This is a genomic window from Halomonas sp. ABH4_019, assembly GCF_056159885.1.
This window is the reverse complement of sequence record NZ_JBSWWC010000001.1, coordinates 505,621-959,452: the sequence shown is the minus strand read 5'-3', so window position 1 is coordinate 959,452 and position 453,832 is coordinate 505,621. Positions and strand designations below refer to the sequence as shown.

The following is a 453,832-nucleotide window of genomic DNA, read 5'->3' as shown; positions in this document are numbered from 1 at the left end:
CTCGCCTCCGCCATGCCCCAGGTCGGCGGCGAGCACGTCTACAGCTATCGCGCCATGGGGCACTTCGCCTCCTTCCTCTGTACCTGGGCCATTACCCTGGGCTACGTCAGCGTGGTGGCCTTCGAGGCCGTGGCGCTGCCCACGGTGGTCGAGCACCTGTTCCCCGACTACGCGGTGGGGCAGCTGTGGACCATCGCCGGCTGGGACGTGAAGGCGACCTGGGTGGCGGTCGGCGTGGCCGGCTCGCTGGCGATGACCTGGATCAACTACCTCGGGGTGCGCACCGCCGCCCTGGTGCAGAAGGTGGTGACCCTGCTGATCCTGGCGGTGGGGGTGATGTTCATCACCGGCGCGTTGTTCGAGGGCAGTGCCACCACCCTCGAGCCGCTGTTCAACGTCGAGCAGGGCGTGGTCGGCGGCATCATGACGGTGATCATCATGGTGCCCTTCATGTTCGTCGGCTTCGACGTGATTCCCCAGGCCGCCGAGGAGATCGACCTGCCGTTCAGGGAGATCGGCCGTGTGCTGATGATCTCGGTGATCCTGGCGGTGTTCTGGTACGCCTTCATCATCCTCGGCACCGCCCTGATGCTGGACCCGGCGGCCCTGGCCGAGAGCTCGCTGGCGGTGCCCGACGCCATGCAGGCGGTCTTCCGGGCGCCCTGGGCGGGCAACCTGATGATCCTGGCCGGTATCGCCGGCATCATCACCAGCTGGAACGCCTTCTACATCGGTGGCTCCCGGGCCATCTACGCCCTGGCGCATGCCGGCATGCTGCCGGCCTTCCTGGCCCGGCTGCACCCCAGGCACCGCACGCCCACCAACGCCATCCTGGTGATGGGGCTGCTGTCCGCCGCCGCGCCCTTGCTGGGCCGGCCGGCGCTGGTCTGGCTGGTGGTCGCCGGGGGCCTGGGCATCGTCGTCGCCTACCTGTTCGTGGCGCTGTCCTTCGTGCTGTTGCGCCGCCGCGAGCCCGATCTGCCGCGCCCCTTCCGCGTGCGCCGCGGCAAGACGGTGGGGGCGCTGTCGGTGATCCTGTCGCTGGCGCTGATCGGCCTCTACCTGCCCGGCAGCCCCTCGGCGCTGTCGCCCCTCGAATGGGCGCTGTTCGGCGGCTGGATGCTGCTGGGCCTGGCGCTCTATGCCTGGTCCCGGGCCCGCTACGGCGTGGCCTACAGCGATGCCATGATGCAGCGCGAGCTGCGGGGCGCCGACCCTTCCTCGAAGCCCTGAGCGTGGGCGTCCGCGTCGCCTGACCCGAACCCCGGCCCGAGGCCGGGGTTCTTGCGTTGGGCTCTCGCCGGGAGGTCACGAGGACAAAGGGTGTTTATGTTGACGTTTTTTAAAAATGTAGATATTTTTGAGTCATCGACGCTCGAGACCATGGAGACCCCCGATGACCGCGCTGACCCGGATTCCCGAACTCGCCATGCCGCTGCCCGCCGACCTCCAGGGCTTCACCCTGGCACCGTCGGTGCAGTCGCCGCGCCTGCTGCAGGTGACCTTCTCCCGCGAGCTGGTCGCGGCCTTCCTCGAGGCCGTGGCCGACTGGCCGGTGCAGGCACTGGAGTACAAGTCGATGCTGCGCTTCCGGGTGGCGAAGATCCTCGACGACCTGTGCGGCAACACTTTGCAGCCGGTGCTGATCAACACCCTGGTGGATCGCGCTACCGGCGGGCTGCAGGTGGTGCCCGAGGGGCTCGACGACGTGGCCCAGGCCGACGACATGGTCAAGTTCGCCACCGCCGTGGCGCACCTGATGGGACGTTCCAACTTCGATGCCATGAGCGGCCAGTACTACGCGCGCTTCGTGGTGAAGAACGTCGACGAGTCCGACAGCTACCTGCGCCAGCCGCATCGGGTGATGGAGCTGCACAACGACGGCACCTTCGTCGAGCAGGACACCGACTACGTGCTGATGATGAAGATCGACGAGCGGCACATGCAGGGCGGCGACTCGCTGCTGCTGCACCTGGACGACTGGGAGGACCTGGAACGTTTCACCCGCCATCCGCTGGCCCAGCGCGAGATGCGCTGGGCGGCGCCGCCCAGCAAGAATGTCGGCAAGGACGTCTTCCATGCGGTGTTCGACCTGGACCGCGAGGGGCGGCCGATCATGTCCTATATCGACCAGTTCGTGCAGCCCAGGGACTTCGAGGAGGGCAACTGGCTGACGGATCTTTCCGAGTCTCTGGAAGGCAGCGCGGGGATCCTCTCGGTGCCCAATCCGGTGGGCAGCTTCCTGCTGATCAACAACCACTTCTGGCTGCACGGCCGGGACCGTTTCACGCCGCACCCGGAGCTGCGTCGCGAGCTGATGCGCCAGCGGGGCTACTTCACCCACGCCAGTACCCTGCGACGGTCGCGCCAGCGTTGAGCTAGGCCTTGCGGGGCGCGACGCCCCGACAATGGGGTACCCTGACTCGGCCACGCCGCCATCGCGGCGTGGCCGGCGCATTGGCACAAGAGGACGGCATGTACGATTTCATCATCATCGGCGGCGGCATCCTGGGCATGTCCACCGCCATGCAGCTCAAGCAGGCCTATCCGGATCGCCGGATGCTGGTGGTGGAGAAGGAGCGCGAGGCGGCGCGCCACCAGACCGGCCACAACAGCGGGGTGATCCACGCCGGGGTCTATTACACCCCCGGCAGTCTCAAGGCGCGCTTCTGCCTGGAGGGCAACCGGGCCACCAAGGCCTTCTGCGAGACCCATGACATTCCCTTCGAGACCTGCGGCAAGCTGCTGGTGGCCACCAACGACCTGGAGATGCAGCGCATGCAGGCGCTGTGGGAGCGCACCGAGGCCAACGGCCTCACGCGCGAGTGGCTGGGGGCCGAGGCGCTCGCCGAGCGGGAGCCCAACATCACCGGCGTCGGCGGCATCTTCGTGCCGTCCAGCGGCATCGTCGACTATGCCGCCGTGGCCCGGGCCATGGCCGCCGAGTTCGAGCGCCTGGGCGGCGAGGTCCGCTTCGGGGCCGAGGTCACCGGGCTTGCCGAGCGCCGCCAGGAGGTCGTGGTCTCGACCACCGCGGGCGAGTTCAACGGCCGCTACCTGGTGAGCTGCTCGGGGCTGATGGCCGACCGGGTGATTCGCATGCTGGGCCAGGAGCCGGGGTTCACCATCTGCCCCTTCCGCGGCGAGTACTATCGCCTGCCCGCGCGCCACAACGACATCGTCAATCATCTGATCTATCCGATTCCGGATCCGTCGATGCCGTTTCTCGGCGTGCACCTGACGCGCATGATCGATGGCTCGGTCACCGTGGGCCCCAACGCCGTGCTGGCCTTCAAGCGCGAGGGCTATCGGCGTCGCGACGTCTCGCCCCGGGACCTGGCGCAGATGTTCACCAACCCGGGCATCCTCAAGGTGCTGGGCAGGAACCTGCGCCCGGGGTTGGTCGAGATGAAGAACTCCCTGCACAGGCGCGGCTACCTGGAGCTGGTGCGCAAGTATTGCCCGAGCCTCGCCCTCGACGACCTGGAGCCCTATCCGGCCGGGGTGCGCGCCCAGGCGGTGTCCCGGGACGGCAAGCTGGTCGACGACTTCCTGTTCGTCAACACGCCGCGCACCGTCAACGTCGGCAATGCGCCGTCGCCGGCCGCCACCTCGGCGTTGCCCATCGGCGCGCACATCGTCTCCAAGGTCAAGGAGCTGGTCGAGGGCTGAGCGTCGTTCGAGGGTTGCCGAAAGTATTAGGGAATATCGACATTTCTCCCTGGCCCCCGGGGCGAGGGGCTGCTAGCGTTTTTGCAGGCGGGCTGGTCAGTTAGGGAAGCGCTGAACAAATCGGCGAGCGGCGTAAAGTGCAAGGCGCCCGGAGCGCAAGAACCGGAGCCTATGCGGTATAGGTGAGGAGCCTGACCGGGCTGGCGCACCAGCACCGCGTAACGTAGCAATTTGCCCGCATAGACATTTGTGCGGCGTTTCCTTAGCGCGGCATCGGCCCCGCCGGCACAACGACAACATTCCCATCGAATCGCCTGGAGGATCCTTCATGCGCGCACTCAAGACGGCCCTGGCGGCCACCCTGCTGGTGGCGGCACCCGCCGCCCTGGCCCAGCAGCAGCTGTCCATCGCCACGGGCGGCACCGGCGGCACCTACTATCCCTACGGCGGCGGCCTGGCCGAACTGATCAACGAGCATGTCGAGGGCTATGACGCCGTGGCCGAGGTCACCGGGGCCTCGGTGGAGAACATGGGGCTGGTCTGGCGCGGCGATTCCGACCTGGCGCTGGCCCTGGCCGATACCGTCTACCAGGCCTATAACGGCACCGGCGATTTCGAGGGCCGCCAGCTCGAGAACATCCGCGCCCTGGCCTCGATCTATCCCAACGCCGTGCAGATCGTCACCATGGCGGATTCCGGCATCGAGTCGCTGGCGGACCTCGAGGGCAAGACCGTCTCGGTGGGCGCGCCGGGCAGCGGCACCGAGCTCAACGCCCGGGCGGTGCTGGAGTCCAACGGCATCACCTATGACGACATCGATGCCCGCCGCCTCAACTTCAACGAGACCGCCGACGCCATCCGCGACGGCGACATCGACGCCGGCTTCTGGAGCGTGGGGCCGCCCACCAGCTCGATCATGAACCTCGCCACCACCCGCGACATTCGCCTCATCGGGCTCTCCGACGAGGAGGTCGCCAACGCCCAGGGCGAGGAGCCGGTGTTCGCCGCCTACCAGCTCAAGGCCGGGCTCTACGAGGGCATGGAGGAAGCGGTGCAGACCATCGGCATCCCCAACGTGCTGGCGGTGAGCAGCGAGATGGACGAGGAACTGGCCTACCAGATCACCAAGACGCTGTTCGAGCAGACCGACCAGCTGATCGCCATCCACCCGGCGGCCAACGACACCACCGTCGACTTCAGCGTCGAGTCCACGCCGATCGCCTTCCACCCCGGCGCGCTGCGCTACTACGAGGAAGTGGGCGCCGAGATCGCCGACCGCCAGCGTCCCTGAGCGGCGGCGCCATGCCATCACCGATGAGCGAGGGGCGAGCCGCCGGGCTCGCCCCCGCGCCGTGTCGGGCCCTGGCGAAGCGCCTGCTGCCGGTGCTGTTCGCGGTGGCGCTGCCGATCCCGGCGCTGGCCGACTGCCCTAGCCATGAGCTGCGGGTGCTGGGCGCCGACGGGCAGCGGCTCGTGCGCCTGCCGATGCCGGAGGGTGCCGGCTGGTGCCTGGCCTGGAACCACTCGGTGGAAGGCTTTCCCGTCCACGACTGCTATCACAACGTCGCGGGCCGCATGGTGCTGGCGCGCAGCCACCTGCCGGACTTCGCCGCCGGCCTCGACCATATCCCCGGCCGCGGGCGCCAGGTCTCCGATGGCCACGGCGGCTACTGGATCGAGGACATCGACGAGCCGGTGCCCGGCGACCGCTATCGCCTGCGGGTCGGAGCGCCGGCGGTCGATCACCGCCTGGTGCGCCACGGCGAGCCGGGCCTGGCGACCCTGTTGTCGGACGCGCAGGACTGCGGTGCAGGCGATCGCTATCCGCTGGCCGACGCGCCGCCGGTGGTGGTCAGCCTCAGCGAGCGGGCCGCCAACGAGCGCGTGACCCTGGCGCTGGTGCCCCTGGCGGCCGCGACGCCCTGACGCGATGTCCCATTTTCGAGCGAGACTTCGAGAGAGACGCCCATGAGCGAAGCGGGTTCTTCCCCCATCGTCCCCGGCAGCCAGGCGCCGCACTCGCGCCCGGTACTGTGGCTGATCAGCCTGGTGGCCGTGGTGCTGTCGCTGTTCCAGCTGTATTCCGCCGGCATCGAGCCGCTGGGGCTCTTCTACCAGCGCAGCATCCACCTGGCGCTGATCATGATGCTGGCCTTTTTGATGTTTCCGGTGTTCGGGCCCCGTCGCCGGCGGGGCGCGGTCGGCGGGCTGATCGACCTGGCGTTCTTCGCCGGGGCGGTGATCACCGGCGGCTACATGGCGCTGTACCTCGACGAGATCATCAACCGCGCCGGCTTCTGGAGCCAGACGGATATCGTGGTCGGCTGCATCGCCACCGTCACCGTGCTCGAGGCCAGCCGTCGCGCGGTGGGGCTCGGCATGACGGTGATCGGCGTGCTGGCGATCCTCTATGCCTTCGCCGGGTCGCGGGGCGAGCTGCCCTGGCTCGGCGAGTGGCTGCCGGGCATCCTCGAGCACCGCGGCTACAGCCTGGATCGCCTGGTCGGCCAGCTCTATCTCGGCCAGGAGGGCATCTTCGGGCTGCCGATGGGCGTGGCGGCCACCTATATCTTCATCTTCGTGCTGTTCGGCGCCTTCCTGGAGATCACCGGCGCGGGCAAGTTCTTCATCGACCTGGCCTACGCCGCCACCGGCCGCCAGCGCGGCGGGCCGGCCAAGGCGGCGGTGATCGCCTCGGCCGGCATGGGCTCGATCTCCGGCAGCGCCATCGCCAACGTGGTGACCACCGGCGCCTTCACCATCCCGCTGATGAAGCGCCTCGGCTACCGGCCCCACCAGGCCGGCGGCATCGAGGCGGCGGCCTCCACCGGCGGCCAGATCATGCCGCCGCTGATGGGCGCCGGCGCCTTCCTGATCGCCGAGTACACGCGGATGCCCTACCTGGACGTGGTCAAGGTCAGCATCCTGCCGGCGATCATGTACTTCGCCACCGTCTACCTGTTCGTGCACATCATCGCCCTCAAGCAGGGCATGCAGGGCATGGCCCGCAGCGAGCTTCCCCAGATACGCGACGTCATGGGCGCCGGCTGGCACTTCCTGCTGCCGCTGGCGGTGCTGGTGTGGCTGCTGGTGATGAACATGTCGCCGATGCGGGTCGGCTACTACGCCATCCTGACGATGCTGGCGGTGGCGGCGTTGCGCTTCGCGGTGCTGTTCTTGTTCGTCGCGCCCAAGCGTGGCGAGCCGGTGACCGGGGCGGCGCTGGGCCGGGTGCTGAAGCACGGCGCGCTGAAGGTGGTCGAGGGTCTGGAACTCGGCGCGCGCAACGCCGTGGCGGTGTCCATGGCCTGTGCCGTGGCGGGGATCATCGTCGGGGTGGTGGGCCTGACCGGGCTCGGCCTCAAGTTCTCGGCGATGATGATGGCGTTTTCCGGCGGCAACCTGCTGCTGGCGCTGGTGATGGTGCTGCTGGCCAGCCTGGTGCTGGGCATGGGCCTGCCGGTGACCGCCAGCTATATCGTGCTGATCGTGCTGGTGGGGCCGGCGCTGACCGCGGAGTTCGGCGTGCCGCTGCTGATCGCCCACCTGGTGGTGTTCTGGTACTCCCAGGATTCCAACGTCACCCCGCCCATCGCGCTGGCCGGCTTCGCCGGGGCGGCGATCGCCGGGGCCAAGCCGATGGATACCGGCTTCCAGGCCTGGAAGTTCGCCAAGGGGCTCTACCTGATCCCGCTGTTCATGGTCTTCAATCCGGAGATCATCATGGGCGGCCCGCTGCCGCTGCTGGCCTGGACGGCGCTGACCGCCTTCCTGGCCCTGGGCGCCTTCGCGGCGGCACTGGAGGGCTACCTGTTCACGCGGATGTCGGCCCCGGTGCGGCTGGTGCTGCTGCCGGCCATCGTCGCGGTGTTCTACCCGAGCCTGGTCGCGGAGGTCGTCGGCGCCGTGGTGATGGTACTGGCCATCGCCGGCAATTGGCTGGCCAGCCGTCGCCAGGCCGAAGGCTAGTGGACGGCTGAGGCGGCGCTCTCCGAGCGGCCGGAACGACACGAGGCCCCGCCCGGAACACCGGGCGGGGCCTCGTCGTGTCGCTCGTCGGTATTACTGGGTGGACTGGCCGTCGTCCTCGGCCATCTCCTCCAGCTCCTCCGCGGTCTCCTCGGCGGCTTGCTGGGTGGCCTCGGCGGCGTCCTCGGCGGTTTCCTGGGTCGCCTCGGCGGCATCACCGGCGGCCTGCTCGGTGGCCTCCACGGCATCTCCGGTGGTATCGGCGACGGCGTCGCCCGCTTCATCCAGTGCCTCGCCGGTCTCTGCCATCGCCTCGCCGGCCATGGCGTCGGTGGCCACCGGCTCCAGGGTCAGGGTGATCGGCCCTTGCTCGGCTTCCGGACCGACCTCGACCGCATGGCGCTCGGGGCTGTTCCACAGCAGGTTGCCTTCGCCGTCGAAGACCTCGGCATGCAGGGCGTGGGCGTGGCCGGGGTCGACCTGGTCGATCGGGTAGTCGAGGCTGAACTCGACGGGCTCGTTGTTCGTCACCTCCACGTTGGTCTCGGTGATGACGGTCGCCGCGGCATCGGCCAGGGCCACGTCACGCAGGCTGACCACGACCCGGGCGTCGTCCGGCAGCGGGGTGTCGGTGGCGGCGAACTCGAGCACCCCGTCGAGCGTCTTGCTGGCCTGCTGCTCGGAGTCCTGAGCGGTCTGCTCGTCCTGGGCCTGCTCGGTCTGGGTGGTGCCGGCCTGGGCATCCTGTTCGGTGTCGTCGGCCTGGTCGCAGCCGGCCAGCGCCAGGGTGCCGGTCAGGGCTGCCACAATGAAAAGATGACGCTTCATGGTCGGTCTCCTTCAGCACGTTGTCCGTGTGGGGCTGTGCGGTCGCGTCCCTATCGACCGCTTCGATACCAGCCTATCAAGGCAATCTGCAGGAAGGTTGAAACCCGGTGTCGCCCGGCGGCGACGCCCGCGGTCCCGCTGACGAGACGCGATGGCCCACGGGCCCGACGTCGCGGGAGAGGTAGGCGCGGCGCGGCTCTGCTAGAATAGCGGGCTTCCACTTTCCGCAGCTACCCGCGGCCATCGCCGCGAGGTGACGTCATTCCCTTTTCCAGGAGCCCAGGATGACAGCATCGAAGGAGGCGCCGCGGGTCGGCGTGATCATGGGGTCGAAGTCCGACTGGCCGGTCATGGAGCATGCCGTGACCATGCTCGAGCGCCTCGGCGTGCCCTACGAGACCCGGGTCGTCTCGGCCCACCGTACCCCGGACCTGCTGTTCGACTACGCCAAGAGCGCCGCCGAGCGCGGCCTCTCGGTGATCATCGCCGGCGCCGGCGGGGCGGCCCATCTGCCCGGCATGGTGGCCTCCCAGACGGCGCTGCCGGTGCTCGGCGTGCCGGTGGAATCCAAGGCCCTCAAGGGCCTGGATTCGTTGCTGTCGATCGTGCAGATGCCGGGCGGCATCGCCGTGGGCACCCTGGCCATCGGCAAGGCCGGCGCCACCAATGCCGGGCTGATGGCGTCCCAGATCGTCGGGCTGCAGGATGCGACGGTGCGCGAGGCCGTGGAGGCCTTCCGCGCCGAGCAGACCCAGACGGTGCTGGACAACCCCGATCCGCGGCCCACCCCCTGACCGACAGCGACGAGCGAGGCAATCACGATGAACATCGGCGTACTGGGCGCCGGCCAGCTGGGCCGGATGCTGGCCCTGGCGGGCTATCCGCTGGCCAACCGTTTCACCTTCCTCGACACCACCGGCCACCCCAGCGCGGGGATCGGTGATGTCATGGTGGATACCGATCAGAAGCACCTCGAGCGTTTCCTCGACAAGGTCGACCTGGTCACCTACGAGTTCGAGCACCTGCCGGTCTCGCTGGTGCGGGCGATCGAGGAGCGCAAGCCGGTCTACCCCGGTAGCGAGGCGATCCGGGTCTGCCAGCACCGCGCCGAGGAGAAGGCACTGTTCGATCGCCTGGGCATTCCCACCCCGGCCTATCGCCTGGTGGACAGCGCCGAGTCGCTGGAGGCCGCGGTGCGCGAGCTGGGCGCACCGGTGGTGGCCAAGTCGGTCACCGAGGGCTATGACGGCAAGGGCCAGGCGGTGATCAAGGACCCGGCCGAGGCGGCCCAGGCGTGGCGCTCGATCAACCACCCGCAACTGATCGTCGAGGCCTTCGTCGACTTCGTGCGCGAGGTGTCGATCATCGCCGTGCGCGGCCGCGACGGCGAGGTGGTCTTCTACCCGATGGCCGAGAACCTCCACGTCGACGGCATCCTGCGCTACTCGGTGGCGCCCATGCCGGACCTGGACGCCGCCGTTCAGCAGACCGCCGACGGCTATATCCGCGCGCTGCTCGACGAGCTCGACTACGTCGGCGTGCTGACCCTGGAGCTGTTCCAGACCCGCGACGGCGAGTTGCTGGCCAACGAGATGGCGCCCCGGGTGCACAACTCCGGGCACTGGACCCAGGACGGTGCGGTGACCAGCCAGTTCGAGAATCACATGCGCGCCATCCAGGGCCTGCCGCTTGGCAGCACCGCGGCTCGTGCGCCGACCTGCATGGTCAACGTCATCGGCCGCGAGGGCGAGGCGGCGAAGCTGCTGGCGATCGAGGACGCCCACCTGCACCGCTACGACAAGGGCGAGCGCCCGGGCCGCAAGCTGGCCCACGTCAACCTGGTGGCACCGACCCACGAGGCGCTGCTGGAGAAGGTCCGCGCCTGCGCGGCCCTGTTGCCCGACGCCCCGGCGCCGCGCTTCAGCTTCGAGGGCTGATCCGCACTCCTTTCCCGCCTCGCGCAATACCGCGGCCGCGCGCCGGCCGCGGTATGCTCAGGGTCTGCTGCCCTTCATCGTGTCGCCGCTCATGCCATGGCGTGTGGATGATGATCCGCATGGGCAAGAGAAACTCTGTTTTTTTATGATTGCGTAGTCATAAAAGTGCTTGTTACCCCTTGGTGCAGCGCTCGATCTAGCACTTAATTGCCTCAAATCCTTATTTGATGCGGGATTCCGCGTGTGATAGAAAGAATACGTATTCAAAAATAAGAGAGCTCACGATGATGTCACGTTCCCTGCTGACCGCCGGCGCCATCGCCGTCATGACCGCCGCCCTCGCCAGTGGTGCCCAGGCCCAGACGCGCCTGGCCTTCGGGGCCACCAATTCCCAGTCGGCTCACTATGCCTATTTCGCCTCCCTGACCAAGGTGGTCAACGAGGCCTACGACGACGTGGACGCGACCGTCGTCGAGACCGGCGCCACGGTCGATAACCTGCGTCGCATGGCCCGCAACCAGCTCGACCTGGGGCTGGTGACCACCAGTACGCTCTACCATGCCTATACCGGCCAGGGGGACTTCGAGGGGCGGCCCATCGACTCCAAGCTGCTGTGGGCCTACAACCTGGCGCCCCAGAACGTGATCGTGCGCCGCGACAGCGGGATCGAGAGCATCGAGGAGCTCGAGGGCAAGCGTTTCGGACCGGGCCAGCGTGGCTCTTCCACCGAGGCGACCTCGCTGGCGGTTCTCGAGGCCCTGGGCATTGCTCCCGACTGGGTGCGGGGCAGCAATGGCGAGCTTGCCGCCGCGATCAAGGACGATCGCGCCAATGGCTTCATCAAGTCCTCGGTGGGCGAGCGCTTCGACGCCCTGACCACCGATATCGCCACCTTCACCCCGGTGCAGGTGCTCGGCATCGACGAGGAGCAGCGCGCGGTGATCGAGGAGCAGCTGCCCGAGCTGTCCATCGTCGAGATGCCCGGCGGCGACCTGGAGAACTCCGGTCCCTATACGACCTGGGGCTTCATGATCGGAGTATCCGCCTCGCCGGAGCTGAGCGAGGAGACCGCCTACCGGGTCGTCAAGGCGGTGATGGAGGACGACGTCGAGCAGGCCTCGGCCTTCCCGCCGGTCGAGGGCGCCGATCTCGCCGAGCTGACCCTGGAATACGCCACCACGCCGCTGCATCCCGGGGCCATCCGCTACTTCGAAGAAGCCGGATACGACGTCCCCGAACGCCTCAAGTAAGCCTGCCGGCGGCCCGCCTCGGGCCGCCATCGTCCGACCCGCATATGCGCCGTAATTCCACCCTCCGGAGGGTGTCATGACCGAATCCCGAGACGACTCCCCGCAGCAGGGCGAGTCTACTGCGTTGCCGCGCCACCTCAAGGTGGCGGCGGCGGTGGTCTCCATCGCCCTCGGCCTGTTCATCTTCTACACGTCCTTCTTCGGCGCCTTCGAGACCCTGATCCAGCGTGCCATCTTCGTCGCCCTGGTCACCGTCCTCGGCCTGCTGATGTTCCCGCTGGGCCTCGGCCGGCCCTGGCGCCCCCTGGGGGCGCTCATCGATACGGCCATCGGGGGGCTGGTGGTCGCCGCCGCCGTCTATGTGATCTACCACTTCGAAACGATCATGACGGAGCTGCCCTTCGCCACGTCACTGGACCTGTTCCTGGGTTACGGCACCCTGCTGGTGATCCTCGAACTGGCGCGGCGCTCGGCGAGCCTGGTGTTCCCGGTGCTGGTGGGCCTGATGGTCGCCTACGCCTTCTTCGGCCACCTGATCCCCGGCTCCCTGGGGCACCGTGAGCTCGACAGCTTCTATATCGCCGAGGTCATCTTCCTCTCCGACCGCGGCCTGTGGGGCATGCTGGTGGGGATCGCCTCGACGACGCTGGCGGCCTTCGTGCTGTTCGGCAGCCTGCTGCTGCACAGCGGCGTCGGCCAGACCTTCTTCGACCTCTCGGCCCGGGCCGGTGGCTCGAGCCCCGGCGGCGCGGCCAAGATCGCCACCGTGGCCTCCGGCCTGTTCGGTGCCATCAGCGGCAGCTCGGTGGCCAACATCGCCACCACCGGCAACTTCACCATTCCGCTGATGAAGCGACTGCGCTATCCCTCGGCGCTGGCCGGCGGGGTGGAGGCGATCGCTTCCACCGGTGGTCAGCTCGCCCCGCCTATCATGGGCACGGCGGCCTTCGTCATGGCCGAGCTGGTGGGCATGAACTACTGGAAGATCGCCCTCGCGGCCTTGTTGCCGGCGGTATTGCTCTACGTGGGCGTCTTCATGACCGTCCACTTCATCGCCCGGCGCGGCAACTATGGGCGGATGTCCGCCGACGAGTTGCCGGACTGGCGCTCGGCCCTCAACTGGCGTCGCCTGGCGCCCCTGGTGGCGGCGATCGTCGGGCTGGGGTTTGGCATCGTCCGTGGCAACTCCATCGAGCTGACCGCCTGCTTCGGCATGATCGGCATCATCGGCGCCTATGCGGTCGCCTCGCTGACCGAGGGCGTGCCGCTGCGCAAGATCCTGACCAGCCTCAGCCACGCCCTGCAGACCGGCGGCCGGGGCATCGTGATCGTCGGCATCCTGCTGATCGCCGCCCAGGTGTTCGTGGCGATGATCAACCTCACCGGGGTCGGGGTGACCATCACCAATGCGATCCTCAGCGTGGGCGGCGACAACATCTGGCTCATCGCCATCATCATGGCGTTCGTCTGCCTGATCGCCGGCATGGGGCTGCCGACCTCGGCGGCCTATGTGCTGGTCGCCGCGGTCTTCGCCCCGGCCCTGATCCAGCAGGGGCTGGATGCCCTGACCGTGCACCTCTTCGTGCTCTACTACGCGGCCTTGTCGGTGGTGACGCCGCCGGTCTGCGTCGGCGTCTTCGTCGCCGCGATGATCGCCGACTGCCCCTGGATCCAGGTCGCCAAGTATGCCCTGCGCCTGGGGGCCACCGCCTACGTGATGCCCTTCCTGTTCCTGATCTATCCCGGACTGATCGGCCAGGGCGGCATTGATGCCGTGCTGCTGGCGCTGATGTCGGGCCTCGGCTTCATTCTCGCGGCAGCCTCGTTCTTCGCCGCCTCGCCGGTGGTCGGGCGTGACAACCCGTCCTGGGCGTTGTGGCTGCTGCCCATGGGCCTCGCGCTCTATCCCGAGTGGTGGTCCTCGCTGGCCGGCGCGGCCCTGACCCTGGCCATGCTCGCCAGCGCTCGCCGCGCGGCGGCCCCTGCCATGCCACCAAGCGGAGCCGCGACCGGGAGCTGATCCCGGTCATGGCATCCGGCCCGTCAACATCATCGTTCGAGGTTGCCCATGACACGCACCATCAAGCCCGATGCCTTCCGCGAGGCCCTGACGTCTCGCCGGCGGCTGGTCGCCACCTTCGTCAAGACCCCAAGCCACACCCAGGCCGAGGTGTTCGGCCTCTCGGGGCTCGACTTCGTCTGTTTCGACGCCGAGCATGCGCCCTGGAACCGGGAGTCCCTGGACGCCTGCCTGCTCGCCTCGCGAGCCATGCAGTTGCCGGCCCTGGTGCGCATCCCCGAGCTCAGCGAGTCCGCGATCCTGCAGGCACTGGACTCGGGCGCCACCGGTCTCGTGGTGCCTCATGTGTGCACCGGCGACCAGGCGCAGCGGCTCGCCATGGCCGCCCACTATGGCCCCGGCGGCCGCGGCTACGCGGGGTCGACGCGTGCCGCGGATTACACCTGCAAGCCGATGCGCGACCACCTGCGCGAGCAGCGCGCCCAGACGACCCTCGTCGCCCAGATCGAGGATGCCGAGGCCCTCGAGCATCTGGACGAGATCATGGCCGTGGAGGACATCGATGCCTTCCTGATCGGGCGCGTCGACCTCACCGTGGCCCTGGGCGCGGATTCCCCCGCCGATCCACGGGTCGAGGAGGCCGTCGAGCGCATCTGCGCCGCGGCGAAGCGCCATGGCCGCGCCCTGGGCATGTTCCTGCCCGATCTCGAGGAGGCGCCTCGCTGGCTCGAGGCCGGCATGAGTTTCTTCCTGGTCGGCTCCGATCAGAGCTTCGTGTTCAATGCGGCGCGAGCATTGCAGCAGGACTTCGAGCGACTTTGAGGCAGGCTGGCCGCGGCGTCTTCGTCCCGGCACCCTCGATCGACATGACAAGGCCGCGCCCTCGGGCGCGGCCTTGTCGATTCCCTTCTCACCCATATCCTATTGCCTCACGCCTCACGCCTCACGCCTCACGCCTCACGCCTCACGCTTTAGCCCATCAGCAGCCAGCTGGCCAGCCCACCGCCGCCAAGCAGCAGCGCGAACAGCATCAGCGCCAGGATGAAGGGCTTGATGCCCAGCGCCTTGAGCTTCTCCAGGCGGGTCTCGTAGCCCAGGGCGGCCATGGCCATGGTCAGGGCCAGCTGGCCGAGCTGGACCAGGGCCCCATGGAGCGCGGCGGGCAGGGTCACGACGCTGTTGAAGACCACCATCGCCATGAAGCCGAAGGCGAACCAGGGGATCACCAGCGTGGCCTTTCCCTCGCCGCCTGAGGCCGCGTGGCGGCGCAGCCACCATTGGCCGACGATCAGCAGGAAGGGCACCAGCAGCATCACCCGCACCAGCTTGACGATCACCGCATTGGCCAGGGCGTCGGGGCCCACCGCCTCGCCGGCGGCCACCACCTGGGCGACCTCGTGGACGGTCGCGCCGATATAGATGCCGAACAGCTGTTCATCCATGCCCAGCAGGGGGTAGAGCAGGGGGTAGACCAGCATCGCCAGCGAGCCGAACAGCACCACCGTGGCCACCGCCATGGAGGTCGCGGCGGGACGCGAGCGGATGGTCGACTCGGTGGCCAGCACCGCGGCGGCGCCGCAGATCGCGCTGCCGGCGCTGGTCAGCAGGGTGGTCTCGCGGTCGAGCCCCAGCAGCCGGGTGCCGATCAGGTAGCCGGTCACCAGCACGGCGGTGATCACCAGCGCGTCCAGCAGCAGCACCCTGGGGCCCAGGCCGATCACCTGTTGCAGGGTCAGTGACAGGCCGAACAGCACGATGCCGCCGCGCAGCAGCCGGCGAGTGGCGAAGGCGAGCCCCGGGCCGGCCTGTGTCAGGTGCCTGGCCAGCGGGGAGTTGCCGGCCAGGATGCCCAGCAGCAGGGCCATCACCAACGGGCTAACCCCGCTCTCGGCGAGCATCGGCAGCCGGGAAAGGGCGGTACCGCCGGCGGTCAGCAGGGTGCAGAGGACGAGGCCTTGCCACATGGGTCACGCTCCGGGATGTTGTGGGTGACGATCATGCTATGCCCTAATAGTGCTTTTGGTTATCAGCTAATAACGAACCTGCTTTTCGGAAAAACCGATATGACGCCACAGGTCAGCTTTCGCCAGCTCCAGGTCTTCGCCGCCGTGGCCCGGCGCGGCACGGTGAGCGGTGCCGCCGCCGAACTGGCGCTGTCCCAGTCGGCCACCAGCCAGGCGCTCTCCGACCTGGAACGCCAGCTCGGCGTGGCGCTGTTCGAGCGCCCCGGCCGTCGGCTGGTACTCAACGACCTGGGGCGCAGCCTGCTGCCGCGGGCCGAGGAGTTGCTCGACGGCCTGGCCGGCTTCGTCGCCGCGGCCCGGGAACCGGAAGGCGAACTGCGCGGCACGCTCGGCATCTCGGCCAGCGCCACCGTGGGCACCTACCTGTTGCCCGGCCTGGTGGGACGCTTCAGCGAGGCGCATCCGCGGGCGGACCTGCGCCTGCGGCTGCGCAACACCCATGAGGTGATCGGCGACGTGCTGCGCCTGGAGGCAGATCTGGGCCTGATCGAGGGCGAATGCCGGGAGCCGGCGCTGGTCAGCGAGCCCTGGTGCGAGGATCGCCTGGTGGTGGTGGCGGCGCCCGGCCATCCGCTGGCGCGCCGCGAGCGGCTCGGCGATCGGGACCTGGCCGAGGCCGCCTGGATCCTGCGCGAGCCCGGTTCCGGCACCCGCGAGGTCTTCGAGCAGGCCCTGCGCCGCCGCGGCGTCTCGCCCCGGGTGCGCATGGCGCTCGGCCAGCACGAGGCGATCAAGCAGGCGGTGCTGGCGGGCCTGGGGCTCGGCTGCCTGTCGGCGCTGGGCGTGGCCGGCGAGCTGGCGCGCGGCGAGCTGGTGGCGCTCGACGGCGATCTGGTCCTGCGCCGGACCTTTTCCCTGGTGTGGCACACCGAGCGCTATCGAAGCCCCTTGTGGCAGGCCTTCAAGGTGTTCCTGGTCGAGGCACGCGGGGCGTCAGGTCAGCCCCAACCATAGCGCGATGGCGGCGAAGTGGGCGGGATACCAGGCCAGCCACAGCCGGCGCGGCATGGGGAGCGGCACCGTGGGGGACAAGCGATGCGCGCCGGCGGCCAACAGCAGGACCACCAGGCAGGTGGCGACGGTGAAGGCCTTGGCCATCATGGAGCTGTTCATCAGCCCGGCGGCGAGCAGCACCGGCAGCGCGGCGGTGGCGCCGGCGAGGCGCTCGGCCGGATCAACGGCGCCCGTGTGCAGGCGCCGCATGGCCACCATGTAGAGCGGGATCATCAGCAGGCCCAGGTGACCGTATTCGACGACCCGGCCCGCCAGCGCCCAGACCGCCAGGGCGGCGAGGCCCTCGGCGGCCCCTCGCAAGGCGCCGCCATTGGCCATGCGCCCCGGCAGGCCCAGCAGCCAGGCGCCACCGGTCAGGCCCAGCGACAGCGTGAAGCAGATGTTGAGGAGCAGGCCGTCGACGTCCCGGGGCATCATCGCATAGGGCAGCTGGGCGACCAGGCCGATCACCAGCACGCGTCGGGCGTAGCGCAGCGGGTCGCGGGTGTTGAAGAGCCCGTGCCAGGCGACCATGGCGGCGAACAGCGGGAAGGCGATGCGGCCCAGCGAGGAGTCGATCCAGCCCAGACCCCAGGCCTCGGGCACGGCGTAACGGGCCAGGTGGTCGAGGGTCATGGTGATCAGCGCCAGCCACTGGCCCCAGCCGGTCCAGGCCGAGGAGGGGCGGTCGAGGGTGGCGGTGGTGGCATGGGGCATCGCGATCTCCCGCTGTGAGTGACCGTTCTGCTGACCGGTGCAAGGCGGCAGGGTTCGCGTGGAGGGCAATGTTTGTCGATTGGCTGCACCGGGTGTCGCCGTCCGGGGACGGGCGGGGGCCGCCAACGGCTTGCTCGATGCCTGGCCTATAGTCACTATAGGGGAAAGTCTGCCCGGGAGCCTGTCTTGAAGATCGGCGAACTGGCGCGCCGCACCGACTGCCGCGTCGTCACCATCCGCTACTACGAACGCGAGGGGCTGCTGTCCGCGCCGGCGCGCAGCGAGGCCAACTATCGGCTGTATGGCGAGGCCCATGCCGAACGGCTGGCCTTCATTCGCCACTGCCGGGCGCTGGACATGACGCTGGAAGAGATCCGCGCCCTGCTCGATTGCCACGATCACCCCGACCGGCCCTGCCACGAGGCCGATGCCCTGATCGATGCCCACCTCGATCACGTGGCGGCCCGCATCGCCCAGCTTCAGGCCCTGGAAGGCGCCCTGCAGGCCCTGCGTGCCCGCTGCCAGGGGCAACATTCCACCGCCGAGTGCGGCATCCTCGAGGCCCTGGCGCATCCGCCGGAGGACGCGGGGGCCCTGGCGTCGGCGGATGACGACCATGTGCCGGGCACCCATTCCCTGCGCTGAGTTCGAGCTCGGTACATGCTAGCGATCCGGCAGCGGCCGGCCGCCTCCGGATCGCACGGGGAGAGACAAGGAGGGGCGCGCCGGCTTCGACGACGCGCTTTGGGTCAAGGGTCAGGCGTCGGATGAGCGCGACGGCAACACCCAGTCCGGCCGGGGAAAGTGGCAGGTGTAGCCCCGGGGGTAGTGTTGCAGGTAGTCCTGATGCTCCGGCTCGGCCTCCCAGAAGTCGCCTACGGGGGCGACTTCGGTGACGACCTCGCCGGGCCACAGGCCCGAGGCGTTGACGTCCTCGATGGTGTTCAGGGCTTCCCGTCTCTGGGCCTCGTCCACGTAGTAGATCGCCGAGCGATAGGACATGCCGCGATCATTGCCCTGGCGGTTCAGGGTGGTGGGGTCGTGGATCTGGAAGAAGTACTCCAGTATGCGCCGATAACCGATCACCTCGGGGTCGAACAGGATCTCGATGCCCTCGGCGTGGGTACCGTGATGACGGTAGGTGGCATGGGGCACGTCGCCGCCGGTGTAGCCGACGCGAGTGCCTTCTACCCCCGGGAGCTGGCGGATCAGCTCCTGCATGCCCCAGAAGCAGCCGCCTGCCAGTACGGCGCGTTGCAGTGCCATGTCACACCTCCTCGACGTGATGCAGATAGTCGCCATAGCCCTCGGCCTCCATGTCATCGCGATGAATGAAACGCAACGACGCCGAGTTGATGCAGTAGCGCAGGCCGCCATCCTCCCGCGGGCCATCGGGGAAGACGTGGCCCAGGTGGCTGTCGGCATGGGTCGAACGCACCTCGGTGCGCACCATGCCGTGGGAAGCGTCTACCCTCTCGTTCACGTGGGCCGGTTCGATGGGACGGGTGAAGCTCGGCCAGCCGCAGCCCGACTCGTACTTGGCCGAGGAGGCGAACAGCGGTTCGCCGGACACGATGTCCACGTAGATGCCGGGCTCTTGGTGGTGCAGGTACTCGCCGGTACCGGGGCGCTCCGTGCCGTTCTCCTGGGTGACCCGGTACTGCTCGTCGGTCAGCCGGGCGATGGCATCGGGCGACTTGGCGTAATCCTTCATGGACTCTCCTCTCGATGGCAGCTGAGACTCGCGCCTGGCACGGTGCCTGCTTTCGGCACCCGAGCAGATGTTCACAGGGCTTGAGTCGCTTGCGGGACGCCAGCCTTACATGTCCGGCGAACGTTGTCGCGGGGGCTCGCCGTTCAGGCGCGATGCACCCGCCGGCCCATCGCCCAGATCTCGTCGAGGGCCCAGGCGTCGTCGGCGAGCACCAGCAGGTCGGCATCGGCGCCGACACGCAGCCGGCCCTTGCGGGGCAGGCCCAGGGCATCGGCGGCATGGGTGCTGGCCACCCCGATGGCCTGGTCGAGCGGCACGCCGTATGCCGCGACGCATTCCCCCAGGGTCTCGAACAGGCTGGCCAGGCGGCCCGGCTGGAGGCCGATGAACTGGCCATCGGCATCGAAGCGGGGCAGGGAGGCGTTGGCGTCCGACGATAGGGTGATCCGCGAGGGCTCGAGGCGGGCCTCCAGGGCCCGGGCCACGGCGCGGGCGGCGGGGACCTCGCCGTCGGCCAGCAGCTCCGGGGTGGTGCTGGTGGTGAAGTCGATGCGACCGCCCTCGCGGGCGAAGCGCAGGCCGTCCTCGAACAGCTCGGCGGTACGATTGACATGGGTGGGCAGGAACTGGGACAGCGGCAGGGCGCTGTGCCGCGCGACCTCGCGCAGCGGCTCGAGGCCGCCTGCGGCATCGCCGGTGTGGATGAAGACGATCCCGCTCTTGCCGGCCAGCATGCCGGCGGTCCGGGTCTCGGCGGCGAGCCGGGTGAGTTCCTCGCGGCTCGGCTGGGAGCCGCGGTGATCGCTGATGGCCACCTCGCCCAGGCCGATGAATTCGGGAATGAAGGTGATATCGCCGGCCACCGAACCGGTCAGGGTCACCGGCGGCAACTGGTAGGAGCCCGTATAGCAGTAGGTGGTCAGGCCGCCGGCGGCCAGCTCGCGCGCCTTGCCCAGCAGGTTGGCGGGGGTGCGGGTCAGGGCATCGGTGCCCAGGGCGCCGACCAGGGTGGTGACGCCGGAAGCCAGGGCCTCTTCCAGGCCGAGCTCGGGGGTACGAGTGCCGAAGCCTCCCTCGCCGCCGCCGCCGATGAAGTGCACCAGGGGGTCGACCAGCCCGGGGATGATCCGGCGCCCCTCCAGGTCCCGGACCGTCACCGCCGGCCCTTGGGCGGGCAGGTCGCCGTCGTCGCTCGCCGGGACGATGGCGGCGATGCGGCCGTCGGCGACCAGCAGGTGGCACAGGCCCAGCGGCTCGGGGGCATGCACGCGGGCGTTCTTGAGCAGGGTCAGCATCCTCTCTCCTCTCTCGACGAGGACGCCGGCTTGCGCCGGCGTCCAGGGAAGTCCGGGGCGGCGCTTACAGCTTGACGTCGTAGCTGAAGTACTCGGCCATGATCTCGTCGTAGGTGCCGTTGGTCTTCAACGCCTGGAGGGCCTCGTTGAAGCGCTCGGCGAGCTCGCGATCGCGCTGGCGGAAGGCGACCCCCACGCCCTGGCCGAAGTACTTTTCCGGCTCCTTGATGAAGTCGCTGATGCGCTGGAAGTCGCTCTCCGGGGTGTCGATATCGATCATCGCCTCGGCGATCGGGTAGTCCATGAACGTCAGGTCCAGGCGGCCGGTGCGCATGTCGGCGATGACGTCGTCGGCACTGCCGTAGCGGCGGACATCGAGCACGTCGCCGTAGAGATCGGTGACGTAGCGATCCTGCAGGGTGGCGCGCTGCACGCCCACGGTCAGGCCCTCGAGGCTTGTCCGGTCCGAGATGTCGATGTCGTTGCCCTTGGCGGCGATCCAGGCACTCGGGGTCGTGTAGTAAGGCTCGGAGAACAGCACCTGACGGGCACGCTCCTCGGTGATGGCCATCGAGGACATGATGGCATCGAACTTGCGGGCCATCAGCGCCGGAATCATGCCGTCCCAGGGCTGCTCGACCCAGGTGCATGTCTCGTCGAGGTATTCGCAGACGGCGTTGCCGAGCTCGACCTCGAAGCCGGTCAGGGTGCCGTCGGGCAGCTTGTACTCGAAGGGCTCGTAGGGCACGTCCACGGCCAGGCGAATGGGCTTGTCGGCCTGGACGGCGGTGGCGAACAGGCTGGCACCGAGGGTGGCGGCCAGCAGCAGCTTGGCGTTACGCATGGGGAGTTCCTCCCGTTAGGGCGTGGATTGTCGTGGTTGTTGCGGTCAGGGAGTCACCGCTGGGACAAGGGCGAAAAGGGCGAAAAGGGCGACAGGGGGCGCCAGGGTCGGCGCAGGACGCCGTCAGGAATGAGGCACGGAGGTGCCGAGACGGCCGGGGCGGCCATCGGGAAGGCTTATTCGTCGAACCACTCGCTGAGGTAGAAGCGCGGGGCGGCGCTTCGGCGAGGGGTGGGCGTGCGCATGAGGTCGGTGGGCGGCAGGCGCATGGCTGGGTCTCTTGAGGACGAACCGCCCCGGGCGCTCCGGGGCGGCCGATTACTCGCCAATGGGCTTACTCGCCGAAGTACTCGGCGTAGATCTCGTCGTAGGTGCCGTCGTCCTTGAGGGTCGCCAGGGCCTCGTTGAAGGCCGCGGCCAGTTCCTCGTCGCGCTGGCGGAAGGCGATGCCGAAGCCTTCGCCGAAGTATTCCTTCGGCTCGCTGATGCGCTCGCCGACGGTCTTGTAGTCGCCGGCCTCGCTGTCGAGCAGGGTGGACTTGCCGATCGGGAAGTCGAGGAAGACGATGTCCAGGCGCCCGGCGTCCATGTCCAGCACCATGTCGTCGGCGGTGGCGTAGCGGTTCACGTCGGCCACGTCGCCGTAGTTGTCGGTGACGTAGTTGTCCTGCAGGGTGCCGCGCTGCACGCCGATGGACATGCCGTCCAGGGACTCGGCGTCCGGGGTGGCGATCTCGCTGTCCGCGGGGGCGAACCAGGCGGAGGGCGGCGTGATGTAGGGGTCGGAGAACAGCACCTGCTCGCGACGCTGCTCGTTGATGGTCATCGAGGACATGATGGCGTCGTACTTGCGTGCCTGCAGCCCCGGAATGATGCCGTCCCAACCCTGCACGACCCACTCGCACTGGATGCCGATCTCGGCGCACAGGGCGTTGCCCAGGTCGATGTCGAAGCCGGTCAGCTCGCCGTCCGGGGTGCGGTATTCCATCGGCTCGTAGGGCACGTCGACGCCGATGCGGATATCGCGGACCTCGGCATTGGCGACGCCGGCGAACATGGCGGCGCTCAGCACGCCGAGGCTCAGGATCTTCTGAATCTTCATGAGGGCTTCCCCTTGTTGTTGATGGTCCACCTTGTGGGCGGCGAATCCGGGATATGACCCGCCCACCTTAGCGGAAGGCCGGACGGGCCGAAAGATCGGGAACGAACGTCGGTTCCCAACGCTTGTTTGACGCTCGCCTCAGCCGCTGGCCGGCTTGAGGTGGGCGAGCAGTCGCTTCTCCAGGTGGCGGAAGAAGTAGATGATCGAGAAGGTCAGGCACAGGTAGATCGCCGCCACGAACAGGAAGGCGTCGAAGGGCGCATAGAAGCGGGCGTAGACGAAGCGCGCCGCGCCGGTCAGGTCCATGATGGTCACCACGCTGGCGATGGCGCTGGCGTGGAGCATGAAGATCACCTCGTTGCCGTAGGCCGGCAGGGCGCGGCGAAAGGCGCTGGGCAGCACGATGCGGCGCAGCATGAGGCCCCGGGACATGCCGTAGGCCCGGGCCGCCTCGATCTCGCCCTTCGGCGTGGCCTTGATGGCGCCGCGGAAGATCTCGGTGGTATAGGCCCCGGTGTTGAGGGTGAAGGCGATCAGCGCCGGCACGAACGGCTTCTCGAGGATCACCCACAGCCAGGTGTCCTGGATGCCCTCGACGAACACCACGCCGTAGTAGATCAGGTAGAGCTGCACCAGCAGCGGGGTGCCGCGGAACACGTAGCAGTAGAAGAAGATCGGCAGCCGGATCCAGGCCCGCTTCGCGCCGCGGCCGATGGCCAGCGGCACCGCCATCACCAGGCCGATGATCAGCGACAGGAACACCAGCTGGACGGTGGTGGCCAGGCCATCGCCGTAGTAGGAGAGGGTCTGCAGGGTGAAGATGCTGTTGTCGGCCAGGGCGGCCTCGAGCCAGTTCATCAGGGCGTCCATCAGTCTGCCTCCCCGTAGCCGATGTCGTAGCGCTTCTGCAGCCGCGCGAAGCCCCACTCGGAGACGCTGGCGATCAGCAGGTAGATGGCCGCGACGATGATCATGAAGGTGAAGGGCTCGCGGGTCGCCTTGGAGGCCTCGGCGGCCACCCGGACCATGTCGGACAGCCCGATCACCGACACCAGGGCGGTGGTCTTGAGCAGCACCATCCAGTTGTTGGACAGCCCCGGCAGGGCGTGGCGCATCATCTGCGGGAAGCGGATGCGCCGGAACACCAGCCAGTGGTTCATGCCGTAGGCGCGGCCGGCCTCGATCTGGCCGCTGTCCACCGCCATGAAGGCGCCGCGGAAGGTCTCGCCCATGTAGGCGCCGAAGATCAGGCCGATGGTGCCGACCCCGGCGACGAACTCGTTGACGTTGATGAAGATGTCGACGTCGAAGCGGTCATAGAGCATGTCGGTGAACATGTTGATGCCGATCTGGCCGCCGAAGAACAGCAGCATCATCAGCACCAGGTCCGGCACGCCGCGGATGACGGTGGTGTAGAGGGTGCCCAGCCGGTGCAGCCACCAGTGGCGGGACATCTTGGCGGTGGCGGTCGCGAGCCCCAGCGCGATGGCCAGGAGCAGCGACAGCACCGCCAGCTCGACGGTGATCAGGGCGCCTTCGAACAGGCGCGGGCCGTAGCCGTGCAGATCGATCATGGGAGATCTCCTCGTGCGGGCGCCTCAGTGCTTGGGGGCCAGGAACTGCTTGAGTCGCTCGGAGCGCGGATTGCCCAGCACCTGGTCGGGCGGCCCGGCCTCCTCGACCTGGCCCTGGTGCAGGTAGACGACCTGGGACGAGACGTCCCGGGCGAAGGCCATCTCGTGGGTGACCACGATCATGGTGCGGCCCTCGTCGGCCAGGTCGCGCATCACCTTGAGCACGTCGCCGACCAGTTCCGGGTCCAGCGCCGAGGTGGGCTCGTCGAACAGCATCACCTCCGGGTCCATGGCCAGGGCCCGGGCGATGGCGCCGCGCTGCTGCTGGCCGCCGGAGAGCTGGGCGGGATAGTAGTCGGCGCGCTCGGCCAGGCCGACCCGCTCGAGCAGCTCGCGGGCGTGGGCGATGGCCTCCTGCTTGGACTTGCCCAGCACGTGCACCGGGGCCTCGATGACGTTCTCGAGCAGGGTCATGTGGGCCCACAGGTTGAAGCTCTGGAAGACCATGGACAGCTTGGCGCGCATGGCGACGACCTGTTTCCAGTCCGCCGGCTCACGGCCGTGCTTGGTCTCCTTGAAGCGGATCTTCTCGCCGTGGACGATCAGCTCGCCGGCGTTGGGCATCTCCAGCAGGTTCATGCAGCGCAGGAAGGTACTCTTCCCGGAGCCCGAGGCGCCGATCAGGGTGATGACGTCACCCTTGTGGGCCTGCAGGGAGAGTCCCTTGAGGACTTCGGTGTCGCCGAAGCGTTTCTTGATGTTCTGCACTTCCAGCGGGATCGGAGTGTCGGCCATGGAATAGGCTCCAGTTCGCAGGGTTCACCCGGGCTGCGTCCGACACGGCGCGCCGCCGGCGCGGCGTGTCGGGCGAAGCCCCGAAGACCGGTGGCGGTCCGGCGTGAAAAAGGGGGCGATTCTACCAGCCTCGGCGGGCGTCGGCAGGTCGCCCTGTGCGGATGGTCGTTCGACCTTGGTCTAAGAGATGCGCAGTGGTTGTCATGAATGCTTTCCGGTTTGTTGTTGTTGTGGCGTTCGGTCGGGCGGTGCCGCCTTCAGGTGCCGGCGTCCGGCGGCGTCGCGGCGCTGACCAGCAGGACGGCGCGGGCGCCGATCTCGACCCGCGCATTGGGAAAGACCACCCGCAGCGCTCGCTCGCCCACCGTGAAGGGACCGGCGACGGCGTCCTCGGCCAGGCGGGTGCCGGGGGCGAACTCGGTGAAGTTGGGCGTCTCGTCGGCGAAGCACAGCCGGAAGTCCTCGGCGTGGCGCTTGAGCTCGTGCTCGACGCGGAAGAAGGCCATGTCGTGCGCCGGGCGCTCGAGCGGTGGGCGGTCCTCGAGTAGTGCCGCGAGCAGCGCCGCCATGGGCGCCAGGGGCGCCAGGTCGTTGTCGCCGAAGGGCAGGGCGCGGCCCAGCTCCAGGGTGAAGGCGGCCGCGCCGTGGTAGTGCTTCGAATAGTGGGAAAAGGTCCAGCTGTGGGCGTGCTGGTGCAGCACCGCCTGGATGTCGGCCCCGGCCAGCCAGCGCCATTGCGCGGCCGGGGTGGCCGATTCGGCGTAGGGCTCGACGGCGAAGCGCGGGTACTGGCTGTCGCGGATCGCCGTGTGCAGGTCGTAGTGCCACCGCGGGCGTTCCGCGTGGCGCGCGAAGAAGGCGTCCACTACGGCCATCAGCGTCCGGGCCCGGTCGGGTTCCGGCCCCTGAGTATCGAGGCCGCGACGAAACAGCCGGTTGAGGTTGGTGTCGACGAAGCGCGTGCCGGCGCGGATCGCCTCGAGGTTGCCGAGGATCACCAGCGTCGGGGTGGCCAGCCGCAGCAGGCCGGCCTCCAGGCGGGCCAGCAGCTCGCCGAGCAGTTCGATGGGCGCGGTCTCGTTGCCGTGAATGCCCACCGAGAGGACCAGCGCCGGGGCGGTAGCCGAGGGGGCCTCGGGCATCAGCTCCAGCAGCCCGGCGCCGTCGATCCGGTAGCGTCCCCCGGGCAGGGTGCCTTCGCTGGCGGCGGGGGCCCGGTCGGCGAGGCTGGCCTCCAGCCATTCACTGAGCATGGCGAGCACCTGGGCGGCGGCGATGGCGGGTCGGGCGAGACATGGGGATCCTCGTGTTGTCGCTTTTTTCGGGATGCGGTCTACCTTCGGCCCTGCCCGGTACCGGCTCAAGGGGCCCTGTCGGCAGAATGAAAGAGCGGGGTGCGAAGCTGTAAGCACCAGGCCTCGTCCGCAGGATCGACGGGCGTCGGCGCTAGTCGGGGCCGGCCCGGCGCCAGGGCATGCAGGCCTCGCCCTGTTCCACCTCGATCAGTTCGTCCACCGGGAAGTCCAGCGACGCGGCGCGCTCGACCAGCGCGCGATAGGTGGCCGGGGGCAGTTCGGGGGTGCGCGCGAGGATCCATAGATAGTCGCGGTCCGGTCCCGATACCAGCGCCCACGCATAGTCGTCGGCCAGGGCCAGCACGTTGTAGCCGGCATAGAAGGGGCCGAAGAAGCTGACCTTGAGCCGGCCCTGCCCGGGCTCGCCGATCGGATAGGCCCGGCCCTCGGCGACATCGACCTCGCCGGCGCCCAGGTCGACGCCGCGATTGATCACCCGGATGCCGCCGTCGTCGCGGCGAGTGTAGTCGGCGGTGACGCAGTCCAGGCCTTCCTCGAAGCCGTGGTCGAAGCGGGCGATTTCGTACCAGCGGCCCAGGTAGCGCTCGGCGTCGAAGCCGTCGACGGCGCGGGTGCCCTCGGGAATGCCGGTGCAGGCGGACAGGCCCAGGGCGAGCAGGGCCAGGGAAAGCAGGGGGCGTGGCATCGTGACCTCCATGTCGGGACGACCATGGCAGGATAGGGGGGCGGTCGAAAAGTCGCTAGGCTGGAAGGCTTCGATACTGAGGAGAGCACCGCGATGGAGACCGTGCCGCGTCTCGATGCCCACTACGATGCCCTCGCCCGGCGGGACGGCGAGCCGCTGACGGACCGCCTGCGGGCGGCGTTCCGGGCCACCGGCCGGGACCCCGAGCGGCTTTCCCTGGATGACGTCGCCGGCATCGACCAGCTGCACCTGGGCGGGCGCCGGGCCAGTCGCGACCTGGCCCGGCGCGGGGGGCTCGCGGCCGGGCAGCGGGTGCTGGACGTGGGCTGCGGCACCGGCGGCGCCAGTCGATTGCTGGCCGACGAGCAGGGCGTCGAGGTCGTCGGCGTGGACATCACCGCGGCCTTCGTCGCGGTGGCCGAGTGGCTGAGCCGGGCCACTGGGCTGGCGGATCGGACCCGCTTCCTGTGCGCCGATGCCGCTCGGCTGCCGCTGCCGGCGGCGAGCGTGGAGGCGGTCTGGTGTCAGCATGCGCTGATGAACATGCCCGCCCCGGCGGCGGCGCTGGCCGAGTGGCACCGCCTGCTGGTCCCCGGGGGGCGGGTGCTGCTCCACGAGGTGGTGGCCGGGGACAACCCGGCGCCGCTCTCGCTGCCGGTGCCCTGGGCACGGGACGTCGCGCACAGCCACCTGATCCGCCGGGAGGCCCTGGAGGCCGCGCTTGCCGAGGCGGGGTTCGTCGCCCGGAAGGTGGACGACGTCAGCGCCGCGGCGCTGGCCTGGCGGCGCCGCCAGGGGGCGGGCCGGCGCGAGCCGGGGGCGACGCCCCTGCCGGGCCCCGCGCTGATCTTCGGCGACGACTTCGCGGCCATGGGTCGCCAGCTGCTCGCCAACCTGGCGGACGACCGGGTGCGCATCCTCGCCGGCGTCTGGACGCGGGGCTGAGCGCCCGCTGCCCGCTGTCCTTCAGGCGTCGTCGGCGATGCGCTCGGCGATGGCGCGGCCCAGCCGTTCGGTGGTACCGCGGCCCTTGAGGTCGGGGGTCAGCGTCTCGGCGTCGCCCTCGGCGAGCACCGCCTCGATGGCGGCGAGGATGGCCGCGCCCGCCTGCGGATGGCCCAGGTGCTCGAGCATCATGGCGCCGGACCAGATCTGGCCGATGGGGTTGGCGATGCCGCGGCCGGCGATGTCCGGGGCGCTGCCGTGGACCGGCTCGAACAGGCTCGGGAAGGTGCCCTCGGGGTTGATGTTGGCCGAGGGGGCCACGCCGATGGTGCCGGTGCAGGCCGGGCCCAGGTCGGAGAGGATGTCGCCGAACAGGTTGCTTGCCACCACCACGTCGAACCAGTCCGGGTGCAGCACGAAGTTGGCGGTGAGGATGTCGATGTGGAACTGGTCGACCTCGACCTCCGGGTAGCGCTCGCCCATGGCGGCCACGCGCTTGTCCCACCAGGGCATGGTGATGGCGATGCCGTTGGACTTGGTGGCCGAGGTCAGCTTCTTCCGCGGGCGGCTCTGGGCCAGCTCGAAGGCGTACTTCAGCACCCGGTCGACCCCGGTGCGGGTCATCACCGTCTCCTGGATCACCACCTCGCGTTCGGTGCCCTCGAACATGGTGCCGCCAACGCTGGAGTACTCGCCCTCGGTGTTCTCGCGTACCACGTAGAAGTCGATGTCGCCCGGCGTTCGCCCGGCCAGCGGGCTCTCGATGCCCGGCAGCAGGCGGCACGGCCGCAGGTTGACGTACTGGTCGAACTCGCGGCGGAACTTGAGCAGCGAGCCCCACAGCGAGACGTGGTCCGGCACCGTCTCCGGCCAGCCGATGGCGCCGTAGTAGAGGGCGTCGAAGGTGACCAGCGTCTGCTTCCAGTCGTCGGGCAGCATCCGGCCGTGCTCGAGGTAGTAGTCGCAGCTGGCGAAGTCGAAGGCCTCGAAGGCCAGGTCCAGGTCGAAGCGGCGGGCGGCGGCCTCGAGGGTACGCAGGCCCTCGGGCATGACTTCCTTGCCGATGCCGTCTCCGGCGAGCACGGCGATGCGCTGGGTCATGGTGGCTCCTGTCGATACGTGAACGAAGCGCCAGTCTACCCCTGCACGCCAGCGAGATAATCGGGGTAACATTCAATCCATTGTTGAGCTCAAGTGGAGAATGCGGTGACGCCCCTCGACGACCTGGCCTTCTTCCAGCGCCTGGCCCGGGCCGGCAGCCTGACCGCTACCGCCCGGGAGCTCGGGCTGTCGCTGTCGGCGGTGAGCAAGCGCCTGCAGCGGCTCGAGGCGCGCCTCGGCGTCTCGCTGGCGGCGCGCACCACCCGGCGCCTGACCCTGACCGCCGAGGGCGAGCGCTACCTGGCCCGCGGCGTGGCGATCCTCGACGACTTGACGGAGCTGGAGGAGAGCCTGGGCGATCGCCGCGCCGAGCTCTCCGGGCCGCTGCGCGTCAACGCTACCTTCGGCTTCGGGCGCCGGCACGTGGCGCCGCTGCTGTCGGCCTTTCTCGCCCGCCACCCGCGCCTCGAGGCGAGCCTCGAGCTGACCAACTTCCCGCTCGGCCTGGCCGACCAGGGCATCGATATCGGCATCCGGGTCGGCGAGCCGCCGGACTCGCGGCTGGTGGCCCGGCGGATCCTGGCCAACCGCCGCGTGCTGTGCGCGGCGCCGCGCTACGTGGCCCAGATGCCCCCGCTGCAGGCACCGGCCGACCTGGCCGCCCATCCCTGCCTGGTGCTGCGCGAGATCGAGAGCGACTACGCGGTGTGGCGCTTCGTGCGCCGTCACGGCCCGGCAGAGGAACGCGCGGTGAAGGTCGCCGGTCCCATGGCCAGCAACGACGGCGAGGTGATCCGTGGCCTGGCCCGGGACGGCCACGGCATCGCCCTGCGTTCCTGGTGGGACGTTCACGAGGACCTGGCGGCGGGGCGCCTGGTCGAACTGCTGCCCGAGTGGCGGGGCGTGCGTGCGGACTTCCATGCCGTGTATGATCGGCGCCGCCACGTTCCGCTGCGGATCCGTGCCTTCATCGCCTATCTTGAGCAGGAGATGGCCGGGCGCGTGCCGCCGCTGGAGGTGCCCCCGCAAGCCCGGCAAGGAGAGTCGCGACCGTGAATGTGCTGATGTTCACCAACACCTATCTGCCCATCGTCGGCGGCGTCAGCGAGTCGGTGCAGCGGCTCAAGCGACAGCTCCAGGCCGCGGGGCACAACGTGCTGGTGGTGGCGCCGCGCCTCGAGGGCCAGCCGGACTTCGAGGCCGACGTGGTGCGGGTGGCGGCGGTGCAGCACTTCAACGGCAGCGACTTCTCGCTGCCGGTGCCGATTCCCGGCCAGCTGTATGACGCCATCGAGGCCTTCGAGCCGGACCTGGTGCATGCCCACCATCCCTTCCTGCTCGGCGACACCGCGGCCCGGGCCGCCGAGACCTACGGCCTGCCGCTGGTGTTCACCCATCACACCCTCTACGAGCACTACACCCACTACGTGCCCGGCGACTCGCCGCGCATGCAGCGCTTCGCCGTGGCCCTGGCCACCCAGTACACCTGGCTGTGTGATGCCGTCATCGCGCCCAGCGAGAGCATCCGCGACCTGCTGTTCGCCCGGGCTGCCAACCCCGAGATCCGCGTGGTGCCGAGCGGCGTGGACACGGCGCGCTTCGCCGAGGGCGACGGCGCGGCCTGCCGGTCCGCCCGGGGCATTCCCGACGACGCCTACGTGATCGGCCACCTGGGCCGGCTGGCGCGGGAAAAGAACCTGGTGTTCCTGGCCGAGGGCGTGTGCCGGGCGCTTGCCGAGCGGCCTGAAGCGCATTTCCTGGTGGTCGGCGACGGCGAGGCCGCCGAGGCCATGGCGGCGGTCGCCGCGGAGCAGGGCGTGGCCGACCGGGTTCATTTCACCGGCCGCCTGCAGGGCCAGGCGCTGATCGACGCCTACCACGCCATGGACGTCTTCGCCTTCGCCTCCCACAGCGAGACCCAGGGCATGGTGGTGGCCGAGGCCATGGCCGCCGGCCTGCCCGTGGTGGCGGTGCGCGCCCCCGGGGTCGTGGAGGTGGTGGCGCAGGGCGAGAACGGTCGGCTGCTGGCCGAGGACGATGCCGAGGCCATGGCCGTGGCGTTGGTCGAGCTCGGCGACCCGGGCGCCCGCAAGCCGCTGCACCACGGCGCCCTGGCCACCGCCGCGGACTACGACGAGCGGCTCTGCGCCGAGCGTTGCCTGGCCGTCTACCGGCGGGTGATCGCCCGGGGCGGGCCCTTCACCCACGCCGACGACGGCGGCTGGGACCGGGTGCGCGGACGGCTGGGGGCGGAGTGGCAGATGCTGCGCTACCGGGGGCGCATCCTGCGCCATCTGGTGCAGGAAGAGTGGGAGCAGGAACGGCCCTCCTGGTGGCCCGGCGGGCGCTCGGACGAGCCTTCCGACGAGTCCGAGCTGTCCTCGAAGTGAGCTCGCCGGTGTGCCGGCGAGCCCTCAGCGCCGCCGGCGGCGTTCGGCCCAGCGCTTGAGCCCGTAGAGCAGCCCCAGCCCCAGCACCAGGCCCCCGAGGGCCAGGATCACCTCCTGGCGGCTCTCGGCGGTGGCCAGTTCGCCGAGCTGGCTGCCGAGCAGGGTCACCCCGGCCAGCCCCGGGACGATGCCCAGGGTCGAGCCGATCATGTAGTCGCGAAAGCGCAGGTGGAAGGCCCCGGCCATCATGTTGGTCAGGGTGAAGGGCGCCAGGGGCAGCAGGTTGACCAGGGTCATGGTGCGGATGCCGCGCCCGGAGAGGTAGCGCGACAGGCCCTTGAGGTGCTTGCCGCCATAGCGCAGCAGGGCGTCGCGGCCCAGCCTGCGGCCGACCCACCAGGTCAGCACCGAGGCGGCCAGGGTGCCGGCCAGGGCATAGCCGAAGCCCCACCAGGGGCCGAACAGCAGGCCGGTCAGCGCCACCAGCAGGCTCAACGGGAACATCACCAGCGAGGCGCCGGCGTAGACCGCCATCACCACCAGCACCGCCCAGGAGGCGTCGCGCCAGGCCACGCTGCCCTTGGCCAGGGCCAGCAGGGTGTCGACGGTGAGCAGGTCCTGCATGGCCAGCCATTGCCACAGCAGGCCGAGGGCGACGAGCAGGGTCAGGGCGGCGGCGAGGAGGCCGAGGGAGCGAGACATGGGGCGCGAGGGTTCCTGATGGATATCGCGCCTTAGCATACGGCAGAGGCGGCGCTGGCCAAAGGGCCAGGCCGCCGGTCCCTACGGGGGAATCAGAGGCTGGCCTGCACCGTCGGCCAGGCCGGATCGCCGTCGCGGGTGGTGACGCCCTCGAGCATGGCTTCGACGCGTTCGGGGTGGTCGTGGATCCACTGGGCAGCGACCTCGTCGGCGTCGCGTTCCTGCTGGCCGAATGCCTGGATCATCCAGCTCTGTTCCTCGGCCGCGAAGGTGAACTGGTCGAAGAAGGTCGCGAGGTTGGGTTGTGCCTCGGCGTAGTCGCTGCGCAGCACCGTCAGCACGTCGGTCTCGCCGTTGTTGTCGCCGAACAGGTCCTGGGGGTCGTCGAGGTAGCGCATCGGCAGTTCCAGGTTCATCCAGTGCGGCGTCCAGCCGACCCACACGATGGGCTCCTCGCGAGAGATGGCGGCGCGGGCGGCGCCGAGCATACCGACCACGCTGGTGTCCACCAGCTGCCAGTCGCCCAGGCCCCAGGTGTCGTTGTCGATGGCGGTGTTGAGGATCTCGCTGGCCGCCGAGCCGGCCCCGAAGCCATGGATCTCACCGTCGAAGCGCTCGCGATGGGCGTCCAGGTCGGCGAAGCTCCGGATGCCCTGATCAAAGAGGTAGTCGGGCACCGCCAGGGTCATCTGGGCGCCCTCGACGTTGTTGCCCAGGCTCGTGATGGTCCCGCCTTCCTGGCGCGGCGCGAACATCTCCCGCTGGGCCGGCATCCAACCGCCGAGGAAGGCATCGAGGTCGCCGGTCTCCAGCCCCTGGTAGATCACCTGGAGGCCGATTTCATGGGTACGGGTCTCGTAGCCCAGCGGGGCGAGGAGCTGGGAGGCGATTTCGCTCTTGACGGTGACACCGGGCCAGGCCGGCACTCCCAGGTCGAGGGTGGCGTCATCGCCCAGGGCCGGGAGCGGCAGTGCCAACGGCAGGGTGATGGCAGCGAGCTTCTTGAACGAGGTCATGGAGACTCCTTGTCGAGGGAAGGGGGCCGTGACGCCTCAAGCTGTGGCATCACGGCTCGCCGTGGGTGGGCCGCTTCAGTCCTGACGGGCCAGCACCCGCAGGCGGGACTCGAGCATGTCGAGGTCGAGGTAGGTGCCTTGCAGGTGGCGCTTGCCGGTATTGGGGTCGAAGGCGCGGCGGCCGTGCAGCACGCGGCGGTTGTCGAAGGCGATCATCTGACCGGGCTTCAATGCGAACTCGAGCTGGTGGAGCGGGTCGTGCAGCAGTCGCCAGAAGTGCCGGTACGCCGCGTACCAGGCGTCGATCTCCTGGTCGGGCAGCCGCAGGGTGTCGCGGATCCAGTTGTTGAAGCGGACCTCCACCAGTTGGCCATCGCCATCGAGCTGGAGGATGGGCGCGCGCCAGGCGATGTCCTGGGTCTCGTCCTGGAAGCGGAAGTCGATGGGGGTCTCGCTGAGCAGACGGAAGTCCTCCGGCGAGGCCTCGCGCAGCGCCTCGGCGACGGCGAAGCCATCGGCGAAGATCGACTCGCCGCCCTCGGCATCGTTCTCCAGGCAGTACAGCAGCTGGATGTCCGGCGGCTGGCGCCAGTTGGGCAGGTCGCTGTGCAGCGCCAGGCCGATGGCGGTATAGGCGGCGTTGTTGGGGTTGGGCTTGGAGCGCACGTCGAAGCGGGCGCCGAAGTTGGTCGGACGCAGCGGGCCGATGCGTTCGGCCAGGCGGCTGACTTCCTCGTCGGCCAGGGGGCCGTCTTCGAGCAGCACCAGGCCGTCGCGCAGCAGGGCGGTGAGCCAGGCCCGTTCGCCGGCGGCACCGGCGACGAAGTCGCCATGGGCGACGCGCTCGGGGCGGAAATTCGGTGACCAGGGGCGGCGTTCGGGCACGATCGGTGCGGGATCGCTTCCGGGGCGGCGCTGGTGGAGCCAGCCCGCATCGAAGCGGCTCACGTGGCCGTCGGTCCATCGGATCACCAGGTTGCCCCGCTCGAGGGCGACCTCGGCGGCATCGACACGGGCCTCCAGGGGCACGTGGAGCCGCTCGTGGGTCTGGGGGTGGCGACAGGCGTCACAGGCGCAGTGGTCGCGCAACCAGAGCAGCGGGAAGTGAGCCCGCTGACCGTCCTCCCAGCCGAGCGTTACTCGGACGCCATTCGCCATGGCATCGTCGAGTGCGGGCCCACGATGGTCCGCGAGTTCGCCCATGTCGAGCGCAGGGCGGGGAGTGGCATGGGCTTGGGGCGACGTGGCGGTATGCATCGGGACCTCCTGGGAATCGAATGAGGTCTAGGGTGGCGATTGCCCGAGGGGCTGACAAACGATTAATCTGGTGGCTATGACCCTATAAAATTTATGACAGGCTTTTTCATGAGCGCCCTGCCGCCGCTGCTATGGGTGCAGGCCTTCGAGGCCGCCGCCCGCACCTTGAGTTTCACCGCCGCCGGCCACGAGCTCGGCGTGACCCAGGCCGCGATCAGCCAGCGGGTCCGTTTGCTGGAGGATCGCCTGGGCCAACGGCTGTTCGTGCGACATCCGCGCAGCCTGAGCCTGACGCCGGCGGGCCAGGCCTGGCTGCCGAGCCTGCAGGACGCCTTCACGCGGCTGGCCGAGGGCGCCCAGGAGGTGTTCGGCGAAGCCGGCGAGGCCCCGGTGACGCTGCGCACCACCCCGGTGGTGCAGCAGAACTGGCTGGCGCCGCGCCTGGGGGCGTTCCGCGCCGCGCATCCCGAGGTGCCGCTGCGCCTGGTCAGCGCCATCTGGCCGGCCGACTTCGGCCCCGAGGGCGCCGACCTGGAGATTCGCTACGGCCACGGCGACTGGCCGGGGGTCGAGGCGCGGTCGCTGGGCGACGAAGAGATGCTGCCGGTGTGCGCCCCGGCGCTGGCCGAGCGCCTGGCGACCCCGGCGGACCTGGCCGGCCAGACCCTGCTGCATGCGGTGGGGTTCGCGGTGGGCTGGCCGACCTGGCTGGAGGCCGTGGGGGCCACGGGGCTGGAATCGCGCTGCGCGGCGCTGTCCTGCGACAACCAGGTGATGACCCTGGCGCTGGCCGCCCAGGGGGTGGGAATCGCCCTGACCCATCGGCGGTTGGTGGAGGGGCGCAACGATCTGGCGGTGGCCTTCGAGTGGCCGGTACCCAGTGCGGAACGCTTCTGGCTGGTGCGACCGGTGCGTCGCCGGCCGCGCCCGGAGGCGGCGCGGCTGTGGGCCTGGCTGGTGGCCCGGCTCGATGCCACCCCAGGGGCAGCGTCAGGCGAGGGCGGCTAGCCAGGCCCGCGGGTCCTGGCGGAAGTAGCGGGCCAGCAGGGCGTAGAGCTCGGGGTAGGCGCCGTGCAGCGCTTCGGGCGCGGCGAAGAAATACTCGCAGCTCACCGCGAAGCACTCGCCGGGCTGGCTTCCGGCATAGTCGTCGATGGGCGTGGCCTCGCCGCGGGCGAGGTGCGCCTGGAGGTCGTCCCACACGGCGGTGAATACCCGGTGCCAGTCCCGCGGGTCGATGTCGCCGGGCAGCGGCGGGAAGCCGTCGGCGTCCAGGGAGTTGGCCATGTCGAGCTTGTGGGCCAGCTCGTGGATCACCACGTTGAAGCCGTCCAGGCGGCCGCTGTCCATGAGGTCCGGATAGGCCACCACCACCGGGCCCTGGTGGGAGGTCTCGCCGGCGCGCTCGTCGTCGTACTCGTGCATCACGCCGAACTCGTCGAGTTCCTCGACCCGGCGATGGAAGGCATCGGGCACGATCAGGATCTCGTGGACGCCGGCGAAGGCCTGGCGATGGGTGCGCTCGGCCCAGCCCAGGGTCAGCAGGCAGGCCTGGGCGGCGATGGCCAGCCGCGCCGCCGGGTCGAAGTCGATCGCCTCGTCCAGCTCGGGGTGGCGGCTCAGCCGCTTGGCGTGGGCAAACCACCAGGCCCGGTGGCCGAGGCGCTCGGCGGCGTCGTCGGGCAACGCGGCGAGCAGCGGCAACCGCGCCCGGGCCTCGGCCCAGTCCGCCGCGGGGAAGGGATGGCGGGCCTCGAAGCGGGCCGCCCGCCAGCGCTTCAGCCGTTCCAGCATGGCTTCAGGCCTCCTCCACGTCGCGGCCCCCGGATGGCCGGCCCCCGGACTTCCAGGACCAGTCGCGCAGGCGCAGGTCGAAGAGATCCTGGCGGCGGTCCTTGAGGTTGGTCACCGAGCCCTCGTTGCGCACCACCTTGAGACGGTTCAGGTCCAGGTCCGAGAACATGATCATCTCGGTGTTGGGAGTGGTCTCGGCGAGCACGGCGTCGTGGGGGAAGGAGAAGTCCGAGGGCGAGAACACCGACGACTGGGCGTACTGGATGTCGAGGTTCTCGATCGAGGGCACGTTGCCGACGCTGCCGCACAGCACCACGTAGCACTCGTTCTCGATGGCCCGCGCCTGGGCGCAGTGGCGCACCCGCAGGTAGCCGTTCTTGGTGTCGGTCCAGAACGGCACGAACAGGATGTCCATGTCCTGCTCGGCGAGCAGCCGCGAGAGCTCGGGGAACTCCACGTCATAGCAGATCTGGATGCCGATGCGACCGGCGTCGGTCTCGAAGACCTGCAGCTCGTCGCCGCCCTCGATCACCCAGTCGCGGCGCTCCTGGGGGGTGATGTGCAGCTTGGCCTGGCGCTCCACGGAGCCGTCCCGGTGGCACAGGTAGGCGACGTTGTAGAGCCGGTCCTCCTCGCCCACCTCGATCATCGAGCCGGCCACGATGTTGATGTTGTAGGCCACCGCCATGCGCGACAGCTCGGTCTTGAAGCGTTCGGTGAAGCCGGCCAGGAAGCGGATGGCGGCCAGCTGGTCCTGCTGGGCGGCGCGATCCTGCAGGCCCATCAGCGGGGCGTTGAACAGCTCCGGGAAGACCGCGAAGTCGCTCTGGTAGTCGGCCAGGGCATCGACGAAATACTCGACCTGTTGGAGCACCGCCTCCACCGAATCGAACTCGCGCATCTGCCACTGCACGGCGCCGACCCGCACCTGGGTGCGGCGGCTCTCGAGCACCCGCTCGGCGGGCTCGAAGAGGATGTTGTTCCACTCCAGCAGGGTCGCGTAGCCCTGGGACTTCTCGTCCTCGGGCAGGTACTTGCGCAGCAGCCGCTTGACCTGGAAGTCGTTGGCCAGCTGGAACGACAGGATGGGGTCGTGGATCTCCTTGCGCGCCACCTTGTCGATGTACTCCGTGGGCGACAGCTCGTCGGCATGGTGGTGGTACTGGGGAATGCGCCCGCCGGCCAGGATGGCGCGCATGTTCAGCGAGCGGCACAGCTCCTTGCGGGCCTCGTAGAGCCGCCGTCCCAGGCGATAGCCCCGGTAGTCCGGATGGATCAGCACGTCGAGGCCGTACATGGCGTCGCCCTCGGCGTCGTTGAGGATGATCTCGCGGCTGCCGATCAGGTCGTCGTACTGGTGGGGGTTGGAGAACTCGTCGTAGTCGACCTGCACGGTCAGCGCCACGCCGACCAGGCGGCCGTCGTCCTCGATGACCAGCTGGCCGTCGGGAAATTCCTCGATCAGCTTGTCGATGGTGTGCTCCGGCCAGGCGCCGCCGATGTCGTGGTAGACGGCGTCCATCAGCGTCTTGAGCTGCGGGTAGTCGTCCTGCGTCAGGTTGCGCAGGTTGAGGTGCAGGTCATCGAGGGACATGGCCGCGGGCTCTCCGGTTGAGTAACGAAAATCGCAGTCTATCAGGGCGGCGGCCGCCACGGGGAAGCCCCGCGACGGGACGCGTCAGCGCCGACGCTCGGTGGCCGCCCGGCGCGGGGCGCGCGCGAGCGGCCGGGTCAGCGTCTGGGCCATGATCACCCCCGCCAGCACCAGGGCGCCGCCGAGCACATGGTAGGCGGCGAGGCGCTCGCCGAGTGCGACCATCGCGATCACGGCGCTGAACAGCGGCATCAGGTTGATGAAGATGCTCGCCTGGCTGGCGCCGATGCGGCGGATGGCGAGCATCCACAGGAAGGTGGTGACGATGGACGCGGGGATGCCGGCATACAGGATCAGGCCCAGGTTGCCGGCGTTCACCGGGGTCATCGGCCCCAGCAGGTAGGGCGGCAGCAGGATCAGCACGGCGCAGATCACCTGGCCGTAGAGCAAGACCCAGGGCGGCAGCGCCAGGGGCCAGCGCTTGAGCATCACGCCGTAGATGGCATAGCAGGTGGCGGCGACCACCATCAGGGCGTCGCCCACCGCCACGTCCAGGTCGAGCAGCGACAGCGGGTTGCCGTGGCCCAGCAGGATCGTCACGCCGGTCAGCGCCAGCAGGCCACCGGCCACCCCGCCGAGGCTGGGCGGCTCGCGCAGGATCAGCGCGCTGAGCAGCACGGTGAGCAGCGGCACCATGGCCGCCAGGATGCCCATGTTGGTGGCCGAGGTGGTCTCGGCGGCCATGTAGGCGAGCCCCTGCCAGAGCCCCATGCCCAGCAGGCCGAGCACCGCCAGCTTCGGCCAGTGGCGGCGCAGCTCGGCGCGATGCCGCCAGGCGGCGGGGGCCACGAAGGGGGTGAGCACGATCAGCGCCAGCAGCCAGCGCAGGAAGGCGATGCTGCTCGGGGCGATGGCGCCCACGGTGAGCTGGTTGATGGTCATGTTGCCCGACCAGATCAGCACGGCGCCGAGCGGCGGCAGGAAGTGGAGTAGCGGCATGACGTCCCTGGCATGACGACGCGGGCCTTGGGAGGGCCCGCGCATGAATGGTGGGTCGATGATACGGCGGACGCGATAAGAGCGCTAATGGTGTCGCCCGGCATGCCAAGGGGCTGCGGTCAGCGCGATCGCCCGGGGGCGATCCGACGATGGAGCCCGGAGGCTCGGGGTGCCCGGCCTCAGCGCAGCTGGCTGTCCTTGCTGCCGCGCCGGTTGAACCCGCCAGCCGGGCCCTGGCGGCGGTCGCGCTCGGCCTGGCAGGCCAGGCACAGCCGGACCCCAGGCACCGCGCGGCATCGCGCCTCGGGGATCGGCTCGTCGCATTCGTGGCAATGGTGGGCGCTCTCGCCATGAGGCAAGGCGCGTCGGGCGCGCTCGAGCTCGTCGCGCACGCTGTCGTCGATCTGTTGCTGGACGTCGCCGTCCTTCGACCAGCCGCCGGCCATGCTGTGGTCTCCCTCGGCTCGCGACGAGCCGTCCGCCTGGCTGTGAGAAGCCGGAGCCTCCGCCTTCCTGGCCCAGACTAGCGCGCCCCGCGGGGCGGCGCGATGCCCGGGGCGACATCCCCGCGCCTGCCCCGGACATCGCCGCCTGCCGGCGGTGTCCGGGGAGCCATCGACGGCGCAGGGAGTCAGGCGGGCTTGCGGCGCATCAGGCGCAGCTCGCCGTTGAGCGCCCGGATGATGGTGTAGCACATCAGCAGCATGACGATGGAGAACGGGATCGCCGTCGCCGTCACCCCGGCCTGCAGCGCCGAGAGGCCGCCGCCGAGCAGCAGCACGATGGCGATCAGGCCCTCCACCGCGGCCCAGAACATCCGCTGGGGCCGAGGGGCATCGATCTTGCCGCCGGCGGTGATGGTGTCGATCACCAGCGAACCGGAGTCCGAGGAGGTGACGAAGAAGATCAGCGCCAGGACGATGCCGAGGGTCGACATCAGCCCCGACAGGGGCAGCTCGTTGAGCATGCCGAACAGCGACAGCTCGGGGCTGTAGTCGTCGATCACGTAGTCCTTGACCAGGCTGCCGGCCGGATCGGCGTACAGCTGGTCCAGGGCGGTGCCGCCGAATACGCCCATCCAGACGAAGATGAACAGGCTGGGAATCAACAGCACGCAGATCACGAACTCCCGCACCGTGCGGCCCCGCGAGACGCGCGCGATGAACATGCCGACGAACGGCGCCCAGCTGACCCACCAGGCCCAGTAGAAGATGGTCCAGGCCTGGCGGTAGGCGTCATCGTCGCGACCGAAGGGCGCCGACAGCGCAACGAAGTCCGTGACGTAGGTCACCAGGCCGGTCCAGAAGCCGCTCAGGGCCACCAGGGTCGGGCCGGCGAACAGCACGAAGAAGAAGAACAGCACGGCCATGACCATGTTGATCTCGGAGAGCTTCTTCACGCCGCCCTCCAGGCCGCGCCACACCGACACCAGGGCCACCGCCGTGACCAGTACGATGACGACGACCTGGGTGGTGGCATTGACGTCCAGCCCGAAGACGAAGTTCATCCCCGCGTTGGCCTGCTGCGCCCCGAGGCCGAGCGACGTGGCCAGCCCGAACAGGGTGGAGAACACCGCCAGGATATCGATCACGTGTCCCGGCCAGCCCCAGACGCGGTCGCCGAGGATCGGGAAGAACGCCGAGCGGATGGAGAAGGGTAGGCCCTTGTTGTAGGTGAAGAGGCTCAGCGCCAGGGCCATCACCACATAGACGGCCCAGCCGTGGATGCCCCAGTGCAGATAGGTGCCGGCGATGCCCATGGCGCTGGCCTCGGCCACGGCCTCCGGGTTGAGCTCGCCGTCGGCGCCGAACGGCGAGGCGACGCCCAGGGGCAGCGAGACGTTGGCATGGTAGACCGGCTCCAGCACGCCGAAGAACAGCAGGCCGATGCCGATGCCGGCGGCGAACAGCATCGCGAACCAGGACAGGTAACCGTGATCCGGCCGGGCGTCGGGCCCGCCAAGCCGGACCTTGCCGTAGGGCAGGAAGATCAGTGCCACGCAGAACAGGATGAAGAAGTCCACCACCATCATGAAGTACCAGTCCAGGGTGCCGGTGGAGAAGGCGACGATGGACTGGAAGATGCTGCCCGCCCGATCCGGAAACAGCAGGGTGAGTAGGATGAAGAGGATCGAGGCGAGAGCCGAGACGAGAAAGACCCGGTTGTGGATATCGAAGCCGATGGGTCCCAGGCGGCCCTCGATATTGTCCTGGCCGACGGTGTAGTCGGTCTGCATGTCGCTCGCCATGGGGGAAGGTGCCGGATCGCCGGGAAGGCTCATGAGAAGCGTCTCCTGATTGTTGTGGTCTCGAACGCTGGGGTCTCGCTCCTGTGGCCTCGCATGGATGCCATGTGGACAGTCTAGTCCGGTATCGGAAAAGGCCGGGAGGGCCGTGCGACCACTCGATGCCCACCCAGCGTGTCACCGTATCGCCTTTGCCGACGGCGGGTGGATCGAGCATGCCCCCTTGCGAAAACACCCCGGCCATGGCCGGGGTGAAGGAAGGAGATGAAGCCTTGTCGGTGTGCGAGACCCTTAGCCGTCTTCGGGGTCGTTGGCGGAATCCACACCATCCTTGGGCGTCATGTCATCGTCGAGGCTGCCCTCGCCGTGGCCGCCGTCTTCCTCGGACGGGCTGTTGGCGGTGTCCGTGCCGCCTTCTTCGACGATGGGTTCCTCGCTCATGGCGCCCTCGTCGTGATCCATGCTGGATTCCTCGACCACGTTGGCACTATCGGTGCCGCTCTCCGGGGCCATGTCGTCCTCTTCATGGTGGGCGGCCAGGGCTGCGCCGGACAACATCATCAGGGCGCTCAGGGTAATGGCGGCAGTCGCGATACGTTTCATGGTGTTCCTCCCGTCCGGTGATGGGCGTGTCGGGCATCCGTGCATCGCGTCGAATGCTATACACAACCTATGCAAGATTTTTGGTTAATGCAAGTCTTGGCCCGGAAACGACGGGCCCCCGGCGAGCCGGGGGCCTGGGTTCGTGCCGGTGTCGGCGTCACAGCACGGCGGCGATGCTGGCACGGGCCACCTGGGCATCCTGATCGGCCTTGACGCCCGAGACGCCCACCGCGCCGACTACCTGGCCGTCGACCACCACCGGCACGCCACCCTCCATCAGGCCCTGCAGGGGCGCGGAAAGGAAGGCATTGCGGCCCTCGTTGATCATGCGTTCGAAGACCTGGGTCTCCTTGTGGCTCAGCGCCGCGGTGCGGGCCTTCTGGGCGCTGATCATGGCGGTCATCGGCGAGGCGCCGTCCAGGCGCCGCAGGCCCAGCAGTTCACCGCTGTCGTCGGTGACGGAGATGGTCACCGTCCACTGGTTGGCTTCGGCCTCGCGCTGGGCGGCGTCGAGGATGGCGTTGACCTCTGCGAGGCCGAGAATGGCTTTGGTCTGCATGGCATGCTCCTTGGGTTGGATTTGGGGTAGAGCAGGGAATCCCCGGGCCGCTGGTCCGGGGGGAGAAACGGTTCCTCGTCGACGAGGGCGATCCCGTGGCGCACCGGCGTGCGGCCGGCGCCGTTCGGGTGGGTCTGGCAGCTGAATGACCTGGCGCGTGGCGATCTTCTCGCTCGGGTCATGACAAGGCCTCGTCGACCAGTTCGATCCAGTGGCGCACCGGCGTGCGGCCGGCGCCGTTCAGGTGGGTCTGGCAGCTGAATGACCTGGCGCGTGGCGATCTTCTCGCTCGAGTCATGACAAGGCCTCGTCGACCAGTTCGATCCAGTGGTGCACCGGCGTGCGGCCGGCGCCGTTCAGGTGGGTCTGGCAGCCGATGTTCGCGGTCGCAATCACCTCCGGTGCGCCGGCCTCGAGGGCGTCTAGCCGGTCGTCGCGCAGCCGCCCGGCGAGCTCGGGCTGGGTGATGGAGTAGGTGCCTGCCGAGCCGCAGCACAGGTGGCCGTCGCGCACCGGGGTCAGGGCGAAGCCGAGCCTCTTCAGCACGCCTTCCACGGCACCGGCGAGGCCCTGGGCGTGCTGCAGGGTGCAAGGGCAGTGGAAGGCCAGGCGCCGGTGTTCCTGGACGGCCAGGGCGTCGAGGTCCTCGTCGGCGAGGATCTCGGAAAGGTCCTTGGCCAGGGCGCTGATTCGGGCGGCCTTGTCGGCGTAGGCCGGGTCGTCGGCGAGCACTTCGCCGTACTCCTTGACCATGGCTCCGCAGCCGCTGGCGGTCTGGACGATGGCCTCGATCGGCGCTTCAGTACCGGCCTCGCTCGCTGCTTCGAGATGTGGCCACCAGGCGTCGATATTGGCCTTCATGCGCTCGCGGCCGTCCCGGTGGGCGCCCAGGTGGTAGTCGATGGCGCCGCAGCAGCCGGCCTCGGGCGCCGGCGTCAGGCCGATGCCCAGGCGATCCAGCACCCTGGCGGTGGCGGCATTGGTGTTGGGCGAGAGGCCCGGCTGCACGCAGCCCTCGAGGATCAGCATGCGCCTCCCATGGCGTCGGCCCTCGGGGCGTTCGCCGGCGTCTACCGGGGCCGGCGGGAGCTTGGCCCTGAGGGCGCCGGGGAGCAGCGGCCGGAAGGTCAGGCCGACCTTGAGCAGGGCCTTGAAGCGAGCGGGCTCCACCAGGGCCTTGCGCAGGCCGAGGCGCAAGGCTCGCTCGGGGGGCGAGCGCGGCACGCGGCGCTCGATCTCGGCGCGGCCGATGTCGAGCAGCTTGTGGTATTCCACGCCGGAGGGGCAGGTGGTTTCGCAGTTGCGGCAGCTCAGGCAGCGGTCCAGGTGCAGCCGGGTCTCGCTGGTGATGTCGGAGCGCTCCTCGCGGTCCTCGAGCAGCGACTTCATCAGGTAGATGCGCCCGCGAGGGCCATCGCGCTCGTCGCCCAGCAGCTGGTAGGTGGGGCAGGTGGCATTGCAGAAGCCACAGTGCACGCAGCTGCGCAGCACTCGGTCGGCCTCGCGGATATGCGGCTGCTGAAGGTCTTCGGCGGTGAAGTGCGTCTGCATGTCATAGCTCCCCGTAAAGGCGGCCGGGATTGAAGATCCCGTGGGGATCCAGCTCGGCCTTGAGGCGCCGGTGAATCTCGGCCAGCGGCGGCGCCAGTGGCGTGAAGGGCTCGATGGCCTCGCCACCCGGTCGCGATCGATAGCAGCTGGCGTGGCCGCCGGCGCGTTCCGCCGCCTCGCGGATGGTCGCGGCGGAGTCGTCGCTTCTGAGCCAGCGCTGGGCGCCCGCCCAGTCGTAGAGAGAGTCGCCGCCGAGGGCGAGCTCGGGAGTGTGGTTGGGTAGCGAGAGCCGCCACAGCGGGCGCGGGTCGTCGCCGGCGAAGAACCCCAGGCGGTGCTCGCGGAGCTGCGTCCAGAAGCCGTCGTCCAGGGGCTCGCCGCCGAGCTCGCGCCGGGTCGCGGCCACCGAGCCGGCGCCGCCCTCCAGGCGCAGGTGCAGGGCGCCGCCTTGCCAGGCGGCGGCGCTGATCGGCAGCGGCCGGCGCCCCCAGGCGGCCAGCCGTTCCAGGGCCTCGGCGAGGGGCAGTTCGAGGCGCAGGCTTTCCCGCGCCGCGGGCCGGGGCAGCACCTTCAGCGATACCTCGCTGACCAGCCCCAGGGTGCCCAGGGCGCCGACCATCAGCCGCGACAGGTCGTAGCCGGCGACGTTCTTCATCACCTCGCCACCGAAGCGCAGCGAGTTGCCATGGCGGTCGATCAGTCGGGTGCCGAGCACGAAGTCGCGCACCGCGCCGGCCCATGGGCGACGGGGCCCGGATAGCCCGGCGGCGACCATGCCGCCCACGGTGGCGCTCGGGCCGAAGTGGGGCGGCTCGAAGGGCAGCATCTGGTCCCGTTCGGCGAGCGTCGCCTCCAGCTCGGCCAGCGGTGTGCCGGCGCGGGCCGAGACGATCAGCTCCACCGGGTCGTAGGCGGTAATGCCGCGATGCTCGCGGGTCGAGAGCACCTCGCCTGCCACCGGGCGACCATAGAAGGCCTTGGTGTCGCAGCCGACCAGGCGCAGCGGCGTGCCCTCGGCATCGGCCTGGCGAAGACGCTCGCCGAGCTCGAGGGTGGCGTCCCGGTCCGGGAGCGTCGGGATGGACGTGGGCATGATCGCTCCTCAGAAACGTGGCAGGTCGGGATGCGGCAGCTCGCCGCGGTGGACATGTAGGGCGCCGAACTCGGCGCAGCGGGCCAGCGTGGGGATGTTCTTGCCCGGGTTGAGCAGGCCCTTGGGATCGAAGGCGGCCTTGACCGCGTGGAAGGTCGTCAGCTCGTCGGGCCGGAACTGCACGCACATCTGGTCGATCTTCTCGCGGCCGACCCCGTGCTCGCCGGTGATCGAGCCGCCGGCCGCCACGCAGGCCTCGAGGATTCGTCCGCCGAGGGCCTCGGCCCTCTCCAGTTCGCCCTCGCGATTGGCGTCGAAGAGGATCAGCGGGTGCATGTTGCCGTCCCCGGCATGGAAGACGTTGGCCACCCGCAGGCCGTATTCCTCGGAGAGCGCGGCGATGGTGGCCAGCACCTCGGGCAAGGCGCGGCGCGGTATGGTGCCGTCCATGCAGTAGTAGTCCGGCGACATTCGGCCCACCGCCGGGAAGGCGTTCTTGCGTCCGGCCCAGAACAGCGCGCGCTCGGCCTCGTCGCGGGCCTGGCGGACCTCGCTGGCACCGGCGGCCTTCATCACCTGGCGGGCGGTCGCGCAGTCGGCGTCCACGTCGGCCTCCACGCCGTCGAGCTCGCAGAGCAGGATGGCGGCGGCCTCCACCGGGTAGCCGGCGTGAATGAAGTCCTCGGCGGCGCGGATCGCCAGGTTGTCCATCATCTCGAGGCCCCCGGGCACGATGCCGGCGGCGATGATGTCGCCCACCGCCCGGCCGGCCTGGCCCACGTCGTCGAAGGTCGCCATCAATACCTTGGCGGTCTCGGGCTTGGGCAGCAGCTTGACGGTGATCTCGGTGGCCACGCCGAGCATGCCCTCGGAGCCGTTGATCAGCGCCAGCAGGTCGAAGCCGGGAGCGTCCAGGGCCTCGCTGCCCAGCACCAGGCGCTCGCCCGCCAGGGTCAGCATCTCGACGCGCATCACGTTGTGCACGGTCAGGCCGTACTTGAGGCAGTGCACGCCGCCGGCGTTCTCGGCGACGTTGCCGCCGATCGAGCAGGCGATCTGGGAGGATGGGTCCGGGGCATAGTAGAGGCCGTGGGGAGCGGCGGCCTCGGAGATGGCCAGGTTGCGCACCCCGGGCTGGACCCGGGCGATGCGGGCCTCGGGATCGACCTCGAGAATCCGGTCGAAGCGCGACATCACCAGCAGCACGCCCTGTTCCAGGGGCAGGGCGCCGCCGGACAGCCCGGTGCCGGCGCCGCGGGTGACCACCGGCACGCCGAGGTCGCGGCAGCGGGCCAGCAGGCCGGCGACCTGGTCGAGGGCGTCGGGCAGGGCGACCAGCATCGGCAGGATGCGGTAGGCCGACAGGCCATCGCACTCGAAGGGCCTCAGGTCTTCCTCGCGGTGCAGCAGGGTCATGCCGGGCACGGACCGCTGCAGGTCGGCGAGTACCTCGGCCTTGTCGTGGTCGGGCAGCTCGCCGTCGAGTCGAGCGTCGTGATGTATGTTCATGGGACGGTCTCGTGTTGGTGTTCCCGCCGAGCGTGCCGGCGGTGGGGCGGCGAGTCCGGCGTCGGACTCGACCGGCGAGCTGTAGTGACGGCCTGGCCGTCGAAAGTACGTGGAAAGCATTTCCAATCTACAGCTTTGTCGGTCAAATGAAAGAGGGCAAGTCGCCCCTGCGACAATCGGTACCGATACGCCGGCGTGGCGGCCTGGCGATGAGACCTCACGCCGGCGACGCCTCAGCCGAGCTCGAGCAGCGGGTCGATCACATCCAGGCCATGGAAGGCCACGAGTCCGATCAGACCGGCAAATAGCACGTAGTACAGCGTCGGCAGGGCGGTCTTGCGCAGGGTGATGCCCTCGCGACCCAGCAGGCCTACGGTGGCCGAGGCCGCCACCACGTTGTGGATGGCGATCATGTTGCCCGCCGCGGCGCCCACCGCCTGCAGCGCCACCATCATCGCCGTGGACAGCCCCAACTGCTGGGCGACGTTGAACTGGAAGTCGGCCAGCATCAGGTTGGAGACGGTGTTGGAGCCGGCGATGAAGGCCCCCAGCCCGCCCACGGTGGGGGCGAACAGCGGATAGACGCCGCCCACGCTATCGGCGACGAAGCGCGCCATGGCCACCGGCATGGAGGCCAGGTCGGCGGCGTTGACCCCGGAGTTGATCAGGATGCGCACCATGGGGATGGTGAACACCAGCACGAAGCCGGCGCCCACCAGGGTGCGGGTCGACTCGGAGAAGGCGGCCTTGACCTGGGTGGCGCCCATGCGGTGCAGGGCGATGGTCACCAGCACCACCATCAGCAGGATGCCGCCGGGCAGATAGAGCGGTTGAATGCTGCCGGAGACCCCGGCCTCGCCGAGAATGTCGCTCCAGCCCAGGCTCACCGAGGTCAGCGCCGACTTGACCGGCTCGACGGTGCGCGAGATCACCAGGAAGATCGCCAGCAGCACATAGGGCACCCAGCCCATCAGGGTCGACAGCGGTGCCTGGCCGGCCACGTCATCGAGCTTGATCTCGAGCCGCCCGATCCATTCGGCCGGCCAGGACCGGGCCTCGGGGAAGTCCCAGGTCTCCTCGGGCAGCAGAAAACCGCGGCGGGCGGCGGGCACCACGACGGCCAGGCCCACCATGGCGCCGATCATCGACGGGAACTCCGGCCCCAGCAGTACCCCGGCCAGGGCATAGGGCACCACGAAGCAGGCGCCGGCGAACAGCGCGAAGGGAGTGATGGAAAGCCCTTCCTTCCAGGAGCGGTTGGCGCCGAAGAAGCGCACCATGATCAGCACCAGCAGCAGCGGCATCAGCAGGCCGACCGTGGCGTGGATGATGGCCACCTCGGCGCTGATCAGCCGGAAGTACTCCAGCCAGCCGCCGCCGCTGGCCGCGAGTTGCTCGGTGATGCCGGCGCGGTCCAGGCCGCCGCCGACCCCCACCACGATGGGGGTGCCCACGGCACCGAAGGACACCGGGGTGGACTGGATCATCATGCCCACCACCACGGCGGCCAGCGCCGGGAAGCCCAGCGCCACCATCAGCGGAGCGGCCACCGCCGCCGGGGTGCCGAAGCCGGAGGCGCCCTCGATGAAGCAGCCGAACAGCCAGGCGACGATGATCGCCTGGACCCGGCGGTCGGGGCTGATACCGGAGAAGCCGTTGCGAATCGCGGCGATGCCGCCGGAGTGCTTCAGGGTATTGAGCAGCAGGATGGCGCCGAAGATGATCCACAGGATGGCGACGGTCAGCATCAGGCCCTGGAGGGTCGAGGCCAGCACGCGGGTGGCGCTCATCTCCCAGGCGAACAGGGCGATCAGCGCGGTGACCAGGAAGACCATGGGCATCGCCATCTTGGCCGGCAGGCGCAGGCCGATCAGCAGCACCCCGGCCAGTAGCAGCGGCAGGAAGGCCAGGAATGCCAGAAAAGGCTCGGACATGGGGGCTCCTCTTGTTGTTGTCGAGCGTGTGGCGGTGAACGGCCCGTTGCGCGACACCGCACTCTCGTTCGCCGACACGAGGATTCCCGCACCGGCAAACCACGCCGACGATAAGCGGCGGCCCGTCGGCTGGCCAGTCGTGGTGAATTGGTCAAACCAATCATGGCGTTTTCTTCCGCAGCCTCTTACCGCCTTGTATTCAAGGGAGTTCGTGGCGCAGGATCGCTCAGGATGGGGGCCTTCAGAGGGGCCGTCGGCCCTCAAAAATGCGACTAATGGACAGCTCGACCGCCCGGGGAGAGCTGTCATGCTGCGGCGGTGCATCGGCGGCCGAGCCCGCCACCCTCAGCCCAATCTTCAGGAGACAACATGAGCCGAGTCCTCTACGAACTGCGCGGCATCGACGAGGAGCTGCGCTTTTCCCCCTACTGCTGGCGCGTCCGCTATGCGCTGGCCCACAAGGGCCTCGACGTCGAGACGCGGCCCTGGCGTTTCACCGAGAAGGAGGGCCTGGCGTTCTCCGGCCAGGGGCAGGTACCGGTGCTGGTGGACGGCGAGGAAGTGGTCTGCGACAGCTACGAGATCATGCGCTATCTGGATCGTGCCTATGCCGAGGCGCCGCTGCTGGGAGACGGCCAGGCCGAGGCCCGGGGGCGCTTCTTCAAGCACTATGCCGAGCGCGCCCTGGCGCCGGCCATGATGCGCACCATCATCATGGACCTGTTCAACGCCATCCATCCCGATGACCGCGCCTACTTCCGCGAGACCCGCGAGCAGCGTTTCGGGCGTGCCCTGGAGGAGTTCCATTCCCCGGCCAAGGGCCTCGCCCAGCTCGATGCGGCCCTGGCGCCGCTGCGTGGCCAGCTGGAGGACGCCGACTTCCTGGATGGCGAGACGCCGGCCGGGGCGGATTACCTGGTGTTCGGCTTCTTCATGTGGGCCCGCTGCGTGTCCAGCGCCGACCTGGTGTCCAACGCCGACCCGGTCCATGCCTGGCGCGAGCGCATGCTCGATCGCCACGGCGGCCTGGGGCGCGAGGCGCTGCGCGTGACCGATATCGAGGGCGCCTATCGCTGACGCAGTGCCCGGAGGTTGCCCAGGCTCCCGGAGTGGTGAGGCCGCGCCGGGTGGGGAACGAAGCATGTTGCGGCGCACAAAAGCGCCTGCTATGTTGCAATGCAACACGGGCGCGTCGCCCGCTGTGCGCTCTCATCGGAGGTGTGCCATGACCCAGGCCGCGACCGCCAAGACCGGCGAGCCGTTCGAGTCCCTCTTCGTTACCCCGTTCCGGGCCTACGGCGCCCTCCAGCTGGAGACCGCCGAGAAGCTGATGGTCACCCAGTTCGGCATCGCCGAGTCGCTGTCCGAGGCGACCCTGGCCCAGGCGCGCCGCTGGCTGTCGGTCAAGGGCGTCGAGGATGTCCAGAAGGCCGTGTCGGAACAGCAGCAAACGATGACGTCGCTCGGCGATCGCCTGAAATCGGATGCCGAGACCTTGATGAGCCTGGGACAGGATTACGTGCAGAAGGGACAGAAGCTGGTCGAAAGTCAGATGAAGGCGACCGGCACTTCCTGAGACACGTCAGGCAAGGGGGCCCTTTGCCGGGCCTTTGGGGCCATCGCCGTCGGGCGTTGGCCCTTTTTTGTGCGCGAGCGCTCGCCGGCTTAGCCGTGCTCGGTGCCGAGCAGGCGGATGACGTCGTCGTCGTCGACCTGGCCGAAGTCAGCATAGAACTGGCCGACGGCGCTGAAGTTTGCCGGCGTCAGCAGACAGACCACCTCGTCGGCGAGTGGCTTCAGGCGCGTTATCGTCTCCGGAGGGGCGGCGCCGAGCGCGGCGATCAGCAGCGCCGGCCGGCGTGGTCGCAGGCTGGCCAGGGCCATGGCCATGGTGGCCCCGGTGGCGCTGCCGTCGTCCACCACCACCACGATGCGGCCTGCCGGGTCGATCGGCGCGCGCACCGGCGTATAGCGTCGGCGGCGCTCGGCGAGCAGGGCCTGCTGGTTCTCGATCTCGCGGGCGATGTCGTCCTCGTCGTAGTGCCGTGCCGCCGGTTCCAGCGCCACCCGGCCTTCCTCGCCCACCGCGCCGATGGCGTACTCGGGATTGCCCGGGGCGCCCAGCTTGCGTACCAGCGCCACGTCCAGCTCGCCCTCGAGCGCGTCGGCGATCAGCCGCCCCATGGGTACCCCGCCGCGGGGGATGGCGAGGATCAACGGCTGGGTCTGTCCCAGGTGCTCGAGCCGTCGCGCCAGCTGCGCGGCGGCGTCCTGCCGGTCGCGAAACATCGTGGCCTCCGCCTCCCTTCATTGCCTTGAGTCTAGTTCAGATCCGATGGCAGGGATGCCGTGCGCGGCTTGATTGTATACATGATGCTCCATTATTGTGCGACAAGGATCTCGGTCTCCTTGTATCCAATAGGGTGGCAATCGAACCACAACCATGACCGCGGCCGTTCACGAGACGGCCCGCGCCCACCCGACGAGGCCGGCTGTCCGCGACGGACACCCATGGGATCCCCGCTCTCCGGTGCGTGCATGCCGAGGGAGCAGGACGCCACAACAACACCACACCCAATGGCCGATATCATGCAGACCAACGTCAACAACACCTCGATATTCGATTTCCACGGCAAGCCCCCCTTGCTCAAGGCCTTGCCGATCTCTCTCCAACACGTGCTGGCGATGATCGCCGGCGTGATCACCCCGCCCATCATCATCGCCGGCGTGGTGGGCTCGACCCCGCAGGAAAAACTGCTGCTGATCCAGATCGCCGTGCTGGCCTCGGGGGTCTGCACGCTGTTCCACCTCTACGGGGTCTGGAAGTTCGGCGCCCGGCTGCCGGCGATCTTCGGCGTGGGCTTCGCCTACGTGCCGACGCTGATCGCCGTGGGTGGCCAGTTCGGCATCGAGGGCATCCTTGGCGCCCAGCTGATCGGCGGCATCACCATGATGGTGGTGGGCTACTTCATCCAGTACATCCGGCATCTCTTTCCGCCGGTGGTGGCGGGCACGGTGGTGCTGGTCATCGGCCTGTCGCTGTACGACATCGCCATCCGCTACATCGCTGGCAGCGGCAACGTGAACGCCCCGGGCTTCGGCGAGCTGCAGAACTGGGGCGTGGGCCTGGTGACCCTGGTCACCGTGCTGCTGGCTTCCCAGTTCGGCAAGGGCGTGGTCAAGCTCTCGGCGATCATCGTCGGCATCCTGGTCGGCTACCTGATCGCGCTGCCGCTGGGCATGGTCGACTTCAGCTCCGTGGCCAGCGCCAAGTGGATCGCCGTGCCCCAAGTGATGCCCTTCGAGATGGAGTTCCACTCGGCGGCCATCGTCTCGCTGGTGGTGATCTGCGTGATCAACTCCGTGCAGACCATCGGCGACCTCTCGGCGACCAGCGTGGCCGGCATGAACCGCGAGTTGAAGACCCGGGAGCTGACCGGGGGGCTGCTCGGTAACGGCCTGACTACGGCGGTGAGTGCCTTCTTCGGCGCCCTGCCGACGTCCACCTTCAGCCAGAACGTGGGCATCGTGGCCATGACCAAGGTGATCAGCCGCTACGTGCTGGCCATCGCCGGGGTGTTCATGCTGGTGGCCGGCTTCAGCCCCAAGTTCGGCGCCATCATGACCACCATTCCCTATCCGGTGCTGGGCGGCGCCACCATCACGGTGTTCGGGATGATCACCATGACCGGCATCCAGCTGCTGACCAAGGACGAGATGTCAGCCCGCAACATGACCATCGTCGGTCTGGCGCTGGCGCTGAGCCTGGGCATCGCCGCGGTGCCCTCGGCCATCGCCCAGTTCCCGGAGGCCGTGCAGAACGTGATCGGCGGGGCGCCCATCGTGGTCGCCGCCATCACTGCCTTCGTGCTCAACCTGGTGCTGCCGCGCAGGACGCTGGCGGACGAGGCCCGCGAACGCGAGGCGATCGCCGAGGCGGACGCCGACCAGGCCTCCGCCGAGGCCAGCCTGCAGTCCGATAAGTGAGGGCCGGGGCGGGCACTTGCCCGCCCCGCGGCATTCCAGCCGTCACGCGAATCACCCAAGCCGCGAGGCATGAAAAAAGCGCTGCCGGGAGAGCCCGGCAGCGCTTTGGCGTTATCCGCGTCGAGGCGCGATCAGGCGGCGCGCTCTGCCAGGCGGAAGGCGGCGATGCGGTTGATCTGCTCGATGGCGGTGCGGCGTTCCTCGGCTGGTTCGTTGCTCAGCCGGGTCTCGAAGGCGGCGAGGATGTCGTGGCGGTCGCTGCCCTTGACCGCCATCACGAAGGGAAAGCCGAAGCGCTCCTTGTAGGCGGCATTGAGGCGCTCGAAGCGGGCCATCTCCTCGGGGGTGCACTGGTCGAGCCCGGCGCCGGCCTGCTCCTTGGTGGAGTCGTCGGTGAGCTCGCCGGCGATGGCCGCCTTGCCGGCCAGGTCCGGGTGGGCGCGGATCACCTCGAGCTGGCGCTCGGGGTCGGCCTCGCGCAGCTCGCGGCCCATGGCCTCGGCCAGGCCTTCGGGGCTGTCCTGCTCGGCGGACAGCCCGCGCTGCCAGGCCAGCTCGGCCACCCAGGGCGAGTGTTCATAGATGTCGCCGAAGCGCTCGACGAAGGCGGCCTGGTCCAGCTGGCTGGGCCGCGGTGAAAGCGTCTTGGTGCTCATGGTAGGGCTCCTATGGTGCGTGTCTGCCTCGATACCGTCAGGATAGCGATAAAACTGTATACAATAAAGTCTTTGAAATGTACTCTATCACCAGCTAAAACTGTTCCTAAAGGGCGGCGCTCCGAGGCGCGCCGACCGTGATGACACTCCCGCCGGCGTCTCGCCCGGCACCGATGACAAAGAGGAGAAGAAGATGGGCTACCTCACCACTCACGTGCTGGATACCGCCCTCGGCCTGCCGGGCGAGGGCATTCGCATCGAGGTCTACCGCCTGAAAGGGGGCGAGCGCCAGCGGCTGACCGAGGTCGTGACCAACGACGACGGCCGCTGCGACGCGCCGATCCTGGAAGGCGAGGCCTTCACCCCCGGCGAGTACGAGCTGGTCTTCCATGCCGGCGAGTACCTGGATCGCCGCGGGGTGGCCGCGGACAAGCCGCGCTTCCTCGACGTGATCCCGCTGCGCTTCGGCGTGGCCGATGCCGGCCAGCACTATCACGTGCCGCTGCTGCTGTCGCCTTACAGCTACTCCACCTACCGCGGAAGCTGAAGCGTCCGGCACGTGGCCGTGCCTGCCGACGGTTCGGCCACTGCCCCCTGGCTGTTAGTGCCAGCATCGACACAACAATCGCATAATTCCAACGAGGCCTGACCGATGGAAGCCTACTTTCTCGACTTCGCCAACCTCCTGCTGAGGTGGCTGCATGTGATCGCCGCCGTGGCCTGGATCGGCGAGTCGATCTACTTCGTGATGCTCGACAACGGCCTGCGTCCGCCCAAGGCGGCCGAGGACAAGAACAAGGGCGTGTTCGGCGAGATGTGGGCCGTGCACGGCGGCGGCTTCTACCACAACCAGAAGTACGCCAGTGCCCCCGAGAAGCTGCCCGAGGACCTGCACTGGTCGTTCTGGAAGGCCTATACCACCTGGCTGTCCGGTTTCGGCCTGTTCGTGCTGCTGTACATGGCCAATCCCAGCTTCTACCTGGTCAACCCGAACAGCTCCTGGGAGTGGGCCGCCAACCTGACCGGCTGGCAGGCCAACGTGGTGGCCCTGCTGTTCCTGCTCGGCGGCTGGGTCGTCTACAACGAGATGTGCAAGCGCATCAGCCCCAACATGGAGCGCGACGGCATCCTCAGCCTCGGCGTGGCCGTGCTGATGGTGGTGGTCGCCTACCTGAGCACCCACATCTTCGCCGGCCGGGCGGCCTTCCTGCTGACCGGCGCGGTGATGGCCACCGCCATGTCGGCCAACGTGTTCTTCTGGATCATCCCCGGCCAGCGGCGCATGGTGAAGGCGATGAAGGCCGGCGAGACGCCCAACCCCATCGACGGCAAGCGCGGCAAGCAGCGCTCGGTGCACAACACCTACTTCACGCTGCCGGTGGTGCTGCTGATGCTCAGCAACCACTACTCCTTCACCTACACCCATGAGCTGTCCTGGCTGATCATGGTGCTGTTCATCTTCGCCGGGGCGCTGATTCGCCAGTTCTTCGTGCTGATGCATGCCGGCCACACCAAGCCGGCCTATCCGGCCGCCGGCGTGGCGCTGATCCTGGTGGCGGTGTGGATCGGTGCACCGTCGAGCAACAACGGCGTGGCCACCGCCAGCACCGAGTCGCCCTCGGTCAGCGAAGAGGCGGCCGCCACCGGTGACGCCGCCGCCACCGGCAGCGACGAGGCCGCCTCGGGTGGCGAGACCGTCGCCGCCGCCGGCGATGCGCTGGGCGAGATCCACGCGATCATGGAGAAGCGCTGCGTGTCCTGCCATGCCCAGAACCCGGAGCACGAAGGCTTCGCGGCGGCGCCGGCCGGGGTGAGCCTCGAGACCGAGGACCAGCTGCTGCGCCAGGCCACCCAGGTCAAGCAGGTGATCGCGAGTGGCTACATGCCGCTGGGCAACCTCACCCAGATGACCGACGAGGAGCGCCAGCGGGTCGCCGGCTGGTCCCCCTGAGCCCTGCCGCGCCCCCGTGCATGCCGCCGCCCGCCGTCCCCGGTGGGCGGCGGTCGTGTTGGCGGTGGTAAAGCGTATACAATGCGGCCTGGTAAGGGTCTTCAGGAGGTGTGCAGCCCATGAACCAGCGCCAGGTCGATACCGAGCGCAAGTCCGCCGCGGGCGGCGGCCGTCCCGGCAAGAACGGCGACGGTGCCGAGCGCCACGAGGCGATTCATCGCTCGATCAGCGATGCCATCATCGAGCATCGGCTCAAGCCCGGCGCCCGGCTGCGCGAGGATGCCCTCTCGGAGGTCTTCGGCATCAGCCGCACCGGCATCCGCAAGATCCTCCAGCGCCTGGCGCTCGAGCAGCTGGTCACCCTGACCCCGCGGCGCGGCGCCAGCGTGACGCGCCCCACCGCCGACGAGGCCAAGGACGTCTTCGATGCGCGCCAGATGGTCGAGTGCGGCCTGATGCCCGAGGTGGCACGGCGTATCACCGCCGACGACCTCGAGGCCCTGCGCGACATGGCGCGCCGCGAGCGCCGGGCCCTCAAGGCCGGCGAGCAGAGCACCGCCATCAAGCTGTCCGCCGCCTTCCACGGGCGGCTGGCGCACATCTCGGGCAATGCCACCCTGGCCGCCTTCGTCGAGCAGCTGTGCTCGCGTTCCTCGCTGATCCTCGCCGTCTACGGCAATGCCGGCCACCTGGGCTGCGAATCCCATGACCACGACGACCTGCTCGGCTACCTGGAGGGCGGCGACGGCGAGCGGGCCCGGGCCTTCATGAGCCGCCACCTCAAGGCCATCGAGGCCTCGCTCTCCATCCACGAGGAGGAAGACGAGGCCCCTGACCTCTACGAGATCTTCTCGGGCTGAGCGCCCCTGGCCTCAGTGCAGGCGGCGCAGCCTGCCGGGCGACACGCCGAAGCGCCGCTGGAAGGCATGGGTGAAGGCGCTCTGGCTGGCGAAGCCCACGCTGCAGGCGATGTCCGCCAGGGGCGTGGTGGTTTCCAGCAGCAATTGGCGGGCGCGGCCCAGGCGAGTTTCCTGCAGGTAGCGAAAGGGCGTCATGCCGGTTTCCTCGCGGAACAGCAGGTGGAAGTGTCCGATGCTGACGTGAGCGAAGTCCGCCAGCCGCGAGATGGGTAGCGTCTCGTGCAGATGGCGCAGGATATAGGCCTCGAGCCCCGCCAGGTCGAGCCGGCACGGCGCCCGGCCATGGGGATGATGGCCGAAGGTGCGTGCATGCAACGCCGCCAGCACGCCCTGTGCCAGGCCCATGACGGCCTCAGGATAGTCGCCCCAGGCGATGTGCTCGCGCTGAATGTAGGTCAACAGCAGCCTCAGGCTGGCATCGGCCTCGAAATAGCGGGGACGCGCGAACAGTTCCGACAGCGAGGGCGCGATGTCTTCGCCGGGCAGGTCGATGATGATGTGTTGGTTCTCGCCGATGCCCTCGTAGAAATGCACGTCGCCCCCCGGCACCAGGCAACCGTGCAGGACATCCACCCTGCCTCCTCGCCCCGCAATCTCGAATTCGGCTCTGCCGCTCATCGCGATCACGAGTTGGTGGTGGTCGTGCTTGTGATGCAGGCAACTGTTGGGCAGTGGCTGTGTCCGGATCTGCGTTGTCATGATTTTTTATCGCTATTAGGAATATGAACAATAGCAATTTCTGATAGTTGTTTCCTATATAAAACCATCAGTCACCAATATCGTATCTATCACTTTTTATCCCGATCCTGCCCCCCGTACAACCCTTTGGCGAGCCTTGCGCAAAAAGGCATGACGTTCGCGAAAGACCGTGGCGCGGCCGACTGACCACAATGCATGACACCCTCGGCCCTTTCCCGTTGCTCTGGCGGGGCCGGACGGCAGCGCGACACGGCGGAGTGTCACGGCATTCACCGGCGGCCGCCCGCTCGACCTCGCTCACGTGGCAGCGTCCGCGTGGGATGACCGCCGGATGGGACACTCCCGCCAACCGCGTCTCGAGTCCTCATCCTGAGCGAGCGTGTTGCCCACGGGATGATTCGCAAGCCACCAATAACAAAGGTGCCCATATGAAACCGATGAACAAGATCGCCACCTCGGCATTGCTCGTCGCCGGCGTGGCCGCCGCGACCCTGCCCGCCCAGGCCCAGGAACACAGCTGGCGCATGGCCACGCCCTGGAGCGGCGGCCCTTGGCTCGAGCGGGATGCCCAGAGCTTCGTCGACCACGTGCGCGAGCTCAGCGACGGCGACATCGAGATCGAGGTCTTCCCCGGTGGAACCCTGGGCAGCGCCCTGAAGGTCACCGAGTCGGTCAAGAACGGGGTGGCCGAGGTCAGCCACAACTACATCAACTACGACTACGGCAAGGACCCCACCGCGGCGCTGCTGGCCGGCCACTCCAGCGGCCTGACCCCGGAAGAGTTCATGATGTGGATGTACCAGGGCGGCGGGGTCGAGCTCTACGAGGAGTTCCGCCGCGAGCAGTCGGACGTGGTGGCCTTCCCTTGCTCCATCCTGGGCACCGAGATCTTCCTGCACTCCAACAAGAAGGTGCAGACCCTCGAGGATTTCCAGGGCCTGCGCCTGCGCACCTCCGGGGCCTGGGCGGAGATCGCCTCGCGTCTCGGGGCCTCCACCGTGGTCATGGCCGGCAGCGATATCTACACCGCCCTGGAGCGTGGCGTGATCGATGCCGCCGAGTGGGGCAGCCCGGAGATGAACCGGCCCACCGGCTTCCAGGACGTCGCCCAGTACGTGATCCTGCCCGGTATCCACCAGTCCGGCGGGGTGCTGGAGTGCCAGATCAACGCCGACACCTGGGAACAGCTGAACGAGCACGAGCAGCAGCTGCTGCGCGACGCCGCCAAGCTGTCGGTGTTCGATTCCTGGCTGGCCGCCTCCTACGCCGACCTGCAGGCCTACCAGGAACTGGTGGAAGGCCCCAACGAGATCGTCCGCCTGGAGCCGTCCTTCATGGACGCCATCCTGGAGGAGACCGAGGCCTGGGAGAACGAGTACGCCGAGAGCAACGAGTGGTTTGCCCGTGTGCTCGAGTCCCAGCGCCAGTTCAAGCAGGGCATGCAGAACTGGCCCGAGTACCGCCTGACCATCGGCGCCAGCGAGCGCTGATCCGGGAGGCCGGGCCCCGTGGGGGCCCGGCCTCGTGCCGTTACCACGCGAGACATCCCCCCGAAGGGGGCGCAAGCCCCGAGACTATCCATGAAACCAATCGCGTATATCGAAGCCGCCACCCGCTTCGCCGGCCGGCTGGGAGCGCTGCTGATCCTGCCCCTGGTCGCGGCACTGGTCTACGAGGTGTTCAGCCGCTACGTGCTGGGCCGCCCCACGCTCTGGGCCTTCGAGACCAGCTACATGGTGATGGGGGCCATCTTCATGCTGGGCATGGCCGATGCCCTGCGCCAGGGCCAGCACGTGAGGGTCGACATCGTGACCCTGAAGCTCTCTCCACGGACCAACGCCGCGCTGCGTGCCGTGGCCTATGTCCTGTTCCTGCCGCTGATCGCCTGGCTGACCTGGGAGGTCGCGCTGTACTTTCTGGAGGCCCTGGAGAGCGGCGAACGCTCCGGGCGCTCCGCCTGGAACCCGGTGGTGTGGCCGGTCTACCTGGTGTGGGTCGTCGGCTTCGTGCTGCTGACCCTGCAGGTGCTGGCCGAACTGCTCAAGTCGCTGTATCTGCTGAGCGGGCGGCGCGAGCACGATGACCAGGGAGGCTCGCCGGCATGAGTGATTTTCTCTCCCTGCTGATGTTCCCGCTGTTGATGCTGCTGATCTTCGCCGGCGTGCAGATCGCCTTCGCGATGATCCTGGTGGCCGGCGTCTTCGGCCTGATGCTGTTCGGCGATACCGCGGCCTATCAGCTGCTGACCAAGATCGAGGACACGGCCTCCAACGCCATCCTGGCGGCGGTGCCGCTGTTCATCTTCATGGGCGCGATGCTGGAGAAGTCGGGCATCGCCGAGCGGCTGTTCCAGGCCGTGCACATGTGGACCGTGCGGCTGCCCGGCGGGGTAGGCGTGGGGGCCATCGTGCTGGGCACCATCTTCGCCGCCTCCAGCGGCGTGGTGGGGGCCACCGAGGCGGTGATCGGCATGCTGGCGATCCCGGTGATGCTCAAGCACGCCTACGACAAGCGCCTGATGTCCGGGGTGATCTGTTCCAGCGGCTCGCTGGGCACGGCGATTCCGCCGTCGATCACCGTGGTAGTGCTGGGCCCGGTGGCCAGCGTCTCGGTGGGCGAGCTGTTCAGTGGCCTGCTGCTGCCGGGCCTGCTGATGGCGGTGCTGTTCATGCTCTACGTGATCGGCCTGGCCTACTTCAAGCCGGCGGTGGCGCCCCGTGTCGAGGACGAGGCGGTGCACTACTCCCTGGGCCGCAAGCTCAAGGTGTCGCTGTATGCCCTGCTGCCCACCGCGGCGCTGATCTTCACCGTGCTGGGCACCATCCTGATGGGCCTGGCCACGCCCACCGAGGCGGCGGCCTGCGGCGCCCTGGGCGCCCTGGTGCTGGCGGCGCTCTACCGCAACCTGAACCTGGCGGTGTTCTGGGAGGCCTGCTCGCGCACGGTCGCCATCACCGCGATGATCCTGCTGATCCTGTTGGGCGGCCACATGTTCGCCGGGGTCTTCTTCGCCGCCGGGGGCATGGCGACGGTGCAGTCGCTGCTGATGGCCTCCGGCCTCGAGCCCTGGGCGATCCTCGCCCTGATCCTGCTGATCGCCTTCATCGCCGGCTTCGTGCTGGACATGATGTCGGTGGTGCTGATCATCATTCCGGTGGCCATGCCGGTGGTGCGCGCCCTGGGCTTCGAGGAGGTGTGGTTCTGCGTGGCCTTCCTGGTGGTGCTGCAGACCAGCTACCTGACGCCGCCGTTGGCGCCCTCGATCTTCTACCTGCGGGCGATCGCACCGCCGGAGATCACCCTCAAGCACATGTACGCCGGGGTGGTGCCCTTCATCCTGATCCAGGTGCTGGTGCTGGTCGCCGTGCTGGCCTTCGAGCCGTTGGTGATGTGGCTGCCCGGCCTGACCAGCGGGCCATCCTGGTAGCCGCCCCCCTGACGCGACCCGGGAGGCCATCCCGGGTCGTTCAGTCGTCGAAGTCGCGCAGCTTCTCGTGGGCGATCTCGATGTCCTCGAGGCGCAGGCGTCCCGCCTTGCCGGCCAGTCGCACGGCCTGCACGCTGAGGTAGTGGATCAGCCCCATGGGGCCCACGTAACTGTGGAAGAGGAAACTGCTGGAGATGTCGCAGCGCAGGGTCCAGGTGGCGAAGGGCTTGTCCCCGGCCAGCGAGTCGGTGATGTAGAGCACCGGCATGTCGCGCTCCTGGGCGGCCTGCATCACCCGGTCGAGCTCCGGCACGCGCCGGCGCATGCCCACCGCGATCAGCAGGTCGTCGGCCTCGAACTCGGTGACGTGCTCGCCGAGGGTCTCGCCCGGATGGGGCAGCAGGTCGACCCTGGCCCGGAACTGGATGAACTGCCAGCGGGCGTAGGCGGCCATGAAATAGCTGTTGCGATAGCCGACCAGCCAGATGCGCCGGGCGCCGACGATGCGCTGCAGGGCGGCCTCGATGTCATCGGCGGGCAGCTGGTCGAAGGTGCGCGTCAGGGCGGTGACATGGTCATCCAGAAAGGCCTGCTTCTCGGAGGGCAGGGGAGAGGAATCCTGCTGGCGCTCGTGCAGGTAGATGGGCGAGCCCCACTGCTTGATGTCGCGGACCAGGCGTCGGGCCTGCTCGAAGTTGCGAAAGCCCAGGCGCTTGAACAGCCTAGAGGCGGCCGCCTTGGAGACGCCGGCCAGCTTGGCCAGCTCCGTGGCGTTGTAGGCGGACAGCTCGCCGGGAAAGTCGAGGATCAGCTCGGCGAGCTTGCGCTCGCTGGCGGGCAGATCCGGCAGGTGTTCCTGAATCCGGGCCTCGAGGGAACGGGGTCTTTCCTGGGGCTGTGAGTGAGAGCCGGACATCACCGGGTCCTCTGGCTGGCCGTGAAGGGGGAGGGCGTCCCGGGAGTCGGGGCGATCGTTTTCGAGACGCTACCATAGATGCACGGCCGCTGAAATTCCGATTTCAGCGGCCGCGCGGTGGCGTCGGGGCGTCGCCGCCCGGCGGAGGAGGGCTCAGCCCTGTTGGGGAATCGCCCGGGGTTGGCCGCGCATCAGCAGGTAGTAGAAGAGCCCGCCGAGGGCGGCGCCGATCAGCCAGGCGTAGCCGCCGAGGGCCTCCAGGGCCGGTACCCACACCGAGGAGATCGAGAACAGCGCGGCCAGGGCGAAGGCGCCGATGGCACGCTTGTTCCAGCCCTTGACGTAGTGGTAGGCCCCCCGGGGATCGGTGGAGAACATGTCCTGGAGGTTCAGGCGCTGGCGCTTCACCAGGTAGTAGTCCACCACGATGATGCCGTAGAAGGGCGCCACGATGGCCCCCAGGGCGTTGACGAAGCCGGCGATGCCGATCCGGCTGATCAGCGCCACCCACAGCGCGCCGACGAAGAAGGCCACCACCGCGGTGATCAACCCGCCGATGCGGAAGCTGATGCGGCGCGGGAAGAGGTTGGCCAGGTCGTAGGCCGGGGGAATGAAGTTGGCCACCAGGTTGATGCCGACCGTGGCGGCGAAGAAGGTGATGGCGGCGATGATGGTCAGCGGCAGGGAATCGACCCGCTCGATGATGTCGGAGGGGTTGGTCAGGGTCTCGCCGAACAGCGCCAGGGTACCGGCGGTGATGATCAGCGCGATGAACGAGAAGAACGCCACGTTGAGCGGCAGCCCCAGCAGGTTGCCGAGCTTCATCTCGCGCTCGCTCCTGACGAAACGGGTGAAGTCGCCGAAGTTGATCACCACCGCGGCGAAGTAGGCGATCATGGTGCCGGTGATCGCCAGGAAGGCGCCGATCGCGCTGCCCTGGTAGTCGCTCTCGCCGCCGAAGATGGTGCTCACCGCGGGCAGCAGGTCGCTGCCGGCCTGGAACCAGACGATCAGCATCAGCGCCACCATCACCACGTAGACCAGCGGTCCCGCCCAGTTGAGGAAGTGCTTGATCCTGTCGATGCCCTGCCAGAACAGCGCGATCTGGAACACCCACACGATCACGAACGACAGCCAGCCGATGGCCGACATGCCCAGCCACTGGCCGCCGGGATCGCCGAACAGCGCGGTGATCAGCAGCGCCACCGCGGTGGAGGCGAAGTAGGTCTGCACCCCGTACCAGAAGATGCCGATGATGGCGCGCAGCATGGCCGGGAAGTTGGCCCCGTGGACACCCATGCTGGCGCGGATCATCACCGGGAAGGGAATGCCGTACTTGACGCTGGGCTTGCCGGTCAGGTTGACCAGCGCCATCACCACGAAGCCGGCGAGGATGATCGCCGCCATCACCGCCCAGCCGTTCAGGCCGTAGGAGATGAACAGCGAGGCGGCCAGGGTGTAGCCGAACAGGCTCTGGATGTCGTTCGACCACACGTTGAAGATCTCGAAGGCGCCCCAGTTGCGATCGCCCTTCTTGATCGGCGCCAGGTCGTCGTTGTAGAGCCGTGGATCGCGGTGGCGGATGTCCAGCTCGCGGTCGGTCATGTCCGTCATGGCGGCGTCCTTGATGTTTGTTGTGATGATAGACGGCCCTCCCCGCCGGGGGAGGGCCGTATGGCTTGCGGGCGGGCCGTCAGTCGCGGAAGCGCTGGCAGGGACCCCAGGTCTTCATCAGCAGCAGGTAGGTCAGGCCGGCCGGCAGCAGGCTGGCGTACCAGGAGACCGATGCGAAGCTCAGGGCGACCACGGCCCCCGCGGCGGTGGCGATCAGTGCCGCCGGATTGACGCCGCGATAGGGGCCCTCGGCGTCATACAGCTTGCCGAGGTCCAGGGTGCGGCGGCGGATCAGGTAGTAGTCGACCACCAGGATGGCGAAGATCGGGCCGAGGAAGGCGGAGTAGGTCTGCACGAACAGCTGCAGGCCGGCGGCGGACTCGTCCTTGACCAGCTCCCAGGGGAAGGTGGCGAAGGCCAGCAGGCCGACGATCACCGTGGCGGTGCGGAACTTCAGCTTGAAGGCGTCCATCAGCACGTAGGTCGGCGGCACCACGTTGTTGAGCACGTTGGTGGTGACCTGGGCGAAGGCGATGAACAGCAGGGTGGTCATCAGCAGCGGCGTGTTGTCGACCGCATTGGAGAACACCTTGATCGGGTCGGCGACGCCGGTGGCCTCGGACACCATGTAGCCGATCAGGCCCATGAACAGGGTGCAGGGCAGGATCGACATGGCGTAGAGGGTGGTCAGCAGCCCCGGGCCGCTGCCCTCCTTGTGCTCGCGGGAATAGTCGCTGACGTTGAGCATCATGGTGCTGTAGATGCCCAGGAACAGCATGGTGGCGCCCCAGAAGGGCAGGCCCCAGGAGCCGTCCATGGTCAGCATGCTGGCCGAGAGCTCGTCGCCGTAGCGCTGCACCGTGCTGTAGAACATGTACACCAGCGAACACAGGATGAAGGCGCTGCCGATGTTCTCCAGCCACTTGATGCCCTGGAAGCCCAGCACCGACAGGGCGATCTGCAGCAGCTGGAAGGCGATGAAGAAGAAGATCAGGTTGTCGAAGCCGAACAGCGTCGACGAGACCATGTTCAGGGCGCCGGCGCCGATCCAGCTCTGGAAGCCGTACCAGACGATCGCCGGCACGGCGCGCACCAGCCCCGGCAGGCGGGTGCCGGAGAAGCCGAAGGCGCTGCGCGCCTGGACCATGAAGGGAATGCCGTACTTGTAGCCGGCGGCTCCGTTCAGCGCCAGGGCGATGCCGATCACGAAGCAGCCGATGGCGATCGCCAAGGTGGCCTGCAGCAGGTTCAGGGTGCCGACCACGCTGGAGCCCATGGTGAAGGTGCCGATCGACACGCAGCCGCCGAACCAGGCCAGCAGGTAGGAGGTGCGGCCCATGATGCGGGTCTTCTGAGGCGCCAGCGATTCGCTGCCGGCGGCCTTGGTGTCGTGGGGAGCGGCCGGGGTCACGTGGCTATCGTCGCCCGCGGCGGGGCGGGAAGTCGAGAGGGTCATGGTGGGGTCCTCGCAAACGGGTGCAGTGATTGTGGTTGTCGTTGTCCCGCGGACGCGCGGGGTGCGGGGTTCGAGGAGCGAGCGTCCGTCAGCTCGGGTCGACGCCCTCCGAGAAGTGCGCGTAGCGGCCGATGAAGGGCTTGGGGCGGGGGAAGGCCAGGTCGCCGTGCTTGCTGGTGCCCAGCCCCAGGCCGACCAGCGCCTCGGCGAGCTTGACCGCGGCGGTCACGCCTTCGACCACCGGCAGGCCTACCGCCGTGGCGATCTCGTCGGTGAGATCGGCCATGCCGCCGCAGCCCAGCACGATGGCGCCGATGCCGTCCTCGTCCCGGGCCCGGCGGCCCTCTTCGATGATGCGCGCGAGGGCGGCGTCGCCGTCGTCTTCCAGGTCGAGTACCGGAATTTCCGCGGCGCGGACTCGGCGGCAGTGGTGATGGAAGCCGTACTGGTCCAGCAGGTGCTCGGCGATGATGCCGGTGCGGCCCAGGGTGGTGACCACCGAGAAGCGGGTGCTGATCAGCGTCGCCATGTGGAAGGCGGCCTCGGCGATGCCGATCACCGGGGCCCGGGTCAGCTCCCGGGCGGCCAGCAGGCCGGGGTCGCCGAAGCAGGCGATGATGTAGGCATCCACCCCCTCTTGCTCGCCGGCCCGCACCTCTTCGAGCACGCCCACGGCGCTGATCGCCTCGTCGAAGTGGCTCTCGATGGAGACCGGGCCATGGGCCGGCTGGGTGGCGCTGATCCGGGTGCCGGGCGCGGCGATCCCCTGGGCGGCGGTGGCGATGGTGTCGGTCATGCCGCGGGTGGTGTTGGGGTTGATGACGCGAATCTGCATGGCGGCTCCTGAGTTATTTTTGTGAACAAAGAAAGTTGTCTTTGTACACAAAGTAGTCGCGGTGAGGGGCATAAATCAAGCGATTCCCCATCCTGTGCCTTCCTGGTTTTCTTCTTATATAACAGAGACTTGCTTAATATCTAAGGATAATTAACTGGTGGTTTTTATTGTATACATCAATTTTCGCATCCTGGCTCGCCCTAACTGGGAACAAAAAATTCCTTAGAATGTATACAGTTCGAGTCCCTCGGGCCTTTACTGCCCACCCCATGGTGGGGCGGCCGACGATTCGAGTGAGGTCAGAGTATCGAGTGTCGTGGCGTGACGAGGGGATTGATTTTTTGTATACAAAGAGAGAGGCTGAATGCCGTATCCCAGTGAAGGAGCCGCCATGCGCCTGTTGATGCTCAACGGCAACACCAACATCGCCATGACCGACTGGATGGCACGGCGCGCCGCAGCCTTCTACGGCGAGCAGGTGGAAGTGCGGGCCGAGACCGCCGCCCGGGGCGTGCCCTATATCGCCTCGCGACGGGACTGTGCCCTGGCCGCGGGTGCGCTGGTGGCGAGCCTCGAAGCGCATGATCTCGCGGCACAGCAGGCCGTGCTGCTGGCCTGTTTCGGCGAGCCCGGCCTGGCGGCCGCCCGGGAGCTCAGTCCGGTGCCGGTGGTCGGCATGCTCGAGGCCTCGGTGCTGAGTGCCCTGCAGCTTGGGGCGCGCTTCTCGATCATCACCCCGGGGCAGCGCTGGCCACGAATGATCGAGGATGTGCTCCACGACCTGGGCGTCGGCCGCCAATGCCTGGGGATCACGCCGGTGACGATCGACGATCTCGCACTGCCCGCGCAGCGTGACGAGGCCCGAGAGCGCACCGCGGCGGCGGTCCGGGAGCAGGCGACGACGCTGGCACCGGACGTCATCATCGTCGGCGGTGCCGCTTTGGCCGGGCTGGCCGCGGAGCTCGAGGCGCCGCCGGGCTGCCGGCTGGTGGACTCGCTGGATGCGGCCCTGGCCCAGGCTCGGGCGCTGATGTCGCTGACGGCCTGAACGCGGCCGGCGATCGAGCTACTGGGGGCCGTCGAGGGCGCCACATCGCGACCGGAGAGCCGCTTGCAAGATAAGTGGGTACATTCTAGAATTTTATTGTATACAGTAAGTGTCGCTCAGGATCGCGAGCCCTCGCCCCGAGCCGACCCAGAACAACGGATCATCACAAGACCGGGAGGCTTCGCCATGACCTCAACGACACGACGCGACTATCCGCGCGACCTGATCGGCTACGGCCGCACCCCCCCCGAGGCCAAGTGGCCCGGCAAGGCGCGCATCGCCGTGCAGTTCGTGCTCAACTACGAGGAAGGCGGCGAGAACTGCGTGCTGCACGGGGACGACGGCTCCGAGCAGTTCCTGTCCGAGATCATCGGCGCCGACGCTTACCCCGACCGCCACCTGAGCATGGAGTCGATCTACGAGTACGGCTCCCGGGCCGGCGTGTGGCGCATCCTGCGCGAGTTCGAGCGCCGCGGCCTGCCGCTGACCGTGTTCGGCGTGGCCATGGCACTGGAGCGCAACCCCGAGGTGGCTCAGGCCTTCAAGGAGCTGGGCCACGAGATCGCCTGCCACGGCTATCGCTGGATCCACTACCAGAACGTGCCCGAGAGCGTCGAGCGCGAGCACATGCGCCGCGCGATCGAGATCTTCCAGTCGCTCTACGGCGAGAAGCCGCTGGGCTGGTACACCGGCCGCGACAGCCCCAACACCCGGCGCCTGGTGCTCGACGAGGGCAATTTCCTCTATGACAGCGACTACTACGGCGACGACCTGCCGTTCTGGACCCGCGAGGCGGACAGCCAGGGTCGCGAGCACAGCCACCTGGTGGTGCCCTACACCCTGGACAGCAACGACATGCGCTTCGCCGCGCCTCAGGGCTTCAACACCGCGGACCACTTCTTCACCTACCTGCGCGACGCCTTCGACGTGCTGTACGCGGAAGGCGAGGACACCCCGAAGATGCTCTCGGTGGGCATGCACTGTCGCCTGCTGGGGCGCCCGGGCCGCTTCCGCGCCCTGCAGCGCTTCCTCGACCATATCGAGGCCCACGATCGCGTATGGGTCACGCGCCGCGTGGATATCGCCCGCCACTGGGCCGAGCACCACCCGGCGCCCCGGGGCTGAGGCCGGCCCCATGGCGTTGCCGACGGCCCACGCGAAGCCGGGCGCCGCACCCGCCGTCCGAGGGCATCTCGGACAGCGGGCACGGCGCCCGGCTTGGGACGTCAGTCGTGGAGGGAGAGGCTCAGCCGACCCATTGGGTGGCCTGGGCGAACGCCAGGAAGCCCAGCGAGATCAGCACCCAGACGCAGAACAGCGGGAAGAAGAACTTGACCCACTTCTGCCAGGGCACGCCGGCGATGGCCAGGGTGGCCATGAAGTAGCCGGAGGTCGGGTAGAGGATATTGCCGATGCCGTCGCCGAGCTGGTAGGCCAGCACCGCGGTCTGGCGAGTGACGCCGATCAGGTCGGCCAGTGGGCTCATGATCGGCATGGTGACCAGGGCCTGGCCGCTGCCGGACGGCACCACGAAGTTGAAGCCGAGCTGGGCGAAGTACATGCCGATGGCCGACAGCAGGGTGGGCAGTTCGCCGACCAGGTTGCCCAGGCCGTAGACCAGGGTATCCATGATCTGGCCGTCCTCGAGGACGACGGCGACGCCGCGGGCCACGCCGGCGATCATGGCGCCGACCAGCACGTCGCGGAAACCCTTGTTGAAGCCCTCGCAGATGTCTTCGGTGGAGAGCCCTGCGATCAAGCCGACGACGATGCCCATGACGATGAACAGGCCGGCCATCTCCATCATGAACCAGCCCTGGGCCAGCACGCCGTAGACCAGCAGGGCGAGGAAGCCGAAGGTGGCGAGTGCCGCCCACTTCTGTCGGGTGTCGGCGACCAGCGCGCCCTCGTCGGTGGCATGCTGGAAGTGAACGCGCTTTTCGGCCTCGGCGGCATCATCGGCCATCAGGCTGAGCTCGGGTTGGCGGCGAATCTTCCGCGCATAGCGCATCACGAAGAAGATCCCGGCGCCCAGTACCGCGGTGAACGCCAGCGCCCGCAGGCCGAAGCCGGAATACAGCGGCAGGTTGGACAGCTGCTGACCGAGCCCGGTGTTGATGGGATTGAGGATGCCGGTGGTGAAGCCGGCGGTGGTCGCGCACAGCGCCACGGCGGCGGCGGTCACCGAATCGAAGCGCAGCGCGATCATCAGCGGCAGGATCACCGGCACGTAGACCAGCGCCAGCTCCTGGGTGCCGATGATGGTGGCGATGACGGCGAACACGCTCATCAGCACCGGAATCAGCAGCAGGCTGCGGTTGGCGAAGCGGCGGCTGAGCTTGTCGACGCCGATCTCGATGATGCCCGTGCGATGCAGCACCATGAACATGCCGCCGATCATGAAGGTGAAGAACACCACCTGGCCGGCGCTCATCAGGCCGTTGGGAATCGCCAGCATGAAGTCGACCAGGCCCACCGGGGTCGATTCGACGAACTGGAAGGACTCGGGGTCGATGGTGATGCGCCCGTTGGGGCCCGGTATGCGCTCGTACACGCCGGCCGGCACGAAGTAGGTCGCGATCGACGCCAGTGCGATGAACACGAACAGGATCACGTAGATGTGCGGGATCCGAAACGTGCCCTGGTGCTTCTTGGCCTGGGACGTCGCTTCGCCGCTGTGAGGTTGTTGGGACATGCGGTACCTCGGATTGTTGTTGGTCTGCGTCGAACCGCCTCGACGTAACGGTCGTCGAACCTGATACGTCGAGAGAGTATCGAGTGATATCACGAAATTCGCGTTTCACTCATCAAGCCTTTCTCGATTCGCCGCGTCCTCTCAGGATATGTCGTGGATGTGGTAGTAGCGGCCACGCCGCGGGTCTGCTGCGTGGTCCACCCGTTGAGTGAAGCTGAAGTTGGAAAAGATTTCCACAATATCTTTTTCACCTGCCGGTGTTTGTTGAAATTCTAGTTTCGGCGGTTAAGATGATGGTATCGGATCGCCGGAAGGTCAATGCCCGGCCGTCGGAGCGCGCCGTCACGCCACGAGCCCTCGGCATCGCGGATCGGCCGCCTTGACCGTCTCACCATTCCCGGGAGGACCAACCCTCCCCGACAGGAGGTTGCATGCTCGAACTCGAGGCCCGTCCCCTGACGCCGGACGCCTTCGCGCCCTTCGGCGACGTGATCGATACCCGCACGTCCGACTACTTCCATATCAACGCCGGTCGCACCCGCCGCTACCACGACCTGGCCAGGGTCGAGACCCTCGGCGACCAGGCCCGGGCGCTGATCAGCATCTTCGTCAGCCAGCCCGTCACGGTGCCGCTGGACCTGGCGTTCCTGGAGCGCCATCCCCAGGGCAGCCAGGCCTTCGTGCCGATGCACGAAGAGCGCTTCATCGTCGTGGTGGCGCCGCCGGGCGAGGCCATCGATCCCGCCGAGGTGCGGGCCTTCGTCACCGACGGCCGCCAGGGCGTCAACTACCGCGCCGGCACCTGGCACGCCATCCAGTCGGTGCTGGAGCGCGAGGGCGAGTTCCTGGTGGTCGACCGGGGTGGCGAGGGCAACAACTGCGACGAGCACCCGATCGAACTCCGCGTGACCCTGCCCGAGGGCGAGGCCGTCGCGCCGACCAGCCGTGAACGAGAGGAAACCTCATGAGTCAGCGTCAGTACTACGCTCCCCAGGGCGGTCATCCGAGCCAGAAAGTGATGACCACCGACCGCGCCATGTTCACCGAGGCCTTCGCGGTCATCCCCAAGGGCGTGTATCGCGACATCGTCACCAGCAAGCTGCCCCACTGGGACAACACCCGGCTGTGGGTGCTGTCGCGTCCGCTGTCCGGCTTCGCCGAGACCTTCTCCCAGTACATCATGGAGGTCTCTCCCGGCGGCGGCAGCGAACGCCCCGAGAGCGACCCGGGCGCCGAGGGCGTGCTGTTCGTGGTGGAAGGCGAGATGACGCTGACCATCGCCGGCGAGAAGCATCGCATGGTGCCCGGCGGCTACGCCTTCCTGCCGCCGGAATGCGACTGGCAGCTGCGCAACGAGGCCGACGCCCCGGTGCGCTTCCACTGGATTCGCAAGGCCTACGAGTACGTCGACGGCATCGAGGTGCCCGAGCCCTTCGTGGTCAACGAGAACGACATCGAGCCGTCGGTGATGCCGGACTGCAACGAGGTGTGGGCCACCACCCGCTTCGTCGACCAGGACGACCTGCGCCACGACATGCACGTGACCATCGTCACCTTCCAGCCCGGCGGGGTGATCCCCTTCGACGAGACCCACGTCATGGAGCACGGCCTCTATGTGCTCGAGGGCAAGGCGGTCTACCACCTCAACCAGCAGTGGGTGGAAGTCGAGGCCGGCGACTACATGTGGCTGCGCGCCTTCTGCCCCCAGGCCTGCTACGCGGGCGGCCCCGGCCCGTTCCGCTACCTGCTGTACAAGGACGTCAACCGGCACATGGCGCTGCCCTACAGCAAGCGTCGCTGATCGCCGTGATCGGCCCTGGCACGCAACGGTATGACGACACCCGCCCCTCGGCGGGTGTCGTCGTTTCGGGGGAGGGCTCGCCCTCGACGGCGGAGCGAGAGCGGGTCCGGCGAAGCGAGCCTGCGCCTCATCCCCTGAGGTATACGAGCGTGGCGCGTCAGGCCCGGAGTCTACCCCTTCCGGGGTATGGCGCCCGGCATCGTGATAATTGAATTTATGGATAGATTTTCCAATATCCCAAGTCTCTGATGTGGCTTGGGATTTTTTTTGGCCGCTACTCGTTGGAAATGTTTTCCAAAAGATGTTGACGACCCTCCCGGCACGGGTCTAGTCTCTGTATACAGAAATATTTTCCAAAAACAGAACTCGTCACTGGAGGAATCGTCATGGCTCGCATGACTGCCGCGGAAGCTGCCGTTCACGTGCTCCGGAAGGAAGGCATCGATGTCGCCTTCGGCCTGCCCGGCGCCGCCATCAACCCCTTCTATGCCGCCATGCGCAAGGTCGGCGGCGTGGATCACGTCCTGGCGCGCCACGTCGAAGGCGCCTCGCACATGGCCGAGGGCTACACCCGCACCCAGCCGGGTAACGTCGGCGTGTGCATCGGCACCTCCGGTCCGGCCGGCACCGACATGATCACCGGCCTGTACTCGGCTTCCGCCGATTCCATCCCGATCCTGTGCATCACCGGCCAGGCGCCGGCCAACAAGCTGCACAAGGAGGACTTCCAGGCGGTCGACATCCAGGCCATCGCCGGCCCGGTCACCAAGTGGGCGATCACCGTGCTGGAGCCAGCCCAGGTGCCGCGTGCCTTCCAGCAGGCCTTCCAGATCATGCGCAGCTCGCGCCCGGGGCCGGTGCTGATCGACCTGCCGATCGACGTGCAGATGACCGAGATCGAGTTCGATCCGGACACCTACGAGCCGCTGCCGGCCTACAAGCCGACCGCCAGCCGCGCCCAGATCGAGAAGGCGCTGGGCATGCTCAACGAGGCCGACAAGCCGCTGCTGGTGGCCGGGGGCGGCATCATCAACGCCGACGCCAGCGACCTGCTCACCGAGTTCGCCGAGCTCACCGGCGTGCCGGTCATCCCGACCCTGATGGGCTGGGGCACCATCCCCGACGACCACGAGCTGATGGCGGGCATGGTCGGCCTGCAGACCTCGCACCGCTACGGCAACGCGACCATGCTCGAGTCCGACTTCGTGATGGGCATCGGCAACCGCTGGGCCAACCGTCACACCGGGACGCTGGATACCTACACCGAGGGTCGCAAGTTCGTCCACGTGGACATCGAGCCGACCCAGATCGGGCGCATCTTCGGGCCGGACTATGGCATCGTCTCCGATGCCAAGGCGGCGCTGGAGCTGTTCATCGAGGTGGCCAAGGAGTGGAAGGCCGAGGGCAAGCTGAAGGATCGCCGCCAGTGGGCCGAGGAGTGCCAGGAGCGCAAGCGCACCCTGCTGCGCAAGACTCACTTCGACAACGTGCCGGTCAAGCCGCAGCGCGTCTACGAGGAGATGAACAAGGCGTTCGGCAAGAACACCCGCTACGTCAGCACCATCGGCCTGTCGCAGATCGCCGGCGCCCAGTTCCTGCACGTCTACAAGCCGCGCCACTGGATCAACTGTGGCCAGGCGGGCCCGCTGGGCTGGACCATCCCGGCCGCGCTGGGCGTGCGTCGTGCCGATCCGGACACCGACATCGTCGCGCTGTCGGGCGACTATGATTTCCAGTTCATGGTCGAGGAGCTGGCCGTGGGCGCGCAGTTCAACCTGCCCTACATCCACGTGCTGGTGAACAACTCCTACCTGGGGCTGATCCGCCAGGCCCAGCGCGGCTTCGACATGGACTACCAGGTGCAGCTGTCGTTCGAGAACATCAACTGCCCCGAGATCAATGGCTACGGCGTGGACCACGTGTCCGTGGTCGAGGGCCTGGGCTGCAAGGCGATCCGCGTCACCGAGCCCGACCAGATCGGCGCGGCCTTCGCCGAGGCTCGCGACCTGATGAAGCAGTACCGTGTGCCGGTGGTGGTCGAGGTGATCCTCGAGCGGGTGACCAATATCTCCATGGGCACCGACCTGGCCGGCATCAACGAGTTCGAGGACCTGGCCGAGAACGTCGCCGACGCCCCGAGCTCCATCGCCGCCCTGCGCTGAGGACGGCTGTCGCCCGGCCAGCGGTGGGGACCGGTGGTCGGGCGACTCGAGAAGTACGCTGACATACACGAGAAGAGACAGGGAGATTCACATGGCCAAGTTTGCCGCCAATCTCAGCATGCTGTTCACCGAGGTCGACTTCCTCGACCGCTTCGAGGCCGCCGCCAAGGCCGGCTTCAAGGGCGTGGAGTACCTCTTTCCCTACGATTTCGAGGCCGCCGAGATCCGTCAGCGCCTCGACGACAACGGCCTGGCCCAGGTGCTGTTCAACCTGCCGGCCGGCGACTGGGGCGCCGGCGAGCGGGGCATCGCCTGCCACCCCGACCGCGTCGAGGAGTTCCGCGCCGGGGTCGACCGCGCCATCGAGTACGCCAAGGTGCTCGGCAACACCCAGGTCAACTGCCTGGCCGGCATCCAGCCGCAGGGCGTGAGCGACGACCAGGCCCGCCAGACGCTGGTCGACAACCTGCGCTTCGCCGCCGAGAAGCTCGAGGCCGCCGGCATCCTGCTGATCGCCGAGCCGATCAACACCCGCGATATCCCGGGCTTCTTCCTCAATCGAACCGAGCAGGCGCTGACGTTGTTCGACGAGGTGGGATCGAGCAACCTGAAGCTGCAGTACGACATCTATCACATGCAGATCATGGAAGGGGACCTGGCGCCGACCATCGAGAAGCACCTCGATCGCATCGCCCATGTCCAGCTGGCCGACAACCCGGGCCGCCACGAGCCGGGCAGCGGCGAGATCAACTACCCCTTCCTGTTCGGCCACCTCGATCGCCTGGGCTACCAGGGCTGGATCGGCTGCGAGTACAAGCCGGCCGGGTCGACCCAGGAAGGGCTTGGCTGGCTGGATAGCGTTCGCTGAAACGCGACTGCGCTCGACATCTCGGGTTCGTAACGCGTTTCGCACCAGGAAAGATCAAGCGACGATGCGACGCATCACGCAAGTGACAGGAGAATCATCATGAGCAAGATCGGTTTTATCGGCCTCGGCATCATGGGCCGTCCCATGGCGGGCCACCTGCTGGACGCCGGCCACGAACTGACCACCGTCAAGCGCGGCACCCTGGACGAGACCCTGGCCTCCAAGGGCATGCAGGCTCTCGATGATCCCAAGGCGGTCGCCGAGGCCTCCGAGATCGTCATCACCATGGTGCCGGACACCCCCGACGTCGAAGAGGTGCTGTTCGGCGAGGGCGGCGTCATCGAAGGCCTCAAGCCCGGCACCCTGGTGATCGACATGAGCTCGATCGCCCCGCTGGCCACCCAGGACTTCGCCAAGCGCATCCAGGCCGCCGGCGGCGAGTACGTCGACGCCCCGGTCTCCGGCGGCGAGGGCGGTGCCATCAACGCCGCCCTGACCATCATGGTCGGCGCCACCCCGGAAGGCTTCGAGCGCGCCAAGCCGCTGCTCGAGATCATGGGCAAGACCATCACCCACATCGGTGAGCAGGGCGCCGGCCAGACCTGCAAGGTGGCCAACCAGATCGTCGTTGCCCTGACCATCGAGGCGGTCTCCGAGGGCCTGCTGTTCGCCTCCAAGGCCGGCGCCGATGTGGCCAAGGTCCGCGAGTCGCTGCTCGGCGGCCTGGCCCAGTCGAAGATCCTCGACGTCCACGGCGAGCGCATGATCAACCGCACCTTCGATCCCGGCTTCAAGATCAAGCTGCACCAGAAGGACCTCAACCTGGCATTGGAAGGCGCGCGTAGCCTCAATCTCGCGCTGCCCGGTACCGCCAATGCCCAGCAGCTGTTCCAGGCCTGTGCCGCCAACGGTGGTGCCGATTGGGACCACGCCGGCATCGCCCGGGCCCTGGAACGGCTCGCCGACCACGAGATCGGCAGCCGCTGAGTCCGTCCCGCCGGTCGTCGGGCGACGGCCGGCGGGGGACAGGGGAGGTGACTGCTCCCTGATGGTAGGCGTCGGGTCGTCGTCTACCTGGACCGTCGCTTGACGGTCCTTTGCCCGGTGTCGAGTCTTCCCCCTTAGACCCAGGCTCGTCACCGGGCCCTTTTGTTAAGGAGACCCCCGAATGAATGCCCTTTCCCCCCTGCTTTCCCGTGAGCGGCCCGAGGCGGCGCGCGCCTGGCTGAGGCGGCTCGGCGAGACCGCCGTCGCGGCCGTGCATCCCGATACGCTGCTGCCCGACCGGCTGCCCGATCCCCCGGCCGGCCGCACCCTGGTGGTAGGGGCCGGGAAGGCGGCGGCCGCCATGGCGGCCGCCCTGGAGCGCGCCTGGCAGGCGCGCCATCCCGAGGCGCCGCTGTCCGGCCTGGTGGTGACCCGCTATGGCCATGGCCCGCAAGAGCCAGATCCTCAACAGCAGGGCCCTCGAGGTCAGGGCGCCGAGGGCCGTCATATCGAGGTCCTCGAGGCCTCGCACCCGATGCCCGACGACCTGAGCGAGAAGGCCGCCCGCCGCATGCTCGAGGCCGTCGAAGGCCTCGGCGAGGACGACCTGGTCATCGCCCTGGTCTCCGGCGGCGGCTCGGCCTTGATGACCCTGCCGGCTCCCGGCGTGCGCCTCGACGAGAAGCAGGCCATCAACAAGGCGCTGCTGAGAAGCGGCGCGCCGATTCGCGAGATCAACACCGTGCGCCGCCACCTGTCGGCGATCAAGGGCGGGCGCCTGGCCGCCGCCGCCCACCCGGCCCGGGTGCTGACCTGGCTGATCTCCGACGTGCCCGGCGACGAGGCCTCGCTGATCGCCTCCGGGCCGACACTGCCCGATGCCACCACTCCGGCCGAGGCGCTGGCGATCCTCGAGCGCTACGGCATCGAGATCTCCGACGCCGTGCGTCATCAGCTCGAGGCCAACACCGAGGCGCCGCGCCCCGGGGATCCGGGCTTCGCCCGGGACGAGAGCGAGATCCTGGCCCGCGCCCGCGATGCCCTGGCCGCCGCCCGCGCGTCCGCCGAAAACGACGGCATCGAGGTGCGCCTGCTGGGCGACGATCTGGAAGGCGAGGCCCGCGAGCTGGGCCGCGCCCAGGGCCGGATGGCGCTCGCCGCCCAGGACGGCCTGACGCGACCGCTGGTGATCCTGTCCGGCGGCGAGACCAGCGTGACGGTCAAGGGCGACGGCCGCGGCGGGCGCAACGTCGAATACCTGCTGGGACTGTTCTCGACCCTCAAGGGCGCCGAGGGCATCCACGCCCTGGCCATCGACACCGATGGCATCGACGGCTCCGAGGACAACGCCGGCGCGATCTTCGATCCGGCCTGCTGGGCGCGCATGGAGGCGTTGGGCCTGGATCCCGACGCCCATCTGTCACGCAATGACGCTTATACTTTCTTCGAGGCGCTCGACGACCTGATCGTGACCGGGCCGACGCGCACCAACGTCAACGACTTTCGTGCCATCCTGGTACTGCCGAGGAGCTCATGACACTGCCGCCCCATGCCCCGATCCACGAGCCGATCCGTCGCACCAAGATCGTCGCCACCCTGGGCCCCGCCAGCGACCGCGACGGCGTGCTGGAGGCGATGATCGCCGCCGGCGTCGACGTGGTGCGCCTCAACTTCTCCCACGGCGCCCCGGACGACCACCGCCGCCGCCTGGCCGCGGTGCGCGAGATCGCCGCCCGCCAGGGCCGAAGCGTCGCCGCCCTGGGCGACCTCCAGGGCCCCAAGATCCGCATCGCCCGCTTCCGTGACGGCAAGGTCACCCTGGCCGAGGGCGCGCCCTTCGTCATCGACGTGGCCCTCGACCGCGAGGCCGGCGACGCCGAGCGGGTCGGCTGCGATTACCAGGCCCTGGCCGCCGACGTGGCCGCCGGCGACCGCCTGCTGCTCGACGACGGCCGGCTGGTGCTCGACGTGGCGAAGGTCGACGGCAGCGCCATCCACACCCGCGTGGTGGTGGGCGGCGAGCTGTCCAACAACAAGGGCATCAACAAGCAGGGCGGCGGGCTGTCCGCCCCGGCGCTGACCGACAAGGACAAGGCCGACCTGGAGACCGCGGTGGCCATCGGCGTCGACTACCTGGCGGTGTCCTTCCCGCGCAGCGCCGCCGACATGGTCGAGGCCCGCGAGCTGCTCGGCGAGGCCGGGGCCGACATCGGCCTGGTGGCCAAGCTCGAGCGCGCCGAGGCGGTGGCCGACGACGCCACCCTGGACGGCATCATCGAGGCCAGCCAGGCGGTGATGGTGGCCCGCGGCGATCTCGGCGTGGAGATCGGCGACGAGGCGCTGATCGGCACCCAGAAGCGCATCATCAAGCACGCCCGCAGCCTCAACCGCGCGGTGATCACCGCCACCCAGATGATGGAGTCGATGATCGAGGCGCCGCTGCCGACCCGCGCCGAGGTGTTCGACGTGGCCAACGCGGTGCTCGACGCCACCGACGCGGTGATGCTGTCCGCCGAGACCGCCGCCGGCGACTTCCCGGTGGAGACCGTGGAGGCCATGGCGCGGGTGTGCCTGGGCGCCGAGCGCGAGCGCATCGCCCAGTCCTCCGGGCACCGCATCCACGAGGGCTTTTCCAGGATCGACGAGACCATCGCGCTCTCGGCCATGTATGCCGCCAACCACCTGACCGGGGTGGCCGCCATCGCCTGCATGACCGCCACCGGCTACACGCCGCTGATCGCCTCCCGGATCCGCTCGGGGCTGCCGATCGTCGGGCTGGCCCACAACCCTGTCGCCCAGCGGCGCATGGCGCTGTATCGTGGGGTGATCTCGCTGCCCTTCGACACCAGCGAGATGGACGCTACCGAGCTCAACGATCGGGCCATGGCGCTGCTGGTGGAGCGGGCCATCGCCGAGCCGGGCGATCACGTCATCCTCACCCGCGGCGATCACATGAACGCTCACGGCGGCACCAATACCCTGAAGATCCTCGACGTGAACGAGAGTCATCGCCCCGGCGAATCACGTTCCGGCTGACGCTGTTGTCGGCACCCATGCTCGCTGGCCCCGATCGTCGCTGACGGTCGGGGCCATTTTTGTATACAATAATGAGATGGCGCTGTAGCCAGCCATCCCGAAACATGCGACAGTTCGGCGAGATCATCAGGGAGATCCATGTCATGAGCCATGCCTGGCACGAGGAGATGCAGGCCGAAGTCAAGGCCGGTGGCCGCGTCAGCGACCGCGACATCGCCGACAAGGTGCGCCACGCGGTGCTGATGCAGCGGCTGCCGCCGGGCACCAAGCTGCCCGAGGTGACGCTGGGCGAGGTGTTCGGCGTCAGCCGGTCGGTGGTGCGCAAGGCCTTGACCCGGCTGGCCTCCGAGCATGTCGTCGACCAGCGGCCCAACCAGGTGGCCCGGGTGCGGGCGCCGAGCATCGAGGAGACCCGCGAGACCTTCGAGGCCCGTCGCCTGGTGGAGGGCGAGGTGGTCGCCCTGCTGGCCGGCCGGCTGTCCGCGGAGACCCTGGAGGCGCTCGAGGTACAGGCGCGGGAGGAGAGCGAGGCCTATCGCCGCGGCGACGAGCCGGCGCGCATCGAGCACTCGCTGCACCTGCATCACCTGCTGGCCGAGCAGTCGCCCAACCGGGTGCTCGGCGGCATGCTCACCGATCTGGTGCTGCGCACGTCCATCGTGGTCGCCCTCTACAAGCGTACGGGGCTGGCGTCCTGCTACCAGGACGGCCAGCACGACCGGCTGCTCGAGCACCTGGCGGGCGGCGAGGCCGAGGCTTCCCGCCGCGCCATCCACGACCACCTTCACGGCCTGGAAGCGCTGCTCGACCTGAGCCCCCGCGAGGCGCGCATCGACCTGAAGTCGATCCTCGGCCGCACCCCCGAGCAGGCCTGAGCGCCGGCAGGTTGGACGAAGGAAGTAGAGGAGGCATCACTAGCCACCGCCCCCCCGGGCCTGACGAAGGCGCCCTATCCCCATGGACGCGGGGCGTCGACTATCCTGCCGACACGTCTCGCCGCTGAACAGAGGATGATCATGAACCAGACCCGTCGTCGACTGCTCCAGGCCCTGGCGCTGGCGCCCCTTGCCGCCCTGTGGTCGGGTGGGCTCCAGGCCCAGGAGCCGCGCCTGCCGCGAGTGCCCCTGACCCTGCACGGCGAGGCGGGGCCGCAGCGGCTGACCGTGGAGGTGGCTCGCAGCATGGCCGAGCGCGGCCGTGGGCTGATGGAGCGGGAGCACCTGGCGGAAGACGCCGGCATGCTGTTCCTCTACGACCGCACCCAGCCGTCACGCAACGGCTTCTGGATGTATCGCACCCGGATTCCGCTGGACATCGCCTTCATCGACGAGGCCGGGCGCATCGTCGATATCCATCGCATGGCGCCCTGCACCTCGGAGGCGGCCGGCAACTGTCCGGTGACGCGTCCGTCGGCGCCCTACCGGGCGGCGCTGGAGGTCAACGCCGGCTACTTCGAGGCGCATGGCATCGTGCCCGGCGACTGCGTCAGCTGGCCCGGCGACGGCGGCGAGTGCCGTGTCGTCGAAACGCCGTCTCGCGCCCGTCCTCGGGTCGACCCCGAGGCGAAGGCCGACACCGGCGCCGAGCCGCGCGGCTGAAGCCTCGGCTTCAGCCCGAGGCCCGACGCGGGGTGCGGCCGCCGAGGCGCACCACGATCAGCGCGAGGCCGGCCACCACCAGGCCGCCGCCGATCAGCTTGTGGGGCCCCAGGGGGTCGCCCAGCAGCAGCATGCCGAGCACCACCGCCAGCACCGGCATCAGCAGCATCAGCGGTGCCACCCGGTTGATCGGGTGACGACGCAACAGTCCGTACCAGGTCCCGTAGGCGACGATCGACGACATCACCGCCGTATACAGCACCGCTCCCCAGCCGCGCCAGCTTGCCTCGGCCAGGGCGGCCCAGTGGTCATGCTCGAACCACCAGGAGCCCACTGCCACCTGGGGGGTGGCGAAGAGCGCTATCCACCCGGCCAGTGCCATGGGGGGCACCGTCGGGCCCCGCTTGATCAGCAGTTGGGAAACCGCCCAGGCCAGGGCGCTGGCGAGCAGCAGGGCGGTGGGCAGCGGGGCGGGCAGCGTCGGGCCGCCGGCCAGCACCACGACGCCGGTGAACGACAGCAGCAGTCCCGCCAGGCGCCGCGGGCCCAGCTTCTCCTTGAGGAAGATCACCGCCAGCAGGGTCGCGAAGGGGGTGCCCATCTGCACCAGGATCGCCCCGGTGCCGGCCTCGGCCTGGCCCAGGCCGATGAACAGCAGGGCGAAGTGCAGGGTCCCGAAGGTCACCGCCAGCAGCGCCAGGAAGGGCAGCTGGTGGCGGGCGACCGGATGGAAGGGCACCAGCAGCGCCGCGACCAGGGCGAAGCGCACGGTGGTCAGCAACAGGGGTGGCAGTTCCGTCACCCCGACTTTGATGACGATGATGTTGAGCGCCCAGATGACGATGACGCCCAGTCCCAGGGCCAGGTCCTTGAGTGGCACGGCTCATCCTTGATCGGTCGTGGCATGAAGCCGCAGCTTAGCAAGCGGGTCGGTGGATGTCGTCTGCGGGGCGAGGCGATGTCGGGGGTGCGAGGGGGCGGCACTCGGGCGCCGATAGGGTATCCTGAGGGCCGATACATCGAGCTGGAGGGAACCGGCGTGCAAAGCGTGCTGTTCGTGATCGATCAGTTGGCCAGCGGGGGAGCGCCTCGCTCCGTGCTCAAGCTGGCGCGGGCCATGCGTGACGAGGGCGTGTCGGTGACCCTGATGTCGCTGTCCGATCGCCTGGGGCTGACGGTGCCCGAGGGCGTCGAGGTCTGCGTGGTGCCCTTCACGCCGCGGAATCGCGGCGAGAAACTCCACCGCTACCAGCTGCATGCGCGCCGCCTGGACGCCTATCTCGCCGACCATCCGGCGTCCTTCGACCTGGTGGTGGCCAATCTTCATCAGGCGCACCAGGTGGTCAGCCGGTCATGCCTGGCGGACCGGGCCTGGCTGTGCATCCGCTCCGATCCCCGCCAGGAACTGATTGCCTCCCAGCGCGGCTGGCGGCGCTGGGTCAAGCGTCTCAAGGTGCGTCGGCTGTATTCGCGCAAGCGTCTGATCGTGCTGTCGGAGACCAACCGGCAGTCGCTGGCGGCGATCGGCTGTCGTCCCCGGGACGTTCGGGTGATTCCCAACATCGTGGACCTGTCGCGACTGCAGGCGCTCATGGAGGCGCCCGTCGCCGAGCGGGCATGGGCCGAACAGGATTTCTGCCTCTACGTGGGGCGGCTGGCGATGGCGCAGAAGCGTCTCGATCGGCTGCTGCGCGGCTATCTGGCCAGCGGGACTCGCCTGCCGCTGGTGCTGATCGGCGATGGCGACAGGGCCGGCGTCGAGCGCGAGGTGCACCGGCTGGGGCTGGAAGAACGGGTCACGCTGCTGGGTGCCCGGGATAATCCCTACCCCTACATGCGTCGGGCGAGGTTGCTGCTGCTGTCGTCCGACTACGAGGGCCTGCCCAACGTGCTGCTGGAGGCCCTGGCCTGCGGCACCCCGGTAGTCAGCACCGACTGCCTGTCGGGGCCGTCCGATATCCTGCAGGGCGAGCTCGCTCGCGGGTTGGTGCCCCTCGGCGACGACGAGGCCTTCGGTGCCGCCGTGAGCGATCTGCTGTCGAATCCGCCGGCCATTCCGCCGATGCTGCTCCACGCCTATGCGCCCGAGAGCATCCTGTCGCGCTATCGCGCCCTGGTCGATAACTGACGCGACGGCCGAGCAGCGGCGCGATCAAGACGACGGCCGGGCGGCCCGGGCCACCCGGCCGTCGTCGTTCCCACGCAAGATCAGAAGGTCCAGCGCACCATGGCCTGGGGCAGCGATTCGTCGGTGTCCTCGAGGCCGAACTTGTTTTCCCAGTACTGGTACTCCAGGCCGATGCCCAGGTTGTCGGTGGCATGCCAGACCAGTTGCGGCTGGGTCAGCAGCTGGGCCTCCAGGTCGCCTTCCTCGGTGATGACGTCGACGAAACCCTCGAAGGTGAAGTCGGCGCCGCCCAGGCTGAAGGGGGCGTTCCAGGCCGCGGTGTACTGCATCGCACTCCCCTCGGCGGCGGCGCTCTCGTCGTTGCGATAGAAGGCGTAGACCTTGAAGAAGCTGAAGCCGGGCATGGCCAGATCGGCGGAGAGCCCCGCCAGGTGGGTGGTCTTGCGGGTGGAGGAATTGCGGTCGATATCCAGCTGGCCGGTCACGTAGAGCCCGGTCACCGGGCCGAAGGAGAGATCGAGGCCGGTGGCCTTGCCGATGTTGCCGCGCAGGTTCCACTCGGCGTGGACGCTGCCATGATCCTGCTCGTCCTCGCGGCCCTGGTCGAGGTTGGTGATATCCGCGAAGAAGAAGCTGTCGCCATAGGCCCAGCCGGTGGCATTGGCGAGGGTGAGGATGGCGTGCTTTTCGTTGTCGATGGTGAAGCCGGCACCGGCGGTGTCCTCGTAGTCCCAGCCGTAGAGGGCCTCGACCTTGGTGGTGCTGTACAGCGCGGCGCTGGCGCCCTGGGCGGCGAGCAGCGAGGCGGCAGCGGTGGCGATGGCGAGTTTGGTCCTGAGGTGCATCCGAAGTCTCCGTTGTTGGATGTTGTCGTGGAGCGGGTCGATGCGTCGAGCGTCCAGCCGCGTGACTGGCCCAGGCACTGTCGAGGCGGGGGCGGGGCCCGCGAGGGGCGGGTGGACGTCACCGAAGCTTGTTATTGTATCCAGTAATAATGGTTTATGGATGTCTTTATTGGGGACAATGCTTGGATACAGTTATAAACATCTATGTGAACTTCATCAACATTGTTTGTATACATTTTGTGGGGCGTTGACTCGGAACCGGGGTGGCGAGACTTGTGGGGGCGGGCGACTTGCAGGCATATTTAAAGGTTGCGAATAACCGATAACGCCAACCGTCGCTCGAGCGGCGGAACACAAGGACACGCCATGCCCACGACCCGCCCCCTCGCCCGCTTCGCCGCCTGCCTGGCCGGCGCCGCCCTGCTGACTTCGACGCTCTCCGCCCAGGCGCGGGAACTGTCCGTCTCCACCGTGCTTTCCGATGCCTTCCCCTGGGGCCAGGCCGCCCAGAAGTGGGCGGATCTGGTGGAGGAGCGCTCCGACGGCGAGCTGACCCTGCGCGTCTATCCCAACGCCCAGCTGGTCAGCGGCGACCAGACCCGCGAGTTCTCCGCCATGCGTTCAGGACTGATCGACCTGGCGGTGGGCTCGACCATCAACTGGTCGCCCCAGGTGCCGGCGCTCAATCTCTTCTCGTTGCCGTTCTTCCTGGCCGACGAGGCCGCCGTCGACGCGGTGACCGGTGGCGAGGCCGGCGAGATGATCTTCTCCGCCATCGAGGACAAGGGCGTGGTGCCTCTGGGCTGGGGCGAGAACGGCTTTCGCCAGTTGTCCAATTCCAGTGGCGATATCGACGCGCCGGCCGACCTGGAAGGGCTCAAGATCCGCGTCGTGGGCTCGCCGCTGTTCCAGGACACCTTCACCGCGCTCGGCGCCAACCCCACCCAGATGAGCTGGGCCGACGCCAAGCCGGCGCTGACCACCGGCGCCGTGGATGGCCAGGAGAACCCGCTGTCGGTGTTCGACGTGGCGCGCATCGACCAGGTCGGCCAGGCCCACCTGACGCTGTGGAACTACATGAACGACCCGCTGGTATTCGCCGCCAACCGCCAGGTGTGGGGCTCGCTCTCCGAGGACCAGCGCGAGATGCTGCGCGAGACGGCCGTCGAGGCCGGCGCCTGGGAGATCGCCAAGACCCGCGAGGAGCAGGTCGACCGCCTGGCGGCGATCCGCGAGCGCGGCGTGACCGTCACCGAGCTATCCGAGGCCCAGCACCAGGCCTTCGTCGAGGCGACTGAGAGCGTTCACCAGGACTGGGTGCCGCGGATCGGCGAGGAAATCGTCGAGGCGGCCCGCCGCGACATCGCCTCGCCCTGAGGCGCCGAGCCGTGAGACGGCGCCCGGCCACCGCCGGGCGCCGTCGTCGTTCCCTCTCCCTTCAAGATCCCCGTCATGAAACGTCCCGATGCAAGACTCGAGCGCGTGCTCGCGACCCTGGCCATCCTGGTCATCGGCCTGATCAGCCTGGCCAACGTGGTGGTGCGCTACATCACCGACGCCTCCTTCGCCTTCACCGAGGAATTCTCGGTGTTCCTGCTGGTGCTGTTGACCTTCGCCGGCGCCTCGGTGGCGCTGCGCCGCCATCGCCATATTCGCATCGCCCTGCTGGAGCGGGCCTTGCCGCCGGGGCCGCGGCGCGTACTGATCCTCTTCCAGGGGCTGTGCGGCCTGGTCGTGCTGGTGCTGATCGCCTGGTTCGGCGCCCGGCTGACCTGGCAGGAATACCAGTGGCAGACGCTGTCGCCGGGCCTGGGATTGCCCCAGTGGTGGTACCTGGCATGGCTGCCGTTGCTGGCCGGGCTGATGCTGTGGCGCCAGTGCCAGCAGACCCTCGACCGGCTGCGTGGGGGCCTCGACGATGAGTCCTGACCTGTGGATGCTGCTGGCCTTCGCCGGCCTGCTGATCGCCGGGGTGCCGGTGGCCTTCTCGCTGGGGCTGTCCGGGGCGGTGGGCATCGTCGCCGGGCTGTCGCCGGCGATGCTGGCCACGCTCGGCACCAACACCTACAACAGCGTCGCCAAGTATCCGCTGATCGCCATACCGCTGTTCATCCTCACCGGGCTGATCTTCGAGCGCGCCGGCGTGGCGGGGCGCCTGGTGCGCTTCGCCCAGGCACTGATCGGCCCGCGCCACGGCGGCCTGGCGCTGGTGGCGGTGCTGGTGTGCATGATCATGGGCGGCATGAGCGGCTCCGGTCCCGCCGACGCCGCCGCCGTGGCCATGGTGATGCTGCCGAGCATGACCCGGGCCGGCTATCCGAAGCCCTTCTCGGCGACGCTGATCGCGGCCTCGGCCTCCACGGCGATCCTGATTCCGCCCTCGGTGGCGCTGATCCTGTATTCCATCGTGGTGCCGGGGGTGGATCTGCGGGCGCTGTTCGCCGCCGGGCTGTTCCCGGGCATGCTGGCCGGGGCGGCGCTGCTGGTGCCGGCCTGGTGGCTGTCCAGGCGCAACGGCTGGGAGGCCCCCGGCGAGGTGGAGCGCCCGCCGCTCGGCGAGAGCTTCCGCCAGGCGATCCCGGCGCTGTTCGCTCCGGTGCTGATCCTCGGCGGGCTGCGCTCGGGGCTGTTCACGCCCACCGAGGCGGCGGTGGTGGCGGTGGCCTATGGCGTGGTGGTGGGCCTGTGGTTGACCCGCGAGCTCGGCTGGCGCGATCTCTGGGAGCTGCTCGGCGAGGCCGCGGTGATCTCCGGGGTGGTGATGCTGATCATCGCCCTGGCCGGCATCTTCGCCTGGGCCGGTACCATGCTGGGCACCTTCCGCCACCTGGCGGAGTGGGTGATCGGCCTCACCGACAACGGCCTGCTGCTGCTGGTGCTGATCATGCTGGCGGTGCTGGTGGCCGGCATGCTGCTCGATGCGATCTCGATCTACCTGATCATGATGCCGATCCTGATACCGGTGATGCAGCATTTCGACTGGAACCCGGTGTGGTTCGGCATCCTGCTGGCGATGAACATCGCCATCGGCCAGTTCACGCCGCCGGTGGCGGTCAACCTGATGGTCACCACCGAGGTGGCGAGGATACGCCTCGAGCAGACCGTGGGCTGGGCGCTGGTGTTCGTGGTGGCCATGGCCTGCGCCCTGGGCCTGGTGGTGGCCTTGCCGGGCATCGCCCTGTGGTTGCCCGGCGTGCTGGGCTACAACGTCTAGGCTTTCTGCGGGCTGCGGGCTGCGGGCTGCGGGCTGCGGGCTGCGGGCCGAGAGAACGCGGCCCCCTACGGGGTCACTCGCCTCGCCCCAGGGCGGCCAGGGTGCGTTGGTGCAGCTCGGCGCTGGCGGCGTCGAACAGCACGAAGCGCACCCGCTGCACGGCCGGGCAGCCCGGCAGGGTGGCCAGCGTCGTGGACAGGGCGATGCGCGCCGCCTCGGTGGGCGGATAGCCGAAGGCGCCGGTGGACAGCGCCGGGAAGGCGACGCTCGCGACGGCGTGCCGCTGGGCCAGTTCCAGGGCGTGGCGGTAGCAGTCGGCGAGCAGTTCATCGGAAGGCTCGTCGACCCCGTAGACCGGCCCCAGGCAGTGGATGACGTGCCGGTTGGGCAGGCCGAAGGCGTCGGTGATCACCGCCTGGCCGGGCCGGATGGGCGCCAGGGGGCGGCAGGCCCGGGCGAGCTCGGGCCCGGCGGCGCGATGCAGGGCACCGGCGACGCCGCCGCCGGTGCGCAGCGCCGCATTGGCGGCGTTGACCACGGCCTCGATATCGTCCTGGCGGGCGATGTCGCCCTGTCGGCACTCGATGCGGGACGCGGCGGGGTGCATGTCGGCTTCCTCGGAGGTGGCGTCGGGGTTCCCCATCAGTCTGGCGTCGTCAGTGGCCGGCTGGCAAGGAGGGTACGGAGGCGAGCCGCGGAAGGAAGCGATCTTGCACTATCGCATCGCGTCTGCGAGATGATGCGTGTTGCAGTCTTTTTTGTAGGTGAGCCAAAGGGAAAGTTCGTCATGCGTTACGCACTCCAGGTGATGCCCGACAGTGTTGGGTACATGGCAACCTGTCGCGATATTCCCGAGTTCATCGCGGCCGGGGAAACGATCGGATCGACCCTCGATGGCGCCGTAGACATGCTGGAAACCACTTTTGGCATCTATATCGATGCGAGGCGATGGATCCCAGCGCCTAGCTGTCCTCGAGAAGGAGAGCATCTGGTAGCCGTGCCCTTGAGCACGGTGCTCAAGGTGCTGCTGTCTAATCAATTGATGGAACGGAACTGGCGAAAAGCCGATCTGGCGAGAGCGATGAAAGTGCATGGCCCACAGGTCGATCGTCTGCTGGATGTGGGGCACAAGTCGAAGCTTGCGGCAATTGAGCGAGCCTTTGGTGCCATGGACTGCCGCCTGGAAGTCGCGGTCGTCTGACGACGGTGCTGTTCATATCACCCCCGCTGTGACGGATAAGGGGCGACGTGACCTTGATCTCTCACCCACTGGGAGGTGGAACCAGTAATGCATTGCCTGTCTGGTGCGGTGGGCTGGCGCGGGGCGAGGGCCTGGAACTCGGAGTTCCGCCGCGCCTCGCCCCGAAAGCGTAGACTGGCGGCCTTCTTCCATCGTGATCCAGGAGTCCTGCATGTTCGTGCCTTCCCGCTACCGTCCGCTGGTCTTCGCGGTGCTGATGTCGCTGTACATGGGGTGCCTGATGACGCTGGCCATCACGGCGGTCAATACCGGTCTGGGCGAGGGCTTTCTCGGGCGCTGGGGCCGGGCCTTCGTCATCGCCTGGCCGATCGCCTTGTTGTTGACCCTGATCGGTGCCGCTCCGCTGCAGCGGCTGACCGCCTGGATGACCCGCCCTCGCTGAGGGGCGCCGCCGGGTCCCGGATGACGCCAGGGCTTGCCATTCCCGTGGCCCTGGACCCGGGGATGGCGCATTCGCAGAGTAAAATAAACGAGCCCCTAACGTTGACGACAACTACACTGACAGGGAAGGAAAAATCCTCATCGGACAGACGTTTTTTCGCTAAAGTAGTAAGCAGCGGTCAAGCCGCCGTCGGTCCCCTCGCGGGCGACCGTCGATACCCGCTTCGCCCACAACGTCAAAGAGGTGCGTCAATGAAACGCCAAGCTTTCTCTACCACCGCCGCCGTCTCCGGCGCGCTGCTGGGAGCCGCCATGTTCGCCTCGCCGGTCATGGCCCAGGAAGAGGAACAGTTCATCACCATCGGTACCGGTGGTCAGACCGGGGTGTACTACGTGGTCGGGCAGTCGGTGTGTCGCCTGGTCAATCGCCTCGAAGACGTCAACATCAAGTGCAACGCCCCGTCCACCGGCGGCTCGGTGGCCAACGTCAATGGCATCAAGTCCGGCGAGCTGGACATGGGCGTGGTGCAGTCCGACGTCCAGTACCAGGCCTACAACGGTACCGGCAACTTCGAAGACGAGGCCTACGACAAGCTGCGTGCCGTCTTCCGCGTGCATGGCGAGCCGCTGACCATCCTGGCCCGCGCCGATGCCGGCATCGAGTCCCTCGATGACCTGGAAGGCAAGCGCGTCAATATCGGCAACCCGGGCTCCGGCCAGCGTAACACCATGGAAGTGGTGATGGATGCCAAGGGCTGGACCGAGGACTCCTTCGCACTGGCCTCCCAGCTGGATGCCGCCGAGATGGCCTCCGCCCTGGCCGACAACAACATCGACGCCATGGCCTATGTGGTCGGCCACCCGAACGGCGCGATCCAGGAAGCCACCACCACCGTGGAGTCGCGCCTGGTGCCGCTCAACGACGAGGACATCCAGGGCATCGTCGAGGAGTATCCCTACTACTCCATGTCGGTGATTCCCGGCGGCCTCTACAAGGGCAACCCGGACGACGTCGAGACCTTCGGCGTGGCGGCCACCTTCGTGACCGACAGCGATACCAGCGAAGAAGTGGTCTACCAGACCGTCAAGGCGATCTTCGACAACTTCGACCGCTTCAAGCAGCTGCACCCGGCCTTCGCCAACCTGGATCCGCAGGAAATGGTCAGCCAGGGTCTCTCGGCGCCGCTGCACGAAGGGGCCGCGCGCTACTATCGCGAACAGGGCTGGATCGAGTGATCGCTAGCCGTTGAGATCACCGCATTTCGCTGAATGATGCGCGGCCCTCGCCGAGGGCCGCGCATTGCGTTTGCGATGCCGCATAGCCGCCGGTATCGTGCGCTCCCGATGAGAGTTCGACGACAAGCAGGGCACGCTTATGACGGAAGACAACAAGAGGGCACCGGGTGCCGGGGCCGACCTGGAGGACATGGTCGCCTCGAGCGATACCGGCGCACGCAAACCGGCCGGAACGCCGGGCAAGCTGCTGGTCGGCATCGCCGCGGTCTGGTCGCTCTTCCAGCTGTGGATCGCCTCGCCGATCCCTTTCATGCTGGGCTTCGGGGTCTTCAACGCCACCGAGGCGCGCTCCATTCATCTGGCCTTCGCGCTGTTCCTGGCCTACATGGCCTATCCGGCGCTCAAGCGCTCCCCGCGTGACCGTATTCCGCTGACGGACTGGGTGCTGGCCGCCGCCGCGGCGTTCTGCGGGGCCTACATGTTCATGTTCTACGAACAGCTGGCGCAGCGCCCCGGCGCACCGATCACCCAGGACGTGATCGTCGGCGTGATCGGCATCGTGCTGCTGCTCGAGGCCACGCGCCGCGCCCTGGGCCCGCCGCTGATGATCGTGGCCCTGGTGTTCCTCGTCTATAGCCTGGCCGGGCCCTGGATGCCGGGCATCCTGGCCCACGGTGGCGTCAGCCTCAATGGCCTGGTCAACCACCAGTGGCTGACCACCCAAGGGGTGTTCGGCATCGCCCTGGGCGTGTCGACGAGTTTCGTGTTCCTGTTCGTGCTGTTCGGCGCCCTGCTCGACAAGGCCGGGGCCGGCAACTACTTCATCAAGGTGGCCTTCTCGCTGCTCGGCCACTATCGCGGCGGGCCGGCCAAGGCCGCCGTGGTGGCCTCCGGCATGACCGGGCTGATCTCCGGCTCCTCGATCGCCAACGTGGTGACCACCGGCACCTTCACCGTGCCGATGATGAAGCGCGTCGGCTTTCCCGCCGAGAAGGCCGGGGCGGTGGAGGTGGCCTCCTCGGTCAACGGTCAGATCATGCCCCCGGTGATGGGGGCCGCGGCCTTCCTGATGGTCGAGTACGTGGGCATCTCCTACGTGGAGGTGATCAAGCATGCCTTCCTGCCGGCGCTGATCTCCTATATCGCGCTGGTCTACATCGTTCACCTCGAGGCGCTCAAGGCCAACATGCAGGGCCTTCAGAGCAGCAACCCGGCCAAGCCGTTGCTGCGCAAGGTGGTGGGCTTCCTGGCCGGTCTGTTGCTGATGATGATCACGGCGCTGGTGGTCTACTACGGCCTGGGTTGGCTCAAGCCGGTGCTCGGCGGCGCCACGCCCTGGGTGGTGGCCGTGGTGCTGGCGGCGGTCTATGTGGGGCTGCTCAAGGTGGCCGCGAGCTATCCCGAGCTGGAACTTGACGACCCTAACGAGCCGGTCTACACGCTGCCGCAGACTCGCCCCACGGTGATGGTCGGGCTGCAGTATCTGCTGCCGGTCATCGTGCTGATCTGGTGCCTGATGGTGGAACGCCTGTCGCCGGGGCTGTCGGCCTTCTGGGCCACCGTGTTCATGATCTTCATCATGGTCACCCAGCGGCCGATCACCGCGCTGTTCCGTCATCGCAGCAACTTGGCGGAGGACTTCCGCGAGGGCCTGGTCGACCTGTGGGAAGGCCTGGTGGGCGGCGCTCGCAACATGATCGGCATCGGCATCGCCACGGCCACCGCCGGCATCATCGTCGGTGCCGTTTCCCAGACCGGCGTGGGCCTGGTGCTGGCCGACGTGGTGGAGATCCTCTCCATGGGCAACCTGCTGCTGATCCTGCTGTTCACCGCGGTGCTCAGCCTGATCCTCGGCATGGGGCTGCCCACCACCGCCAACTACATCGTGGTATCGGCCCTGCTGGCGCCGGTGATCGTCCAGCTGGGCGAGCAGAACGGCCTGCTGGTGCCGCTGATCGCGGTGCACCTGTTCGTGTTCTACTTCGGCATCATGGCCGACGTGACACCGCCGGTGGGGCTGGCCTCGTTCGCCGCGGCGGCGGTGTCCGGAGGCGACCCGATCCGCACCGGCTTCCAGGCCTTCTACTACAGCCTGCGCACGGCGGCCCTGCCGTTCCTGTTCATCTTCAACACCGACCTGCTGCTGATCGACGTCTCGCCGTTGCAGGGCGTGCTGGTGTTCGTGGTGGCCACGGTGGCGATGTTGATCTTCGCCGCCGCGACCCAGGGCTTCATGGTGACCCGCAACCGCTGGTACGAATCCCTGCTGCTGCTGCTGGTGGCCTTCACGCTGTTCCGCCCGGGGTTCTGGATGGACATGATCCATGACCCCTACCGGGACGTGCCGCCGGCCCAGTTCGTCGAGGCGCTGGGCAGCGCGGATGCGGACTCCACGCTGCGGATCCAGATCAGCGGCCTGGACGCCTACGGCGATCCGATGACCACCTACATGACCCTGCCGGTGCCGGAAGGCGAGACCGGCGAGGACCGCCTGTCGAACCTGGGGCTGATGCTGCGGGTAGAGGACGACCAGGCGATCGTCGACATGGTGACCTTCGGCAGCGAGGCGGCCAAGCTCGGCTTCGACTTCGACCAGGAGATCATCCAGGTGCAGGCGCCGGTGGATCGCTGGACCAAGGAATGGATGTGGATTCCCGCCTTCCTGGTGCTCGGCCTGGTGGTGATGCTGCAGCGACGGCGCCGCCAGCGCGGCGGCGATCCGGTCTCGGCCTGATGGAGGTGACCCATGTATAGCAAGATCCTGTTGCCGGTGGACCTCAACGAGGAAGCCTCCTGGGCCAAGGCGCTGCCCACGGCGCTGGCGCTGTGCAAGAGCTTCGGCGCCTCGCTGCACGTGGTGACGGTGTTGCCCGACTACCGCATGCCGCTGGTGGGGGCCTACTTCCCCGAGGACTTCGCCAGCAAGGCCCACGAGGCGGTGACCCAGGCGCAGCACGAATTCATCCAGCAGCACGTGCCCGAGGATGTCCAGGTGCAGAGCGTGATCGTCGACGGCTCGCCCTGGGAGGCGATCATCAAGGCGGCCGGCAAGCTCGGCGCCGACCTGATCGTCATGGCCTCCCACAACAAGCGCAAGTTCGCTGATTACGTGCTCGGGCCCAACGCCGAGCATGTGGTGCATCACAGCAAGGTCTCGGTGATGATCGTGCGCTGACGGCCGTTGCCGTCGTCTCCCGACGCCCACGCCCCCTCTCGCCGGGGGCGTGGGCGTCTGCGTTGGGAGCGTGTCGGCAGCGTGGAGAGGACGTGATGCCCGTCACGGCGGGATGGCCCCGGAGCGACTAGAGTAACCAGGTGTCAGGGCGGGCCCTCGCGGCTCGCGGCCCGAGACCCGGAACGGGGCCGATCCGGCCCGTCCGGGACGGCCCGCCCGGGATTCCATCGTCGGCAACGGGGGTGTCACCATGAACGCAGCAGCCACCAAGAGCGGCGGTCAGCCGGATTCCCGGGTGCGTATCCACATTCGTCCGGTCGGCATGGACAGGCCTCGTGCCTGGCTGGCGGCCGGTATCGAGGACTTTCGCCGTGCCACGGCGGTGAGCCTGGCCTATGGCCTGTTCTGGGTCGGCCTGAGCATCGCCATCACCGTCGGCGCCTTGACCCTGGGACTCTGGCACTGGCTGTTGCCGCTGATCGCCGGCTTCATGTTCGTCGGTCCGCTGGTGGCGGTGGGCTCCTACGGCATCAGCCGCGCCCTGGAGGCCGGTCGCGAGCCGACCCTGGGCGATGCCTTCGGGGCCTGGCGGGACCACGTCGGCCAGCTGGCGATGATCGGCGTGATGCTGACGTTGATCCTGATGGCCTGGTTCAACATCGCGATGCTGCTGTTCGCCCTGTTCTTCGGGCTCGGCGCGCCCGACCCGGCCACCCTCTACCTGGCCCTTGTGACCACCCCCGAGGGGCTCGCCATGCTGGCGGTGGGGACGGCGGTCGGGGCGGTGCTGGCCTTCGGGGCCTTCACCGTCAGCGTGGTGGCCATTCCCACCCTGATGGACCAGGACCTGACCTTCATGGAGGGCATAGAGGCCAGCGTGCGCTCGGTGGCCCGCAATGTCCGCCCGATGCTGCTGTGGGCCGCCATCATCACCGGCTGCGTGATCGTCGGGGTGGCTACCTTCTATATCGGCCTGGCCCTGATCCTGCCGGTGCTCGGCCATGCCAGCTGGCATGCCTATGAGGACCTGGTGCGCATCGACGATGGAGCGGCGGAGGCGGCCTGAGCCGGCCCGGCGCCGGGGAGGCGGGTCCGTTGGCCGCGGTGCCTGACCGTGACCGGGGTTTCGAGTACCCTTGGCGACGAGACTGCCAAAGCGGAGCCCAAGCATGCGCGTCCGACGCCTCCCGATCCTGTTCCTCGGCCTGCTGACCTGCCTGGTCGCGGCGGGCGTGGCGCATTCGGCGCCACTCGCCGACCCCCAAGGCCCCATCCTGTTGACCGTCAGCGGTGATATCACGCGCACCAACGGCGATGGCGTGGCGCGCTTCGATCGCGCCATGCTCGAGGCCCTGCCGTCGCGGACCATCGAGACCCGCACGCCCTGGCACGAGCGGAGGGGCCGCTTCGAGGGGCCGCTGGCCCAGGCGCTGCTCGAGGCGGTGGGAGCCCGGGGCGACTGGGTCCGGGTGGTGGCCCTCAACGGCTTCGAGGCCGAGGTGCCGGTCAGCGACTTTTCCCGCTATGGCGTCATCCTGGCGATGAAGCGCAACGGCGAGATCATGCCGATACGCCGCTTCGGTCCCCTGTTCGTGCTCTATCCCTTCGATGCCCGCCCCGAGCTGCTCACCGAGGCGATACGCTTCCGCTCGGTGTGGCAGGTGAGCCGCATCCAGGTCCACTGATCGCCGAGGAGAGGCCTGGTGCGCCACTATCCGCTGCGTCTCAAGTTCGGCGTCATCGCGACCCTGCTGCTGTTCGTCGCCGCCATCCTGGTGGTCGGGCTGGTCGCCTGGCGGCAGGACAGCCTGGTCTGGCGGGTCGGCGAGGACACCGTCTGGCATGCCTACAAGCTCGACCGCGACGCCGTCGAGCTGCGCAGCTACCTGGCCCTCAGCGAGCCGGGCCCCGAGGTGCTCGACCAGGTGCGGCTGCGCTTCGAGCTGCTCTACAGCCGCTTGACGCTGATGCGCGGCGGCGAGGTCACCGAGCTCATTCGCGGCATTCCCGGCACCGACCGCCTGGTCGACGAGATCGAGGCGCACCTGGAGGCACTGGATGCGCACCTGCGCCACCTGGACACCTTGGACGATGCCTCCCGCAAGGCGCTGATCCAGCGCCTGGGGGAGCTCGATGGGCCGGCGGAACGCCTGATCATCACCATCAACGGCCATCTGGCCCAGGCCGAGACCCAGGAGCGGGAGCGCCTGCAATGGCTCTACGGCCTGTTGCTGGCGCTGATCATGGGCATGAGCGTGGCGGCCATGCTGGTGGTGGCCTTCCTGGTGCGGGAGGCGCGCGACAACGCCGCCGCTCGTCGCGCCCTGGAGGGGCTCAGCGTCGAGCTGGAGACCACCGCACGCCGCGCCGAGTCGGCGAGCCAGGCCAAGTCGGAGTTCCTGGCCACGGTCAGTCACGAGATTCGCACCCCCCTCAACGGGGTGATCGGCATGAGCGACCTGCTGGTGGAGCAGCCGCTGCCCGACCAGGCCCGCCACTATGCCGATACCATCCACGAGAGTGCTCGCCGCCTGATGGAGCTGATCAATGACATCCTGGATTTCTCCAAGATCGAGGCCGGTCGCCTGGAGCTGGAGGCCCGGGCGCTGTCATTGAGCGACCTGGTGAACGGCGCGGTATCGTTGTTTCGCCCCCAGGCCGGGGCGCGCGGGCTGTGGCTCGAGATCGACCTGGACCCGTCGCTGCCGCCGCGCATCGTCAGCGATCCCGGGCGGCTGCGCCAGGTGCTGCTGAACCTGCTGTCCAATGCCGTCAAGTTTACCGAGGAGGGCGGCGTGCGCATCGAGGTCGCCCGAGACGGCGAACAGACGCTGCGCATGGCGGTGGTCGATACCGGCTGCGGCATCTCGCTCGACAAGCAGCCGCGGCTGTTCGAGCCCTTCCATCAGGGCGATCCCGGCACGGCGCGCCGCTTCGGCGGCAGCGGCCTGGGGCTGGCGATCAGCAAGCGGCTGGTGGAGGCACTGGGCGGCGAGATCGGCGTCGACAGCCGGCCCGGGGAAGGCTGCCGAAGCTGGTTTCGCCTGCCGCTCGTCGAGGCCACGACGGCCATCGACGACGACGAGGAAGACCCCGTCCACCGCGCCGCGCCGTCTCTGGGCGAGGCCCGCCTGCTGGTGGTCGAGGACAATCCGGTCAACCAGCAGGTGGCCCTGGCGATGCTGACCAAGCTGGGGTGTCGTCCCAGCCTGGCGAGCTCCGGCGCCGAGGCCCTGGAGAGCGTCGCGGAGGAGCGCTTCGACCTGATCTTCATGGACGTGCAGATGCCGGACCTGGACGGGCTGGAGGTCACCCGACGGATTCGCGCCGGCGGCGGCTGGCTTTCGGAGGTGCCGATCGTGGCGATGACCGCGGGGGGACCGATGGGGGATCAGGCCCGCTGTCTGGCCGCCGGAATGACCGGCTACCTGGCCAAGCCGCTGCTGCAGGCGTCGCTGCTCAAGGTGCTGCATCGTCATCTGTCGGCGCCCCCCGGCGTCGCGGCGGCCTCGACGGGGCGTTCCGCCCGGGCGATCGGGGAGACGCAACTGGTGGACGCCGAGATCCTGCGTGACCTGCAGGACAGCCTGGGCGGCCCAGGGCTGGTGGCGCTGGTGGCGAGGTATCGCCACGACGCCCGAGCGTGCCTCGAGGCCCTGGCGGAGGCGCTGGCGAGCGGCGAGGCGTCCTCGGCCCAGCGCCTGGCCCACCAGCTCAAGGGCGAGTCGGCCACCCTCGGCGCGGTCAAGGTCGCCGGCCTGGCGACCCGCCTCGAGCGCGCCGCCCGGGACGATCGACTGGCGGGCGGCGAGGAGACGCTGGCGCGGTTGCACGAGCGGCTGGCCGAGACCCTCGAGCTCCTGGAGCGCGAGGCCGAGAGATCCTGAGGCGGGCCCACCGGTCGTCGGCCCCTGGACTTGGGGCGTGGCCGGTCGGCGCCTACACTGCGAGCAACGTCGCCGGAGACCGTCATGTCCGATGCCCATGCGCCGCCGCCTGTCCTTGCCTCACCGCGGACGGCCGCCAGTGACAGCGCCGACCCCGAGTGCGCCGCCGCCGAGCTGGCCGCGGCGCTGGCCGGACCGGAGCTCGGCTTCGTGCTGTTCTTCTGCAGCGCCGATTACCCGCTGGCGGCCCTTGGTGAGGCCCTGGAGCGCGCCTTCGCGAAGGTCCCGCTGGCCGGCTGCACCACCGCCGGGGAGATCACCCCGGCGGGCTACGGTCGCGGCTGCATCGTGGCCATCGGCTTCGATCACGGCGATTTCGCCATCGCCTGCGCGCGGATCGACGACCTCGAGGCCTTCGCGCTGCCCCAGGCACAGCGGCTGGTCGATGGCCTGCTCGCCGACTGCCGCCGCCAGGCGCCCCCCGAGGACGCCCGGCCCTTCGTGCTCACGCTGCTGGATGGCCTGTCCAGCAGCGAGGAGCAAGTGCTGGCGACCCTCGAGGCGGCACTCGGGGGAATTCCCAGCTTCGGCGGCTCCGCCGGCGACGACAATCGGCTGAGCCACACCCATGTCTATGCCGATGGCGCCTTTCATAGTGCCTCGGCGGTGGTGGTGATGGTCGCCAGTCGTCGGCCCTTCGAGGTCTTCACCACCCACCACCTGCGCCCGCGGCGCGAGAAGCTGGTGGTCACCGCGGTGGACCGCGAGCGGCGGCGGGTCCTGGAACTCAATGCCGCGCCCGCCGCCGAGGAGTACGCGCGCCTGGTGGGACGGCCGGTGGAGGCGCTGGATGCCGAGGTCTTCGCCCGCCATCCGCTGGCGGTGCGCATCGGCGAGGCCCACTATGTGCGCTCGATCCAGCGGGTCGATGACGACGGCGGCCTGCGTTTCTACTGCGCGGTGGAGAACGGCATCGTGCTGACCGCCATGCGGCCGGCCCCGATGCTCGAGGAGCTGGCCGGGGTGCTGGAGGGCCTGGAACGGCGCCTCGGCCCGCCGGCGCTGATCCTCGGCTGCGACTGCTTCCTGCGGCGTCTGGAGCTGGAGGCGCGCGGCCGGGTGGACGCCGCCTCGCGGCTACTGGCCGAGGCCCGGGTGGTGGGCTTCAACACCTACGGCGAGCAGCACCAGGGGATGCACATCAACCAGACCTTCACCGGAGTGGCGATTGGATCTCGGGGCTGAGCCGCCGGCCTTCGAGCCCGCCAACGAGCGCGAACGGGCGCTGGCGGAGGAGAATGCCCGTCTGCGGCGCATCTGCGGCGCGCTGATCGAGCGGGTGGAGTCCGCCGGCATGGCCGGCGGCGCCCCCTATGGTGCCTTCGAGCACGCGGTGCTGCTGGCCGAGCAGGTCCGCGAGCGCACCGACAGCCTGCATCGCACTCTCGACGCCCTGGGCGAGGCCAACGCTCGCCTGGAGGAGGCCAGGGCCGAGGCGGAGGCGGCCAACCGCTCCAAGACCCGCTTCCTGGCGGCGGTGAGCCACGACCTGCTGCAGCCCCTCAATGCCGCCCGACTGTTCGCCAGCGCCCTGGCCGACCAGCCGCTGCCCGAGGAGGGCGCTCGGCTGGTCGGCCACATCGGCCGCTCGCTCAAGGACGTCGAGGCCCTGCTGGGGACCCTGGTGGACATCTCGCGCTTGGATGCCGGGGTGCTCACCCCGGACGTGGTCGCCTTTCCGGTCGCCGAGCTGCTCGACGTGCTCGCCGAGGAATATCGCCAGCTGGCCGGTGCCCGGGGGCTGTCGCTGTGCTACGTGCCGAGCTCGGCGGTGGTTCGCTCCGACCTGTCGCTGCTCGCCCGGGTGGTGCGCAACTTCCTCACCAACGCGGTGCGCTACACCGAGCGGGGCCGCCTGCTGCTGGGCTGCCGGCGCCGCCCCGATGGCCTCGAGATTCTGGTCGGCGACACCGGGCCGGGCATCGACGCGGACCAGCAGGCGGCGATCTTCCTCGAGTTCCGCCGCGCCGTGGCACGCCCCGAGGGCGCGGATCGTGGCCTCGGGCTGGGCCTGGCGATCGTCGATCGCATCGCCACCATGCTCGACCATCCGCTGGGCCTCGTCTCGCACCCGGGGCGGGGAGCGCTGTTCTCGATCCGGGTGCCCTACGGGCGGCAACGGGAGGCGCCGGCCCAGCCCGACCCACCACCCGGCGCGGAGGGCCTGGCCGGGATGCGCCTCTGGGTGCTCGACGACGATCCGGCGATCCTCGACGGCATGGCGGCGCTGCTGGAAGGCTGGGGCTGTCGAGTGCGTTGCGCGTCGACGCCGGCCGTACTGGAGGCGCTGAGCCGCCGGGAAGGCGCCGACATGCTGCTGGTGGACTATCACCTGGCCCCGGGGGATCCCGATGGGCTCGCCGTGGCGGACCGGCTATGCGCGGGCCAGCCGGGTCTTGGCGTGGTGCTGATCACCGCCAACCACGACGGCGAGCTCAAGCAGCGGGCGCGTGAGCGTGGCTATGATTGCCTGCTCAAGCCGGTCAAGCCGCTGCGTCTGCGGGTACTCCTGGCCCACCGGCGCGAGCGTCACGCCCGGCGCTGACGGAGGGCCAGCTGGGCGGCGAGCTCGTCGCGGTCGGCGGCGAGGACGGCCTGGATCCGGGTGTCGACGTCGAGCTTGCGCAGGATGGCCGAGACGTGGGTCTTGACGGTGGTCTCGGCGATCTCGAGGTCGCGGGCGATCACCTTGTTGGCGTCGCCGCGCACCAGGCGGTCGAGCACCTCGAGCTGCTTGTCGGTGAGGGCGTCGAGCGGGGAAGTGGCCCCCGGCGTCGTGGGCGGCGACGAGGGCATGGCGGGCTCGGTGCGTGGCGAGGGCGGCCGGCGCATGACGTCCGGCGGCAGGTAGACCTGGCCCGCCAGCACCCGCTCCAGGGCCGCGACCAGGGCCTCGCGGGGCGTGGACTTGGGAATGTAGCCCACCGCGCCCAGGCCGATGGCCTCGAGGACGGTGGCGCGTCCGCTCTCGGCGGAGACCACCACCACCGGCAGGGTGGGATGCGCCTCGCGCAGCCGTTCGAGTCCGGCCATGCCCTCGGCATCGGGGAGCCCCAGGTCGAGCAGCAGCAGGTCGAGCTCCTCCTCGTCCGCGGCCAGCGCCAGGGCGGTGCCCAGGCTGTCGGCCTCCAGCAGTCGGCAATCGGGCAAGCCGGCGCGTATCGCGCCGCCGATGGCCTCGCGAAACAGCGGATGGTCGTCGGCCACCATCAGGGTGTACATGCATGGCTCCTTGGATCGCGACGCCCTCTCTCCTACCGAAGGAGGAGGCATTCTCCTGCCTCCGCAGTATGTCCCACGCGCCGGCGCTGGCCAAGACTGGGTGGGTACTCACATAACCACAACAGCAGGAGGCACGCCATGATCTACGCCAATCCCGGAAGCCCCGATGCCGTCGCCAGCTTCGAGCCGCGCTACGGCAACTACATCGGCGGCGAGTTCGTCGCCCCGGTGAAGGGCCGGTACTTCGACAACGTCAGCCCGGTCAACGGCGAGGCGTTCTGCGAGATCCCCCGCTCCACCGCCGAGGACATCGACAAGGCCCTGGACGCCGCCCATGCCGCGGCGCCGGCCTGGGGCAAGACCTCGGCCACAGAGCGCAGCAACCTTTTGCTCAAGATCGCCCAGCGCATCGAGGACAACATCGAGATGCTGGCCGTCGCCGAGACCTGGGACAACGGCAAGGCGGTGCGCGAGACCCTCAACGCCGACCTGCCGCTGGCGGTGGACCACTTCCGCTACTTCGCCGGCTGCATTCGCGCCCAGGAGGGCACGGCCGCGGACATCGACGCCAACACCGTGGCCTACCACTTCCACGAGCCGCTCGGCGTGGTGGGGCAGATCATCCCCTGGAACTTCCCGATCCTGATGGCCACCTGGAAGCTGGCCCCGGCGCTGGCCGCCGGCAACTGCGTGGTGCTCAAGCCCGCCGAGCAGACCCCGGCCTCGATCCTCAAGGTGATGGAGCTGATCGGCGACCTGCTGCCGCCCGGGGTGGTCAACGTCGTCAACGGCTACGGCGAGGAGGTCGGCCAGGCGCTGGCGACCAGCAAGCGCATCGCCAAGATCGCCTTCACCGGCTCCACGCCGGTGGGCTCGCACATCCTCAAGTGCGCCGCGGAGAACATCATTCCCTCCACCGTGGAGCTCGGCGGCAAGTCGCCGAACATCTACTTCGCCGACATCATGAACGCCGAGCCCGAGTTCATCGACAAGGCCGTCGAAGGGCTGGTGCTGGCCTTCCTCAACCAGGGCGAGGTCTGCACCTGCCCGTCGCGGGCGCTGATCCAGGAGTCGATGTACGACGATTTCATGGCCAGGGTGATCGAGCGCACCCGGGCGATCAAGCGCGGCAACCCCCTGGACACCGAGGTCCAGGTCGGCGCCCAGGCCAGCCAGGAGCAGTTCGACAAGATCATGTCCTACATGGACGTGGCCCGGGAGGAGGGCGCCGAGTTCCTGACCGGCGGCGGCAAGGAGAGCTTCGACCCGGCCTACGACAACGGCTATTACATCCAGCCGACCCTGCTCAAGGGGCACAACAAGATGCGCGTCTTCCAGGAAGAGATCTTCGGTCCGGTGGTGGGCGTGACCACCTTCCGGGACGAGGAAGAGGCGCTGGCGATCGCCAACGACACCGAGTTCGGCCTCGGCGCCGGGGTGTGGAGCCGCGACATGAACGTGGCCTTCCGCATGGGGCGCGGCATCCAGGCCGGCCGGGTGTGGACCAACTGCTACCACCAGTACCCGGCCCACGCCGCCTTCGGCGGCTACAAGAAGTCCGGGGTCGGCCGCGAGACCCACAAGCTGGCCCTCGAGCACTACCAGCAGACCAAGAACCTGCTGGTCAGCTACGACAGCAACCCGCTCGGTTTCTTCTGACCGCCCGCCATCCCGACGCACCAGGGGGCGCGACCTGAGTCGCGCCCCCTCGCGCTTACGCGTTCGCTCAGGCGCCGAAGGCGCTCAGGTCCAGGGGGTGGCTGTGGCCCAGCCACATCGCGCCCTGGGTATGGTCGAACAGGTCGTCGTCGGTGCCCAGGTGCACGAAGACGTCCAGCTCGCCGCGATTCAGCGCCAGCCAGGGCACCAGCTCGGCGAAGACCGCCGGGGCGAAGGACAGCTGGCAGCTCCACAGCGGATGGGGCCCCACCGGACGCTCGTGGAAGCGCCCCACCCGGATGTCGAAGCGCGCGGCGGCCGCCTCGGCGACCCGCCGCGCCTCGGCCAGGCCGGCGGCGTCGCGGTAGTAGAGATGGGCGTGGTAGTAGCGGATGGTCGATGGGGGGTGAGGCTCGGGGGGCGTGGTCGTGGGCATCAGGCTCTCCGGGAGGATGGATGGGAGGCGCTATCGTCCGGCGCTGTCGGCCGCGAGCTCCGTCTCGCGGAGCAGGGCACCCAGCTCCGCGCCGAGCAGCAGGTCATCCTCGATGCCGAAGATCCGGCGCCTCAATCGTCCATGCCCATCATACAGCAGCGTGCTGGGCGTGCCCTCGAGGGCATAGGCGCGCATGGTGAGGGGGCGTGGGTCGCCGTCCCGGCCGGGGGCATCGATGGCCACCGGGAAGTCGATCCGGAACTCCTCGAGGAAGACGGCCAGCGCCTCCGGGCGCATCGCCGCATGGTGCTCGAAGACGCAGTGCAGGCCGAGCACGCTCAGCGGGGCATCCGCGAAGGCCCGGGCGACGCGCTGGACCTGGGGCAGGCCATGCAGCACGCAGCCCGGGCACAGCATCTGGAAGGCATGCAGCAGCACCACCCGGCCGTGCAGGTCCGACAGGAACAGCTGCCCCGGGCCGTTCAGCCATCGCTCTACCCGCCAGTCGGGCGCCGTGTCGCGGGTCATGGTCCGGTCATCCTCCGGGCAGCGGCAGGTCCTCCAGCTCGACCCCGTAGGCGCCCGGCGGCAGTGCCTGCTCCACCGAGAGCGGGAAGCCGCCCGGGGGCGTCCCGGCGAGGTCGACCAGGGTCGTGGGCATCGCGGCCTTGCGTTCGTCCAGCCGCACCAGTACCTGCGGCCGGAGCGGCTGATCGGGGGCCTGCGCGACCACGATGCCGACCATGCCGTTGTTGAGCTCGACCAGGGTGCCGAGCGGGTAGGGGCCGGTCCAGTCGATGAAGCGGTCGACCAGCCGCCCATCGAAGAGGCGATGCCGGCCCTGGTGGAGGATCCACAGGGCCTCGGTCGCCGGTCGCGCCGGGCTGTAGACGCGGTCGCTGCCGATGGCGTCGTAGGTGTCGACGATGGCCAGTATCCGGGCGGCCTCGCCGATGTCCCTGGCCGGCTTGCCCCGGGGGTAACCGCTGCCGTCGAGGCGCTCGTGGTAGTCCCGGCAGGCGAGCTTGACCGCGGTGGGCAGGTGCGGGTCGTGCTCGAGCATGGCGTAGCCATGCCGCACATGGCCCTGGACGTGGGCGAATTCCTCCTCGGTGAGCGGGCCGGGCTTGTCGAGTATCGCCTGGTCGAGGCGCATCTTGCCCACGTCGTGCAGCAGCCCGGCGAGCCCCAGCTCCTCGAGCCGTGGACGCGTGTGGCCCAGATGCCGGCCGAAGGCCATGGCGAGAATGGCGACGTTGAGGCCGTGCTCCAGCCGATAGGCGACCCGGTGCTTGAGGCGCGTCAGCCAGACCAGGGTGTCGGGGACCGTCTCCAGGGAGGCGATGAGCCGGCCGATCTCCCGCTGCAGGGTCGGCAGGCGCCGATACCAGTCATGCTCGTCGCGCATCAGGCGCTGCAGGGTGCGCTGGGTCTTGCGGTACAGCTGCGCGGCGTGGCGCACCTCGCGGGAGTCGTGGGGCGCGGCGATCGGGGGCTGTCGTCGCGCATCGCGCATGGGCACGAGCTCGGCGAGGTCCGGCGGGCTCTGCAGGGCGGACAGGATCGTCTGTACCTGCGGCCGGGAGCGCTGGGGGTCGACATAGACCGAACGGCAGTAGCTGCGCAGCCGGCGCAGGTCGGATCGGCCCCGCGTCAACAGGTGCGGCGGCACCATCCAGGGGCGATCGAGGGCGGCGATGTACATGCCGTTCTCGAGCAGGCTGACGGGCACCTCGACCAGGCGCCCGTCGCTCGGCGGTTCGGTGGGGCGTTGCATGACGCTGTCTCCGGCAGTCATGGCCTGGAATCAGGTATAGACCATCTGCCGGGTGGCGACATGGGCGATATGCCCGGGACGTGTCGCTACCCACGACAGCGGCGACCCGTCGGGTCGCCGCTGTCATTCAGGGCTTGGCGTGCCTCAGGCCGGGTTGAGGTCCTGGGGCGGTTCGCCCACCGAGCCCGGCATCGCCTGGACGTGGCCGACGTCCTGGTCGGCCAGCACCAGGAAGTGCAGGTGACGCTCGTATTCGGAGAGCACGTCGCCGATCACCTGGCCGCGGGTATAGCCGTTGAGGTCCTTGTCCAGCCCGCCCTCGTTGAGATAGACGTCGAGGCGCACGTAGTAGTCGTCGTCCACCGGCAGGAAGCTCGGGGTGCGCAGGCGATGCGCCCGCACCTGGTAGACGAAGCTGGCGGCATCGTCGAAGTCCACCTGCAGGGTCAGCTGGCGCAGCGGCTCGCCCTCGACCTCCTCCTCGGTCACCGAGGCCTGCTGGCCGCGCTGCTCGAGCTCCTCGGCGAACTGGCGCAGGGCCGGGCGAATGGCGTGTTCCACGGTGGCGGCGGCGCCGGCGCGGTTGGAGGTGTCCAGGGCGCGGTCGAGGCGCTCCCGCCAGTCGCCGCCGGGGGCGGTGCCGCTGACCTGGCGGCGGGCGTCGGCCTTGGTGCTTTCGAGCTTCAGGGCGCGGCTCATGCCGGCCATGATGGCGAAGATCACCAGCGAGAAGGGCAGGGCGGTGATCACCACCGCACTCTGCAGCGCCGACAGGCCGCCGGCCATCAGCAGCGCCACGGTCACCAGGCCGATGGCCGCTGACCAGAAGATGCGCAGGCGGATCGGGGCGTCGTGGTTCACGTCCGAGAGGATGGAGGTGAAGTTGGCTAGCACCAGGGCGCCGGAGTCGGCGGAGGTGATGAAGAACACGATGCCCAGGAGGGTCACCACCGAGGCGGTGATGCCGATGTAGGGATACTGCTCGAGGAAGGTGTAGATGGTGGTCTGCGGCGAGTTGAGTGCCTGCTCGCCCAGCGCGGCGACCCCCTGGTTGGCGACCATCTCGATGCCGCTGTTACCGAAGATCGACATCCAGGCCATCATGAAGCCGAGCGGCAGCAGCAGGGCGCCGAGCACGAACTCGCGGATGGTGCGCCCGCGCGAGATGCGCGCCAGGAACAGGCCGACGAAGGGCGTCCAGGCGATCCACCAGCCCCAGAAGAAGATGGTCCACCAGCCCTTCCACTGCTGGGCGTCGGCGCCTTCGAAGGCGTAGGTGTCGAAGCTGTTGCCGACGAAGCCGCTGAGATAGTCACCGGCGTTGAGCACCAGGGCGTCGAGCAGGTGCAGGGTGTCGCCCTGGAAGAGCACGAACACCAGCAGGGCGGCGGCCAGCGCCATGTTGAACTCGGACAGCCGGCGGATGCCCTTCTCGACCCCGGTCACCACCGAGATGGTGGCCAGTATCACCACCAGCACGATCAGCACCACCTGGGTCGCCAGGCTCTCGGGCACGCCGAACATGAAGGTCAGGCCGTAGTTCAGCTGCATCACGCCGATGCCGAGGCTGGTGGCGATGCCGAACACGGTGGAGATCACCGCGGTGATGTCCACGGCATTGCCGATCGGACCGTTGATGCGCGAGCCGAGCAGCGGGTAGAGGGCGCTGCGGATGGCCAGCGGCAGGCGGTGGCGGTAGCTGAAGTAGGCCAGCGCCATGCCCATCAGCACGTACATGCCCCAGCCGGAGAGCCCCCAGTGGAGGAAGGTCTGGGGCACGGCGGCACGCATCGCCGCCGCACTCTCCGGCGCCATGTCCGGCGGTGCCAGGTAGTGGGACAGCGGCTCGGCCACGCAGAAGAACAGCAGGTCGATGCCGATGCCGGCGGCGAACAGCATCGAGGCCCAGGACACCAGCGAGAACTCGGGACGCGCGTGGTCCGGGCCCAGGCGGATGTTGCCGACCCGCGAGCAGCCGATGGCGACGACGAAGACCAGGTAGGCCACGGCGGCCAGCATGTAGTACCAGCCGAAGGTGTCATTCACCCAGGCCAGGCCGGCGTCGAAAAAGGCGCCGGCCTCCTCGGTGAACGTCATGGTCAGCACCAGGAACACCAGGATGCCTGCCACGCTGCCGTGGAAGACCGTGCGGTTGATCCTGTCCCGTCGTGCGGGGAGGGCGGTGTTATCCGACATTCGCAAGACTCCATGCCGCCGGAGGCGACTCTTTTTTTAAATGAACGTTCAAATAAAATACGCACCTCCTCGTAAGGCTGCAACCCGGAGGCCCGCCTGTGGCGTGTATCACGAAGTAAACTGAGGATTCGGACGCGACGACGCCCGGCCGGGGCCGGGCGTCGAGGGCGAGGGAGGGTGTCGGGTCATTCCGCGGCGGGGGGCGCCTGATCGGGGCCACCGTGCGGCTTGGCGCCGTGATGGTGGCCGGGGCCCCCAGGGTGTCCGCGACCGTCATGGGGCGGGCGCATCGCCTGGCCCAGCTCGGCGAGCTGCTCGTCGGTGAGCAGCTCGGCCAGTCCCGCCCGATGCTCCTCGCGCAGGTCCTGCCAGGCCTGGCGGCGAGCGTCGCGGGAGTCGAAGGACTGCGCCTTCAGCGCCTGGGCCTCCTGCATGAAGGACTGGCGCAATTCGTCGAGGGACTGGCGGGTATCGGCCTCGAGGTCCCAGCCGTCGATCAGCGTATCGACGCGCGCCTCGATGGCCTCTCGGCGCTCGGCGCGATGCTCCTCGCGCAGTTCCCGGCGGGCCTCGTCCAGGGCCGCGCGTTGCTCGTCGCCGAGGATGTCGTCGATCTGCTCGCGGTAGTCCTCGCGCAGTTCGCGCATGGCCTCACGATGCTCCTGCTCGGCCGCCGCGAGGGCCTCGCGGGTCTCGGCGTCGATGCCGGCACGCTCGAAGACGGCCGCGCGCCGCTCGGCATGATGGGTCGGGGAGGCATGGGGCTCGCCCTGGCCGGGGGCGGCAGCGGCCGAGAGCGCCACGGGCGCGATGGCGGCGGCGAGCAGGGCGGGGGCGAACAGCTGGCGGGTCAGGCGTGTCGTCTTCATCTCGGGCAGTCCTTGTGGCCTTGGGTTGACGCTTGCAGTGTCGCCCGGCGTCGTGCAAGGGCCGTGGACCCAGGGTGCAAAGCCGGTGCAAGACGCAAGGTCGCTCGAGGCGAGCGTGGCGAGGGGCCGGCCGGGAGCAATCTCGTTCAATACCCCGCTGCCGTGGCCCACTAGCCTGGCCGGTATCGAAACGAGAGACCGAGGAGACACTCCCCCATGACCCTGACGCTGTCGCTTTCCATGGCCGCCTTCGCCCTGGCGGCTTCCCTGTCCCCCGGCCCGGTGAACCTGGTGGCGCTGAGCGCCGGCACCCGGCATGGCTTTCGGGCCAGCCTGCGCCATGTCACCGGTGCGACGGTCGGCTTCACCCTGCTGCTGTTGCTGGTCGGCCTGGGCCTGCATGAGCTGCTGGTCCGCTGGCCGGGCGTGCTCGATGGGGTGCGCTGGGCCGGCGTGGCCTTCCTGCTCTACATGGCCTGGCGTCTCGCCACGGATGACGGCCGCCTGTCGGGAGAGGTGCCTGGTGCGACACCGTCGTGGTGGGTGGGGGCGACCATGCAGTGGCTCAATCCCAAGGCCTGGATGGCCTCGATGGCGGGCATGGGCGCCTACGCCGCCGGGGGCGAGCCGCGCCTGGTGGCCTGGTTCGCGATCCTGTACTTCGTGATCTGCTATCTGTCGATCGGCTGCTGGGCCTATGCCGGCGCTTACCTGGGACGCTTCCTGGATCGCCCGGCCCGGGTGCGCCGCTTCAATCGCGGTATGGCCATCCTGCTGGCGGCGAGTGCCTGCTACCTGCTGCGATGACCCGCGGCGTATTGCCCCGGCGTGGCGGCCTGAAGGCGCTTGAAGGTGCGCTGGAAGTGCGCCTGGTCGGCGAAACCACAGTCCACCGCGACCTCGGCGATGGGGTGCCCGTCCCGTAGCCGGTGGCGGCCGAGGCGGATGCGCCGGTCGGTGAGGAAGGCATGGGGCGTCAGGCCGAAATGGGCCTTGAAGCGCCGGACCAGGTAGGAGCGGGACAGCCCGGCGGCGCGACAGATGTCATCCAGGCCGATGGCCTCGGTGCAGTGGGCCGCGATGTAGTCCGCCGCACGGCGCAGGGCATGAGGATCGTCGTCCGCCGCCGGTAGCCGCGGGGCGAGCCGACGCTGCATCTCGACCACCAGCGCGGTGGCCTCGGTCTCCCTGGCCAGGCGGCTGGCCGCGGGATCGAAGAGGGTGTCGCAGAGGGCCACCAGGCGCCGATACAGCGCCGGGTGGCGGCTGGAGCGGGCGGTGAAGAGCTGGAGGTCGAGGTGTCCGGGGGCATCGAGCTCGTGCTGCAGGTCGCCTAGCCAGCGGTTGTCCAGGTAGAGCATGTCGTAGGACCAGGGGCGGTCGTCGATGGGGTTGCAGGCATGGACCTCCTCGGGGTTCATGACCACCACGGTGCCCGGCGCGACCGTTTCGGCATGGCCCTGGTTCCAGTAGGTGCTGCAGCCGCCGGTGATGGCGCCGATGGAGAAGGTCTCGTGGCTGTGCCTGTCGTAGCAGACCCGACGGCCGTCCGTGACCCGGCGGGCCTCGAGGAACGGCAGCGCCGGATCGTGCCAGAAGCGCGGGGGATCGTGACGACGGCCCATCTCGGTTCTCCCTGATCGATGAGCGACAGCCTAGGCTTTGTCTGAAAAGTCGGCGAGCGAAGGCTAGACAAGGCAAAAAAGCAGCGAGAAGCCGGAGTTTACGGGGTGTAAATGAGGACTTCGAGCTGATTTTTAACGCGGTATAGCCGAGCGCAGACAGTTTTCAGACTTTGCCTAGGCGATCTCGCCGGCGGCGGCGAGCCCGGGGCGCGATCGCCTCACTCCTCCGGCTGGTACTTGTAGCCGACGCCGTAGACCGAGCGGATGATCTCGCGCTCGGGCCACACCTCGGCGATCTTCTTGCGCAGCTTCTTGATGTGGCTGTCCACGGTGCGCTCGGAAACGATGCGGTGGTCGCGGTACATGTGGTCCATCAGCTGTTCCCGGGAGAAGATCCGGCCGGGCGACTGCATCATCACCCGCAGCAGCTGGAACTCGACGGCCGTCAGCCCCAGGTCCTGGCCCCCCGCCAGCGCCCGCCAGCCCTCCTCGTCGAGGTTCAGGGACTGCTCGTCGGCGACCTCGCCGAGGCCCTCGGCGGCGCGGCTGCGGCGTAGCACGGCCCGCGCCCGCGCCACCACCTCGCGGGGGCTGAACGGCTTGCAGATGTAGTCGTCGGCGCCGAGCTCCAGGCCCAGCAGGCGATCGACCTCCTCGACCCGGGCGGTGAGCATGATGATCGCCACCCGGGGCCAGCGCTGGCGGATCTCCCGGCACAGGGTCAGGCCGTCGGTGCCGGGCAGCATCAGGTCCAGCAGCACCAGTTCGGGGCGCGCCTCGCGGTCTTCGAGCCAGGGCAGCACGGCGTCGCCGTGATCCAGGTGATGGGGCGAGAAGCCGCTGCCCGACAAGTAGTCGGCCACCAGGCGGGCGATCTTGGGTTCGTCCTCGACGATCAGGACGGTATCGGTGTCGATTGCCTGTGGGCTCATGCGTCTTCCTCCCTGAGTTGATGGTCGGCGATGGCGGGAAACGTCAGGCTCCAGCATAGCCCGCCGAGCGCCGAGGCACTGGCGCTCATCTCGGCGCCGTGGGCGCGGGCCAGGGCCATGGCGATCGACAGCCCCAGGCCGCTGCCGCCGCTGGCCCGGTTGCGCGAGCCCTCGACCCGGTAGAGGCGCTCGGTGAGCCGCGGCAGCTCCGCCTGCGGTACCCCGGGGGCGCTGTCTTCCCAGCGCAGCCGGTAGCGATCGCCCTCGGCGCTGAGGCTGACCCGCAACCGCCCCGGGGTCTGGGTGTAGGCGCAGGTGTTGTCGAGCAGGTTGGTCCACAGCTGGCGCAGGCGCTGGGTGTCGCCGCGGATCCAGGCCGGGCCGGGGATATCGGTGTCCAGCGTCAGCTCGGCGTCGGCGAGCCAGCTGCCGGCCTCGTCGAGGCGCGCCTGCAGGCTCGCGGCCAGGTCCAGCGGCGCCAGTTGCACCTCGAGGGCGCCGGCGTCGCTCTGCGACAGCAGCCGCAGGTCGGCCACCAGGCGTTCCAGCTGGCCGACCTCCTGGGCCAGCGAGCCGAGGCTGTCGAGGTCCAGGGCGCGGATGCCGTCCTGCATGGCCTCGATCTCGCCGCGCAGTACGGCGAGCGGGGTGCGCAGTTCGTGGGCGATGTCCGAGACCCAGCGGCTGCGCGCCTCGCGGCTGGCCTCCAGGGTGGCGGCCAGGACGTTGAAGTCCCGCGACAGGCTCGACAGCTCGTCGCGGCCGCGCTCGGGCAGGCGGATGCTGTAGTCGCCCTCGGTGAGCCGGCGGGTGGCCAGCGTCATGCCGCGGGCCCGGCGCCCCAGCCACCAGGACAGCCCCCCGGCGAGCAGCAGCGAGGCCAGCCCCAAAGCGGCGACGATGATCGCCAGGTTGCGGCGCTGCTGGCTCAGGAAGATGCGATCCATGCGCGCCATCAGCTGCTGCGGCGGGCGATAGCCCAGGGTGCCGACCTGTTCGCCATCGCTGAGGATGGGCAGCCAGCGCAGCTCGGCGGCCTCCAGGTCGTTGTCCGGCGGCAGGCCGATCACCGGCAGGCCCTCGGCATCGTGGAGCACGAAGTCCTTGGGGTCGCCCAGGCGGCGCTCGATGCCGTCCGGCGGCGGGGCGTCGCCGGGCCACAGCTGGCGGCGCACCACGTGGTGCCAGGCCCGCGGCGACTGGCGCAGCCACTGCCAGTCGCCGCGCCACGCCCACTCCTCGGCGAGCCCGTTGGCCAGGGTCTCGGCACGGCGGGTCTGGGTGCGATCCAGGTACTCGATGAAGCCCTGGTCCAGGCTGCGCGAGATGGCGATGAACACCAGGCCCGAGATGGCCACGTTGACCACCAGGATGATCACGAACAGCTTGATGCCGAGGCGGGACACGGCCGAAGGCAGGGCGTCTCGGAGGGACATGGCAGGGCTCTCGTCGGGGCAGGCAAAGGGCTCCAGCCTAGCGCAAGCGGCCGCCGGGAGGATGCAATTCCGGTGCAAGTCGGTCAGGGACAGGTCTCGCCGACCAGCAGCTCGGTGGCCAGCCGCCGGGAGGCCATCGGCTCCAGGCCGAGGATCATGCGGGCCGCGACGCGGCCCTTCTCGACGCTGTCCTGGCGTACCGTGGTCAGCCGCGGCGAGCGGTACTGGCCCTCGGCGATGCCGTCGAAGCCGGTGATGCGCAGGTCCTCCGGGATGCGCAGGCCGCGCTGCTCGGCCAGGGTCACCACGGTCAGGGCGATGCGGTCGGACATGCACAGCAGCAGGTCGGGGCGCTGTTCGGCGGGCAGGTCGAGGATCTCGGCGACCACCGGCGCGCAGACATCGAAGGTGTTCTCCTCGATGTTCCACATCGGCACCCCGGCCGGGTCGATGCCGTGCTCGGCGAAGGCGCGGTGGAAGCCGGCCAGGCGCGAGCGGGTGATGGTGCGATCGGCGGGCAGCAGCTCCTGGTCGGGGGCGATGCGGGCGTTGCAGGGGTGCCGGGTGAGCCGCAGGTTGATGACCGCGGGGCGCCGGGGAGGCGTGGCCAGGGCGTGATCGGCGATGGCATGGCAGGCCGGCTCGTCGTCGACGTGCACCGTGGGCTGGCCCTCGAGGTCGAAGTCCACCGCCACCAGGGGGCGCTGGCCGGGCAGCGGCAGCTCGTCGAGCAGCAGCAGGCTCGGCATCAGCCCGTAGATGATGAAACCGTCGGCGATGCTCGACGAGCCGGGCATCTGCGACACGTCCTGGCGGCCGGACAGCAGCAGCAGGGTGTGGCCATGGGCGTCCAGCACCTCGGCGATGCCCGACAGCAGCTCGCTGGCCACGGCGTCGTTGAGACTGTAGGTCAGGCTCTCGGCCAGCACCACGGCGACGATCTGCGAGCGCCCGGTGCGCAGGCTGCGGGCCTTGGCGTCCGGGCCGCGATAGCCGAGCTGCCGGGCCTCGGCGAGGATGTGCTCGCGCAGCTTGGGCGACAGCTGATCGGGACGGTTGAAGGCGTTGGAGACGCTGGCCGTGGAGACGCCGAGGTGCTGGGCCAGGTCCTTCAGGGTGATGCGGCGAGGCGAAGACACGGGCGGCTCGATTCCTGAACGGGAGAGTGGGAGTATCTGTATCGATTTAGTTAGGAGTCTATCATAGCCGCCGGCCCCGAAAAGGCCCAGCCCCGCCGCCGGGGCGACGCGCTGGCCCCGGGCAGGGGCGGCACCGCATCGGGCCCGGAGGGGAGGGCCACCCTCCGGGAATGGACCGGGGAAACTTACCAGCCGCGCCGGCCGATCCGCTCGAGCTCGTCGGACAGTTGTGCCACGCCCGCCTCGGCCTCGAGGTGCCCCGCCAGCACCAGGTGGGCGATGTTGAAGAAGGCATTGGAGACCCGCGCATAGGCCTCGCCGGTCACCGCGGCCGGACGCGCCACGCCGTGGCGCAGCGTCTCGTAGAGCTCGCCCATGGCCGGGTTGCTGGCCAGCACCGCCTCGTCCCGGTAGAGCGACTCGATGGTCGGGTTGCGTCCCATCTTGACCGCATGGGCCTTCTGCTGAGGCGCCGCGGTGAGGTAGGCCACCAGGTCGGCGGCCAGCTCCGGGTGCTCGGAGTAGCGTGACGCGGCGAAGTTCCAGCCGCCCAGGGTGGCCTTCGACTCGCCCTCCGGGCCGTGGGGCAGCGGCGCCATGCCAACCTTGCCGGCCACCGCGCTGCCGTCCTCCTGGGACAGCGACCAGACATAGGGCCAGTTGCGCAGGAACAGCGCGTTACCGGACTGGAAGATGCCGCGCGTCTCCTCCTCGGTATGGTTCAGCGCGCCCTGCGGCGAGATGGTGCCGACCCAGGAGGCGGCCAGGTCCAGGGCCGCGGCGGCGCGGGGGTTGTCGATGGTCACCTCGCCGGTCTCGTCGACCAGGGTGCCGCCGCCGTGGCTGGCGACCCACTCCAGGGCGTTGCAGGTCAGGCCCTCGTAGGCGCGCCCCTGGAAGCTGTAGCCCCAGAAGTCGTCGTTGCCGGCCTCGCGCTCGGCGGCCTGCACCGCCGCGGCGGTCTCGGTGAGCGCCTGCCAGGTCTCGGGCACCGGGTAGCCGTGTTTCTCCAGCAGGTCCTTGCGGTAGTAGAGCAGGCCGGCATCGGTGTACCAGGGCATGGCCACCAGCCGGTCGTCGATGGTGTTGTTGGCGATCAGGGCCGGGAAGTGGCCGTCGGTGACGGTCTTCGGCAGGTACTCGTAGAGGTCCAGCAGGTGATCGTCGAGCAGGCCCGGCCAGACGATGTCGACCATCATCACGTCGATATCGCTGGAGCGGCTGCTCAGCAGCTGCTGAAACAGCGTGAGTTTCTCGGTGGTGTCGTTGGGCGTGGAAATGACCTCGACGCTGTGGCCGGTCTGTTCGGCCCACTGGCGGGCGAGCTCGGGGCAGTAGTCGGAGGCGTCGCCGGCGCCACAGGCGATCGAGAGCTCGGTGGCCAGGGCCTGGGGGGCGGCCAGGACGGCGCCGCCGAGCAGCAGGGTGCCGATGCCGCCCTTGAGCAGCGGCGGCAAGGGGCGTGAGGGGGGCGTCGGTAAGTGAGGCATGCATGTTCTCCGGCGTTGTGATTGTCATGGGGAGAGGAAAGCGGTGGGGCGACACCGGACGCGCGGCGTCCGGCGCCTCTTGGACGGGGGGATCAGGCCGCCTGGCGCCGCCCGGCGAGGCCCAGCGCCCGGTCGTCGGCGTCGAACAGGTGGACGTGCTCGAGCTCCGGCACCAGCGCCACCCGCTGGCCGATCTCCCAGCGGCTGGGCGCCTCGCTGCGGTGGATCAGCAGGGTGTCGCCGGCCTTGGGCTCCAGGTAGACGTAGACCTCGTTGCCCAGATACTCGACGTTGACGATCTCGAAGGCGTTGTCGCCCCGGGCCTCGGCCAGGCACAGGTGTTCGGGGCGCACGCCGAGGGTCAGCTCGGCGCCGCGGGCTTCGCCCCCGGCGTCCTGGGGCAGGGTCAGCTCGCCGAGGCCCGGGGCCTTGACCTTGCAGCCTTCACTGTCGCTGTTCACCAGCTCGGCCGGCATGAAGTTCATGGTCGGCGAGCCGATGAAGCCGGCCACGAAGCGGGTCGCCGGTTGCTGATAGAGGGTCTGGGGGCTGCCGACCTGCTCGACGCGGCCGTCGCGCAGCACCACGATCTTGTCGGCCAGCGTCATCGCCTCGACCTGGTCGTGAGTGACGTAGACCATGGTGGAGCCCAGGCGGTGGTGCAGGCGGGCGATCTCGTTGCGCATCTGCACCCGCAGCGAGGCGTCCAGGTTGGAGAGCGGCTCGTCGAACAGCAGGATGCGCGGCTCGCGAGCCATGGCACGGCCCATGGCCACGCGCTGGCGCTGGCCGCCGGAGAGTTCCTTGGGCTTGCGGTGCAGCAGTTCCTCGAGCTGCAGGATGCGCGCCGTGGCCATCACCCGCTGCTCGACGGTTTCCTTGGCGGTCTTGGCCAGCTTGAGGCCGAAGGCCATGTTGTCAAAGACCGTCATGTGTGGATAGAGGGCATAGGACTGGAACACCATGCCCACGCCGCGCTCGCGGGGCGGCAGGTCGTTGACCACGCCGTCGGCGATCCTCAGTTCGCCGTCGGTGATCGATTCGAGCCCGGCGATCAGCCGCAGCAGGGTGGACTTGCCGCAGCCGGAGGGGCCGACGAAGACCACGAACTCGCCGTCGCCGATCTCGAGGTCGACGTCCTTGATGATATGGGTATGGCCGAAGACCTTGTTGAGCTTGTCGAGCGTCACGCTTGCCATCTGGCGACTCCTTGCCGACCTCGCAGACCGGCATTCTTGTAGGGGTTAACTGTCGAGCTGGATGAAGGCGGCCTGGTAGGGGGGCAGCGTCAGGCTGTGCCCGTCGAGAGCGGCATCGAAGCCGTGGCCGTCGAGCGGGGTGCCGGACCGCGGCAGCGTCGTGCTCAGGGGCTCGCCGCCGAGATTGAAGACACAGAGAAGCTTCTCCTCGCCCTTCTCGCGGATGAAGCCGAGCAGGTCCTCGCCGACGTCGACCAGTTCGAGATCGCCGTCGATCAGCGCCGGGTGATCCCGGCGGAAGGTCAGCAGGCGGCGGGTGGCGCCCAGCACCGAGTCGGCCTGGTTCTGCTGGCGCGCCACGGCCAGCGGCAGGTGGCGACTTTCCATTGGCAGCCAGGGCTCGACGGTAGAGAAGCCACCCTGGTCGCCCGCGGTCCAGGGCATCGGCGTGCGGCAGCCGTCGCGGCCCTTGAACTCCGGCCACAGCACCTTGCCGTAGGGGTCCTGGAGGCGCTCGAAGGGCACCTCGGCCTCGGGCAGGCCCAGTTCCTCGCCCTGGTAGAGGCAGACGCTGCCGCGCAGCGACAGCACCATCGCCAGCGTCACCTTGGGGTAGGCCACGGGGTCTTCGTCCGCGCCCCAGCGGGTGGCGCTGCGCACCACGTCGTGGTTGGACAGCGCCCAGCACGGCCAGGCATCGCCGGCCAGGCGCTGGAAGCGCTCGATCACCTCGCGGATATAGGCCGGCGAGTGCGGCTCGTTGAGCAGATCGAAGGTGTAGGCCATGTGCAGCTTGTCGTGGCCCTCGGTGTACTCGGCCATGCGTTCCAGCGGGTTGTCGTCACCGATCTCGCCCACCGTGGTGGTGCCGGGGAACTCGTCCATCAGCGCGCGCAGGTCGCGCAGGAAGTCGAGGTTCTCCGGGCGGCTCAGGTCGTGGACGTGGCGCTGCCAGGTATAGGGGTTGGCGTCCGGGGCGCCGAGCGTCTTGGCCTCGCCGGCGGGCACCGGCGGGTTGTCGCGCAGTTCGGCGTCGTGGAAGTAGAAGTTGACGGTGTCCAGGCGGAAGCCGTCGACGCCGAGCTCGAGCCAGAAGCGCATGTTGTCGAGCTGGGCCTGGCGAACCTCCGGGTGGTGGAAGTTGAGGTCCGGCTGGCTGGCCAGGAAGTTGTGCAGGTAGTACTGGCGACGACGGGAGTCGAAGGTCCAGGCCGAGCCGCCGAAGATCGACAGCCAGTTGTTGGGCGGCGTGCCGTCGGGCTTGGGATCGGCCCACACGTACCAGTCGGCGCGGTCGTTGCTGCGGTCCATGCGGCTCTCGGCGAACCAGGGGTGCGCCTCCGAGGTATGGCTGATCACCTGGTCGATCATCACCTTCAGGCCCAGCGCATGGGCGCGGGCCAGCAGCGCCTTGAAGTCGTCCAGGGTGCCGAACATGGGATCGACGTCGCGGTAGTCGCTGACGTCGTAGCCGAAGTCGGCCATCGGCGAGGTGAAGAAGGGCGACAGCCAGATGCCGTCGACGCCCAGGCTCGCCACATAGTCGAGCTTCTCGGTGACCCCGGCCAGGTCGCCGATGCCATCATGATTCGCGTCCATGAAGCTGCGCGGGTAGATCTGGTAGATGACGCCGCCGCGCCACCAGAAGGTCGTGTCTTGCATTGGATTTCCTTGAAGCATGGTGCCACAGAGCTAGCCGTGTCGAAGCCCGGGACGGCTCTGCGGCCAGGCGCTTTGCGAAGACGCGATAACCCCTTCCCTGGGCGCTCCATTCTTCATCCATGAAGAATGAGCTTCGCGTCGGCCTGTCCCCAGCGTCCCCCGGCGACTCAACGATGATGGTGCTGCACAGCAGGCGTTATCCCTTGACGGCACCGGCGGTCAGCCCGGAGACGATGCGGCGCTGGAAGATCATCACCAGGATGACCAGCGGCACGGTGACGGTGACCGAGGCGGCCATGATCGGGCCCCAGGGCAGTTCGTGCTGGCTGCCGCCGGAGATCAGGGCGATGGCCACCGGGACCGTGCGCTGGTCGTCGGTGAGGGTGAAGGTCAGGGCGAACAGAAACTCGTTCCAGGCGGCGATGAAGGCCAGCAGGCCGGTGGTCGCCATGGCCGGCCACATCAGCGGCAGGAATACCTTGGTGATGGTCACCCAGGGGGTGGCGCCGTCCATGATCGCCGCCTCCTCCAGTTCCATGGGCAGCTGGCGCATGAAGGTGGTCAGTACCCAGACGGTGAAGGGCAGGGTGAAGATGGTGTAGCTCAGTATCAGCCCGCCCGGGTTGTTGTAGAGGTTCAGCGTGCGGATCACCTCGAACAGTCCGGACAGCACCGCCACCTGGGGGAACATCGACACGCCGAGGATCGTCAGCATCACCGTGGCGCGGCCGCGAAAGCGCACCCGGCCCAGGGCGTAGGAGGCGGTGATGCCGAGCAACAGGGCGATGAATACCACCGAGAGCGAGATGACGATGGAGTTGAAGATGGCACGCACGAAGCTCTTCTGGGTGAAGATCTGTGCGTAGTTGCCGAAGTCCAGGGACGACAGCCAGAAATCGACGCGAAACAGCTCGCTGGAGGGCTTCAGCGAGGTGATCACCGCGTAGTAGAAGGGGAAGACGGCGTAGACCAGCACCACGGCGATCAGGGCGTAGAGGCCGACGCGCTTGGCGAGCTTGATGAGCTGATACGAGTTCATTGATCGACTCCCAGTTGACGGCGGCCCAGGTAGAGGTAGATGACCACGGCCAGGGCGATGATCAGGAACAGCAGGGTGGAAGCGGCGCTGCCATAGCCCACGTCCTGGAACTCCACCAGCTGCTGGCGGGCGTAGATCGACATGGTCATGGTGCTGGTGGAGTTGGAGGTCAGCACGTAGATGACGTCGAATACCCGCAGGGCGTCGAGCAGGCGGAAGATCACCGCCACCAGCAGCGCCGGGGTGATCAGCGGCAGGGTCACGCGGAAGAACACCTTGACCGGATGGATGCCGTCGACCTCGGCGGCCTCGAAGCAGTCCCTGGGCAGCATCTGCAGGGCGGCCAGCACCAGCAGGGCGACGAAGGGAATGGTCTTCCAGACATCGACCATGATCACCGCCCACATCGACAGGCTGGCGTCGGCGGTCCAGGCCAGGGGCGCGTCGATCAGCCCCAGGCCCATCAGCAGGTGGTTGATGATCCCGAACTGGTCGTTGAGCATCCAGGCCCACATCTTGGCCGAGACGATGGTGGGAATGGCCCAGGGGATCAGCACCGCGGCGCGCACCAGCATGCGGCCCTTGAATTCGGCGTTGAGCAGCAGCGCGACGATGATGCCGAACACCACCTCCAGCGACACCGACACCACGCTGAAGTAGACGGTGTTCCACACCGAGGTCCACCACACCGGGTCGGTGAGCAGGCCGTACCAGGCGCCGTCGTCGTAGACCAGGTAGTTCTCGAAGCCGATCAGCGCCGCGCCGGCGGTGTCCGACAGCGAGGCATCGGTGAGGCTCAGGTAGAAGGTGCGCGCCAGCGGCCAGCCGGCCACCAGGGCCAGCGCGACCAGCATCGGGGCGAGGAAGGTCCAGGCGGCGCGGACCCGCTGACGGCGCACCTTGGTGCCGCGATAGCCCGTGGGCTGGCGGCGGGCCGAGTCGGGCGCCTGTTGGGTGATGGGTGTCGACATGGCAGGCCTCCCGGGTTACCAGCGGCGACGCTTGATGCGGGACAGCTCGCTATCCAGCTCGGCGACGGCGTCGGCACCGCCCTGCTCGCCGGACAGCACCCCGTGCGCGGCGTTGAAGAAGGCGTTGCTGACCCGGCCGTAGTGGTCGCCGGTGACGGCGGAGGGGCGGGCCACGGCATTGGTGAAGGTGTCGTAGAGGGTGCCGAAGAAGGGCACCGCCTCGAGCACCTGCTCGTCCGCATAGAGCGCGGTGAGGGTGGGGTTGTAGGCTGCCTCGATGGCGCGGCGCTTCTGCTCGGCCTCGCCGGTCAGGAAGGCCACCAGGTCGGCGGCGAGCTCGGGGGCTTCGCTGTACTTCGAGACCGCCAGGTTCCAGCCGCCCAGCGCAGCAGAACTGTTCCCTCCGGGGCCGTTGGGCAGCTTGACCACGCCGACCTTGCCGGCCACCTCGCTGTCCTCGCTCTGGGCCAGCGACCAGGCATAGGGCCAGTTGCGCATGAACACGGCATTGCCGGACTGGAAGATGCCGCGGGCCTCTTCCTCGGTGTAGTTGAGCGCGCCCTGCGGGGCGATCTCGCCGATCCAGCTCGCGGCCAGGTCCAGCGCCGCGGCGGCGTTGGCGTTGTCGATGGTGATCTCGCCTTCGGCGTCGACGAGGGTGCCGCCGCCCTGGCTGGCCACCCACTCGAGCGCGTTGCAGGTCAGTCCCTCGTAGGCGCGGCCCTGGAAGACGTAGCCCCACATCTTGTCGTTGCCGGCCTCGCGCTCGGCGGCCTGGATCTCGGTGGCGATGTCGGTCAACTGCTGCCAGGTCTCGGGCGGCGCGACGCCATGCTGTTCGAGCAGGTCCTTGCGGTAGTAGAGCACCCCGGCGTCGGTGAACCAGGGCATGGCCACCAGCCGGTCGTCGACGGTGTTGTTGGCGACGATGGCCTCGAAGTGGCCGGCGGCGGCGTCTTCACCGAGGGGCTCGCGAAGATCGACGAGGTGGTTGGCCAGCAGGCCCGGCCAGACCACGTCGATCTGCAGCACGTCGATGTCGCCGGAGCGGGCCGACAGGATCTGCTGATAGAGCGACAGCCGCTCGGTGGAGGAGTTGGGCGTGGAGACGATCTCCACGTCATGGCCGGTCTCGGCCTCCCAGGCCTCGACGCCCTGCTCGCAGAGCTCGAGTTCGGCGCCCACCGCGCCGCAGGAGATGGTCAGGTCGGCGGCGAGTGCCGGGGTGGCACCGGCGGCGCCCAGCAGGGCAAGGCCGGAGGCGATCAGGGACTGGCGTTGCATGGCTTACCTCAGTCGCTTGTTGTTGTCGAGCGTCGGCCTCGCGGTCAGGGAGGAAGCGACCGCACTGCCGAGGATGTCTTAAACGATTAAGTCGTGTCGCTCAGTTAAGCGATGGCGAGACGGCTTCGCAACCTAGACTTTCGTCGTGATATCGCGGTCGGAAGCGGCAGAATCTTGTTTATTTACTATTTTTTTCGGCCTTGCGCCGTTGTTTAGACGTAAGTCTTGTTTTTCTTACGTCACTTAGTAGCTATCGTCTGAAACGATTAAGTTCCAAGGCGTGCCATGTCGGTCGTTTCCAGGCTGGCAAGCTCGACAGGCATCGCCGGACGAGATCCCATGCGACAACAACAAAGGCATTATCACGATGACATTTCCGACCCAACGCCCCCGCAAGTCACCGCTCGTCATGGCCGTGGCCGCCGCCGCTCTGAGTGCCAGCGGCCTGGCCGCCGCCCAGACGACCAGCGACCTCGAGGCCCGGCTGGCCGAGCTGGAACAGCGCATCGTCGCCGCCGAGCAGCGCGCCGCGGCCGCCGAACGGCGCGCCGATGAGGCCGAGCAGGAGGTGGCCGCGCGGCCGTCCGACGAGGAGCTGGAGACCCGGCTGGCGGCCGTGGAACGTCACGCCAACGGCGAGGAGGGCTTCTCCTTCAACGCCTATGCCCGCTCGGGGCTGCTGATCGGCGACGATGGCAAGAGCACCGAGGGCGGCCCCTATCTGACGCCGGCGGGCGCGCAAGGGGGCGCCGTGGGGCGGCTGGGCAACGAGCCGGACACCTACGCCGAGGCGATCCTCAACTACAAGATGCGCTTCGACAACGGCGCCAAGGCCCACTATCGGACCATGATCGCCGACGGGGTCGAGACCAGTAACGACTGGACCGCCGACGAATCGAGCCTCAACGTGCGCCAGGTCTACGTCGAGTTCAGCGACCTGCCGAGCTTCACCGGCGCCTTCGAGAACGCATCCATCTGGGCCGGCAAGCGCTTCGATCGCGACAACTTCGATATTCACTGGCTGGACAGCGACTTCATCTTCCTGGCCGGTACCGGCGGCGGCATCTACGACATGCAGCTGGCCGACAACTGGACCTCCAACCTGTCCATCTACGGCCGCAGCTTCACCGACTTTCCGGTCGACAGCATGAACCCCGCCGCCGACACCGGCAGCACCGACAATCTCATCCTCACGTCCAACAACTACTTCGGAAACTGGCAGTGGATGGTCAGCGGCCTGAATGCCACCGACAACGACGAGCGCCTGACCGAAGGCAATATCAACGCTGCGGATAGCGGCCTACACACCATGGTGGCCTACCACGGCGATGACTTCTTCGGCCTGAGTGACGGCAACTTCAAGGCCGCGGTCATGCATGGTCAGGGGCTTGGGGCCGAGACCAAGAGCATCGGTTCCAACGGCAACCTGAGCGATGACGCCACCGCCACGCGCCTGGGCCTGTATGGCACCACCTACCTGGCGCCCAGGTGGCGCGTGGCGCCGGCGATTCTGGCTGAGACCAGCGAAGACCGCTATGTCGACGGTGACCAGTACGACTGGGCGACCTTCAACGTGCGCCTGGCCAACGAGCTGACCGAGAACTTCGAGATGCAGTACGAAGGCAGCTACCAGTGGATGGACATCTCGCCGGAAGGCTACGGTGGCAACAATGCCGTCGAGGGCGATTACACCAAGTTGACCATCGCCCCGACCTTCAAGCCCGAGGTGGGCGGGTTCTGGAAGCGCCCGGAGATTCGCCTGTTCGCGTCGTGGAGCGACTGGGACGAGGAACTCAACGACTACTCGGCGGATGACGCCTTCGGCAGCTCTGGCTTCACCGGTGACGAGTGGGCCTTCGGGGTGCAGAGCGAGATCTGGTTCTGACCAAGATCCACCTGGCCGAGCGCTGTTCGATGCTTGCCCGCGGCAATGGTGCCGCGGGCCTTTTGTATGGGGCCGATGCCTCGTTCCCCCCGCCTGTTCATCGGGAGCTAGATACATGCCGTTGCTCCAGGAAAAGCTCGTTCCCCCTGTGTTCCCGGCCACCCTGGTGGCGCGGCCGCGTCTCAATGATCGCTTCGCCCTCGACGAGCGCATCCGCCTGCTGGTGGTGCAGGCATCTCCCGGCTATGGCAAGAGCACTCTGGTGGCCGAACGGCTGGCGGCATTGGAACAGCCCGCCGCCTGGCTGCGTCTCGACCCCCGCGATGACGATGCCCGACGCTTCGCCGATTACTTCGGTGCGACGCTGGATCGCCTGTGCCGCGAGCGGCTGGGTTTCTCGTTGCTTCCCTCCGGGGGTGCGACTCTCGATGAGTGCATCGATGCCTGGCTGGCCAGCCTGCCGACCGAGGCCCCGCCCTGCCGTCTGGTGATTGACGAGTTCGAGCATATCCATCACCCCGACATCCTCGATGGCCTCGTCCACTGGCTGCGCCACCAGCCGCGCTGGCTGACCCTGACCCTGGTATCGCGCACCCGGCCGGCGCTCGGCCTGCCGGGCCTGCGGCTGCGCGGCGAACTGGAGGAGGTCGGGCCGGCGGAGCTGGCCTTCGACGCCGAGGAGGCCCAGACGCTGTGCGCCGAACAGCTCAGCTTCCCGCCCACCCGGGTCAGCCTGGAGCGCGCCCTGCGCCTGACGGGGGGCTGGGTGATGGCCCTGGACTGGCTGATCCAGCGCACCACCACCCGGGCCGGTTTCGACAGCCTGCTGGAGCGCCTGGGTGGCAGTCACCCGGACTTCGTCGCCTGGTTCGATGACTTGCTCGAGGCCTGTCTCGACGAACCCGACCGCCGGCTGCTGTTGCAGCTCGGGGTCCTGGAGCGCTTCTCCCCGACGCTGGTGGCGCGTCTGCTCGAAGGGGAGCAGGTCACTCAGCGTCTCGAGGCCCTGGAAGGGGCCGGCCTGTTCCTGGAGCGCCCTGATCCTCATGACCAGTGGCTTCGCTTCCAGCCCCTGTTCGCCGGTTACCTGCGCCATCGCCGCCATGCGCTGAGCCTCGTGTCCCAGCGCCAGCTGCATCGCCGTGCCAGCCAGGCCTGGCTGGCGCTGGGCGATCCCACGCTGGCCCTGGCCCAGGCCATCGAGGCCGATGATCCCGAGGCGCTCACGGCGCTGGTGGAGGCCCAAGGCCCCCAGCTGCTGGCCCATGGCCACTTCGCGCTGCTGGCACGGGCCCTGGCGACGCTCGGGGAGACACGCCTGTGTGCCTCGCCCCGGCTGACGCTGCTGCATGGCTGGGTGTCCCACGCCCAGTACCAGTTCGGCCGCACCGCCCAGGCCATCGGCTGGATCGAGGCCCAACTCGAGGAACCCGCCTGGCAGGAGCTCGCCGCCGAGTTCGCCACCCTGCGCGCCCAGCTGGCGATCAACCAGGGCGATGCGGAGCGTGCCGCGCCGCTGGCCGAGCAGGCGCTGACCCGACCGGCCCGCTACCTGGCCGCCACGCCGGTATCGGCCGGCGCCATCCTCTGCGAGGCGCGCTTCGTGCAGGGCCGGCTCGAGGAATCGCTGGCGCGGATCCACGAGGTGGAGCGTGAGGCGAAGCGCATCGGCGACGACCAGCTGATGCTGTGGGCGCTGTGCCACCATTCGGAGACCCTGGTCGCCCAGGGCCGGCTGCAGGCCGCCTACGACATCCAGGAACGCGCCTTCGCGCATATCGAACACAGCGGGCTGGATCGGCTGCCGGTCGCCGAGTTCCTGTATCGCATCCGTAGCCAGCTGCTGTGGGAGTGGCACCGCCTGGACGAGGCCGAGCAGGCGGCGCTGGCGGGCATCGCCCTGCTCGACCGCCAGGGCGAGCGCTGGACCCTGCAGTGCCATGTGAGCCTGGCCAAGGTCGCCCAGGCCCGCGGCGACCAGGCGCAGTGTGCCGATCACATCCGCCGCCTTCGCAAGATACTCGCCGATGGCTACTATCACATCGACTGGCGGGCCAACGCCCATGCCACCCTGCTGGCCTGGTGGCAGGCCAGCGACGACCATGATGCCGTGGCCCGCTGGCTGCAGGAGGCGCCGCCCGCCGAGCCCGACACCGCCAGCAATCACTTCGCCCAGGCCAACGTGCGCAACCACGCCCGGGCCATGATGCTGCTCGGCCGGCCCGACGAGGCCCGCCCACTGCTGGAATCCCTGGAGACCCAGGCCGCGCGTTTCGGCCTGGTCACCGATGCCAACCGCAACCGGCTATGCCTGGCGCTCCTGGAGTGGCAGTGCGGCCATGAGACGGCGGCCCTGGATCACCTGGCCGGGGCGCTGGAGCTGGCCTCGCGCACGGCCCTCACCGGCAGCTTCCTGCGCCTGGGGCGAGCGCTTGCCGACATGCTCACCCGGCTGCTCGAGACCCGGGAACTGGACGAGCTGGCTCGTCGCCGCGCCGAGCGGCTGCTCACCCTGGCCGGCCGTCAGCGCGACTTCGGCCGCGCCGTGCGCCTGATGCTCGACGAGGCGGTGATCGCCGACATCGTCGCCCGCCCCGATGTCCCCGAGCTGATCCGCACCTCACCCCTGACCCGCCGCGAGTGGCAGATCCTGGGGCTGATCCATGCCGGACTCTCCAACGAGCAGATCGCCGAGCAGCTGTCGGTGGCGCCCACCACCATCAAGACGCATATCCGTAGCCTCTACCAGAAGCAGGGCATCCGCCGCCGGGAGGAGGCCATCGCCCTGGCCGGCGATCTCCTCGCCCGTATCCAGGGGGAGTAGGAGGCGCCTCCTCCCCCCGCCTACGCCCGTCGCCCACCCTGCGGGAGGATTTCTCCCGACGGCCCTGCCGCCACCATGAGCGTGACGTTTTGCACCTCGGTATCGGCCCGCCGACACCGGCGATTCACCATAAGGACCCGGCACATGACCACAGACACTTCCCAGTACCTCGGCCGACAGGGCGCCGACTGGTGGCGCGGCGCGGTGATCTACCAGATCTATCCGCGCAGCTTCATGGACGCTGGCGGCGACGGCATCGGCGACCTGCAGGGCGTGATCGACAAACTCGACTACATCGCCTCGCTGAACGTCGATGCCATCTGGCTGTCGCCGTTCTTCACCTCGCCGATGCTCGACTTCGGCTACGACGTCAGCGACTACCGCGACGTCGATCCCATGTTCGGCACCCTCGAGGACTTCGACCGCCTGGTGGAGGCCGCCCACGCCCGCGGCCTCAAGGTCACCATCGACCAGGTGCTGTCCCATACCTCCGACCAGCATGCCTGGTTCCAGGAAAGCCGACAGAACCGCGACAACCCCAAGGCCGACTGGTACGTATGGGCCGACCCCCGGCCCGATGGCGCCCCGCCCACCAACTGGCAGGCGATCTTCGGCGGCTCCGCCTGGCAGTGGGACACCCGGCGCTGCCAGTACTACCTGCACAACTTCCTGGTCGAGCAGCCGGACCTCAACTTCCGCAACCCGGAAGTGGTCGAGGCCATCCTCGGCGAGGTGCGCTTCTGGCTCGAGCGCGGCGTCGACGGCTTTCGCCTGGACGCGGTGAACTTCTGCACCCATGGCGAACTCAGGGACAACCCGCCGCGGGAAGATATCGCCGAAGGCTTTATCGGCGTGCGCCCCGATAACCCCTACGGCTACCAGCAACATATCCACGACAAGACCCAGCCGGAGAACCTGGCCTTCCTGGAGCGGCTGCGGGCCCTGCTCGACGAATACCCCGGTACCACCAGCGTCGGCGAGGTCGGCGACGACGACTCGCTGGGCGTGATGGCCGAATATTCCCAGGGGGGCAAGCGTCTGCACATGGCGTACTCCTTCGATCTGCTCGTCGAGCGCCACGACCCCGAGTATCTGCGCGGGACCCTCACCGAGATGGAGGCGCGCATCGGCGATGGCTGGCCCTGCTGGGCGCTGGGCAACCACGACGTCACCCGCCTGGCCACCCGCTGGGGCGCCGAGGGCAATGACGCTGCGCTGCGCCTCTATCTGGCCTTCCTGCTCACCCAGCGCGGCAGCGTCTGCCTCTACCAGGGCGAGGAACTGGGCCTGAGCGAGGCCGAACTGACCTTCGAGCAGCTGGTCGATCCCGCCGGCATCACCTTCTGGCCGGCCTACAAGGGTCGCGACGGCTGCCGCACCCCCATGCCGTGGCAGGCCGACGCCCCCCACGGTGGCTTCTCCGGGGCCGCGCCCTGGCTGCCGGTGCCCGACGCGCACCTGGGGCTGGCCGTGGACCAGCAGGAGCGGAAGCCGGACTCGCTGCTCAACGCCACTCGCGCCTTCCTGGCCTTTCGCCGTCGGCATCCGGCGCTGGTCCGGGGCGACGTCGCCTACCATCCGGTGCGCGACGAGGTGCTGTGCCTCGAGCGACGCCATCCGGCGAGCGCTCCCGGCCAGCGCCTGCTGGTGGCGCTGAACTTTTCCAGTGAGCCTCGCGAGCTGCCGGCGCCGCGCGCCGCGCGCGCCCTCGATGACGCCCCGGCGATGGTCAACGGCCAGTGGCAGGAAGGCACTCTGCGACTTCCGGCCTATGGCATCGCCATCGCCCACTGCCCGCCATCCGACCAGGAGGATTCGTCATGGGACATCTGACACTGAGCGGCATCGGCAAGGACTATGACGGCGTCGAGATCTCCCGCGACATCGACCTGACCATCGAGGACGGCGAGTTCGTGGTGTTCGTCGGCCCCTCGGGCTGCGGCAAGTCGACCCTGCTGCGCATGGTCGCCGGGCTTGAGGACATCACCCGCGGCGAGATGTGCCTGGACGGCGAGCGGATCAACGAGCCCCCCCCCCAGGAGCGCGACATCGGCATGGTGTTCCAGTCCTACGCGCTCTATCCGCACATGACGGTGGCCGAGAACATGGCCTTCGGCCTCAAGCTGGCGCGCACCGACAAGGCCGAGATCCGCCGCCGCGTCGAGCACGCCGCCGACATCCTGCAGCTCTCCAAGCTGCTCGAGCGCAAGCCCAAGGACCTCTCCGGCGGCCAGCGCCAGCGGGTGGCGATCGGCCGTACCCTGGTCAAGGAGCCGGCGGTGTTCCTGTTCGACGAACCGCTGTCCAACCTGGATGCCTCGCTGCGCGTCGAGATGCGGGTGCAGATCGCCGAGCTGCACAAGCGCCTCGGCGCCACCATGATCTACGTGACCCATGACCAGGTCGAGGCGATGACGCTGGCCGACCGCATCGTGCTGCTGTCGAGCGGCAGCATCGCCCAGGTGGGCGCACCGCTGTCGCTCTACCACTTCCCGAAATCCCTCGAGGTGGCCGAGTTCATCGGCTCACCGCGCATCAATACCCTGCCGGTGACGGTGGTCGACCCGGGCCCGCGGCGCACCGGGGTGCGCCTGCCCTCCGGCGAGACGCTAGCCGTGGCGGTAGACGGGGGTGGCCTGGCGGCCGGCGATACCGCCACTTTGGGAATTCGCGCCGAGGACTTCGTCGCCCCCGAGCAGGGCGAGGCGATCCTCGAAGCCAGGCTGATGGTGGCCGAGAAGCTCGGCTACGAGACGCTCGCCCACCTGCAGGTCGAGGGCGCCGAGGGCACCGTGACGCAGCGCCTCGACGGCCTGGCCCATCTCGAGGAGCACCAGGTCGTCGACCTGGGCCTGGCCGGCGACCACTGCCACCTGTTCGGCCCCGATGGCCAGGCCTGCCCGCGTCGGGTGGAGATTCCCGGCATCGCCCACTGAGGTATCTGCTCACGCCGCCCCGGGGCTTGGCCCCGGTCAGCCCGGGACGACAGCAAGGATCACCCGATTGGCCCTGGGATGTGGGGCCTGGATACGCGACAGGGGACGACACGAATGACCGAACGCGAGAAAATGCTGGCGAGCGAGCTCTATGACCCCCGCGATGCCGAATTGCAGGCGCTGCGCCGCCGGGCACGCCTGTTGACGCGGGCCCTTAACGACATCCCTGATGATGAAGAGGACGAGCGCGCCCGCTTGCTGTCAGAACTCATCCCCCATGCCGAGCCAGACCTCTGGATAGAACCGCCTTTCTACTGCGACTATGGCTGCCATATCTGGTTGGGCGAGAAGGTCTTCTTCAACTTCAACTGCGTCGTGCTGGATGTCGCACCGGTAACGATCGGCGATAACGTGCTGTTGGGCCCCGGCGTACAGCTCTATACGGCCACCCACCCGCTGGATGCGGAGACCCGTCGCTGCGGGCGGGAGGCAGGACGCCCCATCACCATCGGCGACGACTGCTGGATCGGGGGCGGCGCCATCGTCAACCCGGGCGTGTCGGTCGGCCCTCGCAGCGTCATCGGTGCGGGCAGTGTCGTGACGCGCGACATCCCGGCCGATGTGTTTGCCGCGGGCAATCCCTGTCGCGTCATTCGCATGATCGAGAACCGAGCCATGGAGGAATGACCCCGCGACGGGGCTGCTTCATCATCGAAGCGGGCTCGCTCAGATGCCCTCACCGTTCACGCCCCGGCGCTTGCGCCCGGGGCGTTTTCGTTGCCGTGCTTCATGCCGTCTGGATGGGGAACCTTCTCTCCTTCGTCGGGAAAGCGCGATGAATCCCGATGTCCAGGGTTCCTGTCGGAGTTCGCCAGCGGCTCGGCGGGACGACTTCCATGCCGACTGCCCGGCGTAGCGTCTCCCCTCTTGATTCGCCGGATCCCGCATGAAAAACCCGGCCGACTGGCCGGGAAGCAAGCATCCTGTCAGGGCGAGGAAAGCCGTGTGGGGTGAGGGGTCAGCCCTTCACGCCGCCGGCGGTGAGCCCGCCGGCGATCCAGCGCTGGCACAGCAGGAAGGCCAGGGTGATGGGGAGCCCTGAGAGCACCGCCGCGGCGGCGAAGTCGCCCCAGCGCTGGTTGTGCTCGGCGAGGTACTGCTGGGCGCCCACGGCCAGGGTCAGCTTGTCCTCGTCGAGCAGCAGCACCGAGGCCATGGGGTATTCCATGATCGACATGATGAAGGCGAGGATGAACACCACCATCAGGATCGGCACCGAGAGCGGCAGCAGGATGTGCCGGAAGGCCTGCCAGGTGCTGGCGCCGTCGACCATCGCCGCCTCTTCCAGGGAGCCGTCGATGGACTCGAAGTAGCCCTTGATGGTCCAGATATGCAGCGCCACCGCGCCCAGCGAGGCGAGGATCAGCGCGCCGTGGGTGTTGAGGCCCAGCCAGGGCACCAGCTGGCCGAGGCGATCGAACAGCGCGTAGAGCGCCACCAGCGAGAGCACCGCGGGGAACATCTGGAAGATCAGCATGCCCTTGAGGATCGGTGCCTTGCCCTTGAAGCGCATGCGCGCGAAGGCGTAGGCGCAGGTGGTGGAAAGCGCGAGGATCATCAGCGACGAGGCCACCGCCACCTTGATCGAATTCCACAGCCACAGCATGACCGGGAACGGCGGCTGGACGAGGGTGCCGTCGGGGCGTTCCCAGGGGATGCCGAAGGCCAGCGCCCAGTGCTCCAGCGAGAAGCGCTCGGGGATCAGGCTGCCGGTGGCGAAGTTGCCCTCGCGGAAGGAGATCGAGATCACCAGCAGCAGCGGGAATACCACCAGGCTGACGAAGCCCAGCAGGGCGAGGTGGGCGCCCAGCTTGCGGGTGCGGATCGAACGGGGTTGAACCATGGCCATGGGATGACTCCTCCTTAGACCTTGACCTTGGACAGGCGCATGTTGAGCCACGACAGCCCCACCACCAGCAGGAAGATCAGGGTGGCGATGGCGGCCGCCAGGCCGAATTGCTGGCCGGCATCCTGGAAGGCGATGCGGTAGGTGTAGCTGACCAGCAGGTCGGTGGTGCCCGCCGGGGTGCTGGCGCCGAGGATGTCCGGCTTGCCGCCGGTGAGCAGGGCGATCAACACGAAGTTGTTGAAATTGAAGGCGAAGGCGGCGATGAGCAGCGGCGTCAGAGGCTTGAGAATCAGCGGCAGGGTGATGCGCAGCATGTTGGTCAGCGGCCCGCCCCCGTCCACCGCCGAGGCTTCAAAGAGATCGCGGGGAATCGACTGGATCAGCCCCATGCACAGCAACAGCATGTAGGGGTAGCCGAGCCAGGTGTTGACGATCAGCAGCATGGTGCGCGCCATTGCCGGGTCGGTGAACCAGTCGGGGCTGATGCCGAAGAGGTTCTCGAGGATCAGGTTTATCTCGCCGTGGTTCTGGTTGAACATGCCCTTGAAGATCAGGATCGAGATGAAGGCCGGCACCGCGTAGGGCAGGATCAGCAGGGTGCGATAGACGGCCTTGCCCTTGAGCTGGTCCCATTGCAGCAGCGTGGCCAGCACGAAGCCCACCGCCAGGGTGAACACCACCGTCAGCCCGGCGAAGACGAAGGTCCAGACGAAGATCTGCAGGAAGGGCCCGCGGATGTCCGGATCGGTGAAGATCCGGGTGTAGTGGTCCAGCCCCACCGCGACCGGCCAGCCCGGGGTAAGCCGCTCACCGTCCTCGGTGACGAAGAAGCCGGTCTCCTGATCGGGCGTCAGGACGGTGCCGTCGCGCAGGTCGGTCAGGCTGCCGTCGGGGTTCGCCTCATAGCGCGGCAGCATCGGCGCGAAGCTGCGCAGGCCCGCCATCTGGAGCTCGATGCCGTCGAGTGTCACCAGGGTCAGGGCCTCGAGGGTGTCGCGCAGGGCGATCACCTCGCGAATGCCCAGCACCTCCCCCAAGGGGGCCGCCTGGGCCGGCTCGACCGCCAGGGGTTGCCCCGCCACGGCCTGTGCCAGCGGCTGGGACACCAGTTGCGTTGCCCCCTCCGGGTCGACGGCCCCCTTGGCCTCCAGATACAGGCGCGTGCGGTTGCCGTCACGAACCAGCTGGAAGTCGAAGGCCTGGCCTTCGGCCTGATAGGTCTGGTCGAGGAACTGGGCACGCACCCGCTCTTCGCTGAGCAGGTTGCTCGAGCTGTAGTTGCTGAAGCTGATGCCGATGGTATAGACCAGCGGGAAGATCACGAACACGCCCATCCCGGCCAGTGCCGGAAAGATGTAGCGGTGGCTCATCAGTTCACGCCTGCCGAAGACGATCGCCAGGGAAGCGCCCAGCACCAGGAACAGCAGCGAGAACATCCACTGGCCGCGCAGGTGGAAGGCGACCACCAGCCACAGGGTGGCGAGCACCAGCAGGGCCGTCAGGGCGCGCAGCGCCCAACGGGTATAGCGCTCGGCGGGGTAGCGGGATCGATGGCGCGGCAAGCCGCGCGAGGCATTGGTCACGAACATGGGGTCACCTGCGGTCAGCCCCGGCCGGGCCGTGGTTCACGGCCCGGCCGGGGCATGGACACTGGAAGGAACACGGTTACTCGATGGCGGTGCGGATGCGCTGGGCGGCGGCGTCGAGGGCCGCCTGCGGCGACTGGCGGCCGCTGCCGATGTTCTGCAGCGCCGGTTCCATGGCCGACCAGAAGGCGCCCATCTCGGGGATGTTGGGCATCGGCTCGCCGAGCTCGGCGTTCTCCAGGGTGGCGGCGATGCGCGGGTCGGACTCAAGCTCCTGCTGATAGGCCTTGTGGGCCACGGCGCCCAGCGAGCCGTCGCCGTTGAAGGTGCGCAGGCCTGCCTCCTCGAGCAGGTAGCTCTCGAGGAACTCGGTGGCCAGGAAATCGTGGGGGGAGGCCGAGTTGATCATCGCCGCCATCACCCCGAACATCGGCTTGGCCCGCTCGTCGCCGACCCTGGGCAACGGCGCCACGCCGAAGTCGATGCCGCTCTTCTCCAGGTTGCTCCAGGCCCAGGGGCCGCTGATCATGGCCGCCACCTCGCCCTGGTTGAAGCGGGTATCGGTGACGCTGTAGTCGGTGCCTTCGGGCAGCACGCCGCTGTCGATCAGTTCGCGCAGGCGCTCGGCACCCGCCACCGCGCCGGCGTTGTTGACGCCGATATCGCTGACGTCATAGCCGTTATCGTGGTGCTTGAAGGGATAACCGCCGTTGGCGGCCAGCAATGGCCAGCTGAAGTAGGGCTCGCCGTAGTTGAACAGGATCGCCTTCTTGCCCTCCTTGGCCAGCTCGGCATCGAGCCTGGCGAGTTCATCGAAGCTCTCGGGGGGTGTCTCCACCAGGGCCTTGTTGTAGATCAGGCCCAGCGACTCCACCGAGATGGGGTAGCCGTAGGTGTCGCCGTTCCATTCGACGGCGTCCCAGGTGAAGTCGAAGTAGCGCCCTTGGTAGTCATCGGAGGGGGCGACGGCCTTGAGCAGTCCGCTCTGGGCCCACTCGCCCAGGCGATCGTGGGCGAAGATGACGATGTCCGGCCCCTGACCACTGCCCGCCGCCTGCTGGAAGCGGTTGGTCATGTCGTCGGGGTGAACGATGTCGATGGCGATGCCGGTGTCGGCGGTGAACCGTTCGGCCACCTCGCGGATGCCCTGCGGGCCCTTATTGTCGCCGATCCAGACGGTCAGGCTGTCGTCCTCGAAGGCCAGGGCCGGCAGGGCGGCCCCGGCGCTCAGGGTGGCGGCCAGCAGGTAGGTGGTGGGGTGCGTGCGTGGGGTCATGATGACGACTCCCTTCTTGTTGTGGTGGCGTTGTCCTGGAGACGCGTGAGTGGGTACTCGGCAAGGCTCGCCGATCCATGGGATGGGTGCCTCCTCCCCCGGGGGGGAGGAGGGCGGCGTATGCACGGGGCGTAGGTCGTTGTCCCGCCACGCAGTCGGGCGCGTGGTGGAGGAAGCGCCGGGGAGGAAGACCTTACAGCGACAGCAGGAACAGGATCAGCGGGGGAGAGAGCAGCGACAGGATGAAGCCGCTGACCACCGCCACCGGGACGCAGCTCACCCCGCCGTGCTGCTGAATCACCGGCAGGGTGAAGTCCATGGAGGTAGCGCCGCCGTAGCCGATCGCCAGCGCCGCATGGCGGCGAATCACCAGCGGAATCAGCACGAAGGCCAGCAGCTCGCGGCCCAGGTCGTTGAAGAAGGCCACGCCGCCGAGCAGCGGCCCGAGTTCGTCGCCGATCAGGATGCCGGACAGCGAGTACCAGCCGAAGCCGGCGGCCATCGCCAGGCCCTCGTTCCAGCGCAGCTCGAGCAGCGGGGCGGCGGCGAGGCCACCGATCAATGAGCTCGCCGCCAGGGCAGTGGCGATGGCCAGGCCGAAGCGGTTGAGCAGGATCTGCTTGAGCGGCATGCCCGAGTTCCTGAGCTGGCAGCCGATCAGTGCCAGCAGGGCGTAGAGCACCCACTCCGAGAGACGCTCGGCCCAGGCGAACAGCGGCTCGCCGACGGTCCCGCCCGCCGCCAGGCCGAGCCCCACGCCGCCCATCACGACGCCGACCAGAGACAGCGAGCCGGCCATGGCCGCGAGCTTGCTGGTCGGCGCGCCGGCCACCGCGCGGGCGGGGTCCACCGGCAGGCGCAGGCGGCGCGACAGCCAGCCCAGGGCGGCGAGGTTGCAGGCCGAGGTCACGGCCAGCAGCACCAGCGCCTGGCCGCCCAGGCGGGCGAACTGGCCGCCGAGGTCGTCGAGCCCGGCCAGGCTCATGCCCATCAGCAGCAGGATGGCGTAGATCGAGGCGTTCACGCCGCGGTTGATCCACGCCATGAGGCCGTCATCGCGGATCCGGACCAGATAGCCCAGGATCAGCGGCAGCAGAACGATCAGTAGTCCGGTCAACATGCGAGAGTCCCTTCTCTTGGCGGCCGCCGGGGCGGCCGAAAAACCGGCTACTCTAGCATGGCCGAAGGCGCCGGGGAGGCGGCGTGTCTCAGGGGGCGGACAGCTCGGTGAGGGTCAGGCGGCTGCGCCGGCGGCCGTCGCGAAAGTATTCCATCCCCAGCAGCAGCCCGGGGCGTCGGGTATCGAACTCGAACACCAGGCGGCGATCGTCCTCGTCGGGCTCGGCCAGGGACACGCGTACCGCCTCGAAGCGCCCGGCCGGCAGGGTGACGTCCTCGCGGGCCAGCACCCGGTAGTCGATCGTCTCCTCGCGGCCGCGATGGTCGCGATAGCGCAGCCGCCCGCCGGCGCCCGGGTCGCCGATGGCGCGTCGTGCCAGGGCCACCAGGGCGCTCTGGCGATCCGGCAGCGGGGCGAGCTCGTCGCGGTTCAGCGAGTAGGCGCGGCGTATCCCCAGCAGCGAGTAGCCGGCGGCGTAGTGCAGCGAACGGATCCGCTCGTCGTCGAGCCGGAAGCGTCCCCACTCGTGGCCGCTGGCGCCGGGCAGGCGGGCGCGCATCTCGCTCTGCCAGTGGCCGGCCTCGTGGCTGAGGCGGTGGCGGATCTCGGCGTCCGGCCAGCCCGCGACCTCGAGGCGGTAGCGGGCGTCGAAGGGTTGCGGGTCGGTGGCGGCCAGGCTCGGCAGGGCCGGGATGGACAAGAGCAGGCCCAGCAGGACCCGCAGTCCGGCGCCGCGCAGCGGGCGAGACGACATCGATGGCTTCCTCGCGGGGGAGAGGGTGACCCGGTTGAGATGTCGGTGACGGCCAGGGGTTCCCTGACATGGCCGAGTCATCACCGGGGGGCTAGGCTGGCGGGACACAACCCGATCGCATCTTTCACAGGAGGTGTCGTCATGGCCAGCCTATTGCTCATCGCCGGCGACTTCGTCGAGGACTACGAGATCATGGTGCCCTTCCAGGCGCTCCAGGCCATGTGCCACCGGGTGGATGCGGTGTGCCCCGACAAGCGTGAGGGCGACCGGATCCGCACCGCCATCCACGACTTCGAGGGCGACCAGACCTACACCGAGAAGCCGGGGCACGACTTCACCCTCAACGCCACCTTCGCCGAGGTCGCCCCCGACGACTACGACGGCCTGGTGATTCCCGGCGGCAGGGCACCGGAGTACCTGCGTCTCGACGAGCGGGTGCTGGAACTGGTGCGTCACTTCTTCGACCATGACAAGCCGGTGGCCGCCATCTGCCACGGCGCCCAGCTGCTGGCCGCCGCGGTCTCACTCGCCGGCTGGCGGGTCTCGGCCTATCCCGCCTGCGCGCCGGAGGTCCACCTGGCCGGGGGCGACTATGCCGAGATCGACGTCGACCAGGCGATCGTCAGCGGCAAGCTGGTCACCGCGCCAGCCTGGCCGGCGCATCCGGCCTGGCTGGCGCGCTTCCACGAGCTGCTGTAACGCGATCAGCCGCTCTCGGCGAGTCGCTCGAGGGCCGGCGACAGGGTCACCGGGTAGTCGCCGTCGCCGGGGGCGAGCCCATGCAGCGACGTCGGCAGCCGCGCCAGGGCCTCGGTGACCCTTTCCCGGGAGGCCCGGGTGGCGGCCATCATCTCCGCTACCGTGTCGCCCCTCACCACGCAGGGGTGCAGCAGCGGGGTCGCGGCGTCGACGCGCTCGTCGCGGCCGGCGATGACGTCGCCGGCATAGTGGCCATGGGCGTCGTGGCGACGGAACACCTGCTTGCGGCCCGGCAGGTCGACCTTGCCGGTGGAGTGCTTGGTCCGCGGTGTCCCGGCGTACTCCACCAGCTTGTAGGAGAGGTCGATGACCGGGGCGTCGGCGGCCGCCCCGAGCCGGGTGCCGACGCCGAAGGCATCGATCGGCGCGCCCTCCGCCACCAGCCTGGCGATGGCGTGCTCGTCCAGGCCGCTGCTGGCGACGATCTTCACCGTGCCGTGGCCGGCCGCGTCGAGCAGCGCCCGAGCGCCGCGGGCCAGTTCGCCCAGCTCGCCGGAGTCCAGGCGAATGGCGCCCACCGTGAGGCCGGGCTCGTCGTGCAGCAGCTCGATCACCGTCTTCACGCCCGCCAGGGTGTCGTGGGTATCCACCAGCAGGGTGGTGCCGGGATAGTGACGGGCGAAGGCGCGGAGGGCCTCGCGCTCGCTGTCGTGGGCCAGCACGTAGCTGTGGGCCATGGTGCCGTTCAGCGCCAGGCCGTGGCGCAGCCCGCCCAGCACGTTGCTGGTGCCGGCGAGCCCCGCCGCGCGATAGGCGCGTACCCCGCGCACCGCCGCGTCCACGCCGTGCATGCGGCGCATGCCGAAGTCCACCACCGGCCGGCCCCGGGCCGCCATGACGATGCGCACCGCCTTGGAGGCCAGCACCGTCTCGAGCTGCACCAGGTTCATGATCAGGCTCTCGAGCAGCTGGGCCTGGGCGATGGGCGCGTCGACCTCCAGCAGCGGCTCGTCGGCGAACACCGGCGTGCCCTCGGGCAGCGTCCAGATGTCGCCCTCGAAGCGCCAGTCGGCCAGCCAGTCGAGGAAGGCGGTCTCGAGGTGATCGACCTCGGCGAGCCGGGCCAGGGCGCGGTCGGTGAAGCGCAGCCGGCTGACCCGTTCGGCGGCGTACTGCTGGCCGCAGGCCAGCATGAAGCGGCGCTCGGGCGGCAGCCGGCGGAAGAACAGGCTGAAGGTGGCCGGCGCCGTCATGCCCTCCTTCCAGTAGGCCTGGGTCATGGTCAGTTGGTAGAGATCGGTGAGCAGCGCCAGCTCGTCGTCGTCGACGCTCAGGGGGGCGACGGTCGGCAGGGTGGCGCTCTGCGCGGCGGTACTCATGGCCGCACCTCGGCGCCGGCCTCCTGAAGGGCCGATCGACAGTCGTCCGCCGCCGCGGCGTCCACCGCCGCGCTCAGCGAGGCGAGCAGCAGGGTCGTGAAGCCTTCCCGGCGGGCATCGAGCACCGTGGCCCGCACGCAGACGTCCAGCGCCAGGCCGCAGACGATCACTCGCTCGATGCCGCGTTCGCGCAGGTAGCCGGCCAGGCCGGTGCCGTCGAAGGCGGAGTAGGCGTCGGCGTCGAAGGCGCAGGCCTTGCTGACCCGCAGGGTCGCGTCGTCGAGGTCGAGGTCGGGATGGAAGGCCGCCCCGGGGGTGTCCTGGACGCAGTGCACCGGCCAGGGCCCGCCGCGGTGGGCGAAGCTGACGTGGTCGAGCGGATGCCAGTCCCGGGAGGCGACCACCGGGGCGCCGCCGGAGCGGGCCGCGGCGATCTCGGCGTTGATCCCCGGCACCAGGGCGTGGCCGCCGGCGACGGCCAGGGCGCCGTCCTCGCAGAAGTCGTTCTGCATGTCCACCACCAGCAGCGCGTCCCCGGGGCCGTAGTCCACTTGAGCGTGACGCATCGAGCACCTCCTCGGAGGTCGGCGGGTGTTCCCTCTCAGCGTACGCCCCGGGCCCGCCGGAATGCCACAGCCAACTCCTGATACGGGACGCTAGTGTCCTGTTTCAAGGGTGGGTTGAAGAGATGGCGAGCGCATCGGGTCGCCAGACAAGGCGCCGCGACGAGGCATGGCAGCGCTATGGCGAGGAAAGGCAAGGCGGCCCAGGGAGCCGCCGGAATTCTTCGGTCGACCTGACACTAGTAGCCGGCCTCGGGATCGATGGTCTCGACCTCTTCCCCGGCCGCCATGGCCCGCAGCGCCTCGGCTACCTGGTCCAGCGCCTCGCCGAGCGGCGTGGGGCCGGCCATGTGCGGGGTGACCAGCACCCGCGGGTGCGACCACAGCGGGCTGTCGCCGGGCAGCGGCTCCTCGGGGAAGGCGTCGAGCAGGGCGCCACGCAGTCGGCCTTCGGCCTCGCCTTCGCCGAGCGCTTCGAGCAGCGCGGCCTCGTCGATCAGGCTGCCGCGCCCCGGGTTGATCAGGGTCGCGCCCTCGGGCAGGGCGGCCAGGGCGTCGGCATCGATGAGATGGCGGGTGGCCGGGGTGTCGGGCAGCAGCAGCACCAGGCTCTGCACTCGAGGCAGCAGCGTCGCCAGGCCGTCGTCGCCGTGGTGGCAGGTCACGCCGGACAGCGACTTGGGCGAGCGGCTCCAGCCGTGCACCGGGAAGCCGTCATCGGCGAGCGCCCGAGCCACGCGGGCGCCGATGGCGCCGAGCCCCAGTACGCCCACCGCCCAGTCGGCCTTGTCGGTCGCCGGCAGTTCGTGCCATTCGGTGCGTGCCTGCTGGCGGCGATAGCGGTCGAAGTCGCGCTGGAAGTGCAGCACGCCGTAGCGCACATAGTCGGCGATGGGACCGGCCATGCCGGCGTCGCGCAGCTTGACGATGGGCACGCCGCGGGGCAGGGCGGGGTTGCTCAGCAGGGCGTCGACCCCGGCCCCCAGGTTGACGATGCCCTTGAGGCCGTCGAGCTCGCCGAGCAGCTCGGCGGAGGGCTTCCAGGCCGCCAGGTAGTCGGCGCGGCGGCGCTCGGCGGCCGGGGCCGCGCTGGTGATGACCTCGGCGTCGGGCAGTCGCTCGGCGAGGGCCTCGCGCCAGGCCTCGGCGGCATCGATATGGATCAGGACTCGCATCGGGCCTCCGGGAAGATGGACGTTGGCGACCATCTTCCCGGTTTCGCCGCGCCGGGGAAAGCCTCGATCAGGCCGGTTCGGGGGTGCGCTCGACAGGCGCGGCGAGGGAGGGCGCCGGCGCCATGGGTGCCTCCGGGAGGCGGTCGGCGATTCGGAAGCGGGCGACTCGCTCGCTCAACTCACCGGCCTGGGCCTCGAGGGTCGCCGCCGAGGCGCTGGTGGCCTGGACCAGGCCGGCATTCTGCTGGGTCGCCGAGTCGAGCTCGGTGACGGCCGTACCGATCTGTTCCAGGCCGTCGGACTGCTCGCGGGTGGCGGCGCCGATGCGGATCACCTCCTCGCCGAGGCGCTCGATACCGCGGGTGGTCTCGGTCATGCTGGTACCGCTCTGTTCCACCTGGCGGGCGCACTCGTCGAGCTGCTGGCGCGTGGCGCCGAGCAGCTGACGGATCTCGCCGGAGGCATCGGCGCTGCGGCTGGCCAGGGCGCGGACCTCGGTGGCCACCACGGCGAAGCCGCGCCCGCGCTCGCCGGCCCGGGCGGCCTCCACGGAGGCGTTGAGGGCGAGGATATTGGTCTGAAAGGCGATGGTGTCGATGGTCTCGATGATGCCGTCCATGCGCGTCGCGTCGGCGACCACGGCCTGGATCAGCGAGACGCTGCGGGTCACGCTGTCGTGGCTGACCCGGGCCTGGACGGTCGCCTCTTCCGCCAGGCGATCGGCCTCGCGGCTGCTCTGGGCGTTCTGCGCCACCGAACTGGTGATCTCCTCGAGGCTGGCGGCGCTCTGCTGCAGGGCGCTGGCCTGCTGCTCGGTGCGCGAGGCCAGGTCGTGCCCCCCCTGGGCGATCGACTCGGCGCCGCGGTGGACGGCGACGCCGGTATGGCGGATCGAGGCGACCAGGCCCGAGAGCGATTCGGTCATGCGGCGCAGGGCGCCCAGCAGGCGGGCGGTCTCGTCCTTGCCCTGCACCGAGATGTGCTGTTGCAGGTCGCCCTCGGCGACCCGCTCGGTGATCGCCAGCGCCTGGTTCAGCGGGCGCACGATGCTGCGGGTGATCAGCAGTGACAGGGCCACGGCCATCGCCAGGGCCAGGCCGGCGAAGCCCAGCAGGCCGACGAGGGCGCCGTGATGCCGCGACAGGATGCCGGCCTCGGCCGCGCCCATGCGTGTCGCGGCGCGTTCGCCGATGGCATCGGCGGCGTCCTGGAGGCGGTAGACCGCCGCCTTGTGGGCCGAGAAGGCCCGGTTGGCCTCGGCGGTGGTGGCGAATTCACCCTCCCGCAGCCGGCGGTAGGTGGCCTCGAAACCGCCGGCATACTCGCCCAGGGCGTCGCCGGCCTCGCGGTAGAGGCCGCCGAGTGCCGGGGCGGGCGCCAGGCCGAGGCCGGCGTCCAGGGCCTGGTCCAGCCGTTCGCGCGCGTCGCCCCAGTCGTCGCGATAGCCGGCGACTCGGTCGGCATCGTGCAGGTTGATGAAGGTGTCCTTCTCGTAGCGTCGCAGCTGCAGGGACAGTTGCTGGACGCGGGCAGCATTGAGGGCGAGGGCGGCATCGACCTCCAGGGTATCGACGGCGGTGTCCTTGACCTGCGACAAACCTCGGATACCCACGCCGCTGGCGGCCAGCAGCAACAGGACGATCAGGGTGAAGGCCATGGCGAGGCGAGCGCCGATGGAGAAGCGTTGGAGCATGAGGCAACGGTCTCGAAGGGAAGTTGGTTATCCCCTATCGGCATGATCAGCGGTCTACTTAAGTCTTATAGTGCTAATAAACCAGCTGCATCATCGGCGGCGGCGCTTCGTCGAGCAGGCCGGCCAGCCGCGCCAGACCGCTCTTCAGCCGGCCGAGGTCGGGCTCGGCGCCCAGGCTCAGGCGAATGCGCCGCGGGGCCGGGGTCTGTTCCACCATGAAGGGGATGGCGGTGGTGATGGCCACGCCCTCCTGCTCGGCCTGCTGCTGGAGCTCCTCGGCCCGCCAGGCGGCGGGCAGCGACAGCCACAGGTGGAGGCTGGAGGCCCGGGAGGCGACGGCGTGGCCGTCGAACAGCCGGGCGGCCAGGCGCTGGCGTTCGGCCAGCAGCTCGCGCTGCTCCCGGGCCAGGCTCTCCAGGGTGCCGTCGGCGATCCAGGCATCGGCCAGCTCGAAGACCAGCGGGGTGGCCATCCAGCTGGTGGCCCGCATGCGCGGCAGGGTGTGGTGGAGCTGGCCCCGCGGCACGCTGAGATAGCCGGCGCGCAGCCCCGGGAGGACCACCTTGGTGAGGCTGGTGACATGGAAGCACAGCTGCGGCAGGCGGGCGGCCAGCGGCGTCAGCCCGGGGGGCTCGAGCAGCGCATGGACGTCGTCCTCGATCAGCCATACCCCGTGATGGTCGAGCACCCGGGCCACGGCATCGCGTCGCGCCTCGTCCATGGTGGCCCCGGTGGGGTTGAGCTGGGTGGGGGTCAGGCACACCGCCCGCGGGCGCAGGCGCCGGCAGGCCAGGTCGAGGGCCTCGGGGATCACCCCGCGCTCGTCGATGGCCACGCCGCGCAGCTGGAAGCCCAGGGTCCGCGACAGGGCGATCAGGCCGTGGTCGGTGAGCGCCTCGGTGAGCACCAGGTCGCCGTGCTGGACCACGGTGGAAATGGCCAGCATCAGGCCGTGGGCGGCGCCGTTGCACAGAACCCGGTCGTCCGGGGCGCCGGGCACGCCGAGCCGCTCGTCGAGCCAATGGCTGGCGCGCTCGCGCTGGTGGGCCAGGCCGGCGATGGGGCGATTGGCGGACACCACCTCGGGTCGGGCCCGCTCGGCCAGTGCCGCCAGCGTCTCGCGAAAGCGCAGGTGGTGGCTCGGCGGACATACCGGGTGGGCGATCGACAGGTCGATCAGCGGGCTCTCCTGGCGGGGCTCCTGGCCGCGCAGGTAGGCCGATTCCCGGGCGTCGTCCAGGGCGTTGATCCAGGTGCCGCTGCCGACCCGCGACTGCACCAGGCCCATCTTCTCGGCCTGGGCATAGGCCCGCGAGACGGTCTGCACGCTCACCCCCAGGGTCTCGGCCAGGCGCCGATGGGGCGGCAGCCGGGTGCCCGGGACGAGCTCGCCCTGGCGGATGGCCCGGGACAGGGCACGGGCGATGGCCAGGTACTTGGGACCGGTGTCCGTCAGGTAGGGCGTCAGATCGATTGTCATGATGCAATAAAGCCTTTGACCGTCGGCCGAGCGGGGGTGCTAGTATCGGCATGGAGACATTGACTGAAATTGTCATGAATTATGCTAGCAGTTGTCATGACAATTCAAACGGCCCAGGAGTGGCCGGCAAGTCTGCCTTGGCGCCCCGGCCACCTTCCAGGAGGAAAAGGCCGGGATCGGTGATGTGATCGTTGGACGAGCGATTTCATGATTCAGGTATCCCTGCCTTTCACTCGCGAAGAATACGCCGCCCGGCTCTGGAAGGTCCGGGCCGAGATGGCGAGCCGGGGCATCGACGTGCTGATCATCAGCGACCCCTCGAACATGGCCTGGCTGACCGGCTATGACGGCTGGTCCTTCTACGTGCACCAGTGCGTGCTGCTGGGCCTCGAGGGCGAGCCGGTGTGGTACGGTCGGCGCATGGACGCCAACGGGGCGCTGCGCACCTGCTGGATGGACCCGGAGAACATCACCTACTACCCGGATTACTACGTGCAGAATCCGGACATGCACCCCATGGAGTACCTGGCCCAGTCGATCATGCCCGATCGCGGCTGGCACCTTGGCGTGGTGGGCATGGAGATGGACAACTACTACTTCTCGGCCAAGGCCTACCAGTCGCTGCTGCGCGAGCTGCCTCACGCCCGCTTCATGGACGCCAACGCCCTGGTCAACTGGTGCCGGGCGATCAAGTCGGCCCAGGAAGTCGAGTACATGCGCATCGCGGCGAAGATCGTCGAGGGCATGCATTCGCGCATCCTCGAGGTGATCGAGCCGGGGCTGCCCAAGAGCAAGCTGGTGTCGGAGATCTACCGGGTCGGCATCGAGGGCTGGAAGGACGAGCACGGCAAGGTCTATGGCGGCGACTACCCGGCCATCGTGCCGATGCTGCCCACCGGCAAGGACGCCGCCGCGCCCCATTTGACCTGGGACGACAGCCCCTTCCGCGAGGGCGAGGGCACCTTCTTCGAGATCGCCGGGGTGTTCAAGCGCTATCACGCGCCGATGTCGCGTACCGTCTACCTGGGCCGGCCGCCGGCAGAGTTCGTGCGCGCCGAGTCGGCGCTGCTTGAGGGCATCGAGAACGGCCTCGCGGTGGCCAGGCCGGGCAATCGCACCGCGGACATCGCCATGGCGCTGGGCGCGGCCATGGACAAGTACGGGTTCGACCGCGGCGGGGCGCGCTGCGGTTATCCCATCGGCATCAGCTATCCCCCGGACTGGGGCGAGCGCACCATGAGCCTGCGCCCCTCGGACGAGACGATCCTCGAGCCGGGCATGACCTTCCATTTCATGCCGGGGCTGTGGGTCGAGGACTGGGGCCTGGAAATCACCGAGAGCATCCTGATCACCGAGACCGGCTGCGAGACGCTGGCCGACTTCCCCCGCCAGCTGTTCGTCAAGTAAGGAGCACTTATGAGCAAGCGACCGAGCCCCATCTCCGCCACCGTCGATTTCGAGGCCGAGGGCGTCCAGCACGGTTTCCTCAAGCTGCCGATCTCCAACGACGAGTCGGCCTGGGGGGCGGTGATGATCCCGATCACCGTGGTCGCCAACGGCGAGGGGCCGACGGCGTTGCTGACCGGCGGTAACCATGGCGACGAGTACGAGGGCATCACCGCCCTGCAGAAGCTGTCGAGCACGCTTCGTGCCGAGGACGTCCGCGGGCGGGTGATCATCGTGCCGATGATGAACACCCCGGCGGTCCAGGCCGGCAAGCGCACCTCGCCCATGGACGGCGGCAACCTCAACCGCAGCTTCCCCGGCGACCCGGACGGCAGCGTCACCGAGAAGATCGCCGACTACTTCACCCGGGGGCTGGTGCCGATGGTCGACGTGGTGCTCGACCTGCACTCCGGCGGCCGCACCCTGGATATCGTGCCCTTCGCCGCCTCCCACGTGCTCGACGACGCCGACCAGCAGCGCCGCGCCCTGGAGGGCGCCAAGGCCTTCGGCGCGCCCTATGCGATGATGATGTTCGAGCTCGACGCCGAGGCGCTGTTCGACACCGCGGTGGAGCGCCAGGGCAAGGTGTTCGTGGCCACCGAGCTGGGCGGCGGCGGCACCTCCACGCCCCAGAGCCTGGCCATCACCGAGCGCGGTATCCGCAACTTCCTGATCCACTACGGGCTGGTCGAGGGCGAGCTCGAGGTCCCCGAGGCGCCCCAGGTCTATCTCGACATGCCGGATGCCAGCTGCTATGTGCAGAGCGAGCACTCGGGGCTGCTCGAGCTGACGCTGGCGCTGGGCGACCGGGTAGAGCCGGGGCAGGTGATCGCCCGGGTCTATGACCCGACCCGCAGCGGGGCCGCGCCGATCGAATACCGGGCCGGTCGCGGCGGGGTGCTGGCGGCGCGTCGCTTCCCGGCCAATGTCAACATGGGTGATACCATCGCGGTGATCGCCGAGGTCGTCGAGTCGCTCGGCTGAACACGCACGGATGGAAAGGTCCATGAAGCTCGATCGCTATGATCTGAAGATCCTCGAGATCCTGTCCAGGGATGGACGCATCACCAAGTCGCGGCTGGCCGAGGCCATCAACCTGTCGATCAGCCCCTGCTGGGAGCGGGTAAGGCGCCTGGAGAAGGCCGGCATCATCGAGGGCTACGGGGCGCGGCTCAACCCGGCGGTGCTCAGGCCTCGCACGCCGGTCTGGGTGCAGATCGAGCTCAAGACCCACAACGCCGAGAGCTTCGCCCGCTTCGAGGCCCTGGTGCGCGACACCCCGCAGGCGGTCGAGTGCGTGGCGGTGGGTGGGGGTGTGGACTACCTGGTCAAGTTCGAGGCCGACTCGATCGATGCCTACCAGCGCCTCATCGATGCCTGGCTGATGTCCGACGCCGGCATCGAGCGCTATTTCACCTACATCGTCACCAAGAGCGTCAAGCGGCCCGCCACAGGCTTCGCCGCGACCGACTTCGCCTCGTCCTGATCGCCCCTATCGCGACGTGTCATCTGCGTTGATTCGCCCCGCCGGCCATGGCATAAGCTAGAAGGGCGGTGGGGCGAGCCCTACCCGTGCCGGGCGATCCCTCCGGCGTTGCATGACGCGAGGCGCCGGACCATGGACCGAACCCGCAGTGATTCGAGATCGCCTGACGCAGAGGGAATGACATGTCCTACTTCACGATTGCCGGTGTTCAGATGCATGCCCTGCATCATGGCGACAACACCGAGGCCATGCGCCATCGCATCGACGTGCTGATGAGCCGCTTCCCCCAGGTGCAGATGGTGCTGTTCAGCGAACTGATGCCCATGGGGGCCTCCCCGCATCATGCCCAGCCGTTGCCCAGCCATGCCGAGAGCATGTTCTGCCAGCTGGCCGAACGGCATCGCATCTGGCTGATCCCCGGCTCGATGTTCGAGCAGGGTGAGGACGGCACCTACAATACCCTGTCGGTGATCAATCCCCACGGCGAGGTGGTGACCCGCTATCGCAAGATGTTCCCCTTCCGGCCCTACGAGGCCGGTGTGGAGAGCGGCAGCGAGTTCGTCGTCTTCGACGTGCCGCGGGTCGGACGCTTCGGCGTCTCGATCTGCTACGACATGTGGTTTCCCGAGACCACCCGTACCCTGGCGGCGATGGGCGCCGAGGTGATCCTGCACCCGACCATGACCGACACCATCGACCGCGACATCGAGCTGGCGATCGCGCGGACCAATGCCGCGGTCAACCAGTGCTACTTCTTCGACATCAATGGCGCCGGGGCCATCGGCAACGGGCGCTCCATCGTGGTCGGGCCCTCCGGCGACGTCATCCACCAGGCCGGCACCGGCGAGGAGATCATGCCCGTCGAGGTCGACATGAGCCGCGTGCGCCGCGAGCGCGAGACCGGCCTGCGCGGCCTCGGCCAGCCCCTCAAGAGCTTCCGCGACCGGCGGGTCGATTTCACGCTGTATCGCCACGAGAACGGCGCATCGCCTTTTCTCGAGACCCTGGGGCCGCTGGAAAAGCCGCAACGTACTAATATTGAGGAGTACTGACCGCCTCGACACAGGTCGCCACGGAGAGAGGACCCTTGCATGCTTGCCCGATTTCTTGACGCCCTGCGTCGCCTGTTCCATTCGTCCGCGTCCGCCGGTTCCGACGCCGCCCGGCCCGCTCCCGCCGAGGCGGGAGGCGCGGCCTCCGATGATGCCCAGGGAGCGACCACGATGAGCAAGATCACCAGCATTGCCGATGTCCGTCGTCATTTCCTCAACAACAAGCGGCCGATCTATTTCATCTCGGCCACCAACTTCAACCTGCTGGGGATCGGCGACTGGGTCGGCAACTTTCGCCACATCAACTACATCGACTGCTTCGATCGGCGCCAGCGCAATGTCTTCGTGCCGCGGGAGAAGTTTCCCCGCGACTTCGAGGGCATCGAGGACATCAACAACTACCTCCTCGAGCACAAGGAGGTGATCGACTACATTCAATCCCGGGCCCAGGGCGAGGACGCCGGCGTCGCCGCCTTCCTGATGTTCGACGAACACACCGAGGAGATCTGTGAGCAGCTCGGACTCAAGGTCGCCTTCCCCCCGGCGGCGTTGCGCTCGCGAATGGACAACAAGATCGAGACGGTGCGCATCGGCAACAAGGTCGGCGTGCCCAGCGTGCCCAACGTGCTGGCCAAGGTGGGCAGCTACCAGGAGCTCTGCGACGTCAGCCGCGAGCTGGGCGACGACCTGGTGGTGCAGACCGCCTTCGGCGACTCCGGGCATACCACCTTCTTCATCGCCAGCGAGGACGACTACTACAAGCATGCCGAGGAGATCGAGGCCGAGCCCGAGGTCAAGATCATGAAGCGGATCAACTGCCGCGGTTCGGCGATCGAGGCCTGCACCACCCGCAGCGGCACCGTGGTCGGCCCTTTGATGACCGAGCTGGTCGGCTTCAAGTCGCTGACTCCCTACAAGGGCGGCTGGTGCGGCAACGAGATGTTCGCCGGGGCCTTCAGCCAGGCGGTGCGCGACAAGGCCAAGGAGTACACCTTCAAGTTCGGCGAGGCGTTGCGCGAGGAGGGGTATCACGGCTACTTCGAGCTCGACTTCCTGATCGACATGGATACCCAGGACGTCTATCTCGGCGAGCTCAACCCGCGGGTCACCGGGGCCAGCTCGTTGACCAACGTGGCGGCCTTCGCGCATTCCGACATCCCGCTGTTCCTGTTCCACCTGCTCGAATTCTCGGGGCTGGATTTCGACCTCGACATCGACGAGATCAACGAGCGCTGGGCCCATCCGGACAGCGTCGACAGCTGGAGCCAGCTGGTCATCAAGCACACCGAGGAGAGCGTCGACCTGCTCACCGCGGCGCCGGCCTCCGGCGTCTGGCGGATGGAGGAGGACGGCAGCATCGCCTACGACCACTACGACTCCCATCCCCACGCCGCCGAGAACGAGCGCGAGGCCTTCTTCCTGCGCATCAGCGGGGAGGGCGACTTCCGCTACGAGGGCGCCGACCTGGGGATCCTGATCACCCGCGGGCGGCTGATGGACGACGACTTCCAGCTCACCGAGCGGGCCCGCGCATGGATCGAGGGCATTCGCGGCCAGTTCTCCGGTCAGCCCCTCCAGGACCCGGTGGTGGAGGAGGTCGCCGTCAGCCATGCCATCGGCGGCGGCAACTTCAAGATCCTATGAGCGGAAGACACCCCCCCGGCCCGCCGCCGGGCAGGATGCCGAGTGGCGGGGCGGACAAGACGCTGGACTTTCGCACCGTGCGGGAGGAGGTGCCGGGGCCCAAGTGGCGCTCGCTGTTCGACTACCACTGGCCGGCCTACGAACAGTGGTACCTGAGCGAGGGCGAGCGCGAGCGCCCCGGCTATCTCGCTTGCTTCAACGCCCTGCGTCGCCATATGCCGGAGCTGCTGGACACCTACCGGACGCTGTGCGAGCTGGCCGGGGGCGGCGATCTCAGCGCCCGCCTGCTGAGCCTGTATCGTCCACCGGCCTATATCACCGGCTGCTCCCAGGCGGTGCTGGCCCGGCCGGCCGGGCCGGTGCTGGCGCGCAACTACGATTATCCGCCGGAGCTGTGCGAGGGCACTATCCTCTACAGCCGCTGGAACGGGCGACGGGTGATCGCCATGTCCGACTGCCTGTGGGGCGTGCTCGACGGCATGAACGAGGCCGGCCTGGCGGTATCGCTGGCCTTCGGCGGACGCAAGGCGGTGGGCGACGGCTTCGGCGCGCCGATCATCCTGCGCTATGTGCTGGAGACCTGCGACGACGTGCATCAGGCCGCCGAGGTGCTGGCCCGGGTGCCGACCCACATGGCCTACAACATCACCGTCGCCGACCGGGCCGGTCATTACGTGACGGCGATGATCGCCCCCGATCGGCGCGCCAGCATCCGTCGCGTGCCGGTGGCCACCAATCACCAGAAGAAGATCGAGTGGTATGCCCATGCCCTGGCGTCGGAGACGCTGATCCGCGAGCGTCAGCTGTCGATCCTGGTCGACGACGAGGGCACCAGCGAGGCGCGCTTCGTGTCCGCCTTCGGTGCGCCGCCGCTGTTTCGCCACGACTACGGCCGCGGCCTGGGGACCATCTACACCTCTGTCTATCGTCCCGCCGAGGGGCGGGCCGGCTTCCACTGGCCGGGCCTCGCCCTGGGGCTCGGCTTCGACGACTTTCCCGAAGAGCGCATCACCGTGCGCTATGGCGTACGGGGGCTCTATACGGGCTGAGCGGATGCAGAACAAGATCAAGAAGGGGATCGCCATGCACGAGAGCAGCCAGACCGAAACGCCCTACACCGCGCTGGGCTTCTACCACAAGATCTCTCAGCTGCGCGCCGATACCTGGAACGCGCTCAAGCGCGATCTCGGCCAGCTGGTGCGGCTCAAGGACGAGGGCGGCGAGCGCCAGTTGATCAAGGCGATCGACGTCAAGCTCACCCGCCTGGAGATCATCGAGGACTACCACGCCTTCCCCTCCAAGGAGGACTTCCGGCACATCTGGGCGCTGTTCGACCGCGAGGAGTACGTGCTGCTCGAGAAGGTGGTCAAGCGCCTGGTGCGCGCGCTGATCAGCGAGTCCTATCGGCGTCGCCACGTCGACCTCTCCGAGACCGACGCCGACGCCGAGGACCTGGAGACCCTGGACGCCCTCAACCAGCTGCGACGCGGCCACCCGGCCTCCAACAGCTCGGCCCAGCCCTATTTCGAGCTGCTGATCGTCGACAACTGCTCGCCCCAGGAAGAGGAGGTGGTCCGCGAGGCCTTCCACAACCTGCGTCGCCCCGAGGATCGCTTCGTCTACGACGTGGTCACCGCGCGCAGCTTCGAGGATGCCCTGATCGCGGTGCTGGTCAATCCCAACATCCAGGCCTGCCTGATCCGCTTCGATTTCCCCTTCAAGTCGAAGTACAACCTCAGCGCCCTGCGCGGCTACCTCGAGGGGCTGTCCGAGCAGGCGCTGGAGACCCATACCGAGGCGGAGCGCAGCATCCTGCTCAGCTCGATGATCAACGAACTGCGCCCCGAGGTGGACCAGTTCCTGGTCACCAGCGGCGACGTGGAGGCCACGGCCAGCCGCGACCTGCGCTTCTTCAAGCGGATCTTCTACCGCGAGACCGACTACATCGAGCAGCACCACACCATCCTGCGCGCCATCGACGACCGCTATCGCACGCCCTTCTTCGACGCCCTGCGCGAGTACAGCAAGAAGCCCACCGGGGTCTTCCACGCCATGCCCATCTCGCGGGGCAAGTCGGTGACCCGCTCGCACTGGGCGGGGCACATGATCGACTTCTACGGCATCAACATCTTCCTCGCCGAGACCTCGGCGACCTCGGGCGGGCTGGACTCGCTGCTGCAGCCCTACGGGCCGATCAAGAAGGCCCAGGAGTACGCCGCCCGGGCCTTCGGCGCGCGGCAGAGCTTCTTCGTCACCAACGGCACCTCCACCGCCAACAAGATCGTCGTCCAGGCGCTGGTCAAGCCCCGCGACATCGTGCTGGTCGACCGCGACTGCCACAAGTCGCACCACTATGGCATGGTGCTGGCCGGGGCCCACGTCAGCTACCTGGACTCCTACCCGCTCAACGACTACTCGATGTACGGCGCGGTGCCGTTGCGCGAGATCAAGAAGACCCTGCTCGCCTACCAGCGCGCCGGCGAGCTCGACCGGGTGAAGATGCTGCTGCTGACCAATTGCACCTTCGACGGGGTGGTCTACAACGTGCGGCGGGTGATGGAGGAGTGCCTGGCGATCAAGCCCGACCTGGTGTTCCTGTGGGACGAGGCCTGGTTCGCCTTCGCCTCCTTCAACCCCACCTACCGGCCGCGCACCGCCATGCATTCGGCCCGCACCCTGCGCGATCGCTACCGCAGCGAGGCCTATCGTGAGGAGTACGCGGCCTGGAAGGCCGAGTTCGATGCCCTCGACCCCGACGACGACGCCACCTGGCTGGATCGTCCGCTGATGCCCGACCCGGACCGGGTGCGCATCCGCGCCTACGCCACCCACTCCACGCACAAGACCCTGACCTCGCTGCGCCAGGGCTCGATGATCCACGTCTACGACCAGGAGTATCGCCAGCGGGTCGAGGCGCCGTTTCACGAGGCCTACATGACCCACACCTCCACCTCGCCCAACTACCAGATCCTGGCGTCCCTTGACGTGGGTCGCATGCAGGCGGAGATGGAGGGCTTCGAGCTGGTCCACGCCCAGGTCGAGGCGGCGCTGTCGCTGCGCGAGCAGCTGTATACCCATCCGCTGCTGCAGAAGTATTTCCGGGTGCTCAAGAACAGCGACATGGTGCCCGGCGAGTACCGCGAGTCGGGGGTGGAGTCCTTCTATGACCCGGTGACCGGCTGGAACCAGATGGAGGAGGCCTGGGCCCGGGACGAGTTCGTGGTCGATCCCACCCGGGTGACCATCGCCATCGGCAACACAGGGGTCGACGGCGACGCCTTCAAGAACGAATACCTGATGAACAAGTACGGCATCCAGATCAACAAGACCTCGCGCAACACCGTGCTGTTCATGACCAACATCGGCACCACCCGCGGCTCCATCGCCTACCTGCTCGACGTGCTGATCAAGCTGGCCAGGGAGTTCGAGTACCGCTGGGAGGAGAGCAGTCGCCCCGAGCGCAAGATCATCGAGCGCCGGGTCCACTCGTTGACCGAGGAACTGCCCCCGCTACCCGATTTCAGCCGCTTCCACGATGCCTTCCGGCGCGGCAGCGAGACGCCCGAGGGCGATATCCGCAGCGCCTACTTCCTGAGCTACGACGAGGAGAACACCGAGTACCTGCGCTTCGACAGCGGTGAGCTGCAGGCCGAGATGCGCAAGGGGCGGGACGTGGTCTCGGCGAGCTTCGTGATCCCCTATCCGCCGGGCTTCCCGGTACTGGTGCCGGGCCAGGTGGTCAGCGAGGAGATCCTGCACTTCCTGCAGGCCCTGGACGTCAAGGAGATCCACGGCTATCGGCCGGAGCTGGGCCTGCTGGTGTTCACCGAGGCCGCCCTCGACGATCCCGCGAGCTACTGAGGGCCGCGACAAAAAAAACCGCAACCCCTCGGCGCCGGAACGAAAAACCCGCCCGCTTCCGGCGCCCGACTTCAAAAACTCCCGCCCGCCGATCTGCCTTACCCTGACACCATCGCGCGGCACCCGCCGCGACTGCCATGTCTTCGCCGGTGCCCGCGCCGGCGTCCCAGGGGAGGTGCTTATGACGCTGTCCAACATGCTTTCCGATCCGCGTCTGTTCCGTCAGTACGCCTATGTCGACGGCAAGTGGACCCACGGCGACGAGGGCCGCGAGGAGGCCGTCGTCGACCCCGCCACCGGCGAGGTGCTGGGCCATATCCCGCTGCTCGAGCCGGCCCAGATCACCGCCGCCGTGGACGCCGCCGAGGCGGCCTTCGTGCACTGGCGGGCGCTGCGCGCCGACGAGCGCTGCGAGCGCCTGCTGGCCTGGTACGACCTGCTGCAGGCCCATCGCGAGGACCTGGCGACCCTCATGACCCTGGAGCAGGGCAAGCCGCTGCCGGACGCCCGCGGCGAGGTGGAATACGGCGCCAGCTTCGTGCGCTGGTTCGCCGAGGAGGGCAAGCGCACCTACGGCGACACCATTCCCAGTCACATCCCCAACGCCTCGCTCGGTACGATCAAGGAGCCGGTGGGCATCGCCGCGCTGATCACGCCTTGGAACTTCCCGCTGGCGATGATCACCCGCAAGGCCGCCGCCGCCATGGCCGCCGGCTGCCCGGTGATCGTCAAGCCGGCCCACGAGACGCCGTTCTCGGCGCTGGCGCTGGCCGAACTGGCCGAGCGCGCCGGCATCCCGGCCGGCATCTTCAACGTGGTGCTCGGCGACGCCGCCCAGGTCTCCAAGCTGCTGTGCGACGAGGAACGCATCAAGGCGCTGTCGTTCACCGGCTCCACCCGGGTCGGCCGGCTGCTGATCGAGCAGTGCGCCCACACCGTCAAGCGCGTCTCGCTCGAGCTCGGCGGCAACGCGCCCTTCATCGTCGGTCCGGACATGGACCCCAGGGAGGCGGCCTTCGCCGCCGTGGCGGCCAAGTTCCAGACCGCCGGTCAGGATTGCCTGGCGGCCAACCGCATCCTGGTCCACGAGTCCATCCACGACGAGTTCGTCGCCCAGTTCGCCGAGCGCATGGCGGCGCTGACCGTGGGCAACGGCCTGGAGAGCGAGGTCGATCTCGGCCCGCTGATCCATCGCCAGGCGGTGGAGAAGGCCTCGTCCATCGTCGACGACGCCGTCTCCCGCGGCGCCACCCTGGTGGCCGGCGACCAGGGCCTGGCACCGGGCGAGAACTTCTTCATGCCCACCCTGCTGACCGGCGTCACGCCGGCCATGAAGGTGTGGCGCGAGGAGAACTTCGCCCCGGTGGCCGGCATCACCGCCTACCGCGACGACGACGAGGTCATCGAGATGGCCAACGACACCGAGTACGGCCTGGCGGCCTACGTCTACACCCACGACATCCGTCGCATCTGGAAGCTGCTGCGGGCGCTGGAGTACGGCATGGTCTCGGTGAACTCGGTGAAGATGACCGGCCCCCCGGTGCCCTTCGGCGGCGTCAAGCAGTCGGGCCTGGGCCGCGAGGGCGGCGTGACCGGCATCGATGAGTATCTCGAAACGAAATACTACTGCCTGGGGGCGCTGGGCTCCGTATCCGGGAGCTAGGATCCGGGCTACGGGCTACGGGCTACGGGCTGCGGGCTGCGGGCTGTGCTCCCAGCCGCTCGTTGCCCGAGGCTCGTCGCTCGCGAGCGAAGTCGGCAGTCAGGCCGATGATCGGCCACCGCGTCGTTTCAAAAATACATGAAGAACCTTCTCCCCGGCGGAGCCGGGGAGTCTTACTGGAGAAGCGCATGACCACTCACAAGGATCTGATCGACCGCGACCGCAAGGTGACCTTCCACGCCTCCACCCACCTACGCGACTTCGCCCAGGGCGACGCACCGGGGCGCGTGATCACCGGCGGCAAGGGCATCCACATCGTCGACAAGGACGGCCGCGAGTTCATCGACGGCTTCGCCGGCCTGTACTGCGTCAACATCGGCTATGGCCGCACCGAGGTGGCCGAGGCCATCTACCAGCAGGCCCTCGAGATGGCCTACTACCACACCTACGTGGGCCACTCCAACGAGCCGCAGATCGCCCTGTCCGAGAAGATCCTCGAGCTTGCCGGCCCCGGCATGTCCAAGATCTATTACGGCCTCGGTGGCAGCGACGCCAACGAGACCCAGCTCAAGATCGTGCGCTACTACAACAACGTGCTGGGTCGGCCGCAGAAGAAGAAGGTCATCTCCCGCCAGCGCGGCTACCACGGCTCCGGTCTGGCCACCGGCTCGCTGACCGGGCTCAAGGCCTTCCACGACCAGTTCGACCTGCCGATGGCCGGCATCCTGCACACCGAGGCGCCTTACTATTACCATCGTGCCGCCGAGCAGGAGGGCATGACCGAGCGCGAGTTCTCCAAGCACTGCGCGCAGAAGCTCGAGGAGATGATCCTGGCCGAGGGCCCGGACACCGTGGCCGCCTTCATCGGCGAGCCGGTGCTCGGCACCGGCGGCATCGTGCCGCCGCCCGAGGGCTACTGGGACGAGATCCAGGCGGTGCTGGCCAGATACGACGCGCTGCTGATCGCCGACGAGGTGGTGTGCGGCTTCGGGCGCATCGGTGCCGACTTCGGCAGTCACCTCTATGGCATCGAGCCTGACCTGATCACCGTGGCCAAGGGCCTGACCAGCGCCTATCAGCCGCTGTCCGGCGTCATCGTCGGCGACCGGGTCTGGAGCGTGCTGGAGCAGGGCACCGGCGAATACGGCCCGATCGGCCACGGCTGGACCTACTCCGGCCATGCCCTGGGCTGTGCCGCCGGCCTGGCCAACCTGGCGATCATCGAGCGCGAGGGCCTGACCGAGAACGCCGCGGAGACCGGCGCCTACCTGCAGAATCGCCTGCAGGCCGCCTTCGGCGATCATCCCATCGTCGGCAACGTGCGTGGCGTGGGCATGCTGGCGGCGCTGGAGTTCTCCGCTGATCCGGCACTGCGCCGCCACTTCGATCCGAGCCTCAAGGTCGGTCCGCGTGTCGCCGCCGCCGCCCTCGAGGAGAACCTGATCGCCCGGGCCATGCCCCAGGGCGACATCCTCGGCTTCGCGCCGCCGCTGACCACCACGCGTGACGAGGTCGACGAGATCGTCGCTCGCGCCGAGCGTGCGGTAGGCAAGGTCACCGATGCGCTGGTGCGGGAAGGCGTGCTGCAGACCGCCTGAGGTCACCCTGTGTCACGCGCCATCGCCGCGGGTCCTGCCCGCGGCGATCTTGTCTGTGGCGGTCGGGTGTCGTCATCATGTCGAACAAGGGGAGGTGCCACATGAACGCGAGCGTTTGCGAGGTCGACCTGGCCGACTGCTATGCGGCGCGGCGGCGGATCGCCGACCGCGCGGTGCGCACGCCGCTGACGCGTTCGGCGGCGCTGTCGTCGCGCTTCGACGCCGAGATCCTGCTCAAGTGGGAGACCGCCCAGCCCACCGGTGCCTTCAAGCTGCGCGGTGCCATCAACATGATCTCGGCGTTGATCGAGCGCCACGGGCGTGAGGCACTCGCCGCCGGAGTGGTCACCGCCTCCACCGGCAATCACGGCCGGGCCGTGGCCCATGCCGCCGCCGCCCTGGGGGTTCCCGCGGTGGTCTGCCTGTCGCGGCTGGTGCCCGAGCACAAGGCGGCGGCCATCGCCGCGCTGGGCGCCGAGGTGGTGCGCGTCGGCGAGAGCCAGGACGCGGCCTTCGAGGAGGTGGCCCGGCGGGTCGAAGAGGGTGGCATGACGCCGATCCCGCCCTTCGACGACCCGTTGATCGTGGCCGGACAGGGCACCATCGGCCTGGAGCTGATGGAGGATGCCCCGGACCTGGACCGGGTGATCGTCGGCCTCTCCGGCGGCGGCCTGCTGGGCGGGATCGGCGCCGCGGTCAAGGCGATCCGGCCGGCGACCCGGGTCACCGGCGTCAGCCTGACGCGTGGCGCTGCCATGGCCGAGAGCCTGGCCGCGGGGCATCCGGTGACCGTGGAGGAGGCGGAGAGTCTGGGCGACTCCCTGGGCGGCGGCATCGGCCTCGACAACCGTTGTACCTTCGCCCTGGTGCGTCGGGTAATGGACGACCACTACGCCGTCTCGGAGGCCGCCATCGCCGCGGCCATGGTCGACCTCCTCGAGCACGAGAAATGCCTGGTGGAAGGGGCCGCCGCGGTGGGCCTGTCGGCCCTGGCCGAGCATGGCCTCCCGGTGCGCGGCCAGAGGGTCGCGCTGATCCTCTCCGGCAATGCCGTGTCCCTCGAGACGTTCGACCGGGCCAGGGCGATGGCGGGACGCTGAAGTGCGAGGTTCGAGGTTCGAGGTTCGAGGTTCGAGGTTCGAGGTTCGAGGTGTGAGGTGCGAGGTGGGAGGCGTGAGGCGTGAGGCGTGAGGCGTGAGGTTCGAGAGACTGCTTACCCCTTACCCCTTACCCCTTACCCCACTGGTACGGAGATTTCCCATGCAGCTCTACGATCGCGATGCCATCGAGCGCGTCGTCGGCATCGACCGCGAGGCCCTGGCGGCGGTGGAGGCCGGTTTCGCCGCCCTGGGGCGCGGCGAGGTGGTGCAGCCGCCGATCCTGTCGATGGCCATCGAGGAGGCCAACGGCGAGGTGGACGTCAAGACCGCGCATATCCTTGGTGCCGAGCGCTTCGCCATCAAGGTCAGCCCCGGCTTCTTCGACAATCCTGCCCTCGGCCTGCCGAGTCTCAGCGGTCTGATGATGGTGTTCTCGGCGAAGACCGGGCGGGTCGAGGCGGTGCTCTTCGACGAGGGGTATCTGACCATGGTACGCACCGCGCTGGCCGGGGCCATCGCCGCCAAGGCGTTGTCCCGGGAGGACAGCCGTCGGGTCGCGGTGCTGGGCGCCGGCGAACAGGCCGAGCGCCAGGTGGAGGCGCTGCGGCTGGTGCGCGACATTCGGTCGGTCGACCTCTGGGCGCGGCGTCGCGAGGGCGCCGAGGCCTGCGCCGAGCGGCTGCGTGCCCGGGGGCTCTCGGTCGAGGTCCACGAAACCGTCGCCGCCGCCTGCGCGCGGGCGGATATCATCGTCACCACCACCCCGTCCCGCTCGCCGCTGCTGCACGCCCGGGATCTTCCGGAGGGCGTCCACGTCACCGCCATGGGCTCGGACAGCCCGGACAAGCGCGAACTCGACGCCTCGGTGCTGACCCGCGCCGACGCCTTCGTCGCCGACACCCGGGCGCAGAGCGAGGCCAACGGTGAGCTCAAGGCCTTCGCCGGCGGCGAGGCGCCGTTCAAGGTCCACGAGCTGGGACGCGTGATCGCCGAGGGCGCCAGCCTGCGCCTGTCGGCGTCCACCATCACCGTCTGCGATCTCACCGGCACCGGCGTCCAGGACACCGCCATCGCCGGCTTCGCGCTGTCGCGGCTCGCCGTCGAATGAGCCGACTTGTGCCGCGTCCCGCCTTGGCTCAGGCTGTGGAAGTTCATCGGCTCGAGGAGGGAGATTCATGGCGACACTACTGGCCTTCGACGTCTACGGCACGCTGATCGATACCCACGGCGTGGTGGCCGAGCTGGAGGAGCGCCTCGCGGCACCGGCGCAGGCGGCGGAGTTCTCGCGGCGCTGGCGCGACAAGCAGCTCGAGTACAGCTTTCGTCGTGGGCTGATGGGCGATTACGTGGACTTCGCGCGCTGCACCCGGGAGGCCCTGGAGTTCACCGATCGCGCCCTGCAGGCGCGGCTGTCCGAAGCCGACAAGGATCATCTCATGGGGCGCTACGGCAGCCTGCCGGCCTTTCCGGACGCCCAGGCGGCGCTGGGACGGCTGGCCGAGGCCGGGATCAGCTGCGTGGCGTTCTCCAACGGCAGCCAGGAGGCGGTGACCCGGCTGCTCGCCGGGGCCTCCCTGCGTGACCGCTTCGAGGACATCGTCAGCGTCGACGAGGTCAAGCGCTTCAAGCCCGATCCGGCGGTCTATTTCCACCTGCGCCAGCGCCTCGAGGCCGATCCGGCCGATACCTGGCTGGTCTCCAGCAATCCCTTCGACGTGATCGGCGCCCGTCATGCCGGCCTGCACGCGGCCTGGGTGCGGCGCAGTCCCGAGGCTCCCTTCGATCCCTGGGGCATCGAGCCGGACCTCACCGTGGCCGACCTCGAGGCCCTGGCCGACCGGCTGATCTGAGCCGCCCTCAGCCCGGGCAGTCGGGCGGCGCGGGGCTCGCCGAGAGCGTCAGCCGGCTGAACCAGGCGGTGGCGTCGCCGCCGGCGTTGTCGCCGTCGCTCATCAGCGCCAGGCCGGCGAGCCGCTCGGCCCGCTCGCCGAACAGCCGCCGGAAGTCGGCGCGCACGTCGCGCACTTCGGCCACCCATTCGCCGACCCGCGCGGGCCCGCCTCGCAGGGCCAGCAGCCTGGCCCGGTCGGTGAAGGCATTGGGCCAGGCGGTGCCGGCGGCCTCGGTCGAGGACCACACATAGTTCACCGACTGCACCTGCCAGGGCAGCAGGCCGGTGCGACGCACCACGTAGACCCTGGCCGGATAGTCGTCGCCGGCCTTGGTGCGCTCGTCGAGGCCGGCATAGAGGCCCGAGACCCGCCAGCACCACTTGAGGTAGGGCGTGGCGGCCAGCTCGGTGTCGCGCTCCAGGTACTTGGCCGAGGCCTGGCCCCGGGCGCGGGCCTCCAGCACCGTCTCGCCGTCGAGGGTCGCCAGCCGATACTCGGTTTCGCCTGCGAAGGCGCGCATCGGCCAGCCCAGGATCTCGTCCGGGGCGAAGCGAATGTCCTGGGCCTGGGCCGGCGCGCCGAGCGCCAGCAGGGTCATGAACAGGCCGTGTCGCAGTGCACGGCTCAACGGGATCGCCATGATGATGCCTCCATGTCGCGCACGAATCGTGCCCGGCGGTGACAACCCGGCCAGGCTCGACACGGTGCCGGTCTGCTGGCGTCTCTCGATGCTTGCCAGGCGGGGCCCGACCCGGGCTGCCGGGTTGTCAGGCCGGGCGGGGTCGACCATGCTGAATGCCCCATGACAAGCGAGGAGCCGCCATGTCGATCGCGAAGACCATCACCGTACTGTCGCTGTTGCTCGTGTTTCCCCTGGCCGGCCTGGCCGCGGAGAACGGGATTCGCCACCTCGACTCCGAGGATGGCATCGAGCGGGTCGACGAGCGCCTGCGAGCGGCGCTGGCGTCCCGTGATCTCACCCTGATGCAGGTGGTCGACCACGCCGCCAATGCCGAGCGGGCGGGGCTGTCCCTGCCGGCGACCCGTACCTTCATCTTCGGCAACCCGGCGGTCGGCACGCCGCTGATGCAGTGCCGGGGCAGCGCGGCGCTCGACCTTCCGCAGAAGCTGGTGATCCGCGAAGTCGAGACGGGGGTGCGGCTGGAATGGAACTCCCCCCACTACCTCGCCGAGCGTCACGGGCTCGGGGAATGCGACCTGCCGCTGGACAAGGTGGCCGAGGCCCTCGAGGGCCTGGCGGCGAGCGCGGCCGCCGACTGACGCGAGCCCACCGGGGCAGCCTTCACTCCGCCTCTTCACTACCCCGGTGGCGCTCCGGCTCGAAGTGAGGGCCGACGCCGTGCAGCAGCGTGAACTGGCGATCGCACTCCCGGCAGGCACCGCACATGGTCAGGTGCAGGCGCAGCGACAGGCGTTCGCCCAGGCGCAGCGGTCGGTCCTGCTTGAGCGACATCAGGCGCGTGGCCTGCTTGCACATCAGCATGTCGTTTCCTCCGTCAGCCAGCCGCGTTCGATGCAGGCTCGCAGGCGCAGCCGCGCCCGGTGCAGCATCACCCAGCAGTTGTTCTCGCGGATGCCCACCTCCTGGCAGATATCGCCGGTGGACAGGCCCATCAGCTCGCGCAGCGAGAACACCCGGGCCAGGTTGTCCGGCAGCCCGATCATGCAGGCGTCGAAGACCCGCCAGAAGTGCTCGTTCTCGAAGGCCGCCTCCGGTTCGCCCCAGGCGGCCGGGCGTGCCTGGGGCTGCCAGCGTCCGTTGCGCTGGAACTGGCGATCGATGGCCTCGTCGTCGTTTTCCTCGTCCAGCGGCTGCCACTTGCCCTGGCGCTGCTGGGCGCGCAGGGCGTCGAGGATCTTGTGCTTGAGGATCCCGAATACCCAGGTCTCGTAGCCGGAGCGGCCGCCGAAGCTGGCGTCCTTTTCCAGCGCCGCGGCCAGGGCCTCCTGAACGGCATCCTCGGCCTGAGTGCGATCGCGCAGGTGCAGCAGCGCGAAGGAGACCAGTCGTGGACGCACGGCGGCCAGGCGCTGGCGGCGGTCCTCATCATGGTGGTCGGCGCTCGACATCGGTGTCCTCCCTGTCACGAGCCGTCGGTATCCCGGGCGATGAAACGTATGAGATCGCTTGGACGATCAAGGTCCCACACTCGGGCGGGACAGGCCAGTCGCCAGTTCAACGTCGCCGCCCGGGCCCGGGTCTGGGCCATGACCCGCTCGCTGCCCCAGTCGATGTCCGCGAACAGTGCCGGCGTGCTGTCGCGAGTGCCGATCAGCCCATAGCCGCCGTCCTCCGCCGGCAGGCACACCGCCTCGGCCGTGGCCAGGGCCGCCCAGCAGTCATGCAGCAGGGCCGGGGTGAGCGCCGGGCAGTCGCTGCCCACCACCAGGCCGGGGCCGGCCTCGGCCGCCAGGGCATGATGCATGCGCCGGCCCAGGTCGCCCGCCGGCTGGGGCGCCAGGGCGATGCCGTGGGTCGCGGCCAGCTCGACGAACAGCGGATGGTCGTGGCGAAGGGCCGTCCACAGGGTCAGGCGATCGGCACCGCTGGCCGCCAGCGCCACGGCCAGGGTGCGGCGCAGCAGGCGCTCGTGCAGGGCGGCCGCCCCGACGTCGCCCAGCGCCGGGATCAGGCGCGTCTTGACCCGGCCCGGCAGCGGCGCCTTGGCGAGCAGCGCGATTCGCGGGCGCTCAGCGCACATCGCGATAGGCCTCCGCCAGTCGCGACGCCGGGGTGCCGCGCCAGTACCTCCAGCGTAGCCGCCACATCAGCCAGAGGGTGCGCCACACGCCCTGGGCCTCCCAGCGTCGCCCGGAACTCACCACCCGGGCGCCCAGGCAGGCCGGCGGCGACAGCCGCTTGAGGCGCCGCGATATCTCGATGTCCTCCATCAGCGGTTGATCCGGGAAGCCGCCTACGGCCTCGAAGGCCGCGCGGGTCATGAACAGCGCCTGGTCGCCGGTGGCGATGCCGGTCAGCCGCGAGCGCAGGGTCATGGCGAGGGCAATCACCGCCAGCATGGGGTGGCGGCCGGTGAGGCGGATGGCGAAGCGGCCCCAGCGGTGGCGACCCGCGAGCGCCTCGTCGACCAGCCGGTCGGCGCCCTCCGGCAGTCGGGTATCGGCGTGCAGGAACAGCAGGGTCGGTGCCCGGGCGAGTCGAGCCCCGACGTTCATCTGCCGGGCCCGGCCGGAGGCGGAGACGACCGCCCGGCTGGCCAGGGGGGCGGCCCGGGCCAGGGTCTCGTCGCGACTGCCGCCGTCTACCACGATGACCTCGGCGCCGTGCTCGACGAGTGGCGCGAGCGCCCGCAGGGTGGCCTCGATGGCGCGGGCCTCGTCGCGGGTCGGCACGATGATCGAAAGCGCCGGTGGCGTCGCGGTGTCGGGGACGGTGGGGTCTGGGACAGTGGCGTCGCCCGGGAATGGGGTCATGGGAGCGCTCCGGGGGGCGCCTCGGGCCGTGTTCCTGATGGCACGGTGGCGGAGGGCGTCAACTCGATCACCGGCCCGCCGGCCGCCTCGGCGTCCTCCCGGTCGTGGGTCACCATCAGCGTCGGCAGGCCGCGCTCGCGGATGCGCGCGAACACCAGCCGGCGCATCTCGTCGCGCAGCGCCGCGTCGAGCTTGGAGAAGGGCTCGTCGAGCAGCATCGCCCGGGGCTCGGCCAGCAGCACCCGCATCAGCGCCACCCGGGCGCGCTGGCCCCCGGACAGGGTGGTCGGGTCGCGATCGGCGAAGCCGGCCAGGCCGATGTCGTCCAGGGCGTCCTCCACGAGGCGCCGTCGCTTCTGGTGCCGCGTGCGGCGCCGCCCGCCGGTGGCGGGCAGGCCGAAGGCCAGATTGCCGCCCACGCTGAGGTGCGGAAACAGCAGCGGGTCCTGGAACAGCAGGCCCAGCCGACGCCGCTCCGGCGGGAGGCGGGTCAGGTCGTCCTCGCCCAGGCGCACGCGCCCGCGGGCGGTGAAGGCCGGGGCCAGGAAGCCGGCGACCTGAGCCAGCAGGGTCGACTTGCCGACCCCCGAGGGCCCCATCACGGTCAGTACCTCGCCCGCGGCGATGCGCGCATCCACCGCCACCAGCCGCCGTTGGCCCTGATGGATGACGATGTCGTCGAGGATCAGTGTGGGGGCGGGCATGGGAGACTCCGAAACGTGATGAGGACGGCGCGGATCATGTTGCCGCCCGTCGATGGCGAACCAGCAGGCGCGGCAGGCCGCCGGCCAGGGCGAAGCCCAGCGCCGGCAGGGCCAGCTGGCCCAGGGCATAGACGGCGGTCAGGCGACGGTCGCCGCCGCTGGCCAGGCTCACCGCCTCGGTGGTCAGGGTGGCCAGCCGGCCCCCGCCGAGCAGCAGGGTAGGCAGGTACTGGCCGACGCTGACCGCGAAGCCCACCGCGGCGGCCACGGCGATCGGCGAGGCCAGCATGGGCAGGCGCACCCGCCAGAAGGTCCGCGCCGGGGAGGCGCCCAGGGCGGCGGCGACCTGTCCCCAGCGCGGATCCAGGCGACGATAGCTCTCGGCCAGCGACAGGAAGACGTAGGGCAGCACGAACAGGCTATGGCCCAGGGCCGCCGCCGCCCAGCCGGCGGCCAGGCCCAGTTGGGCCTGCAGCTGCACCAGGCCGTAGAGGAAGGCCACCGGCGGCACCAGCAGCGGCAGGTAGAGGATCAGCTGTGACCCAGGGCGCAGCGTGCGGCGGCGCAGGGTCTCGGCCTCCAGGCAGCCGACCGTCAGTATCACCGCCAGCAGGGTGGCGGACAGCCCCAGGCTGGCGGTATGGGCGAGCGGGGTGGGCGCCGTGTCGGCGGCCGTGCGCCAGGTAGTCAGCGTCATCGGCGAGGGCCAGGCCTCGGGGAAGGGCCACCAGGCGGCCAGCGACCACAGCGCCAGGCCGGCCAGGCTGGCGCCCAGCAGCAGGATCGACAGCCCGGTGAGGCCGGCGCCGAGCCCGTGGCCGAGGCGTTCGCCGGGGCGTCGCTCGCCGTTGACCAGCCAGCCCGCGGCCAGCCGCGCCACCAGGCGTTCGGCCAGCCACCACAGCAGCAGCGCCAGGGCGGTGAGGCCCAGCTGCAGCAGGGCGGCGGCCGAGGCCTGGAAGCGCATCGCCAGGTCGGGATCGCCCAGCCAGCGGACCACCGCCACCGCCAGGGTCGGGGGCGTCGAGGGGCCCAGGATCATGGCTACCTCCACCGTCGAGGTGGCGAAGGCGATGACCGCATAGACCGGCAGGCGGATCAGCGGGTAGAGGCCCGGCAGCACGGCCCTGGCGAAGGCATTGAGCCGGCCGTAGCCCAGCGCCCGGGCCACCCGCAGGCGTTCGTCGGCGCGGCACTGGGGCAAGGCGGCCAGGCTCATCAGCAGCAGGAAGGGCACCTCCTTGAGCACCAGGCCGGCGATCAGCGCCAGGCCCGCCGGGTCGCCGGGAAACAGGTAGTCCGGCGGCTGGGTCCAGCCGCTCGCCCAGGGCGAGGCCAGTCGGGCGGCCAGCCCCGAGGGCGCCAGCAGGAAGGCCAGGCCGATGGCGGCGGCGGCATGGGGCACCGCCAGCAGCGGCGAGAGCAGCCGCCGCACCAGCTGGAAGGGCCGGGTGTCGAGGAAGGCGCCGAGGAACAGCACCACGATGACCAGCGCCGCCAGGCTGCTGGCGAGCCCGGTGACCAGGCTCAGGCGCAGCATGCCGGCCAGGCCGGGGGCCTGGAAGAGAGCCTGCCAGGGAGCCAGCGACAGGTGCTCGCCGCCCAGCGCCGGCAACCAGCCGAAAGCGGGCGCCACCACGCCGGCCAGGCCCGCCGCGACCGGCAGGACCAGCAGCAGCAGGGTGAGACGCGGGATCGTCCTGATGGTGGTTTCGAACATGGCCCGCGGCCTGATGGTGCCGCGCTCCTCCGGGGTGTGAGACGCGCCCCGGGCCCGAGCCTCAGCCCTCGACATAGCGCTCGTGCCAGGCGGCCTCCAGGGCCTCCGTCCAGCTGGGGTGCGGCTCGGGCAGCAGCTCGCCGAGCGCCTGGGGAGGCAGCCGGGCGGGATGGGCATCGTCAAGCTCGAAGAGCGCCCGCTGCTCGGGCGACAGCCTCGCCATGTCGAGCACCGTGGGGTCGCCCCAGTGGGCGATGTCCTGCTTGCGGGCCTGGGCCTCAGGGGAAAGCAGGAAGTTGGCCAGCACCATGGCGCCGGCCCTGTGGGCGGCGTTGAAGGGGATCGCCACGAAGTGCACGTTGCCCAGGGTGCCGCCGTCGAGCACGTAGCTGCGGGTGCTGGGCGGTAGCTGGTGGGCGGCCACCGCGGCGGCGGGCTCCGAGGGATTGAAGGTGAAGGCCAGCGACAGCTCGCCGTCGCCCATCAACTGCTTGAGCTCGGGGCCGCTGGCGGGGAAGTCACGCCCGCGGCGCCACAGGTGGGGGTGCAGGGCGTCCAGGAACTCCCACAGCGGGGCGGTCACCGCCGCCACGTCGTGCTGGTCCGCCGGCTCGGCGAGCACGCTCGGGTCCTCGACCAGCGCGATCAGCGCCTGCTTGAGGAAGGTGCTGCCCAGGAAGTCGGGCACCAGCGGATAGGTGAAGCGCCCGGGATGGGCGCGGGCCCAGGCGAGCAGGTCGACCATGCTGCGGGGCGGGGCCTCGAGCCGTTCGGCGTCATAGTAGAAGGTCAACTGGGCCTTGCCCCAGGGCGCCTCAAAGCCCTCGGTGGGCAGGGTAAAGTCGGTGGTGACCTCGGGGTTGTCGTCCGGGGCCGTCAGCGCGAAGTGGGGCAGGCGTTCGGCGAAGGGGCCGTACAGCAGCGCGTGGCGCTTCATGGCGGCGAAGTTCTCGCCGTTGATCCACACCAGGTCCACGGCGCCGTCGTCGAGGTTGCCGGCGGACTTCTCGGCGATCACCCGCGATACCGCGGCCGCGGTGTCGTCGAGCTTGACGTGCACCACCTCGATCTCGAAGCGTTCGGCCATGCGCCCGGCGACCCAGTCGATATAGCGATTGGTCGCGGCATCGCCGCCCCAGGCGTTCCAGTAGACGGTCTGGCCTCGGGCCTGGTCCTCCAGGGCATCCCAGGCCTCCGGCAGCGGCGCCTGCTCGGCCGCGGCCGGAGAGGCCATCAGCAGGGACAGCAGCGGGGCGAGCAGGGCGCGGGCCGCGCGCCGCAACGGAGAAGGAGAGGGCATCACGGTCGTCCTGTGCAGTGAGTGTCGGAAGAAAGGGCGTCGAACTCCTCGAGGACCCGGCGCAGGGTCGCGGGGGCCAGGTAGTGGTCGACGCGCTCGCGGACGTGATCGACCAGGGTGTCCTCGCTGAGCGTGGCGGACCAGTCCTCGCCCGTGCGGGCGGCATCCGGGGCGTGGCGATGGGCGCTTCGCCACTTGGCGCACCAGGTCAGCGACCATAGCCACATGGCGCGCCGGCAGGCCAGCAGCGCCGCCTCGGGATGGGCCCGGCCGGCCGTTCCCATGGCGCGGCGCCAGTCGGCATGGAAGGCGGCCACCCGGTCGACGTCCAGCACCGCCCGGGAGGCGAGGTCCCAGGTGGTGGAGGTATAGAGGCTAGCATGGGCCAGGTCGAAGCCCGGCAGGCCATAGCGGCACTTTTCCAGGTCGACCAGCACGGCGCGCCCGGTGGCGTCGATCAGGAAGTTGCCGGGGTGGGCATCGAAGCTGATCAGGCGGGCCATCTCGCCGGCCCCCGGCAGTCGCGACGGCAGCGCTTGCAGCTGGGCCTCGATCAGGCGGCGGGCCTCGGCATCGATCCCGGCCTCCGGCAGGGCTTGTGCCTGGCCGAGCACCTCGTCGCGCATGGCCCGCCAGGGGTCGGCGGGCGCCTGCAGCGGGGCGCGGTCGGCCGCCGCCGGCGGCGGCAGGCGATGCAGGCTGGCCAGGGTGTGAGCGATCGCCGGCAGGTCGTCCGGCAGGCGGGCCGGGCGGCCCTCGATGGCCTCGACCAGCAGGGCGCCCCGCGGCAGGTCATCGTCCGGGGGCAGCACGCCATGGAGGGCCGGCGTATGCCCGCCGGCGCCGGCTCGTGAGAAGCAGGCCGCCTGGTAGGCGAGGTTGTCCTCGACCGCCATGCCCATCTGGCTCTGCTTGGGAATGCGCGCCACCCGGTCGCCGTCCGGGTGAGAAAGCCAGACGTGACGGTGGGCCAGGCCGGTATCGGCCATCGGCGCGAGATCGCGGAGGCCCACGGGCTCGCCGGCGCGCGTCAGGGCGCGGGCCAGGCGAGCCAGCAGCGGGGGACGGTCGTGGCGGTCCGTGTCGGCCGTGGTCTCGGGCATCGGCAGTCCTTGTGATGGTAGATCTCGGCAATGAGTCGCCGCCGCGCCGCCTTCCTTACAGCCGAATGCCGCGCGGTCGTACCGAGCCCTCGGCGGGTCGCCCGACGGGCGCCGTCCTCAGGGGGATGATAACCGCCTGGCGGAAAAGAAAAAGGGCGCCACCGGATCGGTGGCGCCTAACGAGTCAGCATGACGGGCATGCCGTGGGGGTGGGCGGCCGAGGCCGCCACGAGAGAGAAACGGGGCTCAGCCCAGCCGCTGGCCGGACACGCTGGGGTGGTAGAGCGGCTGGACGGTGTTGCCGTCGGGGTCCTTGCAGTAGAGGCTGCGCCCGCCGTCGGCGTGGTCGTGGGGGCCTCGCACCACCTCGACCCCCTGGGCCAGCAGGTAGTCGTGCCAGGCGTCCACGTCGTCGCGCTCGTCGACCACGAAGCCGAAGTGGTCCAGGCGCTGGGGATCGCCGCCGGTGTCGGCCTTGGCCCGGGCCAGCGAGAAATTGTCGTTGCCCAGCGTCAGGTAGACCAGGTCCGCATGGGCCCGGCGCAGCACCGCCATGCCCAGGACATCGACGTAGAAGCGTTCGCAGGCCTCCAGGTCCTGGACCTGCAGGGCGATGTGGCGCATGCCGTTGAATGGCGCGGGACGTTGCATGGGGCCTCCTTCGCGCAAGGGGTTCAGTAATCAATTGGAAAATGTTTCCATAAAATGACCTTTTTCACAACCATGCAGGCCGCATTCGAGGAGAGCCCCATGTATTGCATCATCGTCCAGACCCGCCTGAAGCCCGGCACCCGCGACCGCTTCCTGGAAGCCATGCTGCCCAACGCCGAGGCCTCGGTGCGCGACGAGCCGGGCTGCCATGCCTTCGACGTGATCGAGGATCGCGACACGCCGGACCTCTTTCATCTCTACGAGATCTACACTGATCAGCAGGCCCTGGCCGCCCATAAGGAAACGCCGCACTACCGGGCCAGCCGGGCCGTGGTCAACGAACTGATCGCCGAGCAGCAGGTGATTCGCGCCGATGTCCTGGCGACGAACCCGGGGGTTCGCCCCGGCGCCTGAGCGCGACGCCGCGCCCGGCACGTGCAATCGGCCCCGCGCAGGGCCGAAGGGAGGCGCCATGAGAGTTCCCCGACCGCGTATCCGACGCCGCCTCCTGTTCGGGCTGAGCCTGACCTGCCTGCTGCTGGGCGCCTTCGCCGCCTGGCAGGCGGCGGCCCAGCAGGAGCGGGGCACGGCCCTGGTGATGACCCTGGACGGCGCCATCGGGCCGGCGACCAGCGACTACTTCCAGCGTGGCCTCGAGATCGCCGCCGAGCGCCAGGCCCGGCTGGCGGTGGTGCAGATGGATACCCCCGGGGGCCTCGACGCCGCCATGCGCGACATGATCTCGGCGATGCTGGCCTCCGAGGTGCCGGTGGCCTTCTATGTCTCCCCGGGCGGTGCCCGGGCGGCCAGCGCCGGCACTTACCTGCTGTATGGCAGCCATGTGGCGGCCATGGCGCCGGCCACGCACCTGGGGTCGGCCACGCCGGTGCAGATCGGCGGCGGGGGCGGCTTCCCCGGCATCGGCGAGCCGGAGTCGCCGGACGACCAGGAGGGGGCGCAAGACGACGCGGGGGCCGCCGGCGCCGGCAAGAACAAGTCGGCCGGCGGCGACGCGTCTGCCGCGGATGAGGCCACCGAGGACGATGCCGAGACGGATCAGGCCGAGGCGTCGTCGTCCGAGGCGAGCGGCGAGGAGGCGGACAAGCGGCGCGGCGAAACCGCCATGGAGCGCAAGGTGCTGGAAGACGCCGTGGCCTATATCCGCTCGCTGGCCGAGCGCCACGGCCGCAACGCCGACTGGGCCGAGGCGGCGGTGCGCGAGGCGGTCAACCTCACCGCTCGCGAGGCGCTGGAGCGCAGCGTCATCGACGTGCTGGCCACCGATCTCGACGACCTGCTGGCCCAGATCGATGGCCGCGAGGTGGTGATGGCGGACGGTCCCCTCACGCTGCAGACCGCGGAGCTTGCCATCGAGCGCTTCGATCCCGACTGGCGTACCCGGCTGCTGGAGGTGATCACCGATCCCAACGTGGCCTATTTCCTGATGATCATCGGCTTCTACGGGCTGATCTTCGAACTCTCCAATCCCGGCAGCCTGGTGCCCGGCACCATCGGCATCATCTGCCTGTTGCTGGCGTTGTTCGCCTTCCAGGTGCTACCCGTTAACTATGCCGGCCTGGCGTTGATCCTGGTCGGGCTGGCGCTGATCGTCGGCGAGGCCCTGATGCCCAGCTTCGGCATCCTGGGCATCGGTGGCATCGTGGCCTTCGTGATCGGATCGGTGATGCTGATGGATGCGGATACCCTGAACATCTCGCTGCCCCTGATCGGCGGCATCGCGCTGGTGGCGGCGGGCCTGATGCTGTGGGTGATGACGCGCTTCGTGGGGTTGCGCCGGCGGCCGGTGCGTACCGGTCAGGAGGAGCTGCTGGGCGATGAGGCCGTGGCGCTGGAGGACTTCCAGGGCGAGGGCCACGTGCGTCTCCACGGCGAACGCTGGAATGCCCGCTGCCCACAGGCGCTGCAGCGCGGTCAGGCGGTTCGGGTGGTCGGCCTCGACGGACTCACCGTCGAGGTCGAACCGCTGGACGCCGCGTCCTGAGGCCGGCGACGCCGGCCGCACTCTCGAGGAGAAAACGCCATGATGATTTCCTATCTCGTGCCGCTGGTCCTGGTGCTGCTGCTGATCGCGGCCTCGATTCGCATCCTCCCGGAATACAAGCGCGGCGTGGTGTTCTTCCTGGGCCGCTACCAGGCGGTGAAGGGACCGGGGCTGTTCATCGTGATCCCGGGCATCCAGAAGATGGAGGTGGTCGACCTGAGGGTGATCACCATGGACGTGCCCGAGCAGGACGTGATCTCCCAGGACAACGTCACCGTCAAGGTCAATGCGGTGCTCTACTTCCGGGTGGTGGACCCGGAGAAGGCGATCATCCAGGTCGAACACTTCGTCAACGCCACCAGCCAGCTGGCCCAGACCACCCTGCGCTCGGTGCTCGGCAAGCACGACCTGGACGAGATGCTCTCCGAGCGCGACAAGCTCAACGACGATATCCAGGAAATCATCGACGCCTCGGCGGAGGGCTGGGGCATCAAGGTGGCCAACGTGGAGATCAAGCATGTCGACCTGGACGAGAGCATGATCCGGGCCATCGCCCGCCAGGCCGAGGCCGAACGCGAGCGGCGCGCCAAGGTGATCCACGCCGAGGGCGAACTGCAGGCCTCGCAGAAGCTCGTCGAGGCCGCCAACATCATGTCGGAGAACCCCGCCGCCCTGCAGCTGCGCTATCTGCAGACCATGAACGACATGAGCAACAAGAACGCCTCCACCATCGTGGTGCCGTTGCCCATCGACCTGATGGAGGCGTTCAAGTCGCTGGGCAAGGCGGGGGGCGACTCGGGGGATCGGTAACGTCCGGCGCCGTGGCGGCCGACGTGTCCCCGGGGCTTCTCCGTCGCCGGGTCGGCGGGGTGCCATCGACCTCATTCTCCTGCGGTCTGTCCCCGCAAGCCCCGGTCCTCGTCGGGGTTCGCCGGATGCAGCGGTCCGGCGCGTCTGGTAGACTCTCGCGCTCCTGGCGGGGCCGTGACCGTGGCCCCGTCGATGCAGCGCAAGGGAACCGACAGACCGTGATGACCCTCCGTTCCGGGCTGGCCACGCCGCCCTAGCCCCTCCCTCCCGACTTCGGGCCGCGATGATACCGAGACGTTGTCATCGCGGCCGGGCATCGTCTCGATGTCCCGGGCGCCCCGCGCCCCCCTTGCTCCGCCAGCCTCTTGCCAGCCGTGCCACGGCGCCTTCCAGGCGTTCGATGGGCCGCGGCGTTGGTATCCCCGCGATGCCCAAGGGGCGGCGCACGACACGACCCGGACGCCTCAACGGCCTCACTCACCATTCTCGACTGGACCGCAGCATGACTCGATCCCTCAAGCAAGACTGGTTCTCCAACATCAAGGGCGACCTCCTGTCGGGCATCGTCGTCGCCCTGGCGCTGATTCCCGAGGCCATCGCCTTCTCGATCATCGCCGGCGTCGATCCCAAGATCGGCCTCTACGCCTCGTTTTCCATGGCCGTGATCATCGCCTTCGCCGGCGGCCGGCCGGGGATGATCTCGGCGGCCACCGGCGCCATGGCGCTGCTGATGGTGACCCTGGTCAAGGAACACGGCCTGGAATACCTGCTGGCCGCGACCCTGCTCACCGGGGCGCTGCAGATCGTCGCCGGCTACCTGCGCCTGGCCGACCTGATGCGCTTCGTCTCGCGCTCGGTGGTGACGGGCTTCGTCAATGCCCTGGCGATCCTGATCTTCATGGCGCAGCTGCCGGAGCTGACCAACGTGACCTGGCATGTGTATGCCATGACCGCGGCGGGGCTCGGCATCATCTACCTGTTCCCCTACCTGCCGGTGATCGGCAAGACGCTGCCGTCGCCGCTGGTGTGCATCCTGGTGCTGACCGCCGTGGCCATGGCCACCGGCCTGGACATCCGCACCGTGGGTGACATGGGCGAGCTGCCGGACACCCTGCCGGTGTTCCTGTGGCCGGATGTGCCGCTCAACCTCGAGACCCTGGCGATCATCTTCCCCTATGCCATCATGCTCACCGTGGTGGGCCTGCTGGAGTCGATGATGACCGCCACCATCGTCGACGACCTGACCGACACCGAGAGCGACAAGAACCGCGAGTGCAAGGGCCAGGGCATCGCCAACCTCGGCACCGGCCTGCTGGGCGGCATGGCGGGCTGCGCGATGATTGGCCAGTCGGTGATCAACATCAAGTCCGGCGGTCGCGGGCGCCTCTCGACGCTGTTCGCCGGCGTGATGCTGCTGGTCATGGTGGTGTTCCTCGCCGACTGGGTGTCGCGGATTCCCATGGCGGCGCTGGTGGCGGTGATGATCATGGTCTCCATCGGTACCTTCAGCTGGACCTCGATCCGCGATCTCAAGAAGCATCCGCTGTCCACCAACCTGGTGATGCTGGCCACCGTGGCGGTCACCGTGGGCACCCATAACCTGGCCATCGGCGTGTTCGTCGGCGTGCTGCTGGCGGCGCTGTTCTTCGCCAACAAGGTCGGCAACATCCTCTATATCGGCGTCGAGGAGGCCGACGAGGGCAGCCGCCGCGTCTACAAGGTGGTGGGCCAGGTGTTCTTCGCCTCCTCCGAGCGCTTCGGTCGCGCCTTCGACTTCAAGGAGAGCGTGCAGAGGGTCACCATCGACCTGTCCCGGGCGCATTTCTGGGACATCACCGCCGTCCAGGCCCTGGACCGGGTGGTGATCAAGTTCCGCCGCGAGGGCACCGAGGTGGAGCTGATCGGCCTCAACGAGGCCAGCGCCACCATCGTCGACCGCTACGCCATCCACGACGACCCGGAAGCCGTCGAGAAGCTGATGGGCGGCCACTGACGCCGGCCAACGGCCGCCCCTGTGACGGGGCGGCCATGATGGTGTAGAACGAGAGCGAGACAACCCACGCCAGCTTCAGGACACACAGATGACAGAACAGGTGATGGCCGCCATCGACGGCTCGCAGTTTTCCGAAGGCGTCTGCGACTACGCGGCCTGGGCCAGCCTGGCGCTGGACGCGCCGCTGACCTTCCTGCACGTGGTCGACAACCATCCCCAGACCGCCGAGACGGACCTCTCCGGCAACATCGGGCTGGGCTCCCGGGAGCACCTGCTCGAGGAGCTCTCGCAGCTCGACGAGCAGCGCGCCAAGGTCGCCCAGGAGCAGGGCCGGCTGATGCTCCAGGCGGCCAAGGAGCGCGCCGTCGAGGACGGCGTCGCGGCGCCCGCCGGCCGCCAGCGCAACGGCACCCTGGTCGAGACCCTGGCCGAGCTGGAGAACGAGATCCGCCTGCTGGTGGTGGGCAAGCGCGGCAGCAGCGCTCACCAGGACAGCGAGCACCTGGGCTCCAATCTCGAGCGGGTGGTGCGTGGTCAGCACCGCCCGATCCTGGTGGTGCCCCAGGCCTTCCAGCGCCCGCAGAGGGCGATGATCGCCTTCGACGGCGGCAACACCACCCGCAAGGGGGTCGAGCTGCTGGCCAGGAGCCCGCTGTTCGCCGGCATCGCCTGCCACGTGGTGATCGTCGGCGCCGAGACCGGCGACAACCGCTCCCAGCTCGACTGGGCGCTCGCCACCCTGCGCGAGGCCGGCCATGAGGCCGAAGGGGCCATTCGCGCCGGGGAGGTGGAAGAGACCCTGCGGGCCTACCAGCAGGAGCATGACATCGACCTGGTGGTGATGGGCGCCTACGGCCACTCGCGGATCCGCCACCTGCTGGTGGGCAGCACCACCACCGCGATGCTGCGCCACGCCAGCGTGCCGGTGCTGCTGCTGCGCTGAACCTCGGCCGGCGGGCCGTGGACGGTCGAGGCCCCGCCATCGGCGGGGCCTCTTGCGTTCCATCATCCGGAGAGCGTCATGAGTTATCGCACCCTGCTGAGGGACCATCGGGGGCTGATCGGCATCGCCTTCCTGGCGATGTTCTCGTCGAGCCTGGGCCAGAGCTTCTTCGTGGGCCTCTTTCAGGCGCCCATCGCCGCACGGCTCGGCTTCACCGCCGGCGAGTTCGGCACCGCCTATTCGCTGGTCACCCTGGCCGCCGGCTTCGCCGTGCTGCGCCTGGGGCCCAGCATCGACTGGCTGGCGCCGCGGCGCTTCGCCCTGGCCATCCTGGTGGCGCTGGGCGCTGGCATCCTGTTGCTGACCGCCTCGCCCTGGTGGCCGCTCGGGGTGCTGGGCCTGGGGCTGGTGCGGCTGTGCGGCCAGGGCATGATGAGCCATCTCGGCAATACCCTGGCGGGGCGCGAGTTCGAGGCCCTGCGCGGTCGTGCCCTGGGGCTCGCCGGCATGGGGCTGATGCTCGGCGAGACCCTGTTGCCGCCGCTGGTGGCCGGATTGCTGGTCTGGTTCGGCTGGCGCGAGCTGTGGTGGGCGCTGGGCACGGCGCTGGGGGTGCTGTGGGGCCTGTCGCTGTGGACGGCGCCCTGGCCGTCCGCACCGCGGACTCGACGCGCGCAGGGTGGCCAGGCGTCGGGGCCTCGACCGTTTCGCGACGCGCGCTTCTGGCGGCTGCTGCCGCTGCTGATGACGCTGCCGGTCGCCATGACCGGGCTGTTCATCTACCAGGCAACACTGACCTCGGCCATGGGCAGCTCGCTGGCGGTCTATTCGCTGGCGCTGACCGGCATGGGGCTGGGCAAGCTGCCCGGGGCCCTGCTCGGCGGTCACTGGGTCGACCGCCTCGGCCCGGTGCGCCTGGCGCGGCTGTACCTGCTGCCCTTCGCCCTGGGGCTGGTGCTGGCCCTGACCCTGGGCGGGCACCTGGCGGTCTGGGCGCTGATGGTCGGTGGGGGACTCGCGATGGGTGCCCAGGAGTCCATCGCCACCAGCCTGCTGGTGCGCCTCTGGGGTGCCGAGCACCTGGGGCGGGTGCGGTCCACGTTGAGCGCGGCCATGGTCTTCTCCACGGGCATCGCGCCGGGCGTCCTGGGCGTGGCCCTGGACCTGGGGGCTTCCTTCTCGCTGGTGCTGGGCGGCATGTTGGCGCTGCTGGTGGCCGGCTGGTGGCTCGCCCAGGGCGTGCTGCGTCAGGCCGACGGCACCTGACGGCCCAGCAGGCGATCCAGCGACAGCCGTCCGGGGCCGCGCAGCAGCAGGGTCAGCAGCCCGATGGCCCAGAGGCCGTGGGTGACCCAGGCCTCGGGATAGACGAAGGTCTGTATGACCAGCGTCATGACCAGCAGGCCCAGGGCGGCCAGGCGTGTGGCCAGGCCCGCCCACAGCAGCAGCGACAGCCCGAACTCGGCGCTGGTCGCCAGATAGGCGGCCAGCACCGGCGGCAGCAGCGGCAGGGCGTACTCGTGCTCGAACAGGAAGAAGGTGCTCTGGCTGATCGCCAGGCCGTCGACCTTGGTCAGCGCCGAGCGAAAGAAGACGCTACCTAGCACGACCCGTGCCAGCAGGGCCACGAGATCGAAGGGCATACGCTCGAGGGCCGGTTCGAGGCGGTGATAGTAGAGCCGCAGGGGCATCAGCAGGGCCTTCATGGGATGTCCTCCTCGTCGCGCCCGTCTCCGTCGTCGACCAGGGCCAGGGCGCCGGCCCCGAGCAGGGTGCCCAGCGCCTCGCCGGCGGCCGCCTCGCCGTGGGCGTCGGCGCTGGCCGCCAGGGCCGTTTCCAGCCGCCGGCCACCCGGCCCGGCCGTCTCGAGCGTCCGGTAGAGCTCGGCGGTGGCAGGGGAGACCGGCATCGGCTCGACCCTTTCCCCGCGGCGCACCATCAGCCAGGCCATGCCGCCTTGCTCGCCCAGGGGCGCGGTGCCGCCGTCACGCTCGAGGCATTGCCACAGGGCCCGTACGTCGTGGCGGCAGACCACCAGCGCCGCCGACGGCCGAATCGCCACGCGCAGGCTCTCGGGGTCGGGGTGGCTGGCCAGGAGCCCGGCCTCCAGAACCGGCGCCTCGGCGGCGTGACTGACCTCCAGGCGCGCCCGCTCGAGCCGGCAGATATCGCTCACGTAGCGGTGGTCGACCAGCGGCGGCAGGTCGTCCAGGAAATCGGCGAAGCCCGTGCCGTAACAGGCCAGGCGCGGGTCGCCGGGCGGGTGGTCGCGGGCGAAGTCCCCGGCCGCGGCGGCGAAGTAGCGCTCGCCGAGCAAGGCGCGGGTATGCGGGAAGGCGGTGGCCAGTGCCTCGATCAGGCTCTGGCGGACGTTGTTGCGATAGACGTCGAGCCCCGCGGCCTGGCCGAGATCGGCGTCGGTGTCGCGGTGCGGATCGCGCAGGGCGTCGGCGAAGCGCCGCTGCCAGTCGGCGAGCGCACTCATGCCGGTGCCCTCATCGGCTCCCGACGGACGCCGACGCGGTGGGCGCGGGCCCGGTCGACTTCCTCGAGCCAGCGTTCGAGGGTCGGCACCCGGGTGTCCCACTCGATCAGCGTGGGGGCGTCGGGGGCGGCGGACACCAGCCGGCGATACAGCGACCAGACCGCGGCGTCGACCGGGCTGCCGTGGTCGTCGATGCGCAGCGGCGGGTCGGTCGCCTCGTCGAGGCTGTGGCCGGCCAGGTGGAACTCGCCCACGGCTTCCCAGGGCAAGGCGGCCAGGTAGGCGTCGAGGTCGCGGCCCAGGTTGTGGGCGCTGATGTAGGCGTTGTTGACGTCCATCAGCAGCCCGCAGCCGGTGCGGGCCACCAGCTCATTGATGAACTCGGCCTCGTCGAGGGTGTTCATGGCGAGCCTCACGTAGAGGCTGGGGTTCTCGATCAGCAGCCGGCGGCCCAGGGCCTGCTGGACGATATCGACGTTGCGGGCGACCAGTGCCAGGCTCTCCTCGGTGAGCGGTACCGGCAGCAGGTCGTTGTAGCAGTTGCCATCGAGCCGGCTCCAGGCCAGGTGCTCCGAGACCAGCGCCGGGGCCGTCGCCTCCACCAGATCGACGAGCCTCGCCAGGTGGGCCGTGTCGGGACGCTCGGCGCCGCCCAGCGACAGCCCCACGCCGTGCACCGAGAGCGGATAGCGCCCGGCCAGCGACTGCAGCCGCTCCCGACCGGGGCCGCCGTCGCTCATGTAATTCTCGGCATGCAGTTCCAGGAAGTCGGTGGCCCGGGGCGTGGCGAGCAGCGCCTCGATGTGCCGGGTCTTGAGGCCGATGCCCACGGCGTCCGGGGCGAGAGGCAATGACATGGCGATCTCCTCGTGGTGCCCGGCCCGCCGAGCGGCGGGCCGGGAGGGGCGTCGGGGCGCCGCCTCAGGGACGCTCGACCTCGCTCAGGCTGCCCATGCCATGGGGCGTCTCGATGCTGGTGCAGGTGCCCTCCGGCACCAGCGTCCAGGCGTTGCCCTGGTAGTCCACGGTGGAGGTGCCGGCGCAGGTGGTACCCGGCCCCGCCTTGCAGTCGTTCTGGCCGGCCAGCGCCACGCCGTAGCACTTCTCCATGGCCTCGTCTTCCTGGGCCTGGACGGCGCTCATGGCACCGGCCTGGGCCAGGGCGGTGGTGAACACGGCGGCCATCATGGTGGAACGGTTCATGGTGTCTCTCCTCTGTGAGTGGGCGCATCGCATCGCGGCATCGATACGCATCGTTGTGTCGCCGGGTGCCACCCAGGCTTACAGCGGCGGCGAGGCCGGGCGAGGAGAATGGATGGATATCGGTCGGAATGTCTGTGGCGATGGCGTAGTCGCGGGAATATCGACCATGACTTCGTCATTTATTGTTGTTTCATCATGTTGTTTGGCTGAAATTTGGCGCTTGTGACGGTGGCTTGCATGGCCTGTTGAGGTAATATCGAGTCCCCGTTTTCCCGATCCCCGAGGAGCGCTCCCATGAGCATCCAGCGACATGATACCAAGGCCCGCATGAGCCGCGCCGTGATCCACAACGGCGTGGCCTACCTGTGCGGCCAGGTGGCCGGCCCCGAGGCCCGCCAGGGCGATATCACCGAGCAGACCGAGAGCATGCTGGCGCGCGTCGACGCGCTGCTCGCCGAGATCGGCTCCGACCGCGAGCACCTGCTCACCGCCACCGTCTACCTCAAGGACGGCGGCGACGTGGCGGCCATGAACGCCGTCTGGGACGCCTGGGTGCCCGAGGGCCATGCGCCGGCGCGGACCTGCGTCTGCGCGCCGCTGCCCGCCGACGAGCTCAAGGTGGAGGTCACCGTCACCGCCCTGGTGAAGGGCGCCTGAGCCGCGGCGAGCGACCGTCGTCATGCAAGAGGCCGACGCATCATGCGTCGGCCTCTTGCGTTGGGGGGCCACGTCTGCGGCTTAGCCCAGGCAGGGGTCTTCCAGCGGCGCTTCCCGAGGCCTGAGGCGTCGGGACAGCGCGTCCACGGCGATATTGAGCCCGGCGGTCACCAGCAGCAGGAAGGCGGCCACGTCGAACATCAGGTACTGGAAGTTCTCGTCGATGTAGTAGCCGAGCGTCGCCACGCCCAGCATGCCGAGGATCGCCGTCTCGCGCAGGATCACCTCGGCGCGGTAGTAGAGCAGTGCCAGCAGGCCGGGGTAGATCCGCGGCAGCAGCTCGTAGGCCAGCCGCCCCGAGGCCGGCAGCCCCGGCATGCCGGGCTCCAGGGTGTCGGCATGGCGGGCGGCGAGGAAGGCGATCAGCGCGCCGTTGTGCAGCGCCAGCGCCAGCCAGGCGGGCAGCAGCGAGGGGCCGAGCACCAGCAGGAAGACGAAGGCCAGCATCAGCTCCGGCGTCGAACGCAGGAAGACCAGCAGTCCGCGGCCGGCCAGTCGGCTCGCCGGGTTGCCGAAGTGCCGGCTGGCCAGCGGCCACAACATCAACGCCACCAGCAGGGCGCCGACGGTGCCGAGCAGCCCCAGCAGCAGGGTGTGGCCGATGGCCGGGGCCAGCTCGGGGATGGCCGTGAACCAGCCGGCCAGCCCCGCCCAGTCCCCCGCGAGCAGCGGCGCCGGCCACAGGTCCTGGCTGACGAAGCGCCACAGCAGCCCGCCGTCCACCGAGGGCCAGGGGCCGAGCAGAAAGGCCCCGCCGACCAGCAGCAGGGGTACCAGTCGCTTGTGGCTCCACCAGGGCAGGCTGGCGATCAGCAGGTAGAAGCACCACAGCAGGGCGCCGGCCTCGGGGTAGCGGCCCTCGCGAAAGGCGGTCTCGAGCTGGAAGCCGAGCGTGGGCAGGCCGACGAAGCCCAATAGCACGCTGGCGCGCAGGCCGCATTCGAAGCGGTAACGGGTGTAGGCGGCGAGCCGGGTCCAGGCCAGCGGCAACTCGGCGTAGAGGAAGCGCGACAGCCGGCCGACGCCGGGCGGCAGGGCATCGGCCGGCGCGCGCGGGGTCTGCTCGAGGATCTCGGCGAACACCTTGGCGAAGATGCCGGCGTAGGGAATCGCCAGCGCCGCCAGGGCGGTGAGCGCCGAGAGGCCGAACACCTGCAGGAACAGCAGCGCCCAGAACAGCTCGTGGATGGCGCGCACGAAGGCGCAGCCGGCCCGCACCAGCCTCGAGCGGGCAAACAGCAGCGCCAGGGGAAAGCCCAGCACTACCCCGGCCAGGGTGCCCCACAGCGCCACCGCCACGGTCAGCCCCAAGGCGTGAAAGGGCGACTCCACGCCGGCGAAGTTCGGCCAGGCCAGGCCCTGGAGCATGCGGCCGAGTTCCGTCCACGGGTCACGGGTGACGATCGAGAGGTCGGCCAGCGGCAGCAGCAGCACGGCCAGTGCCACCAGCGTCAGGGTGTGGCGGGCCAGGCGTGGCCCCGTGGCGCGGCCGGAAAGCCAGGCTGGTCGGCGGGGCAGGGCGGCCTCGCTCATGCGCGCCCCCGGGAGCAGGGCAGGGCCTCCGGGGAGGGAGCGGCCGGCTCGGCCTCGCGGGAAGTGCCGTCGGGCGAGGCCGAGTCGGCATCGGGATAGAGGGCGTCGAGGTCGGCCAGGCTCAGCGCAGCGGCCGGGGCGTCGATCACCAGGCGGCCGTCGCGCAGTCCCCAGACGCGATCGAAGTGGGAAAGCGCCAGCTCGCGCTGGTGCAGGGCGACCACGCTGGTGGCATGACGGGCCTCGATCAGCCCCAGCAGGCGCAGGGCCTGGTGCGGGTCGACGCTGGCCACCGGCTCGTCGCCGAGGAATATCTCACGGCGCTGATAGAGTGCCCGGGCGATGGCGGTACGCTGGCGCTGGCCGCCGGACAGCTGCCCCACGGGGCGACGCATCAGGCCCGCAAGGCCGAGCAGTTCGCACAGCGCGGCGACCTCGCCCCAGGGGCCGTGCAGCGGGCGCACCAGGTTCCACAGGTTGGCCAGCGCCGAACGCTCGGCGAGTCGTCCCATGTAGACGTTGTGATAGACCGCCAGCCCCGGCACCAGGCCGTGATGCTGGGGGCACCAGGCCACCGAGGCGCCAAGCCGCGCGCGCAGGGCCGACAGCAGCGTCGACTTGCCGGCGCCGCTGGGGCCGAGCAGGGCAATACGCTCGCCGCGCGCCAGGCTTAGGCTCAGGCCCGGCAGCACCACCTGCGACCCGTGGCCGAGGTCGATGTCGTCCAGGGTCAGCAGGGTCTCGCGCGGCTCTTCCATCAGCGCAGCAGGCCGAGCGCTTCCGCCACGTCCTCGATGGGGGCGTACATGGCGTTGTCGGCAGGAATGAAGGCCGAGCGCGGGAAACTGTCCAGCAGCGCCGGGTCATCCATCCCCAGCAGCGCCTCGCGGACCCGGTCGGTGAAGCCTTCGCCGAAGCGCTCGTCGGCATCGCCGCGCAGGGTCCACTGGTAGTCCGGGTAGGTCGGGGTGGTCCAGATCACCTCGACCTGGTCGGTGTCGACCCGGCCGTCCTCCACCGCGGCCTCCCATACCGCGTAGTTGACCGCGCCCAGCTGGTAGGTGCCGGCCTCGACCAGGGCGATGGTGCGGGAGTGGTCGCCGGAGAAGCCGACCCGCGAGAACACTTCCTCGGGGGCGGCGTCGAAGCGCTGGCGCAGGTAGTGCTCGGGCATCAGGCGTCCGGAGGTGGAGGTCTTGGAGCCGAAGGTGAAGCTCATGTCCTCGACGCCCTCGGGCAGTGTCCCGGCGGGTTCCAGCTCGGTGGACTCGTGGGCGATGAAGTAGGTCTTGAACTCGGCGTCCTCGGCGCCCTGGGCGAGGGCCTGGGAGCCCGGCACCAGGCGGCGGGCCTGCACGCCGGAGAGGCCGCCGAACCAGGCCAGCTGGACCTGGTCGTTGCGAAAGGCGGTGACCGCGGCGCCGTAGGACTTCACCGGCACATACTCCACCTCGACGTCCAGCCGCTCCTCGAGGTAGTCCGCCACCTGGGAGAAACGCTCGACCAGGCGCGACTGGTCCTCATCGGGAATGGCGGTGAAGCGGAAGGTGTCGGCCGCAGCGCCCTGGGCGAACAGGGCGAGGGCGGCGGCGGAAGCGGCGATCCAGCGCATGGGCGGGCTCCTGATGAAGGGGAAGGGGGGTATTGTTGTGGCTGGTCGTGGCTTTGGCAAGCCGAGGCATCAGGCCAGAATGTCGCTCGTGAGCGGCAGCGGCGTCAGCGATGCCGGCGCGATGATTCGTAGGGTCGGGGTCTCGGCGCAGAGGCTCAGCGTCCAGTCGCCCTGCTGCCAGCGCCAGGCAGCGGGGCCGACTGGCTGGCGGAGCGTGCCGAGACGAGTGGCCAGCAGCGTGGCCGGCGGCCGACCGCAGAGGCATTCGAACTTGAAGAGGGACTCGTGGAGCGTCCAGGCCCGATAGAAGGCTGCCAGCGGGGCCTCGGCATCGAGGATGTGCCGGCGTACCCAGGGCTCGGGCAGCAGGGCGACCCGTTCCGCAAGGTGCCGACGGTGACGAGGAAGGGCATGCTCCAGGTCGAGGCCAAACGGGCAGTCGGCCAGGGCGGCGACCACGCGCCCATGGCGGTGGCTCAGCCCGGCATTCAGACCATTTGGCAGGCCCGGATGGCGAGGCGGGCCGGCCCCTCTCGGGGACCAGCCCTCCACCGGACAGTCCAGCCCTTGCGCGGCGGCCAGTTCGCTCAGCAGCTCCCGACCGAGGCGAGACTGGCTGGTGCCATCGCGTTCCGTCCACCCTGCGTGCAGCGTCAGCAAGGGGGACACTTCATCAGCGCAGGGTGACGACATCGCCTCGCAGTGCGACACCGGCCATCAGCATACCGGCATGACACTCGTACTCGTCGCGAGACACCATCGGCTCGCGCTTGTAGAAGCTCTCGATGTTGATCACCGCGTTGCCACCTTCGGTGCGTACGCGATCCTGCAGGCTGAGAAGGGCGGACAGCATCACCCAGCGACAGGCTTCCTCGTCGCTCTTGTTGAAGGCGTTGGTCTTCTTGTTGGTGACGAAGTTGCCGTGCTGTTCCACTACGCTGTCGTGAGGCGCGTCGGCGAACACGAAGCGGATGTTGGGATCCAGTTTCTCCTGAGCCGCCGGGGTGTTCATGGCGTCCTCGATGGACAGTAGGTGGCGGGTGTCGCGGGCCTGGACCGAGGTGGCCATGGCCAGGCCGGCCACCAGAGCCGTGAGGGTGATCAGTCCTTTCTTCATGATGCATTCCTTTTGGGTTGGGATGAGATAGCCGGCCGCTCCTCGGCCGGGTCGAACGAGGCCCGGGCCTCAGGGCCAACGACGGAAGATCAACGAGGTGTTGATGCCGCCGAAGGCAAAGTTGTTGCTCATCACGTAGTCGCAGTCGAAGCGTCGCCCCGCGCCGCTGAGGTAATCCAGCTCGGCGCACTTGGGGTCGAGGCGGTCGAGATTGGCAGTACCGTGGAACCAGCCTTCGCGCATCATCTCGATGGCCGTCCAGGCTTCCAGGGCGCCGCAGGCACCGAGGGTGTGGCCGGTGAAACTCTTGAAGGCGCTGATGGGCTGTCGGCCGCCGAATACCGCGTGGGTGGCCTGGCTCTCGGCGAGGTCGCCGCGATCCGTGGCGGTGCCGTGGGCGCTGACGTAGCCGATCTGTTCCGGTGATAGGCCGGCGTCGTCCAGGGCCTGACGCATCGCCGCTTCCATCATGATGGCGTCCGGCTGGGTGACGTGACGGCCGTCGCTGTTGGTGCCGAAACCGACCAGCTCGGCGTGGATGGCGGCTCCGCGCGTCCGGGCATGCTCGAGATCCTCCAGGATCAGCGTGCCTGCGCCTTCGCCGATCACCAGGCCGTCGCGTTCGGCGTCGAAGGGCCGTGGCGAGGTATCCGGCGCCTCATTGCGGGTGCTGGTCGCGAACAGGGTGTCGAACACCGCCGCTTCGGAGGCCGACAGTTCCTCGCAGCCGCCGGCGATCATGGCCGTCTGCCGCGCGAAGCGGATCGCCTCATAGGCATAACCGATGCCCTGGCTGCCCGAGGTACAGGCGCTTGAGGTGGTGTGGATACGTCCCTTCACGCCGAGGAAGACGCCGATATTGACCGGTGCGGTATGCGCCATCATGCGGATATAGGAGTTGGCGTTCAGGCCGTCGGTGGACTTGTTGATCAGCATGTTGCCGAAGTCGGCCACCGCGTCGGGCTCCCCGGCGGAGGCGCCGTAGGCGATACCCATGCGACCGCTGCCGAGCAGCGCATCGCCCAGCAGTCCGGCGTCTTCCAGCGCCAGCTCGCTGGCGCGGGTGGCCATGCGTGCACCTCGACCCATGCTGCGCAGCGCCCGGCGGTGATAGTGGGCGGGCAGCGCGAAGTCCTCGACGGGAGCACCGAGGCGGGTGTGGAGTCCCTCGTATTCATCCCAGTCACCGATGTGGCGAATACCGGTGTCCAGACGGGCCAGTCGCTCGCGGATGCTTGCCCAGTCGTTGCCGATCGGCGAGAAACCGGCCATGCCGGTCACCACCACGCGTCGTCCCAGGCCATCGGCCCTCAGAGTGTCGGTGGTCATCAGCACATGCCTCCGTTGACGGCCAGCACCTGTCGAGTGACGTAGGCCCCGTCCGTGGAACACAGGAAACTCACGGCGCCCGCGACCTCCTCGCCGGTGCCGGTGCGCTGCATGGGGATCAGCTTGAGGGCTTCCTCGCCGGCGATATCTTCGGTCATGTCGGTATCGATCAGCCCGGGGGCGACGCAGTTGACGGTGATGCGGCGCTTGGCGAGTTCCACCGCCAGAGCCTTCATCGCACCGATCAGGCCGGCCTTGGCGGCGCTGTAGTTGACCTGACCGCGATTGCCCATCAGTCCGGATACCGACGACATGACCACGATGCGTCCCGGCGCGCGCCGTCTGACCATCGGCATGGTCAGCGGTTTCACCACGTTGTAGAAGCCGTCGAGGTTGGTGTGGATGACGCTGTCCCAGTCCTCGTCGGAGAGGGCCGGGAAGGCCCCATCAGCGGTGATGCCGGCATTGCAGACCACGCCGTAGTAGGCGCCGTGGGCTTCGATATCGGCCTCCAGGGCCTGACGAGTGGCCTCGCGGTCGGCCACATCGAAGCTCAGGATGCGGGCCTGGCGGCCGAGGCCTCGGATGTCCTCGGCGACCGCCTCGGCGGCGTCCCGGCGCTGGCGGCAGTGCAGCACGATGTCGAAGCCGTCGCGAGCCAGGCGCAGGGCGATGGCGCGTCCGATGCCACGGCTGGAACCGGTGACGAGAATGGTATCGGTCATGAACGTGAATCCTCTTGCATGGCGTTCAGGGCCTCCGGAGAGTCCGGTTCGAAGACGTTGAGAGTGGCCTCGGCCAGCGCTTGTCCCTCAGCATCACGCACACAGCCGCGGAAGGCGGCGAGTCCGTTGTCGGCGAGATAATCGAGCGTCACTTCCACGCGAATCCGCTGGTCGAAGGCGAAATGCTCGACCTGGCAGTGATAGCGCCGGCTGCCGAGCAGAAAGCCGATCCGCGGGGTGCCGCCCGCGGCCTTGGCGCGGCCGCCGGACCAGGCGGCGACGGCCTGGGCGAGCCACTCGATGCCTACCCAGCCGGGAATGCCGTCGGCGGTGGCGAAGAGGTCGTCATGGCGCGGCGTCACCGCGGCGATCAGGTGCTCTTCGCCGCACTCGACGAGGGTGTCCAGTAGACACATGGGGCCCTGATGGGGCACCAGATCGGCGATGGGCGTCATGAGGTCTTCTCCAGAAGCAGGGCGATGTTGTTGCCGCCGAAGGCGAAGGCGTTGGTGAGCGCGCAGCGCAGTCGGGCCGTCCCGCCGCTGTTCAGCGGCAGCGGCGCCAGCGACGGGTCCGGCTCGCCGTCGCTCACCGCCGGCGGCAGTCGTCCGGCATCGAGGGCCATCCAGCAGAAGGCGGCTTCCAGTGCGCCGCAGGCGCCAAGGGTGTGGCCGGTCAGGCTCTTGGTCGAGCTGCACGGTGGCGGCTCCTCGAACAGGCTCGTGACGGCTTTGGCCTCCATGAGATCGTTCTGGATCGTCGCCGTGCCATGCAGGTTGAGATAGTCAACATCTCCCGGCTTCATGCTTGCCATGCCGAGCGCGGCCTGCATCGCAGCCTTCGCGCCCATCCCATCGGGGTGAGGCGCGGAAATATGATAGGCATCGCTGGTTTCGCCGTAGCCGGCCAGTTGGATGCCGCCTGGTTCACCGGTCATCAGGAACAGGGCGGCGCCCTCGCCGAGGTTGATGCCGTTGCGGCTTCCCGAGAAGGGCTGGCAGGGCGCGTCGCTGACGGCCTCGAGGGCCGAGAAACCGTTGACCGTGAGTCGGCAGAGACTGTCAGCGCCTCCGGCGATCACGGCGTCACAGGCGCCCGATGCGAGCAGCCGCCGCGCGCTGGCCAGGGCCTTGGCGCTGGAAGAGCAGGCGGTGGACAGCGTATAGGCGGGACCGCACAGCCCCAGGTAGTGGGCGACAAAGGCGGCGGGGGCGCCGATCTCCTGGCGCTGATAGTGGAAATCGGCCGGCCAGTCGCCGTTGTCATTCCGCTCGCCCAGAGCGTCCTCGGTTTCGCCGATGCCGGAAGTGCTGGTGCCGAGCACCACGCCGATAGTGGCTTGCGGGTGGCGTGTTCGAAAGGCATCCAGGGTCGGCGCCAGACGCTCCAGCGCCGCGGCCAGCAGGCGATTGTTGCGCGAGTGGTGCGCCGCCGGCCAGTCCGATGCATCCGGCAGCAGCGTGGTGACGCGACCCAGCGGCAGTGGCCGCCCGGGCGTGAAGGCGTCGCTGATCGTCAGGCCTCGCTGGCCGGCGAACAGGCGCTCGGCGATCGTCTCGGTATCGTCTCCCAGAGGGCAGACGATCGCGGGCGGATGCAGTCGGAAGCCGGAGGCAGGCCGGGAAGTCATGGAGCTCGGCATGGGGCGGTCGTCCGGGTCCGTGTGTCGAGTGGAGAGATGGTCAGTCGATAGTCGCCTTCCATGTCCTGCAGGACACGGCAGTGGGCATCGCCCTCCAGGCGAGCGACCCGATGATCTTCCTTGAAGATGAGACGTTCCTGGCCGCGGGTCTCGAGGCGCCAGTCGCTGTCATTGAAGGCATCTTCCAGTCGGTCGGCGGGCCACAGCCCCCAGCTCAGGCGGCTGGCGAGCCAGTCGGCGCTGAAGGGGGGCTCGAAAGCGGCATCCGGCAGGAAGCGGGCCCCGTCGGCGTCCTGCACCAGGGTCAGCAAGCGCTGCCCCTGGGGGCTGAGCAGTGCCAGCCGCAGCGAATGGCGATCGTGGCGCAGGGCGGCAATGAGGTCGTGGCGTTCGTCATCGTGCTCGAAGGTCAGCCGATAGGTCTCTGGCACCGCTGCCGGCAGTGTCGCGACCGGCGGCAATGGGGACGATGGTGGCGCCAGGACACAGGACGACAGGGCGATCGACAGCAGGCTCGGCAGGAGTCGGTACCAGCCGAGACGTCGGATCGGGCGTGAGGGCATCAGGTCGCGGATCATGGGATGTCGGTCATGGCCTCGTTGGCGCAGGTCTCGGCCAGTCGGTCGAGTCGGCGCCGGCTGGCGGCGACGAAAGGGTTGGATTCGTCCCAGGCATAGCCGGCGAGCACCGAGCTGATCATGCCGCGAAGCCGCTCGGGCTGACGGTCGTGGAAGATGATGCGCGGCAGTCGGCCATCGTACCAGGCGTCGACGAATGCCCGGAAGGTCGCCACGCCCCGGCGTAGTGGCGTCTCGAAGTCGGCCTCCCAGTCCATCGCCTGGCCCGCCAGCTGGCGCTCGACCAGAGGCGCGGCCCGCAGCGCCGAGTCCAGGGCGACGGTCACGCCCGAGGAGAAGACCGGATCCAGAAACTCGCCGGCGTTGCCGAGGATGGCGAAGCCGGGGCCGTGGAGCCGCTCGACGTCGGCGGAATAACCCGTCAGCCGGGTCACGTCGCGGATCGCGCTGGCTCGGTCGAGCAGTTCGGCAAAGCGAGGCTCCTGGCCCAGAAGGGCCCAGAAACGTGCGTCGTCGTTGCCGCCGGCGGCTGTCAGGGTCGCCGAATCGGCGACCACGCCCACCGAAGCGCGTCCGTCGCGGAAGGGAATCAGCCAGTACCAGACCTGAGGATGCGCGGGGTGTATGCCGATCAGAATCTTCTCGCGATCGTGATCGGGGCAGCGGATGCCGTCCTCGACGTGTGTGAAGAGCACGCTGCGTTCGGCCAGCGACGAGGGGCGGTCGAGGCCGGTGAGGCGTGCCAGCACACGCCCGTAGCCGCTGGCATCGAGCACGAAGCGCGCCTGGAGGTCGCGTCGTGTGCCGTCTTCATCGCGCAGCGTCAGCCTTGGCGCGAGCGCGTCGGGGGCGAAGTTCTCCACCGTTACGCCATGCTCGATCCTGGCGCCTGCCTGACGCGCGCCTCCGATCAGCCGCTGATCGAAGTCGGCGCGCTCGACCTGCCAGGTGGTGCCCGGGCCGGCACTGAACTTGTCACGGAAGTCGATGGCGGCCTCGGCGCCCTTCCAGCAGAAGGCGGCGCCGTTCTTGGGCTGGAAATCGCCGGCACGAGCCGCCTCGAGCAGCCCGCAGGCCTCGAGGTGGGTCATGCATTGCGGCAGCAGGCTCTCGCCGATAGAGAAGCGCGGGAAGTGCTGGCGCTCCAGCACGCGCACGTCGTGGCCGCGTCTCGACAGCCAGGCGGCCGCTGCGGCACCTGCCGGGCCGGCGCCGATGATGGCGATATCGGTGGTCTCACTCCGTTCCATGTGTGACGAACTCCCTGTCATGTCGGTCGGATCGCGTCGCTCCCCGGGAGAAGGGCACCAGCGCCCAGGTGGCGACCAGGCCGACCAGACAGGTCAGCCCGAGGTAGTGCAGCGCGGGGGTGGCGCTGAAGGCCAACAGCCCGAAGGCCAGCAGGCTCGAGGCGCAGGACAGGCTGATGGCCAGCCAGGCGGCAGCGTCTCGGGGATGCTCGGTGCTGAAGATGCCGGCATCCAGGCCGATCCCCAGCACCAGCAGCATGCCCAGCAGGTGAAACAGGGTCACGCCCATGCCGAGAACGACGAACAGCCCGAACGTCAGCGCCACGGCGCCCACCGGTGGCAGCAGTACGCGCCAGGCGCGCCGTCGGTAGCGCCAGCCGAAGAGCAGCACCAGCCCCAGCATGGCGAGCGCCAGCCATAGCCCGATCTGCTGACGCAGCAGGCCGAGCTGATCGGAGAGGCTCGCAACCCGGTCGCGATAGTCGAGCCAGGAGGTACCGTCGGCCAGTGTCCCAAGGGCCTGGGCGGCTTGCGGGGTGACGCCATCGAGCAGTACCAGGGCCGTGGGGCGACCCTCGGCGGTCGTGAACCATAGCGAGCGGTCGGCCTCGCCCGCCGTGGAGCTCAGCCAGGCGTCCGGTGTCAGCTCGGGGACCTCGGCCAGGGAGGCGTCGAGGGTCTCTGCCAGGGAGAGCGGAAGACCGGCGGTGTCCAGCACGCCGGGCAGTGCCTGGTCATAGCGTTGCCTTACCCGTTGCAGGCTGTCGGCCTGGCGCTGTGGCGACGGCACAGATTGAGCCAGGTGGCGGTAGTGACGCAGCCGATCCCGTGAGACGAGACGGGACAGGGGGTCGTCCAGCGACTCGAGGCGAGCCAGCAACCGGGATTCGCTGTCGGCGGTGGCCAGCAGATAGCGCTGCCCGCCGCCACGTTCGAGCAGCGTCTGGACCTGCCGCTGCTGGTCGACCAGCAGCGGTGGCGAGGGGTTGAGATGGCGCAGGTCGTCACCGGCGCGTAGCCCACCAAGCGCCGTTGCCAGCGCTGCCAGCAGCAGCACGGCGAGGCCCGCCTGCCAGCGTCCCGTTTTAGCGGGCAGCCGGCAGCGCTCGAGGCGCGCGGCGATGGCCGCGGTCGCGGGATGATGGGGGGAGTCCAGGTACGGCAGCCAGAGGCGAACGGTCAGCCAGGCACCGATCAATCCCAGGGCGGCGAAGGTGGCCATCTGGCGCAGTCCCGGCAGCGGCGTGGCCAGTTGCACCAGGTAGGCGCTCAGGCTCGAGACCAGTCCCAGTGCCAGACCGGGCCACAGTCGAGTCAGCGTACGCCCGGGATGCAGGGCGCGGGCGCACTGCAGGTGCAGGGCATAGTCGACGGCGACGCCGATCAGACTGGCACCGAAGGCCAGGGTCAGCAGGTTCAGGGCACCAAATATCGCCCAGGTCAGCGGCAGGGCGAACAGGATGCCGGCGGCCACCGGCAGCAGCAGGCTGGCCAGGATACCGGGGCGGCGAAAGACCCAGCCCAGCAGTAGCAGAATGCCCAGCAGCGACCCCAGACCAATGGTGGTGATCTCTTGCTTGGCCAGTCGGGTGCCGGCCGCGGCGTGGAAGACCAGTCCGGCACGCAGTACTGTCAGTTCGGGGTGAGCCTGTGCGAAGGCGTCGACGGCATCGACCAGCGGTGCCTGGCGGGAAGGGGCGTAAGGGCTGCCGATCAGGCGGGCGCTTAGCAGCTGCCAGCGTTGTCCCTCGGCGGTCACGCCTGGCATGCCGTCCTGCCAGGTCACTGGGCCAGTCAGCCGATCATTCAGCCAGGCGTCGAGCAGGCCGAAGGGATCGCGGCGCGGATCGGCGCCGAGTCCTGGCGTGAAGAGTCGCGACAGGGCGCGCTCCTGCCATTCGCTGGCGGAGGCATGGGCCAGCGTCGAGGTCAGCAGCCGGTAGCGATAGGGAGCGAGCAGCCGATCGGGACGCGGTGGTGTCTCGTCATCGATACGCTCGATGCTGCCCGAGTCATGCAGGCGCCGCTTCAGGTCGGGCATGGCCGAGGCGGCGTCGGGCCCTGTCACCAGTATCAGCAGTCGGGAAGCGAAGGCTCGATCGAGATGGGCCTCGGCGGCGGTGAAGCGTTCTGCCTGGGCTGACGCCGGTAGCATCGCGGTCACGCGGCTTTCCAGCGGCGCCCCGCGCCACAGCTGGATACCCAGCAGTAGCGCACAGGCCAGCAGCGCCAGCGCCCACAGGCCGGCGGCACGTCGTTCCCAGGCCGGATGGGCCGCCGTCCGGTCTTTCACGACGCCGAGGCCTCGATGTCCAGCGTGTCACAGTCCGCCGGCTCCAGTGCCAGCTCGAGTCGGTCTCCGTTGCGGAACTCGAGCCGCACGCGCTCGACCCGCTGGCCGCCCGTGACGCGCAGGCCCGTTAGCCGTTCGGCCACGGCGGCATCGCGTGGCGTCAGCCGGGCCTGCCAGGCGTCTTGCTGTCCCTCGAGGCGCAGCCGAAAGTGCTGCTCGACGGCCTGCCAGTCACCGGCCAGTAGACCGGTGAGCACCGGCAACATCGCCTTGAGCCCCAGAGGCAGGTTCGGGTTGTCCGGCGCGAGCCGCACCCGATCGCTCACCGGGGTAAGGGTCTGCCAGATCAGCGCCTCGCCCTGGCGGCGGAAGACGCCGGTGCTGTCGAGCCCGGTGTCGAGGTCCGCCATCCAGCGATGCTGGGAGAAGTGCCCGCAGGTGGGTGCATGTGCGCGAAGCTGCTCGGCGAGCCGGTCGGCGTCGGGCGTTGCCTCGGCGACACCGGTGGCGGGGAGGCTCAGCAGTGCCAGCAGCAGGATGAAGGCGATGCGGCGGCGGCTCATCGCTGCTGCTCCTGCCAGGCCAGCAACCGATCGACCAGCGCCGGTGGCGAGGCCAGGCGCATTTCCCGGTCGTCCAGACCGACGGCGACCTGCACGGTCCAGGCACGGGTCAGCCGCCGGCGCGTCTCGGCATCGCGCAGGGTGTAGTCGACCTTGAGGCGGTGTTCCCACTCGCTCAGGCGTGCCTCGATGGCGATGCGCTGGGAGAAGGTCGCCGGCGCCGCGTAGCGCACGCGCAGGTCGATCACCGGCCAGGCGAAGCCGGAGTCGCGCATCTGCGGATAGTTGTAGTCGATGGCATCGAGCAGTCGGCAGCGAGCGATTTCCAGATAGCGGACATAGTGGCCGTGCCAGGCGACTTCCATCATGTCCACATCGTGGAAGGGAATCTCGAGCTCGACTTCGGCCCTGGGCAGAGGGCGATCATCCGGCGTCATACAGGCTCCAGTGGCGGTGGCGAATCCGCTCGCAGAGGCGCTTGAGCTCCGCGTCCAGGGCGCGATCCTCGCCCAGCGGCGGGATATCGCGTCGGCATTCGTCGAGGAAGGCGGCCAGACGCTCCGGCAGCGGATCGGCGTCGTCCCGCCGGCTGCGAAGTTCAGCGCCCTGGCAGGCGGCATGCAGGGCGGCGGCGGTGACCTGCTCGACCAGCGTCAGCACGCGCAGGGCGTCGCGGGCGGCGATGGTGCCCATGCTGACCTTGTCCTGATTGTGGCACTCGGTCGAACGCGAGAAGACGCTGGCCGGCATGGTCAGCTTGAGCGCTTCGGCGCTCCAGGCCGAGGCGGCGATCTGCACCGCCTTGTAGCCATGGTTGAGCGGCAGGCGTTCCAGCGACGCACCGCTCAGATTGCTCGGCAGGCCGTGGTTGTAGCGGGTATCGACCAGCAGGGCCAGCTGGCGATCGAGCAGGTCGGCGAGATTGGCGGCGGCCTGCTTGAGGCCGTCCATGACGAAGGCCACGTGGCCGCCATAGAAGTGACCGCCGTGCATGACCTTGCCGATGTCGGCGTCGATCAGCGGGTTGTCGTTGGCGCTGTTGAGCTCGTTTTCCAGAAACTGACGCCACCAGGGCAGGCTATCCTCGACCACGCCGATCACGTGAGGCGCACAGCGGGTCGAGTAGCGGTCCTGCAGCCGCGGCGAGTTGCGCGGTGTGTCGGGGGTGTGCAGGTCCTCACGCAGCCATGCGGCGACCCGCCCCTGTCCGGGATGCGGCTTGGCGGCGAACAGCTCGGCATCGAAGTGATAGGGGTTGCCGGCCAGAGCGTGCACCGACAGCGCCGTGATGCGGGTGGCCAGCCGGGACAGGTAGGCGCAACGGACGAAGGCGAAGCAGCCCAGGGCGGTCATCACCGCGGTGCCGTTCATCAGCGCCAGGCCTTCCTTGGGCTTGAGGCGATAGGGCGTGAGCCCCCGTTCGTCCAGGGCCTCGGCGGCGGGGCGGCGCCGGCCGTTGTCGATCACCTCGCGCTCGCCGCACAGCACCGCGGCGAGGTAGGAAAGTGGCGTCAGATCGCCGCTGGCGCCCACCGACCCTTCCTCGGGAATGACCGGCACCACGTCGTGTTCGAGCAGCCAGGCCAGACGCTCGAGCAGTTCGAGGCTGACGCCCGAGACGCCGCGACACAGCGAGATCAGCCGAACCAGTACCACGGCGCGGGCGGCTTCGACCGACAGGGTCTCGCCGAGGCCGCAGCCGTGGAAGGTGTAGAGACGATGGGGCAGCTGGGCCACGTCCTCCGCCGGCACGGCGCGAGTGCAGGCATCGCCGTAGCCGGTGGTCACGCCGTAGACCACGCCGTCCTCTTCGAGCAGCGTTTCCAGGAAGGCGCTGCCTCGTGCGATGCGCTTGCGGAAGGCGGCATCCTCGGAGAGACGCGCGGGGCGGCGGCCCTCGGCGACTTCCAGGATCGTCTCGAGGGCGACGTGGGTGCCATCGAGGTAAAGCGGCGCCTGGGTGTCATTGGCATTGTTCATGGCGGGCCTCCGTGTCGTCGGGCCAGAACGGATAGAAGTTGAACCACTGCAGGGGATGGCGGCGAACCCGCTCGGCCAGCCGGTCGGCATGGCGTTGCATGGCGTCCTCGAGCCAGGCCTCGCGCTGGCGACGTGGTAGATCGCGAGTATCGTCGAAGGTGGCGAAATCGACGTGGAAGCCGTTGTCCTCGCGCACGCACGACAGGGTGTACAGCGGGCAGCGCAGCAGCGTTGCCAGGCGGAAGGGCCCCTCGGGAAAGTCGGCCGGCGCGCCGAGGAAATCGACGCGGCGTCGCCGACCGGCGCCGACCGGCACTCGGTCGGCGGCGATCACCACGAAGCCGCCGCGCCGGATACGCTCGTCGAGGTGCTGCGCGGTGGCCGGGGAGATCTCGGTGACTTCCAGCAGATCGGGCTGGCGGCGCCCGGTGGCGCGTTCGAGCAGGTCGTGGAACTTGCGGGCGTTGCGAGTGTGCACCATCACCGTCAGGTCCAGGTCCGGATGACGATCGCTCAGCGCATTGACCACCTCGAGGTTGCCGTGATGGGCGACCAGCACCAGTCCGCCGCGCCCCGAGGCGATCGCCGACGTGAAGCGATCGACGCCGTCGCCGTGAAGGCGAGAAGGCGGATACTCGCCGCTCCAGGCGGCGACCTTGTCCATCAGCGAGCGGCCGAAGGCCAGGAAATGGCGGTAGCTGCGCCACCGGCGCGCCAGGGGCCGCCTGGCCAGGTTCGGATCCAGGCGCGTGAGGTAGTCGCTGGAGGCGCGGCGGGCCAGGCCATGGGTCAGGAAGTACCACAGGATGACCGGGCCCAGTGCCACCCGGAAGGGCCAGTTTCCCAGGCGGCGGCGAATGCCCACCATGACGAGCATCCCGGTCAGGGTGCCGCGCTCGCCGATCCTCGCCCAGTGCCGCCGTGTCATGTTCGCCACCTCCTCCTGGTCAGCAGCCGAGGCAGGCGCAGCAGCATGCCGAAGAACAGCCGGGTGTGCATGGCGCTGATCTGGAGGTTGTCGCGCCAGGGCGCGAAGTGGCTGACGCCATCGGCCGGGTAATGGACGTGCACCGGCTGGTTGCGCAGCGCGCCGCCGGCCCAGAACCAGCGCACCAGTACTTCGGTGTCGAAGGTCATGCGATCCCCGCAGGCGTGACGGGCCAGCAGTCGGTTGAGCGGTGCCACCGGGTACAGACGGACGCCGCACATGGTGTCGCGGATCTGCAGTGACAGGGTGTTGATCCAGACCCAGACGTGAGTGGCGTAGCGGCCATAGAAACGCGCCCTCGGCACGCTGGCGTCATAGCGGGGGTGGCCAACGACCAAGGTCTGCGGGGCTTCGCGCATGGCGTTCAGAAAGGCGGGCAGATCCTCGCCGCGGTGCTGGCCGTCGGCGTCCACCTGCAGCGCATGGCTGTAGCCCAGACGCTCGGCCTCGTGCAGGCCGGCTCGGACTGCCGAGCCCTTGCCGCGGTTCTTGGCCAGGCGCACCAGGTGGTGGCCACGTGCCGCCAGGCGATCGAGTTCACGCCGGCAGGCTTCGTCGCTGCCGTCGTCGACCAGCACTATGGGCAGGTTCAACGCCTCGAGCGTCATGCAGACGCCGGCAATGGTGCCCGGGTGGTTGTAGACCGGTACCAGGGCGCAGGGGAGCGGATCAGCCATCGTCGTCCCCCGCCAGGCGTATCCGGCCGCTGGCATGGCGGCCGTCCCGGGAGTCCAGGGTGAAGGTCAGGCTGCCCGGCCGTTTCTCCAGCCGGAGCATGAAACGCGCTCCCGGGCGCAGAATGCGCTGAAATTTCAGGCGCTCCACGCCCCGGAAGCCTCCGAGCGCGCCGAAGGCCTCGCCGGCCAGTTCGATGGCCCACTGGATCATGACCACGCCGGGGACCAGCGGGAAACCGTCGAAGTGTCCTTCCAGATAGGACAGGCGCTCCGGGACTTCCAGCGTCACGCGGCAGGTCTCGGGATTCTCCCGATGCTCGCCCAGCCAGCGCGGTCGCCGGGTATCTTCAAGATCGGCGAACAGCCGAGTCACGGCGGCGCCGTCGAGCTTGCCCTGTGCATTGGTGGGAAGCGACGAGACGAAGCGCCAGTAGCGCGGTATCGCCACCGACGGTTGGGACGCGGCCAGATGGCCGCGCAGCCGGGCGATCAGCTGCCGCCGGCTGTCGTGGTCGTGAGGCAGGGCATCGTCGGCCATGACCAAGACAGCGCCGAGGCGTTCGTCGGCGCGTCCGAGGTTGATGCCGCGAGCCTGCATGACGCCGGGCAACGCCATCAGATCGCGCTCGACGGCGGTCAGCGAGACGCGCTTGCCGGCGAGCTTGATCAGCCGGTCCGCGCGTCCCAGCAGGCGGAAGCCGCGGTCCGTGACGGCGACACGATCCGCCTGGTGCCACCACCGGTCAGGATGCTCAAGGTAGGGGGAACGCAGCGCCAGATTCTCCTCTTCCAGGGCGATCTCGACGCCTGGCAGCGGTTGCCAGTCGTCGTGAAGCGATTGCCGCCGAAAGGCGATGCCGCCGGTTTCCGTGCTGCCGTAGAGTTCGATGACGGGGGCGTCGAGCAGGGATTCGGTCCGCTTGGCATCCGCCGCCGCCAGCGGGGCGCCGGACGACATCACGCGGCGAGGCGAGCGCCAGGTCAGATGATCCGGCAGGCGCGACAGCTGGGCAGGAGAGCTGATCACGGTGGGGCGACGCCCGACCTGTTCTGCCTCGGCGAGGCGGGCGGCCATGACCTCGGGATAGCGGCTGTCGTCGCCGCAGAACGGCACGCCCTGGCACAGCGGATGCAGTACGCCGGTCAGCAGGCCGTAGATATGCTGGTGGCTGACCTGGGAGATGACGGCCTCGCCGTCCAGCGGCCAAAGACCGGCATGGGCGTCCAGCTCCGTTTCCAGCTGGTCGAGCCGCTTGGCCTGCATGACGGGCTCGCCCGTGGATCCCGAGGTATACAGCACCAGGGCCTCGCGTGTCGGGGCCAGCCGTTCGGGGGCGGCGACGGGCTGGTCGGAGGCAGCAGGCGGCGCCTCGGGCAGGATGCCATCGACCTGCTCGGCGAGCCTCTGGAGCGTCGCCGGGCGATCGTCGCCGGGCAATACGGCGCTGCGACCGCTCTCCCACAGCGCCAGCAGGGCGGCGCAGAAGGCGGCCGGATCGCTGTCGTGGAGCAGCCAACGTCCTTCGGGGCGTCCATCGAGCCACTGCCGCCAGGCATCGATGCGGGCAGCGAGATCGCCAGGGCGGCACCAGGGGGCGGCAGACAGGTCGGGGGAAGCCTCGGTGTTGCGGCGCCAGGGCAGCCGGGTCAGGGGGAGGTACATGAAGCGGACTCTCTGCGCAGGCGGCGACGGCACAGCCATTCACCGATAAACATCAGGGCGATCAGCCCGTAGCTGATGACGCCGTTGTACAGGGACCACACGGCCAGATCGGCGTACAGGGCCGTCCAGGCGGCGATACCGCCGTTGACGAGAAAGAAGCCACACCAGGCTCGGGTCACGCGCCGGGTATAGCGCACGCCGGCCGGAGGCAGCTCGGGCTCGCGCAGTCTCGCCAGGCGCTCGATGACCGGCCGGCCGCGCCACAGGCTGGCGGCGAAGACGCCGAGCATCACGGCATTGACGGCCACCGGATAGGCGCGCATGCCCAGCTCCGGGTCGATCAGCAGCCCGATCAGTCCCAGACAGGCGGCGGCGAGAATCGCCAGCCGGCGGGCCTCGGGCATTCTCCAGGCCAGCAGCAGCACGCCGCCCACCAGCAGCGGCCAGCTGCCGACATCGTCATGCAGCCACCAGACGAGCAGGGGCCAGCCAAGTCCTGCCAGCAGGAGCAGAGGCTTGAGCGTTCCCATGGTGAGTCTCAGTCGTTCAGCAGGCGTTCGACGGCGTCGACCACATCACCGACGCTGCGCACCGACTTGAAGTCCTCGGGATTGATGCGCCGCCCGGTGAATTGCTTGAGTTCGACGACCAGATCCACGGCATCGATGCTGTCGATGTCCAGGTCCTCGTACAGTCGCGCCTCGGGCTGGACCTCGGCGGCGTCCAGCTCGAACAGCTCCACCAGGGTCTTCTGGATATGGGCGAGGATATCCGCCCGGGTCACGGCGGTGGGATTATCCATCGGCACGGCGAGCCTCCACGAGCGACTGCAGGGCGGCCAGGCTGGCAAAGTGCTGACGGGTATCCTCTGCTTCGGCGTCGAGTTTGATACCGTAGCGCTTCTGGAGCGCCAGTCCCAGTTCGAGCGCATCGATGGAGTCCAGCCCCAGGCCATCGCCGAACAGCGGCGCCTGGTCCTCGATGTCGTCCGGGGTGATGTCCTCGAGCTCGAGGGTCTCGATGATCATGCGCTTGAGATCAAGCGACAGTTGTTGTGTGTCGTGCATGGTGCAAGCACTCCAGTTCCCTATTGAAATGGCGGCTCAGCGTACGGGTCAGGGCGCGGGCCTGCTGACTCGTTGGCAGCGCATCATCCCGCTCTAGTGGCAGGTCGTCGAGTACGCGAAGGTCGATCCGTACCTTGCGTGATGGAATGTGATACCAGGGGTCACCCTTGGTCAGGGTGGTCGGCTCGCAGCGGATCACTACCGGTGTGATGGGCGTGTCCGTACGCAGTGCGATATTGGCGCCTCCGCGTCGGAACTTGATCGGTCGTCCGGGTTCGGTGCGGGTGCCCTCGGGAAACAGAATCAGCGAATGGCCTGCGGCCAGGCTGGCACGAGCGGCCTCCAGGACGGCTTCCGGATCGCGATTGGTGATATAGCCCGCAGCGCGGATCGGCCCTCGGGTGAAGGGATTGGTGGCCAGGCGTCCCTTGACGATGCAGTCGGCATCCGGAACCTGGGCGAGCAGGAAGATCACGTCGATCAGCGACGGATGGTTGGCCAGGATCAGCTGCCCGGGTGTGGCCAGGCGCTCAATACCCTCGAGCCGATAGTCGAGCACGCCCAGGCCGCGCATCAGACCGATGAAGGCGCGGAAGGTCTGGCGGATGAGCCGCCGGGCCAGTCGGCGTCGCCGGTAAGGATCTCGCACGGCGAGGCGCAGCAGCGGAGCGATCACCATGCCGATGATCAGGCCTCCGAGGCCGAAGGCCGAGAAGGAGAGGGCGGTGCCAAGGCCGCGTTTCCACTGATCCAGGCTCACTGCGCCTCCCGCCGCCAGCGTTGGGCGAGCGAGGAGCGGCGACCGGCTAGCCAGTCAATGACGTCTTCGGGCGTCGGGGCATCGAGAGCGCCGTTCGCCTCGGCGATCAGCCGCTCCCCCCCCGAGCGAGACAAGCGCAGCACCACGGCGCAGGGATGCCCCGGATGCGTCGTGTGGCCCGCGTAGGCCTCGGGCAGCGGCCCCTCGGCGAACACGGCGACCACGTCGTCATGGCCTTCGGCCAGATAGCCGGCGGCTTCGGTCATCAGGGCGTCGAATTCCTGGCCACAGGCCCCCAGGGCCTGGAGCGGACGGTGATGCTGCCGGGCAATGGAATGCACGCCGATCACGGCGTTGTGGACCGACATGGAGAAGCGGGCCGGCGAAAGGGAATTGCCTGCTATCAGTTCCTCGAGCATGGACAGCGTGTAGCGAGTATCGCCGTGCCGGGAGGCATGGATAAGAGGGCATCGCGCCTCGGGGTCCAGGGCCGCCAGGAGATCGCAGACGGCACGCCCGGTCTCATCCAGACGACGACGCAGCATCGCCGGCAGCGACGCACCGGGGCGCGCGTCGATCTGGCGTTCAGCGGGTACGGCTGAGCCGAGATCCCCGTGAAGCCAGCCTCTCCAATCCTTGAGATACAGTGGCTGCATGACGTTCGAGAGCTGTCGAGATGCGTGAGGGGCGCTAACAATACCGAATTTACTCAAACCCCGCTATATCTGCACTGTGTGGAGGTTGTATTCAAAATTTCTCATGATTCTGAGGCTCTGACATGGCGCCCGTGATGGGAGGCTGGGTATCGCATCGCGCACGTCTGACTCGAACAATGGCATGAGAAGCCCATGCTCACCTGGATGTAACGGTGTCGCGGGCCGAATGGGCGGGCTCTCTACCACCGTCACATTCGCGAGGATCGTGAGTGGCCGGGTGTCGGTGCGGGTGTTTTCGGCAACGCCGAGGCGTTGGGGGGCGTCAACGAGACGCTCAACATCGCCATCGATGAAGTGCTGAACCTCCTTCGCCTGCTGGCTTCGCTCGAGTAGAGTCCAACTCCCTTCCTCGGGCCGCTATCCGGGGTGCCGAATACTTCGTCTCCCTTTAAGGCCTCGGCGCGATAGCGTCGGGGCCTTGCTGTGTGCGTCCCCGTCAGGGATGTTCTCGTCCCTTCGACCAAAGATGCATGACGCGATGTCGGTGAAGCGCTAGACTCTTGCGACAAATGTCAGACATTTATTCGCGCCGCGGCGGCGCTTCCTCCATCCCAGGCCAGGAGCCATGACATGCATGCCCTCACCCTCGCCTCCTTCCTGTTCTTCACGGGGCTGGTGGCCTTCATCACCTGGCGGATCACCCGCCGCGACGACCACGCCAGCACCAACGGCCTGTTCCTGGCCGGGCGCAGCCTGACCTTCCCGCTGATCGCCGGCTCGCTGCTGATGACCAACCTCTCCACCGAGCAGATGGTCGGCCTCAACGGCGCCGCCTTCGCCGACGGCCTGAGCGTCATGGCCTGGGAGGTGGTCGCGGTCATCGCCCTGGTGCTGCTGGCGCTGTTCTTCCTGCCGCGCTTCTTGAGAAGCGGCATCGCCACCGTGCCCCAGCTGCTGGAGCTGCGCTTCGACACCGCCACCCAGCGCATCGCCAACCTGATCTTCCTGCTCGCCTATGCGGTGATCCTGCTGCCGATCATCCTCTACTCCGGCGCCATGGGCCTGCAGGGCATGCTCGACCTGCACGGCCTGACCGGCATCCAGTCCGACACCGTCCTGCTGTGGCTGACCGTGTGGCTGGTCGGCCTGATCGGCGCCGTCTACGCGCTGTTCGGCGGCCTGCGCACCGTGGCGGTGTCCGACACCCTGAACGGCATCGGCCTGCTGGTCGGCGGCTTCGTGATCGTCTACTTCGGCCTGCAGGCCGTCAGCGACGGCAACGGCGTGCTGGCCGGCTGGGAGATCCTCAAGGACAGCCAGCCCGAGCGGCTCAACTCCATGGGCCGCGAGGACCAGCAGGTGCCCTTCGCCACCCTGTTCACCGGGGTGCTGCTGATCAACGTCTTCTACTGGACCACCAACCAGCAGATCATCCAGCGCACCTTCGCCGCCAAGAACCTCGCCGAGGGCCAGAAGGGCGTGCTGCTGACCGGTCTGTTCAAGCTGCTCGGGCCGCTGTACCTGGTGCTGCCCGGCATCATCGCCTACCAGCTCTACGCCGATCAGGGCATCCAGGCCGACGAGGCCTACGGCCACCTGGTGTTCAACGTGCTGCCGCCCTACCTCACCGGCTTCTTCGCCGCGGTGATGGTCGGCGCCATCCTGTCGTCGTTCAACTCGGCGCTGAACTCCACCACCACCCTGTTCAGCCTGGGCTTCTACCAGGGCGTGCTCAACAAGGACGCCAGCGAGGCCCAGGTGGTGCGCGCCAGCAAGATCTTCGGCTGGCTGATGGCGCTGACCGCCATGATCATCGCCCCGCTGCTGGCCGGCCAGGACAGCCTGTTCGGCTACCTGCAGAAGATGAACGCCATCTACTTCATCCCGCTGCTGGCGGTGGTGCTGGTCGGCCTGCTGACCAAGCGGGTGCCGGCGATGGCCGCCAAGGTCGGCCTGGTGGGCGGCTGTTTGCTGATCTTCGCCGGCTACTTCATTCCGCCCTTCGACCGGCTGCCGCAGGTGATGCACGAGTTCCACTTCGTGGCCTCGGTGTTCGTGCTGCTGGTGGTGGCGATGCTGGTGATCGGCAAGCTGCGCCCGCGGGCCGAGGCCTGGGTCCACGAGGACAGCGGCGCCGTCGACCTGACGCCGTGGAAGGGCGCGGTGCCGGCCGGCATCGTGCTGGTGGCGCTGGTGATCGCCATCTACGCGGCCTTCGCCGGCTGAGCGGGGCGACGATGAGCCTCGACGATCTCTCTCCCCACCGGGGCGGTGCCGAGGACCTGGCCCGGCTGCTGGCCCGGGCGCTGCTCGGGGGCCGCTGGCGGCCCGGGGAGACCTTCCCCAAGGAACTGGATCTCGCCGCCCACTTCGGGGTCAGCCGCAACCAGGTGCGCAACGCCCTGACCAGCCTGACCGCCGCCGGCCTGCTCGAGCGCACCGCCGGCCGCGGCACCCGGGTGCGCGAAGTCGGCGAGTGGCACCTGCTCGACCCGCAGATGAGCGACTGGCTGGTCGGGCTGGAGCGCCCCCAGCCGCAGCTGGTGCGTGAGCTGCTGGCCTTTCGCTACTCCGCGGAGCCGGTGGTGGCCGAGCTGGCCGCCCGGGCCGCCGACGCCGACGACCTGGGGCGCCTCGAGGCGGCCCTGCAAGGCATGGCCGAGACCGCCGAGGCGCCGGGCCAGGCCGCTCGTCATGCGGAGCATGACGTGGCCTTCCACGAGGCCATCTACGATGCCAGTCACAACCTGGTCTGGCGCCAGATGGGCCACCTGTTGCGGCCTTCCATCATCGCCCTGGTCCAGCATTCGCAGCGCCCCGCGCGGGGCGACGACGGCCTCTCCGACAGCCTGGCGCGCCACCGGGCCGTGCTCGCGGCGATCCAGGCGCGCGACGGCCAGGGCGCGGCCCGGGCCGCCCGCGAGGTGCTGCGCCGCACCGCCCGGGATCTGGGCATCGATACCGGCGACGCGCCCGAATAGACATCCATCGGCCGCCATCCGGGCGGCCGTTCACGACCGATCATTGACGCGTTCAGCAAGGAGTTTTCCATGAAGATAACCCGACTCAAGACCTGGCAGGTGCCGCCGCGCTGGCTGTTTCTCAAGATCGAGACCGACGAGGGCGCCTATGGCTGGGGCGAGCCGGTCATCGAAGGACGCGCCGCCACCGTCGAGGCCGCGGTCCATGAGCTGTCCGACTACCTGATCGGTCAGGACCCGCACCGCATCGAGCACCTGTGGAACACCCTGTACCGCGCCGGCTTCTACCGCGGCGGGCCCATCCTGATGAGCGCCATCGCCGGCATCGACCAGGCGCTGTGGGACCTCAAGGGCCGCGACCTGGGCGTGCCCGTTCACCAGCTGCTGGGCGGCGCGGTGCGCGACAGGATGCGCATGTACGCCTGGACCGGCGGCGACCGGCCGAGCGACGTGGGCGAGGGTGCCAAGGCGCTGGTCGACCAGGGCTTCACCGCCTTCAAGATGAACGGCACCCCGGAGCTGCAGATCGTCGACAGCCATCGCAAGGTCGACGAGGCCGTGGCGCGGGTCGCCGAGGCCCGCGAGGCGGTGGGGCCGGACGTCGGCATCGGCATCGACTTCCACGGCCGCGTGCACCGGCCCATGGCCAAGGCGCTGCTGCGCGAGCTGGAGCCCTTCCATCCGATGTTCGTCGAGGAGCCGGTGGCCCCCGAGCACCTGCCGTGCCTCAAGCACATCGCCGGCGGGCTCGGCTATCCGCTGGCCACCGGCGAGCGGCTGCACACCCGCTTCGAGTTCCGCGACCTGCTGGCCGACGGCATGGTCGACATCGTTCAGCCCGATCTATCCCACTGTGGCGGCATCAGCGAGGGCCTGAAGATCGCCGCCCTGGCCTCCGCCCATGACGTGGCACTGGCGCCGCACTGCCCGCTGGGGCCGCTGACGCTGGCCACCTCGCTGCACGTGGATGCGGTCAGCCACAATGCCTTCATCCAGGAACAGAGCATGGGCATCCACTACAACGAGGACAACGACGTGCTCGACTACCTGGTCGACAAGTCGGCGCTCAGCATCGAGGACGGCTTCTGCGCCATTCCCCAGGGCCCGGGGCTGGGGGTGGAGATCGACGAGGCCTTCGTCGAGGAGCGCGCCAAGGTGGGCCACCGCTGGCGCAACCCGGTGTGGACCCATGAAGACGGCTCGATCGCCGAATGGTAGGAGAGGCCGAAATGACCGACTCGATTTCCGCACGGCTGGCCTGGGTCGCCGTCGACTGGGGCTCCAGCAACCTGCGTGCCTGGGCCATGGACGCGGGCGGCGAAGTGCTGGCCGAAGCCGAGGCCGCGCGCGGCATGCTGGGCCTGGCCCCGGCCGACTACGAGCCGGCGCTGCTGGCCGTCATCGGCGACTGGTTGCCCGCCGAGGGGCGCATCACGGTGCTGGTGTGCGGCATGGCCGGTGCCCGCCAGGGCTGGCGCGAGGCCCCGTATCGCCCGGTGCCCACCGCGCTCGATGCCCTGGCCGAGGGCGCGGTGCGCCCGGCCACCGAGGATCCGCGCCTCGACGTGCGCCTGCTGCCCGGCCTGTGCCAGGGCACGGACGCCGGCGGCTTCGACGTGATGCGCGGCGAGGAGACCCAGCTCGCCGGGCTGGCGGCCCTCGCGCCCGGCGTGTCCGGCCTCGTCTGCCTGCCCGGCACCCATGCCAAGTGGGCGACGCTCGAGGACGGCCGCGTGCAGGGCTTCCATACCTACCTGACCGGCGAGCTCTATCGCCTGCTGGCCGAGCGGTCGGTGCTGGCCCACTCGCTCTCCGAGGACGACCTCGAGGACCCGGCCTGCCGCGAGGCCTTCACCGCCGCGGTGGCCGAGGCCGCCGCCGCACCGGAGGCCTTCACCCGGACGCTGTTCGGGCTGCGCGCCATGGACCTGCTCGACGACACCCTGCCGGCCGGCGAGGCCCGCGGCGCGGTGCTGGCGGCCAGGCTCTCAGGGCTCGCCATCGGCCTGGAGCTGGCCGGCGCCTGTGGCGAGCTGGCCGCGGGCCAGAGCGTGCGGCTGATAGGTGGCGAGGCGCTGTGCCGCCGCTACGCCCTGGCGCTCTCGGCGCTGGGCCACGACAGCGAGATCATCGCCAACCAGCGCGCGGTGCTGGCCGGCCTCGGCCTGGCCCACGCCGCTCTCGAACACGCTTCCCCTGACCAAGACTGAAAGGAGTCCTGCCCCATGTCCCTTCCGCTGATCGGTATCCTGCGCGGCATCACCCCCGACGAGGTCGTCGAGGTCGGCGAGGCGCTGCTCGCCGCCGGCCTCGACCGCCTCGAGGTGCCGCTGAACTCCCCCGAGCCGCTGGAGAGCATCCGTCGCCTGGCCGAGGCGCTGGGCGATCGCGCCGCGGTGGGTGCCGGCACCGTGCTGACCGTCGAGCAGGTGCGCGACGTGCACGCGGCCGGCGGCCGGCTGATCGTGTCGCCCAACTGCCGCCCGGCGGTGATCGAGGAGACCCGTCGGCTGGGCATGGCGTCCTATCCCGGCATCGTCACGCCCTCCGAGGCCTTCGACGCCCTGGACGCCGGCGCCACGGCGCTGAAGCTGTTCCCGGCGGTGCAGGTCGGTATCGAGGGCATGAAGGCGGTGTGCGCGGTGTTGCCGGCGGGCACCGAGCTCTATGCCGTGGGTGGGATCGGCGCCGACAACTTCGCCCAGTGGCGGGCCGCCGGCGTCAACGGCGCCGGGCTCGGCAGCGCCCTCTACAAGCCGGGCCTCAGCGCCGACGAGGTCGGCGAGCGGGCACGCAAGCTGGTCGAGGCCTGGCAGGCCGCGGAGCCAACGGCATGAGCGATGCGGCGCGTGTGGCGGTGGCCAGCGGCTGTGAGCTGGGCGAGGGCCCCCAGTGGCATGCCGCCTCCGGCCGCCTGGTGTGGTGCGACATCCTCGGTAAGCGGCTGCACTGGCTCGAGGCGGATAGCGGCGAGACCGGCGTGATCGAACTCGATCACCTGGCCTCGCTGGCCGCGCCGCTGGACGACGGCGGGATGCTGGTGGTGGGCGAGGATCGTCTGAGCCGGCTGGACCCCGCCACCGGCGCGATCGAGCGACTGATGGGCTTCGAGGCCGACGACCCCGTCACCCGCAGCAACGATGCCCGGGTCGACCGCCACGGCAGCCTGTGGCTGTCGAGCATGGGCAAGGCTGCCGAGCCCGACGCCGGCAGCCTCTACCGACTGCATCGCGGCGAACTTTCGCGCCTCAGGACCGGGCTGACGATTCCCAACGCAATCTGCTTCTCGCCCCAGGGCGAGCATGCCCACTTCGCCGACACGGCGCGCGGCATCGTCTATCGCTGGGCGCTGGACGCCGAGGGCTGGCCGGTCGGCGAGCCCGAGCCCTGGGTGGACTTCGCCGGGAGCGAGGGCAATCCCGACGGCGCGGTGATCGACGCCGAGGGCGCCATGTGGCTGGCGCTGTGGGGCGCCGGCAAGGTGGTGCGCCTGGACCGCGAGGGCCGCGAGATCGACGCCGTGACGCTGCCTGCCTCTCAGCCTTCCTGCCCGGCCTTCGGCGGCGAGGGGCTGGCCGCGCTCTACATCACCACGGCCCGCGAGGGCATGAGCGCCGAGCAGCGGGCCCGCGAGCCCGGGGCCGGCGATCTATTCGTCGCCGATCTTTCAGTGCCAGGGCTCGCCGAGCCAACGCTGCGGCTCGGCTGAGGCCTCTCAGCCTGCGTCGCCCATCGGATAGCGGGTATCGCGCAGGCTGTCCTTGATCTTCTTGAGGTGGGGCAGGAAGTCCTCGCCGCGCCGCAGGGTCACGCCGGTGGCCAGCACGTCGATCAGCGCCAGTTGAATCATCCGCGAGGTCATCGGCATATAGTGGTCGGTGTCCTCCGGCGCCGAGACCTCGAGCGTCTCGGTGCACTCGGCGGACAGCGGCGAGTCCGGTGCGGTGATGCCCAGCACCACGGCGCCGTTGTCGCGTGCCAGGCGGGCGATGTCGACCAGCTCGCGGGTGCGGCCGGTGTAGGAGAGAATCACCACCACGTCGCCGGTGTGGCAGGCGGCGGCCACCATGCGCTGCATCAGCACGTCGATGTAGGCCGACACCGGGATGTTGAAGCGGAAGAACTTGTGCAGGGCATCCTGGGCCACGGCCCCGGAGGCGCCCAGGCCGAAGAAGTGCAGTTGCTTGGCCTGGGTCAGGTAGTCGACCACCCGCTCCACCCGGGTGGCATCCACCTCGCGCCGGGCGACATCCAGGGCGGCAATGGTGGCGCCGAAGATCTTGCCGGTGTAGTCGTCGGCGGCGTCGCCGGGCTCCACCGCCTGGCTGACGTAGGGCGTGCCCCCGGCCAGGCTCTGGGCCAGCTTGATCTTGAAGTCCGGATAGCCCTTGGCATCGAAGCTGCGGCAGAAGCGGTTGACCGTGGGCTCGCTGACCGAGGCCGAATGGGCCAGGCTGGCGATGCTCATGCTGGTGGCGGCGGCCGGGTCGGCGAGGATGACGTCGGCGACCTTGCGTTCGGATCGATTGAGCTCATCGAGGCGACGGCGGATGCGGTCCAGCAGATCGTGACTGACCATGCGCGAGGGGGTCTCCGTGGTGCGGGGCGGCGTGGTCGCCCCCGGTGTGTCGAAATGATGTGGTGATTTAACTACATTATGCTCACTATCCTAGCGCGCGCGCAGGGGGCTCGGCCACCGGGTCCGCCGAGAGTGAGCTTGTCTCCGCTTTTAGTAGTAATCTTACAAAAGTTTTTTGGAGGTATCGGGCGCGTTAGGCTATTATTTTGTTAAGTTAACCAGATGGGGGCGGACATGAGTCAACACAAGCGGCCCGAGGCGGCGCTTTCCTCCGGGGACTCCGGCACGGCAATCGACCTGGCCCTGTTCGGGGCGCTCGGCGACCTGGCCCAGCGCAAGCTGTTCCCCGCGCTCTTCCACCTGGAGCGCGAGGGGCTGCTGGCTCCCGCCACGCGGCTGCTGGGGCTGGCGCGCCAGGAACTGGATGTCGATGCCTTCAAGGCACGGGTCGAGAAGTCGCTCAAGATCCATGTCAAGGCCGAGGAGATCGATCGCGAGTCGCTGACCCGCTTCCTGGCCCGCCTCGACTTCCTGCAGCTCGACTTCACCCGGCCCGAGGGCTACGGCGCCATCCGCGAGTGGCGCCAGGGTGCCGCGCATCCCATGGTGGTCTACCTGTCGGTGGGTGCGAAGATCTACGGCGACATCTGTCGTCACCTGGAGGGCAGCGGCAGCCTCGACGACTCGAGCCGCGTGGTGGTGGAGAAGCCGATTGGCTACGACCTGGCCTCCTCGGCCGAGATCAACGACGCCATCGGCGCTGTCTTCCCCGAGTCACGCGTCTACCGCATCGATCACTACCTGGGCAAGGAAACGGTCCAGAACCTGATCGCGCTGCGCTTCGCCAACCCGCTGTTCGGCACCCAGTGGAACCAGAACCACATCTCCCACGTCGAGATCACCGTGGCCGAGAAGGTCGGCATCGAGGGCCGCTGGGGCTACTTCGACGAGGCCGGCCAGCTGCGCGACATGGTCCAGAACCACCTGCTGCAGCTGGTCTGCCTGATCGCCATGGACCCGCCCGCCAACCTCGATGCCGACGCCATCCGCGACGAGAAGGTCAAGGTTCTCAAGGCGCTCAAGCCGTTCACCGACGACATGCTGGGTCGCGACGTGGTGCGCGGCCAGTACATCGCCGGCACCATCGACGGCCAGGCCGTGCCCGGCTACCTGGACGAGGAGGGCGCCAACCGGGCCAGCCACACCGAGAGCTTCGTGGCGATGAAGACCGAGGTGGCCAACTGGCGCTGGGCCGGGGTGCCGTTCTACCTGCGCACCGGCAAGCGCATGCCGGAGAAGCTGTCGCAGATCGTCATCCACTTCCGACAGCAGCCCCACTACATCTTCGACCCGGATCAGCGCGCCCTGGCCGCCAACAAGCTGGTGATTCGCCTGCAGCCGGAGGAGGGCATCGCGCTGGAGGTGCTGACCAAGGACAGCGGCCTGGACAAGGGCATGCGCCTGCGGCGCGGGCCGCTGCACTTGGACTTCAACAGCGCCTTCCCCAAGACGCGGATCCCGGACGCCTACGAGCGGCTGCTGCTCGAGGTCATGAAGGGGCAGCAGTACCTGTTCGTGCGTCGCGACGAGGTCGAGCACGCCTGGCACTGGTGCGATAGCCTGATCGCCGCCTGGCACAACCGCGACGAGCCGCCGCGCCGCTATCCCGCCGGCTCCTGGGGCCCCGTCGCCTCGATCGCCATGATCACTCAGGATGGCCGCAGCTGGTATGAAGACTACTAAGGCATATCCGCCGGCTCCTGGGGCGACCCGTCGCGGCTTTCTCAAGACCGCCATGATCACCCAGGATGGCCGCAGCTGGTATGAAGACTATTGAGCCCCGTCGGTACAAGGACCATTGAGATGAGCGATTCCACCCCGACGCCTCGCGAATGCCTGGCCCACCAGCTGGCCGAGGCGGTGGCCGAGGCCCTGAGGGCCGACCTGGCCGAACGCGAACGCGCCCTGCTGGTGCTGTCCGGCGGCTCGACCCCGGTACCCTTCTTCGCGGCCCTGGCGGCCACGGAGCTGCCCTGGTCGCGCGTCGACGTGACCCTGGCCGACGAGCGCTGGGTGGCCGAGTCGGCCGACGACAGCAATGCCCGCCTGGTGCGCGAGCACCTGCTCCGTGGGCCGGCCGCTGCGGCGACCTTCGTGCCGCTGACCACCGAGGATGCGACCCCCGAGCAGGGCGTCGCGGCGGTGGCCGAGCGGATCGAGGGTCTTGCCTGGCCGGCCAGCGTGGTGATCCTGGGCATGGGCGGCGACGGCCACACCGCCTCGCTGTTTCCCGACAGCCGGGAACTGGAACTGGCGCTGTCCACCGCCGAGTCGGTGGTGGCCGTGCGCACCCCCAGCCAGCCCCAGCCACGCATCACCCTGAGTGCCGATCGCCTGCACCAGGCCCGCCGCCATGTCCTGCACATCACCGGTGGCGACAAGCGTAGCGTGCTGGCGCGTGCCCTGGCCGGCGACGACGTGCGCGAACTGCCGATCCGCGCCTTCCTGGCCTGTCCGCTGGCCACCTACTGGGCCCCTTGAGATTTCCGGAGTGACAACGATGACCATCGACAAACAGCTGCCGTCCACCCGCACCACCGAGATCGACAGCATCTGCCTCAAGGCCGAGGTGATTCCGGTGCTGGCCATCCAGCGCGTGGAGGATGCCGTGCCCCTGGCCACCGCCCTGGTGGAGGGCGGCCTCAGCGTCCTGGAAGTCACCCTGCGCACCGATTGCGCCCTGGAGGCCACCCGGCGCATCAAGGAGGCGCTGCCCCAGGCCAGCGTCGGCGTCGGCACCGTGCTGACCCCGGCCCAGTATCGCCAGGCCGAACAGGTCGGCGCCGACTTCGTGGTGACCCCGGGCACCACCGAGGCGCTGTATCGCTACGGTGTATCCAGTCCGGTGCCGATGCTGCCCGGCGTGGCCACCGTCTCCGAGCTGATGATCGGCTGGCAGTTCGGCTATCGTCGCTTCAAGTTCTTCCCCGCCGAGGCCAGCGGCGGCGTCAAGGCCCTCAAGGCCTTCGCCGGTCCGATCCCCGAGGCGCGTTTCTGCCCCACCGGCGGCATCCACCTGGACAACGCCGACGACTATCTGGCCCTGCCCAGCGTGATGTGCGTGGGCGGCTCCTGGCTGACCCCCAAGTCGCTGGTCGAAGCCGAGGACTGGGAGGCCATCCGGCGCCTGGCCCGCGAGGCCGCGGACCGCTTCCACCACTGAGTTTCCACGACCCCATCGGGTTCTCTCTCGACAGCCAGTCGCTGTCCTTGCGCCCCGGCCATTCGGCCGGGGCTTTTTTTGCATTGCATCTTGGCGTGAATGTCATTGTGGGAGCGCACTTCAGTGCGCGATGGCGCGGACAGGCGCCTAATGTACGCTGCGGGCCTCCGAGCTATCACGCAGCAAGTGGCTCCCGCGAGGAGCAACGGTACTCATGCCCATGAAGGCCTGGAAGGCAACATGGAATCCTCCATGACCTCACCGCTTTCACGCCAAGGTGGCGAAGAACTTTTTTGTGCCGGTCTCGTGCCGGGATGCGCGGCGGGGCGAGCAGTCCGATCGGCGATCCCCGGAGGTGGTTCGTCCGGACGATTGTCCTCTCGCTTGCCCTTCGGGCAGCAACGCCGGAAGCGATCATCCTGCGAGGCCGCCTGGTGTTTTGCGTCCCAGGGGCACATGAGCCGCTCCCTCAAGCACTAGACGATGGTCTATTTCACCACTGGCCGAGCCTGAACCTGACTGGCGCCAATAACGAGGATGCGAGGCGCCAGGGTATGCTTTCTATCTACCTGAAATCAGGGGCTAGTCGCCATGTCCTGGCTGGCCATCAGGCGGAGTCGCCGCGCCTTCGGAGACCGCATGGGAGGTCGCTTCTACGACTTTGGTGGGTTTGACTCCCCTATTGGCGACGCTATCTTAGAGGTGTAAGTTAGATATCTAAGCAAATGAGCGGCCCCGAGCTGGATTCCTGGCCGCCCCGTGAGTAGGAGACCGTGCGAAATGCTGACCCAGGACGAGAATGACCTGCTGTGTCGTGTCGAAGGCGAGGCCCCCATGGGGCAGATCATGCGCCGTCACTGGATTCCCGCCTGCTTGTCGGAAGAGGTCGATGAGCCGGATGGTGACCCGGTGCGGGTGAGGCTGCTGGGCGAGGACCTGGTGGCTTTCCGCGATACCGACGGCCGAGTGGGCGTGTTGGACGAGATGTGCCCCCACCGCCGGGCATCACTGGTGTTGGGCCGTAACGAGGAGTGCGGGCTGCGCTGCCTCTATCACGGCTGGAAGATGGACGTCGATGGCAATGTGCTCGAGATGTCATCCGAGCCGCCGGAGTCGAAGATGACCGAGAAGGTCAAGCACAAGGCTTATCCGACTCATGAGGAGGCGGGGTTCGTCTGGGTCTACATGGGTCCTCCCGAGGAGCAGCCTGAGTTCACTGCCCCGGTGTTTCAGCCGACGCCTGATACCAAGGTGTCCATCTCCAAGGTCATCATCGACTGTAACTGGGCCCAGATCCTCGAGGGAGCCATCGACTCGGCGCATTCGTCTAGCCTGCACTCCACCGACATGGTGCCCGCGCGGACCACCGGCGCCGAAGCCACGGATACGCTGTGGCTGCGTCCCTCCACGGACAAGGCGCCACGCCTGCAGGTCCAGAAGACGCGCTTCGGCTTCCGTTACGCGGCGATTCGCCGGCCCATCAAGGATGCTAAGACGCACGACTATGTGCGTACCACGTTGTTTATTGCTCCCTATACCGTGCAGATTCCCCCGAACAACCAATACGATATCGCCATCCTGCACGTGCCGATCGACGACACCCACACGGCTTTTCATTTCATCGCCTGGGGACATGCCGCCACCACGCCGGATACGGAGTCCTGGCGGAAGTTCCTGGGTACGCAGATCGGCCTCGATGTCGATAAGAGCTTCCGTAAGTTCCGCACCCGCGAGAATAATTACTGGCAGGATCGTCGGATCATGCAGCTGGGCACCAGCTTTACCGGCATCAAGGGCATTCCCAATCAGGACATCGCCATGTGGGAGACCATGGGGCCGATCGCTGACCGTACCCATGACCGGTTAGGCGCCAGCGACCTGGCGATTGTCGAGTTCCGTCGCCAGATGCTCCAGGCGGCCAAGACCATGCAGGATGGTGGGCCGGCCATCGGCGCCGAGGAGCCTCGCATCCCGCACCACAAGCTCAAATCTTTCCAAGGCGTGGTGACCAAGGAAACCGACTGGCGCGAACTGGGCACGGCCCCGGAAGAGGCGGAGTATTACGCGGAACAGTGAGGCTCTGAAACCGCTTTTAGTAACTACTGATTAGACCAAGCGGTGTCGTGTTCACGAGCGCCGACGATAAGATCACAAGACGGGAGTACTGATGAACAAGCTGGAACTTTCGGTGGCGGTGGGAAACTACGATCGCATGCGCCCCCTGATAGACGGTGAGGTGCAGATCGATGGTGTGGATCCCGTGTTCATGCTGCATGATCCGGAGGAGATCTTTTTTCGCGCCTTCCGGCATGCCGACTTCGATATCACCGAGCTGTCGCTCAGCAGTTATACGGTCAAGACGGCGGCGGGGAATTGTCCCTATATCGGCGTCCCGGTTTTCCCCTCGCGCGCTTTTCGACACACCTCAATCTACATTCGTACCGATCGCGGCATCGAGGCCCCGGCCGACCTGCGCGGCAAGCGCATCGGCGTGCCGGAGTACCAACTGACGGCTAATGTCTGGGCGCGGCTGTTCCTCGAGGAGGATCACGGCCTCGCCCCCCGGGACGTTACCTGGATGCGTGGCGGCTACGAGGAGCCCGGTCGCGTCGAGAAGGTCAATCTCGACCTGCCCGATGGGGTGCGCGTGGAGAACATACCCGAAGGGGAAACCCTGTCCGGCATGCTGGCCTCCGGCGAACTGGACGCGGTGATGGGGCCGCGAGCGCCCTCCTGCTTCGAGCGTGGACATCCCCACGTGGGCTATCTCTATGCCGACCCGCAGCGAGCCGCCTCGGATTGGTACCGCCGAACAGGCATCTTCCCCATCATGCATCTGTTGGGAATCCGCAAGACGCTCGTCGAGCGTCACCCCTGGTTGCCGTTCTCCGTCTACAAGGCCTTCGAACAGTCCAAGGCTCGAGCCTTGGACAAGCTCAGCGATACCTCGGCGACCAAGGTGACCCTGCCATTCGTCGAGGATCAGTTGCGGGCCGCCCGGCAGCTCATGGGCGACGACTTCTGGTCCTATGGATTCGCACCCAACCGGCATGCCCTCGCGCGATTCCTTCAGCAGCATCATGACGAAGGGTTGTCTGGTAGGCGGCTGGAGCCCGAGGAGCTCTTTCATCCCGCCACCCTGGAGAGCTTCAAGATCTGATCACCCTGACACAGCCAGCGCGATGCCTACCCATGACACCGGCAAGATCAATAACAACGAACGATGACTCAAGACGACAAGGTGAAAAAATGACAATGTCAATCAAGAAGACCCTGATGGCCGCCGTTCTCGTTGTCCCCGCCATGGCGGCGAATGTCGCCTCTGCCCAGAGCTACAACATGACCGTCGCCGGCGCTTCCCCCGGGGGACTGTGGTCATTGCTTGGGGCGGGCCTGGATAGCGCCATGAAAGCCGAATTTCCAGGCTCCACCGTCACCTACCAAACCTCCGGTGGCGGCCTCGCAAACGTGGCCGTACTCCAGCGCGATGATGCCAGCCTGGCGATCATCGAGGATGCTGTGCTTCAGCGGGCACGCGATGGCGAGCCGCCATTCCGTGAACCGAGCGACGATCTTCGCGTGATCGCCAACCTCTATACCTGGGCACCTATGCAGCCCGTCATGCGAGAGGCGTTTGCCGAGGAGTACGATATCGACAGCTTCGCGGACATTGGCGAGGTGAAACCTCCGATCACCATTGCCATCAATAAGCGGGGCAACATCGCCTCGAGTGTCGCGGAAACCATGCTCGAGACGATCGGTGCGAGCCCAGAGGAACTGAAGAGCTGGGGGGGCGACCTGATCTATGCGGCCTCCAGTGAGCAGTCGGGCCTAATCCAGGATCGACGCGCCGACATGATCCTCAACAGCCTCTTCGTCGGTCATAGTTCGCTCATGCAGGCCGGGACCAGCGTCGACCTGACCCTGTTGCCGTTGTCCGATGATATCGTGCAGGAGATCACCCAAAAGACGGGTACCACGCCCTTCGTGATCCCCGGCGGTTCCTATGATTGGGCGCCCAATGACATTCCCACTGTCTCGATCAGTGCCACCCTCGCAGTACGCAGCGATATGGATGAGCAGCAGGCCTATGACCTGACCAAGGCCGTCTACGAGAACTACGAGAAGATCGCCAACGTGCATCCGGCGATGCGGAGCCTGACGCCCGAGATCATGGCATCCGTGGACGTCATTCCCTATCACGATGGGGCCATGCGCTACCTGAAAGAAGCCGGCCTTCGTTAATCGAGTGAGTCGGCATCAATGCCGAGGAGGTATCGATGAATCAGATCCTTTCGATCCTTACCGGGGGCGGCTCCAAGCGTCACCTGACGGGTAGCCTGGGCATGGCAGTGCATGGATGCGCTGCCATGGTGGCACTGGCGGTCATATATACCACGACAGTTGTATACGTCGATCTCTATGTGATGATGGTGGTGTTCCTGTCGGCCATGCTGGCCCTGCTGTTCATCAATATCGGTCCAGGCCCCCTGGGACGCGAGGATCGTCCCGGCCTGATCGACTGGTGCCTGGTACTGGCCAGTATTGCCGTGGGTGTGTATTTCCTGGTGGAGAATCAGCGGATCGCTGAACGCATCACGCTGCTGTTCCCGCTGGGAACGCCGGACCTGATCGCGGCCAGCGTGCTGCTCGCGTTGACCATAGAGGCGACCCGGCGGACGGTAGGCTTTGGCCTGACCAGCGTGGTCCTGGTGTTCGTGATCTATAACCTGTGGGGACATGGCCTGCCGGGGGCGCTCGGATTTCGTGAGGTCAGCTACAACCACTTCCTGGATATCATGATGTTCACCTCGGATGGCTTGTTCGGCGTGCCGCTGCGCGTCGCGGCGACATATGCCTTCCTATTCGTGATGTTCGGAACTTTCCTGTCCAAGGCTGGCGGTGCCGAGTTCTTCTACAACCTGTCATCGTCGCTTGCGGGACATCGCACCGGTGGCCCGGCGAAGATCGCCATCATCTCCTCCGGCCTCTACGGTACCATGTCGGGCAGTCCGACCTCCGACGTGGTCACCACGGGGTCGGTCACCATCCCCATCATGCAGCGCCTGGGCTACAGCAGACCCCTGTCCGGGAGCGTCGAGGTGGCGGCGTCCACTGGCGGGAGTCTCCTGCCGCCGGTGATGGGGTCCGCAGCCTTTATCATGGCGGAATACACCGGTATCGAGTATCGCGATATCGCCATCGCCGGCATCGTCCCCGCCCTGCTGTACTACCTGTGTGTCTATGCCCAAGTACACCTGCGCTCCCAGAAGCTGGGTCTGCGCGGGCTATCCAAAGGGGAGACGCCGCCGCTGAAGGACACCCTCAAGACGGGGGGGCTGTTCATCGTGCCGCTGGTGGCCCTCTCGGGGGCGCTGCTGATGGGCTATTCGCCGACCTTCGTGGCGGCCATCGCCACCGCGGTGGTGCTGGTGGTCGCGACGGTGCAGCCGTCGACCCGCATGGGCCCCCGGGCCATCTGGAATGCTCTAGCCATCACCACGCTACGCATGGTGTCGGTGGTAGCCGCGTGCGCGGCTGCAGGGCTGGTGATCGGAGGTATCTCGATGACCGGCCTCGGCGGCAAGTTTGCCGACCTGGTCTACCTGATGGCTGGCAACAGCGCCTTCCTGGCGCTGGTCATCTCTGCCGTGCTGGCGATCATCCTGGGCATGGGCATGCCCACGCCGTCGGCCTTTATCCTGGCCGCCGTACTCGTGGGTCCCACGCTGCTGTCGATGGACTTCAGCGTGCTGCAGACTAACATGTTCATCCTCTATTTCGCCGTGCTCTCAGCGATGACCCCGCCGGTCGCCGTGGCGGCCTTCGCGGCCTCGGCCATCGCCGATGCTAGCCCCCTGAAGATCGCCCTTGGTGCCGTCAAGCTGGCCATCACGGCCTTCATCGTACCGTTCGCGTTCGTCTACGGCGAAGGTCTGCTGATGGTTGGCACATGGCAGGCGATCATCGTCTCCTGCGTGACGGCGGTTCTGGGGGTGCTGTTGCTGAGCATTGCGGTCGAGGGCTTCTGGCGCCAGCCGTTGTCACGGCTTCCACGTCTGGGTTTCGGCCTGGCGGGGCTGCTCTTCATCACCCCGAGCTGGTGGGCCGTGGTGGTGGCCATGATGCTGGGCATCCTGGCGATCCTCGCCACCCCTCACCTGCGGCCCCATCTGCACAGGAAGCCGGCATGACGCGATGGCACGCCGCCCCATAACGCCTGGACCGCGTCATGCCCGCCAATGAGAGGGAGGGAATGGCCCGGCATCGCCCCAGCGATGCCGGGTTCGTTTCCACTGATGACGTCATCCGAACCACCGTCACCATGAGGCAGGAACATGTATCGAATCGATAGCCAGGCGCTCGACGACGCGATCCGCCGAGATGTCACCGCGGCGCTGGAAGAAGACATCGGCACCGGGGATATCACCGCGCTGCTGGTTGCCGAGGACCAGCGGGGAGAGGCCCGCATCACGGCAAAGGAGGGCGCCATCCTGTGCGGAATCGCCTGGGTCGAGGAGGTCTGCCGTCAGGTCGATCCGTCGCTACGGATCGAATGGCGAGTGGCCGACGGCGATCGCATCGAGCCCGGCCAGACCCTCTGTTGGTTGACGGGCAACGCCCGCTCGTTGCTCAGCGCAGAACGCACGGCGCTCAATTTCCTGCAGCTGCTCTCGGGGACCGCGACCCGCAGCCGGCACTATGCCGACCTGGTGAGAGGCACCGGCGTGAGCCTGCTGGACACTCGCAAGACCCTGCCGGGGCTTCGCCTGGCCCAGAAGTATGCGGTCGCCTGCGGCGGAAGTCACAGTCATCGCATGGGGCTGTATGACGCCTACCTGATCAAGGAGAACCACATCGCCGCTTGCGGCGGCATTGCCTCGGCGGTCGAGATGGCCCGCCAGCTTGGCCACGACAGGCCAGTCGAAGTGGAAGTCGAGACCCTCGACGAACTCGGGCAGGCGCTCGAGGCACTTCCCGACATGATCATGCTGGATAATTTCAGCCTGGACGAGCTGCGAGAGGCCGTGTCGCTGACCGCGGGGCGCGTCAGGCTCGAGGCCTCTGGAGGCGTCACGGAAGCCACGCTGCGCGATATCGCCGCGACCGACGTCGACTGCATTTCACTGGGGGGCCTGACGAAGGACGTGGTGTCGATCGACCTCTCGATGCGCCTGTCACTGGGAGAATAGCGCCAGGCGGTGGAGCGTGGGAGGGAAGAGGACTCGCGCTGGCCGCCGCCGGGCGGCGGGGCGCAAGGAGACGCCCGGTGCCATGTGGCTCCGGGCGTCGATTCAGGAAGGGGCGCCTGCGGCCTGGCGCGCGCGCCGTTTCCACAGCTGCCAGGGGCGCTCCACCTGGCCTTCGGTGGTTTCCATCGCCGATCTGGCCTCGCCGGCGGTGAGGTACTCGACGGTGCCGAGTCGCAGGGCATCGGCCTGCAGGCGGGCATTGACCTCGACATAGACCGCCCGATAGACCGCCTGCTTGAGCGAAGGGGCCGTCACGGTGGCTCCGTGCCCCCGCATCAGCACGACATTATTGTCGCCCAGCGAGTGGGCCAGCGCCTCGCCGAGCGGGGCGTCACGGATCAGCAGGTCCGTGGCGGAGCCGGCCACGTCGCGGATCTCGAAGATCGGCGCTCCCTCGCCGAGGAAGCCGCTCATGTGACACATCGGGCGCAAGGGCGTCGAGGCGACGGTACTGAAGGGGACCACCGAGGGCGAATGGCTGTGCACGACCGCCATGACGTCTGGACGGGCGCGGTAGATCTCGCCATGAATGAAGCGTTCGAGATAGACCGTTCGGCCGTCGGCGTCGACGGGGGTGCCATCCAGCTCGAATTCAATGATGTCGTCCCGGGTCACCAGTCCCGGTGCCATGTTGCGGGCCAGGAGAAAGCTATCGGTAGCCTCCGGATGCCGGACGCTGACGTGGCCGAAGGCGTCGAGCACGCCCTCGTTGAAGAGGATGTGATTGGCATCCACCAGGTCTTCGAGAAGGTCGTGCTTGTCCTGAGCTGTCGCTCGCGAATCGTGGGAACTCATTGCCTGTCCTGTCTTGTCTTGTGATGGGGGAACACGCAACCGGCCCGTTCCGTCATTCGTTGGCGTTGGCCAGGTTGCTGATGATCTTGAGCAGGGTGCGCCGGGTCGCCTGGAGGTCATCGTCATCGATGCCTTGCACGGCGATCTCGTTTATCTCCTCGGCCAGGGGGACCAGCGTCTTCTTCAAGTCGCGCCCCTTTTGCGTCAAGTAGATATGGATATTCTTGCGATTGCCGTTCAGCTGGCGGCGCTCGATCAAGCCGTTGGCTTCCATGGCCTTCAGCGCGGTGAAGGTGGTGGGCTCCATGAGCCCGGCCTCTTCACTGAGCTCCCGCTGGGTCAGCCCCTCGGTGACCCACAGGATGCGCAGGAACGACCAGTGGCCGAAGCTCACCGAGTGCTCCGACAGGCGCGTCTGGAGGCTCTTGGTCAGCACGCGCCCGGCGTCCCGGATCAGGTGGGCTAGGCGGTCGTCCGGGACGTCCTCCTGCCAGTGTCGAAGGACGGTCTGGGTTTCCTGATGGTTGCTGCGTGCCATGGTGAGGTCCTCGAAGTCATCGTGATGCGACCTCGCCATTGTACTCGATCGATTGCGCCAGACTCACTTGATGGGACAGCGTCACATCGCGGCCCTGGTCCGCGGATTCGAGCATGGCGAGGCACACTTCCATGGTGGCCATGCCCCATTCTCCGGAGTGGATGGGGGGCCGGTCGTGGCGCACGGCGGCGATCAGCTCGTCGAGCACCTCGCGGCGCGGTATCCGTGGCCGCGGCAGCGGCTCGCGGTAGCGTCGACCGTCCAGATACACGTCGATGCCCTGCGGCGTGGGACGCAGGTCGCCCCGATCGCAGGAGATCACCACGAAGCCGAAATGATTGTGGCCGATGTCGGCCAGGCTGGTATCGGCGAGGGACAGTCCGGCGCCGTAGGTGCGGGCATTCTTGATCCTGGCTTCCTCCTCGGCGTCCTGCAGCTGCGCCAGTCGCGCTCGGGCCTGGCCGTAGTCCCGGGGATCGCGTGGTTGCCCCAATTCACCGCTCCAGCCGCACAGCTCGTCGCTGTCGTAATGGGCGTACCCGCTGTAGGTCAGGTTGGCGAAGGCGCCGTTTTCGAAGGTCAGCAGGGCCCCATAGGCCCCCTCGGTGGGGCGGGAGGCGTCCCAGCACCCGGTGGCGGCGCGCACGCTCTTGACGGGCGAGCCGCCGAGGAGTCGCACGACGTCGACCTGGTGGGCGGCCTGACTGAATACCACGCCGCCGCCGCGGGCCGTGTCCAGTTCTTCGGGGCGGCGGGGGCGATACAAGAAGTCGGTGTAGTTGAGCGCGCTGATCATCCGCACCGCTCCGAAGTCGTGGCTGTCGAGCAGCGCCCGGGTGCGCAGGTAAGGCACATCGAAGCTGTGGCTGTGGCCCACCATCAGCCAGCGGCCGGCCCGGCGCATGGCCTCGATCATGGCCTGGCAGTCCGCCAGGGAGAGCGCCATGGGCTTCTCGACGAGCACGTGCTTGCCATGCCGGGCGGCCATCTCGACGTGCTCACGGTGACACTGGTGCGGGGTCGCGATGTATACCGCCTCTACCTCGGGATCGGCGCACAGGGCCGACACCTCGGCATGGGCGGTGGCGGAGAAGTCGGCGACGAATTGCCGGCGTGCCTCCTCGCGCGGGTCGGCCGCGGCCACCAGGCGGATGCCGGGATGTGCCGCGAGGGTGGGCAGCAGCAGCATGAAGCCGCGGCCCAGCCCCGCGATCCCGAGCCTTAAGGGGGTGTCTGTCATGGGCGCTACTCCTGGGGAAAAGGCGGATTCATTCCGGCAGGTCGATCACCAGCTCCTTGGAGCAGGCGCGCGAGACACAGACCATGATGTGGTCGGCCCGCTCGGCGTCGGACAACACCAGATCGCGATGGTCCGCCTCGCCCTCGATCAGCGTCGAGCGACAGGAGCCACAGGTACCGCTTTCACAGGAATAGGGCACGTGATGGCCGTTCGCCCGCAAGGCTTCGAGAATCGAGACGCCCGCCGGCACCGGGATCGCTTCGCCGGTCCCGTGCAGACGCACCGTGAACGGCGTGTCGTTTTCTGCCGAGGCTTGCTTCTGGGCACCGAAATCCTCGAAGTGCACGCTGGAGGATGACCAGTGGCCGGTCATGTCGCGCACCGCTTCCATCAGGCCGCGCGGGCCGCAGCAGTAGATATGCGCGCCCTTGGGCTGCTCCAGCACCGGCCACAGGTCGTAGGAGTCGTCCGGATCGCCGTGGTCATGATGGATCACCACCTTGCCGCGGAATTCGGGACCGCTGAGCTCCTCAAGGAAGGCGGTTTGTTCCGGCTCGCGGGTCAGGTAGTAGAGCTTGAACGGCTTGCCACCGGTAGAGCGCAGGTGGTGGATCATCGACAGGATCGGGGTGATGCCGATGCCGCCGGCGATGAACACGTAGCGTGCCGGATTGCCTTTCAGCTCGAAGTCGTTGACGGGGGCCGACACCTGCAGGCGATCTCCCACCCGAGTGTCATCCACCAGGCTCTTCGAGCCACCGGTGCCCGCCTCCTCACGCTTGACCGCGATGACATAACGGTCTCGCTCTTCGGGATCATTGCAAAGTGAGTAGCGGCGCACCTGGCCATTCGGCACCTCGATGTGCAGATGGGCACCGGGGGTGAACTCGGGCAGTTCGTCGCCCTCCGGGTGGGCAAACTCGAGGCGATAGATGCCCTCGGCGATGGCATCCAGCGCGGTAACCTCCAGCGCGGTCATGGGTACTGCATTGTCAGTGGTCGCCATGGGGGACTCCCTCGTTGTTGTCGTGTCGCCAAATGCTTTTATATCTAAGTATTTTCATGGCGCGAATGCAAGGCGCGGCGTTGCGACTTTAGTCGCGTGGCCGTGAGCTCTCCCGGCGGCACTCCCGTCCCTGACGCTCAAGCTTGTGGTGCCTGGGTAGCACCCTGGCGCCTGCACGACGGCCATGCACGAGAAGCGCCGATGTATCTGTCGCGGGCTGGGAGGAAAGGGGCAATTCGGGGGAGGGCGTGGTCTTGGTGCACCAGGGGGCATGCATCGCCCGCCTCGGCGGGGCGCGAGCGGTGCGTCGCCGTCGCACCCCGATCTCTCGGCGGGCGCCTTCGCCCCGCGAGGCTTGCGATTGGCACGAGTTGGCCCGTCTCTTGCTAGGTCTTGATGCCGTCGCCTGCGTCGCGGCGCTTGTCCCTACGACAACACGAGGATGCGACCCATGAACGATATCGCCCCGCTGACCCTGCTGCCCCAGGACCGCTTGACGCTCGCCAGTGGCCTCGAGAGCGAGGACCTGCAGCGCTACCGTCGACTCGCCCGGGACCTGGCCGCCCGCCATGCCGACATCAGCCGCGTGGTGGCCGACCTCGGTGCCGAGTGCGAACAGCAGCTCGATGCCCTGACCGCGGCCGCCGAGCGCATGGAGCTGGCCGCCTGCATCACCCGGGACGAGGCGCCGGCGATTCCCACGATCGAGGACATGAGCGTCAGCCAGGCGCTCGAGGAGGCGCTGGACGCGGCCGACGAGGCCAGCCGCCTGTCGCGCCTGCTGCTGGACACCAACGTCACGCCGGAGCTCGAGACGGCGCTGCTGGCCTTCGCCCGCCACAAACAGGCCGAGTGCGGCGTGCTGCGGGAGTGCCTGACGGTCCACGTGCCATAACGGGAGGCGGAAAACGAAGACGCCCCCGGCAGGCCGCGAACGGCCTGCCGGGGGCGTCTGTCATCGCGGGTGGTGCGGCCTCAGGCGCTGGCCTCGACCGCCACCGCCTGGTCGCCACGCTTGAGCGCCGCATAGCCCAGCCCGGTGATCAGGCTGCCGGCGAGAATGGCGAGCAGGTAGCCGATCACCGGGGTGATGGCGTTGGGTATCAGCAGCACGAAGATGCCGCCGTGGGGGGCCATCAGCTTGGCGCCGAACAGCATCGACAGCGCGCCGGTCACCGCACCGCCGACGATGCTTGCCGGGATCACCCGCAGCGGGTCCTTGGCGGCGAAGGGGATGGCGCCCTCGGTAATGAAGCACAGCCCCAGCACGAAGGATGCCTTGCCGGCCTCGCGCTCGGGCTCCGAGAACTTCGCGCGGGCCACGAAGCTCGAGATGCCCATGCCGATCGCCGGCACCATGCCCGCCGCCATGATCGCCGCCATGGGGGCGTAGGTCTCGGAGGCCAGCAGGCCGACGCCGAAGGTGTAGGCGGCCTTGTTCACCGGCCCGCCCATGTCGAAGCACATCATGGCGCCCAGCAGGCCGCCCAGCAGCAGGGCGTTGGTGGAACCCATGTTCTCGAGGAAGTCGGTCAGCCCCGAGAGGATCGCCGCCACCGGCTCGCCGACGATGTAGATCATGGTCAGGCCGGTAACGAGACTGGCCAGCAGCGGGATGATCAGGATCGGCTTGAGCGACTCGACGCTGGCCGGCAGCTTGACGTAACGGGTCACCGCCTTGGCCGCGTAGCCCGCCAGGAAGCCGGCCAGAATGCCGCCGATGAAGCCGGCGCCGATTTCGGAGGCCAGCATGCCGCCGATCATGCCTGGGGCGATGCCGGGTCGGTCGGCGATGGAATAGGCGATGTAGCCGGCCAGCACCGGCACCATCAGCGCGAAGGCCGTGCCGCCGCCGATCTGCATCAGCGCCGCGGGCAGGGTGCCTTCCTCCTTGAAGGCCTCGATGCCGAACACGAACGACAGCGCGATCAGAAGGCCGCCGGCTACCACCATCGGCAGCATGAAGGACACCCCGGTCAGCAGGTGCTTGTAGACGCCCTTTTCCTTGAGGCTCTTCCTGGCCTCGCCGCCGCCCGAGGGCGCACTGCCGTCTTCCACCGTGGCCTCGGCCAGCGCCGCCTCGATGGTCTGGCGGGACTTCTTCAGCGCGCTGCCGGTGGAGGTGCGGTAGACCCGCTTGCCGGCGAAGCGGGTGGGGTCGACCTCGATGTCGCAGGCCAGGATCACCACCTCGGCGCCTGCGATCTCTTCGTCGGTGAGCTGGTCCTGGGCGCCCACCGAGCCCTGGGTCTCCACCCGGATCGCATGGCCGAGGGATTTCCCCGCTTCACTGAGGGCTTCTGCGGCCATGAAGGTATGCGCCACCCCGGTGGGGCAGGCGGTCACGGCGACGATGCGCTGGCCGCCGGCCGCGGCGGCTGCCGCGTCGCCGGGCTCGAAGGCCCCGGCCTCGCGCTCGGCGCGTTCGAGGAAGCCGCCGGGATCGGGCAGCGCCTGGTCGATGGCGGCGTGGAACAGCCGCTTGCCCGCGAAGCGCTGCGGGTCGGGCACGTGGTCGGCGGCGACGACGATCAGGTCGGCGGCCGCGATGGCCTCGGCGGAGACCGGCTGCACCGGCGCAAGCTCGCCGTGCATTTCCACGGTGGTCTGCCAGCCGAGCCGCTCGGCGGCCTGCTCGAGTCGCCGGGCGGCGAGGAAGGTGGTGGCCAGGCCGCTGGGGCAGGCGGTGATGAGGATGGCGTTCATGCGAGGGCTCCCCCGGCGTCGTCACCGGCCAGGCGGTGGACGCGCGTCTGTTGTTGGAGTGACGGGAAATCGGTGGCGCGGGCGTCGCCCACGCCGAGATGGCGGACCGCCTCGGCGGACAGTGCGGCGGCCAGGCGCAGCGCCTCGTCGGGCGCGTGGCCTTCGAGCACCCCGTGCAGCAGGGCGGCCAGCAGGGTGTCGCCGGCGCCTACCGTGCTGGCCACCGTCATGGGCGGCGGGACGGCCTGCCAGGCGCCGCGGCGGCTGACCCACAGCACGCCCTCGGCGCCGGCGGAGAGCACTGCCTCCTCGATGCCGGCGGCATGCAGCCGACGGGCGGCGTCGAGACGTGCGGCGTGGCTGTCGAGCGGCGTGCCGGCCCAGGCGGCGAGCTCGTGCTCGTTGGGCTTGACCGCGGTGGGGCCGGCGGCGATGGCGGCCTCCAGCGCCGCGTCGCTGGTGTCCACCCATACCGGCAGGCCGGTATCGCGCAGTCGGCCGATCAGCTCGGCCAGCGCGCCGGGCGAGACGCCGGGCGGCAGGCTGCCGGCGATCACCACCGCCGCCGGGCGGCGGGAGGCATCGGCGGCCAACTCATCGAGCCAGGCCAGCAGGCGCCCCCAGGCGTCGGCGTCGATGGCAGGCCCCGGGCCGTTGATGTCGGTGACCCGGCCGTCGGCCTCGGCGAGCTTGGCGTTGATGCGGGTCTCGCCAGGCACGCGCAGGAAGGCGTCCTCGAGCCCCTGGGCCTCGAAGGCGCGCAGGAAGGGGCCGTCGTTGTCGGCGCCCAGGAAGCCCGAGACGCAGACCTCGTGGCCGAGGGCGGCCAGCACCCGGGCCACGTTGACGCCCTTGCCGGCGGCCTCCAGATGAGTGGCGCTGGTGCGGTTGACCTCGCCGGGCGCCAGGCGCGAAAGCGACACCGAGAGGTCCAGGGCCGGATTCAGGGTCAGGGTCAGCAGGCGGGCCATCAGCGCGCCTCCAGGGCGTCGCGGACCGCCTCGCCGGTGGCCTGAGAGAGCGCCAGCGCGGCCTGGGCGCGGGCTTCCTCGAGGTCGAATTCGCGCAGCCGTGCCTTGACCAGCGGCACCTGGCGGGCGCTGACCGAGAGCTCGTCGACGCCGAGGCCGACCAGCACCGGCACCGCGGTGGCGTCACTGGCCAGCTCGCCGCACACCCCGACCCACTTGCCCTCGGCGTGGGCCGCGGCCACGGTCATCTCGATCAGTCGCAGCACCGACGGGTGCAGGCCGTCGGCCTGGGCCGAGAGCTCGGGATGGTCGCGGTCGATGGCCAGGGTGTACTGGGTCAGGTCGTTGGTGCCCACCGAGAAGAAGTCGACTTCGGCGGCCAGGGTCGGCGCCAGCAGGGCGCTGGAGGGCACCTCGATCATCACCCCGAGCTGGACGTCGTCGCTGCGCTCGCCGGCCGGCAGCTCCTCGAGCAGCCGGTCGAGGATGGCGCGGGCGGCGCGGAACTCGGCCACGTCCTTGACCATCGGCAGCATGATGCGCAGCGGGCGGCCGACGGCTGCGATCAACAGCGCCTTGAGCTGGGTCTCGAGCACCTCGGGCCGGGTCAGCGCCAGGCGGATGCCGCGCAGGCCGAGGAAGGGGTTGCTCTCCTGGGGCAGCGGCCAGTAGGGCAGCGGCTTGTCGCCGCCCACGTCCAGGGTGCGGGCCACCAGCGGGCGGCCGTCCAGGGCGTCGAGGGCCTCGCGGTACTCGGCGACCTGGGTGTCCAGGTCCGGCAGCGAGGCGTGGGCCATGAACAGGAACTCGGTGCGCAGCAGGCCGACGCCCTCGGCGCCGCGCTCCACGGCATCGGCGGCGTGGGCGGTGTTGCCCAGGTTGGAGGCGACCTCGACGCGATGGCCGTCGCGGGTACGCGCCTCCTCGAAGCGGGCCTCCCAGGCCTCGGCCTCGCGGCGGCGGCGCTCGGCCAGGCGCTGCTCGGCAGCCTGGCGGCGCTCGGCGGCGGGATTCGGGGTCACGCGGCCGCGCTCACCGTCGAGGATCAGCTCGGTGCCATTGTCGAGCAGCAGGATGCGCTCGCCGGCGCCGACCACGGCCGGGATCCCCAGCGCCCGGGCCAGGATGGCGCTGTGGGCCGTGGCCCCGCCGCGGGCGGTGAGCAGCCCGCGCACCCGGCTGGTGTCGAGGCGCGCCACGTCGGAGGGGCCGATGTCGTCGGTGACCAGGATGTAGGGGTGGTCCGGCGGCTCGGGCAGCTCGACCCGACACAGGATGCCCAGCACCCGGCGGCCCACGTCGCGCAGGTCGGCGGCGCGCTCGGCGAGCAGCTTGTCGGCCAGGCGCTCCTGGGCCTGGGCGGCGGTATCGATCGCCTCCCACCAGGCGGCCTCGGCGGAGGCGCCCTCGTCGATGCCCTCGCGGGCGGCCTGGTGCAGCTCGGGGTCGCCGAGCATCTCCTCGTGCATCGACAGGATCTGCGAGACCTCGCCGCCGCGGGCCTGGCCGATCAGCGCCTCGAGCTGGTCGCCGCCCTCGCGGATGGCGTCGTCGAGCCGGCGGCGCTCGACGGCCGGATCGGCGGCGCGGGCCGGATAGTCGAAGCTCGGCGTGGTCAGCACGAAGGCCGGGGCGATGGCCAGCCCCGGCGAGGCGGCCACCGCCGGGTGGGCGGTGTTGTCGGCCAGCGGCTCGAGGGCCGGGGCGTCCTCTTGTTCCATCGCTACCGGTTCGCGGTGGGCATCGAAGGGCTCGACGTGCTCGCCGAGGCCGTCCTCCACGGCACGGCAGACCGCGTCCAGGGCGGCCTCGGCGCCGTCGCCCTCGGCGCTGAACACCAGTCGTTGGCCGCGGCGGGCGCCGAGGTTGATGACCTTGGTCAGGCTGGCGGCCGAGACGGCATCGAAGCCGCCCTCGGCCAGGCGCACGCGCACCGCCGTGTCCTGGGCGCGGGCCACCCGGACCAGCTGCTTGGCCGGGCGGGCGTGCAGGCCGTGGGCGTTGAGCACCGTGGCCTGGCGCTGGCTGGCGGCGGCGGACTCGCCGGCCAGCCGCGCCAGCAGGGCGCCGGCGTCCAGGCGGTGAAGGCTCTCGGGGGCGTCGCCGTCGAGCAGCGCCAGGATGCGCTCGAGCAGGCCGCGGTGGGCCTGGCCCTGGGCGGCCAGGCAGAACACGCCCTCGACCGGGGCGTCATCGGCCTGCAGGGGAGCGGCCGGGGTCGCCAGGGCCAGCGCCGGCACGCCCACGCCCCGGCCGCTGGCCACCAGCCACAGGCCGCGGCCCAGGGCGCGCGGAGTGGCCTCGGCAATGTCGGCGACGAAGGCGGCGTCGACGCACTCGGCCTGTCGCAGCCGGGCGGCGCCGGCCAGCGCCAGCTCGTGATGATCGCGGGCGGGGAAGCCCAGGCACAGGGTGTCGGCGTCAAGCCTCGCCTCGACTACGGCCTTCGACAGCAGCTCGGCGATCTCTGAGGCTTGCTCGGCGCCGGCCAGGCGCTCGGCGATGCCGTCCTGGTCCAGCACGTGAGTCAGCTGGCGCAGGATGTCGAGGTGCTCGTCGCTCTGGGCGGCGATGGTCACCAGCACGTGGACCCGCTGGCCGTCGTGCCACTCGACGCCCTCGGGGAACTGCAGCACCCGTACGCCGGTGGCGCGCACGTGTTCGCGGCTCTCCGGGGTGCCGTGGGGAATGGCGATGGCGTTGCCGAGGAAGGTCGAGGACTGGGCCTCCCGGGCATGCAGGCCGTCGCGGTAGTCGGGAGCGACCAGCCCGGCGGCGTGCAGCGATTCGGCGGCCTGGTCCAGCGCGGCGCGCCAGTGCTCGGCCCGGCAGCCGAGCAGGACGTCTTCCTGGCGTAGCGTCAACATGGGTGTCTCCGGTTCGTCGAGGTGCGACGCCGGGCCGTTCCGTGGTTCCCGTGGCGTTGCAGCGGCTTGTGTACGGTAGATGAATCGTGTCACCTTCATTATCACGAATGCTGGATCGCTTCACCTCGCTTGGCAAGGCCGAATGTCTACGACTTTGGCAGGGGGATGGCAGGGCGACGGTCCGGCGTAGAATGCCTCCCAACAGTCTAGGGGGAGTCCATGACGCTCGCGGAAATCGCTCGTCTGGCCGGGGTCTCGCGCACCACGGCCAGCTATGTCATCAACGGCCAGGCCGAGAAGCGGCGCATCAGCCAGGAAACCATCGACAAGGTGATGGCGGTGGTGGACCGCCATCGCTATCGGGTCGACCCGCAGGCGGCCGCCCTGCGGCGCGGCTCCAGCCGAACCCTGGGGCTGATCGTGCCCGACCTGGAGAACGCCACCTACGCGCGGCTGGCCAAGCGGCTGGAACGGGGCGCCCGGGAGGCGGGCTACCAGCTGCTCATCGCCGGCTCCGACGACCGCCCCGAGGTCGAGCGCGACCTGGCGCTGGCGCTGCGGGCGCGGCGCTGCGAGGTGCTGATCACCGCCAGCAGCCTGCCCATGGACGATCCCTTCTACGTCGAGCTGCAGGACGAGGGGCTGCCGGTGGTGGCCGTCGACCGGGGCTTCGATGCCCGGCGCTTCGTCAGCGTGGTCAGCAACGACGCCGAGGCCGCCGAACGCCTGGGCGCCTCGGTGCTGGCGGCCGACTCGGCGCGGGTGGTGTGGCTCGATGCGGTGCCCTGGCTGTCGATCACCCAGGAGCGGCGTGCCGGTTTCCAGCGCGCCCTCGCGGGACGCGACGTGGCGTCGCTGTCGCTGGCCGGGGAGCGCTACGACCGCGCCGAGGGTGCGCGGCTGATGCGCCGCGTGCTCGACGAGCACGGGCTGCCGGATGCCCTGGTCACCGCCTCCTACTCGCTGTTCGACGGCGTGCTCGACACCCTGCTCGAGGCCGGCGGCCTGCCGGCGTCGCTGCGCCTGGCCACCTTCGGCGACAGCCGGCTGCTGGATTTCCTGCCGGTGGCGGTCAACTCCGCCGTCCAGGACCACGACCGCATGGCCGAGGCGGCCCTGGCCAGGGCCCTGGCCGCTGCCGGCGGCGAGCAGCGGCCGGGGCGCGAGGTCATTCCGCGGCGAATGCGCTGGCGCGGCGAGGCGAGCCGGGCGGCGGCGTCCTGAGGCGATCGGGCGACGGGCATTGTGCCGGCGGGGCAGGCTTGCGATGATCTCGCCGATCACCGCCATGCAGGAAGTGTCGAGTCGTGGACAAGTTCGAGGTAAAGCTGGATCAAGCCGCGCGTGCCGCCTGGCTGTCGTACGTCGGCGGTCGCACCCAGGACGAGATCGCCGCCCAGTTGGGGGTCTCTCGCCCCGGGGTGCAGCGGCTGCTGGCGCTGGCCCGCCAGGAGGGCCTGGTCAAGGTCCGCGTCGACCATCCGATCGCCAACTGCATGGCCCTGGCCGAGGCGATCCGCGACCGCTTCGGCCTGGAATTCTGCGACGTGGCGCCCGCCGACGCCGGGCCCTCGGACAGCGAGGCCCGCTACCTGGCGGTCGCCGCCGCCGAACGGCTTTCCCGCTACCTCGATCGCAGCGAGCCGCTGACCCTGTCGCTGGGCACCGGCCGCTCGGTGCGCGCCACGGTGGAGGCGCTCAGTCGCATCGAACGGCCCCAGCATCGCTTCGTCTCCCTGGTGGGCAACGTGGCCCGCGACGGTTCGGCCAACCGTTTTGATGGCGTGATGATCCTGGCCGACAAGACCGGCGGCGAGCGCTTCCTGCTGCCGGCGCCGGTGGTCGCCGGCTCGGTGGCGGAGAAGGAGGCGCTGCGCGAGCAGGCGCTGTTCCAGGCCATCACCGAGGTCGCCCGGCAGGCCGAGGCGGCCTTCGTGGGGGTAGGGCGCATCGATCGTCAGGCGACCCTGTTCCAGGATCACTTCATCAGCGAGGCCGAGCTCGACGAGCTGATCTCCGGCGGCGCGGTCGGCGAGCTGCTGGGCTGGCCGATGAACGCCCGCGGCGAGCTGGTCGATTGCTCGACCAGCCAGCGGGTCACCAGCCTGCCGCTGGAGATGTTCCGCGAGCAGACCCTGGTGGCGCTGGCCGGCGGGCGCGACAAGGGGCCCGCGATTCTCGCCGCCCTGCGCGGCGGCTGGCTGAAGGGCCTGGTCACCGACGAGCACGCCGCCCGCTACATCGTCGACACCGAGATGGCCCGCCAGAGCGCCTGACGCCCGGGTGACGACATGACGTCCGTTCCCATCGAAGGGTCGCTTCTCGGGATCCCTGAAGGCCCTTTCCTGCGCACCTTGCCCTCCTAAAGTCTAGGCGCTTCGGCTTTGCTTTTTCCGTCGTCGAGCATGATCATTTGATCATCATTTGAGTTAATTGATCATTTTTCGGGGCGCCCCACAACGCTCTCCGACCGGGCCGCCGCGCAAGCGCCCGGGACAATCGATTCATCACCATGCCACGATCCAACAACAAGGAGTTCGACATGGCCCATGCCAAGGCCGAAGCGGACCGGCGCATCGCCCGGATGGACGATGAGCAACTGCCCGTACCGCCACATCGACGACACCGGGGGCGCCACTTCGCCGGCCTCTATGCCGCGGAGCACGTGGCGGCGACCGAGTTCGTGATCGGTGCGACCTTCGTCGCCCTCGGCGCCGGCATCTGGGACATCCTGATCGGCCTGCTGGTCGGCAATACCCTGGCGATCCTCAGCTTCTGGCTGATCACCGCGCCGATCGCGGTCAAGACCCGCCTGAGCCTTTACACCTACCTCCAGCGCATCGGCGGCGACGCGATGTCGCGCCTCTACAACTGGGCGAACGTCATCATCTTCAGCGCCATCTCCGCGGCGATGATCACGGTGTCGGCGACGGCGGTCAGAGTGCTGTTCGATATTCCCCCGCAGGTCGCGCCGTACCCCACCGACACCACCTTCGTCCTGCTCGCGCTGGCGGTGGCGGCCATCGTGGTGCTGGTGGCGGTGTTCGGCTTCAACGCCCTGACCGAATTTGCCAGCATCTGCGCGCCCTGGCTGATGATGATGTTCACCGCCGGTGGCATGGTCTTGCTCCCGGAGCTGGCGGAGTCGCTGACCGGCGCCACGACCCTGGGCGGTGCCTCGGGCTTCGTCGAGATCGCCGGGTCCACGGTGTTCACCGGGGTCAACGTGCAGGGCGAACCGGGCATCGGCATCTGGGAGGTCATCGGCTTCGCCTGGGCAGCCAATACCTTCGCGCATTTCGGCCTGATCGACATGGCGCTGCTGCGCTACGCCAGGAAGGCACGCTACGGCCTGGCGTCCAGCACGGGCATGATGTTCGGCCACTATGTCGCCTGGATCTCCGCCGGCCTGATGGGGGCGGCGACCGCGGCGGTGACCCAGACCAGCATCGCCGTCCTGGAGCCGGGCGACGTGGCCTGGCATGCGTTGGGCGCGTCCGGGTTCGTGATCGTGATCGTGGCCGGCTGGACGACGGCGAACTCCAACCTCTATCGCGCCGGCCTGGCGGCCCAGGCGGCACTGCCCGGATGGTCACGCAACAAGGCAACGCTGCTGGTGGGGCTCGGCGTCGCCGTGGCCAGCTGTTTCCCCTTCGTCTATCGGAGCATGCTGCCGCTGCTCACCTATGCCGGACTCATCCTGGTGCCGGTGGGCGGCATCATCTTCGCCGAACACCATCTCTTTCCCAGGCTCGGCTTCAGCCGTTACTGGGCGCGCTACAAGGGGCTCAAGCACAACGTGCCGGCGCTGGCAACCTGGGGCATCTCGCTGGCCTTCGGCTTCGGCCTGAACGGGCTCGGGATCATTCCCTTCTACTACCTGTTCCTGCCGACCTGGGGCGTGTCGATCGCCGCTTACACGCTGCTGGCCAAGCGGCATGGTGCCGCCGAGGCCTACCCCGACGCCGAAGCCGCCGAACGGGACTTCCAGGCGCGGGTCCGCGAGCATCAGGCGCAACAGGCGGCGGGGGAGCGCCGCGAACCGGTCAGGGACACCTCGCTGCCGACGCGGATCATCCGCGCCACCTGGATCGTGGTCGGCCTGCTGATACCGATGGTCCTGGCGTGGCGGGTGCTGTTCGACAGTCCCGACCTGGCGGCCTACCACGCGAATCGCGAGGCCTTCCACGACATCACCATCTGGTGTACCGCCGTCTATTTCACGTTTGCCTACTGGGGGCTGAAGCGGGCCAAGGCCGGGGACCGGGAGAGAGTCTGCCCGCAGGCGTCGCCTACGTCATGAGAACGAGGCGTCGACCGGGGCGAGCCGTCGCCCGCCGCGGAGCGACTGTCCCGCAGGATTTAGCCTAAAGTCTAGGTCGTGTGGCTTTGCTTTTTTTGGGGGTGTGTTCGATCATTTGATCGAAAGATGAGTAGATTGATCAATCCAGCGACACGCCTTCGGACAACAACACAACACCCTCCCACCAAGGAGCATGCCATGAAGCTGTCCCGTGCGATCCCCGCCATCGGCCTGGCCGCGGCCGGCGCCACCGCCGCCCAGGCCGAGACCATCACCGTGGCCACCGTCAACAACAACGACATGGTGATCATGCAGAGCCTGACCGGTGCCTTCGAGCAGGCCCATCCCGATATCACCCTGGACTGGGTGGTGCTCGAGGAGAACGTGCTGCGCCAGCGCCTGACCACCGATATCGCCACCGGCGGCGGCCAGTTCGACGTGATGACCATCGGCACCTACGAGGTGCCGATCTGGGCCGAGCGCGACTGGCTGGCGCCGCTCGACGAGCTGCCCGCCGACTACCGGGTCGACGATCTGCTGCAGTCGGTGCGCGATGGCCTGAGCGACGACGACGGCACCCTGCATGCCCTGCCGTTCTATGCCGAGAGCTCGATGCTCTACTTTCGCCGGGACTTGTTCGAGCAGGCGGGCATCGAGATGCCCGAGCAGCCCACCTGGGAGCAGGTCCGCGACTGGGCCGGCCAGCTGCATGCCCCCGACGACGAGACCTACGGCATCTGCCTGCGCGGCAAGCCGGGCTGGGGCGAGAACATGGCCTTCGTCTCGACCCTGGTGAACACCTTCGGCGGGCGCTGGTTCGACATGGACTGGCAGCCGCAGATCGATTCCCCGGCCTGGCAGGAGGCGATCTCCTTCTACGTCGAGCTGCTGGGCGACTACGGCCCGCCCGGCGCCAGCTCCAACGGCTTCAACGAGAACCTGGCGCTGTTCTCCCGCGGCAACTGTGCCATGTGGGTCGATGCCACCTCGGCGGCGGGCAAGCTCTATAACCCCGAAGAGTCGACGGTGGCCGACCAGCTCGGCTTCGCCCCGGCACCGGTGGCCGAGACGCCCAAGGGCTCGCACTGGCTGTGGTCCTGGGCGCTGGGCATTCCGGCCTCGTCCGACTCGAAGGATGCGGCCCGTGAGTTCATTACCTGGGCGACCTCGCAGGAATACATCGAGCTGGTCGGCGAGCGCGAGGGCTGGACCAGCGTGCCGCCCGGCACCCGGGTCTCCACCTACGAGAACGCCGACTATCAGCAGGCCGCGCCCTTCGCCGACTTCGTGCTGAACGCCATCCAGGGCGCCGATCCCACCGACTCGACCCTGGAGCCCAATCCCTACGTCGGCGTGCAGTTCGTGGGCATCCCCGAGTTCCAGTCGGTCGGCACTCAGGTCGGCCAGATGGTGGCCTCGGCGCTGACCGGCGAGACCTCGGTCGAGCAGGCCCTGCAGGCCGCCCAGCGCGCCACCCAGCGCACCATGGAACGTGCCGGCTACTTCGAGTGAGCCGCGTGGGCCGGCCGGGGCAGGGCCCCGGCCGGCCGTTACCCACCTTCCATTTCCCATGGGTCAGATCATGAACAAGACACGATCCTCCGGACGCACGGTCGGGGGGCTGCGTACCCTCTCGCTCCAGGCGCCGGCCGTCACCCTGCTGTTTCTGTGGATGATAGTGCCGCTGGCGATGACCGTATGGTTCTCGCTGCAGCGCTACAACCTGCTGATGCCCGGCATGACCGGCTTCGCCGGGCTCGAAAACTACGAATATCTGTTCACCGACCCGGCACTGTGGTCGGCGATCGGCACCACCCTGCTGCTGGTCGGCTGGGTGCTGGCGATCACCGTGGTCGGCGGCACCCTGCTGGCGGTGCTGTTCCAGCAGGAGTTCCTGGGCCGCGGTGTCGCCCGGGTGCTGGCCATCTCGCCGTTCTTCGTCATGCCCACGGTCAGCGCCCTGGTGTGGAAGAACATGATGATGCACCCGGCCAACGGCGTGCTGGCCTGGCTGGCCGAGTCGCTGGGCCTGCCGGCGCTGGACTGGTTCTCGTCGCTGCCGCTGACCTCGATCATCATCATCGTTGCCTGGCAGTGGCTACCCTTCGCGCTGCTGATCCTGCTCACCGCCATGCAGTCGCTGGACGACGACCAGGTCGAGGCGGCGCGCATGGACGGCGCCGGGCCCATCGCGATCTTCTTCTTCATCACCCTGCCGCACCTCAAGCGGGCGATCAGCGTGGTGATCATGATCGAGATGATCTTCCTGCTGACCATCTTCGCCGAGATCTTCGTCACCACCTCCGGCGGTCCTGGCCTCGCCACCACCAACCTGGCCTACCTGATCTACATCCGCGCGCTGCTCGACTTCGACGTCGGCATGGCCTCCGCCGGCGGCGTGGTGGCGATCGTGCTGGCCAATATCGTCGCCATCTTCCTGGTCCGCATGGTGGCCAGGAACCTGGACAACTGACACGGGAGCGCCGCCATGACCACCGCAAGAACCAAATCGATGAGCGCCGCCGGCACTACGCCGCAGGCCACGCCGAGCCCGCTGTTCGCGTCCCTGCGCAGCCGGCGCCTGTGGCTGACCGTGCTCGGCTGGAGCGTCGCCGGAGTGATCTTCTTCCCGATCTTCTGGATGGTGCTGACCGGCTTCAAGACCGAGGCCGCGGCCGTCGCCGATCCCAGCCTGATCTTCTCGCCGACCCTGGACAGTTACGCCGAGGTCCAGAGCCGCGCCGACTACCTCCACTTCGCGCTGAACAGCGTGGTGGTGTCCTTCGGCTCGACCCTGCTGGCGCTCGTGATCGCCATTCCTTCGGCCTATGCCATGGCCTTCCTGCCGACCAAGCGCACCAAGGGCACGCTGCTGTGGATGCTGTCCACCAAGATGCTGCCGCCGGTGGGGGTGCTGGTGCCGATCTACCTGCTGTTCCGGGACGTCGGCCTGCTCGATACCCGCCTCGGGCTGACCATCGTCTACACGCTGATGAACCTGCCGATCGTGGTGTGGATGCTCTACACCTTCTTCAAGGACCTGCCCAGGGACATCCTCGAGGCGGGCCGCATGGACGGCGCCGGCACGCTGCAGGAGGTGTGGTACCTGCTGCTGCCGCTGACTCTGCCGGGCATCGCTTCAACGGGGCTGCTGGCGGTAATCCTGAGCTGGAACGAGGCCTTCTGGAGCCTCAACCTGACCTCCTCCCAGGCCGCCCCGCTGACCGCCTACATCGCCTCCTTCTCGAGCCCCGAGGGCCTGTTCTGGGCCAAGCTCTCCGCCGCCTCGACCATGGCCATCGCACCGATCCTGGTGTTCGGTTGGCTCACACAAAAACAGATGGTCCGTGGCCTCACCTTCGGTGCCGTGAAATGAATGCCCGACGCTGCCGAAACGCCGGTGTTCGGCTGGCGCTCTTGCCCAGCCCGGAAGCAGATGGTTCCCGGTCTGACTTTCGGTGCCGTGAAATGAATGCCCGACGCTGCCGAAACGCCGGTGTTCGGTTGGCGCTCTCGCCCAGCCCGGAAGCAGATGGTTCCCGACCTCACCTTCGGCGCCGTCAAATAATGAGGATTCCCTGATGTCCACGCTTCAACTCAAGCAGATCACCAAGAGCTTCGGCGAGACCGACGTCATCAAGGGCGTCGACCTCGAGGTCAACGACCGCGAGTTCGTGGTCTTCGTCGGCCCCTCCGGCTGCGGCAAGTCGACCCTGATGCGCATGATCGCCGGGCTCGAGAGCGCCACCTCCGGCGATATCGTCATCGACGGCCAGCGCATCAACGAGGTGGGGCCCGCCGACCGCGGCCTGGCCATGGTGTTCCAGAGCTATGCGCTCTATCCGCACATGACCGTCGAGGACAACATGGGCTTCAGCCTGCGCCTGGCCGGGGCACCGAAGGCCGAGCGCCGGGAGAAGGTGCTCGAGGCCGCCCGGATCCTGCAGCTCGAGCCGCTGCTCGACCGCAAGCCCAAGGCGCTGTCCGGCGGGCAGCGCCAGCGCGTGGCGATCGGCCGCGCCATCGTGCGCAACCCGAGCATCTTCCTGTTCGACGAGCCGCTCTCGAACCTCGACGCGGCGCTGCGCGTGCAGATGCGCATCGAGCTGGCGCGCCTCCACGAGGAGCTCGACGCCACCATGATCTACGTCACCCACGACCAGATCGAGGCCATGACCATGGCCGACAAGATCGTGGTGCTGCAGGGCGGGGTGGTCGAGCAGGTGGGTTCGCCGATGGCGCTTTACCACCATCCTCGCAACCGCTTCGTGGCCGGCTTCATCGGTTCGCCGAAGATGAACTTCCTGCCCGTGGAGGCCACCGAGGCCGGCGCCGAGGGCGTCAGCGTGCGCCTGCCCGGCGGGGATGTCACCCGGGTTCCGGTCGACGGCCAGTGGCAGGCCGCGGGCGCGGCCCTGGAGCTCGGCATCCGGCCGGAGCATCTGGTGCTCGACGACCAGGGGCCGCTGTCCGGCGAGATCCAGGTCCTCGAGCGCCTGGGCGGCCAGACCTCGCTCTACGTGAGGATGGGCGAGCAGACGGTGACCATCATGGCCGACGGCGATGTCGCCCACCGCGTCCACGATACGCTGCGCTTCGGCTTCGAGCCCGGGCGCGCCCACCTGTTCGACGCCGACGGCCTGGCCCTGCCGAGCCTCGAGCCGCATCCCCTGGCCGGCCTGAGGCGCCAGGACAACCGCGTGGCCTCGAGCGCCGACAGCGAATGAGAGGCATGCCCATGGACACCCTGATCTTCGACTGCGACGGCGTGCTCGTCGACAGCGAGACCATCGCCGAGGCCACGCTGATCCAGCGGCTCGCCGAATGGCTGCCGGACATCGAGGTCGAGAGGCTGCTGGCTCAGGCGCTGGGCATGACCACCGCCGACATCCTCGCCCATCTCGAGGGCCTGAGCGCCCATCGCCTGCCGCCCGAGGCCCTGGGCCGCCTCGACGACGAGATCGAGGCGCGCCTGGCCGACGAACTGCGCGCCATCGACGGCGTGGCCGGGGCCATCGCGGCGCTGGACCTGCCGATGGCGGTGGTCTCCAACAGCCGTCGCCAGCGCGTGATGGCGTCGCTGGCGACCACCGGGCTCGCGGCGCGGCTGGGTGAGGCGCCGATCTTCACCGCCGACCAGGTGGAGAAGCCCAAGCCGGATCCGGCGGTCTATCGCCACGCCGCGGCACGTTTGGGGCGTACCCCGGATGACTGCCTGGCGGTCGAGGACAGCGTCTCCGGCGTTACCGCCGCCCACCGCGCCGGCATGACGGTGATCGGCTTCATCGGCGCCAGCCACGTGCCGCCAGGCCAGGCCGAGCGGCTGCGCGAGGCGGGGGCCTGGCGAGTGATGTCGCACATGGACGAACTGGCCGCGCTGGTGGCGCACTGGCAACGGGCGCGCCGGACGGCCGCGGGCCGATGATTCGATACCACCTTCCAGCGAGGACGACAGCATGAAACTTCACGACAGGGTCGCCGTGATCACCGGCGGCGCACGGGGCATCGGCCTGGCCATCGCCGAACGCTATCTCACCGAGGGCGCCCGGGTAGTGGTGGCCGACATCGACGCGGCGGCCATCGACGAGGCCGTGAATGCCCTCGACGGTGGCGAGCGCGTCGCGGGCATTCGTCTGGACGTCTGCGACCGTGCCTCCATCGACGCCATGGTCGCGGAGACCGTCCGGCGCTTCGGCGGCATCGACATCCTGGTCAACAACGCCGCGGTGTTCGACATGGCCCCGGTGCTCGAGGTCAGCGAAGACAGCTACGACAGGCAGTTCGCCGTCAACGTCAAGGGCGCCTTCTTCACCCTGCAGGCGGTAGCCCGGGCGATGGTGGAACGCGGGCAGGGCGGCAAGATCATCAACATGGCCTCCCAGGCCGGCCGCCGCGGCGAGCCGCTGGTCAGCATGTACTGCGCCTCCAAGGCGGCGGTGATCAGTCTGACCCAGTCCTGCGGGCTGGCGCTGATCGAGCACGGCATCAACGTCAACGGCATCGCCCCGGGCGTGGTCGACACCCCGATGTGGGACGAGGTCGATGCGCTGTTCGCCCGCTACGAGGGTCGCCCCCTTGGCGAGAAGAAGCGCCTGGTGGGCGAAGCGGTGCCCTACGGGCGCATGGGGCGGCCGGAGGATCACGCCGGCGCCGCGGTGTTCCTGGCCAGCGACGACAGCGATTACGTGGTGGCGCAGACGCTGAACGTCGACGGTGGCAACTGGATGAGCTGACGGTCACTACCTCTGCCGATCGGCACCGGGGACAAGGCGGAGCGAGGGTCCTACGCCAGGGATGGCGTCGGTAGCGCCCAAGGACGGGTTCACAGCGCCCTCGCGCAGGCTTGTCGCCGGGAAAGTCGATCAATCGGCGGAGTTTGGAAGAAGCGCAGAGTGTCCGTATTCCGGAATCACTTCGTTGCTCTGTTCCAATACGCCTTGATTGAAAAGGGACAAGACCAATGACTCCCAATATCCATGAGGTGGCCGAGCGGGTGCTGGAGGCGGCGGGGGAGAGCCGGCGCTTCATCGTCGCCCTGGCGGGCCCGCCGGCCGCCGGCAAGTCGTTCCTCTCGGGCTGGCTGTGCCGCGAGCTCAACGCCCGTGAGCCCGACAGCGCCGCGGTGGTACCGATGGACGGCTACCACTACGACAACGCCGTACTCGAGCCCCGGGGCCTGGTGCCCGTCAAGGGCGCGCCGGAGACCTTCGACTGCGACGGGCTCACGCACGACCTGGAGCGCCTCCGCCGCGCCGATCGCCCCGTCGCCGTGCCGGTGTTCGACCGGCCGCTGGACCTGGCGCGGGCCGGGGGCCGGCTGATCACCCTCGAGCATCGCCTGGTGATCGTCGAGGGCAACTACCTGCTGCTCGACCAGGGCCCCTGGCCGTCGCTGCGACCGCTGTTCGACATGACGCTGTTCCTCGAGGTGCCCGACGAGCTGCTCGAGGCGCGGCTGATCCAGCGCTGGCGGGAGATGGGCCAGGACCCGGCCGGCGCCATCGAGCGCGCCCGTCACAAGGACATGCTCAACGCCCGCCTGATCAAGGCCGCCTCGGTGGCCGCCGACCTGCACTGGGTCGCCGGTGACTGAGCCCGACCCTTCCCCTTTCTTACCCCTTTCGACTCGACCGCAACACGCGCCAGGAGACGTCCCATGATCCGACTCGCTACCGCCCACCTGGACCGACTGGCCCCGGAGGTCGCCCGGCCGTCCTACGACCGCGCTGCGGTCAGCGCCGGCATCGTCCACTTCGGGGTGGGCGGCTTCCACCGCGCCCACCAGGCGGTGACCCTCGACGACCTGATGAACCGCGGCCTGGCGCTGGACTGGGGCATCGTCGGCGTCGGGGTGATGCCCGGCGACCGGCGCATGCAGCAGGCGCTGGCCTCCCAGGACCACCTCTACAGCCTGGTGGTCAAGCATCCCGACGGCCGTCGCGAGCCGCGAGTGATCGGCTCGATCATCGACTACCGCTACGCCCCGGACGACCCCGAGGCGGTGATCGAGCTGATGGCCGATCCGGCCATTCGCATCGTCTCGCTGACGGTCACCGAGGGCGGCTACAACTTCCATCCGGTGACGGGCGAGTTCGATCTCGACAACCCCGACGTGCGGCACGACCTGGCCGAGCCGGCCGCGTCTTGCACCAGCTTCGGGCTGATCACCGAGGCGCTGGCGCGGCGTCGCGCGCGCGGCCTGGCGCCCTTCACCGTGATGTCCTGCGACAACATCCAGGGCAACGGCGAGGTGGCGCAGCGCATGTTCACCGCCTTCGCCCGTGCCCGCGACGCGGCACTCGCCGCCTGGATCGAGGCCGAGGTGCCGTTTCCCAACTCCATGGTCGACCGCATCACCCCGGTAACCACCGCCGACGACATCGAGGAGCTGGCCTCGCGCTTCGGCGTCGAGGATGCCTGGCCGGTGGTCTGCGAGCCCTTTACCCAGTGGGTGCTCGAGGATCGCTTCGCCGCCGGTCGCCCGGCCTTCGAGGAAGCCGGGGTGCAGGTGGTCGAAGACGTCGAGCCCTATGAGCTGATGAAGCTGCGCCTGCTCAACGCCAGCCACCAGGCGCTGTGCTACTTCGGCACCCTGGCCGGCTACGGCTATGCCCACGAGGCCAGCGTCGACCCGCTGTTCGTCGATTTCCTGCTCGGCTACATGACCCACGAGGCCACGCCGACCCTGGCGCCGCTGCCCGGCGTCGATCTCGACGCCTACCGCCGCACCCTGATCGAGCGCTTCGCCAACCCCGAGGTCAAGGACACCCTGGCCAGGCTGTGCGCCGAGAGCTCGGATCGCATTCCCAAGTGGCTGCTGCCGGTGATCCGGGAGCAGCTCGCCTGCGGCGGCGAGCTGCACCGCGCCGCGGCCGTGGTGGCCAGCTGGGCGCGCTATGCCGAGGGCGTCGACGAGGCGGGCGAGCCGATCGAGGTCGTCGACCGCCTGAAGGACGAGCTGATGTCTCTTGCCGGCCGGCAGCATGACGAGCCGACCGCCTTTATCGACAATCGCGAGCTGTTCGGCGACCTGGCGGGCGAGGAGCGCTTTCGCCGGGCCTATCTGTGGGCGCTGGAGCGCCTGCAGCGTGACGGCGCACGCGCTACGCTGGAGGCGCTGGTCGAGCGAGAGGACGCATGATGTACATCGGCGTGGACTGCGGGACCCAGAGCACCAAGGTGGTGGTGGTCGACATCGACGGCGGCCGGATCCTCGGCGAGGCGAGCCGCCCTCACCGCCTGGAGGCGGGGGAGGGCGGCCGCCGCGAGCAGGATCCCGCCGACTGGATCGACGCCTTTCGCGGCGCCTTCCACGACGCCGTGGTCCGCGCGGGCATCGAGCCCCAAGCGATTCGTGCCATCGGCGTGTCCGGCCAGCAGCATGGCCTGGTGGCCCTGGACGCCGCCGATGAGCCGGTGCACCCGGCCAAGCTGTGGTGCGACACCGAGACCGCGGATCACAACGCCGCCCTGGTCGAGCGCCTGGGCGGCGAGGCCGGTTGCCTCGACAGGTTGGGACTGGTGCTGCAGACCGGCTATACCGCCTCCAAGCTGGCCTGGCTGCGCGACGCCCGGCCCGAGGCCTACCGACGCATCGCGACCCTGCTGCTGCCCCACGACTACCTCAACTTCTGGCTCACCGGCGAACGGGTCGCCGAGGCCGGCGACGCCTCGGGCACCGGCTACTTCGACACTCGCGCCCGCCGCTGGCGCGAGGACGTTCTGGCCGAGATCGCCCCGGAGCTCGACCCGGGCCGGGTGCTGCCGCGGCTGATCGGCGCCCGCGAGCCGGCCGGCACGGTGCGCCCGGCGCTGGCCCGCGAGCTGGGGCTGGCCGAGGGCGTGGTGGTCTCGAGCGGGGGCGGCGACAACATGCTGGGGGCCATCGGCACCGGCAATATCTCACCGGGCCTGGTGACGCTGAGCCTCGGCACCTCGGGCACGGTCTGTGCCTTTTCTCCCGAGCCGGTGGTCGCCGACGACGCCCAGGTGGCCAACTTCTGCGCCAGCCACGGCGGTTGGCTGCCGCTGATCTGCACCATGAACGTGACCTCGGCGACCACCCGGGTACGCGAACTGTTCGGCCTCGACCTGGCGGCCTTCGGCGAGCGACTCGCCGCCGCGCCGATCGGCGCCGAGGGCGTGACGGTGCTGCCGTTCTTCAACGGCGAGCGGGTCCCGCCACTGCCCCAGGCCACCGGCAGTTTCCTGGGCCTGACCGACGTCAATGCCACCCAGGCCAATCTGTGCCGGGCGGTGGTCGAGGGCGCGACCTTCGGCCTGCGCTACGGCCTCGAGCGGCTCGGCGGGTTGGCCCGGGACGCCAGCGAGATCCGCCTGATCGGCGGCGGGGCCAAGAGCTCGGTGTGGCGGCAGATGGTCGCCGACATCCTGGCCACCCCGGTGATCTGTCCCGACATCACCGACGCCGCGGCGTTGGGCGCGGCCCTGCAGGCGGCCTGGTGCGAGGGTTCCGCCGATGCCTCGCTGGACGCGCTCTGTACCCGGCTGGTGCGCCTCGACGAGGACTCCCGGGCCGAACCCGACGGCGAGCGCGTCGAGGCCTATCGGGGCGTCTATGCGCGCTATCGCCGGTTGCTGGCCGAGCACCATGGCGTGATGGCCTGAGAGCCTCGCCCAGGGTCTCCCTTGCCGGGGTCTCCACCACGACACCGGTGACAAGACACTCCTGACGAGACAGCGCCCGATGACGAATCGTCATCGGGCGCTGTCGCGATCGGGCGCCGTTCAGGCCGTGGCGAGGTCGTCCCGGGTGGGCAGGGCGACATAGCTGCCGGGGCGGGTGACGGCGTGGGCGCCGCAGCGGCAGGCGAAGGCCAGCGCCGCTTCCAGGCTCGCCGTGTCGCGATGCCAGCCTTCCTCGAAGCCGCCCTCGGCCAGCGCCGCCAGCAGCCCGCCGATAAAGGCATCGCCGCCGGCGGTGGTGTCCACCGGCTCCACCGCCGGCGGCGCGACCGAAAGCGACAGGCCGGCGCCCAGGGCGCGCACGTCGCCGCCGCCGTCGGTGATCACCGCCAGTTTGACCCCGGCGGCCAGGCGCTCGGCCAGCCAGGCCTCCTCGGGATGGTCGCCGCGCAGGTCGTCGACTTCCTCGCGGGACAGCTTGAGCAGGTCGGCGGTGTCGAGCAGCCGGGTGACCAGGGCGGCGTCGGCGCGGCCCTCGGCCCACAGGTTGTGGCGCAGGTTGGCGTCGACGCTGACCACGCAGCCGGCCCGGGCGGCCATCTCGGCCATGGCCAGGCTGGTCTCGGCGATCTCGGGGTCGGTCAGGCTGTTGCTGCACAGGTGCAGGATCGCCGGTTCGGCGAAGATCCCCGCCGGCAGGTGCTCCAGGCGATAGAGCAGGTCGGCGGCGGGCGGCCGGTAGAAGTCGAAGGTGCGCTCGCCGTCGGCGTCCCGGGAAACGAAGGCCAGCGCCGTGCGTGCCTCGCGGGTGCGGCACACGCCGGAGAGGTCGACGCCCTGGGCGCCCAGGGCCTCGGCCAGGAAGTCGCCGAAGTGGTCGTCGCCGAGCATGCCGAGGAAACGGCTGGGCACGCCGAGCCGCGCGCAGGCCACGGCGACGTTGGCCGGAGCGCCGCCGGCATAGGGGGTGAAGGTCTCCGTGGTCCCGTCGGTGGCGTCCCCCAGGCGGCTGGAGAGCATGTCGACGAGGGCTTCACCGAAGGCGATAACGGGCAGCATGGTCGTGGTTCCTCATGATGGATTCAGGCCACCTCGTGGCCGCGGGCGGCCTCGAGCAGGGCGAACCAGGCCGGACGCGGCAGTTCGAGCGCGGCGTCCCGGCACAGCGTCTCGATGCGCTCGGGCTTGAGGCTGCCGATCACCGGCAGCGGCCGGCCGGGCAGGGCCCGCACCCAGGCCAGTGCCAGCCCGGCGGGGCTGACGTCGAAGGCCTCGGCCTGGGACAGCAGCAGGGCGCGCGCCGGGCCGGTCAGCACCCGGCCGCCGCCCAGCGGCGACCAGGCCATGGGCGCCTGGCCATCGCCCACCAGGGCATCGAAGAGACCGTCGAACAGCGGTGCGGGGTGGTCCAGCGACAGCTGCAGCTGATGGGCCGACAGGCGGCCGTGCATGGCGGCCTGCAGCCGTCGCCAGGCCTCCGGGCGAAAGTTGGAGATCCCGGCGGCACCGAGCTTGCCGGCGGCGATGGCGTCGTCCAGGGCGCGGCCGGTGGCCTCGGCGTCCATCAGCGGATCGGGGCGATGCAGCAGGAAGTGGTCGAGGCGCTCCACGCCCAGCCGCTCGAGGGCGTGGTCGATGGCCCGGGTCACGTAGGCCGGCGAGCTGTCGTAGTGCTTGACGGCGAACGCCGAGGCGTCGCGCTCGGGGGTGACGATGTCGGCCTTGGTCACCACCCTGACGCGCGAGGCCAGGCCGGGGCGGGCGCGCAGCGCGTCGCCGAACAGCCGCTCGCCGGCGCGGTCGCCGTAGATGTCGGCGTGGTCGAACCAGTGCAGGCCCTGGTCGAGGCGCGCCTCGAGCCAGTCGGCCAGCCGCTCGGGGGCGTGCAGTGCCGGGGCCTCGTGCAGGGCCATCATGCCCAGCGCGAAGGGCGCATCGAAGACCGGCGCGGCGCTCATGTGTCGTTCTCCAGGGAGAGGGTGGTGCCCAGCAGGTGCTGGGCGCCGGGTACCAGCCACACCGGGTCGAGCCGGGTGTTGGCGGATTCGATGCACAGGAAGCGGCGACCGGCGGCCTCGGAGGTGTCCGCCGGCCGGTCGTCGCCCGGGTTCCACACCACCGCCGAATCGCTGCCCTGGCGGGCGATGCGCAGGCGTCGGCTGCCGTCGTCCAGGGTGAGTTCGGCGTTGGTGTGGTAGATGCGGTCCAGCCCGCCGCGCACGCCGAGCTCGCCCTGCTGTTCGCGCTCGGCGAAGTCGGCGAGCTTGTCCAGGTAGCGGGCGCCGGCCAGCCCCTCGACCCGGCAGGCCCGGGCGTCGTCCACCGCCAGGTAGCTGTGCAGGGCGCCGGTGATCTTGGCCGGGGTCTCGCCGACATGCTCGGTGATAAGCTCCACGTGCAGGCGCTTGGCATTGGCCTGGATCACCGCCCGGGGCACCAGCTGGGAGTGCAGGCGCTCGAGCGGCGAGAGGTGCAGCTCGACGCCTTCCTCGTGCTCGTCCACGGCATCCAGGCGCCAGTCGGCCTTGCGCGCCGGGCCGTGCATCGGCCCGGAGCGGTCCGGTGACTCGTCGGCGGTGTGCTCGTCGGCGAACCAGGGCCAGCACAGCGGGATGCCGCCGCGGATGGCGCCGGGCAGCGCCTGGGGCGTCGGCGTGACCCACAGCCAGCCGCCGGCCACCAGGGCCTCCTCGCTCTGATCCGGGCTGCGCGTTCGCGTGTCTTCGGACGCGTTAGAGAGCGGCGCATTGGATAGCGAGCCCTCAGCGCGCGCGTCCCCGGGCGCGGGGGAAGAGCCTTCAGCGGTCGCGTCTCCGGGCGACACAGGTAAAAAGTGAAGCACCTGGGCGCCCTGGAGCGACACCACGAGTTCGCCCCAGGCCTCGCGGGCCAGCCATACCTCGCGGCCGGCCCATTCGGCGCGGCGTTGTCCGTCGGTGGCGTCCAGCAGGGCGCGCAGGGATACGGGAATCATTCGACCTCCTCATTGTGCAGGGCCTCGGCGGCGCCCAGCAGGCCGGTCCAGGGGGCGGTGACCACCTTCACCGGGAGCCCGGCGGTATAGGCGCCCATGCGGCCCTTGTCGGCGAAGGCCTCGCGGAAGCGGCTCCGCGGCAGCCAGTCGAGCAGCCGCGGCAGGATGCCGCCGCACAGGTAGACCCCGCCACGGGCACCCATGGTGAGCGCGGCATCGCCGCTGACGTCGCCGAGGATCTTCAGGAAACGCAGCAGGGTATCACGAGCCACGCCGTCGTCGCCGGCCGCCGCGGTGACCTCGGCGGGCGTCGAGTAGCGCGGATTGGCACCCTTCAGCGAGCAGTGCGCCAGGTAGAGGTCGAGCAGCCCCTGGCCGCACAGCAGCCGCTCCACCGAGATGCGGCCGTAGCGGTTGCGGAAGTGGCGCAGCAGGTTGTGCTCGCGCTCGTCGGTGGGGGCGAAGGTCACGTGGCCGCCCTCGGTGGCCAGCGGGATCCAGGCGTGGCGGCCGGGGAAGACGCCGGCCACGCCGAGCCCGGTGCCGGGACCGATCACCAGTCGCGCGGCATGGGGCGCCGGCTCGCCGGGCTGGACCTCGTAAAGGTCTTCCTCGGCCACGTGGGGCACGCCCAGGGCCTGGGCGGTGAAGTCGTTGATCGGCTTGAACAGCTCGAGCCCCAGGGCGTCCTTCACCTCGGCGCGGGTGAATGACCAGGGGTTGTTGGTCATCTTGATCCGTTCGCCGTGGGTCGGGCAGGCGAAGGCCAGGCAGGCCTCGCGGGGGGCGGTATCGCCTACGGCGCCGACCCGCTCCAGGTAGTCGCGCACCGCCTCGACCAGGCCGGAGTAGTCGGCGCAGGGCAGGCTCAGGATGTCGTGGGGCTCGAAGGCCCCCGGCGTGACCAGGGCGAGGCGGGCGTTGGTGCCGCCGATGTCACCGATCAGTGCGGGTCGTGTCATGGCTTCGTCTCAAATGTTCTCAGGGGGCTAGCCTGGGGCTCGGTCGGGGGCGTCCGCCATGGGGCCGCCCCTCTCGATATTCCCACCGATCAGTGCGGGTCGTGTCATCGTCAATTTATCCCTTCTGGCCGTCAGGGCTGATGCAGATTGTGAATCGCTCGCAGCTGCTCCGGAGACAGGTCTACGAGGGGGCGCTGTGACCCCCTCCCTGGGCGCTACCGACGCCATCCATGGCGTAGGACCCCCTCTACGACCAGTCCCCGGCGCTTCTCGCTATGCGCAATGGCGATATCGCTGTTCTGGCAGTGCCTCAGGCGTCCTCGTCGTGGATCTGGCCGGCCTGGCGGGCCAGGTCGTCGGCCTCGAAGCCGCCGAACACCCCGGCGCCTTCCTCGCCGCGCATGGCCAGGTGGCGGAAGCCGCCGAACAGCTCGCGGCCCAGGCCGACGTGGTAGTGGTCCAGCTCGGCCACGTGCTGCCCACGGTCGGCCCAGACGTGGGCCTCCACCTTGGCCTGCAGGGTGCCGGCGTTGGCGTCCAGGCGCACGACGTCGCCGTCGCGCAGCTTGGACAGCGGCCCGCCGTCGAGCGCCTCGGGGCTCATGTGGATGGCCGCCGGGACCTTGCCGGAGGCGCCGGACATGCGCCCGTCGGTGACCAGCGCCACCTTGTGGCCGCGGTCCTGCAGCACGCCGAGGAAGGGCGTCAGCTTGTGCAGCTCGGGCATGCCGTTGGCCTTGGGCCCCTGGAAGCGCACCACGGCGATCACGTCGCGGTCCAGCTCGCCGGCGTCGAAGGCCGCCTTCATCTCGTTCTGGTCCTCGAAGATCCGCACCGGGGCCTCGACCACGCGGTGCTGCTCCTCCACCGCCGAGACCTTGATCACCCCGCGGCCCAGGTTGCCCTCGAGCACGGTGAGCCCGCCAGTGGGGGCGAAGGGATCCGCCACGCCGCGCAGCACCTCGGTATCGAGGCTCTCCTCGGGGCCCTCGCGCCACGTCAGCGTGCCGTCCTCGAGGAAGGGCTCCCGGGTATAGGCGGTCATGTCGGTACCGAACACCGTGGGGATGTCGCCGTGGATCAGGCCGGCGCCGAGCAGCTCGCGGAACAGGTAGGCCATGCCGCCGGCGGCCTGGAAGTGGTTGATGTCCGCCTGGCCGTTGGGATAGACCCTCATCAGGCTGGGGGTCACCGCGGAGAGGTCGGTGAAGTCCTCCCAGGTCAGGGTGATGCCCGCCGCGGCGGCCATGGCCACCAGGTGCAGGGTGTGGTTGGTGGAGCCGCCGGAGGCCAGCAGGCCGACCACGGCGTTGACGATGGCGCGCTCGTCGATCTGCTTGTAGAAGGGGCGATAGTCGCCGCCGGGCTCGGTGTTGCGGACCGCCTGCTCGGTGGCGAAGCGGGTCAGTGCCTCGCGCATCTCGGTGCCCGGGTTGACGAAGGAGGTGCCCGGCAGGTGCAGGCCCATCATCTCCATCATCAGCTGGTTGGAGTTGGCGGTGCCGTAGAAGGTGCAGGTGCCGGGGCTGTGGTAGGACTCGGATTCCGCCTCGAGCAGGTCCTCGCGGCTCGCCTTGCCCTCGGCGAACAGCTGGCGGATGCGCGCCTTCTCCTTGTTGGGCAGGCCGCTGGGCATGGGGCCGGCGGGCACGAACATGGCCGGCAGGTGACCGAAGCGCGCCGCGGCGATGAACAGCCCCGGCACGATCTTGTCGCACACGCCGAGATACAGGGCCGCATCGAACATGTTGTGGGACAGCCCCACGGCGGTGGCCATGGCGATCACGTCGCGGGAGAACAGCGACAGCTCCATGCCCGGCTGGCCCTGGGTGACGCCGTCGCACATGGCGGGCACCCCGCCGGCGAACTGGGCGGTGGAGCCCATGTCGCGGGCCGCGGCCTTGATGGTCTCGGGGAAGGTCTCCAGCGGCTGGTGGGCCGAGAGCATGTCGTTGTAGGCCGAGATGATGCCCAGGTTGGCCGCGTTCATCAGCTTCAGCGAGTCCTTGTCCTGGGCGCCGCAGGCGGCGAAGCCGTGGGCCAGGTTGCCGCAGGACAGCTCGGCGCGATGCACGCCGCGCTTGTGCTGGTCGGCCATGCGCTGCTCGTAGAGCGCGCGGCGTTCGGCGCTGCGCTCGCGGATGCGCTGGGTGACCTGCTGGACGGTGGCATTGAGTGGCGTGGAAGCTTGAGCCATGGGGCACCTCGGCATGGGGAAACGAATGATCTCGTAAGTTTAACAAAAATATCGCCGGAAAGTCGGTAATGATAGGGGTGTTTGGCTATAGTTGTAATTAAGTTACCTTGAGCGACGCGCCGATGCGGCCGCGACGCTTCCGACGTGTGGGCTGGCAGCGAGGCTCGCGATCCAGGCATCATCACTGTAGGCACTTTGCCGGCCCCCTGTCAGCCGGCCCCGTCGGGAGTCCCCATGAGTCGATTGCGCCTGGTCGAGCTTGCCGCCGTCGCCGCCGTGCCGGCGGCGGATTGGAACGCCCTGGTGGGCGACGACCATCCCTTCCTGCGCCACGAGTTCCTGCATGCCCTGGAGGCCAGCGGGGCGGCGAGCGCCGAGACCGGCTGGACGCCGCGCCACCTGACGCTGTGGCGCGACGCTACCCTGGTCGGGTTGCTGCCCCATTACCACAAGCGGCATTCCTTCGGCGAATACGTCTTCGACTGGGCCTGGGCCGATGCCTGGGAGCGGGCCGGCGGGCGCTACTATCCCAAGGGGCTGAGTGCGATCCCGTTCACCCCGGCGCCGGGGCCGCGGCTGGCGCTGGCAAGCGACGTCGATCCCCTCGAGGCCCGCCGCTGCCTGGCCGAGGGCTGGGAAGGCGCGGCGCTGTCGAGCTGGCACCTGCTGTTCGCCGAACGGCCCGAGGTGGCCGCCTGGCGCGAGGCCCGCCCCGAGCTGATTCCCCGGGCCGGCGTGCAGTTCCAGTGGCAGGATCGCGGCTACGGCGACTTCGACGGCTTCCTGGCCGCCCTGACCTCCAAGCGGCGCAAGGCGATCCGACGCGAGCGCCGCCGGGTCGCCGAGCAAGGGCTGACCCTGCATCGGCTGGAGGGCGAGGCGATCGGCGAGGCCGACCTGGCGCACTTTCATCGCTGCTACCAGATCACCTACCTGGAACGCGGTCAGCGCGGCTATCTCGGCGAGGATTTCTTCCTGCGGCTGCGCCGCGACCTGCCCGAGGCGCTGGTGCTCGTCCAGGCGCGCCTCGAGGGGCGACCGGTGGCCGCGGCGCTGTGCCTTCAGGGGCGTCATACCCTCTATGGCCGTTACTGGGGCAGCGAGATCGAGGCCGATGGCCTGCACTTCGAGGCCTGCTACTACCAGGGCATCGAGCATTGCCTGGCCCGCGGCCTGAACCGCTTCGACCCGGGGACCCAGGGCGAGCACAAGCTGGCCCGCGGCTTCGCGCCGGTGGAGCTGACCTCGCTGCACCATATCGCCGATCCGCGCCTGCGCGCGGGGGTGGCGAGGTTCTGCGCCGAGGAGGCCGAACACGTCGCGGCCTACGTGGCGGCCGCCGAGCGGGCCCTGCCGTTTCGCGCCGGCGAGTGATGCCCTGGGCCCTTTGGAGCCATCACCGTTTGGCCCGTCGACGGATCAGCCCCTGGCGGTCGCGCTCACTGCGACAGCGGTGCCGGGCCGCTTTCGTGGATGAGGCGGCCCGGGGAAGATGGCATACTACGCCCTCGAATTCCCTGGCGACGGACCCTCAACATGCTCAAGTGGCTGGCCATCGTGCTCATCGCCCTCCAAGTGCTGCTGCAGTACCGCCTGTGGTTCGGCGAGGGGGGGCTGCGCGAGCTGGCCGAGGTGCGTCAGCGGGTGGACCGGCTGGAGACCGAAAACGCCCCGCTGCGGGCGCGCAACGACCGCCTCGCCGCCGAGGTGGTCGACCTCAAGAACGGCCTGGACGCCATCGAGGAGCGGGCGCGCAGCGACATCGGCATGGTGCGTCGCGACGAGCAGTTCTTCTGGGTCCCGGATGCCGGCACGCCCGGGGGAGGGGCGACGCCTTGAGCGAGCGACTCTGGCTGGTGGTGCCGGCCGCGGGCCGCGGCCGGCGGATGGGGGCGGACCGCCCCAAGCAGTACCTGCCGCTGGCGGGGCGCACGGTGCTGGCCGGCACCCTGGCGCGGCTTCATGCGGCCTTCCCGGGGGCGCGGCTGTGCCTTTGCCTGGACCCCGACGACGCCCATTTCGAGCCGGCCGCGGTGCCCTTCGCCGACTGGCGGCGGGTGCCCGGCGGCGCCGAGCGCGTCGACTCGGTGACCAACGCCCTGGCCGCCATCGCCGGCGAGGCCCATGAGAGCGACCCGGTGCTGGTCCATGACGTGGCCCGGCCCTGCGTGCGGGTCGACGACCTGCGCCGGCTGGCGGCGGTGGTGGCCGAGGACCCGGCGGGCGGCCTGCTGGCCGCGCCGGTGGCCGACACCATGAAGCGCGACGACGGCGCCGGGCGGGTGGCCGGCACCGAGTCCCGGGACGGTCTCTGGCATGCCCTGACGCCCCAGGGCTTCGCTTTCGGGGTTCTGCAGCGCGCCCTGACGCACGCCGCCGAGCGTGGCGTGACGGTCACCGACGAGGCCTCGGCGGTCGAGGCGCTCGGCCTCTCACCGCGCCTGGTGGCCGGACGCCGCGACAACCTCAAGATCACCCATCCCGAGGACCTGGCGCTGGCCGAGGCGATCCTCGCCGCCCAGGGAATACCCGATCACCACGCTGACAGGAACGATAGCGCATGATGCGAATCGGCCACGGCTTCGATGTCCACCGCTTCGGCGAAGGCGACCACCTGCGGATCGGCGGCGTCGCTATTCCCTTCGAGCGCGGCTTCATCGCCCATTCCGATGGCGATGTGCTGCTCCACGCGATCTGCGATGCCCTGCTCGGTGCCTGCGCGCTGGGCGACATCGGCCGCCACTTCCCGGACACCGACCCGGCCTGGGCCGGCGCCGACAGCCGCGAGCTGCTGCGCCGGGTGGTCGCTCAGGTACACGAGGCGGGCTACCGGGTCGGCAACCTGGACGCCACCGTGATGGCCCAGGCGCCGAGGCTCGCCCCCCACGTCGGGGCGATGGCCGAGCGCATCGCCGCCGACCTGGCGGTGGCGCGTGGCGCGGTCAACGTCAAGGCGACCACCACCGAGCGGCTTGGCTTCACCGGCCGCGGCGAGGGCATCGCCGCCGAGGCGGTGGTGCTGCTGGTGGGGGAGGCCGCCGATGCCTGAGGTAACCGAGGCGAACGACACCCAAGACGCGCCGCTCGTCTGGCCCCCGGGCTGGCCGCGAGTGCTGGATGCCCGCTTCGGCGCGCCGCGTCCCGGCGGCTACCGGGCGACGCCGGAAGACTTCCGGGTCGAGGAGTACCTGGGCTTCGAGCCCGAGGGGCAGGGCGAGCACCTGTGGCTGTGGGTGGAGAAGCGCGACCTGACCACCGCCATGGTCGCCCGCCGCCTGGCCCGGGCCTGCGAGGTGGCGCCCCGGGACGTCGGCTTCGCCGGGATGAAGGATCGCCATGCGGTGACGCGGCAGTGGTTCTCGGTGCACCTGCCCGGCCGCGAGGCGCCGGACGACCTGGACGCCCGGCTCGCGGAGCTGCCGCTGACGCTGCTCGAGGTGACCCGCCATCCCCGCAAGCTCAAGCGCGGGGTGCATGCCGCCAACCGCTTTCGCCTGCGCCTCACCGGCGAGGCGCTCGACGATCCCGGGCTCGTCGAGCGCTGGGACTGGCTGTGCCGCCACGGCGTGGCCAACTACTTCGGCCCCCAGCGTTTCGGCCCTGACGGGCGCAACCTGCATCGGGCGGCGAGCCTCTTGGCCCGCGGCTGGCGCAAGCGCGACGACCGCGACGGCATGCTGCTCTCGGCGGCGCGCAGTTACCTGTTCAACGAGCTGCTGGCCGCCCGCATCGCGGCGGGCAACTGGGACCGCCCCTTGCCCGGCGAGGCGGTGATCCTCGACGGCTCGGCGAGCCGGTTCGTCGCCGAGGCGGTCGACGACTCGCTCGCCGAGCGCGCCGAACGCCTCGACCTGCACCCCAGCGGCGTGCTGTGGGGGCAGGGCGCGTCGGTGGCCCGGGACGACGCCCTGGCCCTCGAGCAACGCCTCGCCGAGGCGCACCCCGGGCTGTGCGCGGGGCTCGAGCGGGCCGGCGTCAAGATGGCCCGCCGGCCGCTGCGCCTGCGGCTGGCGGCGCCGCGACTCGAGCCCGGCGACGGCGAGGCCTGGCTGTCCTTCACGCTGCCCCGCGGGGCCTTCGCCACCGCGGTATTGCGAGAACTGATCGCCCACCCGACCCTGAGTTTTCACCCGCCCCGCGAGGGCGCCGAGCGAGGAGCCGCGGATGCGTCGACTGCTGCTGTCCAACGATGACGGGGTGCATGCCCCGGGGCTGCGTGCCCTGCATGATGCCCTGGCGCCCCACGCGCGGCTGCGCGTGGTGGCCCCCGACCGCGACAAGAGCGGCGCCAGCAATTCCCTGACCCTGAGCCGGCCGCTGGCGCTGTCGACCCTGGACAACGGCTTCTACAGCGTCGACGGCACCCCGGCAGACTGCGTCTACCTGGGGGTCAACGGCGTCTGGGAGGAGCGGCCCGACCTGGTGATCTCGGGGATCAACCACGGCGGCAACCTGGGCGACGACGTCCTCTACTCGGGGACCGTGGCCGCCGCCATGGAAGGGCGCAACCTGGGCATGACCGCCATCGCCATGTCGCTGGTGGGGCACCGCCACTTCGATACCGCCGGCCGGGTGGCGGCGAGCCTGGTCGGGGTCGCCGACCGGCTCTCGCTGCCGCCGCGCAGCCTGCTCAACGTCAACGTGCCCGACCTGCCCTGGGAGGAGATCCGCGGCCTGCGGGTGACTCGGCTGGGCTACCGCGGGCCGGCGGCCGAACCGCTGGAGGTGCGCGACCCGCGGGGGCGCAAGCGCTACTGGATCGCGGCCGTGGGCGAGAACGCCGACGACGGCCCGGATACCGACTTCGCCGCCGTGGAGGCCGGCTTCGTGTCCATCACGCCGCTGCAGACCGACCTGACCCGGCATGCGGCGCGCGACGACGTGCAGGAATGGCTGGATGCGCTCACCTGATCTGCGTCCCGGCCTGCTGCAGGGCATCGGGATGACATCGCAGCGGACCCGCGACCGCATGGCCGACCGCCTGGCGCGCCAGGGCATCGCCGATCGCGGGGTGCTGGAGGTGATGGCCAGCGAGCCGCGCCACCTGTTCCTCGATGAGGCCCTGGCGCATCGCGCCTACGAGGACACCTCGCTGCCCATCGGCCACGGACAGACGCTGTCCCAGCCGTGGATCGTGGCACGCATGACCGAACTGGTCCGCGAGGAGAGGCCCGGGCGGGTGCTGGAGGTCGGCACCGGGTCCGGCTATCAGACCCTGGTGCTGGCTCGGCTGATCACGGAACTCTGGTCGGTGGAGCGGATCAATGCCCTGCATCGCCGTGCCGGCGAGCGGCTGCGCCTGCTGGGCGTGCACAACGCGCACCTGCGCCTGGCCGACGGTGGCCACGGCTGGCCGGAGGCCGCGCCCTTCGAGGTCATCCTGCTGACCGCCTGCGCCAGCGTGCTGCCCGAGCCATTGCTCGCCCAGCTGGCCGATGGCGGGGTGCTGATCGCCCCGCTGGCGGAGCGCGACGGCAAGCAGTGGCTGGTGCGGGTGCGCCGGCAGGGCGATCGGTTCGAGAAGCAGCGCCTCGAGGCGGTGCGCTTCGTGCCGCTGCTGGAAGGCGTCATACGCTGATGAGTCGGCCGCAGGCCGAGGTGTCGGTCGGGGCGAGTCCGGCGCGCCGGCCGCTCCACGCACCTGCGCCAGAGCGGCGCGGCGACAACCGAAGGGATCGGAACCGCGCCATGCGGTTGTCGAATGAACAGGACAGTGGGAGTGAGTTCTTGAAGCGTCAACTAGGCCTCTTGCTCAGGGGCGCCGGCATGGGGGCCGCCGATGCGGTGCCCGGCGTCTCCGGGGGCACCATCGCCTTCGTCACCGGCATCTACGAGGAATTGCTCTACACCATCCGCCGCTTCGGGCCCAGCGCCGTGGGTGCCTGGCGACGCGGCGGCGCGGCCGGGTTGGCGGCCCACCTCAACCTGGCGTTCCTGCTGCCGCTGCTGGCCGGCATCGTCGCCAGCCTGATCAGCGTCGCCCACCTGGTGGTGTGGCTGATGGACGACCAGCCGCTGCTGCTCGACGGCTTCTTCTTCGGCCTGGTGGCGGCCTCGGCGCTGGTGGTCGGCCGGCACCCCGCCGACTGGCGCTTCTGGCACCTGTTGCCGCTGGTGGTCGGGCTGCTGCTGGCCCAGGCCCTGCCGGCGCTGATGCCCTGGATCGGGCGCCTCGGCAGCCCCGAGCTGATGCTGGTGACGGCCGGGGCCATCGCCATCAGCGCGCTGCTGTTGCCCGGCGTGTCGGGCAGCTTTCTGCTGCTGACCATGGGGCTTTATGGCAAGGTGATGGCGGCCATCCGCGGCTTCGAACTGGAGGTGATCCTGCTGTTCGGCGGCGGTTGCGCGATCGGGCTGTTCGCCTTCTCGCGGCTGCTGTGCTGGTTGCTCGAGCGCTTCCACACGGCGACCCTGCAACTGCTGGTGGGGTTCATCCTCGGCTCGCTGCCGGTGCTGTGGCCCTGGCGGGAGCTGGTCCGCTACCAGTTGGGCCCGGACGGACAGATGATCCCGCTCGATTACCGCTATCTGACACCCACGGGGTATTCCCAGGTCACCGGGGACCCCGCCCAGCTGCCCGTCGTGGTGGCGCTGATGCTGGCCGGTGCTGCCCTGGTGTGGGGCATCGGCCGAGTCCATCGCGGCGGCGAGGCCGTCGCCCGCGATGGCCGACACAAGGACAAGGAGGAAGGTTCCGATGCATAAGGTGTTGCTGATTTCCGGGCTGACCCTGGCCCTGGCGGGGTGTGCCGCCTCGCAGCAGGCCCCGCAGCCGGTGCAGGTCCAGGACCTGTCGGCCAGCCGTTCGGCCGAGCGGCCCGCCACCTACACCGTCGAGGCCGGGGATACCCTCTACGGCATCGCCTGGCGCCATGACATGGACTATCGCGACCTGGCGCGGCTCAACCGCATCGAGCCGCCCTACCGCATCCAGCCGGGCCAGCGGCTGGCGCTGGGCGGCAGTGCCGCCGATGCCGGCGGGGGCGAGTCCGGCCAGGCGGTGACCTCGACCGCGGCCGCCGCCGGTGGCGCCGTGGCCACCGGCCTCGATGGCGCGAGTCAGGACGACGGCTCGCTGGACTGGCTGTTGCCCGACGGCAGCACCGAGCGCAGCGCGCCGCGCCCCGCTGACGGAGACGACGGCGCCGCGAGCGAGGCCCAGGCCGCCGGCGCCTCGGGCGAGGCGAGCGCGGCGGGGCCGGGGCCTGTCTTCGATCCCGACAGCCCGGGGGCCGATGGCGAGCTCAGCGAGCGTGACCTGGCCGAGCGCCGCGAGCGCGAGGCCCGCACGACTGACGAGGCGACGACACGGGCCGACGACGAGGCTCCGGCGGAGGAGGCTCCGGCCGAGACGGCGAGCGCCGACGGCGAGCCCCGAGCCGACGACGCGGCGAGCGAGCCCGAGCCCCAGGCCGATGCCGGCGCCCAGGTGGCCGGCGAGCCCGAGAGCCAGAACCGCGAGACGCGCCGCTACACGCCGGTGGAAGAGGTGCCCTGGCAGTGGCCGGTCGACGGCCAGGTGGTCGGTGATTTCGGCGACGGCGGCAGCATCACCGCCGGCATTGATATCGACGGTCAAAAGGGGCAACCTGTCAAGGCGGCCGGACCGGGCATCGTGGTCTATGCGGGCAGTGGCGTACGGGGGTACGGCAACCTCATCCTGCTCAAGCACAACGACCAGTTCCTGAGCGCCTACGCCCACAACGACTCCCTGAACGTGAAGGAGAACGACGTGGTCGAGGCCGGCGAGGTGATCGCCACCATGGGCGACAGCGATGCCGAGGACGTCAGGCTGCACTTCGAGGTGCGCAAGGACGGCCAGCCTCAGGATCCGCTGGAGTATCTGCCCAAGCGTTGAAGGGAAGGGTCGCCGAGTCGCTCGTTTCAGCAGCACGACACCATACAATGACAACCTCTGACATCGATCGTTTCGGGCATCGGACGATGCCCAAGGCAACCACGGGGTGACCATCGATGAGCATGCTTGAGCGGGACCTGCATGACGTGGACCTGGAATCGGCCGCCGAGACCAGCGAGCGGGAAGTGGAGATCGAGACCGCCGCACCGGACGAGGTCGAGAGCGACGAGGCCTTCGAGAAGGCGCTCAGTCGCGAGGATCGCCACTACCACCATAGCCTGGACGCCACCCAGATCTACCTCAACGAGATCGGTTTCTCGCCGCTGCTGACGCCGGAGGAGGAGGTCCACTACGGGCGCCTCGCCCGCAAGGGCGACCCCGCCGGCCGCTCGCGGATGATCGAGTCCAACCTGCGCCTGGTGGTCAAGATCGCCCGGCGCTACCTGAACCGTGGCCTGACCCTGCTCGACCTGATCGAGGAGGGCAACCTGGGGCTGATCCGCGCGGTGGAGAAGTTCGACCCCGAGCGTGGCTTCCGTTTCTCCACCTACGCCACCTGGTGGATTCGCCAGACCATCGAGCGGGCGCTGATGAACCAGACCCGCACGATTCGCCTGCCCATCCATGTGGTCAAGGAGCTCAACATCTACCTGCGGGCGGCCCGCGAGCTGACCCAGAAGCTCGATCACGAGGCCACCGCCGAGGAGATCGCCGACTATCTCGACAAGCCGGTGGAGACCGTCAAGAAGATGATGGGGCTCAACGAGCGGGTCTCGTCGGTGGACTACCCGGTGGGCAGCGAGAGCGACAAGCCGCTGATCGAGACGCTGGCCGACGACAATGACCTGGGTCCCGAGTCGACCCTGGTCGACGGCGACGTCAAGCAGCACGTCGACGACTGGCTGGCGGAGCTCACCGACAAGCAGTGCGAGGTGGTGGTGCGCCGTTTCGGGTTGCGCGGCCACGAGGCCTCGACCCTCGAGCAGGTCGGCGAGGAGATCGGCCTGACCCGCGAGCGGGTCCGCCAGATCCAGGTGGAGGCGCTGAAGAAGCTCAGGCGCATGCTCGACAAGCAGGGACTCGATCTGGACGCCATCTTCGAGTGACCGCGTCTCCCTTGCCGTCTCCCCCGAAAGCCAGGACAGCGTCCTGGCTTTCTGCGTTATGAAGAATCACTTGGGCCAAAATACCGACAAGCACTTTATTTGCGGTTCTTGTCACTGCTTTTTTGTGAATATTTGGTTTTATAGGCCATGAAAAAGCCATCTTTTTGAAAAATAATAGGCCCTTTGTCTTCACTGGAGTCTTGCCCCATGGCCCGACCGCTGCGCGCCGACATCGACCTGGACGCCCTGCGCCACAACTACCGCCTGGCCCGTGATCTCGCCCCCGCCAGCCAGGCGGTGGCGGTGCTCAAGGCCGACGCCTACGGCCACGGCCTGGTGGCCTGCGCCCGGGCACTGGAGGGGCTGGCGCCGGCCTTCGCCGTGGCCTGCATCGAGGAGGCCGAGACGCTGCGCGCGGGCGGCATTGCCGCTCCCATCGTGCTGCTGGAGGGCATCTTCGAGGCCGCCGAGCTCGAGCGCGTCGAGGCGCTGGGACTGTGGATGGCGGTGCACAGCGACTGGCAGCTGGAAGCCCTGCTGGCGAGGCGACCGGCGCGGCCGATCCCGGTGTGGGTCAAGGTCGATTCCGGCATGCATCGCCTGGGCTTTGCGCCGACGCGGGTCGAGGCGGTGTGGCGCCGCCTGCTGGAGGCGCCGGACCATGCTCGCGACCTGCACCTGATGAGTCACTTCGCCAGCGCCGATGCCGTCGACGACACCTATTTCGCTCGCCAGACAACGCTGCTCGCCGAACTCGCCGAACGCCTTGACGCGCCCACCTGCCTGGCCAACTCCCCGGCGACCCTGGCGCGGCCGACGAGCCACGGCGCCTGGAACCGTCCCGGGGTGATGCTCTACGGCAGCGATCCGCTGGAGGCGGCCAACGAGGCCAGCCGGCGGCTGGCGCCGGTGATGACCCTGCGCTCCGAGATCATCGCCGTGCGCGAGCTGGAAGCGGGCGAGCCGGTGGGCTATGGCGGTCGCTGGACGGCGTCGCGGGCGTCGCGCATCGGGGTGGTGGCCTGCGGCTACGGGGACGGCTACGACCGACACGCCGTCGACGGCACCCCGGTGCTGGTCGAGGGGCGGCGCACGGCCATCGCCGGCAAGGTCTCCATGGACATGCTGACCGTGGACCTCACCGATGTTCCCGAGGCGGATATCGGCAGCGAGGTAGTGCTGTGGGGCCGCGCGGCGGGTGGCGAAGTGCTGTCCGTGGACGAGGTGGCCCGCCACTGCGACACCATCAGCTACACCCTGCTCACCGGGGTGCTGCCGCGGGTGCCGAGACGCTATCATGGCGGCTGAACCCGAGTAAGAGCGACCCATGTCCAAGGACGAGACCGAGACCCCGACTGCCTTCGCCCACCCCCGCTACTGGCCGACCTGGCTGGCCATCGGCGCCATGCGCACCGCCGCCTGGCTGCCCTGGCGACTCAAGCTGTGGATCGGCCGTGCCATCGGCCTGGCCGCCTGGCGCTTCGCCGGGCGGCGCCGGCACATCACCGAGACCAACATCCGGCTGTGCTTCCCGGAGCTCGACGAGGCACGGCGCCAGCGTCTCGTCAGGGAGGCCTTTATCGCCAACGGCATCGGCATCCTGGAGACGGCCACCGGCTGGTGCCGCGATCCCGAGCACCTGCGACACCGGGTGACCTTCCGGGGCCGCGAGCACATGGCCCGCGCCCAGGCACAGGGCAAGGGCGTGCTGATCATCGGCATCCATTTCTCGACCCTGGACCTGGGCGGGGCCCTGCATTCGCTGTTCTTTCCCGCCGACGTGGTCTACCGGCCCCACGACAATCCGCTGTTCGAGCGCTTCATGACCCGCGCCCGCTCGCGCATCTTCGGCCGCGCCATCGACCGCCACGACCTGCGCGGTGTGGTGCGCCGGCTCAAGAGCGGCCACAACGTCTGGTACTCGCCGGACCAGGACTTCGGCCGCGACGCCAGCGTCTTCGCGCCCTTCTTCGGCGTCGAGGCGGCGACCATCAAGCTGACCGCCAAGATCGCCCGCATGACCGGGGCGCCGGTGATGCCGCTGATCTTCCACCGCAACCCCGACGACCGCACCTACACCCTGGAGTACCTGCCGCCGCTGGAGAACTTTCCCAGCGGTGACGACGTGGCCGACGCCACCCAGGTCAACGCCGTCATCGAGGCCGCCATCCGCCGCCACCCCGAGCAGTACCTGTGGCTGCACCGCCGCTTCAAGACCCGCCCGAAGGGCGAGCCGAAGCTCTATTGAGTGTCGCCGGCTGCCGACGGCAGCTCACGGGGCAGGGCCAGACGATGCCGCCCCCGGGTCAGCCGGTCGCCGACGAAGGCGCGGTCCATGGGATGTCGCGAGATGCGGTCGAGCCGCGACACGACGCGCTCGGCCATGGCCTGCAGGGCGGTGAGCCGGGCACCGTCGGCCTCGAGTGACAGCGCCTTCAGCGCCTTGAGCAGCCCCAGCAGCACGCTCTGATCGTCGCCGCCGTAGTGCAGCAGCGGCACGAACAGCCGATGCAGCAGGCTGTCGATGCCTTCCAGCGGCCAGGTCACCCGCAGCCGTTCCCGTTCGTCGAGCAGCGCGTTGGGCGGCTGCCAGGTCAGATGATGGCGCAGCAGGTCGGTCAGGCGATGCAGGCACAGCCGTGCGGTGCCCGGATCGTTGATACCCGGTGACAGGGCCTTGAGCGCTACCTCCATCAGCTGCGTCATGCCGTGCACGTAATACTCGTTCACCGACTCGCCGTCCAGGCAGATCAGGCACTCCCGCAGCGCCTCCTCCCAGGCCTTATCCGGCGCTTCCTCGGCTTCCAGTATGGCCAGCGGAGCGCCCTCGATCAGATAGTCGCCGAAGCGAAAGCTCAGGTGCAGCCGGCCGTTCAGGCGCGCCGCCAGGGCTGCCATGGCGGCGAGATCGGCACCCTGCAAGTAGCCCTCCCGGCCCATCCTGATCTCGTGGCAGGGCGGGCGCGGCAGCGGTGGCGTGTCCATGTAGCGCCAACGCTCGCCCCGCTGACACGCCTGCTGGCGACGCATGGCGCGCAGCGTGGCGTCGTGCAGGCCGCCGATCACCGCATCGACCTGGACCGACTGCGAGGCGCCGTGGATGAAGTACACGAACAGCCCCAGGCAGTGCACGGCCAGAATGCAGGCGAGATAGACCGCCGGCGCCATCCAGCCGCGGGCGTCGTCCGGTGCCATCAGCAGCAGGAGCAGCAGCAGGATGGTGCCGAGGTAGTGGCCCAGCACCCACTGGTGGCGGCGCTCACCGATCAGCCCGAACACCAGCTTGTGGGAGAAGTTGCCGCCGGCCTGGGAGAGGATCGACATGACCATGGAGAAGCTGAACACCGTCAGCGAGATCATGCCGCCGAGCAGTGCCGTCAAGAGCCCGCGGGCGCCGTCGGGCAGCGGCGGGACCCAGGCCTCGAGGCCGGCGGGAAAGCCGACGTCGAGGGTGGTGCTGAGCAGGATCATGAGACCCAGCAGGCCGTAGCTCGCGGCGGCCAGCGTCGGCAGATAAGCGATGCTGCTGGCGAAGCGCCGGAACAGCTGAACGGGGTGCAGCAGAAGCCTCGGTGACATGCCCGGTCCTCGCGCGGCCACGATGACGGCGGTCGCGGCACCGCGCTCCGCCAAGTCTTCTTATGGCGGCTTCGGCCACCGCTGTCCAGCGCCGGGGCCAACGCAAAAAACCCCACGACCGCGAGGTCGTGGGGTTGTCTTCCAGCTTCAAGCTTCAGCCCGCGCAGCGGGCGTTCTTACGGCTCCGGCGAAGCCGGTCAAGCGTCGATGCGCTTGTATTTCATCCGATGCGGGGTATCGTCGCCGACGCGCTTCTTGTGATCCGCCTCGTACTCGGTGTAGTTGCCCTCGAAGAACTCCACGTGCGACTCGCCCTCGAAGGCGAGGATGTGGGTGGCGATGCGGTCGAGGAACCAGCGGTCGTGGGAGATCACCAGGGCGCAGCCGGGGAAGGCCAGCAGGGCTTCTTCCAGGGCGCGCAGGGTCTCGATGTCCAGGTCGTTGGACGGCTCATCGAGCAGCAGCACGTTGGCGCCCTGCTTCAGCGTCTGGGCCAGCTGCAGGCGACCGCGCTCACCGCCGGACAGGTCCGACAGGCGCTTCTGCTGGTCGTTGCCCTTGAAGTTGAAGCGGCCGACGTAGGCCCGCGAGGAGACCTCGTAGCCGTTGATGTTGAGGATGTCCTGGCCGTCGGACACCGCTTCCCACACCGTCTGCTTGTCGTCCAGGGCGTCACGCAGCTGTTCCACGTAGGCGATGTCGACGGTCTCGCCGCGCACCACCTCGCCGCTGTCCGGCTGCTCGGTGCCGTTGATCAGCTTGAACAGGGTCGACTTGCCGGCGCCGTTGCCGCCGACGATGCCGACGATGGCGCCGGGCGGAATCGCGAAGTCCAGGTTCTCGTAGAGCAGCTTGTCGTCGAAGGCCTTGGACACGCCGTGGAACTCGACGACCTTGTCGCCCAGGCGCGGGCCGGGCGGAATGTAGATCTCGTTGGTCTCGTTGCGCTTCTGGAAGTCGCCGGACTGCATCTCCTCGAAGCGGTTGAGGCGCGCCTTGCTCTTGGCCTGGCGGCCCTTGGCGTTGGAGCGCACCCACTCGAGCTCGTGCTTGATGGCCTTCTGGCGCGAGGCCTCCTGCTTGGCCTCCTGCTCCAGGCGCTTCTCCTTGGCCTCGAGCCACTGGGAGTAGTTGCCCTCGAAGGGAATGCCCTCGCCGCGGTCCAGCTCGAGGATCCAGCCGGCCACGTTGTCGAGGAAGTAGCGGTCGTGGGTGATCGCCACCACGGTGCCGCTGTAGTCGTGCAGGAAGCGCTCCAGCCAGGCCACGGACTCGGCGTCCAGGTGGTTGGTCGGCTCGTCCAGCAGCAGCATGTCGGGGCTCGAGAGCAGCAGGCGGCACAGCGCCACGCGGCGACGCTCGCCCCCGGAGAGGTTGCCCACCTGGGCCTCCCAGGGCGGCAGGCGCAGGGCCTCGGCGGCCACCTCGAGCTTGCGCTCCAGGTTATGGGCGTCGGCGGCCTCGATGATGTTCTCGAGCCGCGCCTGCTCGGCGGCCAGGGCGTCGAAGTCGGCGTCCGGCTCGGCATAGGCGGCATAGACGCCGTCGAGCTTCTCCTGGGCCTCCTTGATGGCCCCCAGCGCCTCTTCCACGGTCTCGCGGACGTTCTTCTCGTCGTCGAGCTCCGGTTCCTGGGGCAGGTAGCCGACGTTGATGTCCGGCATCGGTCGGGCTTCGCCCTCGAACTCGGTGTCGACGCCGGCCATGATGCGCAGCAGGGTCGACTTGCCGGCGCCGTTGAGGCCCAGCACGCCGATCTTGGCGCCCGGGAAGAAGGACAGCGAGATGTCCTTGAGAATCTGTTTCTTGGGGGGCACGACCTTGCCCACCCGATTCATGGTGTAGACGTATTGCGCCATGGAATCTCACTACGGTTGGAAAGAACGGATTGGAGAATGCGCTGGCCCACGATGATAGAGCCCGGGGGGAGGAAAGGCCAGGGGCGGCCTCGCCCCTCGTCCCTCACTCCTCCTCGCCGAGCTCCCAGTCATCCTCGATGGCGCGTCTCAGGCGGCGGTCCTCGAGCAGCGCTTCCAGGCGTCGTCGGGCGCGTAGCTGCTCGGCACGGCTGGCCGGACGGGCACGGCGATAGTCGTCGTCGTTGACGGCCTCGTCGTGATCGTCGTCGTAGAAGTCGTCGTGAAGGGGCGTGTCGTGAGGGGCATTGTGGCGCATGCGAGGTCCTCCCATGGCCGAGCCGCCCGTGGGCGGCACAACAAGTCCGATACCCTGCCGGGGGGGGCAGGGCCCCGGATGCCCTTGGCGGGCATCTGACGGCTATATAAGGGGAGATGCGGCCAAGCGCAAGGGGTAGCGCCAAGAAAGTCGGCGTGGCCGCGATCCCGGGGCGTGCTGCGGAGGGGCGGCGCGCCGAGAGGCCGGGCGGTGGCGCTCAGGAGAGGCCGTGCTCGGCCTTGAGCCGCTCCAGCTCCTGCTGAGCCTCGACGCGCTCGGTGACATCCTTCTGCACGCCGATGAAGTAGGTGAGGCAGTCGTCCTCGTCGAAGACCGGGGTGATCGACAGCTCGTTGTAGAACAGGGTGCCGTCCTTCTTGTAGTTGCGCAGCACCTCGCGACAGGGCCGGCCGTCGGCGAGCGCCTTGCGGATCGCCGCCAGGGCCGGCTGGTCGCGGTCTTCGTTCTGCAGGAAGCGACAGTCGCGGTAGAGGATCTCGTCGGCGCTGTAGCCGGTCAGGCGCTCGAAGCCGCGGTTGACGTAGATCAGGATGTTCTCGTCGCCTTCCCGCTCGGCGACGACGATGCCGTCCTCGGAGGCATCGACCATACGTTCGAGCAGGTCCGGATGGATCAGGGAGGGGCGTTTCATCGAGGCATTCCTGTCGCGAGGGCTTGATGGGCGGCGGCCGGCGCCGCCCCGTTGCAAAATATCATGGCCAGCCGGGCCCGGGATTTCAACGCCGCCGTGACTCATTCGACCTCCGGCAGCCGTGCGGCGCTGGCCGCGGCGGCCAGGGCGGTGGCGGCCAGCGCCAGCAGCAGCGCGCCGCTGCCGAGCCACTGGGCCAGGGCGCCGACCAGCCCGCCCACGGCCAGCATCAACACCCCGGTCAGGGTGTTCGAGAGCGCCACGTAGAGGGCCCGGTCCTCGGCCCCGGCGAGGTCGACGACATAGGTCTTGCGTCCCAGCCGGGCCCCGGCGTGCACGATCACCAGCAGCGCATAGAGCAAGGCATAGGGCCACACGCTCGCCGTCCAGGCGCCGGGCAGCCAGGCCAGCAGCGCCCCGGCGGCGCAGCACACGGCGGTGCCCAGGGCGGCGAGGCGCATCACCCGGCGGCTCGAGGCATCGGCGCGCTTGCCCCAGACCGGGCTGGCCAGCATGCCGGCGATGCCCGACACGATCACCAGCACGCCCAGGCCCCCCAGCTCGGTGCCGGCCTGGCGCTGGCCGAGCAGGGCCACATAGGGCAGCGCCAGGGCGCTCGACAGCAGCAGCGCCCGGCTCAGGTTGAAGTGGCGGAAGGTGCGGTCCTCGCGGAGCAGGCGCACGCCCTCGCGCAGCGTCGAGGCGATGCTGTCGCCGCCCTCCACGGCGCCGGGCACCTCGCGGATGCGCGCGGCACAGAGGGCGTTCAGCGCCCAGCCCAGGGCGGCCACCGTCAGCAGCGCGGCCAGGGCGAACTCCCCGGGGCGATCGCCGAACCACACCAGCACGGCGCCGGCGGCCAGGGTCGCGGCGCCGGCAATGCTGCCGCTCCAGCCCATCAGGGTGCCGCGGCGCCGCTTGGCGATGGTCTTGCCCAGTACGTCCTTGGTGGCAATCGACGACAGGCCCCGGGCCAGCGACAGCGCCACCAGCACGGCGAGCACCAGGGCGCCGCCGAGCCCGCCCCGGCCGAACACTGCCAGCAGCGCCAGGGCGGCGGCGGCCAGGGCCTGGAGGAGGGCGCCGGCTACCCAGACGCCCTTGCGCTCCGGGCGGCCGCGGATGAAGCCGGCCACGAACAGCTGGGGCAGCAGGGCGCCGGCCTCGCGGATCGGCACCAGCAGCCCGACCATCCATACCGGGGCGCCGATGGTGCCGAGCAGCCAGGGCAGCACCAGTCTGGCGCTTGCCAGCTCGTCGGCCAGCTTGTTGCCGAGCGAGGCCGCCAGGTGGAGGAAGAAGTTGTGAGGTTGCTCACGGCAGGCCTCGTCGGGGATATCCCGGCACATCCGGCTGTCCTCGTCGCCGGTCAGCCGCTCGTAGAGGCGGGTCTGGCTGATCTCGGGGGCGGCCATGGAGGCTCCTCGCTGGTAGCATGAGGCCTTTATTGTTGCGACAGGAAGGGCCTCGTGTCACGTATTCGCATTCACTACTGTACCCAGTGCCAGTGGCTGCTGCGCAGTGCCTGGTACGCCCAGGAGCTGCTCTCGACCTTCGGCGAGGATCTCGAGGAGGTGGCCCTGGTGCCGTCCCACGGCGGCTACTTCGAGATCTTCTGCGATGACCAGAGCCTATGGGAGCGCAAGCGCGACGGCGGCTTCCCCGACATCAAGGCGCTCAAGCAGCAGGTTCGCGACCGCCTCGACCCGGAGCGGGACCTGGGGCATATCGATCGATAGGCTCGAGGGTAAGGAGTACGGAGTAAGGAGCGAGGTGCGCGGACAAGCCAGCATCGCCTCACTCCTCACGATTCACTTTTTTGTCTCGAACCTCGCGGCTGGAGGCATTCGACAGGGAGTCAAGATGACACAGGATCGTCGTGCCATCCTCTACGGGCTGGGCGCCGTCGGGCTCTGGTCTACCGTGGCCACCGCCTTCAAGGTGGCGCTCGCCAGGATGACCCCACTGGAGCTGATGTGGCTCGCCGCCCTGGTCTCCTGGGCGGTGATCGGCGTGCTGGTGGTGCGTCGTGGCCAGCTCCGCGAGGCCCTGAGGAGTGGCTGGCGCACCGCGGCCTGGGCCGGGCTGATGAACCCGGTGGCCTACTACCTGGTGCTGTTCGCCGCCTATGACCGCCTGCCGGGCCAGGAGGCCATGGCGCTCAACTACACCTGGGCGCTGGCCATGGCGCTGCTGGCGGTACCGATCCTCGGCCAGCGGCTCACCGTCATGGATATCCTGGCCGGCCTGGTCGCCTACGCCGGGGTCTGGGTGATCGCCACCCGCGGCCAGGTGCTCGACGTGGCCTTCGCCGACCCGCTGGGGGTCGGGTTTGCGCTGGTCTCGACGCTGATCTGGGCGCTGTACTGGCTGCTCAACGTGCGCGATCGCCGCCCGCCGCTGGTCGCCCAGTGGCAGAACTTCAGCGTCGGGGTGCCGGTGTTGACCCTGCTGTTGCTGCTGGGGCCGGGCCTCGCATGGCACGGCCCCATCGGGCTGGCCGCCGGGGTCTACGTGGGGCTGTTCGAGATGGGCATCGCCTTCGTGCTCTGGCAACTGGCGGTGGGCACGGTGTCGCGCACCGCCAAGGTCTCCAACCTGATCTTCCTGTCGCCGCCGGTCTCGCTGATGCTGCTTTACCTGGTCGTCGGCGAGCCGATCCTGCCCTCGACCCTGGTCGGCCTGGTGCTGATCCTCGGCGGCCTGGCCCTGCAGCAGTGGCAGAAGGCCCCGGCCACGCCTGACGGCAGCTAGTCTCCTCGGGCGGCCAGCGCGATGCCTTCCTGTTCCAGCAGTGGGGCGAGCGCCGGCCAGACGTTGTCGAGCAGCGTGGGCTGGGCCGCCGCCGTGGGGTGAATGCCGTCGTCCTGCATCAGCGAGTCGTCCAGCGCCACGCCCTCCAGCAGGAAGGGCACCAGCGGCACGTCGAAGCGCTCGGCGAGGCGGGGATAGACCGCGGTGAAGGCGTCGCGGTAGGCCGGGCCGTAGTTGGGCGGGATGTCGATGCCGAGCAGCAGCACCTCGGCGCCGGCGGCCTGGCTCTGCTCGATCATGCCCGCCAGGTTGGCGTGCAGCTGGCCGGGCGGCAGGCCGCGCAGGCCATCGTTGCCGCCCAGCTCCAGCAGCACGATCTCCGGGGCGTGCTGTCGAAGCAGCTCGGGCAGTCGCGCCGCGCCGCCGCCGCTGGTCTCGCCGCTGATGCTGGCGTTGATGACTTCGGCCTTCCCCTCCAGGCGTGTGGCCAGCAAACTGACCCAGCCGGCGTCGCGCTCGATGCCGTAGGCGGCGCTCAGGCTGTCGCCCATCACCAGCACCTGGGGGCGCTCGGCCGCCGCCGCCGGCATGGCCAGCATTACCAGCAGCGCCCAGAGCAGGCAGCGTGCCAGGGTATCGTGAGCTCGACCAACAGGGATGCGCTTTCTCATGACCGACCTCATGTCCGACTCCTCGCCAGGAAAACCTTATCCTATTCTACGCGCCGCCCAGTTGACCAAGCGGGTGGAGAGCGGCGAACGCTCGCTGACCATTCTACGGGATCTGGCCCTCGAGGTATTCGCCGGCGAGAGCCTGGCGATCCTCGGCCAGAGCGGCGCGGGCAAGTCGACCCTGCTCGGCCTGCTGGCCGGACTCGACGCGCCGAGCGCCGGCGAGCTCGAGCTGTTCGGCGAGTCGCTCGGCGCGCTCGACGAGGATGGCCGCGCCGGCCTGCGGGCCGGTCGGGTCGGCTTCGTGTTCCAGAACTTCCAGCTGCTGTCGACCCTGACCGCGCTGGAGAACGTGCTGCTGCCGCTGGAGCTGGCGCCGGACGGCGACGCCGAGCCCCGGGCCCGGGACTGGCTCGCCCGGGTGGGGCTCGGTGAGCGGCTCGACCACCTGCCCAAGCAGCTCTCCGGCGGCGAGCAGCAGCGCGTCGCCCTGGCCCGGGCCTTCGTCACCGGTGCCGAGCTGGTGTTCGCCGACGAGCCCACCGGCAATCTCGACCCGGCCACCGGCGAGCGGGTCATCGACAGCCTCTTCGCGCTGAATCGCGAGGCCGGGACCACCCTGGTGCTGGTCACCCATGACCTGGCCCTGGCGCGGCGCTGCGATCGCTGCCTGCGCCTCGTCGAGGGGCGCCTCGAGGCGATCGAGCGCGAGGAGGCCGGCGCGTGACGGGGCATATCCGACATTCCCTGCGGCTGTCCTGGCGGGGCCTGCGCCGCGACCTGCGCGCCGGCGACGTGCGTGCGCTCTTCGTGGCCCTGACCCTGGCGGTGGCCGCCGCCACCATGATCGGCTTCTTCCTCGACCGCCTGGAACGCGGCCTGACCCGCCAGGCCGGCCAGCTGCTGGGCGGCGATGTCGTCCTCGAGCAGTCGCGCCCCTTCGACGCCGCGCTGCGAGGCGCCCTGGAAGACGCCGGGCTGACCCTCTCCGACCAGGTCGACATGGTGTCCATGGTGAGCCACGACGAGGCCTTCCAGCCGGTGAGCGTCAAGGCGGTGGACGACGCCTATCCCCACTACGGTGAGTCCGTGGTCGATCGCGGCGACGGCAGCGAGGCGCTGGCCCGCGGGCCCGAACGCGGCACCGCCTGGGTCGCCCCGCGCCTGGCGCTGCTGCTCGACCTCGAGGTCGGCGACAGCCTGCGCCTGGGCCAGGCCGAGCTCCGGGTGAGCGGGGTGATCGAGCGCGAGGCCGATCCCTCGGCGGGCTTCGGCAGCTTCAATCCGCGGCTGATGGTGCACGTCGACGACCTGGAGGCCACCGGCCTGATCCAGCCCGGTTCGCGCATCGAGTACGAGCTGTTGGCCGCCGGACCGCCTGAGGCGGTGGAGGTGGTGACGCCTCGGCTCGAGCGGCTGCGCTCGGAGGGCGTGGAGGTGCAGGACGTGCGCCGCGACCGGCCGCGGCTCGGCAGCGCGCTGTCCCGCGCCGACCGCTACCTGAGCCTGGCAGGGCTCGTCGCCGTGCTGCTGGCCGGGGTGGCGGTGGCCATGGCCACCCGGCGCTATGTCGAGCGTCACCTGGATACCGCGGCCCTGCTGCGTTGCTTCGGCGCTCGTCAGCGCGAACTGGTGCGGCTGTTCGCCCTGCAGCTGCTGTGGCTGGCGTTGGCCGCCTCGGCGTTGGGCGCGCTGCTGGGCCTGGCCGGCCAGGCGCTGCTGCTGGGGCTGCTCGGCAGCCTGGTGGCGGTGGAACTGCCACCCCCGGGGCCGATGCCGCTGGCGCTCGGGGTGTTCACCGCTCTGGCGGTGCTGGCCGGGTTCGCCGGGCCGACCCTGCTGCGCCTGCGCCGGGTCAGCGCACTGAAGGTGCTGCGCCGCGAACTGGACCCGCTGCCGGCCTCGGCCTGGTGGGTGGTGGGCGTGGCCGGCCTGGTGTTCGGCGCCCTGCTGTGGCTGTACTCCGGGGACCTCCTGCTGGCGCTCGCGCTGCTGTGCGGCGGTGGCCTGGCACTGGCGGTGCTGTGGGGGCTGGGCGGCCTGATGCTGGCCGGCCTGCTGCGCCTCTGCGAGGCCCTGCCACAGCGCGGTGGGGCGGGGGCCCTGCAAGCCCTGCGCCTGGGCGGGCGCCAGCTGGCGCGGCGCCGTGCCGCCAGCCTCGGGCAGCTGCTGGCCTTCTCGGTGGCGCTGTTCGCCATGGCGATGATCGCCCTGGTGCGCGGCGACCTGCTCGATGCCTGGCAGGCCCAGCTGCCCGAGAACACGCCCAACCAGTTTGCCATCAACATCCAGCCCGCCGAGCGCGACGCCTTCGCCGCCGCCCTGAGCGAGTCCGCCGAGGGGCGCAGCGCCCTGTATCCCATGGTGCGCGGGCGGCTCACCGGCATCGACGGCGCCGAGCCCCGGGAAGCGGTGCCGGCGGAGGCGCGGGGCGACAACGCCCTGCGCCGCGAGCTCAACCTGACCTGGCGCGCCGAGCTGCCGGAAGGCAACCGACTGGTGGCCGGCGAGTGGTTCGATGTCGACCAGGCGCCGTCGGGCCGGGCCGATGAGGCGTCGCCGGTGCCGATCTCGCTGGAGCGCGAGCTGGCCGAGCGCCTGGGGCTCGGCCTCGGCGACACCCTGACCTTCACCATCGGCAGCGCCAGCGTCGACGGCCGAATCGAGAGCCTGCGCGAGTTGGACTGGGACAGCTTCCGTCCCAACTTCTACGTGATCTTCCCGCCGGGGGTGCTGGAGCGCTTCGGGCACAGCTACATCACCGCCTTCCATCTCGATACCGGCGACCGCGACACCCTGCGCCGCCTGGTCCGCGACTTCCCCGGCGTGACCCTGCTCGACGTGGAGGCGATCCTCGAGCGGGTACGCGAGGTGCTGGCGAGGGTCAGCCGGGCCGTGGAGCTGGTGCTGGGGCTGGTGCTGCTGGCCGGTGTCAGCGTGCTCTATGCGGCGCTGACCGCCAGCCTGCCGGTGCGCGCCCACGAGGCCGGGCTGCTGCGCGTGTTCGGTGCCGGCGACCGCCTGCTGCGCCGGGTGCAGGGCGCCGAATACGCCCTGCTCGGGCTGGCCAGCGGCCTGCTCGCCGCGGCCCTGACCGAACTGGCCGCGCTCGGGCTCTACGGGGGGTGGCTGGATCTTCCGCCGCGCTGGCACCCCTGGCTGTGGGGCGTGCTGCCGCCGGGCGGCGCCCTGCTGGTCGGCGGCATCGGCCAGTGGCTGTCTCGCAGCGTTCGCCGCCGGGCGCCGGCGGAGAGCCTGGGGCTGCTCGGCGAAACCTGATCGCCCCGGCCCCTCGCCAGCGACAAGCACCGCGCCGCCTGGCGGTGCCGGACCATGTCAACCGCCTGCTCGGCGCGTCTCGACGCCCCCGCGTCGACGCCCTGCAGGCCGATCACCAGGGAGGTGACATCCATGCGCAAGACTGCGACCCGGGCCGCCGCGCTCGCCACCGTGCTGACAGCACTGCCGTGGGGGCTGGCCCAGGCCGATGCCGAGCGGCTCGAGGCCGACCTGCGCGAGCGCTTCGCCGACACGCCGGGAACGCTGACCATCGGCGAGGTATCCGACAGCCTGCTCGGCGACGAGGCCACCGCCGAGCGGCTGAGCTTTGTCGATGCCGACGGTTCGCGGCTGGACGTGGCGCGCTATGTCGTCGAGGGGGATTACGCCGAGCCCGACGCGGTCATCATGGAGGACCTGCGGCTCGAGCGTACCGGCCGCGACGCCGGCGTGCTCACCGCCGAGCGGGTGCGCATGGTGCGCCCCGGCGGCCCCCTGCCATGGTCCGAGGGCGCGCTGAGGGACGTCGATTTCGCGGCCGAGGCTCTCACCGCCGAGGGGCTGCGCCTGGACCTCGAGGCGGCCCCGGTCACCTCCGCCGACGGCAAGAAGACCCTGGCCCCCGCGGGACCGTCCGGTGGCTGGCTGACGATGGAGCACCTGCAGGCCAGCGAGCTCTCCTCGCGGGCCATCGGCAGCCTGGAGATGCGCGGTATCGCCGGGCATGGGGATGGGCTCGAGGAGATCGGGGAGGGCGACTTCACGCTGGCCTCGCTGCGCCTCGCCGGCATCCGCCACCTGCAGGACGAGCCGAGCGTGGAGCGCCTGGAGCTGAGCGACCTGAGCCTCGAGGCCGATCGCCTGGTGGCCGATCTGGCGAGCCTCAGCGTCGATGCCGACATGCGCGACGGCGAGAGCGGGGGGCGCCTCGAGGGGCTCGAGCTCGACCTGGCGCGGATGATCGAGCGGGCGCCGCCCGAGGAACGCACCCGGTTGCGCCTGGCCAGCAACGTGCTCACCGGCGGCAGCGGCCGGCTGACCCTGGACGGCGAATTCGATGGCGGCTGGGAGGCGCTGGGGCAGAAGAGCCTGCTGAGCGGCAACGGTCGGCTCACCGCCGGCGACGCCTTCGACTGGCACCTCGACGCCGAACTGCCGGTACGCCTGCCGGACGGGGTGGAGCCGGCGGCCTTCCTGGCCGAGATGAAGGACCTCGAGGACGTCACCCTGCTCGGCGGCCGGATCGAGGCCACGCTGGCCGACCTGGGCCTGTTCGAGCGCCTGCCGGCCGTGATGGCGGCCAGCCGAGGCGTCAGCGAGGACGCCTTCCTGGCCCAGGTGCGCACCCAGGCCAAGGGCTTTGGCACCATGCTCGGGCCGGAGATCGGTGCCCTGCTGAACGGCGTGGTGGACATAATGGAGGGCCGGGCCAGCGAACTGACGGTGGACCTGACCCTGCCCCCCGAGAGCGAGGCCGAGGCGTTGGCCGCCGATCCGCTGGGCCTGCCGAGCAAGCTGTCGATGCGGGTGGAGACCCGCTGAGGTCGGCGTTCAGAATTACTGAAGCGCAGATGAGAAATCATGGGGCGCCGCATGATGGGGTTTCATGTGAAAGCCGCCATGGGCTGGGGTATCATGGCGGCCTTCGATTCCCCCGTTGATGCGAGGATTCCCGCCGATGTTCAGCCGTGACATGCAGATTGCCGGTTTCGATGATGCCCTGTTCGACGCGATGCAGAAGGAAAGCGCGCGTCAGGAGGCCCACATCGAGCTGATCGCTTCCGAGAACTACGCCAGCCCCCGGGTGATGGAGGCCCAGGGCAGCCAGCTGACCAACAAGTACGCGGAAGGCTATCCCGGCAAGCGCTACTACGGCGGCTGCGAGTACGTCGACGTGGTCGAGCAGCTGGCCATTGACTACGCCAAGCAGCTGTTCGGCGCCTCCTACGCCAACGTCCAGCCGAGCTCCGGCTCCCAGGCCAACGGCGCCGTCTTCCAAGCGCTGGTCACCCCGGGCGATACCGTGCTGGGCATGAGCCTGGATGCCGGTGGCCACCTGACCCACGGCGCCAAGCCGAACTTCTCCGGCAAGCACTACAACGCCGTGCAGTACGGCATCGACGAGAGCGGCCGCATCGACTACGACGAGGTCGCCAAGCTGGCGCGCGAGCACCAGCCGAAGATGATCATCGCCGGCTTCTCCGCCTACTCCCAGATCATCGACTGGGCCAGGTTCCGCGAGATCGCCGACGAGGTGGGCGCCTACCTGTTGGTCGATATGGCCCACATCGCCGGCCTGGTGGCCGCCGGGGCCTATCCGAGCCCGCTGCCCCATGCCCACGTGGTCACCACCACCACCCACAAGACCCTGCGCGGCCCGCGCGGTGGCCTGATCCTCTCCAGCGAGGGCGACGAGGCCATCGAGAAGAAGCTGCAGTCCGCGGTCTTCCCGGGCATCCAGGGCGGTCCCCTGGAGCATGTCATCGCCGCCAAGGCGGTGTGCTTCAAGGAAGCCATGGCGCCCGAGTTCAAGACCTACCAGCAGCAGGTGGTCAAGAACGCCCAGGCCATGGCCGGCGTGTTCATCGAGCGCGGTTTCGACATCGTCTCCGGCGGTACCGAGGATCACCTCTTCCTGCTGTCGCTGGTCAAGCAGGGCGTGACCGGCAAGGACGCGGACGCCGCCCTGGGCCGCGCCCACATCACCGTCAACAAGAACGCCGTGCCGGGCGACCCGCAGAGCCCCTTCGTGACCTCCGGGCTGCGCATCGGCACCCCGGCGGTGACCACCCGCGGCTTCGGCGAGGCCGAGTGCGTCGAGCTGGCCGGCTGGATCTGCGACATCCTCGACGTCATGGCCAGGGGTGACGACACCGCCGCCATCGAGGCCGAGGTCAAGGGCAAGGTCGAGGCCGTCTGCGGCCGCTTCCCGGTCTATCGCTGAGCGCCCGCTCGCTTCGCGTGACGACGCCCCGCTCCGGTTCGCCCGGGCGGGGCGTTTTACCGTCCAGGCCCATGATGCCGTGATCCGGTAGGCGCAATAGACGGCCCGAAAACCGGCCTGTTCGGCGTTTCGATGCCGCGGTCAGGGCGTTAGGCTTGGCGATTCGCCATGCCATTGCCGAGTCGAGACATGCAGGATCACCGCGGCCCTTCGCGACACGAGTCCCTCTTGCCCGAGACCCGCCACGACGAGAGCGGTCAGTCCTGGATGGTCAGCTACATCGATGTGATGACGCTGCTGGTGGTGCTGTTCGTGCTGGTCCTCGCCTTGTCTCACCGGCTCGGCGGTGGGGTGTCCGCCGACGAGCCGGCAGTGGCCGACGGGCCGGTGGCCGAGGCGCCGCCGGTCCACCTCGGTGTGCCTTTGCCGGCGCCGCTGCGCCAGGCCCAGGCCCGGGAGGCCGCGCCGGACTTCCCCATGACGCTACACCCGGGTGCGGTCTCGGCGGCCCTGGGCGTGGCCGGGCTGCCGTCGCCCGCCGCGCCCGTGGTGGCGCCGTCCTCGCCCCCCGAACTGCTGGCCAGGCGGGCGGATCGCGAGCCCGAGGCCGCGCCGGCGGGGGCGCTGCCGCAGCTGGCGTTGCCCGAGGGCCAGGCGCTCGGGGCGCCGCTGGCCGACTACATGGTGATTCTCACCGACCGCCTGCCCGCCGGCGTCGAGGCGGTGCCCGAGCCGGTGGAGACCCTGAGCCTGGCCGCCCGCGAGGTCGCCGAACGCGTGGCCGCCGCGCCCTATTTGCCGGATCTCGAGGGCGTGGAGGTGTCGCGGGTGTCGGAGGGCGTGCGGTTGCGGGTCGAGGACCGGTTGCTGTTTCCCTCCGCCCAGGCCGAGCTCACCGACGCCGGGCGGGCGCTGGTGGCCGAGCGCCTGCGCGAGGTGGTGGCGCGCCATCCGGGGGAGGTGGCGGTACAGGGGCATACCGACAGCCGGCCGATCCAGACGCCGCGCTTTCCCTCCAACTGGGCGCTGTCCAGCGCCCGGGCCATCGCCATCGTCGAGGCGCTGGTCGAGGCCGGCATCGACCCCGCGCGGCTGAGGGCGGTCGGGCTGGCCGACACCCGGCCGCTGGCGGCCAACGACAGCGCCGAGGGTCGCGCCCGCAACCGACGCGTCGAGGTCGTCATCCAGGCGCGCTAGGGGCCCTGTGTCGGAGGTGCGTTGTGGCAGCCGTGGCGACCGCATGGCGTCGTCGGCGTTCCGCCGCCGACCTCCGCTGCCCGCTCGGCAGGACCCGCCGCTGTGACCGTCGAGGCGGTCGACATCGCCCAGGCGCGGCCTTACCAGCCGTCGAGCATGGCACGCAGGTCATTGGTCAGCGGTAGGCTGATCTGGGTGGCGGCCAGTGCATTGGCGTCGCCGACGCGCACCACCCTCAGGGTCAGATAGAGGCGCTCGGCGCCCACCGCATAGGTGCCGACCAGCAGCGAGCGGGCGCCCTGGTCGACGCCGATCCGCCGGGCCAGTCGCGACAGCATCAGCTCTCCGGTGTGTTCCTCCACGTACAGCTGGCCGCGAAGCCGGACTTCACGCACCCGCAGGCCGGCCTCGGTGAGGCCGGCGGCGACGATCTCGCTGGCCAGTCGGCCCAGGGTCGAGGAACGGTTCAGGTCATCGATATCGACCACGGTGGTGGGGACCAGGGGGTCATAGTCGCTCAGCCGAGGATGCGCCGCGACCATCGCCGCCGTTGCCTCTTCCAGGGCCTGGTCCAGGGTCGGTGGCGGCGGCGGTGGCTCCGCCATGCTGGCGCAGGCGCCCAGGCCAAGCGCCAGGCCGAACGGGAGAAGGGGGCGAAGGCGTGCAGCGAAGGATGCGTGCATGAGGGGCGATTCCTTGGGCGTGACCTGGCGAGCCTGGGGCGCGCCGGAGAGGCATGATCTTTCCCCTGCATCGGCCGCATCGTCGATGACTTGAGCCAAGGCGCCCCGCCCGGGGCTTGGTTATGCTTGATTCAGCGGAGCGACCGACGGCGGGGCTTGTCGTGACGTGGCGCCCACGTCCCGCCGGCAGCATGGCGTTGCGCGCAGTGGTTCACGCCCTACTGGCCGCCAACGGAGGTGCGTCATGTCCCAGCAGCCCATCGTCACGGCCTTCTTCGACGAGGCGACCCATACCTTCAGCTATGTGGTTCGCGACCCGGGATCCAGTGCCTGCGCGATCCTGGATTCGGTGCTGGACTTCGACTATGCCGCCGGGCGCACCTCGGTGCGCTCCGCCGACGCGATCGTCGCCCATGTCGAGGGCGAGGGCCTGAGAGTGGCGTGGATCCTCGAGACCCACGTGCATGCCGATCACCTCTCCGCCGCCCCCTACCTGCAGCAGGCGCTCGGCGGCCAGGTCGGGATCGGCGCACGCATCGTCGAGGTGCAGGAGATCTTCGCCGAGGTCTTCAATGCCGGCAGCGAGTTCGCCCGCGACGGCAGCCAGTTCGACCGCCTCTTCGAGGAAGGCGACACCTTCGCCATCGGCGGCCTCCAGGGCCGGGTGCTGCATACCCCGGGCCACACGCCGGCCTGCCTGACCTACGTGGTCGGCGATGCCGCCTTCGTCGGCGATACCCTGTTCATGCCCGACTACGGCACCGCGCGCTGCGACTTCCCCGGCGGCGACGCCCGTACCCTCTATCGCTCCATCCACAGGCTGCTGGCATTGCCCGGCGAGACCCGGCTGTTCCTCTGCCACGACTACAGGACCGAGGGCCGCGAGGCATATCGGCACCAGACCAGCGTCGCCGAGCAGCGCGCCCACAACGTCCATGTTCACGAGGGCGTCGGCGAGGACGCCTTCGTCAGGATGCGCCGCGAGCGCGACGCGACCCTGGGCATGCCGCGGCTGATCATCCCCGCGGTGCAGGTCAACATGCGCGCCGGGCGCCTGCCCCCCGCCGAAGACAACGGCCAGGTGTACCTCAAGGTGCCGGTCGACCGTTTCTGAAGGCGCCGGGCGGTCAGGGGCGCGGGCCGAGGATCTCCGTGAGCCGCTCCTCGCTCGGCATGCCCTGGGCGGTGCGCAGCCGGCCGTCGACCCGATAGGCCAGGCCCGGGGTGGCGACCAGTCCGAGCGTCTCCATCAGGGTGTGGTTGTCCTGCAGGGCAAGCTCCCAGCGGCGGGGCAGGGCCTCCCGCGGCTCGACCGGGGTGCCCGCCTCGTGGGCCGCCAGCGCCGCGGCGGGATCGTCGGCGGCCAGCAGCGAGATCGCCAGCCGCGGGCTGTCGCGCTCGAGGATGCCTACCATGACATGGCGCAGCTGCACCCGGCCGGCCTCCACCCAGGGGCGGGCGGCCTGCCAGAAGCGGCGGCAGTAGGGGCAGTTGGGGTCGGTGAACACGTAGACGTGGCGCTCGGCGTTCGCTGCGCCGTCGGCGATCCAGGCGCTCGAGGCGAGCTCGGCCCAGGCCTCGGCCTCCTGGGGGGCACGCACCAGCCGCTCGAGCGGCGCCTCGGAGAGATTCTTGCCCTCGGCGTCCACCAGGTTGCCGATCACGGCATGCTCGCCGCCCTCGGTGACGAAGACCGTCATCGGTTGCCCCCGGGCGCTGGCGGCATAGCCGGTCAGGCCGTCGGGGGCCTCGAAGCGGCCATGCACGGTCAGTCCTTCGGCCTCGAGGGCCTGCAAGGGAGCGGGAAGTTCCTCGGCGGAGACGGCGAGTGGCACCAGCAGGGCGGCCGGTAGCAGGGCGCGGGGCAGGGTGGGCATGACGATCCTCCTTGAACGAGTGGGCCCCATGATGACAGCGCGCAGGCCACGGGGTTCGCTGGGCGCCCGGGGGCCAAAACCGTTACAATGCGGCAACATCGTCTTTCCCCGATCCCGGATTCCTGCTTATGCACTGTCCCTTCTGCGGCGCCAACGACACCCGCGTGACCGACTCCCGCCTGGTCGCCGACGGCGACCAGGTGCGGCGGCGGCGCCAGTGCGCGGCCTGCGGTGAGCGCTTCACCACCTATGAGACCGCCGAGCTGGTGATGCCCCGGGTGATCAAGGGCGACGGCTCACGGGAGCTGTTCGACGAGGCCAAGCTGCGCGCCGGCATGCTGCGCGCCCTGGAGAAGCGGCCGGTGAGCGCCGAGTCCATCGAGGCCGCAGTGGAGCGCATCCGCCAGACCCTGCGCGCCCGGGGCGAGCGGGAGATCCAGGCGAGGGACGTCGGCGAGGAGGTCATGCACGCCCTCAAGCGTCTCGATCAGGTGGCCTACATCCGCTTCGCCTCGGTGTATCGGCGCTTCCAGGACATCGACGAGTTCCGCGCCGAGATCGACCGCCTGGCCCAGGAGCCGAGCTTCCATCCCGAGGAGTCGCGCAAGCCATGAGCGAGGCGAGCCGCCACCCCGAGAGCTGGATGGCCCGGGCCCTAGTGCTGGCCCGCCGTGGCCTCTACACCACGGATCCCAATCCCCGGGTGGGCTGCGTGCTGGTCAAGGACGGCCGCCGGGTCGGCGAGGGCTGGCACCAGCGCGCCGGCGAGCCACATGCCGAGATCCACGCCCTGCGCGCCGCCGGCGAGGCGGCGCGGGGCGCCACCGCCTATGTCACCCTGGAGCCCTGTTCCCACCATGGCCGTACCGGCCCCTGCGCCGAGGCGCTGGTCCAGGCCGGCGTGGCCCGGGTGGTGGTCGCCATGCGCGATCCCAATCCACTGGTGGCCGGTAACGGCATCTCCATGCTGGAGGCGGCCGGCATAGACGTCGAGGTGGGTCTGCTCGAGGCACAGGCGCGGGCGCTCAATCCCGGCTTTATCTCGCGGATGGCCCGGGGCCGCCCCTTCGTGCGGTTGAAGATGGCGATGAGCCTCGACGGCCGTACCGCCATGCGTTCCGGGGAATCCCAGTGGATCACCGGCCCTCGGGCGCGCTGCGAGGTGCAGCGCCTGCGGGCCCGCTCCAGCGCGGTGATCACCGGCGTGGAGTCGGTGATCTTCGACAACTCCCGGCTGACCCTGCGCGCCGAGCAGCTCGAGCTGCCGGACGCCGAGGCCATCGCCGCCCGCCAGCCGCTGCGCGTGGTGGTGGATTCGCGACTGCGCCTGCCCGAGGCCGCGGCCTGCCTGCGCGAGCCGGGGCGTACCCTGGTGGCCACGGTCGAGGGCCATGACGACGAGCGCCGCGAACGCCTCGAGGCCGCCGGCGCCGAGGTGCTGGCGTTGCCCGCCATCGGTGGGCGGGTCGATCTGGCGGCGCTGCTCGCCCATCTCGCCGAACGCGAGGCGGTCAACGAGGCGCTGCTGGAGACCGGCGCGACGCTCGCCGGCGCCATGCTGGATGCCGGTCTGGTCGACGAGATGCAGCTGTTCGTCGCCCCGACCCTGCTCGGCGGCGAGGCGCGGCCGCTGTTCGCCCTGCCGGGGCTGGAGCGCATGGCCGAGCAGCGCCCGCTGGAGATCCTCGACATCCGCGCCGTGGGTCGCGACTGGCGCATCAGTGCCCGTCCCTCTCCCCTCGAAGACACTGGCGCCGAAGGACGCGCCACGGTACCCTGACGCGGTTTCGAGGCGGGCGACGCCCGACGGCGACTCCGGCGTCGTCGAGTCGCGACGACCGCAGTAGACTCAGTGGAGATTCCATGGAGCACTCCTCCTCCGGGGGCCTGGCCCCCATCGCCGAACTGATCGAGGACATCCGCCAGGGGCGGATGGTCATCCTGATGGATGACGAGGATCGCGAGAACGAAGGCGACATCATCATGGCGGCCGAGAAGGTCGAGGCCGAGCACATCAACTTCATGGCCCGCCACGCCCGGGGCCTGATCTGCTTGCCGATGACCCGCGAGCGTTGCGAGCGCCTGCAGCTGCCGCTGATGGTGCGTGACAACGGCTCCGGCTTCGGCACCAAGTTCACGCTGTCGATCGAGGCCACCGAGGGCGTGACCACCGGGATCTCCGCCGCCGACCGGGCGCGCACCGTCCAGGCGGCGGTGGCCCGCGACGCCCGGCCCGCCGATATCGTCCAGCCCGGCCACATCTTTCCGCTGATGGCCGAGCCCGGCGGGGTGCTGCGTCGTGCCGGCCACACCGAGGCGGCCTGCGATCTGGCGGCCCTGGCCGGCCTGGAGCCCAGCGGCGTGATCTGCGAGGTGATGAACGAGGACGGCAGCATGGCCCGCCGCCCGGAGCTCGAGGCCTTCGCCCGCGAGCACGGGGTGAAGATGGGCACCATCGCCGACCTGATCCACTATCGCATCCACAACGAGCAGACCGTCGAGTCGCTGGAGTCGATGCCGGTCCAGACGCCCCACGGCGAGCTGACCCTGCACGTCTTCCGCGACCGCATCCAGGGCGCCCATCACCTGGCGCTGGTCAAGGGGCATCCCCATCCCGAGGCGCTGACCACGGTGCGGGTGCACCTGACCAACGTGATGCGCGACCTGCTGTCGCTGCAGAAGGGCGAACACGATAGCTGGACCGCCCACGAGGCCATCGCCGAGATCGCCCGCGCCGACCAGGGCGTGTTCGTGCTGCTCGACGATGGCCGCCCGCGCCAGGATCTCCACGACCTGCTCGAGGTCTTCCTGGAGCGCCGCCGGCCGCCGCGCACCACCGATTCCGACGGCGCCGGCAACTACCTGACCATCGGCACCGGCTCGCAGATCCTGCGCGACCTGGGCGTGGGCCGCATGCGCCTGCTCAGCTCGCCCTGGAAGTTCTCGGCGCTGTCCGGCTTCGACCTGGAGGTGGTCGAGCGGCTCGAGCCCGGGCAACCGCCGACCGCCGCGGGTGACGACGGCGCCTGACGCCCCACCGACATCTCGCCGGGGCGCCGTTCGCGCGCCCGGTGTTTCCGTATCATCGGGTTCAGCAGGAAAGAGACCATGCAACCGATTTCCCAAGTCGAAGGCAGCTTCGTCGACGTCGATGGCCGCTACGTGATCGTGGTCGGCCGCTTCAATCATCATGTGGTGGACAGCCTGGTCGAGGGCGCCGTGGACAGCCTCACGCGCCATGGCGTGGACGAGGACAACATCGACATCGTCCACACCCCCGGGGCCTGGGAGCTGCCGCTGGCCATCAAGCGCGTGCTGCAGGTGGCCCGCCCCGAGGCGGTCATCGCCCTGGGTGCGGTGATCCGCGGCGGTACGCCGCACTTCGAGCACGTGGCCGGCGAGTGCAACTCGGCCATGAGTCGGCTGCAGCTGGAATTCGACACCCCGGTGGCCAACGGCGTGCTGACCGTCAATTCCATCGAGCAGGCCATCGAGCGCGCCGGCACCAAGGCCGGCAACAAGGGCACCGAGGCGGCCATGGCGGCCATGGAAATGGTCTCGCTGCTGCGTCGTTTCGGCGAGAGCGGGGAGGCGACACGATGAGCGAGCAGCGACGCGAGCCGTCCAAGGCCCAGCTGGCCCGCCACGCGGCCCGGGAGCTGGCCATCCAGGGTCTCTACCAGTGGCAGCTGACCGGCAAGCCGATCGGCTCGGTGGAGGCCGAGTTCCGCAGCCAGGTGGCCGACGAGGACCTCGAGGACCACGAGAACTGGCACAAGGTCATGGAGCTCGCCGACCTGGCGCTCTTCCACCACCTGCTGCACGAGGTGGCACGCAACCGCCGCGAGCTGGACGCCGCCATCGCGCCGTTGCTCGATCGCCGCCTCGAGGACCTCGATCTCATCGAGCTGTCCATCCTGCGCCTGGGCGCCTACGAGCTTTCCAAGCGCCCCGAGGTGCCCTATCGGGCGGTGATCAACGAGGGCGTGGAGCTGGCCAAGTCCTTCGGGGCCACCGAGGGGCACAAGTACGTCAACGGCATCCTCGACAAGCTCGCCGCCCGACTGCGCGGCGCCGAGGTCTCCGCGCGCCGCCGCTGAAGGCCTCGATCGGATGCACAGCGAATTCGAGCTGATCGCCCGTTATCTTGCCCCCGCGCCGGCCGAGTCCGCCGCCGGCGTCGAGCTCGGCGTCGGCGACGACTGCGCGCTGCTCGTGCCGACGCCCGGCATGCGGCTGGCGGTGAGCGTCGACACCTCGGTGGCCGACGTGCACTTTCCCGCCGATGCGCCGGCCTCGACCATCGGCCACCGGGCGCTGGCCGTCAGCCTCAGCGACCTGGCCGGCATGGGCGCCCACGCGCGCTGGTGCCTGATGTCGCTGACCCTGCCCGCGGCCGACGAGGCCTGGGTGGCCGACTTCGCGGCGGGTTTCCATGCCCTGTGCGAGGCCAGCGGCGTAGCGCTGGCCGGCGGCGACGTCACCCGCGGCGAGCTCTCGGTGGGGGTGACGGTGATGGGTGAGGTGCCGGCGACCCGGGCCCTGACCCGGGGCGGCGCCCGGCCCGGCCACCTGGTGGCGGTGACCGGCGCCCTCGGCGGCGGCGCCGGCGGCCTGGCCCGCTGGCAGGCCGGGGTGCGCGATCTCGACGACCCCCTGCTGCGCCGCTACCTGCTGCCCCGGCCGCGACTCGCGGCCGGGCTGGCGCTTCGCGGACTGGCCAGCGCGGCCATCGACGTCTCGGACGGCCTGCTGGCCGACCTGGGGCACATCTGCGTGGCCTCCGGCGTGGGCGCCGAGCTGTGGGCGGAGGACCTGCCCCTGGCCGAGGGGCTGGTCGCCGCCCTCGGCGAGGCCGGCGCGCGTCAGGCCGCCCGGGGCGGCGGCGACGATTACGAGCTGCTGGTGACGCTGCCGGCCGAGCGCCTCGACGAGGCCCGGGCGCGGCTGGCCGCCGACGGCCTGGCGCTGACCGCGATCGGTCGCGTGACGGCCACCCCCGGCATCGCCGGGGTGACCGACGACGGCGCCGCAGGATGGCAGCATTTCTCAGGAGACATGCCATGAACCGTGCCCCCCAGAGCGTCTGGCACCGGCCGGTCCACTTTCTCGCCTTCGGGTTCGGCAGCGGCGCCGTGCCCTTCGCCCCGGGGACCTTCGGCACCCTGGCGGCGATCCCTTTCTACTGGCTGATGTCGGAGCTGCCGCTGGGCTGGTACCTGCTGGTGGTGGCCATCACCTTCGTGTGGGGCATCTGGCTGTGCGAGAAGAGCTCCCGGGACCTGGGGGTCCACGACCATTCCGGCATCGTCTGGGACGAGTTCGTCGGCTACTGGCTGACCATGACCGCGGTGCCGTTTTCCTGGGAGGCCGCGCTGTGGGGCTTCGTGGCCTTCCGGGTGTTCGATGTCTTCAAGCCCTGGCCGATCCGCTGGGCCGACCGCCGGGTCGCCGGCGGCTTCGGCATCATGATCGACGACGTCCTGGCCAGTGCCTATGCCTGGTGTACCATGCACCTCTGGTTCTGGTTGCACTGAGTCACGCGGCCAGCGGGCCGGGCGTCGCTCGTCAAGGAGAGAACGATGCGCAAGGAGCGCTTGATCGTGCCGGTGCTGGCGGTGCTGGCGCTTGCCTGGGCGGTGGCCCAGACCCTGGCCGGCGTGCTGTTCGAGCGCGAGCTGGCGCGGGCGATCGAGGCGTTGCAGGGGCGCGGCGAATTGACCGTGCGCCGCAGCGACGTCGAACGTGGCTGGCTGACCTCCCGCGGCACCCTCCACCTGTCGCCCCTGTTCGGCGATGCCTGGCACCTCGACATCGTCTACCGGGCCCGGCATGGCGTGCTGAACACCGAGCTGGACGGCACCCTGCGTCCCCATGCCGCCGAGGGAGAGGAGGCGGTGTTCGGCGATCTGCGGATCGCTCCGCCGCAGTGGGACGCCCGCTATAGCCCCTACACCGAGACCCTGGACGCGGCGCTGGAGCTCTCGCCGATCGTCTTCCACCAGCAGGGGCGTACCCTCTCCCTGCAGGGCGCGCGCGTGGCCATCCACGGCGGCCTCGGTGACTGGCGGCTACGCGCGCGCCTGTCGGCGCTGCGCCTGGACGACGGCCAGGCCAGCCTGCGCGCCGGGCCGGTCGTGCTGGAGAGCCGCTACGCCTACACCGAAGGCGGCTACCACGTCACTCAGCAAGACCGCCTGCGGCTCCAGGACCTGGCCTGGCGCTCGCCCGAGTTGACCTTCGACGCCGCCCAGGTCGGCCTGCAGACGCGTACCGTGCTCGATGCCGAGGAGCTGCGCCTCAAGGGCAAGCTCGACCTCGGCGAGGTCCTGTCCGGCGACGAGGTGCTGTTGTCCGGGGTCGTGGTCGCCGAACTGTCCCGCTTTAACGCCGACGCCCTGCGCCAGCTGCTGGCCCGGCTGCGCCGGGAGGCCGCACGAGGCCGGCCCGATCCGGACGCCCATGTCGCGGGCGACGACCTGGCCCCGCTGCTGCGCGAGCTGCTGGTCGACTCGCCGCGCCTGGATATCCTCGAGGCGGACCTCGACAGTCCCATGCTGGGGCTGGCCCTCGACGGCGAGGGCGTGCTGGTGTTCGATGCCCGCGACCTGGATGTCCTGGCGCCGCTGGCCCTGGACGAGTCCGAGGAGCGGGCCGCCTGGCGCGAGCGGCTCGACGGCGACTTCCTGTGGCAGGACCTGCCGCCGGTGATCGCGCTGTGGTTGGGGCTGCCGCTGGACACCCGGGAGCTGCAGGTCGACGTGGTGCGCGGCGAGCTGCGCCTCAACGGGCGGCCGCTGCCGCCGGTTCTCGAATCCCTGCAATGACTTGAAGTTTGGTCGCGTCGCCCGCATTCCCGAAGACATCACGGGCCGAGTCGCCCCGCCCTTCAGGAAGAGGTGTGCATGAGCGAAGACGATCAGCGTTTTGAACAGGACGGCCTGGAATGGGTCCAGGCCGAGGCCGAGACGGAGGATGAGCTCGATCTCGATCTCGACGAGGGCGCCGGCCACGCGGTGGTGCCGGCGAGCGATACCCTGCCCGAGCGGGTCTACCTGCTGCCGATCCACAATCGCCCCTTCTTTCCCGCCCAGGTCCAGCCGCTGGTGATCAACCGCGAACGCTGGGAGGAGACCATCCGTCGGGTCGGCAACACGCCCCACCACATGGTGGGCCTGGCCTTCGTCGGCGAGGCCGGCGTCGACGAGCTCGCCCCCGGAGACTTCCCGACGGTGGGCACCGCGGTCAAGGTGCACAAGCTGCAGGGCGAGGACGCCCAGCTGCAGTTCATCGCCCAGGGCATGCGGCGGTTTCGCATCCAGCGCTGGCTCTCCAAGGAGCCGCCCTACCTGGTCGAGGTCAGCTATCCCCGCGAGCCGGTGGACGCCGAGGACGAGGAAACCCGCGCCTATGCCATGGCGCTGATCAACGGCATCAAGGAGCTGCTGCCGATCAACCCGCTCTACGGCGAGGAGCTCAAGCACTACCTCAACCGCTTCAGCCCCCATGAGCCGGGCCCGCTCACCGACTTCGCCGCCGCCATCACCTCGGCCAAGGGGCCGGAGCTGCAGGACGTGCTGGAGTCGCTGCCGGTGATGGAGCGCATGCAGAAGGTGTTGCCGCTGCTGCGCAAGGAGATCGACGTCGCTCGGCTGCAGAGCGAGATCAGCGAGCAGGTCAACGCCCAGATGCAGGAGCGCCAGCGGGAGTTCTTCCTGCGCGAGCAGCTCAAGATCATTCAGCGCGAGCTGGGCATCTCGAAGGACGACCGCGAGAACGACGTCGACACCTTCCGCGCCCGGCTCGAGGACAAGACGGTCCCCGAGCGGGTACAGGCGCGCATCGACGACGAGCTCGAGAAGCTCTCGGTGCTCGAGACCGGCTCCCCCGAGTACGGCACCACCCGCCACTACCTGGACTGGCTGACCTCGCTGCCCTGGGGCATCACCAGCGACGACCAGCTCGACCTGGGCCATGCACGCCAGGTGCTCGACCGCGACCACGACGGCCTCAAGGACGTCAAGGAGCGCATCATCGAGTTCCTCGCCGAGGGCACCTTCAAGGGCGATGTGGGCGGCTCGATCCTGCTGCTGGTGGGCCCGCCCGGGGTCGGCAAGACCTCGGTGGGGCGTTCCATCGCCGAGGCCCTGGGCCGCGAGTTCTATCGCTTCTCGGTGGGCGGCATGCGCGACGAGGCCGAGATCAAGGGCCACCGCCGCACCTACGTCGGCGCCATGCCCGGCAAGCTGGTGCAGGCCATCAAGGAGGTCGACGTCGAGAACCCGGTGATCATGCTCGATGAGATCGACAAGATGGGCCAGTCGTTCCAGGGCGATCCGGCCTCGGCGCTGCTCGAGGTCCTCGACCCGGAGCAGAACGTCGACTTCCTCGACCACTACCTGGACGTGCGCCTGGACCTCTCCAAGGTGCTGTTCGTGTGCACCGCCAACACCCTGGACGCGATCCCCCCGGCGCTGCTGGATCGCATGGAGCAGATCCGCCTCTCCGGCTACATCGCCCAGGAGAAGGTGGCCATCGCCAAGCACCACCTGTGGCCCAAGCTGCTCGAGCGCGACCGCATCCCCAAGAAGCGCATCAACCTCACCGAGGCGGCCCTGCGCCAGGTGATCGAGGGCTACGCCCGCGAGGCCGGGGTGCGCCAGCTCGAGAAGCAGCTGCACCGCATCGTGCGCAAGGCGGCGGTCAAGCTGCTCGAGAACGACCAGCAGACGGTCAAGGTCTCGGTGAACAACCTCGAGGAGTTCCTCGGTGCGCCGCTGTTCCGCAAGGAAAAGGTGATGAAGGGCGAAGGCGTGGTCACCGGCCTGGCCTGGACCGCTATGGGCGGGGCGACCCTGTCGGTGGAGGCCGGCAAGGTGCACGCCCTGGACCGCGGCTTCAAGCTCACCGGCCAGCTCGGCGACGTGATGAAGGAGTCGGCCAACATCGCCTACAGCTACGTGCTGGGCCATCTCGGCGAGTACGGCGCGGACCCGGACTTCTTCGACTCCGCCTTCGTGCACCTCCACGTGCCCGAGGGCGCCACCCCCAAGGACGGTCCCTCGGCCGGGGTGACCATGACCACGGCGCTGCTGTCGCTGGCCAAGCATCGGCCCATCGACCGGCCGCTGGCGATGACCGGCGAGCTGACTCTCACCGGCCACGTGCTGCCGGTGGGCGGCATCCGCGAGAAGATCATCGCCGCCCGGCGCAGCGAGATCTTCGAGGTGATCCTGCCCGAGGCCAACCGCCGCGACTACGAGGAGCTGCCCGACTACCTCCGGGAGGGCGTCACGGTGCACTTCGCCGCTCGCTACAGGGATGTGGCCAAGGTGGTCTTCGGCTAGCGGGGTTCGAGGAGCGAGCTCCGAGGGGCTTGGCCCGAGGGCGAGGCGCTGGCCTGTCGCCCGGGGGCATGACAGAATCGGGTCACTGGACACCGAGATCGCCCGGGCCTTCCCCGTTTCTTTCCGGCGTGTCTCGCGCGCGAGCGCGTGAGGCCAAGGGCGGCATGCATCATCAAGAGGACACCATGCCCGAGTATCGCTCCCGCACCACCACCGCCGGCCGCAACATGGCCGGCGCCCGCGCCCTGTGGCGCGCCACCGGCATGAAGGACGACGATTTCCACAAGCCGATCATCGCCGTGGCCAATTCCTTCACCCAGTTCGTGCCCGGCCACGTGCATCTCAAGGACATGGGCCAGCTGGTCGCCCGGGAGATCGAGAAGGCCGGCGGGGTAGCCAAGGAGTTCAACACCATCGCCGTGGACGACGGCATCGCCATGGGCCACGACGGCATGCTCTACTCGCTGCCGAGCCGCGACATCATCGCCGACAGCGTCGAGTACATGGTCAACGGCCACTGCGCCGACGCCCTGGTGTGCATCTCCAACTGCGACAAGATCACCCCCGGCATGCTGATGGCCGCCATGCGCCTCAACATCCCGGTGATCTTCGTCTCCGGCGGCCCCATGGAGGCCGGCAAGACCAAGCTGCTCGACCACGGCCTCGACCTGGTCGACGCCATGGTGATGGCCGCCGACGACTCGGTGGACGACGAGACCCTGAACGAGGTCGAGCGCAGCGCCTGCCCGACCTGCGGCAGCTGCTCCGGCATGTTTACCGCCAACTCCATGAACTGCCTGACCGAGGCGCTGGGCCTGGCGTTGCCGGGCAACGGCACCCTGCTGGCCACCCACGGCGACCGCCGCCGGCTGTTCGAGACCGCGGGCACACGCATCGTCGAACTGGCCAAGCGCTACTACGAGAATGAGGAGGCGCACCTGCTGCCGCGGGCCATCGGTTCCAAGGCGGCGTTCGGCAACGCCATGACCCTGGACATCGCCATGGGCGGCTCCACCAACACCATCCTGCACCTGCTGGCCGCGGCCCAGGAGGCGGAGATCGATTTCGACATGGACGACATCGATCGGCTGTCCCGCGAGGTGCCGCAGCTGTGCAAGGTGGCGCCTAACACCCAGAAGTATCACATCGAGGACGTGCACCGAGCCGGCGGCATCATGGCGATCCTCGGCGAGCTGGACCGCGCCGGGGTGCTGGATACCCGGGTACCCACCGTCTACGGCGACAGCCTGGCCGAGGCCCTCGAGGAATGGGACATCATGCGCTCGCCGAGCGCCGAGGTGGTGGAGTTCTACAAGGCCGGCCCCGGCGGGGTCCCCACCCAGACCGCGTTCTCCCAGAGCGCCCGCTGGCCGAGCCTCGACGGCGACCGGGCCACCGGCTGCATCCGCGACCTGGCGCACGCCTTCTCGCAGGAGGGGGGCCTGGCCGTGCTCAAGGGCAACATCGCCCTCGACGGCTGCGTGGTGAAGTCCGCCGGCGTCGACGAGTCGATCCTGGTCTTCGAGGGCCCGGCCCACGTGGTGGAGTCCCAGGACCAGGCGGTGGAGCACATCCTCGACGGCAAGGTGGTTGAAGGCGAGGTGGTGGTGATCCGCTACGAGGGGCCCAAGGGCGGGCCGGGCATGCAGGAGATGCTCTACCCGACCTCGTACCTGAAGTCCAAGGGCCTGGGCAAGGGCTGCGCGCTGCTCACCGACGGCCGCTTCTCCGGCGGCACCTCGGGGCTGTCGATCGGCCATGCCTCGCCCGAGGCCGCCGCCGGTGGCGCCATCGGCCTGGTTCGGAGCGGTGACATCATCCGCATCGACATTCCCAACCGGACCATCGACGTCAAGCTCTCCGACGAGGAGCTCGCCGAGCGCCGCCGCGCCGAGGAAGCCCGCGGCCGCGATGCCTGGAAGCCGAGTATCCAGCGCGTGCGCAAGGTCTCGGCGGCCCTGAAGGCCTATGCGCTGCTCGCCACCTCCGCCGACAAGGGCGCGGTGCGCGACCTGACCAAGCTCGACTGAGCCTCGCGCCTCGCCGCGGCCCGGGGCCGTCGGCGGGGCGCGCTCATCGTCACGATTCGACTCGCTTCAGCAGGGAAGCCGCGGTATGAAGACCCAGACCCTCTACGTCGGCCTGATCGGCTTCGGCATGGCCGGCAGGACCTTTCACGCGCCGCTGATCCAGGCGGCGCCGGGCCTCGAGCTCTCCGCCGTGGTCTCGAGCGATGCCGCCCGGGTCCACGAGCGTTACCCCGAGGTGACGGTGCACGCCAAGGCGGCGGCGCTGTTCGCCGACCCGGACATCGACCTGGTGGTGATCGCCACCCCCAACGAGACCCACTTCCCGCTGGCCAAGGCGGCGCTGGCCAAGGGCAAGCACGTGGTGCTCGACAAGCCCTTCGCCGTGTCGCTGGCCGAGGCCCGCCAGCTCAAGACCCAGGCCGATGGCGCCGAGCGCCTGCTCAGCGTCTTCCATAACCGGCGCTGGGACAGCGACTTCCTGACCCTCAAGGGGCTGCTCGACGAGCAGCGCCTGGGCCGGGTGGTCGAGGTGGAATCGCGCTTCGATCGCTTCCGCCCGACGGTGCCGGATCGCTGGCGGGAGCAGCATCGGCCGGGCAGCGGCATCTGGTTCGATCTCGGACCGCACCTGCTCGACCAGGCGCGGGCGCTGTTCGGCATGCCCCGGGCGATCCTGCTGGAGCTGGCCACGCTGCGCGACGGCGCCGAGATCGACGACGACTTCGTGGCGGTGCTGGAGTACGAGCGGCTGCGGGTGACCCTGAGGGCCAGCACCCTGGTGGCCGAGCCCACGCCGCGCCTGCGGGTGAACGGGACCCGGGGCAGCTTCGTCAAGTACGGCCTCGATCCCCAGGAGGGCTGGCTCAAGGAGGGCGAGAGCCCGCAGCCGGCGTGGGGCATCGATCCCTCGCCGGGGCGGCTGACGCTGAACGAGGGGGAGGGCGACGAGGTGGCCCTCGTCCATCACGAGGTCGAGGGCGTGCCGGGAGACTACCGGGCCTACTACGACGGCGTCGCTCGCACCCTGCTGCGCGGCACGCCGCCGCCGGTGAGCGTCGACGAGGCGCTGGACGTGATGAGCCTGCTCGAGGCGGGCCTCGACAGCTATCGCCAGGGGCGCTGGGTCAAGCTCAAGGAAGGCGGCAGCCTGCCGCGCCGGCTCCACGCCAAGGGCTGAGCGCCGGCCGTCACCGCGCCGTCACCACAGGCTGGGCTCGATGGCCTCGGTGCGGATCTTGTCTCGGGCGATGTAGAGAGCGGCGATGGCCCGGGCCTCATGGAAGTCTTCCCGGGCCAGCAGGGCGCCGATCTCGTCGAGGGCGTGGGTCTCGACGATCAGCGGCTCCGGCTCGTCGCCGGGCAGGCGCCTGGGGTAGAGATCGGTGGCCAGCATCACCTGCATGCGATGGCGCATGTAGTTCGGCGCCAGCGTCAGTTCCACCAGCGGCTCGATGCGATGGGCGCCGAAGCCGCATTCCTCCATCAGTTCGCGATTGGCGGCGGTGACCAGGTCCTCGCCGGGATCCACCAGCCCCTTGGGGAGCGTCAGGGCGTAATCCTCGAGGCCGGCGGCGTACTCGCGGATCAGCAGCACGTGCTCCGGGTCGGGCATGGCCACGATCATCACCGCGCCGACGCCTCGCCCGGTGCCGCCCAGCCGCTCGAAGGTGCGCTCGGCGCCGTTGGAAAAGCGCAGCTCCATCTCCTCGACGTGGAACAGCCGGCTGCGGGCGACGCTGCGTCGGGCCAGTACCTGCGGCTTGAGCGGGGCGTGGTCGGTCATGGGATCTCCGGTCATGGGGGGCGACGGCCGAGCCGCCTTGGTTCGATCGGCAGACTCAATCACGGCGATAGTCGGGGACGCCCGGGCGCCGGAATGCGTCTTCGGCATCGATTGGTTACACTATCACGTCTTCCCCCGGGCGGACTCGCCCCCGACGACTGTCCCTAGTGTCCTGCTTCGGAGGTTCGTTGAAGAGATGGCGAGCGCATTGGGTTGCCAGGCAAGGCGCCGCGACGAGGCATAGCAGCGCTATGGCGAGGAGTGGCAACGCGGCATGGCGGCGCAAGGGGCCGCCAGAATTCTACCGTCAACCTCTGATACAGGACACTAGGAGTCCCATGATCGACTGGCGTGCCATCGATACCGTCCTTCTCGACATGGACGGCACCCTGCTGGACCTGCACTTCGACAGCCACTTCTGGCTGGAACACCTGCCGCGTCGCTACGTGGAGCTGCATCGCCTCGATGAGGCGAGCCAGGAGGAGATCCGCGCGCGGATCCTGCGCGAGCAGGGGACCCTCAACTGGTACAGCCTGGCCTACTGGAGCCGCGAGCTGGGCGTCGACATCGTGACGCTCAAGCGCGAGGTCCAGCACCTGATCGGCCTGCGCAGCGATGCCCTGGACTTCCTGCGCTGGCTCAAGCGGGCCCATCCCCGGGTGGTGCTGGCTACCAACGCCGACCGCGAGAGCCTGGCGCTCAAGCTGCCGCTGACCGGGCTCGAGGACTATCTGGACGCCATCGTCTCCTCCGCCGACCTGGGGGTGCCCAAGGAGGCCCAGGAGTTCTGGTTCGCGCTCCAGGACGTCGAGCCCTTCGATCCGACTCGCACGCTGTTCATCGATGACAACCCGGCGGTGCTGGAGAGCGCCCGGGAGTTCGGCATTCGTCATTTGCTCGGCATCAAGCGCCCCGACAGCCGCCGGCCCGAGAAGGAGCTCGAGGAGTTCATCGCCCTCGACCGCTTCGCCGCGCTCCTGCCCGACGAGGGGCCGGTCGACGGAGGCCGGCCGTGAGCGGCGTGCGACTCGACAAGTGGCTGTGGGCGGCGCGCCTCTTCAAGACTCGAGCCATCGCCAAGAAGGCCATCGAGGGCGGCAAGGTGCACTACAACGGCGCGCGCGCCAAGACCAGCAAGGCCGTGGAAGTGGGTGCCCTGATTCGCGTGCCCCAGGGCTGGGACACCTGGGAAGTCGAGGTGCTGGCCCTCTCCGAGCAGCGTCGCGGCGCCCCCGAGGCGCGCGAGCTCTACCGCGAGACCGCCGAGAGCGAGGCGCGCCGGACGCGGGAGGCCGAGAGTCGTCGCCAGGCCAACCAGGCCATGCAGCATCCGCTCAAGCGCCCCGACAAGAAACAGCGGCGCGAGATCAAGCGCTTTATGCGGGGTGAATGAATCGTGAGGAGTGAGGGGTAAGGGACGAGGCGTGAAGCGTCTTTGGCATCCCCCTGGCTCTTCGCTCCCTCTCCACGCTTTACCCCTCACCCTTTCCCCTTTATCAGGCAAGCATCATGAACGACCAGATCCAACGCTTCCTCTTCGAGGACACCAACGTGCGCGGCGAGATCGTGACCCTCGAGCAGGCGCATGCCGAGGTCATGGATCGCCACGACTATCCACCGGCAGTGACCCGCCAGCTCGGCGAGCTGCTGGCCGCCGTGGCCCTGCTCACCGAGACCATCAAGCTCGACGGCACCATGAGCATCGAGGTGCGTGGCAAGGGGCCGCTGTCGCTGCTGATGGCCGAGTCCAATCCCGGCGGCGAGCTGCGCGCCATCGCCCGGCTCGATGAGGAAGCGGCGCTGCCCGGCGACGATGCCGGCTTCGCCGAGCTGGTGGGCGAGGGGCAGGTCACCATCACCCTGGACCCGAGCGAGGGGCACCGCTACCAGGGCATCGTGGCCCTGAACCGGGATAGCCTGGCCGGATGTCTGGAAGATTACTTCGCCCAGTCCGAGCAGTTGCCCACCCGGCTGTGGCTGGCCGATGACGGCCGGCGTGCCGGCGGTCTGCTGCTGCAGCGCCTGCCGGACGAGGCGCTGAACCAGGACGAGGAGGCCTGGGAGCGCACCATTCATCTGGCATCGACCCTGAGCGAGACGGAGCTGCTCGGCGTGGACCAGCGCGAGTTGCTGCACCGCCTCTACCACGAGGAGACCGTGCGGGTCTTCGAGCCCAAGGCGCTGCGCTTCGCCTGCACCTGCTCCCGGGAGCGCATCGCCGGGGCGCTGCTTTCGCTGGGCAGCGAGGAGTTGCGCGACATTCTCGCCGAACAGGGCGGCATCGCCACCCAGTGCCACTTCTGCCATACCCGTTATGAGTTCACCGTCGCCGAGGTAGAGGCGATGATGGAGGATCCGGAAGAACCGCCGACCCTGCACTGACCTGCGTCGCACTGACCTGCGTCGCCATCTTCCTCCAATGGGAGTGAAGTGGTGGTAAAATTACTACAACGTCGTGCAACAGTATCGTTTCCTGTCGCTGGCGCCGGCTTTTTGCCATAATGCGCCGCGTTCATCCGCCTTAGGCCGCCGTTTCCTCCAACAAGACGGTCAACCGCCAGCGGCGGCCGAGGATGAGCCATCATGCGTCTCGAACGCCCGGCAAACGAGAGAGAAAAGGCCGCAAGGCCCAGGAAACGATATGACCACGACTCAAGCCGCCTCCCAGGCCGCCATCGCCCACGTCAACCTGTCCAGCGCCGAGCTGATCGAGCGGGCCGTGGCCAACGGCGAAGGCCGCCTGTCCGCCCAGGGCGCCCTGGTGGTGAACACCGGCGAGCGCACCGGCCGTTCTCCCAAGGATCGCTTCATCGTCGACGAGGCCTCGACTCGTGACGATATCGACTGGGGCAGCGTCAACCAGCCCTTCGACGCCGAACGCTTCGCCGCCCTGTGGACTCGCGTCGAGAGCTTCCTGGCAGGGGCTGAGCACTATGTTTCCGAGCTGCACGTGGGCAGCGACCCGGCCCATTACCAGCCGGTGCGGATCACCACCCAGACCGCCTGGCACAACCTCTTCGGCCGCACCCTGTTCGTGCGCCCCGAGGCCTACAATCCCTCGACCAAGGGCGAGTGGCGCATTCTCAATGCCCCGGATTTCCAGTGCGATCCGCAGCGTGACGGCACCAACTCCGACGGTTGCGTGATCCTCAACTTCGCCGAGAAGAAGGTGCTGATCGCCGGCATGCGCTATGCCGGGGAAATGAAGAAGGCCATGTTCTCGGTGCAGAACTTCCTGCTGCCGGCCGCCGACGTGCTGCCCATGCACTGCAGTGCCAACGTCGGCGAGGACGGCGAGACCACGCTGTTCTTCGGCCTGTCCGGCACCGGCAAGACCACGCTCTCCGCCGATCCGGCGCGCTTCTTGATCGGCGATGACGAGCACGGCTGGGGCCCGGGCACGGTGTTCAACATCGAGGGCGGCTGCTACGCCAAGTGCATCGATCTCTCCGAGAAGAACGAGCCGGTGATCTGGAACGCCATCAAGTTCGGCACCGTGCTGGAGAACGTGGTGCTCGACGACCGCCGCGAGCCGGACTACGCCGACGACAGCCTGACCCAGAACTCCCGCGCCGCCTATCCGCTCGAGCACATCGACAAGCGCGTCGCCGAGAATCGCGCCGGCGAGCCCAACGCCATCGTCTTCCTGACCTGCGACATGAGCGGCGTGCTGCCGCCGGTCTCGGTGCTGTCCAAGGAAGCCGCCGCCTACCACTTCCTGTCCGGCTACACCGCCAAGGTGGGCTCCACCGAGATGGGGTCGTCCGAGGGCCTGGCGGCGACCTTCTCCACCTGCTTCGGCGCGCCCTTCTTCCCGCGTCCGGCCCGGGTCTATGCCGACCTGCTGATGAAGCGCGTGGCCGAACAGGATGCCCAGGTCTACCTGGTGAATACCGGCTGGACCGGCGGCGCCTACGGGGAGGGCGGGGCGCGCTTCTCGATTCCCACCACCCGGGCCATCATCGGCGCGATTCAGTCCGGCGTGCTGCGCGACGTGGAGACCCGCACCATCGACGGCCTGAACCTGGCCGTGCCCACCGCCGTGCCGGGGGTGGATTCGCGCCTGCTCGATCCCCGCGAGACCTGGGAGGACAAGGCCGCCTACGATCGCCAGCTGCGCGACCTGGCCGCCAAGTTCGTCGATAACTTCAAGAAGTTCGACGGCGTGAGCCCGGCCATCGTCGCGGCGGGCCCGAGCCTGACCTGAGGCGGTCCGGGCGAACCCCGGCGTCCCGGTCGTGTCCGAGAGGGGGTGGCGTTGGCCGCCCCCTTTCTTGTCGTGAAGGCAGTCGTGACACTTTCGTGAGGCTTTCGTGAGGGAGCGGGGCTTATGGTAAGGATGCCGTGGCAAACCCGACACAGCGGCATCACATGGCAATGGAGGCGCATCATGAAGCGACGCAACTTCCTGGGGCTGCTGGCCCTCGGTGGCCTCGCCGGCCTGGCGCCGGGGCTGGCATCGGCCCGGCCCAAGCTCGATCTTGAGCGCGCGCCGGGGCTCGAGACCCTCGAGCTCAGCGAGGCCGAATGGCGCGAGCGGCTGTCCGAGGCGCGCTTCGATATCCTGCGTGAGGCCGGCACCGAGCGGCCTTACTCCAGCCCGCTGGACAAGGAGACCCGCGAGGGCGAGTACCGCTGCGCCGGCTGTGACCTGCTGCTGTTCGAGAGCCGGATGAAGTACGACTCCGGCACCGGCTGGCCGAGCTTCTTCACCCACGTGGAGGGGCATCTGCTCACCGAGCTCGACCTGGTGATGCTGATCCCGCGCACCGAGTATCACTGCGCCCGCTGCGGCGGCCATCAGGGCCATGTGTTCGAGGACGGCCCCGAACCCACCGGGCTGCGCTGGTGCAATAACGGGTTGGCGCTGCGCTTCGTGCCGGCATAGGCGCTTCGCGCCAGCGACGGGCTTCGAGCTACGAGCAGTTTACCGCGAGCCTGGTAAAGCTGAGACAGCCCGCAGCCGTGCGGGCTCCCGGCGCCGCCGGCGGTGTGGTACCTTGTCGCGATCGTCTGTCCCGGATTGCCAAGGATTACATGGACGCACAAGCCAAGATCATCGATCGTCTCGCCGAGGAGCTCGGCGTTCGCACGCCCCAGGTGGCGGCCACCGTGGAGCTTCTCGACGGCGGGGCCACCGTGCCCTTCATCGCCCGCTATCGCAAGGAAGTCACCGGCGGGCTGGACGACACCCAACTGCGCCAGCTTCACGAGCGACTGGGCTACCTGCGCGAGCTGGAGGAGCGCCGCGAGGCGGTGCTGGCGAGCATCGACGAGCAGGGCAAGCTGACCCCTGAGCTGGCCGCCAGCCTCCGCGCCGCCGACACCAAGCAGCGCCTGGAAGACCTCTACCTGCCGTATCGCAAGAAGCGTCGCACCAAGGCGCAGATTGCCCGGGAGGCCTGCCTCGAGCCGCTCGCGGATGCGCTGCTGGCCGATCCCTCGCTCGACCCCGAGGCCGAGGCGGCCCAGTACCTTCGCGCCGCCGACGGCGACATTCCGGCCATCGAGGACGCCAAGGCCGCCCTGGACGGTGCCAAGCAGATCCTCATGGAGCGCTTCGCCGAGGAGGCCGAGCTGGTCGGTCGCCTGCGCGAGCGGCTGTGGGGCGACGGCGAGCTCTCCTCTCGAGTGATCGCCGGCAAGGAGCAGGAGGGTGCCAAGTTCTCCGACTACTTCGAGCATGACGAGGCCCTGGCCAAGGTGCCCTCGCACCGGGCGCTGGCGATGTTCCGCGGCCGCAACGAGGGCGTGCTGGCGCTGACCCTGCGCCTGCCCGGCGAGGACGAGGCCCCCATCCACCCGGCCCAGGTGGCTATCGCCAGGCACTTCGAGATCGCCGACCAGGGCCGCCCCGCCGATCGCTGGCTGGCCGAGGTGGTGCGCTGGACCTGGCGGGTCAAGCTCTATACCCACCTCGAGACCGAGCTGATGGGTCGGCTGCGCGAGCGGGCCGAGCTCGCGGCCATCGAGGTGTTCGCCGCCAACCTCAAGGACCTGCTGCTCGCTGCACCGGCGGGGCAGAAGGCGACGCTGGCCATCGACCCGGGCCTGCGCACCGGCTGCAAGGTAGCGGTGGTCGATGCCACCGGCCGCTTCCTCGAGCACGCCACCATCTTCCCCCATGCACCGCGCAATCAATGGGACGAGTCGCTGGCCGTGCTGGCGCGGCTGGTGGACAAGCACGACGTGGCCCTGGTGGCGGTGGGCAACGGCACCGCCAGCCGCGAGACCGACAAGCTGGCGGGCGACCTGGTCAAGGCGCTTTCCGGCAAGCAGCGGCTGTCCAAGGTGATGGTCAGCGAGGCCGGCGCCTCGGTGTACTCGGCCTCGGAATACGCCGCCCGGGAGCTGCCCGAGCTGGACGTGACCATTCGCGGCGCGGTCTCCATCGCCCGCCGTCTGCAGGACCCGCTGGCCGAGCTGGTCAAGATCGAGCCCAAGTCGATCGGCGTCGGCCAGTACCAGCACGACGTCTCCCAGGTGCAGCTGTCGCGCAGCCTGGAGGCGGTCATCGAGGACTGCGTCAACGCCGTGGGCGTCGACCTCAACACCGCCTCCAGCGCGCTGCTCTCGCGGGTCGCCGGTTTGAATGCCGGACTCGCCGAGAACATCGTTGCCCGCCGCGACGCCGAGGGTGCCTTCGCCAGCCGCCAGCAGCTGCTCGACGTCAGCCGCCTGGGCCCCAAGACCTTCGAGCAGTGCGCCGGCTTCCTGCGCATCATGGGCGGCGACAACCCGCTGGATGCCAGCGCCGTGCACCCGGAGGCCTATCCGCTGGTCGAGCGCATCGCCGACCAGAGCCGGCGCGAACTGGCCGGGCTGATCGGTGACAGCGCGACGCTCAAGGCGCTCAAGCCCGCCGATTTCGCCGACGAGCGCTTCGGCGTGCCCACCGTCAGCGACATCCTCAAGGAGCTCGACAAGCCGGGTCGCGACCCGCGTCCCGAGTTCAAGGCGGCGGAGTTCCGCGAGGGCGTCGAGACGCTCAAGGACCTGGAACCCGGCATGGTGCTCGAGGGCAGCGTCACCAACGTCACCCACTTCGGGGCCTTCGTCGACATCGGCGTGCATCAGGACGGCCTGGTGCATATCTCGGCGCTGTCCGACAAGTTCGTCGAGGACCCGCGCTCGGTGGTCAAGGCCGGTGACATCGTCAAGGTCAAGGTGATGAGCGTGGATCTCGAGCGCGCGCGCATCGGCCTGTCCATGCGCCTCGACGACCAGCCCGGCGAGGACGGCCAGCCGACTAAACGTGGCGGCGAGCGCCAGGGCCGGAAGGCCCCGCGCAAGGGCGGCGGTCGAGGCCAGGGGCAGGGCGGCAAGGGGCAGCAGGGTGGCGGCCAGAACGACGGCCAGCTCGGCGCCCTGGGAGCGGCGCTGCTCAAGGCCAAGAAGGGGAAGTGAGTCGGGCGATTGTTTAGCCGGCTTACCTTGAATCGCCGTATTCCGGCGCCATAATCAGAGGTCTTGCGGGTGCCGCGGCGCCCGAAACGTCCACCGGGACGCCGGCCCGTTCGGCGTCCCCGACATGGGGTGACCACCTTGTCCGAAACGCTTTCCCCCCACATCGAGCGCCTCGGCCGGCTGGCCGACCAGGGGCGCTTCGGGCGCCTGCGCCGCGGCATCGAGAAGGAAGGGCTGCGCGTCGACGGCGCGGGGCGCATCGCCCAGACCCCGCACCCCAGGGCGCTGGGCTCCAAGCTGACCCATCCGCACATCACCACCGATTACTCCGAGGCACTGCTGGAGTACATCACGCCGGTCTACAGCCGCCCGGAAGATGCCCTCGCGTTCCTCGCCGACCTGCATCGCTTCAGCTACCGGCGGCTCGGCGACGAGGGCATCTGGCCGGCCAGCATGCCGGCCCGGCTCGACGGCAACGACAGCGTGCCGATCGCCGACTATGGCGACTCCAACGTGGGCCGCATGAAGCACGTCTACCGCCGCGGCCTGGACGTGCGCTACGGGCGGATCATGCAGGCCATCGCCGGGGTGCACTACAACGTCTCGCTGCCCGACGAGCTGTTCGCGCTGCTGCGCGAGCTCGACGGCGAGGGCGAGATGGCCATGCAGGACTATCGCTCCGCGCGTTACTTCGGGCTGATCCGCAACTTCCGCCGCCACAGCTGGCTGCTGCTCTACCTGTTCGGGGCCTCGCCGGCGATCGATCGCAGCTTCCTGCCCGATGGCCGGGTGCCCGAGGGGCTCGAGGCCCATGGCGACGAGACGCTGGTATCGCCGTTCGCCACCAGCCTGCGCATGTCCGACCTGGGCTACCAGAACAAGGTGCAGTCGCAGCTCAAGATCTGCTTCAACTCGCTGTCCAACTACGTCAACACCCTGCGTCATGCGATCTCCACGCCCTGGCCGGACTACGAGTCGCGTGGCGTGCGGGAGGGCGACGACTGGAGACAGCTCAACGCCAATATCCTGCAGATCGAGAACGAGTACTACAGCGATATCCGGCCCAAGCGGGTGGCGCGTCACGACGAAACGCCCAGCCAGGCGCTGGAGGCCCGCGGGGTGGAGTACATCGAGGTGCGCTGCCTCGACCTGAATCCCTTCGACCCGCTGGGCATCGACGCCGTCCAGAGCCACTTCCTCGACACCTTCCTGATGTGGTGCCTGCTGACCGAGAGCCCCTGGATTTCCGACGAGGAGTGCGAGCACCTGGACGACAATCGTCGTCTGGTGGTGTCTCGCGGGCGCGACCCCGAGCTGTGCCTCGACCATCACGGGCGCAAGCGCGGCATCGCCGACTGGGGCGGCGAGATCTTCAAGGGGCTCGGCGAGGTCGCCGCGCTGCTGGATCGTCTCGAGGCGGGCACGCCCCATGGCGATGCCCTGGCGGCGCTGGCGCCGCGGCTCGAGGATCCGACGCAGACGCCGTCCGGGCAGCTGCTGGCCCGCCTGGCCGCGCGTGGCGAGGAGTTCGTGGAGGCGACCCTGGCGCTGGCGCGCGAGCAGGGCGAGCGGCTGAGCGAGGAGCCGATCGAGCGTGCCCGGGCGGCGCTGTTCGATCAGCTGGTGGAGACCTCCCATCAGCAGCAGGGCGACATCGAAGACGCCGACGTCGCATCCTTCGCCGATTTCCTGAGCGACTACTTCGAGCGGGCCCGCGAGTCCCGGGCCCTGACGCCGCTGCGCGCGGGAGGGCAGGCATGATCGATACGATGCGTGATGCCGGCGTGCGGCGCTGGAGCCTGCTGGGGCTGGGGTTCTGTGTGCTGATGATGGTCGTGGCCCTGGGCCTCGAGCACCTGGGCGGGCTCGAGCCCTGCCCGCTGTGCATCTTCCAGCGGGTGGCGGTGATCGCCGCCGGGGCGGTGTTCGCGGTGGCGGCCCTGCATGATCCCAAGGGGCGGCTTGGCGCGGCGCTCTATGGGCTGCTTTCGCTGCTCGCCGTGGGCGCCGGCATCGGCCTGGCCGGGCGCCACCTGTGGCTGCAGTCGCTGCCCGCCGACGAGGTGCCGAGCTGCGGTCCGGGCCTCGATTACATGATGGAGGTGCTGCCGCTGCAGCAGGTGGTGAGCATGGTGCTCAGCGCCTCCGGGGAGTGCGCCGAGATCAGCGCGCGCTTCCTGGGCCTGTCGCTGCCTGGCTGGACGCTGATCGGCTTCGTGGTACTGGCCGTGGCGCCGCTGGGCCTGCTGTGGCAATGCCGGCGGCGGCGCATCGGCTACCGTTGGCCGGGGGTGACGCGGCAGGATTGACAGCGCTTCCCCCAGGGAGGACTCTGTGGCTCCAGGCCGGGCGGTTGGGTGTCCCAGGTCGGGTTCATCGAGCGAGGGAAGCACCATGCTGGAAGACTGCAAGAGCGCACAGGAACGCTGGGGGGGCGTTCACCGGTTGATCGACCGCTGGCTCGACGAGCGTCGCGAGCTGCTGGTTCGCTTCGATGAGCTCGAGGCGGCCTGCGACGCCGAGCTGGAAGCGGTGACCAAGCCGCGCATCGATGCCTTCAGCGAGCTGCTGATGGATTACATCAGCGCCGGGCACTTCGAGATCTATCCCCAGCTTCGGGCCGAGGCCGAGGCCTTCGAGGACGTCGATGCCCTGGCACTCGCCGACCGCCTGCTCGAACGCCTCGAGATGTCCACCGAACTGGTGCTGGCCTTCGACGAGGACTACGCCAGCCCGGTGCGCTGCCAGCACTACCTGTCCCGGCTGCCGGCCTGGCTGGATCGCCTGTCCAAGGGGCTGACCGAGCGCTTCTCCCTGGAAGATCGCCTGATCGCCCGGCTGCATGCGGCCCATGCGCCCGAGGCGAGGGCCTCAAGCGGCGCCTGAACCGATCTGGCCGGCGGTCTATTCGCAGGTCGAATTGAGTTTTGTGCACCGCAGGCATACCATTTCTTCGGTTTCGATCCCGGCCGGAGCGTTTCATCGCTGCGGCCAATCCTCACGGCGACAACCGAAGGAGCCACGATGAAAGACCCCGTCCGTATTGCCATTACCGGCGCTGCCGGCCAGATCAGCTACTCCCTGGCCTTCCGTATCGCCTCCGGCGACATGCTCGGCAAGGATCAGCCGGTCATCCTGCAGCTGCTCGAGATTCCGCCGGCCATGGATGCGCTCAACGGTGTGGTCATGGAGCTCAACGACTGCGCCTTCCCGCTGGTGCAGGACATCGTCGCCTCCGACGATCCCAACGTCGCCTTCAAGGACGCCGACTTCGCCCTGCTGGTCGGTGCCCGTCCGCGCGGTCCGGGCATGGAGCGCAAGGACCTGCTGGAGGCCAACGCCGCCATCTTCTCCGTTCAGGGCAAGGCCCTCAACGACGTCGCCAGCCGTGACGTGCGCGTGCTGGTGGTGGGCAACCCGGCCAACACCAACGCCCTGATCGCCTCCTGCAACGCGCCGGACCTCGACGCCGGCCAGTTCACCGCGATGATGCGCCTGGACCACAACCGCGCCCTGACCCAGCTGGCCCAGAAGGCCGGCAAGCACGTCACCGACGTCGAGTCGATGATCGTGTGGGGCAACCACAGCGCCACCCAGTACCCGGACCTGGCCCACTGCAAGGTGGACGGCAAGCCGGCCCTGGAGCTGGTCGAGCGCGATTGGTACGAGAACGACTTCATTCCCACCGTGCAGCAGCGCGGCGCCGCCATCATCAAGGCGCGCGGTGCTTCTTCGGCGGCCTCCGCGGCGTCCGCGGCCATCGACCATATGCGCGACTGGGCGCTGGGCAGCGACGGCATCGTCAGCATGGGCATCCCCGCCGACGGCAGCTACGGCATCGAGCCGGGCATCATGTATTCCTACCCGGTGGTCTGCAAGGGCGGCCAGTACGAGATCGTCCAGGACCTGGCGGTCGATGACTTCAGCCGCGAGCGCATGAGCGCCACCGAGAAAGAGCTGCGCGAGGAGCGCGCCGCGGTGGAGCATCTGCTGGGCTGAACCCCATCGAAGCTTCGGGCTGCGAGCCTCGAGCTTCGAGCGCAACAAAGCCCCGGCCAGGCATCGCCTGGCCGGGGCTTTCTCGTTGGGAAACTATCGGGAATACCCTGATTACCGTAGCCCGTAGCCCGTAGCCCGTAGCCCGTAGCCCGTAGCCCGTAGCCCGTAGCCCGTAGCCCGTAGCCCGTAGCCCGTAGCCCGTAGCCCGTAGCCCGTAGCCCGTAGCCCGTAGCCCGTAGCCCGTAGCCCGTAGCCTGGCCGGCTTCAGTCGCGCAGGCTGATGATCCGCCAGCCGCGTGCCTCGGCGGCCCGGCGCAGGGTGTCGTCGGGATCCACGGCGACCGGATGGTCGACCCGTTCGAGCAGCGGCAGGTCGTTGTGCGAGTCGCTGTAGAACCAGGCGCCGTGCAGGCTGTGGTCGCGCTCGCCGAGCCAGGCATCCAGGCGCGTCACCTTGCCTTCCCGGAAGCTGGGCACGCCGCTGACCCGGCCGGTGTAGCGGCCCTCGACCATCTCCGGCTCCACGGCGATCAGGTCGTCCACGCCCAGGCGCTCGGCGATCGGGCCGGTAATGAAGCGGTTGGTGGCGGTGATGATCAGCAGGGTGTCGCCACGGGCCCGGTGACGGGCGATCAGTTCCTCGCCACGGGGCAGGACATGGGGCTCGATCTTGCTGGCCATGAACTGCTGATGCCAGGCCGCCAGCTGCTCCGGCGAATGCTCGGCCAGCGGCTTGAGGGCCACCGCCAGGAACTCGGCCATGTCGAGGGTGCCGGCCTCGTAGTCGGCCATGAAGCGGTCGTTGGCCTCCTTGTAGGCCACCGGGTCCACGGCGCCCTGCTCGAGCAGGAACTCGCCCCAGGCGTGGTCGCTGTCGAGGGAGAGCAGGGTGTTGTCCAGATCGAAGATGGCGAGGCTCACGGCTTTCCTCTGCTTGTCGTTGGCGTGTCGGGCCCGCGATTATGGCAGATGCCGGGGCCCCCTTCGAGCGGGCCGCGAACGGCGTATTGATACGTTTCACGGCCTTGTGGAAGAATGAATCCAATACTGGATTCATAAGGTGATGTCCGTGATCGACGCAGACGGCTTTCGCCCCAATGTTGGCATCATCCTCGCCAACGACCAGGGGCAGCTGCTTTGGGCGCGTCGGGTTGGGCAGAATGCGTGGCAGTTTCCCCAGGGAGGCATCAAGGCGAACGAGACAGCGCAACAGGCATTGTTTCGCGAACTGTTCGAGGAAGTCGGCCTGACCGCCGATGATGTCGAGGTGCTTGCCTGTACCCGGGGCTGGTTGCGTTACCGCCTGCCGAGACGCATGGTGCGAACACACGCCCGGCCAGTGTGTATCGGCCAGAAGCAGAAGTGGTTCCTGCTCAGGATCCGCTGCGGTGAGACCCGCATCCGCATGGACGGCGGTGCGGCCAAGCCGGAATTCGATGGCTGGCGCTGGGTCAGCTACTGGTATCCGCTGGGACAGGTGGTGCCCTTCAAGCGCGAGGTCTATCGACGCGCGCTGCGCGAGCTGTCGCCGCGCGCCCAGCGCCTGGCCCTGGGACACGGCTGACGCCGCGATACGTGCCGGGGCCTGCCCCGGCGATACCCTCAGCGAGGCATAACGACAATGGACAGCAAGACGCCGATGCTCGAGGTGTTGCGACGCATCATCCTGGAGGTCAACGGGGCGCGCAATCTGGACGCCGCCCTGTCGACCATGGTGCGACGCATTCGCAAGGCCATGCGTACCGACGTGTGTTCCTTCTACCTCTTCGATACCGAACTCGATCGTCTGGTGCTGATGGAGACCATCGGCCTGCGGACCCAGGCCGTGGGACACGTGTCGCTCTCGGTGGGGGAAGGGCTCGTCGGCCTGGTGGCCCAGCGCGAGGAGCCCATCAACCTGGAAGACGCCCGCGCCCATCCCTATTTCCGCTATTTCGAGGCCACCGGCGAAGAGCGTTACTCGAGCTTCCTCGGCGTGCCCATCATCCATCAGCGCCGCATGCTCGGCGTGCTGGTGGTCCAGCAATCGGACAAGCGGCGCTATGACGAGGCCGACGAGGCCTTCCTGGTCACCATGGCCGCCCAGCTGGCCGGCGTGCTGGCCCATGCCCTGGCGACCGGCAGCCTGACCCGGCCGTCGCTGCCCGGCGGCCAGGCCACCTTCACCGGGGTCGCCGCCGCGCCGGGCATGGCCATCGGTGAGGCGGTGGTGATCGCGCCCCCGGCCGACCTCGATAGCGTGCCGGACCTGATCCCCACCGACGAAGAATACGAGATCGCGCGGCTCAAGGAAGCCATCGGCAAGGCCCGCGACGAGATCCGTTCCGCCGGGGAGCGCCTGGCCAATCGCATCTCGGCCCAGGAGCTGGCGCTGTTCGACGTCTACCAGCAGATGCTCGGCGAGGCGGCGCTGTCCCAGGAGGTGGTCAAGCGCATCCGCGAGGGCCAGTGGGCGCCCGGGGCGCTGGCCGACGTGGTGCGGCGCCACGTCCAGTACCTGGAGCGGGTGGACGACGACTACCTGCGCGAGCGCGCGGCCGACGTGCGCGACCTCGGCCGCCGCGTGCTCGCCCACCTGCAGGAGGAGACCGCCGCGACGCCGGCGGTCTACCCGGAGAGCACCGTGCTGGTCAGCGACGAGATCAGCGTGGCGATGCTCGGCGAGGTGCCCCGGGAGCACCTGGCGGGCATCGTCTCGGTGCGCGGCTCCAGCACCTCCCACGTGGCCATCGTGGCGCGGGCCATGGGCATTCCCACGGTGCTGGGCATGGTCGACCTGCCGCTGCCGCGGCTCAACGGTGCCCGGGTGGTGCTCGACGGCCACCGCGGGCGGCTGTTCGTGCGCCCGAGCCCCGACCTGGAGAGCCACTACCAGGGGCTGATCGACGAGGAGCGCGCGCTCGCCGAGGTGCTCGAACACGAACAGGACCTGCCCAGCCGCACCCCGGACGGCCACGACATGCCGCTGATGGTCAACACCGGCCTGGCGGTGGACGCGGTGGCCTCGCTCAAGTCGCGGATCGGCGGGGTGGGGCTGTACCGCACCGAAGTGCCGTTCATGATCACCGAGCGCTTCCCCGGCGAGCAGGAGCAGACCCGGCTCTATCGCGAGCAGCTCGAGGGCTTCGCGCCGCTGCCGGTGGTGATGCGCACCCTGGACATCGGCGGCGACAAGGACCTGCCCTATTTTCCCATCGAGGAGGCCAACCCCTTCCTCGGCTGGCGGGGCATTCGTGTCACCCTCGACCACCCGGAAGTGCTGATGGTCCAGCTGCGGGCGATGCTGCGTGCCTCCCAGGGGCTCGACAATCTCCAGGTCCTGCTGCCGATGATCACCAACGTCGACGAGGTCGACGACGCTCTGCGGCTGCTCGAGCGGGCCATCCGCGAGCTCGGCGAGGACGGCATCGAGGTGGTTCGCCCCAGGGTGGGGGTGATGATCGAGGTGCCGGCGACCCTCTACCAGCTCGACGCGCTGGCCGAACGGGTGGACTTCTTCTCGGTGGGCAGCAACGACCTCACCCAGTACCTGCTGGCGGTGGATCGCAACAACCCACGCGTGGCGGATCTCTACGATGCCTGTCATCCGGCGGTGCTGTCGGCCATGGCGCGCCTGGCCCGGGAGACCCGGGCGCTGGGAGTGCCGACCTCGGTGTGCGGCGAGCTGGCCGGGGACCCGGCCGGCGCCCTGCTGCTGATGGGCATGGGCTTCGATGCCCTGTCGATGAATGCGCCCAGCCTGCCCAAGGTGCGTGCCGCCATCCGTCGCGTCGACCTGGCCGCGGCCCAGGGGCTGGTCGACGAGACCCTGGGGCAGCCGTCGCCGGTCGGCGTGCGACGCCACCTCGAGGCGCGCATGAATGAGTGGCAGCTCGCCCACCTGCTGCCCCCCAAGGATACCTGAGCCGCGAGCGGGGTCGTCGGGGCTCAGGCGAGGGGCGGCGTGGCCAGCGTCAGGTGGCGAGCCCCGAGCGGGGCGCCCTGGGGGCCGAAGCGGCGTTCGCCGACGCTCAGCCGGCCATCGGCATGCCACTCCAGCCAGGTGGTGGCGCGGGTGCCGTAGTCCTGGCCGAGGATGAACGCCGCCGAGAGGCGGCGTTCGAGTTCCAGGCCGATGCCCGTGTCCGGCAAGTGGCCGTCCTCCGCCTCGTGGGCATCGCTCATCACGGCCAGCGCATCGTCCGGCCAGCGGCCGCGATGCAGGCCGGCGGCGAGCCCCTGGCGCGCGGCGATCAGCTTGGGCCAGGGGCTATCCAGGTCGGCGTTGGACAGGCCGTGGAGGCCCGCGGCGACCGGCCGCAGGGCGATTCGCTCGCGTCCCCGATGCAGGTGCCAAAGGCGCCGGCCGTCTCCGGCGAGCAGGTTGAAGCCGGCATAGCGTCGGGCGTCGGAGGCGGCGAGAGTCGTCAGCCAGGCGGCCAGGTCGTCGCACTCAAGGGCCGAGCGGACCAGCTCGCCACGGCTGGGCGCCCGGTCGGGCACCCTGAGGCCCGGATCCCGGACGTTGGTCACGGCGGCGAAGCGGCCGCGACGATGCACGCCCAGCCAGGAGCCGCCGGCCTCCAGGTCGCGGCCACCGATGATGTCAGGCGCCTCCTCCCAGGCGGCCAGCGGGGCCGCCGGGCGGGCGTGGAACTCGTCGCGGTTGGCGACCATGCGCAGCACGATGGGGTCGCCGGGGCGATGGTCGAAGGCGATCAGGCACATGGGGCCAGCCTAACCCGGGCCCGTTGCGCGGGAAAGCCGCCGCCATGACAAGGCATCGCTGGCATCGTACACTCGGTAGCTTTCATGCGACCCGTGACAGGGATGACGATGAGTGTCGAGACCGACAAGGAGCGTGGCTGGTCGCGTCTGGTCAAGCCGATCCTGTGGCCCGTCCTGGCCGTCCAGCTCGCCCTGATGGGGCTGTGCCTGGCCGTGGGCCTGAGCGGCGGCTGGCTGGCGCTCTCGCCAGTGTCCTGGGGTGGCGGCTTCTGGCTGCTGGTGGCGCTGCTGGTCGGCAGCGGCCTCAACGTGGCCGCCTTCCTGATGCTGTTGCGCCAGCGCATTCGCGGCGAGGAGGCGCGGATCGAGACGGCTCTCGAGCGCGTTTCGCATCGACTCCGCGCCGAGGCGCGCGATGAGGTCAACCAGGCCGAGCGCTTCCGGGATCCGTGCCTGCCGCTAGAGCATCGCCTCGAGGCCCTGGCCGGCCTCTGCGATGCCTGGTCCGCGCGCTGGGCGGCCGAGCTCGACGCTGCGCGGGGCAACGAGCGGCGCCTCTTCGACGACCTCGAGGCCTGCCAGGAGCGCCTGGCGCGCCTCGAGGCCGGGCGCATGCGTGCCCAGGAAGAGTCGCGTCTCAAGTCCGGCTACCTGAGTCAGCTGCAACGGATGCTCAAGCCGCTGATCGGCGCCGTGACCGAGGTGCTGAACGGCGAGGGGGCCCGGCGTGTCGATGGCGGCAGGGAGCGCAGTGCCATCGAGCGGCTACGGGAGCGGCTGGCCGAGGCCGACGTGTTGCTGGAAAACCTGGGGGAGTCCGAGGCGCCGGAGGCGGCCGCGGGCCGGGTGCTGGTGGTCGACGACGGCCCGGTGAACCTGATGCTGGCCCAGAAGGTGCTCGAGCGCCAGGGGCTCGAGGTGGCGACCGCCACCAGCGGCCGCGAGGCGCTGGATTGCCTGGAGCGGACGCCCTTCGACCTGGTGTTCATGGACATCTACATGGCCGACATGGACGGTGTGGAGACCTGCCGGGTGTGGCGGGCCCGAGAGGGCGATCAGCCCGGGCGGCCGCGCTGCGTCATGGTGGCGCTGACCGCCAACGCCGGCGATGCCGATCGCCAGCGCTTCCGCGAGGCGGGCATGGACGACTACCTGGCCAAGCCCTATCGCCCCCAGGATCTCCTCGATCGAGTGCGCCACTGGCTACCCGGCCAGTGCGTGGAGGGGGAGGGCACATGAGCGCGATCTCGCTGGTGATCGGCTATCTGCTGCTGGGTGGCCTGGCCGGGACACTGGCCGGGCTGTTCGGCATCGGCGGCGGGCTGATCATCGTGCCGGCCCTGGTCGTTGCCTTCGAGCTGCAGGGCGTGGCGCCGGAGGTGACCATGCACCTGGCGGTGGGCACGTCGCTGGCCACCATCGTGGTCACCGGGGCCTCGTCGGCCTGGGCGCATTACCGCCGCGGCAGCGTGCATCGCGCCTGGTTCAAGGCGCTGTTGCCCGGCCTGGTGCTGGGGGCGATCGCCGGCGTCTTCGTCGCCGGTAGCCTGTCCGGCGGTGCGCTGGGCAGCCTGTTCGGCGTCTTCCTGCTGGCGGTGGCGGCGAAGATGGCCCTGGCGCGCGGCGCCCGTCCCGGGCGGTTGGCGCCGGGGCGGGCGGCCATGAGCCTGGCCGGCGTGGTCATCGGCGGGGTCTCGGCGCTGTTCGGCATCGGCGGCGGCACCCTGAGCGTGCCCTGGCTGACCCGCTGCGGGGCGTCGATGACCCAGGCGGTGGGTACTTCCTCGGCCTGCGGCTTGCCGATTGCCGCCTTCGGCGCCGCCACCTTCATCGTCGTCGGCTGGGGGGAGCCTGGCCTGCCGGCCGGGGCCCTGGGCTACGTGATGTGGCCGGCCTTCCTGGGCATCGTGGTGGCCAGCGTGCCCTGCGCGCGCCTGGGGGTGCGGCTGGCGCACCGTCTTCCCGCCCGGGTGCTGCGCCTGGCGTTCGCCGGGCTGTTGGTGGTGGTCGGGCTCAAGTTCCTGATTTAAGAAAACACTGATTTATTGCTGCGCTCGATATCTTGACTGCCGGCGGTACTCAATAGCCTCATTTACTGACGTGTAAACTCCGGTATTTCCGTGCCGGCGGCAGTCAACCTATCTTCGCTCGCGACATAAATCAGCGCTTCCTTAACGTATTGAGGAGGAAGCGTGGAGCTTGACGACAGGCCTTGACCCCGCCGCGGCGGATGGGGAGTCTTTGGCTTCCAGCTTCCAGCTTCCAGCTTCCAGCTTCCAGCTTCCGAGGACCCCATGCTGCGCTACCCCGATATCGATCCCGTCGCCATCTCGCTCGGCCCGCTGCAGATCCACTGGTACGGCCTGATGTATGTCGTCGGCTTCCTCGCCGCCTGGTGGCTGGGACGACGGCGGGCCGCCCGCATCGGCCTCAACGCCGACGACGTGGGCGACCTGGTCTTCTATGCGGCCCTCGGCGTGGTGCTGGGTGGCCGGCTGGGCTTCGCGCTCTTCTATGGGCTCGAGCAGTGGCTGGCCGACCCGCTGTGGATCCTGCGGGTCTGGGACGGCGGCATGAGCTTCCACGGCGGCCTGATCGGGGTGCTGCTGGCGGCGTTCTACTTCGCCCGCAAGAAGCGCCTGGCCTTCTTCACGCTGACCGACTTCGTGGCGCCCCTGGTGCCGATCGGCCTGGGCGCGGGGCGGATCGGCAACTTCATCAACCACGAACTGCCGGGGCGGGTCACCGACCTGCCCTGGGGGCTGGTCTTCCCCGGCGTCGGCCCCGAGCCGCGCCATCCTTCCTCGCTCTACGAGGCGGTGCTGGAAGGGGCGGTGCTGTTTGCGGTGCTGTGGTGGGTGTCGTCGACGCCGCGGCGTCGCGGCCTGGTGTCGGGGCTCTTCCTGACGCTCTACGGCGCCTTCCGCTTCGCGGTGGAGTTCGTGCGTCGTCCCGACCCCCAGCTCGGGTTCATCGCCTTCGACTGGCTGACCATGGGCATGCTGCTGTCGCTGCCGATGATCGTCGCCGGGGCGCTGCTGATGCTGTGGTCCCGCCGCCAGCCGATCCCCTGACCCGGGCTTCGCCCGGGAGCTTGACGCGGGCGGAGCGGCGCTACGCGCCTTGAAGAGGGAAGCAGCCCGCTATCCTGGTTTTCCCTCTTCCCTTGTCCGCCTTACGGCGGGGGAGGCGGCTGTGTAGAATGGGCGATCCACTTTCCAGCCGTCGACCATGCCTGTGACCGATTCGACCCTGCCAGCCCTCGAACAACCCTATCTGGACCTGATGCGCGCCGTGCTCAAGCACGGGGTGGAGCGCGATGACCGCACCGGTGTCGGTACTCGTTCGCTGTTCGGCCACCAGATGCGCTTCGACCTGTCGCGGGGCTTCCCGCTGGTCACCACCAAGAAGCTGCACCTGCGCTCCATCATCCACGAGCTGCTGTGGTTCCTGGCCGGCGATACCAACATCGCCTACCTCAAGGCCAACGGGGTGCGCATCTGGGATGAATGGGCCGACGAGAACGGCGAGCTGGGGCCGGTCTACGGCTACCAGTGGCGCAGCTGGCCGGATCCCCGCGGCGGCCACGTCGACCAGATCGCCGGCCTGCTGGAGCAGATCCGCACCAATCCGCGCTCGCGGCGGCTGATCGTCTCGGCCTGGAACCCGGCGCTGGTCGACGAGATGGCGCTGCCGCCGTGCCATTGCCTGTTCCAGTTCTACGTCGCCGACGGCAAGCTGTCGTGCCAGCTGTACCAGCGCAGTGCCGACATCTTCCTCGGCGTGCCCTTCAACATCGCCAGCTACGCGTTACTGACGCGGATGATCGCCCAAGTCACGGGGCTCGAGCCGGGCGACTTCGTGCACACCCTGGGCGATGCGCATCTCTACCTGAACCACCTGGAGCAGGCCGAGGAGCAGCTGTCGCGCCGGCCGCGTCCGGCGCCGCGGCTGGCGCTGGATCCCGCCGTCACGGACCTGTTCGACTTCCGCTTCGAGCACATCGCCATCGAAGACTATGATCCGCATCCCCACATCAAGGCGGAGGTGGCCGTATGAACGACGAGACCCTCGTCCCGGTGGCGATGATCGCCGCCATGTCCGCTAATCGGGTCATCGGCGTGGACAACCAGTTGCCCTGGTACCTGCCCGAGGACCTCAAGTTCTTCAAGCGCATGACCCAGGCGAAGCCGCTGGTGATGGGGCGCAAGACCTACCAGTCCATCGGCCGGCCGCTGCCCGGGCGGCTCAACATCGTGGTGACCCGCGATGCGGACTTCCGGGCCGAGGGCGTGCGCGTCTGCCATGACCTGTCCTCGGCCCTGGCGTTGGCCGACCGCCAGGCGACCATCGACGGCGTCGACGAGATCATGGTGATGGGCGGCGGCGAGATCTACGCCCAGGCCCTGCCGATGGCCAGTCACCTGTACCTCACCGAGGTAGCGGTGGAGGTAGAGGGCGACGCCCGCTTCCCGGCGCTGGACGACGGCGACTGGGAAGAGTGCCAGCGCGTGCCGGGCCAGCCCGCCGAGGGCCAGCCGGCCTATGACTTCGTGCAGTATCGTCGCCGAGGTTTGCCAGACACTGCCGCCTGACACAGACTGAGGTGGGCGGCACGGCTCCTCCACGGGCTTCGGAGAGGGCGTCGCCTGACCCCCGTCCATGCATGGAGGATCAGGAGTTGATCGAGGAAGGTCCCATTCGTCTGATGACGGCCCTGGAGGCCGGCGTCGATAGCCTGCTGGAGGCCCGGCACGAGGAGCGGGTCCAGCGGCGGGCCCTGCGCTCCCGGCTCGCCGAACTGGAGCAAGGCCGCCAGGCCCTGGAAACCCGCAACGCCGAACTGGCCGCCCGGACGGAAACCGCCCAGGCACGCGAGCGCGAGCTCGAGGTACGCCTTCAGGCCCTCGAGGAACGCCTGGCCCAGTCGGAAGGCACGAGGCTCGAACTGGCCGAGGAAAATCGCGAACTCGACGAACAGAATCGCGAGCTCGAGGCACACAACCAGCGCCTCCAGGCGCGGCTCGATGGCGAGGCGCCGACGCCGGTCTTCCAGCGCTCCCACCGGCAGGCCAGGGGGCTGTCCGCGCTGATCGGCCACCACCGTCCCACTCCGGCCGATGACGACGCCACCGCCGGCCCCGACGCCGCCGATCGCTCGTCCACCGCCCAGGATGCCTCCGCCTTCGAGGAGGCGCCCGCCCAGAGCGACCTGCCCATCGGCGAGGCGCCGTCGCCCCAGGCGCTGCTCGCCCAGTGGTATCAGCGCTACGCCGACACCTTCTTCAAGGGACACACGCGACCGCTCCAGGTCGGCATCCACGAGGCCCTGGCCTCCAGCGAGCCCTGGCCCGAGAAGCTGGTGCGTCGCGCGCTGGCCTGCTACGTCAACCTGCCGCGCTACCTCAAGTCGGTGCGCGAAGGCGCCGAGCGCATCGATCTCGACGGCGCGCCGGCCGGCCTGGTGGACCAGGGCGCCGCCGAGCATGCCCGCAAGAAGCTCGAGCGCCTGCAGGCCGAGCGACGGCGCAAGGGCAAGCCCGCCAAGCGCCCGGCGACGAAGCGACCGGCCGCGGCGACACCCGCCGCCGAGCCGCAGGCTCCCGGCAAGGCATCCGCCGCGCAGGCTCCCGCCGAGGCCGCGCCCGATGGCAACGAGCCCTCCGATCGTCGTCTCCAGCGCAAGCTGGGCGAACTGATGGCGCGACACAACGGCCGTTGATGACCGGGCGGCAAGCGTTGACGGCCGGTCGTCGTTCCATCCTTCGTATGACTTGAAAGCGTCATATCCCCACGGCATGATGATTTCGCTCATCGCTGCCAGTCACTGTTTTAGCGTGCGGTGAAGGAGGCCACCCTGGGGGCCTCGTTGACCGTACGAAGCCGAGTAGTGGCGGCGGGCACGCCGGGAGGGCGCCCGTGCCGATATCGCAGGGGAATGTGCCGCGATCGGGTGATGTGACGAATGAAAACAGTGTTTTTTTCTTGTTGCGCTCCCGCGAATCACGGTATAGAGTTCTTCCTGCGAGCATTGGACTATAACAAGGCTTCGCCGTGGTCTGGCTCGCTGCTGCCGCTTCCCGAGAGGGAACGGCAACAACGAGAACCGGCACCAAGACCGGCAAGCCCAGCCGCACAGACTCGAAAAGAGCACGCGGCACCGATCGAAACAGCAAGCTAGTCAAAAGGATTATCGCAATGAAAAAGACACTGTTAGCGACTGCCATCGCCGGTGCCATGGCCGCCTCCGGCGCCCAGGCCGCCACCGTCTACAACCAGGACGGCACCAAGCTCGACATCTACGGCAACATCCAGATCGCCTACTACAACATCGACACCGGTTCCGGTGACAACGATGACGAAGATGGCATCGCCGATAACGGCACCACCTTCGGCTTCGCCGCCGAGCACGTCATCTACGACGGCCTGACCGGCTACCTGAAGCTCGAGTTCGACGACATCAAAGCCGACGAGATGAAAACCGACATCGACAACGATGATTCCGGTGACACCGCCTATGTCGGCCTGAAGGGCAACTTCGGTGACGTGCGTCTCGGCTCCTACGACCAGCTGATCGACGACTGGATCCAGGATCCGATCACCAACAACGAAGGCTTCGACGTCTCCGACTCTACCGGCTTCCACGGTGGTGGCGCCGACCAGGAGACCGACAAGGTCACCTACACCTCTCCGTCCTTCGGCGGCCTGCAGTTCGCCGTGGGTACCCAGTACAAGGGTGAGGCCGACTCCTTCGACAGCCGTGTTGATCAGGGTAGCAGCAACGCTTCCTTCTTCGGCGGCGCCAAGTACACCGCCGGCGCCTTCTCCATCGCCGCGGTCTACGACAACCTGGACAACGTCGTGTACAACGACGGCGGCAGCGCCGAGAGCGTTGGCGACCAGTACGGTATTACTGCCCAGTACACCGTCAACACCCTGCGCCTGGCGCTGAAGGCCGAGCGTTTCGTGTCCGACGCCGACTCCGATGCTGACGCGGCCGCCGTTGAAGCCGGTACTCCCGGTGCCTTCTACGAGGAAGACACCAACTTCTACGGCATCAGCGCTCGCTACGGCTACGGCATGGGCGACATCTACGCCGCCTACCAGTACGTCGACGTGGGCGCCAGTGACTTCGCCGACGAGATCGAGCAGACCGTCGAGGACGAGCAGGAGCGCGAAGAGACCTACAACGAGGTCATCCTGGGCGCCACCTACAACATCTCCGACGCCATGTACACCTGGGCCGAAGTGGCCATGTACGATCGCGAAGACGATGAAGGCGACGGCGTTGGCGTGGGCGTGACCTACCTGTTCTAATCCCGCGTGCAGGAGTATCCTGCCCTAGGGTTGAACAACGAAAGCCGATCCCCCGGGATCGGCTTTTTTCATTGTCATCACTGCGAGCGAGGTTTCATGAGAACGCCGATTGTGACCACGGGGCTGCTGGCGCTGGGCATCACGCTGGCCAGCCTGCCGGCGACGGCCAGCGAGATGGAAGAGCGCTTCCGCGAGGAAGGCAAGGCGATGGACCTCACGGGGTTCTTCAACGCCGAGACCGATGCGCACAGCCGCAGCTTCCTGTTCGGTGGCGTCAATGCCCACGCCTTCACGGTAACCGAGGCGGGGCGCTACCGCTTCACCAGCCGGGTGACCTCGGGCTACCCGGACGACTACCGCATCGCCGCGGTGCTCGAGGATGCCCAGGGCCAGGCGATCGCCCGCGGCGAGGCCCTGGGCCAGAACGGTGGCCTGGAAATGCGCCAGCAGCTGTCGCCCGGGGACTATGTGCTGCGCGTCGAGGCCCAGCGCTTCGGCACCCGTGGCCGGGCCGGCGACGGCTACTCCGTGCATGTCGCCGGCCTGGACGACCAGGGCCGCGTACTCGACGAGGCCGTCAGCGACGGCGACGGAATCTTCTTCACCGGCGAGAACCGGGAGGGTGGCGATTCGGTGTTCGTCCGCGGCGACAACGCCGTGGCGACCCTGGGCGGCGGTGCTCAGAGCGCATCGTCCACCGTCGCAGCGTCGGCGGCGGCCACATCGACCGCCGCATCATCGGCGTCCGAGGCCTCCACGGCGGGAGGCGCGTCTACCGCCCCTGGCGAGTCGGCAGCGACCGCGTCGAGCGAACCGGCGCCGGCTTCGGCACCATCGCAGGGCCCCACCGGCGTGGAAACCATCGTCACCGACGTGAAGATCCGCGCCCGCGGCGAGGTGCTGACCTTCAACATGGCCGAGCGTGGGCGCGTGGCCATCACCACCTCCACCTATCCGACCGGCTACGAGGATACCTACCGGATCGCGCTCGAGGTGCTGGACGACTCGGGCCGCGTGGTGGCCGAAGGTGCCGGCCAGGGCTTCGACGGCGATGTCGACATGACCACCGAACTGGCGCCGGGGCGCTATCGGCTCCGGGTACAGGGCCAGAAGTTCGGCAGTGCCCATGGGGGCGTCAACAACTACGAGCTGCGCGTCGAGAAGCGTTGAGGCAGGATTAGGGGCGCCGAAGGGCGCCCCTAAGCATACCGGAGGGGATCAGTTGGCCTGGTCCTCCTCCATCATCATGTGGATCAGTTCCTGCAGGTCTTCCACCTGCTGCTCCAGGGCGGCGACGCGATCCTCGGCGGCGCTTTCTTCGGCCTTCTTATTGATCTCGGCCATTTTCTCCTGGAGCACCTCGGAGTCCATGGCGAAGGCGGTTCCGCCGAGCATCAGTGCGGCCAGGGTGCTGGCGAGAAGGGATGTCTTGATGGTCATGGGGCACCTCGTGATCCTGTGGCTGGTCAGGTTCCGAGTCGGAACCTGCGTCCCTCTGTCTCCTCACCATCCTTTTCCTTACAGGTGAATTAGCAGGGGCACATGCAAGGTATAGCAGAGGGGAAGAAGGCCCGCCGCGCTGTGTGGCTCCATCTTTCAATGTCGTGCTATAGGCTTCCCGGGTTCTGCACGCTGTATTCATTGCACTTGACTGATATATTGCCCGTAGCCTTGTCACAAGGAAGGTAAGGCATGCCGTTACGGTTCTCCACGCTCAAGCGTTGGCTGGTCTCGCTGAAGGGTCGCCTGATGCTGGGTCTGATCGCGACCTGGGTCGCGGTCCTGGCCCTGACGCTGGGTTTCGGCTGGCAGGCCGGCAAGACCCTGCTCGAGGATTCGACGCATACGCATCTGCGTTACGAGGCCCAGCTGATCGCCGACGACCTGACCCATCAGGTCGAGCGTCGTCTCGCCGCGCTACAGCGGCTGGCGGGGCGGCTCGACGCCCGTCGGCTCGGCGAGCCCAGGGGCATCGATGAGCTGCGCTACAACGACGCTCTGCTCGAATGGTTCGACGGCCTCTTCGTGGTCGATGCCGGCGGCCGAATCGAGGCGGCCTGGCCCGACCATCGTCGTCTCGAGGGGCTGGAGGTCGAGGACCGGGAGTATTTTCGCGAGGTCCGCGCCATCGGCCGGCCTCTGGTCAGCGACCCCATCTTCGACAGGGTGAGGGGTGACCCCGAGGTGGTGTTCGCGGCGCCGAGGCTCGGCCCCCATGGCCGCTTCGAGGGGATGGTCGGCGGCATCGTCAAGCTGCATGGCGGCGGCTTCTTCGACCGCATGAGCCGTCTGCGTCTGGGCCGAGATGGTTTCGCGGCGGTGGCGACGGCCGAAGGTACGATCCTCTATCACCCCGAACGTGAGCGCATCCTGGGGCCGGTCCCCGGGATGCGAGAGAATCCCTGGCTGAACCGTGCCCTGCTCGGCTGGGAGGGGGAGACGCGAGCCCCCCTGCTGTCCGGGACGATGGCCTATCAGGCCTATCGCCAGATCTGGCCGGCGGACTGGATCGTCGGGGTCGCCCTGCCCGATGAACAGCTCTTGTCGCCGTTGCGCGATCTGCTGGATCGGCTCGAGCGGGATGCCTTGCTGCTTGCGCTGGGGCTCTTGCCGGTGGTCGGTTGGCTGCTGTGGCTGGCGTTGCGTCCCCTGCTGCGCCTGGAAGCGCAGATCGAGGAGGTCGTGCAGGGCCGGCGCAGTCGGGTGACGCTGAACACCCGGATGCACGAGCTGCAGCAGGTGGCCGAGACCTTCAACCGGGGCGAGGCGGAACGCAGCCAGGCCCTGGCCCGCCTGGAGGATCGCCAGGCCTTCCTGGATGCGATTCTCGCCAGTTCTCCTGTCGGCATGTTCGTGACCGACACCGAGGGCGGCATTCGCTACATGAACCCGGCCCTGATCGAGCTGATCGGTCTCGACGACGCCGACAAGCTGGGCGAGGACTGGATGCGTCATGTGCATCCCGACGATCGCCAGGGTGTGCTAGACCTGTGGGTCTTCAGCATGCAGAGCGGCGAGGATTTCCTGCAGCAGTGTCGCTACTATCGCCGGGGTGGCGAGTTGCTCTGGCTGGAGGTGCATGCCAGCCGCGTGGCGATCGGCGAGCGCATCATCGGCTTCGTGGGAATGGTCAAGGACATTACCCGGCGGCGCGAGGAAGAGGCGCTTCGCCAGTGGGAGGCCGAACACGACCCGCTGACCGGCCTGCTCAATCGGCGCGGCTTCGAGCGTCGGCTGGAGGAGGCCCTGGCGGAATGGCGCAAGACCGGCACCCCGTCGTCGCTTATCCTCTTCGACCTGGATCATTTCAAGCCGATCAACGATGAGGGTGGCCATGCGTTGGGCGACGAGATGCTGCGCCGCATCGCCCAGGTGGTGGCCTGGGAGGTGCGACGCAGCGACCATGTGGCGCGCCAGGGGGGCGACGAGTTCGCGGTCCTGCTGCCGAGTTGTACCGCCGACCAGGCCGACAAGGTTGCCCAGGCGATCGTTCGCCTGGCAGGAGAGGTCGGTGTGACGCATCAAGGGCGGGAGTTCAGGGTGACGCTGAGCCTCGGCCTGACCGCTTTCCGGGAAGGCGACGAGCATATCGCCACGGTCATCGAGCGGGCCGATGCGGCCAGTTATCAGGCCAAGCGCCAGGGGCGCAATCGCATCGTGGCCGCCTATGGCGAGGCATGAGGGGAGATGGTGGCGCCCCCATCAGGATTCGAACCTGAGACCTTCCCCTTAGGAGGGGGACGCTCTATCCAGCTGAGCTATAGGGGCGAGCCGGGCGATATTATAAGCGCCTGAGCGGGCAAGATAAAGTCGTTGCCGACATGCCGTCGGCCGTGCTTAGCGGTTAGAATGGTCGCCTTTGTTGCAAGCGGTCGCAGGCATGTCCGATCCTTCCCCCTCCCATCTCTCGCCGGCGGGCGATCGCCATTTCAATGGCCTGGCCGACAAGTTCGCCGCCAGCCTGTACGGCGGGTTGCGCGGCGAGCTGCGCCTGGCGCTGCTGGACAGGTTGCTGCCGGAGATGCTCGCGCTCCAGGGCCAGCCGGTGCTGGAGGTGGGCGGCGGTCTCGGTCAACTGGCCGGTTGGCTCGCCGGGCGCGGCCATGCCGTCACCCTGTGCGAGCCCGCCGGCGAGATGCTCGAGCATGCCCGCGCCCAGCTGGCAGGGCGCCCGGTGCGCTATCTCGAGACACCGCTGCAGGCCCTGCCGGACGAGGCCCCCGGCCCCTGGCCGCTGATCACCTGCCATGCCGTGTTCGAGTGGCTGGGCGATCCCCGGGCGGCGCTCGCCATCCTGGCCGGGCTGCTGGCGCCCGGTGGCCAGCTGTCACTGATGGTCTTCAATCGCGATGCGCTGCGGCTGTCCAACGTGGTCAAGGGCAATCTGGAGAAGGCCCTGGCGGATCGCCTGGAAGGCCAGGGGCGGCGCAAGCGACTGACCCCCATCTCGCCGCTGACCCATGACCAGGTCGTCGCCTGGGCCGCCGAGGCCGGACTGCGGGTGGCCGCGACCGCGGGCGTGCGGGTCTTTCATGACTATCTGCGACAGCCGCCCGCCGATGCGGCCGGCCGGGATGCCCTGTTCGAGCTGGAATGGCGCTACTGCCGCTCCGAGCCCCACTGGCGGCTGGGCCGCTACCTGCTCTACACCCTGATTCGACCCGAGGAGCCCGCCCCATGAGCGCCGAGACCCCCGTCTGCCAACTGTTGCAGCGTCAGGACGCCGACTACCGCGGCTGGCTGTGGGTGTCGCCGCCCCGCGATGCCTGGCTGGAGGGCGGGGAGGGCACCCTGCTGGCCGCTGATCAGGGCGTGCTGGACGCCTGGCGCGCCCGCGGCCGGCCGGCCCTCTCGCCGTTCGCGGACGCGCCCCCGACGCCGCCCGGCGTGGTGCTGTTCTGGCCCAAGGCCCATGCGCTGGGCGAGTGGTGGCTGCTATGGCTGTGCGCGCGACTGCCGGCGGGAACGCCGCTGCAAGTTGTGGGCGAGAATCAGGGTGGCATCAAGCGGGTGCTCAAGGTGCTGGCGGCGCTGGGGCTGGGTTGTCGCAAGGTCGACAGCGCTCGCCGCTGCACCCTGTTCGCGTCGCGGCTGGACCGCGTCGGGATCGATCCCGACGCGGCCTGGACGTCGTTCGAGGCGGAGCTCGGGAGTGAGCGTCTCAGCCTGGTCAGCCATCCCGGCGTCTTCGGCCATGGCAAGCTGGACGCCGGCACCCGGCTGCTGCTCGAACAGTTGCCGGGCGTGCTGCCGCCCGAGGGCGAGGCGCTGGACATGGGCTGCGGCGACGGCATCCTCGCCGCCTGGCTGGCTTGCCGGGGGCTGTCGACCACCGCGGTCGACGTCAACGGCTTCGCGGCGGAGGCGACGCGTCGAACCCTGGCGGCCAACGGCCTGAGCGGCGAGGTGCTGGCGGGCGATGTCTTCGCTGGGCTCGCGAGCCGGCGCTTCGATGCCATCGTCAGCAATCCGCCGTTCCACCAGGAGCGTGCCATCGACTATGGTCCCGCCGGGCGGCTGATCCGCGAGGCCCCGGCACATCTGCAGCCGGGCGGCAGGCTGGTGCTGGTGGCCAATGCCTTCCTGCCCTATCCCGACCTGCTGGAGCTGGCCTTCGGCGGTTTCGAGGTGCTCGCCGACGATCGCCGCTTTCGGGTCTACACGGCGCGGCGCTGACGGCCCGGTAACGACAGCGCGCATGCCGGGTTGCCCCGACATGCGCGTGGGTGGGGCAGCCGGGCGAACCGGCTGCCGGTGGGAAGATCACTCGTAGGTGGTGCCGCCTTCCGGGCTCGCCTCGCCCATGGCCGAGCCGTCCATGGAAGTGCCGCCCATGCCGGAGCCCTCGGCGCCTCCCGATGTCTTGGTGCTGGCGGCCTCGAACTCTTGCTCGCTGAGGGCGCCGTCGCCATCGGTATCCGCGGTCTCGAGGTCCAGGCCCTCCACGGCGACCGCTTCCTCGGCGCTCAGCACGCCATCGGCGTTGGTGTCCAGATCGTCGAAGGCGGGCGTCTCGGCGACGGCGGCGCCGGCACCGAACAGCAGCGCGAGGGGAAGCAGGGTCGTCTTCAGCAGTACCTTCTTCATGATGTTCCTCCTGTGCTTTCGCACTTTGGGTGCCACGAGCCGACTGGCTCGCTTGACCTGAAGGTTGCCAAGGTCATGCCATGACATTGGTTTTTTCAGCTTTGACAGAGGGTTATCTTTTGGCTGGGGCGGTGCGTTCCCATCGGCAGCAGGCGTGACGGGCCAAAACTGTCGGCGCGAGCCGACGCGCCGGGGCGGCGTTTCGCGGATCGCCGGCCACGGGCGGCTCGGCGCTGTCGCCATCGCGCATCGGTCGCGGACATGATCGTCGCCGCCGCGGCCGATGCGCGCCGTGCCGCCGAGCAGTTCGCCGAGGATTCCGGCGGCGAGGTGGGCGCCATCCAGCCTGCGAGCCAGGGGGCTTCTCGATCGAGGACCTGGACAACGACACCTCGGACGTCAGGCGCGAGCGGGTAGTGACGACCATCGACGATGCCCTGGAGGAGTGACCCGAGCTACCTAGGGGCGGCGATAATCGATCTCGGTAACGATGTAGCATGACTCGCCGCCCGGGGCGGCCACGGTCACTTCGTCGTCCAGATGCTTGCCGAGCAGCGCCTTGGCCAGCGGGGCGTCGACGCTGATCCAGTGCCGGCTGGTGTCGGTCTCGTCGTGGCCGACGATGCGCAGTCGCATCTCCTCGCCGTCCTCGTCCTCCAGGGTCACGAAGGCGCCGAAGAACACCCGGTCGGTCTCCTCGGGCAGCCGGTCCACCACCTGGAGCTCGTCGAGGCGTTTGGTCAGGTAGCGGATCCGGGCGATCACCCGGTTGAGCTCCTTCTTGTTGTAGGTGTAGTCGGCGTTCTCGCTGCGATCGCCCAGCGCCGCGGCCTCGCCGACCTTGGTCGAGAGGGCGGGGCGCTTGACCCGCGACAGGTGATCGAGGATGCCGCGCAGCCGTTCGGCGCCCTCGGCGGTGATCAGGTTGCTCTTGGGCTCCTGGCGCGGATCCTTGGCTGGATCGCGCCAGCGCGTCATGTTACGGCCCTTCATCGGCGATGACCTCCTGCTGGCCTCTGGGAATCGTTCCATTGTGAGGCGAGGACGCAGGGCGGGGCCAGACTGGCGAATAATTCAAACGTTCGTTACATTTCCCGAGCAACCCTCAATAATCACAACGCATGAGGAATTCGCCATGTCCGCACGCCGCCTGCCCACCCTCGTCCTCGGCATCGGGCTCGTGTTCGCGCCGCTGCTTCCGGCCCTGGCCTGGGAGGACGAGCTGTTCTCGCTGCGCAGCCGCTGGGAGCACACCACCACGGCCATGCCGGAGGCACGCCGCGCCTCGGCCCTCGAGGCCCTCGCCGCCGAGGCCGGGTCACTGGCCGACGCTCACCCCGACGCCGCACGCCTGCGGGTCTGGCAGGGCATCATCCTGGCCTCCCTGGCCCGCGCGAGCGGCGGGCTCGACGCCCTGGGCGCGGCCAAGCAGGCGCGTCGCGTGCTGGAGGCGTCTCTCGAGCTCGATCCCCGGGGGCAACAGGGCTCGGCCTACGTGACCCTGGGCGCCCTCTACGATCGCGCGCCGGGCTGGCCGGTGGCCTTCGGCGACGACGAGACCGCCGAGCGCATGTTCCAGCGCGCCGAGACGATTCGCCCGGAAGGCATCGACGTTCATGCCTACTACGCGGCCTTCCTCGAGGACGAGGGCCGCGACGCCGAGGCGCTGGCCCATGCCCGGCGGGCCGTCAACGGCCCGCTGCGCGAGGGACGCGAGGCCTCCGACGCGGCGCTACGCGACCAGGCCCGGGCCATGATCGAGCGCCTCGCGCGCGACTAGGCAATGCCTGAAAACTGTCTGCGCTCGGCTATACCGCGTTAAAAACCAGCTCGTGCGCGAGCCCGGTCAAAGTCCTCATTTACACCCCGTAAACTCGCACGCGAGCCCGGTCCGCCTTCTCGCTGCTTTTTTGCCTTGTCTAGCCTTCGCTCGCCGACTTTTCAGACAAAGCCTAGGCTGGAGGCTCTCCGACGGGAGGCGGCCGGCAGGGCTATTGCCGTTGGCCATGGCGCGGGCGCCGGGGACAGGTTTTTGGCCATGGGTGGCCAGCCCCGGTCCTGCTAGTGGAGCGGGATGCGAGAGCGCAGCAGGGCCAAAGTAGCGCCCAGGGAGGGGGGCATAGCGCCCCTCGTCGGCCTGTCGGCGGATCAGCCCCGAACGATTCGGCTGTCTGCGATAGCTGTGGGGCGGCAGGCCACGAACTTGGCAGGCTCGCCGTGGACCCGGATAATGGGCTCTTTCGTATTCACCGGAGGGGCCATGTCGGACACCGAACGCACCCCGCCGCTCGACGCCCTGGCCGCCGCGCCCTTCGACGCCGGCGACGTGGAACTGATCGAGCGACGCTGCCTGCACCAGGGGTTCTTCCGTCTCGAGGAACTGCACCTGCGCCACCGGCTCTTCGAGGGCGACTGGAGCGCTCCGGTGGTCCGCGAGGTGCATCATCGCCATGACGCCGTGGGCGTCCTGCTCTACGATGTGGAACGGGATGCCGTGGCGCTGGTGGAGCAGTTTCGTCCCGGCGCCCTGGACGACCCCGATTCGCCCTGGAAGCTCGAGATCGTCGCGGGGCTGGTCGAGCGCGGCGAGAGCCTGGCCGAGGTGGCCCGTCGCGAGTCCCGGGAAGAGGCCGGTTGCGCGGTGGGCGAATTGATCGAGCTGCACACCTACTACCCGAGCCCGGGGGCCTGCGACGAGCGGGTCACGCTGTTCTGCGGGCTCATCGACAGCCGCGGGTTGGGGGGTGTCCACGGTCTCGATGAGGAACACGAGGACATCCGCGTGCATGTGCTGTCCTTCGCCAGGGCCTGGGAACTGCTGATGGCCGGGCGACTCGACAATGCCATGTGCCTGATCGCCTTCCACTGGCTGGCGGCGGAGCGGGCCTCACTGCGAGCGAGGAGGTAGCGTGTCCAGAAACGCCTACGTGACCGACCTGAAGACCCTGCAGGGCGAGTGCACCGCCAACTACGTGCGGTTGAGCCGCCTGCTGGGCGACATGGAAGCCGGCGAGTCCCGCGAGGTGGAGCTGGTCAGCCATGGCCGCCGGCTCGGCGCGCTGTGCCTGACGCTGCAGGAACGCGCCCCCTACACCAGCATCGTGCGGGTCTCCCAGCGCGGGGTGCTCGACGAGCTGATCGAGACGCCGCGCATGCGGGTGCACCTCTACCACGACGTGCGCATGGCCGAGGTCACCGACTTCCAGCGCCAGCGCCACTTCGACGGTCGCTATCGCTACCCCAACGCGCGCATGCACCAGCCCGACGAGAAGCTCCAGCTCAACCGCTTCCTCGGCGAGTGGCTCGACCATGGCCTGGCCCATGGCCATTCCCTGGACCTGCCCGAGCTGCCGTGACCCCGCGATGCGACTGATCCAGCTCACCGACTGCCACCTGCATGCCGATCCCGGTGCCCGTTCGCGCACCGGGCTGCCGCATGCCCGGCTCGCGCGCGTGGTGGCCGCCGCCGCCCGCCAGTGGCCGGACCTGGCGCTGGTCACCGGCGACGTCAGCGAGGATCGCACGGCGGCCTCCTACGCCGAGGCCGAGCGGCTGCTGGCGGGCCTGGGCTGCCCCTGGGCCTGGCTGCCCGGCAATCACGATGCGCCCGATCGCATGGCCGAGTGCCGACCCTTCGACGACGCCCTGAATCTCGGCGACCGACGCCTGCTGCTGCTCGATACCCAGCGTCTCGGCCACGCGGCCGGTGAACTCGGCGCGGCACGGCTGGCGAGGCTCGCCGCGCGCCTCGCCGAGGACGACCGGCCGACCCTGCTGGCCATGCACCATCCGCCGGTGGCGGTGGGTTCCGCCTGGATGGATGCGCTTGGCCTCGCCGACGCCGAGGCCTTCTGGCGTTGCCTGGCCGGCTATCGGCACGTCGAGGCGATCTTCTGCGGGCATATTCACCAGGCCTTCGTCGGCCATGGCCCGACATCCGCCGGACGTGTGCCCGTCTATGGCTGCCCCTCGACCAGCGACCAGTTCCTGCCCGGCTCCGTCGATTTCGCCGTGGACGAGGCCGCGGCGCCTGGCTTCCGGGTGATCGACCTGGGCTCGGGGGCGCTCGCGACCCGAGTCGAGCGCGTCGACGACTGATAGCTCTATTGCATCTAAAAAGATAGACATTAATTCTTTTACGTTATTATCGCGATGACGGTACCCTCTGGCGCATGATTCCCTTTCCGCCCACGTCATGCGAGGTAGCCGGGCCATGAACAGTCTTCATGCACCGACACGCGAGAGCGCCGTCACCGCCGAGGGCAGTGCCCCCGCCGGCCTGACGCCGCGGCGGCTGACGCATCTGCAGCAGCTGGAAGCCGAGTCGATCCATATCATCCGCGAGGTGGCGGCCGAGTTCTCCAACCCGGTGATGCTCTATTCCATCGGCAAGGACTCCTCGGTGATGTTGCATCTGGCGCGCAAGGCCTTCTATCCGGGGCCGCCGCCGTTCCCGCTGATGCACGTCAACACCACCTGGAAGTTCCGCGAGATGATCGAGTTCCGCGACCGCATGGCTGCGGAGTCCGGCATGGAGCTGATCGAGCACATCAACGAAGAGGGGCGCGCCGCCGGCATCAACCCCTTCGATCATGGCTCCAGCGGCTACACCGACGTGATGAAGACCCAGTCCCTCAAGCAGGCGCTGGACAAGTACGGCTTCGATGCGGCCTTCGGCGGCGCGCGTCGCGACGAGGAGGCCAGCCGCGCCAAGGAGCGAGTGTTCTCGTTCCGCGACAAGCACCACCGCTGGGATCCCAAGAACCAGCGTCCGGAGCTGTGGAACCTCTACAACGCCCGGGTCAACAAGGGCGAGTCGATCCGCGCCTTCCCGCTCTCCAACTGGACCGAGCTGGACATCTGGCAGTACATCTACCTCGAGTCGATTCCCATCGTGCCGCTGTACTTCTCCGCGCCGCGCCCGGTGGTGGAGCGCGACGGCATGCAGATCATGGTCGACGACGACCGCCTGCCGCTCGAGGAGGGCGAGGTGCCGGAGGAGAAGTGGGTGCGCTTCCGCACGCTCGGCTGCTACCCGCTGACCGGCGCGGTGGAGTCCCGGGCCACCACCCTGCCCGAGATCATCCAGGAGATGCTGCTGACGCGCACCAGCGAGCGTAGCGGCCGCGCCATCGACCACGATCAGGCGGGCTCGATGGAGAAGAAGAAGCGCGAGGGGTACTTCTGATTCGCTGAGGCGAATCAGAAAGCCGGAAGCTCTCAGCTTGAAGCCGTAAGACACCCCAGGAGGAACTCCTGGCAGGGTCGGGAAGCTTCAGGCCTGCAGGCCACCGGCAAGGGTATCCCACGAAAGAGATTCAGCGGTGAGTCGGGAAGCTCCGGGGTTCTTCCAGGTTCCGGCTCACAGCTTACAGCTACAGGTGTGTTACATGGCACATGCATCGGATTTGATAGCCGACGATATCGAAGCCTATCTCCACGAGCACGAGAACAAGGACCTGCTGCGCTTCATCACCTGCGGCAGCGTCGATGACGGCAAGTCGACCCTGATCGGCCGGCTGCTGCACGACTCCAAGATGATCTTCGACGACCAGCTGGCGGCCATCACCCAGGCGTCGAAGAAGAGCGGCACCACCGGCGAAGAGGTGGACCTGGCGCTGCTGGTCGACGGCCTGCAGTCCGAGCGGGAGCAGGGCATCACCATCGACGTGGCCTATCGCTTCTTCTCCACCAACAAGCGCAAGTTCATCATCGCCGACACCCCGGGTCACGAGCAGTACACCCGCAACATGGCCACCGGTGCCTCCACCGCCGGCCTGGCGGTGATCCTGATCGACGCCCGCTACGGCGTGCAGACCCAGACCAAGCGTCACAGCTTCATCGCCGACCTGGTGGGCATCCGCCACCTGGTGATCGCGGTCAACAAGATGGACCTGGTCGACTACAGCCAGGCGCGCTTCGACGAGATCGTCGCCGAGTACCGCGCCTTCGCCGAGCAGCTCGGCGCCGACGACATCCGCTTCGTGCCGCTCTCCGCGCTCAAGGGCGACAACGTCGTCAACCAGAGCGAGACCATGGGCTGGTATGACGGCCCGGCGCTGCTCGAGCTGCTCGAGAGCGTCGAGGTGCGCGCCGACCACAACCTCACCGACCTGCGCCTGCCGGTGCAGTACGTCAACCGGCCGAACCTCGACTTCCGCGGCTACGCCGGCACCCTGGAGGCGGGCGTGCTGCGCCCCGGCCAGGCGATCAAGGTGCTGCCGTCGGGCAAGACCTCCACGGTCGAGCGCATCGTCACCTTCGACGGCGACCTGGACGATGCCTGGCCGGGCCAGGCGATCACCGTGACCCTCGCCGACGAGATCGACATCTCCCGCGGCGACTGGATCGTCGCCGCCGATGCCGAGGTGACCGAGGCCGCCGCCTTCGACGCCGACATCGTGTGGATGAGCGAGCAGGCCCTCGAGCCGGGGCGTCAGGTCGATATCCGCCTCGCCGGACGCTCGGTGGCCGGCCAGGTCGAGACCATCCACTACCAGGTGGACGTCAACACCCTGGAACAGCATGCCGCCGAGCGGCTCGAGCTCAACGCCATCGCCCGTTGCCGGGTAGCGCTGACCGGGGAGGTGCCGATCGACGCCTACGATCGTAGCCCGGGCACCGGCAGCTTCATCGTCATCGACCGGTTGTCCAACGTCACCGTGGGCGCGGGCATGATCCGCGGCGCCGCCGAGGCTGGTGCCGGCGCGACGCCGGGCGAGGTCGACTGGGCCGGCTTCGAGGTCGAGCTCAACGCCCTGGTGCGCAAGTACTTCCCGCACTGGGAGGCGAGGGACGTGCGCGAACTGCTCAAGTAAGCGCACGCCCCTGCCGCCACGGGCCCGGCGATTCGGTCGCCGGGCCCGTGGCGTTTCGGGAGGAGGCCGGTGGCGCCACCGGCCGAGCGACTCGCCGCCCCACGAGAAAGCCGCTCCGAGGAGGAGCTTTCTCGTGTCTGGAGGGGGAGTCGGCCCGCGTGTCAGGCCTTCTTGAGCATCCGGTAGCCGGCCAGCAGGACCAGGGCGCCGACGATGGCCGTGATGAAGCTGCCCAGGCTGAAGTCACCCATCGAGCCGACCCCGACGAGGGAGCCGAGCCAGCCGCCGACGAAGGCGCCGGCGATACCGATCAGGATGGTGACGATGATGCCGCCGGGGTCCTTGCCCGGCATGATCCACTTGGCCAGGACACCGGCGATCAGGCCGAACAGAATCCACGAAAGAAATCCCATGGTGGCTCTCCTTGCTTGGTAGTGGTCCCTCTTGATGACGACCCCAGAGCGTCCCGAGTGGCGGAGCCGACAACGGGGGCATGGCGTGTGGCGTCGCGTCGTCATCACGGTAGCACATCGCTCACCGGGGAAGCGCTGAATAAATGTGAAGCGATGCGGACGAGATCAGCTCGGCCGATTGGCGACCAGTACGGCACGGCGCGGCGCCGGGAGACCCTCGCGGGTCTTCGTGGGGTCCTCGGGGTCGAGGAAGTCGGCCAGCGACTGGAAGGTCATCCACTCGGTGGCGCGCTGCTCGTCGCGGGAGGTGTCGGCCTCGTCGACCACCCGCACGTTGTCGAAGCCTGCGCGCTCGAGCCACTGGCAAAGGGCCGCGGAGGAGGGCAGGAAGTAGACGTTGGGCATGGCCGCGTAGCGATCGCCCGGCAGCAGCACCGTGGTGGCGTCGCCCTCGACCACCAGGGTCTCCAGCACCAGCTCGCCGCCGGGGCGCAGCGCGGCCTTGAGCTGGGCCAGGTGCTCCAGCGGCGAGGGGCGGTGGTAGAGCACGCCCATCGAGAACACGGTGTCGAAGAAGGCGAGATCCTCGGGTACGTCCTCGATGCCCACCGGCAGGAAGTGCACCGCGCCGCCGTCGGCGTCGCCGACGAAGTGGCGCACCGCCTGGAACTGCCAGTAGAAGCGCGGCGAGGGGTCGATCACCAGCACGAAATCGGCGCCGTCGCCGGCCATCCGCCAGGCGTGATAGCCGTTGCCGCCGCCCACGTCGAGCACCCGCCGGCCGGCCAGCGGCGCCAGGTGGGGCGCCACCCGCCGCCACTTCCAGTCGGAGCGCCACTCGGTGTCGATGGTCACCCCGCCGAGTCGATAAGGGCCCTTGCGCCAGGGGGCGAGCACGCGCAGCAGGTTCTCGCTCTGGCGGCGGCGCGAGGCGTCGAGATCGGTCTCCACCGTGACGTGGTCGGTGTCGAGGCTCACCCGGCGATCCTCCGGCAGCGCCGGCAGCTTGGCCACGGCCTTCTCCCAGGCCGGCAGGTCGCCGTAGCGGTTGCGGTCGAGGCCCCGGGCCAGCTGTTCGGGCAGGCGGGCCAGCCAGGCCTCGAGGCCCTGGTCGACGAAGGCGTGGTAGAGGTCGCGGTGGGAGGTGGTCATGGCATTCCTAGAAGGTGGACCAGCCGCTGGCCTCCATCAGCCGATAACGCCAGTAGCGCCAGGAAGTGGCGTCATCGTGTTCGTGGAAGGGGCGGCTGTGGTGTTCGCTGCGCCGATTATGCCAGTAGCGGTCGAAGCTTTCCCGCGCCTCGCGGATCACCGGATGGTCGTCGGTGGCCTCGAGTTGGATGTTGGCCTCGAAGTTGTGGTCGTCGAGGCTGCGTCGGCTGAGGTTGGCCGACCCGATCAGCAGGGAGGCGGGGCGTGCTCCGCCGTGGCGCAGCAACCACTTGCCGTGGGCATGAGCCCGGGCGTCGCCGGCCCAGCGAATGGCCAGTCCTGCCCGGGCCAGTTCGCGAGCCGTCTGGCGATTGGGGATGCCCGGGCTGGCGTGGCCGAAGTGGCTGTCGTTGGGGTCGAGCAGCAGGCGCAGCATCACGCCGCGACGATGAGCCGCGAGCAGGGCGCGGATCACCCGGCGGTGGGCCAGGTAGTAGGCGCAGATGTCGAGCGCTTCGCCCGGCCGGGCCTCCCCGACGACGACCAGCAGGGCATCGCGGATGGCGCCCTCGGTGAGCAGCCGCAGGCGGGGCGCGGATGGCGGGGAACCGGCGGCGGGCGGTGTCGGGCAGCGGAGGGGAGGGCAGAGGCCGGAACGCCGTGCCAGCGCCAGCTCGCTACACAGCAGGTCGAGGGCCGCGGGGCCGGCCAGGCACAGGGCGGCATTGCGGTAGTCGCGGCCGTCGCTGTCGGCATTGGCCGAGCCCACCACCGCTCGCCAGTCGTCGCCGTGGTCCACCACCAGGGTCTTGCGGTGGTTGGCGTGGAGATTGAGCAGTGCCAGGTGACTGCGCAGGGTGACGCGGCCGGGGCCCAGGGGATCGGGGAGCCAGCCGCCGCGAGGGGAGTTGCCCAGCGGGCGGCACAGGGCGCGCCACAGGGCCGTCCAGCCGGGATTGGGGGCACGCCCCTGGGCCATGTCGCAGACGCTCACCCGGATGCCGGCTCGCCGCAATGCCTCGAGCTGGGGGGCGGGACGACCGCCGTAGCAATGGTTGATGGCGTCGACCAGCACCACCGCCTCGAGCCCCGGCACCCGGGCCTTGCGACGGATCAGGGCCTGGCACAGCGAGCGCCCCAGGGGGCCGTCGTCGAGCATGAAGAGGTCGACCACCACCAGGCGACGTGCCTGGGCGATCAGCCGCCGCCATTCGCGGAAGATGACCTGGCGGCGACGCAGTTGCCCGCCGGCATCGAGGAAGGCCTCGTCCAGCAGCAGCACGAGCCCCTCGGCGGGGCGCCAGGCGCCGCACACGTGCAGGCCCGGGGGCAGTGGCTTGTGGCTCTGCCACCAGGCGCCGGCCAGCCAGGCGATGACGGCCACCAGCAGCAGGCCGCCGAACGGTGCGGTCATGCGCTCTCCCGGCCTCGCCGGTACGGCTCACTCCTTGAAGGCGATCAGCGAGGCGAAGTTCAGGTACTGGAACCAGATTAGCGAGCGCGTGAAGCCGGCGCGAGCCAGGCGCGCCTGGTGGGCCTCCAGGGTATCCGGCACCAGCACGTTCTCGAGTGCGGTGCGCTTCTGGCTGATCTCCAGTTCGCTGTAGCCGTTGGCGCGTTTGAAGTCGTGGTAGCGCTCCACCAGCCAGGCGTTGTCCTGCTCGTCGGCGGCCTTGATCTTCTCGGAGAGCACCAGCACCCCGCCGGGCTCCAGGGCCTCATAGAGCCGGGCGATCACGGCGTCGCGATCCTCCGGCGCCAGGAACTGCAGGGTGAAGTTGAGCAGGATCATGCCCGAGGGTTCGTAGTCGAGGGCGCGGATATCGCCCTCGGCCACCGTCATGGCATGCTCGGCGCACTCCGCGGCCAGGGTCTTCCGGGCGCGCTCGACCATGGTCGGCGAGAGGTCCACCCCGGTGTAGCGGAAGGCGTCCGGCGGCAGCTGGCCGGCCAGCGCCAGGCCGGCGGCGCCCAGCGAGCAGCCCAGGTCGTAGACATGGCCGCCGTGGCGCAGGTGGCGGCGGGCCAGCGGGCCGAGCATGGCCAGGATCTGGCCGTAGCCCGGCACCGAACGGCGGATCATGTCGGGGAAGCAGGCCACCACGCGCTCGTCGAACGAAAAGCGCGCCACCCGGTCCAGGGGTGTGGAAAAGATGGCGTCACGGTAAGATGCGTCACTCATATGCAGGGATTCGTGGGCTGGAGGCCCAATATTCTACGCTCCCCTGTTGTCGGCTGCACGACAGGATGTCCAGGAGGAATTCCATGAGCCATACCCCCATCGATCAGCAGCGGGCCTGGTGTGCCCTGGCCGAGCACGCTGCGGGCATGGGTCGCCGTCACCTGCGCGACCTGTTCGTCGAGCAGCCGAACCGCTTCGAGACCTTTCGTCGGCGTGCCGCGGGCCTGACCCTCGACCTCTCCAAGCAGCGCTGGACCGACCAGACCCTCGAGCTGTTGCTGGACCTGGCCCGCGACGCCGGTGTCCCCGAGGCCATTCAGCGGCTGCTGTCCGGCGAGCGCGTCAACGTCAGCGAGGATCGCCCGGCCCTGCACACCGCCCTGCGCCTGCCCGCCGATGCGCGGCTGGAAGTCGAGGGCCAGGACCTGGTGGCCTCGGTGCACGCCACCCTGGATCGCATGGAAGACATGGTGGCGCGCTTCCATGCCGGCCAGTGGCGAGGGGCCACCGGCAAGCCGATCCGAGACGTGGTCAACCTGGGCGTCGGCGGCTCCGACCTGGGGCCGCTGATGGTCACCCACGCCCTGGCCGACTATCGCCCCGATGTCGAACAGCGCATCGACGTGCATTTCGCCTCGACCATGGACGGCTCGCAGCTGGCCGACTATCTGGCGCGGCTGAACCCCGAGACCACGCTGTTCGTGCTGTCGTCGAAGTCGTTCACCACCATCGATACCCTGTCCAACGCGCGCACCGCCCGGGACTGGCTCAAGGCGCGGCTGCTGGGCGGCGCCCGCCAGGAGGGCGTCGACGAGGCGCTGCTGATGCGCCAGCACTTCATCGGCGTCTCGGCGAGCCCCGAGAAGATGAGCGAGTGGGGCATCGCCGACGATCACCAGCTCGAGTTCTGGGAGTGGGTCGGCGGGCGCTACTCGCTGTGGGGCGCCATCGGCCTGCCCATCGCCCTGGTGGTCGGCATGCAGCACTTCCGCGGCCTGCTGGCTGGCGCCCATGCGATGGACCGCCACTTCCGCGAGGCGGAACTGTCCGACAACCTGCCGGTGCTGCTGGCCCTGGCCGGCATCTGGAACGTCAACTTCCTCGACATCCGCGCCCACTCCATCCTGCCCTACGACGGCCGGCTCGAGTACTTCGCCGCCTATCTCGAGCAGCTGGAGATGGAGTCCAACGGCAAGTCGGTGACCCACGATGGCGAGGGCGTGGACTACTCCACCTGCCCGGTGCTGTGGGGCCAGCTCGGGCCCAATGCCCAGCACGCCTTCTATCAGCTGCTCCACCAGGGCACCCAGGCCGTGGAGTGCGACTTCATCGCCCCCAAGGTGCGCTACGACGACGTGCCGGACCCGGCCACCCGCGACCACCTGATGGGCCAGCACCGCCTGACGCTGGCCAACTGCTTCGCCCAGTCCCGGGCATTGATGCTGGGCGACGCCGCCGTGGCCGATGACGACGCCCCGCGGCCGGGCCACCGTCGCTATCGCGGCAACCAGCCCTCCAGTACCCTGCTGCTCGACCGCCTGACGCCGGAGACCCTGGGCGCGCTGGTCGCGCTCTACGAGCACAAGGTGTTCGTGCAGGCGACGATCTGGGACATCAACCCGTTCGACCAGTGGGGCGTGGAGCTGGGCAAGACCCTGGCCGGCGAAACCCAGCGCATCCTCCAGCACGAGGCCGGCCTCGAGGGCATGGACGATTCCACCCGCGGCTTGATCGAGGCGGTGTGGGCGGCCGAGCCCCAGGCGGACGCGTGATCCGCCCGATGGTCGTTAACGGTGAAGGGCTGGCCATTTATACAGGGCGTCGGGTATGCTGAGCGCCGATCCACCGCGCGCGCCGGCCAGCGGGGTGCTCTACCTGCACGGCTTCAACAGCGCCGCCGCCTCGCCCAAGGCGGCACTGGTGCGAGAGGCCTGCGCTGGCCTGGGGCTGCCCTGCATCACGCCGGACCTGTCGCATCGCCCTGAGCGGGCCCTGGCAGAGGCCGCCGCCGGGCTTGGCCGGTTGGGCGACTCACCGCTGGTGGTGGGCAGCTCCATGGGCGGCTTCCTGGCCACGGTGCTGGCCGAGCGCCACGGCCTGTACGCGGCGCTGATCAACCCGGCGGTGGCTCCCGCGCGGCTGGTGGAGGCGTGGATCGGCGAGGTCCTCGTCAATCCCTACCACGGTGAACGCTTCGTGGTCGGGGCGTCCCATCGCCGCGCGCTGGAGGCGATGACGCCGGCGCGGGTCTCGGCGGAACGCTACCTGTTGCTGCTGGGCACCGCCGACGAGACCCTGGACTGTCGCGACGCCTTCGCGTTCTATCGGGGGGCCAGGACCGTCCTCCACCCCGGGGGCGACCATGGCTTCCCGGCCCTGGCCGACTACCTGCCGGCGATCCTCGCCCAGGGCGGCCATGCCCTGGAGGCCGGGCGGGTGGCATCACGCGGCGGATCGCGCGGATTCGAACATGCATAGGAAACAGACGACGCCATGACCCAATACAGTGCCAGCTCGATCGAGGTGCTCGCCGGGCTCGAACCGGTGCGCAAGCGCCCGGGCATGTACACCGACACCGCGCGCCCCAACCACCTGGTGCAGGAGGTCATCGACAACAGCGTCGACGAGGCGCTGGCCGGCCACGCCGGCAGGATCGGCGTGCGGCTGTTCGAGGACGGCGGCGTCGAGGTCAGCGACGACGGCCGTGGCATGCCCATCGACATCCACCCGGAGCACGGCGTCTCCGGTATCGAGCTGATCATGACCAAGCTCCACGCCGGCGGGAAGTTCTCCAACTCGAGCTACCGCTTCTCCGGCGGCCTGCACGGGGTCGGCGTCTCGGTGGTCAACGCGCTCTCCAAGCGCCTCGAGGTCGAGGTGCTCAAGGGCGGGGAGCGCCACGGCATGGCCTTCGAGCACGGCGAGCTGGCCTCGCCGCTGGAGGTGATTGGCAGTGCCGCCAAGCGGGCCACCGGCACCCTCCTGCGCTTCTGGCCGGAGGCCAGCTACTTCGATTCGCCGCGGCTCTCGCTGTCCCGGCTCAAGCACCTGCTGCGCGCCAAGGCGGTGCTCTGCCCGGGGCTCGAGGTCTCGTTGACCGAGGCCGACGGCACCCAGAGCGTGTGGCAGTTCGAGGACGGCCTGCGCGACTACCTGGCCCAGGCCACCGACGGCTATGAGGTGCTGCCGGCCTCGCCCTTCGTCGGCCACTTCGCCGACGACGAGCAGGCCGTGGACTGGGCCATCCAGTGGTTGCCGGAGGGCGGCGAGCCGCTGCTCGAGAGCTACGTCAACCTGATCCCCACGCCCCAGGGCGGCACCCACGTCAACGGCCTGCGCGCCGGCCTGCTCGAGGCGCTGCGCGAGTTCTGCGACTACCGCAGCCTGTTGCCGCGCGGCGTCAAGCTGACCGCCGAGGATCTCTGGGAGCGGGTGTCCTTCGTGCTCTCGGTGAAGATGCTCGATCCCCAGTTCGCCGGCCAGACCAAGGAACGGCTGTCGTCGCGCACCGTGGCCGGCTTCGTCTCCGGGGTGGTCAAGGACGCCTTCTCGCTGTGGCTCAACCACCACGTCGACCAGGCCGAGGCGCTGGCCGAACTGGTGATCAGCGCCGCCCAGCGGCGCCAGAAGAGCGCCAAGAAGGTGGCGCGCAAGAAGGTCACCTCGGGCCCGGCGCTGCCCGGCAAGCTGGCCGACTGCTCCGGCCAGGACCCGGCGGGCAGCGAGCTGTTCCTGGTCGAGGGCGACTCGGCCGGCGGCAGCGCCAAGCAGGCCCGCGACCGCGAGAGCCAGGCGATCCTGCCGCTGCGCGGCAAGATCCTCAACACCTGGGAGGTGGAGTCCCACGATATCTACGGCTCCCAGGAGGTCCACGACATCGCCGTGGCGATCGGCATGGACCCGGGCAGCGACGACCTCTCCAAGCTGCGCTACCACAAGATCTGCATCCTCGCCGACGCCGACTCCGACGGCCTGCACATCGCCACCCTGCTGTGCGCGCTGTTCGTGCGCCACTTCCCGGCGCTGGTCGATGCCGGCCACGTCTTCGTGGCCATGCCGCCGCTGTACCGCATCGACCTGGGCAAGGAGGTGTTCTACGCCCTGGACGAGAGCGAGAAAGCGGCGACCCTCAAGCGCCTGGAAGGCAAGCGCGGCACGCCCAACGTGCAGCGCTTCAAGGGCCTGGGCGAGATGAGCCCGCTGCAGCTGCGCGAGACCACCATGGCCGCCGACACCCGCCGCCTGGTGCAGCTGACCCGCGAGAAGGGCGACGGCACCCTCGAGATGATGGACATGCTGCTGGCCCGCAAGCGCGCCGCCGACCGCAAGAGCTGGCTCGAAGATTACGGCAACCTCGCCGAGATCGAGGTGTGACCCGGCTTTGCCGGGAGCTGTAAGCCGTAAGCTTGAAGCTGGAAGAAATACCGAGGCGAGCGGCCCCGGGGACAGCCCGCAGCGGAGGTCCTATGCCATGGATGGCATCGGTAGCGCCCATGGATGGGTTTACAGCGCCTCCGCCTAGGGCTGTCGCCGGGTAAGCCGCGATTCGAAGCCGCGGACTCCGATGAGTTTTCAGTGGGACGATCCTCAAACGATTCCACGATCGTGAATAAGGTCAAATTGCCATGACCATGGATATCCAGGTGGCGGAGGGCGACGTCGAGCGCCTGTCCCTCCGCGAGTACACCGAGAAGGCGTACCTCGACTACTCGATGTACGTCATCCTCGACCGGGCGTTGCCGCACATCGGCGACGGCATGAAGCCGGTCCAGCGGCGCATCGTCTACGCCATGCGCGAGCTTTCGCTCAATGCCAGCGCCAAGTACAAGAAGTCGGCACGTACCGTCGGCGACGTGCTCGGCAAGTTCCATCCCCACGGCGACAGCGCCTGCTACGAGGCCATGGTGCTGATGGCGCAGTCGTTCAGCTATCGCTATCCGCTGGTGGACGGCCAGGGCAACTGGGGCAGCCCCGACGATCCCAAGTCCTTCGCCGCCATGCGCTATACCGAGGCGCGGCTGTCCAAGTTCGCCGAGGTGCTGCTCGCCGAGCTCGGCCAGGGCACCGTGGACTGGACCCCCAACTTCGATGGCACCATGCAGGAGCCGGTGGTGCTGCCCTCGCGGCTGCCCCATGTGCTGCTCAACGGCGGCACCGGCATCGCCGTGGGCATGGCCACCGACATTCCGCCGCATAACGTCGGCGAGGTGGTCGAGGCCACCTGCCACCTGCTGCGCCACCCCGAGGCCACCACCACCGACCTGGTGAAGTACCTGACGGGGCCGGACTTTCCCACCGCCGCCGAGGTCATCACCCCGCATAGCGAGCTGCGCAAGGTCTACGAGAGCGGCCGCGGCTCGGTGAAGATGCGCGCCCGCTATGGCCTCGAGGACGGCAGCGTGGTGATCAGCGCGCTGCCCTACCAGGTCAGCGGCGCCAAGGTGCTCGAGCAGATCGCCGCCCAGATGCAGGCCAAGAAGCTGCCCATGGTCGCCGACCTGCGCGACGAGTCGACCCATGAGGAGCCGACCCGGCTGGTCATCGAGCCGCGCTCCAACCGGGTCGATATCGAGGCATTGATGGCGCACCTGTTCGCCACCACCGACCTCGAGAAGAACATCCGCATCAACATGAACGTGATCGGCCTGGACGGCCGGCCGCGGGTCATGCCGCTGCCCGACCTGCTCGGCGAGTGGCTGCGCTTCCGGCGCAGCACCGTGCGCCGGCGCCTCGAGCATCGCCTGGGCAAGGTCCAGGATCGCCTGCATATCCTCGAGGGGCTGCTCGCCGCCTACCTCAACATCGACGAGGTGATCCGCATCATTCGCGAGGAGGACGAGCCCAAGGCGGCGCTGATCGAGGCCTTCGGGCTCAGCGAGCGCCAGGCCGAAGCGATCCTCGAGCTGCGCCTGCGCCACCTGGCCAAGCTCGAGGAAATGAAGATCCGCGGCGAGCAGGACGACCTGGAGGCCGAACGCGCCCGCCTGGAGGAGCTGCTCGGCTCCGAGGCCGCGCTCACCGACCTGATCGAGGAGGAACTGCGCCGGGCCGCCGCGGACTACGGTGACGAGCGCCGCTCGCCGCTGGTCGAACGCGAGGAGGCCAAGGCGCTCTCCGAAGTCGAGCTGCTCGGCGCCGACCCGGTCACCGTGGTGCTCTCCGAGAAGGGCTGGATCCGCGCCGCCAAGGGCCACGAGATCGACCCGTCGGGGCTCTCCTACAAGGCCGGCGACCGCTTCCACCTGGCCGCCCGCGGCAAGACCAACCAGCCGCTGGTGCTGCTCGACGATACCGGCCGTGCCTATACCCTGGCCGCCCACAACCTGCCCAGCGCCCGCAGCCAGGGCGAGCCGGTCACCGGGCGGGTCAACGTGGCCGCCGGTGCCCACATGGCCGGCGTCATGCTGGCACCGCCGACCACGCGCTACCTGCTGGCCTCGGACGGCGGCTACGGCTTCGTCGCCCGGCTCGAGGCGCTCACCGGCAAGAACAAGGCCGGCAAGGCGGTGCTCAGCGTGCCCAAGGGCTGCAACGTGGTCGCCCCCCTGGCCGTGCCGGAGGGCGAGGGCATCGGCGTGGCGGCGGTCTCCAACGAGGGGCGGCTGCTGGTGTTCCCGCTGGACCAGCTACCGGAGCTGGCCAAGGGCAAGGGCAACAAGATGCTCGACATCCCCGGTGCCCGGGCCGCGCGTCGCGAGGAGTTCCTGCGCGACCTGGCGCTGCTGGCACCCGGCCAGGTCCTGGTGGTGCATGCCGGCAAGCGCAAGTTGACGCTCAAGGCCGAGGATCTCGACTACTATCGGGGAGATCGCGGCCGCCGCGGGAGCAAGCTGCCTCGAGGTTTGCAGAAGGTCGATCGGCTCGAGGTAGACTCTTGAGCTTCGGGCTTCGGGCTTCGGGCTTCGGGCTTCGGGCTTCGGGCTTCGGCGAACCTTCGAGAGCGACTCCGAGCTTGGGGCTCCGGGCTCCGGGCTCCGGGCTTCGAGCCGTGGTGGTTCGCTCGCAGCTCGTTGCTCGCCGCCCGTGGCTACTCATGAATTGAGGTTGCAATGACTAGACGACTATTGATCCGCGCCACCGGTCCCGCCAGGCCCGGCCAGCTGGCCGGCCTGGGCCGGGCCCTGGCCCAGAGCGGCGCGCGGCTGCTGGACATCAACCAGAGCGTGACCTTCGGCATCGTGTCCCTGGAGGCGCTGGTGGGGCTCGACCACGACGTGGACCTGGAGGGGGCCCTGGCGGCGGCCGGCGACCACCTGGGCCTCGACGTCCAGGCCATCCAGGTCAGCGCCGAGGACTATCATCGCTGGAGCGTGCAGGCCAGCCAGCCGCGGCTGATCATGACCCTGCTGGCGCCGCACCTGCCGGCGGGCATCCTGGCCGAGGTCGGCGCCCTGACCGCCGAGCAGGGCCTCACCGTGGAGCTGATCCATCGGCTCTCCGGCCGCGAGCCGCTGGACGGTGGCGTGCCCGGCGATCATGACCTCATCCAGGGCGCCTGCGTCGAGTGCTGGCTGCGCGGCGAGGACATCGATCTGGAGGCCCTGCGCGAGAAGGCCCTGGCGCTGGGCGCGGCCCACGGCGTGGACATCGCCCTGCAGGAGGACTCGATCTGGCGTCGCCACCGCCGCCTGGTGTGCTTCGACATGGATTCCACCCTGATCCAGGCCGAGGTGATCGACGAGCTGGCGCGTCGCCACGGCGTCTACGACGAGGTGGCCGAGGTCACCGAGCGGGCCATGCGTGGAGAGCTGGATTTCCAGCAGAGCTTCCGCGAGCGCATGGCGAAGCTCAAGGGCCTCGACGAGTCGGTGCTCGCCGAGATCGCCGAGGAACTGCCGCTGATGGACGGCCTGGAACGGCTGATGGGCCAGCTCAAGCGGCTGGGCTATCGCACCGCCATCCTCTCCGGCGGCTTCACCTACTTCGCCCATCACCTCAAGGACCGGCTCGGCTTCGACGAGGTCCACGCCAACGAGCTGGTGATCGAGGACGGCAAGGTGACCGGCGAGGTCCGCGAGCCGATCGTCGATGCCGACCGCAAGGCCGCGCTGCTCCACGAGATCGCCGAGCGCGAGGGCCTGGCCATGGAGCAGACCATCGCCGTGGGCGACGGGGCCAACGACTTGAAGATGCTGGCCGCGGCCGGCCTCGGCATCGCCTTTCGCGCCAAGCCGCTGGTTCGCCAGCGGGCCCGGCACTCCCTCTCCACCCTGGGGCTGGACGCCGTGCTCTACCTGATCGGCTATCGCCAGGGCGATCTGGAGGAAGGCCGCGGTGAGCGCTGACCTGCTGACCTGGCGCGACCGCTTCGAGCGGCTGCGCGCCAACAAGCTGTTCGAAGGCCTGGTGATCGCCATCATCATCGTTTCGGCGCTGCTGATCGGCGCCAAGACCTACGAGCAATCCAGTCGTTTCCAGCAGTGGCTGCTGGCGCTGGATATGGCGGTGACGGTGTTCTTCCTGGTGGAGATCCTGATCCGCATGGGCGCCGAACGGCGACTGCGCGACTTCTTCACCAAGGGCTGGAACGTCTTCGACTTCCTGATCGTCGCCGCCAGCCTGATCCCGCTGGACGAGTCGGAGATGGTGCTGCTGGCGCGGTTGCTGCGCATCTTCCGGGTGCTGCGGCTGGTGTCGATGATTCCCGAGCTGCGCGTGCTGCTGGCCGCCCTGGTCAAGTCGATCCCGCGCATGGGCTATGTGGCGCTGCTGATGTTCATCATCTTCTACATCTACGCCGCCATCGGCAGCTTCCTGTTCGCCGAGGTCGACGACTTCCTGTGGGGCAACATCGCCACGGCCATGCTGACGCTGTTCCGCATCGCCACCTTCGAGGACTGGACCGACGTGATGTACGCCACTCAGGAGGCCCATGCCTGGAGCTGGCTGTACTACCTGACCTTCATCTTCCTCACCGCCTTCATCTTCCTCAACATGATGATCGGCATCGTGCTCGACGTGATGCAGAAGGAGAGCGCCGAGATGGCGCTGGAGAGCGGCGAAGGGGAGGCGGCGGAGCTGCAGGGCTTGCGCGCCGACGTCCACCAGCTACGCGACCAGCTGACCCGCATGGAGCACCTCCTGCAGGCCGGCGGGGCGCACGGCCTTGACAAGCGACCCCCGGGCTGATTTGCTAGTGGCATGAACACGACATCGTACAACCTCGTTCTCGACCTACGACTACTAGCCCGCCGCTGAGCGCGCCGGGCGATGCCGCTTGCATCGCCGTTGTTTCGTCGAATCGAGGTTGTCACATGTCCCGCACCGCTATCGCCATTCCCATGAACATCGCCGCTGCCCGTGTTGTACGCGCCGCCCGACCAGTCCGCCGGGTCGCGATGATCATGACCGAATCCTTCGACGACGCCCCGCCTGCCTTCCGGCAGGCGGGGCGTCGCCGTTTCCGTATCCGATAAACCGCCCCCGGGAGAACGCCGCCATGATGCTCGATAACCCCTCCGCCAAGTACCGTCCCTTCGTGGCCGTCGATCTGCCCGACCGCCAGTGGCCGAGCCGGCGCATCGAGGCGCCGCCCCAGTGGTGCGCCGTCGACCTGCGCGACGGCAACCAGGCGCTGATCGACCCCATGGATCAGGAGCGCAAGCAGCGCCTGTTCGACCTGCTGGTGAAGATCGGTTTCAAGCAGATCGAGGTCGGCTTCCCCTCGGCGTCCCAGACCGACTTCGACTTCGTGCGCTCGCTGATCGAGGACGACAAGGTGCCGGCGGATGTCACCATCCAGGTGCTCACCCAGGCCCGTCCGCATCTCATCGACCGCACCTTCGAGGCGCTCAAGGGGGCTAAGAACGCCATCGTGCACGTCTACAACGCCACCGATCCGGTGTTCCGCCGCGTGGTGTTCAACGTCAGCAAGCCCGAGTGCATCCAGATCGCCGTGGACGCCACCACCCGCATCCGTGAGCACATGGCGGCGGCCCCGGAAACCAACTGGACCTTCCAGTACTCTCCCGAGCTGTTTTCCACCACCGAGATGGACTTCGCGGTGGAGATCGTCGACGCCGTGGAGGCCACCTATGGCGCCAGCGCCCAGGCGCCGATGATCGTCAACCTGCCGGCCACCGTGGAGTGCGCCACGCCCAACAACTACGCCGACCAGGTGGAATGGTTCTGCCGCCACGTCGCCAAGCGCGACCACCTGATCGTCAGCGTGCATCCGCACAACGACCGGGGCACCGGCGTGGCCGCCGCCGAACTCGCGGTGATGGCCGGCGCCGACCGGGTCGAGGGCTGCCTGTTCGGCAACGGCGAGCGCACCGGCAACGTCGACCTGGTCACCCTGGCCATGAACCTCTACACCCAGGGCGTGCACCCGGCCCTCGACTTCTCCAACATCACGCCGATCATGCGCGAGGTGGAGTACTGCAACCAGCTGCCGGTGCACCCGCGCCATCCTTACGTCGGCGACCTGGTGTTCACCGCCTTCTCCGGCTCCCACCAGGACGCCATCAAGAAGGGCATGGCCGAGCGTCGCGAGAACCCGGACGGCGTCTGGGCGGTGCCCTACCTGCCCATCGACCCGCTCGACGTGGGCCGCAGCTACGAGGCGGTGATCCGCGTCAACAGCCAGTCCGGCAAGGGCGGCGTCTCCTACCTGCTCGAGCAGGAGCACGGCATCGAGCTGCCGCGCCGCCTGTCCATCGAGTTCAGCCAGGTGGTCCAGGAAGTGGCCGACCGACTGGGCAAGGAAATCACCTCCGAGATGATCTACCAGGCCTTCGTCGACGAGTACCTCGACCAGCGCGCGCCCCTCGGCCTGGTCAGCCACCGCATGTCCTCCGAGCCGGACAGCCCCACGGTGAGCCTCGAGGCCACCATCGAGGAAGGCGGCGAGCGACGCGTCATCCACGGCCAGGGCAACGGGCCGCTGGCGGCCTTCATCAAGGCGTTGGCCGCCGAGGGCCATGACGTGGAGATCATCGACTACCACGAACACTCCCGCGGCCAGGGCGCCGACGCCGAGGCGATCGCCTACGTGGAGGTGCGGGTCAACGGCGAGGCGGTGTTCGGCGTCGGCACCGACGAGAGCATCACCAGCGCCTCGATCAAGGGCGTGCTGAGTGCCATCAACCGCAAGCACTCCACCGAGGCCCCGGCCGCCAACGTCACCGCCGACTCCTTGGCTTGATGCCATAAGCCGCAAGCTTGAAGAAAGAACAACCCCATCGGGCCCTCCCGATGGGGTTGTTTCTTTCTGGGCAGCTAATATGCCGGGCTGCGGGCTGCGGGCTGCGGGCTGCGGGCTGCGGGCTGCGGGCTGCGGGCTGCGGCTTATGGGCTGCGGGCTGCGAGCAACGACAAGCGTGGATCGGCCTCGGTTGCCGCCGGCCCGGTTCGGGCGGCGGCCCGGCATTCGCTGGGCGTGAGGCCGAACTCGCGCTTGAAGGCGGTGGCGAAGTTGGGCGCGCTGGAGTAGCCGGCGAGTTCCGCCGCGGCATCGATGCCCAGGCCCTGCCGGGAGAGCGCCGCATGGGCGGCGGCCAGGCGCTGCCGCCGCAGGAAACGCCCCAGCGACTGGCCATGGCGGGCCCGGAAGCGACGCTGCAGGCAACTCAGACTCATGCCCAGCCGTCGGGCCAGCTCGGCCTGGCTGGCGTGGTACGCCTGGCCGCCGTCGATCATGGCCATCAGCCGGTCGAGGCGCGGGTCCGCGGCGAGCCGCGCAGGTTTCCGGTCCGAGGGCGGCTCCTCGGCGGCCAGGGCCTCGCCGACCATGGCCAGCGCGAAACCGTGAAGCTGCAGCTGCCGGGCGCCTCCCTCGCCGGCCAGGGGCTTCGCGCCGAAGCACTGGTGGGCGAGGGTCAGCAGGCCGGGGGAGGGGTGCCAGCGTGTCAGCCTGGGGTCGGGGCCGGTATCGGCGAGGTGTCGGGCATGGCCATGGCGGGCCAGCCACTCCGAGGAGAGCGTCAGGATCAGGGTTCGCTCGTGGCCGCCGGCGCGGCCGAAGCGGGTGAACGGCGTCGCGCGGTTCAGCGCCGTCAGCAGGCCGATGCTGGCGCTCGTGGGCCCCAGGCTCAGGGTGTCCCGGCCGTAGCGGACCCGTGCCGCGCCGCCGATGACCATGGCGACCTTGAGGCCCTCGGGCAGTTCGGCATTGCTGGTGAGGCCGAAGCGGTCGCGTACGTCGACCAGGCGAAGGTGCATGCCCGGCTGGAGTTCGGTGAGGTGCATGCGCCCCTCGAGCAGCGGCGCGTCCGGCTCCTGGCGCGCGTCCGGCACCTCGACCCGATAGCGATTGACCATGGCCACCGCCAGCGACTCGAGCCGCTGGACGCCGATGTCCGTTGCGGGATGGTCGGGGGCGGTGGCCAATCCGTTCATGGCGACGGTGTGCTCCTCGTGCCGGCGTTCGGCATCGTTCGCAAAGCGATGAGCCGCCTGCGCAAAGGCGGCCGTGTCGAAGGGCTGTCATAATGCGGCGCGCCGGAAGTGATTGCAACGCATTCGCATTTATAGTGCCGTGCCGGCCGGCCACGCGACGACAAGGGAACACGACATGACGACACGAGAAGGGGCCATCGGCCTATCCGCCACGCTCCTGGGCGGCCTGGTGGCCGCCCTGGGGATCAGCCAGACGGTGCTGGCACAGTCGATCGAGGAGGCGTCCCGTCTCGACACCATCACCGTCCAGGGTAACCGCCTCTACGGCATGCTGCCCTCGGAACAAACCGGCGGCTACAGCGTCGATGCCGCCACCGTCGGCACCAAGACGCCCGCCGCGCTGCGCGACATTCCCCAATCGGTGAGCGTGGTGACGCGCGACGCCATCGAGGACCGCAACTTCGACACCCTCGATCAGCTAGCCGGCCGCACCCCCGGCGTGCGGGTGCTGACCAACGATGCGGGGCGCTCGTCGATCACGGCCCGGGGCTATGAATATGACGAATACAACATCGACGGGCTGCCGGCGCCGATGTCGAGCCGCGAGGGCACGCTGCCGAGCCTGGTGGCCTTCGACCGGGTCGAGATCATGCGCGGGCCCTCGGGGCTGTTCAACAGCACCAGCGAGATGGGGGGCATCGTCAACCTGGTGCGCAAGCGGGCGACCGACCGCTTCGAGGGGCATGTGGTGGGTCGCTACGGTAGCTGGAACCAGCGTTACCTGGAGACGGACCTCTCCGGTCCGATCGATGCCGCGGGGCGGCTTCGCGGCCGGGTGGTGGTGGCCGGCAGCGATACCGACGGTTTCGTCGACCACAACGACAACCGGCGGCAGACCTTCTACGGGACCCTCGACGCCGACCTCAGCGAGGCGACGACGCTGTCGCTGGCCTTCCTGCGCCAGGAGAAGGACATCACGGTCAACAACGGCCAGGCCACCGATGTCGAGGGCGACCTGCTGTATCCGGACCCGAAGACCTTCCTCGGTGCCGACTGGAACGACTTCACGATGTACAGCAACGACGGGCTGGTCGAGCTGACCCACCGGTTCGCCGGCGGCGGCTACGGGCGGGTCGGGGCGCGGTATTCCGAGCGCCAGACCGAGTACAACTATGCCTATGGCGGAAGCGGCATCGCCGAGGACGGCTCCCTGGCGGCGTCCGGTGCGGCCGGAGACTTCGACAGCCAGGCGCTGTCGCTGGATGCCAGCTACAGCCAGCCGTTCGAGGCGCTGGGCCAGGTCAGCGAGTTCGTCGCCGGGCTCGACCACAAGCGCTATGACAACGAGGGACGCGCCGGGCGGGCGCGCCTGGGCAACACTACCGTCGAGGACATCCACGACCTGGCCCATGTCGATATCCTCGAGACCCACCTGGCGTCCGAGACCCGCGACAGCCTCGAGGAAACCGGGCTCTACTCCAAGCTGACCTTCCGCCCGCTCGCCTCGCTGGCGCTGATCGCCGGGGGTCGCCTGAGCCAGTACGAGGTGACGCTGGAGAACCATCTCGACGGCAGCGAGCGGGAGCGGGACGGCCATGAGTTCACCGGCTACGCCGGCCTGGTCTACGACCTCGACGCGGCCCACTCCCTCTACGCCAGCTACTCGGAAGTCTTCAAGCCCCAGACCTCCTATGGCGCCGATGGCGACCTGATCGAGCCCCGCGAGGGCACCCAGTACGAGGTCGGCATCAAGGGCAGCTATTTCGGGGGCGAACTCAATGCCCGGCTCTCGGCCTTCCGGCTCTACGATGAGAACAACGCCGTCGGCGTGGTGGACGAGACCTACTCGGCGCCCATCGGCAAGCGCCGCGTCCAGGGGGCCGAGCTGGAAGTGACCGGCTCGCCGCTGCCCGGCTGGGACCTGATCGCTGGCTACACCTACATGGATACCGAGTTGCAGGAGGGCGATCGGGTCCCGCCGACCTTCACCCTGGCTCCGCGCAACATCGTCACGCTGTGGAGCCAGTACGGCTTCAGCGAGGGCGCCCTGGCGGGCGTGCATCTCGGCGCCGGCATGACGGCGATGAGCGACTTCGGGACCAGCGCCGTGGAGGCGCCGGGGTATGCCGTCTTCGACGCCATGCTCGGCTATGACTTCACGTCGCGCCTCAAGGGGCAGGTGAACGTCAACAACCTCCTCGACCGCGAATACTACAGCCGGGTCGGCGGCACCAGCACCTTCAACATGGCGGGCGAGCCCGCCAGCGTCGTCGCCTCGCTGCGCTATGACTTCTGAGTCACGCCTCCCCTCCGTCATCACCGGGCGTCACGGCCGACCGTGTCGCCTGCCATTCCGATCCGCGGCCCTCTTCGGGGGGCTGCTCCTGTGGCTCTTCACGGTTCCTTTCATGGCACACGGCGAGACGCCCGACGGTGTCACTCTGCCCGATACCCGGGCCTTCACCCTGTCGGCCCCCGAGCGCGGGCGAGATTATCGCATCGAGGTCGCCTTGCCCGAGGCGCCGCCACCGGCGGAGGGCTATCCGGTCCTCTATCTGCTCGACGGCAATGCGCGGCTGCCGCTGGTGCAGGCCGCCCGCGACACCCTGTCGCCGCCCGGCCCGGCAACCAGCCAGCTGCTGATCGTGGCCATCGGTTACCCCGGCGTGGCGCGTTTCGCCTTCGAGCGGCGGGCCGAGGACTACACGCCTTCGCTTGGCGGGCCGGAGGGCATCGAGGGGCCTTCCGGCGGGGCGGACGCCTTCCTGGATTTCATCGAGACGCGGCTCAAGCCGGAGATCGCCGCGCGCTTCCCGGCCGATCGCGACCGCGAGGCGCTGTTCGGCCATTCCTACGGCGGGCTCTTCGCGCTGCACGCGCTGATGACGCGGCCGGCGAGCTTCGAGCGCTTCATCGCGATCAGTCCATCGCTGTGGTGGTACGGCAATCGCCCCCTCGACACCCTGGCCGCCCAGCGGCCGCCCGCCGGGGCGGACGACGTCGCTCCCCGGGTGCTGATCGGGGTCGGCGGGCTCGAGCAGACGCCGCGCGAGGCCATGCGCGGCACGCCCCGGGCGGAACGGCTGCGGGACAGGGCGATGGTCGACAACGCGCGTCGCTTCGCCGACTGGCTCGGCGAGCGCCACGACGGCTGGCGAGTGCGCTTCATGAACTTCCCCGGCGAGCACCACGGCAGCGTGATGTGGCCGGCCACCCGCGAGGCGCTGGCGTTCCTCGAGGAGCCGTGACGCTCCTTGCCCCTCGCCCCGAGCCCTCGACCCTTCAGAGCGGCGTCTTGCTGGCCTCGCCCGGCAACTCGCGCACCAGGGTCGGCATCAAAAAGCCGGGCAGCCGGGTCCTGAGCTCGGCGACCAGCGCGCGGGCCGTGTCGTCGGCCACGTCGAAGTGGGCGGCACCGCTCACCGGGTCGAGCACGTGCAGGTAGTAGGGCAGGATGCCGGCCTCGAACAGCCGCTCGGAGAGCGCGGCCAGCGACTCGACGTCATCGTTGACGCCGCGCAGCAACACGCTCTGGTTGAGCAGCGTCACGCCGGCCGCCTGCAGCCGCCGACAGGCCTCGACCACGCCCTCGTCGATCTCCTGGGCGTGGTTGATGTGCAGCACCATGACCTTCTGCAGCCGCGTGCCGCCCAGCCAGTCGAGCAGGGTGGCGTCGATGCGGTCGGGGATCACCACCGGCAGCCGGGTGTGGATCCGCAGCCGCCTGAGATGCGGGATGGCTTCCAGGCGCTCGACCAGCCAGGAAAGCTGGCGGTCGCTGGCCGCCAGCGGGTCGCCGCCGGAGAGAATCGCTTCAACGATGGAAGCGTCATCGCGCAGGTAGGCCAGCGTCTCTTCCCACTGTGCCCGCGACGGCGCGTTCTCCTCGTAAGGGAAGTGGCGGCGGAAGCAGTAGCGGCAGTTCACCGCGCAGGCAGGGCTCGCGATCAGCAGAACCCGGCCGGCGTACTTGTGGATCAGCCCGCGACGGGGCGTGTGGTCGGCCTCCTCGAGCGGGTCGGCCACGTAGCCGGGGGCCGGCTCGGCCTCCTCGCCGAGCGGCAGCACCTGGCGCAGCAGCGGGTCGTGGGGGTCGCCGGCGCGGATGCGGGCCAGATAGGCCTCGGGTACGCGCACCTCGAACAGCGCATGGCCGGTCTCGGCGCCGGGCACCCATTCGGGAGCGAGACCCAGGCGTCGACACAGCGCCTGCGGGTCGCGAATGGCGCCGGCGAGCTGGGCCTGCCAGGCGCCGGGGGCGGGCGCGGCGGGGCGGCACTGCAAAGGAATCGGGCTTCGGGTTATCATGCGGGGCACACTTCGAGGCGAGCGAGGGATAGCCCCTCGGCCACTGTCATTTGCTTGCTCGCGCCCGTGGCATCGGCCGCCGGCGCGCTGAAATATGGAACGATCATCATGGCGAACTATTCTACCAACGAATTCAAGGGCGGTCTGAAGGTCATGCTGGATGGTGACCCCTGCGCCATCCTGGAGAACGACTACGTCAAGCCGGGCAAGGGCCAGGCCTTCAACCGCGTCAAGCTGCGCAACCTGATGACCGGCCGCGTCTGGGAGCGCACCTTCAAGTCCGGCGAATCCCTGGAGGGCGCCGATGTCCTCGAGCTGGAAATGGAGTATCTCTACTCCGACGGCGACATGTGGCACTTCATGAAGACCGACGGCTCCTTCGAGCAGTACGCCGTGGAGCAGCGTGCCCTGGGCGACACCGAGAAATGGCTCAAGGAGCAGGTGGCCTACACCGTGACCCTGTGGAACGACAACGCCATCAGCGTGAACCCGCCCAACTTCATCGAACTCGAGGTCACCGAGACCGACCCCGGCCTCAAGGGCGACACCGCCCAGGGCGGCTCCAAGCCGGCGACCCTGTCCTCCGGGGCCGTGGTGCGCGTGCCGCTGTTCATCAACCAGGGCGAAGTGTTGAAGGTCGATACGCGCACGGGTGAGTACGTCTCCCGCGCCTGATGTCGGGCCCTTCCTGCGCTCGCTCAGGCGGCGTTGAATCCCGGATCGGCTTGCTCATTTAGCGCTGCTAAACTCCGCCGCCTCACCGGGATTCGCCTTGCGACCCACAGGGATGTGGGAAGTGCGTAAGCCCGTCGGGAACGGGCTTAGCCCTGAGCGTCGCTCGGAGAGGGCGCGAGTGCGGCGAACCTCGCCCATAGAAGGCCACACTCTCTCGGGTGTGGCCTTTTGTTGTCTCAGGAGATGTATCGATGACGGTTGATTGGCGGCCCACGGCCGAGATCGCGACGCTGCGCGAGAGGGCGCGGCTGATGGCCGAGGTGCGGGCCTTCTTCGCCGAACGCGGGGTGTGGGAGGTAGAGACGCCGGTGCTCGGCCACGGCGGCAGCACCGACCTGCACCTGGCGTCGCTGTGCTGCGAGGCGGTGACGCCTGCGGGCCGCGAGCGGCTGTGGCTGCAGACCTCGCCGGAATTCCACATGAAGCGGCTGCTGGCCGCCGGCAGCGGGGCGATCTTCCAGATCGCCCGCAGCTTCCGCGACGGCGAGGTGGGCGGGCGCCACAACCTCGAGTTCAGCATGCTGGAGTGGTACCGCCCGGGCCTCGATCTGGACGGCCTGATCGCCGAGACCGATGCGCTCATTCGCCGAGTGCTGCCCACCGACCCCGGGCCGCTGCGCCGCCGCCGCTATCGTGAGCTGTTCCGCGAGCATCTCGCCCTCGACCCCTTCCTTGAGCCGCTGGAGGCGTTGCGCCGTCGGGCCGCCGAGACCGGCGGGCTCGACATGGCCGAGGCCTCTCGCGACGACTGCCTCGATCTGTTGGTCAGTCTCGCCATCGAGCCGCAGCTGGGCCGGGACGGCATCGACGTGGTGGTGGACTATCCCGCCAGCCAGGCGGCGCTGGCCCGCCGCCATCGCGACCCGGAGGACGGCGAGTGGGTCGCCTCGCGCTTCGAGGTCTACCGGCACGGGGTCGAGCTCGCCAACGGCTACGACGAGCTCACCGACGCCGCCGAGCAGCGTGCCCGCTTCGCCGAGGACAACGCCGACCGCCGCGCGGCCGGCCTTCCCGAGGTCGACGTCGACCAGCGTCTGCTGGCCGCCCTCGAGGCCGGCATGCCGGCGGGCAGCGGCGTGGCTCTGGGCCTCGACCGGCTGATTCAACTGGCACTGGGAAAGGCCGGCGTGGCCGAGGTGATGGCCTTCGCCACGCCAAGGGCCTGAGGCAGCAGGCAAGAAATTGCCCGCTGGGCAACTTCTTGCTCGATCTGGGCAAGATCTTACCTAATTAAATTTAATAATCATGATGGGTATTTTTATAATTTATTGATTTTAAAATAATATATATTAATTGGCGCAGGCTGTGCTTCTTTTGGGTGTCCATCGGACATCGTTATTCAACGTCAAGGAGCAGACCCATGCCCACGCCGTGTTATATCAGCATCGAAGGCCAGACCCAGGGCAACATCACCGCCGGTGCCTTCACCCCCGAGTCCGTCGGCAACATCTACGTCGAGGGCCACGAGGACGAGATGCTGGTGCAGGAATTCAAGCACATCGTCACCGTGCCCACCGACCCGCAGTCCGGGCAGCCCGCCGGCCAGCGCGCCCACGAGCCGTTCATCTTCACCGTGGCCCTGAACAAGGCCGTGCCGCTGATGTACAACGCCCTGGCCTCCGGCGAGATGCTGCCCAACGTCGAGCTGAAGTGGTACCGCACCTCCGTGGAGGGCAAGCAGGAGCACTTCTTCACCACCGCGCTGACCGATGCCACCATCGTCGACATCAACCTGCGCATGCCGCATGCCCAGGACTCCAACAGCGCCGAGTTCACCCAGCTGATGGACGTGTCCCTGGCCTACCGCAAGATCGACTGGGAGCACACCGTCGCCGGCACCTCCGGCTCCGACGACTGGCGCGCCCCGATCGAAGGCTAAGGCCCCGTGCTATCGGTGGTGCATCTCACGGCTCGCACCACCCACGCCGCCAGGGCCGAGGCCCTGGCGGCGGCATGTCTCAGCGCTGGTCGTTCTCGCCCGTCAGGCGAGCCCTGAGCCATGCCGCCGTCGACTTGTGTCGGCGACGCACTCGCGTAATCTACCCCTTTCGCCGGCCTCTCTAGGTCGGTGACCCAAGGACCGGACACGGCCTCCAGGAGGGATGCCATGACCCAGGCCCATGGGCTGCACTTCACCCTGAGCCTCGCCGGGGCCGGCGAGGCGGCGCTTTCGGTGATCGACTTCACCCATGAGGAGGCGCTCTCGGCCCCCTTCCATTTGCGGGTGCGCTTCGCCAGCCGCGCCGGCGACCTCTCGCCGGAGGCGCTGCTCGACCGGCCGGCGAGCCTGACCGTGTGGCAGCGCGGCGTAGCCCAGCGCCGGGTCCACGGCATCATCAGTGAGTTCGGCCGCGGCGACCGCGGCCATCGCCGCAGTTTCTACGAGGTGGTCATCCGCCCGTCGCTGTGGCGCCTCTCGCTGCGCCAGAACTCGCGCATCTTTCAGCGCGTCTCGCCGCTGACCATCCTCAACACCCTGTGCGACGAGCGCGGCCTGAGCGACGTGGCCTTCGCGGTGACCCGCGAGCCAGCCGAACGCGAGTACTGCGTGCAGTATCGTGAAACCGACCTGGCCTTCATCGAACGCCTGGCCGCCGAGGAGGGGCTGTTCTACTTCCATGAATTCGAGGATTCCGACCTCGGCGCCCATCGGCTGGTGTTCGCCGACGACCCCCAGGTACTCACCGGGCTCGGCGAGCGCACCTACCACCATCGCGCCGGCGGCACGCCGCCCCAGCGCCACCTGCGGCGGCTGACACAGACCGCCCGGGTGCGCCCGGCCCGCGCCCAGCTCAAGGACTATTCGTTCAAGCAGCCGGCGTACGCCCAGCTGCACGAGCGCCAGGGCGACGGACTGGAGCAGCACAGCCAGCGGGAAGACTACGAGCACTACGACTATCCGGGGCGCTACAAGGCCGATGCCTCGGGCCAGGCCTTCACCCGCCACCGCCTCGAGCACCTGCGCCACGACGCCCTGACGCTGGGCGGCGAAAGCGACCTGCCGGAGTTGGCCCCTGGCACGCGCTTCAGCCTGGCCGACCACGACGTCGGCGAGTTCAACCGCGGCTGGCAGGTCGCCAAGGTGGTCCATCAGGGCGAGCAGCACCAGGCGCTGGAGGAAGACAGCGTCGTCCAGGGCGATGGGGCCGGCATGACCCGTTACCACAACAGCCTGACGCTGACCCCGGACGACGCCGCCTGGCGCCCGGAACCCGAGCCCAGGCCGCGGGTCGACGGCCCCCAGGTGGCCTTCGTGGTGGGCCCCGAAGGCGAGGAGATCTACTGCGACGCGCACGGTCGGGTCAAGGTGCAGTTCCCCTGGGACCGCTACGCGCCAGGGGACGAGACCAGCAGCGCCTGGCTGCGCGTCAGCCAGGGCTGGGCCGGGGGCGGCTACGGCTTCCAGGCCATCCCCCGGATTGGCCACGAGGTGATCGTCTCCTTCCTGGAGGGCGACCCCGACCAGCCGCTGATCACCGGGCGCACCTACCACGCGGTCAACACGCCGCCGTACCCGCTGCCCGAGCACAAGACGCGTACCACCTTCAAGACGCAGACCCATCAGGGGGACGGGTTCAACGAGCTGTGCTTCGAGGACAAGTCGGACGCCGAGTTCATTTACCTGCACGCCCAGCGAAATCTCGAGCTCCAGGTCAACAACTCGCGCCAGAAGCGAGTGGAATTCGATGACAGTGCTTCCATCGGCAACAACTCCTATCTGGCCGTGGCCAAGGACCGCGTCGAGACCATCGAGGGCAAGCGGGATGTGACCGTCGTCTCCGACCTGACCGAGAAGGTGGAAGGCAACCACGGCCAGACGGTCGGCGGCGACAGCCAGGCACGGATCGGCGGTGATCTTACCCTCAAGGCCGACGGCGAGATCGTGCTCGATGCCAGCAAGATCACCCTGGTCTCCGGAGGCACGGCGCTGGTGGTCGCCAACGGCAGCGTCGACGTCACACCGGCGCTGAACGTCGGCTCGGCGTCTCCCGGGGCCGCCGCCACGCCCGCCATCCCGGCGGTGCTGGAAGCCGCCGCCGGCGAAGGCGCGCCGTTCGTTTCACACTGCCCGGCCGAAGAGGAATGAATCATGGCAGAGCGTGATCTGTGGGTCGGCCGCTGCCATGTGAAGGCCCGCTATCCCGAAGCCCGCCAATGGTCGGCGGCGGTCGACGAGGCCGTGCTGGTTGCCGTGGTGACGGCAAGCGACGCCGCGACCGGGCAGGCACTGGTGGCGCAGCGGCTCGAGGAAGCCGGGCTCGACCTGCTGACGTTCGAACACGTGCAGACCCTGCTGCAGCGCTTCCGCGAGCAGGGCATGTCCAAGCCCCTGGTGGACCTCGCCGACCGCACGTCCACCGCCTCACCCGTGGCCTTCGGCGAGATGCTACCGATCCTGCTCGAGCCGGAGGCGGCGCCAGCGCCGCAGGAGGCAGCTCCGCCCCCGGCGCCGACCTACGCCGAGATCGGCTGGGACGATCTGTTCGGCGCCACTCAGCCCCCGCTGTGGGCCGTCATCGATGGCGTGAACTGCCGCGAGGTCATGGCACGGCTCGCCGAGACCGATGTGCAAAGCGCCTGCCTCTACGCCTCGACGGACGCCGACACCCGCGCCATGGCCCCCTGGCTGGTGCGCCTGGAGCCCGACAGCGAACTGGTCAGCTGGCTCAAGGGCCTGCCCCAGGACCAGCACTGGGGCATCCTGCTGCAGTCCACGGCCACCCTGAAGCAGCTGCGTACCCACCTGCGCAAGTTCACCATGCTCTGGACCCCGGCCAACGACCAGGCGCCGGTCTACTTCCGCTTCTACGATCCGCGGGTGGCGCTGGAGCTTCCCCAGGTGCTGCCGGAGTGGAAAAGTGCCCAGTGGCTGGCGTTGATCGACACCTTGACGCTACCGATATCCCCGTCGATGACATGGCCGGACGACCTGTCACTGGTGCCCGGCGTGACCTTTGCCAGCGAACGGGATATCTGTCAGGGCCGCCTGATTCAGATCGCCCTGCCGCATCGCCAGGGGGCCGATGCCGCACCGTCGCGTCGATTTGCCATCACTCGGACGGAATTCGATGACTTCAGTCGCCTGCAGCGCGTCAGGGCTCAGCGTGGCCTGGCACGCAATGTCCTGGAAGAGTTCACCGAAACCCCTCCCGATGAGGTGCTGGCGGCCGTCGATGCGGCCCAGCGGCTGGGCCAGCGGCATGGGATGACCTCGAAGAAGCAGGTGACGACCCTGACCAAGTGCCTGCTGGAGTTCGGCGACGACTTTCCACGGGATTATCCGGAGGCAGGGCGGTTGCTCACTGATGGCTCCTCCCTGGCCTGGCAACGCCGCAATCACCTTGAGGCCTGGCGCCCGCGAGGCCGATTGCAGCGAGACTTTCTGGCGCGTCAGCCAATATCCGACAACGAGCTCGAGGTCTGGCCATCGACGCATCATGAGCCAGGGAGGCCAGCATGAGTTACAGCCCCACAGCAGATGATCTCTTGTACATTCTGGAAAGCGACGGAGAACGCTTTTCGGCGTCCGCCCGCCGCCAATTGGAGAGCGAAATTCACAAGGCGCTGCAACGCCGCCAGGATAATGCCGCCAGCGGCCTGGAGGCACCGGTCATGCGTGCCTGGGCGGACCGCTGGGTCGCGCTCGGTGGTAACGGCGGCCAGCCGCTCACCGAAAGCCCGCTTCCGCCGACCCCCGGAGACGGCGAGATTTTCGATCCGGACTTCGCCGCGGCTTGCGTGGAGTGCAGGCCCAACCAGCCCTGCTGTCTCGTGTCTGGCAGTGTGACCGACAGCACGGACGACACCCGCCAGATTACCTGGCCTCTCGCCGATATCGAGGTGGATGGGGAGTGCCGCAAGGCGACGACGCTACTGGTGGTGGCCAAGGAGGTCGAGGGGCGCCACCTGTCGGCCAAGGTGAAGGCCGAGTGGGACCAGCCGACCTGCCAGGTCGGGCATACCGATCGTCCCTCCCTGATCACCAGCGGCCTGACCGAGGGACAGCAGCGGCTGGAGACCACGCCGAGCGAGGTAGCGCTGGGTTACCCGCAGTTTCTCAATATGAGCATGGCGCTGAGAAATTACGTGCCTGAGAACGTGCTTCATGCCGTCTTCGCCATGGATGCGATTCTGGCCTTCCAGTCCACGTTGCAAGGGCGCGATGGCGCACATTTCACGCCCAACCAGTGCGTCACCGACGATGCCTTGGGTCAGACCCTGCGGGTCGTTGCACTGCCCTATGCCAAACTGAGCGGCGAGCTGAAACTGGCCCTTAGGCTAGTTTTCAGCACGGCGGGTGTGAGCGCCAATGCTGAAGCCGAGGGAACGTTCGAAGGCCAGTTTGGCCCCTATCAGTTGAAGTCGGAACAGAGGGCGCAGCATACGGCCAATACCGGCCAAGCGCTCGATGGCGATGACGGCAGCCGCGCCCCGGGGCTGATTGGTACCATGGCCAACGTCATCGAGACCCTCGATTCCTATGTGGCGGACGGTAATACGCGGGAGCAGCCCAGTCGAGATAGAACCCAGTATGCCAGCCGCATCGTGTTGAGCCAGTCTCTGACCTTCGCGCCCGAAGCCGTCGAATTGACGCCGGTCGAGAGCAGCCCCGATCTGCAGCTTGTGATCGGTGGCCTAACCTCGACCTTCAAGCTTGGGGTGACGGGCCGGCTCGACTTTATCGATGCCCTGGCGACGGCCTTCACCACCCAGATAGGCGCCGCCGCCATTCAGGAAGCCCGGGAAAAAATGGCATCGGGGCGGCATGTCAAGGCCACCTTGGAAGCTTATCTGGAACTGGGCGCGGAGGGCACCCTGACGCATGGCATAGCCAGCGGCGTCACACTTCGCCTGCCCGCCCATGGCGACCCTGACGTCGCCATGGAGGGGCTCGAGCAGGAGTTCGAGGGCGAGCTCAAGATCTCGGGCAAGGCAGAAATCGCCATCGAGATAGAAGCCAAGGTCTGGGTGATTACCGCCAAGGCCGGCGTCAGCGGCAGCCTGCATACGTCCTGGGCCTGGAAGGTGCGCCTGGAGGGTGGCGAGCGTCAGCGCCGCCGGGACTTCGAGGGCGTCGTGGTGGCCTACAAAGCTCACGCAGAAGTTAGTGTTAGAAGCAAAGAGGGCAACGCCAATCAGACCGGTCCCAATATGGGAGGCGAAGCCAGTGATGAGCAGCAGTGGGAGGATCTCTTCGAGCGGGTCGATAAAGACATCGAAGAATCTACAGCGAAATCCGAGGAGATGCAAAGTGATCGTGATGAAAGCGCCTCCGAGTCCGATACGGAAGACGATCCCGACGAGGAGGAGGTAACGATATGGAAAAAGAAAGAGGGTACATGGGAAACCTACTGAAGGGCCTGGTCGGCCTGTTATTTATCACCATGATCTGGCAGGAAAGGGCAATGGCAGAAGAGCGTACCAATTTCAAAATGCTTTACCACGCTTATGTGCATACACGTGGTGCGGCCTGGTCATTGCGGGTCAACGATATCTTCGTGCGCGATAATATCGATGTGCCCTATGCCGACTATTCGCCCAATATTGGCCTTCAGCTCCGCGAGGGGCGTAACACGCTTTCCCTTCTGTTTTCACCGGTGACCGGCCAGAATGATGAGACGGGGGAATATGAGTATGCGTTACACGATGGCGTCGAGATCGATATCGCCATCGGGCGTAACAAATGGACCGAGAATAAAAATGAGCGCCTGCATCTGCTGCGGCTGCGTTATAACGAGGAAAAGGGGCGGTTCGAGTCGCTGGACGAGACCGCGGGCGGCGAGCCCCGTCAGCTCAGTCAACCGCATATGAGAAGCAGCGGCGACTGGCGGCTCGGTGAATATCGCAACATCATCTTCGGTGGTGGCTGGACCCTCGATGGCTATCGCTTGGATATTGCCTTCCGTCTGGACGACGCGATTCCTCCTCCCGACTGGCAGGGCCGGGCCGTCGAGCTGGAAGATACCCCGCAGCTGCGTCGCGAGCTGCGCGAGGCCTACCGCCGCATCTACGGGATGATCGAGCGCGGCGATGGCGAAGCCATCTTCCAGGAACTCAAGCCAGTTTGGGAACGGACGGCCTATATGCTGACCACAGAACCCTCCGCTCGAGCTTGGAGAGAAAATTCTGAAAGAGGGCTGAACGATGAGTTTAGTGCGACCCCTTCGGATGGCTCTCATCTATTACCGGCCCCTAATTGGGAAGGAGGCCCCGAGAACGATCAGTTGGAGTTTATGGCCAACCATCGCCTGGTGCGGATCCGGCCCAATCCGATTGTGTGGGAAGAGCCGCCGGAAGGCAGCGGGAGCTTTATCGCCTTTCCGGTCGCCTTTTACCGCACCGAGGACGGTAAATGGCATGTCGGCGATGTGGTCAATAATCTATGAAGCCTATCGCACGCCAGGGCGACCTGCACCGCTGCCCGTGCAGCGGCCACGGCGTCACGCCGATTGTCTCGGGCTCGCCCCAGTCTCGGGTCGAGGGTCAGCCGGTGGCCCGGGTGGGCGACAAGACCGCCTGCGGCGCCACCATCATCGAGGGCTCGGGCAGTGCCACCACCGATGGCCAGCCCACCGCGTATCTCGGCTGCAAGACCGACCACGGCGGCGAGATCATCTCCGCCGCCAGTCAGGCCATGGTCGAGCCGTGAGCTAAATCCCACCACGGCACAGGGAGGTGCCCCCCATGAGAATCTGGCCACGATGGCTGTATGGCCTCTGTCTCGCCCTGCTCTGGCAGGGCTTTCAAGCCCCTGCCATGGCGGATAATGCGGAAAACCTATATTTCGCTCATGTCCACACGCAGGGATCGGCCTGGTCATTGCGGGTCAATGATATCTTCGTACGCGATAACAGCAAGGTCGCTTATGCCGACTATTCGCCCAGCATCAGTATGCAGGTCCGCGAGGGGCGTAACACGCTTTCCCTCCTGTTCTCACCTGTGACCGGAAAAAGCGATGAGACGGGGGAATATGAGTATTCGCTGCACGATGGCGTCGAGATCGATATCGCCATCGAGCGCAATCATTGGAAGACACAGGACCAGGAACGCCTGCATCTGTTGCGGCTGCGTTATAGCGAGGACAGTGGGCGGTTCGAGTCGCTGGACGAGACCGCGGGCGGCGAGCCCCGTCAGCTTAGTCAAGCCCATATGAGAAGCAGCGGCGACTGGCGGCTCGGTGAATACCGCAACATCATCTTCGGTGGTGGCTGGACCCTCGACGGCTATCGCCTGGATATTACCTTTCGTCTGGACGATGCGATTCCCGCTCCCGACTGGCAGGGCCGGGCCGTCGAGCTGGAAGACACCCCGCAGCTGCGTCGCGAGCTGCGCGAGGCCTACCGTCGCATCTACGGGATGATCGAGCGCGGCGATGGTGAAGCCATCTTCCAGGAGCTAGAGCCGATTTGGCAAAGAGCAGCTTATATGTTGACAACAGAATCTTCTGCGAGAGCTTTCATTGAAGAAGGTGAATTGGGTTTAGCCCGATATCGTCAGAATCGTCCAGATGGTGCGGTGCTGTTACCGGAACCCTATTGGGAGGGAAGCCCCGAGGACGATCAGTTGGAGTTTATGGCCAACAACCGCCTGGTGCGGATCCGGCCCAACCCGATCCTCTGGGAAGAGTCGCCGGAAGGCAGCGAGAACTTCATTGCTTTCCCGGTCGCCTTCTACCGCACCGAGGACGGTAAATGGCATGTCGGCGATGTGGTCAATAACCTATGAAGCCCATCGCACGCCAGGGCGACCTGCACCGCTGCCCTTGTAGCGGCCACGGCGTCACGCCGATCGTCTCGGGCTCGCCCCAGTCTCGGGTCGAGGGTCAGCCGGTGGCCCGAGTCGGTGATAAGACCGCCTGCGGTGCCACCATCATCGAGGGCTCGGGCAGTGCCTCCACCTTTGCCGGGTCTAGGTAGAGGCAATGCTGCTCTCGGCTTGATGAGAGCGGTAGGTGCTGCCTGACGCTGCGATCTGCACGATGGACGCCGCAAGGCCGTTACAATGGGGCCATCATTCATCGTCTGGAAAGCGCATCATGAAAGATTCGGGTATCAAGGTCGCCACCTATGTCTGCCCGGCATGCAAGGAACGGGTCGGCCTGCGGCATCGCCATGCGCTGCGCCTGCTGCGACACGAGACGGCCGAGTGCCCCAAGTGCGGGGCGGATGATCTCATGGCGGGGGCGTCGCGCGAGGTGCTGTCCCGTCATCTTCGCCAGATGGAGGAGGCGGCGAAGAAGTATTCTCGTATCGTGCTGGTGACGGTGCCGATCATCCTGGCCACCCTGGCGCTGCACTTCTTCGGCAAGATCCCGACGCCGGTCTTTGCAGGCATCTTCATCCTCGCCTTGGGCGCTCAAATCCTGGGCAAGCCGAAGCGGGCCATGCGCTCGCCGGTCGAGATCGAACTGGAGCGCTCGAGCTGAGCCACTGACGATCGTGACGTAACATGATCGGCCGGACACGGCAGGGCCCACTCACTCGAGTGGGCCCTGTTCGTTGGTGGCTCGATGGTGAAGCAGAGAGCCGGGTGGTGTGTTTCAGCCGAACTCGCCGAGCCGCTGACCCATCCTGACCGTCTGCTCCGCGTCCAGGCCGTCGAAGTCCACCGGCTCGGCGAAGGTTATCACCACGGTGGAGCCGAGCTTGAAGCGGCCCATTTCCTCGCCCTGCTCGAGATGCACCGGGGTATCGAAGCGGATGCGTTGCACGCCGCCGCGGGGCAGGGGGGTGATCTGGCCGGCCCACACCGTCTCGATGGCGGCGACGATCATGGCGCCGACCAGCACCAGCGCCATGGGGCCGTGCTCGGTGTCGAAGTGGCATACCAGCCGCTCGTTACGAGCGAAGAGATTGGGCACGTGGTGGGTGGTGGCGGCGTTGACCGAGAACAGCCGCCCCGGCACGTAGACCATCTCCTTGAGCGTGCCCGCCACCGGCATGTGCACCCGGTGATAGTCGCTGGGCGACAGGTAGACGGTGGCGAAGCTGCCGTCGCGGTAGCGCCCGGCGGCCTCCAGGTCGCCGCCCAGCAGGTCGGCGGCGGTGAAGTCATGGCCCTTGGCCTGGATCAGCCGGCCGTGATCGAGGCGTCCGAACTGGGAGAGGGTGCCGTCGGCCGGCGAGACCAGCCCCTCGCCGATGGGCCGGGCGCCATCCTTCAGCGGCCGGGTGAAGAACGCGTTGAAGCTCGGATAGGCGCTCGGGTCCGGCTCATGGGCCTCGCCCATGTCGACCTTGAACTGGCGGATAAAGGCGCGAATGGCGAGGTCCTTGGCCCAGGACACCCGGCAGTCGGCCAGCCGGCCGATCAGCCGCGAGAGCAGGTGGTGGGGCAGGGGATACTGGAGCAGGGCGAACAGCTTGGCTGGGGTCACGAAGGCATCATTCCTCAAGAGGGATGTAGGAAGAGGGAAGAGCAAAGAAGGAAGAAAGGATAGCGACCTCCTTCCTTCTTCCATGTGCGGAGCGCCGGTCTTCCGTCTTATAGCGGCGCAGCCGCGTTCTCGCCGTCAGGGCTTTTCGACCGGCGTGTCGTCGCGGTTGCCCCATTCCTTCCAGGAGCCGGCGTAGGCGCGCATCTTCTCGAAGCCCAGCGCCTTGCCCACCAGCCAGGTGAAGCCGCTGCGGTGGTGGGTCTGGCAGTGGGTGACCACTTCCATGTCCGGCGTCAGGCCCAGCGCCTCGAGTTCGGTGACCAGCTCGGCGTAGTCGCGGATGCGCAGGTCGCGATCCTTGTCCATGGCGTCGGTCCAGTCCAGGTTCACCGCGCCGGGGATGTGGCCGAGCCGTTTGTTGTCGCCTTTCTCGCCGTCGTACTCGGCGCGGGTGCGGGCGTCCCAGATCGCGAAGCCCTTCTCGCCCAGGCGCTCGGCCAGTTCGATGCGGTCGATGGCCACCTCGGGGTGGAGCATCTCGGCCTGGTAGTCGCTGGGCGTCGGCGCGCTCGATTCGGTGGATTCCGGCAGCCCGGCGGCGCGCCAGGCGTGGATGCCGCCGTTGAGGTAGGAGTAGCGGGTGTGGCCGATCAGTTCCAGGGTCCACAGCAGCCGGCCGGCCCAGCCGCCGCCCTCGTCGTCGTAGGCGACCACATGGGTGTCGCGGGTCAGCCCCAGCGACGAGAACAGCGCCGACAGCGCTTCCTCGTCCGGCACCTCGTTGGGCACTTCGCCGGTGCCGCGCAGCAGCCGCTTGTGGTCCAGCAGGACCGCGCCGGGCACGTGGCCCTGCTCATGGCTCTCGGCCTTGAGCGGCACGTCGATGATCAGCAGCGAAGGGGCGTCCAACTGCTCGGCGAGCTGTTCGGGCTCGACAATCAGCGGCAGCAGGTTGGCTTCTGAACTCATGGGACTCTCCTTGATCTTCCCGGGCTGACGCGCGCCGGCCGGCAGCGTTCCGGCTCGGGTATGTCGTCTTTATCTCAAGTCTCGTCGAGACTGTCGACGATGCGCCGATAGCTGGCAAAACGGTCGGCGTGGATCTCGCCGCTCTCCACGGCGGCCAGCAGGGCGCAGCCCGGCTCCTGGCGGTGACGGCAGTCGCGGAAGCGGCAGCGTCCGAGCAGGTCGCGAAACTCGATGAAACCCTCGGCGACCTGGGTTTCGTCCAGGTGGATCAGGCCGAACTCGCGGATGCCGGGGGAATCGATCAGCTCGCCGGCCTCGGCGTCGCCCCGGTCGCTCGGCGCGAAGCGGTAGAGCCGGGCGGTGGTGGTGGTGTGGCGGCCCTTGCGGGAGTCTTCCGACAGCGCGCCGATGCGCAGGTCCTCGTCCGGCAGCAGGCGGTCGATGAGTGAGGACTTACCCACGCCGCTCTGGCCGACGAACACCGAGGTGCGCTCGGCCAGACGCTGGTGGAGCGCGTCCAGCCCGCCGTCGCGGGCGGTGCTGGTGGTCACCACCGGGTAGCCCAGCGCCGCGTAGCGGTCCAGCAGCGCGCGAAGCTCGCCGCCGTACTCGGGCAGCAGGTCGACCTTGTTGAGCACCAGTACCGGGGCGATGCCGGTGGCCTCGGCCGCCACCAGGTAACGGTCGATGAGGTTGGCGTGGGGCTCGGGCTCCACGGCGAAGACGATCAGGATCTGCTCGATGTTGGCGGCCACCGGCTTGAGCTGGCCCCGGGCGTCGGGGCGTTCGAGCACGCTTCCGCGCTCGCCGCGAGCCACCACCACGCCGCTGCCGTCCTGGCCGGCGCGCCAGATCACGCGGTCGCCAGTGACCAGGCCCTCCAGATTGGCACGCAGGTGGCAGCGCACCGGAGTCGAGTCGCCCTCGGGGCGCACGTCCAGGGTGCGGCCGAAGTGAGCGATCACTCGTCCGGGTTGTTCGGGGCCGTACTCGCCGGCGGCCAGCTTCTCGGCATCCTGCTCGCCGCGCTTCTCGGCACGCTTGGCGCGTTCGGCCTGGATCTTTTCGACGCGCCAGCGCTGCTGGCGGCTCAACTTGCGCTTGTTCATGGTGGCCCGAAGGTCGGTACAATGGCCGCATTGTACTCATCAACGGGGCCGGCTGTCGCCGGCCGCTCGACCAAGGATCCTCCCATGGCCGCAAACCAAGACGCCCAGGACTCTCGAGACCCCCGCACCCAGCGCCTGGTGTGGATCGACCTGGAAATGACCGGGCTCGATCCGAACCGCGAGCGCATCATCGAGGTGGCGACCCTGGTCACCGATGCCGATCTCAACGTGGTCGCCGAGGGGCCGGTGATCGCCGTGCATCAGCCCGATGCCCTGCTCGAGGCGATGGACGACTGGAACCAGAAGACCCACGGCGCCTCGGGGCTGGTCTCGCGGGTCAAGGCCAGCACCGTCGACACCGCCAAGGCCGAGCAGGAGACGCTGGCATTCCTGAACGAGCACGTGGCGCCGGGCAGCTCGCCGATGTGCGGCAACAGCATCCACCAGGATCGCCGCTTTCTCGAGCGCGAGATGCCCGAGCTGCTGGCCTTCTTCCATTACCGTAACCTCGACGTCTCGACCCTCAAGGAGCTGGCCAAGCGCTGGAACCCCGGCGCCCTGGTCGGCTTCAGCAAGCGCAACGTCCACCTGGCCATGGACGACATCAAGGAATCCATCGCCGAGCTGGCGCACTATCGCCAGACCTTCCTGCGCCTTGAGGACGAGGAGGGCGACGAAGAAGAGTGACGGTGTCGGTTGTCGCGGCTTATCGCATGATGGATGATTCGCAAGCCGCCCGGCGGCTTCCCTGAATAACCCATCGAGGCTCCATGATCCTACTGGCCGCGTTTGCCATCCTCTCCATCGGCGTGTCCTTCCTCTGTTCGCTGCTCGAGGCCGCGCTGTTGTCCATGACGCCGAGCTACGTGGCGCAGCTGCGCGATAACCAGCCCGAGCTGCATGCCCGCTTGGCCCGGCTCAAGCAGGACATCGACCGGCCCCTGGCGGCCATCCTGACCCTCAACACTATCGCCCACACGGTGGGCGCCACCGGGGTGGGCGCCCAGGTCGTCGTGGTCTTCGGCGACGCCTGGCTGGGGGTCGCCTCGGCGGTGATGACGCTGCTGATCCTGTTCGTCTCCGAGATCATTCCCAAGACCATCGGGGCGACCTACTGGCGGCAGCTGGCGCCCAGCATGGTGATGGTGCTGAGGGCGATGATCTGGTCGATGAAGCCGCTGATCTGGCTGTCGGAGGTCATCACCCGACGCATCGGCAAGCACGGCCAGGACACGGACATGCGCGGCGAGATCAAGGCCCTGGCGCAGATCGGGCTGGAGGAAGAGGCCCTGGATGCCGACGAGGTGAGGGTCATCACCAACATCATCAACCTGCACGATATTCCGGTGAAGGATGTCATGACGCCGCGCACCGTCTCGGTGACCGTCAAGCCCCAGATCACCGTCGGCGAATTCGACGAGGCGTTCGGTACGACGCCCTTCACGCGTTTCCCGGTGATGGACGGGGGCGAGCAGGCGCTGGGCTATGTGCACAAGGCCGATACCTACCATGCCGAGGGAGGCGTGGACCTCAAGTCGCTGATGCATCCGGTCCAGACGGTCATGGTGGACGACAGCGTGGAGCACGTCTTCGCCATGATGGTGCGCGATCGCCAGCATCTCTGTGTGGTGTATGACGACCTGGGTACCTGGGTGGGGCTGATGACGCTGGAAGATGTCATCGAGGCGATCCTGGGTCAGGACATCGTCGACGAGACCGATAACGTCGCCAACCTGCGCAAGTATGCCCGCCAGCGCTGGACCAAGACGCTGAAGAAGGCTGGTGTTTCCCCCGAGGCCTAGGCAATGTCTGAAAACTGTCTGCGCTCGGCTATACCGCGTTAAAAATCATCTCAAAGTCCTCATTTACACCCCGTAAACTCCGGATTTTCGCTAATTTTTGCCTTGTCTAGCCTTCGCTCGCCGACTTTTCAGGCAAAGCCTAGCGCTGGTGATAGGCCGTAAGCTTGAAGAGCGGCGCTTCGCTCGGGAGCTGGAAGAACGCCTGCTTCGCAGGCTTAAGCGGGAAGCTTGAAGAAAAACCTGGACCCATGAAGTCGGGGTTCATGCTGCCTTCCCGCTTTCAGCTGGCGGCGATCACCCGCTGGCGCTTCTCCTTCTGCCGCGCCAGCGCCCAGCGCACGTGCTCGCGGACCAGGTCCGAGGGGTACGCCAGCCGGGCGCGCAGCGCGGCTTCCACCGTCTCGCTCCAGGGCGCGTTGCCGAGCCCCACCGCCAGGTTGCGCAGCCAGCGCTCGTAGCCGATGCGGCGGATCGGGCTGCCGGCGGTCTTGTCCAGGAACTCCTCCTCGCCCCAGGCGAACAGCGCGACCAGATCGGCGCGGTCCAGGTCGTGGCGCGGCGCGAAGTCCGGCTCCCGGCTGGCCCGGGTGAAGCGGGTGAAGGGGCATACCAGCTGGCAGTCGTCGCAGCCGAACACCCGGTTGCCCATGGCGGCGCGGAATTCCTCGGGAATGGCACCGTGCAGCTCGATGGTCAGGTAGGAGATGCAGCGCCGCGCGTCGACCACCTTGTCCTCGACGATGGCATCGGTGGGGCAGGCCGTGCGGCAGGCGCTGCAGCTGCCGCAGTGCTCCGCCTCGAAGGGCGCGTCCACCGGCAGCGGCAGGTCGGTGTAGAGCTCGCCGAGGAAGAACAGCGAGCCGGCCTTGGGATTGAGCAGCATGGCGTTCTTGCCGAACCAGCCGAGGCCGGCCTTGCGCGCCAGGCCCCGCTCCATCACCGGGGCGGAGTCGACGAAGGCGCGGTAGCCGAAGGGGCCGATCTCGGCCTGGATCTGCTTGGCCAGGGTGGCCAGGCGCTTGCGCATCAGCTTGTGGTAGTCGCGGCCGGTGGCGTAGCGGGACACGTAGGCCTTCGCCGGGCGCGCCAGCATCTTCGTGGTTTCCACCTCGGGGGGCAGGTAGTCCAGGCGCACGCTGATCACCCGCGCCGTGCCGGGCACCAGCTCCTCGGGGCGGGTGCGCTTGGTGCCGTGCTTGGCCATGAAGCCCATCTCGCCGTGGTGGCCGGCGTCGAGCCAGCGCTGCAGGCGGGCCTCGTCCTCGGCCAGGTCGACGTCGGTGATGCCCACCTGCTGGAAGCCGAGCTCGCGACCCCAGGTCTTGATCAGCGCGGCCAGTTGGTCGAGGTCGGGGGCGTCGCCCGGGGGAGACGGCTGGGTCATGATCGAGGAAACACCGTTCGGGAAGGCGCCGCAACGCTTGGCGTTCGGCGGTATACAGGACACACTTCGTTGTAACGCATCATGGTAAAGCATCGCCTTCGAGGGAGACAGGGAATGACGGGATCGCCCCGGTCGTCGGGCCGTGCGCTGTATCGCGCCGAGCAGGTCCGCGAGCTGGATCGACGCACCATCGCCGCCGGCATGGCGGGCTTCGCGCTGATGCAGCGCGCCGCCGCGGCGGCCTGGCAGGAGTTGCGCGCCGCCTGGCCCGAGGCCCGCTCGCTCAGCGTGCTGTGCGGCGGCGGCAACAACGGCGGCGACGGCCATGTGCTGGCGGCGCTGGCCGCCGCCGAGGGCTGGGCGGTGCAGCGGGTGGCGCTCAAGCCCGTCGAAGACCTCTCGGCGGATGCCCGCCTGGCCGCCGACATGGCGAGCGCGGCCGGCGTCGGCCTGGTGCCCTGGCGGCCCGGGCTCGCGCTCGAGGGCGAGGTGATGGTGGATGCGCTGCTCGGCACCGGGCTCTCCGGCGAGGTGCGCGGCGCCTTCCGCGAGGCCATCGCCGCGATCAACGCAAGCGGCCGGCCGGTGCTGGCCATCGACATCCCCTCCGGCGTCCACGCCGATACCGGCGCGGAGCTCGGCGTGGCGGTGCGGGCCAGCCGCACGATCACCTTCATCGGCGACAAGCTGGGGCTCTACACCGGCCGCGCCCCGGCGCTGACCGGGCCGGTGGCGTTTCGCGATCTCGAAGCCCCGGCTTCGGCGTATGCGGACCTGCCGCCCGCCGCCTGGCGGCTCCATCGCGATATGATCGCCGCGGCGCTGCCGCCGAGGCCGAGGGACGCCCACAAGGGCGATGCCGGCCATGCCCTGGTGCTCGGCGGGGCGCCGGGCTTCGGCGGAGCCGCGCTGCTGGCCGCCGAACACGCCGCGCGGCTGGGGGCCGGCAAGGTCAGCCTGGCCACCGCGCCGGAGCATGTCACCGCCTGTCTGGTGCGTCGCCCCGAAGTGATGGTGCACGGGGTGCGCGGCGCCGCCGACCTCGGCGCCTTGCCGGCCCGGGCCGATGTGCTGGTGGTCGGCCCGGGCCTGGGGCAGGGCAGCTGGGGCCAGGCGATGCTGCAGGCGGCCCTCGACGCCGGCCGGCCGCTGGTCGTCGACGCCGACGGCCTGAACCTGCTGGCCGGCCGCTTCACCGGCCTGCGCCGCGACGACTGGCTGCTGACGCCGCATCCCGGCGAGGCGGCCCGCCTGCTGGGCACCAGCGCCGCCGAGGTGGAGGCCGACCGCCCGGCGGCGGCCGCCGAGCTGCAACGCCGCTACGGCGGCACGGCGATCCTCAAGGGCGCCGGCAGCCTGGTGGCGGGGCCCTCGGGCCTGGCGGCCTGCCCCTATGGTAATCCGGGCATGGCCAGCGGCGGCATGGGCGATGCGCTGTCCGGCATCCTCGGCGCGCTGGTCGCCCAGGGGCTATCCTTGGAGACCGCCGCCCGGGTCGGCGTCATGGTGCACGCGCTGGCCGCCGACATGGCCGCGGCGGCGGGCGGCGAGCGTGGCCTGCTGGCCGGCGATCTGGCATCCTGTGCGCGAATTCTGGTCAACCCGACGATGGGCGAATGACGATGCAGCTGCGACTCGACGACGAAGACCGCCAGGTGGCCTTCGGCGAATCCCTCGGCCGGGCCCTCGACGGGCGCGGTCGTCTCTACCTGGAGGGCGAGCTCGGCGCGGGCAAGACCACCCTGACCCGCGGCATCCTGCGCGCCTACGGGCATCGCGGCGCGGTCAAGAGCCCCACCTACACCCTGGTCGAGCCCTACGAGCTCGAGGCCGTGCGCGTGCACCACTTCGACCTCTACCGCCTGGGCGACCCCGAGGAGCTCGAGTTCATCGGCGGCCGCGACCTGCTCGCCGACGACGCCCTGTGCGTGATCGAGTGGCCGGCGCGGGGCGAGGGTTGGCTGCCGGCACCCGACCTGGTGGTGCAGCTGAGCCTGGACGGCGACGGCCGCCGGGCGACCCTGACCGCCGGCAGCGACCATGGGCGCCGGGTGATCGAGCGCCTCGCCGACCGGCCCTCGCCGGCCGGCGCGCGGGACCGGGAGGGCGATCGCGTCTCATGAGGAAGGGAGTCCTGTCTCGCCGCCTGCTCGGCGGCCTACTGTCGATGGCGCTGCTGGTCCCGTCCTGGGGGCTGGCCGCCAGCGTCGATAACCTGCGCCTGTGGGCGGCGCCGGACCACGCGCGTCTGGTCTTCGACCTCTCCTCGCCGGCCGATGCCGAGGTGTTCAGCCTCGCCGACCCTAACCGGCTGGTCATCGACCTCTCGGATACCGACCTGGCCGCCGACGTGGCGCGCCTCGACCTGGACGGCAGCGCCATCCGCGAGGTGCGCACCGGGATCCGCCACGGCGACGACCTGCGGGTGGTGCTGGAACTCAATCGCCAGGTCGAGCCGCGCCATTTCACGCTGGCGCCCAACGAGCAATATGGCCATCGCCTGGTGGTCGATCTCGAGTATCCCGGCGAGAGCGCCGTGGAGGATCCGATCGATCCCATCGAGGCGATGATCCGCGAGCAGGAAATCGCCGCCGACCGCGCCCAGGCCCAGGCCGCCGCCCAGGGGCGCGACCCGACCACGGTCGCGCCGGTGCTCGAACCCGCCCAGCCGCATCCCAAGCGTGACATCATCATCGCCGTGGATGCCGGCCATGGCGGCGAGGATCCCGGTGCCCTGGGCCCCAGCGGCACCCGCGAGAAGGACGTGGTGCTGGAGATGGCTCAGCGCCTGGCCCGCAAGATCAATGCCACCGAAGGTTTCAAGGCGGTCATGATCCGCGACGGCGACTACTACGTGGGGCTGCGCCAGCGGACCCGCATCGCCCGTGAGCAGAAGGCTGACTTCTTCGTCTCCATCCACGCCGACGCCTTCCGCAGCCCGCGTCCCCATGGTAGCTCCGTCTATGCGCTGTCCCAGAGCGGGGCGACCTCGGAGACCGCCCAGTGGCTGGCGGCTTCCGAGAATCGCGCCGACCTGATCGGCGGCGTGGACGGCAGCCTGTCGCTGGACGACAAGGACGAGGTGCTGCGCGGCGTCTTGCTCGACCTGACCATGACCGCGACCTTGAACGACTCGCTGACCATCGGCGGCCAGGTACTCGACCGTCTGGGACGGATCAACGATCTGCACAAGTCGCGGGTGGAGCAGGCCGGCTTCGTGGTGCTCAAGTCGCCGGACATCCCGTCGCTGCTGGTCGAGACCGGTTTCATCTCCAACCCCGACGAGGAGCGCCGGCTGCGCGACTCGAACTATCAGGAGCGGATGATGGACGCGGTGTATGGCGGCGTCCGCGCCCACTTCCGCCGCAACCCGCCGCCGGCTAGCCTGCTGGCCTGGCAGCGCGACCAGGGCCGGGATACCGGTGGCGACGAGTATCGCATCCAGCCCGGCGATACCCTGTCGGAGATCGCCGCCCGCCACGGCGTGCCGGTGGCCCAGCTGCGCCAGGCCAACGAGCTCAACGGCGACGTCATTCGCGTGGGGCAGGTGCTGCGGATACCCAGTTCATGAGCGTGCAGCTTGAAGCTCGAAGAGCGGCGCTGCGCGCCTGGACGTTGGAAGACTAGGGCTTCGGGCTTCGGGCTGTCTCCGCCGTATCGGGCTGGCTGAACACCGCTTGCAGCTCGTGGCCCGTCGCCAGTAGCGTCCTTGAGGAGTGATATGACAGACAGCCAACCCATCCGGATCCTCGACCCCAGGCTGGCCAACCAGATCGCCGCCGGCGAGGTGGTGGAGCGTCCGGCCTCGGTGGTCAAGGAGCTGATCGAGAACGCCATCGACGCGGGTGCGAGCCGCGTCGAGGTGGAGCTGGAGTCCGGCGGGGCGCGGCTGATCCGGGTGCGCGATGACGGCGGCGGCATCGGCGAGGACGACCTGCCGCTGGCGCTGTCGCGCCATGCCACCAGCAAGATCGCCTCGCTGGAGGACCTGGAGGGCGTGGCCAGCCTGGGGTTTCGCGGCGAGGCCCTGGCCTCGGTCAGCTCGGTGTCGCGCCTCGAGCTGGTCTCCAACGTCCACGACGATCCCACCGGCGGCTGGCGGGTGGTGGTCGAGGGCCGGCGCATGGAGCCCAGGGTCACGCCCTCGCCGCACCCGCGGGGCACCTCGGTCACGGTGCGCGACCTGTTCTTCAATACCCCGGCCCGGCGCAAGTTCCTGCGCACCGAGAAGACCGAGTTCGGCCACGTCGAGGAGGCCTTCCGCCGCCAGGCGCTGTCGCGGCTCGATGTCGGCTGGGTGCTGCGCCATAACCAGAAGACCATCCACCAGCTGCGGCCCGGCGGCGATCTGGTAGGCCATGAGCGGCGCCTTCAGGCGCTGCTCGGCAAGGGCTTTCTCGAGAACGCCCTGCATCTGGATCTGGAGACCGGCGGGCTGCGCCTGTGGGGCTGGGTGGGGCTGCCCACCCATTCCCGGGCCCAGGCCGACCAGCAGTACTTCTTCGTCAACGGCCGGGTGGTCCGCGACCGCCTGGTGGCTCATGCCATTCGCCAGGCCTATCGTGACGTGCTGTTTCACGGCCGCCATCCGGTGTTCGTGCTCTACCTGGAGGTCGACCCCACGGTGGTCGACGTCAACGTCCACCCCACCAAGCACGAGGTGCGCTTCCGCGACGGGCGGATGGTCCACGACTTCCTGTTCTCCAGCCTGCACCGGGCGCTGGGGGAGGCCCGGGCCGGGGCGGCGCCGGACGGCGAGCCGAGCGACGAGGCGGGTGCCATGGCGGCGGACGGACCCTCCGCTGCCGCCCATGAGGTACGCGAGGCCACGCCCCAGGCCGCCTGGCAGCAGCAGCCCATGGCGCTGCACGGCCGCGAGGAGAGCGCAGAGCAGAAGGTGACGCCGGACCGGGTGCGGGCCTTCATGGAGGGCTATCGGGCGCTGCATCCCGAACACGAGGAGAGCCTGCTGACGCCCCAGCCCGCCGCGCCGGGGGCCGGTGGCGCCGCCGCCGGGGTGGCGCTGGCCGAACGCCAGTCGCAGGCGGGGCCCGCCTGGTCTCCCGAGGCGACCCAGGGCGCGCCGCGCCCGGCTATGCCCGAGGCGGACGCCACCAAGGCGCCGCCGCTGGGCTATGCCGTGGCCCAGCTGCACGGCGTCTTCATCCTCTCCCAGACCGAGCGCGGCATGGTGATCGTCGACATGCACGCCGCCCACGAGCGGATCGTCTATGAGCGCATGAAGACCCAGGTGCATGGAGGAGCGCTCGAGGCGCAGCCGCTGCTGGTGCCGGTCTCGCTGGCCGCCAGCGCCGCCGAGGTGGCCACCGCCGAGGCCGAGCACGAGGCCTTCGCCAGGCTCGGCGTGGAGCTCGACGTGGCCGGCCCCGAGACGCTGCTGGTGCGCCAGGTGCCGGCCCTGCTGGTCGACGCCGACGTCGAGCCGCTGATCCGCGACATGCTCGGCGACCTGGAGCGCTACGGCCGCTCGGACCGCCTGGAGGCTCACATCAACGAGCTGCTCTCGACCATGGCCTGCCACGGCAGCGTGCGCGCCAACCGCCAGCTCACGGTGGCGGAGATGAATGCCCTGCTGCGCGACATGGAGGTCACCGAGCGTAGCGGCCAGTGCAACCATGGCCGTCCCACCTGGACCGAGCTGGGCATGAAGGAACTGGACCGCTTGTTTCTTAGGGGACAATAAGCGGAAATTCGCCACTTGCATGGCGAGAAGCCCCGGGGGCGGACCGAAGAGGAGGTCCTACGCCAGGGGTGAGGAGCAGTGCTCCGAACGGGCGGGCCATGGATGGCTCGCTCCGGCCCTGCAAGCGGCGCAGGATGCAAGAGCGCCGCAGGGCGTCGGTAGTGCCCAGGGACGGGTTCACAGCGCCTCCTCGATGGTCCGGCGCCGGGTCAGCTTGTGATCGAAAAGCCAAGAGAATGACAGAACACCCCATGCCCGATACCCGCCCCCCCGCCATCTTCCTGATGGGCCCCACCGCCGCCGGCAAGACCGACCTGGCGATCGCGCTGCACGAGCGGCTGGGCTGCGAGCTGATCAGCGTCGACTCGGCGATGGTCTACCGCGGCCTGGATATCGGCAGTGCCAAGCCGTCGGCGGAGGAGCTGGCCCGGGCGCCGCATCGACTGATCGATATCCGCGATCCGGCCGAGCCCTACTCGGCGGCGGAATTCCGCGAGGACGCGCGCCGCGAGATGGCCGAGATCACGGCGCGCGGCAAGGTGCCGCTGCTGGTGGGCGGCACCATGATGTACTTCCAGCGCCTGGTCGAGGGCGTGGCGAATCTGCCGTCGGCGGATCCGGCGGTGCGTGCGGCGCTGGAACGTGAGGCCGATCGCGATGGGTTGGGCGCCCTGCATGCCGAGCTGGCGAGGGTCGATCCCGAAGCCGCCGAGCGCATTCACCCCAACGATCCCCAGCGCCTGATGCGGGCGCTGGAGGTGTATCGGGTCAGTGGGCGTCCGCTCTCCGAGCTGTGGGCCGAGCAGCGTCCGGAAACCTTTCCCTGGCGGCCGCTGTCGATAGGGCTCGCGCCCGCCGACAGGGCCGTGCTGCACGCGCGCATTGCCGCCCGTTTCGATGCCATGCTGGCGGAGGGCTTCCTCGACGAGGTCGCCGCCCTGCGGGCGCGGGGGGACCTGGATCCCGGCCTGCCGGCGCTGAAGAGCGTGGGCTATCGTCAGGGGTGGGAATACCTGGCCGGCGACGTCGACCATGCGACCTTTCGTCACCGGGGCATCGTGGCGACCCGCCAGCTGGCCAAGCGACAGCTGACCTGGATGCGCGGCTGGCCGGGCCTGCACTGGGTCGACAGCCTGGGAGCCGATCCCTTCGCCGAGGTCCTGAAACTGGTGCGCGAATTCGGGACTTAGCGTAAGATGGTCGTTTCGAGTGGCCGTTCGACAGGGCCCACCGGTTAACCCGTGTCGTCCCCGGACGGGGCGAGCACAGAATGATCAACTCCAGAAACAATTCAGGGAGAGCAACATGTCCAAAGGGCAGTCCCTTCAAGATCCGTACCTGAACATCCTGCGCAAGGAGCGCATTCCGGTCTCGATCTTCCTGGTCAACGGCATCAAGCTGCAGGGTCAGATCGAGTCCTTCGACCAGTTCGTGATCCTGCTGCGCAACACCGTCAGCCAGATGGTCTACAAGCACGCCATCTCCACCGTTGTGCCGTCGCGCAACGTGCGGCTGCCGGCCCCGGATGCCGGAGCGCAGTCGGACAGCAACGCGTGAGGTATTGATTGTTTTTCGAACGTCCCGACGCCGGTGAGACGGCGGTTCTCGTCCATGTGGACTTTCAGGACGAACAGGAGCGCGAAGACGCCGGCGAGTTCCTCGAGCTGGTGCGCTCGGCCGGTGCGGAGCCGGCCACCCTGCTGACCGGGTCGCGCAACCGCCCCGACCCCCGCGCCTTCATCGGCTCGGGCAAGGTCGAGGAACTGCGTGACGCCCTGCACGTCCACAAGGCCGAGCTGGTGATCTTCAACCATGCCCTGAGCCCTTCCCAGGAGCGCAACCTCGAGCAGTCGCTCAAGTGTCGCGTGCTCGACCGTACCGGCCTGATCCTCGATATCTTCGCCCAGCGGGCGCGGACCCACGAGGGCAAGCTACAGGTCGAGCTGGCCCAGCTCGAGTACATGTCGACCCGGCTGGTGCGCGGCTGGACCCACCTGGAGCGCCAGAAGGGCGGCATCGGCCTGCGCGGCCCGGGTGAGACCCAGCTCGAGACCGACCGCCGGTTGCTGCGGGGGCGCATCAAGGCGATCCACAAGCGCCTCGACAAGGTGCGCAGCCAGCGCAGCCAGAACCGCCGGGCGCGGTCACGGGCCGAGATCCCCAGCGTCTCGCTGGTCGGCTATACCAACGCCGGCAAGTCGACGCTGTTCAACACCCTGACCGCCTCGCGGGTCTATGCGGCCGACCAACTGTTCGCTACTCTCGACCCGACGCTCAGGCGTCTCGAGGTCGAGGACGTGGGGCCGGTGGTGCTGGCCGATACCGTCGGCTTCATCCGCCACCTGCCGCACAAGCTGGTGGAGGCCTTCCAGGCCACCCTGCAGGAGGCCGCCGAGGCCAGCCTGCTGGTCCACGTGATCGACGCGGCCGACCCGGATCGCGAGCTGAACGTGAACCAGGTGGAAGGCGTGCTGGACGAGATCGGCGCCCTGGAGGTGCCGACGCTCAAGGTGATGAACAAGATCGACCTGCTCGACAGCGCCCCGCGCATCGAGCGTGGCGCGGATGGCCGCCCCGAGACGGTGTGGCTGTCGGCACGGGACGGCAAGGGGCTGGAGCTGTTCGAGCAGGCCCTCTCCGAGTGCCTGGCCGACGACATCATCGACTTCGACATCACCCTGGACCCGCGGCAGGGCAAGCTGCGGGCCGGCCTGCACGACCTGGGGGCGGTGCGCGAGGAGCGTTTCGACGACATGGGCCGTACCCTGCTGGAGGTGCGCCTGCCGCGGCGCGACTTCCTGCAGCTGATGGCGCGCCTCGGTGAGCGTGCCGACGACTATCTGCCGGAGGCCCTGCAGGATCGCCCCCTGTGGGAGCAGTGAGTCGCCGGCGGGCGAGCAGTGAGTCGCGGAGAACAAAGCAGTCGCCTTCGGGTGCCGGTGGCCCGAGGAGGACCGGCACCACAAGGATCGCAACCGATGCCCGGCGCGCGGAAGCGCGACGGAATGCAACGTAGAGTGGAGACGACGTATGGCCTGGAATGAGCCCGGTGGCGGCAACCAGCACGACCCCTGGAGCGGGGGCGGGCGCCGTGGCGGTAATGGTGGCGGCAACCGCGGTGGCGGTAACCAGGGGCCGCCCGACCTCGACGAGGCCCTGAAGAAGTTTCAGGACAAGCTGAACAGCATGCTGGGCGGTCGCGGCAAGCGCGGCGGAAGCGGTGGTGGCGGCAGTGGCAGCGGCAAGCCGCGCAACGCCTTCACCCTGCCGGGCCTGTTGCTGATCGTGGCGCTGGCCATCTGGGCCGCCTCCGGCTTCTACCTGGTCGACCAGTCCGAACGCGGCGTGGTGCTGCGCTTCGGCAAGTTCCAGGAAGTGGTCACGCCGGGCCTGCAGTGGAATCCGCCGCTGATCGATGACGTGCGCATGGTCAACGTCACCCGGGTACGCTCGGTGACCCAGACCCAGTCGATGCTGACCCAGGACGAGAACATCGTCTCCGTCGAGATCTCGGCCCAGTACCAGGTCGCCGATCCGCGCGGCTACGTGCTCAATGTGCGCGACCCCGAGCTGTCGCTGGAGAACGCCCTGGACTCCGCGCTGCGCCACGTGGTGGGCGGCACCGACATGATCGACATCCTGACCTCCGGCCGCGAGATCCTCGGCACCGCGGTGGCCAGCCGCCTGCAGTCCTACCTGGACAGCTACGGCACCGGCATCCGCCTGCAGACGCTCAACGTCGAGTCCACCTCGCCGCCCGACGCGGTGCAGGACGCCTTCGACGACGTCATCCGCGCCCGCGAGGATCGCCAGCGCACCATCAACCAGGCGCTGGCCTACGCCAACGCCGTGATCCCGGCCGCCCAGGGCGAGGCCCAGCGCATCGTCGAGCAGGGCCAGGGCTATCGCGAATCGGTGGTGGCCGAGGCGCGGGGTCAGGCCAACCGCTTCAACGCGCTGCTGAGTCAGTACCAGGACGCCCCGGCGATCATGCGCGAACGCCTCTATCTCGACGCCCTGTCCGAGGTCTACGGCGAGACCGCCAAGGTGATGGTCGACGTCAATAGCGAAGCGCCGCTGATGGTGCTGCCGATGGACCGCCTCAGCCAAGGCACCACCGGGGCCGCCGCCAGCCAGGGCGACGACGCCTCGTCGCTGGACCCCCGGTTGCTCGAGCGCCTGAGGGCCTCCCAGTCCGAGAATGACAGCGGCAGCAACTCCAGCAGCAACGGAATCCGCAGGGAGGGCCGTTAATCATGATCAACAACCGATCCCTGCTCATCGTCGGCGGCCTGGCCGCCGTGGCCTGGCTCGCCAGCAACAGCCTCTACGTGGTCGACGAGACCGAGCGGGCGGTGAAGCTGCGCTTCGGCGAGGTGGTCGAGGAGAACATCCAGCCGGGCCTGCATGCCAAGATCCCGATCACCCAGACCATCCGCAAGTTCGATACCCGGGTGCTGACGCTGGACACCGACCCCAGCCGCTACCTGACCCTGGAGCAGAAGGCGGTGATCGTCGACTCCTACGTCAAGTGGCAGGTGATCAATCCCACCCGCTACTACGAGGCAACGGCCGGCGACGAGATGCAGGCCGTGCGGCTGATCCAGCCGCGGGTCGACGAGAGCCTGCGTAACGAGTTCGGTCGCCTGAACCTGCAGCAGATCATCTCCGAGCAGCGCGACGAGCTGATGACCGGGCCCACCGAGGATCTCGACGAGCGCCTGCGGGACGAGCTCGGGGTGGCGATCCTCGATATCCGCGTCAAGCGCATCGACCTGCCCGAGGACGTCTCCTCGGCGGTGTACGAGCGGATGCGCTCCGAGCGCGAACGCGAGGCCCGCGAGTGGCGCGCCCAGGGGCAGGAAGAGTCCGAGCGCGTCCGCGCCAACGCCGATCGTCGGCGCCGGGTGCTGCTGGCCCAGGCCAACGAGCGCGCCGAGACGCTGCGCGGCGAGGGCGACGCCGAGGCCGCGGCCATCTTCTCGGAGGCCTACGGCAAGGACGAGGAGTTCTTCTCCTTCTGGCGCAGCCTGGATGCCTATCGCAACAGCTTCCAGGGCGACGGCAACATGCTGGTGCTGGACCCGTCCAGCGACTTCTTCCAGTACCTCAAGAGCCCCAATGCCCAGCCCGACGGATCCGGCGGCTAGCCCGGCCCACGGGGCGGCCTCGCCGCCCCGTTCGGGGTTCATCCCGCGGGCAAACGTGGTAGACTCCTGTAACCGGGCGTGGCCCGGTTTTTTTGTGGCCTCACCACGGGGCTTTCGTGGCTTCACCACTTGCCCGGTAACCCCCTCCGGCACCCCGCCCGGCGGATGTTCCACCATGCCGCGAGGCTTGCCGAAGGCCAATCACCGTCTTGCAGGAAGAACGACATGACCATCGCTGACCGCTGGCTGCTGCCCGACGGCATGGACGAGGTACTGCCGCCTCAGGCCAGTCGCATGGAGGAGCTGCGCCGGGCGTTGCTCGATCTCTATCATCGCTGGGGCTACGACCAGGTGATGCCGCCCCCCGTGGAATTCCTGGACTCGCTGCTTACCGGCACCGGGACCGAGCTGGATCTGCAGACCTTCAAGCTCACCGACCAGATGACCGGCCGGATGATGGGGGTCAGCGCCGATGTCACCCCCCAGGTCGCGCGCATGGATGCCCACTCCCTGAAGCGCCAGGGCCCGGTGCGGCTGTGCTACTGCACCACCGTGCTGCGCGCCAAGGCCGACCAGCATCAGGGCGGCCGCAGCCCGGTGCAGGTCGGCCTCGAGCTGTTCGGCCATGCCGGCCTGGAGGCCGACCTGGAGATCCTGCGCCTGGCGCTGACCAGCCTGAGGGTCGCCGGCGCCGGCGAGGTCCACCTGGCGCTGGGCCATATCGGCATCTACCGTAGCCTGGTGGAGGCGGCGGAGCTGTCGCCCGAGCAGGAGAAGGCGGTGTTCGAGGCCCTCGAGCTCAAGTCGCCGGGTGAGCTGGCCGCCCGGGTCGAGGCCAGCGTGGCCGACCCGGCGCTGGCGGCGATGCTGTGCGCCCTGGGTGAACTGCACGGCGGTCCCGAGGTGCTCGACCAGGCCCGCGAGGCCTTCGCCGAGGCGCCCCAGGCGGTGGGCGCGGCGCTGGACCAGCTGCGCGCCCTGCATGCCGGCGTGGTCGCCGAACACCCCGAGGCCGAGCTCTACTTCGACCTGGCCGAGCTGCGCGGCTACCAGTACCACACCGGGATGATGTTCGCCGCCTACGTGCCCGGCTATGGCCAGGCCCTGGCCAAGGGCGGCCGCTATGACGATACCGGTCGCGCCTTCGGCCGCGCCCGGCCGGCCACCGGCTTCTCCCTGGAGCTCAAGCTGCTGGCCTCCCTGGTGCCCAGCGCGCCGCGCCACGACGGCATCTGGGCGCCGGCGGAGGGCGACGGCCTGGCCGAGGCCATTAATGTCCTGCGCGAGCAGGGCGAGCGGGTCGTGCAGGCGCTGCCGGGGCAGCGCACCGGTCCGGAGCAACACCGCTGCCATCGACGCCTGGTGCAGGCCGACGGCGGCTGGCAAGTGGCGCCGTCGGCGCCGTCCAGCGATCAGGCCTGACGCACAGGCAGACACGATACCGGCACCGCCCCCGAGACCGGCGGCGCAGCAACGAGAGACGAGAGCACTATGGGCAAGAACGTAGTCGTACTGGGCACCCAGTGGGGTGACGAAGGCAAGGGCAAGGTGGTGGACCTGCTCACCGAGTCCGCGGGCGCGGTGGTGCGCTTCCAGGGCGGGCACAACGCCGGCCATACCCTGGTCATCGACGGCGAGAAGACCGTCCTGCACCTGATCCCCTCCGGCATCCTGCGCGACGACAAGACCTGCGTGATCGGCAACGGCGTGGTGCTGTCGCCGGAGGCGCTGATCGAGGAGATCCGCGAGCTGGAGGCCAAGGGCGTGCCGGTGCGCGAGCGCCTGCGCCTGTCGCCGGCCTGCCCGCTGATCCTGCCCTATCACGTGCGCCTCGACCAGGCCCGCGAGAAGGCCCGCGGCGTGGCCAAGATCGGCACCACCGGCCGCGGCATCGGCCCGGCCTACGAGGACAAGGTGGCGCGCCGCGGCCTGCGCCTGGGCGACATGCTGCATCGCGAGCGCTTCGCCTCCAAGCTCGGCGAAGTGCTGGACTACCACAACTTCGTGCTGACCAAGTACCACGGCGAGGAGCCGGTGGACTTCCAGCAGGTGCTCGACGACGCCATGCGCATGGCCGACGAGCTGCGCGCCATGGTCTGCGATACCGTGTCCCTGGTCCATGACGTGCGCAAGGCCGGCGACAATATCCTCTTCGAGGGCGCCCAGGGCTCGCTGCTGGACATCGACCACGGCACCTACCCGTTCGTCACCAGCTCCAACACCACCGCCGGCGGCACCGCCACCGGTTCCGGGGTGGGGCCGCTGTACCTCGACTACGTGCTGGGCATCACCAAGGCCTACACCACCCGCGTCGGCTCCGGCCCGTTCCCCACCGAGCTGTTCGACGAGCACGGCCGCCACCTGGCCGAGAAGGGCCACGAGTTCGGCGCCACCACCGGCCGCGCGCGGCGCTGCGGCTGGTTCGATGCGGTGGCGCTGCGCCACGCGGTGCAGATCAACTCGGTGTCCGGCATCTGCCTGACCAAGCTCGACGTGCTCGACGGCCTGGAGAACATCCGCGTCTGCATCGGCTATCGCAGCAAGGACGGCGAGGTGCTCGACACCCCGGTGGACTCCGAGGGTTACGAGGCCATCGAGCCGGTCTACCAGGACCTGCCCGGCTGGACCGAGTCCACCATCGGCGTGCGCGAGGTCGACCAGCTGCCGACCAATGCCCGCGCCTACATCAGCTTCCTCGAGGAGCAGGTGGGCACTTCCATCGACATCATCTCCACCGGCCCGGACCGCAACGAGACCATCGTGCTGCGCAATCCCTTCGGTGAGTAAGCGCCTCGCGGGGTAGGCGACAAGCCTCCCCGGAACGACGACGGGCCGGCAGGAGACTGCCGGCCCGTCGCGTTGTGGGCCCGTCGCGTTGTGGGCCCGGGTCAGCGCTGGGCCGTGGCCGTCTGCAGGGCGTCCATGGCGTCCTCGTCGGAGAGCAGGTCGTGGAGCGTCTGGGCGGCCATCTCGCCGTCACCCTCCATGACCTCGTCGAGCCACAGCAGGGCCTGCTCGCGGTTGGCGTTCTCGAGCCCGTTGGCGGTGAGATAGGCCTTGGCCAGCGCCAGGCGCGCGGTCTCGTGGCCCTGGCGTGCGGCCGCCAGCAGGTAGTCGGCGCCCTGGCGGCGATTCGGCTCGAGGGTATCGCCGCGCAGCAGTTCCCGGCCCAGGGTCGCCTGGGCGCCGGCGTGGCCCTGGTCGGCGGCCTGCTCGAGCAGGCGACGCCCCTTCTCGGTGTCGGTGGCGATGCCGTGGTCGCCGCGCAGCAGCGCGGTGCCGAGCAGGGTGCGGGCCGAGAGGTCGCCGGCCTCGGCGGCGTCGCTCAGCAGTTGGCGACCGCGCTGGGCGTCCTGGGCGACGTGCTCGCCCTCGAGCAGCGCCTCGGCCAGGGTCAGCCGTGCCCCGCCATGGCCGTTGGCGGCGGCCTGCTCGAGCAGGCGCTGGCCGCGCTCGGGGTCGGCGGCAAGCCCCCGGCCGGTCAGCAGCAGCTCGCCCAGGTCGGCGCGGGCGCCGGCATGACCGCCGGCCACGGCGCGCTGCAGGTAGTGTGCGCCCTTGGTCGCATCGCGGGCGACGCCATGGCCCTCGAGGTACATGCGCCCCAGGTCGGCGGCGGCACCGGGATGGCCCATGTCGGCGGCGCGTTCCAGCCAGATCCGTGCCTGGCGCAGGTCCTGGCCCACGCCGCGTCCGTCGAGGAAGGCCTCGCCGAGGCTCGCCATGGAGCCCGGGTGGCCGTCTTCGGCGGCCTGCACCAGCGCCTCGATGTTGCCGGCCTCGCCCTGGTCGTAGCGCAGCTGTGCCAAGGCTTCCTCGGCCGACGGGTGGCCGGCGTCCCGGGCGCGGGTCAGCCACTGCCTGGCCTGGGTGAGGTCGCGGGGAATGCCCTCGCCCTTGCGGTAGGCGCGGCCCAACACCACCATCGCGTAGGCGTCGCCGTCCCGGGCGGCCTCCTCCAGCAGCGCCACGCCGCGGGACGGCCGGCGCTGCTTGAGGGTGCCGTCGAGATAGCCGGCGCCGAGGGCGGTCTTGGCACCGGCGTCGCCGGCCTCGATGGCCCGGGTCAGCAGCTCCTCGGCCCGGGACGGATGGTAGGGCAGCACCTCGCCTTCCAGGTAGGCCTCGCCCAGCAGGCGCAGGGCGGCGGTCTGGCCCTGCTCCGCGGCCTCGGTCAGCAGCGCCTCGGCGCGCGTGCCGTCGGCGGCCACGCCGCGGCCTTCGAGGTACATCCGCCCCAGCTGCTGGGTGGCGTAGGGATGGCCGAGTTCGTGGCCGCGCTCCAGGTAGTCCCGGGCGATGAGCGGCTGGCTGGCTCGGGTCTCGTCGTCGAGGTAGTAGGCGCCGAGCAGCGCCAGGGCCAGGCCGTCGGCCTGGCCGGCGGCCTGTTCGAGCAGCTCGATGCCGCGCCGCGGGTGGGCGGGGAGTCCCTCGCCGTCGAGCAGGGCCTGGCCCAGGGTGACGGTGGCGTTGACCGAGCCCTGGGCGATGGCGGCGCTCAGCCAGTGCTGCGCCCGGTCGGGACGCTGAGCCACGCCGTCGCCGCCCTCCAGCAGGGCCTCGCCGAGGGCCTCCATCGCGGCGACGTCGCCATCCTCGGCGGCCCGCTCGAGCATCGCCAGGCCGCGCCGCGGGTCGTTGCCCTCCAGCAGGGCGCGACCGGTCTGGCTCAGGGCGCCGGGCTCGCCGGCCTCGGCGGCCCGGGTCAGCCACTGCATGCGCCGCTGGGGCTGGTCGGCCAGCAGCCCGTCCTCGCCGTACAGGGCGGCGAGGCGGGTCATGGCATTGACGTCGCCGTCGCCGGCCCGCTGTTCCAGCCGCGTGGCATAGCGCTGGGCATACTGGCTGGCGAGCCCCCGGTCCTCGGTGAGCCAGCCGCCGGGGGCGTGGGCCTCGGCCAGGGCGACCAGGGCATCCTCGTTGCCCGCCTCGGCGGCCCGCCGATACAGCGAGGCGGCCAGTTCCGGGTCGGCGTTGACGCCCTGGCCGCCCTCGGCCAGCAGGCCGGCGAGGGCGGCCTCGGCCCGGTCCCCGACCTCCTCGTCGATGGCCTGCTGCAGCAGGTAGTAGGCGAGCACGTCGTTGCGCTCGACGCCGCGGCCCTCGCGGTACAGCTCGGCCAGGTTCAGGGAGGCGTGGCCGAGGATGTAGGAGGGCGTCTTGATGGCCTCGCCATAGAGACGGGCCGCCCGCTCCGGTTCGGGCTCGATGCCCTTGCCCTGGTCGAAGACCTTGCCCATCTCGTAGTAGCCCTGGGGCAGGCCCTGCTGCATCAGCGATTCGAGCTCGGCGATGGCCTCGCGTGGCTTGCCCGCCTCCAGCAATTGATCGGCCTCGTCCACGGTGTTCTTGTGCATCCATTGCAGGTTGCGGGGCTGGCCGCCGTCGAGCCAGTCCTCGTACTGCGTCGGCACGGGGCTGGCGACGTGGGCATCCGGCTGCGGGGTCGTGGCGCAGCCGCCGAGCCAGGCCACCAGGGTGGCGGAGACGGCCAGCGTCAGCGGTGACGGCCGGCCGATGGAACGGGGAATGCGTGGTATCTGGGACATGATGTCGGTTGGCCTCGGGTAATGGATGAACGTCGGGGGAGCGATCACTACTCGCTCAGCCCCTTGAACGCGGCGTCCTCCCGCTGCTTCTCATCCATGACGATGTTCTGCTGGGCGCCGGGGTCCATGAAGTAGAGCGTCATGTAGCCGCCGGCGCTGCGGTTGTAGGTGGGGCGCATCTGGCGAATGAAATCGGCGATCCGCGGATCGGGATGGCGCTTCTGGTAGATCTCCATCCACGAGAAGTACTGGTTGTCCTTGAGAAACCCGGTGTACTGCTCGAGGGGCGCCATGTCGCCCAGGGCCGCGGGGTCCTCGAAGATATCCAGGGCGAAGTCGACGGCTTCGTGGATGCGGTGGCCGTTGACCTCCAGGTCGAAGATGTCGTAGCCCTGGCGCGAGATGACCTGCATGTTGGTGATCAGGTAGAGCAGGGCATAGTTCTGGTAGTGGGTGGCGCGGCGGCCGCGTGCCACCTCCATGGGCAGGGCGCCCTCCTCGGTGAGGTCGTGCAGGGCGGAGTAGATGGCGCTGACGCCGAAGCGGAACAGCTCGTCGTCCTCGGTCAGCACGCCGACCATGCTGGCGTAGAGGGCGCGGCGGTAGAAGTGGTTGTTGCAGCAGCTGTTGCCCGGCTGGCCCGGGATGTCGGCGTGCTGGTGGGCCAGGCCGTTGAGCCAGGCCTCGATGCGCTGACGCTCTTCCTGCTGGCCGTCGAGCCCGGGGCGGACCACCGAGTAGGCCATGGCGGCGGCGAAGATCATCGATTCGGTGGCGAACCAGGCCTGGGGCTCCATGGAGTCGTAGTAGAAGTTGGTCAGCGCCTCGTCCCGGGCCCACTTGTCGAGAAAGCGCACCAGGCACTCGGCGTAGTAGTCGTCGCCGGTGGCCACGTAGCCGCCCGCCAGCAGCGAGACGTTGTCCTCGAAGCGGAACAGCGGCTCCGAGGCCAGCTCCCACTCCTCGGGACTGGGGTAGTAGCCGGGAATCCGCATGCGGGTGTCGATCGGCTCGTAGGCCATCAGCTGCGCGCAGCTGGTCCCGGTCGACAGCCGGTCGATCTCCTGCAGCAGGATGGGGTTGTCGGTGTCCTCGAGCATCGCCATGCGGGCCTCGACGTCGAAGTAGGAGGCATCGGGGGCCGTCACTTCATAGGCCGAGAGGTCGAGCTCGGCGCGCTCCTCGAGGGTCATGGCCTGGGCCGCGGTCAGGCCGCCCGCCCCCAGCCCGCACAGGGCCAGGGACAGGCCGGCAAGCAGCCGGCGGGGCGTAAGGGCGCGATCGAGACGGGACATGGGCATCGGCTCTCCTCGTGGGATGGGCTCAGGAGCGGGGGGCATGCAGGCGGAAACCGGCGAAATCGGCGTGCTGGTCGCGGGGCGTGCGCCACTCCTCGCCGCTGCCGCCGAAGAAGGTGGAGAACATCAGGCCGTCGATGGTGACCGCCTCGCTGGTGCGATAGACGATGCCGCGCTGCTCGAGGATCGGGCGCCCGTCCACCCACACGCGGGCCAGGCCGTTGTCCCGGCCCGGGTCGTTGAGGATGATTTCCTGCTCCAGGGTCACCCACTGGCCGGTGGGGAAGGTCCAGGCGCCGCGGCCCACCGACTTGCCGTAGTCCTCGTCCTGGTCGACGGCGTACTCGTAGAGTTCGCCCTGGCCGTCGGCGCGCCACATGTAGCGCATCGAGAAGCCGTTCTCGCCGTCGGCCTCCTCGCCGCCGCTGGGGGCCTCACCGCCGTACAGCCCGGGCAGCTTGCCGCCCTTGACGAAGTCGAAGCCCGGGGCGAAGCGCACCCGGTATTGCAGGCAGGCGCGCTCGGCGCCGGCCAGGGCCTCGGGGGCGGCGTAGAAGCCGGCGCCGCCCTCCTCGGCATCGCCGGGCGAGGAGGTGCCGGCGGGGTAGTGGACCCGCAGGCCGGGCTCGTCGAGGCCGGTCTCGCCGGCGGCCAACAGCTCGACGTTGTCCTCGGTGCCCCAGTCTCGCCGGGTGCCGAAGCCGTCGCGGACGGCGTCCTGGGCGTCCTCGGCCTGGCCATCGGGGGTCGGGGCGGCGACCACCGGGTAGCGGGTCGAACAGGCCGCCTCGCCGGGAATCGCGAGGGGCGAATCGTCGCCGTCCTGGGCCATGGCCGGGGCGGACAGGCCGGGCAGCAGGGCCAGCAGCAGGGCCAGGGGGCGCTTGCGGGAGATGACGTCGTCGACTGACATATCGGGCTCCTGTCGGAGGCCGCCGCTCGGGCGGCCGGGATGTCCTTGGGAAGGGGCGATCGGGGTCAGCTCGCCTGGCGTTGCTGGTCGGCGAGGGGCGATTCGTCGTTGTCCGCGCCGGTGACGCGCTCGACCAGGCCGCCGAACAGCTGACCGACGGCGCGGGCCCCTTGCCAGACCCACTCGGCGGTGGCGCCGACCAGCGGGGTCTCGGTGAAGCGCACGTCGACCGGCGTGCCGACGCTGTCGGCGGGCAGCGGGCGCTCCGGGACCAGCAGCACGCTGGCCACGTTCTGCTGCTGACGCACCCAGCTGGGGAAGCCGGCGCGCGGCTGGCGCTCGATGTCCAGTGCCACGCTGCGCACCCGGGCGCTGATCGGCCCCGAGGCGTGGGGCAGCGAGATGTAGGCCTGCTGGTCGGGATCGATGCGGTCGATGTCGTCCATGTGCACCAGGGCCTCGACCATGATGTCGTTCTCGCCGGTACGGATGAGCGTCATGATGCGCTCGCTCTCGTTGATGTAGGTGCCGTCGGAGCTGCTCAGCGCCCAGGCCACCAGGCAGTCGCAGGGGCTGTGGATGGCGTTCTGCGACTGCCGGGCCTCCAGCGCGGTGATGCGCGAGTTCTGGAAGTCCCGGGCGGTCTCGAACTGGTCGATGCGCGCCCGGGCGATCTCCGGCGACACGGTCTCGAAGCTCACCGATTCGCCGTTGGCGGGGCGCGCCGAGTTGGCCAGGCTGACCTGGCCGGTGCCGGCGTCGAGGTTTTCTTCCAGGTTGGTGATCAGCTGGCTGTTGTAGCGCTGGGCCGCCTGGGCCAGGATCAGGTCCGATTCCAGGTCGACGTTCTTGACGCTGGTCAGCCGCTTGTCGCGGGTCACCCGGTCGCCGGCCTGGAGATCGTGAGCCTGGAGGATGCCCGGTCCAGGGGCGCGGATGTCGATGCGCGGCGCGGTCACCGCGGCGAAGTTCGGCTCGATCAGCATGAAGTTGCGATAGGCCGTGGCGGCGGCCACCACGGCCAGCAGGCCGAGGGCCATGAACAGCACCACGTAACGGCCCAGCGGCCGGGGCGGGCGTTGGGCGCCCTGGCCCGCCCCCGCATCGCCACGCTTGCGGGGCGTCTGCGGGTCTTCGCCGGCCATCATCCCTTCGACGTCCATCTCGCGACCGCTGAGGCTGGCACGAACCACGCGACGCAGCAGCTCCAGGTGGCCGGGGGCGATGTCGGTGATCTCGAAGCCGGCCGTGTAACCGTGCTCCGTGGCCGTGGAGTGGCGGCACTCGGCGGCCACGGGAATGATCAGTTCGGCGCCGCCGGCCAGGATCAGCAGCGAGGCCTTGATCCTGGCCCCCTGGCGGATCGGCCGCGGGCTGTGAAACGCGAAGCCTCCCTGGGAGAGGTCCACGCCGTCGAAGACGTGGCCGTCCTCCATCTGCACCCGGAAGTCCCGGGCCACGCGGATGTAGCGCCGCTCGTCGCGCCGCTCGTGGGCGATGCCGGTGGCCGAGGGCTTGGGCTGCCAGTGGCGCCGTTCGTCCGGGCGGCCGCTCGCCTCGGCAGTCGGGTTGGGCCGTTCGTCGCGGCCGTGCGCTCGGGTGTCGGCGTCTTGCCGGTCGCTCAGCGTGGGTTCCCGGCGGTCGGGGGTGTCGGCGAAATAGTCGCTCATGATGTGTCTCCTGGAGAGATCGCCTGAGGCCTGTGCCCTTGGGATCGGCCAGGCTGTACGCGGATGGTCAGATCGACCAGGGTCAGGGTTCGGTCGTCGAGCGCCAGGGTGCAGCCCGCCGGGGCCTGGCAGGGCTCAGGGCGCCCGGTGTCGAGGCGCTGCCCCTCGGCATCGCGGAGGTGGCGGGCCAGGGTGGGGCCGATGTCCAGCGTGGTGGTGTGTTCGCCGGACGCGCCGGCCAGGCGCTCGCTGCGCAGTCGCTCATGGCTGTTCAGCTGTTCGATCAGGCCGGCGTCCAGGCGCAGCCTCTCGGGAGGCAGGCGCACGGTCTCGCCGGCGGCGCCATCGGCCAGGGCCATGGCCAGCCAGCGGTTGGCCGTGGCCTCGTTCTCGCCGGCGTCGGGCCCGCGCAGGATGGCCATGGCGGTGCGATCCGGGGGCTGCACCACGCCGGTGGCCAGCAACAGCGCATAGAGCATCGCGGCGACGAAGAAACCATGCAGCACATGGCCCATGCGCCGCTGCCGGGCCACGGCGCTCGGATTGTCCGGCTCGCCGGCGGAGATGCCCTGGCGCGACCATTTCTGGCGGTTGAAGCGAAAGCTGACATAGGTCTTGAGCAGGGCCCCGAAGACCTGGTTGTAGTAGATCAGCGGGATCCACAGCAGGCTGAAGCGGCCACGCTGCCAGGCCAGGATCAGCGTCGAGATGCTGCGCGTGAACAGGATCCACAGCAGATAGGCGAACAGGAACGAGGGGCGCACGAACAGCGTCACCAGGATCGCCACCATGGGGCCGATCAGGGTCGTCCACATGGACAGCCGCTGGTCGACCAGGCTCCACCAGGTGAACATGCCCATCGGGCGCGGCCCCAGGGCGATCGCCCGGCCGCTGGTGCGCAGCATGTTGCCGTACCAGCGGCGCATCAGGTCGGTGGTCGACTTGAAGAAGCGGCGCCGGTCCGGCAGCTCCTCGAACCCGGAGACGAAGACGTCCGGCAGGTAGAGCATCTGCCAGCCATTCTTGAGCAGCCAGTACCAGGTCGACTTGTCGTCCCCCGAGAGGAACTTGAACTGGCCGAAGCGCCAGTGGGCCACCTGGTCGTTTTCCACCAGCTCGATGAAACTGGGCTGGGTCGCCAGGTCGAGGCGGAAGGCGCTGTAGCGCCCGGTCAGCACCAGCAGGCGCCGCGATACCGACAGCGAGCTCATCACCAGGTGACGCTGGGCGTAGCGCAGGTCGTACCACTCCTTGGTGGCGTCGCCGCCGGTGACGATGGCGCTGTTGTTGGTGGTCAGCGCCCCCAGGTCCGGATGGGTGTGGAAGAATGACAGCGAGCGCGACAGGGTGCCCGGCTCGAGCAGGATGTCGCCGTCCATCGAGACCAGCAGGGCATCCGGGGCCGGGGCGCGGCGCGAGATGGCGCGCAGCACCTCGGCCATGGCCGAGCGCTTGCCGTCGCCCTTCTGGAACATGTAGCGCAGCTCGACGTTGGCCGGCCAGCCGAGGTCGTCCAGCACGTGGGTGATGATGTCGACGTCGGTGCGGTCGGACAGCGAGGCGAAGATCGTCGTCGGCACGCCATAGTCCCGCGCCTCGCGCACCAGGGCCTCGTAGACCCGATAGCTGACGTCGGCATCGATGCGAAACGAGGTGCACAGCACGTACAGCTCGCTGGGCCGGGCGGCGTCGCCGGCGGCGTCCGCGGCGGCGCGCAGGCGCGGGAAGACGCGCCGGTTGTACCACACCGAGCGCACGGCCTGGACGAACCACCAGGAGTAGCGCCAGGCGCCGATGGCGCCGATGGCGAAGAAGAAGCTCTTCGAGGCCGGCGAGAAGACCTCGGAGGGCAGTTCGCTGAGCAGCACCACCAGCAGGGTCAGCAGCAGCAGTAGAGCGGTGAGCTCGGTCGTCTTGCTGGCGACGGAGGTATGGTCGGGAAGCTTCGACATGGCGTGTCCTCAGGCCACGACGGGACGCACGGAGGCTCCCCGCCCGATGGCGTAGTAGGTCAGCCCGGCCCGCTCGGCGTCGAGCGGCGAGAAGAGGTTGCGGCCGTCGACGACGACCGGCTCGAGCAGCCGCTCGCGCAGCGCTTCGAAGTCCACGGTGCGAAAGGCCTTCCACTCGGTGCAGATCACCAGCGCATGGGCACCCTCCAGGGCCGCGTCGCGCTGCTCGGTCAGCACCAGGTCGTCGCGCTCGCCGTAGAGGCGACGGCACTCATCGGCGGCTTCCGGGTCATGGGCCTGAACCCGGGCGCCGGCCGCCCACAGGGCCTCCATCAGGGCGCGGCTGGGGGCCTCGCGCATGTCGTCGGTGTTGGGCTTGAAGGCCAGCCCCCACAGGGCGATGGTCTTGCCGGCCAGATCGCCGTTGAAGGCCTGGCAGAGCATCTCGAACAGCCGGGTCTTCTGGCGGGCGTTGACCCGTTCGACGGCTTGGATCATCTCGGCGGGGTAGCCGGCCGCTTCGGCGGTGTGGGCCAGCGCCTTGACGTCCTTGGGGAAGCAGGACCCGCCGTAGCCGCAGCCCGGATAGATGAAGTGATAGCCGATGCGCGGGTCCGAGCCGATGCCGTGGCGTACCTCTTCGACGTCGGCGCCCAGGCGTTCGGCCAGGTTGGCGATCTCGTTGATGAAGCTGATCTTGGTGGCCAGCATGGCGTTGGCCGCGTATTTGGTCAGCTCGGCGCTGCGCACGCCCATGAACATCAGCTTGTCGCGCTGGCGGCTGTAGGGGGCGTAGCACTCGCGCATCACCTGGCGCACGTGCTCCGAGTCGGTGCCCACCACGATACGGGCGCCCCGGGAGAAGTCCTCGATGGCGGCCCCTTCCTTGAGAAACTCGGGGTTGGAGCAGACGTCGAAGTCGATGTCGGTGCCGCGGGCCGCCAAGGTGTCCGCGACGGTGCGGGCCACCTTGCTGGCGGTGCCCACCGGGACCGTCGACTTGTCGACGATGATCCGGTACTCGGTCATGTGGCGGGCGATGGTCTCGGCCACCGTGAGCACGTGGCGCAGGTCGGCGCTGCCGTCCTCGTCGGAGGGGGTGCCGACGGCGATGAACTGGAGCAGGCCGAACTCGACCGCGGCCCGGGCATCGGCGGTGAAGTGCAGCCGGCCCGCCTCCAGGTTCTGATGGATCAGCGTCTCGAGGCCCGGTTCATAGATCGGGATGTCGCCCTGGCGCAGCTGCGCCACCTTGGCGTCGTCCACATCGACACACATCACCTCGTGGCCGACCTCGGCGAGGCAGGCACCAGTGACGAGTCCTACGTATCCGGAACCGAAGATGGTGATCTTCATGGGCGTTTTGCTCCTGGTCATGCGCGAAAGCGCACGCCGAGACCCGGCCCTCAGGGCGAGGGTCTCCAGCGAACGCGGGAATGCACAGGGGAGGAGCAAGAATCGCACCAATTAAAGAACGGTGTTTTTTATCAGCGACTTATCGCGGTGCCGAGCCAGGCGGTGGGCCATGGATGGGGGCCGTTCGGGCGAAAACCGTCGTCTCTCGGCAACAGCTTGGGCGGCGATGCGGGGAGGGCGCTCGCTCGGTCGGCGGTCGAGAAGGGGCCCTGGCTGCATCGCGTCGGCGGCGAGTCGAAGGGCCAGGAATCCGGCGAGACGCGCCCTGCGGCGGCATCGGCTGGATACCCGGAGAGCGGGCAGGGTGGAGGGAACGAATGCCGGGTCGGCGGGGTGTTGCGAGTCGTCGACACCGAACCTGGTCTGGCGCGAACTCGGGGCCTAGAACGAACGAGACGGCCCTCGGGCCGCCTCGTTCGGGGAGGGAAAAGCGCCTTAGACGCTCCTGGGTTCGCTCATCAGCGCCTTGACCAGGGCAAAGCAGCCGACCAGCAGCACCAGGGTGAAGGGCAGGCCGGTGGATACCGAGGCCGTCTGCAGGGCGGTCAGGCCGCCGCCCAGCAGCAGGGCGATCGCGATGGCACCCTCGATGATGGCCCAGAAGATGCGCTGTGGCTTGGGCGCATCGACCTTGCCGCCGGCGGTGATGGAGTCGATGACCAGCGACCCGGAGTCCGAGGAGGTCACGAAGAACACGATCACCAGCACGATGCCGACGAAGGAGGTGATGGCGGCCAGCGGCAGCTCGCCGAGCATGGCGAACAGCTTGAGCTCCAGGGCGGCGTCCTGGACGCCCTCGAAGCCGTCGCTCAGCACCTGATCGATGGCGGTGCCGCCGAAGGCGGTCATCCACAGCACCGAGACCAGGGTCGGTACCAGCAGCACCGCGATCAGGAATTCGCGCACGCTGCGGCCACGGCTGACCCGGGCGATGAACATGCCGACGAACGGTGACCAGGAGATCCACCAGGCCCAGTAGAAGGCGGTCCAGCCTTGGCTGAAGTTGGCATCCTCACGGCCGAAGGGCATGGACAGCGCCGGCAGGTTGACCAGGTAGGAGCCCAGGTTCTCGAAGAAGCCGGTGGCGATCAGCAGGGTCGGGCCGACGAAGATCACGAACAGCAGCAGCAGGAAGGCCAGCACCATGTTCAGCTGCGACAGGCGCTGCACGCCCTTCTCGACGCCGAGCAGGATCGAGCACAGTGCCACGGCGGTGATGCCCATGATCAACAGCACCATGGTGACGTTGGAGTTGGGCACGTCGAACAGGTAGCTCAGGCCGGCGGCCGCCTGGGAGGCGCCGAGGCCCAGCGAGGTGGCCAGACCGAACAGGGTGGCGAACACCGCCAGGATGTCGATCAAGTGACCCGGCCAGCCCCAGACGCGCTCACCGAGGACCGGGTAGAAGATCGAGCGCATGGTCAGCGGCAGGCCCTTGTTGAAGGCGAAGATCGCCAGGGCCAGGCCGACGATGGCGTAGGCGCCCCAGGGGTGCAGGCCCCAGTGGAAAATGGTGGCGGCCATGCCCAGCGACACGGCGCCGGCCTCGTCGCCGGCGGCGGCCCCCAGCGGCGCCCAGTCGGTGCGCACGCCATTCTCCATGCTGGTGCCACCCAGGGCGGTCCCGAAGTGGGTCAGCGGTTCGGAGACGCCGTAGAACATCAGGCCGATGCCCATGCCCGCGGCGAACAGCATGGCGAACCAGCCGGCGTAGCTGAAGTCGGGCGTGGCATGGGCGCCGCCGATGCGCACCTTGCCCAGTGGCGACAGCACGATGCCCAGGCTGACCAGCACGAAGATGTTGCCACCGAGCAGAAACACCCAGCTCAGGTTGCCGGTGAGGAAGGCGAAGATGGCATCGAAGACGGGCTCGATCTCGGCCTGCAGGGCCAGGGTCAGGATCACGAACACCAGGATCACCAGCGACGACACGGTGAAGACCTTGCCGTGCAGGTCGACATCCAGGCCGAACTTGTTGGTGGTGATGTTGTCCTGCCCGATCACGTAATCGGTATCGATGAGGTTGGCCGGCCCTTCGGGGGCGGGTATGCCCTCGCCGGCCGCCGCCTCGGGGGCTTTGTGGTCGTTCGTCACGGGATCTCTCCTTGTAGACGTCGAAGAACGAGGTGGGGGCATCAGGCCCGGGGGCGTATCAGGAACACCGATGCCCGAGTTTGAGTGGCGACCTTGCCGCCATGGGAGGGGATGATCACGTCCAGGTGCTTGGGCGGATGGGTCGGCATGATCACCAGGTCCGCACCGAGATCGTCGATGGCATCGACCAGCACGTCGTCGAGCTCGGTGGTGGGGTCGGGGCTGGTGATGACGCGGGCGCTGACCGGCTGGCCATGTACCTTGGCACGTTCCTGGGCGAAGGCCTCGAGCTTCTGCTGATATTCCTCTGGGGTACGCGCCACGGGCCCCGGGGTGGTGGCGGTGACCGCCACGTAGCAGACTTCCGCACCGTAGTGCCTGGCCTGGTCGGCCACCACTTGCAGCGATGGCTCGATCACGTCGAAGTGAGCGAGATCCACCGGCACCAGGATCTTCTTGAACATGCCTGCGCTCCTTACGGGTTGCGTCTGCGGGGTGACACGCTAAGTGTGGCCGTTTGACGACGATTCGGGGAATCGCCTTTTCAACGGGCCTCGTCGGACGCGTCGCCCACGTTACACCTTCCCTGTGTCATGCCGTGGTCAGAGATGGCGTGATGAGGCATCTCGGATAAACAATTCTAATCGAGTTTCGAATGGCTGATAACAGCCTGTTGGCAAAAGGAGACAGAAAGGCGAGGCCTGTTTCCTGGCGTCATCGCCGTGGCCCTGGGCGACATGGGGCGAGAGCGTTGGCGGTGGGCAGCTTCAGATGACGCCATGCCGATCGTTGGATCTGTATTTTTGATCCAATGTACATAATAAATATATTTTATCTAATCATGGCCGGCTCCTAAGGTAGGGTTCACAAGACCACAAGGAGACCCTTCCATGACCGAGCCCGTTTTCGAGACAGAATGCACCGACACGCTAGTGGTCGGTGGTGGACAGGCCGGCGTGGCCATGAGCGAGCACCTGGGCAACCAGGGGGTGCCGCATCTGGTGCTGGAGCGCGACCGCATCGCGGAGGCCTGGCGCACCCGCCGCTGGGATTCCCTGGTCGCCAACGGACCGGCCTGGCATGACCGTTTCCCGGGCATGGCGTTCGACGACGTCGACGCCGATGCCTTCGCCCCCAAGGAGCGGGTGGCGGCCTATTTCGAGGCCTATGCGCGCAAGATCGACGCCCCCATCCGCACCGGCGTGGAGGTCTGGAAGGTCGAGCGCAACCAGGGGCGGCCCGGTTTCACCGTCGAGACCTCCCAGGGGGTGATCGAGGCCAACCGTGTGGTGGCGGCCACCGGGCCCTTCCAGCGCCCGGTGATCCCGCCGATTGCCCCCGATGACGATCACCTCGTGCAGATCCACTCGTCCGAATACCGCAACCCGCGGCAGTTGCCCGAGGGCGCCGTGCTGGTGGTGGGGGCGGGCTCATCCGGGGTGCAGATCGCCGAGGAGCTGCAACGCAGCGGCAAGCCGGTCTATCTCTCGGTGGGCCCCCATGATCGTCCCCCGCGGGCCTATCGCGGGCGCGATTTCTGCTGGTGGCTGGGCGTGCTCGGCGAGTGGGATGCCGAGGTCATGAAGCCGGGCACCGAGCACGTCACCATCGCCGTGAGCGGCGCCGAGGGTGGCAAGACGATCGATTTCCGGCGTCTGGCGCATCGTGGCATGACGCTGGTCGGCCGCACCCGGGCGTTCACGGACGGCATGGCGACCTTCGAAGCCGACCTGGCCGATAACCTGGCCCGCGGCGATGCGAATTACCTGGCGATGCTGGACGCTGCGGACGACTATGCCGCCCGCAACGGCCTCGACCTACCCGAAGAGCCCGAGGCGCGGCGGATCCCGAGCGATCCCGACTGCGTGACCGAGCCGCTGCGCGAGCTGGATCTCAAGGCGGCCGGCGTGACCGCGATCGTCTGGGCCACCGGCTTCTCGGTGGACTATGGCTGGCTCGCCGTCGACGCCTTCGACGAGCATGGGCGGCCCCGGCATCAGCGGGGGGTGTCCAGCGAGCCTGGCGTCTACTTCCTGGGCCTGCCCTGGCTGTCGCGGCGGGGGTCCAGCTTCATCTGGGGTGTCTGGCACGACGCCAAGCACGTCGCCGACCACATCGCCACCCAGCGCAAGTACCTGGCCTACCACGAAGCGGCCCGGCGCCAGCAAGCGCCGATGTCAGCCGAGCCCCTCACCGACGACACCAGCGCAGAGAGAGTCAACTGATGCCGACGCATACTCGCATTCGCATGTTCAACACCCAGGAGACGTATCCCAACCAGGCGCTGGACAACGACCTCTGCCAGGCGGTGAGGGCGGGCAACACCGTCTATGTCCGTGGCCAGGTCGGCACCGACTTCGAGGGCAGGCTGGTCGGTCTGGGCGACCCGCAGGCCCAGGCCGAGCAGGCCATGAGGAACGTCAAGCAGTTGCTCGAGGAGGCCGGCTCCGAGCTCGACCATATCGTCAAGACCACCACCTACATCACCGATCCGCGCTTCCGCGAGCCGGTCTATCGCGAGGTGGGGCGCTGGCTCAAGGGCGTCTTCCCGATCTCCACCGGGCTGGTGGTGGCCGGGCTTGCCCAGCCCGAGTGGCTGATGGAGATCGATGTCATCGCCGTCATACCCGACGAGTCGGACGACGAGGAGGCCCATTCATGACCTTTTCCATTGCAGGCTTCTGCCGCGAGACCGGCCAGTTCGGTACCGCCATCAGCTCCTCGAGCATCTGCGTGGCCAGCCGCTGCCCCTTCATCACTCCCGGCAGGGGGGCGGTGCTGACCCAGAACGTGACCAATCCCGAGCTCGGACAGTTGGGCGTGCGGCTGCTCGAGGAGGGCCTCGACGCCGAAAGCGTGCTGGCACGGCTGGTCGAACACGAGGCATACCCCGAGTGGCGCCAGCTGCAGGTCCTCGATGCCGAGGGCGCGAGCGCCGTTCACAGCGGGGGCGAGACCCTGGGCATCCACGCCACCCGGCAGGGGCGAGATTGCGTGGCCGGCGGCAACATGCTCGCCGACACCGGCGTCATCGACGCCATGGTGGCGGCCTTCGAGGCCCGTGAGGGCGAGCTCGCCGAGCGCCTGCTGGCCGCCATGGACGCCGGCCTGGCCGCCGGGGGGGAGATGGGGCCGGTGTACTCGGCGGGGCTCAAGGTCACCGATCGGGCCAGCTGGCCGGTGGTCGACCTGAGGGTCGACTGGCACATCGCGCCGCTCACCGAGCTGCGCATGGTCTGGCAGCACTATCGGCCCCAGCGCGACGCCTATGTGCTGCGCGCGGTTCGCCCCGATGACTCGCCGTCCTACGGTGTGCCGGGGGACGGGCGCTGATAGCGTTCTAGCCGGACCGGCCCACGCCGGACAAGGCGAGGGGTGCCAGGGACAGGTTGAAAAGTAGGTCGTTTACCCACGGGCGAGGCGGAAGGAGAAGAACCTCCAGTGAAGGTGCTTCCCGCCGGGCGGGTTGGCCATGGAAGGCCAACCCAGGCCCTGCCAGCGGCGCAGGATGCGAGAGCGCCGCAGGGTATAAAGTAGCGCCCGGGGAGGGGTCGCAGCGCCTCCTGGTAAACCTGTCGACGGATCAACCCCGAGCTGCTGCGATTGTCATCGCTGCCCTGTGTTATTCCCTGACCATCTGAGGGCTTCATGTCACAAGATACCGTCGTCGACCTGCTCGCCGAGCTGGTGGCCTTCGACACCACCAGCCATCGTTCCAACCTGCCGCTGATCGCCTTCATCGAGGACTATCTGGCCCGATACGGCGTGGCCTCGCGGCGGGTGACCGATGCGACCGGCGAGAAGGCCAACCTCTATGCCACCATCGGCCCGCCGGATCGCCCCGGGGTAATGCTCTCGGGGCACACCGACACCGTGCCGGTCACCGGCCAGGCCTGGCGTGTCGATCCCTTCCGCCTGAGCGTCGAGGGCGAGCGCCTCTACGGCCGGGGCACCGCCGACATGAAGGGATTCCTGGCTGCGGTGCTGGCCGCGGTGCCGGCCCTGGTCGAGGCCGACCTCGCGGTGCCCGTACACCTGGCGTTTTCCCATGACGAGGAGGTGGGCTGCCTGGGGGTGCGCACCCTGCTCGCCGATCTGGCCCACCAGCCGGTGCGCCCGGCGGCCTGCCTGGTCGGCGAGCCGACGTCCATGCGGCTCGCCACGTCTCACAAGGGTAAGCTCGCGGTGCGTCTTCACGTGCGTGGCAAGGCCTGCCACTCCGGGATGGCCCCCCAGGGCGTCAATGCTATCCATGCCGCCGCCCGGCTGATCCACTGGGTCGAGGAGACGGCCGCCGCCAAGACCCTCCATGGCCCCTTCGACGCGCGCTTCGCCATTCCCCACACGACCCTGCAGGTGGGCACCATCCAGGGCGGAGCGGCGCTGAACATCGTGCCCCAGGACTGTCGTCTGGACCTCGAGATCCGCAATGTCGCCGAGGATGACCCCGAGGCGCTGCTCGACGAGCTGATGGGCGTCGCCGCCACCCTGGAGGCCGAGATGCGCGAGACCTCGCCCGAGGCGAGCATCCGGCTCGAACGCCTGAGCGAGTATCCCGGGCTGTCGATGGACGACGACCATGCCCTGGTGGCCTTCATCCTGTCGCTGCTCGAGGAACGGGAGCTGGAGCGCATCGGCTACGGTACCGAGGGCGGGCTCTTCCAGCGCGAGCTGGGTATCCCGACCCTGGTCTGCGGCCCCGGTAGCATGGCCCAGGGCCACCAGCCCGACGAGTTCGTGACCCGCGAGCAGCTGGCGCGCTGCGAGCTCTTCCTGGCCCGGCTGATCGAGGCGCTCTCCGGGACCGAGGCGCGGCGGCGGCTGGCCGCCGGCGAGCTGCCGGTCGGTGTCCCGGCCCGAGTCGCCGTGCCGTGAGTCGAGGATGGCGCCGTCATGGCCGCGAGTGGCCTGCCGGGACGCCCGCCCCCGGCAACTGATATGCTGCAGATGATCGCCCCGCGCCTATCGCGGGGCGGACCTCTTTCCCCGGCGGCGATGGCGAGTCGATGCGTCAATTCACCCTCAAGCAGTTGCGCTACTTCGTGGTGGCCGGCGAGCTGTCCAGCGTCACCCAGGCGGCCCGCAAGCTGCATGTCTCCCAGCCGTCGATCTCGGCGGCCATCCAGCAGATCGAGGAGGTCACCGGCCTGCAGCTGTTCGTGCGCCATCATGCCCAGGGCTTGTCGCTGACGCCCTCGGGCAAGCAGCTGATGCAGCGCTCGCGCCAGCTGCTGCGCGATGCCGAGGGGCTGGAGAAGTACGCGCTCTCCCTGGGCGAGGAGATCGGCGGGGAGCTGCGCCTGGTGGCTTTCCCTACCTTCGCGCCGGTGTTCCTGCCTCAGCTGCTGCGCCGCTATGCCGATCGCCATTCCGCGGTGAGCCTCTATTGCGACGAGATGAACCAGGTGGACATCGTGCGCGGGCTGGGGCAGGGGGACTACGAGCTGGCCTTCACCTACGACCTCCAGGTGCCCGACGAGATCGACTTCACGCCGCTGTACCGCTTTCCCCCCTATGCCGTGGTCGCCGCCGACCATCCCCTGAGCGAGCGCGACAGCATCGGGCTCGCCGAGCTGGTGGCCTATCCCATGGTGCTGCTCGACTGGCCGCTGAGCCGCGAGTACTTCCTGTCGATCTTTGCCCACCACGGCCTGACGCCCGCCGTCTCCCACCGCGCCAAGTCCATGGACATGCTGCGCGGGTTGGTGGCCAACGGCTTCGGGTTTTCGCTCTTCAATACCCCCCTGTCGGCCTTCGAGGCCATCGACGGCGGCGGACTCAAGCCGCTGCGGATCGAGGACGAGGCCAGACCGCTGTCGATGGGCATCGCTTGTCTGCGTGGCCTGCGGCTCAGCCCCGCGGCGGAGGCGATGCATCGACTGGCCCGGGACCCCGCGGCCCGGGGCGAGGTCTTCGCCCGCCTCGGCGATGGCCAGGCCGAGCCGGCCGACGCCTGACCGACCCACAGGGACGATCCGACGCCACATGACGCCTGCCAGGGAGGGCATCCCGGCCGGGCACGTCGTGGGATATTGAATAGAAAAATATGATGCTGTTGTTCATGTAATAATATTTTATCTAACCAAAGAGCCGGGGCTATCGTGACATCACGGTCGTGATAGAGGCCGATACGGCCCCGACAACAATGACACTGACAACGGAGACCCTCCCGATGGCGGCACACGATCTGTCCTTCTGGCGAGACCTTCGCTCCCGGCTGACCCTGCCGGACGGCGCCTTCATCGATGGCCGGCGCATCCCGGCCGGCGACGGCGACACCCTGACCACCTGGAACCCGGCCACTGGCGAGGCGCTGACCGAGGTCGCGGCCTGCGGCGTCGAGGACGTGGAGCGCGCCGTGGCCGCGGCCCGACGCAGCTTCGAGGCCGGCGACTGGTCGCGGGCTGCTCCGGCCCATCGCAAGGCGGTGCTGCAGCGGCTGGCGGCGCTGATGATGGAGCATCAGGAGGAACTCGCCCTGCTCGAGACCCTGGACACCGGCAAGCCGATCCGCGATGCCTTCGAGCTCGACATTCCCGGCGCGGCCGGCTGCTTCGGCTGGTATGCCGAGGCCACCGACAAGCTCTACGGTGAGGTGGCGCCCACCGACGGCGACAACCTGGCCACCATCACCCGCGAGCCCGTCGGCGTGGTGGCCGCGGTGATCCCCTGGAATTTCCCCCTCGACATCACCGCCTGGAAGCTGGCCCCAGCGCTCGCGGCCGGCAACAGCGTGATCCTCAAGCCCGCCGAACAGTCGCCGCTCACCGCGCTGCGCCTGGCCCAGCTGGCCGCGGAGGCGGGCATCCCCGATGGCGTCTTCAACGTGCTGCCGGGTCATGGCCATGTCACCGGCGAGGCCCTGGGCCTGCATGCAGATGTGGACTGCCTGACCTTCACCGGCTCCACGGCCACCGGCAAGCGCTTCCTGGAATATGCCGCCCGCTCGAACATGAAGCAGGTATGGCTGGAGTGCGGCGGCAAGAGTCCCAATCTGGTGTTCGCCGACAGCGATCTTGACGCGGCGGCGAAGACCGCGGTGCAGGGCATCTACTTCAACCAGGGCGAGGTGTGCTCGGCGAACTCTCGGATCCTGGTTCAGCGTGAGGCCAAGGATGCCTTCGTCGAGCGCTTCGTGGCCGCCGCCTCCGCACTGGTGGTCGGCGATCCGCTGGATCCAGCCACCGATGTCGGCTCACTGATCGACGCCGGCCATGCCGGCAAGGTGCGTGGCTACATCTCGCTGGGGCTGGAGGAGGGTGCCCGCCTGGCGCTGGGCACGCCGCCCAGCGGCGAGGAGCGGGACGCCTTCGTCGCGCCGACGCTGTTCGAGGGCGTGACGCCGCGGATGACCATCGCCCGGGAAGAGATCTTCGGGCCGGTGGCGGTGCTGATCGAGTTCGCCGACGAGGACGAGGCGGTGGCCATCGCCAACGATTCCATCTACGGCCTGGCGGCCTCGGTGTGGACCGAGAACCTGTCCCGGGCGCACCGCGTGTCGCGTCGCCTGCGGGCGGGCACCGTCTCGGTGAATACCGTGGACGCCATCGACTTCACCACACCCTTCGGTGGCTACAAGCAGTCCGGCTTCGGCCGTGACCTGTCGCTGCATGCCCTGGACAAGTTCACTCAGCTCAAGACCACCTGGGTGCGCCTGTGAGCCGCTCCTGACCCCGCCCGCCGGCGTCTCACCGGCGGGCATCTGACCCCACAACAACAAGAGGGTGGATGACAATGCAAGATGCCATGTCCAAACCGGCGGCGGCCACGGCCGCCGCCGGCAAGAAGGCCCGCGGCGTCCTGGGGCTCAAGTCCCTGATGGCCGTCGCGGTCGGCCTGGTGGTGTCCCAGGGCGTCATGGTGCTGATGCTCCAGGGCGTCGGTATCGCCGGGCCCGCCTTCATCGTGCCGCTGGCGATCGCCTGGGTGCTGGCGCTGTGCTATGCGGCGTCCTTCTCCGAACTGGCCCTGCTGGTGCCCAGGGCGGGCAGCCTGAGCGCCTATACCGAGGTGGCCCTGGGGCACTTCCCGGCGATCCTCTCGGTGTTCTCGGGCTATGTGGTGGTGGCCATGTTCGCGCTGTCCGCCGAGCTGTTGCTGGTCAACTTCCTGCTCGGCGTGCTCTATCCGGCCGTGGAGGGCACCCACTACGTGGCTTTCGGCATCCTCGGGGTGTTCACGGTGCTCAACCTGCTGGGCATCGACGTCTTCGCCAAGCTGCAGAACCTGCTGGCCTTCGCCATGGTGGTGGCCCTGACCCTGCTCGGCGTCAGCGCCCTGACCGGCGGCTTCGCTCCCCATGCCTTCCAGGCCGCCGAGCTGGCCGCCGATTTCAACCTGGGCGAGGGTGCCTTCACCCTGATCGCCCTGGCCATCTGGGGCTATGTGGGGGCCGAGTTCGTCTGCCCGCTGGTCGACGACGCGCGCCGCCCGGAGCGCTATATCCCGCGTTCCATGTACCTGGGCCTGACGGTGATCTTCGCCGTCTTCGCCCTCTACTGCCTGGGCGCGCTGTTTTATCTGCCGCGAGATGTGCTGATGAGCGCTGAGCTGCCGCACCTGGAGTATGCCACCGCGGCCTTCGGCGGGTCCGGCACCTTCCTGCTGGCCGTGGCCGCGATCACCGCCACCTGCAGCACCGTGAACACCTCGCTGGCCGCCGTGCCACGCATGTTGCAGGGCATGGCCGAGCAGGGCCAGGCCTTCCCGGTACTGGGCTGGAAGACCAAGGCCACCCGTGCGCCCTGGGTCGCGGTGCTGTTCACCGCCGGCGTTACCGGCCTGCCGCTGCTGATCTGGGGCAACGATGCCGGCACCGTGGGCCTGCTGCTGATCTCCGCGGCCATCGCCTGGCTGATCGCCTACATCATCGCCCACGTCAACGTCATCGCCCTGCGCATCCGCTATCCCGACGCCCAGCGTCCCTACCGCTCCCCCCTCTACCCGCTGCCGCAGCTTCTCGGCATCGCCGGCATGGTCTACGCCATCGTCTATGCCTCCCCGGCCCCGGAACTGACCGCGGAGATCTTCACCAATGCCGGCGTGGTGCTGGGCCTCGTCAGCATCGTCGCCGTGGTCTGGATCAAGCTGGTGATGAAGAAGCCGCTGTTCCGGCCCGAACCCCTGAACGAGATCGCCAAGCGCTGAGTTCCCGCGCGACAGACAATCCCGGCGGGCGCTACGCGTGCCTCCCGACCCGAAGGAGAACCACAATGACCAGTCAGAACGCCTCCGCCCACTTCGACAAGCAGGAAATCTGGCAGAAGGATCGCGATCACTTCATGCACCCCTGGACCGACTTCGCCACCTTCAAGGAGAGCGGGTCCATGGTCTTTCACCAGGCCGACGGCGTCTCGATCCAGGATGCCGACGGCAAGCGCTACCTGGACGGCATCGGCGGCCTGTGGTGCGTGAACATCGGCTACGGTCGCGACGAGATCGCCGAGGCCGTCGCCGAGCAGATCCGCGACATTCCCTACTTCTCGACCTTCGGCCACCACACCACGGCGCCGGCCGCGCGCCTGGCCGCCAAGCTCGCCGACCTGGCGCCGGGCGACCTCAACCACGTCTTCTACGGCTGCGGCGGCTCGGTGGCCAACGACACCGCCGTGCGCATGATCCACTTCTACTTCAACCAGCTCGGCCAGACGAGCAAGAAGCAGATCATCTCGCGCATCGACGGCTATCACGGCAGCACCTACATGGCGATGTCGATCACCGGGGTCAAGTTCGATCATATCGGCTTCGACATCGACGAAAAGCTGGTGCATCACATCTCCTGCCCTAACCCCTATCGCCGCCCGGAAGGCCAGAGTCTCGAGGCCTTCTGCGACGCCAAGGTCCAGGAGCTGGAGGACAAGATCCTCGAGCTGGGGCCGGACAACGTGGCGGCGTTCTTCGCCGAGCCGATCATGGGCGCCGGCGGCGTCATCGTGCCGCCCGAGGGCTACCACCGGAAGACTCTGGCGGTGTGCCGCAAGTACGACGTCCTCTATGTCTCCGACGAGGTGGTCACCGCCTTCGGTCGCCTGGGGCACATGTTCGCCTCCGAGGACGAGTTCGGCATCGTTCCTGACATCATCACCTGCGCCAAGGGCCTGACCTCCGGCTACCTGCCGCTGGGCGCGACGATCTTCTCGGACCGCATCTACGAGGTGATCAGCAAGCCCCAGGCCGACGGCGCCATCTTCACCCACGGCTTCACCTACTCCGGCCACCCGGTGAGCTGTGCCGCGGGCCTGAAGAACATCGAGATCATGGAGCGCGAGGGACTGTGCGAGCACGTCGAGGACGTGGGCGATTACTTCGAGCGCCGCCTCCACGAGCTCGAGGACCTCGAGATCGTGGGTGACGTGCGCGGCCGCAAGTTCATGATGTGTCTCGAGAACGTCGCCGACAAGGTGACCAAGGAACTGATCGCGCCGGAGGCCAAGGTCGGTAACCGCATCGCCGACGAATGCCAGCGGAGGGGCCTGATCGTGCGGCCGCTGGCGCACATGAACATCCTCTCGCCGACGCTGATCCTGACCCGCGAGCACGTCGACTTCGTGGTCGCCACCCTGCGCGAGAGCATCGAGGCCGCGACCGCGTCGCTCAAGGACGACGGCTACCTGGCGCGTTGAGCCCTGCGATCCCTTCGCTCCCGGGCGTACTGGCCAGGCGCCACACGGCCGCCTACGCCACCCTGAGCGCGCCGCGTCTGGCAAGGCGGCAAACGAAAGGGGGAGATGCCTGACGGCATCTCCCCCTTGCATGCGGAAGGTCGGCGGAAAGCCTCAGGAGGCTTCCGGCAGCCACTCCTGCACCAGGTCCTGGTTGTCCTCGACCCACTGCTTGGCGTTCTCGTAGGGGTCGGAACCTTCTTCCTGGTTCATGAGCATGACCTCACCCATGTCCTCGGCGGTCCACTCGAAGGCGTCGAGGATGGCGTAGGCCCCGGGCAGGTCTTCCTCGAGGCCCTGGCGCACGATGGTGTGGATCTGCTCGGCACCGCCGTAGACGTTCTTGGGATCCTCGAGGTACTTGAGGTCCCAGCGGGCGAACATCCAGTGCGGCGTCCAGCCGGTCACGGCGATGTCTTCCTCGTTGTCGATGGCGCTCTTGAGGGCCGCGGTCATGGTGGCGCCGCTGCCGCTCTGCAGGTCGAGGTCGAGCTCGTATTCGTCGACGACCTTCTCGGTCAGGCGCATGATGCCGGCGCCCGGATCGATGCCGGTGAGCTTGCCGTCGAAGTCATCGGCGTGCTCGTTCAGGTCGGCGATGGAGTTCGCCTCGCTGTAGGCCGGGACCACCAGGCCGAGCTTGGTGCCGTCCAGGTTGACGCCGGTATCGACCACCTGATCCTGGAGGCGGTCGTAGTAGTCCTCGTGGGTGGTCGGCAGCCAGCCGGCCAGCAGGGCGTCGGTGTCGCCGGTAGCGACGGACTGCCACATGGCGGCGGCGGACAGCGAGGAGACTTCGACCTCGTAGCCGGCCTGTTCCAGCACGGCGCGCATCACGTTGGTGGAGGCCACGGTGGACGACCACTCGACGTAGGCCAGGTGGACGGTTCCCTCGTCCTGGGCCTGGGCGGTCGCCGCGGTGAGGCCGGCGCCGGCGATCATGGCCAGGCCGGCGAGACGCATCGGTTGCTTGATCATTGGATGTGCCTTTATGAGATGTGCGGTCTGAGGATGCAGGGACGAACCGCCGGATGCAACCGGCGGCTCGCCCACGCGGGTGTCAGGCCTTGCCCTTCTTGCGCAGCGACTGGGTCAGGCGGTCGAGCAGCATGGCCAGGATCACCACGGCGATGCCGGCCTCGAAGCCGTCGCCCGGACGCAGGCGCTGGATGGCGCGCCACACCTCGCTGCCCAGGCCGTCGGCGCCGATCATGGCGGCGATCACCACCATCGACAGGGCCAGCATGATGGTCTGGTTGATGCCGGCCATCACGGTGGGCAGCGACAGCGGCAGCTGGACCTTGAGCAGCTTCTGGCCGCGGGTGGCGCCGTAGGCGTCGGCGGCTTCCACCAGCTCGGTGGGCACCTGACGGATCCCCAGAGTGGTGAAGCGAATCGCCGGCGGCATGGAGAAGATCACGGTGGCGAAGATCGCCGACACCGAACCGATGCCGAAGAACGGGATGGCCGGGATCAGGTAGACGAAGGCCGGCATGGTCTGCATGAAGTCCAGCACCGGCATGATCGTCTTGTAGAGGCGCTCGGAGAGCGCGGCGGCGATGCCCACCGGCAGGGCGATGACCACCGCCACCAGGGTGGCGATCACCACCAGGGTCAGGGTCTCGATCATCGGGTCCCAGAGCCCGAGGTTCCAGATCAGCGCCAGGCCGGCGACGGCGCCGATGGCCAGCCGCACGTTGGCCAGCCACCAGCACAGGCCGGCGATGATCACCAGCAGCGACCAGTCGGGCAGCCACATCAGGGCGTCATTGAGACCGTCGATGCCGGTCTGGGTGATGCGGGAGATACCGCGGGTCACGGCGGAGTATTCGCTGGTCAGCCAGTTGAGGCCGCCCTCGATCCAGTCGCCCAGCGGCATGCGCGGGAATTCGATAGCCATCAGTGATCTCCTGCCTGTGCGAGTTCGTCGAGGACGGCGCCTTTCACCACCACGCCCTGCAGGACCTGGTCATCGTCCACCACGGCGATGGGGAAGCGGTTCTCGCTGAACATGGCGAACAGGTTGTGCAGCGGTTCCTCGCGGGTGACCTTGCGGAAGTCCTGGGTCATCACCTCGGTGACGGTTTCCTTGCCGTCTTCCAGGGCCTGGCTGGCGGCATCGGCGTCGATCAGGCCGATCAGGCGGCGGTCGCGGTCGAGGATGTAGATGGAATCGAGGCTATGGTCGCGCATCTTGCGCAGCGCGGTGCGCGGCCCGTCGGTGTCGCGCACCGTGGAGCGTACCTTGCGCATGGCGCTCTCGGCGCTGAGGATGCGTGACTTGTCGACGCCTTCGATGAAGCGGCGCACGTAGTCGTCGGCGGGCTGGGTGAGGATCTCCTCCGGGGTGCCGATCTGCACCACCTCGCCGTCCTTGAGCAGCACGATGCGGTCGCCGATGCTCAGCGCCTCGTCGAGGTCGTGGGTGATGAAGACGGTGGTCTTCTTCATGCGGTGCTGGAGCTGCAGCAGCTCCTGCTGCATGTCGCCACGGATTAGCGGATCGAGCGCCGAGAAGGCCTCGTCCATCAGCAGCACGCTGGCGTCGTTGGCCAGCGCCCGGGCCAGGCCGACGCGCTGCTGCATGCCGCCGGAGAGCTGGCGGGGCAGGGCGTCTTCCCAGCCCTCCAGGCCGACCTGCTTGAGGGCGTTACGAGCGGTCTCGCGACGCTCGCCGGCATCGATGCCGCGGATCTCGAGGCCGAACTCGGCGTTCTGTTGCACCGTGCGGTGCGGGAAGAGGGCGAAGTTCTGGAACACCATGGAGAAGTGGCGGCGACGGCACTCCAGCAGCTCCTTCTCCTTGAGGCTCGGGATGTTCTGCCCGTCGATGACGATCTCGCCCTCGGTGGGGTCGATCAGCCGATTGAGGCAACGGATCAGGGTCGACTTGCCGGAGCCGGAGAGCCCCATGATCACCAGCAGCTCCCCTTCGTAGACATCGAAGTCGATGTTGGACAGGCCCAGGGTCTGGCCGGTCTTGTCGAGGATCTCGGGGCGCTTCAGTCCCTGGTCGCGCAGCTCCAGCGCCTTCTTCGGCTGGCTGCCGAAGACCTTGCTGAGGTTGCGGACCCGAATCTTGACGTTTCGGTTGTCACTCATTGGCGGTGCCTTGGTCGGCGCCCGGCCTCGCCAGCGGTGAGGAGCGGGCCGGGAATGGGTTGTCGGGATTGGGCGTCGTGGCAGCATGCCAGCCGCCAGCGTTGACGCGAATCGAAGCGCTATACCCTAGCGTTTATTGAATGAACGTTCAAACTGCGCCGAATGTCGGCGAACGAGGCTCATTCGGGGCATCGTGCGGCGGTTCCGTTGGTGTCGGCCGCCGGCGACAGGCGCCAGAGGCTACCGTCCGCGGCATCGTCCAGCAAGTAGAACGCGCCGTTGCGTCCCTGCTGCACGCTGCGAATGCGCCCGATCTCGCCGTCGAGGAGCGTCTCGCGCTCGACCACGACGTCGTCCTGCAAACGCAGCCGCAGCAGCGCCTCGCTGCGCAGGCCGCCGGCCAGCAGGTCGCCGCGCCAGGCTGCGAATGCCGGTGAGGTGGCCTCGGCCAGCCCCGAGGGCGCGAAGCGACCCTCGAAGAGATGGACGGGGTCGCGCATGCCCGGGGCGCTGTCGCGGCCGATGGGCTGGTTGGTGGAATAATCGCGGCCTCGGGTCACCACCGGCCAGCCGTAGTTGGCCCCGGGCACCAGGCGGTTGAGCTCGTCGCCGGTGCGGGGGCCGTGCTCGGTGGACCAGGCCGTGCCGTCCTCGGTGACGACCAGGCCCTGGGGGTTGCGGTGCCCGAGACTGAAGATCTCGTCGCGCACCTCGGGGTCGTCGACGAAGGGATTGTCGTCGGGCACCCCGCCGGTGGCGGTGAGGCGCAGCAGGCTGCCGGCGTGATCGTTACCGTCCTGGGCCCGCTCCGGGGTCACCCCGCGGTCGCCGATGCTCATCAGCAGGGTGCCGTCGGGCAGCCAGGCCAGCCGCGAGCCATAGTGACGGCCGGGACGGGAGTAACGGTCCTGAACGAAGAGGTGCTCGAGCTCGGTCAGCCGACCCTCGCCGATCCTGGCCCGGGACAGGGCCGTGGCATCGCCGCCCGGTCCCGGCTGGCTCCAGGTGAAATAGACCCAGTCATGTTCCCCGTCGCCGTCCCCTTGGCTGCCGAACCGGGGGTGCAGGGCCAGGTCGAGCAGCCCGCCCTGGCTGCGGGCCGACACCTTGGGCAGGCCGGCCAACCGCGTGATGCTGCCATCATCGATCAGCGCCAGGTCGCCGTCGCGCTCGCTCACCAGGAAGCGCCCATCCGGCAACGGGGCGAGGCCCCAGGGATGGCTCAGCCCGGTGGCGACGCGGGTCAGGCACAGCGGCAGGTGGCGGGTATCGATCGGGGTGGCGTCGGCCTGGGCCTGGCCGACCAGCAGCAGGCCCAGCAGCGTCAAGGTGAGGCGTCGCGTGAAGCGGATCATGTTCCGGCTCCGTGGAAAATGGCGCTTCCCAGTATAGGCCTCGCCCCGGGGGTTACATCAGCAGCGCCAGCAGGGCCGGCAGATAGAGCAGCGAGAGCAGGGTCGAGCAGAACACCAGGCTCGCCACGTATTCCGGCTCGCGGCGGGCCTTCTGGGCGAACAGGTAGTTGAACACCGCCACCGGCATGCTCATCTGCAGCACCAGGATGGCGTGGGCCATGGGCGGCAGGGCCAGCAGGGCGCCGACCCCCCAGGCCAGGCCGGCGGCCAGCGGCAGCCGCAGCAGGCAGAAGCCGAGGCCCGAGCGCAGGCTCTTGACCTGGATGTTGGCCAGCGACACGCCGAGGGTGATCAGCATCAAGGGCACGGTGAAGCCCGAGATCAGCTCCACGCTGTTGGCCAGCCAGGGCGGCAGGCCGGTGTCGGTGAGCAGCAGCGCCAATGCGATCAGGATGGCGTAGACCGTCGGCGTCTTGGCCAGGGAGACCAGCGGGTTGCCGCGGCTGGTCATCATCGTGCCCAGGGTGAACTGGAACAGCGACACCGTGACCATCACCGTGATGCCGAAGGCGAAGCCCGCGGTGCCGAAGGCGTAGAGCACCACCGGCAGGCCCATGTTGCCGGTGTTGGGATACATCATCGGCGCCAGCAGCACCCGCCAGTCGCGCTTGAGCAGCCGGGCGGAGGCGATGGTGGCCGCCCCCATGGCGGCCAGCACCAGGGCGGTGGCCAGCATGGTGCGTCCGAAGCTGCCGGCGTCGATCTCGGCGTCGGCCAGCGAGGCCAGCACCAGCGCGGGGGTGCCGATGTTGAACACCAGGCGGGTGACGAAGGCCACCGGATAGTCGTGGCCGAGCCGAACCCAGCCGAAGCCCAGTCCGGCGCCGGCGATGACCGGCGCCATCACGGCGAAGAGTTCGGCGAACATGAGGCATCTCCTGAGTAGATGAGTGAAGCGGCCGGCATCAGGCCGGCTCGGCGCGGGCGTCCGCGTCGCCGAGACCGAGGGAGCCCCTGGCGCGCCGTGCCTGCCGTGCGAGCGACAGGTCGAGGCGTTCCACCAGCCCGGCGAGCAGGGCCAGGTGGCGTTCGCTCAGCTCGGGCCGACGACGCGCGGCCTCGACCAGTGACTCGCCCGCGGCGCGAACGCCGCTGGGGGCGCGGCCCTCGGCCGTGTCGGCGTAGGCCTCGGCGAGGGCCGCGATGACATCCCGCTTGGTGCGGTGCAGCTCGTCGCCCGGCAGGTCATCGAGGCGTCGGCGCAGCTGCAGGCACGCATAGCCGATGTCCAGCCCGGTCAGGCCCAGGGTGAACAGGTGGCGCTGGTCCTCGGGCAGCACGTCGTCATGCTTGGCCAGGTGCAGCAGGCGGTCGGCCATGCCGCCGACGAAGCGGGTCTCCGCCTCGTGGATCGGCGGGTCCGCGAGGCGGCGCAGGTCGCCGACGATGGCGCCGACCAGGCGTCGCTTGCGCAGGGTAGCACCGAAACCGGGCAGCAGTCGGAAGCCCGTCACCACCGTGGCCAGCCCGATCATCACGGCGAGGGCGCGGTTGATGAAGGCGTCGAAGGAGAAGTCCATGCCGTTGCCGGGCATGGTCAGCAGGATGTTGCCGATGGTGAAGGCCAGGCAGTAGCCCATCAGCCGCGGGTTGGCCGCGCCCAGCAGGCCGAGGAACAGCGGGGGAAGGAAGATCATCGCCAGCATCGGGAAGCCGCTGGCCTGGGCGAGCAGCACGTGGCCGAACAGGAAGGCGCTGGGGATCGCCGCCAGCATCCCCTTGGCGAACATCATGCAGACCACGACGGGGTTGTCGCGGCTGGCGAAGAAGGCCGAGAACAGGGTGCCGAGCAGCATGGCGACCTGGCCGTTGTCCCAGCCGGTGGCCAGCCAGACGCCGGCGAGCGCGGCGAAGATGAGCCCGGCGCGCAGCGCGTTGAGCCCGGCGGCCAGGCGGTCGCGGTGCCAGGCCAGGGCGACCCCGCGCAGCCGCTTGCCGCCGGGGCGCGAGATGGCCTCGCGGGCGTCGAGCATCACCAGGGCATGGCCGAGCGCCTCGCGCATGCCCAGCAGGCAGCGCTGCTCCAGGGGCGTGAGGGTCTCGTCGGGACGGGGCATGGTGCGGTGGCGCAGCGCGTGCAGGCGCCGCTGGGCCGGAGCGACGCCGCTGACCTCGACCGCCTCGCGGAAGCCCTCGGCGAGGTCGCCGGCCAGGGCATGAATCGATGGCGAGAGGCGCTCGCCGTAGTGGTGCAGCAGCTGCTGCAGGGCATGCAAGGTGGCCATCAGCCGCAGGGTGCGACGGGTCAGCACATGGCTGGCGCGGATCCGTCCCGGGCCCTCGGGGCCCTCGTAGCGGGCGGCCTGGCTGTCCCCCTCGAGGAGGGTGAGCGGCTCCAGGCTGTCGGTCAGGGTGCGCTGCAGCTCGCCGAGATCGCCGCTGTCGGCCAGCCGGCTCGCGGCGTGGCGGAAGGCCTGGTTGACGACCTCGTCGGCCTGTCGCCCCAGGTGGTCGCCGACCCGTATCGGCCACAGCAGCGCGCTGACCAGGGTGGCGCAGGCGGCGCCCAGTGCCAGCTCCGAGAGGCGGGCCACGGCGATGGCGAAGATGCCGCCGGGCTGGGCGGCGCCGATCACCACGATCAGCATGGCGGTGACGGCGCCCATGATGCAGCCGTAGGAGGCATTGTTGCGCAGCAGCGAGCTGCCGTAGGTGCACAGCATGATCCAGGCCGTCAGGCTTGACAGTGCCGGGAGGGGAGCCTGGGCGAACAGGCCCATGATGGCGATGCCGGCGCCGCAGCCGACCAGGGTGCCGGTGATCTGGCTCAGCCCCTTCTCGACCACCATGCCGCTCATCGGGCGGATCTGCAGGAAGGCCGCCGAGATCAGCGCCCAGTAGGGGCGTTCCAGGTCGCACCACAGGGCCACGTAGAGGGCCAGCAGCATGGCCAGGGTCGCCTTGACGGCGAACCGCACGGCCTGGCCGTCGGGCGTCAGGTAGGCCTGTACCCAGGGCGACACGCGGGCCTACTCCGTCGGCTCGACGGTGATCGAGGCGGTCATGCCGGCGCTCAGCAGGGTGCCCTCGGGGATCTCGTCCAGCGCGATGCGCACCGGAATGCGCTGGGCCAGCCGCACCCAGCTGAACGTCGGCTCGACCTGAGGCAGCAGCTGGGCGTTGGGCGAGGTGTTGGGGTCGGCGATGGCGCGACCGATGCTCTCGACGTGGCCGCGCAGCTCGGCGTTGCCGCTCATCAGCGTCACCCGGGCCGGGTCGCCGACCCGCAGGTTCGGGGTCTTGGTCTCCTCGAAGTAGCCGGTGACGTAGTAGGAGTCCGCCTTGACCAGCGCCATCACCGCCGTGCCGGCGTTGACGTAGTTGCCCTCGGCGAGCTGCAGGTTGAGCACGTGCCCGGCCGCCGTCGCCTGGACCGTCGTGCGCTCGAGGTCGAGACGCGCGGCGGCGAGCTCGCTGCGCGCCTGGGCGAGGCTGGCGCTGGCCACCCGGCTGTCGATGCGCGCCGTTTCCTGGCTCTCGGCGCTGATCGCCTGGCGGCTCAGGCGATTGCGCCGCGAGGCCTGGTGCTGGCTGAGCTCGAGTTCCGCCTGGCGCTGGGCGACCACCGCTTCGGCCTTGTCGACCGCCGTCTGGTAGCGCTGGCGGTCGACCCGGAACAGCGTCTCGCCCTCGACGACCCGCTGGTTGTCCGCCACCGCCAGCGACACGACTCGCCCGGAGACGTCCGGGGCGACGCTGATCACCTCGGCGCGGACGCGGCCGTCCCGGGTCCAGGGCGTGTAGAGGTAGTCGTGCCACAGCCACAGGCCGGCGGCGACGGCCAGGGCTACGACGGCCAGGGTGACGAGGCTTCGGAGCAGGGTGCGCATGGTCAGACGGTCCCGGAGGCGGCAGAGCAGAGATAGGCGATGGCGGCGGTGCAGATCACGAACAACGCGGTGTCGAACCAGGCCTCGAACCACGGGCGTCTCGTGCCCGGCAGCCGATAGAGCAGCGCCCGGATCAGCAGGGTAGCGACGAGCCCGGCCAGGGCATACAGCAGCAGGGGAGAGAGGTAGAGGCCGCCGATGGCAATTTCGCGGAGGGCCATGCTCGCTCCTTGAGCGTCGGTGAGACGACCATTCTAGCAACCGAGGCCGCGGGAGGCACGGCGGCCGGCGCGTCACCCAGGGCCGGGGACAACCGCTGCGCGATCGGGACGCTCAGCCGGCGGTCGTCGCCCGCCAGTCGGCCGGGCGGGCCTCGCGCAGGAACTCGAGCAGGGCGGTGACCTTGCGCGGGCGATGGCCGTGCGGGTAGAGCAGGCTGACCGGCACCGCCGGGGCCTCCCATTCCGGCAGGCAGCGCACGAGCTGGTCCGGGTGAGCCTCCTGGCGGCGCTCAGCGAGCCAGATCGGCAGCACGCCCAGCCCATGGCCGCGGACGATGGCGTCCGATTGCAGGAACAGCCGGTCGACGCGCAGGCGAGAGCCGGGGGGACGCACGTCGTATTCGCCCAGGCGAGGGTGGCGCAGCACCAGCCCGCGCTCGGTCTCGCCGAGCAGGTCGATCCAGGCGTGACCGTCCAGGTCCCGGGGGTGGATCGGAGTGCCGTGACGGGCCAGGTAGTCGGGGTGGGCGTAGAGCCCGTGAGGCAACGAGGCGACGGGCTCCTGGCGCAGCGGGGTGCCGCCGGCATCGCCGTACCAGGCCACCACCGAGGTGCCGGTCGCGTTGTCCGGCAACCGTTCGCGGGTGATCAGGCGCAGCTGCACGCCCGGGTGACGCGCCATGAAGGCCTCGATGGCCGGCCCTACCCAGCTGCGTGACAGTGACTCATGGACCTCGAGCACCAGCTCGCCGCTGATCTCCTCGCGCAGTTCGTCCAGGGCCTGTTGGCTTTTCTCGGCCAGTGCGATCAGGCGCAGGCAGTAATCGTGGAAGACGCGACCCGCCTCGGTGGGCGCCAGGCGGTTCGACTGGCGGCGCATCAGCGGCTGGCCGAGCCGGGTCTCGAGCTGCTGCAGGCGGCGGCTCAGGGTCGACTTCGCCACGCCGAGACGGCGGGCGCTCAGCGTCAGGCTGCCGCTGGCCATCACGTCGGCGAAGGCGATCAGTTCATCGGCATCGTGCATGGGCGGCCCCTGGCGGCGAAGGAAGCCCGCTAGTATGCCAGACTGTCTTGCGGATAAAAATCATTGACGTTTGCGGGCCGTCTCGATCGCCTGACGAAGATCGAGACGGGGAAGGAAGCAACAAAAAAGCCCCGGCATGGCCGGGGCACAAGGGATCGATCGAAACGCGGGGATCACCGCTCGTCGGGTTCAGAAGTCCACGGTCAGCCCCAGATTGAACTGGCGGCCGTCCAGCACGACTTCGTAGTCGTCATTGGTGATTTCCTTGTCACCGATGTTGTAGACGCCGGCCTTGACCCGGGCATTGTCGTTCAGGGCGTAGACCATGCCCGCGTCGACGAAGCCGTAGCCGGGAGTGCCCTCGCTCATGCTGCTGCGACCCAGGTAATCGCTGGTCGCGCCGCGGATGTTGTTCTGCACCCAGAGGTCGAGGTCTTCGGTGGCTTCCCAGTCGAGCAGCACGTTGAACATGTGCTGGGGAATGCGGTTCAGCGGCTCGCCCTCGAATTCCCCGCTCTTCTGCTCGGAGTCGGTGTAGGTGTAGCTGGAGGTGACGTTCAGCCGGGGCGTGATGTCATAGCCCAGTGACAGCTCGAGCCCCTGCATCACCGCCTCGTCGATGTTCTGGCGGGTGCTCAGGAAGACGAACTCGTTGCCGGCGTAGGGGCAGGTCCAGGTCGAGGGATCGTTGCGGTCGGCGCCCGGCGTTTCGCAGAGCCGCTCCTCGGCGATCTTGTCGTCGAACCGGGTATGGAACAGCGTCGCGCTGGCGCTCAGGTCGCCCGCGGCGTTGTTGAAGGCGAACCCGAACTCGTAGTTGGTGCTGGTTTCCGGGTCGAGATCCTCGTTGCCGATGATCAGCGCGCGGGGGTGCGGCGCGGGGGAGCCGCCGCCGCCGGTGCCGCGGCCGAAGCCTTCGGTGGCGTCGGACAGGCTGGGTTGCTTGTAGCCGGTGGAGACGCCGCCCTTGAGGGTCCACGCCGGGGTCAGGTGATAGTTGGCGTAGACCCGTGGCGAGAGGTGGCCGCCGAACAGCTCGTCGTCGTCGTAGCGCAGGCCGGTGGTCAGGTTGAGGGCGTCGGTGATGCCCCACTCCATCTCCACGAACAGCGAGGCCAGCCAGCGATCCACGCTGTTCACGGCGCCTGGCACGTTGGAGCTCAGCAGGCCGTTGGTGTCGTCGGTCAGGTCCTCGTACTTGTACTGACCGCCGAAGGTCAACATGTGGTTGCCCCAGAAGTAGGTCGACTGGGTGTTGAAGGTGGTCATCTCATTGGTCTTCTCCTCGCTGGCCTCGGCCAGGTGCCGGTCGGAGATGTCGTGCTGCAGGTAGGTGTCGGTCAGGAAGCCGCCGTAGTTGCCGCTGTGCGACAGGGTGTAGACGTCCTTGTCGTAGCGGGTGGTGTTGGCCTCGGTCGGGTTGCCGCGGCTGTCGACCAGGGCCAGGCTGCGCCCGGGCGTGTGGGTGTATTCCTTGGTGGAGGAGGTGTAGCCCAGGGCGAACTCGTTGCTGTCGTCCGGGGTGAGGATCAGCTCGACGCCGCCCTGGCGGGTGTCGCTCTCGGGGGTGCTCTCGGCATTGTCGTCGCCGCCGATGAAATCGCTCTCCTCGTGGCCGACCCAGCTGCCATGGAAGCGGGCGCCGAGCAGGCCCTCGATCAGCGCGCCGCCGGTGAAGAAGCTGACCTGCTGGGCGTCGTTGTTGATGTCGTTGAGGGAGTGGGTGTACTCGGTGGTGACCGAGCCCGCCCACTCGTCGGTGACCTTCTTGGTGATGATGTTGATGACGCCGCCCATGGCCTGGGAGCCGTAGAGGGACGACATGGGGCCGCGGATCACCTCGACGCGCTCGATCATCGAGATCGGCGGCAGGCCGATCTGCTTGCCGCCGTCGGTGCCGTTGGTGTTGACCAGTCGGCCGTCGTTGATCGGGCGGCCGTCGATCAGGTACAGGGTATAGCTGTCGTCCAGGCCGCGGATGCTGATGTCCTTGGACAGCCCCCCACCGGTGACGTAGACGCCCGGAATGTTGTCCATGGCGTCGGTGATGTCGCTGTAGGACTGCTTGTTCAGCTCCTCGCCGCTGATCACCGAGATGCTGGCCGGGGCGTCGGAGAGCGCCTGCTCGTAGCCCGAGGCGGTGACCACTACCGGCTCCAGCTCGGTGGCGTCATCGGCCAGTGCGCCGCCGCTGGCGCAGGCGGCGGCGATGCCGAGGGCCAGCGCCGTGCGGGCGAAGGGAAGGGGGGTGACATCCTGCATGTTCCTAGCTCCTTGCTCTGACAAGTATTGGGGCATGGGCCACATGGTTGTTCTTGGCGTGCTGGCCGTGTCGGTGGTCGCGTCGCTCATGGCGGGCGTTGTCGGGGTCCCCATGCATCGACCAACCACTCCAATGCGGCCAAAAACGATAAAGATTCGCATTTGAATTGGGAAGGGCGATTCCCGGAATATGGCGTTGCGCAAATGGCAACCGGACGGGGCGTGCCACCACGAGACCCGGTTGCGCGTCCCGCAACGCCTTGTTGCGACAGCGGACGCCGGGTGCATGGTAGTGTCCGCCATCTCTCAAGATTGATTCGCATTCGTTTTTCAGGAGGTGGCAATGAAAGGTTCCCGATGGTGCATGTCGGCGCTGGCCCTGGGGGCGTTCGCCCTGCCCACGATGGCCCAGGCCCACGAGGTCGAAGCCGAGGCGCACGGGCCCGATGTCGTCAGCTTCGACTGGGGGGCCGCGGACACCCTGGCGGCCCTGGGGCTCGAGGATCATCTCGTAGGCCTGCCGCACCAGGCCGCCCCGGCCTATGCGGCTGACCTGCTGGCAGGGCGTGCCGACGTGGGCGGCCTCAAGACGCCGGACCTGGAGGCGGTCGCCGAGGCGGCACCGGACCTGATCCTGGCCACCGGTCGCCAGTCGGCGGCGCTGGAGGACCTGCAGGCGATCGCCGAGGTCGAACAGGTCGCGCTCGGCGAGGGCGATTACTTCGCGGCCCTGAGCGCCAAGGTGACGGGGCTGGCCGAGCACTACGGGGCCGAGGAGCGGGCGGCCGAGCGGCTCGCCGCGCTGCATGATGACATCGAGGCCGCGCGGGCGAGCCTGGCCGACGACCTCGAGGCGGTGGTGGTGACGCACAACGACGGCCACTACTCGCTGCGTCAGGCGCCGGTGGTCGGCGAGCTGCTGCGGATCGCCCAGCCGGCGGTGCCGGCGTCGGTCGAGCCGGTGAGTCGCGGCACCCGTACCTTTACTCCGCTCACCCCGGCCGCCATCACCGAGATGGCGCCGGATGCGCTGCTGGTGGTGGACCGCAGCGCCGCCATCGGCGCGACGCCGCTGGACGTCGCCACGCTCGAGGAAGCGCTGGCCGCCGAGGGTGGCGAGGCGATCGCGGTGACGGTGCTGTCCCCGTCGCTGTGGTACCTCTCCGGCGATGGCCTGCAGAGCGTCGCGGTCCAGGTGGACGAGGTCGTCCAGGCCCTGGCGGCCGAATAGGTCGATGCCTCGGCGCCGGCGGCGTTGCGCGAGGTCGAACGCGGCGTTGCCGGACGTCGGGGGTGAGAATTTTTCTGAGATTCATTATCATTGGCGGCCTTTGTTTCATCGGACACGGTGGCCGCCAGCGAGCCAAGGAGACTCCATGTCGATTTCCCTGCCCAAGACCCCGTTGCTGGTCGGCGCCTGTCTGGCGACGGCGCTCGCCGTCGCGGTCGGCCCGGCCCAGGCCCGCACCCTGGACACCGCCCATGGCCAGGTCGAGGTGCCCGACGCCCCCGAGCGGGTGGTGACCCTCTATGAAGGCGCCCTGGATGCGTCCCTGGCGGCCGGCGTCCTGCCGGTGGGGGCGGTGACCACCCGCGGCGGCGACGACGTGGCCCGCTACCTCGAGGCGCATCTCGACGAGTCGCGCCCGGCGATCGTCGGCGTGGTGCGCGAGGTCAACATGGAGGCGGTAGTGGCCGAGCGGCCGGACCTGATCCTGGCCGGGCCGCGCCTCGCCGATGCCCAGTACGCGCTGCTGTCCAAGATCGCGCCCACCGTGGTGCCGGAAAGCCCGGGCATCACCCCCGAAGCGTGGAAGGCCGAGGCCCGTCAGTACGGCCAGGCCCTGGGCCGCGAGGCCGCGGTGAGCGATGCCATCGAGGGCGTCGAGACCCGTGCCGCCGCCCTGGCCGAGCGCCTGGAGGCCGCCGAGACGAGCGCCACCGCCAACCTGGTGCGCTGGATGCCCCAGGGGCCACTGGTGATGTCCGACCAGCTGTTCTCCACCGGGCTGCTCGCCGCGGTGGGTCTCGAGGTGGACGACGCCGGCCTGCTCAACGGCCGGGGCGTGCACAGCGATCCGCTGAGTCTGGAGAACCTCTCCCGGCTGCAGGGCGACTGGCTGTTCCTGGCGACCCTCAACGAGGAGGGCGTGGACGCCCTGTCGGCCGCCGAGGCCTCGCCGGCCTTCGCTCGCCTGCCGGTGGTCGAGAACGGCCGGGTGGTGCCGGTGGACGGCCAGCTGTGGACCAGCGCCAACGGGCCGCTGGCCGCCGAGGCGATCCTCGACGACATCGAAGCGGCGCTCGTGCCCTGATGTCGACGGACGTCACCGCCAACCCCGAGCCCCGACCATCGGCGGGGCTTTCGAGTAGGTTGCTGCTGCTCGCCGGCCTGCTCGCGGTGGCGGCGCTGGCCAGCCTGCTGTGGGGTGCCGGCGAGGTCGGGGTGGCCCGCGCGCTGGCCGCACTCGTCGGCCATGGCGACGCGGAGGCCCGCTTCGTGGTGGGCACGCTGCGCCTGCCGCGCACGCTGATTGGCATCGCCGTGGGGCTGGCGCTGGGCGTGGCCGGGGCGCTGCTGCAGGCGGTGTCGCGCAACCCGCTGGCCGAGCCGGGGCTGCTCGGAGTCAGCGCCGGGGCGGCCTTCGCCGTGGCCGTGGCGCTGTGGCTGGGCGCCAGCGCGGCGACCCTGCGCGTGGCCGTGGCCCAGCTCGGCGCCCTGGCGGGGTGCTTCGCCGTGATGAGCGTGGTGCGCGTGCGTGGCCTGGGCGACGATCCGGTGCGCCTGGTGCTGGCCGGTGCCGCCTTCTCGGCGCTGCTCGCCTCGCTGACCTCGCTGCTGCTGCTGTTCGATCAGCGCACCGCCGACGAGATTCGCTTCTGGGTGGTCGGCAGCCTGGCCGGCCGTCGCCTCGACGACCTGGTCGCCGTGCTGCCGAGCCTGGCCCTGGCACTCGCCGTCACCGGGCTGATCGCCCGCCCCCTGGCCGCCCTGGCGCTGGGCGAGCGGGTCGCCTCGGGGCTCGGCCATCGTCCCGGGCGAGTGAGGGCCCTGGTGGTGGTGGCCGTGGCGCTGCTGGTGGGCGCGGCCACCGCGATCGCCGGGCCGATCGCCTTCGTCGGCCTGGTGGTGCCCTTCGCGGCGCGCTCCCTGGCCGGCCCCGACATCCGCCGCACCCTGTGGCTGTGCCTGCCGCTGGGCCCCTTGATGGTGTTGTCCGCCGACGTGGTCTCGCGCCTGGTGGTGGCGCCCTCGGAGCTGCCGCTGGGAGTGCTCACCGCGCTGGTCGGCGCCCCGGTGCTGGTGGCCGTGGTGCGCGGTCGTCGCCTGCCGACCCTGTGAGCCGGAGAGTCATGTGAGCCCCCTGTCAGAGACCGTCCCGATGTCGCAGCGCGCCGAATCCCTGCCAAGAGCCGCCCCGGTGGCAGCGCCTCCCGGCTGCTGGCGGCTGGCCTGGGGCCAGTGGCACCTGCTGGTCGAGCGCCGCGCCCTGGGCGTCGGCCTGTCGTTGCTGGCGGCTTCGCTGGCGGCGTCGCTGGCCTACCTGTGCCTGGGGACCCAGCCGCTGTCCCCCGTCGGCGCCTGGGCGGCGTTGCACGGCGAGGGCGATGCGATGGCCGCCTTCGTGGTCCAGGAACTGCGGTTGCCGCGCCTGCTGGCGGCCTGGCTGACCGGGGCCGCCTTCGCGCTGGCCGGCTGCCTGATGCAGACCCTGGCCCGCAACCGCCTGGCCACGCCGGGCATCATCGGCATCGACAACGGCGCCACCGCCTTCGCCGTGGCCTCGGTGGTGGGGCTCGGCGTGTCGCTGGCACCGCCGGCCATGGCGCTCGCCGGGGCCGCCACCGCGGCGGCCATCACCTTCGGGGTGGCCAGCGGCGGCGATACTCGCGGCTATCGCTTCATCGTCGGCGGGATCGGCATCGGCGCGGTCTTCGGCGCCGTCACCCAGCTGCTGCTGGCGAGGGTGGACATCGACACCGCCAACGCCGCCTACCCCTGGACGGTGGGCACCCTCAACGCCCGCCCGGGCGGCGCCGTCACGGTGCTCGCCCTCGGCCTGGCCGTGGCCTGGCCGCTGGCGATCGCGCTTGCGCGCTCGCTGTCGCTGATGCGGTTCAGCGACGCCGTGGCCCGGGGGCTCGGCGTCGGGCTGCGTCGCCGGCGGGGCCAGGTGCTGGGGCTCTCGGTGCTGCTCACCGCCCTGGCGGTGGCGGTGGCCGGCCCGGTGGGCATGGTGGCGCTGATTGGCCCCGAGATCGCCCGCTCGCTGTCCGCGGCCCGCGGGGTGCCGCTGACCGCCTCGGCCCTGGCCGGGGCCCTGGTGATGGTGCTGGCCGACCTGACCGGCCGGCTGCTGCTGGCGCCCATCGAACTGCCGGTGGGCATCGTCACCGCCGTGGTCGGCGGGCCCTGGCTGCTGTGGATCCTGATGCGCCCCGCCAAGAGGAGATCGCCATGACCGTGCCCCATCGCCTCCAGGCCAGCGAGCTGAGCCTGGCCTATGGCCGCACCCCCATCATCGAGGACCTGGCCGTCGAGCTGCCGCCGGGCAAGGTGACCGCCATCGTCGGTCCCAACGGCTGCGGCAAGTCGACCCTGCTGGCCGGGCTGGCCCGCCTGCATGCGCCGAGCGCCGGCGCGGTGCTGCTCGACGGCGAGGACATCCAGCGCCTGCCGGCCCGGGAGCTGGCCCGGCGGCTGGCGCTGCTGCCCCAGGAGGCCAGTGCGCCGGAGGGGCTGACCGTGAGCGACCTGATCCGCTTCGGCCGCCAGCCCCATCAGGGCTGGCTGCGCCAGTGGTCCGGCGACGACCAGCGGGCGGTCGAGGAGGCGCTGGTCGCGGCCGGCTTGGAGGCGCTGGCCGAGCGGCCGCTGGAGGCGCTCTCCGGCGGCCAGCGCCAGCGGGCCTGGATCGCCATGACCATCGCCCAGCAGACGCCGTTGCTGCTGCTCGACGAGCCGACCTCGGCGCTGGACCTGGGCCACCAGCTGGAGGTCTTCGAGCTGGTGCGGCGGCTGGCCGCCGACGGGCGGACACTGGCGCTGGTGCTGCACGACCTGGCCAGTGCCTGTCGCTACGCCGACCACCTGGTGGCCATGCGGGACGGGGCGATCGTCGCCCAGGGCGCGCCCGCCGAGGTGGTCACCGAGGCGCTGGTGCACGAGCTCTACGGGGTGGCCTGCACGCTGGTGCCCGATCCTGCCACCGGCGCGCCGCTGCTGGCCGACCTGCGCCGGGCCTGAACGCGACGCGCCCCGGCATGTGCCGGGGCGCGTGGGAAGAGTCAGTGAGGGCAGGGCGTTATTCAGCGGCCTTCTGGGCGCTCTCGCCGGCATTCTGCAGGGCCTGGCCGATACGATCCAGGGCGTTGGAGGCACCCTCCTGGGTGGTCTCCCAGGCGCTGGCGGCGCCTTCCTGGGTGTCTTCCCAGGCCTGGCGCATGTTGCTGCGGGCCTGGTTCCACCAGCCGTCGGTGTATTCCGGCTGCTCGGCGAGGGTGGCGGCGTCGAGGCTCAGGGTGACGCGGTACTCGATGTCCTCGAGCCGCTCGCCGTGGCGGGTCTCGACCTGGAACTGGTCGGCCTCGACCACGTACTGCTTGTCGCCCAGGTCGAGCAGGCTGCCGGTGTCGACCACCAGGGCGCGCAGGCGCATGTCGTCGTCGAGCAGCACGTCTTCCACCTCGCCGATCGACTGGGCGGAATCGGCCTGGGTGTAGACGTCGGCATCGAGCAGCTCGTCGGCGGAGTAGAGGCCCTGGGGCGCGGCCTGGGCGCCGGCGCTCCAGGCCAGGCCGGCGGTGAGCAGGGCGGCGGTCAGGGTCGGCAGGCGCAGGGTGTCGCGAGTCATGGCATCTCTCCTTGAGTCGGTGTCCATGGCGCCGCGAGGCGGCGCGTCACTTCATTAGTGTCTTCGCAAGGGCCGAGGTTCGGTGTGTGAGGTAACGAAATGTAAATAAAGCGCTTTTACTCCGGCATCGGTAGGATGATATATCTGCGAGGTCTTGAGCGCGGGAGAGGGTTATGCGAATCGGAAGGGCGGCACTGGGACTGGCCTTGTCATTGGGCGCCTCGCTGGGGTCGGCCCAGGCGGCCGAACCACTGAAGGCGGTGGTGACCATCGGCATGCTCGGCGACGTGGCCGAACGGGTCGGCGGCGAGTGCGTCGAGGTCACGGGCATCATGGGTCCCGGCGTGGACCCGCACCTCTATCAGGCCAGCGCCCGTGACGTGGCCACCTTCCAGCGGGCCGAGGTGATCCTCTACTCGGGCTATTCCCTAGAGGGCCAGCTCGGCGAGGTGCTGGGGCGCTTCGCCGAGATCAAGCCCACCCTGGCGGTGTCGCCGGCGGCGATCGACGCCGGGGAACTGATCAGCGTCCAGGACGTCTACGGCATCGATCCCCACCTGTGGATGGACGTCTCGCTGTGGGCGAAGACCCTGCCGGTGGTGGCCGACGCCTTCGCCGAGGCGCGTCCCGAGTGCGCGGATACCTTCGAGGCCAACGCCGAGGCCTACGGGCGCCAGCTCGCCGCCCTCCACGACTGGGTGGCCGAGAGCATCGCCTCGATTCCCGAGGCCCAGCGCATCCTGGTCACCGCCCATGATGCCTTCAACTATTACGGCCGTGCCTACGGCATCGAGGTCGCCGGCATCCAGGGCATCAGCACCGAGACCGAGACCGGGGTGGCCGATATCCGCGCCATGGCCGACGTGGTGGTGGAGCGCCGGGTGCCGGCGGTGTTCGTCGAGAGCACCATCAACCCGCGCACCGTTCAGGCGGTGATCGATGCCGCCCGCCAGCGGGGCCAGGAGGTGGAGATCGGCGGCCAGCTGTATTCCGATGCCATGGGCGAGGCGGGCAGCGCCGACGGCACCTACATCGGCATGCTCTATACCAACACCCGCCACGTCGTCGAGGCGCTCGGCGGCACGCCGGCCCCGCTGCCCGAAGCGCTGGACGACTGGGCCTCGAACTGGAACGTCCCCGAGGCCTGAGCGCCGCGTCGCGGCCCGCACGCATCATTAAGGCATTCCATGACACAGCCGTTGCACGAACCGAACCTCGCCTTGCACATCGAGGACCTGACCGTCAGCTATCACAGCAAGCCGGTGCTGTGGGACATCGACTTCGACGTGCCGCCCGGGGTGCTGGCGGGCATCGTCGGCCCCAACGGGGCCGGCAAGAGCACCCTGATCAAGAGCGTGCTGGGGCTGGTGCCCTCGGTGGCCGGCCACGTGCGGCTGTTCGGCCTGCCCTACAAGGCACACCGCCGCCGGGTGGGCTACGTGCCCCAGCGCTCCAGCGTCGACTGGGATTTCCCCACCACCGCCCTCGACGTGGTCACCATGGGCCTGTACGGCCGGCTCGGCTGGCTGAAGCGACCCGGGCGCCGCGAGCGCGACGAGGCCCTGGCGGCCCTGGAACAGGTCGGCATGCAGGACTTCGCCCAGCGCCAGATCAGCCAGCTTTCCGGCGGCCAGCAGCAGCGGGTGTTCCTGGCCCGGGCGCTGGTCCAGCAGGCCGACGTCTATTTCCTGGACGAGCCCATGGCCGGGGTCGACGCCACCACCGAGAAGGCCATCGTCGACATCCTGCGGCGCCTGCGTGACCAGGGCAAGACGCTGATCGTGGTGCACCACGACCTGCAGACGGTGCGCAGCTACTTCGACTGGCTGCTGATCCTCAACGTCCGGGTCATCGCCCAGGGGCCGGTGCGCGACGTCTACACCGCCGACAACCTGCGCCGGGCCTACGGCGGCCAGATCGCCCTGCTCGACGAGGCCGACTTCCTCGCCGGGGAGGAGAACGGCGCGTGATGGACCCCCTGCTGAGCCTGTTTCGCGACTACACCCTGCAGAACGTCATGGCCGGCGCCGCCCTGCTGGGGCTGATCAGCGGCGTGCTGGGCAGCTTCGCGGTGCTGCGCCGCCAGAGTCTGCTCGGCGACACCATGTCCCATGCGGCGCTGCCCGGGGTCTGCCTGGGGTTCATCATCGCCGGGACCCGCCATCTGGGCAGCATCCTGGTCGGGGCGCTGGTCACCGGCGCCCTGGCGGCCCTGGTGATGCTGATGCTGACCCGGCTGAGCCGGCTCAAGACCGATGCCGCCCTGGGCATCGCGCTGAGCACCTTCTTCGCCCTCGGCGTGGTGCTGCTCACCTACATCCAGGGCACCAACAATGCCGCCCAGGGCGGGCTCGACGCCTTCCTGTTCGGCCAGGCGGCGGCCACCCTGCGCTCCGACGTGTGGATCATGGCCGGCGTCACGACGCTCGCCCTGGCGCTGGTGGCGGCGCTGTGGAAGGAGTTCAAGCTGGTGACCTTCGACGCCGAGTTCGCCGCTTCCCTGGGGCTGCCGGTGATGTGGCTCGAGGTGCTGCTGACGGTGATGGTCGCACTGGCCGTGGTGGTGGGGCTGCAGATGGTCGGGGTGGTGCTGATGGCGGCGATGATCATCGCCCCGGCGGTGGCCGCCCGCCAGTGGAGCCGGCGCCTCGAGGGCATGGTGGGGCTGGCCGCGGCCATCGGCGTGGCCGGCGGGGTGCTGGGGGCGCTGCTCAGCGCCCTGTCCCGGGGGCTGGCCACCGGCCCTCTGATCATCCTGAGCGTCTCCGCGGTGGTGCTGGTGTCGATCGCCCTGGCCCCGGGGCGCGGCCTGGTGTGGGAGGCGCTGCGGCTGTGGCGCGGGCGTCGCCGGCTGCGCCAGCAGCAGGTGCTGACCACCCTCTACCGGCTCGCCGCCCATCACGAGGACCCGGTGTTCCGCTCCGAGCAGGGCCTGCTCGATACCTACCATGGGCTGCGCACCCGCACCGCGCTGCGCAAGCTCGAGCGTCGCGGCCTGGTCGAGTGGGGCGATGCCCCACCCGGCGAGCCCGGGCCGCCGCACCGCTGGCTGCTGACCCCGGCGGGGCTCGCCGAGGCCGAGCGGATCCTGGCCTCGCTGAACGGGGAGGGCGCCTGATGCTGGCCGCCATGTTCGACAGCGCGCCGCTGATGATCATGCTGGTGGGCGCCCTGGTGGGCATCGCCTCGACGCTGGTCGGCACCTTCCTGGTGCTGCGCGGCAACAGCATGCTCTCGGACGCCATCGGCCACGCCATCGTGTTCGGCATCGTCGTCGTCTGGCTGCTCACCCACCAGCAGAGCGGCCCGGTGCAGATCCTCGGCGCCGCCCTGACCGGGCTGTTCACGGTGGTGCTCACCGAATTGCTGGTCAGCACCCGGCGGGTCAAGCAGGACGCCGCCATCGGCCTGGTGTTCCCGGTGCTGTTCTCGATCGGCGTGCTGCTGCTCAACCTCTATGCCCGGGACGTGCATATCGATACCCACACGGTGCTGCTCGGCGAGATCGGCTTCGTGTGGCTCGACACCGTGACCCTGGGCGACTACCGGGTGCCCCAGGCGCTGCTGTCGATGAGCGCCATGACGCTGCTCAATGCCGTCTTCGTCGGCTGCTTCTACAAGGAACTCAAGCTCGCCACCTTCGACGAGGGCCTGGCCCGGGCCCTGGGGCTCGCGCCGGGGCTCTTGTTCCACGGCCTGCTGCTGCTGACCAGCGGCACCGCGGTGGCGGCCTTCGATGCCGTGGGGGCGGTGCTGTTCGTGGCCTTCGTCATCGTACCCCCGGCCACCGCCTACCTGCTCACCGACCGGCTGTGGCTGATGTTCGTCTACGGCAGCCTGGTGTCGATCCTGGCCAGCGTCAGCGGCTATGCCCTGGCGGTGGCCTGGAACGTCTCGATCGGCGGGATGATGGCGGTGATGACCGGCGTGCTGCTGCTGCTGGCCTTCCTCGGCGGGCCTCGCTACGGGGTCGTCGCCCAGTGGCTGCGGCGCCGCGGCCAGCGGCGGCTCAACGAGATCCGTACCCTGGCCGTGCACCTCTATAACCACGAGGGGAGCCCCGAGCAGCACGAGGAGAACGTCACCCGGGCGCTGCGCGAGCACCTGCTGTGGGACGACGCCAAGGCGCGCCGGGTGGTGACGCGCAGCCGGGAGCGGCGGCTGATCGAGGACAACGGCGAGGCCCTGAACCTGACCCCCGCCGGGCGCGAGCTGGCCCGGGAGATTCTCGAGCCGGGTCGGCGATGAACAAGGCGGTCTTCTCTGCCGCGGCCCGTGGCCGCCGGGAGAGCCTCAGGCCTCCTCCGCCTCCAGCTCGCTGACCCGCCAGACCAGGCTGTCGGTGGGGCCCTCGTCCAGGTCGGAGCACATGTCGACGCGCTGGATCGTGGTCGTCTCGCAGACGATACGCAGGCGGCCGCTTTCCCCCTCCCGTTCCCAGTGCCACCGCTGGTGGCGACGATGCTCGTCGCCGCGGTCTTCCAGCAGCGTCAGCCGCGGAGACGACAGGCGCGACAGCGCGGCGAGCTCGGCGCACTGCTGGGCGGGCGTCAGCCGGGAATCGCCGCGATAGCCGGGCAGGAAGCGCCGGCCGCGGGCCTCGGCCTCCAGGAAGGGCAGCGCCTGCTCCGGCGTGATGCGGCCATACTTGCGCACCGGCGAGAGCAGGATGACGCTGGCGGCGAAGCGACAGCCGCCCAGGTGGCTGCTCTCCCAGACCTCGAAGGGCAGCCCGTGGGTCGCGACCTCCCGCGCCAACGCCTTGTAGGTCCGGTAGCCGTACCGGGCGCAGCACTTGTCCTTCTTGCCGTGGGTGCAGCACAGCAGCAGGTCCCGCTCGACCGTCTCCTCTTCCCATGCGGTCAGCGGTTCGCCCGAGTGCCAGGCGGCCAGGAAGGCCTCCAGGGCCTCCCGCGGCACGACAAAGCCCCGACGCTCCGGCATCAGGAACACCCGGTGGACGCCGTCGGGCTGGTCCCGGCGATGGATCAGGTTGACCCGACGCCCCTCGGCGGCGATGGCCTCGAGCGTGCGTACCAGCCCGGCCGGCATGTCGCTGGCCTGGCGCGCCTTGCGGGTCCACCTGGCGCGGGGCCAGCTGATCAGCAGGTTGTGCTCGGCGTGGGCGCCGCTGCCGGCCAGCGGGTCGTCCTGCTCGCGGCTCAGATCACTGCAGAAGACATGGCTCATGAGACGCGCTGCCGCTCGAGGGTGGCCGAGGCGGGCCGGGCGGCGGGGATCCCCGGCCGCCGGTGGGGCACGCAGATCGGACTGCCCGTCTCGGGATCCTCGAGCACGTGGGCATCGAGATCGAAGACGCGGGCGAGATTGGCGGCCGTGAACACCTGGGCCGGGGTGCCGCGGGTGACGATCCGGCCGTCGCGCATCATCACCAGCTCATCGGCGTAGGCCGCCGCCAGGTTCAGGTCATGCAGCACCAGCAGCAGGGTGCGGCCGTGCTCGTGGGCCAGGCGAGACAGCAGTTCCAGCAGGTCCACCTGCACCTTGAGGTCGAGGAAGGTGGTGGGCTCGTCGAGCAGGATCAGGTCCGTCTGCTGGGCCAGCACCATGGCGATCCAGCAGCGCTGCCGCTGGCCGCCGGACAGCGCATCGACGCTGCGCTCGGCGAACTCGGTGACGTCGGCATAGGCCATCGCCTCGCGGACGGCCCGGGCGTCCCGCTCGGCGTCCTGTCGCCACAGCCGCTGGTGGGGAAAGCGGCCCATGCCGACCAGCTGCCTGACCGTGAGGCCCTCCGGGGCGGTGGGGCCCTGAGGCAGTATGCCCAGGCGCTGCGCTACCTCGCGCGTGTTGCGGCGGTGGATGTCCTCGCCGTCGAGGCAGACCCGGCCGGCGCTGGGCGCCAGGGTGCGGGCCAGCGTCTTCAGCAGCGTCGACTTGCCGCTGCCGTTGGGGCCGAGCAGCACCGTCAGCTTGCCTTCGGGCACGTCCAGGTCGACGCCGTCCAGCACGCGTCGGGATTCGTACCCGGCGCACAGGGCTTCGCCCGTCAATCGTGGCGGCTTGGCTGGGGTCGGAGGCATGGGGCGGCTCGTCGGCGTAGTCTCGGGCTCGCAACCCTAGGACAAAAAATTCTCATTTTCAACGTCAGGGGCGGCAGCGCCTGCTCCTTTCAGCACAATCGGTTGTGAGCATATAGCGAACGGATCGTTCGATGCCCGTGGACAGGCTCGAGTGGAATGATTAGGGTAATCATTCTCATTCGCGAGGTGGTCCCGGCAGGCGCTCGCAGCCGGCACGGAACGGGACGCCGACTGGCCGTCGACCCCCACGGGTAAGACGCCATGACGCGACGGGGCGGGGCGTCATCGAAGGATGCGGTGGCGCGCATCGTCCCGATCGCCATAACAAGCACAATTCCCATGACAGCTTCGCAACGTGACTAGCGAGGGACGCGCGGATCCATCGACCTGGGCCGTCGGCGCCGGCCATCGGCGAGATCGGCAGCCTCATCGCCGACGACAGGACCGGGCACAGGCAGGTGGATCGTTACAGGACGGCATTTTTGCGGAGGCAAAATGAGCGACGCCCGTTTCTCTCGCTTACCCGGCGAGACGAGCCGACAGGCATCCACGCATGCACTGTTGAATTGCATCATCAAGGAAGTGGCCATACCCCAAGACACCCTGTCCTATCGATGGCCGGCCCGGCAGGAAGGCTTGCCGCAGCGCCTGACCGGCACGCCCCTGCTGATCGAATGGTCGGCGACCCTTGCGCTGTTCGTGATGGTGGACCGGCGCTCGCCGCTCGGCTGCCAGTTCTATCTCTCCGACCTCTACCTCCGGGAAGCGGGGGCCACCGAGTGGCAGGCGGCCTCGGTGGCGGCACTGATCGCCGCGCTGCTCGAGCATTGCCGCTGGCACGACGGCGCGATCAATCGCGAGCTGTGCGACCAGGTCGTGCACAGCCAGGAGGTCATGACGACGATCGTCGCCCATGCCGTCGAGCGGCCGAGGGGCCAGCCGCTGAGCGACTATCGCGGCAGCGAGCAGGGACTGTGGTTCGGCCATCCCAACCATCCCACGCCCAAGGCCAGGCAGTGGCCGACGCACCTGCTCCAGGACAGGCCCGCCTATGCGCCGGAATTCGGCGCCACCACCGCCCTGCACCAGTTCTCCTTCCCCCTGGCCGGGCTCTGCGTCCAGGCCAACCGGATGAGCGCCCCGGACGTGCTGCCCCATGTGGCCGACCAGCGACACGCCGAGGACGGCGAGCGGGTGGTGCTCAGCATGCATCCGGTGCAGGCCGACCTGTTCCGACGGGATGCCCGGGTGGCGCGGATGATCGATGACGGCATCATCGGCGACCTGGGGGCGAGCGGCTGGCCCGCCGCGCCTACCGCCTCGATGCGCACCTGGTATCTCGAGGGCCGGCCCTGGTTCCTCAAGGGCTCGCTCAACGTGCGCATCACCAACTGCGTGCGCAAGAACGCCTGGTACGAGCTGGAGAGCACCCTGGTCATCGACCGCATCATGGATCGGCTCGTGCGCTCCGGAGACCCGGCGCTTCGAGCGCTGTGCGTGGCCCAGGAACCGGCCACGGTGCACTGGTCTCCCGCCGAGGGCGGGGAGGCCGACCGGCGCTGGTTCCGGGAGCAGACCGGCATGATCCTGCGCGAGAACTTCTGCGAGCGTTTCTCGCCGGAGGGCTGCCTGCTCAGCGGAACCCTCTTCGCCCGGGATGTGGAGCTGGCGCCCATGGTGCTGGCCTTTATCGACGGAGCGACGGCCGACGAGGAGGGCCACGAACTGCCCTCGGAGGATCGGGTACGGGCGTGGTTCCAGGCCTACCTGGCGACCCTGGTGGCCCCGGTCATGGCGCTGTTCTTCCGCCACGGCATCGTCATGGAGCCCCACCTGCAGAACTGCGTGCTGATCCACGACGACGGCATGCCGCGCCGGATGCTGCTGCGCGACTTCGAGGGCATCAAGCTGACCCACGACAAGGGCGTTGACTGGCTCGCCGGAGAGTCGCTGCACCCCCGGGTCAGGGAGTCGATGACCTATCATCGCGAGCAGGGCTGGAACCGCATCGCCTATTGCCTGCTGGTCAACCATGTCGCCGAGGCGATCCTGGCGCTGAGCTGGCGGCGCCCGGCCCTGGGCGAGGCGCTGTGGCAGGACACCCTGGAGGAGCTGCGCCGCGTGCGACGGACCCTGGGGGCGCAGGCCCCGGAGCTGGACGCGCTGCTGGCCGGGGGCGAACTGCCCTGCAAGACCAACTTCAAGCTGCGGCTGATGGCAAAGGCGGATCGCGAGGCCCAGTACGTGTCGCTGCCCAACCCCTGGGGCGTCACCCAGGCCGTGGACCGGGAGGTGGCCTATGGCTGAGCCCCTCGCGATGCCCGAGCCCATGATTCCCGCGCGCATCCTCGATGCCATCGACGCGCATCGCCGGGCCTGTGCCGATCCCATGGCGGCGTTCTTCTACGACCTGCCGGCGCTCGAGGCCCACGGCCGGGCCCTGAAGGCGGCCTTGCCGACCGGGGTCGAGCTCTACTACGCGATCAAGGCCAACAGCGAGGCGCCCATCATCGATGCTTTGGCGCCGATCGTCGACGGGCTGGAGCTGTCGTCCGGCGGCGAGATCGCCCGAGCCTGCGCCGCATCGACGCCGCGCCCCTGGGTACTCTCCGGGCCCGGCAAGCTGGATGCCGACATGCGTGAGGCCATGTCGCGGGGCGTCGAGGCCTTCCATGTCGAGAGCCTCGGCGAGGTGGCCCGCCTGCAGGCGATGGCGGCCGCGCTGGATCGCGTTCAGCCCGTGCTGCTGCGCATCAATCCCGCCCTGGATGAGGAGTTCTCCAGCCGACTGCGCATGGCCGGCACCGCCACGCCCTTCGGCATCGACGAGGCGCAGCTGGGCGATGCGGTGAAGGCGGTGGACGAGGCCGCGAACCTGACCCTGGTCGGCTTTCATGTCCATGCCATGTCGCACCAGGCCTGCGAGCGGCGCCATCGGCGGCTGCTGGACGCCTACCTGGCGCGCTGGCCCCGCTGGCGGGCGCTGGCGCGCCACCCCGACACGGTCACCCAGCTCAACGTGGGCGGCGGCATCGGCGTGAACTATCTCCAACCGTCCTCGCAGTTCGACTGGCCCGGCCTGTGCGTGGCCCTGGGCGAGCGCCTGGCGGCGATGGCCGAGCCGCCGCGAGTGCGCTTCGAGATCGGCCGCTTCCTCGCGGCCTTCTGCGGCTACTACGCCATCGAGGTGCTCGATACCAAGGTCAGCCACGGGGAGGGCTTCCTCGTCTGCCGGGGCGGCACCCACCAGTTCCGGCTGCCCGCGGCCCAGGGCCACGACCACCCGATCGTTCACCTGCCCCGCGACCCCGAACGGGCGCGGGCGGGCGAGCCCCGGCCCTGGACCGTGGTGGGGCAGCTGTGTACCCCCAAGGACGTGCTGAGCCGCGGGCAGGAACTGACCGGGGTGGCGGTGGGCGACCTGCTGGTGCTGCCCCTGGCCGGCGCCTACGGCTACAACATCTCCCACGCCGACTTCCTGTGCCACCCCCGGCCCGAGCAGGTCTTCGTCGGCGATGCCCGAAAGCGCCGCGCGACCGAACCACCACACCGGCGAACCGCCGAGCCGGCGAGCTGAGCCGCTTCACCCTATTGCGTATCAAAGGCCCCTTATGTCATCCCACGAATCCGTTCTGCCGCCGATGGCGGCCATCGACGGCGATCTCGATGCCTCGCCGTCCAAGCCCATGCCCTTCGGCGCCGAATCGCAGTGGCGCCATCATGCCCGCATCGAGCGGCGCGTCGTCGGCCAGCTGCTGCAGACCCTGCTCTACGAGAACGTGCTGCCCTATGAGGCGGTCGCCGAGCCGGGATTCCCCGACAGCGGGGCGACTCGCTTCACCCTGACCCTGGGCGAGCGTCGCTACCGGGTGAGCGGCTGGCAATGCCACAGCTTCCAGCTGATTCGCCTTGACCATGCCACCCTGGAGGTCGAGGGGGTGTCGGGATCGGCGGGCACGCCGGGGCCGGTGAGCCTGCCCCAGTGCCTCGAGGACCTCCAGGCGGCCCTGGGCGAGGCGGCGATCCGGCCCGGCTTCGTCGATGAATTGACCCAGACCCTGATCAAGGACCTGCAGTCGGCCGCCTGGCCGGTGACCCATGACGTGCCGCCCCAGGCGCTGGGGGCGGATGCCCTGGAGCAGTACTTCACCGATGCCCACAGCTACCATCCCTGCTACAAGTCGCGGCTCGGCTTCTCCCTGCGCGACAACCAGCGCTACGGCCCCGAGTTCGCCCGGCCGCTGCGGGTCCTGTGGCTGGCCGTGCCGGCGCGCCTGGCCCATCGGGGGGCCGTCGACGGCATGGCGCTCGACGAGCGGATCGCCGAGGACGCCGGGCCCCGGGTGCTGGCGAGCCTCGACGACTACCTCGACCGGCGCCGGCTGGCGCGCCGCGATGTCGTGCTGATGCCGGTGCACCCCTGGCAGTGGGAAAACGCCCTGGTGGCGGCGCTCCATCCGGAGCTTGCCGGCGGCGAGATCGCCCTGCTGGGCGAGGGGGAGGCGAGCTATACCGCCCAGCAGTCGATCCGCACCCTGGCCCCGCGGGACACGGCGCGGCCCTACCTCAAGCTGGCGATGAACCTCACCAATACCTCCAGCACCCGCATCCTGGCCCGCCACACCGTCACCAACGGCCCCATCATCACCCAGTGGCTGCAACGGCTCATCGACAGCGACGCCACCGCCCGGGAAGCCGGGGTCGTGATCCTCGGCGAGGTGGCCGGCGTGGCGCTGGACGAGCGGGCCTTTCCGGCGAGCCGCTACGGCGCCGTGTACGGCCAGGTCGGCGCCATCTGGCGCCGCAACATCGGCGACTTCCTCGACGGCGAGGAGGGGGCCGTACCCTTCAACGGGCTGAGCCAGCTCAGCCGCAATGCCGACGGCGAGCCCGAGGCGCCCTTCATCGCGCCCTGGATCGAACGCCATGGCCTGGAGGCCTGGACCCGACAGCTGGTGCATGTCGCCACCCTGCCGATCATCCACCTGCTGTACGCCGAGGGCGTGGGCCTGGAGTCCCATGGCCAGAACATCGTGGTCATCCATCGCGACGGCTGGCCGCTCAGGGTGGCGCTGAAGGACTTCCACGACGGCGTGCGCTTCAGCATGGCGCACCTGGCGCGCCCCGAGCTGGCCCCGGCGCTGGAGCCCGTGCCCGAGCGCCATGCCGCCCTCAATGCCAACTCCTTCATCGTCACCGACGACCCGGCGGCGGTGCGCGACTACTCCTGCGATGCCTTCTTCTTCATCGCCCTGGCGGAGATGGCGATCTTCCTGCGGCGGCACTTCGGCCTGGCGGAGTCCCGCTTCTGGGCCATGGCGGCCGACGAGATCACGGCCTACCAGCACGCCCACCCTGAGCACGCCGAGCGCTATCGCTGCTTCGATGTCTTCGCGCCGACCTGGGAGGTGGAGGCCCTGACCCGCCGCCGCCTGTTCGGCGACGACGATCCCCAGATCAAGCGGGTGCCCAATCCGCTGGCGGCCTTCGCCCCGGGCGGGGAGGCGGCATGCTGAGGACCAATCGACTCAAGCGGGCGCTGGCGGAGGGCCGGGAGGTCCACGGCCTCCTGGCGTCCTTGCCCACGGCGGCCTCCATCGAGCTGATCGCCGAGGCGGGCTTCGACTTCGTGGTGATCGACACCGAGCACGTGCTGATCAACCCGGAGACCGTCGAGCACATGATCCGCACCGCCGAGAGCTACCAGTTGACGCCCCTGGTGCGGGTGGCGGACGCCGACCCCAAGACCCTGCTACGCCTGCTGGACGGCGGCGCCCAGGGCATCGTGCTGCCCAACGTGGAGGACGCCGAGACCCTCCGGCGTGCCGTGGCCGCCTGCAAGTATGCCCCGGAGGGCGAGCGCAGCCTCAACGCCGGGCGGCCCGGCGCCTTCGGCAAGGCCTCCCTGGCGGAGTACGTCATCGAGGCCAACCGCGAGATCCTGGTGGTGGCCATGATCGAGAGCCGCCGGGGCGTCGCGGAGATCGAGGCGATCTGCGCGGTGCCGGGTTTGGACATGGTGCTGGAGGGCGCCGCGGACCTGTCCCAGTCCCTGGGCGTGACCTGGCAGCCCGATCATCCCGAGGTCGTCCGGGCCCTGGAAGCGGTCCAGCGCACGGCGAGCGAGCGGCGCATCCCCTATTGCGCCTTCCTGCGTCGGCCGGACGCCAAGGCCCGCTGGCGGGCGCGTGGCGTCGGCGCCTTCATGCTGGGCGACGAGCGCGGCATCGCCTTTCGCGCCCTGCGGAAGGCCCTCGGCGATGCCCGGGCGCCGGTAAACAGCGAGGCTTCCCTGCCATGAGCTTACCGATGACAACTTCTTCCGTTTCTTCTCATCAGTCGAGCGATGACGACGTGCTCGACCTGGCCGACCCATCTATGGAGCACACGACCATGAACACTCTCGATGCCCCGCGCCATGCCAAGTGCCATGCCGAGGCGCAGATCCTGCAGTCGCTGGTCGACGGCCTGCTGGTCGAGGGCCTGCTGGATGGGCTCGGCGCGACCCGGCAGCCGGCCAGCAAGGCCGACGAGGGCCTCGCTCGCCTGCCGGGGTTCCGGCCCCACCTCGATGATCCCGAGCTGCGCCTCTGGTGCTGGCCGCAGGACGCGCGCCACGACATCGTCCTGCTGCTGCGCCCGGGCATCGCCCAAGACTGGGAGAAGGTGCCTCATACCCCGGTGATCCTGTGGGATCACGACCGCGGGGAGGGAACACCCCTCGACCCCGTGGCCTTGATGCGCCGGGTCTGCGGGGCCGCGGCGGAGGGCGACGACCAGGCCCTGAATCAAGACCCGAGCCCGGGGCAACGGGTGTTCCTCCAGGCGCTCGCCGACAGCCTCTGGCAGGCGGCAAGCTCGGTGGATCACCGGGTGGCGACCCGCGACCTGCCGGCACGGGGCACGGCGGAGCACTTCGCGATCATGGAGCAGTGGGCCTCGCTGCTCGACAGGCCCTATCATCCCACGGCCAAGGCCAAGCAGGGCCTCGGCGAGGCCGAGTATCGCGCCTACATGGCCGAGTTCGACGCCCCCATCCGACTGCGCTGGGTGGCCATGGCCCGCGATCGCGTGATGACCGGCGCCGGCGTCGATGCGGCCTGCCCGCCGCCGGTGCAGTGGCTCGCCGGCGACGAGAGCCGCCGGGTCCTGGAGGAGGAGATGGCGTCGCGGGGCCTGGCCCACAGCCACGTCGCCATTCCCGTGCACCCCTGGCAGCACGAGCATGCGCTGCCCCGCTGGCTGGACGCGGCCTTCGCGGCGGGCGACTGCGTTACCCTGGACGCGGTCAGCGAGCCCTGGCTCGCCACCTCCTCGCTGCGCTCGCTGGCGCCCACCTCGGCGAGCCCGCATTACCTGAAGCTGCCGATGGCCATCCATTCGCTGGGCGCCTCCCGCTACCTGCCGGCGGTCAAGATGCTCAACGGCGACCTCAGCGCCCGGTTGCTGCACCAGGCCAGGCAGAAGGACGCCCGGCTCGCCGACGACCTTCACCTGTGCGACGAGGGCAAGTGGTGGGCCTACATGCCCGAGGAGGCGACGCTGTTCGACGAGGCGCCGCGGCACCTCTCGGCCATGGTGAGAAGCTACCCTGCGGCGCTGCTGGACGACCCCGCCGTGCGCCTGGTGCCCATGGCGACCCTGGGCACCCCGCTGCCGGGGGGCGAGCACCATGTGTTCGACGACTGGCTGGCCGGGCGCGGCATGGCGGCGACGCCGGCCGCGGTGCTAGCGCTGTTCGGCGAGCTCTGCGACACCTTCTTCGACATCAACCTGCGGATGTTCCGCCTCGGCATGCTGGCGGAGGTGCATGGCCAGAATGCCGTGCTGGTGTTCAAGGAAGGCCGGTGCCAGGGGCTGCTGCTGCGCGACCACGACTCGCTGCGCATCAGCGTCGCCCGCCTGGAGCGGCACGGCATGCAGGACCCCTGCTACTGCATCAAGCCCGGCCATGCCAACACCCTCTACCACGACAGCCTCGAGGCGCTGCTGTTCTGGCTGCAGACCCTGGCGATCCAGGTCAACCTGCGGGCGATCATCGACGCCCTGGCGGATCACTATGCGCTGTCGCGCCACGAGCTGTGGCGGGAGATGGCCGCTCGCCTCGAGGCGAGGATCGAGGCCATTCCCTTCGAGCAGCGTGACCGCGAGATGCTCGAGGAGCAACTCTTCGTCCGCGAGCAGTGGCCCTACAAGCGGCTCATCGCGCCGATCATCGAGCGGGCCGGCGGGCCGGGCAGCATGCCCTTCGGCACCAGCACGACCTGCAACCCCTTCCTGCGGGTACGGCGGCGGGCCCGTGACGAGGCGCCCGAGGCGCTGACCGAGGCCTGAGCCGACCAACGGCCGAGACCGACACCGCCCGACGGATCATCCGTCGGGCGGTTTTTTCATGGGATAGGGGCTTCGCCATTGTCTCACCGTCCTGGCGGCCTGGCCGCGAAGGCGATCTCCTTCTGCAAGGCGATCACGCCGATGGTCAACAGGCAGAACATGGCCCCCGCATAGAAAGTGAAGGAGGGGCCTGCCCACGTCCACAGAAGGCCTGCAACCGCGCTCGCCATGAACAGGGCGCCGCCATTGACCAGGTTGAAGAAGCCGAATGCCGTACCGCGCAAGGCCCTGGGGGCGGCATCGGCGACCATGGTGGCCAGTAGCCCCTGTGTCATCCCCAGATGCAGCCCCCAGGTCATGGCACCCGCGAGGGTCCACAGCCAGTGGTCTCCGATGGCCAGGATCGCGTCGGCCATGGCCAAGACGACCAGGCCCATGATCAGCAATTGGCGGTGGTCCATGCGATCGGAGAGCTTGCCGAAGGGGTAGGCGGACAACGAATAGGCGAGGTTCATGACGACCAGGACCATGGGCAGCCAGGCGACGCCCAGGCCGCCGTCTTCCGCTCGCAGCAGCAGGAAGGCTTCGCTAAAACGCGCCAACGCAAACAGGGCGCCAATGGCCACGACCGTCCAATAGGCACGGCTCAGCCGCTTCAGGCTCGCGCGACTGATAGGGTTGGCCCGTCGTTCTTCAACCGGCTTTGCCGGCTCTCGAATGCCCACAATCAGCAGCACTACCGCCAGTGCCGCGGGAATGACCGCTACCCCAAATACGGCCTTGTAGTCATTTTCCCAAAGCAGCATCAAGCCGATGGCCAACAGTGGGCCGGTGAACGCGCCCACCGTATCCAGGGATTGGCGCAGGCCATAGGCGGCGCCGCGTAAATGGGGGGGCGCGAGATCGGCGACCAGTGCATCGCGCGGCGCGCCTCTGATCCCTTTTCCGACACGATCCGCAAACCGAGCCGCCAGAATCCATCCCAGGCCCGGCGCGAGGGCAAACACGGGCTTGGTAAGAGCGCCCAGCCCGTATCCGATGATGGCCAACCCCTTGCGTTTACCCAGGTAATCGCTCAGCGCGCCCGAGAATACCTTGATGATGGGCGCTGTCGCCTTGGCGGTGCCTTCGATCAGCCCGACCATGAGGGCACTGGCGCCAAGCACGGAGACCAGGTAGAGGGGTAAGAGGCTGTGAATGATTTCAGACGAAACATCCATCAAGAGACTGACGAATCCCAGGATCCAGATGCCCATGGGGAGCTGGCGCTTGGAGAGGGTGGTGGCCGTCACGTTTTTTCCTTAACGATGCGCCCTGGCACTGCCGTCGGGGGCTGCCCGAAACAGCGTGCCTTCCATGGTGGCGGAGGCGCAGAAAAGTGGCGCGACCCCGGCTTGTCACCGGGATGGCGTGCTTAGCGGAACCACTCGGGAAACTCGGCCTCGAGGGCCTGGCGTTTTTCCTGCTCCCGGGCCTGCTTGGCCTCGGCGGCCTCGGCCAGGGCGTCGGCGCGGTGGGGCGGGATGACGAAGAGACCGTCGTCGTCGCCCACCACCAGGTCGCCCGGCGTGATCGCGACGCCGTCGATGGCCACCGGGACGTTGATCTCGCCCTCCAGCTCCAGGGCCCGGGTGGTCAGGGGGCTGGTCGCGCGGGCGTAGGTGGGCAGGGGCAGCCGGGACAGGGCGTCCCGGTCGGTGATGGCGCCGTTGGTGACCACCCCGGCGAGCCCCTTGCGCAGCGCCGCGTAGGCCCGGAACTCGCCCCAGCAGGCGCGGCGCTCATCGCCGGACACGTCGATCACCAGCACGTCGCCGGGGCAGGCCAGCTTCAGCGCCTCGCGAATGATGCTGCCATCGACGTGGGGAATCTTCACCGTCAGGGCGGTGCCGAGCAGCCGCACGGGGCGCTGAAGCGGCGACAGCGAGACGATGGCGCCGAAGTCGGTGAAGTGCCCCAGGGTGGAGGTGGCGAGATCCCGATAGCGTTGCCGTTGTCGCTGCGTGACGGTGTCCTGGCGGGGGGCGATATGGAACATGGGCCTTCCTCATGCTTGCCGCGAGCTGTGATGACCCGCGCGGCGTTTCAGTAACGGTGGTAGCGCGTCCGATGCAGCAGGTAGACGAAGAAGGGCGCGCCGACGCCCGAGACGAAGATGCCGGCGGGCAGGTCCTTGGGCAGGAAGGCCACCCGGCCGAGCAGGTCGGCGTAGAGCACGATCAGGGCGCCGATCAGGGCGGCGGCGGGCACCAGCCGGGCGAAGCCGCGCCCCACCAGCCGCGACGCGATGTGCGGCGCGATCAGGCCGACGAAGCTGAGCCCGCCGGCGAAGGCCACGGCCGCCCCCGCCAGGGCCACGCTGCAGGCCATCAGCACCAGCCGGCTGTGCAGCACCTTCACGCCGAGCCCCTGGGCCACGTGATCGCCCAGCGCCAGGGCATCCATGTGCCGCGCTCGGGTCAGGCACAGCGGCACGGCCACCAGCAGCCAGGGCAGCATGCCCAGCACGTCCTGCCACTGGGCGGCGTAGAGGCTGCCGGTCAGCCACACGTAGGCGGTCATGGCGGCGGCATCGTCGCTGATCACGACCAGCAGGGTGGTGATGGCGCCCATCGCCGCGGAGAGGCCGATGCCGACCAGCACCATGCGCGAGGGCGTGATGCCGCGCCGCCAGGCCAGCAGGAACACCAACAGGGCCGTCAGCAGCGCGCCGGTAAGCGCGGCGGCCGGCAGCCAGTGGACGCTCAGTACGCCGCCGAACAGGGCCAGGAAGGCCACGGCGGCCAAGGCGCCGCCGCTGGTGATGCCGATCACGTCCGGCGAGGCCAGCGGGTTGCGCACGATGCCCTGGAGGATGGCGCCGGCCACCGCCAGTGCCGCGCCCACCAGCACGGCCAGCACGATGCGCGGCAGGCGCAGCTCCCAGACGATGAAGGCGATGTCGCTGTCCGCGGGGGCGGCGAGGGCGTGCAGCACCTTCCCGAACGGGGTGGGAAAGCTGCCGAGGGAGAGCGACAGGCCTATGCTTGCCACCAGCAGCAGCCCGAGCAGACTCGCGATGGCCAGGTCGCGCCATCGCCGGGTGTCGAGGCCGGCGGCGTCTGCGCCGGTCAGGGGCAGGGAGTGAGACATGGTCAGGCCGGTTTCCTGCGTGCCAGGTAGATGAAGAAGGGCGTGCCGATCAGCGCGGTCATCACCCCCACCGGGACATCCTGCGGCGCCATCAAGAAGCGCGAGGCCACGTCGGCCAGCAGCAGCAGGCTGGCGCCCAGCAGGGCGCAGGCCGGCAGCAGCCAGCGGTGGTCGACGCCGAAGAGCCCCCGCGCCATGTGGGGCACGATCAGTCCGACGAAGCCGATCATGCCGGCCAGCGCCACCGAGCCGCCGGCCAGCAGGATCACCGCCAGGCCGAGCAGCAGCTTGATGGTGCCGGCGCGCATGCCGAGCCCCTTGACCATGTCGTCGCCCAGCAGCAGCGCATTGGCGTGGCGCACGAGCAGGGCGCACAGCAGCAGGGCGCCGCCGAACAGCGGCAGCAGCGGCACCACCAGCGACAGCTCGCGCCCGGACACCGAGCCGGCCAGCCAGTAGAGCACGCTCTCGAAGCTCTGCCGGTCGATGATCAGCAGGCCCTGGCTGAAGGAGACGAACATGGCGGTGATGGCCACGCCCGCCAGCACCACCCGCAGCGGCGACAGCTCGCCATGGCGGCCACGGCTCAGCGCGACCACCAGGCAGGCCGCGACCAGGGCCCCCAGCAGCGCCGCCCAGACGTATTGGGCCGGTGCATGAAGGGGCAGCAGCGAGACCGCGATCACCACGAAGAACATGGCCCCTGCGTTGATGCCGAGCAGGCCCGGCGAGGCCAGGGGGTTGCGGGTCATGGTTTGCATCAGGGCGCCGGCGATGGCCAGGCTGGCGCCGACCAGGGCGGCGATCACCGCCCGGGGCAGGCGCTCGGTGGCAATGATGATGTGCGCGACCCGGGCGGGGTCGTAGTGCAGCAGCGCCTGGACGAAGGTCGGCGCGGCGATCTCGGTGGTGCCCAGCATGACGCTGGCCGCGAAGGCCGCGGCGGTCAGCGCCAGGCCCAGCAGCAGGCCCAGACTCCGGGTGATACCACGGTTCAGCATGCCGCGCCCCCCGCGTCATGGGGCCGGGCCCCGGTCCCGGCGGAGCAGCCGGCCGCTGCGCTCGATTCGCCCGCCCCGGCCGCGCCAGGCGCCTCGTCCTCGACGGGATCCTCCAGCCCGTAGTGGCGGTAGAGGTCGTCCAGCATGGCATTGGCGGCCAGGATGCCGCCGCCCATTATCCAGTTCACCGCATCCACCTCGAAGACCCGCTCGGCCTCGACGGCGTCCAGCCGCTGCCACAGGGGGTGTGAGCGCCAGTGGCGGTAGTTGCGGGCGATGGCCGGGTCGGGCTCGAGCAGCACGAAGATCACGTCGGCGTTGAGCACCGGGATGTTCTCCTCGCTGGTCAGCTTCATGCCCCAGCCCTGGTCCTGCACGGCATCCGGCTGTTCGAAGCCCAGCTCATCGAGGATCGAGCCGGCGAAGCCGGTGGAGTAGAGCCGCACGTGGTCGCTCTTGAAGCGCACCACGGCGGCCTTCTGGGGCCAGGCGTCGCCCAGGGTCGCAGCGATGCGTCGGCGAAAGTCCGCCACCCGGGCGTCCCAGGCGCGCAGCAGCTCCCCGGCGCGGGCCTCGCGGCCGGTGGCCTCGGCCAGCAGCGCCAGGCTGGCCTTGAAGTCGAAGACGGTGTCGGTGGCCACCGTGGGGGCGATCTGCGTCAGCAGCGGTCGGACCCGCTCGTGGCGAAAGCGCGTGGCCACGATCAGGTCCGGGTCCAGCCAGGCGATCTTCTCCAGGTTGGGCTGGGTCTCCAGGCCGACGTGTTCGACGCCGGCCAGGTCGTCGCGCAGGTAGCGGTACATGGGCTTCTCCAGCCAGGCCTCGACGACGCCCACCGGGGTGATGCCCAGCGCCACCGCGCTGTCCGTCGCGCCCTGGTAGAGGGTGACGATGCGCTGCGGGGTGGCGGGAATCTGCGTGTCGCCGAAGGCATGGTCGACGCGATGGCCACCGTCGGCAGCGGTGGCTCCCAGCGGTAGCAGGGCCGCCAGCAGTGCGGCCGGCCATCGGCGTCGGGCTCGAGCGTGGGGGGTCATTGCGGCCTCCTGGCGGGTGCGGTCGGCAGGTCGTGTCCGGATGCCCGGGCCGGGGCCGTCACGGTCCGCCCCAGTCGCCAGGCCAGCGGCAGGCACAGCGCGGCGATCGCCGCCAGGGCCAGGAAGGCGTGGTGGAGGGCATCGGCGCTCGCCTCGGTGTAGGGCATGCCCCGTTGCAGGGCGGCCTGCACGGCGGTGTCGTAGTAGAGGGAAAGCGCGACGAGGCCGAGGGACGAGACCAGCCGGCGAGCCATGTTGTTCATCGCCGAGGCCTGGGCGACGCTGTGCTCGGGCAGGTCCTTCATGCCCACGGTGGTGGAAGGCAGGTAGGCGCCGCCCAGGCCGAGGCCGCGCAGGCCCATCCAGGCCGAGATGACCCACACCGGGGTGGCCTCGCTCAGGGTGGCGAGGCCGATCAGGCTGGCCAGGGTGAGCAGCAGGCCGGCGCCGATGCACCACTGGGGCGGGTAGCGGTCGATCAGGCGTCCCGCCACCGGTGAGCAGCCGGAGGCGGCCAGCGCGGTGGCGAGGAATACCAGCCCGGTGGTCAGCGGGCCGAAGCCCAGCGTGGCCTGCATCCACAGCGGCACCAGCAGGATGCAGCCGAACAGGATGATCGACTGCAGGCAGGCCAGCACGACGCTGAGCCGATAGCCGCCATGGGCGAACAGCGACAGGTCGAGCAGCGGCGACTCGGAGCGCCGCGCGAGGCGCACGAACAGCGCAAGTGCCAGCAGGCCGGCCGCCAGCGGCGCCAGCACCCGGGCCTGCCCCAGGTCGGCCAGGGTGTCCACCCGGCTCAGCGAGAACAGCACCGCGCCCATGCCCAGGGTGATGGCGACGAAGCCGGGCAGGTCGAAGCGACGCCGACGGTTGGCGGCCTCGGCGGGAAGATAGCGATAGCCGCACACGAGCCCCAGCAGCGCGAAGGGCATGTTCATCACGAACAGCGCCCGCCAGTGGCTGATCTCGAGCAGCAGCCCGCCGACGCTCGGGCCGATGGCCGGGGCGATCATCACCGCGAAGCCCCAGATGCCGCTGGCCCGACCGCGCTGATCGGTGGGGTAGGCGGAGAAGATCAGCGACAGCGACAGGGGAATCATCAGTCCCGCCGCCACGCCCTGCAGGCCGCGGGCGAGGATGATGCCGGCCAGGCTCTGGGCCAGGGCGCCGAGCGCGGAGCCGGCCAGGAACCCCCACAGGCCCAGCAGGTAGATGCGCCGGCGGCCGAAGCGGTCGGCCAGGTAGCCGGTCAGCGGCATGGTCATGCCCATGGCGATCATGAACAGCGTCACCACCCAGCTGACCTCGCTGGCGCGGGCCTCGAAGGTGGCCATCAGCTCGGCCACGGCCAGGTTCAGGGCGCTGTTGTTGAGGCTGACGGTAAAGGTACCCAGCAGCACGCTGATCAATACCCTTCCGCCATGCGTGGAAGCACTCGGCATGAACTCTCACTCGGCGGGGCAGGCGATGCTGCCGGGGGCAACGGCCCTGCACGGGGCGTCGTGGGGGCAAGATAGTGCCATGTCGAAGGCTTAGATGCAAAACATTATCAATTGCGCCGGGCGGGAGCATCGCAGCCATATCCTGCGGGCCGCGGGCAAGGCCATGGCCCCGGCGCCCTCAGTGGGCCCCAGGGGCGTCCACCTCGGCGTCGTGCTGCCATCTGTCGATCAACCACTGCTTGACCCGCTCGGCGCGCGGCGTCGGTTCCGGCGAAAGCCGGTGCACCAGATACAGGTGTCGTCGCGCGGGCAAGGAGGCAACGAACGGTTGGACGAGGCGACCCGAGGCCAGGGGTTGGCGGCCGAGCATGCCGTCGACCAGGGCGACGCCCAGGCTCCGTTCGGCGGCCTGCAGGGCCAGCACGGACAGGTCGCAATGCAGGTGCCCCAGGCGCTGGGCCGACAGCTCGTGGACGTGGCTCATGCGATTCCAGTCCTGATGCAGGCTATCGTGGATCAGGGTGGTGCCATCGAGCTTGCCCTCCTTCAGCCCGGGGAAGGCCTCGAGGTAGCGTCGGCTGCAGACGGGAAACACCTCGAGCGTCGCCAACCGGGTGCAGTCCAGCGTGTCATCGGGGCGGGTCAGGTAGCGCAATGCCAGGTCGCTGCCGCTCTCCTGCAGTTCATGCAGCAGAGAGGACGCATAGACATGCAGCTCGATATCGGGAAAGCGCTCCCGCAGCGTCGGCAGCAAGGGGCCGAGATAGAACGATGCCAGGCCGGGAGGCACCGCCAGTCCGACGACGCGGGCGCGGTCGATTTGCTGGATGCCCTGGCTGACGCCCACCAGCTCCTCCATGAGCGGGACGACCCGGTGGTAGTAGGCGTTGCCCGCTTCGGTCAGGGCGATAGATCGAGCGCGTCGTCGGAACAGCGAGAATCCCAGCCAATGTTCCAGGAGCTTGACCTGCTGGCTCACGGCGCCGGCCGTCACGGCCATTTCCGCGGCGGCCTGCTTGAAGCTGAGATGGCGGGCGGCCAGGCAGAAACACTGGATCGCCTTCAGGGGTGGCTGGCTCATGACATGGATTTTCTCATTCATGTGGCCAAGATTTCTAGCTTGTTAAGCGGCTCGGGCTCTCCGAAGATGGCGCTTCTCGTTCACCATCCTCGTTCGCCAACCCCGGAGGAGCGCCATGTCCATCTCCCGCCTGCCAGCCGCCAGCCTGTGGCTGATCGTCAGTGGCTGTCTGCTGCTGATGCTGTCCTTCGGCCTGCGCTCGAGCTTCGGCCTGTTCGTGCAGCCGATCCAGGACGTCAACGGCTGGGGCCGCGACGTCATCGGGCTGGCCCTGGCGATCCAGAATCTCGCCTGGGGGGTGATCGCGGTGCTGGCGGGCGGACTGGCCGACCGCTTCGGCAACGTCAAGGTGCTGGTCGCCGGCGCCGCGCTGTATGCCCTGGGGCTCTGGGTGACCGCCGATGTGGCGTCGGTCTGGGCACTGAACGGTGGCGCCGGCTTCCTGGTCGGGGCGGGGGTGGCGGGTACTGCCTTCGGCATTGTCCTGCCGGCGATGGCGCGGGCCGTGGCGCCTTCCCAGCGACAGACGGTGCTGGGCGTGGGCACGGCCGCGGGTTCCATGGGCCAGTTCCTGCTGGTGCCGGTGATCCAGCGGCTGATCGATGGCCTCGGCTGGAGTGGCGCCTTGCACGTGATGGCCTTGATGGCGCTGGGCATGGCGGTTCTGGCCATGCCGCTGGCGGCCCGTCGGGGAGCCGGGAGCCCGCAGCCGGGGGCCCCTCAGGCCGAGCAACGTCTTCGCGAGACCCTGAGCCTGGCGCGTGGCCATGCCTCCTATTGGCTGTTGACGATGGGATTCTTCGTCTGCGGCTTTCATATCGGCTTCATCACGGTGCACTTGCCGCCCTTCCTCGCCGATGCCGGCTTCGACCCGACCGTCGCCGCCTGGTCGATCAGCCTGATCGGCCTCTGCAACGTGGTCGGCGCACTATTGTCGGGGACCTGTTCCGGACGTTTCTCCATGCGTGCGGTGCTGATCGTGATCTATGGCGGACGCGCCGTCGCCACCACGCTGTTCCTGTTACTGCCGTTGAGCCTGCCCTCGGTGCTGGGGTTCAGCGCCGTCATGGGACTGCTGTGGCTGGCCACCGTCCCGCCGACCACGGGGCTGGTCGCGGCGATGTTCGGCACTCGCTACATGGCGACCCTGTACGGGGTGGTCTTCCTGGGGCACCAGCTCGGCAGCTTCAGCGGCGTCTGGCTGGGCGGCTGGCTCTTCGAGACGACGGGCAGCTACGACAGCCTGTGGTGGACGGCCGTCGCCCTGAGCCTGGTCGCCGTGGCACTGCACTGGCCGATCAGTGAGCGTCCTGCCCTGGATAAGGGGCGGCCGGCATCGGCATAGGCACCGCGTGACCGCCTGGGCCGGTCGTCGACAGAAGCGTGAAGAAACGAAAAACGGCGCCCCGGGGCGCCGTTCGTCGGTCCAGCTCGATCTGACGGATTGGATCAGAAGTCGAGCTGATAGCTCAGGGTGAGGGTGCGGCCGCGGCCCTTGAAGTACAGGTCGTCTTCCAGCGCGGACGACTGGGGGAACGACTGCGAGTAGTAGGTGAAGTAGTCCTCGTCGGTGAGGTTCTCCACGCCCAGGCTGGCGCGACCCACCGGCAGGCGATAGGCCAGGGAGGCATCGAACAGGCCATAGCCGTCGAACTCGATCGCCGGGTCGTCGAAGCTGCGGTCGAAGTAGCGGCTGTACTGCAGGTGGGTGGAGAGCTTGTCGTTCCAGGCCGCGCTCCAGGCCAGCTTGAGGGTGTCCGGGGCGATGTCGCGGCCGGTCAGCTTGGTGTCCACGCTGCCGTCGCCATCGGAGTCGGACTCGCCCTCGGCGTGGGTATAGGTGAGGCGCAGCTGGTGGGCATCGCTCACCCGGGCCTCGCCGGTGACCTCGAAGCCCTGGATCTCGGTCTTCTCGCGCTGGACCCGGTAGTTGCCCTGGGCATCGGGCCGGATGCGCTGGCCGAGGTCGGAGTTGGACTCGTAGTAGCTGAGCTCGAGGCCGTAGCGGTCCCAGTCGAAGCGGGCACCGATCTCGCGGTTGTCGGTAACGATGGGCGAGAGGTCGATCAGGGTGTCGACGTCCTGGCCGGGGGTGCTGACGCCGCGCAGCACCCGGCCCACGTCGGGCATGCCGAAGCCCTCGGAGTAGTTGGCGTAGAGCTGGGCCCAGTCGGTGGCCTGGTAGACGATGCCGGCGTTGAACAGCGTCTCGTCGAAGTCCGGGTTGCCGCCGTCCACCGCGACCAGGTCGTTCTCGACGCTGGTGCTGCGGTCCACGGTCGAGTAGTCGTCCACGTTGAGCTTGGCATGCTCCTGGCGGACCCCGGCGTGCAGGCTCAGGGCGTCGGTCAGGTCATAGTCGCCCTGCAGGAAGGCCGCGACATTGCGGAACTGGCTCTCCGGCACATAGCTGCGGCCGGTCTTCACCAGCACCTGCTGGGTCTCGTCCTGCAACAGGTCGAGGCCGGTGGTCAGGGTCAGGCGGTCGTTCAGCAGGCCGTCCCGGGAGAGGGTGAACTTGGCGCCGACCTTGTCGGACTCGTTGCGGGTGTGGTCGAACAGGGTGTTGCCGGCGTCGTCCTGGTAGGGGAAGGAACCGAGGCCGGTGGCGCCGAACTGGGCGCGGAAACGCTGGGTATAGAGCTGTGCATCCAGCTCGTTGCCGTACCAGTCGCCGTGGGAGTAGGACAGCCGGGCGGTGGTGGCCTCGTTGTAGCCGGGGTCGCTGGCCGGGGTGCCCTTGCGCGCCGTGGTGGCGATGCCCTCGGAGCGATCCCCGGATACCGGCACGTAGTCGTCGTCGACCTCGAGATCGAAATGGTTCAGCGACAGTTCGAGGTTCTGATCCTGGTCGATCCAGTAGCCCACCTTGGCGAACAGATCATAGCTCTCGGAGTTCTGGATCTCGCCATGGTAGGCCATGCCGACGATCTCGTCGTTGCCGTCGTAATAGATGCCGCGCTCCTGGCGGCTGGCGGCCACCACGTAGTCCCAGTCGCCGTCCTGGCCGCTCAGGCGGTAGTCCAGCTTGTGGCCGAAGCCCTCCGACTCGAAGTCGTCGTCGCTGGTCAGGCTGATGCCGGCATGCTGGCGGACGCCGGCGCCGTCCGGCTTCTTGGTGACGTAGTTGATGATGCCGCCGGTGGCACCCAGGCCGTGCTCGGCGCTGGCGCCGTGGATCACCTCGATGCGCTCGACCATGGACAGGTCGATGGTGTAGCTGTCGCGCCCGCCATCACGCAGCGGGTTGGACTGGGGCACGCCGTCGATCATGAACAGCACCGAGCGGCCGCGGAAGGTCTCGCCGGTGTTGTTGAGCTTCTGGCGGCTGGGCGAGTAGGAGGGGATCAGGTTGCTGAGGACCTGGCTCGGATCCTGGGTGATCGCCAGCTGCTGCTCGATCTGCTCGCGGGTGATGATGGTGGTCTTCTGCGGCGTCTGGCCTTCGCTGCTGCGATTGCGGGTGGCGGTAATCACCAGCGGGTTCAGCTCGTTGCCGCCGGTGGCCGCCTGGGTGGACTCGGCCGTGGTGGTGGCCTGGGCGAGGGCGGTGGCGGGCAGGGCGGAGCAGATCGCCAGGGGCAGCAGGCGCAGCCGCGCGTGGCGAGGGCGTTGTGGCATTGACATGGTAGGAAGATCCCTTGTTCGATTCGATGTATAAGGAAACACTGCACAAATGCCTGCGCGGTCGAATCGCTGCGTCACGCGCTGCTCGCAAGCCTCACCTATACCCCATAGGCTCCGGTTGCTGCGCTGCGGGCGCCTTGCGCTTCATCCGCTCGCCGATTCGTTCAGCGCTTCCCAAGCTTTTTCTTGTTAGTGGCCGGTAGGGCCGTCAAAAATCGCGAGACGAACGATAACGTTTTTCATTTGCTCCTGCAATCGGGCTGCATAAACACGCCGTTTGGCCGCGGTGCGGGCGCGCAGCGCATTGACGCCGGGGCCCAGGGCCGGACAATGCCCCTCGCCCCCTCACTCCGGACAAGGATGCTTCGTGGAACTGCTGCGCGTCGTCTTTCGCCACTATCGCTGGCCCTTCCTCGGCGTCATGCTGCTCAGCCTGGCCAGCGCCGGGCTCGGCATCGGCGCCATCGCCTTCATCAACCGGCGGCTGATCGAGACGGTCGGCGACCCGACGGGGGTGCTGCCGGCCTTCCTGGGCGTGATCGCCGCCCTGCTGGTGGTGACCCTGGCCTCCCAGCTGGCGCTGACCGCCCTGGGACATCATTTCGTCTACGGCCTGCGCGGTCGCCTGGTCAAGCAGATCCTGGACACCGAGGTGGAGCGTCTCGAACGGCTCGGCAGCGCCGAGCTGCTGGCCAGCCTGTCGAGTGACGTGCGCAACATCACCATCGCCTTCGTGCGGCTGCCCGAACTGGTGCAGGGGGTGATCCTGACCCTCGGCTCGGCGCTGTACCTGGGTTGGCTGTCGCCCGGGCTGCTGGCGGTGACGGCCCTGTGGCTGGTGGTCACCATCGCCGGCGGCTCCTGGCTGGTGGCGCGGGTCTACCGGCACCTGGCCCGGGTGCGCGACAGCGAGGATCGCCTCTATCGCGACTACGAGGCGGTCATCCACGGCCGCAAGGAGCTGGCGCTCAACCGCGGGCGGGCGCGGCGCCTCTACCGGGAGCGCTACGAGCCGGATGCCCGCGACTACCGCGAGCAGATCATCCGCGCCGACACCTACCACCTGAGCGCCGTCAACTGGTCCAACATCATGATGCTCGGGGCCATCGGCGTGGTGTTCTACCTGGCCAACGGGCTGGGCTGGGCGAGTACCTCGGTGGCGGCCACCTACTCGCTGACGCTGCTGTTCCTGCGCACGCCGCTGATCCAGGCGGTGGGGGCCCTGCCGACGCTGCTGAGCGCCCAGGTGGCCTTCGACAAGATCGCCGCGCTGGCGCTGGCCGAGCCGCAGACGGACTTCGCGGTGGCCGAGGCCCCGGCGGGGGACTGGCAGACCCTGAGCCTGCGCGGCGTGAGCTTCGCCTATGCCGGCAGCGACGGGGCGCCGGGCTTCCGGGTCGGCCCCCTGGACTTGACCCTGCGTCGCGGCGAGCTGGTGTTCCTGATCGGCGGCAACGGCAGCGGCAAGTCGACCCTGGCCAAGCTGCTGACCGGCCTGTACCGCCCCGAGGCGGGGGAGCTGCAGTTGGACGGCGAACCGATGCACGAGGCCAACCGGGGGGCGTATCGCCAGCGGTTCTCCGCGGTGTTCACCGACTTCCACCAGTTCACGGACCTGGTCGGCCCCGAGGGCGCGACGCCCGATCCGGCGCTGGTCGAGGGCTGGCTCGAACATCTGGCGATGCGCGACAAGCTGGCGTTCGAGGGCCAGCGCGTGACCAATCCGGAGCTCTCCCAGGGGCAGCGCAAGCGGCTGGCGCTGCTGATGGCCGTCGCCGAACAGCGCGACCTGCTGCTGCTCGACGAGTGGGCCGCCGACCAGGACCCGCAGTTCCGACGCGTCTTCTACCATGAGCTGCTGCCGCGGTTGCGGGACATGGGCAAGACCGTGCTGGCCATCAGCCACGACGATCACTACTTCGACCGTGCCGACCGTTTGCTGGAAATGCGCGGTGGACGGCTGAGCGAGCTGACGGGGCATCAACGGGAGCGGGTCAGCCGGGATGCCGTGGCACGGCTGGACGAAGCGACGCCCTGAGGATGATGAAGGGGGAGCGAGTGCACGATGCCGCCGGGGGCAGATCGCGGCGGGAAGGGAAATTGCCTATCTAAATAAAAGCGATTACCATCCGCGAGGCGCTAATGTCGAACATATCGTTCCGTATTGGCTCTCCCTTGCTCCCCGCTCTCCGAGGCATACAACATGCGTGCATCCTCCCGCCCGTGGCGGCTGTCTCCCCTGGCCGCCGCCGTCCGCTATGGCCTGGGTCTCTCCCTGGTCGGCGCGTCTTCCCTGGCGCTGGCCCAGGACGACGTCACCGATATCGCGTCCGATCCCCTGGTGGTCAGCGCCACCGCCCTGAAGGTGGATACCCCGCTGGTGGAGACGCCGCGGGCGGTATCCTCGGTGGACCGTGACGAACTCGACGAACGCAACGTCCAGCGACTGGACGAATCCTTTCGCTACCGGGCCGGCGTGCTGTCCGGACACTACGGCGCCGACAACAACACCGACTGGTTCAAGGTCCGCGGCTTCGATCAGGCGACCTACCAGGACGGCCTGCGTGTCTATCGCCAGGGGTATTTCCAGTGGCTGCCCGAGCCCTACGGCCTGGAGCGGGTCGAGGTGTTCAAGGGCCCGGCCTCGATCCTCTATGGCGAGGCGCCGTCCGGCGGCCTGATCAACGCCGTCAGCAAGCGCCCCACCGCCGAGCGCCAGGGCGAGATCGAGGTCCAGGTCGGCAACCGCGCCCATCGCCAGTTCGCCGTCGATACCTCGGGGCCGGCCACCGAGAGCGGCGACGTGCGCTATCGCCTGGTGGGGCTCTACAAGGAGCGCGACGGCGACCTGAACGACACCGAGAACGAGCGCTACTATTTCGCGCCGAGCCTCGAGTGGGACCTCTCCGACGACACCCGGCTCACGCTGCTGGCCAGCGTCCAGAAGGACGACGGCATCCCGGTCAACCCGTTCAAGCTGGCCTACGGCACGCTGCAGGACACGCCCTTCGGCAAGGTCGACCCGCAGACCAACTACGGGGCGCCGGACTACGACAAGGACGAGCGCACCCAGACGGCCATCGGCTACGAGTTCCGCCACTTCCTCGATGACACCTGGACCTTCGAGCAGGACTTCCGCTACAGCCACCTGGACCTGGACCTGCGCAGCTCCTACATCCTTAGCGGCACCGGGGACGGGCAGACGGCCTTCCGCGGCCACCTGCAGCGCGACGGCGAGATCGACAGCTTCACTCTCGACAACCGGATGGTGGGCAAGTGGTACACCGAGCGCACGGAGAACACCCTGCTGGTCGGGGTCGACTACCAGGATCTCAGCCTCGACGGCCGTGAGTTCGACAACTTCGCCTACGACGTCGTCGACATCTTCGACCCCCAGGGCGACATCGCCCCGGTGCCCCGCGACCAGCTGAGCCGCCGGCAAATCGACAAGGAGCAGCTGGGCCTCTACCTGCAGGACCAGCTGCGCATCGACGATCGCTGGGTCCTGCTGGGTGCCGTGCGCTACGACAGCGCCGACGTGCGCAACGAATCCGAGCGCCTGAATGTCACGGTGGACGAGACCCAGACCGCGACCTCCTGGTCCGGGGGCGCGATGTATCTCGGCGACCATGGCATCAATCCCTACCTCAGCTATACCGAGTCCTTCCAGCCCGAAGCGCAGACCAACGCCGCCGGTGCCATCTTCGAGGAGATCGAAGGCAAGCAGTGGGAGGCCGGGGTCAAGGTCGCGCCCTCGCACTGGGACGGCTACCTGACGGCGGCGGTCTTCGACCTCGAGGAGTCCAACTCCTTCGCGACGACCCCCGGCGGCTACCAGGCCCAGGAGGGCGAGAAGACCGCCACCGGCGTCGAGCTGGAAGGCGTGGGCTATCTCACCGAGGCGCTCCAGCTGACCGCGGCCTACACCTACACCGATGCGCGCGACGCCAACGACGACCGCGCGGCGCTGATTCCCCGCCACATGGCGTCCGCCTGGCTGGACTACGATGTCGCGGGCACGGGCCTGTCGGTGGGCGCGGGCGTCCGCTACGTGGGCGAGTCGGTCGATGGCGATGCCACCGTGCCCGACTACACCGTCGGCGATGCCATGGCCCGCTACGACTTCGATCGTCACTGGACGGCGCAGCTCAACGTCAACAACATCACCGATGAAGAGTACGTCGCCAGCTGCGATTTCTGGTGCTACTACGGTGAATCGCGCAGCGTGATCGGCAGCCTCAGCTACCGCTTCTGAGCGGCCCCGCTCATCGAGCCTCCCGCGCCCGGCCCCTGGCCGGGCGCGGTCGTTTCGGGTCAGTCGTGGGCGACCAGACCCGCTGCCGCCAGGCGTGCCCGGTCGACCCGGTCGGGAAAGCGGGCCAGCAAGTGCGCGAGCTTGGGGGCAATGCGAGCTTGGCAGAAGGGGCGTTCGGGGTGGGAGAAGAAGTAATGGCGATAGCGTGGCGCGGCGGGGCGAAAGCCGGACAGCGGCAGGACGCGGGTCACCAGCGGCGCCTCGAAGTCGGCCTGCTGGCGTGCAAGGGCCTTCCGCGCCGCCCGGCGCCGGCTCGCCTCGTTTGAGTAGACCGCCGAGGGGTAGGCGTCGCGGCGGGTATGGTTCGCGGTGCAGTGGTGCGTCTGCAGATGGGCGGCGATCAGCGCCTCGAGGGGCAGGCGGCGAGGATCGAAATCGACGCGCACCGCCTCGACGGGCCCGGCGGCATCGCCCCGGGAGGTGACGAAACCGGGTAGCGCCGTCTCGACGCCGAGCAGTGCCTCGCAGACCGCCTCCATGCACCAGTAGCAGCCCCCGCTGAGGGCGATCCGGGCGATGGGCGAGGTGTGAGCAGCGGGCGGGCTGGGGGTAACCATATGGCGGCGACCGGCGGTGAGGCGTGTCGTCAGCCTAACGCCGGCGCAGGCCCCACGGGAAGTCGACGTTCCTGCCCTTTGCTCAGCCCCCGAAAGGCGAGGGCGATGTCGCGGGGGCCGGGTCGAGCAGCGGCAGGTCCGCGGGGGCCTGCATGCCGGCCACGAACAGCGAGAGCCCCAGGATCAGGATGATTGCCCCGCCGGCGAAGCCGGCCGCGCGCAGGCAGCGCTCGATGCCCGAGCCGAGCGTCGAGCGCGCGAGGCGGCGCTCGGCCCAGTCCCGGGCCATCACGCTGGCGAGTGCCAGCGCCGAGACCGTCAGGGCCGTGCCCGCGGCCATGGCCAGCACCGCCAGTACGCCGCTCCAGTAATGCCCCAGCAGGGAAGCGGCGCCGACCAGCAGCACGCTGCCGCTGCAGGGGCGCATGCCGATCGAGGCCACCACGGCCAGGGCGCCGCGCCAGTCCTTGGCCTGGTCGGGCGTCAGGTGATGGGCGCAGTCACACTCGTGCGCGTCGTGCTCGTGCTCGTGGTCGTGGTCGTGGTCGTGGTCGTGAGCATGGGCGTTAGCCCGGTGGGCGTGGCCATGACCGGCCAGCGCCCGCCAGCACAGCCAGCCCCCCAGCAGGGCGACGAGCAGGTAGCTGGCCTGCTCGAGCCAGGTCACCGAGCCCATGGCCTGGCGCGTCAGCCAGCCCAGGCCGTGGACCAGCACCGTGACCAGGCCGATGGCCACCAGCGCCTGCAGCAGCGAGGCCAGGCAGGACAGCAGCAGCGCCCGGCGCAGCGCCCCGCCCTGGCTGAGCAGGTAGGTGCCGAGCACCGCCTTGCCGTGGCCGGGGCCGGCGGCATGGAAGACCCCGTAGCCGAAGCTCAGGCCCAGCAGGCTCAGCCAGGCGGTCGTGCCCGGGGCGTCGCTGAGGCGGGTGATCGCCTCGGTCAGGGCGCGATGCAGGTCCCGCTGCCAGGCGACCAGCTCCAGGCCGAGGCCCTGGCCGGCGACGTGCCAGGCGATGGCCAGCGCCGCCAGGACCAGCGCGCCGAGCCCTACCAGCCAGGGCCAGCGCCGCGCAGGTGTCGTGCGTTTCAGCGAGGGCTGCATTGCACTTCTCCCGTTTCGGCGAAGAAGCGCCCCAGCCCTTCGCTGCCTTGCTCGCCGCGGTCGAGGCTGGCCGCCTCGGCGACCTTGGCCGGGTCGGGATCGGCGGCCAGGATGCGGGTGGTGCAGTCGGCGCCGGCCACGCGCAGCGCGTCCGGCCTGGGCGTCTCGTCGTCCGCCTCGTGCAGCACCTCGAGATAGTAGGTCGGGTCATAGATGCGATAGCGGATCGGCGCCCCGTCCAGCGGCTGCGGCGTGGCCAGCGGCAGCCGGAACATCAGCTCGACGCGGCCATTGCGGGCCAGGGTGGTGATGTCGTCGACCTCGCCGAGGGCGACCGGCTGGCCGTCCCGGGTCACGTGGGTGAAGTAGTGCTTGGGCGCGAGGTTGTGGCGTATCTCCACGCCGAGCCGGTCGAGGCGTGCCTCCATCGAGGCCTCGCCCTCGGCGGCGCGCAGTTCCTCCAGCAGCAGCTGGCTGTAGAAGGGATCGAGGCGCCAGCGCTGCTGCAGGGCCTCGGCTCGTCCCTGTGCATCCATCATCACCCGCACCGAGACGTCCACCCAGCCGTGGGGATGGGCCGCGGCCGGCAGCGGCCACAGCGACAGCAGCAGGAGGGCGAGGAGGCCCGGCATGGCAGGGCGCCGGCGAGGCAGGTGCGTCGTGTTCATAGGCGTCTCAGTCCCCACATGAAGTAAGCGCCGCCGAGCAGCGAAGCGACCAGGCCGGCCGGGATCTCCTGGGGGAACAGCAGCTGGCGGCCCAGCCAGTCGGCCAGCACCATCAGCAGCGCCCCGACCAGCGCCGCCCCGGCGAGATGGGCCCGGGCGCGGGCGAAGCCTAGCAGCCGGGCCATGTGCGGCGCCAGCAGGCCGACGAAGGACAGCGGCCCCACCACCAGGGTGGCGGCCGCGGTGAGCAGGGCCACCAGCAGCAACAGGGCGAGCCGCGACCGGCGCAGGGGGATGCCCAGGGCGACGGCGGTGGCGCCGCCCAGCGGCAGGATATCCAGCCAGCGGGCGAGCGGGGCGGCCGCCAGCGCCAGCAGCAGGGCGACGCCGGCCACCGCCGAGGCGCTGGTGGCGTCGACGTAGTAGGTGGAGCCGGACAGCCAGGCGATGATCTGCTGGCCGCGCGGGTCGCCGCCGGCCAGCACCACGGCCTTGATGGCCTCGAACAGCGCGGTGATCGCGACCCCGGTGAGCAGCAGGCGCGCCGGCTGGAAGCCGCTCTTGCGGTTGACCAGCACCAGCACCGCCAGGGTCACCAGGGCGCCCAGGGTGCCGATCCCGACCAGCGTCAGGTTGCCGGGAGCCGGCAGCAGGAAGATCGCCCCCATCAGGGCGATGGCGCTGCCGCCGCTGATGCCGAGCACCTCGGGGCTGGCCATGGGGTTGGCGGTCAGGCGCTGGATCAGGGTGCCGGCGATGGCCAGCATCAGCCCGCAGCCGGCGGCGGCCAGCAGGCGCGGCCATCGCCACTGCAGCAGCTCGCCATGGCCCGGCGAGGCCCATTGCCAGCCGTCGTCGCCCTGGCCGGCGAGGACGGCGATCACCGCCACGCCGAGCAGCGCCGCGGCCAGCAGTGCGGCCCGCCGTCGCGGGGCCGGGTGGCGGGTGCCGACCGTCCCGGCGCTCCGAGGCGGCGTCTCGCCGGCGAGGCGCAGGCGAGGAATCAGCCACAGCAGCAGCGGGGCGCCCAGGGCGGCGGTGGTGGCACCGGTGGGAATCAGCGTCGGCAGGATGCCAGCATAGCGCTGCAGCAGCTGGTCGGTGGTCGCCAGCAGCAGGGCGCCCAGCAGCGTCGACCAGATCAGTCGGGCTCCCAGCCGACGAGCCCCGGCCAGGCGCACGATGTTGGGCGCCGCCAGGCCGATGAAGCCGACCACGCCGACCACGCTGACCACGCAGCCGGTGAGGAACACCGCCAGGCCGAGCCCGCCCAGGCGCAGCCACTTGAGCGACACCCCGAGGCTCTTGGCGCTGGCGTCGTCCAGCTCCAGCACCGCCAGCGGGCGCAGCAGCCAGGCGGCGAGCAGGGCGCCCAACGCCAGGCGCGGGGCCAGGAAGGCGACGTCCTGCCAACCGTTCTGGGCCAGCGAACCGGCCCCCCAGATCAGCAGCCCCTTGAGCTCCTCCTGGTGGAAGAGCAGCAGCACCATGGCCAGCGCGCCGAGGTAGAGGTTGACCACCAGCCCGCCGAGCACCACCACCACCGGCGACAGGCCGCGCCGCCAGGCGAGCAGGAACACCAGGCCCATGGCCAGGCCGCCGCCGGCCAGGGCCGCCCACTCGCGGCCCAGGGCCAGCAGGCCCGGTGCCGCCAGGCTGGCGACCATCAGCCCCAGGTTGGCGCCGCTGGCCACGCCCAGGGTGGTGGGCGCCGCCAGCGGATTGCGCAGCACCTGCTGCATCAGCACCCCGGCCAGCGCCAGGCCGCCGCCGGCCAGCAGCGCCATGGCCAGGCGCGGCCACCAGGCGAAGTGCAGCACCAGGGTGTCGGCGGCCGCGCCGGGCACGGAGCGCAGCGCGGTCAGGCCGTCTGCCAGGCCGGGGCCGGCGTGCAGGTGGGCCAGTGCCAGTGCCGTCAGCGCCAGGCCGAGCAGCAGGCAGGCGCGCCCCGGCGTCAGTCGGCGCGGCGGGCAAGGCGAGGAGAGGGCGTCAGTGGACATGGTCGTTCTCCAGGGCGGCGACCAGCAGTTCGGCGAAGCGCTGCGCCGAGGGCAGGGCGCCGAAGCTCCAGACCGGGGCCAGGGTCAGCGGGGCGCCACGGCCCTGGCCTACCAGACGCTGCCACAGGCCACTGTCGGCCAGGGCCTCGCGGACACCGGCGGGGTAGGGCTCGACCACCACCAGCCGGGCATCGAGGCCGGCCAGGGCCTCGATGGGCACCAGCGAGAAGCCCCAGGCGTTGGTGGTGCCGGTCCAGGCGTTGGTGAGCCCCAGCCGGTCCAGCACCGCCTGGTAGAGGCCGTTGTCGCCGAATACCCGCACGTGGCGGTCATCCATGAACTGCACGACCAGCAGCGGCGGGGTGCCCTCGTCGAGCCGCCGGCCGAGGGCCGCCAGGCGCGACTCGGTGGCTTCGATCAACCGGATGGCCGCCTCGGGGCGCTCGACGATGTCGGCGATCCGGCGGGTCAGCTCGCGCATCTCCGTCCAGGTGTCGCGACCGGGGCTGTAGAGCGGCAGGTTGTCCACCGGTGCGATGCGCTCGAGGCGCGGCGTGAGGTTGGCGAACATCGGCGAGATCAGGATGCGCTCGGGGTCGAGGTCGGACAGCAGCTCGAGGTTGGGCTGGCTGCGCAGCCCCAGGTCGGTGACCGAGTCGGGCAGGGCGGGCTCGTCCACCCAGGCATGATAGGCATCGACCTGGGCGACCGCCGCGGGTGGCGTGCCGAGGGCGACCAGGGTCTCGGCCACCGTCCAGTCGAGGGAAGCCAGGCGCGGCGGGGCGGCCAGGGCCGGGCCCGCGTAGAGCAGGGCCAGGGACGTGGCGGTGCAGAGCAGGGTCAGCAGGGCGACGAGCGGCAGCGCGACGCGGCGCCGGAGGCGGCGAAGGGCAGGCAAGACGGGCTCCATGATCGATTGACGGCGTGACTAGTGGGCGATGGCGACCCGGTGTTCGCCGACGGGATGGCGCATCACGTGCATGGGGATGCCGTAGATGGCCTCGAGGGTATCGCCGGTCATCAGCTTCGCCGGGGAGCCCTCGGCCAGCAGGCGTCCGCCGTGCAGGGCCACCAGGCGGTCACAGTAGCGCGAGGCCATGTTGATGTCATGCAGGACGATCACCACGCCGAGGCCCAGCTCCTGGGACAGCCGGTGGATCAGCGCCAGCACCTCCACCTGATGGGCGATGTCGAGCGCCGCCAGGGGCTCGTCGAGCAGCAGGAAGCGGCTGCCCTGGGCCAGCAGCATGGCCAGCCAGACGCGCTGGCGCTCGCCGCCGGAGAGGGTGTCCACCAGGCGGTCGGCGAAGGGCTCGGTATGGGTCAGCGCCATGGCGCGCTCGACCTGGTTGCGGTCTTCCCGGGTATGGCGACCCAGCAGGCCGTGCCAAGGATAGCGCCCCAGCCCGATCAGCTCGCGTCCGGTCAGCGACTCGGCGCTGGGCAGGTGCTGAGGCAGGTAGGCCACCTGGCGCGCGAACTCCCGATGGCCCCAGTCGCCCAGGGGGCGGCCATCGAAGCGGACCTCTCCGCCGCTGGCGGGCTGCTGCTGGGCCAGCAGCTTGAGCAGCGTCGACTTGCCTGAGCCGTTGTGCCCGATCAAGCCATGGACCCGGCCCTCCTCGAACTGCAGGTCGAGGGGAGACAGCAGGCGTTTGCCATTGACCTCGAAGGTCGCGGCCTGGGCTTCGAACATGATGGACTCCGTGACTCGTCGATTGCGTCCTTTCCCCGTGGCGAGGCCCGGGGCGGGCAACCGCCCGAGGGTACCTGGGATAAGAATGGTTATCAATGGAAGAGCGAGTATCGCCTTGTTTCGATAATAATTGTTATTAGCATTATCGACTAAACTTTGCCATGCTGATCACCCGAGCCATTTCATCCTCGTTTTCAGGAGGACATCACGTCATGCCACATGTCTTGCCCGACATTCCCTATGCCTACGATGCGCTGGAGCCGCATATCGATGCCCTGACCATGGAGATCCACCATTCCCGGCATCACCAGACCTACGTCAACAACCTCAACGCCGCCCTGGAAGGCACCGGCCTCGAGGAAGTGCCGGTGGATGAGCTGATCGCCAACCTCGACCGGGTGCCGGACGACAAGCGCCAGGCGGTGATCAACAACGGCGGCGGTCATTCCAATCACTCGATGTTCTGGCGGTTCATGTCGCCCCGGGGCGGCGGCGCGCCACAGGGCCGGGTCGGCGAGGCCATCGAGCGCGAGCTGGGCGGCTTCGAGGCCTTCAAGGAAGCCTTCACCCAGGCGGCCCTGACGCGCTTCGGCAGCGGCTGGGCCTGGCTCAGCGTCACCCCGCAGAAGACGCTGGTGGTGGAGAACAGCCTCAACCAGGACAGCCCGCTGATGCACGGCAATACGCCGGTGCTGGGGCTGGATGTCTGGGAGCATGCCTACTACCTGAAGTACCAGAACAAGCGTCCCGACTATATCGCCGCCTTCTATGAGGTGGTCGACTGGGACGAGGTCGAGCGTCGCTATCAGGCCATCGCTGGCTGAGCGGCGCCCGCGGCGGGACAGCTGACCGTCGACAGGGTATGGTAGCCATCCCCGCTCGCCCGGCGGCCCCATGAGGCCGCCGGGCGACGCCCTCTGCGCTGCCATGGAGAGTCACGCATGTCGAGTACCAGTAGCTTCCGGGCCCTGGGACGCCTGTTGCGCTACGCCCGCGGCTATCGCCGACGGATCGTCGCCGCCACCGCCTGTTCGATCATCAACAAGCTGTTCGATATCGCCCCGGAGATCCTCATCGGGGTGGCCATCGACGTGGTGGTCAACCAGGAGGACAGCTTCGTCGCCGGGCTCGGCTTCACCTCGGCGAAGGAGCAGATCCTGATCCTCGGGGTGCTGACCTTCTTCATCTGGGCCGGCGAGTCGCTGTTCGAGTACCTCTACCAGATCCTGTGGCGCAACCTGGCCCAGCGCCTGCAATCCGACCTGCGCCAGGACGCCTACGAACACGCCCAGCGCCTGGACATGGGTTTCTTCGAGTCGCGAAGCTCGGGGCAGCTGGTGGCGACCATGAACGACGACGTCAACCAGCTCGAGCGCTTCCTGGACGGCGGCGCCAACGCCATGATCCAGGTCGGCGTCACCGTGGTGGCGGTGGGCGCGGTGTTCTTCGTGCTCTCGCCGCTGATCGCGCTGCTGGCCTTCACGCCGATCCCGCTGATCGTGTGGGGCGCCTTCTACTTCCAGCGCAAGGCCGGGCCGCTGTACGCCGAGGTGCGCGAGCGGGTCGGCGAGCTCTCGAGCCGGCTGTCCAACAACCTGGCGGGCATCGCCACCATCAAGAGCTTCACCGCCGAGGCCCGCGAGGCCGAGCGCCTGCGCCAGGCAAGCGAAGCCTACGTGGCGGCCAACCGCCGGGCGATTCGCATCAGCTCGGCGTTCATTCCGGTGATCCGCATGGCGATCCTCACCGGCTTCCTTGCCACCTTCACGGTGGGCGGGATGATGGCCCTGCGCGGCGAGCTCAACGTCGGCGCCTACGGCGTGCTGGTGTTCCTCACCCAGCGGCTGCTGTGGCCGCTGACCGGGCTGGCCCAGGTCATCGACCTGTTCGAGCGCGCCATGGCCAGCACCCGGCGCATCCTCGACCTGCTGGCCACGCCGATCCAGGTGCGTGACGACGCCGGCCGGGCGCTCGCCGCCCCGGTGCGCGGCGAGGTGCGCTTCGAGGGCGTGGCCTTCCGCTACGGCGAGTCCGGCGCCGGGGTCGAGGGTATCGACCTGGCGGTGCCGGCGGGGCATACCCTGGCGCTGGTGGGCGCCACCGGCTCCGGCAAGTCGACGCTGATCAAGCTGCTACTGCGCTTCGTCGAGCCGGCCGCGGGGCGGGTGACCGTCGACGGCCAGTCGCTGGACGCGGTGTCGCTGGCCTCGCTGCGCGGGGCGATCGGGCTGGTCAGCCAGGATGTCTACCTGTTCGAGGGCTCGATCCGCGACAACATCGCCTACGGCAGGCCCGACGCCGGGGAGGCCGAGATCGTCGCGGCGGCGCGCACCGCCGAGGCCTGGGACTTCATTCAGGCGCTGCCCGAGGGGCTCGACACCGCGGTGGGCGAGCGCGGCGTGCGGCTCTCCGGCGGCCAGCGCCAGCGGCTGTCGCTGGCCCGGGCGCTGCTCAAGGATCCGCCGATCCTGGTGCTCGACGAGGCCACCAGCGCGGTAGACAACGAGACCGAGGCGGCCATCCAGCGCTCGCTGCGCCGTATCGGTCACGGGCGCACGGTGATCATGATCGCCCACCGCCTCTCGACCATCGTGCACGCCGACGAGATCGCGGTGATCGAGGCGGGGCGGGTGGCCGAACGCGGCACCCACCGCGAGCTGCTGGCGACCGACGGGCGCTACGCCGCCCAGTGGCGGGTGCAGACCGGCGAGCTGGAGGCGGCGGACGCCACTTTCTAGGGCCCAGGAGCGCTCGGCGCAGGACGGCCGAGCAGCAAGCGGCGACGCACCAAAAAACCGGCGGCCCGAGGGCCGCCGGTTTGCGTCTTAGTGGCTTAGTGGCGAAGCGGCAGGATCAGAAATCGTAGCTGACGGTGGCCTTCACGCTGCGCTCGGCGCCGAAGTAGCAGTAGCTGAGGCTATAGCAGGAGGCCACGTAGTCCTCGTCGAGCAGGTTGTTGACGTTGAGCCTGGCGGTCACGCCTTCCAGGCCCACTTCGCCGAAGTCGTAGCCGATCATGCCGTCGAGCAGGGTGTAGCTCGGGACTTCCCGGGTGTTGTCGCGGTCGGCGTAGCTCTCGGTGTAGTGGCGGACACCCAGGCCGGCATCCAGGCCACGCAGCGGGCCGCGGGAGGCGTCATAGAGGCCCCACAGGGTCGCGGTATGCTCCGGCACCTGGTTGACTCGGTTGCCCTCGTAGCCGTTGCCGGTCTCCTCGAAGGTGGCGTCGGTGTAGGTGTAGCCCGCATGCACGCCGAAATCCTGTGTCAGTTGAACGCGTGCCTCCAGCTCGATGCCCTGGGACTGGATCTCGCCGATGGTTTCGTATTCCGCCTCGGGGTTTTCCTTGGTGGCCACGTTTTCCTGGGTGATGTGGAAGGCCGTCAGGCTGTATTGATCGGCGGTGCCGTTCGGCTGGAACTTGATCCCGGTCTCGATCTGCTCGCCCTCCGTCGGTTCGAGGATGGTGCCATCGAGCTTCGACAGGCTGTTGGGCGAGAACGAGGTGGTGTAGTTGATGAACGGCGACATGCCGTTATCGAAGGCGTAGAGCAGGCCGGCGCGGCCGCTGAACTGGGTGTCCTCGCGGGAATTGGTGGTACCGCTCAGCGCTTCGGCGTTATCGATTTCCACCCAGTCATGGCGCGCGCCGAGCATGGCATGCCAGTTGCCCCAGTGGATCTGGTCCTGGACGTAGGTGCCGATCTGCTCGAGCTCGCGGTCCTTCTCGTAATAGGTGGTGACGTTCGTCGGGGTGGCGCCGTACTGGGGATCGAAGACATCGATGGGCGTCAGGGCGCCGTAGGCGTCCACGGTGTCGGTCTGGCGATACTGGTAGTCGGCGCCGAACAGCAGGCGATGGTTCACGCCGCCGGCATCGAGGTGGTACTCGAGCTGGTGGTCGACGGTCCAGGCCTCGAGGTCCTCCTCGCCCTCCAGGTAGCCACGATTCATCTCGGTATCGTTGGCATAGCTGGTGACATAGGCCTGCTCGATGGCGACGTCGGACTCCAGGTAGCGCACCTTCTGCCGCGCGCTCAGGTTGTCGCTGAAGCGATGTTCGAGCTCGTAACCCAGCAGGTTCTGGTCACGTTCGAAGAGATCATGACCGGGTTCGCCCTCGAAGGTGTCGTTGTCGATGTGCCGGCCAAAACGGCGGGATACTGCGCCCTCGTAAGGCATGCCGGCATGGTAGCCGCCCTCGGGTTCCCGGGAGAGATAGGCGTTGAGGTTCAGGGTGGTCCGGTCCGTGATGTCCCAGGTGACACTCGGCGCGATGGCATAGCTTTCTTCCTCGACCGGCGCGAACTGGGTTTCCTCGCCGCGGGTGATACCGGTGATGCGGAAGGCGGCGCGCTGACTCTCGTCGATGCTGCCGGTGACATCGAAGCCGGCATGGTATTGGTCACGGTTGCCGTAGCCGGCCGTGACCTCTCCTGTCACCTCGTCCGTGAACTCGGGGCGCTTACTGGTCAGCGACACCAGGCCCCCCGGGGAGGCGCGGCCGTAGAGCACCGAGGCCGGCCCCTTGACCACTTCCATGGACTCG

Annotated in this window: 401 protein-coding genes, 1 tRNA gene and 1 pseudogene (2 of these 403 running past the window's edge); 226 read left to right on the top strand and 177 right to left on the bottom strand. The window is 69.1% G+C overall.

The genetic code is table 11. The annotated features are described in order from the left end of the window. The 6 genes from ACXAFN_RS04355 to ACXAFN_RS04330 form a co-directional block, all read left to right on the top strand. Positions 1-1,233 carry the 3' portion of an APC family permease gene (locus ACXAFN_RS04355; protein ID WP_474986505.1) on the top strand. 207 nt of this gene lie to the left of the window's left edge, so only the last 1,233 of its 1,440 coding nucleotides appear in the window; the start codon falls outside the window, past its left edge; its stop codon occupies positions 1,231-1,233. A gap of 163 nt (positions 1,234-1,396) precedes the next feature. Further along, positions 1,397-2,377, top strand: a complete 981-nt coding sequence (glaH, locus tag ACXAFN_RS04350) for a glutarate dioxygenase GlaH (RefSeq protein ID WP_474986503.1) — start codon at positions 1,397-1,399, stop codon at positions 2,375-2,377. A 98-nt stretch (positions 2,378-2,475) separates the two neighbouring features. After that, entirely contained in the window at positions 2,476-3,672 is a 1,197-nt protein-coding gene (lhgO, locus tag ACXAFN_RS04345; RefSeq protein ID WP_474986501.1) for an L-2-hydroxyglutarate oxidase, read from the top strand. Between the two features lie 328 nt (positions 3,673-4,000). Beyond that, positions 4,001-4,963: a TAXI family TRAP transporter solute-binding subunit gene (locus tag ACXAFN_RS04340; protein WP_474986499.1), complete on the top strand. Its 963-nt coding sequence runs from the start codon at positions 4,001-4,003 to the stop codon at positions 4,961-4,963. Positions 4,964-4,974: 11 nt separating this feature from the next. Then, the gene (locus tag ACXAFN_RS04335) at positions 4,975-5,598 is read left to right on the top strand and encodes a DUF1850 domain-containing protein (protein ID WP_474986497.1); all 624 of its coding nucleotides are present in this window, start codon (positions 4,975-4,977) and stop codon (positions 5,596-5,598) included. 42 nt (positions 5,599-5,640) lie between these two features. Then, positions 5,641-7,641 carry a TRAP transporter permease gene (locus ACXAFN_RS04330; RefSeq protein WP_474986495.1) on the top strand — a complete coding sequence of 667 codons (2,001 nt, stop codon included), beginning with the start codon at positions 5,641-5,643 and terminating at the stop codon, positions 7,639-7,641. Positions 7,642-7,734: 93 nt separating this feature from the next. On the opposite strand, the gene ACXAFN_RS04325 is transcribed toward ACXAFN_RS04330, so the two are convergent. Further along, positions 7,735-8,469 (bottom strand): YbaY family lipoprotein, encoded by a 735-nt coding sequence (locus ACXAFN_RS04325; RefSeq protein ID WP_474986493.1) that lies wholly within the window; start codon positions 8,467-8,469, stop codon positions 7,735-7,737. A gap of 284 nt (positions 8,470-8,753) precedes the next feature. Between ACXAFN_RS04325 and purE the strand changes: the two genes are divergently transcribed. From purE to ACXAFN_RS04300, 5 genes are all read left to right on the top strand, one after another. Further along, positions 8,754-9,263, top strand: a complete 510-nt coding sequence (gene purE, locus ACXAFN_RS04320; protein WP_474986491.1) for a 5-(carboxyamino)imidazole ribonucleotide mutase — start codon at positions 8,754-8,756, stop codon at positions 9,261-9,263. Between the two features lie 27 nt (positions 9,264-9,290). After that, positions 9,291-10,406: a 5-(carboxyamino)imidazole ribonucleotide synthase gene (locus ACXAFN_RS04315; protein WP_474986489.1), complete on the top strand. Its 1,116-nt coding sequence runs from the start codon at positions 9,291-9,293 to the stop codon at positions 10,404-10,406. A 284-nt stretch (positions 10,407-10,690) separates the two neighbouring features. Beyond that, entirely contained in the window at positions 10,691-11,656 is a 966-nt protein-coding gene (locus ACXAFN_RS04310) for a TAXI family TRAP transporter solute-binding subunit (protein WP_474986487.1), read from the top strand. Positions 11,657-11,732: 76 nt separating this feature from the next. Further along, positions 11,733-13,676 carry a TRAP transporter permease gene (locus tag ACXAFN_RS04305; protein ID WP_474986485.1) on the top strand — a complete coding sequence of 648 codons (1,944 nt, stop codon included), beginning with the start codon at positions 11,733-11,735 and terminating at the stop codon, positions 13,674-13,676. A gap of 48 nt (positions 13,677-13,724) precedes the next feature. Further along, on the top strand, positions 13,725-14,498 hold the full coding sequence (locus ACXAFN_RS04300; RefSeq protein ID WP_474986483.1) for an HpcH/HpaI aldolase family protein: 774 nt from the start codon (positions 13,725-13,727) through the stop codon (positions 14,496-14,498). 149 nt (positions 14,499-14,647) lie between these two features. Here the strand turns inward: ACXAFN_RS04300 and ACXAFN_RS04295 are convergent, their stop codons facing one another. Then, complete coding sequence (locus ACXAFN_RS04295) at positions 14,648-15,640, bottom strand: YeiH family protein (RefSeq protein ID WP_474986481.1); 993 nt, start codon at positions 15,638-15,640, stop codon at positions 14,648-14,650. Between the two features lie 99 nt (positions 15,641-15,739). On the opposite strand from ACXAFN_RS04295, the gene ACXAFN_RS04290 reads away from it, so the two are divergent. Then, positions 15,740-16,654, top strand: a complete 915-nt coding sequence (locus ACXAFN_RS04290; RefSeq protein WP_474986479.1) for a LysR substrate-binding domain-containing protein — start codon at positions 15,740-15,742, stop codon at positions 16,652-16,654. Here the strand turns inward: ACXAFN_RS04290 and ACXAFN_RS04285 are convergent. Continuing rightward, positions 16,634-17,410 (bottom strand): TraX family protein, encoded by a 777-nt coding sequence (locus ACXAFN_RS04285; protein ID WP_474986477.1) that lies wholly within the window; start codon positions 17,408-17,410, stop codon positions 16,634-16,636. The genes ACXAFN_RS04290 and ACXAFN_RS04285 overlap by 21 nt on opposite strands. Positions 17,411-17,596: 186 nt before the next feature. Between ACXAFN_RS04285 and cadR the strand changes: the two genes are divergently transcribed. Next, a complete protein-coding gene (cadR, locus tag ACXAFN_RS04280; RefSeq protein ID WP_474986475.1) occupies positions 17,597-18,055 on the top strand; it encodes a Cd(II)/Pb(II)-responsive transcriptional regulator in 459 nt (152 codons plus the stop codon). A gap of 111 nt (positions 18,056-18,166) precedes the next feature. On the opposite strand, the gene msrA is transcribed toward cadR, so the two are convergent. The 10 genes from msrA to ACXAFN_RS04230 all read right to left on the bottom strand — a co-directional run bounded on the left by msrA (position 18,167) and on the right by ACXAFN_RS04230 (position 26,735). Further along, the gene (gene msrA, locus ACXAFN_RS04275) at positions 18,167-18,676 is read right to left on the bottom strand and encodes a peptide-methionine (S)-S-oxide reductase MsrA (RefSeq protein ID WP_474986473.1); all 510 of its coding nucleotides are present in this window, start codon (positions 18,674-18,676) and stop codon (positions 18,167-18,169) included. A 1-nt stretch (position 18,677) separates the two neighbouring features. Continuing rightward, positions 18,678-19,124, bottom strand: a complete 447-nt coding sequence (gene msrB / locus ACXAFN_RS04270; RefSeq protein ID WP_474986471.1) for a peptide-methionine (R)-S-oxide reductase MsrB — start codon at positions 19,122-19,124, stop codon at positions 18,678-18,680. A gap of 143 nt (positions 19,125-19,267) precedes the next feature. Then, positions 19,268-20,419, bottom strand: a complete 1,152-nt coding sequence (gene iadA / locus ACXAFN_RS04265) for a beta-aspartyl-peptidase (protein ID WP_474986469.1) — start codon at positions 20,417-20,419, stop codon at positions 19,268-19,270. 64 nt (positions 20,420-20,483) lie between these two features. Then, positions 20,484-21,263 carry a transporter substrate-binding domain-containing protein gene (locus ACXAFN_RS04260; RefSeq protein ID WP_474986467.1) on the bottom strand — a complete coding sequence of 260 codons (780 nt, stop codon included), beginning with the start codon at positions 21,261-21,263 and terminating at the stop codon, positions 20,484-20,486. Positions 21,264-21,597: 334 nt separating this feature from the next. Further along, a complete protein-coding gene (locus tag ACXAFN_RS04255) occupies positions 21,598-22,365 on the bottom strand; it encodes a transporter substrate-binding domain-containing protein (RefSeq protein WP_474986465.1) in 768 nt (255 codons plus the stop codon). 138 nt (positions 22,366-22,503) lie between these two features. Further along, complete coding sequence (locus ACXAFN_RS04250) at positions 22,504-23,235, bottom strand: ABC transporter permease (RefSeq protein ID WP_474986463.1); 732 nt, start codon at positions 23,233-23,235, stop codon at positions 22,504-22,506. Beyond that, entirely contained in the window at positions 23,235-23,939 is a 705-nt protein-coding gene (locus ACXAFN_RS04245) for an ABC transporter permease (RefSeq protein WP_474986461.1), read from the bottom strand. Before ACXAFN_RS04245 ends, ACXAFN_RS04250 begins: the two co-directional genes overlap by 1 nt. A 24-nt stretch (positions 23,940-23,963) precedes the next feature. Continuing rightward, entirely contained in the window at positions 23,964-24,734 is a 771-nt protein-coding gene (locus ACXAFN_RS04240; protein WP_474986459.1) for an ABC transporter ATP-binding protein, read from the bottom strand. Positions 24,735-24,991: 257 nt separating this feature from the next. Continuing rightward, positions 24,992-25,987, bottom strand: a complete 996-nt coding sequence (locus ACXAFN_RS04235) for a succinylglutamate desuccinylase (protein ID WP_474986457.1) — start codon at positions 25,985-25,987, stop codon at positions 24,992-24,994. A 193-nt stretch (positions 25,988-26,180) separates the two neighbouring features. Next, the gene (locus ACXAFN_RS04230) at positions 26,181-26,735 is read right to left on the bottom strand and encodes a lipocalin family protein (protein ID WP_474986455.1); all 555 of its coding nucleotides are present in this window, start codon (positions 26,733-26,735) and stop codon (positions 26,181-26,183) included. 93 nt (positions 26,736-26,828) lie between these two features. Here ACXAFN_RS04230 and ACXAFN_RS04225 point away from each other — a divergent pair, with 93 nt between their 5' ends. After that, entirely contained in the window at positions 26,829-27,680 is an 852-nt protein-coding gene (locus ACXAFN_RS04225; RefSeq protein WP_474986453.1) for a class I SAM-dependent methyltransferase, read from the top strand. A 21-nt stretch (positions 27,681-27,701) separates the two neighbouring features. On the opposite strand, the gene ACXAFN_RS04220 is transcribed toward ACXAFN_RS04225, so the two are convergent. After that, positions 27,702-28,781 carry a tartrate dehydrogenase gene (locus ACXAFN_RS04220; RefSeq protein ID WP_474986451.1) on the bottom strand — a complete coding sequence of 360 codons (1,080 nt, stop codon included), beginning with the start codon at positions 28,779-28,781 and terminating at the stop codon, positions 27,702-27,704. Positions 28,782-28,886: 105 nt separating this feature from the next. Between ACXAFN_RS04220 and ACXAFN_RS04215 the strand changes: the two genes are divergently transcribed. Together ACXAFN_RS04215 and ACXAFN_RS04210 are read left to right on the top strand one after the other, a co-directional pair. Next, positions 28,887-29,837, top strand: coding sequence for a LysR family transcriptional regulator (locus ACXAFN_RS04215; protein WP_474986449.1), 951 nt, complete (start codon positions 28,887-28,889; stop codon positions 29,835-29,837). After that, positions 29,834-31,171: a glycosyltransferase gene (locus ACXAFN_RS04210; protein ID WP_474986447.1), complete on the top strand. Its 1,338-nt coding sequence runs from the start codon at positions 29,834-29,836 to the stop codon at positions 31,169-31,171. Before ACXAFN_RS04215 ends, ACXAFN_RS04210 begins: the two co-directional genes overlap by 4 nt. A gap of 24 nt (positions 31,172-31,195) precedes the next feature. On the opposite strand, the gene ACXAFN_RS04205 is transcribed toward ACXAFN_RS04210, so the two are convergent. The 3 genes from ACXAFN_RS04205 to ACXAFN_RS04195 form a co-directional block, all read right to left on the bottom strand. Continuing rightward, positions 31,196-31,873 carry a TVP38/TMEM64 family protein gene (locus ACXAFN_RS04205; RefSeq protein ID WP_474986446.1) on the bottom strand — a complete coding sequence of 226 codons (678 nt, stop codon included), beginning with the start codon at positions 31,871-31,873 and terminating at the stop codon, positions 31,196-31,198. Between the two features lie 92 nt (positions 31,874-31,965). Continuing rightward, complete coding sequence (locus ACXAFN_RS04200) at positions 31,966-32,889, bottom strand: ABC transporter substrate-binding protein (protein ID WP_474986444.1); 924 nt, start codon at positions 32,887-32,889, stop codon at positions 31,966-31,968. Positions 32,890-32,964: 75 nt separating this feature from the next. Then, positions 32,965-34,146: a TauD/TfdA family dioxygenase gene (locus tag ACXAFN_RS04195; RefSeq protein ID WP_474986443.1), complete on the bottom strand. Its 1,182-nt coding sequence runs from the start codon at positions 34,144-34,146 to the stop codon at positions 32,965-32,967. 108 nt (positions 34,147-34,254) lie between these two features. Here ACXAFN_RS04195 and ACXAFN_RS04190 point away from each other — a divergent pair, with 108 nt between their 5' ends. Beyond that, positions 34,255-35,154: a LysR substrate-binding domain-containing protein gene (locus ACXAFN_RS04190; RefSeq protein WP_474986442.1), complete on the top strand. Its 900-nt coding sequence runs from the start codon at positions 34,255-34,257 to the stop codon at positions 35,152-35,154. Here the strand turns inward: ACXAFN_RS04190 and ACXAFN_RS04185 are convergent. The 11 genes from ACXAFN_RS04185 to ACXAFN_RS04135 all read right to left on the bottom strand — a co-directional run bounded on the left by ACXAFN_RS04185 (position 35,137) and on the right by ACXAFN_RS04135 (position 48,027). Then, positions 35,137-35,940, bottom strand: a complete 804-nt coding sequence (locus ACXAFN_RS04185) for a M90 family metallopeptidase (RefSeq protein WP_474986440.1) — start codon at positions 35,938-35,940, stop codon at positions 35,137-35,139. The two genes, ACXAFN_RS04190 and ACXAFN_RS04185, sit on opposite strands and share 18 nt — an antisense overlap. A gap of 4 nt (positions 35,941-35,944) precedes the next feature. After that, complete coding sequence (locus ACXAFN_RS04180) at positions 35,945-37,534, bottom strand: GNAT family N-acetyltransferase (RefSeq protein ID WP_474986438.1); 1,590 nt, start codon at positions 37,532-37,534, stop codon at positions 35,945-35,947. A gap of 84 nt (positions 37,535-37,618) precedes the next feature. Next, complete coding sequence (locus ACXAFN_RS04175; RefSeq protein ID WP_474986436.1) at positions 37,619-38,533, bottom strand: DMT family transporter; 915 nt, start codon at positions 38,531-38,533, stop codon at positions 37,619-37,621. A gap of 179 nt (positions 38,534-38,712) precedes the next feature. Continuing rightward, positions 38,713-38,979 carry a DksA/TraR family C4-type zinc finger protein gene (locus ACXAFN_RS04170; RefSeq protein WP_474986434.1) on the bottom strand — a complete coding sequence of 89 codons (267 nt, stop codon included), beginning with the start codon at positions 38,977-38,979 and terminating at the stop codon, positions 38,713-38,715. Positions 38,980-39,164: 185 nt separating this feature from the next. Next, positions 39,165-40,814, bottom strand: a complete 1,650-nt coding sequence (locus ACXAFN_RS04165) for a BCCT family transporter (protein WP_474986433.1) — start codon at positions 40,812-40,814, stop codon at positions 39,165-39,167. 255 nt (positions 40,815-41,069) lie between these two features. Further along, positions 41,070-41,381 (bottom strand): hypothetical protein, encoded by a 312-nt coding sequence (locus tag ACXAFN_RS04160; RefSeq protein ID WP_474986431.1) that lies wholly within the window; start codon positions 41,379-41,381, stop codon positions 41,070-41,072. Between the two features lie 157 nt (positions 41,382-41,538). Continuing rightward, positions 41,539-41,940 carry a heme-binding protein gene (locus tag ACXAFN_RS04155; protein WP_474986429.1) on the bottom strand — a complete coding sequence of 134 codons (402 nt, stop codon included), beginning with the start codon at positions 41,938-41,940 and terminating at the stop codon, positions 41,539-41,541. 294 nt (positions 41,941-42,234) lie between these two features. Next, the gene (glcF, locus tag ACXAFN_RS04150) at positions 42,235-43,491 is read right to left on the bottom strand and encodes a glycolate oxidase subunit GlcF (protein WP_474986427.1); all 1,257 of its coding nucleotides are present in this window, start codon (positions 43,489-43,491) and stop codon (positions 42,235-42,237) included. A 1-nt stretch (position 43,492) separates the two neighbouring features. Then, positions 43,493-44,584, bottom strand: a complete 1,092-nt coding sequence (gene glcE / locus ACXAFN_RS04145; RefSeq protein WP_474986425.1) for a glycolate oxidase subunit GlcE — start codon at positions 44,582-44,584, stop codon at positions 43,493-43,495. A gap of 9 nt (positions 44,585-44,593) precedes the next feature. Further along, positions 44,594-46,093, bottom strand: coding sequence for a glycolate oxidase subunit GlcD (glcD, locus tag ACXAFN_RS04140; RefSeq protein WP_474986423.1), 1,500 nt, complete (start codon positions 46,091-46,093; stop codon positions 44,594-44,596). A gap of 233 nt (positions 46,094-46,326) precedes the next feature. Next, positions 46,327-48,027 (bottom strand): L-lactate permease, encoded by a 1,701-nt coding sequence (locus ACXAFN_RS04135; protein WP_474986421.1) that lies wholly within the window; start codon positions 48,025-48,027, stop codon positions 46,327-46,329. Between the two features lie 369 nt (positions 48,028-48,396). On the opposite strand from ACXAFN_RS04135, the gene ACXAFN_RS04130 reads away from it, so the two are divergent. Together ACXAFN_RS04130 and ACXAFN_RS04125 are read left to right on the top strand one after the other, a co-directional pair. Then, positions 48,397-49,104, top strand: coding sequence for a glutathione S-transferase N-terminal domain-containing protein (locus ACXAFN_RS04130; protein WP_474986419.1), 708 nt, complete (start codon positions 48,397-48,399; stop codon positions 49,102-49,104). Between the two features lie 148 nt (positions 49,105-49,252). Then, a complete protein-coding gene (locus tag ACXAFN_RS04125) occupies positions 49,253-49,603 on the top strand; it encodes a phasin family protein (RefSeq protein ID WP_474986417.1) in 351 nt (116 codons plus the stop codon). An 89-nt stretch (positions 49,604-49,692) separates the two neighbouring features. Here the strand turns inward: ACXAFN_RS04125 and ACXAFN_RS04120 are convergent, their stop codons facing one another. After that, positions 49,693-50,316 (bottom strand): phosphoribosyltransferase, encoded by a 624-nt coding sequence (locus ACXAFN_RS04120; RefSeq protein ID WP_474986415.1) that lies wholly within the window; start codon positions 50,314-50,316, stop codon positions 49,693-49,695. A gap of 300 nt (positions 50,317-50,616) precedes the next feature. Between ACXAFN_RS04120 and ACXAFN_RS04115 the strand changes: the two genes are divergently transcribed. Next, a complete protein-coding gene (locus ACXAFN_RS04115) occupies positions 50,617-52,014 on the top strand; it encodes a uracil-xanthine permease family protein (protein ID WP_474986413.1) in 1,398 nt (465 codons plus the stop codon). Between the two features lie 131 nt (positions 52,015-52,145). Here the strand turns inward: ACXAFN_RS04115 and uraD are convergent, their stop codons facing one another. After that, on the bottom strand, positions 52,146-52,670 hold the full coding sequence (gene uraD, locus ACXAFN_RS04110) for a 2-oxo-4-hydroxy-4-carboxy-5-ureidoimidazoline decarboxylase (RefSeq protein ID WP_474986411.1): 525 nt from the start codon (positions 52,668-52,670) through the stop codon (positions 52,146-52,148). A gap of 193 nt (positions 52,671-52,863) precedes the next feature. Here uraD and uraH point away from each other — a divergent pair, with 193 nt between their 5' ends. From uraH to ACXAFN_RS04095, 3 genes are all read left to right on the top strand, one after another. Further along, positions 52,864-53,217, top strand: a complete 354-nt coding sequence (gene uraH, locus ACXAFN_RS04105; RefSeq protein ID WP_474986410.1) for a hydroxyisourate hydrolase — start codon at positions 52,864-52,866, stop codon at positions 53,215-53,217. 105 nt (positions 53,218-53,322) lie between these two features. Next, the gene (locus ACXAFN_RS04100) at positions 53,323-54,621 is read left to right on the top strand and encodes a urate hydroxylase PuuD (RefSeq protein WP_474986408.1); all 1,299 of its coding nucleotides are present in this window, start codon (positions 53,323-53,325) and stop codon (positions 54,619-54,621) included. 119 nt (positions 54,622-54,740) lie between these two features. Then, a complete protein-coding gene (locus ACXAFN_RS04095) occupies positions 54,741-55,481 on the top strand; it encodes a GntR family transcriptional regulator (protein ID WP_474986406.1) in 741 nt (246 codons plus the stop codon). A gap of 12 nt (positions 55,482-55,493) precedes the next feature. On the opposite strand, the gene ACXAFN_RS04090 is transcribed toward ACXAFN_RS04095, so the two are convergent. Then, on the bottom strand, positions 55,494-56,240 hold the full coding sequence (locus ACXAFN_RS04090; RefSeq protein ID WP_474986405.1) for a helix-turn-helix domain-containing protein: 747 nt from the start codon (positions 56,238-56,240) through the stop codon (positions 55,494-55,496). 428 nt (positions 56,241-56,668) lie between these two features. On the opposite strand from ACXAFN_RS04090, the gene ACXAFN_RS04085 reads away from it, so the two are divergent. From ACXAFN_RS04085 to ACXAFN_RS04075, 3 genes are all read left to right on the top strand, one after another. After that, positions 56,669-57,730, top strand: coding sequence for a type 2 periplasmic-binding domain-containing protein (locus ACXAFN_RS04085; protein ID WP_474986403.1), 1,062 nt, complete (start codon positions 56,669-56,671; stop codon positions 57,728-57,730). Between the two features lie 90 nt (positions 57,731-57,820). Further along, complete coding sequence (locus ACXAFN_RS04080) at positions 57,821-58,345, top strand: TRAP transporter small permease subunit (RefSeq protein ID WP_474986402.1); 525 nt, start codon at positions 57,821-57,823, stop codon at positions 58,343-58,345. Next, positions 58,342-59,667 (top strand): TRAP transporter large permease, encoded by a 1,326-nt coding sequence (locus tag ACXAFN_RS04075; RefSeq protein ID WP_474986400.1) that lies wholly within the window; start codon positions 58,342-58,344, stop codon positions 59,665-59,667. Before ACXAFN_RS04080 ends, ACXAFN_RS04075 begins: the two co-directional genes overlap by 4 nt. A gap of 40 nt (positions 59,668-59,707) precedes the next feature. On the opposite strand, the gene ACXAFN_RS04070 is transcribed toward ACXAFN_RS04075, so the two are convergent. The 4 genes from ACXAFN_RS04070 to ACXAFN_RS04055 all read right to left on the bottom strand — a co-directional run bounded on the left by ACXAFN_RS04070 (position 59,708) and on the right by ACXAFN_RS04055 (position 64,488). Further along, the gene (locus ACXAFN_RS04070) at positions 59,708-60,583 is read right to left on the bottom strand and encodes a MurR/RpiR family transcriptional regulator (protein ID WP_474986399.1); all 876 of its coding nucleotides are present in this window, start codon (positions 60,581-60,583) and stop codon (positions 59,708-59,710) included. A gap of 153 nt (positions 60,584-60,736) precedes the next feature. Beyond that, a complete protein-coding gene (locus ACXAFN_RS04065; protein WP_474987468.1) occupies positions 60,737-62,188 on the bottom strand; it encodes an NCS1 family nucleobase:cation symporter-1 in 1,452 nt (483 codons plus the stop codon). 88 nt (positions 62,189-62,276) lie between these two features. Then, on the bottom strand, positions 62,277-63,653 hold the full coding sequence (locus ACXAFN_RS04060) for an NCS1 family transporter (protein WP_474986398.1): 1,377 nt from the start codon (positions 63,651-63,653) through the stop codon (positions 62,277-62,279). An 88-nt stretch (positions 63,654-63,741) separates the two neighbouring features. Next, on the bottom strand, positions 63,742-64,488 hold the full coding sequence (locus ACXAFN_RS04055) for an aspartate/glutamate racemase family protein (RefSeq protein ID WP_474986396.1): 747 nt from the start codon (positions 64,486-64,488) through the stop codon (positions 63,742-63,744). Between the two features lie 391 nt (positions 64,489-64,879). Between ACXAFN_RS04055 and ACXAFN_RS04050 the strand changes: the two genes are divergently transcribed. Together ACXAFN_RS04050 and puuE are read left to right on the top strand one after the other, a co-directional pair. After that, the gene (locus ACXAFN_RS04050; protein ID WP_474986394.1) at positions 64,880-65,536 is read left to right on the top strand and encodes an aspartate/glutamate racemase family protein; all 657 of its coding nucleotides are present in this window, start codon (positions 64,880-64,882) and stop codon (positions 65,534-65,536) included. A 186-nt stretch (positions 65,537-65,722) separates the two neighbouring features. Continuing rightward, positions 65,723-66,661 (top strand): allantoinase PuuE, encoded by a 939-nt coding sequence (puuE, locus tag ACXAFN_RS04045; protein WP_474986392.1) that lies wholly within the window; start codon positions 65,723-65,725, stop codon positions 66,659-66,661. Positions 66,662-66,782: 121 nt separating this feature from the next. Here the strand turns inward: puuE and ACXAFN_RS04040 are convergent, their stop codons facing one another. Continuing rightward, on the bottom strand, positions 66,783-68,231 hold the full coding sequence (locus ACXAFN_RS04040; protein ID WP_474986390.1) for a YfcC family protein: 1,449 nt from the start codon (positions 68,229-68,231) through the stop codon (positions 66,783-66,785). A 431-nt stretch (positions 68,232-68,662) separates the two neighbouring features. Here ACXAFN_RS04040 and ACXAFN_RS04035 point away from each other — a divergent pair, with 431 nt between their 5' ends. From ACXAFN_RS04035 to ACXAFN_RS03995, 9 genes are all read left to right on the top strand, one after another. Further along, positions 68,663-69,199: an ureidoglycolate lyase gene (locus tag ACXAFN_RS04035; protein WP_474986388.1), complete on the top strand. Its 537-nt coding sequence runs from the start codon at positions 68,663-68,665 to the stop codon at positions 69,197-69,199. Next, a complete protein-coding gene (locus ACXAFN_RS04030; protein WP_474986386.1) occupies positions 69,196-70,032 on the top strand; it encodes a bifunctional allantoicase/(S)-ureidoglycine aminohydrolase in 837 nt (278 codons plus the stop codon). The genes ACXAFN_RS04035 and ACXAFN_RS04030 overlap by 4 nt, the downstream gene beginning before the upstream one ends. A gap of 386 nt (positions 70,033-70,418) precedes the next feature. Continuing rightward, positions 70,419-72,194, top strand: a complete 1,776-nt coding sequence (gcl, locus tag ACXAFN_RS04025; protein ID WP_474986384.1) for a glyoxylate carboligase — start codon at positions 70,419-70,421, stop codon at positions 72,192-72,194. 91 nt (positions 72,195-72,285) lie between these two features. Continuing rightward, the gene (gene hyi / locus ACXAFN_RS04020) at positions 72,286-73,062 is read left to right on the top strand and encodes a hydroxypyruvate isomerase (protein ID WP_474986382.1); all 777 of its coding nucleotides are present in this window, start codon (positions 72,286-72,288) and stop codon (positions 73,060-73,062) included. A gap of 99 nt (positions 73,063-73,161) precedes the next feature. Beyond that, positions 73,162-74,049 carry a 2-hydroxy-3-oxopropionate reductase gene (locus ACXAFN_RS04015; protein ID WP_474986380.1) on the top strand — a complete coding sequence of 296 codons (888 nt, stop codon included), beginning with the start codon at positions 73,162-73,164 and terminating at the stop codon, positions 74,047-74,049. 181 nt (positions 74,050-74,230) lie between these two features. Further along, positions 74,231-75,586 (top strand): glycerate kinase type-2 family protein, encoded by a 1,356-nt coding sequence (locus tag ACXAFN_RS04010; protein ID WP_474986378.1) that lies wholly within the window; start codon positions 74,231-74,233, stop codon positions 75,584-75,586. Beyond that, positions 75,583-77,085: a pyruvate kinase gene (pyk, locus tag ACXAFN_RS04005; protein ID WP_474986377.1), complete on the top strand. Its 1,503-nt coding sequence runs from the start codon at positions 75,583-75,585 to the stop codon at positions 77,083-77,085. The genes ACXAFN_RS04010 and pyk overlap by 4 nt, the downstream gene beginning before the upstream one ends. A gap of 143 nt (positions 77,086-77,228) precedes the next feature. Then, complete coding sequence (locus ACXAFN_RS04000; RefSeq protein ID WP_474986375.1) at positions 77,229-77,960, top strand: GntR family transcriptional regulator; 732 nt, start codon at positions 77,229-77,231, stop codon at positions 77,958-77,960. A 141-nt stretch (positions 77,961-78,101) separates the two neighbouring features. Further along, positions 78,102-78,683 (top strand): DUF192 domain-containing protein, encoded by a 582-nt coding sequence (locus ACXAFN_RS03995; RefSeq protein ID WP_474986373.1) that lies wholly within the window; start codon positions 78,102-78,104, stop codon positions 78,681-78,683. A 10-nt stretch (positions 78,684-78,693) separates the two neighbouring features. On the opposite strand, the gene ACXAFN_RS03990 is transcribed toward ACXAFN_RS03995, so the two are convergent. Next, the gene (locus ACXAFN_RS03990) at positions 78,694-79,563 is read right to left on the bottom strand and encodes a DMT family transporter (RefSeq protein WP_474986371.1); all 870 of its coding nucleotides are present in this window, start codon (positions 79,561-79,563) and stop codon (positions 78,694-78,696) included. A gap of 159 nt (positions 79,564-79,722) precedes the next feature. On the opposite strand from ACXAFN_RS03990, the gene ACXAFN_RS03985 reads away from it, so the two are divergent. Beyond that, positions 79,723-80,811, top strand: coding sequence for a glycosyltransferase (locus ACXAFN_RS03985; protein WP_474986369.1), 1,089 nt, complete (start codon positions 79,723-79,725; stop codon positions 80,809-80,811). A gap of 80 nt (positions 80,812-80,891) precedes the next feature. On the opposite strand, the gene ACXAFN_RS03980 is transcribed toward ACXAFN_RS03985, so the two are convergent. After that, positions 80,892-81,656, bottom strand: coding sequence for an outer membrane protein OmpK (locus ACXAFN_RS03980; protein WP_474986368.1), 765 nt, complete (start codon positions 81,654-81,656; stop codon positions 80,892-80,894). 366 nt (positions 81,657-82,022) lie between these two features. Here ACXAFN_RS03980 and ACXAFN_RS03975 point away from each other — a divergent pair, with 366 nt between their 5' ends. From ACXAFN_RS03975 to ACXAFN_RS03965, 3 genes are all read left to right on the top strand, one after another. Further along, a complete protein-coding gene (locus ACXAFN_RS03975) occupies positions 82,023-83,033 on the top strand; it encodes a DctP family TRAP transporter solute-binding subunit (RefSeq protein ID WP_474986366.1) in 1,011 nt (336 codons plus the stop codon). 75 nt (positions 83,034-83,108) lie between these two features. Further along, the gene (locus tag ACXAFN_RS03970; RefSeq protein ID WP_474986365.1) at positions 83,109-83,585 is read left to right on the top strand and encodes a TRAP transporter small permease; all 477 of its coding nucleotides are present in this window, start codon (positions 83,109-83,111) and stop codon (positions 83,583-83,585) included. Continuing rightward, positions 83,575-84,870: a TRAP transporter large permease gene (locus ACXAFN_RS03965; RefSeq protein ID WP_474986363.1), complete on the top strand. Its 1,296-nt coding sequence runs from the start codon at positions 83,575-83,577 to the stop codon at positions 84,868-84,870. The genes ACXAFN_RS03970 and ACXAFN_RS03965 overlap by 11 nt, the downstream gene beginning before the upstream one ends. 73 nt (positions 84,871-84,943) lie before the next feature. On the opposite strand, the gene ACXAFN_RS03960 is transcribed toward ACXAFN_RS03965, so the two are convergent. Beyond that, positions 84,944-85,513: a macro domain-containing protein gene (locus ACXAFN_RS03960; RefSeq protein WP_474986361.1), complete on the bottom strand. Its 570-nt coding sequence runs from the start codon at positions 85,511-85,513 to the stop codon at positions 84,944-84,946. Between the two features lie 144 nt (positions 85,514-85,657). On the opposite strand from ACXAFN_RS03960, the gene ACXAFN_RS03955 reads away from it, so the two are divergent. The 10 genes from ACXAFN_RS03955 to ACXAFN_RS03910 all read left to right on the top strand — a co-directional run bounded on the left by ACXAFN_RS03955 (position 85,658) and on the right by ACXAFN_RS03910 (position 97,415). Beyond that, positions 85,658-86,071, top strand: a complete 414-nt coding sequence (locus ACXAFN_RS03955; RefSeq protein WP_474986360.1) for a type II toxin-antitoxin system HicB family antitoxin — start codon at positions 85,658-85,660, stop codon at positions 86,069-86,071. A 211-nt stretch (positions 86,072-86,282) separates the two neighbouring features. Then, on the top strand, positions 86,283-86,513 hold the full coding sequence (locus ACXAFN_RS03950; RefSeq protein ID WP_474986358.1) for a DUF2798 domain-containing protein: 231 nt from the start codon (positions 86,283-86,285) through the stop codon (positions 86,511-86,513). Positions 86,514-86,764: 251 nt separating this feature from the next. Next, positions 86,765-87,748 carry a TAXI family TRAP transporter solute-binding subunit gene (locus tag ACXAFN_RS03945; RefSeq protein WP_474986356.1) on the top strand — a complete coding sequence of 328 codons (984 nt, stop codon included), beginning with the start codon at positions 86,765-86,767 and terminating at the stop codon, positions 87,746-87,748. A 139-nt stretch (positions 87,749-87,887) separates the two neighbouring features. Further along, a complete protein-coding gene (locus ACXAFN_RS03940; RefSeq protein ID WP_474986354.1) occupies positions 87,888-90,482 on the top strand; it encodes a TRAP transporter permease in 2,595 nt (864 codons plus the stop codon). A gap of 12 nt (positions 90,483-90,494) precedes the next feature. Then, positions 90,495-90,923 carry a universal stress protein gene (locus ACXAFN_RS03935; protein ID WP_474986353.1) on the top strand — a complete coding sequence of 143 codons (429 nt, stop codon included), beginning with the start codon at positions 90,495-90,497 and terminating at the stop codon, positions 90,921-90,923. A gap of 250 nt (positions 90,924-91,173) precedes the next feature. After that, a complete protein-coding gene (locus ACXAFN_RS03930) occupies positions 91,174-91,989 on the top strand; it encodes a DUF2189 domain-containing protein (RefSeq protein ID WP_474986351.1) in 816 nt (271 codons plus the stop codon). A gap of 103 nt (positions 91,990-92,092) precedes the next feature. Further along, positions 92,093-92,608 carry a putative pterin-binding protein gene (locus ACXAFN_RS03925; RefSeq protein ID WP_474986349.1) on the top strand — a complete coding sequence of 172 codons (516 nt, stop codon included), beginning with the start codon at positions 92,093-92,095 and terminating at the stop codon, positions 92,606-92,608. Positions 92,609-92,626: 18 nt separating this feature from the next. Next, a complete protein-coding gene (locus ACXAFN_RS03920; protein ID WP_474986348.1) occupies positions 92,627-94,810 on the top strand; it encodes an ATP-binding protein in 2,184 nt (727 codons plus the stop codon). An 84-nt stretch (positions 94,811-94,894) separates the two neighbouring features. After that, complete coding sequence (gene nosP / locus ACXAFN_RS03915) at positions 94,895-96,055, top strand: nitric oxide-sensing protein NosP (RefSeq protein WP_474986346.1); 1,161 nt, start codon at positions 94,895-94,897, stop codon at positions 96,053-96,055. Next, a complete protein-coding gene (locus ACXAFN_RS03910; protein WP_474986344.1) occupies positions 96,039-97,415 on the top strand; it encodes a sensor histidine kinase in 1,377 nt (458 codons plus the stop codon). Before nosP ends, ACXAFN_RS03910 begins: the two co-directional genes overlap by 17 nt. On the opposite strand, the gene ACXAFN_RS03905 is transcribed toward ACXAFN_RS03910, so the two are convergent. After that, positions 97,400-98,092, bottom strand: a complete 693-nt coding sequence (locus ACXAFN_RS03905) for a response regulator (protein WP_474986343.1) — start codon at positions 98,090-98,092, stop codon at positions 97,400-97,402. The two genes, ACXAFN_RS03910 and ACXAFN_RS03905, sit on opposite strands and share 16 nt — an antisense overlap. A 138-nt stretch (positions 98,093-98,230) precedes the next feature. Between ACXAFN_RS03905 and exaC the strand changes: the two genes are divergently transcribed. Then, positions 98,231-99,751: an acetaldehyde dehydrogenase ExaC gene (exaC, locus tag ACXAFN_RS03900; protein WP_474986341.1), complete on the top strand. Its 1,521-nt coding sequence runs from the start codon at positions 98,231-98,233 to the stop codon at positions 99,749-99,751. A 67-nt stretch (positions 99,752-99,818) separates the two neighbouring features. Here the strand turns inward: exaC and ACXAFN_RS03895 are convergent, their stop codons facing one another. The 5 genes from ACXAFN_RS03895 to ACXAFN_RS03875 all read right to left on the bottom strand — a co-directional run bounded on the left by ACXAFN_RS03895 (position 99,819) and on the right by ACXAFN_RS03875 (position 105,029). Continuing rightward, positions 99,819-100,187: a DOPA 4,5-dioxygenase family protein gene (locus tag ACXAFN_RS03895; protein ID WP_474986339.1), complete on the bottom strand. Its 369-nt coding sequence runs from the start codon at positions 100,185-100,187 to the stop codon at positions 99,819-99,821. Positions 100,188-100,217: 30 nt separating this feature from the next. After that, positions 100,218-100,715 (bottom strand): TlpA disulfide reductase family protein, encoded by a 498-nt coding sequence (locus tag ACXAFN_RS03890; protein WP_474986337.1) that lies wholly within the window; start codon positions 100,713-100,715, stop codon positions 100,218-100,220. Between the two features lie 7 nt (positions 100,716-100,722). After that, on the bottom strand, positions 100,723-101,964 hold the full coding sequence (locus ACXAFN_RS03885; RefSeq protein WP_474986335.1) for an HD-GYP domain-containing protein: 1,242 nt from the start codon (positions 101,962-101,964) through the stop codon (positions 100,723-100,725). A 144-nt stretch (positions 101,965-102,108) separates the two neighbouring features. Then, positions 102,109-104,160 carry a choline BCCT transporter BetT gene (gene betT / locus ACXAFN_RS03880; RefSeq protein ID WP_474986334.1) on the bottom strand — a complete coding sequence of 684 codons (2,052 nt, stop codon included), beginning with the start codon at positions 104,158-104,160 and terminating at the stop codon, positions 102,109-102,111. A gap of 185 nt (positions 104,161-104,345) precedes the next feature. After that, on the bottom strand, positions 104,346-105,029 hold the full coding sequence (locus ACXAFN_RS03875) for a Spy/CpxP family protein refolding chaperone (protein WP_474986332.1): 684 nt from the start codon (positions 105,027-105,029) through the stop codon (positions 104,346-104,348). A 216-nt stretch (positions 105,030-105,245) separates the two neighbouring features. On the opposite strand from ACXAFN_RS03875, the gene ACXAFN_RS03870 reads away from it, so the two are divergent. After that, the gene (locus tag ACXAFN_RS03870; protein WP_474986330.1) at positions 105,246-105,836 is read left to right on the top strand and encodes a LysE family translocator; all 591 of its coding nucleotides are present in this window, start codon (positions 105,246-105,248) and stop codon (positions 105,834-105,836) included. On the opposite strand, the gene ACXAFN_RS03865 is transcribed toward ACXAFN_RS03870, so the two are convergent. From ACXAFN_RS03865 to ACXAFN_RS03820, 10 genes are all read right to left on the bottom strand, one after another. Then, positions 105,821-106,654, bottom strand: a complete 834-nt coding sequence (locus tag ACXAFN_RS03865; protein WP_474986328.1) for an AraC family transcriptional regulator — start codon at positions 106,652-106,654, stop codon at positions 105,821-105,823. The two genes, ACXAFN_RS03870 and ACXAFN_RS03865, sit on opposite strands and share 16 nt — an antisense overlap. A gap of 218 nt (positions 106,655-106,872) precedes the next feature. Further along, complete coding sequence (locus ACXAFN_RS03860) at positions 106,873-107,586, bottom strand: response regulator (RefSeq protein ID WP_474986327.1); 714 nt, start codon at positions 107,584-107,586, stop codon at positions 106,873-106,875. Next, the gene (locus tag ACXAFN_RS03855; RefSeq protein WP_474986325.1) at positions 107,583-109,022 is read right to left on the bottom strand and encodes an ATP-binding protein; all 1,440 of its coding nucleotides are present in this window, start codon (positions 109,020-109,022) and stop codon (positions 107,583-107,585) included. Before ACXAFN_RS03855 ends, ACXAFN_RS03860 begins: the two co-directional genes overlap by 4 nt. 83 nt (positions 109,023-109,105) lie before the next feature. Beyond that, positions 109,106-110,161 carry a LacI family DNA-binding transcriptional regulator gene (locus tag ACXAFN_RS03850; RefSeq protein ID WP_474986323.1) on the bottom strand — a complete coding sequence of 352 codons (1,056 nt, stop codon included), beginning with the start codon at positions 110,159-110,161 and terminating at the stop codon, positions 109,106-109,108. A 185-nt stretch (positions 110,162-110,346) separates the two neighbouring features. Next, on the bottom strand, positions 110,347-111,651 hold the full coding sequence (locus ACXAFN_RS03845; protein ID WP_474986321.1) for an ABC transporter substrate-binding protein: 1,305 nt from the start codon (positions 111,649-111,651) through the stop codon (positions 110,347-110,349). Positions 111,652-111,743: 92 nt separating this feature from the next. Continuing rightward, the gene (locus ACXAFN_RS03840) at positions 111,744-112,850 is read right to left on the bottom strand and encodes an ABC transporter ATP-binding protein (protein WP_474986320.1); all 1,107 of its coding nucleotides are present in this window, start codon (positions 112,848-112,850) and stop codon (positions 111,744-111,746) included. A gap of 45 nt (positions 112,851-112,895) precedes the next feature. Next, positions 112,896-114,512, bottom strand: coding sequence for an alpha-glucosidase family protein (locus ACXAFN_RS03835; RefSeq protein ID WP_474986319.1), 1,617 nt, complete (start codon positions 114,510-114,512; stop codon positions 112,896-112,898). 196 nt (positions 114,513-114,708) lie between these two features. Continuing rightward, positions 114,709-115,551, bottom strand: a complete 843-nt coding sequence (locus ACXAFN_RS03830) for a carbohydrate ABC transporter permease (RefSeq protein ID WP_474986318.1) — start codon at positions 115,549-115,551, stop codon at positions 114,709-114,711. Further along, positions 115,548-116,522 (bottom strand): carbohydrate ABC transporter permease, encoded by a 975-nt coding sequence (locus tag ACXAFN_RS03825; RefSeq protein ID WP_474986316.1) that lies wholly within the window; start codon positions 116,520-116,522, stop codon positions 115,548-115,550. The genes ACXAFN_RS03830 and ACXAFN_RS03825 overlap by 4 nt, the downstream gene beginning before the upstream one ends. Before the next feature lie 15 nt (positions 116,523-116,537). After that, positions 116,538-117,806 carry an ABC transporter substrate-binding protein gene (locus ACXAFN_RS03820; RefSeq protein WP_474986315.1) on the bottom strand — a complete coding sequence of 423 codons (1,269 nt, stop codon included), beginning with the start codon at positions 117,804-117,806 and terminating at the stop codon, positions 116,538-116,540. Positions 117,807-118,173: 367 nt separating this feature from the next. On the opposite strand from ACXAFN_RS03820, the gene ACXAFN_RS03815 reads away from it, so the two are divergent. From ACXAFN_RS03815 to ACXAFN_RS03795, 5 genes are all read left to right on the top strand, one after another. Beyond that, positions 118,174-119,691: a carbohydrate porin gene (locus ACXAFN_RS03815; RefSeq protein WP_474986314.1), complete on the top strand. Its 1,518-nt coding sequence runs from the start codon at positions 118,174-118,176 to the stop codon at positions 119,689-119,691. Positions 119,692-119,806: 115 nt separating this feature from the next. Beyond that, the gene (gene malT, locus ACXAFN_RS03810; protein WP_474986313.1) at positions 119,807-122,515 is read left to right on the top strand and encodes an HTH-type transcriptional regulator MalT; all 2,709 of its coding nucleotides are present in this window, start codon (positions 119,807-119,809) and stop codon (positions 122,513-122,515) included. A 144-nt stretch (positions 122,516-122,659) separates the two neighbouring features. Further along, a complete protein-coding gene (locus tag ACXAFN_RS03805) occupies positions 122,660-124,348 on the top strand; it encodes an alpha-amylase family glycosyl hydrolase (protein WP_474986311.1) in 1,689 nt (562 codons plus the stop codon). Continuing rightward, entirely contained in the window at positions 124,336-125,451 is a 1,116-nt protein-coding gene (gene ugpC, locus ACXAFN_RS03800; protein WP_474986309.1) for a sn-glycerol-3-phosphate ABC transporter ATP-binding protein UgpC, read from the top strand. Before ACXAFN_RS03805 ends, ugpC begins: the two co-directional genes overlap by 13 nt. 114 nt (positions 125,452-125,565) lie before the next feature. Further along, entirely contained in the window at positions 125,566-126,138 is a 573-nt protein-coding gene (locus tag ACXAFN_RS03795; protein WP_474986307.1) for a maltose acetyltransferase domain-containing protein, read from the top strand. Positions 126,139-126,469: 331 nt separating this feature from the next. On the opposite strand, the gene malG is transcribed toward ACXAFN_RS03795, so the two are convergent. The 5 genes from malG to ACXAFN_RS03770 all read right to left on the bottom strand — a co-directional run bounded on the left by malG (position 126,470) and on the right by ACXAFN_RS03770 (position 132,096). After that, entirely contained in the window at positions 126,470-127,360 is an 891-nt protein-coding gene (gene malG / locus ACXAFN_RS03790) for a maltose ABC transporter permease MalG (protein WP_474986305.1), read from the bottom strand. A gap of 14 nt (positions 127,361-127,374) precedes the next feature. Then, the gene (malF, locus tag ACXAFN_RS03785) at positions 127,375-128,949 is read right to left on the bottom strand and encodes a maltose ABC transporter permease MalF (RefSeq protein ID WP_474986303.1); all 1,575 of its coding nucleotides are present in this window, start codon (positions 128,947-128,949) and stop codon (positions 127,375-127,377) included. A gap of 76 nt (positions 128,950-129,025) precedes the next feature. Then, positions 129,026-130,222 (bottom strand): maltose/maltodextrin ABC transporter substrate-binding protein MalE, encoded by a 1,197-nt coding sequence (gene malE, locus ACXAFN_RS03780; RefSeq protein ID WP_474986302.1) that lies wholly within the window; start codon positions 130,220-130,222, stop codon positions 129,026-129,028. Positions 130,223-130,415: 193 nt separating this feature from the next. Beyond that, complete coding sequence (locus ACXAFN_RS03775) at positions 130,416-131,342, bottom strand: LysO family transporter (RefSeq protein ID WP_474986300.1); 927 nt, start codon at positions 131,340-131,342, stop codon at positions 130,416-130,418. 88 nt (positions 131,343-131,430) lie between these two features. Next, positions 131,431-132,096 (bottom strand): hypothetical protein, encoded by a 666-nt coding sequence (locus ACXAFN_RS03770; protein ID WP_474986298.1) that lies wholly within the window; start codon positions 132,094-132,096, stop codon positions 131,431-131,433. A 141-nt stretch (positions 132,097-132,237) separates the two neighbouring features. On the opposite strand from ACXAFN_RS03770, the gene ACXAFN_RS03765 reads away from it, so the two are divergent. Next, positions 132,238-132,795: a DJ-1/PfpI family protein gene (locus ACXAFN_RS03765; RefSeq protein WP_474986297.1), complete on the top strand. Its 558-nt coding sequence runs from the start codon at positions 132,238-132,240 to the stop codon at positions 132,793-132,795. 5 nt (positions 132,796-132,800) lie between these two features. Here ACXAFN_RS03765 and ACXAFN_RS03760 read toward each other — a convergent pair whose 3' ends face one another. The 5 genes from ACXAFN_RS03760 to ehuR all read right to left on the bottom strand — a co-directional run bounded on the left by ACXAFN_RS03760 (position 132,801) and on the right by ehuR (position 139,085). Further along, positions 132,801-134,174, bottom strand: coding sequence for a nicotinate phosphoribosyltransferase (locus ACXAFN_RS03760; protein WP_474986296.1), 1,374 nt, complete (start codon positions 134,172-134,174; stop codon positions 132,801-132,803). Further along, positions 134,171-134,740, bottom strand: coding sequence for an isochorismatase family protein (locus ACXAFN_RS03755; protein WP_474986294.1), 570 nt, complete (start codon positions 134,738-134,740; stop codon positions 134,171-134,173). The genes ACXAFN_RS03760 and ACXAFN_RS03755 overlap by 4 nt, the downstream gene beginning before the upstream one ends. Before the next feature lie 236 nt (positions 134,741-134,976). Further along, positions 134,977-135,912: a 2-hydroxyacid dehydrogenase gene (locus ACXAFN_RS03750; protein ID WP_474986292.1), complete on the bottom strand. Its 936-nt coding sequence runs from the start codon at positions 135,910-135,912 to the stop codon at positions 134,977-134,979. A 67-nt stretch (positions 135,913-135,979) separates the two neighbouring features. Continuing rightward, positions 135,980-137,605: a methyl-accepting chemotaxis protein gene (locus tag ACXAFN_RS03745; protein ID WP_474986290.1), complete on the bottom strand. Its 1,626-nt coding sequence runs from the start codon at positions 137,603-137,605 to the stop codon at positions 135,980-135,982. 73 nt (positions 137,606-137,678) lie between these two features. Beyond that, on the bottom strand, positions 137,679-139,085 hold the full coding sequence (gene ehuR, locus ACXAFN_RS03740) for a MocR-like ectoine utilization transcription factor EhuR (protein WP_474986289.1): 1,407 nt from the start codon (positions 139,083-139,085) through the stop codon (positions 137,679-137,681). 207 nt (positions 139,086-139,292) lie between these two features. Here ehuR and doeA point away from each other — a divergent pair, with 207 nt between their 5' ends. The 12 genes from doeA to ACXAFN_RS03680 all read left to right on the top strand — a co-directional run bounded on the left by doeA (position 139,293) and on the right by ACXAFN_RS03680 (position 154,785). Next, positions 139,293-140,492 (top strand): ectoine hydrolase DoeA, encoded by a 1,200-nt coding sequence (doeA, locus tag ACXAFN_RS03735; protein ID WP_474986287.1) that lies wholly within the window; start codon positions 139,293-139,295, stop codon positions 140,490-140,492. A 9-nt stretch (positions 140,493-140,501) separates the two neighbouring features. Then, positions 140,502-141,515, top strand: a complete 1,014-nt coding sequence (doeB, locus tag ACXAFN_RS03730; protein WP_474986285.1) for a N(2)-acetyl-L-2,4-diaminobutanoate deacetylase DoeB — start codon at positions 140,502-140,504, stop codon at positions 141,513-141,515. A 22-nt stretch (positions 141,516-141,537) separates the two neighbouring features. Continuing rightward, complete coding sequence (locus ACXAFN_RS03725) at positions 141,538-142,017, top strand: Lrp/AsnC family transcriptional regulator (RefSeq protein WP_474986284.1); 480 nt, start codon at positions 141,538-141,540, stop codon at positions 142,015-142,017. 182 nt (positions 142,018-142,199) lie between these two features. Continuing rightward, positions 142,200-143,069: a carbon-nitrogen hydrolase family protein gene (locus ACXAFN_RS03720; RefSeq protein ID WP_474986282.1), complete on the top strand. Its 870-nt coding sequence runs from the start codon at positions 142,200-142,202 to the stop codon at positions 143,067-143,069. Between the two features lie 171 nt (positions 143,070-143,240). Beyond that, entirely contained in the window at positions 143,241-144,713 is a 1,473-nt protein-coding gene (locus tag ACXAFN_RS03715; RefSeq protein ID WP_474986280.1) for a biotin carboxylase, read from the top strand. After that, entirely contained in the window at positions 144,710-145,762 is a 1,053-nt protein-coding gene (locus ACXAFN_RS03710; RefSeq protein WP_474986279.1) for a C45 family autoproteolytic acyltransferase/hydolase, read from the top strand. Before ACXAFN_RS03715 ends, ACXAFN_RS03710 begins: the two co-directional genes overlap by 4 nt. A gap of 4 nt (positions 145,763-145,766) precedes the next feature. After that, complete coding sequence (locus ACXAFN_RS03705; protein ID WP_474986277.1) at positions 145,767-148,574, top strand: aminotransferase class I/II-fold pyridoxal phosphate-dependent enzyme; 2,808 nt, start codon at positions 145,767-145,769, stop codon at positions 148,572-148,574. 181 nt (positions 148,575-148,755) lie between these two features. After that, positions 148,756-150,237, top strand: a complete 1,482-nt coding sequence (locus ACXAFN_RS03700) for an NAD-dependent succinate-semialdehyde dehydrogenase (RefSeq protein ID WP_474986276.1) — start codon at positions 148,756-148,758, stop codon at positions 150,235-150,237. Between the two features lie 188 nt (positions 150,238-150,425). Then, positions 150,426-151,835 (top strand): aminotransferase, encoded by a 1,410-nt coding sequence (locus ACXAFN_RS03695; RefSeq protein ID WP_474986274.1) that lies wholly within the window; start codon positions 150,426-150,428, stop codon positions 151,833-151,835. 101 nt (positions 151,836-151,936) lie between these two features. After that, positions 151,937-152,935: a hydroxyectoine utilization dehydratase EutB gene (gene eutB / locus ACXAFN_RS03690; RefSeq protein WP_474986272.1), complete on the top strand. Its 999-nt coding sequence runs from the start codon at positions 151,937-151,939 to the stop codon at positions 152,933-152,935. Between the two features lie 160 nt (positions 152,936-153,095). Next, positions 153,096-154,043, top strand: a complete 948-nt coding sequence (locus tag ACXAFN_RS03685; protein WP_474986270.1) for a cyclodeaminase — start codon at positions 153,096-153,098, stop codon at positions 154,041-154,043. A 67-nt stretch (positions 154,044-154,110) separates the two neighbouring features. After that, positions 154,111-154,785: a haloacid dehalogenase type II gene (locus ACXAFN_RS03680; RefSeq protein ID WP_474986268.1), complete on the top strand. Its 675-nt coding sequence runs from the start codon at positions 154,111-154,113 to the stop codon at positions 154,783-154,785. A 7-nt stretch (positions 154,786-154,792) separates the two neighbouring features. On the opposite strand, the gene ACXAFN_RS03675 is transcribed toward ACXAFN_RS03680, so the two are convergent. Further along, positions 154,793-155,467: a DUF3047 domain-containing protein gene (locus ACXAFN_RS03675; protein WP_474986267.1), complete on the bottom strand. Its 675-nt coding sequence runs from the start codon at positions 155,465-155,467 to the stop codon at positions 154,793-154,795. Between the two features lie 182 nt (positions 155,468-155,649). Between ACXAFN_RS03675 and ACXAFN_RS03670 the strand changes: the two genes are divergently transcribed. After that, a complete protein-coding gene (locus tag ACXAFN_RS03670) occupies positions 155,650-156,108 on the top strand; it encodes a DUF302 domain-containing protein (RefSeq protein ID WP_474986266.1) in 459 nt (152 codons plus the stop codon). Positions 156,109-156,130: 22 nt separating this feature from the next. Here ACXAFN_RS03670 and ACXAFN_RS03665 read toward each other — a convergent pair whose 3' ends face one another. The 9 genes from ACXAFN_RS03665 to ACXAFN_RS03625 all read right to left on the bottom strand — a co-directional run bounded on the left by ACXAFN_RS03665 (position 156,131) and on the right by ACXAFN_RS03625 (position 163,761). Beyond that, positions 156,131-156,331, bottom strand: coding sequence for a zf-HC2 domain-containing protein (locus ACXAFN_RS03665; RefSeq protein WP_474986264.1), 201 nt, complete (start codon positions 156,329-156,331; stop codon positions 156,131-156,133). After that, complete coding sequence (locus ACXAFN_RS03660; protein ID WP_474986263.1) at positions 156,325-156,918, bottom strand: sigma-70 family RNA polymerase sigma factor; 594 nt, start codon at positions 156,916-156,918, stop codon at positions 156,325-156,327. Before ACXAFN_RS03660 ends, ACXAFN_RS03665 begins: the two co-directional genes overlap by 7 nt. Positions 156,919-156,932: 14 nt before the next feature. Further along, positions 156,933-157,550 carry a TIGR04282 family arsenosugar biosynthesis glycosyltransferase gene (locus tag ACXAFN_RS03655; RefSeq protein ID WP_474986261.1) on the bottom strand — a complete coding sequence of 206 codons (618 nt, stop codon included), beginning with the start codon at positions 157,548-157,550 and terminating at the stop codon, positions 156,933-156,935. Further along, positions 157,540-158,283 carry a TIGR04283 family arsenosugar biosynthesis glycosyltransferase gene (locus ACXAFN_RS03650; protein ID WP_474986259.1) on the bottom strand — a complete coding sequence of 248 codons (744 nt, stop codon included), beginning with the start codon at positions 158,281-158,283 and terminating at the stop codon, positions 157,540-157,542. Before ACXAFN_RS03650 ends, ACXAFN_RS03655 begins: the two co-directional genes overlap by 11 nt. Beyond that, positions 158,280-158,987: an ATP-binding cassette domain-containing protein gene (locus ACXAFN_RS03645; RefSeq protein ID WP_474986258.1), complete on the bottom strand. Its 708-nt coding sequence runs from the start codon at positions 158,985-158,987 to the stop codon at positions 158,280-158,282. The genes ACXAFN_RS03650 and ACXAFN_RS03645 overlap by 4 nt, the downstream gene beginning before the upstream one ends. A 34-nt stretch (positions 158,988-159,021) precedes the next feature. Further along, positions 159,022-160,707, bottom strand: a complete 1,686-nt coding sequence (locus ACXAFN_RS03640) for an ABC transporter permease (RefSeq protein ID WP_474986256.1) — start codon at positions 160,705-160,707, stop codon at positions 159,022-159,024. Between the two features lie 61 nt (positions 160,708-160,768). After that, positions 160,769-162,007 carry an ABC transporter substrate-binding protein gene (locus ACXAFN_RS03635; RefSeq protein WP_474986255.1) on the bottom strand — a complete coding sequence of 413 codons (1,239 nt, stop codon included), beginning with the start codon at positions 162,005-162,007 and terminating at the stop codon, positions 160,769-160,771. Then, positions 162,007-163,110: an aminoglycoside phosphotransferase family protein gene (locus ACXAFN_RS03630; RefSeq protein ID WP_474986253.1), complete on the bottom strand. Its 1,104-nt coding sequence runs from the start codon at positions 163,108-163,110 to the stop codon at positions 162,007-162,009. The genes ACXAFN_RS03635 and ACXAFN_RS03630 overlap by 1 nt, the downstream gene beginning before the upstream one ends. Positions 163,111-163,356: 246 nt before the next feature. Further along, positions 163,357-163,761: a VOC family protein gene (locus ACXAFN_RS03625; protein WP_474986252.1), complete on the bottom strand. Its 405-nt coding sequence runs from the start codon at positions 163,759-163,761 to the stop codon at positions 163,357-163,359. A gap of 99 nt (positions 163,762-163,860) precedes the next feature. Between ACXAFN_RS03625 and ACXAFN_RS03620 the strand changes: the two genes are divergently transcribed. The 6 genes from ACXAFN_RS03620 to ACXAFN_RS03595 all read left to right on the top strand — a co-directional run bounded on the left by ACXAFN_RS03620 (position 163,861) and on the right by ACXAFN_RS03595 (position 170,775). Continuing rightward, positions 163,861-164,175, top strand: coding sequence for a putative quinol monooxygenase (locus ACXAFN_RS03620; RefSeq protein WP_474986251.1), 315 nt, complete (start codon positions 163,861-163,863; stop codon positions 164,173-164,175). 58 nt (positions 164,176-164,233) lie between these two features. After that, positions 164,234-165,763: an NfeD family protein gene (locus tag ACXAFN_RS03615; protein WP_474986249.1), complete on the top strand. Its 1,530-nt coding sequence runs from the start codon at positions 164,234-164,236 to the stop codon at positions 165,761-165,763. 39 nt (positions 165,764-165,802) lie between these two features. Beyond that, positions 165,803-166,573 (top strand): slipin family protein, encoded by a 771-nt coding sequence (locus ACXAFN_RS03610; protein ID WP_474986247.1) that lies wholly within the window; start codon positions 165,803-165,805, stop codon positions 166,571-166,573. A 502-nt stretch (positions 166,574-167,075) separates the two neighbouring features. Then, a complete protein-coding gene (locus tag ACXAFN_RS03605) occupies positions 167,076-168,566 on the top strand; it encodes a SulP family inorganic anion transporter (protein ID WP_474986245.1) in 1,491 nt (496 codons plus the stop codon). Positions 168,567-168,654: 88 nt separating this feature from the next. Further along, positions 168,655-169,509 (top strand): universal stress protein, encoded by an 855-nt coding sequence (locus ACXAFN_RS03600; RefSeq protein ID WP_474986244.1) that lies wholly within the window; start codon positions 168,655-168,657, stop codon positions 169,507-169,509. 78 nt (positions 169,510-169,587) lie between these two features. Further along, positions 169,588-170,775 (top strand): MFS transporter, encoded by a 1,188-nt coding sequence (locus tag ACXAFN_RS03595; protein WP_474986242.1) that lies wholly within the window; start codon positions 169,588-169,590, stop codon positions 170,773-170,775. Here ACXAFN_RS03595 and ACXAFN_RS03590 read toward each other — a convergent pair. The 4 genes from ACXAFN_RS03590 to ACXAFN_RS03575 all read right to left on the bottom strand — a co-directional run bounded on the left by ACXAFN_RS03590 (position 170,757) and on the right by ACXAFN_RS03575 (position 173,197). Then, positions 170,757-171,215: a DoxX family protein gene (locus tag ACXAFN_RS03590; RefSeq protein ID WP_474986241.1), complete on the bottom strand. Its 459-nt coding sequence runs from the start codon at positions 171,213-171,215 to the stop codon at positions 170,757-170,759. The genes ACXAFN_RS03595 and ACXAFN_RS03590 overlap by 19 nt on opposite strands. Beyond that, a complete protein-coding gene (locus ACXAFN_RS03585) occupies positions 171,212-171,994 on the bottom strand; it encodes an HvfC/BufC family peptide modification chaperone (protein WP_474986239.1) in 783 nt (260 codons plus the stop codon). Before ACXAFN_RS03585 ends, ACXAFN_RS03590 begins: the two co-directional genes overlap by 4 nt. Next, complete coding sequence (bufB, locus tag ACXAFN_RS03580) at positions 171,991-172,851, bottom strand: MNIO family bufferin maturase (protein ID WP_474986238.1); 861 nt, start codon at positions 172,849-172,851, stop codon at positions 171,991-171,993. Before bufB ends, ACXAFN_RS03585 begins: the two co-directional genes overlap by 4 nt. A 64-nt stretch (positions 172,852-172,915) precedes the next feature. Beyond that, positions 172,916-173,197: a BufA1 family periplasmic bufferin-type metallophore gene (locus ACXAFN_RS03575; RefSeq protein ID WP_474986237.1), complete on the bottom strand. Its 282-nt coding sequence runs from the start codon at positions 173,195-173,197 to the stop codon at positions 172,916-172,918. Between the two features lie 294 nt (positions 173,198-173,491). Between ACXAFN_RS03575 and ACXAFN_RS03570 the strand changes: the two genes are divergently transcribed. Continuing rightward, on the top strand, positions 173,492-173,854 hold the full coding sequence (locus ACXAFN_RS03570; protein ID WP_474986236.1) for a RidA family protein: 363 nt from the start codon (positions 173,492-173,494) through the stop codon (positions 173,852-173,854). A gap of 81 nt (positions 173,855-173,935) precedes the next feature. Here ACXAFN_RS03570 and ACXAFN_RS03565 read toward each other — a convergent pair whose 3' ends face one another. From ACXAFN_RS03565 to ACXAFN_RS03455, 23 genes are all read right to left on the bottom strand, one after another. Then, positions 173,936-175,447 carry a PhnE/PtxC family ABC transporter permease gene (locus tag ACXAFN_RS03565; protein WP_474986235.1) on the bottom strand — a complete coding sequence of 504 codons (1,512 nt, stop codon included), beginning with the start codon at positions 175,445-175,447 and terminating at the stop codon, positions 173,936-173,938. After that, positions 175,444-176,205, bottom strand: coding sequence for an ATP-binding cassette domain-containing protein (locus ACXAFN_RS03560; RefSeq protein WP_474986234.1), 762 nt, complete (start codon positions 176,203-176,205; stop codon positions 175,444-175,446). The genes ACXAFN_RS03565 and ACXAFN_RS03560 overlap by 4 nt, the downstream gene beginning before the upstream one ends. Beyond that, positions 176,205-177,059, bottom strand: coding sequence for a putative selenate ABC transporter substrate-binding protein (locus ACXAFN_RS03555; RefSeq protein WP_474986232.1), 855 nt, complete (start codon positions 177,057-177,059; stop codon positions 176,205-176,207). The genes ACXAFN_RS03560 and ACXAFN_RS03555 overlap by 1 nt, the downstream gene beginning before the upstream one ends. A 69-nt stretch (positions 177,060-177,128) precedes the next feature. Next, positions 177,129-177,728 (bottom strand): 4'-phosphopantetheinyl transferase family protein, encoded by a 600-nt coding sequence (locus ACXAFN_RS03550; protein WP_474986231.1) that lies wholly within the window; start codon positions 177,726-177,728, stop codon positions 177,129-177,131. A 4-nt stretch (positions 177,729-177,732) separates the two neighbouring features. After that, positions 177,733-178,176, bottom strand: coding sequence for an excinuclease ATPase subunit (locus ACXAFN_RS03545; protein ID WP_474986229.1), 444 nt, complete (start codon positions 178,174-178,176; stop codon positions 177,733-177,735). A gap of 69 nt (positions 178,177-178,245) precedes the next feature. Then, complete coding sequence (locus tag ACXAFN_RS03540) at positions 178,246-179,505, bottom strand: beta-ketoacyl-ACP synthase (RefSeq protein ID WP_474986228.1); 1,260 nt, start codon at positions 179,503-179,505, stop codon at positions 178,246-178,248. Then, complete coding sequence (gene fabG / locus ACXAFN_RS03535) at positions 179,505-180,230, bottom strand: 3-oxoacyl-ACP reductase FabG (RefSeq protein WP_474986226.1); 726 nt, start codon at positions 180,228-180,230, stop codon at positions 179,505-179,507. The genes ACXAFN_RS03540 and fabG overlap by 1 nt, the downstream gene beginning before the upstream one ends. Further along, positions 180,227-180,685, bottom strand: a complete 459-nt coding sequence (locus tag ACXAFN_RS03530; RefSeq protein WP_474986225.1) for a hotdog family protein — start codon at positions 180,683-180,685, stop codon at positions 180,227-180,229. Before ACXAFN_RS03530 ends, fabG begins: the two co-directional genes overlap by 4 nt. Continuing rightward, on the bottom strand, positions 180,682-181,872 hold the full coding sequence (locus ACXAFN_RS03525; RefSeq protein ID WP_474986224.1) for a beta-ketoacyl-ACP synthase: 1,191 nt from the start codon (positions 181,870-181,872) through the stop codon (positions 180,682-180,684). Before ACXAFN_RS03525 ends, ACXAFN_RS03530 begins: the two co-directional genes overlap by 4 nt. Then, positions 181,857-182,450, bottom strand: a complete 594-nt coding sequence (locus ACXAFN_RS03520; RefSeq protein WP_474986222.1) for a DUF3261 domain-containing protein — start codon at positions 182,448-182,450, stop codon at positions 181,857-181,859. Before ACXAFN_RS03520 ends, ACXAFN_RS03525 begins: the two co-directional genes overlap by 16 nt. Continuing rightward, on the bottom strand, positions 182,447-183,700 hold the full coding sequence (locus tag ACXAFN_RS03515; RefSeq protein ID WP_474986221.1) for an NAD(P)/FAD-dependent oxidoreductase: 1,254 nt from the start codon (positions 183,698-183,700) through the stop codon (positions 182,447-182,449). Before ACXAFN_RS03515 ends, ACXAFN_RS03520 begins: the two co-directional genes overlap by 4 nt. Continuing rightward, positions 183,687-185,993, bottom strand: a complete 2,307-nt coding sequence (locus tag ACXAFN_RS03510; protein WP_474986220.1) for an MMPL family transporter — start codon at positions 185,991-185,993, stop codon at positions 183,687-183,689. The genes ACXAFN_RS03515 and ACXAFN_RS03510 overlap by 14 nt, the downstream gene beginning before the upstream one ends. After that, positions 185,990-186,556, bottom strand: a complete 567-nt coding sequence (locus ACXAFN_RS03505) for a LolA-related protein (protein ID WP_474986219.1) — start codon at positions 186,554-186,556, stop codon at positions 185,990-185,992. The genes ACXAFN_RS03510 and ACXAFN_RS03505 overlap by 4 nt, the downstream gene beginning before the upstream one ends. Beyond that, entirely contained in the window at positions 186,553-186,993 is a 441-nt protein-coding gene (locus tag ACXAFN_RS03500) for an acyl-CoA thioesterase (RefSeq protein WP_474986217.1), read from the bottom strand. The genes ACXAFN_RS03505 and ACXAFN_RS03500 overlap by 4 nt, the downstream gene beginning before the upstream one ends. Then, complete coding sequence (locus ACXAFN_RS03495) at positions 186,980-188,536, bottom strand: HAL/PAL/TAL family ammonia-lyase (protein ID WP_474986215.1); 1,557 nt, start codon at positions 188,534-188,536, stop codon at positions 186,980-186,982. Before ACXAFN_RS03495 ends, ACXAFN_RS03500 begins: the two co-directional genes overlap by 14 nt. Next, positions 188,520-189,464: an LpxL/LpxP family acyltransferase gene (locus tag ACXAFN_RS03490; protein WP_474986214.1), complete on the bottom strand. Its 945-nt coding sequence runs from the start codon at positions 189,462-189,464 to the stop codon at positions 188,520-188,522. Before ACXAFN_RS03490 ends, ACXAFN_RS03495 begins: the two co-directional genes overlap by 17 nt. Further along, positions 189,461-190,201: a glycosyltransferase family 2 protein gene (locus ACXAFN_RS03485; RefSeq protein WP_474986212.1), complete on the bottom strand. Its 741-nt coding sequence runs from the start codon at positions 190,199-190,201 to the stop codon at positions 189,461-189,463. The genes ACXAFN_RS03490 and ACXAFN_RS03485 overlap by 4 nt, the downstream gene beginning before the upstream one ends. Beyond that, positions 190,194-191,864: an ApeI family dehydratase gene (locus tag ACXAFN_RS03480; RefSeq protein ID WP_474986210.1), complete on the bottom strand. Its 1,671-nt coding sequence runs from the start codon at positions 191,862-191,864 to the stop codon at positions 190,194-190,196. The genes ACXAFN_RS03485 and ACXAFN_RS03480 overlap by 8 nt, the downstream gene beginning before the upstream one ends. Then, positions 191,849-192,394 (bottom strand): COG4648 family protein, encoded by a 546-nt coding sequence (locus tag ACXAFN_RS03475; RefSeq protein WP_474986208.1) that lies wholly within the window; start codon positions 192,392-192,394, stop codon positions 191,849-191,851. Before ACXAFN_RS03475 ends, ACXAFN_RS03480 begins: the two co-directional genes overlap by 16 nt. A gap of 8 nt (positions 192,395-192,402) precedes the next feature. Next, a complete protein-coding gene (locus ACXAFN_RS03470; RefSeq protein WP_474987467.1) occupies positions 192,403-192,666 on the bottom strand; it encodes an acyl carrier protein in 264 nt (87 codons plus the stop codon). Then, on the bottom strand, positions 192,659-192,931 hold the full coding sequence (locus ACXAFN_RS03465; RefSeq protein WP_474986207.1) for a phosphopantetheine-binding protein: 273 nt from the start codon (positions 192,929-192,931) through the stop codon (positions 192,659-192,661). The genes ACXAFN_RS03470 and ACXAFN_RS03465 overlap by 8 nt, the downstream gene beginning before the upstream one ends. Continuing rightward, a complete protein-coding gene (locus ACXAFN_RS03460; protein ID WP_474986205.1) occupies positions 192,903-193,691 on the bottom strand; it encodes a lysophospholipid acyltransferase family protein in 789 nt (262 codons plus the stop codon). The genes ACXAFN_RS03465 and ACXAFN_RS03460 overlap by 29 nt, the downstream gene beginning before the upstream one ends. After that, complete coding sequence (locus tag ACXAFN_RS03455; RefSeq protein WP_474986203.1) at positions 193,688-194,347, bottom strand: beta-ketoacyl synthase chain length factor; 660 nt, start codon at positions 194,345-194,347, stop codon at positions 193,688-193,690. Before ACXAFN_RS03455 ends, ACXAFN_RS03460 begins: the two co-directional genes overlap by 4 nt. A gap of 630 nt (positions 194,348-194,977) precedes the next feature. On the opposite strand from ACXAFN_RS03455, the gene ACXAFN_RS03450 reads away from it, so the two are divergent. The 6 genes from ACXAFN_RS03450 (at position 194,978) to ACXAFN_RS03425 (ending at position 201,037) form a co-directional block, all read left to right on the top strand. Next, on the top strand, positions 194,978-196,573 hold the full coding sequence (locus tag ACXAFN_RS03450) for a solute:sodium symporter family transporter (RefSeq protein WP_474985370.1): 1,596 nt from the start codon (positions 194,978-194,980) through the stop codon (positions 196,571-196,573). An 11-nt stretch (positions 196,574-196,584) separates the two neighbouring features. Continuing rightward, positions 196,585-197,328 carry a FadR/GntR family transcriptional regulator gene (locus tag ACXAFN_RS03445; protein ID WP_474986201.1) on the top strand — a complete coding sequence of 248 codons (744 nt, stop codon included), beginning with the start codon at positions 196,585-196,587 and terminating at the stop codon, positions 197,326-197,328. 69 nt (positions 197,329-197,397) lie between these two features. Continuing rightward, positions 197,398-198,546, top strand: coding sequence for a galactonate dehydratase (gene dgoD, locus ACXAFN_RS03440; protein ID WP_474986200.1), 1,149 nt, complete (start codon positions 197,398-197,400; stop codon positions 198,544-198,546). Positions 198,547-198,557: 11 nt separating this feature from the next. Next, positions 198,558-199,538: a 2-dehydro-3-deoxygalactonokinase gene (locus tag ACXAFN_RS03435; protein ID WP_474986199.1), complete on the top strand. Its 981-nt coding sequence runs from the start codon at positions 198,558-198,560 to the stop codon at positions 199,536-199,538. Positions 199,539-199,553: 15 nt separating this feature from the next. Beyond that, positions 199,554-200,165 (top strand): 2-dehydro-3-deoxy-6-phosphogalactonate aldolase, encoded by a 612-nt coding sequence (locus tag ACXAFN_RS03430; protein ID WP_474986198.1) that lies wholly within the window; start codon positions 199,554-199,556, stop codon positions 200,163-200,165. Beyond that, on the top strand, positions 200,162-201,037 hold the full coding sequence (locus tag ACXAFN_RS03425) for an SMP-30/gluconolactonase/LRE family protein (protein ID WP_474986197.1): 876 nt from the start codon (positions 200,162-200,164) through the stop codon (positions 201,035-201,037). The genes ACXAFN_RS03430 and ACXAFN_RS03425 overlap by 4 nt, the downstream gene beginning before the upstream one ends. 6 nt (positions 201,038-201,043) lie before the next feature. Here the strand turns inward: ACXAFN_RS03425 and ACXAFN_RS03420 are convergent, their stop codons facing one another. Next, positions 201,044-201,907: a MurR/RpiR family transcriptional regulator gene (locus ACXAFN_RS03420; RefSeq protein ID WP_474986196.1), complete on the bottom strand. Its 864-nt coding sequence runs from the start codon at positions 201,905-201,907 to the stop codon at positions 201,044-201,046. A gap of 234 nt (positions 201,908-202,141) precedes the next feature. Between ACXAFN_RS03420 and zwf the strand changes: the two genes are divergently transcribed. The 8 genes from zwf to nadC all read left to right on the top strand — a co-directional run bounded on the left by zwf (position 202,142) and on the right by nadC (position 212,323). Next, positions 202,142-203,650, top strand: coding sequence for a glucose-6-phosphate dehydrogenase (gene zwf, locus ACXAFN_RS03415; RefSeq protein ID WP_474986195.1), 1,509 nt, complete (start codon positions 202,142-202,144; stop codon positions 203,648-203,650). Positions 203,651-203,770: 120 nt separating this feature from the next. Further along, entirely contained in the window at positions 203,771-204,448 is a 678-nt protein-coding gene (gene pgl, locus ACXAFN_RS03410) for a 6-phosphogluconolactonase (protein WP_474986193.1), read from the top strand. Between the two features lie 19 nt (positions 204,449-204,467). Next, positions 204,468-205,130 carry a bifunctional 4-hydroxy-2-oxoglutarate aldolase/2-dehydro-3-deoxy-phosphogluconate aldolase gene (locus tag ACXAFN_RS03405; RefSeq protein ID WP_474986191.1) on the top strand — a complete coding sequence of 221 codons (663 nt, stop codon included), beginning with the start codon at positions 204,468-204,470 and terminating at the stop codon, positions 205,128-205,130. A gap of 780 nt (positions 205,131-205,910) precedes the next feature. Then, positions 205,911-207,206, top strand: a complete 1,296-nt coding sequence (locus ACXAFN_RS03400; protein ID WP_474986189.1) for a Rieske 2Fe-2S domain-containing protein — start codon at positions 205,911-205,913, stop codon at positions 207,204-207,206. Positions 207,207-207,297: 91 nt separating this feature from the next. Next, positions 207,298-208,290, top strand: a complete 993-nt coding sequence (locus ACXAFN_RS03395) for a substrate-binding domain-containing protein (RefSeq protein ID WP_474986188.1) — start codon at positions 207,298-207,300, stop codon at positions 208,288-208,290. 95 nt (positions 208,291-208,385) lie between these two features. Continuing rightward, positions 208,386-209,375 carry a TAXI family TRAP transporter solute-binding subunit gene (locus tag ACXAFN_RS03390; RefSeq protein ID WP_474986187.1) on the top strand — a complete coding sequence of 330 codons (990 nt, stop codon included), beginning with the start codon at positions 208,386-208,388 and terminating at the stop codon, positions 209,373-209,375. A 35-nt stretch (positions 209,376-209,410) separates the two neighbouring features. Further along, entirely contained in the window at positions 209,411-211,324 is a 1,914-nt protein-coding gene (locus tag ACXAFN_RS03385; protein WP_474986185.1) for a TRAP transporter permease, read from the top strand. Between the two features lie 144 nt (positions 211,325-211,468). Then, a complete protein-coding gene (nadC, locus tag ACXAFN_RS03380) occupies positions 211,469-212,323 on the top strand; it encodes a carboxylating nicotinate-nucleotide diphosphorylase (protein ID WP_474986183.1) in 855 nt (284 codons plus the stop codon). 102 nt (positions 212,324-212,425) lie between these two features. Here nadC and ACXAFN_RS03375 read toward each other — a convergent pair whose 3' ends face one another. The 4 genes from ACXAFN_RS03375 to ACXAFN_RS03360 are packed head-to-tail and all read right to left on the bottom strand — an operon-like array spanning position 212,426 to position 215,962. After that, complete coding sequence (locus ACXAFN_RS03375; RefSeq protein WP_474986181.1) at positions 212,426-213,178, bottom strand: class II aldolase/adducin family protein; 753 nt, start codon at positions 213,176-213,178, stop codon at positions 212,426-212,428. A 52-nt stretch (positions 213,179-213,230) separates the two neighbouring features. Next, the gene (locus ACXAFN_RS03370) at positions 213,231-213,716 is read right to left on the bottom strand and encodes a MarR family winged helix-turn-helix transcriptional regulator (protein ID WP_474986179.1); all 486 of its coding nucleotides are present in this window, start codon (positions 213,714-213,716) and stop codon (positions 213,231-213,233) included. Between the two features lie 16 nt (positions 213,717-213,732). After that, positions 213,733-214,956: a Gfo/Idh/MocA family oxidoreductase gene (locus tag ACXAFN_RS03365; protein ID WP_474986177.1), complete on the bottom strand. Its 1,224-nt coding sequence runs from the start codon at positions 214,954-214,956 to the stop codon at positions 213,733-213,735. 28 nt (positions 214,957-214,984) lie between these two features. Next, positions 214,985-215,962 (bottom strand): PDR/VanB family oxidoreductase, encoded by a 978-nt coding sequence (locus ACXAFN_RS03360; RefSeq protein WP_474986175.1) that lies wholly within the window; start codon positions 215,960-215,962, stop codon positions 214,985-214,987. 451 nt (positions 215,963-216,413) lie between these two features. On the opposite strand from ACXAFN_RS03360, the gene ACXAFN_RS03355 reads away from it, so the two are divergent. Beyond that, positions 216,414-216,857: a hypothetical protein gene (locus ACXAFN_RS03355; RefSeq protein WP_474986173.1), complete on the top strand. Its 444-nt coding sequence runs from the start codon at positions 216,414-216,416 to the stop codon at positions 216,855-216,857. An 80-nt stretch (positions 216,858-216,937) separates the two neighbouring features. On the opposite strand, the gene ACXAFN_RS03350 is transcribed toward ACXAFN_RS03355, so the two are convergent. The 3 genes from ACXAFN_RS03350 to ptsP (ACXAFN_RS03340) are packed head-to-tail and all read right to left on the bottom strand — an operon-like array spanning position 216,938 to position 222,506. Next, the gene (locus ACXAFN_RS03350) at positions 216,938-218,668 is read right to left on the bottom strand and encodes a PTS fructose-like transporter subunit IIB (RefSeq protein ID WP_474986171.1); all 1,731 of its coding nucleotides are present in this window, start codon (positions 218,666-218,668) and stop codon (positions 216,938-216,940) included. After that, positions 218,665-219,639, bottom strand: coding sequence for a 1-phosphofructokinase (gene pfkB / locus ACXAFN_RS03345; RefSeq protein WP_474986170.1), 975 nt, complete (start codon positions 219,637-219,639; stop codon positions 218,665-218,667). The genes ACXAFN_RS03350 and pfkB overlap by 4 nt, the downstream gene beginning before the upstream one ends. Further along, entirely contained in the window at positions 219,639-222,506 is a 2,868-nt protein-coding gene (gene ptsP / locus ACXAFN_RS03340; protein ID WP_474986168.1) for a phosphoenolpyruvate--protein phosphotransferase, read from the bottom strand. The genes pfkB and ptsP (ACXAFN_RS03340) overlap by 1 nt, the downstream gene beginning before the upstream one ends. A 219-nt stretch (positions 222,507-222,725) precedes the next feature. Here ptsP (ACXAFN_RS03340) and cra point away from each other — a divergent pair, with 219 nt between their 5' ends. The 12 genes from cra (at position 222,726) to xylB (ending at position 236,937) form a co-directional block, all read left to right on the top strand. Then, entirely contained in the window at positions 222,726-223,730 is a 1,005-nt protein-coding gene (gene cra, locus ACXAFN_RS03335) for a catabolite repressor/activator (RefSeq protein WP_474986166.1), read from the top strand. Positions 223,731-223,813: 83 nt separating this feature from the next. Beyond that, positions 223,814-224,782: a sugar-binding transcriptional regulator gene (locus ACXAFN_RS03330; RefSeq protein ID WP_474986164.1), complete on the top strand. Its 969-nt coding sequence runs from the start codon at positions 223,814-223,816 to the stop codon at positions 224,780-224,782. Between the two features lie 266 nt (positions 224,783-225,048). Further along, a complete protein-coding gene (locus ACXAFN_RS03325; protein WP_474986163.1) occupies positions 225,049-226,809 on the top strand; it encodes a purine-cytosine permease family protein in 1,761 nt (586 codons plus the stop codon). 198 nt (positions 226,810-227,007) lie between these two features. After that, positions 227,008-228,321: an ABC transporter substrate-binding protein gene (locus ACXAFN_RS03320; protein ID WP_474986161.1), complete on the top strand. Its 1,314-nt coding sequence runs from the start codon at positions 227,008-227,010 to the stop codon at positions 228,319-228,321. 70 nt (positions 228,322-228,391) lie between these two features. Further along, entirely contained in the window at positions 228,392-229,282 is an 891-nt protein-coding gene (locus tag ACXAFN_RS03315; protein WP_394590752.1) for a carbohydrate ABC transporter permease, read from the top strand. A gap of 15 nt (positions 229,283-229,297) precedes the next feature. Then, positions 229,298-230,185: a carbohydrate ABC transporter permease gene (locus ACXAFN_RS03310; protein ID WP_474986159.1), complete on the top strand. Its 888-nt coding sequence runs from the start codon at positions 229,298-229,300 to the stop codon at positions 230,183-230,185. A gap of 205 nt (positions 230,186-230,390) precedes the next feature. Further along, positions 230,391-231,536 (top strand): ABC transporter ATP-binding protein, encoded by a 1,146-nt coding sequence (locus tag ACXAFN_RS03305; RefSeq protein WP_474986157.1) that lies wholly within the window; start codon positions 230,391-230,393, stop codon positions 231,534-231,536. 11 nt (positions 231,537-231,547) lie between these two features. Then, on the top strand, positions 231,548-232,234 hold the full coding sequence (locus ACXAFN_RS03300; protein ID WP_474986155.1) for an HAD family hydrolase: 687 nt from the start codon (positions 231,548-231,550) through the stop codon (positions 232,232-232,234). Between the two features lie 31 nt (positions 232,235-232,265). After that, complete coding sequence (locus tag ACXAFN_RS03295; protein WP_474986153.1) at positions 232,266-233,042, top strand: L-iditol 2-dehydrogenase; 777 nt, start codon at positions 232,266-232,268, stop codon at positions 233,040-233,042. Between the two features lie 227 nt (positions 233,043-233,269). After that, positions 233,270-233,902: a nucleoside triphosphate hydrolase gene (locus tag ACXAFN_RS03290; protein ID WP_474986152.1), complete on the top strand. Its 633-nt coding sequence runs from the start codon at positions 233,270-233,272 to the stop codon at positions 233,900-233,902. Positions 233,903-233,965: 63 nt separating this feature from the next. Continuing rightward, positions 233,966-235,450: a mannitol dehydrogenase family protein gene (locus ACXAFN_RS03285; protein WP_474986151.1), complete on the top strand. Its 1,485-nt coding sequence runs from the start codon at positions 233,966-233,968 to the stop codon at positions 235,448-235,450. Then, positions 235,450-236,937: a xylulokinase gene (gene xylB, locus ACXAFN_RS03280; RefSeq protein WP_474987466.1), complete on the top strand. Its 1,488-nt coding sequence runs from the start codon at positions 235,450-235,452 to the stop codon at positions 236,935-236,937. The genes ACXAFN_RS03285 and xylB overlap by 1 nt, the downstream gene beginning before the upstream one ends. A 120-nt stretch (positions 236,938-237,057) precedes the next feature. On the opposite strand, the gene ACXAFN_RS03275 is transcribed toward xylB, so the two are convergent. The 5 genes from ACXAFN_RS03275 to edd all read right to left on the bottom strand — a co-directional run bounded on the left by ACXAFN_RS03275 (position 237,058) and on the right by edd (position 243,088). After that, positions 237,058-238,014 (bottom strand): carbohydrate kinase family protein, encoded by a 957-nt coding sequence (locus tag ACXAFN_RS03275; protein ID WP_474986150.1) that lies wholly within the window; start codon positions 238,012-238,014, stop codon positions 237,058-237,060. Positions 238,015-238,037: 23 nt separating this feature from the next. Beyond that, positions 238,038-238,913: an aldo/keto reductase gene (locus ACXAFN_RS03270; protein ID WP_474986149.1), complete on the bottom strand. Its 876-nt coding sequence runs from the start codon at positions 238,911-238,913 to the stop codon at positions 238,038-238,040. Further along, entirely contained in the window at positions 238,910-239,929 is a 1,020-nt protein-coding gene (locus ACXAFN_RS03265; RefSeq protein ID WP_474986147.1) for a D-hexose-6-phosphate mutarotase, read from the bottom strand. Before ACXAFN_RS03265 ends, ACXAFN_RS03270 begins: the two co-directional genes overlap by 4 nt. Then, complete coding sequence (gene glk, locus ACXAFN_RS03260; RefSeq protein WP_474986145.1) at positions 239,926-240,891, bottom strand: glucokinase; 966 nt, start codon at positions 240,889-240,891, stop codon at positions 239,926-239,928. Before glk ends, ACXAFN_RS03265 begins: the two co-directional genes overlap by 4 nt. A 310-nt stretch (positions 240,892-241,201) precedes the next feature. Next, positions 241,202-243,088, bottom strand: coding sequence for a phosphogluconate dehydratase (edd, locus tag ACXAFN_RS03255; protein ID WP_474986144.1), 1,887 nt, complete (start codon positions 243,086-243,088; stop codon positions 241,202-241,204). A gap of 234 nt (positions 243,089-243,322) precedes the next feature. On the opposite strand from edd, the gene ACXAFN_RS03250 reads away from it, so the two are divergent. From ACXAFN_RS03250 to lpxL, 12 genes are all read left to right on the top strand, one after another. Beyond that, positions 243,323-244,462 (top strand): GNAT family N-acetyltransferase, encoded by a 1,140-nt coding sequence (locus tag ACXAFN_RS03250; protein WP_474986142.1) that lies wholly within the window; start codon positions 243,323-243,325, stop codon positions 244,460-244,462. A gap of 162 nt (positions 244,463-244,624) precedes the next feature. After that, complete coding sequence (ftsB, locus tag ACXAFN_RS03245) at positions 244,625-244,927, top strand: cell division protein FtsB (RefSeq protein WP_474986140.1); 303 nt, start codon at positions 244,625-244,627, stop codon at positions 244,925-244,927. Positions 244,928-244,974: 47 nt separating this feature from the next. Then, the gene (gene ispD / locus ACXAFN_RS03240; RefSeq protein WP_474987464.1) at positions 244,975-245,652 is read left to right on the top strand and encodes a 2-C-methyl-D-erythritol 4-phosphate cytidylyltransferase; all 678 of its coding nucleotides are present in this window, start codon (positions 244,975-244,977) and stop codon (positions 245,650-245,652) included. Beyond that, entirely contained in the window at positions 245,652-246,137 is a 486-nt protein-coding gene (gene ispF / locus ACXAFN_RS03235; RefSeq protein ID WP_474987462.1) for a 2-C-methyl-D-erythritol 2,4-cyclodiphosphate synthase, read from the top strand. Before ispD ends, ispF begins: the two co-directional genes overlap by 1 nt. Next, a complete protein-coding gene (gene truD / locus ACXAFN_RS03230; protein WP_474986139.1) occupies positions 246,130-247,281 on the top strand; it encodes a tRNA pseudouridine(13) synthase TruD in 1,152 nt (383 codons plus the stop codon). The genes ispF and truD overlap by 8 nt, the downstream gene beginning before the upstream one ends. Further along, a complete protein-coding gene (gene surE / locus ACXAFN_RS03225) occupies positions 247,253-247,999 on the top strand; it encodes a 5'/3'-nucleotidase SurE (protein ID WP_474986137.1) in 747 nt (248 codons plus the stop codon). Before truD ends, surE begins: the two co-directional genes overlap by 29 nt. Continuing rightward, complete coding sequence (locus ACXAFN_RS03220; protein WP_474986135.1) at positions 247,986-248,666, top strand: protein-L-isoaspartate(D-aspartate) O-methyltransferase; 681 nt, start codon at positions 247,986-247,988, stop codon at positions 248,664-248,666. Before surE ends, ACXAFN_RS03220 begins: the two co-directional genes overlap by 14 nt. 149 nt (positions 248,667-248,815) lie before the next feature. Beyond that, positions 248,816-249,793, top strand: coding sequence for a DUF368 domain-containing protein (locus ACXAFN_RS03215; RefSeq protein WP_474986134.1), 978 nt, complete (start codon positions 248,816-248,818; stop codon positions 249,791-249,793). After that, the gene (locus ACXAFN_RS03210; protein WP_474986132.1) at positions 249,786-250,946 is read left to right on the top strand and encodes a peptidoglycan DD-metalloendopeptidase family protein; all 1,161 of its coding nucleotides are present in this window, start codon (positions 249,786-249,788) and stop codon (positions 250,944-250,946) included. The genes ACXAFN_RS03215 and ACXAFN_RS03210 overlap by 8 nt, the downstream gene beginning before the upstream one ends. A gap of 116 nt (positions 250,947-251,062) precedes the next feature. Beyond that, a complete protein-coding gene (gene rpoS, locus ACXAFN_RS03205; protein WP_474986130.1) occupies positions 251,063-252,052 on the top strand; it encodes an RNA polymerase sigma factor RpoS in 990 nt (329 codons plus the stop codon). Positions 252,053-252,259: 207 nt separating this feature from the next. After that, positions 252,260-253,360: an alanine racemase gene (gene alr, locus ACXAFN_RS03200; protein ID WP_474986128.1), complete on the top strand. Its 1,101-nt coding sequence runs from the start codon at positions 252,260-252,262 to the stop codon at positions 253,358-253,360. 19 nt (positions 253,361-253,379) lie between these two features. Next, positions 253,380-254,300, top strand: a complete 921-nt coding sequence (lpxL, locus tag ACXAFN_RS03195; RefSeq protein ID WP_474986126.1) for an LpxL/LpxP family Kdo(2)-lipid IV(A) lauroyl/palmitoleoyl acyltransferase — start codon at positions 253,380-253,382, stop codon at positions 254,298-254,300. Here the strand turns inward: lpxL and ACXAFN_RS03190 are convergent. The 5 genes from ACXAFN_RS03190 to ACXAFN_RS03170 all read right to left on the bottom strand — a co-directional run bounded on the left by ACXAFN_RS03190 (position 254,294) and on the right by ACXAFN_RS03170 (position 259,873). Further along, positions 254,294-255,631, bottom strand: coding sequence for a DUF2254 domain-containing protein (locus tag ACXAFN_RS03190; RefSeq protein ID WP_474986125.1), 1,338 nt, complete (start codon positions 255,629-255,631; stop codon positions 254,294-254,296). The two genes, lpxL and ACXAFN_RS03190, sit on opposite strands and share 7 nt — an antisense overlap. A 197-nt stretch (positions 255,632-255,828) precedes the next feature. Further along, complete coding sequence (gene ettA, locus ACXAFN_RS03185) at positions 255,829-257,490, bottom strand: energy-dependent translational throttle protein EttA (RefSeq protein ID WP_474986123.1); 1,662 nt, start codon at positions 257,488-257,490, stop codon at positions 255,829-255,831. Between the two features lie 103 nt (positions 257,491-257,593). Beyond that, entirely contained in the window at positions 257,594-257,806 is a 213-nt protein-coding gene (locus ACXAFN_RS03180; RefSeq protein ID WP_474986121.1) for a PA3496 family putative envelope integrity protein, read from the bottom strand. A 217-nt stretch (positions 257,807-258,023) separates the two neighbouring features. Continuing rightward, on the bottom strand, positions 258,024-258,458 hold the full coding sequence (locus ACXAFN_RS03175) for a PAS domain S-box protein (RefSeq protein ID WP_474986119.1): 435 nt from the start codon (positions 258,456-258,458) through the stop codon (positions 258,024-258,026). 101 nt (positions 258,459-258,559) lie between these two features. Beyond that, positions 258,560-259,873 carry an MFS transporter gene (locus ACXAFN_RS03170; RefSeq protein WP_474986117.1) on the bottom strand — a complete coding sequence of 438 codons (1,314 nt, stop codon included), beginning with the start codon at positions 259,871-259,873 and terminating at the stop codon, positions 258,560-258,562. Between the two features lie 54 nt (positions 259,874-259,927). On the opposite strand from ACXAFN_RS03170, the gene ACXAFN_RS03165 reads away from it, so the two are divergent. Further along, positions 259,928-260,197: an Rdx family protein gene (locus ACXAFN_RS03165; protein ID WP_474986116.1), complete on the top strand. Its 270-nt coding sequence runs from the start codon at positions 259,928-259,930 to the stop codon at positions 260,195-260,197. 124 nt (positions 260,198-260,321) lie between these two features. Further along, entirely contained in the window at positions 260,322-261,212 is an 891-nt protein-coding gene (locus ACXAFN_RS03160) for a DMT family transporter (protein ID WP_474986114.1), read from the top strand. Here the strand turns inward: ACXAFN_RS03160 and ACXAFN_RS03155 are convergent. After that, complete coding sequence (locus tag ACXAFN_RS03155; RefSeq protein WP_474986112.1) at positions 261,209-261,883, bottom strand: arylesterase; 675 nt, start codon at positions 261,881-261,883, stop codon at positions 261,209-261,211. The two genes, ACXAFN_RS03160 and ACXAFN_RS03155, sit on opposite strands and share 4 nt — an antisense overlap. A gap of 10 nt (positions 261,884-261,893) precedes the next feature. Between ACXAFN_RS03155 and ACXAFN_RS03150 the strand changes: the two genes are divergently transcribed. From ACXAFN_RS03150 to ACXAFN_RS03130, 5 genes are all read left to right on the top strand, one after another. After that, positions 261,894-262,610 (top strand): ABC transporter ATP-binding protein, encoded by a 717-nt coding sequence (locus tag ACXAFN_RS03150; protein WP_474987461.1) that lies wholly within the window; start codon positions 261,894-261,896, stop codon positions 262,608-262,610. After that, complete coding sequence (locus ACXAFN_RS03145; protein WP_474986110.1) at positions 262,607-265,162, top strand: ABC transporter permease; 2,556 nt, start codon at positions 262,607-262,609, stop codon at positions 265,160-265,162. Before ACXAFN_RS03150 ends, ACXAFN_RS03145 begins: the two co-directional genes overlap by 4 nt. A gap of 132 nt (positions 265,163-265,294) precedes the next feature. After that, entirely contained in the window at positions 265,295-266,704 is a 1,410-nt protein-coding gene (locus ACXAFN_RS03140; protein ID WP_474986108.1) for a hypothetical protein, read from the top strand. Positions 266,705-266,840: 136 nt separating this feature from the next. After that, positions 266,841-268,106, top strand: a complete 1,266-nt coding sequence (gene glyA, locus ACXAFN_RS03135; RefSeq protein WP_474986106.1) for a serine hydroxymethyltransferase — start codon at positions 266,841-266,843, stop codon at positions 268,104-268,106. Positions 268,107-268,334: 228 nt separating this feature from the next. Beyond that, positions 268,335-269,303, top strand: a complete 969-nt coding sequence (locus tag ACXAFN_RS03130) for an OmpA family protein (protein WP_474986104.1) — start codon at positions 268,335-268,337, stop codon at positions 269,301-269,303. A gap of 140 nt (positions 269,304-269,443) precedes the next feature. On the opposite strand, the gene ACXAFN_RS03125 is transcribed toward ACXAFN_RS03130, so the two are convergent. Then, positions 269,444-269,986: a FlgO family outer membrane protein gene (locus ACXAFN_RS03125; RefSeq protein ID WP_474986102.1), complete on the bottom strand. Its 543-nt coding sequence runs from the start codon at positions 269,984-269,986 to the stop codon at positions 269,444-269,446. A gap of 244 nt (positions 269,987-270,230) precedes the next feature. On the opposite strand from ACXAFN_RS03125, the gene ACXAFN_RS03120 reads away from it, so the two are divergent. Then, a complete protein-coding gene (locus ACXAFN_RS03120; RefSeq protein WP_474986100.1) occupies positions 270,231-271,100 on the top strand; it encodes an MBL fold metallo-hydrolase in 870 nt (289 codons plus the stop codon). A gap of 13 nt (positions 271,101-271,113) precedes the next feature. On the opposite strand, the gene dsbG is transcribed toward ACXAFN_RS03120, so the two are convergent. Then, positions 271,114-271,863: a thiol:disulfide interchange protein DsbG gene (dsbG, locus tag ACXAFN_RS03115; RefSeq protein WP_474986098.1), complete on the bottom strand. Its 750-nt coding sequence runs from the start codon at positions 271,861-271,863 to the stop codon at positions 271,114-271,116. Between the two features lie 128 nt (positions 271,864-271,991). On the opposite strand from dsbG, the gene nrdR reads away from it, so the two are divergent. From nrdR to ACXAFN_RS03060, 11 genes are all read left to right on the top strand, one after another. Then, on the top strand, positions 271,992-272,477 hold the full coding sequence (nrdR, locus tag ACXAFN_RS03110; RefSeq protein WP_474986096.1) for a transcriptional regulator NrdR: 486 nt from the start codon (positions 271,992-271,994) through the stop codon (positions 272,475-272,477). Next, positions 272,474-273,643 (top strand): bifunctional diaminohydroxyphosphoribosylaminopyrimidine deaminase/5-amino-6-(5-phosphoribosylamino)uracil reductase RibD, encoded by a 1,170-nt coding sequence (gene ribD, locus ACXAFN_RS03105; protein ID WP_474986094.1) that lies wholly within the window; start codon positions 272,474-272,476, stop codon positions 273,641-273,643. Before nrdR ends, ribD begins: the two co-directional genes overlap by 4 nt. An 83-nt stretch (positions 273,644-273,726) precedes the next feature. After that, on the top strand, positions 273,727-274,893 hold the full coding sequence (gene ribBA / locus ACXAFN_RS03100; RefSeq protein ID WP_474986092.1) for a bifunctional 3,4-dihydroxy-2-butanone-4-phosphate synthase/GTP cyclohydrolase II: 1,167 nt from the start codon (positions 273,727-273,729) through the stop codon (positions 274,891-274,893). A 78-nt stretch (positions 274,894-274,971) separates the two neighbouring features. Then, positions 274,972-275,466: a 6,7-dimethyl-8-ribityllumazine synthase gene (gene ribH / locus ACXAFN_RS03095; protein ID WP_474986090.1), complete on the top strand. Its 495-nt coding sequence runs from the start codon at positions 274,972-274,974 to the stop codon at positions 275,464-275,466. Then, on the top strand, positions 275,463-275,963 hold the full coding sequence (gene nusB, locus ACXAFN_RS03090; protein ID WP_474986088.1) for a transcription antitermination factor NusB: 501 nt from the start codon (positions 275,463-275,465) through the stop codon (positions 275,961-275,963). The genes ribH and nusB overlap by 4 nt, the downstream gene beginning before the upstream one ends. Before the next feature lie 13 nt (positions 275,964-275,976). After that, positions 275,977-276,930 carry a thiamine-phosphate kinase gene (gene thiL, locus ACXAFN_RS03085; RefSeq protein WP_474986086.1) on the top strand — a complete coding sequence of 318 codons (954 nt, stop codon included), beginning with the start codon at positions 275,977-275,979 and terminating at the stop codon, positions 276,928-276,930. Beyond that, positions 276,927-277,400, top strand: a complete 474-nt coding sequence (locus ACXAFN_RS03080) for a phosphatidylglycerophosphatase A family protein (RefSeq protein WP_474986084.1) — start codon at positions 276,927-276,929, stop codon at positions 277,398-277,400. Before thiL ends, ACXAFN_RS03080 begins: the two co-directional genes overlap by 4 nt. 45 nt (positions 277,401-277,445) lie before the next feature. Continuing rightward, positions 277,446-278,690 (top strand): DUF945 family protein, encoded by a 1,245-nt coding sequence (locus ACXAFN_RS03075; RefSeq protein ID WP_474986082.1) that lies wholly within the window; start codon positions 277,446-277,448, stop codon positions 278,688-278,690. A 78-nt stretch (positions 278,691-278,768) separates the two neighbouring features. Further along, entirely contained in the window at positions 278,769-281,210 is a 2,442-nt protein-coding gene (gene lon / locus ACXAFN_RS03070; RefSeq protein ID WP_474986080.1) for an endopeptidase La, read from the top strand. Between the two features lie 185 nt (positions 281,211-281,395). After that, the gene (gene ilvD, locus ACXAFN_RS03065) at positions 281,396-283,240 is read left to right on the top strand and encodes a dihydroxy-acid dehydratase (protein WP_474987459.1); all 1,845 of its coding nucleotides are present in this window, start codon (positions 281,396-281,398) and stop codon (positions 283,238-283,240) included. 85 nt (positions 283,241-283,325) lie between these two features. Continuing rightward, positions 283,326-284,417, top strand: a complete 1,092-nt coding sequence (locus ACXAFN_RS03060; protein WP_474986079.1) for an oxidoreductase — start codon at positions 283,326-283,328, stop codon at positions 284,415-284,417. A 21-nt stretch (positions 284,418-284,438) separates the two neighbouring features. Here ACXAFN_RS03060 and nudE read toward each other — a convergent pair whose 3' ends face one another. After that, positions 284,439-285,023: an ADP compounds hydrolase NudE gene (nudE, locus tag ACXAFN_RS03055; protein WP_474986077.1), complete on the bottom strand. Its 585-nt coding sequence runs from the start codon at positions 285,021-285,023 to the stop codon at positions 284,439-284,441. A gap of 338 nt (positions 285,024-285,361) precedes the next feature. Between nudE and yrfG the strand changes: the two genes are divergently transcribed. The 10 genes from yrfG to ACXAFN_RS03005 all read left to right on the top strand — a co-directional run bounded on the left by yrfG (position 285,362) and on the right by ACXAFN_RS03005 (position 296,429). Continuing rightward, positions 285,362-286,039: a GMP/IMP nucleotidase gene (gene yrfG, locus ACXAFN_RS03050; protein ID WP_474986076.1), complete on the top strand. Its 678-nt coding sequence runs from the start codon at positions 285,362-285,364 to the stop codon at positions 286,037-286,039. Next, entirely contained in the window at positions 286,036-286,416 is a 381-nt protein-coding gene (locus ACXAFN_RS03045; protein ID WP_474986074.1) for an RNA-binding S4 domain-containing protein, read from the top strand. The genes yrfG and ACXAFN_RS03045 overlap by 4 nt, the downstream gene beginning before the upstream one ends. Positions 286,417-286,532: 116 nt before the next feature. After that, on the top strand, positions 286,533-287,405 hold the full coding sequence (gene hslO / locus ACXAFN_RS03040) for an Hsp33 family molecular chaperone HslO (protein WP_474986072.1): 873 nt from the start codon (positions 286,533-286,535) through the stop codon (positions 287,403-287,405). A 259-nt stretch (positions 287,406-287,664) separates the two neighbouring features. Continuing rightward, positions 287,665-289,230 (top strand): phosphoenolpyruvate carboxykinase, encoded by a 1,566-nt coding sequence (locus ACXAFN_RS03035; protein WP_474986071.1) that lies wholly within the window; start codon positions 287,665-287,667, stop codon positions 289,228-289,230. Positions 289,231-289,413: 183 nt separating this feature from the next. After that, a complete protein-coding gene (gene msrB, locus ACXAFN_RS03030) occupies positions 289,414-289,911 on the top strand; it encodes a peptide-methionine (R)-S-oxide reductase MsrB (RefSeq protein WP_474986069.1) in 498 nt (165 codons plus the stop codon). Between the two features lie 149 nt (positions 289,912-290,060). Further along, entirely contained in the window at positions 290,061-292,430 is a 2,370-nt protein-coding gene (locus ACXAFN_RS03025) for a Tex family protein (RefSeq protein ID WP_474986067.1), read from the top strand. A 129-nt stretch (positions 292,431-292,559) separates the two neighbouring features. Beyond that, positions 292,560-294,191 carry a glutamate--cysteine ligase gene (gene gshA, locus ACXAFN_RS03020; protein ID WP_474986065.1) on the top strand — a complete coding sequence of 544 codons (1,632 nt, stop codon included), beginning with the start codon at positions 292,560-292,562 and terminating at the stop codon, positions 294,189-294,191. After that, positions 294,188-294,739 (top strand): disulfide bond formation protein B, encoded by a 552-nt coding sequence (locus ACXAFN_RS03015; protein ID WP_474986063.1) that lies wholly within the window; start codon positions 294,188-294,190, stop codon positions 294,737-294,739. The genes gshA and ACXAFN_RS03015 overlap by 4 nt, the downstream gene beginning before the upstream one ends. An 85-nt stretch (positions 294,740-294,824) precedes the next feature. Further along, positions 294,825-295,316 (top strand): sigma D regulator, encoded by a 492-nt coding sequence (gene rsd, locus ACXAFN_RS03010; protein WP_474986061.1) that lies wholly within the window; start codon positions 294,825-294,827, stop codon positions 295,314-295,316. Between the two features lie 138 nt (positions 295,317-295,454). Continuing rightward, a complete protein-coding gene (locus tag ACXAFN_RS03005) occupies positions 295,455-296,429 on the top strand; it encodes a malate dehydrogenase (protein WP_474986059.1) in 975 nt (324 codons plus the stop codon). A 264-nt stretch (positions 296,430-296,693) separates the two neighbouring features. On the opposite strand, the gene ACXAFN_RS03000 is transcribed toward ACXAFN_RS03005, so the two are convergent. Beyond that, positions 296,694-297,350, bottom strand: a complete 657-nt coding sequence (locus ACXAFN_RS03000; protein ID WP_474986057.1) for a histidinol-phosphatase — start codon at positions 297,348-297,350, stop codon at positions 296,694-296,696. 148 nt (positions 297,351-297,498) lie between these two features. Here ACXAFN_RS03000 and ACXAFN_RS02995 point away from each other — a divergent pair, with 148 nt between their 5' ends. Further along, complete coding sequence (locus tag ACXAFN_RS02995) at positions 297,499-297,993, top strand: RNA pyrophosphohydrolase (RefSeq protein WP_474986055.1); 495 nt, start codon at positions 297,499-297,501, stop codon at positions 297,991-297,993. A gap of 75 nt (positions 297,994-298,068) precedes the next feature. After that, the gene (gene ptsP, locus ACXAFN_RS02990; protein WP_474987458.1) at positions 298,069-300,333 is read left to right on the top strand and encodes a phosphoenolpyruvate--protein phosphotransferase; all 2,265 of its coding nucleotides are present in this window, start codon (positions 298,069-298,071) and stop codon (positions 300,331-300,333) included. A 23-nt stretch (positions 300,334-300,356) separates the two neighbouring features. Here ptsP (ACXAFN_RS02990) and ACXAFN_RS02985 read toward each other — a convergent pair whose 3' ends face one another. Next, positions 300,357-301,136: an NRDE family protein gene (locus ACXAFN_RS02985; RefSeq protein WP_474986053.1), complete on the bottom strand. Its 780-nt coding sequence runs from the start codon at positions 301,134-301,136 to the stop codon at positions 300,357-300,359. Between the two features lie 108 nt (positions 301,137-301,244). Between ACXAFN_RS02985 and ACXAFN_RS02980 the strand changes: the two genes are divergently transcribed. The 8 genes from ACXAFN_RS02980 (at position 301,245) to ACXAFN_RS02945 (ending at position 309,623) form a co-directional block, all read left to right on the top strand. After that, positions 301,245-302,375 carry a response regulator gene (locus ACXAFN_RS02980; protein WP_474986051.1) on the top strand — a complete coding sequence of 377 codons (1,131 nt, stop codon included), beginning with the start codon at positions 301,245-301,247 and terminating at the stop codon, positions 302,373-302,375. Continuing rightward, positions 302,372-303,166, top strand: a complete 795-nt coding sequence (locus ACXAFN_RS02975; protein ID WP_474986049.1) for a sulfite exporter TauE/SafE family protein — start codon at positions 302,372-302,374, stop codon at positions 303,164-303,166. The genes ACXAFN_RS02980 and ACXAFN_RS02975 overlap by 4 nt, the downstream gene beginning before the upstream one ends. A gap of 264 nt (positions 303,167-303,430) precedes the next feature. Next, on the top strand, positions 303,431-304,210 hold the full coding sequence (lgt, locus tag ACXAFN_RS02970; protein WP_474986047.1) for a prolipoprotein diacylglyceryl transferase: 780 nt from the start codon (positions 303,431-303,433) through the stop codon (positions 304,208-304,210). Between the two features lie 157 nt (positions 304,211-304,367). Beyond that, positions 304,368-305,195: a thymidylate synthase gene (locus tag ACXAFN_RS02965; protein ID WP_474986045.1), complete on the top strand. Its 828-nt coding sequence runs from the start codon at positions 304,368-304,370 to the stop codon at positions 305,193-305,195. Next, entirely contained in the window at positions 305,192-305,731 is a 540-nt protein-coding gene (locus ACXAFN_RS02960) for a dihydrofolate reductase (RefSeq protein ID WP_474986043.1), read from the top strand. The genes ACXAFN_RS02965 and ACXAFN_RS02960 overlap by 4 nt, the downstream gene beginning before the upstream one ends. Positions 305,732-305,817: 86 nt before the next feature. After that, entirely contained in the window at positions 305,818-306,858 is a 1,041-nt protein-coding gene (locus tag ACXAFN_RS02955; protein ID WP_474986041.1) for a ProQ/FINO family protein, read from the top strand. 476 nt (positions 306,859-307,334) lie between these two features. Beyond that, complete coding sequence (locus ACXAFN_RS02950) at positions 307,335-308,453, top strand: porin (RefSeq protein WP_474986039.1); 1,119 nt, start codon at positions 307,335-307,337, stop codon at positions 308,451-308,453. 96 nt (positions 308,454-308,549) lie between these two features. Then, the gene (locus ACXAFN_RS02945) at positions 308,550-309,623 is read left to right on the top strand and encodes a hypothetical protein (protein WP_474986038.1); all 1,074 of its coding nucleotides are present in this window, start codon (positions 308,550-308,552) and stop codon (positions 309,621-309,623) included. A 48-nt stretch (positions 309,624-309,671) separates the two neighbouring features. Here the strand turns inward: ACXAFN_RS02945 and ACXAFN_RS02940 are convergent, their stop codons facing one another. Continuing rightward, positions 309,672-309,893 (bottom strand): hypothetical protein, encoded by a 222-nt coding sequence (locus ACXAFN_RS02940; RefSeq protein ID WP_474986036.1) that lies wholly within the window; start codon positions 309,891-309,893, stop codon positions 309,672-309,674. 252 nt (positions 309,894-310,145) lie between these two features. Between ACXAFN_RS02940 and ACXAFN_RS02935 the strand changes: the two genes are divergently transcribed. After that, entirely contained in the window at positions 310,146-312,134 is a 1,989-nt protein-coding gene (locus tag ACXAFN_RS02935) for a sensor domain-containing diguanylate cyclase (RefSeq protein ID WP_474986034.1), read from the top strand. Between the two features lie 10 nt (positions 312,135-312,144). On the opposite strand, the gene ACXAFN_RS02930 is transcribed toward ACXAFN_RS02935, so the two are convergent. Continuing rightward, positions 312,145-312,221, bottom strand: a tRNA-Arg gene (locus ACXAFN_RS02930). A 112-nt stretch (positions 312,222-312,333) separates the two neighbouring features. Between ACXAFN_RS02930 and ACXAFN_RS02925 the strand changes: the two genes are divergently transcribed. After that, positions 312,334-313,134, top strand: a complete 801-nt coding sequence (locus ACXAFN_RS02925) for a methyltransferase domain-containing protein (protein ID WP_474986032.1) — start codon at positions 312,334-312,336, stop codon at positions 313,132-313,134. Continuing rightward, positions 313,131-314,129 (top strand): methyltransferase, encoded by a 999-nt coding sequence (locus ACXAFN_RS02920; RefSeq protein ID WP_474986030.1) that lies wholly within the window; start codon positions 313,131-313,133, stop codon positions 314,127-314,129. The genes ACXAFN_RS02925 and ACXAFN_RS02920 overlap by 4 nt, the downstream gene beginning before the upstream one ends. 87 nt (positions 314,130-314,216) lie before the next feature. Here ACXAFN_RS02920 and ACXAFN_RS02915 read toward each other — a convergent pair whose 3' ends face one another. Together ACXAFN_RS02915 and greB are read right to left on the bottom strand one after the other, a co-directional pair. Then, the gene (locus ACXAFN_RS02915; protein WP_474986028.1) at positions 314,217-314,540 is read right to left on the bottom strand and encodes an EF-hand domain-containing protein; all 324 of its coding nucleotides are present in this window, start codon (positions 314,538-314,540) and stop codon (positions 314,217-314,219) included. 459 nt (positions 314,541-314,999) lie between these two features. Next, positions 315,000-315,533, bottom strand: coding sequence for a transcription elongation factor GreB (gene greB / locus ACXAFN_RS02910; RefSeq protein WP_474986026.1), 534 nt, complete (start codon positions 315,531-315,533; stop codon positions 315,000-315,002). A gap of 142 nt (positions 315,534-315,675) precedes the next feature. On the opposite strand from greB, the gene ACXAFN_RS02905 reads away from it, so the two are divergent. From ACXAFN_RS02905 to cysN, 6 genes are all read left to right on the top strand, one after another. Next, complete coding sequence (locus ACXAFN_RS02905; RefSeq protein ID WP_474986024.1) at positions 315,676-316,320, top strand: hypothetical protein; 645 nt, start codon at positions 315,676-315,678, stop codon at positions 316,318-316,320. Positions 316,321-316,800: 480 nt separating this feature from the next. Then, complete coding sequence (locus ACXAFN_RS02900) at positions 316,801-317,448, top strand: NUDIX domain-containing protein (protein ID WP_474986022.1); 648 nt, start codon at positions 316,801-316,803, stop codon at positions 317,446-317,448. 1 nt (position 317,449) lies between these two features. Beyond that, entirely contained in the window at positions 317,450-317,896 is a 447-nt protein-coding gene (locus ACXAFN_RS02895) for a DUF1249 domain-containing protein (RefSeq protein ID WP_474986020.1), read from the top strand. Next, positions 317,850-318,638: a metallophosphoesterase family protein gene (locus ACXAFN_RS02890; RefSeq protein WP_474986018.1), complete on the top strand. Its 789-nt coding sequence runs from the start codon at positions 317,850-317,852 to the stop codon at positions 318,636-318,638. Before ACXAFN_RS02895 ends, ACXAFN_RS02890 begins: the two co-directional genes overlap by 47 nt. Before the next feature lie 115 nt (positions 318,639-318,753). Continuing rightward, the gene (gene cysD / locus ACXAFN_RS02885; RefSeq protein WP_474986016.1) at positions 318,754-319,728 is read left to right on the top strand and encodes a sulfate adenylyltransferase subunit CysD; all 975 of its coding nucleotides are present in this window, start codon (positions 318,754-318,756) and stop codon (positions 319,726-319,728) included. A 202-nt stretch (positions 319,729-319,930) separates the two neighbouring features. Further along, entirely contained in the window at positions 319,931-321,358 is a 1,428-nt protein-coding gene (gene cysN / locus ACXAFN_RS02880) for a sulfate adenylyltransferase subunit CysN (RefSeq protein ID WP_474986014.1), read from the top strand. A 161-nt stretch (positions 321,359-321,519) separates the two neighbouring features. Here cysN and ACXAFN_RS02875 read toward each other — a convergent pair whose 3' ends face one another. The 4 genes from ACXAFN_RS02875 to cmoA form a co-directional block, all read right to left on the bottom strand. Continuing rightward, positions 321,520-321,771 carry a GlsB/YeaQ/YmgE family stress response membrane protein gene (locus ACXAFN_RS02875; RefSeq protein ID WP_474986012.1) on the bottom strand — a complete coding sequence of 84 codons (252 nt, stop codon included), beginning with the start codon at positions 321,769-321,771 and terminating at the stop codon, positions 321,520-321,522. Between the two features lie 165 nt (positions 321,772-321,936). Then, the gene (cmoB, locus tag ACXAFN_RS02870; RefSeq protein ID WP_474986010.1) at positions 321,937-322,923 is read right to left on the bottom strand and encodes a tRNA 5-methoxyuridine(34)/uridine 5-oxyacetic acid(34) synthase CmoB; all 987 of its coding nucleotides are present in this window, start codon (positions 322,921-322,923) and stop codon (positions 321,937-321,939) included. Positions 322,924-322,930: 7 nt separating this feature from the next. Next, a complete protein-coding gene (locus ACXAFN_RS02865) occupies positions 322,931-324,337 on the bottom strand; it encodes a phospholipase D-like domain-containing protein (protein WP_474986008.1) in 1,407 nt (468 codons plus the stop codon). Between the two features lie 27 nt (positions 324,338-324,364). Continuing rightward, the gene (gene cmoA, locus ACXAFN_RS02860) at positions 324,365-325,105 is read right to left on the bottom strand and encodes a carboxy-S-adenosyl-L-methionine synthase CmoA (protein ID WP_474986006.1); all 741 of its coding nucleotides are present in this window, start codon (positions 325,103-325,105) and stop codon (positions 324,365-324,367) included. 83 nt (positions 325,106-325,188) lie between these two features. Here cmoA and pgi point away from each other — a divergent pair, with 83 nt between their 5' ends. From pgi to leuA, 7 genes are all read left to right on the top strand, one after another. Beyond that, entirely contained in the window at positions 325,189-326,877 is a 1,689-nt protein-coding gene (gene pgi / locus ACXAFN_RS02855; RefSeq protein ID WP_474986004.1) for a glucose-6-phosphate isomerase, read from the top strand. A 55-nt stretch (positions 326,878-326,932) separates the two neighbouring features. Further along, a complete protein-coding gene (locus ACXAFN_RS02850; protein ID WP_474986002.1) occupies positions 326,933-327,583 on the top strand; it encodes a YqiA/YcfP family alpha/beta fold hydrolase in 651 nt (216 codons plus the stop codon). Positions 327,584-327,598: 15 nt separating this feature from the next. After that, a complete protein-coding gene (gene parE / locus ACXAFN_RS02845; RefSeq protein ID WP_474986001.1) occupies positions 327,599-329,479 on the top strand; it encodes a DNA topoisomerase IV subunit B in 1,881 nt (626 codons plus the stop codon). A 251-nt stretch (positions 329,480-329,730) separates the two neighbouring features. Next, positions 329,731-331,983, top strand: a complete 2,253-nt coding sequence (parC, locus tag ACXAFN_RS02840) for a DNA topoisomerase IV subunit A (protein WP_474985999.1) — start codon at positions 329,731-329,733, stop codon at positions 331,981-331,983. 171 nt (positions 331,984-332,154) lie between these two features. After that, positions 332,155-333,390 (top strand): phosphoserine phosphatase SerB, encoded by a 1,236-nt coding sequence (serB, locus tag ACXAFN_RS02835; RefSeq protein WP_474985997.1) that lies wholly within the window; start codon positions 332,155-332,157, stop codon positions 333,388-333,390. Then, a complete protein-coding gene (locus ACXAFN_RS02830; RefSeq protein WP_474985995.1) occupies positions 333,380-334,234 on the top strand; it encodes an ion transporter in 855 nt (284 codons plus the stop codon). Before serB ends, ACXAFN_RS02830 begins: the two co-directional genes overlap by 11 nt. A 310-nt stretch (positions 334,235-334,544) precedes the next feature. After that, entirely contained in the window at positions 334,545-336,251 is a 1,707-nt protein-coding gene (gene leuA / locus ACXAFN_RS02825; RefSeq protein WP_474985993.1) for a 2-isopropylmalate synthase, read from the top strand. 143 nt (positions 336,252-336,394) lie between these two features. Here the strand turns inward: leuA and ACXAFN_RS02820 are convergent, their stop codons facing one another. Next, a complete protein-coding gene (locus ACXAFN_RS02820) occupies positions 336,395-337,444 on the bottom strand; it encodes a helix-turn-helix domain-containing protein (RefSeq protein ID WP_474985991.1) in 1,050 nt (349 codons plus the stop codon). Between the two features lie 175 nt (positions 337,445-337,619). Here ACXAFN_RS02820 and ACXAFN_RS02815 point away from each other — a divergent pair, with 175 nt between their 5' ends. Next, positions 337,620-339,740, top strand: coding sequence for a TonB-dependent siderophore receptor (locus tag ACXAFN_RS02815; RefSeq protein ID WP_474985990.1), 2,121 nt, complete (start codon positions 337,620-337,622; stop codon positions 339,738-339,740). A gap of 112 nt (positions 339,741-339,852) precedes the next feature. Further along, positions 339,853-340,692 carry an alpha/beta hydrolase gene (locus ACXAFN_RS02810; protein WP_474985988.1) on the top strand — a complete coding sequence of 280 codons (840 nt, stop codon included), beginning with the start codon at positions 339,853-339,855 and terminating at the stop codon, positions 340,690-340,692. A gap of 34 nt (positions 340,693-340,726) precedes the next feature. Here ACXAFN_RS02810 and epmB read toward each other — a convergent pair whose 3' ends face one another. Continuing rightward, positions 340,727-341,752, bottom strand: coding sequence for an EF-P beta-lysylation protein EpmB (epmB, locus tag ACXAFN_RS02805; protein ID WP_474985986.1), 1,026 nt, complete (start codon positions 341,750-341,752; stop codon positions 340,727-340,729). Positions 341,753-341,860: 108 nt separating this feature from the next. On the opposite strand from epmB, the gene efp reads away from it, so the two are divergent. From efp to ACXAFN_RS02750, 11 genes are all read left to right on the top strand, one after another. Beyond that, positions 341,861-342,427 (top strand): elongation factor P, encoded by a 567-nt coding sequence (gene efp / locus ACXAFN_RS02800; RefSeq protein ID WP_474985984.1) that lies wholly within the window; start codon positions 341,861-341,863, stop codon positions 342,425-342,427. A gap of 251 nt (positions 342,428-342,678) precedes the next feature. Next, complete coding sequence (gene epmA / locus ACXAFN_RS02795) at positions 342,679-343,653, top strand: EF-P lysine aminoacylase EpmA (protein ID WP_474985983.1); 975 nt, start codon at positions 342,679-342,681, stop codon at positions 343,651-343,653. A 194-nt stretch (positions 343,654-343,847) separates the two neighbouring features. Further along, entirely contained in the window at positions 343,848-344,366 is a 519-nt protein-coding gene (locus ACXAFN_RS02790; protein ID WP_474985982.1) for an Hcp family type VI secretion system effector, read from the top strand. A gap of 228 nt (positions 344,367-344,594) precedes the next feature. Beyond that, complete coding sequence (locus ACXAFN_RS02785) at positions 344,595-346,574, top strand: type VI secretion system Vgr family protein (protein ID WP_474985980.1); 1,980 nt, start codon at positions 344,595-344,597, stop codon at positions 346,572-346,574. A 3-nt stretch (positions 346,575-346,577) separates the two neighbouring features. Next, on the top strand, positions 346,578-347,948 hold the full coding sequence (locus ACXAFN_RS02780; protein ID WP_474985978.1) for a DUF4123 domain-containing protein: 1,371 nt from the start codon (positions 346,578-346,580) through the stop codon (positions 347,946-347,948). Then, positions 347,945-349,843 carry a hypothetical protein gene (locus ACXAFN_RS02775; protein WP_474985976.1) on the top strand — a complete coding sequence of 633 codons (1,899 nt, stop codon included), beginning with the start codon at positions 347,945-347,947 and terminating at the stop codon, positions 349,841-349,843. The genes ACXAFN_RS02780 and ACXAFN_RS02775 overlap by 4 nt, the downstream gene beginning before the upstream one ends. Then, on the top strand, positions 349,828-350,874 hold the full coding sequence (locus ACXAFN_RS02770; RefSeq protein WP_474985974.1) for a hypothetical protein: 1,047 nt from the start codon (positions 349,828-349,830) through the stop codon (positions 350,872-350,874). The genes ACXAFN_RS02775 and ACXAFN_RS02770 overlap by 16 nt, the downstream gene beginning before the upstream one ends. Then, entirely contained in the window at positions 350,871-351,137 is a 267-nt protein-coding gene (locus ACXAFN_RS02765) for a PAAR domain-containing protein (protein WP_183388953.1), read from the top strand. Before ACXAFN_RS02770 ends, ACXAFN_RS02765 begins: the two co-directional genes overlap by 4 nt. Before the next feature lie 35 nt (positions 351,138-351,172). Then, positions 351,173-352,213 (top strand): hypothetical protein, encoded by a 1,041-nt coding sequence (locus tag ACXAFN_RS02760; RefSeq protein WP_474985972.1) that lies wholly within the window; start codon positions 351,173-351,175, stop codon positions 352,211-352,213. Further along, positions 352,210-352,404: a PAAR domain-containing protein gene (locus ACXAFN_RS02755; RefSeq protein ID WP_474985970.1), complete on the top strand. Its 195-nt coding sequence runs from the start codon at positions 352,210-352,212 to the stop codon at positions 352,402-352,404. The genes ACXAFN_RS02760 and ACXAFN_RS02755 overlap by 4 nt, the downstream gene beginning before the upstream one ends. A gap of 119 nt (positions 352,405-352,523) precedes the next feature. Continuing rightward, positions 352,524-352,913, top strand: a complete 390-nt coding sequence (locus tag ACXAFN_RS02750; protein ID WP_474985969.1) for a hypothetical protein — start codon at positions 352,524-352,526, stop codon at positions 352,911-352,913. A 114-nt stretch (positions 352,914-353,027) separates the two neighbouring features. Here the strand turns inward: ACXAFN_RS02750 and asd are convergent, their stop codons facing one another. From asd to rsgA, 3 genes are all read right to left on the bottom strand, one after another. Further along, positions 353,028-353,864, bottom strand: a complete 837-nt coding sequence (gene asd, locus ACXAFN_RS02745) for an archaetidylserine decarboxylase (protein WP_474985967.1) — start codon at positions 353,862-353,864, stop codon at positions 353,028-353,030. Positions 353,865-353,999: 135 nt separating this feature from the next. Further along, entirely contained in the window at positions 354,000-354,833 is an 834-nt protein-coding gene (locus tag ACXAFN_RS02740; RefSeq protein WP_474985965.1) for a sulfurtransferase, read from the bottom strand. Positions 354,834-354,907: 74 nt separating this feature from the next. Continuing rightward, a complete protein-coding gene (rsgA, locus tag ACXAFN_RS02735) occupies positions 354,908-355,942 on the bottom strand; it encodes a small ribosomal subunit biogenesis GTPase RsgA (protein WP_474985964.1) in 1,035 nt (344 codons plus the stop codon). Between the two features lie 84 nt (positions 355,943-356,026). Between rsgA and orn the strand changes: the two genes are divergently transcribed. Both orn and ACXAFN_RS02725 read left to right on the top strand, forming a co-directional pair. Then, positions 356,027-356,629: an oligoribonuclease gene (orn, locus tag ACXAFN_RS02730; RefSeq protein WP_474985963.1), complete on the top strand. Its 603-nt coding sequence runs from the start codon at positions 356,027-356,029 to the stop codon at positions 356,627-356,629. Positions 356,630-356,712: 83 nt separating this feature from the next. Beyond that, on the top strand, positions 356,713-357,744 hold the full coding sequence (locus ACXAFN_RS02725) for a CNNM domain-containing protein (RefSeq protein ID WP_474985961.1): 1,032 nt from the start codon (positions 356,713-356,715) through the stop codon (positions 357,742-357,744). Between the two features lie 139 nt (positions 357,745-357,883). Here the strand turns inward: ACXAFN_RS02725 and ACXAFN_RS02720 are convergent, their stop codons facing one another. Both ACXAFN_RS02720 and queG read right to left on the bottom strand, forming a co-directional pair. Continuing rightward, a complete protein-coding gene (locus ACXAFN_RS02720) occupies positions 357,884-358,009 on the bottom strand; it encodes a hypothetical protein (protein ID WP_474985960.1) in 126 nt (41 codons plus the stop codon). A 15-nt stretch (positions 358,010-358,024) separates the two neighbouring features. Further along, positions 358,025-359,128 (bottom strand): tRNA epoxyqueuosine(34) reductase QueG, encoded by a 1,104-nt coding sequence (gene queG / locus ACXAFN_RS02715; RefSeq protein WP_474985958.1) that lies wholly within the window; start codon positions 359,126-359,128, stop codon positions 358,025-358,027. Between the two features lie 114 nt (positions 359,129-359,242). Here queG and ACXAFN_RS02710 point away from each other — a divergent pair, with 114 nt between their 5' ends. From ACXAFN_RS02710 to ACXAFN_RS02660, 11 genes are all read left to right on the top strand, one after another. After that, positions 359,243-360,748, top strand: coding sequence for an NAD(P)H-hydrate dehydratase (locus ACXAFN_RS02710; protein ID WP_474985956.1), 1,506 nt, complete (start codon positions 359,243-359,245; stop codon positions 360,746-360,748). 2 nt (positions 360,749-360,750) lie between these two features. Next, positions 360,751-361,251, top strand: coding sequence for a tRNA (adenosine(37)-N6)-threonylcarbamoyltransferase complex ATPase subunit type 1 TsaE (gene tsaE / locus ACXAFN_RS02705; RefSeq protein WP_474987456.1), 501 nt, complete (start codon positions 360,751-360,753; stop codon positions 361,249-361,251). A 44-nt stretch (positions 361,252-361,295) separates the two neighbouring features. Then, positions 361,296-362,699: an N-acetylmuramoyl-L-alanine amidase gene (locus ACXAFN_RS02700; RefSeq protein ID WP_474987454.1), complete on the top strand. Its 1,404-nt coding sequence runs from the start codon at positions 361,296-361,298 to the stop codon at positions 362,697-362,699. A 150-nt stretch (positions 362,700-362,849) separates the two neighbouring features. Next, the gene (mutL, locus tag ACXAFN_RS02695; RefSeq protein WP_474985954.1) at positions 362,850-364,832 is read left to right on the top strand and encodes a DNA mismatch repair endonuclease MutL; all 1,983 of its coding nucleotides are present in this window, start codon (positions 362,850-362,852) and stop codon (positions 364,830-364,832) included. 251 nt (positions 364,833-365,083) lie between these two features. Then, positions 365,084-366,022: a tRNA (adenosine(37)-N6)-dimethylallyltransferase MiaA gene (gene miaA, locus ACXAFN_RS02690; RefSeq protein ID WP_474985953.1), complete on the top strand. Its 939-nt coding sequence runs from the start codon at positions 365,084-365,086 to the stop codon at positions 366,020-366,022. Between the two features lie 115 nt (positions 366,023-366,137). After that, on the top strand, positions 366,138-366,389 hold the full coding sequence (gene hfq, locus ACXAFN_RS02685) for an RNA chaperone Hfq (RefSeq protein WP_097790042.1): 252 nt from the start codon (positions 366,138-366,140) through the stop codon (positions 366,387-366,389). 8 nt (positions 366,390-366,397) lie between these two features. After that, positions 366,398-367,714 carry a ribosome rescue GTPase HflX gene (gene hflX / locus ACXAFN_RS02680; RefSeq protein ID WP_474985951.1) on the top strand — a complete coding sequence of 439 codons (1,317 nt, stop codon included), beginning with the start codon at positions 366,398-366,400 and terminating at the stop codon, positions 367,712-367,714. 148 nt (positions 367,715-367,862) lie between these two features. Further along, positions 367,863-369,086, top strand: a complete 1,224-nt coding sequence (gene hflK / locus ACXAFN_RS02675; RefSeq protein ID WP_474985949.1) for an FtsH protease activity modulator HflK — start codon at positions 367,863-367,865, stop codon at positions 369,084-369,086. Between the two features lie 2 nt (positions 369,087-369,088). Continuing rightward, positions 369,089-369,982 carry a protease modulator HflC gene (gene hflC / locus ACXAFN_RS02670; protein ID WP_474985947.1) on the top strand — a complete coding sequence of 298 codons (894 nt, stop codon included), beginning with the start codon at positions 369,089-369,091 and terminating at the stop codon, positions 369,980-369,982. A 225-nt stretch (positions 369,983-370,207) separates the two neighbouring features. Continuing rightward, positions 370,208-371,404, top strand: coding sequence for an ATP phosphoribosyltransferase regulatory subunit (locus tag ACXAFN_RS02665; protein WP_474985945.1), 1,197 nt, complete (start codon positions 370,208-370,210; stop codon positions 371,402-371,404). Between the two features lie 69 nt (positions 371,405-371,473). Beyond that, complete coding sequence (locus ACXAFN_RS02660) at positions 371,474-372,769, top strand: adenylosuccinate synthase (protein ID WP_474985943.1); 1,296 nt, start codon at positions 371,474-371,476, stop codon at positions 372,767-372,769. Between the two features lie 101 nt (positions 372,770-372,870). Here the strand turns inward: ACXAFN_RS02660 and ACXAFN_RS02655 are convergent, their stop codons facing one another. The 8 genes from ACXAFN_RS02655 to ACXAFN_RS02620 all read right to left on the bottom strand — a co-directional run bounded on the left by ACXAFN_RS02655 (position 372,871) and on the right by ACXAFN_RS02620 (position 385,338). After that, the gene (locus ACXAFN_RS02655; RefSeq protein WP_474985942.1) at positions 372,871-375,531 is read right to left on the bottom strand and encodes a tetratricopeptide repeat protein; all 2,661 of its coding nucleotides are present in this window, start codon (positions 375,529-375,531) and stop codon (positions 372,871-372,873) included. A gap of 47 nt (positions 375,532-375,578) precedes the next feature. After that, positions 375,579-376,826: an alginate lyase family protein gene (locus ACXAFN_RS02650; RefSeq protein ID WP_474985940.1), complete on the bottom strand. Its 1,248-nt coding sequence runs from the start codon at positions 376,824-376,826 to the stop codon at positions 375,579-375,581. 28 nt (positions 376,827-376,854) lie between these two features. Next, entirely contained in the window at positions 376,855-377,742 is an 888-nt protein-coding gene (locus ACXAFN_RS02645; RefSeq protein ID WP_474985938.1) for a polysaccharide lyase, read from the bottom strand. 65 nt (positions 377,743-377,807) lie between these two features. After that, entirely contained in the window at positions 377,808-379,412 is a 1,605-nt protein-coding gene (locus tag ACXAFN_RS02640) for a PilZ domain-containing protein (protein WP_474985936.1), read from the bottom strand. After that, positions 379,409-381,364, bottom strand: coding sequence for a glycosyltransferase (locus ACXAFN_RS02635; RefSeq protein WP_474985935.1), 1,956 nt, complete (start codon positions 381,362-381,364; stop codon positions 379,409-379,411). Before ACXAFN_RS02635 ends, ACXAFN_RS02640 begins: the two co-directional genes overlap by 4 nt. A 9-nt stretch (positions 381,365-381,373) precedes the next feature. Further along, on the bottom strand, positions 381,374-382,720 hold the full coding sequence (locus ACXAFN_RS02630) for a UDP-glucose dehydrogenase family protein (RefSeq protein ID WP_474985934.1): 1,347 nt from the start codon (positions 382,718-382,720) through the stop codon (positions 381,374-381,376). Positions 382,721-383,215: 495 nt separating this feature from the next. Continuing rightward, positions 383,216-384,874 carry a BCCT family transporter gene (locus ACXAFN_RS02625; protein WP_474985933.1) on the bottom strand — a complete coding sequence of 553 codons (1,659 nt, stop codon included), beginning with the start codon at positions 384,872-384,874 and terminating at the stop codon, positions 383,216-383,218. Between the two features lie 41 nt (positions 384,875-384,915). After that, a complete protein-coding gene (locus tag ACXAFN_RS02620; protein ID WP_474985931.1) occupies positions 384,916-385,338 on the bottom strand; it encodes a universal stress protein in 423 nt (140 codons plus the stop codon). 426 nt (positions 385,339-385,764) lie between these two features. Between ACXAFN_RS02620 and ACXAFN_RS02615 the strand changes: the two genes are divergently transcribed. The 8 genes from ACXAFN_RS02615 to ACXAFN_RS02580 all read left to right on the top strand — a co-directional run bounded on the left by ACXAFN_RS02615 (position 385,765) and on the right by ACXAFN_RS02580 (position 395,496). Then, a complete protein-coding gene (locus ACXAFN_RS02615; protein ID WP_474985929.1) occupies positions 385,765-387,099 on the top strand; it encodes a flavin-containing monooxygenase in 1,335 nt (444 codons plus the stop codon). Continuing rightward, on the top strand, positions 387,099-387,536 hold the full coding sequence (locus ACXAFN_RS02610) for a RidA family protein (protein ID WP_474985928.1): 438 nt from the start codon (positions 387,099-387,101) through the stop codon (positions 387,534-387,536). Before ACXAFN_RS02615 ends, ACXAFN_RS02610 begins: the two co-directional genes overlap by 1 nt. Then, on the top strand, positions 387,533-388,207 hold the full coding sequence (locus tag ACXAFN_RS02605; RefSeq protein WP_474985926.1) for a DUF1028 domain-containing protein: 675 nt from the start codon (positions 387,533-387,535) through the stop codon (positions 388,205-388,207). Before ACXAFN_RS02610 ends, ACXAFN_RS02605 begins: the two co-directional genes overlap by 4 nt. A gap of 315 nt (positions 388,208-388,522) precedes the next feature. Next, on the top strand, positions 388,523-389,749 hold the full coding sequence (argE, locus tag ACXAFN_RS02600; protein WP_474985925.1) for an acetylornithine deacetylase: 1,227 nt from the start codon (positions 388,523-388,525) through the stop codon (positions 389,747-389,749). Between the two features lie 131 nt (positions 389,750-389,880). Beyond that, positions 389,881-390,831, top strand: coding sequence for a LysR family transcriptional regulator (locus ACXAFN_RS02595; RefSeq protein ID WP_474985923.1), 951 nt, complete (start codon positions 389,881-389,883; stop codon positions 390,829-390,831). Positions 390,832-391,046: 215 nt separating this feature from the next. After that, entirely contained in the window at positions 391,047-392,534 is a 1,488-nt protein-coding gene (locus ACXAFN_RS02590; protein ID WP_474985921.1) for an aldehyde dehydrogenase, read from the top strand. Between the two features lie 68 nt (positions 392,535-392,602). After that, positions 392,603-394,021 (top strand): APC family permease, encoded by a 1,419-nt coding sequence (locus ACXAFN_RS02585; protein ID WP_474985919.1) that lies wholly within the window; start codon positions 392,603-392,605, stop codon positions 394,019-394,021. Positions 394,022-394,086: 65 nt separating this feature from the next. Then, positions 394,087-395,496, top strand: a complete 1,410-nt coding sequence (locus tag ACXAFN_RS02580) for an aminotransferase (RefSeq protein ID WP_474985917.1) — start codon at positions 394,087-394,089, stop codon at positions 395,494-395,496. Positions 395,497-395,649: 153 nt separating this feature from the next. On the opposite strand, the gene ACXAFN_RS02575 is transcribed toward ACXAFN_RS02580, so the two are convergent. From ACXAFN_RS02575 to ACXAFN_RS02530, 10 genes are all read right to left on the bottom strand, one after another. Then, positions 395,650-396,513, bottom strand: coding sequence for a glycine betaine ABC transporter substrate-binding protein (locus ACXAFN_RS02575; RefSeq protein WP_474985915.1), 864 nt, complete (start codon positions 396,511-396,513; stop codon positions 395,650-395,652). A gap of 82 nt (positions 396,514-396,595) precedes the next feature. Then, entirely contained in the window at positions 396,596-397,435 is an 840-nt protein-coding gene (locus tag ACXAFN_RS02570; protein WP_474985914.1) for an ABC transporter permease, read from the bottom strand. Further along, positions 397,435-398,637: a quaternary amine ABC transporter ATP-binding protein gene (locus ACXAFN_RS02565; RefSeq protein ID WP_474985912.1), complete on the bottom strand. Its 1,203-nt coding sequence runs from the start codon at positions 398,635-398,637 to the stop codon at positions 397,435-397,437. The genes ACXAFN_RS02570 and ACXAFN_RS02565 overlap by 1 nt, the downstream gene beginning before the upstream one ends. A gap of 179 nt (positions 398,638-398,816) precedes the next feature. Beyond that, entirely contained in the window at positions 398,817-399,992 is a 1,176-nt protein-coding gene (locus tag ACXAFN_RS02560) for a PQQ-dependent sugar dehydrogenase (RefSeq protein WP_474985910.1), read from the bottom strand. Between the two features lie 52 nt (positions 399,993-400,044). Beyond that, positions 400,045-400,920 carry an AEC family transporter gene (locus ACXAFN_RS02555; protein ID WP_474985908.1) on the bottom strand — a complete coding sequence of 292 codons (876 nt, stop codon included), beginning with the start codon at positions 400,918-400,920 and terminating at the stop codon, positions 400,045-400,047. Between the two features lie 37 nt (positions 400,921-400,957). Then, on the bottom strand, positions 400,958-403,015 hold the full coding sequence (locus ACXAFN_RS02550) for an FUSC family protein (RefSeq protein WP_474985906.1): 2,058 nt from the start codon (positions 403,013-403,015) through the stop codon (positions 400,958-400,960). A 6-nt stretch (positions 403,016-403,021) separates the two neighbouring features. Next, positions 403,022-403,882 carry an efflux RND transporter periplasmic adaptor subunit gene (locus tag ACXAFN_RS02545; protein WP_474985904.1) on the bottom strand — a complete coding sequence of 287 codons (861 nt, stop codon included), beginning with the start codon at positions 403,880-403,882 and terminating at the stop codon, positions 403,022-403,024. 2 nt (positions 403,883-403,884) lie between these two features. After that, on the bottom strand, positions 403,885-404,103 hold the full coding sequence (locus ACXAFN_RS02540) for a DUF1656 domain-containing protein (protein ID WP_474985902.1): 219 nt from the start codon (positions 404,101-404,103) through the stop codon (positions 403,885-403,887). 112 nt (positions 404,104-404,215) lie between these two features. Then, positions 404,216-405,127, bottom strand: coding sequence for a LysR family transcriptional regulator (locus tag ACXAFN_RS02535; protein WP_474985900.1), 912 nt, complete (start codon positions 405,125-405,127; stop codon positions 404,216-404,218). Between the two features lie 189 nt (positions 405,128-405,316). Then, positions 405,317-407,389, bottom strand: coding sequence for a TonB-dependent receptor domain-containing protein (locus ACXAFN_RS02530; RefSeq protein WP_474985899.1), 2,073 nt, complete (start codon positions 407,387-407,389; stop codon positions 405,317-405,319). A gap of 343 nt (positions 407,390-407,732) precedes the next feature. Here ACXAFN_RS02530 and ACXAFN_RS02525 point away from each other — a divergent pair, with 343 nt between their 5' ends. From ACXAFN_RS02525 to ACXAFN_RS02505, 5 genes are all read left to right on the top strand, one after another. Then, positions 407,733-408,620 carry an ABC transporter substrate-binding protein gene (locus tag ACXAFN_RS02525; protein WP_474985897.1) on the top strand — a complete coding sequence of 296 codons (888 nt, stop codon included), beginning with the start codon at positions 407,733-407,735 and terminating at the stop codon, positions 408,618-408,620. 145 nt (positions 408,621-408,765) lie between these two features. Then, complete coding sequence (locus ACXAFN_RS02520) at positions 408,766-409,704, top strand: ABC transporter substrate-binding protein (protein ID WP_474985895.1); 939 nt, start codon at positions 408,766-408,768, stop codon at positions 409,702-409,704. Then, positions 409,704-410,732 carry a FecCD family ABC transporter permease gene (locus ACXAFN_RS02515; RefSeq protein WP_474985893.1) on the top strand — a complete coding sequence of 343 codons (1,029 nt, stop codon included), beginning with the start codon at positions 409,704-409,706 and terminating at the stop codon, positions 410,730-410,732. Before ACXAFN_RS02520 ends, ACXAFN_RS02515 begins: the two co-directional genes overlap by 1 nt. Positions 410,733-410,772: 40 nt before the next feature. Continuing rightward, positions 410,773-411,852, top strand: coding sequence for a FecCD family ABC transporter permease (locus ACXAFN_RS02510; protein ID WP_474987452.1), 1,080 nt, complete (start codon positions 410,773-410,775; stop codon positions 411,850-411,852). Beyond that, a complete protein-coding gene (locus ACXAFN_RS02505) occupies positions 411,849-412,637 on the top strand; it encodes an ABC transporter ATP-binding protein (protein WP_474985891.1) in 789 nt (262 codons plus the stop codon). The genes ACXAFN_RS02510 and ACXAFN_RS02505 overlap by 4 nt, the downstream gene beginning before the upstream one ends. Positions 412,638-412,695: 58 nt before the next feature. Here the strand turns inward: ACXAFN_RS02505 and ACXAFN_RS02500 are convergent, their stop codons facing one another. After that, the gene (locus ACXAFN_RS02500) at positions 412,696-413,244 is read right to left on the bottom strand and encodes a PRC-barrel domain-containing protein (protein WP_474985889.1); all 549 of its coding nucleotides are present in this window, start codon (positions 413,242-413,244) and stop codon (positions 412,696-412,698) included. A gap of 173 nt (positions 413,245-413,417) precedes the next feature. Between ACXAFN_RS02500 and ACXAFN_RS02495 the strand changes: the two genes are divergently transcribed. From ACXAFN_RS02495 to ACXAFN_RS02480, 4 genes are read left to right on the top strand one after another with little or no spacing between them, the layout of a single operon-like run. Then, positions 413,418-414,392: a metal ABC transporter solute-binding protein, Zn/Mn family gene (locus ACXAFN_RS02495; protein WP_474985887.1), complete on the top strand. Its 975-nt coding sequence runs from the start codon at positions 413,418-413,420 to the stop codon at positions 414,390-414,392. 51 nt (positions 414,393-414,443) lie between these two features. Continuing rightward, positions 414,444-415,214, top strand: coding sequence for a metal ABC transporter ATP-binding protein (locus ACXAFN_RS02490; RefSeq protein WP_474985885.1), 771 nt, complete (start codon positions 414,444-414,446; stop codon positions 415,212-415,214). Next, positions 415,214-416,362, top strand: a complete 1,149-nt coding sequence (locus tag ACXAFN_RS02485; RefSeq protein WP_474987451.1) for a metal ABC transporter permease — start codon at positions 415,214-415,216, stop codon at positions 416,360-416,362. Before ACXAFN_RS02490 ends, ACXAFN_RS02485 begins: the two co-directional genes overlap by 1 nt. Continuing rightward, complete coding sequence (locus ACXAFN_RS02480; RefSeq protein WP_474985883.1) at positions 416,362-417,492, top strand: metal ABC transporter permease; 1,131 nt, start codon at positions 416,362-416,364, stop codon at positions 417,490-417,492. The genes ACXAFN_RS02485 and ACXAFN_RS02480 overlap by 1 nt, the downstream gene beginning before the upstream one ends. A 45-nt stretch (positions 417,493-417,537) precedes the next feature. Here the strand turns inward: ACXAFN_RS02480 and ACXAFN_RS02475 are convergent, their stop codons facing one another. Beyond that, positions 417,538-418,434, bottom strand: coding sequence for a sucrase ferredoxin (locus ACXAFN_RS02475; RefSeq protein WP_474985881.1), 897 nt, complete (start codon positions 418,432-418,434; stop codon positions 417,538-417,540). After that, positions 418,431-419,288 carry an ABC transporter ATP-binding protein gene (locus ACXAFN_RS02470; protein WP_474985879.1) on the bottom strand — a complete coding sequence of 286 codons (858 nt, stop codon included), beginning with the start codon at positions 419,286-419,288 and terminating at the stop codon, positions 418,431-418,433. The genes ACXAFN_RS02475 and ACXAFN_RS02470 overlap by 4 nt, the downstream gene beginning before the upstream one ends. Positions 419,289-419,924: 636 nt before the next feature. Between ACXAFN_RS02470 and ACXAFN_RS02465 the strand changes: the two genes are divergently transcribed. The 5 genes from ACXAFN_RS02465 (at position 419,925) to ACXAFN_RS02445 (ending at position 427,622) form a co-directional block, all read left to right on the top strand. After that, entirely contained in the window at positions 419,925-421,595 is a 1,671-nt protein-coding gene (locus ACXAFN_RS02465) for an IucA/IucC family protein (protein WP_474985877.1), read from the top strand. After that, positions 421,588-422,865, top strand: a complete 1,278-nt coding sequence (locus ACXAFN_RS02460) for a type III PLP-dependent enzyme (protein WP_474985875.1) — start codon at positions 421,588-421,590, stop codon at positions 422,863-422,865. Before ACXAFN_RS02465 ends, ACXAFN_RS02460 begins: the two co-directional genes overlap by 8 nt. 34 nt (positions 422,866-422,899) lie before the next feature. Then, on the top strand, positions 422,900-424,804 hold the full coding sequence (locus tag ACXAFN_RS02455; RefSeq protein ID WP_474985873.1) for an IucA/IucC family protein: 1,905 nt from the start codon (positions 422,900-422,902) through the stop codon (positions 424,802-424,804). Further along, positions 424,798-425,589: an HpcH/HpaI aldolase family protein gene (locus ACXAFN_RS02450; RefSeq protein ID WP_474985871.1), complete on the top strand. Its 792-nt coding sequence runs from the start codon at positions 424,798-424,800 to the stop codon at positions 425,587-425,589. Before ACXAFN_RS02455 ends, ACXAFN_RS02450 begins: the two co-directional genes overlap by 7 nt. Positions 425,590-425,681: 92 nt before the next feature. Then, positions 425,682-427,622 carry an IucA/IucC family protein gene (locus tag ACXAFN_RS02445; protein ID WP_474985870.1) on the top strand — a complete coding sequence of 647 codons (1,941 nt, stop codon included), beginning with the start codon at positions 425,682-425,684 and terminating at the stop codon, positions 427,620-427,622. Between the two features lie 83 nt (positions 427,623-427,705). Here ACXAFN_RS02445 and ACXAFN_RS02440 read toward each other — a convergent pair whose 3' ends face one another. The 7 genes from ACXAFN_RS02440 to ACXAFN_RS02410 form a co-directional block, all read right to left on the bottom strand. Then, the gene (locus ACXAFN_RS02440) at positions 427,706-428,914 is read right to left on the bottom strand and encodes an MFS transporter (protein ID WP_474985868.1); all 1,209 of its coding nucleotides are present in this window, start codon (positions 428,912-428,914) and stop codon (positions 427,706-427,708) included. Between the two features lie 122 nt (positions 428,915-429,036). Then, positions 429,037-429,660: an RraA family protein gene (locus ACXAFN_RS02435; protein ID WP_474985866.1), complete on the bottom strand. Its 624-nt coding sequence runs from the start codon at positions 429,658-429,660 to the stop codon at positions 429,037-429,039. A gap of 47 nt (positions 429,661-429,707) precedes the next feature. Then, positions 429,708-430,754, bottom strand: coding sequence for a FecCD family ABC transporter permease (locus ACXAFN_RS02430; protein ID WP_474985865.1), 1,047 nt, complete (start codon positions 430,752-430,754; stop codon positions 429,708-429,710). Positions 430,755-430,756: 2 nt separating this feature from the next. Next, a complete protein-coding gene (locus ACXAFN_RS02425) occupies positions 430,757-431,755 on the bottom strand; it encodes a FecCD family ABC transporter permease (protein ID WP_474985863.1) in 999 nt (332 codons plus the stop codon). Then, positions 431,749-432,792 (bottom strand): ABC transporter substrate-binding protein, encoded by a 1,044-nt coding sequence (locus ACXAFN_RS02420; RefSeq protein ID WP_474985861.1) that lies wholly within the window; start codon positions 432,790-432,792, stop codon positions 431,749-431,751. Before ACXAFN_RS02420 ends, ACXAFN_RS02425 begins: the two co-directional genes overlap by 7 nt. Then, a complete protein-coding gene (locus ACXAFN_RS02415; RefSeq protein WP_474985859.1) occupies positions 432,789-434,237 on the bottom strand; it encodes a DHA2 family efflux MFS transporter permease subunit in 1,449 nt (482 codons plus the stop codon). The genes ACXAFN_RS02420 and ACXAFN_RS02415 overlap by 4 nt, the downstream gene beginning before the upstream one ends. Positions 434,238-434,415: 178 nt before the next feature. After that, on the bottom strand, positions 434,416-435,318 hold the full coding sequence (locus tag ACXAFN_RS02410; protein ID WP_474985858.1) for a LysR substrate-binding domain-containing protein: 903 nt from the start codon (positions 435,316-435,318) through the stop codon (positions 434,416-434,418). Positions 435,319-435,433: 115 nt separating this feature from the next. On the opposite strand from ACXAFN_RS02410, the gene ACXAFN_RS02405 reads away from it, so the two are divergent. Then, on the top strand, positions 435,434-436,663 hold the full coding sequence (locus ACXAFN_RS02405) for an MFS transporter (protein WP_474985856.1): 1,230 nt from the start codon (positions 435,434-435,436) through the stop codon (positions 436,661-436,663). Positions 436,664-436,767: 104 nt separating this feature from the next. On the opposite strand, the gene ACXAFN_RS02400 is transcribed toward ACXAFN_RS02405, so the two are convergent. Beyond that, positions 436,768-438,945: a TonB-dependent receptor gene (locus ACXAFN_RS02400; RefSeq protein WP_474985855.1), complete on the bottom strand. Its 2,178-nt coding sequence runs from the start codon at positions 438,943-438,945 to the stop codon at positions 436,768-436,770. A gap of 367 nt (positions 438,946-439,312) precedes the next feature. On the opposite strand from ACXAFN_RS02400, the gene ACXAFN_RS02395 reads away from it, so the two are divergent. Together ACXAFN_RS02395 and ACXAFN_RS02390 are read left to right on the top strand one after the other, a co-directional pair. Then, positions 439,313-440,983 carry a multidrug ABC transporter permease/ATP-binding protein gene (locus ACXAFN_RS02395; RefSeq protein ID WP_474985853.1) on the top strand — a complete coding sequence of 557 codons (1,671 nt, stop codon included), beginning with the start codon at positions 439,313-439,315 and terminating at the stop codon, positions 440,981-440,983. 165 nt (positions 440,984-441,148) lie between these two features. Continuing rightward, complete coding sequence (locus ACXAFN_RS02390) at positions 441,149-443,200, top strand: TonB-dependent siderophore receptor (protein WP_474985852.1); 2,052 nt, start codon at positions 441,149-441,151, stop codon at positions 443,198-443,200. 59 nt (positions 443,201-443,259) lie between these two features. Here the strand turns inward: ACXAFN_RS02390 and ACXAFN_RS02385 are convergent, their stop codons facing one another. From ACXAFN_RS02385 to ACXAFN_RS02360, 6 genes are all read right to left on the bottom strand, one after another. Next, a complete protein-coding gene (locus ACXAFN_RS02385) occupies positions 443,260-443,817 on the bottom strand; it encodes a peptide-methionine (S)-S-oxide reductase (protein WP_474985851.1) in 558 nt (185 codons plus the stop codon). Between the two features lie 82 nt (positions 443,818-443,899). Then, a complete protein-coding gene (locus ACXAFN_RS02380) occupies positions 443,900-444,919 on the bottom strand; it encodes a nickel/cobalt transporter (protein ID WP_474985849.1) in 1,020 nt (339 codons plus the stop codon). Further along, positions 444,904-445,587 carry a DUF1007 family protein gene (locus tag ACXAFN_RS02375; RefSeq protein WP_474985847.1) on the bottom strand — a complete coding sequence of 228 codons (684 nt, stop codon included), beginning with the start codon at positions 445,585-445,587 and terminating at the stop codon, positions 444,904-444,906. The genes ACXAFN_RS02380 and ACXAFN_RS02375 overlap by 16 nt, the downstream gene beginning before the upstream one ends. Continuing rightward, positions 445,584-447,587 (bottom strand): Fe(3+)-hydroxamate ABC transporter permease FhuB, encoded by a 2,004-nt coding sequence (fhuB, locus tag ACXAFN_RS02370; RefSeq protein ID WP_474985845.1) that lies wholly within the window; start codon positions 447,585-447,587, stop codon positions 445,584-445,586. The genes ACXAFN_RS02375 and fhuB overlap by 4 nt, the downstream gene beginning before the upstream one ends. After that, positions 447,577-448,485 carry an iron-siderophore ABC transporter substrate-binding protein gene (locus tag ACXAFN_RS02365; protein WP_474985843.1) on the bottom strand — a complete coding sequence of 303 codons (909 nt, stop codon included), beginning with the start codon at positions 448,483-448,485 and terminating at the stop codon, positions 447,577-447,579. Before ACXAFN_RS02365 ends, fhuB begins: the two co-directional genes overlap by 11 nt. Before the next feature lie 30 nt (positions 448,486-448,515). Further along, entirely contained in the window at positions 448,516-449,283 is a 768-nt protein-coding gene (locus ACXAFN_RS02360) for an ATP-binding cassette domain-containing protein (RefSeq protein WP_474985842.1), read from the bottom strand. 212 nt (positions 449,284-449,495) lie between these two features. Between ACXAFN_RS02360 and ACXAFN_RS02355 the strand changes: the two genes are divergently transcribed. Together ACXAFN_RS02355 and ACXAFN_RS02350 are read left to right on the top strand one after the other, a co-directional pair. Further along, positions 449,496-450,107, top strand: coding sequence for a superoxide dismutase (locus ACXAFN_RS02355; protein WP_474985840.1), 612 nt, complete (start codon positions 449,496-449,498; stop codon positions 450,105-450,107). Between the two features lie 117 nt (positions 450,108-450,224). Continuing rightward, positions 450,225-452,021, top strand: a complete 1,797-nt coding sequence (locus tag ACXAFN_RS02350; RefSeq protein WP_474985838.1) for an ABC transporter ATP-binding protein — start codon at positions 450,225-450,227, stop codon at positions 452,019-452,021. 115 nt (positions 452,022-452,136) lie between these two features. Here the strand turns inward: ACXAFN_RS02350 and ACXAFN_RS02345 are convergent. Continuing rightward, positions 452,137-453,832: pseudogene (locus ACXAFN_RS02345) on the bottom strand (TonB-dependent siderophore receptor); its annotated part runs 152 nt beyond the window's last position; the annotation flags it as partial.

Bases quoted from the DNA above. Each gene is read 5' to 3' on its own strand.
- glaH (WP_474986503.1), top strand. From the start codon at position 1,397: ATGACCGCGCTGACCCGGATTCCCGAACTCGCCATGCCGCTGCCCGCC.
- lhgO (WP_474986501.1), top strand. From the start codon at position 2,476: ATGTACGATTTCATCATCATCGGCGGCGGCATCCTGGGCATGTCCACC.
- ACXAFN_RS04340 (WP_474986499.1), top strand. From the start codon at position 4,001: ATGCGCGCACTCAAGACGGCCCTGGCGGCCACCCTGCTGGTGGCGGCA.
- ACXAFN_RS04335 (WP_474986497.1), top strand. From the start codon at position 4,975: ATGCCATCACCGATGAGCGAGGGGCGAGCCGCCGGGCTCGCCCCCGCG.
- ACXAFN_RS04330 (WP_474986495.1), top strand. From the start codon at position 5,641: ATGAGCGAAGCGGGTTCTTCCCCCATCGTCCCCGGCAGCCAGGCGCCG.
- ACXAFN_RS04325 (WP_474986493.1), bottom strand. From the start codon at position 8,469: ATGAAGCGTCATCTTTTCATTGTGGCAGCCCTGACCGGCACCCTGGCG.
- purE (WP_474986491.1), top strand. From the start codon at position 8,754: ATGACAGCATCGAAGGAGGCGCCGCGGGTCGGCGTGATCATGGGGTCG.
- ACXAFN_RS04315 (WP_474986489.1), top strand. From the start codon at position 9,291: ATGAACATCGGCGTACTGGGCGCCGGCCAGCTGGGCCGGATGCTGGCC.
- ACXAFN_RS04310 (WP_474986487.1), top strand. From the start codon at position 10,691: ATGATGTCACGTTCCCTGCTGACCGCCGGCGCCATCGCCGTCATGACC.
- ACXAFN_RS04305 (WP_474986485.1), top strand. From the start codon at position 11,733: ATGACCGAATCCCGAGACGACTCCCCGCAGCAGGGCGAGTCTACTGCG.
- ACXAFN_RS04300 (WP_474986483.1), top strand. From the start codon at position 13,725: ATGACACGCACCATCAAGCCCGATGCCTTCCGCGAGGCCCTGACGTCT.
- ACXAFN_RS04295 (WP_474986481.1), bottom strand. From the start codon at position 15,640: ATGTGGCAAGGCCTCGTCCTCTGCACCCTGCTGACCGCCGGCGGTACC.
- ACXAFN_RS04290 (WP_474986479.1), top strand. From the start codon at position 15,740: ATGACGCCACAGGTCAGCTTTCGCCAGCTCCAGGTCTTCGCCGCCGTG.
- ACXAFN_RS04285 (WP_474986477.1), bottom strand. From the start codon at position 17,410: ATGCCCCATGCCACCACCGCCACCCTCGACCGCCCCTCCTCGGCCTGG.
- msrA (WP_474986473.1), bottom strand. From the start codon at position 18,676: ATGGCACTGCAACGCGCCGTACTGGCAGGCGGCTGCTTCTGGGGCATG.
- msrB (WP_474986471.1), bottom strand. From the start codon at position 19,124: ATGAAGGATTACGCCAAGTCGCCCGATGCCATCGCCCGGCTGACCGAC.
- iadA (WP_474986469.1), bottom strand. From the start codon at position 20,419: ATGCTGACCCTGCTCAAGAACGCCCGCGTGCATGCCCCCGAGCCGCTG.
- ACXAFN_RS04260 (WP_474986467.1), bottom strand. From the start codon at position 21,263: ATGCGTAACGCCAAGCTGCTGCTGGCCGCCACCCTCGGTGCCAGCCTG.
- ACXAFN_RS04255 (WP_474986465.1), bottom strand. From the start codon at position 22,365: ATGAAGATTCAGAAGATCCTGAGCCTCGGCGTGCTGAGCGCCGCCATG.
- ACXAFN_RS04250 (WP_474986463.1), bottom strand. From the start codon at position 23,235: ATGGACGCCCTGATGAACTGGCTCGAGGCCGCCCTGGCCGACAACAGC.
- ACXAFN_RS04245 (WP_474986461.1), bottom strand. From the start codon at position 23,939: ATGATCGATCTGCACGGCTACGGCCCGCGCCTGTTCGAAGGCGCCCTG.
- ACXAFN_RS04240 (WP_474986459.1), bottom strand. From the start codon at position 24,734: ATGGCCGACACTCCGATCCCGCTGGAAGTGCAGAACATCAAGAAACGC.
- ACXAFN_RS04235 (WP_474986457.1), bottom strand. From the start codon at position 25,987: ATGCTCAGTGAATGGCTGGAGGCCAGCCTCGCCGACCGGGCCCCCGCC.
- ACXAFN_RS04230 (WP_474986455.1), bottom strand. From the start codon at position 26,735: ATGCCACGCCCCCTGCTTTCCCTGGCCCTGCTCGCCCTGGGCCTGTCC.
- ACXAFN_RS04225 (WP_474986453.1), top strand. From the start codon at position 26,829: ATGGAGACCGTGCCGCGTCTCGATGCCCACTACGATGCCCTCGCCCGG.
- ACXAFN_RS04220 (WP_474986451.1), bottom strand. From the start codon at position 28,781: ATGACCCAGCGCATCGCCGTGCTCGCCGGAGACGGCATCGGCAAGGAA.
- ACXAFN_RS04205 (WP_474986446.1), bottom strand. From the start codon at position 31,873: ATGTCTCGCTCCCTCGGCCTCCTCGCCGCCGCCCTGACCCTGCTCGTC.
- ACXAFN_RS04200 (WP_474986444.1), bottom strand. From the start codon at position 32,889: ATGACCTCGTTCAAGAAGCTCGCTGCCATCACCCTGCCGTTGGCACTG.
- ACXAFN_RS04195 (WP_474986443.1), bottom strand. From the start codon at position 34,146: ATGCATACCGCCACGTCGCCCCAAGCCCATGCCACTCCCCGCCCTGCG.
- ACXAFN_RS04190 (WP_474986442.1), top strand. From the start codon at position 34,255: ATGAGCGCCCTGCCGCCGCTGCTATGGGTGCAGGCCTTCGAGGCCGCC.
- ACXAFN_RS04185 (WP_474986440.1), bottom strand. From the start codon at position 35,940: ATGCTGGAACGGCTGAAGCGCTGGCGGGCGGCCCGCTTCGAGGCCCGC.
- ACXAFN_RS04180 (WP_474986438.1), bottom strand. From the start codon at position 37,534: ATGTCCCTCGATGACCTGCACCTCAACCTGCGCAACCTGACGCAGGAC.
- ACXAFN_RS04175 (WP_474986436.1), bottom strand. From the start codon at position 38,533: ATGCCGCTACTCCACTTCCTGCCGCCGCTCGGCGCCGTGCTGATCTGG.
- ACXAFN_RS04170 (WP_474986434.1), bottom strand. From the start codon at position 38,979: ATGGCCGGCGGCTGGTCGAAGGACGGCGACGTCCAGCAACAGATCGAC.
- ACXAFN_RS04165 (WP_474986433.1), bottom strand. From the start codon at position 40,814: ATGAGCCTTCCCGGCGATCCGGCACCTTCCCCCATGGCGAGCGACATG.
- ACXAFN_RS04160 (WP_474986431.1), bottom strand. From the start codon at position 41,381: ATGAAACGTATCGCGACTGCCGCCATTACCCTGAGCGCCCTGATGATG.
- ACXAFN_RS04155 (WP_474986429.1), bottom strand. From the start codon at position 41,940: ATGCAGACCAAAGCCATTCTCGGCCTCGCAGAGGTCAACGCCATCCTC.
- glcF (WP_474986427.1), bottom strand. From the start codon at position 43,491: ATGCAGACGCACTTCACCGCCGAAGACCTTCAGCAGCCGCATATCCGC.
- glcE (WP_474986425.1), bottom strand. From the start codon at position 44,584: ATGCCCACGTCCATCCCGACGCTCCCGGACCGGGACGCCACCCTCGAG.
- glcD (WP_474986423.1), bottom strand. From the start codon at position 46,093: ATGAACATACATCACGACGCTCGACTCGACGGCGAGCTGCCCGACCAC.
- ACXAFN_RS04135 (WP_474986421.1), bottom strand. From the start codon at position 48,027: ATGTCCGAGCCTTTTCTGGCATTCCTGGCCTTCCTGCCGCTGCTACTG.
- ACXAFN_RS04130 (WP_474986419.1), top strand. From the start codon at position 48,397: ATGAGCCGAGTCCTCTACGAACTGCGCGGCATCGACGAGGAGCTGCGC.
- ACXAFN_RS04125 (WP_474986417.1), top strand. From the start codon at position 49,253: ATGACCCAGGCCGCGACCGCCAAGACCGGCGAGCCGTTCGAGTCCCTC.
- ACXAFN_RS04120 (WP_474986415.1), bottom strand. From the start codon at position 50,316: ATGTTTCGCGACCGGCAGGACGCCGCCGCGCAGCTGGCGCGACGGCTC.
- ACXAFN_RS04115 (WP_474986413.1), top strand. From the start codon at position 50,617: ATGCAGACCAACGTCAACAACACCTCGATATTCGATTTCCACGGCAAG.
- uraD (WP_474986411.1), bottom strand. From the start codon at position 52,670: ATGAGCACCAAGACGCTTTCACCGCGGCCCAGCCAGCTGGACCAGGCC.
- uraH (WP_474986410.1), top strand. From the start codon at position 52,864: ATGGGCTACCTCACCACTCACGTGCTGGATACCGCCCTCGGCCTGCCG.
- ACXAFN_RS04100 (WP_474986408.1), top strand. From the start codon at position 53,323: ATGGAAGCCTACTTTCTCGACTTCGCCAACCTCCTGCTGAGGTGGCTG.
- ACXAFN_RS04095 (WP_474986406.1), top strand. From the start codon at position 54,741: ATGAACCAGCGCCAGGTCGATACCGAGCGCAAGTCCGCCGCGGGCGGC.
- ACXAFN_RS04090 (WP_474986405.1), bottom strand. From the start codon at position 56,240: ATGACAACGCAGATCCGGACACAGCCACTGCCCAACAGTTGCCTGCAT.
- ACXAFN_RS04085 (WP_474986403.1), top strand. From the start codon at position 56,669: ATGAAACCGATGAACAAGATCGCCACCTCGGCATTGCTCGTCGCCGGC.
- ACXAFN_RS04080 (WP_474986402.1), top strand. From the start codon at position 57,821: ATGAAACCAATCGCGTATATCGAAGCCGCCACCCGCTTCGCCGGCCGG.
- ACXAFN_RS04075 (WP_474986400.1), top strand. From the start codon at position 58,342: ATGAGTGATTTTCTCTCCCTGCTGATGTTCCCGCTGTTGATGCTGCTG.
- ACXAFN_RS04070 (WP_474986399.1), bottom strand. From the start codon at position 60,583: ATGTCCGGCTCTCACTCACAGCCCCAGGAAAGACCCCGTTCCCTCGAG.
- ACXAFN_RS04065 (WP_474987468.1), bottom strand. From the start codon at position 62,188: ATGACCGACCGCGAGCTGGACATCCGCCACCGCGATCCACGGCTCTAC.
- ACXAFN_RS04060 (WP_474986398.1), bottom strand. From the start codon at position 63,653: ATGACCCTCTCGACTTCCCGCCCCGCCGCGGGCGACGATAGCCACGTG.
- ACXAFN_RS04055 (WP_474986396.1), bottom strand. From the start codon at position 64,488: ATGCAGATTCGCGTCATCAACCCCAACACCACCCGCGGCATGACCGAC.
- ACXAFN_RS04050 (WP_474986394.1), top strand. From the start codon at position 64,880: ATGCGCCTGTTGATGCTCAACGGCAACACCAACATCGCCATGACCGAC.
- puuE (WP_474986392.1), top strand. From the start codon at position 65,723: ATGACCTCAACGACACGACGCGACTATCCGCGCGACCTGATCGGCTAC.
- ACXAFN_RS04040 (WP_474986390.1), bottom strand. From the start codon at position 68,231: ATGTCCCAACAACCTCACAGCGGCGAAGCGACGTCCCAGGCCAAGAAG.
- ACXAFN_RS04035 (WP_474986388.1), top strand. From the start codon at position 68,663: ATGCTCGAACTCGAGGCCCGTCCCCTGACGCCGGACGCCTTCGCGCCC.
- ACXAFN_RS04030 (WP_474986386.1), top strand. From the start codon at position 69,196: ATGAGTCAGCGTCAGTACTACGCTCCCCAGGGCGGTCATCCGAGCCAG.
- gcl (WP_474986384.1), top strand. From the start codon at position 70,419: ATGGCTCGCATGACTGCCGCGGAAGCTGCCGTTCACGTGCTCCGGAAG.
- hyi (WP_474986382.1), top strand. From the start codon at position 72,286: ATGGCCAAGTTTGCCGCCAATCTCAGCATGCTGTTCACCGAGGTCGAC.
- ACXAFN_RS04015 (WP_474986380.1), top strand. From the start codon at position 73,162: ATGAGCAAGATCGGTTTTATCGGCCTCGGCATCATGGGCCGTCCCATG.
- ACXAFN_RS04010 (WP_474986378.1), top strand. From the start codon at position 74,231: ATGAATGCCCTTTCCCCCCTGCTTTCCCGTGAGCGGCCCGAGGCGGCG.
- pyk (WP_474986377.1), top strand. From the start codon at position 75,583: ATGACACTGCCGCCCCATGCCCCGATCCACGAGCCGATCCGTCGCACC.
- ACXAFN_RS04000 (WP_474986375.1), top strand. From the start codon at position 77,229: ATGAGCCATGCCTGGCACGAGGAGATGCAGGCCGAAGTCAAGGCCGGT.
- ACXAFN_RS03995 (WP_474986373.1), top strand. From the start codon at position 78,102: ATGAACCAGACCCGTCGTCGACTGCTCCAGGCCCTGGCGCTGGCGCCC.
- ACXAFN_RS03980 (WP_474986368.1), bottom strand. From the start codon at position 81,656: ATGCACCTCAGGACCAAACTCGCCATCGCCACCGCTGCCGCCTCGCTG.
- ACXAFN_RS03975 (WP_474986366.1), top strand. From the start codon at position 82,023: ATGCCCACGACCCGCCCCCTCGCCCGCTTCGCCGCCTGCCTGGCCGGC.
- ACXAFN_RS03970 (WP_474986365.1), top strand. From the start codon at position 83,109: ATGAAACGTCCCGATGCAAGACTCGAGCGCGTGCTCGCGACCCTGGCC.
- ACXAFN_RS03965 (WP_474986363.1), top strand. From the start codon at position 83,575: ATGAGTCCTGACCTGTGGATGCTGCTGGCCTTCGCCGGCCTGCTGATC.
- ACXAFN_RS03960 (WP_474986361.1), bottom strand. From the start codon at position 85,513: ATGGGGAACCCCGACGCCACCTCCGAGGAAGCCGACATGCACCCCGCC.
- ACXAFN_RS03955 (WP_474986360.1), top strand. From the start codon at position 85,658: ATGCGTTACGCACTCCAGGTGATGCCCGACAGTGTTGGGTACATGGCA.
- ACXAFN_RS03950 (WP_474986358.1), top strand. From the start codon at position 86,283: ATGTTCGTGCCTTCCCGCTACCGTCCGCTGGTCTTCGCGGTGCTGATG.
- ACXAFN_RS03945 (WP_474986356.1), top strand. From the start codon at position 86,765: ATGAAACGCCAAGCTTTCTCTACCACCGCCGCCGTCTCCGGCGCGCTG.
- ACXAFN_RS03940 (WP_474986354.1), top strand. From the start codon at position 87,888: ATGACGGAAGACAACAAGAGGGCACCGGGTGCCGGGGCCGACCTGGAG.
- ACXAFN_RS03935 (WP_474986353.1), top strand. From the start codon at position 90,495: ATGTATAGCAAGATCCTGTTGCCGGTGGACCTCAACGAGGAAGCCTCC.
- ACXAFN_RS03930 (WP_474986351.1), top strand. From the start codon at position 91,174: ATGAACGCAGCAGCCACCAAGAGCGGCGGTCAGCCGGATTCCCGGGTG.
- ACXAFN_RS03925 (WP_474986349.1), top strand. From the start codon at position 92,093: ATGCGCGTCCGACGCCTCCCGATCCTGTTCCTCGGCCTGCTGACCTGC.
- nosP (WP_474986346.1), top strand. From the start codon at position 94,895: ATGTCCGATGCCCATGCGCCGCCGCCTGTCCTTGCCTCACCGCGGACG.
- ACXAFN_RS03905 (WP_474986343.1), bottom strand. From the start codon at position 98,092: ATGTACACCCTGATGGTGGCCGACGACCATCCGCTGTTTCGCGAGGCC.
- exaC (WP_474986341.1), top strand. From the start codon at position 98,231: ATGATCTACGCCAATCCCGGAAGCCCCGATGCCGTCGCCAGCTTCGAG.
- ACXAFN_RS03895 (WP_474986339.1), bottom strand. From the start codon at position 100,187: ATGCCCACGACCACGCCCCCCGAGCCTCACCCCCCATCGACCATCCGC.
- ACXAFN_RS03890 (WP_474986337.1), bottom strand. From the start codon at position 100,715: ATGACCCGCGACACGGCGCCCGACTGGCGGGTAGAGCGATGGCTGAAC.
- ACXAFN_RS03885 (WP_474986335.1), bottom strand. From the start codon at position 101,964: ATGCAACGCCCCACCGAACCGCCGAGCGACGGGCGCCTGGTCGAGGTG.
- betT (WP_474986334.1), bottom strand. From the start codon at position 104,160: ATGTCGGATAACACCGCCCTCCCCGCACGACGGGACAGGATCAACCGC.
- ACXAFN_RS03875 (WP_474986332.1), bottom strand. From the start codon at position 105,029: ATGAAGACGACACGCCTGACCCGCCAGCTGTTCGCCCCCGCCCTGCTC.
- ACXAFN_RS03870 (WP_474986330.1), top strand. From the start codon at position 105,246: ATGACCCTGACGCTGTCGCTTTCCATGGCCGCCTTCGCCCTGGCGGCT.
- ACXAFN_RS03865 (WP_474986328.1), bottom strand. From the start codon at position 106,654: ATGGGCCGTCGTCACGATCCCCCGCGCTTCTGGCACGATCCGGCGCTG.
- ACXAFN_RS03860 (WP_474986327.1), bottom strand. From the start codon at position 107,586: ATGAGCCCACAGGCAATCGACACCGATACCGTCCTGATCGTCGAGGAC.
- ACXAFN_RS03855 (WP_474986325.1), bottom strand. From the start codon at position 109,022: ATGTCCCTCCGAGACGCCCTGCCTTCGGCCGTGTCCCGCCTCGGCATC.
- ACXAFN_RS03845 (WP_474986321.1), bottom strand. From the start codon at position 111,651: ATGCCTCACTTACCGACGCCCCCCTCACGCCCCTTGCCGCCGCTGCTC.
- ACXAFN_RS03840 (WP_474986320.1), bottom strand. From the start codon at position 112,850: ATGGCAAGCGTGACGCTCGACAAGCTCAACAAGGTCTTCGGCCATACC.
- ACXAFN_RS03835 (WP_474986319.1), bottom strand. From the start codon at position 114,512: ATGCAAGACACGACCTTCTGGTGGCGCGGCGGCGTCATCTACCAGATC.
- ACXAFN_RS03830 (WP_474986318.1), bottom strand. From the start codon at position 115,551: ATGAACTCGTATCAGCTCATCAAGCTCGCCAAGCGCGTCGGCCTCTAC.
- ACXAFN_RS03825 (WP_474986316.1), bottom strand. From the start codon at position 116,522: ATGTCGACACCCATCACCCAACAGGCGCCCGACTCGGCCCGCCGCCAG.
- ACXAFN_RS03820 (WP_474986315.1), bottom strand. From the start codon at position 117,806: ATGCAACGCCAGTCCCTGATCGCCTCCGGCCTTGCCCTGCTGGGCGCC.
- ACXAFN_RS03815 (WP_474986314.1), top strand. From the start codon at position 118,174: ATGACATTTCCGACCCAACGCCCCCGCAAGTCACCGCTCGTCATGGCC.
- malT (WP_474986313.1), top strand. From the start codon at position 119,807: ATGCCGTTGCTCCAGGAAAAGCTCGTTCCCCCTGTGTTCCCGGCCACC.
- ACXAFN_RS03805 (WP_474986311.1), top strand. From the start codon at position 122,660: ATGACCACAGACACTTCCCAGTACCTCGGCCGACAGGGCGCCGACTGG.
- ugpC (WP_474986309.1), top strand. From the start codon at position 124,336: ATGGGACATCTGACACTGAGCGGCATCGGCAAGGACTATGACGGCGTC.
- ACXAFN_RS03795 (WP_474986307.1), top strand. From the start codon at position 125,566: ATGACCGAACGCGAGAAAATGCTGGCGAGCGAGCTCTATGACCCCCGC.
- malG (WP_474986305.1), bottom strand. From the start codon at position 127,360: ATGGCCATGGTTCAACCCCGTTCGATCCGCACCCGCAAGCTGGGCGCC.
- malF (WP_474986303.1), bottom strand. From the start codon at position 128,949: ATGTTCGTGACCAATGCCTCGCGCGGCTTGCCGCGCCATCGATCCCGC.
- malE (WP_474986302.1), bottom strand. From the start codon at position 130,222: ATGACCCCACGCACGCACCCCACCACCTACCTGCTGGCCGCCACCCTG.
- ACXAFN_RS03775 (WP_474986300.1), bottom strand. From the start codon at position 131,342: ATGTTGACCGGACTACTGATCGTTCTGCTGCCGCTGATCCTGGGCTAT.
- ACXAFN_RS03770 (WP_474986298.1), bottom strand. From the start codon at position 132,096: ATGTCGTCTCGCCCGCTGCGCGGCGCCGGACTGCGGGTCCTGCTGGGC.
- ACXAFN_RS03765 (WP_474986297.1), top strand. From the start codon at position 132,238: ATGGCCAGCCTATTGCTCATCGCCGGCGACTTCGTCGAGGACTACGAG.
- ACXAFN_RS03760 (WP_474986296.1), bottom strand. From the start codon at position 134,174: ATGAGTACCGCCGCGCAGAGCGCCACCCTGCCGACCGTCGCCCCCCTG.
- ACXAFN_RS03755 (WP_474986294.1), bottom strand. From the start codon at position 134,740: ATGCGTCACGCTCAAGTGGACTACGGCCCCGGGGACGCGCTGCTGGTG.
- ACXAFN_RS03750 (WP_474986292.1), bottom strand. From the start codon at position 135,912: ATGCGAGTCCTGATCCATATCGATGCCGCCGAGGCCTGGCGCGAGGCC.
- ACXAFN_RS03745 (WP_474986290.1), bottom strand. From the start codon at position 137,605: ATGCTCCAACGCTTCTCCATCGGCGCTCGCCTCGCCATGGCCTTCACC.
- ehuR (WP_474986289.1), bottom strand. From the start codon at position 139,085: ATGACAATCGATCTGACGCCCTACCTGACGGACACCGGTCCCAAGTAC.
- doeA (WP_474986287.1), top strand. From the start codon at position 139,293: ATGATTCAGGTATCCCTGCCTTTCACTCGCGAAGAATACGCCGCCCGG.
- doeB (WP_474986285.1), top strand. From the start codon at position 140,502: ATGAGCAAGCGACCGAGCCCCATCTCCGCCACCGTCGATTTCGAGGCC.
- ACXAFN_RS03725 (WP_474986284.1), top strand. From the start codon at position 141,538: ATGAAGCTCGATCGCTATGATCTGAAGATCCTCGAGATCCTGTCCAGG.
- ACXAFN_RS03720 (WP_474986282.1), top strand. From the start codon at position 142,200: ATGTCCTACTTCACGATTGCCGGTGTTCAGATGCATGCCCTGCATCAT.
- ACXAFN_RS03715 (WP_474986280.1), top strand. From the start codon at position 143,241: ATGAGCAAGATCACCAGCATTGCCGATGTCCGTCGTCATTTCCTCAAC.
- ACXAFN_RS03710 (WP_474986279.1), top strand. From the start codon at position 144,710: ATGAGCGGAAGACACCCCCCCGGCCCGCCGCCGGGCAGGATGCCGAGT.
- ACXAFN_RS03705 (WP_474986277.1), top strand. From the start codon at position 145,767: ATGCAGAACAAGATCAAGAAGGGGATCGCCATGCACGAGAGCAGCCAG.
- ACXAFN_RS03700 (WP_474986276.1), top strand. From the start codon at position 148,756: ATGACGCTGTCCAACATGCTTTCCGATCCGCGTCTGTTCCGTCAGTAC.
- ACXAFN_RS03695 (WP_474986274.1), top strand. From the start codon at position 150,426: ATGACCACTCACAAGGATCTGATCGACCGCGACCGCAAGGTGACCTTC.
- eutB (WP_474986272.1), top strand. From the start codon at position 151,937: ATGAACGCGAGCGTTTGCGAGGTCGACCTGGCCGACTGCTATGCGGCG.
- ACXAFN_RS03685 (WP_474986270.1), top strand. From the start codon at position 153,096: ATGCAGCTCTACGATCGCGATGCCATCGAGCGCGTCGTCGGCATCGAC.
- ACXAFN_RS03680 (WP_474986268.1), top strand. From the start codon at position 154,111: ATGGCGACACTACTGGCCTTCGACGTCTACGGCACGCTGATCGATACC.
- ACXAFN_RS03675 (WP_474986267.1), bottom strand. From the start codon at position 155,467: ATGGCGATCCCGTTGAGCCGTGCACTGCGACACGGCCTGTTCATGACC.
- ACXAFN_RS03670 (WP_474986266.1), top strand. From the start codon at position 155,650: ATGTCGATCGCGAAGACCATCACCGTACTGTCGCTGTTGCTCGTGTTT.
- ACXAFN_RS03665 (WP_474986264.1), bottom strand. From the start codon at position 156,331: ATGCTGATGTGCAAGCAGGCCACGCGCCTGATGTCGCTCAAGCAGGAC.
- ACXAFN_RS03660 (WP_474986263.1), bottom strand. From the start codon at position 156,918: ATGTCGAGCGCCGACCACCATGATGAGGACCGCCGCCAGCGCCTGGCC.
- ACXAFN_RS03655 (WP_474986261.1), bottom strand. From the start codon at position 157,550: ATGTGCGCTGAGCGCCCGCGAATCGCGCTGCTCGCCAAGGCGCCGCTG.
- ACXAFN_RS03650 (WP_474986259.1), bottom strand. From the start codon at position 158,283: ATGACCCCATTCCCGGGCGACGCCACTGTCCCAGACCCCACCGTCCCC.
- ACXAFN_RS03645 (WP_474986258.1), bottom strand. From the start codon at position 158,987: ATGCCCGCCCCCACACTGATCCTCGACGACATCGTCATCCATCAGGGC.
- ACXAFN_RS03640 (WP_474986256.1), bottom strand. From the start codon at position 160,707: ATGTTCGAAACCACCATCAGGACGATCCCGCGTCTCACCCTGCTGCTG.
- ACXAFN_RS03635 (WP_474986255.1), bottom strand. From the start codon at position 162,007: ATGCCCTCTCCTTCTCCGTTGCGGCGCGCGGCCCGCGCCCTGCTCGCC.
- ACXAFN_RS03630 (WP_474986253.1), bottom strand. From the start codon at position 163,110: ATGCCCGAGACCACGGCCGACACGGACCGCCACGACCGTCCCCCGCTG.
- ACXAFN_RS03625 (WP_474986252.1), bottom strand. From the start codon at position 163,761: ATGCAACGTCCCGCGCCATTCAACGGCATGCGCCACATCGCCCTGCAG.
- ACXAFN_RS03620 (WP_474986251.1), top strand. From the start codon at position 163,861: ATGTATTGCATCATCGTCCAGACCCGCCTGAAGCCCGGCACCCGCGAC.
- ACXAFN_RS03615 (WP_474986249.1), top strand. From the start codon at position 164,234: ATGAGAGTTCCCCGACCGCGTATCCGACGCCGCCTCCTGTTCGGGCTG.
- ACXAFN_RS03610 (WP_474986247.1), top strand. From the start codon at position 165,803: ATGATGATTTCCTATCTCGTGCCGCTGGTCCTGGTGCTGCTGCTGATC.
- ACXAFN_RS03605 (WP_474986245.1), top strand. From the start codon at position 167,076: ATGACTCGATCCCTCAAGCAAGACTGGTTCTCCAACATCAAGGGCGAC.
- ACXAFN_RS03600 (WP_474986244.1), top strand. From the start codon at position 168,655: ATGACAGAACAGGTGATGGCCGCCATCGACGGCTCGCAGTTTTCCGAA.
- ACXAFN_RS03595 (WP_474986242.1), top strand. From the start codon at position 169,588: ATGAGTTATCGCACCCTGCTGAGGGACCATCGGGGGCTGATCGGCATC.
- ACXAFN_RS03590 (WP_474986241.1), bottom strand. From the start codon at position 171,215: ATGAAGGCCCTGCTGATGCCCCTGCGGCTCTACTATCACCGCCTCGAA.
- ACXAFN_RS03585 (WP_474986239.1), bottom strand. From the start codon at position 171,994: ATGAGTGCGCTCGCCGACTGGCAGCGGCGCTTCGCCGACGCCCTGCGC.
- bufB (WP_474986238.1), bottom strand. From the start codon at position 172,851: ATGTCATTGCCTCTCGCCCCGGACGCCGTGGGCATCGGCCTCAAGACC.
- ACXAFN_RS03575 (WP_474986237.1), bottom strand. From the start codon at position 173,197: ATGAACCGTTCCACCATGATGGCCGCCGTGTTCACCACCGCCCTGGCC.
- ACXAFN_RS03570 (WP_474986236.1), top strand. From the start codon at position 173,492: ATGAGCATCCAGCGACATGATACCAAGGCCCGCATGAGCCGCGCCGTG.
- ACXAFN_RS03565 (WP_474986235.1), bottom strand. From the start codon at position 175,447: ATGAGCGAGGCCGCCCTGCCCCGCCGACCAGCCTGGCTTTCCGGCCGC.
- ACXAFN_RS03560 (WP_474986234.1), bottom strand. From the start codon at position 176,205: ATGGAAGAGCCGCGCGAGACCCTGCTGACCCTGGACGACATCGACCTC.
- ACXAFN_RS03555 (WP_474986232.1), bottom strand. From the start codon at position 177,059: ATGCGCTGGATCGCCGCTTCCGCCGCCGCCCTCGCCCTGTTCGCCCAG.
- ACXAFN_RS03545 (WP_474986229.1), bottom strand. From the start codon at position 178,176: ATGAAGAAAGGACTGATCACCCTCACGGCTCTGGTGGCCGGCCTGGCC.
- ACXAFN_RS03540 (WP_474986228.1), bottom strand. From the start codon at position 179,505: ATGACCACCGACACTCTGAGGGCCGATGGCCTGGGACGACGCGTGGTG.
- fabG (WP_474986226.1), bottom strand. From the start codon at position 180,230: ATGACCGATACCATTCTCGTCACCGGTTCCAGCCGTGGCATCGGACGC.
- ACXAFN_RS03530 (WP_474986225.1), bottom strand. From the start codon at position 180,685: ATGACGCCCATCGCCGATCTGGTGCCCCATCAGGGCCCCATGTGTCTA.
- ACXAFN_RS03525 (WP_474986224.1), bottom strand. From the start codon at position 181,872: ATGCCGAGCTCCATGACTTCCCGGCCTGCCTCCGGCTTCCGACTGCAT.
- ACXAFN_RS03520 (WP_474986222.1), bottom strand. From the start codon at position 182,450: ATGATCCGCGACCTGATGCCCTCACGCCCGATCCGACGTCTCGGCTGG.
- ACXAFN_RS03515 (WP_474986221.1), bottom strand. From the start codon at position 183,700: ATGGAACGGAGTGAGACCACCGATATCGCCATCATCGGCGCCGGCCCG.
- ACXAFN_RS03505 (WP_474986219.1), bottom strand. From the start codon at position 186,556: ATGAGCCGCCGCCGCATCGCCTTCATCCTGCTGCTGGCACTGCTGAGC.
- ACXAFN_RS03500 (WP_474986217.1), bottom strand. From the start codon at position 186,993: ATGACGCCGGATGATCGCCCTCTGCCCAGGGCCGAAGTCGAGCTCGAG.
- ACXAFN_RS03495 (WP_474986215.1), bottom strand. From the start codon at position 188,536: ATGAACAATGCCAATGACACCCAGGCGCCGCTTTACCTCGATGGCACC.
- ACXAFN_RS03490 (WP_474986214.1), bottom strand. From the start codon at position 189,464: ATGACACGGCGGCACTGGGCGAGGATCGGCGAGCGCGGCACCCTGACC.
- ACXAFN_RS03485 (WP_474986212.1), bottom strand. From the start codon at position 190,201: ATGGCTGATCCGCTCCCCTGCGCCCTGGTACCGGTCTACAACCACCCG.
- ACXAFN_RS03480 (WP_474986210.1), bottom strand. From the start codon at position 191,864: ATGTACCTCCCCCTGACCCGGCTGCCCTGGCGCCGCAACACCGAGGCT.
- ACXAFN_RS03475 (WP_474986208.1), bottom strand. From the start codon at position 192,394: ATGGGAACGCTCAAGCCTCTGCTCCTGCTGGCAGGACTTGGCTGGCCC.
- ACXAFN_RS03470 (WP_474987467.1), bottom strand. From the start codon at position 192,666: ATGGATAATCCCACCGCCGTGACCCGGGCGGATATCCTCGCCCATATC.
- ACXAFN_RS03465 (WP_474986207.1), bottom strand. From the start codon at position 192,931: ATGCACGACACACAACAACTGTCGCTTGATCTCAAGCGCATGATCATC.
- ACXAFN_RS03455 (WP_474986203.1), bottom strand. From the start codon at position 194,347: ATGCAGCCACTGTATCTCAAGGATTGGAGAGGCTGGCTTCACGGGGAT.
- ACXAFN_RS03450 (WP_474985370.1), top strand. From the start codon at position 194,978: ATGCATGCCCTCACCCTCGCCTCCTTCCTGTTCTTCACGGGGCTGGTG.
- ACXAFN_RS03445 (WP_474986201.1), top strand. From the start codon at position 196,585: ATGAGCCTCGACGATCTCTCTCCCCACCGGGGCGGTGCCGAGGACCTG.
- dgoD (WP_474986200.1), top strand. From the start codon at position 197,398: ATGAAGATAACCCGACTCAAGACCTGGCAGGTGCCGCCGCGCTGGCTG.
- ACXAFN_RS03435 (WP_474986199.1), top strand. From the start codon at position 198,558: ATGACCGACTCGATTTCCGCACGGCTGGCCTGGGTCGCCGTCGACTGG.
- ACXAFN_RS03430 (WP_474986198.1), top strand. From the start codon at position 199,554: ATGTCCCTTCCGCTGATCGGTATCCTGCGCGGCATCACCCCCGACGAG.
- ACXAFN_RS03425 (WP_474986197.1), top strand. From the start codon at position 200,162: ATGAGCGATGCGGCGCGTGTGGCGGTGGCCAGCGGCTGTGAGCTGGGC.
- ACXAFN_RS03420 (WP_474986196.1), bottom strand. From the start codon at position 201,907: ATGGTCAGTCACGATCTGCTGGACCGCATCCGCCGTCGCCTCGATGAG.
- zwf (WP_474986195.1), top strand. From the start codon at position 202,142: ATGAGTCAACACAAGCGGCCCGAGGCGGCGCTTTCCTCCGGGGACTCC.
- pgl (WP_474986193.1), top strand. From the start codon at position 203,771: ATGAGCGATTCCACCCCGACGCCTCGCGAATGCCTGGCCCACCAGCTG.
- ACXAFN_RS03405 (WP_474986191.1), top strand. From the start codon at position 204,468: ATGACCATCGACAAACAGCTGCCGTCCACCCGCACCACCGAGATCGAC.
- ACXAFN_RS03400 (WP_474986189.1), top strand. From the start codon at position 205,911: ATGCTGACCCAGGACGAGAATGACCTGCTGTGTCGTGTCGAAGGCGAG.
- ACXAFN_RS03395 (WP_474986188.1), top strand. From the start codon at position 207,298: ATGAACAAGCTGGAACTTTCGGTGGCGGTGGGAAACTACGATCGCATG.
- ACXAFN_RS03390 (WP_474986187.1), top strand. From the start codon at position 208,386: ATGTCAATCAAGAAGACCCTGATGGCCGCCGTTCTCGTTGTCCCCGCC.
- ACXAFN_RS03385 (WP_474986185.1), top strand. From the start codon at position 209,411: ATGAATCAGATCCTTTCGATCCTTACCGGGGGCGGCTCCAAGCGTCAC.
- nadC (WP_474986183.1), top strand. From the start codon at position 211,469: ATGTATCGAATCGATAGCCAGGCGCTCGACGACGCGATCCGCCGAGAT.
- ACXAFN_RS03375 (WP_474986181.1), bottom strand. From the start codon at position 213,178: ATGAGTTCCCACGATTCGCGAGCGACAGCTCAGGACAAGCACGACCTT.
- ACXAFN_RS03370 (WP_474986179.1), bottom strand. From the start codon at position 213,716: ATGGCACGCAGCAACCATCAGGAAACCCAGACCGTCCTTCGACACTGG.
- ACXAFN_RS03365 (WP_474986177.1), bottom strand. From the start codon at position 214,956: ATGACAGACACCCCCTTAAGGCTCGGGATCGCGGGGCTGGGCCGCGGC.
- ACXAFN_RS03360 (WP_474986175.1), bottom strand. From the start codon at position 215,962: ATGGCGACCACTGACAATGCAGTACCCATGACCGCGCTGGAGGTTACC.
- ACXAFN_RS03355 (WP_474986173.1), top strand. From the start codon at position 216,414: ATGAACGATATCGCCCCGCTGACCCTGCTGCCCCAGGACCGCTTGACG.
- ACXAFN_RS03350 (WP_474986171.1), bottom strand. From the start codon at position 218,668: ATGAACGCCATCCTCATCACCGCCTGCCCCAGCGGCCTGGCCACCACC.
- pfkB (WP_474986170.1), bottom strand. From the start codon at position 219,639: ATGGCCCGCCTGCTGACCCTGACCCTGAATCCGGCCCTGGACCTCTCG.
- ptsP (WP_474986168.1), bottom strand. From the start codon at position 222,506: ATGTTGACGCTACGCCAGGAAGACGTCCTGCTCGGCTGCCGGGCCGAG.
- cra (WP_474986166.1), top strand. From the start codon at position 222,726: ATGACGCTCGCGGAAATCGCTCGTCTGGCCGGGGTCTCGCGCACCACG.
- ACXAFN_RS03325 (WP_474986163.1), top strand. From the start codon at position 225,049: ATGGCCCATGCCAAGGCCGAAGCGGACCGGCGCATCGCCCGGATGGAC.
- ACXAFN_RS03320 (WP_474986161.1), top strand. From the start codon at position 227,008: ATGAAGCTGTCCCGTGCGATCCCCGCCATCGGCCTGGCCGCGGCCGGC.
- ACXAFN_RS03315 (WP_394590752.1), top strand. From the start codon at position 228,392: ATGAACAAGACACGATCCTCCGGACGCACGGTCGGGGGGCTGCGTACC.
- ACXAFN_RS03310 (WP_474986159.1), top strand. From the start codon at position 229,298: ATGACCACCGCAAGAACCAAATCGATGAGCGCCGCCGGCACTACGCCG.
- ACXAFN_RS03305 (WP_474986157.1), top strand. From the start codon at position 230,391: ATGTCCACGCTTCAACTCAAGCAGATCACCAAGAGCTTCGGCGAGACC.
- ACXAFN_RS03300 (WP_474986155.1), top strand. From the start codon at position 231,548: ATGGACACCCTGATCTTCGACTGCGACGGCGTGCTCGTCGACAGCGAG.
- ACXAFN_RS03295 (WP_474986153.1), top strand. From the start codon at position 232,266: ATGAAACTTCACGACAGGGTCGCCGTGATCACCGGCGGCGCACGGGGC.
- ACXAFN_RS03290 (WP_474986152.1), top strand. From the start codon at position 233,270: ATGACTCCCAATATCCATGAGGTGGCCGAGCGGGTGCTGGAGGCGGCG.
- ACXAFN_RS03285 (WP_474986151.1), top strand. From the start codon at position 233,966: ATGATCCGACTCGCTACCGCCCACCTGGACCGACTGGCCCCGGAGGTC.
- xylB (WP_474987466.1), top strand. From the start codon at position 235,450: ATGTACATCGGCGTGGACTGCGGGACCCAGAGCACCAAGGTGGTGGTG.
- ACXAFN_RS03275 (WP_474986150.1), bottom strand. From the start codon at position 238,014: ATGCTGCCCGTTATCGCCTTCGGTGAAGCCCTCGTCGACATGCTCTCC.
- ACXAFN_RS03270 (WP_474986149.1), bottom strand. From the start codon at position 238,913: ATGAGCGCCGCGCCGGTCTTCGATGCGCCCTTCGCGCTGGGCATGATG.
- ACXAFN_RS03265 (WP_474986147.1), bottom strand. From the start codon at position 239,929: ATGATTCCCGTATCCCTGCGCGCCCTGCTGGACGCCACCGACGGACAA.
- glk (WP_474986145.1), bottom strand. From the start codon at position 240,891: ATGACACGACCCGCACTGATCGGTGACATCGGCGGCACCAACGCCCGC.
- edd (WP_474986144.1), bottom strand. From the start codon at position 243,088: ATGGCTCAAGCTTCCACGCCACTCAATGCCACCGTCCAGCAGGTCACC.
- ACXAFN_RS03250 (WP_474986142.1), top strand. From the start codon at position 243,323: ATGAGTCGATTGCGCCTGGTCGAGCTTGCCGCCGTCGCCGCCGTGCCG.
- ftsB (WP_474986140.1), top strand. From the start codon at position 244,625: ATGCTCAAGTGGCTGGCCATCGTGCTCATCGCCCTCCAAGTGCTGCTG.
- ispD (WP_474987464.1), top strand. From the start codon at position 244,975: ATGGGGGCGGACCGCCCCAAGCAGTACCTGCCGCTGGCGGGGCGCACG.
- ispF (WP_474987462.1), top strand. From the start codon at position 245,652: ATGCGAATCGGCCACGGCTTCGATGTCCACCGCTTCGGCGAAGGCGAC.
- truD (WP_474986139.1), top strand. From the start codon at position 246,130: ATGCCTGAGGTAACCGAGGCGAACGACACCCAAGACGCGCCGCTCGTC.
- surE (WP_474986137.1), top strand. From the start codon at position 247,253: ATGCGTCGACTGCTGCTGTCCAACGATGACGGGGTGCATGCCCCGGGG.
- ACXAFN_RS03220 (WP_474986135.1), top strand. From the start codon at position 247,986: ATGCGCTCACCTGATCTGCGTCCCGGCCTGCTGCAGGGCATCGGGATG.
- ACXAFN_RS03210 (WP_474986132.1), top strand. From the start codon at position 249,786: ATGCATAAGGTGTTGCTGATTTCCGGGCTGACCCTGGCCCTGGCGGGG.
- rpoS (WP_474986130.1), top strand. From the start codon at position 251,063: ATGAGCATGCTTGAGCGGGACCTGCATGACGTGGACCTGGAATCGGCC.
- alr (WP_474986128.1), top strand. From the start codon at position 252,260: ATGGCCCGACCGCTGCGCGCCGACATCGACCTGGACGCCCTGCGCCAC.
- lpxL (WP_474986126.1), top strand. From the start codon at position 253,380: ATGTCCAAGGACGAGACCGAGACCCCGACTGCCTTCGCCCACCCCCGC.
- ACXAFN_RS03190 (WP_474986125.1), bottom strand. From the start codon at position 255,631: ATGTCACCGAGGCTTCTGCTGCACCCCGTTCAGCTGTTCCGGCGCTTC.
- ettA (WP_474986123.1), bottom strand. From the start codon at position 257,490: ATGGCGCAATACGTCTACACCATGAATCGGGTGGGCAAGGTCGTGCCC.
- ACXAFN_RS03180 (WP_474986121.1), bottom strand. From the start codon at position 257,806: ATGCGCCACAATGCCCCTCACGACACGCCCCTTCACGACGACTTCTAC.
- ACXAFN_RS03175 (WP_474986119.1), bottom strand. From the start codon at position 258,458: ATGAAACGCCCCTCCCTGATCCATCCGGACCTGCTCGAACGTATGGTC.
- ACXAFN_RS03170 (WP_474986117.1), bottom strand. From the start codon at position 259,873: ATGGCCGCCCCCGAGATCAGCCAGACCCGCCTCTACGAGCGGCTGACC.
- ACXAFN_RS03160 (WP_474986114.1), top strand. From the start codon at position 260,322: ATGACACAGGATCGTCGTGCCATCCTCTACGGGCTGGGCGCCGTCGGG.
- ACXAFN_RS03155 (WP_474986112.1), bottom strand. From the start codon at position 261,883: ATGAGAAAGCGCATCCCTGTTGGTCGAGCTCACGATACCCTGGCACGC.
- ACXAFN_RS03150 (WP_474987461.1), top strand. From the start codon at position 261,894: ATGTCCGACTCCTCGCCAGGAAAACCTTATCCTATTCTACGCGCCGCC.
- ACXAFN_RS03140 (WP_474986108.1), top strand. From the start codon at position 265,295: ATGCGCAAGACTGCGACCCGGGCCGCCGCGCTCGCCACCGTGCTGACA.
- glyA (WP_474986106.1), top strand. From the start codon at position 266,841: ATGTTCAGCCGTGACATGCAGATTGCCGGTTTCGATGATGCCCTGTTC.
- ACXAFN_RS03125 (WP_474986102.1), bottom strand. From the start codon at position 269,986: ATGCACGCATCCTTCGCTGCACGCCTTCGCCCCCTTCTCCCGTTCGGC.
- ACXAFN_RS03120 (WP_474986100.1), top strand. From the start codon at position 270,231: ATGTCCCAGCAGCCCATCGTCACGGCCTTCTTCGACGAGGCGACCCAT.
- dsbG (WP_474986098.1), bottom strand. From the start codon at position 271,863: ATGCCCACCCTGCCCCGCGCCCTGCTACCGGCCGCCCTGCTGGTGCCA.
- nrdR (WP_474986096.1), top strand. From the start codon at position 271,992: ATGCACTGTCCCTTCTGCGGCGCCAACGACACCCGCGTGACCGACTCC.
- ribD (WP_474986094.1), top strand. From the start codon at position 272,474: ATGAGCGAGGCGAGCCGCCACCCCGAGAGCTGGATGGCCCGGGCCCTA.
- ribBA (WP_474986092.1), top strand. From the start codon at position 273,727: ATGGAGCACTCCTCCTCCGGGGGCCTGGCCCCCATCGCCGAACTGATC.
- ribH (WP_474986090.1), top strand. From the start codon at position 274,972: ATGCAACCGATTTCCCAAGTCGAAGGCAGCTTCGTCGACGTCGATGGC.
- nusB (WP_474986088.1), top strand. From the start codon at position 275,463: ATGAGCGAGCAGCGACGCGAGCCGTCCAAGGCCCAGCTGGCCCGCCAC.
- thiL (WP_474986086.1), top strand. From the start codon at position 275,977: ATGCACAGCGAATTCGAGCTGATCGCCCGTTATCTTGCCCCCGCGCCG.
- ACXAFN_RS03080 (WP_474986084.1), top strand. From the start codon at position 276,927: ATGAACCGTGCCCCCCAGAGCGTCTGGCACCGGCCGGTCCACTTTCTC.
- ACXAFN_RS03075 (WP_474986082.1), top strand. From the start codon at position 277,446: ATGCGCAAGGAGCGCTTGATCGTGCCGGTGCTGGCGGTGCTGGCGCTT.
- lon (WP_474986080.1), top strand. From the start codon at position 278,769: ATGAGCGAAGACGATCAGCGTTTTGAACAGGACGGCCTGGAATGGGTC.
- ilvD (WP_474987459.1), top strand. From the start codon at position 281,396: ATGCCCGAGTATCGCTCCCGCACCACCACCGCCGGCCGCAACATGGCC.
- ACXAFN_RS03060 (WP_474986079.1), top strand. From the start codon at position 283,326: ATGAAGACCCAGACCCTCTACGTCGGCCTGATCGGCTTCGGCATGGCC.
- nudE (WP_474986077.1), bottom strand. From the start codon at position 285,023: ATGACCGACCACGCCCCGCTCAAGCCGCAGGTACTGGCCCGACGCAGC.
- yrfG (WP_474986076.1), top strand. From the start codon at position 285,362: ATGATCGACTGGCGTGCCATCGATACCGTCCTTCTCGACATGGACGGC.
- hslO (WP_474986072.1), top strand. From the start codon at position 286,533: ATGAACGACCAGATCCAACGCTTCCTCTTCGAGGACACCAACGTGCGC.
- ACXAFN_RS03035 (WP_474986071.1), top strand. From the start codon at position 287,665: ATGACCACGACTCAAGCCGCCTCCCAGGCCGCCATCGCCCACGTCAAC.
- msrB (WP_474986069.1), top strand. From the start codon at position 289,414: ATGAAGCGACGCAACTTCCTGGGGCTGCTGGCCCTCGGTGGCCTCGCC.
- ACXAFN_RS03025 (WP_474986067.1), top strand. From the start codon at position 290,061: ATGGACGCACAAGCCAAGATCATCGATCGTCTCGCCGAGGAGCTCGGC.
- ACXAFN_RS03015 (WP_474986063.1), top strand. From the start codon at position 294,188: ATGATCGATACGATGCGTGATGCCGGCGTGCGGCGCTGGAGCCTGCTG.
- rsd (WP_474986061.1), top strand. From the start codon at position 294,825: ATGCTGGAAGACTGCAAGAGCGCACAGGAACGCTGGGGGGGCGTTCAC.
- ACXAFN_RS03005 (WP_474986059.1), top strand. From the start codon at position 295,455: ATGAAAGACCCCGTCCGTATTGCCATTACCGGCGCTGCCGGCCAGATC.
- ptsP (WP_474987458.1), top strand. From the start codon at position 298,069: ATGCTCGAGGTGTTGCGACGCATCATCCTGGAGGTCAACGGGGCGCGC.
- ACXAFN_RS02985 (WP_474986053.1), bottom strand. From the start codon at position 301,136: ATGTGCCTGATCGCCTTCGACCATCGCCCCGGCGACCCCATCGTGCTG.
- ACXAFN_RS02980 (WP_474986051.1), top strand. From the start codon at position 301,245: ATGAGTGTCGAGACCGACAAGGAGCGTGGCTGGTCGCGTCTGGTCAAG.
- ACXAFN_RS02975 (WP_474986049.1), top strand. From the start codon at position 302,372: ATGAGCGCGATCTCGCTGGTGATCGGCTATCTGCTGCTGGGTGGCCTG.
- lgt (WP_474986047.1), top strand. From the start codon at position 303,431: ATGCTGCGCTACCCCGATATCGATCCCGTCGCCATCTCGCTCGGCCCG.
- ACXAFN_RS02965 (WP_474986045.1), top strand. From the start codon at position 304,368: ATGCCTGTGACCGATTCGACCCTGCCAGCCCTCGAACAACCCTATCTG.
- ACXAFN_RS02960 (WP_474986043.1), top strand. From the start codon at position 305,192: ATGAACGACGAGACCCTCGTCCCGGTGGCGATGATCGCCGCCATGTCC.
- ACXAFN_RS02950 (WP_474986039.1), top strand. From the start codon at position 307,335: ATGAAAAAGACACTGTTAGCGACTGCCATCGCCGGTGCCATGGCCGCC.
- ACXAFN_RS02945 (WP_474986038.1), top strand. From the start codon at position 308,550: ATGAGAACGCCGATTGTGACCACGGGGCTGCTGGCGCTGGGCATCACG.
- ACXAFN_RS02940 (WP_474986036.1), bottom strand. From the start codon at position 309,893: ATGACCATCAAGACATCCCTTCTCGCCAGCACCCTGGCCGCACTGATG.
- ACXAFN_RS02935 (WP_474986034.1), top strand. From the start codon at position 310,146: ATGCCGTTACGGTTCTCCACGCTCAAGCGTTGGCTGGTCTCGCTGAAG.
- ACXAFN_RS02925 (WP_474986032.1), top strand. From the start codon at position 312,334: ATGTCCGATCCTTCCCCCTCCCATCTCTCGCCGGCGGGCGATCGCCAT.
- ACXAFN_RS02920 (WP_474986030.1), top strand. From the start codon at position 313,131: ATGAGCGCCGAGACCCCCGTCTGCCAACTGTTGCAGCGTCAGGACGCC.
- ACXAFN_RS02915 (WP_474986028.1), bottom strand. From the start codon at position 314,540: ATGAAGAAGGTACTGCTGAAGACGACCCTGCTTCCCCTCGCGCTGCTG.
- greB (WP_474986026.1), bottom strand. From the start codon at position 315,533: ATGAAGGGCCGTAACATGACGCGCTGGCGCGATCCAGCCAAGGATCCG.
- ACXAFN_RS02905 (WP_474986024.1), top strand. From the start codon at position 315,676: ATGTCCGCACGCCGCCTGCCCACCCTCGTCCTCGGCATCGGGCTCGTG.
- ACXAFN_RS02900 (WP_474986022.1), top strand. From the start codon at position 316,801: ATGTCGGACACCGAACGCACCCCGCCGCTCGACGCCCTGGCCGCCGCG.
- ACXAFN_RS02890 (WP_474986018.1), top strand. From the start codon at position 317,850: ATGGCCTGGCCCATGGCCATTCCCTGGACCTGCCCGAGCTGCCGTGAC.
- cysD (WP_474986016.1), top strand. From the start codon at position 318,754: ATGAACAGTCTTCATGCACCGACACGCGAGAGCGCCGTCACCGCCGAG.
- cysN (WP_474986014.1), top strand. From the start codon at position 319,931: ATGGCACATGCATCGGATTTGATAGCCGACGATATCGAAGCCTATCTC.
- ACXAFN_RS02875 (WP_474986012.1), bottom strand. From the start codon at position 321,771: ATGGGATTTCTTTCGTGGATTCTGTTCGGCCTGATCGCCGGTGTCCTG.
- cmoB (WP_474986010.1), bottom strand. From the start codon at position 322,923: ATGACCACCTCCCACCGCGACCTCTACCACGCCTTCGTCGACCAGGGC.
- ACXAFN_RS02865 (WP_474986008.1), bottom strand. From the start codon at position 324,337: ATGACCGCACCGTTCGGCGGCCTGCTGCTGGTGGCCGTCATCGCCTGG.
- cmoA (WP_474986006.1), bottom strand. From the start codon at position 325,105: ATGAGTGACGCATCTTACCGTGACGCCATCTTTTCCACACCCCTGGAC.
- pgi (WP_474986004.1), top strand. From the start codon at position 325,189: ATGAGCCATACCCCCATCGATCAGCAGCGGGCCTGGTGTGCCCTGGCC.
- ACXAFN_RS02850 (WP_474986002.1), top strand. From the start codon at position 326,933: ATGCTGAGCGCCGATCCACCGCGCGCGCCGGCCAGCGGGGTGCTCTAC.
- parE (WP_474986001.1), top strand. From the start codon at position 327,599: ATGACCCAATACAGTGCCAGCTCGATCGAGGTGCTCGCCGGGCTCGAA.
- parC (WP_474985999.1), top strand. From the start codon at position 329,731: ATGACCATGGATATCCAGGTGGCGGAGGGCGACGTCGAGCGCCTGTCC.
- serB (WP_474985997.1), top strand. From the start codon at position 332,155: ATGACTAGACGACTATTGATCCGCGCCACCGGTCCCGCCAGGCCCGGC.
- leuA (WP_474985993.1), top strand. From the start codon at position 334,545: ATGATGCTCGATAACCCCTCCGCCAAGTACCGTCCCTTCGTGGCCGTC.
- ACXAFN_RS02820 (WP_474985991.1), bottom strand. From the start codon at position 337,444: ATGAACGGATTGGCCACCGCCCCCGACCATCCCGCAACGGACATCGGC.
- ACXAFN_RS02815 (WP_474985990.1), top strand. From the start codon at position 337,620: ATGACGACACGAGAAGGGGCCATCGGCCTATCCGCCACGCTCCTGGGC.
- ACXAFN_RS02810 (WP_474985988.1), top strand. From the start codon at position 339,853: ATGGCACACGGCGAGACGCCCGACGGTGTCACTCTGCCCGATACCCGG.
- epmB (WP_474985986.1), bottom strand. From the start codon at position 341,752: ATGATAACCCGAAGCCCGATTCCTTTGCAGTGCCGCCCCGCCGCGCCC.
- efp (WP_474985984.1), top strand. From the start codon at position 341,861: ATGGCGAACTATTCTACCAACGAATTCAAGGGCGGTCTGAAGGTCATG.
- epmA (WP_474985983.1), top strand. From the start codon at position 342,679: ATGACGGTTGATTGGCGGCCCACGGCCGAGATCGCGACGCTGCGCGAG.
- ACXAFN_RS02790 (WP_474985982.1), top strand. From the start codon at position 343,848: ATGCCCACGCCGTGTTATATCAGCATCGAAGGCCAGACCCAGGGCAAC.
- ACXAFN_RS02785 (WP_474985980.1), top strand. From the start codon at position 344,595: ATGACCCAGGCCCATGGGCTGCACTTCACCCTGAGCCTCGCCGGGGCC.
- ACXAFN_RS02780 (WP_474985978.1), top strand. From the start codon at position 346,578: ATGGCAGAGCGTGATCTGTGGGTCGGCCGCTGCCATGTGAAGGCCCGC.
- ACXAFN_RS02775 (WP_474985976.1), top strand. From the start codon at position 347,945: ATGAGTTACAGCCCCACAGCAGATGATCTCTTGTACATTCTGGAAAGC.
- ACXAFN_RS02770 (WP_474985974.1), top strand. From the start codon at position 349,828: ATGGGAAACCTACTGAAGGGCCTGGTCGGCCTGTTATTTATCACCATG.
- ACXAFN_RS02765 (WP_183388953.1), top strand. From the start codon at position 350,871: ATGAAGCCTATCGCACGCCAGGGCGACCTGCACCGCTGCCCGTGCAGC.
- ACXAFN_RS02760 (WP_474985972.1), top strand. From the start codon at position 351,173: ATGAGAATCTGGCCACGATGGCTGTATGGCCTCTGTCTCGCCCTGCTC.
- ACXAFN_RS02755 (WP_474985970.1), top strand. From the start codon at position 352,210: ATGAAGCCCATCGCACGCCAGGGCGACCTGCACCGCTGCCCTTGTAGC.
- ACXAFN_RS02750 (WP_474985969.1), top strand. From the start codon at position 352,524: ATGAAAGATTCGGGTATCAAGGTCGCCACCTATGTCTGCCCGGCATGC.
- ACXAFN_RS02740 (WP_474985965.1), bottom strand. From the start codon at position 354,833: ATGAGTTCAGAAGCCAACCTGCTGCCGCTGATTGTCGAGCCCGAACAG.
- rsgA (WP_474985964.1), bottom strand. From the start codon at position 355,942: ATGAACAAGCGCAAGTTGAGCCGCCAGCAGCGCTGGCGCGTCGAAAAG.
- orn (WP_474985963.1), top strand. From the start codon at position 356,027: ATGGCCGCAAACCAAGACGCCCAGGACTCTCGAGACCCCCGCACCCAG.
- ACXAFN_RS02725 (WP_474985961.1), top strand. From the start codon at position 356,713: ATGATCCTACTGGCCGCGTTTGCCATCCTCTCCATCGGCGTGTCCTTC.
- ACXAFN_RS02720 (WP_474985960.1), bottom strand. From the start codon at position 358,009: ATGAACCCCGACTTCATGGGTCCAGGTTTTTCTTCAAGCTTCCCGCTT.
- queG (WP_474985958.1), bottom strand. From the start codon at position 359,128: ATGACCCAGCCGTCTCCCCCGGGCGACGCCCCCGACCTCGACCAACTG.
- ACXAFN_RS02710 (WP_474985956.1), top strand. From the start codon at position 359,243: ATGACGGGATCGCCCCGGTCGTCGGGCCGTGCGCTGTATCGCGCCGAG.
- tsaE (WP_474987456.1), top strand. From the start codon at position 360,751: ATGCAGCTGCGACTCGACGACGAAGACCGCCAGGTGGCCTTCGGCGAA.
- ACXAFN_RS02700 (WP_474987454.1), top strand. From the start codon at position 361,296: ATGGCGCTGCTGGTCCCGTCCTGGGGGCTGGCCGCCAGCGTCGATAAC.
- mutL (WP_474985954.1), top strand. From the start codon at position 362,850: ATGACAGACAGCCAACCCATCCGGATCCTCGACCCCAGGCTGGCCAAC.
- miaA (WP_474985953.1), top strand. From the start codon at position 365,084: ATGCCCGATACCCGCCCCCCCGCCATCTTCCTGATGGGCCCCACCGCC.
- hfq (WP_097790042.1), top strand. From the start codon at position 366,138: ATGTCCAAAGGGCAGTCCCTTCAAGATCCGTACCTGAACATCCTGCGC.
- hflK (WP_474985949.1), top strand. From the start codon at position 367,863: ATGGCCTGGAATGAGCCCGGTGGCGGCAACCAGCACGACCCCTGGAGC.
- hflC (WP_474985947.1), top strand. From the start codon at position 369,089: ATGATCAACAACCGATCCCTGCTCATCGTCGGCGGCCTGGCCGCCGTG.
- ACXAFN_RS02665 (WP_474985945.1), top strand. From the start codon at position 370,208: ATGACCATCGCTGACCGCTGGCTGCTGCCCGACGGCATGGACGAGGTA.
- ACXAFN_RS02660 (WP_474985943.1), top strand. From the start codon at position 371,474: ATGGGCAAGAACGTAGTCGTACTGGGCACCCAGTGGGGTGACGAAGGC.
- ACXAFN_RS02655 (WP_474985942.1), bottom strand. From the start codon at position 375,531: ATGTCCCAGATACCACGCATTCCCCGTTCCATCGGCCGGCCGTCACCG.
- ACXAFN_RS02650 (WP_474985940.1), bottom strand. From the start codon at position 376,826: ATGTCCCGTCTCGATCGCGCCCTTACGCCCCGCCGGCTGCTTGCCGGC.
- ACXAFN_RS02645 (WP_474985938.1), bottom strand. From the start codon at position 377,742: ATGTCAGTCGACGACGTCATCTCCCGCAAGCGCCCCCTGGCCCTGCTG.
- ACXAFN_RS02640 (WP_474985936.1), bottom strand. From the start codon at position 379,412: ATGAGCGACTATTTCGCCGACACCCCCGACCGCCGGGAACCCACGCTG.
- ACXAFN_RS02635 (WP_474985935.1), bottom strand. From the start codon at position 381,364: ATGTCGAAGCTTCCCGACCATACCTCCGTCGCCAGCAAGACGACCGAG.
- ACXAFN_RS02630 (WP_474985934.1), bottom strand. From the start codon at position 382,720: ATGAAGATCACCATCTTCGGTTCCGGATACGTAGGACTCGTCACTGGT.
- ACXAFN_RS02620 (WP_474985931.1), bottom strand. From the start codon at position 385,338: ATGTTCAAGAAGATCCTGGTGCCGGTGGATCTCGCTCACTTCGACGTG.
- ACXAFN_RS02615 (WP_474985929.1), top strand. From the start codon at position 385,765: ATGACCGAGCCCGTTTTCGAGACAGAATGCACCGACACGCTAGTGGTC.
- ACXAFN_RS02610 (WP_474985928.1), top strand. From the start codon at position 387,099: ATGCCGACGCATACTCGCATTCGCATGTTCAACACCCAGGAGACGTAT.
- ACXAFN_RS02605 (WP_474985926.1), top strand. From the start codon at position 387,533: ATGACCTTTTCCATTGCAGGCTTCTGCCGCGAGACCGGCCAGTTCGGT.
- argE (WP_474985925.1), top strand. From the start codon at position 388,523: ATGTCACAAGATACCGTCGTCGACCTGCTCGCCGAGCTGGTGGCCTTC.
- ACXAFN_RS02595 (WP_474985923.1), top strand. From the start codon at position 389,881: ATGCGTCAATTCACCCTCAAGCAGTTGCGCTACTTCGTGGTGGCCGGC.
- ACXAFN_RS02590 (WP_474985921.1), top strand. From the start codon at position 391,047: ATGGCGGCACACGATCTGTCCTTCTGGCGAGACCTTCGCTCCCGGCTG.
- ACXAFN_RS02585 (WP_474985919.1), top strand. From the start codon at position 392,603: ATGACAATGCAAGATGCCATGTCCAAACCGGCGGCGGCCACGGCCGCC.
- ACXAFN_RS02580 (WP_474985917.1), top strand. From the start codon at position 394,087: ATGACCAGTCAGAACGCCTCCGCCCACTTCGACAAGCAGGAAATCTGG.
- ACXAFN_RS02575 (WP_474985915.1), bottom strand. From the start codon at position 396,513: ATGATCAAGCAACCGATGCGTCTCGCCGGCCTGGCCATGATCGCCGGC.
- ACXAFN_RS02570 (WP_474985914.1), bottom strand. From the start codon at position 397,435: ATGGCTATCGAATTCCCGCGCATGCCGCTGGGCGACTGGATCGAGGGC.
- ACXAFN_RS02565 (WP_474985912.1), bottom strand. From the start codon at position 398,637: ATGAGTGACAACCGAAACGTCAAGATTCGGGTCCGCAACCTCAGCAAG.
- ACXAFN_RS02560 (WP_474985910.1), bottom strand. From the start codon at position 399,992: ATGATCCGCTTCACGCGACGCCTCACCTTGACGCTGCTGGGCCTGCTG.
- ACXAFN_RS02555 (WP_474985908.1), bottom strand. From the start codon at position 400,920: ATGTTCGCCGAACTCTTCGCCGTGATGGCGCCGGTCATCGCCGGCGCC.
- ACXAFN_RS02545 (WP_474985904.1), bottom strand. From the start codon at position 403,882: ATGCGCACCCTGCTCCGAAGCCTCGTCACCCTGGCCGTCGTAGCCCTG.
- ACXAFN_RS02540 (WP_474985902.1), bottom strand. From the start codon at position 404,103: ATGGCCCTCCGCGAAATTGCCATCGGCGGCCTCTACCTCTCTCCCCTG.
- ACXAFN_RS02535 (WP_474985900.1), bottom strand. From the start codon at position 405,127: ATGCACGATGCCGATGAACTGATCGCCTTCGCCGACGTGATGGCCAGC.
- ACXAFN_RS02530 (WP_474985899.1), bottom strand. From the start codon at position 407,389: ATGCAGGATGTCACCCCCCTTCCCTTCGCCCGCACGGCGCTGGCCCTC.
- ACXAFN_RS02525 (WP_474985897.1), top strand. From the start codon at position 407,733: ATGAAAGGTTCCCGATGGTGCATGTCGGCGCTGGCCCTGGGGGCGTTC.
- ACXAFN_RS02520 (WP_474985895.1), top strand. From the start codon at position 408,766: ATGTCGATTTCCCTGCCCAAGACCCCGTTGCTGGTCGGCGCCTGTCTG.
- ACXAFN_RS02515 (WP_474985893.1), top strand. From the start codon at position 409,704: ATGTCGACGGACGTCACCGCCAACCCCGAGCCCCGACCATCGGCGGGG.
- ACXAFN_RS02510 (WP_474987452.1), top strand. From the start codon at position 410,773: ATGTCGCAGCGCGCCGAATCCCTGCCAAGAGCCGCCCCGGTGGCAGCG.
- ACXAFN_RS02505 (WP_474985891.1), top strand. From the start codon at position 411,849: ATGACCGTGCCCCATCGCCTCCAGGCCAGCGAGCTGAGCCTGGCCTAT.
- ACXAFN_RS02500 (WP_474985889.1), bottom strand. From the start codon at position 413,244: ATGACTCGCGACACCCTGCGCCTGCCGACCCTGACCGCCGCCCTGCTC.
- ACXAFN_RS02495 (WP_474985887.1), top strand. From the start codon at position 413,418: ATGCGAATCGGAAGGGCGGCACTGGGACTGGCCTTGTCATTGGGCGCC.
- ACXAFN_RS02485 (WP_474987451.1), top strand. From the start codon at position 415,214: ATGGACCCCCTGCTGAGCCTGTTTCGCGACTACACCCTGCAGAACGTC.
- ACXAFN_RS02480 (WP_474985883.1), top strand. From the start codon at position 416,362: ATGCTGGCCGCCATGTTCGACAGCGCGCCGCTGATGATCATGCTGGTG.
- ACXAFN_RS02475 (WP_474985881.1), bottom strand. From the start codon at position 418,434: ATGAGCCATGTCTTCTGCAGTGATCTGAGCCGCGAGCAGGACGACCCG.
- ACXAFN_RS02470 (WP_474985879.1), bottom strand. From the start codon at position 419,288: ATGCCTCCGACCCCAGCCAAGCCGCCACGATTGACGGGCGAAGCCCTG.
- ACXAFN_RS02460 (WP_474985875.1), top strand. From the start codon at position 421,588: ATGGCTGAGCCCCTCGCGATGCCCGAGCCCATGATTCCCGCGCGCATC.
- ACXAFN_RS02455 (WP_474985873.1), top strand. From the start codon at position 422,900: ATGTCATCCCACGAATCCGTTCTGCCGCCGATGGCGGCCATCGACGGC.
- ACXAFN_RS02450 (WP_474985871.1), top strand. From the start codon at position 424,798: ATGCTGAGGACCAATCGACTCAAGCGGGCGCTGGCGGAGGGCCGGGAG.
- ACXAFN_RS02445 (WP_474985870.1), top strand. From the start codon at position 425,682: ATGAACACTCTCGATGCCCCGCGCCATGCCAAGTGCCATGCCGAGGCG.
- ACXAFN_RS02435 (WP_474985866.1), bottom strand. From the start codon at position 429,660: ATGTTCCATATCGCCCCCCGCCAGGACACCGTCACGCAGCGACAACGG.
- ACXAFN_RS02430 (WP_474985865.1), bottom strand. From the start codon at position 430,754: ATGTCTCACTCCCTGCCCCTGACCGGCGCAGACGCCGCCGGCCTCGAC.
- ACXAFN_RS02425 (WP_474985863.1), bottom strand. From the start codon at position 431,755: ATGCTGAACCGTGGTATCACCCGGAGTCTGGGCCTGCTGCTGGGCCTG.
- ACXAFN_RS02420 (WP_474985861.1), bottom strand. From the start codon at position 432,792: ATGACCCCCCACGCTCGAGCCCGACGCCGATGGCCGGCCGCACTGCTG.
- ACXAFN_RS02415 (WP_474985859.1), bottom strand. From the start codon at position 434,237: ATGCCGAGTGCTTCCACGCATGGCGGAAGGGTATTGATCAGCGTGCTG.
- ACXAFN_RS02410 (WP_474985858.1), bottom strand. From the start codon at position 435,318: ATGAGCCAGCCACCCCTGAAGGCGATCCAGTGTTTCTGCCTGGCCGCC.
- ACXAFN_RS02405 (WP_474985856.1), top strand. From the start codon at position 435,434: ATGTCCATCTCCCGCCTGCCAGCCGCCAGCCTGTGGCTGATCGTCAGT.
- ACXAFN_RS02400 (WP_474985855.1), bottom strand. From the start codon at position 438,945: ATGTCAATGCCACAACGCCCTCGCCACGCGCGGCTGCGCCTGCTGCCC.
- ACXAFN_RS02390 (WP_474985852.1), top strand. From the start codon at position 441,149: ATGCGTGCATCCTCCCGCCCGTGGCGGCTGTCTCCCCTGGCCGCCGCC.
- ACXAFN_RS02385 (WP_474985851.1), bottom strand. From the start codon at position 443,817: ATGGTTACCCCCAGCCCGCCCGCTGCTCACACCTCGCCCATCGCCCGG.
- ACXAFN_RS02380 (WP_474985849.1), bottom strand. From the start codon at position 444,919: ATGCAGCCCTCGCTGAAACGCACGACACCTGCGCGGCGCTGGCCCTGG.
- ACXAFN_RS02375 (WP_474985847.1), bottom strand. From the start codon at position 445,587: ATGAACACGACGCACCTGCCTCGCCGGCGCCCTGCCATGCCGGGCCTC.
- fhuB (WP_474985845.1), bottom strand. From the start codon at position 447,587: ATGTCCACTGACGCCCTCTCCTCGCCTTGCCCGCCGCGCCGACTGACG.
- ACXAFN_RS02360 (WP_474985842.1), bottom strand. From the start codon at position 449,283: ATGTTCGAAGCCCAGGCCGCGACCTTCGAGGTCAATGGCAAACGCCTG.
- ACXAFN_RS02355 (WP_474985840.1), top strand. From the start codon at position 449,496: ATGCCACATGTCTTGCCCGACATTCCCTATGCCTACGATGCGCTGGAG.
- ACXAFN_RS02350 (WP_474985838.1), top strand. From the start codon at position 450,225: ATGTCGAGTACCAGTAGCTTCCGGGCCCTGGGACGCCTGTTGCGCTAC.